This window comes from Bacteroides sp. OM08-11, from assembly GCF_003438665.1.
In the GTDB taxonomy this organism is placed as follows: domain Bacteria; phylum Bacteroidota; class Bacteroidia; order Bacteroidales; family Bacteroidaceae; genus Bacteroides; species Bacteroides cutis.
The window spans coordinates 58,101-519,473 of sequence record NZ_QSTJ01000001.1 but is presented as its reverse complement, the minus strand read 5'-3'; the positions used below and the strand labels follow the sequence as shown (position 1 = coordinate 519,473).

Annotated in this window: 331 protein-coding genes, 11 tRNA genes and 8 pseudogenes (1 of these 350 cut by a window edge); 196 read left to right on the top strand and 154 right to left on the bottom strand. The window is 41.7% G+C overall.

Going from position 1 to position 461,373, the window contains the following annotated elements; all coding sequences use genetic code 11:
• Positions 1-75: 75 nt before the first annotated feature.
• Positions 76-564, bottom strand: coding sequence for a Dps family protein (locus DXC10_RS02040; protein WP_101542077.1), 489 nt, complete (start codon positions 562-564; stop codon positions 76-78).
• Positions 565-704: 140 nt separating this feature from the next.
• On the opposite strand from DXC10_RS02040, the gene DXC10_RS02035 reads away from it, so the two are divergent.
• From DXC10_RS02035 to ahpF, 3 genes are all read left to right on the top strand, one after another.
• Entirely contained in the window at positions 705-1,631 is a 927-nt protein-coding gene (locus tag DXC10_RS02035; protein WP_101542076.1) for a hydrogen peroxide-inducible genes activator, read from the top strand.
• Between the two features lie 114 nt (positions 1,632-1,745).
• On the top strand, positions 1,746-2,312 hold the full coding sequence (gene ahpC / locus DXC10_RS02030; protein ID WP_117737246.1) for an alkyl hydroperoxide reductase subunit C: 567 nt from the start codon (positions 1,746-1,748) through the stop codon (positions 2,310-2,312).
• 301 nt (positions 2,313-2,613) lie between these two features.
• Positions 2,614-4,215, top strand: coding sequence for an alkyl hydroperoxide reductase subunit F (gene ahpF / locus DXC10_RS02025; RefSeq protein WP_117737245.1), 1,602 nt, complete (start codon positions 2,614-2,616; stop codon positions 4,213-4,215).
• On the opposite strand, the gene DXC10_RS02020 is transcribed toward ahpF, so the two are convergent.
• The 6 genes from DXC10_RS02020 to DXC10_RS01995 form a co-directional block, all read right to left on the bottom strand.
• On the bottom strand, positions 4,205-6,340 hold the full coding sequence (locus DXC10_RS02020; protein ID WP_101542073.1) for a S46 family peptidase: 2,136 nt from the start codon (positions 6,338-6,340) through the stop codon (positions 4,205-4,207). The two genes, ahpF and DXC10_RS02020, sit on opposite strands and share 11 nt — an antisense overlap.
• Before the next feature lie 65 nt (positions 6,341-6,405).
• Positions 6,406-7,773, bottom strand: coding sequence for a TIGR00341 family protein (locus DXC10_RS02015; protein ID WP_101542072.1), 1,368 nt, complete (start codon positions 7,771-7,773; stop codon positions 6,406-6,408).
• Positions 7,774-7,831: 58 nt separating this feature from the next.
• Positions 7,832-9,277 (bottom strand): lipopolysaccharide biosynthesis protein, encoded by a 1,446-nt coding sequence (locus DXC10_RS02010; protein WP_101542071.1) that lies wholly within the window; start codon positions 9,275-9,277, stop codon positions 7,832-7,834.
• Positions 9,278-9,341: 64 nt separating this feature from the next.
• Positions 9,342-10,532 (bottom strand): hypothetical protein, encoded by a 1,191-nt coding sequence (locus tag DXC10_RS02005; protein ID WP_101542070.1) that lies wholly within the window; start codon positions 10,530-10,532, stop codon positions 9,342-9,344.
• A 60-nt stretch (positions 10,533-10,592) separates the two neighbouring features.
• A complete protein-coding gene (ruvB, locus tag DXC10_RS02000; RefSeq protein WP_101542069.1) occupies positions 10,593-11,627 on the bottom strand; it encodes a Holliday junction branch migration DNA helicase RuvB in 1,035 nt (344 codons plus the stop codon).
• Positions 11,628-11,657: 30 nt separating this feature from the next.
• A complete protein-coding gene (locus DXC10_RS01995) occupies positions 11,658-12,425 on the bottom strand; it encodes a DNA alkylation repair protein (RefSeq protein ID WP_101542068.1) in 768 nt (255 codons plus the stop codon).
• Positions 12,426-12,554: 129 nt separating this feature from the next.
• Between DXC10_RS01995 and DXC10_RS01990 the strand changes: the two genes are divergently transcribed.
• From DXC10_RS01990 to DXC10_RS01945, 10 genes are all read left to right on the top strand, one after another.
• Positions 12,555-13,559, top strand: coding sequence for a M28 family metallopeptidase (locus tag DXC10_RS01990; protein ID WP_101542067.1), 1,005 nt, complete (start codon positions 12,555-12,557; stop codon positions 13,557-13,559).
• A gap of 24 nt (positions 13,560-13,583) precedes the next feature.
• The gene (locus DXC10_RS01985) at positions 13,584-14,816 is read left to right on the top strand and encodes a nucleoside recognition domain-containing protein (protein ID WP_101542066.1); all 1,233 of its coding nucleotides are present in this window, start codon (positions 13,584-13,586) and stop codon (positions 14,814-14,816) included.
• A gap of 37 nt (positions 14,817-14,853) precedes the next feature.
• On the top strand, positions 14,854-15,303 hold the full coding sequence (gene ybeY / locus DXC10_RS01980; protein WP_101542065.1) for an rRNA maturation RNase YbeY: 450 nt from the start codon (positions 14,854-14,856) through the stop codon (positions 15,301-15,303).
• 343 nt (positions 15,304-15,646) lie between these two features.
• Complete coding sequence (mnmG, locus tag DXC10_RS01975) at positions 15,647-17,521, top strand: tRNA uridine-5-carboxymethylaminomethyl(34) synthesis enzyme MnmG (RefSeq protein WP_101542064.1); 1,875 nt, start codon at positions 15,647-15,649, stop codon at positions 17,519-17,521.
• A gap of 55 nt (positions 17,522-17,576) precedes the next feature.
• A complete protein-coding gene (locus DXC10_RS01970; RefSeq protein ID WP_180949162.1) occupies positions 17,577-18,101 on the top strand; it encodes an adenine phosphoribosyltransferase in 525 nt (174 codons plus the stop codon).
• A 155-nt stretch (positions 18,102-18,256) separates the two neighbouring features.
• The gene (gene uvrC, locus DXC10_RS01965) at positions 18,257-20,077 is read left to right on the top strand and encodes an excinuclease ABC subunit UvrC (protein WP_101542063.1); all 1,821 of its coding nucleotides are present in this window, start codon (positions 18,257-18,259) and stop codon (positions 20,075-20,077) included.
• A gap of 64 nt (positions 20,078-20,141) precedes the next feature.
• Positions 20,142-20,594 carry a D-aminoacyl-tRNA deacylase gene (dtd, locus tag DXC10_RS01960; protein ID WP_101542062.1) on the top strand — a complete coding sequence of 151 codons (453 nt, stop codon included), beginning with the start codon at positions 20,142-20,144 and terminating at the stop codon, positions 20,592-20,594.
• A complete protein-coding gene (locus DXC10_RS01955) occupies positions 20,594-20,932 on the top strand; it encodes a nucleotide pyrophosphohydrolase (RefSeq protein WP_101542061.1) in 339 nt (112 codons plus the stop codon). The genes dtd and DXC10_RS01955 overlap by 1 nt, the downstream gene beginning before the upstream one ends.
• Complete coding sequence (gene deoC, locus DXC10_RS01950; protein WP_101542060.1) at positions 20,919-21,821, top strand: deoxyribose-phosphate aldolase; 903 nt, start codon at positions 20,919-20,921, stop codon at positions 21,819-21,821. The genes DXC10_RS01955 and deoC overlap by 14 nt, the downstream gene beginning before the upstream one ends.
• Before the next feature lie 336 nt (positions 21,822-22,157).
• Positions 22,158-22,859, top strand: a complete 702-nt coding sequence (locus DXC10_RS01945; RefSeq protein WP_233519846.1) for a DUF1266 domain-containing protein — start codon at positions 22,158-22,160, stop codon at positions 22,857-22,859.
• 10 nt (positions 22,860-22,869) lie between these two features.
• Here the strand turns inward: DXC10_RS01945 and DXC10_RS01940 are convergent, their stop codons facing one another.
• Positions 22,870-23,844 (bottom strand): polyprenyl synthetase family protein, encoded by a 975-nt coding sequence (locus DXC10_RS01940; RefSeq protein ID WP_101542059.1) that lies wholly within the window; start codon positions 23,842-23,844, stop codon positions 22,870-22,872.
• Positions 23,845-23,932: 88 nt separating this feature from the next.
• On the opposite strand from DXC10_RS01940, the gene polA reads away from it, so the two are divergent.
• Together polA and DXC10_RS01930 are read left to right on the top strand one after the other, a co-directional pair.
• A complete protein-coding gene (polA, locus tag DXC10_RS01935) occupies positions 23,933-26,785 on the top strand; it encodes a DNA polymerase I (protein ID WP_101542058.1) in 2,853 nt (950 codons plus the stop codon).
• 276 nt (positions 26,786-27,061) lie between these two features.
• The gene (locus DXC10_RS01930; protein ID WP_101542057.1) at positions 27,062-27,445 is read left to right on the top strand and encodes a DUF3836 domain-containing protein; all 384 of its coding nucleotides are present in this window, start codon (positions 27,062-27,064) and stop codon (positions 27,443-27,445) included.
• A 103-nt stretch (positions 27,446-27,548) separates the two neighbouring features.
• On the opposite strand, the gene DXC10_RS01925 is transcribed toward DXC10_RS01930, so the two are convergent.
• Both DXC10_RS01925 and DXC10_RS01920 read right to left on the bottom strand, forming a co-directional pair.
• A complete protein-coding gene (locus DXC10_RS01925; RefSeq protein WP_101542052.1) occupies positions 27,549-29,279 on the bottom strand; it encodes a hypothetical protein in 1,731 nt (576 codons plus the stop codon).
• Positions 29,280-29,292: 13 nt separating this feature from the next.
• Complete coding sequence (locus tag DXC10_RS01920) at positions 29,293-31,563, bottom strand: GH92 family glycosyl hydrolase (RefSeq protein WP_101542051.1); 2,271 nt, start codon at positions 31,561-31,563, stop codon at positions 29,293-29,295.
• A gap of 161 nt (positions 31,564-31,724) precedes the next feature.
• Between DXC10_RS01920 and DXC10_RS01915 the strand changes: the two genes are divergently transcribed.
• A complete protein-coding gene (locus tag DXC10_RS01915; protein WP_101542050.1) occupies positions 31,725-32,351 on the top strand; it encodes an HD domain-containing protein in 627 nt (208 codons plus the stop codon).
• 145 nt (positions 32,352-32,496) lie between these two features.
• Here DXC10_RS01915 and DXC10_RS01910 read toward each other — a convergent pair whose 3' ends face one another.
• Positions 32,497-32,940: an N-acetyltransferase gene (locus tag DXC10_RS01910; protein WP_101542425.1), complete on the bottom strand. Its 444-nt coding sequence runs from the start codon at positions 32,938-32,940 to the stop codon at positions 32,497-32,499.
• Between the two features lie 183 nt (positions 32,941-33,123).
• Between DXC10_RS01910 and ychF the strand changes: the two genes are divergently transcribed.
• From ychF to DXC10_RS01880, 6 genes and pseudogenes are all read left to right on the top strand, one after another.
• The gene (gene ychF, locus DXC10_RS01905) at positions 33,124-34,227 is read left to right on the top strand and encodes a redox-regulated ATPase YchF (RefSeq protein ID WP_101542049.1); all 1,104 of its coding nucleotides are present in this window, start codon (positions 33,124-33,126) and stop codon (positions 34,225-34,227) included.
• A 34-nt stretch (positions 34,228-34,261) separates the two neighbouring features.
• Positions 34,262-34,360, top strand: a pseudogene (locus DXC10_RS01900) (carboxypeptidase regulatory-like domain-containing protein); the annotation flags it as partial.
• Positions 34,361-34,382: 22 nt separating this feature from the next.
• On the top strand, positions 34,383-35,327 hold the full coding sequence (locus DXC10_RS01895) for a ketopantoate reductase family protein (RefSeq protein ID WP_101542048.1): 945 nt from the start codon (positions 34,383-34,385) through the stop codon (positions 35,325-35,327).
• Positions 35,328-35,422: 95 nt separating this feature from the next.
• Entirely contained in the window at positions 35,423-36,265 is an 843-nt protein-coding gene (gene lgt, locus DXC10_RS01890; RefSeq protein WP_101542047.1) for a prolipoprotein diacylglyceryl transferase, read from the top strand.
• A 385-nt stretch (positions 36,266-36,650) separates the two neighbouring features.
• Complete coding sequence (locus tag DXC10_RS01885) at positions 36,651-37,472, top strand: hypothetical protein (RefSeq protein ID WP_101542046.1); 822 nt, start codon at positions 36,651-36,653, stop codon at positions 37,470-37,472.
• A gap of 11 nt (positions 37,473-37,483) precedes the next feature.
• A complete protein-coding gene (locus DXC10_RS01880) occupies positions 37,484-38,212 on the top strand; it encodes a hypothetical protein (protein ID WP_145998962.1) in 729 nt (242 codons plus the stop codon).
• Here the strand turns inward: DXC10_RS01880 and mutS are convergent, their stop codons facing one another.
• Positions 38,213-40,831: a DNA mismatch repair protein MutS gene (mutS, locus tag DXC10_RS01875; RefSeq protein ID WP_101542044.1), complete on the bottom strand. Its 2,619-nt coding sequence runs from the start codon at positions 40,829-40,831 to the stop codon at positions 38,213-38,215.
• Positions 40,832-41,356: 525 nt separating this feature from the next.
• Here mutS and DXC10_RS01870 point away from each other — a divergent pair.
• Together DXC10_RS01870 and DXC10_RS01865 are read left to right on the top strand one after the other, a co-directional pair.
• A complete protein-coding gene (locus DXC10_RS01870; RefSeq protein ID WP_101542043.1) occupies positions 41,357-42,220 on the top strand; it encodes a hypothetical protein in 864 nt (287 codons plus the stop codon).
• 99 nt (positions 42,221-42,319) lie between these two features.
• Positions 42,320-43,705, top strand: a complete 1,386-nt coding sequence (locus tag DXC10_RS01865) for a TlpA disulfide reductase family protein (protein WP_233519843.1) — start codon at positions 42,320-42,322, stop codon at positions 43,703-43,705.
• Positions 43,706-43,867: 162 nt separating this feature from the next.
• Here DXC10_RS01865 and DXC10_RS01860 read toward each other — a convergent pair whose 3' ends face one another.
• The 8 genes from DXC10_RS01860 to DXC10_RS01825 form a co-directional block, all read right to left on the bottom strand.
• Positions 43,868-44,680 (bottom strand): SPFH domain-containing protein, encoded by an 813-nt coding sequence (locus tag DXC10_RS01860; RefSeq protein WP_101542041.1) that lies wholly within the window; start codon positions 44,678-44,680, stop codon positions 43,868-43,870.
• Positions 44,681-45,016: 336 nt separating this feature from the next.
• Positions 45,017-46,693 (bottom strand): RagB/SusD family nutrient uptake outer membrane protein, encoded by a 1,677-nt coding sequence (locus DXC10_RS01855; RefSeq protein ID WP_101542040.1) that lies wholly within the window; start codon positions 46,691-46,693, stop codon positions 45,017-45,019.
• Positions 46,694-46,708: 15 nt separating this feature from the next.
• Positions 46,709-49,465: a SusC/RagA family TonB-linked outer membrane protein gene (locus DXC10_RS01850; protein ID WP_117737244.1), complete on the bottom strand. Its 2,757-nt coding sequence runs from the start codon at positions 49,463-49,465 to the stop codon at positions 46,709-46,711.
• A 34-nt stretch (positions 49,466-49,499) separates the two neighbouring features.
• Positions 49,500-51,356: a RagB/SusD family nutrient uptake outer membrane protein gene (locus tag DXC10_RS01845; protein WP_187120661.1), complete on the bottom strand. Its 1,857-nt coding sequence runs from the start codon at positions 51,354-51,356 to the stop codon at positions 49,500-49,502.
• Between the two features lie 20 nt (positions 51,357-51,376).
• Positions 51,377-54,541 carry a TonB-dependent receptor gene (locus DXC10_RS01840; protein WP_233519842.1) on the bottom strand — a complete coding sequence of 1,055 codons (3,165 nt, stop codon included), beginning with the start codon at positions 54,539-54,541 and terminating at the stop codon, positions 51,377-51,379.
• Between the two features lie 16 nt (positions 54,542-54,557).
• The gene (locus DXC10_RS01835; RefSeq protein ID WP_101542037.1) at positions 54,558-55,802 is read right to left on the bottom strand and encodes a glycoside hydrolase family 88 protein; all 1,245 of its coding nucleotides are present in this window, start codon (positions 55,800-55,802) and stop codon (positions 54,558-54,560) included.
• A 264-nt stretch (positions 55,803-56,066) separates the two neighbouring features.
• A complete protein-coding gene (locus DXC10_RS01830; protein WP_101542423.1) occupies positions 56,067-57,833 on the bottom strand; it encodes a DUF4091 domain-containing protein in 1,767 nt (588 codons plus the stop codon).
• 45 nt (positions 57,834-57,878) lie between these two features.
• Positions 57,879-61,937, bottom strand: a complete 4,059-nt coding sequence (locus DXC10_RS01825; RefSeq protein WP_101542036.1) for a hybrid sensor histidine kinase/response regulator transcription factor — start codon at positions 61,935-61,937, stop codon at positions 57,879-57,881.
• A 326-nt stretch (positions 61,938-62,263) separates the two neighbouring features.
• Here DXC10_RS01825 and DXC10_RS01820 point away from each other — a divergent pair, with 326 nt between their 5' ends.
• On the top strand, positions 62,264-62,689 hold the full coding sequence (locus DXC10_RS01820) for a DUF3836 domain-containing protein (protein ID WP_117737242.1): 426 nt from the start codon (positions 62,264-62,266) through the stop codon (positions 62,687-62,689).
• A 244-nt stretch (positions 62,690-62,933) separates the two neighbouring features.
• On the opposite strand, the gene DXC10_RS01815 is transcribed toward DXC10_RS01820, so the two are convergent.
• The gene (locus DXC10_RS01815) at positions 62,934-63,812 is read right to left on the bottom strand and encodes a DMT family transporter (protein WP_101542034.1); all 879 of its coding nucleotides are present in this window, start codon (positions 63,810-63,812) and stop codon (positions 62,934-62,936) included.
• Between the two features lie 616 nt (positions 63,813-64,428).
• On the opposite strand from DXC10_RS01815, the gene leuS reads away from it, so the two are divergent.
• The 3 genes from leuS to DXC10_RS01800 are packed head-to-tail and all read left to right on the top strand — an operon-like array spanning position 64,429 to position 68,752.
• Positions 64,429-67,266, top strand: a complete 2,838-nt coding sequence (leuS, locus tag DXC10_RS01810; protein WP_101542033.1) for a leucine--tRNA ligase — start codon at positions 64,429-64,431, stop codon at positions 67,264-67,266.
• A 5-nt stretch (positions 67,267-67,271) separates the two neighbouring features.
• The gene (locus tag DXC10_RS01805; protein ID WP_101542032.1) at positions 67,272-68,174 is read left to right on the top strand and encodes a YitT family protein; all 903 of its coding nucleotides are present in this window, start codon (positions 67,272-67,274) and stop codon (positions 68,172-68,174) included.
• A gap of 2 nt (positions 68,175-68,176) precedes the next feature.
• Complete coding sequence (locus DXC10_RS01800; protein ID WP_101542031.1) at positions 68,177-68,752, top strand: non-canonical purine NTP diphosphatase; 576 nt, start codon at positions 68,177-68,179, stop codon at positions 68,750-68,752.
• A gap of 100 nt (positions 68,753-68,852) precedes the next feature.
• On the opposite strand, the gene nadA is transcribed toward DXC10_RS01800, so the two are convergent.
• Complete coding sequence (gene nadA, locus DXC10_RS01795; protein ID WP_255419766.1) at positions 68,853-69,923, bottom strand: quinolinate synthase NadA; 1,071 nt, start codon at positions 69,921-69,923, stop codon at positions 68,853-68,855.
• 356 nt (positions 69,924-70,279) lie between these two features.
• Between nadA and DXC10_RS01790 the strand changes: the two genes are divergently transcribed.
• The gene (locus DXC10_RS01790) at positions 70,280-70,813 is read left to right on the top strand and encodes an RNA methyltransferase (protein WP_101542030.1); all 534 of its coding nucleotides are present in this window, start codon (positions 70,280-70,282) and stop codon (positions 70,811-70,813) included.
• A 95-nt stretch (positions 70,814-70,908) separates the two neighbouring features.
• Here the strand turns inward: DXC10_RS01790 and DXC10_RS01785 are convergent, their stop codons facing one another.
• On the bottom strand, positions 70,909-71,544 hold the full coding sequence (locus DXC10_RS01785) for a DUF4294 domain-containing protein (RefSeq protein WP_101542029.1): 636 nt from the start codon (positions 71,542-71,544) through the stop codon (positions 70,909-70,911).
• Between the two features lie 98 nt (positions 71,545-71,642).
• On the opposite strand from DXC10_RS01785, the gene DXC10_RS01780 reads away from it, so the two are divergent.
• On the top strand, positions 71,643-73,652 hold the full coding sequence (locus DXC10_RS01780; protein ID WP_117737241.1) for a helix-hairpin-helix domain-containing protein: 2,010 nt from the start codon (positions 71,643-71,645) through the stop codon (positions 73,650-73,652).
• A gap of 92 nt (positions 73,653-73,744) precedes the next feature.
• A complete protein-coding gene (locus tag DXC10_RS01775; RefSeq protein WP_117737240.1) occupies positions 73,745-74,518 on the top strand; it encodes a radical SAM protein in 774 nt (257 codons plus the stop codon).
• Here DXC10_RS01775 and DXC10_RS01770 read toward each other — a convergent pair whose 3' ends face one another.
• Both DXC10_RS01770 and DXC10_RS01765 read right to left on the bottom strand, forming a co-directional pair.
• Positions 74,519-75,430 (bottom strand): DNA/RNA non-specific endonuclease, encoded by a 912-nt coding sequence (locus tag DXC10_RS01770; RefSeq protein ID WP_117737239.1) that lies wholly within the window; start codon positions 75,428-75,430, stop codon positions 74,519-74,521.
• 39 nt (positions 75,431-75,469) lie between these two features.
• A complete protein-coding gene (locus DXC10_RS01765) occupies positions 75,470-77,146 on the bottom strand; it encodes a SulP family inorganic anion transporter (protein ID WP_117737238.1) in 1,677 nt (558 codons plus the stop codon).
• A 276-nt stretch (positions 77,147-77,422) separates the two neighbouring features.
• Here DXC10_RS01765 and rbr point away from each other — a divergent pair, with 276 nt between their 5' ends.
• From rbr to DXC10_RS01740, 5 genes are all read left to right on the top strand, one after another.
• Entirely contained in the window at positions 77,423-78,001 is a 579-nt protein-coding gene (gene rbr, locus DXC10_RS01760; RefSeq protein ID WP_101542024.1) for a rubrerythrin, read from the top strand.
• Positions 78,002-78,393: 392 nt separating this feature from the next.
• A complete protein-coding gene (locus DXC10_RS01755; protein WP_101542023.1) occupies positions 78,394-78,729 on the top strand; it encodes a TM2 domain-containing protein in 336 nt (111 codons plus the stop codon).
• Positions 78,730-78,747: 18 nt separating this feature from the next.
• Positions 78,748-79,152: a DUF2752 domain-containing protein gene (locus DXC10_RS01750; RefSeq protein WP_101542022.1), complete on the top strand. Its 405-nt coding sequence runs from the start codon at positions 78,748-78,750 to the stop codon at positions 79,150-79,152.
• Entirely contained in the window at positions 79,149-79,568 is a 420-nt protein-coding gene (locus DXC10_RS01745; protein ID WP_101542021.1) for a hypothetical protein, read from the top strand. The genes DXC10_RS01750 and DXC10_RS01745 overlap by 4 nt, the downstream gene beginning before the upstream one ends.
• Positions 79,565-80,353 (top strand): M48 family metallopeptidase, encoded by a 789-nt coding sequence (locus DXC10_RS01740; protein WP_101542020.1) that lies wholly within the window; start codon positions 79,565-79,567, stop codon positions 80,351-80,353. The genes DXC10_RS01745 and DXC10_RS01740 overlap by 4 nt, the downstream gene beginning before the upstream one ends.
• Before the next feature lie 84 nt (positions 80,354-80,437).
• Here the strand turns inward: DXC10_RS01740 and nadB are convergent, their stop codons facing one another.
• Positions 80,438-82,009, bottom strand: a complete 1,572-nt coding sequence (gene nadB / locus DXC10_RS01735) for an L-aspartate oxidase (RefSeq protein ID WP_101542019.1) — start codon at positions 82,007-82,009, stop codon at positions 80,438-80,440.
• A gap of 108 nt (positions 82,010-82,117) precedes the next feature.
• Here nadB and DXC10_RS01730 point away from each other — a divergent pair, with 108 nt between their 5' ends.
• Positions 82,118-82,510: a PH domain-containing protein gene (locus DXC10_RS01730; RefSeq protein WP_101542018.1), complete on the top strand. Its 393-nt coding sequence runs from the start codon at positions 82,118-82,120 to the stop codon at positions 82,508-82,510.
• 7 nt (positions 82,511-82,517) lie between these two features.
• Here the strand turns inward: DXC10_RS01730 and DXC10_RS01725 are convergent, their stop codons facing one another.
• A complete protein-coding gene (locus DXC10_RS01725) occupies positions 82,518-83,120 on the bottom strand; it encodes a hypothetical protein (protein WP_101542017.1) in 603 nt (200 codons plus the stop codon).
• Between the two features lie 103 nt (positions 83,121-83,223).
• Positions 83,224-84,162: a hypothetical protein gene (locus tag DXC10_RS01720; protein ID WP_101542016.1), complete on the bottom strand. Its 939-nt coding sequence runs from the start codon at positions 84,160-84,162 to the stop codon at positions 83,224-83,226.
• A 156-nt stretch (positions 84,163-84,318) separates the two neighbouring features.
• Between DXC10_RS01720 and lpdA the strand changes: the two genes are divergently transcribed.
• Genes lpdA through dacB form a run of 3 tightly spaced genes read left to right on the top strand, consistent with a single transcriptional unit; the run spans position 84,319 to position 87,607 of the window.
• Positions 84,319-85,686 carry a dihydrolipoyl dehydrogenase gene (gene lpdA, locus DXC10_RS01715; protein WP_117737237.1) on the top strand — a complete coding sequence of 456 codons (1,368 nt, stop codon included), beginning with the start codon at positions 84,319-84,321 and terminating at the stop codon, positions 85,684-85,686.
• 42 nt (positions 85,687-85,728) lie between these two features.
• On the top strand, positions 85,729-86,148 hold the full coding sequence (locus tag DXC10_RS01710) for a DUF2007 domain-containing protein (protein WP_101542014.1): 420 nt from the start codon (positions 85,729-85,731) through the stop codon (positions 86,146-86,148).
• A 10-nt stretch (positions 86,149-86,158) separates the two neighbouring features.
• Entirely contained in the window at positions 86,159-87,607 is a 1,449-nt protein-coding gene (gene dacB / locus DXC10_RS01705; protein WP_101542013.1) for a D-alanyl-D-alanine carboxypeptidase/D-alanyl-D-alanine-endopeptidase, read from the top strand.
• Between the two features lie 65 nt (positions 87,608-87,672).
• Here the strand turns inward: dacB and DXC10_RS01700 are convergent, their stop codons facing one another.
• Both DXC10_RS01700 and DXC10_RS01695 read right to left on the bottom strand, forming a co-directional pair.
• On the bottom strand, positions 87,673-89,169 hold the full coding sequence (locus tag DXC10_RS01700; RefSeq protein WP_117737236.1) for an acetyl-CoA hydrolase/transferase family protein: 1,497 nt from the start codon (positions 89,167-89,169) through the stop codon (positions 87,673-87,675).
• Between the two features lie 81 nt (positions 89,170-89,250).
• Positions 89,251-89,628, bottom strand: coding sequence for a hypothetical protein (locus DXC10_RS01695; RefSeq protein ID WP_101542421.1), 378 nt, complete (start codon positions 89,626-89,628; stop codon positions 89,251-89,253).
• Between the two features lie 327 nt (positions 89,629-89,955).
• Here DXC10_RS01695 and miaB point away from each other — a divergent pair, with 327 nt between their 5' ends.
• Positions 89,956-91,332 (top strand): tRNA (N6-isopentenyl adenosine(37)-C2)-methylthiotransferase MiaB, encoded by a 1,377-nt coding sequence (gene miaB, locus DXC10_RS01690; RefSeq protein WP_117737235.1) that lies wholly within the window; start codon positions 89,956-89,958, stop codon positions 91,330-91,332.
• A gap of 166 nt (positions 91,333-91,498) precedes the next feature.
• Here miaB and DXC10_RS01685 read toward each other — a convergent pair whose 3' ends face one another.
• Positions 91,499-92,008 carry a DUF3836 domain-containing protein gene (locus DXC10_RS01685; protein WP_101542010.1) on the bottom strand — a complete coding sequence of 170 codons (510 nt, stop codon included), beginning with the start codon at positions 92,006-92,008 and terminating at the stop codon, positions 91,499-91,501.
• Between the two features lie 387 nt (positions 92,009-92,395).
• Between DXC10_RS01685 and DXC10_RS01680 the strand changes: the two genes are divergently transcribed.
• From DXC10_RS01680 to folK, 9 genes are all read left to right on the top strand, one after another.
• Positions 92,396-94,636: an alpha-N-acetylglucosaminidase gene (locus tag DXC10_RS01680; RefSeq protein ID WP_187120663.1), complete on the top strand. Its 2,241-nt coding sequence runs from the start codon at positions 92,396-92,398 to the stop codon at positions 94,634-94,636.
• A 453-nt stretch (positions 94,637-95,089) separates the two neighbouring features.
• A complete protein-coding gene (locus DXC10_RS01670) occupies positions 95,090-96,346 on the top strand; it encodes a 6-bladed beta-propeller (protein WP_117737232.1) in 1,257 nt (418 codons plus the stop codon).
• A gap of 347 nt (positions 96,347-96,693) precedes the next feature.
• Complete coding sequence (locus DXC10_RS01665) at positions 96,694-97,599, top strand: bifunctional 2-polyprenyl-6-hydroxyphenol methylase/3-demethylubiquinol 3-O-methyltransferase UbiG (RefSeq protein WP_101542420.1); 906 nt, start codon at positions 96,694-96,696, stop codon at positions 97,597-97,599.
• A gap of 75 nt (positions 97,600-97,674) precedes the next feature.
• On the top strand, positions 97,675-98,550 hold the full coding sequence (locus DXC10_RS01660) for an ABC transporter permease (protein ID WP_101542007.1): 876 nt from the start codon (positions 97,675-97,677) through the stop codon (positions 98,548-98,550).
• A 52-nt stretch (positions 98,551-98,602) separates the two neighbouring features.
• The gene (locus DXC10_RS01655; protein ID WP_101542006.1) at positions 98,603-98,845 is read left to right on the top strand and encodes a DUF3098 domain-containing protein; all 243 of its coding nucleotides are present in this window, start codon (positions 98,603-98,605) and stop codon (positions 98,843-98,845) included.
• Positions 98,846-98,889: 44 nt separating this feature from the next.
• On the top strand, positions 98,890-99,693 hold the full coding sequence (locus DXC10_RS01650) for an undecaprenyl-diphosphate phosphatase (RefSeq protein WP_101542005.1): 804 nt from the start codon (positions 98,890-98,892) through the stop codon (positions 99,691-99,693).
• A 64-nt stretch (positions 99,694-99,757) separates the two neighbouring features.
• The gene (truB, locus tag DXC10_RS01645) at positions 99,758-100,468 is read left to right on the top strand and encodes a tRNA pseudouridine(55) synthase TruB (RefSeq protein ID WP_101542004.1); all 711 of its coding nucleotides are present in this window, start codon (positions 99,758-99,760) and stop codon (positions 100,466-100,468) included.
• 74 nt (positions 100,469-100,542) lie between these two features.
• Entirely contained in the window at positions 100,543-101,601 is a 1,059-nt protein-coding gene (gene queA / locus DXC10_RS01640; RefSeq protein WP_101542003.1) for a tRNA preQ1(34) S-adenosylmethionine ribosyltransferase-isomerase QueA, read from the top strand.
• Between the two features lie 12 nt (positions 101,602-101,613).
• The gene (folK, locus tag DXC10_RS01635) at positions 101,614-102,087 is read left to right on the top strand and encodes a 2-amino-4-hydroxy-6-hydroxymethyldihydropteridine diphosphokinase (protein WP_101542002.1); all 474 of its coding nucleotides are present in this window, start codon (positions 101,614-101,616) and stop codon (positions 102,085-102,087) included.
• Between the two features lie 43 nt (positions 102,088-102,130).
• On the opposite strand, the gene DXC10_RS01630 is transcribed toward folK, so the two are convergent.
• Positions 102,131-103,168, bottom strand: coding sequence for an endonuclease/exonuclease/phosphatase family protein (locus DXC10_RS01630; RefSeq protein WP_117737354.1), 1,038 nt, complete (start codon positions 103,166-103,168; stop codon positions 102,131-102,133).
• A 268-nt stretch (positions 103,169-103,436) separates the two neighbouring features.
• Here DXC10_RS01630 and metK point away from each other — a divergent pair, with 268 nt between their 5' ends.
• From metK to DXC10_RS01585, 10 genes are all read left to right on the top strand, one after another.
• On the top strand, positions 103,437-104,729 hold the full coding sequence (gene metK, locus DXC10_RS01625) for a methionine adenosyltransferase (RefSeq protein ID WP_101542001.1): 1,293 nt from the start codon (positions 103,437-103,439) through the stop codon (positions 104,727-104,729).
• A gap of 468 nt (positions 104,730-105,197) precedes the next feature.
• Positions 105,198-105,512: a hypothetical protein gene (locus tag DXC10_RS01620; protein WP_101542000.1), complete on the top strand. Its 315-nt coding sequence runs from the start codon at positions 105,198-105,200 to the stop codon at positions 105,510-105,512.
• A 20-nt stretch (positions 105,513-105,532) separates the two neighbouring features.
• Complete coding sequence (locus DXC10_RS01615) at positions 105,533-106,510, top strand: DUF4373 domain-containing protein (RefSeq protein WP_117737231.1); 978 nt, start codon at positions 105,533-105,535, stop codon at positions 106,508-106,510.
• A 149-nt stretch (positions 106,511-106,659) separates the two neighbouring features.
• Positions 106,660-107,151 carry an HU family DNA-binding protein gene (locus tag DXC10_RS01610; RefSeq protein ID WP_101541998.1) on the top strand — a complete coding sequence of 164 codons (492 nt, stop codon included), beginning with the start codon at positions 106,660-106,662 and terminating at the stop codon, positions 107,149-107,151.
• A gap of 272 nt (positions 107,152-107,423) precedes the next feature.
• On the top strand, positions 107,424-107,522 hold the full coding sequence (locus DXC10_RS16265) for a smalltalk protein (RefSeq protein ID WP_158557801.1): 99 nt from the start codon (positions 107,424-107,426) through the stop codon (positions 107,520-107,522).
• 116 nt (positions 107,523-107,638) lie between these two features.
• Positions 107,639-110,488, top strand: coding sequence for an RHS repeat protein (locus DXC10_RS01605; protein ID WP_101541997.1), 2,850 nt, complete (start codon positions 107,639-107,641; stop codon positions 110,486-110,488).
• A gap of 14 nt (positions 110,489-110,502) precedes the next feature.
• Entirely contained in the window at positions 110,503-113,514 is a 3,012-nt protein-coding gene (locus DXC10_RS01600) for an RHS repeat domain-containing protein (protein ID WP_101541996.1), read from the top strand.
• Positions 113,493-114,029, top strand: coding sequence for a hypothetical protein (locus tag DXC10_RS01595; protein WP_101541995.1), 537 nt, complete (start codon positions 113,493-113,495; stop codon positions 114,027-114,029). The genes DXC10_RS01600 and DXC10_RS01595 overlap by 22 nt, the downstream gene beginning before the upstream one ends.
• 195 nt (positions 114,030-114,224) lie before the next feature.
• Complete coding sequence (locus tag DXC10_RS01590; protein WP_117737230.1) at positions 114,225-114,773, top strand: hypothetical protein; 549 nt, start codon at positions 114,225-114,227, stop codon at positions 114,771-114,773.
• A gap of 221 nt (positions 114,774-114,994) precedes the next feature.
• Positions 114,995-115,453, top strand: coding sequence for a hypothetical protein (locus DXC10_RS01585; protein ID WP_233519841.1), 459 nt, complete (start codon positions 114,995-114,997; stop codon positions 115,451-115,453).
• 929 nt (positions 115,454-116,382) lie between these two features.
• Here the strand turns inward: DXC10_RS01585 and DXC10_RS16210 are convergent.
• Both DXC10_RS16210 and DXC10_RS01570 read right to left on the bottom strand, forming a co-directional pair.
• Positions 116,383-116,796 (bottom strand): hypothetical protein, encoded by a 414-nt coding sequence (locus DXC10_RS16210; protein WP_147331289.1) that lies wholly within the window; start codon positions 116,794-116,796, stop codon positions 116,383-116,385.
• A gap of 113 nt (positions 116,797-116,909) precedes the next feature.
• Complete coding sequence (locus DXC10_RS01570) at positions 116,910-117,317, bottom strand: DUF2809 domain-containing protein (protein ID WP_101541990.1); 408 nt, start codon at positions 117,315-117,317, stop codon at positions 116,910-116,912.
• A 152-nt stretch (positions 117,318-117,469) separates the two neighbouring features.
• Here DXC10_RS01570 and DXC10_RS01565 point away from each other — a divergent pair, with 152 nt between their 5' ends.
• The 8 genes from DXC10_RS01565 (at position 117,470) to DXC10_RS01530 (ending at position 122,606) form a co-directional block, all read left to right on the top strand.
• The gene (locus DXC10_RS01565; RefSeq protein WP_117737227.1) at positions 117,470-118,057 is read left to right on the top strand and encodes a TIGR00730 family Rossman fold protein; all 588 of its coding nucleotides are present in this window, start codon (positions 117,470-117,472) and stop codon (positions 118,055-118,057) included.
• Positions 118,054-118,785, top strand: coding sequence for a DUF4271 domain-containing protein (locus DXC10_RS01560; RefSeq protein ID WP_101541988.1), 732 nt, complete (start codon positions 118,054-118,056; stop codon positions 118,783-118,785). The genes DXC10_RS01565 and DXC10_RS01560 overlap by 4 nt, the downstream gene beginning before the upstream one ends.
• 4 nt (positions 118,786-118,789) lie before the next feature.
• Positions 118,790-119,542 (top strand): uroporphyrinogen-III synthase, encoded by a 753-nt coding sequence (locus DXC10_RS01555; protein WP_101541987.1) that lies wholly within the window; start codon positions 118,790-118,792, stop codon positions 119,540-119,542.
• Between the two features lie 116 nt (positions 119,543-119,658).
• Positions 119,659-120,129 (top strand): ribonuclease P protein component, encoded by a 471-nt coding sequence (gene rnpA, locus DXC10_RS01550; RefSeq protein WP_101541986.1) that lies wholly within the window; start codon positions 119,659-119,661, stop codon positions 120,127-120,129.
• Positions 120,126-120,347, top strand: a complete 222-nt coding sequence (gene yidD / locus DXC10_RS01545; protein WP_117737226.1) for a membrane protein insertion efficiency factor YidD — start codon at positions 120,126-120,128, stop codon at positions 120,345-120,347. Before rnpA ends, yidD begins: the two co-directional genes overlap by 4 nt.
• Before the next feature lie 48 nt (positions 120,348-120,395).
• Positions 120,396-121,073 (top strand): TatD family hydrolase, encoded by a 678-nt coding sequence (locus tag DXC10_RS01540; protein ID WP_117737225.1) that lies wholly within the window; start codon positions 120,396-120,398, stop codon positions 121,071-121,073.
• 77 nt (positions 121,074-121,150) lie between these two features.
• A complete protein-coding gene (tyrS, locus tag DXC10_RS01535) occupies positions 121,151-122,443 on the top strand; it encodes a tyrosine--tRNA ligase (protein WP_101541983.1) in 1,293 nt (430 codons plus the stop codon).
• A 92-nt stretch (positions 122,444-122,535) separates the two neighbouring features.
• Positions 122,536-122,606 (top strand) — tRNA-Gln (locus tag DXC10_RS01530).
• A gap of 177 nt (positions 122,607-122,783) precedes the next feature.
• On the opposite strand, the gene DXC10_RS01525 is transcribed toward DXC10_RS01530, so the two are convergent.
• Complete coding sequence (locus DXC10_RS01525) at positions 122,784-124,292, bottom strand: hypothetical protein (protein ID WP_117737224.1); 1,509 nt, start codon at positions 124,290-124,292, stop codon at positions 122,784-122,786.
• Between the two features lie 177 nt (positions 124,293-124,469).
• On the opposite strand from DXC10_RS01525, the gene kduI reads away from it, so the two are divergent.
• From kduI to DXC10_RS01475, 10 genes are all read left to right on the top strand, one after another.
• Positions 124,470-125,312, top strand: coding sequence for a 5-dehydro-4-deoxy-D-glucuronate isomerase (gene kduI / locus DXC10_RS01520; protein ID WP_101541981.1), 843 nt, complete (start codon positions 124,470-124,472; stop codon positions 125,310-125,312).
• A gap of 84 nt (positions 125,313-125,396) precedes the next feature.
• Complete coding sequence (locus DXC10_RS01515) at positions 125,397-126,200, top strand: gluconate 5-dehydrogenase (RefSeq protein ID WP_101541980.1); 804 nt, start codon at positions 125,397-125,399, stop codon at positions 126,198-126,200.
• A 107-nt stretch (positions 126,201-126,307) separates the two neighbouring features.
• Positions 126,308-127,543 (top strand): DUF4861 domain-containing protein, encoded by a 1,236-nt coding sequence (locus DXC10_RS01510; protein WP_101541979.1) that lies wholly within the window; start codon positions 126,308-126,310, stop codon positions 127,541-127,543.
• Between the two features lie 39 nt (positions 127,544-127,582).
• Positions 127,583-128,455, top strand: a complete 873-nt coding sequence (locus DXC10_RS01505) for a hypothetical protein (RefSeq protein ID WP_233519840.1) — start codon at positions 127,583-127,585, stop codon at positions 128,453-128,455.
• Between the two features lie 826 nt (positions 128,456-129,281).
• Positions 129,282-129,866 (top strand): RNA polymerase sigma factor, encoded by a 585-nt coding sequence (locus DXC10_RS01500; RefSeq protein WP_101541978.1) that lies wholly within the window; start codon positions 129,282-129,284, stop codon positions 129,864-129,866.
• Between the two features lie 126 nt (positions 129,867-129,992).
• Positions 129,993-131,084: a FecR family protein gene (locus DXC10_RS01495; protein WP_101541977.1), complete on the top strand. Its 1,092-nt coding sequence runs from the start codon at positions 129,993-129,995 to the stop codon at positions 131,082-131,084.
• A 144-nt stretch (positions 131,085-131,228) separates the two neighbouring features.
• Entirely contained in the window at positions 131,229-134,642 is a 3,414-nt protein-coding gene (locus DXC10_RS01490; protein WP_101541976.1) for a TonB-dependent receptor, read from the top strand.
• Positions 134,643-134,654: 12 nt separating this feature from the next.
• Entirely contained in the window at positions 134,655-136,484 is a 1,830-nt protein-coding gene (locus DXC10_RS01485; protein ID WP_101541975.1) for a RagB/SusD family nutrient uptake outer membrane protein, read from the top strand.
• Between the two features lie 173 nt (positions 136,485-136,657).
• The gene (locus tag DXC10_RS01480) at positions 136,658-139,060 is read left to right on the top strand and encodes a glycoside hydrolase family 88 protein (protein WP_233519839.1); all 2,403 of its coding nucleotides are present in this window, start codon (positions 136,658-136,660) and stop codon (positions 139,058-139,060) included.
• Between the two features lie 26 nt (positions 139,061-139,086).
• The gene (locus DXC10_RS01475) at positions 139,087-140,313 is read left to right on the top strand and encodes a glycoside hydrolase family 88 protein (RefSeq protein ID WP_101541974.1); all 1,227 of its coding nucleotides are present in this window, start codon (positions 139,087-139,089) and stop codon (positions 140,311-140,313) included.
• Between the two features lie 84 nt (positions 140,314-140,397).
• Here the strand turns inward: DXC10_RS01475 and DXC10_RS16670 are convergent.
• Positions 140,398-140,520: pseudogene (locus DXC10_RS16670) on the bottom strand (IS5/IS1182 family transposase); the annotation flags it as partial.
• Between the two features lie 189 nt (positions 140,521-140,709).
• Here DXC10_RS16670 and DXC10_RS01465 point away from each other — a divergent pair.
• Together DXC10_RS01465 and DXC10_RS01460 are read left to right on the top strand one after the other, a co-directional pair.
• Positions 140,710-142,194, top strand: a complete 1,485-nt coding sequence (locus DXC10_RS01465; protein WP_233519863.1) for an arylsulfatase — start codon at positions 140,710-140,712, stop codon at positions 142,192-142,194.
• 39 nt (positions 142,195-142,233) lie between these two features.
• Positions 142,234-144,873 (top strand): sugar-binding domain-containing protein, encoded by a 2,640-nt coding sequence (locus tag DXC10_RS01460; protein WP_117737222.1) that lies wholly within the window; start codon positions 142,234-142,236, stop codon positions 144,871-144,873.
• 232 nt (positions 144,874-145,105) lie between these two features.
• Here DXC10_RS01460 and DXC10_RS01455 read toward each other — a convergent pair whose 3' ends face one another.
• From DXC10_RS01455 to DXC10_RS01440, 4 genes are all read right to left on the bottom strand, one after another.
• The gene (locus DXC10_RS01455; protein ID WP_101541971.1) at positions 145,106-145,762 is read right to left on the bottom strand and encodes a polysaccharide deacetylase family protein; all 657 of its coding nucleotides are present in this window, start codon (positions 145,760-145,762) and stop codon (positions 145,106-145,108) included.
• A 105-nt stretch (positions 145,763-145,867) separates the two neighbouring features.
• Positions 145,868-149,227: a DUF2723 domain-containing protein gene (locus DXC10_RS01450; RefSeq protein ID WP_101541970.1), complete on the bottom strand. Its 3,360-nt coding sequence runs from the start codon at positions 149,225-149,227 to the stop codon at positions 145,868-145,870.
• Positions 149,228-149,536: 309 nt separating this feature from the next.
• On the bottom strand, positions 149,537-150,676 hold the full coding sequence (locus DXC10_RS01445) for a 6-bladed beta-propeller (protein ID WP_117737221.1): 1,140 nt from the start codon (positions 150,674-150,676) through the stop codon (positions 149,537-149,539).
• Entirely contained in the window at positions 150,673-151,017 is a 345-nt protein-coding gene (locus DXC10_RS01440; RefSeq protein ID WP_101541968.1) for an NVEALA domain-containing protein, read from the bottom strand. The genes DXC10_RS01445 and DXC10_RS01440 overlap by 4 nt, the downstream gene beginning before the upstream one ends.
• A 391-nt stretch (positions 151,018-151,408) precedes the next feature.
• On the opposite strand from DXC10_RS01440, the gene DXC10_RS01435 reads away from it, so the two are divergent.
• Positions 151,409-152,941 (top strand): sialate O-acetylesterase, encoded by a 1,533-nt coding sequence (locus DXC10_RS01435; protein ID WP_101541967.1) that lies wholly within the window; start codon positions 151,409-151,411, stop codon positions 152,939-152,941.
• A 19-nt stretch (positions 152,942-152,960) separates the two neighbouring features.
• On the opposite strand, the gene DXC10_RS01430 is transcribed toward DXC10_RS01435, so the two are convergent.
• From DXC10_RS01430 to DXC10_RS01390, 9 genes are all read right to left on the bottom strand, one after another.
• On the bottom strand, positions 152,961-153,734 hold the full coding sequence (locus DXC10_RS01430; RefSeq protein ID WP_101541966.1) for a metal ABC transporter ATP-binding protein: 774 nt from the start codon (positions 153,732-153,734) through the stop codon (positions 152,961-152,963).
• An 11-nt stretch (positions 153,735-153,745) separates the two neighbouring features.
• Positions 153,746-154,651, bottom strand: coding sequence for a metal ABC transporter solute-binding protein, Zn/Mn family (locus DXC10_RS01425; RefSeq protein WP_117737353.1), 906 nt, complete (start codon positions 154,649-154,651; stop codon positions 153,746-153,748).
• A 23-nt stretch (positions 154,652-154,674) separates the two neighbouring features.
• A complete protein-coding gene (mnmD, locus tag DXC10_RS01420) occupies positions 154,675-155,403 on the bottom strand; it encodes a tRNA (5-methylaminomethyl-2-thiouridine)(34)-methyltransferase MnmD (RefSeq protein ID WP_117737220.1) in 729 nt (242 codons plus the stop codon).
• Between the two features lie 56 nt (positions 155,404-155,459).
• Entirely contained in the window at positions 155,460-155,936 is a 477-nt protein-coding gene (locus DXC10_RS01415; protein WP_117737219.1) for a YqaA family protein, read from the bottom strand.
• A complete protein-coding gene (locus DXC10_RS01410; protein ID WP_117737218.1) occupies positions 155,921-156,919 on the bottom strand; it encodes a hypothetical protein in 999 nt (332 codons plus the stop codon). Before DXC10_RS01410 ends, DXC10_RS01415 begins: the two co-directional genes overlap by 16 nt.
• 26 nt (positions 156,920-156,945) lie before the next feature.
• Positions 156,946-158,220, bottom strand: a complete 1,275-nt coding sequence (purD, locus tag DXC10_RS01405; RefSeq protein ID WP_117737217.1) for a phosphoribosylamine--glycine ligase — start codon at positions 158,218-158,220, stop codon at positions 156,946-156,948.
• Between the two features lie 53 nt (positions 158,221-158,273).
• The gene (locus DXC10_RS01400) at positions 158,274-160,424 is read right to left on the bottom strand and encodes a DPP IV N-terminal domain-containing protein (RefSeq protein WP_117737216.1); all 2,151 of its coding nucleotides are present in this window, start codon (positions 160,422-160,424) and stop codon (positions 158,274-158,276) included.
• A gap of 260 nt (positions 160,425-160,684) precedes the next feature.
• Positions 160,685-162,175 carry a class I SAM-dependent RNA methyltransferase gene (locus DXC10_RS01395; protein WP_117737215.1) on the bottom strand — a complete coding sequence of 497 codons (1,491 nt, stop codon included), beginning with the start codon at positions 162,173-162,175 and terminating at the stop codon, positions 160,685-160,687.
• Between the two features lie 27 nt (positions 162,176-162,202).
• Positions 162,203-163,102, bottom strand: a complete 900-nt coding sequence (locus DXC10_RS01390; RefSeq protein ID WP_101541959.1) for a serine O-acetyltransferase — start codon at positions 163,100-163,102, stop codon at positions 162,203-162,205.
• A gap of 151 nt (positions 163,103-163,253) precedes the next feature.
• On the opposite strand from DXC10_RS01390, the gene cysK reads away from it, so the two are divergent.
• Complete coding sequence (cysK, locus tag DXC10_RS01385) at positions 163,254-164,201, top strand: cysteine synthase A (protein ID WP_117737214.1); 948 nt, start codon at positions 163,254-163,256, stop codon at positions 164,199-164,201.
• Positions 164,202-164,283: 82 nt separating this feature from the next.
• Here cysK and DXC10_RS01380 read toward each other — a convergent pair whose 3' ends face one another.
• Together DXC10_RS01380 and rnr are read right to left on the bottom strand one after the other, a co-directional pair.
• A complete protein-coding gene (locus tag DXC10_RS01380; protein ID WP_101541957.1) occupies positions 164,284-164,760 on the bottom strand; it encodes a pyridoxamine 5'-phosphate oxidase family protein in 477 nt (158 codons plus the stop codon).
• Positions 164,761-164,770: 10 nt separating this feature from the next.
• Complete coding sequence (gene rnr, locus DXC10_RS01375; protein ID WP_101541956.1) at positions 164,771-166,927, bottom strand: ribonuclease R; 2,157 nt, start codon at positions 166,925-166,927, stop codon at positions 164,771-164,773.
• A 303-nt stretch (positions 166,928-167,230) separates the two neighbouring features.
• On the opposite strand from rnr, the gene DXC10_RS01370 reads away from it, so the two are divergent.
• From DXC10_RS01370 to DXC10_RS01360, 3 genes are all read left to right on the top strand, one after another.
• Positions 167,231-168,181, top strand: coding sequence for a cation diffusion facilitator family transporter (locus DXC10_RS01370; RefSeq protein ID WP_101541955.1), 951 nt, complete (start codon positions 167,231-167,233; stop codon positions 168,179-168,181).
• Between the two features lie 82 nt (positions 168,182-168,263).
• Complete coding sequence (locus DXC10_RS01365; RefSeq protein ID WP_101541954.1) at positions 168,264-169,271, top strand: NAD(P)-dependent oxidoreductase; 1,008 nt, start codon at positions 168,264-168,266, stop codon at positions 169,269-169,271.
• A complete protein-coding gene (locus DXC10_RS01360; RefSeq protein ID WP_117737213.1) occupies positions 169,262-170,227 on the top strand; it encodes a phosphatase PAP2 family protein in 966 nt (321 codons plus the stop codon). The genes DXC10_RS01365 and DXC10_RS01360 overlap by 10 nt, the downstream gene beginning before the upstream one ends.
• Positions 170,228-170,367: 140 nt before the next feature.
• On the opposite strand, the gene dusB is transcribed toward DXC10_RS01360, so the two are convergent.
• Positions 170,368-171,345, bottom strand: a complete 978-nt coding sequence (dusB, locus tag DXC10_RS01355) for a tRNA dihydrouridine synthase DusB (RefSeq protein ID WP_117737212.1) — start codon at positions 171,343-171,345, stop codon at positions 170,368-170,370.
• A 68-nt stretch (positions 171,346-171,413) separates the two neighbouring features.
• On the opposite strand from dusB, the gene DXC10_RS01350 reads away from it, so the two are divergent.
• From DXC10_RS01350 to dprA, 3 genes are read left to right on the top strand one after another with little or no spacing between them, the layout of a single operon-like run.
• On the top strand, positions 171,414-172,706 hold the full coding sequence (locus DXC10_RS01350; protein ID WP_117737211.1) for a peptidase U32 family protein: 1,293 nt from the start codon (positions 171,414-171,416) through the stop codon (positions 172,704-172,706).
• A 48-nt stretch (positions 172,707-172,754) separates the two neighbouring features.
• On the top strand, positions 172,755-173,162 hold the full coding sequence (locus tag DXC10_RS01345) for a thioesterase family protein (RefSeq protein ID WP_101541950.1): 408 nt from the start codon (positions 172,755-172,757) through the stop codon (positions 173,160-173,162).
• 12 nt (positions 173,163-173,174) lie between these two features.
• Complete coding sequence (gene dprA, locus DXC10_RS01340; protein WP_101541949.1) at positions 173,175-174,293, top strand: DNA-processing protein DprA; 1,119 nt, start codon at positions 173,175-173,177, stop codon at positions 174,291-174,293.
• Positions 174,294-174,813: 520 nt separating this feature from the next.
• Here dprA and DXC10_RS01335 read toward each other — a convergent pair.
• The 4 genes from DXC10_RS01335 to DXC10_RS01320 all read right to left on the bottom strand — a co-directional run bounded on the left by DXC10_RS01335 (position 174,814) and on the right by DXC10_RS01320 (position 179,501).
• Complete coding sequence (locus DXC10_RS01335) at positions 174,814-175,569, bottom strand: succinate dehydrogenase/fumarate reductase iron-sulfur subunit (protein WP_101541948.1); 756 nt, start codon at positions 175,567-175,569, stop codon at positions 174,814-174,816.
• A 33-nt stretch (positions 175,570-175,602) separates the two neighbouring features.
• Positions 175,603-177,549, bottom strand: a complete 1,947-nt coding sequence (locus DXC10_RS01330) for a fumarate reductase/succinate dehydrogenase flavoprotein subunit (RefSeq protein ID WP_101541947.1) — start codon at positions 177,547-177,549, stop codon at positions 175,603-175,605.
• A gap of 36 nt (positions 177,550-177,585) precedes the next feature.
• Positions 177,586-178,290 carry a succinate dehydrogenase/fumarate reductase cytochrome b subunit gene (locus tag DXC10_RS01325; protein WP_117737210.1) on the bottom strand — a complete coding sequence of 235 codons (705 nt, stop codon included), beginning with the start codon at positions 178,288-178,290 and terminating at the stop codon, positions 177,586-177,588.
• A 302-nt stretch (positions 178,291-178,592) separates the two neighbouring features.
• Positions 178,593-179,501 carry an AraC family transcriptional regulator gene (locus DXC10_RS01320; protein WP_101541945.1) on the bottom strand — a complete coding sequence of 303 codons (909 nt, stop codon included), beginning with the start codon at positions 179,499-179,501 and terminating at the stop codon, positions 178,593-178,595.
• A 113-nt stretch (positions 179,502-179,614) separates the two neighbouring features.
• On the opposite strand from DXC10_RS01320, the gene DXC10_RS01315 reads away from it, so the two are divergent.
• The gene (locus DXC10_RS01315) at positions 179,615-180,217 is read left to right on the top strand and encodes a phosphatase PAP2 family protein (protein ID WP_101541944.1); all 603 of its coding nucleotides are present in this window, start codon (positions 179,615-179,617) and stop codon (positions 180,215-180,217) included.
• Between the two features lie 8 nt (positions 180,218-180,225).
• Here the strand turns inward: DXC10_RS01315 and DXC10_RS01310 are convergent, their stop codons facing one another.
• The 5 genes from DXC10_RS01310 to DXC10_RS01285 all read right to left on the bottom strand — a co-directional run bounded on the left by DXC10_RS01310 (position 180,226) and on the right by DXC10_RS01285 (position 186,567).
• Positions 180,226-181,845, bottom strand: a complete 1,620-nt coding sequence (locus DXC10_RS01310) for a S41 family peptidase (RefSeq protein WP_101541943.1) — start codon at positions 181,843-181,845, stop codon at positions 180,226-180,228.
• Between the two features lie 16 nt (positions 181,846-181,861).
• On the bottom strand, positions 181,862-182,314 hold the full coding sequence (gene coaD / locus DXC10_RS01305) for a pantetheine-phosphate adenylyltransferase (protein ID WP_101541942.1): 453 nt from the start codon (positions 182,312-182,314) through the stop codon (positions 181,862-181,864).
• Entirely contained in the window at positions 182,311-184,185 is a 1,875-nt protein-coding gene (locus DXC10_RS01300; protein WP_101541941.1) for a DNA topoisomerase IV subunit B, read from the bottom strand. The genes coaD and DXC10_RS01300 overlap by 4 nt, the downstream gene beginning before the upstream one ends.
• Positions 184,186-184,330: 145 nt before the next feature.
• Positions 184,331-185,467 carry an N-acetyltransferase gene (locus tag DXC10_RS01290; protein WP_101541940.1) on the bottom strand — a complete coding sequence of 379 codons (1,137 nt, stop codon included), beginning with the start codon at positions 185,465-185,467 and terminating at the stop codon, positions 184,331-184,333.
• A gap of 137 nt (positions 185,468-185,604) precedes the next feature.
• A complete protein-coding gene (locus tag DXC10_RS01285; protein WP_101541939.1) occupies positions 185,605-186,567 on the bottom strand; it encodes a calcium/sodium antiporter in 963 nt (320 codons plus the stop codon).
• Between the two features lie 123 nt (positions 186,568-186,690).
• Between DXC10_RS01285 and DXC10_RS01280 the strand changes: the two genes are divergently transcribed.
• Positions 186,691-188,496, top strand: coding sequence for a mechanosensitive ion channel family protein (locus DXC10_RS01280; RefSeq protein WP_101541938.1), 1,806 nt, complete (start codon positions 186,691-186,693; stop codon positions 188,494-188,496).
• A gap of 50 nt (positions 188,497-188,546) precedes the next feature.
• Here the strand turns inward: DXC10_RS01280 and DXC10_RS01275 are convergent, their stop codons facing one another.
• From DXC10_RS01275 to DXC10_RS01255, 5 genes are all read right to left on the bottom strand, one after another.
• Positions 188,547-189,476, bottom strand: a complete 930-nt coding sequence (locus DXC10_RS01275; protein WP_180949158.1) for a metallophosphoesterase — start codon at positions 189,474-189,476, stop codon at positions 188,547-188,549.
• Between the two features lie 23 nt (positions 189,477-189,499).
• Positions 189,500-192,268, bottom strand: coding sequence for a TonB-dependent receptor (locus DXC10_RS01270; protein ID WP_117737209.1), 2,769 nt, complete (start codon positions 192,266-192,268; stop codon positions 189,500-189,502).
• A gap of 188 nt (positions 192,269-192,456) precedes the next feature.
• The gene (locus DXC10_RS01265) at positions 192,457-193,716 is read right to left on the bottom strand and encodes an SAM-dependent methyltransferase (protein WP_117737208.1); all 1,260 of its coding nucleotides are present in this window, start codon (positions 193,714-193,716) and stop codon (positions 192,457-192,459) included.
• A 7-nt stretch (positions 193,717-193,723) separates the two neighbouring features.
• Entirely contained in the window at positions 193,724-195,352 is a 1,629-nt protein-coding gene (locus tag DXC10_RS01260) for a redoxin family protein (RefSeq protein WP_117737207.1), read from the bottom strand.
• Positions 195,353-195,456: 104 nt separating this feature from the next.
• A complete protein-coding gene (locus DXC10_RS01255) occupies positions 195,457-196,236 on the bottom strand; it encodes a M15 family metallopeptidase (protein ID WP_101541934.1) in 780 nt (259 codons plus the stop codon).
• A 132-nt stretch (positions 196,237-196,368) separates the two neighbouring features.
• Between DXC10_RS01255 and DXC10_RS01250 the strand changes: the two genes are divergently transcribed.
• Entirely contained in the window at positions 196,369-199,113 is a 2,745-nt protein-coding gene (locus tag DXC10_RS01250; protein WP_101541933.1) for a TonB-dependent receptor, read from the top strand.
• Between the two features lie 226 nt (positions 199,114-199,339).
• Here the strand turns inward: DXC10_RS01250 and DXC10_RS01245 are convergent, their stop codons facing one another.
• Positions 199,340-203,329, bottom strand: coding sequence for a two-component regulator propeller domain-containing protein (locus tag DXC10_RS01245; protein ID WP_117737206.1), 3,990 nt, complete (start codon positions 203,327-203,329; stop codon positions 199,340-199,342).
• An 845-nt stretch (positions 203,330-204,174) separates the two neighbouring features.
• On the opposite strand from DXC10_RS01245, the gene DXC10_RS01240 reads away from it, so the two are divergent.
• Positions 204,175-204,507 carry a hypothetical protein gene (locus DXC10_RS01240; protein ID WP_009017956.1) on the top strand — a complete coding sequence of 111 codons (333 nt, stop codon included), beginning with the start codon at positions 204,175-204,177 and terminating at the stop codon, positions 204,505-204,507.
• A pseudogene (locus tag DXC10_RS01235) lies at positions 204,504-205,140 on the top strand (nucleotidyl transferase AbiEii/AbiGii toxin family protein). The gene DXC10_RS01240 and the pseudogene DXC10_RS01235 overlap by 4 nt, the downstream one beginning before the upstream one ends.
• A 117-nt stretch (positions 205,141-205,257) precedes the next feature.
• Here the strand turns inward: DXC10_RS01235 and DXC10_RS01230 are convergent.
• The 10 genes and pseudogenes from DXC10_RS01230 to DXC10_RS01190 all read right to left on the bottom strand — a co-directional run bounded on the left by DXC10_RS01230 (position 205,258) and on the right by DXC10_RS01190 (position 211,364).
• The gene (locus DXC10_RS01230; RefSeq protein ID WP_117737205.1) at positions 205,258-206,274 is read right to left on the bottom strand and encodes a penicillin-binding transpeptidase domain-containing protein; all 1,017 of its coding nucleotides are present in this window, start codon (positions 206,272-206,274) and stop codon (positions 205,258-205,260) included.
• Between the two features lie 63 nt (positions 206,275-206,337).
• Positions 206,338-207,405: a hypothetical protein gene (locus tag DXC10_RS01225; RefSeq protein WP_117737204.1), complete on the bottom strand. Its 1,068-nt coding sequence runs from the start codon at positions 207,403-207,405 to the stop codon at positions 206,338-206,340.
• Positions 207,402-207,704: a hypothetical protein gene (locus tag DXC10_RS01220; protein WP_117737203.1), complete on the bottom strand. Its 303-nt coding sequence runs from the start codon at positions 207,702-207,704 to the stop codon at positions 207,402-207,404. The genes DXC10_RS01225 and DXC10_RS01220 overlap by 4 nt, the downstream gene beginning before the upstream one ends.
• A 5-nt stretch (positions 207,705-207,709) precedes the next feature.
• Positions 207,710-208,129, bottom strand: coding sequence for a hypothetical protein (locus DXC10_RS01215; RefSeq protein WP_117737202.1), 420 nt, complete (start codon positions 208,127-208,129; stop codon positions 207,710-207,712).
• Between the two features lie 341 nt (positions 208,130-208,470).
• A pseudogene (locus tag DXC10_RS16255) lies at positions 208,471-208,614 on the bottom strand (hypothetical protein); the annotation flags it as partial.
• Between the two features lie 141 nt (positions 208,615-208,755).
• Positions 208,756-208,829: transfer RNA gene (locus tag DXC10_RS01210), tRNA-Ile, on the bottom strand.
• Positions 208,830-208,922: 93 nt separating this feature from the next.
• Positions 208,923-209,234: a DUF4491 family protein gene (locus tag DXC10_RS01205; protein ID WP_101541922.1), complete on the bottom strand. Its 312-nt coding sequence runs from the start codon at positions 209,232-209,234 to the stop codon at positions 208,923-208,925.
• An 11-nt stretch (positions 209,235-209,245) separates the two neighbouring features.
• The gene (locus DXC10_RS01200; RefSeq protein ID WP_004291634.1) at positions 209,246-209,710 is read right to left on the bottom strand and encodes an Lrp/AsnC family transcriptional regulator; all 465 of its coding nucleotides are present in this window, start codon (positions 209,708-209,710) and stop codon (positions 209,246-209,248) included.
• A gap of 184 nt (positions 209,711-209,894) precedes the next feature.
• Complete coding sequence (locus DXC10_RS01195) at positions 209,895-210,758, bottom strand: FKBP-type peptidyl-prolyl cis-trans isomerase (protein WP_101541921.1); 864 nt, start codon at positions 210,756-210,758, stop codon at positions 209,895-209,897.
• Between the two features lie 12 nt (positions 210,759-210,770).
• Complete coding sequence (locus DXC10_RS01190) at positions 210,771-211,364, bottom strand: FKBP-type peptidyl-prolyl cis-trans isomerase (RefSeq protein WP_101541920.1); 594 nt, start codon at positions 211,362-211,364, stop codon at positions 210,771-210,773.
• A 143-nt stretch (positions 211,365-211,507) separates the two neighbouring features.
• On the opposite strand from DXC10_RS01190, the gene DXC10_RS01185 reads away from it, so the two are divergent.
• Entirely contained in the window at positions 211,508-212,206 is a 699-nt protein-coding gene (locus DXC10_RS01185; protein WP_117737201.1) for an NAD-dependent deacylase, read from the top strand.
• Between the two features lie 96 nt (positions 212,207-212,302).
• On the opposite strand, the gene DXC10_RS01180 is transcribed toward DXC10_RS01185, so the two are convergent.
• Genes DXC10_RS01180 through DXC10_RS01170 form a run of 3 tightly spaced genes read right to left on the bottom strand, consistent with a single transcriptional unit; the run spans position 212,303 to position 215,568 of the window.
• Positions 212,303-213,046 (bottom strand): glycosyltransferase family 2 protein, encoded by a 744-nt coding sequence (locus DXC10_RS01180; protein WP_117737200.1) that lies wholly within the window; start codon positions 213,044-213,046, stop codon positions 212,303-212,305.
• Positions 213,039-214,301, bottom strand: coding sequence for a glycosyltransferase family 4 protein (locus DXC10_RS01175; RefSeq protein ID WP_101541917.1), 1,263 nt, complete (start codon positions 214,299-214,301; stop codon positions 213,039-213,041). Before DXC10_RS01175 ends, DXC10_RS01180 begins: the two co-directional genes overlap by 8 nt.
• A gap of 4 nt (positions 214,302-214,305) precedes the next feature.
• Entirely contained in the window at positions 214,306-215,568 is a 1,263-nt protein-coding gene (locus DXC10_RS01170; RefSeq protein ID WP_101541916.1) for a glycosyltransferase, read from the bottom strand.
• 184 nt (positions 215,569-215,752) lie between these two features.
• Between DXC10_RS01170 and DXC10_RS01165 the strand changes: the two genes are divergently transcribed.
• The 5 genes from DXC10_RS01165 (at position 215,753) to DXC10_RS01145 (ending at position 219,893) form a co-directional block, all read left to right on the top strand.
• A complete protein-coding gene (locus DXC10_RS01165) occupies positions 215,753-216,604 on the top strand; it encodes a hypothetical protein (RefSeq protein ID WP_117737199.1) in 852 nt (283 codons plus the stop codon).
• A complete protein-coding gene (locus tag DXC10_RS01160) occupies positions 216,601-217,353 on the top strand; it encodes a cytidylyltransferase domain-containing protein (protein ID WP_101541914.1) in 753 nt (250 codons plus the stop codon). The genes DXC10_RS01165 and DXC10_RS01160 overlap by 4 nt, the downstream gene beginning before the upstream one ends.
• 99 nt (positions 217,354-217,452) lie before the next feature.
• Positions 217,453-218,496 (top strand): N-acetylneuraminate synthase family protein, encoded by a 1,044-nt coding sequence (locus DXC10_RS01155; RefSeq protein WP_101541913.1) that lies wholly within the window; start codon positions 217,453-217,455, stop codon positions 218,494-218,496.
• Entirely contained in the window at positions 218,493-219,353 is an 861-nt protein-coding gene (locus tag DXC10_RS01150) for a glycosyl transferase family 2 (protein ID WP_101541912.1), read from the top strand. The genes DXC10_RS01155 and DXC10_RS01150 overlap by 4 nt, the downstream gene beginning before the upstream one ends.
• Before the next feature lie 36 nt (positions 219,354-219,389).
• The gene (locus DXC10_RS01145; RefSeq protein WP_101541911.1) at positions 219,390-219,893 is read left to right on the top strand and encodes an HAD family hydrolase; all 504 of its coding nucleotides are present in this window, start codon (positions 219,390-219,392) and stop codon (positions 219,891-219,893) included.
• Here DXC10_RS01145 and DXC10_RS01140 read toward each other — a convergent pair.
• The 3 genes from DXC10_RS01140 to metG form a co-directional block, all read right to left on the bottom strand.
• On the bottom strand, positions 219,868-220,890 hold the full coding sequence (locus DXC10_RS01140; protein WP_101541910.1) for a TIGR00180 family glycosyltransferase: 1,023 nt from the start codon (positions 220,888-220,890) through the stop codon (positions 219,868-219,870). The genes DXC10_RS01145 and DXC10_RS01140 overlap by 26 nt on opposite strands.
• Positions 220,891-220,892: 2 nt before the next feature.
• Positions 220,893-222,338, bottom strand: coding sequence for a lipopolysaccharide biosynthesis protein (locus DXC10_RS01135; protein WP_101541909.1), 1,446 nt, complete (start codon positions 222,336-222,338; stop codon positions 220,893-220,895).
• 77 nt (positions 222,339-222,415) lie between these two features.
• Positions 222,416-224,458, bottom strand: a complete 2,043-nt coding sequence (metG, locus tag DXC10_RS01130) for a methionine--tRNA ligase (protein ID WP_101541908.1) — start codon at positions 224,456-224,458, stop codon at positions 222,416-222,418.
• A 327-nt stretch (positions 224,459-224,785) separates the two neighbouring features.
• On the opposite strand from metG, the gene DXC10_RS01125 reads away from it, so the two are divergent.
• Positions 224,786-226,846: an acetate--CoA ligase family protein gene (locus DXC10_RS01125; protein WP_117737197.1), complete on the top strand. Its 2,061-nt coding sequence runs from the start codon at positions 224,786-224,788 to the stop codon at positions 226,844-226,846.
• Positions 226,847-226,888: 42 nt separating this feature from the next.
• Here the strand turns inward: DXC10_RS01125 and DXC10_RS01120 are convergent, their stop codons facing one another.
• The 4 genes from DXC10_RS01120 to xerD all read right to left on the bottom strand — a co-directional run bounded on the left by DXC10_RS01120 (position 226,889) and on the right by xerD (position 232,422).
• Positions 226,889-228,427, bottom strand: a complete 1,539-nt coding sequence (locus DXC10_RS01120) for a YifB family Mg chelatase-like AAA ATPase (protein ID WP_101541906.1) — start codon at positions 228,425-228,427, stop codon at positions 226,889-226,891.
• A 45-nt stretch (positions 228,428-228,472) separates the two neighbouring features.
• Positions 228,473-229,537: a TlpA disulfide reductase family protein gene (locus DXC10_RS01115; protein WP_101541905.1), complete on the bottom strand. Its 1,065-nt coding sequence runs from the start codon at positions 229,535-229,537 to the stop codon at positions 228,473-228,475.
• Between the two features lie 107 nt (positions 229,538-229,644).
• On the bottom strand, positions 229,645-231,336 hold the full coding sequence (locus tag DXC10_RS01110) for a tetratricopeptide repeat protein (protein WP_101541904.1): 1,692 nt from the start codon (positions 231,334-231,336) through the stop codon (positions 229,645-229,647).
• Between the two features lie 135 nt (positions 231,337-231,471).
• On the bottom strand, positions 231,472-232,422 hold the full coding sequence (gene xerD / locus DXC10_RS01105) for a site-specific tyrosine recombinase XerD (RefSeq protein WP_101541903.1): 951 nt from the start codon (positions 232,420-232,422) through the stop codon (positions 231,472-231,474).
• 77 nt (positions 232,423-232,499) lie between these two features.
• Here xerD and aroQ point away from each other — a divergent pair, with 77 nt between their 5' ends.
• The 3 genes from aroQ to DXC10_RS01090 all read left to right on the top strand — a co-directional run bounded on the left by aroQ (position 232,500) and on the right by DXC10_RS01090 (position 235,206).
• Positions 232,500-232,925: a type II 3-dehydroquinate dehydratase gene (gene aroQ, locus DXC10_RS01100; RefSeq protein ID WP_101542412.1), complete on the top strand. Its 426-nt coding sequence runs from the start codon at positions 232,500-232,502 to the stop codon at positions 232,923-232,925.
• A 27-nt stretch (positions 232,926-232,952) separates the two neighbouring features.
• On the top strand, positions 232,953-234,410 hold the full coding sequence (gene pyk / locus DXC10_RS01095) for a pyruvate kinase (RefSeq protein WP_101541902.1): 1,458 nt from the start codon (positions 232,953-232,955) through the stop codon (positions 234,408-234,410).
• 166 nt (positions 234,411-234,576) lie between these two features.
• Positions 234,577-235,206 carry an O-methyltransferase gene (locus tag DXC10_RS01090; protein ID WP_101542411.1) on the top strand — a complete coding sequence of 210 codons (630 nt, stop codon included), beginning with the start codon at positions 234,577-234,579 and terminating at the stop codon, positions 235,204-235,206.
• Positions 235,207-235,241: 35 nt separating this feature from the next.
• On the opposite strand, the gene DXC10_RS01085 is transcribed toward DXC10_RS01090, so the two are convergent.
• Together DXC10_RS01085 and rbfA are read right to left on the bottom strand one after the other, a co-directional pair.
• Complete coding sequence (locus tag DXC10_RS01085; RefSeq protein ID WP_117737196.1) at positions 235,242-236,477, bottom strand: FtsX-like permease family protein; 1,236 nt, start codon at positions 236,475-236,477, stop codon at positions 235,242-235,244.
• A 30-nt stretch (positions 236,478-236,507) separates the two neighbouring features.
• Positions 236,508-236,840: a 30S ribosome-binding factor RbfA gene (gene rbfA, locus DXC10_RS01080; protein WP_101541900.1), complete on the bottom strand. Its 333-nt coding sequence runs from the start codon at positions 236,838-236,840 to the stop codon at positions 236,508-236,510.
• Between the two features lie 265 nt (positions 236,841-237,105).
• Between rbfA and DXC10_RS01075 the strand changes: the two genes are divergently transcribed.
• Positions 237,106-238,746, top strand: coding sequence for a DUF4168 domain-containing protein (locus DXC10_RS01075; protein ID WP_117737195.1), 1,641 nt, complete (start codon positions 237,106-237,108; stop codon positions 238,744-238,746).
• A 770-nt stretch (positions 238,747-239,516) separates the two neighbouring features.
• On the opposite strand, the gene DXC10_RS01070 is transcribed toward DXC10_RS01075, so the two are convergent.
• A complete protein-coding gene (locus DXC10_RS01070; protein WP_117737194.1) occupies positions 239,517-242,027 on the bottom strand; it encodes a YfhO family protein in 2,511 nt (836 codons plus the stop codon).
• A 145-nt stretch (positions 242,028-242,172) separates the two neighbouring features.
• Between DXC10_RS01070 and DXC10_RS01065 the strand changes: the two genes are divergently transcribed.
• The 3 genes from DXC10_RS01065 to DXC10_RS01055 all read left to right on the top strand — a co-directional run bounded on the left by DXC10_RS01065 (position 242,173) and on the right by DXC10_RS01055 (position 244,704).
• Positions 242,173-242,883 carry a 5'-methylthioadenosine/adenosylhomocysteine nucleosidase gene (locus tag DXC10_RS01065; RefSeq protein ID WP_101541897.1) on the top strand — a complete coding sequence of 237 codons (711 nt, stop codon included), beginning with the start codon at positions 242,173-242,175 and terminating at the stop codon, positions 242,881-242,883.
• Between the two features lie 10 nt (positions 242,884-242,893).
• Positions 242,894-243,376 (top strand): S-ribosylhomocysteine lyase, encoded by a 483-nt coding sequence (locus tag DXC10_RS01060; protein ID WP_101541896.1) that lies wholly within the window; start codon positions 242,894-242,896, stop codon positions 243,374-243,376.
• A gap of 155 nt (positions 243,377-243,531) precedes the next feature.
• The gene (locus DXC10_RS01055; RefSeq protein WP_101541895.1) at positions 243,532-244,704 is read left to right on the top strand and encodes an ATP-binding protein; all 1,173 of its coding nucleotides are present in this window, start codon (positions 243,532-243,534) and stop codon (positions 244,702-244,704) included.
• 81 nt (positions 244,705-244,785) lie between these two features.
• Here DXC10_RS01055 and DXC10_RS01050 read toward each other — a convergent pair whose 3' ends face one another.
• From DXC10_RS01050 to rpsO, 4 genes are all read right to left on the bottom strand, one after another.
• A complete protein-coding gene (locus tag DXC10_RS01050; protein ID WP_117737193.1) occupies positions 244,786-246,435 on the bottom strand; it encodes an AMP-binding protein in 1,650 nt (549 codons plus the stop codon).
• A gap of 92 nt (positions 246,436-246,527) precedes the next feature.
• Positions 246,528-247,103: a helix-turn-helix domain-containing protein gene (locus tag DXC10_RS01045; RefSeq protein WP_101541893.1), complete on the bottom strand. Its 576-nt coding sequence runs from the start codon at positions 247,101-247,103 to the stop codon at positions 246,528-246,530.
• 133 nt (positions 247,104-247,236) lie between these two features.
• Positions 247,237-247,725 carry a DUF4251 domain-containing protein gene (locus DXC10_RS01040; protein ID WP_101541892.1) on the bottom strand — a complete coding sequence of 163 codons (489 nt, stop codon included), beginning with the start codon at positions 247,723-247,725 and terminating at the stop codon, positions 247,237-247,239.
• A gap of 230 nt (positions 247,726-247,955) precedes the next feature.
• On the bottom strand, positions 247,956-248,225 hold the full coding sequence (gene rpsO, locus DXC10_RS01035; RefSeq protein WP_101541891.1) for a 30S ribosomal protein S15: 270 nt from the start codon (positions 248,223-248,225) through the stop codon (positions 247,956-247,958).
• A 156-nt stretch (positions 248,226-248,381) separates the two neighbouring features.
• Here rpsO and typA point away from each other — a divergent pair, with 156 nt between their 5' ends.
• Complete coding sequence (gene typA / locus DXC10_RS01030; protein ID WP_101541890.1) at positions 248,382-250,181, top strand: translational GTPase TypA; 1,800 nt, start codon at positions 248,382-248,384, stop codon at positions 250,179-250,181.
• A gap of 89 nt (positions 250,182-250,270) precedes the next feature.
• On the opposite strand, the gene DXC10_RS01025 is transcribed toward typA, so the two are convergent.
• Positions 250,271-250,918, bottom strand: coding sequence for a nitroreductase (locus tag DXC10_RS01025; RefSeq protein ID WP_101541889.1), 648 nt, complete (start codon positions 250,916-250,918; stop codon positions 250,271-250,273).
• Between the two features lie 97 nt (positions 250,919-251,015).
• Positions 251,016-252,623, bottom strand: coding sequence for a phosphoenolpyruvate carboxykinase (ATP) (gene pckA / locus DXC10_RS01020; protein WP_101541888.1), 1,608 nt, complete (start codon positions 252,621-252,623; stop codon positions 251,016-251,018).
• Positions 252,624-252,931: 308 nt separating this feature from the next.
• On the opposite strand from pckA, the gene upp reads away from it, so the two are divergent.
• Positions 252,932-253,591 carry a uracil phosphoribosyltransferase gene (gene upp / locus DXC10_RS01015; protein ID WP_117737192.1) on the top strand — a complete coding sequence of 220 codons (660 nt, stop codon included), beginning with the start codon at positions 252,932-252,934 and terminating at the stop codon, positions 253,589-253,591.
• Between the two features lie 486 nt (positions 253,592-254,077).
• Here the strand turns inward: upp and DXC10_RS01010 are convergent, their stop codons facing one another.
• Both DXC10_RS01010 and DXC10_RS01005 read right to left on the bottom strand, forming a co-directional pair.
• Complete coding sequence (locus DXC10_RS01010) at positions 254,078-255,082, bottom strand: 2-oxoacid:ferredoxin oxidoreductase subunit beta (RefSeq protein WP_117737191.1); 1,005 nt, start codon at positions 255,080-255,082, stop codon at positions 254,078-254,080.
• A gap of 13 nt (positions 255,083-255,095) precedes the next feature.
• Complete coding sequence (locus DXC10_RS01005) at positions 255,096-256,943, bottom strand: 2-oxoacid:acceptor oxidoreductase subunit alpha (RefSeq protein ID WP_117737190.1); 1,848 nt, start codon at positions 256,941-256,943, stop codon at positions 255,096-255,098.
• Between the two features lie 167 nt (positions 256,944-257,110).
• Here DXC10_RS01005 and DXC10_RS00995 point away from each other — a divergent pair.
• Positions 257,111-257,182 (top strand) — tRNA-Arg (locus tag DXC10_RS00995).
• Between the two features lie 208 nt (positions 257,183-257,390).
• Here DXC10_RS00995 and secDF read toward each other — a convergent pair.
• From secDF to DXC10_RS16660, 6 genes and pseudogenes are all read right to left on the bottom strand, one after another.
• Complete coding sequence (gene secDF / locus DXC10_RS00990) at positions 257,391-260,396, bottom strand: protein translocase subunit SecDF (RefSeq protein WP_101541884.1); 3,006 nt, start codon at positions 260,394-260,396, stop codon at positions 257,391-257,393.
• An 83-nt stretch (positions 260,397-260,479) separates the two neighbouring features.
• A complete protein-coding gene (locus tag DXC10_RS00985) occupies positions 260,480-262,564 on the bottom strand; it encodes a M3 family metallopeptidase (RefSeq protein ID WP_101541883.1) in 2,085 nt (694 codons plus the stop codon).
• A gap of 64 nt (positions 262,565-262,628) precedes the next feature.
• Positions 262,629-263,729 carry an endonuclease/exonuclease/phosphatase family protein gene (locus DXC10_RS00980; RefSeq protein ID WP_101541882.1) on the bottom strand — a complete coding sequence of 367 codons (1,101 nt, stop codon included), beginning with the start codon at positions 263,727-263,729 and terminating at the stop codon, positions 262,629-262,631.
• Positions 263,730-263,765: 36 nt separating this feature from the next.
• Positions 263,766-264,656 carry a rhomboid family intramembrane serine protease gene (locus DXC10_RS00975; protein ID WP_101541881.1) on the bottom strand — a complete coding sequence of 297 codons (891 nt, stop codon included), beginning with the start codon at positions 264,654-264,656 and terminating at the stop codon, positions 263,766-263,768.
• Positions 264,637-264,912: pseudogene (locus DXC10_RS16665) on the bottom strand (rhomboid family intramembrane serine protease); the annotation flags it as partial. The gene DXC10_RS00975 and the pseudogene DXC10_RS16665, both read right to left, overlap by 20 nt.
• A gap of 122 nt (positions 264,913-265,034) precedes the next feature.
• Positions 265,035-265,371, bottom strand: a pseudogene (locus tag DXC10_RS16660) (rhomboid family intramembrane serine protease); the annotation flags it as partial.
• 217 nt (positions 265,372-265,588) lie between these two features.
• On the opposite strand from DXC10_RS16660, the gene DXC10_RS00965 reads away from it, so the two are divergent.
• A complete protein-coding gene (locus tag DXC10_RS00965) occupies positions 265,589-265,855 on the top strand; it encodes an HU family DNA-binding protein (RefSeq protein ID WP_101541880.1) in 267 nt (88 codons plus the stop codon).
• 108 nt (positions 265,856-265,963) lie between these two features.
• Entirely contained in the window at positions 265,964-267,781 is a 1,818-nt protein-coding gene (argS, locus tag DXC10_RS00960) for an arginine--tRNA ligase (protein WP_101541879.1), read from the top strand.
• A gap of 154 nt (positions 267,782-267,935) precedes the next feature.
• On the opposite strand, the gene DXC10_RS00955 is transcribed toward argS, so the two are convergent.
• From DXC10_RS00955 to DXC10_RS00935, 5 genes are all read right to left on the bottom strand, one after another.
• Positions 267,936-271,928 (bottom strand): SUMF1/EgtB/PvdO family nonheme iron enzyme, encoded by a 3,993-nt coding sequence (locus DXC10_RS00955; protein ID WP_117737189.1) that lies wholly within the window; start codon positions 271,926-271,928, stop codon positions 267,936-267,938.
• A gap of 61 nt (positions 271,929-271,989) precedes the next feature.
• Positions 271,990-274,341 carry a type I DNA topoisomerase gene (gene topA, locus DXC10_RS00950; protein ID WP_117737351.1) on the bottom strand — a complete coding sequence of 784 codons (2,352 nt, stop codon included), beginning with the start codon at positions 274,339-274,341 and terminating at the stop codon, positions 271,990-271,992.
• Between the two features lie 137 nt (positions 274,342-274,478).
• The gene (locus DXC10_RS00945) at positions 274,479-276,134 is read right to left on the bottom strand and encodes a TonB-dependent receptor (protein WP_101541877.1); all 1,656 of its coding nucleotides are present in this window, start codon (positions 276,132-276,134) and stop codon (positions 274,479-274,481) included.
• Between the two features lie 12 nt (positions 276,135-276,146).
• Positions 276,147-279,179: a tetratricopeptide repeat protein gene (locus tag DXC10_RS00940; protein ID WP_117737188.1), complete on the bottom strand. Its 3,033-nt coding sequence runs from the start codon at positions 279,177-279,179 to the stop codon at positions 276,147-276,149.
• A gap of 104 nt (positions 279,180-279,283) precedes the next feature.
• Complete coding sequence (locus DXC10_RS00935; RefSeq protein ID WP_117737187.1) at positions 279,284-279,817, bottom strand: NUDIX domain-containing protein; 534 nt, start codon at positions 279,815-279,817, stop codon at positions 279,284-279,286.
• A gap of 166 nt (positions 279,818-279,983) precedes the next feature.
• On the opposite strand from DXC10_RS00935, the gene DXC10_RS00930 reads away from it, so the two are divergent.
• Positions 279,984-281,570 (top strand): glycoside hydrolase family 31 protein, encoded by a 1,587-nt coding sequence (locus DXC10_RS00930; protein ID WP_117737186.1) that lies wholly within the window; start codon positions 279,984-279,986, stop codon positions 281,568-281,570.
• 170 nt (positions 281,571-281,740) lie between these two features.
• The gene (locus DXC10_RS00925; protein ID WP_117737185.1) at positions 281,741-282,904 is read left to right on the top strand and encodes a Gfo/Idh/MocA family protein; all 1,164 of its coding nucleotides are present in this window, start codon (positions 281,741-281,743) and stop codon (positions 282,902-282,904) included.
• A gap of 80 nt (positions 282,905-282,984) precedes the next feature.
• Here the strand turns inward: DXC10_RS00925 and DXC10_RS00920 are convergent, their stop codons facing one another.
• The 5 genes from DXC10_RS00920 to DXC10_RS00900 form a co-directional block, all read right to left on the bottom strand.
• Positions 282,985-284,157: a DUF4998 domain-containing protein gene (locus DXC10_RS00920; protein WP_117737184.1), complete on the bottom strand. Its 1,173-nt coding sequence runs from the start codon at positions 284,155-284,157 to the stop codon at positions 282,985-282,987.
• Between the two features lie 5 nt (positions 284,158-284,162).
• On the bottom strand, positions 284,163-285,443 hold the full coding sequence (locus tag DXC10_RS00915) for a DUF5000 domain-containing lipoprotein (protein ID WP_101542407.1): 1,281 nt from the start codon (positions 285,441-285,443) through the stop codon (positions 284,163-284,165).
• A gap of 37 nt (positions 285,444-285,480) precedes the next feature.
• The gene (locus DXC10_RS00910) at positions 285,481-287,433 is read right to left on the bottom strand and encodes a RagB/SusD family nutrient uptake outer membrane protein (RefSeq protein ID WP_101541871.1); all 1,953 of its coding nucleotides are present in this window, start codon (positions 287,431-287,433) and stop codon (positions 285,481-285,483) included.
• Positions 287,434-287,447: 14 nt separating this feature from the next.
• Positions 287,448-290,675, bottom strand: coding sequence for a TonB-dependent receptor (locus DXC10_RS00905; RefSeq protein ID WP_101541870.1), 3,228 nt, complete (start codon positions 290,673-290,675; stop codon positions 287,448-287,450).
• A gap of 514 nt (positions 290,676-291,189) precedes the next feature.
• A complete protein-coding gene (locus DXC10_RS00900; RefSeq protein WP_101541869.1) occupies positions 291,190-292,410 on the bottom strand; it encodes a DUF2264 domain-containing protein in 1,221 nt (406 codons plus the stop codon).
• A gap of 845 nt (positions 292,411-293,255) precedes the next feature.
• On the opposite strand from DXC10_RS00900, the gene DXC10_RS00895 reads away from it, so the two are divergent.
• From DXC10_RS00895 to DXC10_RS00875, 5 genes are all read left to right on the top strand, one after another.
• The gene (locus DXC10_RS00895; RefSeq protein WP_233519838.1) at positions 293,256-293,465 is read left to right on the top strand and encodes a hypothetical protein; all 210 of its coding nucleotides are present in this window, start codon (positions 293,256-293,258) and stop codon (positions 293,463-293,465) included.
• Positions 293,465-293,959, top strand: coding sequence for a 3'-5' exonuclease (locus DXC10_RS00890; RefSeq protein WP_101541868.1), 495 nt, complete (start codon positions 293,465-293,467; stop codon positions 293,957-293,959). Before DXC10_RS00895 ends, DXC10_RS00890 begins: the two co-directional genes overlap by 1 nt.
• Before the next feature lie 92 nt (positions 293,960-294,051).
• Entirely contained in the window at positions 294,052-294,504 is a 453-nt protein-coding gene (locus DXC10_RS00885) for a hypothetical protein (protein ID WP_180949155.1), read from the top strand.
• A gap of 14 nt (positions 294,505-294,518) precedes the next feature.
• Positions 294,519-295,322 (top strand): inositol monophosphatase family protein, encoded by an 804-nt coding sequence (locus tag DXC10_RS00880; protein WP_101541866.1) that lies wholly within the window; start codon positions 294,519-294,521, stop codon positions 295,320-295,322.
• A 15-nt stretch (positions 295,323-295,337) separates the two neighbouring features.
• On the top strand, positions 295,338-296,042 hold the full coding sequence (locus tag DXC10_RS00875; RefSeq protein WP_101541865.1) for a ComF family protein: 705 nt from the start codon (positions 295,338-295,340) through the stop codon (positions 296,040-296,042).
• A gap of 77 nt (positions 296,043-296,119) precedes the next feature.
• On the opposite strand, the gene DXC10_RS00870 is transcribed toward DXC10_RS00875, so the two are convergent.
• Both DXC10_RS00870 and DXC10_RS00865 read right to left on the bottom strand, forming a co-directional pair.
• A tRNA-Asn gene (locus DXC10_RS00870) sits at positions 296,120-296,193 on the bottom strand.
• A gap of 22 nt (positions 296,194-296,215) precedes the next feature.
• A tRNA-Asn gene (locus DXC10_RS00865) sits at positions 296,216-296,289 on the bottom strand.
• An 81-nt stretch (positions 296,290-296,370) separates the two neighbouring features.
• On the opposite strand from DXC10_RS00865, the gene DXC10_RS00860 reads away from it, so the two are divergent.
• Together DXC10_RS00860 and DXC10_RS00855 are read left to right on the top strand one after the other, a co-directional pair.
• Positions 296,371-297,354 (top strand): adenosine kinase, encoded by a 984-nt coding sequence (locus DXC10_RS00860; protein ID WP_101541864.1) that lies wholly within the window; start codon positions 296,371-296,373, stop codon positions 297,352-297,354.
• 5 nt (positions 297,355-297,359) lie between these two features.
• Entirely contained in the window at positions 297,360-299,030 is a 1,671-nt protein-coding gene (locus tag DXC10_RS00855; RefSeq protein WP_117737183.1) for a S41 family peptidase, read from the top strand.
• Positions 299,031-299,145: 115 nt separating this feature from the next.
• On the opposite strand, the gene DXC10_RS00850 is transcribed toward DXC10_RS00855, so the two are convergent.
• From DXC10_RS00850 to rpoN, 5 genes are all read right to left on the bottom strand, one after another.
• Entirely contained in the window at positions 299,146-301,005 is a 1,860-nt protein-coding gene (locus tag DXC10_RS00850) for a 4-hydroxy-3-methylbut-2-en-1-yl diphosphate synthase (protein WP_101541862.1), read from the bottom strand.
• Positions 301,006-301,007: 2 nt separating this feature from the next.
• Positions 301,008-301,517 carry a 5-(carboxyamino)imidazole ribonucleotide mutase gene (purE, locus tag DXC10_RS00845; protein ID WP_101541861.1) on the bottom strand — a complete coding sequence of 170 codons (510 nt, stop codon included), beginning with the start codon at positions 301,515-301,517 and terminating at the stop codon, positions 301,008-301,010.
• A gap of 60 nt (positions 301,518-301,577) precedes the next feature.
• Positions 301,578-301,958 carry a glycine cleavage system protein GcvH gene (gene gcvH / locus DXC10_RS00840; RefSeq protein WP_101541860.1) on the bottom strand — a complete coding sequence of 127 codons (381 nt, stop codon included), beginning with the start codon at positions 301,956-301,958 and terminating at the stop codon, positions 301,578-301,580.
• 72 nt (positions 301,959-302,030) lie between these two features.
• Complete coding sequence (locus tag DXC10_RS00835; RefSeq protein WP_101541859.1) at positions 302,031-302,699, bottom strand: hypothetical protein; 669 nt, start codon at positions 302,697-302,699, stop codon at positions 302,031-302,033.
• Positions 302,700-302,751: 52 nt separating this feature from the next.
• Positions 302,752-304,242 carry an RNA polymerase factor sigma-54 gene (gene rpoN / locus DXC10_RS00830; RefSeq protein WP_117737182.1) on the bottom strand — a complete coding sequence of 497 codons (1,491 nt, stop codon included), beginning with the start codon at positions 304,240-304,242 and terminating at the stop codon, positions 302,752-302,754.
• A gap of 173 nt (positions 304,243-304,415) precedes the next feature.
• Here rpoN and DXC10_RS00825 point away from each other — a divergent pair, with 173 nt between their 5' ends.
• Positions 304,416-305,789, top strand: a complete 1,374-nt coding sequence (locus tag DXC10_RS00825) for an aminopeptidase P family protein (protein WP_101541857.1) — start codon at positions 304,416-304,418, stop codon at positions 305,787-305,789.
• A gap of 247 nt (positions 305,790-306,036) precedes the next feature.
• Here the strand turns inward: DXC10_RS00825 and DXC10_RS00820 are convergent, their stop codons facing one another.
• Together DXC10_RS00820 and DXC10_RS00815 are read right to left on the bottom strand one after the other, a co-directional pair.
• A complete protein-coding gene (locus DXC10_RS00820; RefSeq protein WP_117737181.1) occupies positions 306,037-307,542 on the bottom strand; it encodes a HAMP domain-containing sensor histidine kinase in 1,506 nt (501 codons plus the stop codon).
• A 73-nt stretch (positions 307,543-307,615) separates the two neighbouring features.
• Positions 307,616-309,289, bottom strand: coding sequence for a nucleoside kinase (locus DXC10_RS00815; RefSeq protein WP_101542406.1), 1,674 nt, complete (start codon positions 309,287-309,289; stop codon positions 307,616-307,618).
• An 83-nt stretch (positions 309,290-309,372) separates the two neighbouring features.
• Between DXC10_RS00815 and DXC10_RS00810 the strand changes: the two genes are divergently transcribed.
• Positions 309,373-311,070: a Na/Pi cotransporter family protein gene (locus tag DXC10_RS00810; protein ID WP_101541855.1), complete on the top strand. Its 1,698-nt coding sequence runs from the start codon at positions 309,373-309,375 to the stop codon at positions 311,068-311,070.
• Here the strand turns inward: DXC10_RS00810 and rd are convergent.
• Positions 311,067-311,228, bottom strand: a complete 162-nt coding sequence (rd, locus tag DXC10_RS00805; protein WP_101541854.1) for a rubredoxin — start codon at positions 311,226-311,228, stop codon at positions 311,067-311,069. The genes DXC10_RS00810 and rd overlap by 4 nt on opposite strands.
• Positions 311,229-311,338: 110 nt before the next feature.
• Here rd and DXC10_RS00800 point away from each other — a divergent pair, with 110 nt between their 5' ends.
• From DXC10_RS00800 to DXC10_RS00755, 10 genes are all read left to right on the top strand, one after another.
• Positions 311,339-312,463: a HAMP domain-containing sensor histidine kinase gene (locus DXC10_RS00800; protein WP_101541853.1), complete on the top strand. Its 1,125-nt coding sequence runs from the start codon at positions 311,339-311,341 to the stop codon at positions 312,461-312,463.
• Between the two features lie 126 nt (positions 312,464-312,589).
• Complete coding sequence (locus DXC10_RS00795) at positions 312,590-315,271, top strand: calcium-translocating P-type ATPase, PMCA-type (protein ID WP_117737180.1); 2,682 nt, start codon at positions 312,590-312,592, stop codon at positions 315,269-315,271.
• 3 nt (positions 315,272-315,274) lie between these two features.
• Positions 315,275-315,892: an HAD family phosphatase gene (locus tag DXC10_RS00790; protein ID WP_101541851.1), complete on the top strand. Its 618-nt coding sequence runs from the start codon at positions 315,275-315,277 to the stop codon at positions 315,890-315,892.
• Positions 315,893-315,925: 33 nt separating this feature from the next.
• Positions 315,926-316,852 carry a bifunctional riboflavin kinase/FAD synthetase gene (locus DXC10_RS00785; RefSeq protein ID WP_117737179.1) on the top strand — a complete coding sequence of 309 codons (927 nt, stop codon included), beginning with the start codon at positions 315,926-315,928 and terminating at the stop codon, positions 316,850-316,852.
• Positions 316,853-317,244: 392 nt separating this feature from the next.
• On the top strand, positions 317,245-317,733 hold the full coding sequence (locus tag DXC10_RS00780; protein ID WP_101541849.1) for a DUF3836 domain-containing protein: 489 nt from the start codon (positions 317,245-317,247) through the stop codon (positions 317,731-317,733).
• 163 nt (positions 317,734-317,896) lie between these two features.
• Positions 317,897-318,694 (top strand): CPBP family intramembrane glutamic endopeptidase, encoded by a 798-nt coding sequence (locus DXC10_RS00775; RefSeq protein WP_117737178.1) that lies wholly within the window; start codon positions 317,897-317,899, stop codon positions 318,692-318,694.
• Complete coding sequence (locus DXC10_RS00770; RefSeq protein ID WP_101541847.1) at positions 318,691-319,356, top strand: DUF2975 domain-containing protein; 666 nt, start codon at positions 318,691-318,693, stop codon at positions 319,354-319,356. The genes DXC10_RS00775 and DXC10_RS00770 overlap by 4 nt, the downstream gene beginning before the upstream one ends.
• Positions 319,357-319,390: 34 nt before the next feature.
• Entirely contained in the window at positions 319,391-319,858 is a 468-nt protein-coding gene (locus DXC10_RS00765; protein WP_117737177.1) for a DUF2975 domain-containing protein, read from the top strand.
• 19 nt (positions 319,859-319,877) lie between these two features.
• Positions 319,878-320,480 carry a DUF2975 domain-containing protein gene (locus tag DXC10_RS00760; protein WP_117737176.1) on the top strand — a complete coding sequence of 201 codons (603 nt, stop codon included), beginning with the start codon at positions 319,878-319,880 and terminating at the stop codon, positions 320,478-320,480.
• 34 nt (positions 320,481-320,514) lie between these two features.
• The gene (locus DXC10_RS00755; RefSeq protein ID WP_101541844.1) at positions 320,515-320,736 is read left to right on the top strand and encodes a helix-turn-helix transcriptional regulator; all 222 of its coding nucleotides are present in this window, start codon (positions 320,515-320,517) and stop codon (positions 320,734-320,736) included.
• A 15-nt stretch (positions 320,737-320,751) separates the two neighbouring features.
• Here DXC10_RS00755 and DXC10_RS00750 read toward each other — a convergent pair whose 3' ends face one another.
• The 3 genes from DXC10_RS00750 to DXC10_RS00740 are packed head-to-tail and all read right to left on the bottom strand — an operon-like array spanning position 320,752 to position 323,185.
• Positions 320,752-321,174: a SufE family protein gene (locus DXC10_RS00750; RefSeq protein WP_101541843.1), complete on the bottom strand. Its 423-nt coding sequence runs from the start codon at positions 321,172-321,174 to the stop codon at positions 320,752-320,754.
• A 50-nt stretch (positions 321,175-321,224) separates the two neighbouring features.
• Entirely contained in the window at positions 321,225-322,226 is a 1,002-nt protein-coding gene (locus DXC10_RS00745) for a M28 family peptidase (protein ID WP_101541842.1), read from the bottom strand.
• A complete protein-coding gene (locus DXC10_RS00740; RefSeq protein ID WP_101541841.1) occupies positions 322,223-323,185 on the bottom strand; it encodes an LD-carboxypeptidase in 963 nt (320 codons plus the stop codon). The genes DXC10_RS00745 and DXC10_RS00740 overlap by 4 nt, the downstream gene beginning before the upstream one ends.
• A 228-nt stretch (positions 323,186-323,413) precedes the next feature.
• On the opposite strand from DXC10_RS00740, the gene DXC10_RS00735 reads away from it, so the two are divergent.
• Together DXC10_RS00735 and buk are read left to right on the top strand one after the other, a co-directional pair.
• On the top strand, positions 323,414-324,334 hold the full coding sequence (locus tag DXC10_RS00735) for a phosphate acyltransferase (RefSeq protein WP_101541840.1): 921 nt from the start codon (positions 323,414-323,416) through the stop codon (positions 324,332-324,334).
• Positions 324,331-325,392: a butyrate kinase gene (buk, locus tag DXC10_RS00730; protein WP_101541839.1), complete on the top strand. Its 1,062-nt coding sequence runs from the start codon at positions 324,331-324,333 to the stop codon at positions 325,390-325,392. The genes DXC10_RS00735 and buk overlap by 4 nt, the downstream gene beginning before the upstream one ends.
• 258 nt (positions 325,393-325,650) lie before the next feature.
• Here the strand turns inward: buk and DXC10_RS00725 are convergent, their stop codons facing one another.
• The 5 genes from DXC10_RS00725 to pnp all read right to left on the bottom strand — a co-directional run bounded on the left by DXC10_RS00725 (position 325,651) and on the right by pnp (position 334,901).
• Positions 325,651-327,300: a SusD/RagB family nutrient-binding outer membrane lipoprotein gene (locus tag DXC10_RS00725; RefSeq protein ID WP_101541838.1), complete on the bottom strand. Its 1,650-nt coding sequence runs from the start codon at positions 327,298-327,300 to the stop codon at positions 325,651-325,653.
• A 13-nt stretch (positions 327,301-327,313) separates the two neighbouring features.
• On the bottom strand, positions 327,314-330,769 hold the full coding sequence (locus DXC10_RS00720; RefSeq protein ID WP_101541837.1) for a TonB-dependent receptor: 3,456 nt from the start codon (positions 330,767-330,769) through the stop codon (positions 327,314-327,316).
• Positions 330,770-330,953: 184 nt separating this feature from the next.
• Complete coding sequence (locus DXC10_RS00715; RefSeq protein WP_101541836.1) at positions 330,954-331,889, bottom strand: FecR family protein; 936 nt, start codon at positions 331,887-331,889, stop codon at positions 330,954-330,956.
• Between the two features lie 137 nt (positions 331,890-332,026).
• Positions 332,027-332,587: an RNA polymerase sigma-70 factor gene (locus tag DXC10_RS00710; protein WP_233519837.1), complete on the bottom strand. Its 561-nt coding sequence runs from the start codon at positions 332,585-332,587 to the stop codon at positions 332,027-332,029.
• A 169-nt stretch (positions 332,588-332,756) separates the two neighbouring features.
• Positions 332,757-334,901, bottom strand: coding sequence for a polyribonucleotide nucleotidyltransferase (pnp, locus tag DXC10_RS00705; protein ID WP_101541834.1), 2,145 nt, complete (start codon positions 334,899-334,901; stop codon positions 332,757-332,759).
• Positions 334,902-335,178: 277 nt separating this feature from the next.
• On the opposite strand from pnp, the gene DXC10_RS00700 reads away from it, so the two are divergent.
• The 3 genes from DXC10_RS00700 (at position 335,179) to DXC10_RS00690 (ending at position 337,424) form a co-directional block, all read left to right on the top strand.
• Positions 335,179-336,330, top strand: coding sequence for a DUF4369 domain-containing protein (locus tag DXC10_RS00700; protein ID WP_101542405.1), 1,152 nt, complete (start codon positions 335,179-335,181; stop codon positions 336,328-336,330).
• Between the two features lie 181 nt (positions 336,331-336,511).
• Positions 336,512-336,976: a transcription elongation factor GreA gene (gene greA / locus DXC10_RS00695; protein WP_101541833.1), complete on the top strand. Its 465-nt coding sequence runs from the start codon at positions 336,512-336,514 to the stop codon at positions 336,974-336,976.
• A 55-nt stretch (positions 336,977-337,031) separates the two neighbouring features.
• Positions 337,032-337,424 carry an HIT family protein gene (locus DXC10_RS00690; RefSeq protein ID WP_101541832.1) on the top strand — a complete coding sequence of 131 codons (393 nt, stop codon included), beginning with the start codon at positions 337,032-337,034 and terminating at the stop codon, positions 337,422-337,424.
• 98 nt (positions 337,425-337,522) lie between these two features.
• Here the strand turns inward: DXC10_RS00690 and DXC10_RS00685 are convergent, their stop codons facing one another.
• Positions 337,523-338,608, bottom strand: coding sequence for a mannose-1-phosphate guanylyltransferase (locus DXC10_RS00685; protein ID WP_180949154.1), 1,086 nt, complete (start codon positions 338,606-338,608; stop codon positions 337,523-337,525).
• Between the two features lie 159 nt (positions 338,609-338,767).
• Here DXC10_RS00685 and DXC10_RS00680 point away from each other — a divergent pair.
• Positions 338,768-338,851: transfer RNA gene (locus tag DXC10_RS00680), tRNA-Leu, on the top strand.
• Here the strand turns inward: DXC10_RS00680 and DXC10_RS16455 are convergent.
• A pseudogene (locus DXC10_RS16455) lies at positions 338,817-339,134 on the bottom strand (recombinase family protein); the annotation flags it as partial. The gene DXC10_RS00680 and the pseudogene DXC10_RS16455 sit on opposite strands and share 35 nt — an antisense overlap.
• Positions 339,135-339,456: 322 nt before the next feature.
• Here DXC10_RS16455 and DXC10_RS00670 point away from each other — a divergent pair.
• Entirely contained in the window at positions 339,457-340,617 is a 1,161-nt protein-coding gene (locus tag DXC10_RS00670) for an acyltransferase (RefSeq protein WP_101541831.1), read from the top strand.
• A 41-nt stretch (positions 340,618-340,658) separates the two neighbouring features.
• Here the strand turns inward: DXC10_RS00670 and DXC10_RS00665 are convergent, their stop codons facing one another.
• Positions 340,659-341,621: a FimB/Mfa2 family fimbrial subunit gene (locus DXC10_RS00665; RefSeq protein ID WP_101541830.1), complete on the bottom strand. Its 963-nt coding sequence runs from the start codon at positions 341,619-341,621 to the stop codon at positions 340,659-340,661.
• 116 nt (positions 341,622-341,737) lie between these two features.
• On the opposite strand from DXC10_RS00665, the gene DXC10_RS00660 reads away from it, so the two are divergent.
• The 5 genes from DXC10_RS00660 (at position 341,738) to DXC10_RS00640 (ending at position 354,064) form a co-directional block, all read left to right on the top strand.
• Positions 341,738-344,245: a GDSL-type esterase/lipase family protein gene (locus tag DXC10_RS00660; protein ID WP_117737175.1), complete on the top strand. Its 2,508-nt coding sequence runs from the start codon at positions 341,738-341,740 to the stop codon at positions 344,243-344,245.
• A 212-nt stretch (positions 344,246-344,457) separates the two neighbouring features.
• Positions 344,458-347,643, top strand: a complete 3,186-nt coding sequence (locus tag DXC10_RS00655; protein WP_117737174.1) for a TonB-dependent receptor — start codon at positions 344,458-344,460, stop codon at positions 347,641-347,643.
• A 21-nt stretch (positions 347,644-347,664) separates the two neighbouring features.
• Positions 347,665-349,347, top strand: coding sequence for a RagB/SusD family nutrient uptake outer membrane protein (locus DXC10_RS00650; RefSeq protein WP_117737350.1), 1,683 nt, complete (start codon positions 347,665-347,667; stop codon positions 349,345-349,347).
• A gap of 42 nt (positions 349,348-349,389) precedes the next feature.
• A complete protein-coding gene (locus tag DXC10_RS00645; RefSeq protein ID WP_117737173.1) occupies positions 349,390-351,435 on the top strand; it encodes a hypothetical protein in 2,046 nt (681 codons plus the stop codon).
• Between the two features lie 16 nt (positions 351,436-351,451).
• Positions 351,452-354,064, top strand: a complete 2,613-nt coding sequence (locus DXC10_RS00640) for a hypothetical protein (RefSeq protein WP_117737172.1) — start codon at positions 351,452-351,454, stop codon at positions 354,062-354,064.
• Positions 354,065-354,539: 475 nt separating this feature from the next.
• Here the strand turns inward: DXC10_RS00640 and DXC10_RS00635 are convergent, their stop codons facing one another.
• Positions 354,540-358,592 carry a two-component regulator propeller domain-containing protein gene (locus DXC10_RS00635; RefSeq protein ID WP_117737171.1) on the bottom strand — a complete coding sequence of 1,351 codons (4,053 nt, stop codon included), beginning with the start codon at positions 358,590-358,592 and terminating at the stop codon, positions 354,540-354,542.
• Between the two features lie 252 nt (positions 358,593-358,844).
• On the opposite strand from DXC10_RS00635, the gene DXC10_RS00630 reads away from it, so the two are divergent.
• From DXC10_RS00630 to DXC10_RS00565, 14 genes are all read left to right on the top strand, one after another.
• Positions 358,845-360,056 (top strand): glycoside hydrolase family 88 protein, encoded by a 1,212-nt coding sequence (locus DXC10_RS00630; RefSeq protein ID WP_117737170.1) that lies wholly within the window; start codon positions 358,845-358,847, stop codon positions 360,054-360,056.
• A gap of 340 nt (positions 360,057-360,396) precedes the next feature.
• Positions 360,397-363,561, top strand: a complete 3,165-nt coding sequence (locus DXC10_RS00625; protein WP_233519836.1) for a TonB-dependent receptor — start codon at positions 360,397-360,399, stop codon at positions 363,559-363,561.
• Between the two features lie 18 nt (positions 363,562-363,579).
• A complete protein-coding gene (locus DXC10_RS00620) occupies positions 363,580-365,412 on the top strand; it encodes a RagB/SusD family nutrient uptake outer membrane protein (RefSeq protein ID WP_117737169.1) in 1,833 nt (610 codons plus the stop codon).
• Between the two features lie 34 nt (positions 365,413-365,446).
• Positions 365,447-368,209, top strand: a complete 2,763-nt coding sequence (locus DXC10_RS00615) for a TonB-dependent receptor (RefSeq protein ID WP_117737168.1) — start codon at positions 365,447-365,449, stop codon at positions 368,207-368,209.
• A 22-nt stretch (positions 368,210-368,231) separates the two neighbouring features.
• Positions 368,232-369,905 (top strand): RagB/SusD family nutrient uptake outer membrane protein, encoded by a 1,674-nt coding sequence (locus DXC10_RS00610; RefSeq protein WP_370448195.1) that lies wholly within the window; start codon positions 368,232-368,234, stop codon positions 369,903-369,905.
• Positions 369,906-370,165: 260 nt separating this feature from the next.
• On the top strand, positions 370,166-371,713 hold the full coding sequence (locus tag DXC10_RS00605; RefSeq protein WP_101541820.1) for an arylsulfatase: 1,548 nt from the start codon (positions 370,166-370,168) through the stop codon (positions 371,711-371,713).
• 43 nt (positions 371,714-371,756) lie between these two features.
• Positions 371,757-373,307, top strand: a complete 1,551-nt coding sequence (locus DXC10_RS00600) for a sulfatase (protein WP_101541819.1) — start codon at positions 371,757-371,759, stop codon at positions 373,305-373,307.
• Between the two features lie 12 nt (positions 373,308-373,319).
• On the top strand, positions 373,320-375,218 hold the full coding sequence (locus tag DXC10_RS00595; RefSeq protein WP_101541818.1) for a heparinase II/III family protein: 1,899 nt from the start codon (positions 373,320-373,322) through the stop codon (positions 375,216-375,218).
• 32 nt (positions 375,219-375,250) lie between these two features.
• Positions 375,251-376,732: a glycoside hydrolase family 30 beta sandwich domain-containing protein gene (locus DXC10_RS00590; RefSeq protein ID WP_101541817.1), complete on the top strand. Its 1,482-nt coding sequence runs from the start codon at positions 375,251-375,253 to the stop codon at positions 376,730-376,732.
• 100 nt (positions 376,733-376,832) lie between these two features.
• Positions 376,833-378,902, top strand: a complete 2,070-nt coding sequence (locus DXC10_RS00585; protein WP_117737167.1) for a hypothetical protein — start codon at positions 376,833-376,835, stop codon at positions 378,900-378,902.
• A 26-nt stretch (positions 378,903-378,928) separates the two neighbouring features.
• Positions 378,929-381,259, top strand: coding sequence for a GH92 family glycosyl hydrolase (locus tag DXC10_RS00580; RefSeq protein WP_101541815.1), 2,331 nt, complete (start codon positions 378,929-378,931; stop codon positions 381,257-381,259).
• 24 nt (positions 381,260-381,283) lie between these two features.
• Positions 381,284-382,732, top strand: coding sequence for a sulfatase (locus DXC10_RS00575; RefSeq protein WP_101541814.1), 1,449 nt, complete (start codon positions 381,284-381,286; stop codon positions 382,730-382,732).
• A 42-nt stretch (positions 382,733-382,774) separates the two neighbouring features.
• The gene (locus tag DXC10_RS00570; protein ID WP_101541813.1) at positions 382,775-384,292 is read left to right on the top strand and encodes a beta-N-acetylhexosaminidase; all 1,518 of its coding nucleotides are present in this window, start codon (positions 382,775-382,777) and stop codon (positions 384,290-384,292) included.
• 84 nt (positions 384,293-384,376) lie between these two features.
• Complete coding sequence (locus tag DXC10_RS00565; RefSeq protein WP_117737166.1) at positions 384,377-384,643, top strand: alpha-L-fucosidase C-terminal domain-containing protein; 267 nt, start codon at positions 384,377-384,379, stop codon at positions 384,641-384,643.
• A gap of 107 nt (positions 384,644-384,750) precedes the next feature.
• Here DXC10_RS00565 and DXC10_RS00560 read toward each other — a convergent pair whose 3' ends face one another.
• Positions 384,751-386,328, bottom strand: a complete 1,578-nt coding sequence (locus DXC10_RS00560) for a glycoside hydrolase family 43 protein (RefSeq protein ID WP_101542401.1) — start codon at positions 386,326-386,328, stop codon at positions 384,751-384,753.
• A gap of 241 nt (positions 386,329-386,569) precedes the next feature.
• On the opposite strand from DXC10_RS00560, the gene DXC10_RS00555 reads away from it, so the two are divergent.
• From DXC10_RS00555 to DXC10_RS00490, 14 genes are all read left to right on the top strand, one after another.
• Positions 386,570-388,084, top strand: a complete 1,515-nt coding sequence (locus tag DXC10_RS00555; protein ID WP_117737165.1) for a cellulase family glycosylhydrolase — start codon at positions 386,570-386,572, stop codon at positions 388,082-388,084.
• A gap of 249 nt (positions 388,085-388,333) precedes the next feature.
• Complete coding sequence (locus tag DXC10_RS00550) at positions 388,334-392,401, top strand: hybrid sensor histidine kinase/response regulator transcription factor (protein WP_101542400.1); 4,068 nt, start codon at positions 388,334-388,336, stop codon at positions 392,399-392,401.
• Positions 392,402-392,536: 135 nt separating this feature from the next.
• Positions 392,537-395,419, top strand: a complete 2,883-nt coding sequence (locus DXC10_RS00545) for a TIM-barrel domain-containing protein (protein WP_117737164.1) — start codon at positions 392,537-392,539, stop codon at positions 395,417-395,419.
• Between the two features lie 161 nt (positions 395,420-395,580).
• Positions 395,581-398,166: a glycoside hydrolase family 2 TIM barrel-domain containing protein gene (locus DXC10_RS00540; RefSeq protein WP_117737163.1), complete on the top strand. Its 2,586-nt coding sequence runs from the start codon at positions 395,581-395,583 to the stop codon at positions 398,164-398,166.
• A 62-nt stretch (positions 398,167-398,228) separates the two neighbouring features.
• Positions 398,229-400,460, top strand: coding sequence for a glycoside hydrolase family 3 protein (locus DXC10_RS00535; RefSeq protein WP_117737162.1), 2,232 nt, complete (start codon positions 398,229-398,231; stop codon positions 400,458-400,460).
• A gap of 75 nt (positions 400,461-400,535) precedes the next feature.
• Positions 400,536-402,977, top strand: a complete 2,442-nt coding sequence (locus tag DXC10_RS00530; RefSeq protein ID WP_117737161.1) for a glycoside hydrolase N-terminal domain-containing protein — start codon at positions 400,536-400,538, stop codon at positions 402,975-402,977.
• A gap of 69 nt (positions 402,978-403,046) precedes the next feature.
• A complete protein-coding gene (gene bas-suc, locus DXC10_RS00525; protein WP_117737160.1) occupies positions 403,047-404,552 on the top strand; it encodes a 3-succinylated cholic acid synthase in 1,506 nt (501 codons plus the stop codon).
• Positions 404,553-404,569: 17 nt separating this feature from the next.
• Entirely contained in the window at positions 404,570-405,202 is a 633-nt protein-coding gene (locus DXC10_RS00520; RefSeq protein ID WP_117737159.1) for a hypothetical protein, read from the top strand.
• A gap of 255 nt (positions 405,203-405,457) precedes the next feature.
• Positions 405,458-406,405: a site-specific integrase gene (locus DXC10_RS00515; RefSeq protein WP_117737158.1), complete on the top strand. Its 948-nt coding sequence runs from the start codon at positions 405,458-405,460 to the stop codon at positions 406,403-406,405.
• Between the two features lie 379 nt (positions 406,406-406,784).
• Entirely contained in the window at positions 406,785-409,757 is a 2,973-nt protein-coding gene (locus DXC10_RS00510) for a hypothetical protein (protein ID WP_101541803.1), read from the top strand.
• Between the two features lie 431 nt (positions 409,758-410,188).
• Complete coding sequence (locus DXC10_RS00505; protein WP_117737157.1) at positions 410,189-411,310, top strand: OmpA family protein; 1,122 nt, start codon at positions 410,189-410,191, stop codon at positions 411,308-411,310.
• 180 nt (positions 411,311-411,490) lie between these two features.
• Entirely contained in the window at positions 411,491-412,054 is a 564-nt protein-coding gene (locus tag DXC10_RS00500; protein WP_101542399.1) for a cob(I)yrinic acid a,c-diamide adenosyltransferase, read from the top strand.
• A 72-nt stretch (positions 412,055-412,126) separates the two neighbouring features.
• Complete coding sequence (locus tag DXC10_RS00495) at positions 412,127-412,348, top strand: DUF2795 domain-containing protein (protein WP_002558131.1); 222 nt, start codon at positions 412,127-412,129, stop codon at positions 412,346-412,348.
• A gap of 126 nt (positions 412,349-412,474) precedes the next feature.
• A complete protein-coding gene (locus tag DXC10_RS00490; RefSeq protein WP_117737156.1) occupies positions 412,475-414,907 on the top strand; it encodes a DEAD/DEAH box helicase in 2,433 nt (810 codons plus the stop codon).
• Positions 414,908-415,026: 119 nt separating this feature from the next.
• Here the strand turns inward: DXC10_RS00490 and DXC10_RS16450 are convergent.
• From DXC10_RS16450 to DXC10_RS00430, 13 genes and pseudogenes are all read right to left on the bottom strand, one after another.
• A pseudogene (locus tag DXC10_RS16450) lies at positions 415,027-415,125 on the bottom strand (DUF488 family protein); the annotation flags it as partial.
• Positions 415,126-415,135: 10 nt separating this feature from the next.
• Positions 415,136-415,339, bottom strand: a complete 204-nt coding sequence (locus DXC10_RS00485) for a hypothetical protein (protein WP_233519835.1) — start codon at positions 415,337-415,339, stop codon at positions 415,136-415,138.
• 144 nt (positions 415,340-415,483) lie between these two features.
• Complete coding sequence (locus DXC10_RS00480; protein WP_101541800.1) at positions 415,484-415,993, bottom strand: GNAT family N-acetyltransferase; 510 nt, start codon at positions 415,991-415,993, stop codon at positions 415,484-415,486.
• Positions 415,994-416,027: 34 nt separating this feature from the next.
• Positions 416,028-416,645: an HU family DNA-binding protein gene (locus DXC10_RS00475; protein WP_117737155.1), complete on the bottom strand. Its 618-nt coding sequence runs from the start codon at positions 416,643-416,645 to the stop codon at positions 416,028-416,030.
• Between the two features lie 224 nt (positions 416,646-416,869).
• A complete protein-coding gene (locus DXC10_RS00470; RefSeq protein ID WP_117737154.1) occupies positions 416,870-418,657 on the bottom strand; it encodes a right-handed parallel beta-helix repeat-containing protein in 1,788 nt (595 codons plus the stop codon).
• 38 nt (positions 418,658-418,695) lie between these two features.
• Positions 418,696-420,867 (bottom strand): alpha-N-acetylglucosaminidase, encoded by a 2,172-nt coding sequence (locus DXC10_RS00465; protein ID WP_117737153.1) that lies wholly within the window; start codon positions 420,865-420,867, stop codon positions 418,696-418,698.
• Positions 420,868-420,903: 36 nt separating this feature from the next.
• The gene (locus DXC10_RS00460) at positions 420,904-423,111 is read right to left on the bottom strand and encodes a beta-N-acetylglucosaminidase (RefSeq protein WP_101541796.1); all 2,208 of its coding nucleotides are present in this window, start codon (positions 423,109-423,111) and stop codon (positions 420,904-420,906) included.
• A gap of 161 nt (positions 423,112-423,272) precedes the next feature.
• A complete protein-coding gene (locus tag DXC10_RS00455) occupies positions 423,273-424,871 on the bottom strand; it encodes a DUF4998 domain-containing protein (protein WP_117737152.1) in 1,599 nt (532 codons plus the stop codon).
• A gap of 130 nt (positions 424,872-425,001) precedes the next feature.
• A complete protein-coding gene (locus tag DXC10_RS00450) occupies positions 425,002-426,627 on the bottom strand; it encodes a DUF4998 domain-containing protein (protein ID WP_117737151.1) in 1,626 nt (541 codons plus the stop codon).
• Positions 426,628-426,633: 6 nt separating this feature from the next.
• Positions 426,634-427,905, bottom strand: a complete 1,272-nt coding sequence (locus tag DXC10_RS00445; protein WP_117737150.1) for a DUF5000 domain-containing lipoprotein — start codon at positions 427,903-427,905, stop codon at positions 426,634-426,636.
• 22 nt (positions 427,906-427,927) lie between these two features.
• Complete coding sequence (locus DXC10_RS00440) at positions 427,928-429,934, bottom strand: RagB/SusD family nutrient uptake outer membrane protein (protein WP_158557797.1); 2,007 nt, start codon at positions 429,932-429,934, stop codon at positions 427,928-427,930.
• A 13-nt stretch (positions 429,935-429,947) separates the two neighbouring features.
• Positions 429,948-433,160, bottom strand: a complete 3,213-nt coding sequence (locus DXC10_RS00435) for a TonB-dependent receptor (RefSeq protein ID WP_117737148.1) — start codon at positions 433,158-433,160, stop codon at positions 429,948-429,950.
• A 331-nt stretch (positions 433,161-433,491) separates the two neighbouring features.
• Positions 433,492-433,578, bottom strand: a tRNA-Ser gene (locus tag DXC10_RS00430).
• Between the two features lie 133 nt (positions 433,579-433,711).
• Here DXC10_RS00430 and DXC10_RS00425 point away from each other — a divergent pair.
• The 3 genes from DXC10_RS00425 (at position 433,712) to DXC10_RS00415 (ending at position 437,380) form a co-directional block, all read left to right on the top strand.
• Complete coding sequence (locus DXC10_RS00425; RefSeq protein WP_101541791.1) at positions 433,712-434,293, top strand: porin family protein; 582 nt, start codon at positions 433,712-433,714, stop codon at positions 434,291-434,293.
• Between the two features lie 110 nt (positions 434,294-434,403).
• Positions 434,404-436,860, top strand: a complete 2,457-nt coding sequence (gene priA / locus DXC10_RS00420; protein WP_117737147.1) for a primosomal protein N' — start codon at positions 434,404-434,406, stop codon at positions 436,858-436,860.
• Positions 436,861-436,900: 40 nt separating this feature from the next.
• Positions 436,901-437,380 (top strand): low molecular weight protein-tyrosine-phosphatase, encoded by a 480-nt coding sequence (locus DXC10_RS00415; RefSeq protein ID WP_101541789.1) that lies wholly within the window; start codon positions 436,901-436,903, stop codon positions 437,378-437,380.
• Here the strand turns inward: DXC10_RS00415 and DXC10_RS00410 are convergent.
• Positions 437,377-438,147: a hypothetical protein gene (locus DXC10_RS00410; RefSeq protein WP_101541788.1), complete on the bottom strand. Its 771-nt coding sequence runs from the start codon at positions 438,145-438,147 to the stop codon at positions 437,377-437,379. The two genes, DXC10_RS00415 and DXC10_RS00410, sit on opposite strands and share 4 nt — an antisense overlap.
• Positions 438,148-438,152: 5 nt before the next feature.
• Complete coding sequence (locus DXC10_RS00405; protein ID WP_101541787.1) at positions 438,153-440,216, bottom strand: HD family phosphohydrolase; 2,064 nt, start codon at positions 440,214-440,216, stop codon at positions 438,153-438,155.
• A 97-nt stretch (positions 440,217-440,313) separates the two neighbouring features.
• On the opposite strand from DXC10_RS00405, the gene gltX reads away from it, so the two are divergent.
• Positions 440,314-441,840 (top strand): glutamate--tRNA ligase, encoded by a 1,527-nt coding sequence (gltX, locus tag DXC10_RS00400; protein ID WP_101541786.1) that lies wholly within the window; start codon positions 440,314-440,316, stop codon positions 441,838-441,840.
• A 77-nt stretch (positions 441,841-441,917) separates the two neighbouring features.
• Positions 441,918-443,138 carry a 3-deoxy-D-manno-octulosonic acid transferase gene (locus DXC10_RS00395; RefSeq protein WP_117737146.1) on the top strand — a complete coding sequence of 407 codons (1,221 nt, stop codon included), beginning with the start codon at positions 441,918-441,920 and terminating at the stop codon, positions 443,136-443,138.
• Between the two features lie 72 nt (positions 443,139-443,210).
• Here the strand turns inward: DXC10_RS00395 and DXC10_RS00390 are convergent, their stop codons facing one another.
• Together DXC10_RS00390 and DXC10_RS00385 are read right to left on the bottom strand one after the other, a co-directional pair.
• Positions 443,211-443,723 carry a gamma carbonic anhydrase family protein gene (locus DXC10_RS00390; protein WP_117737145.1) on the bottom strand — a complete coding sequence of 171 codons (513 nt, stop codon included), beginning with the start codon at positions 443,721-443,723 and terminating at the stop codon, positions 443,211-443,213.
• A gap of 13 nt (positions 443,724-443,736) precedes the next feature.
• Positions 443,737-445,527, bottom strand: a complete 1,791-nt coding sequence (locus DXC10_RS00385) for an aminopeptidase P family protein (protein ID WP_117737144.1) — start codon at positions 445,525-445,527, stop codon at positions 443,737-443,739.
• A 526-nt stretch (positions 445,528-446,053) separates the two neighbouring features.
• Between DXC10_RS00385 and rpsU the strand changes: the two genes are divergently transcribed.
• The 18 genes from rpsU to rpsL form a co-directional block, all read left to right on the top strand.
• Positions 446,054-446,245 carry a 30S ribosomal protein S21 gene (gene rpsU / locus DXC10_RS00380; RefSeq protein ID WP_101541782.1) on the top strand — a complete coding sequence of 64 codons (192 nt, stop codon included), beginning with the start codon at positions 446,054-446,056 and terminating at the stop codon, positions 446,243-446,245.
• 70 nt (positions 446,246-446,315) lie between these two features.
• The gene (gene xerA, locus DXC10_RS00375; protein ID WP_117737143.1) at positions 446,316-447,200 is read left to right on the top strand and encodes a site-specific tyrosine recombinase/integron integrase; all 885 of its coding nucleotides are present in this window, start codon (positions 446,316-446,318) and stop codon (positions 447,198-447,200) included.
• Positions 447,201-447,216: 16 nt separating this feature from the next.
• Positions 447,217-447,516 carry a ribosome hibernation-promoting factor, HPF/YfiA family gene (gene hpf / locus DXC10_RS00370; RefSeq protein WP_101542397.1) on the top strand — a complete coding sequence of 100 codons (300 nt, stop codon included), beginning with the start codon at positions 447,217-447,219 and terminating at the stop codon, positions 447,514-447,516.
• A 93-nt stretch (positions 447,517-447,609) separates the two neighbouring features.
• Positions 447,610-447,683 (top strand) — tRNA-Thr (locus DXC10_RS00365).
• 115 nt (positions 447,684-447,798) lie between these two features.
• Positions 447,799-447,881: transfer RNA gene (locus DXC10_RS00360), tRNA-Tyr, on the top strand.
• Between the two features lie 13 nt (positions 447,882-447,894).
• Positions 447,895-447,966, top strand: a tRNA-Thr gene (locus tag DXC10_RS00355).
• Positions 447,967-448,016: 50 nt separating this feature from the next.
• On the top strand, positions 448,017-449,201 hold the full coding sequence (tuf, locus tag DXC10_RS00350) for an elongation factor Tu (RefSeq protein ID WP_101541780.1): 1,185 nt from the start codon (positions 448,017-448,019) through the stop codon (positions 449,199-449,201).
• Between the two features lie 53 nt (positions 449,202-449,254).
• A tRNA-Trp gene (locus tag DXC10_RS00345) sits at positions 449,255-449,327 on the top strand.
• 14 nt (positions 449,328-449,341) lie between these two features.
• Positions 449,342-449,530: a preprotein translocase subunit SecE gene (gene secE / locus DXC10_RS00340; protein WP_004291288.1), complete on the top strand. Its 189-nt coding sequence runs from the start codon at positions 449,342-449,344 to the stop codon at positions 449,528-449,530.
• Positions 449,531-449,543: 13 nt separating this feature from the next.
• Positions 449,544-450,086 carry a transcription termination/antitermination protein NusG gene (gene nusG / locus DXC10_RS00335; RefSeq protein WP_101541779.1) on the top strand — a complete coding sequence of 181 codons (543 nt, stop codon included), beginning with the start codon at positions 449,544-449,546 and terminating at the stop codon, positions 450,084-450,086.
• 57 nt (positions 450,087-450,143) lie between these two features.
• Complete coding sequence (gene rplK / locus DXC10_RS00330) at positions 450,144-450,587, top strand: 50S ribosomal protein L11 (protein ID WP_101541778.1); 444 nt, start codon at positions 450,144-450,146, stop codon at positions 450,585-450,587.
• Positions 450,588-450,602: 15 nt separating this feature from the next.
• On the top strand, positions 450,603-451,301 hold the full coding sequence (gene rplA, locus DXC10_RS00325; protein WP_101541777.1) for a 50S ribosomal protein L1: 699 nt from the start codon (positions 450,603-450,605) through the stop codon (positions 451,299-451,301).
• Positions 451,302-451,316: 15 nt separating this feature from the next.
• Complete coding sequence (gene rplJ, locus DXC10_RS00320) at positions 451,317-451,838, top strand: 50S ribosomal protein L10 (protein ID WP_101541776.1); 522 nt, start codon at positions 451,317-451,319, stop codon at positions 451,836-451,838.
• A gap of 58 nt (positions 451,839-451,896) precedes the next feature.
• Positions 451,897-452,274, top strand: coding sequence for a 50S ribosomal protein L7/L12 (gene rplL, locus DXC10_RS00315; protein ID WP_101541775.1), 378 nt, complete (start codon positions 451,897-451,899; stop codon positions 452,272-452,274).
• A 105-nt stretch (positions 452,275-452,379) separates the two neighbouring features.
• On the top strand, positions 452,380-456,192 hold the full coding sequence (gene rpoB, locus DXC10_RS00310; RefSeq protein WP_101541774.1) for a DNA-directed RNA polymerase subunit beta: 3,813 nt from the start codon (positions 452,380-452,382) through the stop codon (positions 456,190-456,192).
• Positions 456,193-456,297: 105 nt separating this feature from the next.
• Positions 456,298-460,593: a DNA-directed RNA polymerase subunit beta' gene (gene rpoC / locus DXC10_RS00305; RefSeq protein WP_101541773.1), complete on the top strand. Its 4,296-nt coding sequence runs from the start codon at positions 456,298-456,300 to the stop codon at positions 460,591-460,593.
• Positions 460,594-460,812: 219 nt separating this feature from the next.
• Positions 460,813-461,124, top strand: a complete 312-nt coding sequence (locus DXC10_RS00300; RefSeq protein ID WP_101541772.1) for a DUF3467 domain-containing protein — start codon at positions 460,813-460,815, stop codon at positions 461,122-461,124.
• Positions 461,125-461,243: 119 nt separating this feature from the next.
• Positions 461,244-461,373, top strand: partial view of a 30S ribosomal protein S12 gene (rpsL, locus tag DXC10_RS00295; protein ID WP_101541771.1) — the beginning only. 272 nt of this gene lie beyond the right edge of the window; the window shows 130 of its 402 coding nt (coding positions 1-130); its start codon is at positions 461,244-461,246; its stop codon lies off the right edge, out of view.

The window sequence follows — 461,373 nt, the reverse complement described above, 5'->3', positions numbered from 1 at the left end:
GCAATAGGGTGATAAAGTGAAGTAGCATTCCGCTACCACCTTATCACCCTATTTTACTTTACCACTTTTTATCTTCTATTTCGTGCAGCTTTTTGTGCTGAAAGCAACGAGCATCCAAACCATCTTTTCCTGTTCTTTCAAATAGCCGGTCAATAAATCGGCCGTCACAACATCATTGGCAGCCTCAGCCAGTTCTATCACCTTCCTTTCCTCACTGATAAGGTGCTTGTAGGTATCCAGAATGTGGTCAACAGCATCACTACCGCAAGAAATACCGGAAACTTCCTTTACTTTCGCAACCTTCAGATATTCGCTGAACTTATTTTCAGGCGTACTGCCCAACATCAGAAGGCGTTCTGCAATTTCATCCACTTTTTCGGCAGTATCGTCATACATGCTTTCGAACTTCTCGTGCAGCACAAAGAAACCATGTCCTTTGATATCCCAATGCATACCGCGCAAATTGGTGTAATGTACTTGGAAGTCAGCCAATAATTGATTTAATGCTGATACCACGTTGGCAACTTTTGCCTCATTCAAATTCAAATAATCTAAAGTCTTCATAATTCTACTATTTTAAATGTTTATACTATTTTTCTTTTTCTGTAGACAAAGATAAGGGCTAAACCAATGCCCGTCAAACAGATAATTTCTATCTTTGCATAGACGGATTCTATTTATAACCCTCAAAAGCCCTGTTTACTATGACTTTACAACAATTGGAGTACATTCTCGCAGTCAATCAATTCCGCCATTTCGCCAAAGCGGCAGAATATTGCCGGGTAACACAACCTACCTTAAGTGCCATGATACAGAAATTGGAAGAAGAACTGGACACAAAGATTTTCGACCGTAGCCAGCAACCTGTATGCCCTACTCCTATTGGTATACACATCATAGAACAAGCCCAAAATATATTAGTTCAGACCAATCGTATAAAAAACATTATAGAAGAAGAGAAACATTCGCTCACCGGAGCATTCAAACTGGGCATACTCCCTACGGTTGCCCCCTACTTATTGCCACGTTTCTTCCCGCAACTGATGAAGAAATATCCCGGACTGGACATAAGAGTCGTTGAAATGAAGACCAACGACATAAAAAAGGCGTTGCAGACCGGCGACATAGATGCAGGTATCGTAGCAAGCCTGGCAGGTATGGAGGAGTTTCAAGAAACATCATTATTTTACGAACAATTCTTTGCCTATGTTGCCCAGGAGTCTCCTCTTTTCAATAATGAAGTTATCCGTACCTCCGACCTTACCGGCGAACAGCTTTGGATGTTGGATGAGGGACACTGCTTCCGTGACCAGCTGATACGTTTCTGCCAACTCAAAGCAGCCCGTGCCAGTCAGCTTGCCTACCACCTGGGCAGTATGGAAACCTTCATGCGCATGGTAGAAAGCGGCAAAGGAGTTACTTTTATCCCCGAACTGGCAGTATTGCAGCTCAACGAAATACAACAGAAATTAGTACGTCCCTTTGCCATCCCCAGCCCCACCCGGCAAATTGTATTGTTGACGAATAAGAATTTTATCCGCTATACATTATTGGAGGCGGTGACGAAAGAGATACGAAATTCAGTACCCAAAGAGATGTTATCTTTAAAGCCAGGCCAAATACCCGTATAGATTTTATCTATCAGTCCATAAAACCTTTCAATCGGATTTTTTGTTCTACCGGAGAAAAACACTATATTTTTGTAACCGGAAAACAAAAAACCAAACCTTTTAAAAAGTATAATTATGGAACCGATTATCAATTCCCAACTTCCTGAATTTAAAGTTCAGGCATTCCAAAACGGAAGTTTCAAAACCGTAACCAACGAAGATGTAAAAGGCAAATGGGCCATTTTCTTCTTCTATCCGGCAGACTTTACCTTTGTATGTCCTACCGAGTTGGTAGACATCGCCGAGAAATATGACCAATTCCAAGCTATGGGTGTAGAAATTTACTCTGTAAGTACCGACTCACACTTTGTGCACAAGGCATGGCACGATGCTTCCGAAAGTATCCGCAAAATCAAATACCCGATGTTGGCAGACCCGACAGGTTTGTTGAGCCGTGCATTCGGCGTGATGATTGAAGATGAAGGCATGGCATACCGTGGCACATTCCTCGTAAATCCCGAAGGTAAAATCAAGATTGCCGAAATCCAGGACAACAACATCGGACGTAATGCAGACGAATTATTGCGTAAGGTAGAAGCTGCACAGTTCGTTGCCACTCATGACGGTGAAGTTTGTCCCGCCAAATGGAAAAAAGGGGAAGCTACCTTGAAACCAAGTATCGACCTTGTAGGTAAGATCTAACCGTACAAGTACGGTAAACATCTGAAAAGACTATCCCAATTCATCTTCTCCATTAAGGATGAAAACCGAACTGAGATAGTCTTTTTTATAACCCATAAAAGCCGTCTCCGTTTCCATTAAGGGGAACGCCCGTTCCCATAGTAAGAAACTGCCGTTCCCATTAAAGGAAACCGGCGTTTCTATTAAAGGAAATGAACGTTTCTATGAGAAGAAACGGGCGTTCCCTCCCATAGGAAACTACAACCAGCTTATAGACAGGTTGATATAACAACCTATTTTCACAATAAAAAGACTCATTATCATGTTAGAAACAAGTATTTTAGACCAAGTGCGGAGCATATTCCAGCAATTGGAAGCCCGCTATACCTTTCACATCACTTACCATCCCAAACACGAACAGACTGGGGAACTCATTGAATTTTTAAATGACGTGGCAAGTTGTTCCGATAAATTATCCTGCCGGCTGACCATAGCCGATGAACCGAAACTGGAGTTCACACTACTGAAAGAAGGACAGGAAACCGGTATAAAATTCCGGGCAATCCCCAATGGACATGAATTCACATCCCTGCTCCTTGCCATACTAAATGCCGATGGAAAGGGCAAAAATCTACCGGATGCCACCATCAGCCGCCGCATAAAAGCATTGCAAGGTCCCATTCGTTTACGGACATACGTATCGTTGACCTGTACCAACTGTCCGGACATTGTGCAAGCGCTTAACATCATGGCCTTGCTTAATCCGCAACTCACCCATGAAATGATAGACGGAGCCATCTTCCAAGAAGAGGTCAATACACTGAAAATACAAGCCGTACCGACCGTCTATGCCAATGGAAAGCAATTTCATGTGGGACGCGGCTCATTGGGAGAATTGCTCCGGAAGCTGGAGGAAATTTTTGGTAACGCTCCTCAAAGAGATACAACTCCTATCCGGAGAGAATTTGATACGCTTATCCTCGGAGGCGGACCGGCAGGTACTTCAGCAGCCATTTATTCAGCCCGCAAAGGACTGCGCGTCGCGATCATAGCCGAACATATCGGCGGACAAGTAAAAGAGACTGTAGGCATTGAAAATCTCATTTCTATCCCTCAAACTACAGGCACAGAACTCGCCAATGCACTCAAAAGCCACATCGGGCATTACCCGATAGAGGTTTTCGAAAACCGGAGAATAGAGAAAGCCGAACTTCACGGAAAAGAAAAGTCAGTGTTCGCCACCGGTGGAGAAGTGTTTGCAGCCCCCGCGGTAATCATCGCTACAGGTGCAAGCTGGCGTAAACTGAATGTAGAAGGAGAAGCGGAATACATCGGACGCGGCGTGGCCTTCTGCCCCCATTGCGACGGTCCGTTCTACCAAGACAAGAATGTAGCCGTCATCGGTGGAGGTAACTCCGGTATCGAAGCAGCCATCGACCTGGCAGGTATCTGCAAGAAAGTCACTGTCTTCGAGTTTGCCGATTCGCTGAAAGCCGACCGAGTGTTGCAGGAGAAAGTGCAGAGCCTGCCGAATGTAGAAATCTTCACTTCCTCGCAAACCACACAAGTGGTGGGTAATGGGGACAAGATGACAGCCATCCGTGTCAAAGACCGTCTCACAAGTGAGGAACGGGAATATTCCCTGGATGGCATTTTTGTACAAATCGGTTTAGCCGCCAACAGCGCTCCTTTCAAAGGCATGCTGGATATGACACCGATAGGTGAAATCAAGATAGATGCTTTCTGCCGTACCACACTTCCGGGGGTATATGCCGCCGGAGACGTATCAAACGTCCCCTACAAACAAATTGTCATCGCGATGGGTGAAGGGGCGAAAGCGGCACTTTCGGCATTCGACGACCACATCCGGGGAATAAATAACAACTACTTCAGGAAAGTACAGGAAACATCAACTAATCATTGAGTCCCAGTTCCTTGATCAGGTTTCCCGCTTTGCCATATTTCTCCATGATAAACAGCATGTAGCGCACATCCACCCCGATGGTGCGCTGCATTTTCGGTTCATAAAGAATATCACTGCTCATGGCTTCCCAATTGCCATCGAAAGCCAATCCCAGAAGTTCGCCTTTGGCATTGAACATGGCACTGCCGGAATTACCGCCGGTAATATCGTTGTTTGAAATGAAGCAAACGTTCATTTCTCCCTTTTCATCGGCATATCTGCCAAAATCACGGGAGGAGAAAAGAGAAAGAAGTTCCGGTTGTACCTCAAAATCCACATCATCGACATGGGCTCTAACCTTTTCTAAAATACCTTTTGTCGTTGTGTAATAATCATATTCCGCTCCGTCAAACGGGGTATAACCGCATATCGTACCAAAGCTCACACGCATTGTGGAATTGGCATCAGGATAAAAGTTACGGGAAGCATACATCCGCCGGACGGCTGAGTTCAGCAACCGTTCGCAACGGAGAATTTCGACAGAATTTTGTTGCATCTGTACATTTATATCGAAAAATTTCGTGAGCAAATCGATACTTAATGTAATGGCGGGGTCATCATAAATCTGATAGGTACTGTCTTGCTCAAGAAAACGTTTCAAACCACGCGGAGTGGCCAGTTCCGTCTTGGCATAAAGGCTGTCGACGTATGTTTGTTCATTACCGCCGTATTCGGCGGCAATCGTACGGTAAAGATCGGGCAGATAGGTAGTGTCGACTTTGGAACGGTATTCTTTCAACAGAGCAGTGAATACTTCCTTATCGATATCCAGATCCAGATTGGCATACTTCTCTACGATAGCTTTCAGATTGGCTATGACCGTTTTCTGTTCCCCTTCAAAATCAAAGTTCAGGATAGACAAGGCCAGTTGTATCAATTCGGGGCCATTCAGGAAAGACTCTACGAAATAGGCCTGCGCATGATTTGCTTCACGACGGTTCTTATAGTTCAGTTCCAAGTCCGAGAATAGATGTAACAGTTTCCCACGTTCTTCAGGAGTTTGCTGTATCCAGCGGCGGATTTCCTGCTCCATAGAGCGCTTTTTATCGAGCACATGGAGCTTACGGATAGCCCGGTTCACGCCGATGCTGTTTTTCCAGTAGTTGGAACTTTCATCATATTTGGAAGCGTATTTGATGCGGATGCTGTCCCGCTTGTCCATTTCACGTTTCCAGATAGCTTGCTTTACTCCCCGCACATCTATCTGTGCCTGGTTATTGTTATTCATCATCTCTTCAATACCAAAGGAGGAAAGGTAGCGTTCCGTACTGCCCGGATAACCCAGAGTCATGCAGAAAGTACCCTCCCGGTAACCGTCGAGCGAGATTGGCGCTACATATTCAGGATGATAAGGTACATTCGAGGGCGAATAGTCTGCCGGACGGTTATTCTTGTCCGCATAGATACGGAACACACTAAAATCTCCGGTATGGCGGGGCCATTCCCAATTATCCGTATCCCAACCGAACTTACCCACTGACGAAGGAGGGGCAAATACCAACCGGATATCATTGAAATCACGATAAGTAGAAAGCCAGAACTCATTACCACCATAATAGGCATCCACAATACCTATCAGAGTAGAATCTTTGTGTGAAACTTCCTCACCAATAACCAACATCATAGAATCTACCGCTGCGGTACGTTCGGCTTCAGTCATACCGGGCTGCACCACACCGAGTACCCGCTTGGTCACATCATCCGTATGCAACAAAAAACGAACATATAGTTCCGGATTGGGCAGTTCTTCACTGCGTTTATGAGCCACAAAGCCATCTTTCAGATAATCGTGTCCTACGGTGGAATGCTGCTGTATGCTGCTGAAACCACAATGATGGTTCGTAAATACCAATCCGTCATCAGATACCACCACACCCGAACAGAAACCGCCAAAGCTGACTACGGCATCTTTTAGTGAAGGACGTTTCGGATTGTATAATTTATCAGCAGGCATCTGCAAGCCGAGCTCTTTCATCGCCCGGCGTGTCTGTTTATTCAGATTTCCCAACATCCACATACCTTCATCGGCGTGTAGTACCGATACGAGAAAACACAAACCCAATAATGACAATAATCTTTTTTTCATATTAATTCTGATTCAATAATCCACCTATTCACCGCAGAGTATACACATTTTTCTGTGGAGAAACATCACTCGGCAATCAGTCTCAATTGTTTGGCTCCCGTACGTGCCTTAAGCCATTCGGTAATCTTGTCTCTCTCATGGGCATCGGGATGCTTACCGAACTTCAATACGGCAAGCGTAATGGTATCTACCTTTACGGAATCGACCGTCAGTTCAAGGGCATGGGAAAGAGAAACGGACTTCACTGACGGATAGAGCACTTTTAACTCGGGAATAATCTTTTTACCCAATTCATCGTATGATTTATACTTTTTCAGGTTATTCTCAAGGTCGGCTATCTTCTGTTTCTGCTCTACCAAGCGCTGTTCGCTATTCTTATAAAAATCTTCCATCACCATGGCACGTATAGAAGAAATATCGACTGCTTCATTATTCATTCCCTGAAGTACAATCAGCTTGGTATTATCGAGTTTATAGTCTTTCATCTTACTGCGGGCAATGGCGATGGAAGCTTCGGGTACCTCCTGCCCTATCAATACCACACGTATTTCATGCTGACTGCCTTCATGGTTAATCTTTTTATCCAGCACTTGTGTATTCTCAAAAGAAAGCTGCTCATTGACAAAACGGTTGGCGGCACTTTCAAAGAACGTATCCTGGATGATGCCGACCGTGAGGTACACGGCAGGGCACATTGTCAGCACAGCTATCAATACAATATATTTGCGTACCGTCTTTTCCCGTTTCTTGTCTACAAACTCCTTGCGCTGGAAATGCATCACCCGTACACCAAGGAAAGTAGCCAGACTGATAAATACCGAATTGATGAAATAAAGATAGAACGCTCCCAGGAAGTATATCAGATTGCCCGTCGCCAGTCCATATCCAGCCGTACAAAGTGGCGGCATCAAAGCGGTGGCAATGGCAACACCGGGAATTACGTTTCCTTTCTCTTTTGTAGAGAGTGCCACCACACCGGCCAAACCACCCATCAATGCGATGAATACGTCGTAAATCGTAGGTGAGGTACGTGCGAGTAACTCAGATTGCCCCTCGGCAACCGGACTGACCAGAAAGAAAATGGTGGCTGTCGTCACGCTGAACAGGGTCGTTATCAAGAAACTCTTCAATGAACGCTTCATCAGTTCAAAGTCATTCAACCCGACAGAGAGTCCGACCCCCATGATAGGTCCCATCAGAGGAGAAATAAGCATGGCACCGATAATCACCGCTGTTGAATTGACATTCAGTCCCAACGACGCCATAAAAATAGCGAATATCAAAATCCAAAGGTTGGCTCCTTTAAACTCTACCCCTTTCTTAATGGAGTCCACTGTCTCAAGTTCGTTATCTTTATCTTTACGTAAATCAAGATATTCCCGCAGGAAATTCTTGATAGCAAATGTGTTCCTATTCGTATGGCTTGGTTCCATGATGTTATTTACTATTTAATGATTTACAATTAAAGTTACTTTTTGATTTAAATTGGAGTTATCTTTTTACTAATCTGTTTAAGAAGGGGATTTGTCTAAGCGGCAAATCCTTCTTTACAGTATAAGCTATAAACAGAAACAGCAATAACGTACGATAGGCCATACGAAAATAGATATTGTCTATAGATACGTATTCTGCCGCTACATAGAGTACTGCCGCCAACAGTATGTATGCACCGATTGCTTTCAAATCATATTGGATGGGATATTTCTTCTGTCCTACAAAATAAGACAACAGCATTGCCACGCCATAGCCACAGAAACCTGCCCAAGCACATGCCATATAGCTGTACTTAGGAATGAGCAGCAAATTCATCGTCACTAATATTACACAACCAATCAAAGAAAAATAAGCTCCCCAACGGGTTTCATCTATCAATTTATACCAGAAAGAAAGATTAAAATAAATTCCCATAAAAATTTCAGCAGCCATTACAATGGGAACCACGCGCAAACCCGGCCAATAATCACGTCCGATGATATGACGCAGAATATCCAAATAAAACATGACTGCAAGAAATGCCAACAGTGTAAAGATAATAAAGAATTTCATGGCTTGCGCATACACTTGCTTGTTGTCTTTATCGCGACTTTTTCCAAAAACAAAAGGCTCGTAAGCATAACGGAAAGCTTGTGTAAGCATCGCCATTACCATTGCTATTTTACTGGCTGCTCCATATATACCGAGTTGCACGGTAGCTCCGGCTTCATCAGGATAGACAAAGGGAAAAATAATCTTGTCTGCCACTTGGTTCAGGATGCCGGCAATACCGAGTATCAGTAATGGTAAACTATAAGCGAGCATACGCTTCAACAGTTTCTTGTCGAGTACATAGGTAAAACCACGTAACTCAGGTATCATACAAACCATTACTACCGAAGTACATACGAGATTGAACAAGAATGCGTATGCCACGTCATCGCCTTTCATCCAAACATAATAAACCAAATTCAGCGTGATGTTCAAGAAGATAAACAACAGCTTCAACGCGGCAAACTTGATCGGACGTTTCTTATAACGCAAATAAGCGAAAGGAATACTTTGAATGGCATCCATAGCCACGACTATCATCATCATTCCCACGTACCAGGGGTGATCTCCATATTCCAGCCATATGGCAACCGGCTCCAGAAACAGCAATCCCAACATGAGGAATGTAAATGCACCGATACCTACACTGAGCAAGGTTGTGGAATATACCCTCATCGGATCATCCTCGCCCTTGTTGGCAAATCTGAAGAAACCGGTCTCCATACCACACGTCAACAACACCAGCAGCAATGCCACCCATGCATAAATATTTGTCACAATACCGTATCCTCCCGACTGGGCAGACAAGGCAATAGTATACACAGGTACCAATAGATAGTTGAGAAATCGCCCTACAATACTACTCAACCCGTAAATGGCAGTTTCTTTTGCCAATGATTTTAATCCAGCCACGTTATTCGCTTTTTATACCAGACAACAAACCACAAAACTATCCCGAAGGATCATCCATGGTACATCATCCTTCTTTATAAACAATTTTAAACGGAAGTACCTGAAATACGACTCCGGCAGCATTCACCAATTCCAACTTATATTCCATTGAATACCCCTCACCTGCTTCTACCAGCCCATCAAGTATCGTCATCGGAAGTAATTCCTTCAAATAAATCTCACCACGATTTAAATTCAGAAAACGTGCTTGCTTAGCCGCATCCACCACCAACAACCCAGAAGGATTGTATTGGGTCAATATGTGACCATAATATTCCTTGCGGGCTTTTGTCCCCATAAATGTATGCTCGTATTTCCTTATATATCCATCCGGCGTCACAAACTCCCTGTTCTTGTTGAACGCCAACTCGGTATAAGTGAAATCATAGATATCCGTTCCTTTCGGTTCCAGTTCTTCGTCGGTGGAATAAAGTCTAAACCATTTGTGTTTAAAACCATCGGTAACTGTTATAACAGCACCATTTTTCAGTAGCCTCACTTTTACATGGTTTCCCTCACACGTAATGTTACATACCTCTTCATCTCGTACCATAACGTCATATGGCTTATTACTATCCAATACATCAAACTCAAACTCCTTGCCATCGATAAACACAATTTCTTCTGTCACCGAAATAATCAGGTCACGCAAATTCGACAAATCTACCGGATAAGCTTTTTGGCACTCCTTCAGCTCCTGTTCCGTCATTCTTTTGTAAGTGACATATCCATAAACTTTTTTCCCATCTGCACGTACTGCGAGATATTCCACTGCTTTCAACACGTCTTTATCGACAGACAGGATTTGAAGTATGGCATGCTGATTGTTGACAACCACACGATTTGCATCCATATACTCGTATGCAGAAGTTCTGAAACCATTGGCAGGATAGGCATCCACGTACATATAAGTTTTAAGAGAAGCGGCCGTTTCAAAATAATAAGAAGAAGGAGCTGCGCCATCCAAATCAGCATAGTATTCTTTTTTCAGGCATTCGCCATTCTCCCCTATTTCATGAGTACTTACATGTTTCCAACCGTAACCTACGACAGTTTCCTCAAAACTTGCTTTGGAAATAATACTTACGGATGGAAAATAACAAATTCCGTCTTCATTGAACTTGAATGTGGGAAATTCATCATCATCCCCGCAGGATGAACAAACAAGCAACACAAGAAGCAAGCCCAATATTCTCCAAAACCTAAAGTTCTTCATAATATAATAGTGTAATATCAATCACTTAACGAGTCATAAACTTCTCCGTCACTACTTTTCTTACTCATTGTCAAACAACGTCTTCTGACTACTATAAAGACTCCGTCCCAAATGTTTATAGGCAAGTTCTGTCACTTCACGGCCACGTGGGGTACGTTTCAAGAAACCTTCTTTTATCAGGAACGGTTCATAGACTTCTTCAATGGTACCGGCATCTTCACCCAAAGCGGTAGCAATGGTGGTTAATCCTACAGGACCACCTTTGAATTTATCAATGATGGTACAAAGTATCTTATTATCTATTTCATCAAGACCGTATTTATCGATGTTCAAAGCTTCGAGGGCGAAATTGGCAATTTCGGTATCAATACTTCCCGATCCTTTGACCTGCGCAAAATCGCGCACACGACGCAATAAAGCATTTGCAATACGCGGCGTGCCACGGCTACGGGAGGCAATCTCCGATGCAGCCCTGGTGGAACAAGGAACATCAAGAATATTCGCCGAACGACGGATAATGCCACTCAACACATCATCGTCATAGTATTCCAAATGCAGGTTAATGCCGAAACGTGCACGAAGTGGTGCGGTCAGCAAGCCGCTACGGGTAGTGGCACCTACCAACGTAAAAGGGTTCAAATCAATCTGTATACTACGTGCCGAGGGTCCCTTATCTATCATGATATCAATACGGTAATCTTCCATAGCAGAATACAGATATTCTTCTACCACAGGACTTAACCGATGAATTTCATCAATGAAAAGTACGTCATTCGGTTCCAAGCTGGTAAGTACTCCCGCCAAATCGCCCGGCTTATCAAGCACCGGACCGGAGGTTATCTTAAACCCGACTCCCAGTTCGTTGGCAATGATATTGGAAAGTGTTGTTTTACCCAATCCGGGAGGGCCGTGAAGCAGTACATGATCCAACGCCTCACCACGAAGACGAGCCGCTTTCACGAAAATGCGCAAGTTATCAACCACCTTATCTTGTCCGCTGAAATCCTCAAAATTCAACGGGCGGAGTGCATTTTCAAAATCACGCTCCTTACTGGTTAGTTGATGTTCGCGTATATTAAAATCTTCCTGTTCCATTTTATATTGGTTATACAGCTACAAAGATAATCACTTCTTCATAAACTCTCTCCGTTCTTCTTCAGTAAATTTCTCAATAGAATATCGAAGCATTGTCCTGGGCATCACTTTACTGAATTTTTCAAGAAACTGTACCAATAGATCCTTATCTCGCTTACCCATTTCGCGTAACATCCACCCTACGGCTTTTTGCATCAAATCATGGCGAGTATTCAGAAAACGCTCGGAAAGTGTAAGAATTTCGATGAAATCATCGTTTTTAATAAGTGTATAAGTAGAAACGATTGCAATGCGCTGATCCCAAAGAAGCTCACTAGCTGCCAAGCGGTATAGATCTTCCCGGGATTTATCTTTCAGATATTCACCTACAACACCCGGAGCCGATAAATCCACTAAGTCCCAATTATTAATACGGGCAGTCTGCGAAAGATAGAAATCATAAATCATCTTCCTGTTCTTCTCATCGCTCTTCTTAAAACGTTCCACCAGCATCAACAGGGCACAGAGCCTACACTCGTGCCACTCACTTTGCAGCAATTGTGCCATCACCCCAAAAGGTTCATCCTTATGTCGCTTTGCCACCAAACGGGTATTTGGTACAACCACCCCTAGAAATTTATCTCCTTCGCCATATTGCCCTTTTCCGGTCTTAAAGAACTTTGGAAGATATTCCCGTTTCACCGGGTCGATATAGTACTCCAGTTCCTTTTGTATACCGGCTGCGATAACAATGATTTCTTCCGTTGAAATCGTACATTTTTGTATCTTTCTGGCTAATTGTCCTACTTCCTTTTTCATTATTCTATATTGATTTACACGTATTTAAAATCGTTCGTCGGCAGACAAAAATACGATAAATCTATAGAAACTATGGAAAGTTATCTTTAATTTTGCAATCAATATGTCTAATCTACAAAACCCTGCGGCATGTATAAAGTTATTGTAGGAACAATCTGCCTCATTTTCTCCGTACAATCCACCCTTGGGCAATCAGCTCGTGAAAAAGGTCTGGAAAGTATCAACCGTACTTCTGCAGAAGCCATTGTCGGCTTTCTCGCCAGTGATGAACTGCAAGGACGTGAAGCTGGTAAAAACGGTTCAAAAATTGCAGCTTGTTATCTGATGTCTTGTCTGAAAGAGACAGGCATCGCTCCTTTGGAGAAAGATAATTACTACCAACCTTTCGAAGCATACAACAAGGAACGGCAACTACGGGGAAAATGGCAGGTACACCCCGACTCCATCACCATCCTTAAACAAGGGACACACCGAGTGTTGCAGATGAGCAATGTATTAGGTTTTATTCCAGGGGAACGTACTGACGAATATGTAATCGTGGGTGCGCATTTCGATCATTTGGGTATAGACGAGACTCTGGCAAACGACCGGATTTATAATGGTGCCGACGACAACGCTTCCGGCGTATCCGCTGTTTTGCAGATAGCCCGGGCATTTGCTGCCAGTGGACAAAAACCGTTACGTAATGTAATTTTTGCTTTTTGGGATGGCGAAGAGATCGGCTTGCTTGGTTCAAAATATTTCGTGCAAACTTTTCCTGCCATCAATCAGATAAAAGGTTATCTTAATTTCGACATGATAGGTCGTAACCATAAACCTGGACAACCACAACATGTAGTCTATTTTTATACAGCCTCTCATCCGGTTTTCGGTGACTGGCTGAAACAGGATATTGCCCGTTACGACCTTCGGTTACAACCCGACTATCGTGCTTGGGATCGGCCTGTGGGTGGAAGCGATAATGCATCTTTTGCCTTACGTGATATTCCTGTAATCTGGTATCATACCGATGGGCATCCCGACTATCACCAACCTTCAGACCACTCGGACCGATTGAATTGGGACAAAGTGACAGAAATAACCAAGGCTGCTTTCCTGAATGTTTGGAATCTTGCTAACGAAAAAAAATATTAATTCACACCGACAATACAGTTATACATGGTCTTAAATTACATTTGGGTAACATTTTTTGTAATAGCTTTCATCGTGGCACTCGTCAGACTCATTTTTATGGGAGACACGGAGATTTTCACAGAGCTCGTCAATTCCACTTTCGATTCTTCAAAGAATGCGTTCCAAATATCCCTTGGCCTGACCGGCATCCTTGCCCTTTGGTTAGGACTAATGAAAATAGGTGAGAATAGCGGCATGATTAATGCACTCTCCCGTTGGTTAAGTCCGGTATTCTGCCGTCTTTTCCCCGAGATACCTAAGGGACACCCTGCCATGGGGTCAATCTTTATGAACCTGTCAGCCAACATGTTAGGATTGGACAATGCTGCTACCCCATTAGGACTGAAAGCCATGAAAGAACTGCAAGAACTGAACCCGAAGAAGGATACCGCCACTAACCCAATGATTATGTTCCTGGTAATCAATACTTCAGGATTGATATTGATACCTGTCAGCATTATGATGTATCGTGCCCAGCTGGGAGCCACGCAACCCACGGATATCTTCATTCCTACACTGCTCACTACTTCCATATCCACGCTCGTGGGAATTACCGCTGTCAGTATTTCGCAACATATCAATCTGATATGTAAACCGATACTGATACTTATAAGCTGCATCAGTTTATTTTTTGCAGGTCTCATCTGGGTATTTACACAAGTTAGCCGTGAAGAAATGGGAGTTTACTCTACACTGACAGCCAACATACTGCTGTTCAGTATTATACTCTTGTTTATCGTATGGGGACTTTGGAAAAAAATTAATGTTTACAACGCTTTTATTGAAGGAGCAAAAGAAGGATTCTATACTGCTGTACGTATCATTCCTTATTTAGTGGCATTTCTCGTTGGAATAGCTGTTTTCCGTACTTCAGGAGCTATGGATATGCTGGTGAACGGCATTGCAGCAACAGCAGATTTCTGCGGACTGGATACCAGTTTTGCCGGTGCACTACCTACTGCATTAATGAAAACTTTGAGTGGTAGTGCCGCCAATGGACTGATGATTGATACAATGACGCAGTATGGCGCTGATTCTTTCATAGGGCGCATGAGCTGTGTAGCACGAGGAGCCTCGGATACTACTTTTTATATTCTTGCCGTCTACTTCGGAAGTGTGGGTATCACCAAAACTCGTAACGCCGTAACATGTGGACTGATAGCCGATGCTTCAGGTATCATCGCCGCCATCATCATCAGTTATCTGTTTTTCTTCTAAATAAATAAAATAATCGTATTGCAAAACCTCAAATAACATGATTAGCTATCAAACAGACGGCATTTCAATGCCGGATATTAAAAAACGGGAAACAACGGAATGGATTAAATCTGTTGCTGCTACTTACGGAAAAAGAATCGGTGAAATCGCTTATATTTTCTGTTCAGACGAAAAAATTCTGGAAGTGAATAGACAGTATCTACAGCATGATTACTATACTGATATTATCACTTTTGACTATTGTGAAGGTAACCGTCTTAACGGTGATTTGTTTATCAGTCTCGATACCGTACGCACCAATGCCGAGCTATTTGCCGCTAACGACTATGAACGAGAGTTATATCGCGTCATTATCCATGGAATCTTACACTTATGTGGCATCAATGACAAAGGGCCGGGTGAACGGGAAATCATGGAAACTGCGGAAAACAAAGCACTAGCTATGTTACAAAAAAAGAAAAATAATATTTACCTACAAACTGAATAGTTCGCAAGAGCTAAACGAAAGAACGCTATAATTTAGTATCTTTATCAGGGGGGGCTTCCCTATCATTGCCGACTTTGTGCCAATAAAGTGGCAAAACCTTGCCAATAAGGTGGCACAAGCGTGCCAATGAAGTGGCAAAGTTGTGCCACCCTATTGGCACAACTTCGGTATTAGTATGAGTAGAAAAGGACAGAACAGAACATATCAGACAGATAAAATCACCCTGACTTTTACTAGTAATTTTCCCCGTTCTTTTACACAAACAACTAAGGTAAATAGATAAAACACTACAATATGAAATGAAAATTAGTACCTTTGCATGGTTTAAAAAGAGATTGAACGAATGGAGTTTAAGTATGACGTTATTGTAATTGGAGCTGGACATGCCGGATGCGAAGCCGCTGCCGCAGCCGCTAATCTTGGTTCTAAAACCTGTCTTATCACAATGGATATGAACAAGATAGGACAAATGAGCTGTAACCCTGCCGTAGGAGGTATTGCCAAAGGGCAGATCGTACGGGAAATTGATGCTTTAGGTGGATATATGGGGTTGGTAACAGACAGAACAGCCATCCAATTCCGTATATTAAATCGTTCTAAAGGCCCTGCCATGTGGAGCCCGCGTGCACAATGTGACCGTAATAAATTTATTTGGGCTTGGAGGGAAATCTTGGAAAACACTCCCAATCTACATATCTGGCAAGATACAGTAAAGGAGATTCTTGTTGAAAACGGAGAAATAGTGGGATTAGTTACTCTTTGGGGTGTTACTTTCCGTGCGAAATGTATTGTTTTAACAGCAGGTACTTTCCTCAATGGTTTGATGCATGTGGGACACACCATGCTTCCTGGCGGACGTATGGCAGAACCGGCATCTTACGAATTAACCGAATCCATCGCACGGCATGGCATCACTTATGGACGCATGAAAACGGGAACTCCCGTTCGCATTGATGGAAGAAGCGTCCATTATGAAGATATGGATATTCAGGAGGGCGAAGCAGACTTTCATAAGTTCTCATTTATGAATACCGGAGCCCGTCATCTGAAACAGTTGCCTTGCTGGACTTGTTTTACGAATGAAGAGGCACACCGTATACTCCGTGAAGGTTTACCGGATTCTCCCCTTTTCAACGGACAAATTCAAAGTATCGGTCCCAGATACTGTCCCAGCATCGAAACCAAGATTGTTACTTTCCCAGACAAAGAGCAACATCAACTTTTCTTGGAACCGGAGGGTGAAACGACTCAAGAGCTGTATTTGAATGGTTTCTCTTCCTCACTGCCTATGGATATCCAAATCGAAGCTTTGAAAAAAATTCCGGCTTTCCGTGATCTTGTTATTTACCGGCCAGGATATGCCATTGAATATGACTTCTTCGACCCCACCCAACTGAAACATACGTTGGAAACAAAAAAAATCAAGAACCTGTTCTTTGCCGGACAAGTCAACGGAACTACTGGATATGAAGAAGCAGCCGGACAAGGACTCATCGCAGGTATCAATGCCCACATCAATTGCCATGGCGGAGAGCCTTTTACTCTTGCTCGTGATGAAGCATATATCGGCGTATTAATCGACGATTTAGTAACTAAAGGCGTGGATGAACCTTATCGGATGTTTACGTCACGCGCCGAATATCGTATCCTACTACGTATGGATGACGCAGACATGCGACTCACAGAAAAGTCATGGAAGTTAGGACTTGCCAAAGAAGACCGTTATCAATTGCTAAAAGAAAAGCGAGAAGCTGTAAATAATATTATAGAGTTTACCCGAAATTATTCGATGAAACCTATACTAATCAATCCTGCATTAGAGCAACTCGGCACTACTCCACTCCGCCAGGGATGTAAACTTGTAGATTTAATAAATCGCCCGCAAGTAACCATCAAGAACATGGCTGAACATGTGGGTGCTTTCCAACATGAATTAAATAAAATCAGCGATAGAAAGGAAGAAATTATTGAAGCTGCAGAGATACTCATCAAATACGAGGGTTATATTGGGCGTGAAAGGATTATAGCTGACAAACTAGCAAGGTTGGAAAGTATAAAGATCAAAGGAAAATTTGATTATAATTCCATTCAGTCCCTTTCTACCGAAGCCCGACAGAAATTGATAAAAATAGATCCGGAAACAATAGCTCAAGCAAGCCGTATTCCGGGTGTATCTCCAAGCGATATCAACGTATTGCTCGTGCTTTGCGGTAGATAATTTTCGTGTTCCACGTGAAACAAAGAGTTCAATAAATACATTAAATAAACTGATTATGAGTAAAGAAATGCTTGCTAAAAGTATCCGGGAAATTCCCGATTTTCCTATTCCGGGAATTCTATTTTACGACGTGACTACCCTATTTAAAAATCCGGCAGCCTTACAAGAGCTATCTGATACTTTGTATGAAATGTATAAAAACAAAGGTATCACCAAAGTGGTGGGCATAGAATCAAGAGGGTTTATTATGGGGCCAATTTTAGCTACCCGTCTTGGTGCAGGTTTTGTTCCTATCCGTAAGCCGGGGAAGTTACCCGCAGAAACAATTGAAGAAAGTTATGATAAAGAGTATGGCAAAGACACTGTACAAATCCACAAAGATGCCATCAGCGAAGATGATATTGTTTTATTACACGATGATTTATTAGCTACGGGCGGAACGATGGAAGCTGCTTGCAAATTAGTAAAGAAGATGAAACCTAAAAAAATTTATGTGAACTTTATCATTGAATTAAAAGAATTACATGGAAAAGAAGTCTTTGGGGATGAAGTGAATGTAGAGTCAGTACTTTCTTTATAAATTTAGAAGGTCGGAAAATAAATGGTATAAGGGATTTGCAAGCCCTTCTATTCTACCATAAATATTCTGCCGGTCTCATTTTATTAAGCATACATAACTAAATTATCAACCTATCTCTTGTCTTTACATATACTTAATATTGTATAACTTAACTAATGGAAGAACTCAAAACAAACGATTATCTGAAGGGTATCGTATTAAACCTTCCCGAGAGTCCCGGAATTTACCAATATCTAAATGCCGAAGGGACGATTATATATGTAGGAAAAGCGAAGAATTTGAAGAGACGGGTATCCTCCTACTTCAACAGGGAACACGAACCGGGAAAGACACGGGTGTTAGTGAGTAAGATTGCAGATATTCGATATATCGTAGTCAACACTGAAGAAGACGCTTTGTTACTCGAAAACAACCTCATCAAAAAATATAAGCCTCGATACAATGTCTTGCTGAAAGATGATAAGACTTACCCGTCCATTTGTGTACAAAATGAATATTTCCCTCGAGTATTCAAAACCAGGAGAATTATCAGGAATGGATCTTCTTATTATGGTCCCTACAGTCATATTCCTTCCATGAATGCTTTACTAGACCTTATCAAACATTTATATCCATTACGTACTTGTAATTTAAATCTCTCTCCTGAAAACATACGAGCAGGGAAATTCAATGTTTGTCTAGAATATCACATCAAGAACTGCGCTGGCCCCTGTGTAGGCAAGCAAAGCCTGGAAAATTATCTGAAAAATATAGCCGAAGTCAAGGAGATCCTCAAAGGGAACACCCAGGAGGTAGAACGGATGCTTTTCCAACAGATGCAGGAATTAGCCGCGGAAATGAAGTTTGAGGAGGCACAGAAAATCAAAGAGAAATACCTACTTATAGAAAGCTATCGGGCTAAATCAGAAGTTGTCAGCAATATATTGCACAATATCGATGTATTCGCTATTGAGGAAGACAGTGACGGCAAATCAGCTTTCATCAATTATCTACACATCACCAATGGTGCCATTAACCAGGCTTTTACTTTCGAATACAAGAAACGACTGAACGAAACAAAAGAGGAGTTACTCTCATTAGGGATTATCGAAATGCGGGAACGTTACAAAAGCCTTTCTCGTGAAATAATCGTACCTTTCGAAATGGATATAGAGTTGAAAGATGTTGTTTTTACTATTCCGCAAAGAGGAGATAAAAAGAAACTATTAGAACTATCCATTCTTAACGTAAAACAATATAAAGCAGACCGTCTGAAACAATCGGAAAAATTAAACCCCGAACAACGAATAGTACGCTTACTGAAAGAAATCCAACAGGAACTTCACTTAGACCGGTTACCAATGCAAATAGAATGCTTTGATAATTCCAATATACAAGGCTCAGACCCTGTTGCCGCATGCGTAGTATTCATCAAAGGGAAACCCTCCAAAAAAGATTACCGAAAATATAATATAAAAACCGTAATAGGACCCGACGACTATGCTTCCATGAAAGAAGTCGTAAAAAGGCGCTATCAGCGCGCTCTTGAGGAGAACCTACCCCTACCCGACCTCCTTATTACCGATGGTGGAAAAGGTCAAATGAGTGCCGTAAAAGAGGTGATAAACGAACTCGGTCTTAATATTCCCATTGCCGGACTCGCCAAAGACGATAAACATCGTACTTCGGAATTATTATACGGAGTTCCACCACAAACTATCGGACTTAAACAAAATTCTCCACTTTTCCGCCTTTTGACACAAATCCAAGACGAAGTACACCGTTTTGCCATCACTTTTCACCGTGACAAGCGTAGCAAACGACAGGTAGCCTCTGCTTTAGACGAAATAAAAGGTATCGGAGAAAAGACAAAGAATGCTCTACTCAAAGAGTTCAAGAGTATAAAACGAATCAAAGAAGCACCACAAGAAAACATTATCAGGATTATTGGTGAAGCTAAAGCAAAAATTATCGCGGAATACTTTGCAAGCAAATAGAAAAACAATTACGAATTTATTCGTAACTTTGTAACCCTAAAAATTTATTAGAACAATAAAAGATATGAGAGTAGTCATACAACGTGCCGGACATGCATCAGTCACCATCAATGGAACCTGCAAGTCTGCTATTAACAAAGGTTTCGTGATATTGATAGGCATCGAAGAAACCGATGGGCAAGAGGATATCGACTGGCTATGCAAAAAGATTGTCAACTTGCGTGTTTTTGATGACGAGAATGGCGTGATGAACAAATCTATACTTGATATTAGTGGTGAAATACTGGTAATCAGCCAATTCACTCTCCATGCATCTACCAAGAAAGGTAATCGTCCCTCCTATATCCGGGCTGCAAAACCGGAAATATCCGTACCATTGTATGAACAATTCTGTAAAGAACTAAGTTTTGCATTAGGAAAAGAAGTCGGTACTGGTATATTTGGTGCCGATATGAAAGTAGAACTATTGAACGATGGCCCTGTAACCATTTGTATCGATACCAAAAACAAGGAATAATGACGTTAGAAGAAGCACAAAAAGAGGTAGACCTTTGGATTAAAAAATATGGAGTACGCTACTTCAGCGAACTCACCAATATGGCTGTATTAACCGAAGAAGTTGGTGAATTGGCACGCATAATGTCTCGCAAATATGGTGACCAATCCTTCAAAGAAGGAGAAAAAGACAATATAGAAGAAGAGATTGCAGATGTCCTTTGGGTACTTCTCTGCATTGCAAACCAAACGGGTGTAAATCTTACCGAAGCTTTTACACGCACCATGGAGAAGAAAACCAAACGTGACCAGACAAGACATATCAACAACCCTAAATTATCAAACCATGGAGAAAAATGAAGCTACTCAGAACAAGTATGATGCCGCTTTGGCAAAGTATAACACTCAGCTGGATGATGCAGAAGTAGCTGCACAAGTTGCCAAGATTATTGCAGAGAAAGTACCAGCAAATAACACTCTGGAAGTAAAGAAATTCTTGTTTCACTGCATTGACCTCACCACATTGAACAGTTCGGACAACGATGAAAGCGTAATGAAGTTCACACAAAAAGTGAACCAATTCGACGAGGAATTTCCTGATTTGAAAAATGTAGCCGCCATTTGTGTTTACCCCAATTTTGCAGAAATCGTAAAGGACACATTGGAGGTAGAAAATGTAAATATAGCCTGTGTATCAGCTGGATTTCCCTCCTCACAGACCTTTATTGAAGTGAAGGTAGCCGAAACTGCCATGGCAATTATGGAAGGTGCCGACGAAATAGATATCGTGATTTCCATTGGTAAATTCCTGAGCGAAGACTACGAAACCATGTGCGATGAAATACAAGAACTGAAAGATGTATGCAAGGAGCACCACCTAAAAGTTATTCTTGAAACCGGTGCACTGAAGACAGCTTCAAATATCAAAAAAGCCTCCATCCTATCCATGTATGCAGGAGCCGATTTCATTAAGACCTCTACGGGCAAGCAGCAACCAGCCGCCACTCCCGAAGCTGCTTACGTGATGTGTCAGGCCATAAAAGAGTATTATGCACTGACAGGTAATAAGATTGGTTTCAAACCGGCAGGAGGCATTAATTGCGTGAATGATGCATTGATATATTATACAATTGTCAAAGAAGTTCTGGGCGAAGAATGGTTGGATAACAAGCTGTTCCGCTTAGGAACCAGTCGTCTTGCCAATCTACTGCTCTCGGAAATAAAAGGCAAAGAAATGAAGTTCTTTTAAGAACCCACATTTACTTAATAAAAACTAAAGAATATTGATAGGAAAAGCCAAAACTTTTCCTATCTTTGTGATATAGAACGCCGATAGAGTTTTGGCTAAAGTATTGTATTAGAGAACGTTTCATTTATTATCTTTTTCTCGAAATTCGGCAAAATTTCATATTACGAAAGGTAATAAGCAAACGGGTCTCACGCACTTTCACGTATATACTCTTGTTATATATCGAATGGCGCGTGAGACTGTTGCTTGTATCTCGTAAAAGGTTTGCCGAAACCTCGGGAAAGATATAGGGCAACAGTTCTCACGCCTTTTGGTAACAAACATTAAGACAAGAGTATGGAAACAAAAAAGACATTACTTTTCAACACTAATCCCCAGCCTGGAGTTGCGGATTTAAATCATCAGCACGCACTGTTCATCGGACTAATAGCAGGAGAGCAAAAACAGTTTTATACTAACAGTCTGACTACCGGTGCCAATCAAAAACTGTTAGACTCTCTCCTATCCGATAAAGCCAAAATAAAAGAACCCCTTCAAATTCAATCAATATTCAACTTTCTAAAAGAAGAAGGTGAACGAAGTGCATATAATATCATGATTCCTCTTTTCTTGTCCATCAAAGGAAAAGAAAAACGTGAAGCCGCCATTCAAGAACGATTTATAGGTATCGAACGTCTCGTTCAGTATTGCAGAAACCTAAATAATTTTCTCCAATATATTCAATTCCACAGTACCCTCCGCATCACAAACGAGGATCTACAGCGAGGTATATTGACATGGGACTTAAGTAAGATGATAATCCTTGCCCGTATCGCCTACGACTACCAACTTATCAATGAAAAAGAAGCATGGGAATATATTGAATTTGCAGACAAGAAATGCCGTGAATGTTTTACATCCTGGGAAGAAGTAGGTAAAAGCTACTTATTAGGACAGGTGATAAATTATCCCGGTGAAGATGAGTTTAAAAAGGTTATCGGATATTATTGTTCTGCCATGAAAGATGTAAAAAGTCCATGGATAAATACACCGTTTTAATTCAAACGGTTTATTTATCCCGCTCAATCACATAATCAAGATAAGAAATAAGAGCTTTTTTTACATCTGTATCAGGAACAACAGACAACAACTGAAGTGCTTTTTCTTTATAAGTATACATCGTTTGAATAGCGTATTCAATACCACCATTCTGCTTGGCAAAGTCGATTAAATGGGCTATTTCTTCATCAGACGCCGTTCCACTCTTTACTTTGACGGCAATGGCTTGTGCTGTACTATTCTCAGTAGAATTCAATGCATAGAGAACAGGCAAAGTCAGCTTTCCTTCCAACATATCATTACCGGTCGGTTTACCGATCTCCTTACTCTCATAATAATCGAATATATCATCTTTTATCTGAAAACAAAGACCGATATACTCACCAAGCAACCGTGCATATTCAGCCTTTTCACCATCTACCCCCACCGACAGGGCACCAGCTTTTGTACAAGCAGCAAATAAAACTGCTGTCTTCTTACGAATAACATCGAAGTAAATATCTTCTGAAAAATGAGGATTACTTACATTGGAAAGTTGCAAAAGTTCCCCCTCCGCCAAATCTTGTCCCAGATTGGAAACGACATCGATAATATCATAATTACGAGTCATACCAACTTCCACCAAAGCCGTAGCCAGCAAATAATCTCCCGACAGCACCGCTACCTTATTATTAAAGATAGCATTTACAGAAAGCTGTCCCCGGCGTTCGGTACTCTCATCCACCACATCATCATGTACCAAACTGGCATTATGCAGAAGTTCTAAAGCAACTGCCGCATGCAATGTAGCGGGACAAACCTCACCATAAAGCTTTGCAGCCAACAGCACCAATATCGGACGCATCATCTTCCCGTTCTTTTGCCGGATATGTGCAATTACACTATTCAACAAAAGATTAGAACTGGAGAGAGAAGTATCAAAATGCTTCTTAAACTCTTCCAATTCTACAGAAATCGGGGATTTAATGAGGGATATACTTTCCATAGACCGTGCTATTTGAGCACAAAAATAGTAATAAAACGGTTAATACGGTATTTTTTTGTACTTTTACCATGAAAAAAAGGATAAATCTATGAATTCTACCGATAAACTTTTCCTACTCGATGCATATGCACTGATATATCGTGCCTATTATGCATTCATCAAAAATCCGCGAATTAATTCAAAAGGCTTCAATACCTCTGCCATCCTAGGTTTTGTAAATACTCTGGAAGAAGTGCTTAAAAAAGAAAATCCCAGTCACATAGGAGTAGCGTTCGACCCTGCCGGACCTACATTCCGTCATGAAGCCTACGAACAGTATAAAGCGCAGCGGGAAGAAACTCCCGAAGCTATCCGTCTCTCTGTACCCATTATAAAGGATATCATTCGTGCCTATCGCATCCCCATCCTGGAAGTTTCCGGCTACGAAGCCGACGACGTAATAGGTACTCTTGCCACTGAAGCCGGTAAACAAGGGATTATCACTTATATGATGACCCCCGACAAGGACTATGGACAGTTGGTATCGGATAAAACATTCATGTATCGTCCCAAACATAGTGGTGGTTTCGAAGTAATGGGAGTGGAAGAGGTAAAAGCCAAATTTGATATCCAATCAACTTCGCAGGTTATCGATATGCTGGGACTGATGGGCGACTCTTCCGATAATATTCCCGGTTGTCCGGGCGTGGGAGAGAAAACCGCACAAAAACTGATTGCCGAGTTCGGAAGTATTGAAAATCTCCTTGAACATACCGACCAACTAAAAGGTGCGCTCAAAACCAAAGTAGAGAATAACCGGGAAATGATTATATTCTCCAAATTTCTCGCCACTATCAAAACCGATGTTCCCATTAAGCTCGACATGAATACACTTGTCCGTGAAGAACCGAACGAAGAAGAACTTCGCAAGATTTTTGAGGAGTTGGAATTTCGTACACTCATCGATCGCGTTCTTAAAAAAACAAGTACCCCCTCCTCCCCTTCTCCAGCTTCGGTCTCACCTGACCTATTTGCCGGAACCCTATTTGCTCAAGAACCGACCGCCACTCCTGAAAAAAATGATCCGGTTCAAGGCGATTTGTTTGCAAATTTTGCGGGCAATGGGACAGACGGCTCGAAAAATTCAAATCTAACGCGGTTAGAAATGCTCAATGTAGACTACCAACTTATTGATACAGAAGAAAAAAGGGGAAAAATTATTCAAAAGTTACTTACATCTGAAATTCTCTCAATAGATACGGAAACTACAGGAACCGAACCGATGGAAGCAGAATTAGTCGGAATGAGTTTCAGTGACGCTGAAAACAGGGCCTATTACGTACCTGTTCCGGCAAATCGGGAAGAAGCGTTAAAAATAGTAAATGAGTTACGTCCCCTCTATGAAAATGAGAAATCTTTGAAAGTAGGACAAAATATCAAGTATGATATGATAGTCCTCAAAAATTACGGCATTCAAGTAAAGGGAAAACTTTTTGATACAATGCTCGCACATTATGTCCTGCAACCGGAACTTCGTCACAATATGGACTATCTGGCGGAAATCTACCTGCACTATCAAACCATCCACATTGACGAACTCATCGGAGCCAAAGGAAAAAATCAGAAAAACATGCGCGACCTTCCTCCGGAAGATGTTTACCGTTATGCCTGCGAAGATGCGGACGTCACTCTGAAATTGAAAAATATATTGGAGAAGGAATTAAAGAAACAAGATGTAGAACATTTATTCCATGAAATTGAAATGCCCCTTGTCCCCGTACTTGTCAATATAGAGAGTAACGGAGTACGTATCAGCACAGAAGCCTTGAAACAATCATCGGAGCACTTCACTATCCGTTTACAGGAAATAGAAAAGAACATCTACGAAATGGCAGGCGAAACATTCAACATCAGTTCCGCCAAACAGGTAGGCGAGATACTCTTCGACAAACTGAAAATCGTGGATAAAGCCAAAAAAACCAAGACCGGACAGTATGTCACCTCAGAAGAAGTGTTACAGACCTACCGCAACAAACACGAGATTATCGGTAAGATATTGGAATACCGTGGTCTGAAAAAATTGCTCAGCACCTATATCGACGCCCTACCCCAACTGATAAACTCTCGTACCGGACGAATACATACCTCTTTCAACCAAGCAGTAACCGCCACAGGGAGACTCAGCTCCAGTAACCCGAACCTGCAAAACATCCCTATCCGCGATGAAGACGGTAAGGAAATCCGTAAAGCTTTTATCCCGGACGATGGTTGTAAGTTTTTCTCTGCCGACTACTCACAGATTGAACTACGTATCATGGCTCATCTGAGTGGAGACAAAAATATGATAGACGCCTTCCTCAGCGGTTACGACATCCACGCCGCCACCGCCGCAAAGATATACAAGGTAAATATCAATGAAGTAACCGCCGACATGCGCCGCAAAGCCAAGACTGCCAACTTCGGTATCATCTATGGCATTTCTGTCTTCGGACTGGCAGAACGCATGAACGTCTCCCGTCAGGAAGCCAAGGAATTGATTGACGGATACTTTGAGACTTACCCCCAAGTCAAGGAATACATGGATAAAAGCATCCAAGTGGCACGCGAAAACGGCTATGTTGAAACTATCTTCCACCGCAAGCGCTTCCTGCCGGACATCAACTCCCGGAATGCCGTTGTCCGCGGTTACGCCGAGCGGAATGCCATCAACGCCCCCATTCAGGGAAGCGCCGCCGATATCATCAAAGTAGCCATGGCACACATCAATCAACGCTTTCAAAGTAACAATCTGAAAGCAAAAATGATTTTACAGGTCCATGACGAACTAAATTTCAGCGTTCCAGAGGCAGAAAAAGAGATTGTGCAACAAATTGTAATCGAAGAGATGGAGCATGCTTATCGCATGCTCGTACCCCTGAAAGCCGATTGCGGATGGGGGAAAAACTGGTTGGAAGCCCATTAATCGGTTCGATAACTTTATTTAACTTACAATCAGAAAGCAACAGAAGCAATCAGTTTAAAATACAGTTTGTTCACAAGAATATCCGGCAAGCGTTCTGCTGGCTATTTTTTGTTCATCTATCTTAGCAAAAAGGAAGCATATTCTTCTTCATCAAATTGACATTTTGATAATATTTAAACCAAAAATTAAGATTATGTCAATATAATACGTACCTTTGCAGCGAAATCAATGACACATTGATAGAATATAGTAAGTTAAACTCTAAAACATAAATCCATGAAGACTTTAAAAAATTTGATTTTATTTGCTTGTCTTTTCGCTTGTGGCATGAATGCGTCAGCTGACAATAAAAGTAACCTCATTTACAATTCGGAAGAGGTAAATGGCGTAATGGTTGGCCAAACCGTATACAAGATGGATGGTGGTACATTATCAAATTACATGAAGTACAACTATAAGTACGACGACCAAAACCGCATGACAGAAAATGAAACTATGAAATGGAACAGTACAGAGAATACATGGAACAAAGATTTGTGTATCCGTTATGCCTATCAAGGTAAGACACTTACCACTACTTACTATAAATGGAACAAAAAGAAAGGTGAATACATCCTGGTTCCCGAAATGACGGTAACAATGGACAACCCGAACATGTAATTCATTCTTTCTCTCTCAAAAAACTTTACTACTAACACTAACCAAAACCTTTATAAAATAAAAAGCGGCGGAGCACATTGTGTATTCCGCCGCTTTTTATTCATTATTCAAGAGTACGGTATTTGTTCACAGCCGCCCCCATACCGTCAATGAAGCCTATCTTGTTCCTCACACCGTCTATATTGAACTTTACATATTGATCATAATAAAGCGTAGCGCAATCAGAGTTTTCTTCTTTCAGTTTACGATACTCCTTCCAACACTTGTCATATTCTTCAATAGCCAGTTTTATGGCTGTCCGGTCATATTCTCCTGTCCGGTCTCCCTGATACCCCTTCAGCATCACAATCCAGCCTTGTTCCATAATTCTATAAAGCCAATAACCATACAAAGAAGAAGTCCTGATATAATGCTCCACTACTTCATCGCTACATTCCACCCTCCGGGAAAGCTTTACTATTTCTTCCCAAAGAGCAACGGAAAGCTTCATCTCGTACAAAGCTTCGTCAACGTTACCTTTTTTCAAAATCGCGTCGAACACTTTCTTCAATTGGTTCGTACCCCCCAAATAATGATCGCGCGTCCACGTAACACTGACAGGGTGTATCAACGAACCTCTTCCCCGGATAATAGCATCGGGAGTCAGAAGGCACAATCTGCGGAAATAAGGTAATGACTCATCGGAAATCCCTATTTTTAATGCATACTCATTGAAGATCTCTTTTTCTGCCCGGTCGGGATTTTTCGCCCACTGGCTCATTACATACGTATTCAAGTCGCACCAGAGTTCATTAGAAATATAAGGGCCAAACCAACCGCCCCCTCTCGACCATGTCCACACACCGGAGAAGAGAGGATTGTCTTTTATATCGTTCAGACAACGTGGCGCAGCATCATTCTTAGTCTCCTCGAACCCGTTAATCACAGCATCGGCCATGTAGTTCGGATAGGCTCCTTTTCCTTCGTATTCTCGCTGGCATTGTACCTCTATCACCTGCTTATGCTTTCCCAAAGTAATCGTTCTATTGAAAGGGAAAGTCCTGAAATAATCACCATTCGTATGCTTGATGGCAAGATAGAGATTGGAATGCGGTTCCACCTGTTCCGTCACGGCCAGATAATAGTCCGGACGGACATGGAAGAAACCAAAATCCCATGTCCGGTATACAATCTTCTTATTCCGCTTCACACATACCTCTTCCCTCAGCAAATTCATCAGCTTGGCATGTATCTCGATGCTCTTGTCATACTTCTTTTTATAATCTACCGGTCCGTTTCCCGTATGATACGGGATGTTGTGCGTATAAGTCTCACCCGTACGAATGACCAATCCATCCATTTCCGGAAAACGCTCGAACAACTCCTTCAGCATCGCCCGGTGTATCTCCCATGTCTTGGGCTTCTCGAACGAAATCTTTCCTTCTTCGTCGCATATCTCGTCTTTATAAAGATCTACCAGTTTCTTAGGCAGCACAATGATATCCGTAAAGTAGAAAGCTTGCAAACCATTCCGGTGACATTCATCAATCTGAGTCCTGATTTCCTTCGTCAGCATTTCTACCCAAGCCCTCTCTTCCGAACCTTTCGGAAAGATACGCTTGTCGAACTTAGAAAAACTGACGGCACACTGCGGAAACTTAAACTCATTGATAACCATGCCATTCATCCCGAAAGAAGCCAACTTCTCCGGATTGCGAAAAGCGGTTTGCGTCATGGCATCTCCCGGATTATGATGTACCATATCCATTACCAGATAATCTTTTTTCTCTGACTGCTGCGCAATAATAGGTAAAGACAAGCAAATACCCATACTCAATAATATCCACTTTTTCATTCTCTTCTATCTGTTAATTAATATTCTTGTTAATTCCCCACTGCTTATTGGGCTCACTTCCCATTACAAACGACAGAATACCCCCTTTCATAATATCCTCATGCGACAAGATAGACCGGCTATAAGGTTTCCCATTCAATGTAGCTGACTGGATATAGATATTCTTCTCCGAATATCCTTTCGCCTCAACCCTGAATTCTCTGCCGCTCTCAAGAGTGATGACCACTTCCTCAAAACCGGGACTTCCAATTACATAATACGGTGAACCGGGACATACCGGATAAAAGCCCATCATACCGAACACCAGCCATGCCGACATTTGTCCGGCATCATCATTCCCACTCAGTCCGTCCGGTGCAGGATAATATTCCCTTTCCAGTATTCTATGAACCCACTTCTGGGTCTTCCATGGCTCACCGGACAATGCAAAAAGATAAGGGATATGATGCCCCGGCTCATTACCGTGCCAGTAATAATCTTTCTCAAAGAAAGTATCAAGCCGGTTTATAAAGCGTTCCTTACCAATATGTTTCATCAGCCCTTCCACATCGTGGGGCACGTACCAGGTATAGTGAAAAGGCGTACCCTCACAGATATAATCTGCGGACTTATCAAATTCAAAAGGTTCCACCCACTTACCGTCTGCATGCCGTCCGCGGGCATATCCCGTTTCAGGATCAATCACGTTCTTATAGTTCATCGCCCTATGGGACAATACTTCATAATCAACCTTCTTCCCAAGCTTGCAGGCAACCTGCGACAAGACAAAATCATCATAAGCATACTCCAACGTGCGCGACACCTGTTCCCGTTTATGAAATGCATCCCACACATTGTCTTCCAATGGTATATAATCATATTGCAGATAAGAGTCCAGTGCTCTGCGCCCTTTACCTTCCACATAACTTTTTTTATCCGTATTTACCTGGAACGCATTCTTACGCATCAATCGGTAAGCCTCCTCATAGTCAAAACCCGGAATGTCTTTTACAATAGCGTCACCCAGCATCGCGATACCATGGTCGCCAATCATCGCCGCGGTATAATTGTTCCACAACGGGAAAATAGGTAACCATCCGCCTTGCTGCCCTTTTAGAATAAATGATTTTGAGAAATCCCCCACTATAGAAGGACTTAGAATGGTATAAAGCGGTAATACAGCCCTATAAATATCCCACATAGAAAAGTCACAGTAATAGGAAAACCCTTTTGCCTGATGCACAGTATGCTTTTCCGCAAAACCGGGATAGTATCCTTTGACATCACTGAACGTACGCGGAAGCATACGGGCATTATAAAGAGCCGTATAGAATTGCGTTTTCTTTTTTTCATCATTACCCTTTACGGCTATCTGTCCCAAAGCCTTTTCCCAGTCGGCAGCCGAACGGGATTTCACTGTCTCAAAATCCCAATCCGGTATCTCCGTCTCCAGGTTCTCGCGGGCATTATCAACACTTGTAAAGGAAGTCCCTATCTTCACCTTCATGCAATTGTTCTTCAAGGCCGACAGCTTTATCCAAGCGCCTACTTCACATCCTTTACCCTCAATTTCCGTTTGTCCCACTACAACCATACTGTCTTTCCACACGCCGAAGGTATCGAAATCGGTTTCAAACTTGACTACAAAATATCCACTGAAACCGGCACTCTTACCACCTCCCTGATAAATACGATAGGCGGGATTATAACCGGTCACTTCCCTGTTTTTCGTATCAATTCTGATATATCCCTGTTTTTTATCACTGTTCGGCTCAATAACGATATACCGTTCTCCTTCATCCGGGGGAAAATTAAACCGCATCATTCCCGCATGAGAAAGACCGGTCATCTCCGCACGAATTCGGTAGTCCTCCAAAGTTACCTCATAACAAGAGGGCTTTGCCATTTCTTTATCATGGCCGAAGTGTGAAGCACGTTCCCGGGCATCCGTCTTCAACTCTCCCACCATCGGCATTAGGGTGACACTTCCATAATCTTGCGTACACGAACCGCTTATCCAGTGACTTGCCCTGAAACCCTGAATTTCGTTGTGATAATAATAATACGGAGGATTACATTTACGTTCACCTTCCAGCGTCTGCGCCACCCAATTCGTCATTCCATTGGGTACTCCCACAGCGGGCATAGTCTGGCCTTTTTCTTCCGACGGAGCTTTATCTCCCCGGGCATGCCGCTGTACATCTGTACCGATAAGCGGATTTACATAGTCCCCAAATTTCCCTGTTTGTGCCATCAGGTTACCCGACAGCAACAATGCGCACAATACGCCTGCATACAATTTCATAAATACCGTGTCGTGTTTGATTGTTGATACACCAGCATTTTACATCCCATACTGATATATAAGCAAAAATAAAGCAAATATCCGAAACAGCCAAAAACTATATTATAAAGAAACACACAGATAAATAAAGCCCTACCTTTGTGCCAATAAAAAAAATAAATATGATACCTCAAGAACTTATTCGTTACATAGAAACAGAAATCATCCCCCGATACAAAGATTTTGATAAAGCACACAATTTGTCGCATGTGGAAACCGTTATTGACGAAAGTCTGGCACTTGCCCGCCAACATCCCGAAACCGACGAGCGCATGGTCTATACTATCGCGGCTTATCATGACACAGGGCTCTGCCGCGACCGGGCCACACATCATCTTTTGTCCGGAGAGATACTGGCGGCAGATGATACCCTGCATCAATGGTTCTCAGAGGAAGAAATACAAACGATGAAAGAAGCCGTAGAAGACCACCGGGCATCTACCGACCATGAGCCCCGCAGTATCTATGGCAAAATCGTTGCCGAAGCCGACCGTATTATTGACCCGGACATCACCCTGCGCCGCACCGTGCAATATGGTCTGAAGCAAAACCCTACGACAGATGAGGAATGGCACTACCTACGGTTCCACAAACATCTGATGGAAAAGTATGCACCGGGCGGCTATCTGAAACTTTGGTTCCCTAATTCCAAAAATGCAGAACGGCTGAAAGAACTGCAAACCATCATTGCTGATGAAACGTTGCTGAAGTCTGTCTTCCACCGGCTATATGCCGAGGAAAGACGATAGAGAAAAGGGATTTTCCTTCCCTACCATTGCCGACTTTGTGCCAATAAAGTGGCAAAGCCTTGCCAATAGGGTGGCACAAGCATGCCAATATGATGGCAAAGTTGTGCCACTCTATTGGCACAATACTGGCATTAAAGGGATGAATTTAAAGGCTTTGCTTCAGGTATATCATATCTTTTAATAATATGCCCTCTTCCACTATAGGATGGTCGTAATTATCGGTAAAAAAGTTCTCGATACGGTGGGAATATTCAAAACCGCAACTTTTATAAAATCCGGTTGTCCCCGGAACATCTCCGGTCCCGACTATCATTTGAGTATATCTTCCCGAATAGTGATTTATCAGATAGTTTATCATTGTCCTTCCATATCCCTGCCGTTGGAAATCAGGAGTAACAGCCAAGTTTTTCAGTTCACAAACACCGCTTCCTTCGTCGGTAACCACACAAACGGCTTTAACGCCCCGATCTTCGAGCACAAACATTTCGCCCCGTTCCAAGTAACGGTCGATCATGGACTCTTGCTCATCGGCAAGCAACAGTAAATCCAAATACTGCTTTTTATTGGCAATAACCAAAGACAGGTTCATAATCTTTTCCATTTTATCCATGTGAACAAAGATAAGTATTCCCTCCTTAAAAACTGATATTCCACAAAAGAGAAAGTATAAGAAGATTACCGCATTAGCCTAAAATTGATTATCTTTGCACCCCAAAATGAGACAAAAAAGAATGATATAATCAATTGATAATAACAAAAATACTATAACACTATGGCATTAAAAGCTGGTATCGTAGGACTTCCCAACGTAGGAAAATCTACTCTTTTCAACTGCTTGAGCAGTGCAAAAGCGCAAGCGGCAAATTTCCCGTTTTGTACAATCGACGCCCAAATGGGGCAAGTATCCGTACCCGATGAGCGGTTGACCCGTCTTGCCGAACTGGTTCATCCGGGACGTATCGTACCCGCCGTATGCGATATTGTCGACATTGCCGGTTTGGTGAAAGGTGCCAGCAAAGGCGAAGGCCTCGGTAACCAATTCTTGGGCAATATTCGCGAGTGTGACGCCATCATCCATGTGTTGCGTTGCTTCGACAACGGAAACATCGTGCATGTGGACGGTTCGGTAAACCCCGTGCGCGACAAGGAAATCATCGACACCGAACTGCAACTGAAAGACCTCGACACGGTAGAAAACCGCATCAAGCGCGTGGAAAAAGTAGCTAAAGTAGGTGGCGACAAGATGGCAAAGATAGAATACGATCTCCTGCTCCGTTACAAAGATGCATTGGAACAAGGACAGAGTGCCCGTACTGTAATACCTCAAAACGATGATGAAGAGCAGTGCGCCAAACAGATGTTCCTGCTCACCACCAAACCCGTGCTCTACGTCTGCAATGTAGACGATACCAGTGCCGCCACCGGCAACCAATACGTGGAGCAAGTACGCGAAGCCATCAAGGGAGAGGATGCCGAACTCATCATCATCTCCGCACAGACCGAGGCCGACATCGCCGAATTGGAAACGTACGAAGAAAAGCAGATGTTCCTCGAAGACCTCGGATTGAAGGAAAGCGGCTGTAACCGCCTGATTAAGGCCATCTACAGCCTCCTGAACCTGGAGACCTTTATCACCGCCGGAGAAATGGAAGTAAAGGCGTGGACTTATCACAAAGGCTGGAAAGCCCCGCAATGCGCCGGAGTTATCCATACGGACTTTGAAAAGGGATTTATCCGTGCAGAGGTCATCAAATACGAAGACTACATCAAATATGGCAGTGAGGTCGCGGTACGCGAAGCCGGTAAGCTGGGTGTTGAAGGCAAGGAATACGTGGTGCAGGATGGGGACATCATGCATTTCCGGTTCAATGTATAAGAAGAACGGGGCGGCCAAAAGTCCTGAAAAAGACCTTCCTTATCGTATCTTTCAAGTCGAGCTGACCGATCTGGAAAATGGAGACCGGGGCGAAGAGTTTTACTATATGGAGAAAGAAAACTACGTTAAGTAACAATCCTAATAAGAAACCTCAAATGGCAAATAATAGATTAAAGTATCTCATTGCAGGTACCGGCGGCGTAGGTGGCAGTATTGCCGGTTTCCTTGCATTGGCCGGAAAAGACGTTACTTGCATTGCACGCGGCGAACATCTTGCCGCCATACGTGAGCATGGTTTGCGGCTACATTCCGACCTGAAGGGCGAACATACGCTGAAGACGCCCGCTTATACGGCGGAAGAATATGCCGCTCTCGCTTCTTCATCGGCCGGCTACAAGGCAGATGTCATCTTCGTATGCGTCAAAGGGTATTCGGTAGACTCCATTACGGAACTTATCAAACGCGCTTCTCACGAAAATACGGTAGTTATTCCTATCTTGAACGTTTACGGTACGGGCCCCCGCATCCAGCGTCTGGTTCCGGACGTAACGGTACTGGACGGTTGCATCTACATCGTAGGTTTCGTTTCGGGAAAAGGGGAAATTACGCAAATGGGCAAGATATTCCGTCTGGTCTACGGGGCACACCGGGGCACTGATGTTTCCCGTGAAACATTGGAAGCCGTGCAACGTGATTTACAGGAAAGTGGCATCAAAGCCGAAATATCCCCCGATATCAACCGGGATACGTTCGTAAAATGGTCTTTCATCTCTGCCATGGCTGTGACAGGAGCTTACTACGACGTGCCTATGGGGGAAGTCCAGAAGCCGGGTAAAGTACGCGATACTTTTATCGGCCTTTCTCAAGAAAGCGCTGCATTGGGACGGAAATCAGGCATTGAATTTAAGGAGGATATTGTAGAATATAATCTTAAAGTTATCGACAAACTCGCGCCCGAAAGTACCGCTTCCATGCAGAAAGATATGGCGAGAGGACACGAGAGTGAAGTGCAGGGGTTACTTTTCGACATGATTGCGGCAGCGGAGGAACAAGGAATTGAAGTTCCGACGTACAGGATGGTGGCGGAGAAGTTTAAATAAAAATCACATACATATTAACCTAAATTGGCAAGTAAACAAGATTATTTTCTAACTTTGCTGCATAATCAAGTTAATAACTCTATTCCTTCAACAATATGCTAGCATTATTCTCCATCAACTGGAACCCTAATCCCGAACTGTTTAATCTCTTCGGAAGTATCCCAATCCGTTATTACGGTCTACTATGGGTTATAGGTATCGCACTCGCTTACGTAATAGTCCACCGTCAATACCGTGACAGAAAGATTGATGAAAAGAAGTTTGAACCGTTGTTCTTTTATTGTTTTTTCGGCATACTGATTGGAGCACGGTTGGGACATTGCCTGTTCTATCAGCCCGACTACTATCTGAACCACTTTTGGGAAATGATACTTCCGGTAAAGTTCCTGCCCGACGGCGGTTGGAAATGGACCGGATATGAAGGGCTTGCCAGTCATGGCGGTACATTAGGCTTGATTATCTCCCTATGGCTCTATTGCCGCAAGACCAAGATGCATTACATGGATGTGCTCGATATGATCGCTGTGGCTACACCTATCACAGCGTGCTGCATCCGTCTGGCCAACCTGATGAATTCTGAAATCATCGGCCAGCCCACCGATGTGCCTTGGGCTTTCGTCTTTGAACGGGTAGATATGCTTCCCCGCCATCCGGCGCAGCTTTACGAAGCAATCGCTTATTTTATCTTCTTCCTGGGAATGGTTTACCTGTATAAACGGGGACTGAAAAAACAGGTCTCCCTCCCCTATCATCGTGGTTTCTACTTCGGCCTTTGCTTGACGGAAATATTCGTATTCCGCTTCTTCATCGAGTTCTTGAAAGAGAACCAAGTAAACTTTGAAGACAGTATGAGACTGAATATGGGACAATGGCTGAGCATTCCTTTCATTATTATCGGTATCTATTTCATGTGTTTCTACGGGAAAAGAAAGAAATAAAACTACGCTCATAACGAAAGTATAAATTAGAATAAAGCATAGCGAATTAAATAATATAGAATTCGTTATGCTTTGTTTTTTCTTTATGTATAGAGCTGTAGAAAACATATTATGATCAAATTGTTGCTAATTCATAGCTTTTAAAACAAACAAATGTTTTTCAGAACGCATAAAAGAATTCCGTACCCAAAGATACCGCAGAGACAACCGATTACTCTAAATATTGATATTGCTACATATTATGAAATAAATTCAACTACCACTTAAATATAAATTTAATTCTACATACCACCACGAAACATTTATAGCCTATTTAGTTAATTAATAACAAAAGAATACTTACTTGTTATATTTTTTGTATATTCAGACTTTAATCTTACATGCTATGAAACAGATTTATTACTTAATTACGATTATTACAATAATCACAATAGCTAGTTGTGATAGTAGTAGTGAAGTAGAAAATGTTTCAAAAGTAGCTAATCTGCGAAGCATGAATTCCAATTGTAATGGTTTCGGTGGCGGTTGTTTACCCAATTGTCATATAGAAACAAACGATGATACCGGAGAAATAACTCTGACTTTTACACCCAACGAAACATATAGTTGTACTAATTTCCATGTCAGTTATACAGGAACTTCTATAGGCAATGCCTGGCTATCACTCTCAAACAATTCAAGCCAAGATGTTAAAATCAATGATAACGGATATACATATGTCCAAATAGAAGTATCATGTACTGATTATAATTGTACTTGCAGTAGATATTATATGGTAGAAGCAGGGGAAAAACCCGAAGATATCGGCCCCATAGAAATAGGGACTAATTGTGGAAGAGAATACTATTCACACTCATTTGAATGTATAAATGGAAAATTATATATATTCTGTAACGATAGTGAATACGATGAATACGATCCTGAAAAAAATCCTTTTAAAATGGTTATCGACAGTTATACCACGAGGATACATATTCCCGGAGACGAAGATGACAATAGTAACTTCCCTGATGGTGGCGGATATATTTTGGGAGATCCTATCGAGCTGAATAATATATATGAAGGGTATGCCACCGTTTATTTTTATAGTTCACAATGTAAATATCCTGAGCAACATTGTTATTATATTACTTACAACTGGATGGATGATGTAGAATATATAAATAATGTACATGTAAACGAGACAAATTCGCATCCCACTTATTAATTTTAATTGCCATGAAAAAATCACTCCCTACCATGATAGCAATACTATTGCTACAATTTTCCAGTATGATGTTTGGACAAGAAGAAGTAAAACTGTTCAATAATACAGGAAACAAAGAAATATTTTCAGAGACTTATTATTATGATGTCGCTACAAACTATACCTCTAACAATTTTCATAGTAGTGACGGCAGTCTATATCGGGATTTCCGAAAGGACGTCGATCCTTTTTGGAAAGATAGTAATACCACTACTAAACAGGAAGGTCAAATTACCCATAATTTGAGTGAATTTCTTATTCATAGGGACAGTGTACAGATGCAGGTAACGTTAGCAGACAGTCTCAGTCCTATATTGATACTTCAATTTTTGAAGGACGAACTGGAAGTACAAGGTATTAAGGCTTATTATCCCTCAAAGGGGAAACAACCTGCCGATTACCTTGCTGAAATCAGTTCCTGCAAATGCTATTATCAACTCAATTCACTCCAAGTGAATAAGAAAAGATATACCGGAAACTATCGCGTGGAATATATAGTGAAATGGAAAGAAAAAGATGCACAAAAAACGTTTCCTGCCGAAAGCGAAACCAAAGAACATATTATCTATGAATGGGAACGTAAACATAAAGCAGAAATGGATGAGATACCCAATTTATCTACTTCAATGACAATGCTTTGTCATAAGATAGCCAAAGCTAAGGCCAAACAAATAATATCCGCCTTGAAAAAGGGAAGTTAATCACTTCCCTTTCACTATTCTCTTAATATCATTCAACTTATTCAGCGCTTCCAGCGGAGTCAGGTTATTCACGTCAAGATTGAGTATCTCATCGCGTATCTGACACAGTACAGGATCATCAAGCTGGAAGAAACTCAGTTGCATACCACCGGCAGAAGAAGCACCTTCGGTAATGGTTTTACCGCTGACCATCCCGGTCTGACGGTTCTCTACCTCCAACTGATGTAATATTTCATCGGCACGCTTCACAATACTTTTCGGCATACCCGCCAACTTTGCTACGTGAATACCAAAAGAGTGTTCACTACCTCCACGTTCCAATTTACGCAAGAAAATAACTTTATTGTCGACCTCTCTCACCGATACATTGTAATTCTTGATGCGTTTGAAACTCTTCTCCATTTCATTCAGCTCATGGTAGTGCGTGGCAAACAATGTACGAGCTTTGGCACGAGGATGTTCATGGATATATTCTACGATAGCCCAGGCGATGGAGATACCATCGTAAGTGGAGGTTCCACGACCCAACTCGTCAAAAAGTACCAGACTACGCGAAGAAAGGTTGTTCAGAATATCCGCCGCTTCATTCATCTCCACCATGAAAGTAGACTCACCGACGGAAATATTATCACTGGCACCCACACGGGTAAATATCTTGTCCACCAATCCGATATGCGCACTTTCCGCCGGTACAAAGCTACCTATCTGAGCCAGCAAAGTAATCAATGCGGTCTGTCTCAACAAAGCGGACTTACCCGCCATATTGGGACCGGTAATGATAATAATCTGCTGTGTATTATTGTCCAACATCACATCATTGGCGATATACCTCTCGCCAATCGGCAACTGCTTTTCGATGACCGGATGACGTCCCTGATGAATTTCCAACACATCATCATCGGCAATGACGGGACGGATATAATTGTTCTCCCTGGCAGAAGTGGCAAAAGACAACAAACAGTCCAGACGGGCTATCTGGTTCGCATTTATCTGAATGGCGGGTATGAATTCGCTTAATGCCTGCACCAGTTCCGTATAAAGCTGCGTTTCAAGCACCAATATCTTGTCTTCCGCACCGAGTATCTTGTCTTCATATTCTTTCAACTCTTGCGTAATGTAACGTTCCGCATTGACCAACGTCTGCTTACGTATCCACTCCTGTGGCACTTTATCCTTATGCACATTACGCACTTCGATATAGTAGCCGAACACATTGTTATAGGCTATCTTCAAACTGGGAATACCCGTCAACTCGCTTTCACGTTGCTGTATCTGCAAAAGATAATCTTTACCGGAATAGGCTATCTGGCGCAACTCATCGAGTTCGGCGTTAACACCGGACTTAATAACACCGCCTTTATTGATAAGCAACGGCGGATCATTGTTTATTTCCTTTTCAATACGATCCCGGATAGAGCGGCAAATATTCAGTTGTTCGCCAATACGATTTAAACTGGCGTTATCAGCTTGCATACAAGCTTCCTTGATAGGTTCGATGGCCTGTAAAGCAACTTTCAACGCAACGACCTCACGGGGAGATACACGTCCTACCGCCACTTTAGAGATAATACGCTCCAAATCACCTATCAGATGCAGCTGTTCTTCAATCAACTCCTTGAAATCCGGCTGACGAAAGAAATATTCCACCACATTCAGCCGATCGTTTATGGGCTGAACATCTTTCAACGGGAATACCAACCAGCGCTTCAACAAACGGGCACCCATCGGACTGATCGTTTTATCTATCACATTCAGCAAACTGCTGCCGCCATCATTCATGCTGCCCATCAACTCCAGACTACGTACCGTAAACTTGTCCAGACGAACGTATTTATCTTCTTCGATACGTGCCAACGAGGTGATATGACCGATCTGCGTATGCTGCGTCATAATGAGATATTGCAAAATAGCACCCGAAGCTATAATACCGTTCTTGAGGTGTTCTACACCGAAACCTTTCAAGTTCTTCACTTCAAAGTGCTTCAGCAATTTTTCTCGGGCAGTTGTCTCTGTAAACACCCAGTCTTCCAGCTCAAATGTGAAGAACTTACTTCCGAAATTCCCCTCGAACATGCCACGTTTACCACGCTCGAAAAGTACTTCTTTCGGAGAAAAGTTATTCAACAGCTTATCTACATAGTCAAAAGGACCTTCCGCCGTAAGAAATTCACCTGTAGATATATCCAGAAAAGCGACACCACATGCACCTTTACCAAAATGGACGGCTGCCAGGAAATTGTTTTCACGGTAATTCAGTACATTGTCATTGATAGATACCCCCGGAGTCACCAGTTCCGTAATACCTCGTTTCACCAACTTCTTCGTCAATTTAGGATCTTCCAGCTGGTCACATATAGCCACACGCTTTCCTGCACGTATCAATTTGGGTAAATACGTATCGAGTGCATGATGAGGAAAGCCCGCCATTTCGATAGTCTTTCCCTTACCATTGGCACGCTTTGTAAGGGTTATACCCAAGATTTCGGCAGCAACAATAGCATCGGTTGAATAAGTTTCATAGAAGTCGCCACAACGAAACAACATGACAGCATCAGGATGTTTTGCCTTCAAATCAAGAAACTGTTTCATCATTGGGGTAAGAACAATATCTTCGTTCACGGTGGTATGTCTTTTACGGTTAGTAAGCTAAATTTATTGATGATACAAAGATAAGTCTTTTTTAGAAAATAAACGTGGAGAGCCTTCAAATCCTTAGTAAGCCTTAACAAAAGGCATTATTTTACTAAAACATGTTATAAAACACGCTTTTTTATTTGCTTTATTTGGATATTAGCCAAAAGTCCGTACCTTTGCAATGTGTTTTTCATAGTATTAGATTTAAGGTTAACAAAGGTTGGAGTACAGCGGTACTCCTTTTTTTATACCCATACGTTTCGTGGCAATCACGGATCAACATAAAATCACCGATTTAAGGTTGCAGATCAATCATCCTTATCCTGATGTTTCACAGTCTAAAAATTAATAGCTCTATTAAATATTCTTTATCTTATAATATACCATTACATTCCATTCTTTTTCTTACTTTTGTAATAAACAGCAAGATACGATAATCACAATAAAATTATTGCCGGTGGTAAAAGACGTATAGAAAACAAGTAAAATGTAAATATAAAGAAGGAGGATATACGTATGAAACGAAAAGTAGATATCTTTTATCTCATAATCCGTTTAGGGTTATGTTTTCTGTTGGTTTTTACTCCGCGGTTACTTTCCGCACAAGAAGACAACACGCGTTTTATTCCCGACAGTATACGTATAAGACCGGAATTGAAAGAACTCCTTTCTTCCCCTTTAAAGTTATCTCCCGGAAGAGGTCTTTCCTCTTCTGTACTTCAACCGACTTTTTTCGATTCCCTACCTCATTTTTCTTTAAAGAAAAACATCCACTTACCTTATCACACAAACCCTTCTCCACTTTTTCAGGGTGATTATCGTACTACCGGTATATTAAAATCTTTTCCCCACGGCGCATTATATGGTAGTGGAGGACAGACAAGCCTTCCGGGTATTGGACGAATCAATGATGCTTCGTTAGGATATCAGCATACATTCAATCAGAAACTGGAACTCCAAAGCAGTATAAATGCCATGAAGATAAATATGATTCATTCTACCGGACAAACATTCAATGCCTCGGGCGCTTTATTATATCATCCTTCTGACCGTGTTACCTTCAAAGTTTTCGGTTTATATGCCTTTGGAAATAATTATGGAATGGATGCTTCCAGTTACGGTGCTACCATGTCATTGGATATGTCCGAACGTTTTGGCATGGAAGTAGGCGTTCAACGTTACTACGACTCCATGCGCGGACATTGGGAAACCGTTCCCGTAGTCATCCCTTATTTCAATATCAACAAGCTCAAGCTGGGTTTGGATGTTGGCGGAATATTATATGAAATACTTCGTAATACTGTTTTTGACAAAAGTGATAAAGGTGGGGCAACGTTGGCGCCACCCCGTTTTCAGATGCCACCATTACGATAAGATAATTCTAATAATAAAACACGCATGAAATACTTATGGATATTATCAATTTTCTTGTGTTGTATCAGCTGCAAACAACAAAAACCGACAGAAGAGATAATGAAAGAGATAGTAATCTCAGGACAGATACTGAATAAAGAAGTATATCCCAACGAAAAGAAATTAAAACTCGTCATACCCTTCTTCCCACAACAAGAAACTTTTTATATATCTGCAATTGCAGATGACGGTACTTTTTCTTTCCGTTTCCCTTCTTATACTTCCTTGTGTGAAGTGTCTTTGTGCAATTATGCAGAACATCTTTATGTCCGTCCGGGTGACAGCCTGCATGTAGAGATTGATTTTCAAGATTTATTACATCCCCGTATAACGGGAACTTCCGGAAATCTGAACAAGTACATGAGTCTTTTTACTGATGGAGGATACTACCGGATGTCTTATCCTTATGATAAAAACGCAAGTCCGGAAATTTTTGAGGAGACTTTAAAAACAGAATACAATAGCCGTTTGGAACGTCGCAATGATTTTTTAAAGAAATATTCTCCCGGTAAAGAGATAGAGAAATATACGGCAGATTTATTGTTGATAGATTATTATTCAACTTTGTTTGGATATACTTTCCAGCAAATTCTCAAAGGAAACGATATTGATGCCGACAAATACAAGAAACTTTTGTCTGAAGCAAATTCCCTATTCGTATCGGATGATATAGTCTTTGCCAATCAATTTTCATTAGTAAAAAACATTTGTAATTCTTTCCATGCTTTTCAATATCGTATATCGGAAAATACGAATTCTGAATTGGATGAACTATTAAAACCTTTAGAAGAAAATGCCATCAAGGAATATCTTTATGCTTATCTTATAGGAAGTTCTCTGCTTATCAACGATACTACATGTTTCACTACTCATCGACAAGCATTTGACTCTATCGTACAAAATTCCTACCTTAAACAGAATATTTTATGCCTTTATAAAAAGAAAGTAGATTATCTGAATAATCCTCAAAGCATATCAGATTATATGCTCTATGGGTATTATCCGGATAATACCATGACGAAGAATATGTCTTTTATGACTTCTGTCCACCACCTTTTGGAAAAGCATAAAGGAAAAGTGGTTTATATAAATTTCTGGACGACAACTTGTCCACCATGTTTGGCGGAAATGGAACCTTTGAAAAAATTACGGGAACAATATTCTCCCCGGGAAGTAGCAATGGTTAGTATTTGCGACGGCAGAAACCGGACAGCTTATGAGCAAATCTTAGAACGTTTCTCATTAAATAATAGAGATATTGACTGTATCTTCTGGGAAGATTGGATTGACGCTGAAGATTACAGGCGTGTCATGCAGCATTGGAACATGCATAGCCATCCCCAATATCTCCTGATTAACCAGGCAGGTGTAATTGTAAATTATGGTACAATTTTACGTCCCAGTTATCCAGGTACCACCCAAAAGATAAATGAACTTTTAAATTAAATGATAAAGAGATTACCAAGAATCACATAACAAAATTCCAAATTCCTCAATAACAGCGAGGAAACATTTAGTGTTATTTATATTCTTCTTGATTTTATCATGCCCTCTGTCTGCAATATTCGTTCTATTCCGGTTTCGTTCATGCCTCAGAAAAAACTTTCCTTATTGCAGTTTCAAGAACGGCAATGTATTGCCACTTGTCGACAACGGCAATTTACCGTCCCATTTCTCCACTGCCTTGAGCTGAATTAGCTCAGGTGTAATACTCTGTTGAAGAATACGATTGGCATCCGCCTTTCCTTTGGCGGCAGCCACTACCTTTTCGGCTTCCGCAATGGCGGCTTTCTTCTCATTCTCCACCTTCAAGGCATTCTGCACAGCGGTATTCTTCTCGTCGATGGCGGCTTGCAGCAAATCATTCGGTTTTACGGAAGACTGTATGTTGGTAAACGTAAATCCACGACTACTCAAACGCTCTTTCAACAGTCCCTCCACCTCTTTCTCGAAAGCAGGGCGATTATTGATGAGCGAGTCGGTTTCATACAATCCGGCAACATCCTTGTAGGCGTTCTTGACTTCCGTCAGGATGACGCTTTGCTCCAACTCCTCGGTAGTCTTGCGATAACGCAGGAACACAACTTTCGCATTCTCGCGTTCAATATAATATTCAATGGTAGGATCCGTCTTAAAGATGGTACCCTTCTTATCCTGTATGTCGAAAGGCTCGTAATCCACAATCTGCGCAAAAGCAGGATATTCGAATAACTGTTTTACAAAACGATTATAAACTACCCATCCGGTCTCTACTTTAGCATCGTCCACACCACGTTCGCTGCCTGCCAAATTAACAATGATACCCGTCTGTCCCGAATCGATACGCTCCACGGCAAACATGACCATAAACAACATTACCACTGCAATGCCTACGATACCTGCTACTCCCAATTTCACGGTTGATTTCTTTGTAACTCCCATAACTGATATTTTTTTGTTTAAATGATAAATGTAATTCTCTGTTTACTTATTTTTCCACATCCGGCAAAGATGTCGGTTACTTTCTGGCAAATGCGTCGTTCTCTTACATCTGCTATCCACTACAAAGTAACAAAAAATTCTCCGTTCATCTGCTATTAATGTAACACGAATAATGTAACACGAACCCGAAAGATTTTTACTCCGCCACTTCTTCCCGTCAGATACCCCTTCCTAAGATACACAAGAAATGGTTACACGGACATCACATCCATGTAACCATTTACACGTTCTTTTCATAAGAATGGCCTACCTGCCATTTTTCCCTATTTTACCAGTTTACCAACCCGGATTTTGCCCCAAATTCAGGTTCTTATATCTTTCAAGATTGGAAATAGGGTAGAAATATAGATTATCGGTTATAGTACGGTTTGCAAACAAGAATTTGGTATACTTGAACCCTTCTCCTGATTTTTCTACTTTTACGCCATAGATGTTGGTTGTCTCATCCAATGCTTTCCAACGGCGTAAATCCCAGAAACGATGTCCTTCAAAAGCCAATTCCACACGACGTTCGTTCTTGACACGCTTCAAGAAATCATCTGCATTCAGATTATCCGGCAACAAAGGCATTTTCACGTCACTACGGTCACGGACAAGATTTACGGCTTCCAAAGCACTCATCTTGAGTTCGGCATTTTTATAATTAGGATCATTGAAAGCATTGACCATGGCTTCGGCATAGTTCAGAAGAATTTCACCATAACGGAACAAAATCCAGTTATGATATTTTTTCGTCACCTTACTGTCCGACTCGAAACTGATGGAGTTGTTCAGATACTTTTTCAGATAATAGCCCGTAGTCGTGGCATACTGTATAGGAAGCCCATTGGCACCACCTTCCCATATTTCCAATGGTTTCACAGGCCAAACCATACCATTATAGGCAATAGTCATACCCAAACGCTTATCGCGGTTAGCATACGGATTTTTTGCCATATCGGGATTATTCCAGTCAAACGGTTTTCCGTCAGCTGTTTCATAGGCGTCCACCAGATTTTGTGTGGGACAAGTAGATGTGGGTGCAGTACCTCTGTTTCCACCTATACCTACAGGAAAATTCAGTTTTTCAAAGTCACCTGTCTCACCTACCGAACGAGCCAAAATCACTTCCGAAGCCATATTATTAGTTTCGCCGAATAAATCGGCATATTTACCCAAGCTACATCCCAATTCAGACGCCGAACCGATAATTTCATAAGCCGCCTTTGCGGCAGTCTTCCATTTTTCGTCACTATCTTCCGAAAAGAGCGGACTTGCCATATAGAGTGTAACACGCGATTTCAATGCCAAGGCAGCTGCCTTGGTGATACGTCCGTATTCCTTACTTTGGAAACTACTATAGCTCACGGGCAGATATTTCGCTACATCTGTACATTCATCAACGATGAACTTGACGATTTCTTCATAAGATGTAGACGGCATTTCATTCGCCTCTTCCTGCGACAATACTCCCAACACCAAAGGTACATTACGATAGCGTTTAACAAGTTCAAAGTAGAAATAAGCTCTCAAGAAACGTACTTCATATTTATAATTATTGAACTCTTTCATGATGTTCTCATAATTATCGCCATACTCATATTCACTGAAAGTCAGCCCTTCCGTTTCTTTCAGATAAAGGTTGGCAGCACGTATACCACTATAATATTTGGCCCAAAGGTCATCTACCAACAAATCGGGCGACCACATTCCATTCACGAAATACTGGATGGAAGAAGATTCATAGATATGAACGGCATCATCCGTAGCTGCATCCTGCATGGCTCCGTCTATGTTACAAAATCCATGTTGCAAATGGCCATATACATTGGTAACCAATTGCTCCACACGTGTATAACTGGCAAGCACGTCTTCCTTACTATAGTTATCCGCTTCATCGCAATCCATGAAGTTGCAACCTGTCATTAGGAACGTGGACAGAAAATATCCGATTATAATCTTTATTTTTTTCATTGTAGTCACTTTACTTTAGAATTGCAAGTTAAAACCAAAAGTGTATTGTCTCATTGTAGGGTGCGTCGTGCCCAATGCTTCAGGATCAGCAATGTCGATACCGTCCAAGCTGAACAAATCGTGTCCGCGGGCATATAGTTTCACACCTTTGACGAAACCCGCTTTCTTCATCCATCTTTCAGGCATCTGGTAATAAAGTTCCAATGTACGTAATTTCAAGAACGAAGCATCGGTCACCCACAAGGAGTTTACATTGTAGTTATTGTCCGAACCCTGTGTGGTCAGTCTCGGTAACGTACCGTTCGGCGTGTCCTGACTCCAACGGTTGTCCCAGTAGTATTGTGAGATAGTACTGTTGCCCGTCAACGGACGATATACGCTATTCGTGTTCAGATATTTGCTATAATGAGAAACACCCTGGAACTGTGCCATAAAACCAAGTCCCTTGTATTCCGCTCCCAAGTTGAAACCGAAATAAAGTTCCGGACAAGTCTCGTTGTAACCCATGGGCACCGCGTCATACTTGTCTATCTTCTTGTCTCCGTTTTGATCTTTGAATTTCAAGTCGCCGGGACGTACGACACCCAGATATTGCTTCACTTCACGTTGGTCAATCTCTTCCTGGCTTTGATAGATACCTTCCACTTCATAACCGAATATCTGTCCCAGACTTTGTCCCGTACGCTTTTGATAATCATACAGACGATATTCCTCATTCATTTCAATAATCTTGTTACGGTTGAAAGAGAGTTGTCCACCTATCTGGTAACTAAAGTCAGCGATACGGTCGTTCCAAGCAGCCGCCACTTCCACACCATAACTATTCACGATACCGTCGTTACGTTTTGGAACCGACATACCAAATATGGAAGAGATAGCAGTGGAACCGTCTACCAGAATATCCGTACGATGGTCATAATAACCATCGATAGTAAGCGAAAGATTCTTCCAGACAACCAGATCGATACCTACGTTCAGCTTGTGTGATTTCTCATAGGTCAATCCTTCCACGGCAATCTGATTTTCAGCATAACCACTCGCTCCGGCCGGAGTCTGTCCGAAGTAATATCCGTTGCCACCTCCAAAATAAAGTTTCCATAACCCCATCTCATAATCGGCTCTACCCGTAATACCATAAGATGCTCTCAACTTCAACAAATCAATACCATTGTCTTTCAACCAATCTTCCTCAGACAATATCCAACCCGCACCTATTGATGGGAATATCCCCCATCGGTCGTCCGGATCAAGAACACTTGCAGCAGAACCCGACAATGTAAAGTCCAACAAATACCGGTTCTTGTAGGTATAATGTGCCTGTGCCGCTACGTCCATATAGGCACGCGACTTGTTCTGTCCTTGACTGCTGGTCTTGTCCATCGAGTAGAACAAGGTGGCATTCAACTTATGATCATTCCACATTTTATCATAGTTAGCCTGTGCACCAAACGTAAAACGACGTACAATCGAGCCTACACTGCTGCTAAAACTCAAAGCCGTTTCTTCTCTCAACTTTTCGTATTTGTCTTCTTCTCCGTCCCAACCTTTCACAGCCGATTCATAAGCAAACGTACGTGTGTTATTGTCCCAATAGCTACCGTTACTGTCAAAGCCAATCTGCATGGAAGCCGACAAACCGGGAGTGATAGCACTTAAATCCTGCATAATATTCATGTCAGCATAAAGAGCCCGGCTCTGCGAACGGGCATACCCCATTCCTGAAATATAAGCTACCGGATTATTGGAATAGATGTCGTTGCCTCCCCACAAACCATTGGCAGTCTTCACAGGGAAAGCCCCCGAAGGTACTTGGTACAACGCTCCAAAAAGATTACCCACCGTTGCTCCCGGACGGTTATGTTCGGCAAAGTTACCCAACATACCAATCTGTACTTGAGTGGTTTTGGTAGCCTGGATATCCAGGTTGGTACGAATATTCACTTTGGAATATTTAAGTTGTCCTGAATAACCTTCATTATCAGAAACAGGTTTCAGAATACCACGATCGTCCAACCAGTTCAACTGGGCAAAGTAACGTACTTTTTCGCTACCACCCTGAATGTTGAAATTCACATTGTCACCATAACTATGATCGCGTAAAGCTTCGTCCCACCAGTCTACATTAGGATAAAAATCCGGATAAGTCTGGTCTCTGAAAGCATCCAGTTCACGTTGGCTGTAACGTGGCGACAAACCATCATTTCTCAAACCTTCATTTAACGCTTGTGCGTATGTATAACCGTCTACAAATTTAGGCAAGCGGTTAGGAGTACCGAAATTGAACTCATAGTTGAAATTGATTACCGGCTTTCCTACCACTCCACGTTTTGTTTTGATGTAAACCACACCATTGGCACCACGCACACCATACAACGCCAGTGCCGCCGCATCTTTCAATACGGTAACCGACTCTATCTCCTGTACGGTGATATCTTCAATTCCACGTTCAAAACCGTCTATCATTATCAGAGGAGTCCTACTATTCGTAGTACCCAGTCCGCGTATATACATTGTAGCAGCATCACCCCATGCCGTATTGGCATTCTGCATAGTATACAAGCCCGGTATCAGTCCGTACAGCGAGTTTGACGCATTAATACTGGTCTTATGGGAAAGTCTTTCAGACGTTACCGTACCACCGGCAGTAGTCGCTTCTTTCCGGTCGAACACCATTCCTCGTCTGTATTGCTGTATGCTGTCTGCTACTTGTGCAGTCGCAACGGATGACGACAACAACAAAACAGCTGTGATTAGTTTTATACTTTTATTCATAAATAATCAATATATAGATATTTACAATGTCGATTTATTCCCAACCCGGATTTTGTACCAGGCCATAGTTTATGTTTACCTCAGTAGCAGAGAATGCACTCAAATACCATTTCGGAGAGAAACCGCCGGGCTTCTGCCAGGCTCTCTGCAACAATTCGGGGAATTCAAACTTATATTCCTTCGTATCCTTGTGACGATAGAAATTCAACTTGTGCAAGGATTTCGTAAAGATATCTTCACGTTTCCAACGTATCAGGTCAAAGAAACGTACATTCTCATAACCAAATTCACAGGCACGTTCACGTAAAATGGCTTCGCGGAACTCGGTTTTTTCATCTTGTTCACCTTTCAACTTCAAAGGAGGCAAACCTACGCGGGCTCTCACTTCGTTGACATATTGATAAGCTTCACCTGTACGGTTACATTCGTTCAATGCCTCTGCATACGACAGATAGAGTTCTGCCAAACGAAGATGTGGCCAATGGAAACTACGGTTTTTGTATTCACCCGCACGGTCGAGAGCAAACTTACGTGCTGCAATGCCACTACCCATGATACTGTTACTATCCGTATACCCACTTACTTTTACATGCTTTCCTTGCGGATAGTTAGCCTTGTCACCGGGATAGGCAATGAAAACTTCCGCCTTAGTACCTTGATAGTCGTCTCCGTCTAACAAGATACTTTCGCACAAACGGGGATCACGATTAATGAACGGGTTTTGGCGATGCTCCGGATTGTTCCAGTCAAAATCGGTACCATCGGTCATTTGGAACATATCAAAGAATTCCTTGGTAGGACACCATCCACCCCAACGCATACTCTGCATCAAACAAGGAGTATTGTTCGTCATGTTATATCTACGTACGGAAATCAACGATTCCGTGGTTCCTCTGGTATAATAAGCGTCTTGAAAAGCCTTGCGATATCCTTTCAAATCGGCAGAAGCAGGTTGTACAAGTTTATAATAGCCACCTTCCTTTTGGTTTTCCGTAAAGAAGTCCTCACATGCCTGACGGGCATCCTCCCAACGCTGGGCATCGTATCCACCAAACCAAGTCATGTGCTTGTCTGCAGCTTCACCCGGATAATAAGGTTCGGCATCGTTAAACAACGGACTTGCTACAAAAAGCAATAATCTGGCTTTCAATCCCAAAGCAGCCCCACGTGTCAGACGTCCACTCCAGTTACTCAAGTCATCACTAGGCAGTGCCCAAGGTAACTGTTCACAACTTCCGGCTTCATCCAGCAGTTTCACGGTAAAATTTACCGTCTCCTGCAAAGTGGCACGTGGCGGCATATTCACTTCTTCGGGCGCATAAGCACGGTCAACGATAGGCATTGCTCCCAAATGACGTATCATGTCCACATAGTGGATGGCAATAATAAGTTTAGCCTCCGCCTTCAAACGTTCTTTTTCATCTCCATCCATATCGGACACACGATCCACATTGTTGATGAATGTCCATGCATGACGGATACCCTTCCATACCTGGCGGGCTTTCCACCAACTACCTATACGATACTTTGTACAGCCGTATTCACTTTCGAGATCCTCATAACCTGCATTATAGGTTCCCGAATAATAAATTCTTTCCGCACCGCTCCATCCTAAAGTAGCCTGGTTCAAGTCGGTCAACGATTCAAGAACGGTAAACCGCAACGCACCGTCCCCATCATATTCCTTGGGAAGTTCCCAAGGTAAAGTACCATAAGCATGCCACAATACCCTACGGGCATAGTCAGCGGTAGAAAAAATGGTATCAATCGTCACATCTCCGCTGGGTGGTTTCTGAAGAAACTTATCGCCGAAAGCCAAGTCTTCGCAGGAGGCCAATGATATTATCAGAGACAATATCAACAGATGAATATGTTTTGTTATCTTTTTCATTACTGTCATTGTTTAAAATATTAGAAACCTACTTTCAGACCCAAATTTATCACCATCACGTTAGGATACATGGAAGTATCGGTAGGAGAAGCCTCGGGGTCGATAATACCCAGTTTGTCAAACGTCAGTAAGTTATAGCCGCTGGCATATACCCTCAGATTGCCTACACCGATTTTTTTCGTGATATATTGAGGGAAATTATAACCTAATTCCACATTCTTTAAACGCAAGTAGGAAGCATCTCGAAGCCAGAGATCGGAATTCAGGTAGTTATTGGATTTGCTTGTAAAAGAAATGGCAGGAGCCTTTGCCGAATTACCCTTTTCGGGAGTCCATGCATCAGTCACCATATATTTCATCAATGCACGTGAATCAGTTTCACCGAAGGGGAGACGGAAAACGTCGTCCAACATACGCGAAACTTTAGTTGCTCCTGCCCAAGTCATGCTGAAGTCGAAGCCCTTGTAGGAAAACCCCAAATTGAAACCACCTGTAAGTTGTGGATAAGTGGGATAACCAATGGCAGTCTCGTCGTTCTGGTCAATCACGTGGTCACCGTTCATATCCTTATATTTCACATCACCGGGTTTAGGTACAAACCCCGAACCATGATCAGGAATACCACCTTCTTGTCCTTTTACCTCTGCATAGCGTTCGGCATCTTCTTCAGAAAAAAATCCGTCATATTTATAACCGAAGTTCTGCGAAACCGGTTTACCTGTGCGTCGCATATAGTCGTACGGTTTATTGACTTCATCATTAAAGACAATCTCATTTTTGGCATAAGCCACGTTAAAGCCGATATTATAACCGAAATCTCTTATCTGGTCACGCCAATTTAAGGCAAGTTCAAAACCCTTGTTGTCCACCTTACCGATGTTAGCAATAGGCAAATTGGCAGCTAGATAATAAGGAAGTACCTGACGGCTGGTAAGAATATCCTTACGATGCTCTATGAAATAATCAAAGTTAGCTTTCAACTTACTGTCGAAGAAATAAGCGTCGATACCGTAGTTTTGCTTGGCAGCTGTTTCCCAAGTCACATTCGGATTACCTATTTTAGCTTCCGCCGCTCCCGGGAAAGAGACTGAAGTCTGGTTTCCGAAGAAATAACCTCCGGTCTTCGCTGTATAAGAGTCGGGCAAATAAAGAAAACGTGAGTCATCTCTTACACGGTCGTTACCTACCACACCATAGGAAACACGGAACTTCAGGTAACTGAGCCAAGGTTTCAACGGTTGCATGAACTTCTCTTCGGTCAAAATCCAACCGACGGAGAAAGCTGGAAACAAACCGAATCGTTTACCCGGAGCAAAGTTCTCAGAACCGTTATAACCCATGTTTACCTCTGCCAGATAACGTGTATTCCAGTCATAGGTTATACGTCCTACCAAACCTACATAGCTTCGGGGAATTCCTGTGAAAGCAGATGGGCCTTTGGGATAGTATTGCATACGTTGGTTGTACATGGCAAGTGCCGATACATGATGGGCACCAAAATCACGTTTATAATTCAGGGCAAACTCCATATACCAGTCTCTCGCTTTCGAAGTACTTTCACTGTAACCTAAATTTTGTTTTTCCCCTACCTTAGTAATATTTACCGTACCATCGGGATTTACAATAGGTTCATAGTGCGGATAACTCCCAGTACGCAATTTGTACAGTGTGATACTACTGTTATAAGATGCTTTGGCATGAACTTTCAAACCTTTAGTAATGAAATCCAACTTCTGTTCCAGTGTGAAGTCAAAATTCAATACATTACCTGCTGCTGTATTATAACCACGTCCATACACCGGATAAAGGCCATCTCTAATATTTCCCATACCTACTTGGTCGGGATCTGTCCATATCCATTTACCATCCACGATACCTGCTCCGGTAAAAGGAGCAGTACGATAAATGTCACGGAACAAGTAACCTATATTACTGCCTCCTTCATAGTTGGGTGCACGACGGTCGTTGACACGTCCACCCAAATTGATACTCATCAATGTAGAATTAGTCAAGTCCAAATCCAGGTTGACACGATAGTTGTAACGATTGTAACGGAAATTACTGTCATATTCGTCTTCGAACGACTCAAACAGACCATCTTGTGTAAATGCACCTAATGAAACAAAGTAACGGGCTCTTTCCGTACCACCGGATATAGAAAAATTATGCTGTGTCTGTAAGGCCGAATTCTTAATCATCAAGTCTACCCAGTCAGTATCGGTATAAATCAACGGATTACTGTGTGTACGATAGGCCTCGATGGCTTCGGGGGTAAAAGCCAATTCATCCTGGGTCTTTCCATCACGAAGCTGTGCATTGTTATAAGCAGTGGCATATTCATAACTATTGGCAAACTCAGGCAGACCAGTAGGCATCTGTAAAGCAAAAGAAGTAGAGAAATTAATCTTCGGCTTTCCTGCCTTACCACGTTTGGTGGTTACGATAATTACACCATTTGCACCACGTACACCGAATACAGCTGTCGAAGAAGCATCCTTCAAAATAGATATATCCTCGATTTCATTAGGGTCGAGCTGGCTGAATGAACGTTCTACACCATCTACCAGGATCAAGGGTTCCGACAAACCTTCAGTCAATGATCCCACACCACGCACAAATATCCTGGGATCGTCCACGCCCGGTTGTCCGGTACCTTGCACCGTACTCAAACCAGGCATCTTACCGGTCAATGCATTGGAAATACTTCCGGCAGGTGTCTTCAGTAATTCTTCTGTTCCCAAAGAGGAGATGGCACCCGTCACAGATACCTTCTTGGTGACACCATAGGCCACCACCTGCACCTCCTGTAACTCTTGTACATTCTCGTCAAGTTCTATCTTCAGAGTACTCTCTCCTTTGTATTTTATTTCTTTATCCACATATCCTACATAAGATATCACAATCGTAGCTCCCACAGGGACTTGTAGTTTGAATTTACCATTCAAATCGGTAATTACGCCTTGAGCAGTTCCTTTTACAATGACACTGGCACCGATCACCGGTCCATAAGCATCAGTCACCGTTCCTGAAACTGTCTTGTTACTTTGTTGCACGATTGCATTTGCAACAGTAACTTCTGATGCATAATTTCCGGAAGAAAACGCCATTTGTCCGAATGATAAAGATGCCGCCAACAACCATATCTGTTTTTGAGGTATCTTCATCGGAAGAAGTAAGTTTCTCATTAATTTTAAATTTAAGTTAGTTATACAAATTATCATATCTCATTAAAGCTTCTAAATAATAATAGTCGGCATATATCAAAGGCACATCTATCTCCGAACCGTGAGGAATACTTCCTACACAATGCATCAAGATAAAATTGCAGTTAGTGCCCGGAGTAGCCAGATAAGCGGGTGAAGAAAGCGATTGTAAGATATGCTCCGCTGCCTGCAGATACTTGTCACTTTCAGATACGTAACCACTCAGTTCCAAAAATGCCGAAGCGGCAATGGCAGCTGCCGAAGCGTCTCTTGGCATTACTTTAAATTGCTTCGGATCATAATTCCAATCAGCTACATAACCTTTCTGTCCGGCATTGAAATCCCAATAAGGAATACCGTCCTCAGGCATATCGGAATGGTTCAGCCAAAAATCTGCTGTGCGTATAGCCATGTCGAGGAAATCCTTACGTTTCGTTTCACGATAAGCCATAGTGTAACCATAAATGGCCCAAGCTTGCCCACGTGCCCATGTGGAATTGTCAGAAAATCCCTGACAAGTGGCACGGTGTAATACAGCTCCTGTATTTTCATCATAATTTACCACATGATAGCTGCCATAATCCTTCCGGAAATGATTCTTAGCTGTAGTTTCGGCATGTTTATTAGCTATATTGTAAAAAGTAGAATCACCTGTCACCTTAGTTGCGAAATAAAGCAATTCAAGATTCATCATATTGTCTATGATAACTGGAAAATACCATTCATCTTTACCGTTCCAGGATTTTCTGTAGTTCCAAGATTCTATACAACCCGTCTTTTCGTTAAAACGAGTACACAGTGAACGGGCAGATTCCACTAGAATATCTTTATACCTTTCGTCGCCTGTCAATCGATAGGCATTTCCAAAGCTACAATACATCAGAAAACCTATGTCATGATGAGTAGTCAATTTCTTCAATGGTTCAAGTGTTTCTGTCCATTTGACAGCTGCTTTTTTCCAGTTTTCTTTTCCGGTATACTCATAAATATACCACAAGCATCCAGGATAAAATCCCTCCGTCCAGTCATTGCGATGTGTCACAACACGTTTTCCATCTTTACTGATAGTACGCGGAAAACGCGTTGAATCCGGAACGGCTTTAATCTGGGCTGCCAGTTGTTGCTCCGCTCTCCCGAATCCTTGTGCCACAAAACCTTTATTACTTTTCTTTCCACTGTCGATACAACCGGAGAGGAGAAAAGTACATAAGATTAAAAATACAAAGCATTTTGTTGTTTTCATTTCCTTTTCATCTTAAAAGGTTTAACATTTCTAATTTAAGTACCTTATTACTAATTCGTTCTCGGCACGAATTAAGATACTTTCGTATAATAAAACTTCTATTACACAACAATGAAATATATAATTATCATCCATTTGGACAATAATTACGCCCGTTTGGACAATAGTTACATATCATACTTGCCTATGTTTTCTATCGCAGAACAAAAAAAGCCCGGACTTTCGTAAGTCCGGGCTTTTACACAACCTGTTATCTTTTCACTCTTATCGATTCAGAGTCTTTTTCATTTTCTCTATCATTTCTTCAGGACTGGCACCTTGTTTCAATTGTTCAATATCAAACATTTCCAATTGCTTGTCCAATTTCCGAATAGCTTGTACCTTACCTGCCTTCTTATACTCTTCTTTCAGTATAAAAATCTTTTCGCATTGCTGTATACCTTCAATCAATCTTTCAAAACGTATGGAAGAACGGCAACCCGGATATACCAGATAAGTGTCTCCGGCAGCCCAAGTTCTGAAACGGGAATCTTGTAACGGTTGCTCTACCCAGCTGTTATAGGCCCAACGCAGATAACCGTCCATATGCAGACGTGCCGCATAGAAACCTATCCAGGTAGCTTCCGCAGGAGCCGAAAAAGTAAAAGTATTGGGTTTGGGTTCCGTACAACAAGTATAATAGGTAGTCACTTTACCTTCGGCATTACGTTTCTCAATTCTTTCCCATGGGAAAAGTTGGTCGGGAGCAATGCAATAGTTGAAAATCTCAGGTTCTATCTCAGCATGGTAAACACCGGCAAACGAAATCTTAAAATCCTTGTCGGCCTTACGTATCAGCGCCATCACTTTTTTCATAGTATCAAGCGGGCGTTCGTCCATGGCAATACAAGTCTTCTCAAACCATCCTTTTTCCCTTAGATGTTTAGAGAAACTTGTCAACATGGCCATCCATACTTCATCATACTCTTTTTCACCCGGTTTTGTCTTAAGTACTTGCATTTTGTCAGTTTTCTGATCAAAATATCGGAATTCCATACTCCAAGGAATCATCGAATAACAATTAATATGTTTGTCAATGCCCAACGACATCATGAATTCCACCCAAGCATCAAATACATCGTACTTGAACTCCCATGTTCCATCATACCTCTTGATCCAAGTCACCATTGATCTGAATTCATCATAAGTTTGTCCACCCCATGCCCGATGCATGATAGTAGCGGTAATCACCTTTTGTCCCGCATCCGCCAACGTCTGCATAAAAGGACGCATCGCGTCAAAATGCTCCTTCGTCCATTCACCTGTCCGATAATATCGGGATACCGCATAAGGATTCTGCCATAAATCCAAGTAAAACTTCCAGTCTGAAGGTTTAGGTAGTGTACGGTCCACAACGTTTACTTGAAGCGACAGCATACCCGCTTTCTTTCCGTTGCGTAAAATTTCTATCGCACCTTTATAAAGTCCGGCAATTACCTCTTGGGGAACCTTTACGGTAACCCATACCGGACAGGTATTTTGTTCTTTCAAATCAAAACGGGTAGCCACATCTATCGCGTCCGCTACCAATAAAGAATCGAACAGGGTTCTATCCGGACGATGCCCACATCCTCCTTTTCCATCCTTATTCAGTTCATCGGTCATGACATACCTCACGAAACCGGCAGAGATACACCGTGCCGGAATAACAGTTCCCTTCTTTCCTTCCAAATCAGACATTACAAAGGTAATATTATCCTGTTTCTCTTTACTCCACATTACAAATTGTGCATTCAGTTTTTCTCCTTTCCAGCCTGAAAGTTTCATTGTACCGGATTTTTCTATACGAACCGGCACATCTTTCTTGGCATACCTCATGTCAGTAGTCCCCCAAGCAAAATGAAGACCATCCGTCTGCTTGTTCCAAACTGCCTGATCGGTCAGTGCAGGGTCATCCAATTCTTCATACTCTTCTGAAAACATTTTTTGTGTTTGTGCATTTATCACTAACAATGGTATATACAAAAAATAAATGAATAAAATTTTTCTCATAATCATGATACTTTACGTTATTAAATATGATTTAGTAATAAGGGTTCATTTGTTTTGTAATTCTTTCCGATATCCCTGTGGAGTAATCCCGTAGAAATCTTTAAAACATTTGCTGAAATATCGTGGATTGGAAAATCCCAATTGATAGGATATTTCGGATATATTGAATTCCGAATGTTTTTTAAGCCGACGCAAAGCTTCTTCCATCTTCAATTTCAAAGTAAGCTCATTGGGAGTAAGTCCTGTAATCCCTTTGAGAACAACAAACATTTTACTACGGCTCATATTCAATCCATCGGCCAACATATTCATATCAAAGTCCGGATTGTCCAGATTTTCTTTTATTATTCCGATAGCTTTATCCAATAGATTCTTGTTATCTTCAGTCAAACCTTCGTTTCCGGCAATAGTTACAAAAGAAACATCAGTCGTAGAAGCGGATACCTGCGAAACAGGCACAGAAGAATTTATACTATTCAACAATAACCGTTTGTTCTTCAAAAGATTGTTGCAGCGTGCCAACAACAACTTCACATTGAACGGTTTCGTGATATAATCGTCTGCACCGAACATATATCCCTCTATCGTATAATCTACCGAAGCTTGTGCAGTCAACAATATTACGGGTGTATAAGCAAGTTCCAAACAATTTTTTATTTTATAGCAAAGTTCCTTACCCGACATCACAGGCATCATTACATCGCTCACCACCAAGTCGGGATGCAGTTGTTGTGCCATTTCAAAACCCTTTTGACCATCGTTTGCCTTATATACCGTATAAGCGGAAGAAAACAAAGAGTTCAACATTTCAAGCACATCTTCATCATCCTCGACAAGTAAGATACTCGGCTTTTCATCCCCCTCCATAGGATTGTCTACAGTTAAAATATCCTCCTTGTCAAACAAAGTAGGATCAATGAACGAGCCGTTCCATTCACTCCGGGACATCACAATCTTTTCATGTTCAAGTTCTTCATGTGTAAAGTGATTATTACCCAATTTCAAACGTACCTTGAATATACTTCCCTCATTTTCCTTACTATCCACACTGACAGTACCTTTATGTGAATCTACGATACTCTTTGCCAAAGCAAGTCCGATACCACTTCCCTGCATTCCTTCCTTGGAAGTTTCATTAATCTGGAAAAATCTGTCAAATATCTTGTCCAATACCTTTTCGGGCATGCCACAACCGGTATCGGCAACAGAAAGTTCCACTTCTTCCGACAGTCGTTTAATGGTTACTTTGATCTGCTTCCCTTCGGGCGTATATTTAAAAGCATTGGAAAGCAAGTTAAAAACAACTTTCTGCATTTGTATAGGATCGAACCATACTTCTACTTCAGTTTCAATATGCTCAAAAGTATAGGTTATATTCTTCTTCCGGGCAATCTCTATAAATTGTGAATAAATATCTTTCACAAAATAAATAAAGTCCATGCATCCCACTTTCAGTTTCACAAATCCTTGTTCCTGTTTTCTGAAATCAAGTAACTCACCTACCAAAAAACGCAGATTGACAGCATTTCTGTATACACGCCGTAATTGTCTTTGTATGGAAGGTGATATTTTTTCCATATACAGCATGATCTCAATCTGTCCGATGATGAGTGTCAACGGAGTACGGAATTCATGGGATATATTGGTAAAGAAACGAAGTTTAGTACGATTAATCTCGCCCATCCGCTCTTTTTCGTCTTTCTCTTTTTTAAGGGATAAAGCAAGCTGCTGTCTTGTCCGATGTGTACGCCATCCTACAACCGACAAACTGCCAAGAAACAGTATATACCCTCCAAAAGCCCATCCCGTAAAATACCAGGGCTGATGTATCTTGATGCTGAGAGAAATTTCTTTGGGGACAAAATCTTCGTATTGATTACTACTACCCACTTCACGTACTTTCAATATGTAACTACCCGGAGCAAGATTCGTATAGGCAACACGGGCTTGCTTGGTAACAAGCCATCGCTTGTCGAAATTTTCCAACTTATATTCATAACCGGTATTTGCATCTGTCTCTACATAATTGGAATTGGAAAAATCTACAACCAAATTATTCTGTTCGGACTCCAAATCAATATGATTGACAAAAGGAAGTGATTTTTCCAATACACAATGCTCGTCACCTGGATAAACTTTGACATTGTTAATGATAAGATTGGAGAAATAAAATTCCCAGTTTCTATTACCCGGCTTATATAAATCACTTTCTTTGAAAGACATCAATCCGTTTACACCTCCTATATAAATCAAATTGTCTTCGCTTACATAAAGACCACAATTATTAGCCACACCTGAAACCAAACCTTTATGACCGAATTCTACCGAATAGACAAAACGATTGAAAGGCGAATAAATGGAGAAACCTTCGTCATTTGTTATCAGGACATGATTCATAGAGGTTTCTACTATATTGTAACAAAAATCACTCAGTAATTTACTGTTTTCGCTGTTATAGTGCTTCCATTCATTGTTGGCATAATTATATGAATATACACCGTCACCCAAGGTTGATACGTAAATAGTTCCATCTGTAACTTCCAGTATTCTCGTTATCTTTGCCCGGGGACTTCCCGACTTTTTCATCTGCATCGGTTCTATTTCCTTGGATTTATCCAATGCAAGTCTAAATACTCCCCAGTCATCACCAAACCATACATAACCATGTGAGTCCACCTCAAACAAATGAAAAAAACGTTCGTCGGTTATCAATTCAAATTGATCCGTAACAAGATTTAGACGCCAGAACCCGTTATGTGCCATTACATACAGATAATCCCCCTGACATTTGAGACTTAATATAATATGATTAGGACCTATATCGGTACGTTTATAAGCATCAAGATAATTATGAAATGTATGAGTGGATATATCATAAGAACTCAAACCTCCCGTATAAGTTCCTACATAAATACGATTTCTCAGTTTATCATAAGCAATGGCTTTTACATTGTTATGCAAGATCGAACGTCCGTCTTCTCTGGCAGTATAATAAGTAAATGTACCTTGTTTCCGATCCAAACAGTTAATTCCTCCACCATCCGTAGCAATCCACAGATTATGATTTTTATCTTCTACCATCTGTCCTACCAAAGGAAAATTCAGACAATAATCATTGCTTTTATCGTAAGAATAATATTTAAAGATATCTTCTTCTTGATTGAAATAGTTCACTCCACCATAATAGGTTCCTATCCAGAGCGTTCCTTGCCTGTCTTTATAAAGTGAAAATACAGATTTATGCCTCAAACTTCCGGGACGATAATCAGGAAAATAAGCAGAATAGGTATCAGTATAAGGATTATACACCTGAAGTCCATCGAAAGTACCAAACCAAATATTCTGCCTATTATCCTCTATAAACTCCCGTATTTGATTACTTATCACACGAGTAGGCGAATTTATTTCCTTCTTGATGATTTCGTCTCTACCCCTCTTGTATAAACCGTTAGTTCGGGAAGCAATCCATAACTCACCTCGACTACTCAAAAACACATCGGATATTTCTATTTCAGGAATCACACACCGTACATTTTCTTTTTCCGCTATATAAAGTCCTTTCGTCGTTCCCAGCCAAAGTTTCTCTTCTTCACGTTCCATACATACAATGACCGGTACATCAAATTTTTTATGAAAGTAAGAGAAATCTTTCTTATTGTCATATCTGAAAAGACTGTCTGCAACAGTAAACCATAAATCTCCATTCCACACCTTCATTGTCCCCGACCCTACATGATACAGTTCTTTGAAGAAATCTTGTTCCATGTCATATTTCATCAGAATGCCGTCATTTTTAATGAACACATCTCCTGATGCATCACATACCATGGAACCAATGGTACCATTAATGAATTTTTTGTTCTTTTGCCGATTACTATCTACTACATCATAATATTTATATTTCAATATCTGGTTACCGTCATATACATTCACTCCCTCATTAGTACCAAACCACATACGCCCTAACGTATCCTGACAAATGGACAATACTGAAAGATTGGATAGTCCGTCATTTATATCCAATGTCTTAAAATACTGCCCATATGAATGAATACTCAAAAATACGGATAAAAAAAATAGCAAATAGCATTTGGTTTTAGCCATAAATATAATTTTAGAGTGTGCACAAAGATAATACTTTCCTCTTTCTATACAATAGGACACTCCTTTTATAATATTAGGAAAAAATTTCCTAATACTCCCGGAAAAGATTTAGTAGGGCATTGCTTTCATTTAAACAATTTTTTCCAATCATGTCCGCTTCCATACGGACAATTGTCCGAAAACGAACACAGCACAATCTTAAACAATCACTGATAATCAACACATTATCACTTTGGCACAACAATTGACTCTATATAGGCGAAGGCGGTTACAAGAAAACAATCTCCTTAAAAACAAAAAGTAATAACAATAAAAAAATAACGATTATGAAAACAAATGTAATTCTTAAGGCAGTGGTAATAGTAGCAGTGGTAATGGCTAGTGTAATGAACTTCTCAGCAAGTGCAAGTAATCCTACCAACTATGTAAAAAACGAAGAAGTAACAAACGGTCTGATAACCGCTAAGACAATTTTTCGCAATGAAGATGGTTATCTGTTCCGCCACTTGCGCTACACATATACCTACGACAATGAAAACCGCATAATAAGTAAGGAAGCATCCAAGTGGGACAATTCAAAAGAAGCCTGGACTCCTTATTTCAAACTGAATGTAATATACAGTGATAATGAAGTTGAACTGAATTATGCCTGTTGGAACTCTAAAAGCAGTACCTACGATGATAACAAACAGAAAACAGTTTATGAACTGAATGATACGAATGCCGTTCTGATGCTGGCAAGCACAAAATAAAGATAATCAATAATTCTATCGCAATGTCATCACTTATCAGGACAACATCCTATCGACAAACAGATAGAACCGTAATACTCTAACAATTAATTTTCTTTTAAGTTTACACAAAATACGGTTATCAGTAGATCATTCTACCCGATAACCGTATTTTCTTTTCATCATCTGCAATCATTACTACTCCTCCTGCTTGGAGTATTCAGGATAGTCATTCATAAAATACAAAGGATACATAAGGAGATATCTATCTCTTTCCTGCCCAATATACCCCCCCTAAAATAAATACAACTCCGATAAGTGCTACTATCGTTAACTGTTCACCTAAAAACACAGCAGAACCTACCAAAGTAAAAAGAGGATTCAGATAGATATAATTGGAAGCCCTCACAGTACCCAATTGCTTTAAAACGATATTCCATACAACAAAACAGATCAAAGAAGCCAGAACGCTTAAGAAAAGAAGGTTGAACAACACAGCCGGTTGCCACAATCCGGAAAGAGGAAACTGCCAGGGATGAACCAAAAATGCGGGAAGAATAGTTAATACACCATAGAAAAAGATCTTACGAGTAATGAAAGTAGTGCGATAACGCCCACACATCTTTTTCATTATCAAACTATAAAAAGCCCATGAGAGGGCGGCAAGTAGTGTCAGGAAATCACCCAACGGAGAAATCTTCAATACAAAATGGCCGTTATAAACTACCAGTGCCACTCCGACCAATGCCAATATCGAACCACCTATCAGTCCGCGAGTTGCCTTTTCTTTTTTATAAATAACCAAAGAAAGAATAGTAGTGAGCAAAGGAGCCGTACAGACAATGAATGCCACATTGGTAGCCAATGTGATTTCCAGCGCTGTATTTTCTGTAAAAAAATAGAGTGAACCACCTGTTATACCTCCTAAAAGTAACCAAAACTCATCTTTCCAATTATTGGCAAACAACTTGCGGGGAGAAATAAACCAGATACCCAGATAAGCAATGAGAAAACGAAGCAGAAATATTTCTTGCGGAGAAAGGCCGAATTCTATCAATACTTTCGTTGAAATAAATGTCAATCCCCAGACAGCTATTACAAGAATGGCTATAAGATGATAAGTATAGTTTTTCGTTACGCTCATTACACTACTGATAAGTTGCGTGCAAAGATAACACTTTCCCTTTTTCCACCTCCTATGTTTCTTCCGTTTATCCCTTATATTTCTTTTATTCATCTTTCATATTGGTTACCGAACAACAATAGTGAACATATCTGTTCATTACAGTGAATAGACATGTTCATATTAGTGACTCGATCTGTTCACTGCAGTGAACAGGTAACAAATATAAGGTTTCAGCAGGACAAACCCTAAAGTATAAACAGACAAAGATACTGGATTGATGTGTGGGATATATGGCATATCCAGATTCCAAAGCCCTCTTGGATATCAACGGGAATAAGTGCAAAAACATAAGGGATAAAATCTTCACAGACTTTATCCCTTACTATATCCTAAAAATCTTTTTTATAAATCCTATTGAATTAATTCAGCTATTATTTGTATTACAAACAAAAAATTAGTTTTAAAAGCACATCACAAATATAAGTAACATAAAGCGAATTATCAAGCATTTGCCATTGTTTTTTAAGTTACTTAGCTACAAATCTGAAAATAAACAGTTAACTTTGCACCGTTATTAACCGGTTTTAACCATATAACCAACAAAGTTTTCAACAATATACTAATAAATACCATTATGGAATACAATTTCAGGGAGATTGAAAAGAAATGGCAGAAACAATGGGTAGAAAATAAAACCTACCAAGTAACGGAAGATGAAACAAAACAGAAATATTATGTATTGAACATGTTTCCTTACCCCAGTGGTGCAGGTTTGCATGTAGGTCATCCATTAGGATATATCGCTTCGGACATTTATGCACGCTACAAACGCCTGCAAGGTTTCAATGTATTAAATCCTATGGGATATGATGCATACGGACTACCGGCAGAACAATACGCCATACAAACCGGACAACACCCTGCAATTACTACCGTCAACAATATCAACCGCTATCGCGAACAATTGGACAAAATAGGCTTCTCTTTCGATTGGAGCCGTGAAATCCGTACTTGTGACCCGGAATATTATCATTGGACACAATGGGCTTTCCAAAAAATGTTCAACAGCTATTACTGTAATGACAAAAAACAGGCACGTCCCATTGAAGAATTAATAGAGGCATTTCCAAAATATGGCAACGAAGGATTGAATGCTGCATGTAGCGAGGAACTGCACTTCACTGCCGAAGAATGGAATGCAATGAGCGAAAAAGAACAGCAAGAAGTATTGATGAATTACCGCATCGCTTATCTGGGCGAAACAATGGTTAACTGGTGCCCGCAATTAGGAACCGTACTTGCCAATGATGAGGTAGTAGACGGTGTATCAGAGCGTGGCGGCTTTCCGGTAGTTCAAAAAAAGATGCGTCAATGGTGCCTTCGTGTATCTGCATACGCCCAACGCTTGCTGGACGGATTGGAAACCATCGACTGGACCGAGTCGCTGAAGGAAACCCAAAAGAACTGGATAGGTCGCAGCGAAGGTGCCGAAGTACAATTCAAAGTAAAGGACAGCGAACTGGAATTTACCATTTTCACCACGCGTGCAGATACCATGTTCGGTGTAACTTTCATGGTATTGGCTCCCGAAAGCGAATTGGTGGCACAACTGACTACCGAAACACAAAAAGCTGAAGTAGACGCTTATCTGGAACGTACCAAGAAGCGTACGGAACGCGAACGTATTGCCGACCGCAGCGTGACGGGTGTATTCTCGGGAAGTTATGCCATCAATCCTTTTACGGGTGAAGCGGTACCCATCTGGATCAGTGACTATGTACTTGCCGGATATGGAACAGGTGCCATCATGGCTGTACCTGCACACGATAGCCGTGACTATGCTTTCGCCAAACATTTCGGTTTACCTATTGTACCGTTGGTAGAGGGCTGTGATGTAAGTGAAGAAAGTTTCGACGCTAAAGAAGGTATCGTTTGCAATTCTCCGAAAGCAGGTGTGGAACCATATTGTGATTTAAACCTGAACGGACTTACTATCAAAGAAGCCATTGCCGCTACCAAGAAATATGTGAAAGAACATAACCTGGGACGTGTAAAAGTAAATTTCCGCCTGCGCGACGCTATCTTCTCACGTCAACGCTATTGGGGTGAACCTTTCCCGGTTTACTACAAGGAAGGTATGCCTTATATGATTGATGAAAGCTGTCTTCCATTGGAACTTCCCGAAGTCGCTAAATTCTTGCCTACCGAAACGGGCGAACCTCCATTGGGACATGCCACTAAATGGGCTTGGGATACTGCAAACAAATGTGTGGCCGGCAACGAGAAAATTGATAATATCACCGTATTTCCATTAGAATTGAATACAATGCCCGGATTTGCAGGTTCAAGCGCTTACTACCTGCGATATATGGATCCACGCAATCATTCTGCACTGGTAAGTAAAAAAGCAGATGAATACTGGCGTAATGTAGATCTCTATGTAGGTGGTACGGAACATGCCACAGGGCACTTGATTTATTCCCGTTTCTGGAATAAATTCCTGCATGATCTCGGTATTTCTGCGGTTGAAGAACCATTCCAGAAATTAGTAAATCAAGGTATGATTCAGGGACGAAGTAATTTTGTATACCGCATCAAAGATACCAATACGTTTGTTTCTCTGAACCTGAAAGACAATTATGACACTACCCCACTCCATGTGGATGTAAATATCGTATCCAATGATATTCTGGATGTCGAAGCATTCAAAGCATGGAGACCAGAATACGCCACGGCTGAGTTTATCTTGGAAGATGGCAAATATATCTGTGGTTGGGCAGTCGAAAAGATGAGTAAATCTATGTTCAATGTGGTCAATCCCGATATGATCGTAGAAAAATATGGTGCCGACACACTTCGTATGTACGAAATGTTCCTGGGTCCGGTAGAACAATCAAAACCCTGGGATACGAACGGTATCGACGGTGTACACCGTTTCATCAAGAAGTTCTGGTCACTGTTCTACGACCGTAACGACAACTATCTGGTAACGGATGAACCGGCCACTAAAGAAGAACTGAAAACCCTGCATAAACTCATTAAGAAAGTTACAGGAGATATTGAACAATTCTCTTATAACACAAGTATCAGTGCTTTCATGATTTGTGTCAATGAATTGTTCTCATTGAAATGCAGTAAGAAAGAAATCTTGAACCAACTTATTATTACCCTCGCTCCCTTTGCTCCACATGTATGCGAAGAATTATGGGAAACATTGGGTAATGAAGGCTCGGTGTGCGACGCCAAGTGGCCTGTATACAACGAAGAGTATCTGCTGGAAAATACAGTGAATTATACTGTTTCCTTCAATGGAAAAGCGCGTTTCAATATGGAATTCCCTGCAGATGCCGCATCAGACGTCATTCAAACTGCCGTATTAGCTGATGAACGTTCTGCCAAGTGGATGGAAGGTAAAACCATTGTCAAAATAATCGTCGTACCGAAAAAGATTGTAAACATCGTTATCAAATAACAGATATGCCAATTACAAAACCAACCAAAGCGGAAATAAGAAGAGAGTTAAAAGACTATCTTTTAATTACTTTCGGACTCATTAGCTATGCATTAGGATGGGCTGCATTCCTTATCCCCTATCAAATTACTACTGGAGGTACTACCGGTATCGGCGCCATCATCTACTATGCTACAGGATTTCCCATTCAATGGTCGTATTTCATCATCAACGCAGTTTTGATGACATTTGCCATTAAAATCCTGGGTCCTAAGTTCAGTATAAAGACTACTTTTGCCATCTTCGGACTGACCTTTTTTCTTTGGTTCTTTCAGGTTCTGGTCAACGGAGCAGACGGAATACCTCCACAAATACTGGGACCGGGACAAGATTTCATGGCATGTCTGATAGGTGCCGTGATGTGTGGTATAGGTTTAGGAATTGTATTCAATTGCAACGGAAGTACAGGAGGTACCGATATCATCGCCGCTATTATCCACAAATATCGTGACGTTACTTTGGGACGTATGATTATGGCTTGCGACTTTATCATCATCAGTTCTTGTTACTTCATTTTCAACGATTGGAGACGAGTTATATTTGGTTTTGTAACCTTGTTTGTTATTGGATTTGTATTGGATTATGTTGTCAATGGTGCCCGCCAATCCGTACAATTCTTCATATTTTCTAAAGAATATGAAAAGATTGCCGACCGTATCACTAAAGAGACACATCGTGGTGTAACTGTGCTCGACGGTATCGGCTGGTATAGTAAACACAATGTAAAAGTATTGGTCGTACTGGCCTACAAACGTCAGTCTGTTGAAATATTCCGATTGGTGAAGGATATAGACCCCAATGCATTTATTTCACAAAGCTCAGTCATCGGTGTCTATGGAGAAGGATTTGATAAATTGAAAGGAAAATAAAAATGAAGAAATTTGTATTTGCCACCAACAATGCCCACAAGCTGGAAGAAGTCAGTACTATCTTAGGTAGTAAAATTGAACTTCTTAGCATGAAAGATATCAATTGTAATGTTGATATCCCCGAAACAGCAGATACATTGGAAGGAAACGCTTTGATAAAAGCCAAGTATATTTTTAACAACTATCATTTGGATTGCTTTGCCGATGATACTGGTTTGGAAGTAGAGGCATTGAATGGAGCTCCGGGAGTTTACTCGGCACGTTATGCAGGAGACGCACACAATTCAGAGGCTAATATGCAAAAACTGTTGTCCGACTTGGAAGGGATAGAAAACCGCAAAGCGCAATTCCGTACCGTCTTTGCCCTTATCATTGACGGGAAAGATCATTTATTCGAAGGTATCGTAAAAGGTGTAATAACGAAAAACAGACGTGGTACCTCAGGGTTCGGATATGACCCTATATTTATTCCCGAAGGATACACACAGACTTATGCTGAGATGGGAAATGAATTGAAGAATAAAATCAGTCACCGGGCATTGGCAACAAACAAACTCTGTAATTTCCTATCAAAATGAATATAATGTGAGAATGTGCCAATTGGCTACACTGTAATCGTGAAATACTATTGTTTCGCAAGATAATTGGTACATTCTCACATTAGCATATTAGCACACATTACAACCCCAGTTTTGCCGATATCTCCAGCATCCTTTTAATAGGTTTTACAGCCTTTTCTGCTATTTCAGCATCTACCTTTATCTCAGGAGTTTCATCCTTGAGGCAATTATAAAGCTTTTCCAACGTATTTAAACGCATAAAGTTACATTCATTGCAAGCGCAAGTACTATCGTTAGGAGGAGCAGGAACAAAGGTTGTGTGAGGACATTTCTTCTGCATTTCATGCAAGATACCCGACTCTGTAGCTACAATATAACTCTTTTCAGGATGGTTTATGGCATATTTCAATAGAGCGGCAGTAGAACCTACTACATCAGCCAATTTCAAAATTGTACTCTTACATTCAGGATGCGCCAATACAACTGCATCGGGATACTGCCGTTTTAATTCAACAATCTTTTCAACCGAGAATTGTTCGTGTACATGGCAGGCACCATCCCATAATAACATGCTCCGTCCGGTAACAGAGTTAATATAATTACCCAGATTTCTATCCGGACCGAAGATTATTTTCTCATCTTTGGGAAAACTTTCTACTATCTGCTTGGCATTGGTAGAAGTTACTACCACATCGGTCACTGCTTTTACTGCAGCTGTTGTGTTCACGTATGATATCACCGTATATCCGGGATGCTCTTTGACAAACTGACTAAACTTATCGGCCGGACAACTGTCTGCCAGCGAACAGCCTGCTGCCATATCGGGTACCAATACTTTCTTTTCCGGACAAAGTACTTTGGCTGTCTCACCCATGAAATGTACACCACACATCACTATGATATCGGCTTCGGTCTTGGCCGCCCATTGCGCTAATGCCAAACTGTCGCCCACATAGTCGGCTATATCTTGTATTTCACCTTTCTGGTAGTAATGTCCAAGAATGATTGCATTCTTCTCTTTCTTCAGCTGTTTGATAGCTTCTATAAGATTATCCATAATTATATTTTTTATTTCTCTTTTTTCTTTAAAAATCTTTTGATAGTGATGATAGGCTGTTAATAGTGTGTACAAGTAAATACGATTTTTCTTGCCTGTGAAGTTATTAGTATAAGACAAAACTTTACTCATTGATTATGAACAAAAGATTTTTAAATCATATCAATTGATAATAAGCATTATACTGTTCTATAACTTCACTTCATTAACAGCTTGTTGATAAACTGCAAAGTTAATAACTTTAGAAGTATTTATTAGTGAAATGAGACTGAAAAATGTGTTTAAACAACTATTGAAAGTTTCTCTTAACTTTTTTGGTTTGTTCGTTTATGGTATCTATTATGTGAACCTTTGAATAATGCAAGTATTATTTCTAAAAATCTTTCCCTTGGGTATTGACACGTTTTCAACGGTTATTAACCGGGATATAAACGGAAAGAAGTATCTTTGCCGGAGAAATAATAACTTGTGATAAATCAACAATAGATATGAATCGCAAACTGAAAATAACAGAACTGAATCGTATTAGTATAGAGGAGTTTAAGGAAGCTGATAAATTACCTTTGGTAGTGGTGTTGGATAATATCCGTAGTTTACACAATATAGGTTCCGTATTTCGTACTTCCGATGCTTTTCGCATTGAATGTATCTATCTCTGTGGCATTACAGCTACTCCTCCTCATCCTGAAATGCATAAAACAGCTTTAGGAGCTGAATTCACTGTCGATTGGAAGTATGTTAATAACTCTGTGGAAGCGGTTGATAACCTTAAAAAAAATGGGTACACAGTGTATTCTGTGGAACAGGCAGAAGGCAGTATCATGCTGAATGAACTGGTTTTGGACAAAGATAAGAAGTATGCCATAGTGATGGGAAACGAGGTGAAAGGAGTTCAACAGGAAGTTATTGACCATTCTCATGGTTGTATTGAAATACCTCAATATGGCACAAAACACTCATTGAATGTATCCGTCACGGCCGGTATTGTTATTTGGGATTTATTTAATAAACTAAGATCGTAACAAAGCAGTTCATAACTTTTGTTGATAGAATTATAGGTTAAACGCGGAATGTAGACATTACGGGCATGCGAGACGGGGATAAATTTATAAGATTGTCAAAGTTGTCCGTTCTCTACCATTAAAATCACCCGTTCGGTCAGTGCATCGTCTCCTTGGGCGTCATATTGCTTTTTCAGGCTGGCACCGAACAATGCGGCGAATGTTTGATAGAAACCTGCTTTGAAAGGTCCCATGAAAGCCTTTACCAATTCGTAGGACGTTGAATGAGTTTGCCGGTCAACCAATTTAATTAACAGTTTGCCTTGCGCAAACGATAGTTTTTTCATACGAGGTGTATATTGTTCTTTCAGTCCTTTTTCCACTTCTTTCAAGTGTTTTTGCCGTGCTTTTTCAGTAGGAATGGTTTGCAGATACTCATATGTTTCGATGATGGCACGGTTGATTTCCTTAGAGATAGGGAGTACTCTCTTTACATCCCGGATGAGTTTATAGTATTTTGCCATATCCCGCCTGTTTTTGAACTTAAGCGGCTTGAATATATAGACAGTGGGAAGTTTGACGTAAGGAATAGTATCGCCTTCATATATGCACATAGGAGTCAATAAAATACTTTTTTGCACATCAGCTTTTGGTAATTGTTGCTGAGCGAGGCATATCCGGTTTCCAAAAAGTAGGAATAAGATGAGTATTACTATGTTAGGCCGTATGTTCATGACACAAAAGTACACCATTCTGTGAAATGTTGTTGCGATGCTTTCGTTTTTCCTTGTTCAATTAACTTATTTAAGGTAACTTCGCTTTCCAAAAAATTAAAAGTAGCCTGTTACGAATGAAGTTTTTCAAGATGGGAGTCTTTGTAAGTATGCTGTTGATGACTCCTGTACTTGAAGCTCAAAATACAACCGTGTCTCTTTGGGAAGAGAACCTCGAACAACTCTTCATGGATGGAGAAGAAAGGAATTGGGAAAATGAATTGGAAGAACTTTCCCGTCATTTACAAGAACCCATCAATATCAATAGTGCCACCAAGCAGCAATTAGAACAGTTTCCTTTTCTCACTGATATCCAAATTGAAAATATATTGGCTTATATCTATATACACGGACAGATGCAGACTGTTTATGAGTTACAACTGGTGGAGGAGATGGATAAGTACACCATCGAACTACTCTTACCTTTTGTCTGCGTACAACCGGTTAAGATGTCTTCTAATTATCCTTCTCTTAAAACTCTTCTGAAATATGGCAAACAAGAAGTATTGACACGGTTGGATATTCCTTTATATACTCGTAAAGGATACAAAGATAATTACTTAGGACCGTCCATGTATCATTCTTTTCGTTATAATTTTCACTATGGAGAATATCTTCAAACAGGAATTGTTAGTGAAAAAGATGCAGGTGAACCTCTCTTTGCTTTGCATAACCGGAAGGGCTATGATTATTGTTCCTTTTATTTTTTACTTAAGAATTTAAGACGACTGAAGTCTTTGGCATTAGGTAATTATCGGTTGAGTTTCGGTCAAGGATTGGTACTTAGTACTGATTTTCGTTTAGGTAAAACTTTCTCTTTGTCTACATCCGAATACCGCACCGGAGGTATTCGGAAACATAGTTCTACAGATGAATACAATTACTTTCGCGGAGCAGCCGCAACGATAGGAATACTTTCTTTTTTGGAAATGTCTGTCTTTTATTCTCATCGTTCCATGGATGGAGTACTGAAAGATGGAGAAATCACTTCCATTTATAAAACGGGACTCCATCGTACACAGAAAGAAGCCGATAAAAAGAATATATTTTCTTTGCAATTGATGGGTGGAAACTTGACGTATGAAAAGAATAAGTTGAAATTGGGCTTTACAGGTATCTATTATTTCTTTAATCATCCATACGAACCCAAATTGAATAAATATGCCAGATATAATCTGCATGGAAACTACTTTTATAATCTGGGAGTCGATTATAAGTACCGATTGGGACGATTGGCATGGGTAGGGGAGGCTGCGATGGGAAAAAGTGGTTATGCCCTGTTAAATCAATTGAAGTACAAACTATTAACAGGTTATCAACTGTTGTTGATTCATCGTTATTATTCATATAATTACTGGTCTTTCTTTGCCCGTTCTTTCGGAGAAAGCAGTACACCTCAAAATGAAAACGGTTGGTATCTGGCTACAGAAGCAAATCCTTTTCCTCATTGGAAGTTCTTTGTTTCTTTCGATTTATTCTCTTTTCCCTGGTGGAAATACCGCATCAGTAAACCATCGCAAGGAGTAGACGTCTTGTTTCAGGTTTCCTATTCTTTCAAACGGAATTTGTCTATGTACTTTAATTATAGATATAAGCAAAAGGAGAGGGACGTATCCGGAACAGATGGAAAAACAATTTTACCCATCTATCAACATCGGTTTCGTTACCGGCTTACATATACACCACGTATCTGGAAATTACAAACTACGTTAGATTACAACCACTTTCATTCTCAAGGAAAAGAACGAAGCCGGGGATATCAGTGCACACAGTCCTGTGGATATGCTTTTCCCGGTTTCCCTTTATCTGTTTCTGTTCAAGGAACCTATTTCCATACAGATGATTACGATTCGCGTATTTACACCTACGAAAAAGGATTATTGAATACCTTTTATGTACCTTCATTTTATGGTACGGGTTTCCGTTATTCTGCCCATCTACGCTACGATTTGAACAAAACTTTCATGTTTCTCGTTAAGTTCGGACAAACCATTTACCAAGACCGTGAAACTATCGGTTCCGGTAACGACTTGATACAAGGAGACAAAAAAGCAGACTTGCAAATGCAACTTCGTATTAAGTTTTAACTAACTTTGCCGCTAAATTAGTAGGATAAGTAGATATATTTGTAATAAATATCTATTTAGTTAAATGAGATCAATCGTAAATTGTAAATAAAATGACTGTTATTTATCCGTCTCCCATATTCGGTCCTGTCCATTCCCGCCGGTTGGGAGTATCTTTAGGAATTAATCTGTTGCCGGCAGACGGTAAAGTATGTACTTTCGATTGCATTTATTGCGAGTGTGGTTTCAATAAAGACCATCGTCCCTCCAAGGCGTTGCCCACCCGTGAGGAAGTTCGTGAAGCACTCGAAACTCGTCTGTTGGATATGCGGCAGAACGGTCCTACCCCCGATGTATTGACCTTTGCCGGAAACGGTGAGCCTACTGCCCATCCTCATTTTCCGGAGATTATAGAAGATACGCTGGCATTGCGCGATAAGTATTTTCCAAATGCCAAGGTCAGTGTGCTTACTAATTCCACTTTCATTCATCGTCCTGCGGTATTCAACGCATTGAACAAGATAGATAATAATATCCTGAAATTGGATACGGTAGATGAAGGGTATATCCATGAGGTGGATCGTCCTGCAGGACATTACTCTGTTCGTGAAATCATTGGGAACATGAAGTCTTTCAAAGGTAACTGCATCATTCAAACCATGTTCCTCAAGGGAGGTCATCAAGGTAAAGATGTAGATAATACCTCCGATAAATATGTTCTTCCCTGGTTGGAAGCAGTCAAAGAGATTGCACCTCGTCAAGTAATGATTTATACCATCGACCGCGAGACACCCGACCATGATTTGCAGAAAGCTACTCATGAAGAACTGGACCGTATAGCAGCTTTGGTCAGAGAAGCGGGAATAGTAGTAAGCGTTTCCTATTAGCTATTTCCACTGTTTTAAGTCATATTCAGCCTCCACTTTCTTTTCGATATCATCCGGCAGGGCAGGGAAGAAGTCAATTCCCGTAATACGTTCCACTTCATCCACAGAATTGACGTAAGCATCCAGAGGATGATTTCCCGAAGTATTCTTGTAGATAAAACCGATGGCTTTGGGAGTACCCTTCATGCTGAGTATCACCTTGAAGAAAGCTTCGGGAACAGTTATGCGGTGTTCTTTACCGATAGTGCGGTGCTTTTGTTTATAAAACACAGGACCGCAAACGATATAGATTTTGCCTTCTTTTTGGGCCCATTTACGACAATCTTCTTCCAGCTCTTTCCAGTCGCCACGGTTCAGATTATGATTTTGCGGACAGATATTCGTCATATAAAAACTTTCCTGCATTGCTTTCCAATGCCAGCGGTTATCTCCCGCCGGACACATGTGGCCACGATCCATACCGGCACCTTTGTAATCATGTGTAGTTACCGCTTCATTTTCGGGCAGGTCAGGATCTGGCAGAAATTTGTCCGTACGGCTTTCACGTTCTATTAATTTCTCAGGAGTCAGTTCCCATGCTACCCAATTCGGTACTTTCCGTTCTTTATTGTAAGATACGGTATATCCCTTCCGGTGGAGAATTTGTTCGGAAGTATTTTTCAAAGGAGCAGGATGCAGGATATCTTTTCCGGCAGGTACCTTGGTGACAGGTTTTAGTTTAGAAGGTGTGTTCCCCGCAGATTGGTGCTTTCCGGGTACCTTTTCCGTAACGGCTTCGGTTACGGTACCGGGCAGGTTGATGTGCAATGCCTTCGTTATGGGTTCAAACGTGAGACAGATAATGCACAACAACGCTATGAAATAGATAATACCTCTACCTTTGGGCTGTTTCTTTTTTCTCTTCCGTACCATAATATTTTCTTATGTTCTGTCCGGATGGACTTACGAAACTCACAACAGTTCTTTCGCCCTATCCAACGCCACATTAATGTTGGGACAGATGTTTTCTTTTCCCAATAATTCATTGAAACCTGATTTTTCCAAAACTTTGTACACTTTCTCGTTGACACCGGAGAGTACAATGGTTATCTTTTCCTTTTGTGACATCTGGCAAAGATTGGTCAGGTTATGGATACCGGTAGAATCGATGAAAGGCACTTTACGCATACGGATGATACGCACTTTGGGACGGTCGCCCAGCTGTGCCATGGTTTCTTCGAATTTGGTAGCGATACCGAAGAAATACGGGCCATTGATTTCGTATACTTCCACCCCCTGCGGGATAATCAGATGTTCTTCGTTGGTTGCGATATCCAACTCCGCATTCGGGTCTATTTCATCTTTGATTACAGATATTTCGGTCGTTTCCATCACACGGCGCATAAACAGCACGCAAGCAATGACCAAGCCTACTTCAATGGCAATAGTCAAGTCGAAAATAACAGTCAGGAAGAAGGTTATCAACAATACCGTAACGTCCGATTTCGGGTTCTTTAACAGCGCTTTGAAGACACGCCATCCGCTCATGTTATAGGATACGATAACCAGTACCCCTGCAAGGCAGGCCATTGGAATATATTGCGCCAACGGCATTAGGAATAGCAAAATCAACAACAATACCACTGCATGTACTATGCCGGCAACGGGCGACTTACCTCCATTGTTGATATTCGTCATGGTACGGGCAATGGCACCGGTTGCAGGAATACCGCCAAACAGGGGAGCCACCAGGTTGGCTGCGCCTTGGGCTATCAGTTCCACGTTAGAGTCATGTTTGTCGCCTATCACACCATCTGCCACGGTAGCCGAAAGCAATGATTCGATAGCGCCCAGTACCGCGATTGTAATGGCCACAGGAAATAAGTTTTTAACCGCCTCCCAATCCAAAGCAGGCATCACGGCATCCGGAAGTTCGGCTTTGATGCTGAAGCGGTCACCGATTGTATCGATACAATCGATACCTCCGTATGTTTTCATCAGATAAACAGCTCCGGTCACTACGACAATCGCGATGAGCGAACCCGGTATTTTCTTTGAAAACTTGGGAGTGATGGCGATAATAATGATACTGGCAATACTTACAATCGTGTTCCACCAGTTCACCGTGTCGAAATGCCGGAAGTAAACCATCCATTTTCCTATGAAGTCTCCCGGAACTTTCTCATCCCCGAAATTCAGTCCGAAGACATCGGCAATCTGTGTAGTAAAGATAGTGACGGCAATACCGCTGGTGAAGCCCACAATGATGGGATAAGGAATAAACTTGATAACTGCTCCCAGTTTGAACACTCCCAGCAGAACGAGGATGATACCTGCCATCAACGTTGCTACGATCAGTCCCGCTTCTCCATATTGCTGGATGATACCATAAATAATAACGATGAAGGCACCGGTAGGTCCGCCGATCTGTACTTTGCTTCCTCCAAAAAGGGAAATGATGAAACCGGCAATGATAGCCGTGATAATACCTTTTTCAGGTGATACACCTGAGGCGATACCAAACGCAATGGCAAGAGGAAGAGCAACGATACCCACAATGATACCTGCCATCAAGTCTGCCATGAATAATTCTTTCGAGTAATTTTTTAAAGCCGTGTATAGCTTTGGTTTGAATTCGAACGCTTTCATTTTTTAATCTACTTTTACCACTCTGCATGATGCAGAGATTTATAAACGGACTGCAAAAGTAAATAAAAAAGTGTAGATTTATATATACTATTGAACATAAACATCTTGATTTTTGTTTTTATTATCCGGTGTGATAGATATTTTCTATCTTATGATAGATAAATCTGATAGAGTAAACTGTGGTTATTCCGAAGTAAATGCATAATTTTGTATTAACGAAAAGAACAATACGAACGATATTTATACGTAATTACATTAACTAATAAAAAAGAGACTATGAGTAAAAGTGTTAAAGGAACTCAGACAGAAAAAAATCTGTTGACTTCATTCGCCGGTGAATCACAAGCAAGAATGCGTTATACTTATTTTGCAAGTGTGGCTAAGAAAGAAGGTTACGAACAGATTGCTGCCATTTTCACGGAAACAGCCGATCAGGAAAAGGAACACGCAAAGCGTATGTTCAAGTTCTTGGAAGGCGGTATGGTAGAAATCACCGCTTCTTATCCGGCAGGTGTTATCGGCACTACATTGGAAAATCTGCAGGCTGCCGCTGCAGGCGAACATGAAGAATGGTCATTGGATTATCCTCACTTTGCCGATGTAGCAGAGCAGGAAGGTTTCCCTGCAATTGCTGCCATGTACCGCAATATCTCTATTGCAGAGAAAGGCCACGAAGAACGTTATCGCGCATTCATCCAGAATATCGAAACGGCTTCTGTATTTGCAAAAGAAGGTGAAGTAGTATGGCAATGCCGTAACTGCGGTTTCATCTATACCGGCAAAGAAGCTCCTCAGGTATGTCCGGCTTGTTTGCATCCGCAGGCTTACTTCGAGATCAAGAAGGAAAACTATTAAGATGTTTGGCCGTATTAAGGCATAGTTCTTTCCTTATTAAGACTGGACATCCATAACATCCCCATGTTTTACCCCATAACATCCGGGTGTTTTCATACACAACATCCCCATGTTTTATAGTAAAACATGGGGATGTTGTGTATGTGTAGGTACAATTTTCCCGACTATATATCTTATGTTTTCTCTTCTTGACTTCTGATGATTTACAAATGAGATATTAAGCCATTCGCTAAAAGTTGATAATTATGGAGTTCTACCTTCCAAATCGTTATTTTTGCCTTATAGAAAGAAAGTTTTTTTCTTGATAGACCAAAAAAACGAGAAAAAAGAAAGTTTGTATTTTAAACAATATTATCTTTGCGATTATTATTTAATACTAAAGAAACAAAAATATGGATGCACAGAAAGTAGATGCCTTTATGATGGCAAACAACAAATTCTTTAATGATTATCAGATGATGACTATCCGCGAACTTTTGCTTAGAATGGACGATTCCAAATGGCCGATGATACAAATGTTGCAGTTCAAGGATCCTACTATTTCCCTGATTATATCCTTGATCGGAGGTTCGCTGGGGATTGACCGTTTCTTTATCGGTGATACAGGACTCGGTGTGGGCAAGCTGCTTACTTGCGGTGGTTTGGGTATCTGGTCTATTGTAGACTGGTTCTTGATTATGGGTGCTACACGTGATAAGAATTTTCAGAAGCTGCAATCTCTGATTTAATGACGTCCGGCTTCGAACATGAGTAAAAGGAAGCTGTATATATTCTTGGCATTTGCGTGCCTTGCCGGATATATATGGATTGCCATATCACTCCTGTTTCCCGAAAATCAGATATGGAGTGGTTGTCTGTTCAGGCAATTGCTTCATATTCCGTGTCCTGCCTGTGGTTCTACAAGGTCTGTCATGGCCTTGTTGAACGGAGACTGGCAGGCGGCTCTTTATCTTAATCCTAACGGAATCTTATTGGCTTTATTACTGGTGGTGATTCCTCTGTGGCTTGCATTGGATTTGCTACGCCGCAAATCTTCATTGTATCACTTCTATAACCGGATGGAGAAGACACTGAAACAAAAAAGTATATTTTTTATCTTTCTTGGCTTGGTACTGATAAACTGGTTTTGGAATATCTTGAAAGAACTATGATTACTTATACTCCTCAAGAACATGAGCTGGAAACTGCATCAAACGGTTATTTGATGTCTTTACTGGTCATTATGGTGGGACTTCCTTTTCCTATTGTCAACTTGATTGCTACAGTGGTATTCTATTTCGGCAATCGCAGGAGTACATATTTTGTGCGTTGGCATTGTACACAGGCTCTTGTTTCGCAGTTTCCGTTGTTTCTCACCAATAGTTGCCTTTTCTGGTGGACAGTGAGGATCCTGATCGGTAACATGGATTTGTCTTCCTTTTACTTTGCTTATCTGTTTACGGTAGTACTGTTCAATGCAATAGATTTCATAGCTACTCTCCATACATTGATTGCCATTCGTAAGGGCAAACAGGTGGAGTGGTATGTCTTTGCTGCCTTAACCGACTTAATATGTAAGCCCCGATGAAGAAGTTTTTATATCAATCGCTTGTTTCAATACTGCTTTTCATGACTGTATTGTTTGCCTTTTCACGGGTGGACTGGTTGTCCGTGTTCCACTTGCGTGAAACGGTTATTGAAGAGAAGATAGGAGAGCTCTATTGGGATTTGTTTTCTAAGACCCAGACTTTTGTGGAGAAGAAATCCGTTATGGCTCCGTTGGATACTTTGTTGTCTACATTGTGCCGTGCCAATGATATTTCTCGCGACAAGATAGAAATTCATGTAATAGAGAGCGAAGAGGTGAATGCTTTCGCGTTTCCAGGCAATCATCTGGTGATATACACTTCACTGCTGTCGCAATGCAACGATGAGGGTGAGCTGTGTGGGGTAATGGCACATGAGGTGGCTCATATCGAGAAAGGGCATGTCATGGATAAGCTGATGAAAGAAATAGGGTTTTCTACGTTGGTTGCCATGATTGGGGGCAGCCAAGGGGCTGAGGCTTTGGGGCAATTGGTACAGGTACTTTCTTCTACAGCCTACAGCCGTACTTTGGAACGTGAAGCCGACGAGACTGCCGTCCATTATCTGATGAAGGCGGGAATGAATCCGCGCGGGCTTGCGGAATTTCTTCATAATCTTCCTCAAGAGACAAATTTACCGGGTTTCACCGAATGGATCAGTACTCATCCCGATTCGGAAGAGCGTTATAAGGTTATCAATGAGATAGTCGATAAAAGCGGATATCACAAAGATTACCACAATATTCTCACAAAGGAGGAGTGGGAAGGACTGAAGAAGAAAAAGTGAGTAGTGCCGGAATGAAAAAAGCGGCATTTGTTTTGAACACCAATACAAATGCCGCTTTACTGTATTCTCTCTAAAAGTGGAAAACTATTTTTTTGCGTGTGGATAGTCTATTGTATAGTGCAGTCCGCGGCTTTCCTTACGTTCCATAGCCTGGCGGGTAATCAAATATCCCACATTGATCATATTGCGCAGTTCACAAAGTTCCCGTGTAGCTTTACTGCTCTTGAAGAGTTTTTCCGTTTCCTCATATAAGATGTCCAGACGGTTCCATGCACGTGTCAACCGGGTATTGCTACGGACAATGCCTACGTAAGCCTCCATAATCTGGTTTACTTCCTTCATGCTCTGCGTAATGAGTACACGTTCTTCATTGCTGATGGTACCTTCGTCGTTCCATTCGGGAATGTCTTCGTTGAAGTCATAACGTTCTAATACGCTCAGTGCATGTTTGGCGGCAGCATCGGCATAGACCACTGCTTCAATCAGGGAGTTGCTGGCAAGGCGGTTACCTCCATGTAAACCTGTACACGAACATTCGCCGATGGCATACAGGCGACGGATACTCGATTGTCCGTCCAGATCTACCGTGATGCCGCCACAAAGGTAGTGTGCAGCAGGGGCTACGGGGATATAGTCTTTGGTTATGTCAATACCGATACTGAGACATTTTTTATAGATATTAGGAAAATGTTTCTTGGTTTCTTCGGGATTTTTGTGAGTGACGTCCAGATAAACATGCTCGTCGCCACGTTGTTTCATTTCATTGTCGATGGCGCGGGCCACTATATCGCGTGGAGCCAGCGAAAGCCGCTCGTCGTATTTCTGCATGAATTCTTTGCCATCCATCGTGCGGAGTACGCCGCCATATCCGCGCATGGCTTCTGTAATCAAGAAAGCAGGGCGGTCGCCCGGATGATAGAGAGCGGTAGGGTGAAACTGGATGAACTCCATATCTTTTACCGCACCTTTGGCACGATAGACCATAGCGATGCCGTCTCCGGTTGCTACCAGCGGATTGGTAGTGTTGCGATAAACAGCTTCACAACCACCGGTTGCCATGATGGTCATTTTAGAGAGGAAAGTATCTACTTCACCGGTCTTCTCATTGAGCACGTATGCGCCATAGCATTTGATACCGGGCGTATAGCGGGTTACGATAATCCCCAAATGGTGCTGTGTGATGATTTCCACTGCGAAGAAATTGGTGAATACGGTAATATTGGGATGTTGCTTTACGGCTTCAATCAGGCTGGTTTGTATCTCGGCACCGGTATTGTCTTTATGATGCAGGATACGGAATTCAGAGTGTCCTCCCTCTTTATGGAGGTCAAACTCTCCTCCTTCTTTTTTGTCGAAGTTCACTCCCCACTTAATGAGTTCATTGATTTGTTCGGGAGCATTGCGCACCACTTTTTCTACGGCTGTACGGTCGCTTATCCAGTCGCCGGCAATCATGGTGTCTTCGATATGTTTCTCGAAATTATCTACCGCCAGATTAGTGACGGAAGCAATGCCGCCTTGTGCAAAATAAGTGTTTGCCTCTTCCAGACCGGCTTTGCAGATGAGGGCTACCGTTCCTTTATGCGCTACTTTCAACGCGAAACTCATACCGGCAATTCCGGAGCCGATAACGAGGAAATCGAACTTTCTTATCATACTTTTGTGTATTTAACGTTGCAAAACTACAAAATAAGTACGTTCCTTGTGCTTTCTGTGGGTATTAATTCGCAAAAAGACTTATCTTAGCGGCAAAAATCAGACAAGATGGACCGGATATTTCACGCACGCATTGCCGCCGGGCAATATGTATTTCTTTTTTTAGCGGCAGGACTTGCTGCCTATGGTTTATGGGAGAAACATATTCTTGTGGCTATCCTGTTCATGTTGTTGCTGATAGTTTGTATCGAAAAATTAATTCATACGACTTATACCATAACTACCGATGGGAAGTTGATAATATTCTTCGGGCGTTTTATCCGCAGCAAAGAAATTTTGTTGAACGATATTATATCTGTAGAGCGTTCTTCCTCCATGCAAATAGGCAAATTTGCGGTGATGCGTTACGTACTGATAAAATATGGAGGAGGCAAGTGTATGGCGCTACTTCCGGTGAAAGAGGAGGAGTTTGTCCGGTTGCTAAAAGAAAGGATGCCATGATCAACGATTATTCCGGCAGCTTTTCCAGCTTGATTGTTGCTTTATGATAAGCAGGGACGGTCTTTATGTATTTTCCTTTTATTTGTTTTTCTGTTTTTGTGTATTCGCCTGTCAACGTTATTGTATAGGTGACCGTAAGTCTTTTATAAGTAAGTATGCTTCCGATCGTGAGTTTTGAATGAGGAGGTATAGTGGTTGAAGAATCGGATTTATTTGGACTCTTGATTTGAATGGTTTCCGCGCCATATTTCACTTTCATATTATTATTGGCATATACTTTATCTAAGATAGTGAAAGGGGCTTGTACGTATATTTCTTCTTTTCCCATCCAGGTGAATGCTTCAGGGTCATCACTCAGAAAAGTAGTTTCTTCCCATTCGTTTTCATAAGGTTTATGTATCACCGATTTGGATTGAGAAGATTTGTTTACCGTAACTTCAAGGGGAAGTTCCGTTTCAAAACAGCTTTCGCCATCTCCTTCTTCCAAGGAGTATCGAATATCTTTGAATGAGTATTTCTCGTTTATTTCTTCATCATTGCTACATGCAACCAGGGTACAGAGTAGAAAGATGCCACATAATGACTGACGGAGTAAATTGATTTGTTTCATGGTTCTCTTTTTTAAGCGGTTAAAATGGCTCTGTTTTTATAAGAGAGAAGCGATATTCTACAAAGATAAAATTTTTTCTCTGAAAACCCATTAGATTTTAGTTCTAATTTTCAAGATCTTCTATCTTATGTTGTATCGGCGAACAGTCGTAGGGATATTTTTTCACCAATTTTCCTTTGAAGACTTTCTTTATGTCATTGTTTGGCCGGGATAGGGTCAAGATATAGCTCAGTTGCAACTGTTTGTAGTAAATGTCGGCAGAATAGGTGTTCTTTTTTTGGTTTACTTGATCCACTTCAAATGTTTTCTCTTTCAGATCGCTGTCATACGTTAACCAACTGCCATATTTCCGTTTGTCTGTTTCGTAAATGATTTCTCCGTTTGATATGTGCTTCGGCATATCTACGTAAATGCCTTCTTCGGGGTCTATCCATTTAAAAGGAGATTCTTTTTCAGTATGGAAACTGTAGAGGATATATGCATTGTAGAATGGCCAAAAAGTAGTTTTTACAGTTTCTCCGTTATTATTGGTATGGTCGTGTACAATCATTCCCCAAGGTTGGGATTCAGCTTCTTCCACTCCGTCGCCTTCTTCCATGCTGTAGGTTATGGATTCCAACTTGTAGAAACTGGTACATTGTTTTTGGCGTATGATGATTTGTTCTTTGTAAAATCCTGTGTTTATTTCAAGATTGATGATGAAACCGCGTTCTTCCTTGTCGAAGTTTTCTTGCAGTTCGATGGTAAGCGTGTTTTCTTTATCACGTTTGATGGCGAAATAACTGTGCTGTAAACTTCCCAGTCCTTCCAGCCGCAAAGGCTTGTTATGCTTATCTGCTATGATGAAACCGTCAAGACTGGCTACGGAAGCAATCCGCCAGTTACTGCGTGTCATGTCTATCTGTAAAGAGGAAGCATCACCTTCCATAATAGCTTCTTGAATGGAGGAAATTCGTTCGTCTTCATCATCGTTGCATGCTGTCGGTAGGCAGAAGAGAAGTACGAATAAAAAGAAAAATGAAAATGATTTAGTTATTTTCATGTCAATTGTCGTTTAGTTAATGGCTGTTTAGTGTAGTTATTATGAATAGTACTATGTGGCAAAGATAACTCTTTCTAAAGAAAGAGCTATTTTTTATTCGGGAATAAGATGGTTTTTTACTAACTTGCACAAAAATTAATAATTAACTAAGAAGTTATGAAATATCAAGTTGCCATTATCGGTGGAGGCCCTGCGGGATATACGGCTGCTGAGACTGCCGGAAAGGCAGGAATGAGTGTCGTGTTGTTTGAAAAACAAAGTCTTGGCGGAGTGTGCCTGAATGAGGGTTGCATTCCTACGAAGACTTTATTATATTCGGCCAAAACGTATGACGGTGCACGTCATGCTGCAAAGTATGCGGTCAATGTACCGGAAGTATCATTTGATTTGTCCAAGATCATTGTCCGCAAACAGAAAGTGGTACGGAAACTCGTTTTAGGTGTCAAGGGTAAACTGTCTGCTCACAATGTGTCCGTCGTGACCAGTGAAGCTACTGTAATAGATAAGAACCATATCCGTTGTGGTGAAGAGACATACGAATGTGAGAACTTGTTACTCTGTACCGGTTCGGAAACATTCATTCCGCCCATTCCGGGGATGGATTCGGTACCCTACTGGACACATCGTGATGCGTTGGATAATAAAGAACTTCCTGTTTCGCTCGTTATTATCGGAGGTGGGGTTATCGGTATGGAATTTGCTTCTTTCTTTAATAGCTTGGGCGTACAAGTAACGGTTATTGAGATGCTTGATGAAATCCTCGGTGGCATGGATAAGGAGCTTTCCGCTATGCTTCGTGCCGAATATACAAAACGGGGAATCAAATTCATGCTGAATACTAAAGTAGTATCTGTCATGCAACAAGTTCAGGATGACGATGAAAGCAAGCAATCGCTGATACAAGTGAATTATGAAACCGCTGATGGTCCCGGTTCCGTTATTGCTGTGAAACTGTTGATGAGTGTGGGTCGTCGTCCTGTAACAAAAGGTTTCGGATTGGAAAACCTGAATTTGGAAAAAACAGAACGGGGCAGTATCCGTGTCAACGAACAGATGCAAACCTCTGTGCCGGGTGTATATGTCTGTGGTGACCTGACCGGCTTCTCGCTTCTGGCACATACTGCTGTGCGCGAAGCCGAAGTAGCTATACATACTATAATGGAGAAAAAGGATGTGATGAGTTACCGTGCCATTCCCGGTGTGGTATATACCAATCCCGAAATAGCAGGAGTGGGAGAGACGGAAGAGTCTTTACAGAAAAAAGGTATTGCTTACCGTGCCGTTAAATTGCCGATGGCTTACTCCGGCCGTTTCGTCGCAGAGAATGAAGGAGTCAATGGTGTTTGCAAACTTTTGCTGGCGGAAGATGATACTCTGCTCGGTGCACATGTACTGGGCAATCCCGCTTCAGAGATTATTACGCTGGCTGGTATGGCTATTGAACTGAAACTGACTGCTACTGAATGGAAAAGAATTGTTTTTCCGCATCCTACAGTGAGTGAAATTTTTAAGGAAGCGCTCTGAATTTCCGGAAATTTATAACTTCTGATATAAATATTACAGAAGATGAAGACTGTAAAACTGATTACGTGTGATGAGGCTTTTCAAGCCCACATCATTCAAGGTGCTTTGGAAAATGAGGGTATTGCTTCTGTTTTGCATAATGAAAATACATCTACCGTGTTGCGTGGATATACCCGTGAAATAGCCGGTGTGGATGTATTGGTCTATGAAGACGATTACGATAGGGCGGTATCCCTGCTCGAGCAAAATCAGATGATCCCCGAGCAATTGAAGTATTGTCCTCATTGCGGTTCGTCCAAGATTGATTTTGTGCTGAAAAAAGGGCATAGAATGCGTGCCATTATGGCGGGAATTATTTCTGCATTGTCGGTAGCTCCTCCGGGTACTGATCATTGGGAATATGTTTGTAGCGAGTGTGGCGCCCGTTTCAATCAGCCGGTGGCGAAAAGAAATGGTTTGTAAATAGGTGTGTATGAAAAGATTATTGTCATATTGGCTTTTATCATGCTTTTTGTTATCTGTGTCTGCCCAGAAAATGGACAACTGGGTAAATGCACTTTCTTCTCGTTTAGATACATTGATCAAATACAAACTTCCCATCGGTTCCAATGTCGCTATTTCAGTTTATGACTTGACGAGTAACCGTCCGCTGTATGGTTATCAGGCAGATAAATTGTCCCGTCCGGCTTCTACTATGAAGTTGTTGACAACGATTACGGCGCTTTCATGTCCTGAAGCCGACGACCCATTCCGTACAGAAGTATGGTATAAGGGAGTAATTGAGCAAGATACTTTACGGGGCGATATTTATGTTATCGGAGGTTTCGACCCTGAATTTGATGATAATGCATTAGACTCTCTAGTAAATGCCGTTCTGCGTTTCCCTTTCTCTGTAATTCAGGGAAATATTTATGGAGATGTATCTATGAAAGATTCTCTGTATTGGGGAAGTGGGTGGCTGTGGGATGATACGCCGGCTTCTTTCCAACCTTATCTATCGCCGTTGATGTTGAATAAAGGAGTGGTTACCGTGGCTGCTTTTCCCACTGAATGGGGAGATACTGCCCGCTTGGAATGTACTCCTGTGTCTTCCTACTATTCACTGGCTAATAAAACACAATCGCGTACTCCTTCTGCCGGACGTTTTCGCGTATCCCGTAACTGGCTGGAAAATGGAAATGATATTCTCGTTACCGGGAATGTAGATACCAAACGGGTAGGTACGGTCAATATCTTTTCATCACAGGACTTCTTTATGCGTACGTTTATAGACCGTCTGCAAGCACACGGCATTCAACACGTTCCGGGAGAAAGAGATACTTTATTTTCCGATTATACTTTCGCGGAATTTCAAAAAGACAGTGTTTCCATGCGAATGGCCGTATATGATACTCCGATGCAAGTAGTAGTCAGTCAGATAATGAAAGAAAGCGATAATCTGGATGCAGAAGCCATGCTTTACCGTCTGGGAATGCAAAGTACCGGGAAGAAACATGTCTCTGCGGACGACGGTCTTACTGTTGTGCGTACATTAATAAAGAAATTGGGATATAAGCCCGATCATTATAATTTAGCTGATGGTTGTGGACTCTCCAATTACAATTATATCTCTCCTGAACTGTTGGTTGCTTTCTTGAAATACGCTTATTCGAGTACTACGGTTTTTCAGAAGTTATATAAAGCATTACCCATTGGTGGGGTAGATGGAACCCTGAAATACCGGATGCAGAAAGGGACAGCCTCATATAAGAATGTGCATGCCAAGACAGGATCTTTTACAGCTGTCAATTGTCTTGCCGGTTATTTGAAGGCAAGTAATGGGCATCAGATAGCTTTTGCTATTATGAATCAGAATGTCCTTTCCGGTAAGGAAGCACGTGCTTTTCAGGATAAGGTGTGTGAGGAAATTATAAAAAGGTGATAAAATGATAGAGTGGTAAAGTAATAATGAGAAAATACATTTTACTTTACCACTCTATCATTTTATCACTTATATTCTGCCCAGTCTATATTCTTCATATCTCCACTCTTTGCCAATTCGGCATGCATAGCCAAAGCAGCACGCAACGCATGGGGAGTTTGAGATTTACCGTCAGTCAGTTTAAGGTAATCCCAAAGAATATTCTTATAGTCGGGATGTACACAGTTTTCAATGATGGCCTGTGCGCGTTCTTTCGGACTTTTGCCACGCAGATCGGCAACTCCTTGTTCGGTAATGATGATATTAACATCGTGTTCACTATGGTCAACATGGGAAACCATCGGTACGATTGCACTGATTTTGCCTTCTTTGGCGACAGAAGGACAAGTGAAGATGGAAATATAAGCGTTACGTGTAAAGTCTCCCGAACCGCCTATGCCATTCATCATCTTCGTACCACCAATATGTGTAGAGTTGACATTTCCGTAGAGGTCAGCCTCGATGGCTGTATTGATTGAAATAACACCCAGTCGGCGTACAACTTCCGGACTGTTTGAAATTTCCGATGGGCGAAGTACCAATTTGTCGCGGAAGAAGTCCATATCTTCATAAATACCGTTTAGGCAGTCGTTGGTAACGGTTAGTGAACAAGCGCTACCGAACTTCACACGACCTTCACGAATTAGTCCGATTACAGAATTTTGAATCACTTCGGTATACATTTCAAACGGAGGAATAGTCTTGTCGCGTCCCAATGCACCCAGTACGGCATTGGCGATGTTGCCTACGCCCGATTGCAATGGCAAGAAAGTAGAAGGAATAATACCACGTTTCATGTCGGCGGCAAGGAAATCGGCTACATTCTGTCCGATTTTGTCTGTCAACGGATCAGCAGCGGCAAAAGAACGCGCTTCATCTGGCCAGTTGGTTTCTACAACGCCTGCAATCTTTTTCGGGTCAACTTGAATATACGGCTTTCCGATACGATCACTCGGCTTGAAAATAGGAATTTCACGGCGATAAGGAGGGTCAAGCGGTTCGTAGACATCATGTAGACCCATGGCGCTTTTGCTGTGGGCAGCATTCAGTTCTATAATGATTTGATCTGCCAGACGGCAAACGGTCGGGGCAATGCCACCGGCAGCTGTCAGGTATATTTTACCATCGGGGGTTACTTCGCAAGCTTCGATAATGGCAACATTTACTTTACCCATGAATCCATAGCGTACTTCCTGAGCCATCTGAGACAAATGGATATCGTTGTAAGCAATCTCACCATTGTTTACAGCTTTGCGGAAATCGGGGTTGGTAGTGTAGGGAGCACGATAGCGGATAGCTTTGACGCGTGAAAGAATACCGTCGCAAGAGTCACCTGTTGAAGCACCGGTAAAGATGCCTACCTGAAAAGGGTTGCCTTTTGCATGTTCTGCTTCCGCAATTTTTGCTAATTCAGCCGTAACGGCTTTTGCCGTTCCTGCGGGAGTAAATCCACTTAAGCCGATGTTGTAGCCATGTTTAATCAGGCTCGCAGCTTCTGCTGCCGAAATGTAATTCAATGCCATAATATATAGTTATTTTTTGCATATAAAGATTTACAAAGTAGTCTTCAGCTATTATTTGACAGTTGTTGTTTATTCATTGCTTTAATATTTTCTCTGTAGTATTTCCGACCAGATAATTGCCCGTCGGGCTTCTTCCGTAGAACGAATATTAAATTCTGAAACTTCATCCGTTTCCTGTACTTCTTCTGGTACCGGAGAGGAAAACTTTTTTTTGAGGGGAGTATTGGTACGGTGTGAAGATTTTTTTTCTGTAATAGTAATGTTTTCCAATTCAGGACCTTTGGGAATAAATCCACCATAAGTTTCATCATCCCGGTTCTCTGGTAGTTTATTCTTTGTATCGGGTATAGGCACGGCAGATCTTTGGCCAGCATTTTTCTTCGCTTCTTTTTTTACTTGTCTGACAATACCGAAAACGATGGTGCCAATAACCAATAGAAATTTAAAAATATCTTCCATATTCTTACTATTTTTCACCGCCAAAGGTAATTATTTAATCTGATTGTAACCAACAAATTGACATTAAAAAAGGGCAGCTTCACAGCTCCCCTTATTTTTTTTAACCTAAACCTTAACTATGAAAAAATCTAATGTTTCTTTCATTCCACAAAATTGTGAATTTCTTTTAATAGCACCAAATTAACACTCAGGAAATGTTTAGCTGGTTAACATTAATTAGTATAAAGTAGCCAATTTGAAGCATTTATGTGTTATTTTTCTATCAATTCGTAAGTTTTTTGGGGGTGAAAAAGTATCTTTGCAGACGAATTAAAAAATAGTAAAACAATGGAAAAAGTAACGGGAGCAGACTTTAAATCTGCAACTGCTGATGACAACAAAAAGTTGTTTATCGAAACCTATGGCTGCCAGATGAATGTGGCGGACAGTGAAGTGATTGCTTCTGTGATGCAGATGGCGGGATATTCTGTGGCCGAAACGCTGGAAGAGGCGGATGCGGTGTTTATGAATACCTGTTCTATTCGGGATAATGCCGAACAAAAAATTCTGAATCGTTTGGAATTTTTTCATTCGCTTAAGAAGAAGAAACGAAATTTGATTGTGGGTGTACTGGGTTGTATGGCAGAGCGTGTCAAGGATGATTTAATTACCAATCATCATGTCGATCTGGTAGTGGGACCGGATGCTTATCTCACTCTACCTGATTTGATTGCGGCTGTAGAAGCGGGTGAAAAAGCCATCAATGTGGAACTTTCCACTACAGAAACCTATCGTGATGTTATTCCTTCACGTATTTGCGGAAACCACATTTCCGGATTTGTGTCCATTATGCGTGGATGTAATAATTTCTGTACCTACTGTATTGTTCCTTATACTCGTGGGCGCGAGCGTAGTCGTGATGTGGAAAGTATTTTGAATGAAGTAGCCGATTTGGTAGCTAAAGGATATAAAGAAGTTACCCTTTTGGGTCAGAATGTCAATTCTTACCGTTTTGAGAAAGTGGATGGCGAAGTGATCAGCTTTCCTATGTTACTGCGTACCGTAGCTTTGTCTGCTCCAGGGGTTCGTATTCGTTTCACTACTTCACATCCCAAAGATATGAGTGATGAAACCTTACAGGTTATTGCCGAAGTTCCCAATGTATGCCGGCATATTCATCTGCCCGTGCAGAGTGGAAGTAGTCGTATTCTAAAATTGATGAATCGTAAATACACTCGTGAATGGTATCTGGAGCGTGTTGCCGCCATTCGTCGTATCATCCCCGATTGCGGTCTTTCTACAGATATTTTTTCAGGCTTTCATTCCGAAACAGAAGAAGATCATCAACTTTCTCTTTCCTTGATGGAAGAATGTGGTTACGATTCCGCTTTTATGTTCAAATATTCAGAGCGTCCGGGTACGTATGCTTCCAAACATCTGCCTGATGATGTCCCCGAAGAAGTGAAAATACGTCGTCTGAATGAAATCATTGCTTTACAGAACCGTCTTTCTGCCAAAGCAAATGCTCATTGTGTAGGCAAGACATACGAAGTGCTGGTAGAGGGTGTTTCTAAACGCAGTCGAAACCAACTTTTCGGACGCACTGAACAAAATCGTGTGGTGGTCTTCGATAGAGGTACACATCGTGTGGGTGATTTCGTTATGGTAAAGATTACCGGATCCAGTTCGGCTACATTGAAAGGGGAAGAAGTTTCTGGAAAATAATAAATTTTATCGTTATTATTATCAAACGATACTCTACAGATTGTATCCGGTAATTGTTGCTATCATATATGTAGTGCCAAGACAGTTTAAGAAAGTATAGAAATATAAAATGCAGAGGGTACGGGCTTCACAGTCCATACCCTCATAATATATTGTAAACTTTAATTTAGATATTACTTTCTGTCATGGCCAGTAAATTTGCTGTATGGTCGATCTGATTGTAATTTACTAAAGTCCAATCAGATTTTTCTGAGGATTTTTCGTAATTTTTATAAGCTACAGGCATATTGTCGTCGTTCATCTCATATACGCTCTTTTTTACATCCTTATCGTAGTTTTTGTGAGATTCGTTCCAACGGGCATAAGACATAGTGATTTCGTTGTCGGCATATTGGTAGGACATTTTGAAATAAGGTATCCATTTTTCTCTAGCACCGTCCCATTTGGATGCGATTTTGGCAGTCAGGCGGTTTTCGTTGTCATACGTAAATTCATAACGCATGTGATTGTAGAGGTAGGCACCATCTTGTTTAAAAATGGTCTTAGCCACTACTAAATCATTTTTTACTTCTTCATTGGTAATGAAATTCTCCTGAGCTTTTACTTCTGAGTTCATAACACTTACGATAACCATTGCTACGAATGCCACTGCTTTGAATAAATTTGTAGTTTTCATAATCTTATTTTTTAATTGTTACTATTTTCATTTTATCTTTAGACGTAAGTACCGAGGTAAAAAGTTGCTTCTTAATTTATCCTTATTTTCTCGAACGTCTTCGCTTAATGATAGTCAATTAGTATGCCAAAAGGTCAAGTTGTTGATTATCAGTTGTTTTTAGGTTTATGAACATGTTCATTATCGAACACTTGTCCGTTTAAAAGTGAACAGAATTATAGATAATTGAAAAATCTTGAATATAAATAGTTCATATAGGTTTTTATTTTGAGATAATTCCAACATGATTTGAGACAGTTTCAAAGACTATTCTAAGAATATATTTTCTATCTTTGTGACAAACATAAAAATAATACCATGATAAGATTTTGTTTGTTTGCTGTGGCGATGTGTTGTTATTGTCTGTCAGCATGGAGTATTGGAACAGCAGAAAAAGCTGTCTATGATTTGATAGAACGGGTAACTCCCGGATATTCTTCTCAGTACCGATTGGAATTGATACCGGATGATGCCGGAAATGATGTTTATGAGATTGAAGGTAATGGAAAGAAAATTATCTTGCGCGGCAATAATTCCATTTCTTTGGCGAGTGCCTTCAATTGGTATCTGAAGTATACTTGTAAAGCGCATGTATCTTGGTTTGGTAATCAGTTGAATTTGCCGAAGCGCCTTCCTCAACCTGCCCGGAAGGAGCGAAAAATCATCAATGGGAAATATCGTGTTTATATGAACTACTGTACAGTGAGTTATACGGCTGCTTGGTGGAACTGGGAACGTTGGCAGAAAGAACTGGACTTTATGGCAATGAACAGCATCAATATGCCGTTGTTCAGTATGGGACTGGATGGAGTGTGGTATAATACATTGTTGCGTTTAGGTTTCAGTGATGAGGAAGCCCGTGCTTTCCTGACAGGTCCCGGACATGCGGCATGGCAGTGGATGCAGAACATACAGAGTTATGGCGGTCCGTTACCCAAATCAGTTATAGACAAACATGTGGCTTTGGGTAAAAAAATATTAGCACGTCAGTTGGAATTGGGTATGCAACCCATCCAGCAAGGCTTTTCAGGATATGTTCCCCGTGAACTGCAAGACAAGTATCCACAAGCAAAAATCAGTATGAAACGGGGTTGGTGTGGTTTTAAGGCAACTGCACAGTTGGATCCTTCTGACCCTTTGTTCCATGAAATCGGACTTGTCTTCTTGCAAGAGCAAGATAAGATTTTCGGCAGTTATGGGGCGTATGCGGCCGACCCATTCCATGAGAGCGCGCCACCGGTTGATACTCCTGAATATCTGCATGGCGTGGGACAGACCATCCATAAACTATTCCAGGAGTTTGATAAAGGTTCTTTGTGGGTGATGCAAGCCTGGAGCCTGCGTGAGGATATAGTGAAGGCTGTGCCTCGTGAAAGTTTGTTGATTTTAGACCTGAACGGTGGGAGGACGGAAAAGTTCAAAGGTATGTGGGGATATCCGGTAGTGATGGGTAATCTTCATAACTTCGGCGGGCGTATCAATATGCACGGTGATATGGCTCTGCTGGCGTCCAATCAGTATAAAAAGGCGAAAGAACGTTACCCAAATGTATGTGGTTCGGGACTATTTATGGAGGCCATCGAGCAGAATCCCGTTTATTATGACCTGGCTTTTGAAATACCCAATCATGCGGATACGGTAGCGTTGAAACCTTGGTTGGCTGCATACGCCGAGCGTCGTTACGGGGCAAAGTCGGATGCCGCAGCCCAAGCCATGTATTATTTATTGGAAGGTCCTTACTGCCGGGGCACGAACGGTACGGAACGCAGTTCTATAGTGGCCGCCCGTCCGGCTTTGGATGTAAAGAAGTCGGGTCCCAATGCCGGATTGGGGATACCATACGATCCGTTGTTGGTAATCCGTGCGCAACGGGAACTGTTGAAAGATGCCGATAAATTGTCTGCATCCAAGCCCTATCGTTTTGACATCGTGGATGTACAGCGCCAATTGATGACCAATCTCGGTCAGTTGATACATAAGCAGGCTGCCGCAGCTTTCCGTGCTAAGGACAAAGCTGCTTTTGCCCTTCATTCCGGTCGTTTCCTCGAGTTGCTGGAAGATATGGATGAGCTGCTTCGTACCCGTTCCGAATATAGTTTCGACCGTTGGCTGACAGAAGCCCGTAGCTGGGGAGATACGCCTGTCGAGAAAGATTTGATGGAAAAAGATGCCACCTCTTTGGTAACGATTTGGGGAGCTGATGGCGATCCGAGTATTTTTGATTATTCCTGGCGTGAATGGGCGGGATTGGTGAAAGGTTATTACCTGCCCCGTTGGCAAAAATTCTATTCTATGCTGCAAGAACATCTGGATGCCGGTACTGAATATAAGGAAGAAGGCTTGAAACTTACGCATGGGCGTGAAGCATTTCGTGCCAATGATTTCTACAGTAAACTGGGCGACTGGGAGCTGGCCTTTGCCGCAAAAACCGGAAAGGCACGTATGCCTGCCACGCAAGGCGATGAATTGCAAATCACCCGCCGTCTGTTCAATAAATACTTGAAGCTTTCCCAAGAGTATTATGCTGATTTCTCCGGTGCGGATACTTTGAAGGAGGAGCGGACTTACGAAAATTTGGGGGAAGATTGATTTTTATTTTATAAATTCAATTTGATTTTTAAATCGATAATGATCTTATTTATTAACTAATATTTATTTACTATGAAAATGAAATTATTACTGTTTGCTATTATAATTGTATTGTGTAGCTCAATGTTTGTATTTATAAGTATAAACAATATGAATCATTTTCGTTTTCATTAGTTAATATTGAAGCTTTAGCAAATGATGAATCTAGCGGTGGAGAGGATGACAAAAAGTGCATTACAGATTATTCATTGGAATATATGTGGCAAGATTGTACTGTTTATAATAATACTTTTGAAACAATCGGAAGATTGGCAGTAAAGTATTCCTGTAATGGATTTGGTATAGAACATTGTAAAAAAGGATATCTCTATATTTATTATGATTGTGATACTTATGAAATAGATGAGGAGGATTTTACTTATGATTCGTTTTATGTAATCAATAAATTTCATAATGAAAAAATACTTAATAGTTAATGCTTTTGTGGTAATTTTATTTATATCCATGGTTTTGGGATGTAAATCAACTGTAAGTTATACTGCAATAAATAATAATGCATTTGTAGTAAATCTTGATACTGTAGAATTGAAACATGATTTTAAACTTTCTAGTGTCTTTGATTCTGTTTTGGTCATACCCTTGGATAATAAAGAGGTTGTAATTGGTAAACTTAATAGAGTTGATGTTTATAAGGATTTGATCATTGTTTTAGATGCAGAATTTGCTAAAGGTGTTTTTGCTTTTGATAAAACGGGACATTTGCTTTATAAGATAGGTAATGTGGGGTTTGGACCTGAAGAATACGCTTCTTGTACAGATTTTGCAATAGACCATGAACTTGGTTTTATCTATATATATGATCGCTTGGGGCATCGAATTTATGTATATGATGTAAATACAGGAAAATATCAACGTACTTTGGATATAGAACGCCATAATATGTTTAATAGGATTTGGTATAGTGGAGGAAATTTATATGCAGTGAGTACTTATTTTCAGCCTAAAAAAGATAATGCACCTTTTTATATATTGAAACAGCTAGATGAGAAAACAGGAAGGTTGATGGGGGAGTGGTTAAATGTGGAAACTTTTAATAAAGGATGGAAAAGTGAGTTTTTAACTACAAATATATTTTATCGACTTAACGAAAATAAAGACCTTTTTGCTTATGGGCTTGCAGATACAGTTCTTTGTTTTAAAGGAGGAGAAATTGTTCCTTATATGGTATTTACGGGAGATAAAGTTATAAAGCCAGAGGAAATATTAGAAGAAGAAAAAGATATATCATTGAGTGCAAGAAAAAGGGTTGAGATGCTTATGAGCGTACAGAGACGGTTAGGGATTCAGAGAAAAAAAATAGTCAATGTAGCTAATTTATATGAAAGTAATGGATATTTATATTTTAATTATGCAACCTGGTCTCGTTTTATGGCTAAATATAATTTAAAAGATAAGGAAGTTACTGTTTATACTAACACGAAAGATGATTTGTTATTTTTATCAAATCCGTATAAATATTCTATGACTTCATTCTTAATGTCTGATACTGGTGGGGTCTATTATCAAGTGGATATGGAAGTATTACCTAATTTGAAATCATGTTTAAATGATGGAGTTTTATCTGATAGAATTAAAAATAAAGGTGTACTAAAGTATATAACAGAGGATTCTAATCCAATCATATTATATTATGAATATAAGAAAGAATAACAATATGCTGCTTGGGAAGGACTATTACGGAGTTTTAATTACAGAAATATTTCAGATACATTAAATACTCCTTATGATAGAAATAGTGGAACTTTAAAAAGATATATTGCATATATAGGGAGTGATGGAAAAATAGAAACACTTTTTTTCCCTGTAAAAAATGAACAGTTTTTAACTCAAGCATATTTGCAGACATTGATGCATAAATTTGATAGTGAGTGAGTTTATTATTAAATCTCCTTAATGAAAACCTTGTAAATCACTTTTTATTTGTTATTTTGCACCAAATTTAGGCTTAGTGCAGTCTGTCCGGTTCAGGCTGCACTTCCTTATTGGTAGAACGTTCGATGAATAAACTCACTATAAAAGCTTGTCCGTTATGTGGCGGTACGCATTTGGAGCGTGCCTTGACCTGCATAGACCATTATGCTTCGGGCGAAGTGTTCCACTTATGCCGTTGTCAGGACTGTGGCTTTATTTTTACGCAAGATTTTCCTGTAGAAGCAGAGATAGGGCGTTACTACGAAACTCCCGATTATATTTCCCATTCAGATACTAAAAAAGGAGCGATGAACTCCGTATACCATTGGGTGCGCAGCTATATGTTGAAGCACAAGGCTCGTTTGGTGGTTCACGAAGCGCATCGTAAAAGCGGTCGTTTACTCGATATCGGTACGGGTACCGGTTATTTTGCCGATACCATGCAGCGCCGGGGTTGGCAGGTGGAAGCGATAGAAAAGAATGCACAGGCACGTGATTTCGCCAAGGAGCATTTCGGACTGGATGTGAAGCCTGATACCGCATTGAAAGAGTATGCTCCCGGTAGTTTCGACGTCATTACCCTGTGGCATGTCATGGAACATCTGGAGACACTTAATGAAACTTGGGAAACACTGCATTCGTTACTCACGGAGAAAGGTGTACTGATTATTGCCGTACCCAACTGTTCCTCTTACGATGCAAAGAAGTATGGAGCTTATTGGGCAGCATACGATGTGCCCCGCCATCTTTGGCATTTTACTCCCGGCACTATCCAGCAATTCGGTTCCAAGCATGGCTTTATTATGGCGGAACGCCATCCGATGCCGTTTGATGCTTTTTACGTGTCTATGTTGACAGAGAAGCACATGCGTCATTCATGTACTTTCTTGAGGGGAATGATTACCGGAACGTTGGCATGGTTCAATGCTTTGGTTAAGAAAGAACGTAGCAGTTCCATGATTTATGTTTTCCGGAAGAAACAACAGATATAAGAATGTGATAATAGTGTGTGGTGAAGAGATATTGTGAGCGTTGTAGTTTATAATTAGTAATTTGTAGTTAACATCATGAAGTCTAAACATAATTCAGTATCCTACTTTGATATGCAGTTCATAACGTCCAGCATCAGTACGACGTTGGTGTTACTGTTGTTGGGGTTAGTTGTATTCTTCGTGTTGGGCGCTCATAATCTTTCCGTTTACGTGAAAGAGAATATCAGTTTCTCCGTTCTCATCAGCGATGACATGAAGGAGAGCGATATCCTGAAATTGCAGAAGAAACTGAATAAGGAAGCTTTTGTAAAAGAGACGGAATATATTTCAAAGAAACAGGCGCTTCGTGAACAGACTGAAGCAATGGGGACAGACCCGCAAGAGTTCCTTGGTTATAATCCCTTCACGGCGTCCATAGAGATAAAACTGCATTCCGACTACGCCAATTCGGACAGTATCGCCAAGATAGAAAAGTTGATAAAGAGGAATACCAATATCCAGGAGATACTTTACCAGAAAGACCTGATAGATGCGGTAAATGACAATATCCGTAACATCAGCCTGATGTTGCTGGGATTGGCAGTGATACTGACGCTGATTTCCTTTGCGCTGATAAACAATACCATACGATTGACTATTTATTCCAAGCGCTTCCTCATTCATACAATGAAGCTGGTAGGTGCGAGTTGGAGTTTTATCCGCCGTCCATTCCTGCGTCGTAATTTTTGGATTGGTGTTTTGGCGGCTGTCATTGCAGATGCCATATTATGGGGAACTGCTTATTGGCTGGTTTCCTACGAGCCTGAGCTGATAAGGGTGATTACTCCTGATGTGATGGTAATGGTGTCTGTTTCCGTATTGGTGTTCGGTGTAATTATCACGTGGTTGTGTGCGCTACTTTCCATCAACAAATATTTGAAGATGAAAGCAAGTTCACTTTACTATATTTAAGTTGAAGTAATCTGAATCGTAAATAGTAAATCGTTAAATCGTAAATAAACAGATGGATAAAAAGAAATTCGCTTTTGATAAGACCAACTTTATCCTCCTTGCCATCGGCATGGCAGTGGTAATCATCGGTTTTATTCTGATGACCGGGCCTTCGTCTACCCCGACGACCTTTGAGCCGGATATTTTCAGTGTGAGACGTATTAAAGTAGCTCCGGTGGTTTGTCTGCTGGGTTTCGTGTTTATGATATATGCTGTGCTTCGCAAACCGCGTGAAAAGGAAGACAAGGTAAAGTAACTTTAATCATAAATTGTACATAATCAAATCGTAAATAATTATAAATGGATTGGTTTGAAGCGCTTATCCTTGGGCTTATTCAGGGATTGACAGAATACCTGCCGGTCAGCAGTAGCGGGCATCTTGCCATTGGTTCTGCTTTGTTCGGTATAGAGGGAGAGGAAAATCTGGCTTTTACAGTGGTGGTACATGTAGCTACGGTATTCAGTACGTTGGTGGTGCTCTGGAAAGAAATCGAATGGATTTTCCGTGGATTGTTCAAGTGGCAGATGAATGACGGGACCCGTTATGTCATAAATATCCTGATATCTATGATCCCTATCGGTATTGTAGGTGTGTTTTTTAAAGACCAGGTGGAAGCTGTTTTCGGTTCGGGATTGCTTATTGTAGGATGCTGTTTATTGTTGACAGCTCTTTTGTTGACTTTCTCTTATTATTATAAACCGAAACAAAAAGAAAATATATCTATGAAAGATGCCTTCATTATTGGTTTGGCGCAAGCTTGTGCAGTGCTTCCGGGACTTTCCCGTTCGGGTAGTACCATTGCTACAGGTTTATTGTTGGGCGATAATAAGGCAAAGTTGGCGCAATTTTCTTTCTTGATGGTGATGCCTCCCATTTTGGGTGAAGCACTGCTTGATGGAATGAAACTGATGAAAGGTGAGGCTATTGCAGGGGATATTCCGGCGTTATCGCTGTTGATAGGTTTCCTGGCCGCTTTCGTTTCGGGTTGTCTGGCTTGTAAGTGGATGATTAATATTGTGAAGAAAGGAAAACTGATATACTTTGCCATTTATTGTGCGATAGCCGGTGTGCTGACGCTGATAGTGTCTTTAGGGGGAAACTGAAGTTGTTGAAGCATATCGGGAATAATATTAATCGTAAATTGTAAATCGTTAAATCGTACATACATTGAATTTTAAAGAAGGCGAAGTAATCTATTTCAATAAACCGCTGGGGTGGACCTCGTTCAAGGTGGTAGGGCATGCCCGCTATCACATTTGCCGGCGAATGGGAGTGAAGAAGTTGAAAGTTGGCCATGCCGGCACGCTCGACCCGCTTGCCACGGGAGTGATGATTGTCTGCACAGGCAAGGCGACGAAGAGGATAGAAGAGTTTCAGTATCATACAAAGGAGTATGTCGCTACTATCCGGTTGGGTGCAACGACCCCTTCCTACGACCTGGAACATGCGGTAGATGCTACCTATCCTACGGAACACATTACCCGGGAGCTGGTAGAAGAAACCTTGAAAAAGTTTGTGGGTGAGATACAACAGGTACCTCCTGCTTTTTCAGCTTGTATGGTGAATGGCAAACGTGCTTACGACCTTGCCCGTAAAGGGGAGGAAGTAGAGCTGAAACCCAAATTATTGGTGATAGACGAGATAGAATTATTGGAATGTAATCTGCCGGAAATCAAAGTGAGGGTTGTTTGCAGCAAAGGTACTTATATCCGTGCTTTGGCGCGGGATATCGGTGAGGCGTTGCAAAGCGGCGCCCATCTCACGGCATTGGAGCGTACCCGTGTAGGTGATATCCGCATAGAAGATTGTCTCAATCCGCTTGATTTCAAAGAGTGGATAGATGCCCAGGAAGTGGAAACAGAAGGAATAGAAAATTAAATTATTAACACGTGCTGTTGCTTTATGTATCATTGGCACATTGGCATATCAGCACATTAGCACATTAAATAGATATGAAACTGTCGCAATTTAAATTTAAGCTTCCCGAAGAGAAGATAGCTTTGCACCCAACGAAGTACAGAGACGAGTCGCGCCTGATGGTGCTTCACAGAAAGACAGGTGAGATTGAACACCGGATGTTCAAGGACATCCTGGAGTATTTCGATGACAAGGATGTGTTTATCTTCAATGACACGAAGGTGTTTCCCGCGCGCCTTTATGGTAACAAGGAAAAAACCGGTGCCCGTATTGAAGTATTCTTGTTGCGTGAGTTGAATGAAGAGTTGCGTTTGTGGGACGTACTGGTAGACCCTGCCCGTAAAATCCGTATCGGTAACAAACTCTATTTTGGTGACGACGACTCCATGGTGGCCGAAGTAATCGACAACACTACTTCCCGTGGCCGTACGCTCCGTTTCCTTTATGACGGGCCGCACGATGAGTTCAAGAAGGCACTGTATGCTTTGGGTGAAACTCCGCTACCCCACAGTATCATCAACCGCCCTGTAGAGCCTGAAGACTCCGACCGTTTTCAATCTATATTTGCACGTAATGAAGGTGCGGTTACTGCTCCTACTGCCAGCCTGCACTTTAGCCGTGAATTGATGAAGCGTATGGAAATCAAAGGAATTGATTTTGCATATATCACCCTGCATGCCGGTTTGGGTAACTTCCGTGATATCGATGTGGAAGACCTTACCAAGCATAAGACCGACTCCGAACAGATGTTGGTGACCGGAGAAGCCGTAAAGATTGTGAACCGTGCAAAGGATATGAACAGGCAGGTTTGTGCCGTAGGTACTACCGTGATGCGTGCCATTGAGAGTACTGTCAGCACAGACGGTCATCTGAAAGAATATGAAGGTTGGACCAATAAGTTCATCTTCCCGCCGTATGACTTTACTGTTGCCAACGCCATGGTATCCAACTTCCACATGCCACTCAGCACGCTTCTGATGATTGTAGCAGCTTTTGGCGGTTACGACCAGGTGATGGAGGCCTATAATGTAGCCTTGAAAGAAAACTACCGTTTCGGCACGTATGGTGACGCCATGTTGATTACGGATAGATAAATTTTCATTTTAATGAAAGTTTATTTCAGTTTAGGAACCAATCTCGGCGATAAGGAGCGAAACCTCCGTCTTGCCGTGCAGAAAATAGAAGAGCGGATAGGGAAAGTGGTTTCCCTGTCCGCTTTTTATGCTACTGCCCCTTGGGGATTTTCCTCAGAGAATATGTTCTTGAATGCGGCAGTATGTGTAGAGACCTCTCTTTCACCATTATCCGTGCTTCATCTTACACAAGAAATAGAGCGGGAGATAGGCCGCGCCCATAAATCAGTCAACGGCATATACAATGACCGGCTGATAGATATAGATTTGCTTCTCTATGAAGACCGGGTACTCGATACGCCCGAATTGAAACTTCCCCATCCATTGATGCAGGAACGCCGTTTCGTGATGGAACCTTTGGCAGAGATTGCCCCCGAATTGGTACACCCGATGTTGAAAAAGAAGATGAGGGAGTTATTTCAGACGTTGATCAAAGACAAAGCGTAGCTTTAAGATTTATGCGTTCCCCATAATTCGTGTAAAATTCCCTTTATTTCTTTTCTTTTATCCCGAAAGTCACAAGCAGCCCTTTGTGGTCGGTAGGCCAGACTCCTTTGGGCAATAAGAACTTGTCTTTGGAGGTTTCCTCCACCCGTCGGTTGCGGACGATACTTCCCTGTGGACCGAAAATCACGGCTTTCTTCAGCCGGATGGCGGGATGGGGATAGTAGAACACGTAGTCTATCCGGTCACGTTCGTCCGACTTAGGTGCCCAGGTCAGCTTCTTGACCGGAATGAGCGGGTTGTCTGCGGGAAAAGTAAATCCGGGATAATTCAATACGTCAGGATACAGTGTGCGGTATGTATCGATAAACCCGCTGTTATCCAGCATCAAGGGAACGGTCCACGGGATAATCAGTCCGTTGTGGTCGTACAAATCTTTTGTCTCACGTATCCAGTCCAGGTGGGAAGGTTCATTGAAATCACCGCCCAGGATGACGATAGCGCCTTCTTCAATATCTTTACGGGCGGCTGCAATGAAATCTTTGATGGCATCATCGCGCAGTGAAGCGTCATTCACTTCCAGAACCTCACGGACGGTTTGCGGGATGGGAATTTCTTTCCAGGTGGAACCGTCGTAACCCCTTACATTATAATATGCGTCGTTCAGATAGTCCAGATGGGCCGTGTAGACAGCTATCTTATGTCCGTTTATGCTACTTGTCATTTTGTAAATGCTTCCGTGGTCGTCCTTTTCGGGATACACGGTCAGAGAATCGGTGATGGGGTGGCGGCTCAGCAGGCCACTGTCGTAACTATAAAAAGAGTAATAAGTTTCCCCTTTGGATTTCAACGATTGTACAATGCGGTTGCAAAAGCGGGTATTGCGGTAATTTCTCACTTCACTGAAAGTTACAAAATCCGGTTTCAGGCGGACAATTTCCTCCACAATGGCATCGTATCCTCCGGGCACTTGCGTCCCTTCTTGCCAGATGTTCCATTGCAAAACGGTAAATTCCTTCTTTTCCTGGCTTCTTCCGAGGGTGGATGCCAACAAAAGCAGGCATACAATAAATAATTTTCTTATCATGATATTTAGAATTAGGTTCGTACAAAGATAATAAATCTGTGTTAATCTCTCTCGTTGGTGATACATATAAAGAAAAAACTCTCTATCTTTGCATCCGAAAACGAAAATGTGGAAAGATTTGAGTAGCTTGCAACCACAGAAAAAAATGCTAAAACACATCCTTTTCTGACGGTGCCCCGTTGTATCGCGACTTGCATGCCTACTCATTGATAAATCTTCGCCCCATCTTCCGTTTTTGATTATTCATTTTAAATTTTTAAATGAAATGGGATACTTATTCACATCCGAATCGGTGTCAGAAGGACACCCCGACAAAGTGGCCGATCAAATATCGGACGCTGTGCTTGACAAACTGTTGGCTTACGACCCCAGTTCGAAAGTAGCTTGCGAAACTCTGGTTACTACCGGACAGGTGGTGCTGGCTGGAGAAGTGAAAACCAAAGCGTACGTAGACCTCCAACTTATCGCACGCGAAGTAATTCAGAAAATCGGCTATACCAAAGGCGAGTATATGTTCGAGAGTAATTCGTGCGGCGTACTTTCTGCCATTCACGAACAGAGTCCGGACATCAACCGGGGTGTAGAGCGCCAAGACCCCATGGAACAGGGTGCCGGAGACCAAGGCATGATGTTTGGTTACGCCACGAATGAAACGGAAAATTATATGCCGCTTTCGCTCGACCTTGCCCACCGCATCTTGCAGGTGCTGGCCGATATCCGTCGCGAAGGCAAACAGATGACTTATCTTCGTCCTGATGCAAAGAGCCAGGTAACCATCGAATATGATGACAACGGTATGCCTGTCCGTATCGATACCATCGTGGTTTCTACCCAGCACGATGATTTCGTTCAGCCTGCCGATGACAGTGAAGCCGCGCAGCTGAAGGCTGACGAGGAAATGCTTGCCGTTATCCGCAAGGATGTGATCGGGATTTTAATGCCTCGCGTCATTGCTTCCATCCATGCCGAAAAGGTATTGGCTTTGTTCAACGACCACATCAAATATCATGTAAACCCTACCGGTAAGTTTGTAATCGGTGGCCCTCACGGAGATACCGGACTGACCGGACGCAAGATTATCGTAGATACTTATGGTGGCAAGGGTGCCCATGGCGGTGGCGCTTTCTCGGGGAAAGATCCTTCGAAAGTGGACCGCTCGGCCGCATACGCTGCCCGCCACATAGCCAAGAACCTGGTGGCTGCCGGTGTGGCAGACGAAATGTTGGTACAGGTGTCATACGCCATCGGTGTGGCGCGTCCCATCAATATTTTCGTAGACACTTACGGCCGTAGCCATGTAAACATGAGCGACGGTGAAATCGCCAAGAAGATTGATGAACTGTTCGACCTGCGTCCGAAGGCCATTGAGGATCGTCTGAAACTCCGTAACCCGATTTATCAGGAAACTGCCGCTTACGGACATATGGGACGTGAACCGCAGACCATCGTCAAGCATTTTAAATCACGCTATGAGGGCGACAAGGCGATAGAGGTTGAACTCTTTACCTGGGAGAAACTGGATTACGTTGATAAAGTGAAAGCCGCATTTGGTCTTTGATAATTTCCATTATCGACAATTTATTTTCATTCTCCGTTAAAATAGTAATCAGCATAGCTTTACAAGCTATTTATATAGAAAGCTGCCTTTCTGTCTACCGTATTCAGGTATGAAGGAGGCAGCTTCTTTTTTTTCTTCTCTACATCATCGTGTCTTCTTTACTCTTAGTCTGTGCTTGAAATACTTACCACCTTGGATGAAACTTTTTTTAAAAATATCGGCAATACAATTTGTTTTATATTTGTAAATCAAATTATCTTTGCCGTGATAGAAATATACAGTTGGTTTCTATAATGAAAATTATCGAAACCGAGAATTATAAAATGAGGAAACTATAGATGTATCGTGATGGAACTATAGACCTGTCATGAGGGATATATAGATGCCACACGTAGGATCTATAGTTCCTGCGGAAGGGAACTATAGACACCTCACTTCATCCAAACGAACTTGAAAAACATACATATCATGGAACAGAATATTACCAAAACAACCTGCTACTGTGGACGTTGCCATCGGGAACTGCCTGTAGAAGCCTTTTACATGAGACGGGATACGGGACGCCCCGACTGTTATTGCATCGCGTGCCGCAAGGAAATGAACCGTACCCGCTACCGGAAGTCACACATTGAAAACGGTAAACGCGATTATCCCGTGATAACGGATATCACGGACGGCGCACAACGCCTGTCACTCATCAGGCATGCTCTCCGGGTGATAAGGGAAAACACCGCACGCAAAGGCAGGAAACTGCGTGAAGCCGATTATCTGCACGAATATTAAATCTGACCACATACAAGCACATGGCACGAATCAAAAAACGGGGACTGGACTACTTCCCCATGAGTACAGACTTCATACACGACCGCGTTGTGCGCCGTATCATGAAGCGCGAAGGAGACGGTGCTCTCTCCATCCTGATAGGCACACTGTCGTATATCTATGCCGGTGAGGGTTACTACGTCCACGTCGACAACCTTTTCTACGAAGACCTCTCCGCCTGTCTCTACCAGCAGAGTGCCCAGGACGTTCACCGCATCCTGGCCCTTGCGGTGGAGTACGGCATTTTCGATACGGAACTTTTCAAAAAATACGGCATACTGACTTCCGCTGAAATACAGAACCAGTATCTTTTCAGTACGAAACGCCGAAAGAGTTCTGCCATAGAGGCGGACTACCGGTTGACGGAAGCGGAGGGAGAGACAGAGGAAGAAGACGGCAAGACAGCGGGACAAACGGAAAACCGTTCTGCACAAAAAGAGAATTCCGTGGCGCAGGAAGAGAATTTGTCCGCACAGGAAGACATCCCGTCCATGCAAGGTGAAAACCTTTTATTAACACCTCAAAATGTAACATTAACGTCCCGAAATGTTACATCCGGTACACATAGCATAGCACAGCATAGCATAGCACAGGATAGCAAAGAATACCCCCTCCTCAATAGTTCCCCCGAAACCGGAGGAACTCAAGACGCAGGCTGCGGACAGCCTGCGGAGGCAAAGGAGGAAAAGGGAAATTTTTCGATGCACAAAGAGTGGACAACCGGCGACATAGACCGTCTGCAACCTCCTCGGGATGGCGTGAAGCGTAATTTCGACGGATTGAAGTATAATCTGCGCCAGTTTGAAATTCCCATCCGTGAACAGTACGCCATCATCCTGAAAAGTAACTTCGGAGCCATCGGACATCCCATGTGGCGAGGATTTGAAGCATTACGTACCAGCCACGGGAAGATATGCCAACCGGGGAAGTATCTGTTGAGTCTGTGCAGGAGTCGGTAAATGATCAGTTATTATGGTAAACACATTTCGTGAACAAAAACGGTACTTTTAATTTTATCATGTACTATGCAAGTCTTATATTTGCATTGTGATTAAGCTTAAGACACAAAAACAAAACTATTTTATTAACAAGTTAAAAACTTACTATTATGCCAGTAATTTACAAAGGATTTCAATCCGTATTAGAAAACAAAGAAGGAAAAAAATTATTCTATCCTCGTGTGGTATTGACAGGCAACGTCAGCACCGCGCAGATTGCGAAGGAAATATCAGAATATTGTTCGCTCACCCCCGGTGACACGAAGAACACCATCGACAACTTGATAAAGGTACTCACCACCCACCTGCAAGCCTCGGAAAGCGTCACCCTGGACGGTTTTGGCACTTTCCGCATGGCGATGAAGTCCACGGGGAAAGGTGTGCCTACGGACGGAGAAGTTTCTGCCACGCAAGCCACCATTACTGTACGCTTCCAGCCTGCAGTCACCCGTAACCTGAACCGTACGGTTGCCACCCGTTCTATGGTGACGGGTGTGAAGTGTGTCCGTCTGGATGCCGTTCCGGGTTCAGGAAACGGTGGCGAAGGTGGAAACACCCCGGGAGGAAACGGTGAAGACCAGAACGAAAACCCGTTGGGCTGATTGTAGCGGGATGGCCGGACAAGCGATAAAACACAAAAAGGCGCGACGAAGTACGACAAAACGTAAAAGAGTGGAATAAAGCGCAACGCAACACGACAAAAGTTTCTGCAGAAACTCTATTCTCAATTCACAAAAACATTCATCACAAGCATCGCAAAGGAGGGGTTATCTCTTCTTTAGCCCCTCCTTTGCCTTGAAAATGAACGGGAGCTTTACTCAAAACAAACTAAGACTGAACTAAACTATTCGAAAGGAGGTGTAAAACTATGGCAATGAAAAAATCCGTTTGGGATGTTATCCTGAAAGTGGTTATAGCAGCTGTGTCGGCTTTGGCCGGGGCGCTGGGAGTGCACGCTACAAATGTATTGTAATACAATGTAGGACATAAAAGACGAATGTCGGGGGCAGTATGCAAAAGGAGCTCCGTACTGCTCTCCCGATTACTGAGATAACAAACAGTTTCACTAATTATCAACACGGTTAAAACATGAAGACTATACAAACTTTAAAAACTATTTTGCTAATGATGGTGACCTTATACAGCATTCAAGGTCACGCACAGGAAGACGTGATATACTACCCGCGTTTGAGGGAACAGATACAACCTTCCCCTATTTCACGGATTTATCCGCAATATTTGATGCATAAGCCTGATTTATCGACGGGAGCTATGGACATTTCCATCCTTCTGTATACGGCGGAAACTCCGGGTTTCAGCATACCTTTCGAACTGAAGTATCATGGTAACGGTATAAAGGTAACTGACCCGCATTTCCCGTTAGGGTATGGGTGGATGTTGAGTCCGGGTTTACGTATTACTCGTAATATCATTGGAAAAGCCGATGAACAAAGTACATGGGAGGTACGTACCAATAACTTCACTTACGAATATTTATGGAAACTGGATTCCCGGGACTATGATAAGGATGCTAGTCATGATGTTTTTTCAATACATCTTCCCGACCGGAACAATACGTTTCTATTGGAAAAGGATGGAACATCCTGGAAGGTACTGGCAGCTAATTCACCGTTAAAAATTACACCGGTATTTGATCAATATAAAAATTTGACGGAATTTTCCGTTACCGATGACCGGGGAATCATCTATAAGTTTGGCGGACAGTATATAGAGAAAGATACCCAGGTAGGATATCCTACGGCGTGGATGTTGTATGAGGTCATATTGCCGGGGGATACTTCCAATAAGATTACCATCAGTTGGGAGAAAGTCTTTGGAACGTTTGAGTCGGAAGAAATTTTGGGAGATTGCTTTGTTATACAGGACTATTTTTTTGAATCTACAGAAGAACCGGGTATGCCGGGACCCGGATACCGGACTTTTTGGCAGGAAGCTTATAATAACTCTACAAGTCAGGGACTTTATTTGTTGAAAGAAGTGAGAATGCCTAATCAGACAATCAGTTTTATCAATTACAAATACCCTTCGTGTACTCTGCTCACCGGGTTGAAGGTGAAAGATCCCGATGGGGTGATCAGGAAAGAATGTCGTCTGGAATATGAGGATTACAGAACTCTGAATACATTGTATGTCAGTGGTGAAGGTATCTATAATTTTGAATATTACGGAGGCGAATATATGGATACCCGTTCGCAAGATTACTGGGGATATTATAATGGTAAGCTCAATAGTACTCTTGTACCGAATTTTAAGATAAGAGTGTATGATACACATAACAGCTTGATGTATCCTATTGATGGTGCCGACCGCCGGATTGATTCATTGGCCATGCAGAACTTCATGCTGAAAAAGATAACCTATCCGACAAGGGGATATATGGAGATAGAGTACGAACCTCACCGGTTTGCTACTATAAAGTCATATAATACATTTGCCATTATGAATCCTCATGGCGATGAACTCTCTGAAGGTGGTGGGTTGAGAGTGAAGAGGACCGTCAGCTGTGCGGAAAACGGGGCACCTCAAGTGGTACGTACCTATAAATATGGGGTCAATGAAGACGGGAAGGGTATTGCTCCTCAGGTTCCCTTACCGGACATGTTTGTAAACGAACAGTCTTGTTTTGACAGCGCGCTGGGTACCACCACTGAAACTCCTGCATACCGTCAGCTGATTGTTTGTGGAACAGCCCGTTGCCTGGCCTGCCCTACCTATAATCCAAATGTCTGGTACAAGGAGGTAACCGAATATGAAGGAGAGTTGAAGACAACCTACAATTTTGATTACACAACCAATAATTCCAGTACAATGAGTGTCTATGATGGGTCTGGCAGAGATTTTTCACCTTTCTATATGCAGTCTTATAATAATTTGGCTCAGAAAGGCGCACGGCTCACCCGGAGGATTTCTTACCGGAAAGAGGGTTCTATTTACATTCCGGTTGAAAAAGAAGAATACAGTCATACTCTGATAGGAATAATAAACGGGGGAGAACCCATAAAGAATGTGACTACTGCCCGGCATTATACGGATTGTTCAGGTAACGGTGACTTGATGCCGTCGCATCCTATGGCCCGGACTGCTGCATATTATGTAGGAATTTATTATATCAACCTCCGTGATTGTGTAATGCGCAACAAAAAAACGACTCGCTACGAAGAAAATGATTCGATAGTAACTGTCCAATCGTTCGATTATGAATATCAGGACAATAGATATGCTCCTTTACGGTACAGTTCGCGGACCGACAGCAGAGGAGAAACTTATACGGATTATTTTTACTATCCATGGGATACGGAGATAAGTACCTTGATGACTTCCGGACAACGGGTGACGGTTGACCTGCTGCGAAGTACGAACCACATCAGCCAACCATTGGTTTACTTACGTAAAAAAGGAGATACGGAACTTTACAGGAAAATAGTTCAGTTCAGGAATTATGGAAATAATTTGCTGTTGCCCGAAAAGGAGTTCTATAAGAAAGGGAGTGGAACAGAAGAAGAACGTATTACTTATCAAGACTATGATAGTAGAGGGAATTTACTGGGAGCGACTCAAAGCCGGCTCAAAACAGTCTGGTTATGGGGATACAACAAAACGTATCCCGTAGCGAAAATAGAAGGAGCCACTTACGGTGAAGTGAAAAACTGGCTGGGAGAAAGTTTCATCAATGCATTGGCTGGTAACAAGAATGAAACATCCATCAAATCCTCGCTAAAGTCTCTGCGCAGCACACTTTCCAACAAGAATGTACTGGTTACCACTTACACTTACGTTCCCTTGACAGGCATTGATAGTATTACCGCTCCTAACGGGACAATAACATTCTATGTCTATGATGCGCAAGGCCGACTTATAGAGGTGAAAGACAATGACAATAAAATCATGGAACAATATGAATATCATTACAAACCCTAAAAATAGAAAAAACGATGAAACGATTTAAATTACTGATTCCATTATTATGTCTTTCCTGTACAACTTTGGCACAGGTCAGTACAGAGAATTATATCCGCACACGTACAATGCTGAAAGATGACGGAAGCAGTCATGTGGATAACATTGCTTATTTTGACGGTCTGGGACGCCCGTTTCAGACTGTGGAAAAAGTAGTGAAGGACAACATACAGACAGGTAACATACTTGTTACTTTGAAAGAGTATGATGCTGTAAGCAGGAACACGTACACATGGATACCAATTAAAACGGCTTCGGATTATATATCACCGGATAACTTTAAAAGTATGGCTCTAAGTAGCTATGATGGCGATGCGCGACCGTACAATCATTTTATTTATGATGCATCACCTTTAAATCGCATAACTGGTCAATATGGTCCCGGAGCGTCATGGGAAGGGCATCCTGTCTTGACGGGATATTCCGTGAACAGTGTCACAGCTCCCTTAAGTTGTATTAATTATACAGTAGCTGCTGGAAATACTTTGTATGCCAACGGGAATTATACGGCCGGCCAGCTTTCTGTTGTCAGAACCACTGATGAAGATGGGAATACGAGTTATACTTTCACAGACAAACAGGGGCATACAGTGCTTATACGCCAGATGAATGGTGATGATCCGTGTGATACCTATTATGTATATGATGATTTTGGAAATCTTTGTTTTGTACTGCAACCGATGTATCAGATGAATGCCGATCTTGATTTGTATGCTTTCCAGTACAGATACGATCAACGTAACCGTTGTATCTGGAAAAAACTGCCGGGAACCGCACCGACGGAATATATCTATGGAGATCTCGACTCGCCGACTTTTTCGCAGGATGGAAACCAACGTACCAATGGAAAATGGACATATTATCTGTATGACAATCTCGGCAGGCTGACTGAGCAAGGAGAATGTACCAATCAATCTGTAACCTCTAATGCAGTTGTGCAGATACAGAACTATTACGACGACTACAGTTTTGTAGGGAGCACCGGTTTCCCGGTGAGCCAGTTCACGAACGATATTTCCGGTTACGGTAAAGGCGCATTGACAGGACAAAAAGTAATCGGTTTCAATGTTTGCAGCCCTGTATGGAAAGCCTTCTACTATGATATTCGCGGGCGTGAAGTGAAACGTGTGGAAAGCAACGCCATGGGCGGTTACGATGTGACAGCGACCGTCTACAGTTTCACCGACAAGCCGTTGATTTTGACTCATACGCACACATCAAGCAAAAAGAACCTGGTGGAAGTTTATACCTATAGCTACGACTATGCGGATCGTTTGTTGAAGGTGCAACATAAATTGGATGACTTGGGCACTGTGACGCTTGCCGAATACGGTTATGATAACCTCGGACGCTTAAATAGCAAGAAGCTGGGTGGAACGGCGCATTCCTCCGCCTATTCCTACAACATCCGCAGCTGGCTGACGGGAATTACAGGTGGCAAGTTCACTCAGACACTGACCTACAACAATGGTAGCACAGGCTACAACGGAAACATCACTACTATGAACTGGACGGCAAACGGTAGCAGCCACAGCTATAGTTTCTCTTACGACGGTTTAAACCGACTGCTAAATGCCACTCACGGCGCAGGTCGCTTCACCGAGAAAGTGACCTCGTATGACAAGAACGGAAACATCAAAAGTTTGCAACGTTATGGACAGATTTCTGTTTCTGCTTATGGCTTGATTGATAATCTGACTTATACCCTGGACGGCAACCGGTTGAACCGTGTGGACGATGCGGCGACCGCTTCTGCCCACAACGGTGGCTTCGAGTTCAAGGACGGTGTGAAACAGGCAGATGAGTATGCTTACGACGCAAACGGCAATTTAACAAAAGATTTGAATAAGGGAATTAGCAATATTCAATATAATTGTTTAAATTTGCCTACAAGTGTCGGTTATTCTTCGGGCGGTTTTTCGCAGTTCGGCTATACGGCCGACGGGGTGAAACGGAGGGAGATTCTCCACACTGTAAGCGGAGCTGGAGATATTCCGTCTTATATTGTATATTGCGGGAATGTGATTTATGAAGACAATGTGGCCAAGTTTCTCCTGACAGAAGAAGGATATGTTACTCTTGCGGACAACACCTACCACTATTATGTGAAAGACCATCAGGGCAACAACCGGCTGGTTGTCAACAGTAGCGGCACAGTGGAAGAAGTGAACCATTACTATCCTTTCGGAGGATTGTTTGCAAGTTCTTCCCCAAGTGTCCAACCTTACAAGTACAACGGGAAGGAACTGAATACCAAGAAAGGGGTAAATTGGTATGATTACGGGGCAAGACAGTATGATGCGGCGTTAGGGCAGTTTACAACGGTGGATCCATTGGCGGAGAAGTATTCCTCAACCAATCCTTTTGCCTATTGTTTGAATAATCCTATAAAATATATTGACCCGACAGGATGTGATACAGTACCAGCAAATGAAGTTTGGGATTATAATTTGGTTAATTATAGAAGTAATGGCATAGGACTTTTAGACGAAAAATTTATTCCTGTAACAGTAAATGGAAAAGACAAATATCATTTACATAAGATAACAACAGGTGAAAATGAGGGGAATTATATGGCCATTGAGCAATTAGGTGTTGATGAGGAAAGTGGAACAAGAATGTATGAATATAAATATGTTGTAGGACGAGATAAATTTAATGATTTTAAAAGCGGAAATACCCAAGCACATGGGATGCAATATAATTGGGTAAAATATGCCAATGATAATGGTGTAGATGGAACAAAGGGAATATGGGAAAATATGAGTAAGGGGTATTGGAATATTATGACAGACCCACTGACATGGTTACCTAACCCTTTGGATGCAACAAATCTTATTCCTAAGTCATATTATCAAATAAAACCTTGGAATCGTTTTCTGATGCAAACAAGAGGACAATATACAATAAAGAAATATGGAACATATCAAAATGCTTTAAAAAGCAGAAGTATAGATTATCAAAAATGGAAACAGAATCATTATTAAATTTTAGCTTGGAATTTTCGGATAATATCTCATTGACAATTAATGAAAGAAAAGCAAACAAGATTATTTTGGGTGTTATCATTTCATTGGCATCGATAATATTCTTAAGTCCTATCATTTCTTTACTTGTTCTATTAACGTTAGGAAATGGTATATCTTTTGGACTAATTGCGACATGCATAGTATCTTGGATCATTTCTGGCTATTTATTAAAACTGTATTTATGGAATAAATATGGTAAGGAAGTTTTTATTATAACCAATGATAGTTTGTCCTTGTATTACGATTATCATTTTTTTAAAGACAAGCATCAAAAAATCTATTTCAAGTCTATTAGTGTATATATTGAATATAACGATAAATTAAAGAAGCTTACAAAGAAAGTCCTTGACGTTATTGGCGAACAGAAGAGTATAATGACTTTTCGTGTAGGAGATAAATTTGTCAGTACTAAAAATGAGCTTCCAATTGAGGTTATTGCAAATATTGCTAAACATCTGAAATGCTTGCAGTAATATTTCAGTCGCAGCGGATGAAGAACATCCGCTGCTTCCAATTATAAGAATCTTCAGATTCGGAAACAACATGTAGGGTGCTGGGGATATACAAGAGGTCGGAAGTCTAAAATGGCACTTCTTCATAACCCAAATTGAAAGTTGAAGCCTAAGTCTTTTGGTTTTATAGGAAATACTATTTAAATATATATACTGATGAATAAAATTATAATACTTATTTTAATATTACAAGCGGGTAGTTTGAAGACGTTCTCACAAAACTGGGACAAGATATCAAACAAGATTGCGTCTTGTCAGAAACAAGCATTGCTAAAACAAAATGATGAATCGAACAAGATTTTTAAATATTTTATAGAAGAATACGATGAGGTAAGAAGAGAAAGTCGTGTATTCGAACGGCTAAATATACAAAAGTGTGATACTATTTATGTTTTGGAGGAAACGGATCAGGTCAGTCTCTCGCTCTTATCAACAATCTGGACTCGTTCAAGTATGCTTTCGTATTCGTCTTCATATGCTGGCTGTAATAAATATAAAGTAGAATTAGTGAAAGAAAGATATTTTTCCAAAAGAATGATGGACTTGGCTTTTCAGTGGAATATACAAGAAATAAGAAAAGAAGAAAAGGCAAATCAAACATTACCATTAGAAATAATCTTTTTGACCAGGATCATCATAAGCGGAAAGAAGCCTCAAATTGACTGCATGATTTTTTGTGATTTTTGGAATTTAAATCATGATTGAGTCTCTCATATCACTACGGATATTCTTCTTCCGCTAGTTCCGATTATAAGAATTTCCCGATTCAAAGACCGAGAATAAAATAAGAAAAGCAATAGGTGAAATATATGGAACGAGAAAAGTACCGGAAGAACCATTGGAATAAGTTATTTATTTCAATAATAACGATCATAGGGGTAGTAGTTTTATGCCTATATCTGAAGTACTGTCATTCTGAAAAAGAAATGATAAATTCTAATGTCACAATTAGTACTGCTCCCCTTGTAATCTCAACCAATATAAAATGGTGTGATTCTATTTGTAAGGTAGTATTAGATGAGATTGAACTGAGGTCAGTTGTAAAGGAAGATAACTATAAAACGAAAATCTCTCCTGAAGGTTTGATTATGTTATCGGAGAAAGATACACTAATAGTAGACAGTCTTTCATATATGAAATTAAGAGAACATATCGTTGTTCCAGAGAATCGTATAGACTCTATTTATCAAAGTGAAGGAATACAGGGTTTATTATCAGCTTATTTTGATGAGATGTGGTTTACTCCATACTGTAACGATGATAATATATTAAGTTTGTCAGAACAAAGGTATGTTATTTATATCTTATTGCAACATGACTTTTCTGCGATAATAGATTGTGAATCTGGTTGTTTATATATAACAAAAAATACTAGTTTACGATAGATATCTGTTGCAGCGGATGTTCTTCATCCGACGTGACGAGTGTTGAAAACCAATTAAGATCAGAACATGGTCTTCCATTGAGAACTCATTACGGAATATCAAATGGGAAAGGAGATCCGCAGACTCCTTTATTAAAGAAAGGAACCGGAGTAAGTTTGTATTATAGAAAGATTGTAGGCATAGGCGGAGTAACAGTACCAACTACTCCTTATATTTATTAATTATTAAGGATGTGTCAAAAGTGAAATGGTAGAATATAATAACTAAACCAGGCATTTGGCACATTCTTGTTACTTTAAAATTATGAAAAGAATTATTATCCTCATTCTCTTGTTACAAATAGGGGTTACAAAGATGGTAGCGTAAAATTGGAATAAAATATCCAATAAGATTGAGTCTTGCCAAAGACGTTTAACAGATTCTTCTGAAAAGGAATATATTTCTTATACCAAGAAATATAATAAAGTGAGAAAGAAGTATCATGTTTTTCAAGATTTAGATGTGAACACTCTAAATGATACCATTTTTATATTAGAAATACATGGAGAGTCTTTCGAATCATTGATGTCAACACTTTGGACACGAAAGGATTTGCTTTCTTACGAATGCGATCAATGGGATATTCATGATTTTGAGAAGAGTAAAAAGCCTTTCTTTATAAAACAAATGATGGAATTATCTTCTCAATGGAATATTGAGGAGATAAGAAAAGAAGAAAAGCTTCATTCGAATTTGATACCTCGTAGAATGGTCTATTTAACAAGGGTAATCTTTAGTAAAAAGAAAAGTAAAATAGAATGTATTTGTTTCTTCGATTTCGATGATGTAATGTACTCATTATAACTTGAATCATCTGTCGCAGTGAATGAAAAACATCCGCTGCTTCTGTATATAAGAAACCCTGTTTCTCGGGGATGAGCGGCATGCCTTCAGGGCTTGCCTACGAAGCGGATAGCGGATATGACGCTCGTTTTGACGGAACTGCCTCGGGAAAAGGATACCTGACAGGCACACGAAGTTTCTGTTTGGGAGGGTCTGCTGGGGCGGTCGTCTCCGCCTTTTACTATGATGCGGATGGCAGGATGGTACAACAGCGTTCCACCAATCTGATGGGCGGTTTCGACACGGACTTCCTTTCCTATTCCTTCAGCGGGAAACCGCTCAAGCACAAGCATGTGCACACCGCTACAGGGAAACCGGCGCATACTGAAGTGTACACCTATACCTACGATTCTGCGGAAAGGCTGAAAGAGGCCTGTCACAAGCTGAACAACCAGGCGGAGGTGTTGCTGGCAAACAACACTTACGATGAATTGGGCAGGTTGAGCGGGAAGCAGTTGCATGGGGGTGGTTCCAATGCCGGTCAGTTTACAGAGAAGGTGTCGGTTATTCTTCGGGCGGTTTTTCGCAGTTTAATTGCAAGGCAATAACCGGTCGGGATTGAAAATCCTTGCATTCATAACTTACCGGATGGAAGTTTCCGGCGAGAAGAAGAAAAGTAAGAGTCTATAGTGGCAGAGAACACTATTCCAACGGTATAGCATATCATATCCGACCATAGGAAACCGTGTCCGAAAATCAATGAGCCAAGCGGAGTGTTTCGCACGGCATTTGCCCAATCAGCTTGATATAGTTGACTGATTTCAATTCCATAAGCAAAGAGTAAGGAACTCATAGCAGCTGTAAATACAGATACGGAAGGAAAAAGAAAACGTAATCCTCCATAAACCATAACGGCCCAAAGCGTGTCACCGGCATATTTTGCAATGAATGCGGGTAACAGTTCACCGTATCTCCGGGAAGCAAGGCCAGTCAATATGACAAGGAAAGTAATAACTAGATATGCCCAACGTCGGTATTTCATAGGGTGGGATTTTAAATTAGGGCAAATTTAGGAAAAATCAGTAGAATGGGATAACTTCCATTGTTTAAGTTTGAATTTTGTATCTCTTATTTCAAATCTCCTTGAAATCATGTACCTTTGTCCCCATATAATATAAGGTATAGAGTAAGACGATGAATAAGATAACTTCCGTATGTGTATACAGTGCCTCAAGCACAAAGATTGACCCGGTTTATTTTGATGTGGCGCGTGAATTGGGGAGGCTGTTGGGAGAAAAGCATATCCGCCTGGTTAACGGTGCGGGGAATATGGGACTCATGTCTGCTGTAGCCGATGCCGTGATTGCTGCCGGGGGAGAAGTGACCGGTGTGATTCCCCGTTTCATGGTGGAACAAGGTTGGCATCATACGGGACTTACCGAACTTGTTGAAGTGGAAAGCATGCATGAACGTAAAAAGATGATGGCTGATCTAAGTGACGCTGTTATTGCTTTGCCCGGTGGATGCGGCACACTGGAGGAACTGCTTGAAGTCATCACCTGGAAGCAGCTGGGGCTCTATCTGAATCCGATTATCATACTGAATGTGAAAGGTTATTTTAACCCTCTGCTTGATATGCTCCGGAAAGCGGTGGATGAAAACTTTATGCGCGAGCAGCATGGCGCTATCTGGCATGTGGCACAGACACCGCAGAAAGCTGTGGAGTTGATGTATGGCACTCCTCTTTGGGATGTCTCTATCCGTAAGTTTGCAGCGATATGATAAACCTGTTGATAGCTTGGATGGTGTCGGGGACGGAAGGAATTCCTATTCCTTATTCTCCAAGAATGGACGATGGCATTACTGTGATTCTGCTATGTTGTTTCTTCCTGTCAGCTTATGTCTTGTCCCGTAGCCGTAAATTTTTGCTTCAGTTGGTAAAAGATTTTCTGCTTCATCGCGAACGTACCAGCATATTTGCTACTTCTACGGCTGCTGATATGCGATATTTACTTTTGCTTATTTTACAAACCTGTATACTTGCGGGGGTTTGTTTGTTCAATTACTTTAATGATACAATTCCCGATTTGGTACAGAGGGTACCGCCCTTCATTTTATTGGGAATTTATGTCGGAACCTGTCTTGTATATCTGTTTCTGAAATGGGCGATATATTCTTTTTTAGGTTGGATTTTTTTTGACGAAGGTACAACAACTCTTTGGCTAGAGTCTTATTCTACACTACTTTATTATTTGGGGTTTGCCCTTTTCCCCTTTGCTCTGTTCGTTGTCTATTTTGATTTGAATTTGCAGTCTACAATGATAATCGGATTGCTTTTAGCCTTTTTTACTAAAATATTGATGTTATACAAGTGGTTAAAGCTTTTTTGTAACAATTTATGTGGCGGTTTGCTTTTAATTTTGTACTTTTGTGCCCTTGAAATCATTCCTTGTTTCATGTTGTATCGGGGTATGATTCAACTAAATGATTATTTGATAATAAATTTTTAGGACATTGAAAATTAAGAAAGTACTTGTGTCGCAGCCGAAACCGGCATCAGAGAAATCTCCTTACTACGACATTGCCGAAAAGTATGGTGTGAAAATAGATTTTCGCCCGTTCATCAAAGTGGAGAGCCTTTCCGCGAAAGAGTTCAGACAGCAAAAAGTTTCTGTATTGGACCATACTGCCGTTATTTTCACGTCACGTCATGCCATTGACCACTTTTTCCATCTTTGCACGGAATTGAGAGTGACTATACCGGAAACCATGAAATACTTTTGTGTGACCGAAACGATTGCTTTGTATATTCAAAAATATGTGCAATATCGCAAACGCAAGATTTTCTTCGGAAATACCGGAAAGTTCGATGATCTTTTACCCTCCATCGTAAAGCATAAGACTGAAAAATATCTCGTGCCGATGTCGGATGTACATTCAGATGAAATCAAAAATCTATTGGATAAGAATAAGATTCAGCATACGGAAGTTGTGATGTACCGTACAGTGAGCAATGATTTTACTCCTGATGAAGCGTTTGATTACGACATGCTTGTGTTCTTCAGTCCGGCAGGTGTAACTTCCTTGAAGAAAAACTTCCCGAACTTTGAGCAGAAAGAAATTAAAATCGGAACATTTGGCTCAACAACTGCGCAAGCCGTTCGTGATGCCGGACTTCGTTTGGACTTGGAAGCTCCCAGCGTGCAGGCTCCTTCTATGACGGCTGCACTTGATATGTTTATCAAGGAGAATAATAAAGGAAAATAAACCTTATATAGTTACAAATTACGAATTACAAGTTACGGCTGGAAATATGTGGCGAGAGTCATGTTCCTGTAATCTTGTAATTCGTAATTTGTAATATGTAACTCATAATTATATAAGTGGCAAATACCCTGCGTAAGCCCGAAAGGCTCAATAGAAAAAAAGTAATAGAAAAGATGTTTGCGGGCGGATCACGTTCGTTTTCTGTCTTTCCTTTGCGTGTGGTATATCTGCCGGTCGGGGAGTTGGATGCACCTGTTTCCATCCTTGTCAGTGTCTCAAAACGCCATTTCAAGCGGGCGGTGAAACGCAACCGTATGAAGCGTCGGATACGTGAGGCGTACCGTGTGAATAAGCAGGAACTATTGAATGTATTGGCTCAAAAGCAAATTCGGTTGGCGGTCGCTTTTATTTATTTGTCGGATGACTTGGTGGCTTTCTCGGTGATAGAAGAAAGAATGAAAACCGCTTTGGCTCGCATTGCCGAGAAAATCTTAACTATCGAAAAGGAGGAAGTTGTTGAAACAGTTGCAACTGCTGAAGCGATTGCTATGGGAGCTGAGGAAACTCAATCGGTGCAAGAACCATGAAACGTTTGCTTTCATATCCGTTGTTGCTTCCCATTTATTTTTATCAGAGGTGTATTTCTCCCATGATTTCTCCTTCGTGCCGTTTTACTCCTACCTGTTCTCAATATGCTGTTGAAGCGATCAAAAAACATGGCCCTTTAAAAGGGCTTTACCTGGCAATCAGGCGAATTTTGCGTTGCCATCCTTGGGGAGGTTCAGGATACGACCCTGTGCCTTGATAAATTTCTTTATTATTCATTCTCCCACTAAATGCAACCTCTCTTTTGATGACAATAGTTCCCGTCGATATACATACTCATAATTTACTGCAAACACCCGGTACGGCCATCGTAAATTATTATCCTGAGGAATTTACTCCTCAAGAAGGAGGCTGGTATTCTGTGGGCATACATCCCTGGAGAGTTCATTCATCTTTTGAGGATAGTATGCAAGCCGGACGGTTGGCTATTCAGAATGAAGCCGAACGAATGTTTTCCCGCGAGTTGGTTGCTCATCCACAGGTGCTGGCAATAGGAGAGGCAGGGTTGGATAAGCTTATCGATACTCCCGTCCACGTACAAATAAAAGTTTTTGAATACCAGGCACGTCTTGCCGATGAGATAGGCAAGCCGTTAATCATTCATTTAGTGAGAGCCGTAGACGAATTGTTGAAACTAAAACAAACTTTATGCCCTTCTGTTCCCTGGATTATTCATGGTTTCCGTGGGAAGCCTGCTTTAGCGCAGGAATTTCTCCGTCATGGTTTCTATCTCTCTTTTGGCGAAAAGTATCAGGCGGACGCGCTCCGCACAATTCCTTCCGGTTGCCTTTTCTTAGAGACGGATGAAAGCAGGATACCTATAACCGAACTTTATCAGTGCGCTGCCAAAGTACGTGGAATATCCTTGGAACAACTTGAAGAAACGATTCGGGAGAATATCGGTAAAGTCTTTTTTAAGCGATAAGAGTTGTTTGTTCAGATAAAGTGTCGTACTTTTGCACTTACAAAGTATAAATCAAATAATTAATCAGTAATCATTCGATGAATTTTGTAGAAGAATTAAAATGGCGTGGCATGCTCCACGATATGATGCCGGGTACAGAAGAACTTCTGGCTAAGGAACAAGTTACCGCTTATATCGGTTTCGACCCTACTGCGGACTCTTTGCACATCGGACATCTTTGCAGTGTGATGATATTGCGTCATTTCCAACGCTGCGGACATAAACCGTTGGCATTGATTGGAGGAGCTACGGGTATGATTGGTGATCCTTCAGGGAAATCGGCAGAGCGTAATCTGCTTACTGAAGAAACGCTGCAACGCAATATGGCAGGCATGAAGAAACAGTTGAGCAAATTCCTGGACTTTGAATCGGATGCTCCTAACCGTGCTGAGTTGGTAAACAACTATGATTGGATGAAAAACTTCTCTTTCCTTGATTTTGCACGGGAAGTGGGCAAGCATATCACCGTAAACTATATGATGGCTAAAGATTCTGTAAAGAAACGTTTGAACGGTGAGGCTCGTGACGGTCTTTCTTTTACGGAATTTACTTATCAGCTGTTGCAGGGCTACGACTTCTTGCATCTGTACGAAACCAAAGGTTGTAAGTTGCAGATGGGTGGTTCAGACCAGTGGGGCAACATCACTACGGGAGCAGAGCTGATCCGTCGTACTAATGGCGGTGAGGTATTTGCCTTGACAAGCCCGCTGATTACGAAAGCTGACGGCGGTAAGTTCGGCAAGACCGAATCCGGAAACATCTGGTTGGATCCTCGTTATACTTCTCCATACAAATTCTATCAATTCTGGCTGAACGTGAGCGATGCCGATGCGGCCCGCTACATCAAGATATTCACGGCGTTGTCCAAAGAAGAAATTGACGCGCTGATTGCCGAACATGAAGCGGCTCCGCATCTGCGTGTCCTTCAAAAGCGTCTGGCCAAGGAAGTGACCATTATGGTTCATTCCGAAGAAGATTTCAACGCGGCCGTTGATGCTTCCAACATACTTTTCGGTAACGCTACTTCCGATGCCTTGAAGAAATTGGATGAAGACACATTGCTTGCCGTATTCGAAGGAGTACCTCAGTTTGAGGTATCCAAAGATGCATTGTCGGCCGGGGTGAAAGCAGTTGATTTATTTGTAGACAATGCCCCTGTATTCGCTTCTAAAGGCGAAATGCGTAAGCTTGTGCAAGGTGGTGGCATTTCTTTGAACAAAGAGAAACTGACAGCTTTCGATCAGGTAGTTACCACTGCCGATTTGTTGGATGAAAAATACCTGCTGGTGCAGCGTGGCAAGAAGAATTATTACTTGATTATTGCTAAATAACAAGGGATACAAAAAAATAGTCCCGAAATATTTGCATATTTCGGGACATAATTCTATCTTTGCACCGCTTTTTAACAGAAAGCACATAAGTTTGGACTATGGTGTAATGGTAGCACAACAGGTTTTGGTTCTGTTTGTCCAAGTTCGAATCTTGGTAGTCCAACAAGAAAGGCTCTGATAATCGATGATTGTCGGAGCTTTTTGTTTTCTAACCCATGGGTATTGCCACCATATTGGCACAGCATTGCCATTAAATTGGCACGGTCGTGCCACCGAATAGGCAAAGTTGTGCCAATATGGTGGCACAAGCGTTAAAACAAAGGTTGGAATGTAGGCCGATTTAATCGGAAAGATATAAGTGTGCGCTTCGAGTCAGTTCGGGAGGATATCCGCAACTTTCCAATAACTTGATGGCGTTTCGTTCTGTTGTAATTCCTGTCTTTAGCTTGTAGTCAAAGTATAAAACATCTTCTTTTACAGCCTCGCAGAAATGATATGACTTGTAATTGTTACTTAAAAGGTTGGAAAGTTCTATATCGTGTGAAGAGGTGAGGACTAAATTCCCTTTTTCTGCCAGCCAGGAAAGAACGGCTTGCGTGATGGCAATTCTTTCTTGGGTATTGGTGCCTTTGAATAACTCATCCAAAAGGAACATGCAATTACCATTGCTTTGGTTGACAAAATCTTTGATGGTCAGAACTTCTTGCATGAAGTAACTTTTGCCTTCTGCAAGGTTGTCGTTCTGGCGGATGGACGAGAGTAAAATCAAGTCGGTATCTATTTCAAAACATCGGGCGAAACAAGTATCCAGAACTTTGGCTGCCAATAGATTAATGCCGATGGTACGGATGAAACTCGTTTTACCGGACATGTTCGAACCGGTTATCAGTGCGGATTTGTCATGCAAAACAAGGTCGTTTGCTATGCAATCTTTTATTAAAGGATGATATACCGCTTGTGCACGTAACCGTTCTCCTTCACTGTTCTTTCCGGGTAGACAGTAGTAAGGTAATGTTTCCCTAAGTTCTGTTACAGAAACAATCATATCAAGGAAACCTACGAAACGGTAAATGTTGTGGATGGCATAAATCTTGTCTTTCAATAAGTCGGAAGTCCTAAACACTGCGTAAGCTTCGTACAGAAAGAATATCCGTACTTGTTCGGCGATGAGATAGGCTATAATAGCCATATCGTTCTCCAGGCGAAGGTTGAAACGGAAATAAGAGATATATCGTTTCAGTCCTTTCACGACTTTGAGGTCGTTTGCGATTTCAGGACTGGTGGCGGATAATTCCTGTCTTTGTGCCAATTGCTCCGCCTTTTTAATCAGTTGAAGAAGCTGCGGAATGGAGAAGTAGTATTCTTGTATTTTAGCTTTGTTGTGATAGTGCAGGAAAATATTTGCAAGGAATGAGCAGATAAGCGGAATAAGAATTATCAGCGAATGGTTAATGAGCAGCAAGGCAAGAAACAGTAAAGGGAGAAAACGGCAAATCTGAATACAACGTTTCTCCCATTGGGACATGTTGATAACCGGGTTTTCCAGAATGGATGCTATGGAATAAGCATCCGGATGTTTTAGCTTATCCAGTGTCTTTGTCAGGAAGTTACGTAGTTCACTATCGGTAGATAAAGTTGCGATGAGTTTTTCCTGTTTGCCCATGCCCGAATCTTTCCCGGATAATAGAAAATAATATAAATATTGCTGGCCTATGCACGAGTGGCAGTTGTCCAGCCTTCCAAATAACTCATTCAGATTTAAATCTTCCGCACAATTTGCCGGTAAGATCAACTTGTCGTGTTTTTCCTTAAAATGGAGATATCCGGATATTTCAGATAGATTATTCATTTTCTTTATGTAGGTTGATTGCAAAACTAATGGATTTTTTCTTTCTTTGTACAATATTGACAGATAATTGGAACAAAAAAGCAATGCATTGCCGTTTTCTTTTGCTACATTTGCATCGTGTACGTAAACGACGTGCAATCAGGTAACTGACTTTATAACTTAAAACGTAATAAAATCATGAAAACGAACTATGAAATTCGCTATGCCGCGCATCCCGAAGATGCGAAGAGTTATGATACAAAAAGAATACGTCGCGATTTCCTCATAGAGAAGGTATTCTCCCCGAACGAAGTTAATATGGTATATTCCATGTACGACCGTATGGTGGTAGGTGGTGCCATGCCGGCAGGCGAGGTACTGAGCCTTGAGGCTATCGATCCTCTGAAAGCTCCTTATTTTCTGACCCGTCGCGAAATGGGTATATTCAATGTAGGTGGTCCCGGCATTGTGAAAGCCGGAAACGCTGTGTTCGAACTTGATTATAAAGAGGCGCTTTACTTGGGCTCGGGCGATCGTGAAGTCACTTTCGAGAGCCTGGATGCTGCCAAACCCGCTAAGTTCTATTTTAATTCCGTGACTGCTCATCGCAACTATCCTGATAAGAGAGTGACGAAAAAAGAAGCTGTAGTTGCCGAAATGGGTAGCTTGGAAGGTTCTAATCACCGTAACATCAACAAGATGTTAGTGAACCAGGTGTTGCCTACCTGCCAGTTGCAGATGGGTATGACGGAATTGGCTCCGGGCAGTGTATGGAATACGATGCCTGCGCATGTACATAGCCGCCGTATGGAAGCTTACTTCTATTTTGAAATTCCCGAAGAACATGCCATTTGCCACTTTATGGGTGAAGTAGACGAGACACGCCATGTGTGGATGAAGGGCGATCAGGCTGTCTTGTCTCCCGAATGGTCTATCCATTCTGCCGCTGCGACTCATAATTATACTTTTATATGGGGTATGGGTGGCGAGAACCTGGATTATGGCGATCAGGACTTCTCTTTGATTACCGATTTAAAGTAAGAATAACAAGTGAGGCGGCTGTGCCGTTTGTGTTTTAGATAATAATTTGTAATAACATTTTTCAACCTAAAATAAATAAACATCATGAATCAGTATTTGAATTTTTCTTTGGAAGGTAAAGTAGCCCTCGTTACAGGTGCTTCTTATGGTATCGGTTTTGCTATCGCTTCAGCTTTTGCAGAACAAGGTGCAAAAATCTGTTTCAACGACATCAACCAGGAATTAGTAGACAAAGGTTTAGCTTCATACGCTGCTAAAGGCATCAAAGCTCACGGTTATGTATGTGACGTAACTGACGAACCTGCCGTACAGGCTATGGTAGCTACTATTGAGAAAGAAGTAGGCACTATCGATATCCTTGTAAACAATGCCGGTATCATTCGTCGTGTACCTATGCACGAAATGGAAGCTGCCGACTTCCGTAGAGTTATTGATATTGACTTGAATGCTCCGTTCATCGTTTCTAAGGCTGTGTTGCCTGCTATGATGAAGAAAGGTCACGGTAAGATTATCAACATCTGCTCTATGATGTCCGAACTTGGCCGTGAGACTGTATCTGCATACGCTGCCGCTAAGGGTGGCTTGAAGATGTTGACCCGTAATATTTGCTCTGAATATGGCGAATATAACATCCAATGTAATGGTATCGGTCCGGGTTATATCGCTACTCCTCAAACTGCTCCTCTGCGTGAAAAGCAAGCCGACGGTAGCCGTCATCCGTTCGATACATTCATTTGTGCCAAGACTCCGGCCGGCCGTTGGTTGGATCCCGAAGAACTGACTGGTCCTGCTGTGTTCCTTGCTTCTGAAGCTTCTAACGCTGTTAACGGACATATCCTTTATGTAGACGGCGGTATCCTGGCTTATATCGGAAAACAACCTAAATAAGTAATTGATAATTGAAAATGGATAATTGATAATGGGACTCCCCGTTTTTCAATTATCCATTTTCATTATTATTCATTTCTGATTATTCATTCTCCATTCTCAATTCAATGAAAAAACTCCTTTTATTATGTATGACGGCTATGTTTTGCTTCGCTTGCAGTGAAAGCAAGACAGTAACTGTAACAGTTACCAATCCGTTGGCTATGGAGCGCTCTAACGAAATAGTAGAGGTGTCTATGGCCGAAATCTCCAATCAACTGAACCTGGCAGACACGGCGCAGATCGTAGTCTTGAATGCTGATGGCAGACAAGTGCCCTATCAGATTACATACGATGAGAAAGTTATCTTTCCGGTTACGGTAGCTGCCAATGGCAATGTCGTTTATACTATCAAAGCAGGTATTCCCGAGACTTTCGACGTAAAGGCTTGTGGTAAATATTATCCTAATCGTCTCGATGACGTTGCTTGGGAAAATGATCTTGTAGCTTTCCGTGCTTACGGTCCGGCCTTGCAGGCAAAAGGTGAGCGTGGCTATGGCTACGACCTGTTTACCAAAAGAGATACGACCGAGCCCATGTTGGAAGCCATGTATGCTAAAGAAACAGACAAAGCAAGACGTGCCGAACTGAATGAACTGAAAAAGACCGACCCGAAGACTGCCGGTAAGCTTCTGCGTGAAATGTCTTATCATATCGATCATGGACATGGTATGGACTGCTATGCGGTAGGTCCTACGCTCGGAGCCGGGGTAGCTGCATTGATGGTGAACGACACCATCGTTTATCCGTGGTGTTATAAAGACCAGGAAATCTTGGATAACGGTCCGTTGCGTTTCACTGCAAAGCTGGTGTTCAATCCCCTGAATGTAAAAGGTGACACAACAGTTGTAGAGACTCGTTTGATTACGTTGGATGCAGGTTCTCATCTGAACAAGACTGCAGTGTCTTATAGTAACTTGAAAGAAGCTCTTCCGATTGCTGCAGGTATCGTGTTGCACGAACCGGACGGGGCTGTGGTTACAAATGCTGCCGATGGATACATCACATACGTAGATCCGACTAATGGTCCTAATAACGGTAAGATCTTTATGGGGGCTGCTGTACCTACGGTTGTAAAAGAAGCTAAAGCTGTTCTTTTCTCAGAACAGGAGAAGAAACAACGTAATAATGCCGACGGACATGTACTCGCTATCAGTGATTACGAGCCGGGTTCCGATTATGTATACTACTGGGGATTTGCCTGGAATAAGGCAGATATCAAGACTCCCGAGGCTTGGAACCAATATATGGCGGACTTTGCGCAGAAGGTACGCAATCCGTTGACAGTATCTATAAGTAAGTAAATCAACCAATTTATTTATAATTTTAAACTATCTAATATTATGGAAGAAAAAGTAAAGAAGCAGAAATTCTTGCAATTGCAATTCTGCATGTTATTATTGTTGTGTACTTTGTTGCCGGATTTAGGATCGATTATCGGTATACCCGATTTTGACATTCCGGTGTTCTGCTGTAAGCTTGTAGGTATCATCGGTGGTGCGATGGCGTTGTATAGTTTCCATAAGGAAGCAGGTCCGGTTCCGACGCCATTTCTGGCAATTGCCGGAGGAGGTATGCTTATTGCTTTGTTAACATTGATTCCTGATATGCCGGGATGGTTGGATTATATTGCTCTGGTAGCTTTGTTGGTTGCTTTGTTTATGAGTAAGGGTAACTTGGGCATACAATGGAAGAGTTGGGGCAGCCAGGGAGCTTATCTTATTCTGATAGCCATATTACTGCATGTTTATGATGGTATAGGCGATACAACCATGACCGGTATTGCTGCATTGGTAGGCTTGGTACTCTACTTCATCGGGCTGGGTAAACTGAAAGACTCTTTGGATGCTGATGGTGTTAAAGGTGTTTCACGTTTGAAGATAGCTGTGATACTGGGCATTGTAGCTGTGATATTCGGCTGGATCCCTTTGTTGGGAGGTATCATTGCAGGTATTCTGTTGATTATCGGGTTTATCTTTGAGTTTCTGGGATATGGCAATATGAAGCAGTCTGTCTCGCTTGGCACAGAGGGACAGGAAGGTGCAGGTAAGTTGCGTATCAGTATGATCGTTTTGCTGGTAGCTGCGGTTATCGACCTCTTCCCGTTGACGGGTATGATTGTCGGACTGATCTCTTTGGTAGCGCTTTATCTGGTGTTCAAGGGATGGACTATGGTGCTTCTGGGACTGGAGAACGAAGTTGAGAAAACAGCATAAGCTTCTTTCTTTTATAATAAAACGAAGGCTTGCATCTGAGACTAACAGATGCAAGCCTTCGGTCTATACGTATCTGTTTAAATTATCTTCGATAATAATCTTAAAACTGATATTTTGACCATTTCTTTTACGAATCGAATGTTGGTTCATAGTTTCGGTAGTATCTCCTGTCCTTACCCATTTGTCTGCCGGTATACCTTTTATTCCCGGACAAAATTCTTTTAATGCTCTCATTAGCAGATAAACATTTCTACTATCTATTTCTCTACTTAACACTTTGACTATCTATTATATTAACTCTGTACCCCATGTCTTGATTCTGTACCGTCCATACATGACTATGTTACTTTTCATGACGTGAATCAAAAATTTCAAGACACTCCGTTTTCACTAAATGAAATATAGTATTCCATATTATGCATAAATTACATTTTCGCTTTCTTACTTGCAGGTTCAACACTTTTGTTATATATTGCCAGTCGATTTCCGTTAAAATCCGGAAGATACATCTTTATTATAATCAAATAAAGTAGTTATTGAGCAGATATGGAAGCTTTTTTGTTTTTTATTGCAATCATTTTTTAATAGGAGTTTAACTTTTTATTTTATCCTTGTATCAGAATGTTAAAAGGAAGTAGATTTCGCTGAGGAAATACTTACCAACAATAAATATCATGACGTTACACAGTAATGTTAATTGAGAAAAAAGGTATTGCTTATTAATATTATAATTTGAAAGAATAAATTTAAATTGTCTCATTTTTTCAAAAAAACTCTATTTTTAAAATGTAAGTGATAAGAAACAAGTTAAAGACTATTTTTTACTATGAAAACATTTAAGGAAAACAATAAGGAACAAGATGAAGAGACTTTGAGTGACGAAGTTCTTTGGAAGATGATGTTGCACAAAGATGAATCTGCATTGTCCCTTTTATATAGCAGACATTTTGACTCCCTTTATAATTATGGTATGCACTTGTGTTCGGATGAAGAGTTGGTAAAAGATTGTATCCAAAATTTGTTTTTAGCCCTCTACAATTTGCGTAAGTCCTCCCCCATTCGTAATGTCACGTCTTATTTACTGATGTCTATCCGGAACAATATCATAGCAGTTTTGCAGGATAAGGAGCGGAATATAGGGGTAGAAGAGTTGAATTTTGAATTATCGATTTCGGAAGAAGAATTATTCCGTCTTTTCGGTCATGATGACTGGGAAATGGATAGAATACATAAGTTGCGTCAAAGTTACGATAAATTAAATGCCAACCAACGTCATGCCATCTACCTGCGGTTCATCAAAGAAATGAATTGGGAAGAGATGGAAGAGATTATGGGAATTTCTACGCACTCTTGCATGAACTTGGTGGGACGTGCTATCGTGAAATTACGCCATTTGATGAAAGATGTATAAGAGCCTGTTTCCACATTATTTAAGTAGACTCTAAAGATGAAATCCTATGGATTGATAAAATATTAAAAAAAAGTGAGGAGTAAAACAGAACTTTTCACTCTTATATATATAACTCCAAAAAAGAATATGAAGCAGACCGATAAACAAAATGATTTTATGTCAGAACAATTATTCGTTTTTCTCCAAAATAAGGAGAAAGAGCAACATATCTTTCAGAAAGAAGAGGTATGGCAGCGTATTATTCGCAGTCGTAGGCAGGCAAAGATACGCCGAATAAGTATTTGGAGTACAATTGCAGCTATGTTATCAGGAGTATTATTTTTGCTTCCCATTTTAAAGGAATCTGAGACTGGAATAATGGACTATGTGGTCAACCTGCAGCAGGAAGAAGTAAATGTGTCAGATCGTGTACAGCTGATCACTGCATCAGGAACTAGCATTTCATTGAAAAAAGAGTCAAAAAATTTGGCTTACGACCATCAGGGATTGGTATATATAGACTCCGAGCGATTAAATGCGGAAGAAATCACAAATACCACCATCAAGGAAAAGAATGAGGATACGGAAGCAATAAAATATAACCGTTTGTTAGTTCCTTTGGGTAAACATATACGTTTGACTCTTTCGGACGGATCTGTATTGGATGTAAACTCAGGTAGTGAAGTAATATATCCGATTACCTTTTCTAAAGAGAAACGGGAGATATTTGTGAATGGAGAAATTTTCATTGATGTGAAAAGTATAGAAAAGACAGTACCTTTCATTGTACATACTTCCCGTTGCGATGTCCGCGTACTTGGTACAGCCTTTAATGTCCGCAATTATGATTCGGATTTACAGACAGAGGTGGTATTGCAGCGGGGGCTGGTAGAAGTAGCTGATAAAGCCAAACACATAGTTCGTATGATACCCAATGAACGGACAGTGCTGGTCTCCGGACATTATAAAGATAAAAGTACAGTAGATGTAGATAAATACATCATTTGGCGTGAAGGCATACTTTTGTTTGAAGGAGAGACGGTAGGTATGGCTACCCAAAGATTACATCGGTTTTATGGTAGACCTTTCTATTGTTCTCCCGAAGTCCAAGGTATCCGATTATTCGGGAAATTAGATATCAATGAACCGTTGGAAGATGTACTGGCTGTAATCAGTAGTGCGGCGGGGTTACGTTGTGAGAAGAAAGGTGATGGATACAATTTCGTGAGAAACCCTTGAGATATTTTATTAACCCTTAATTCTTAAATTATGAAAACATAGTACATCTAGAAAAAAGCATCCGAACCATAGTGCTAGTATGATTCGGATGAGAACTTACAAAACCAATCTATTTACAAGTAGTTTTATAAATCATACAAATTTATGAAAAACAAAAGAAAAACATTTAGCAGGAATGTTAAAAAGACAAGATTTCTGCTTTTTTTAAGTTTTGCGTGTATATCATCGATTTTATTTGCCAATGAAAAAGACTATGCACAACAAATCCATTTTACGTTTTCACTGAACAATGTCCGTATCCAATCTGTATTCGACCGTATTGAGAATGAAAGCGAATTCGTTTTTTTCTATTCTGACAAAGTGATAAATCCTAAAGAAAAGGTATCTGTCAAGGCTGAGAATGAGACTGTCAATGAAATTTTAGATAAAATATTACCGAAATATGGTGTGGGTTATACTGTCAACAATAGACAAATAATCTTAACTAAGACGTCTTCGGTAGAAACTGCTCAACAATCCAACAAAAGAAAAGAGGTAAGAGGCATTGTCAAAGATGAAGTAGGTGTTCCGATTATTGGTGCCACAGTCATGATTAAAGGTTCTACAACTGGAGTGGTGACTGACGTAGATGGTTTATATAGTATCATGGTTCCTTCTGATGAAACGATATTGCGTGTGTCTTATGTTGGGTATGTGACCCAGGAGATAAAAGTAAATGGACGTTCTACTGTAACCGTCACCTTGAAAGAAGATAGTAAGATGCTGGAGGATGTGGTAATTATAGGTTATGGTCAACAGAAAAAGAGTGGAGTGGTCAGTTCCGTAAATACTGTTTCAGCCAGTGAAATTAAGGCTCCGACTCGAAATCTAACTAATAATCTTGCTGGGCAGATTGCCGGTCTGATTGCCATTCAGCGTAATGGTGAACCCGGCAATGATAATGCGGAGTTTTGGATTCGTGGTACCAGTTCGTTTGCCGGAGGTACTAATCCGTTGGTATTAGTGGATGGTGCTCCCCGTAATATGCAGGACATTGAACCGGACGAAATCGAAACCTTCACTGTACTGAAAGATGCTGCTGCTACAGCAGTCTATGGTGCTGAAGGTGCCAACGGTGTTATCTTGATTACATCTAAACGTGGTAAAGCTGAAAAGCCCAGAATATCTTTCCGTGGTGAGTTTGGTATGGCTACCCCGACACGTCTACCGGAAATGTTGGGAGCGGTAGACCATATGACGTTGTTTAACGAAGCACGTCGCAATGATGGTTTGCCCGAAATGTATAAAAGTGACCTTATAGCTAAATATGCTTCAGGAGAAGATCCGGAACTATATCCGGATACAGACTGGTTTGATATGTTAAAAAATCATACATTTAATCAGCGCATTACTTTAAATGTGCGGGGTGGTTCCGGGAAAGCCCGCTACTTTGTATCTGGTGCTTATTTCCATGAAAGTGGTATTTTCAAGGACAACAGTATGGAGGAGTATGACTCCAATATAGGATTGACCCGTTATAACCTGCGCAGCAATATTGATATTGATGTTAGTAAAACCACTTTGCTTAGTATTGACTTAAGTGGGCAATATTCTCAACTCAACCAACCTGGTACAAGTACTAATGATATTTTTACCAAATTATCCTATTCAGCTCCCCATTTAACACCAATGTATTATTTGGATGGTACGGTTGCTGCTCCCGATGGAGCAAACTCTAACATAACTAATCCGTATAATCTATTAACTCATACCGGTTATCAGAAAAAATGGACAACCAGTATACAATCTACGGTAAAGCTGGAACAAAAACTAGATTTTATTACCAAAGGTCTGAAATGGATGGGGCGTATGAGCTTTGACTCTTATTCGCAATATTCTATGAAACGCAGTAAGGCTACTTCAGCCTATCATGCTACGGGACGTGATGAAGACGGGAATCTGCTTTACAAACAAGTAGTAAAAGGAGATAACTCTTTGAAAGATCCGGCAGAGAGCAATAGCGGTGACAAGAAGATATACATAGAGACTCAATTGAGCTACAACCGTCTGTTTGCAGGTAAGCATCAGGTGAATGCTATGCTACTCTATATGCAGAAAGAACAACAATACCATAATGAAGCTTTGGCTAACCGTAAGCAGAGTTTTGTGGGACGCGCATCTTATTCTTTCGATGAACGCTACTTCATAGAGGGAAGTTTTGGTTATACAGGTAGTGAGACTTTCGCTTCTGGTAATCGTTTTGGTTTTTTCCCTGCAGTAGGTGTGGCCTATCTGTTGAGTAATGAACCGTTCATGCCCGCAAGTTTTACTAATGTGGTAAATAAATTGAAGTTGAGAGTTTCTATCGGACGGACTGGTAATGATAATACTGGAGGCGCTCGTTTTCTTTATCGTGAGACACTAAAAACCGATGCGGGAGGATATAATATCGGTATCGGAGCGAATGGAGGGCTGAATGGAGTTGGGAATGGTATTGTGGAAGCACGTTTTGCTGCTCCTCTCTTGGGATGGGAAATAGAGAACAAACGGAATGTAGGTATTGACATCGGCTTGTTTGGCAATAAGATCGATTTGACATTGGATTATTTTAATAATCTTAGGACAGACATCTTATTGCAAAGAAAAACCTTGCCTTCATTAACTGGTTTCAGAGAAAGTCCGTGGGAAAATTATGGTAAGGTACGTAATCAGGGTATGGATGCCAGTTTGATAATGACAGAAAAGTTCGGGGATGTTCGATTGACATTTCGAGGTAATCTGACTTTTGCTCGGAATAAGATTTTAGAATATGATGAAGTGCCGCAAAACCATCCTTGGATGAATATGACAGGAAGCCGCTTGGGGTCTTGGAATTTGTACATAGCAGAAGGTCTTTATACTTTTGATGATTTCGATATCACGACTGATGCGGACGGGAAAAAGATTTATAAATTAAAACCTGGTCTGCCGGTATCCTCCTTGGGATCTACTGAGCCCGGAGATATTAAGTTGAAAGACTTAAACGGTGACGGAGTTATTAATCCCAATGACCAGACTCGTTATGCCGCCGATCCAAAGAACCCGGAATTAGTATATGGTTTCGGATTGAACGCAGACTACAAAGGTTTTTATGCCAGTGTTTTTTTTCAAGGTACAGGCAAAACTTCTACTGTTTTAGGACAAGCCAATGGACCGGGCTTCCATCCGTTTGCATGGGGAGACCGTACTTCGGGAACACGTATACAATCATTGAACCGTTGGTCTGAAGAAAACCCTAGCCAAAATGTACTTTTTCCACGTTTACATTCTTCATCCAATTTCAACAATCGTTCTGCCAATACCTGGTGGTTGCGTAACGCTAGCTTCCTGCGTTTGAAGAACATTGAAGTAGGTTATAATGTACCGGCCAAAACAGCAATGAAAATAGGCATGCAGGCTGCTCGAATTTATCTAATGGGATACAACATCGCTGTATGGGACCACATCGGTCTGTGGGATCCGGAAATGGGGAACAAGAATGACGGTATGGCATATCCGCTACCGCGTACATTTACTTTAGGAGTAGAATTCACCTTTTAAACTATAACAAAAATGAAAGCATTGAGTTTAATAAAAAATATCTATATCATCAGCATACTCTTTTTATTCACAGGATGTAGTTTTCTTGATGTGTCTGATGAGTTGGCAGGTAATTTAAATAAAGAAGAGGTTTTCAATGATCCGGTATATACCCGTCGTTGGCACCGCAATATTTTTACAGGTATACCGGACTATTCAAATATTCGGGTAAAAGATGTCAGTGGAGAATTAGGTTTGGGCAATCCTTGGGCTTCCTTGTCCGATGAATTGAATTTCGGTGATATGACAGAAGCCGGTTATGAGGTTCAAGGAGGATTTCACTCTGGTAACGGAAGATTTCATCGTTGGGTTACTTTATATAGACTGATTAGACAAGCTAATATTTTTTTAGCATGTAGCCATACTATTCCACAGGCTGGTGATCAGCTTGACTTTTTAGGTGATGAAGAATTGCAGGAGTTAAGGGCACAAGCACGTTTCCTCCGGGCATACTATTATTACCTGCTTTTTGAATTATATGGCCCCGTACCTTTATTGTATGACAATGTATTAGATCCATATAAGGATGAATTGGATCTTCCTCGAAATAGTGTAGACGAAGTAGTGAACTATGTGTGCGACGAAATGCAGAAACTGATAAATGAAGAAGGTGGGCTCAAGGAAATAGAGACAGATGAAAACCGTCTTGCTTTACCTACCAAGGGAGTAGCTTTAGCTATCATTGCCAAAATCCGTATTTTAGCTGCCAGTCCATTGTTCAATGGTGAGTATGCGGAAGCATTGTTGATAACCAACCACGATGGAAAAAGATTGTTTCCTGACAAAGACCCCAAGAAATGGGATTTAGCTCAAACTGCCATAGAGAATTTTCTGAATTTTGCCAATGGTAAATATGAGCTTTATCAAGAACAAGATCCGAATCAATCACTTTACAATCTATTTATGAAATATAATAAAGAGATTGTTTGGGCTTCATCCAAGACATTTTTCAACAAATTACCTGATTGGGGATATGATTGGGTATGTACTCCATTCTCCGAGCAAAAAGGACATCAAACTGCTGCTGTGATGCAGGAATTAGTGGATGATTTCTTTATGAAAGACGGACTTAGCATTGAAGAATCTCCTTTATATCCGGAGGAACCTGGATTTACCAAAGTTGGTGGACAAGACATTTATAATGAATGGATAAATAGGGAACCACGTTTTTACCAAAGTGTATTCTATCAAGGCAAAAAGTGGCAGGTGAAAAACAATGTCATCGAATTCTACTACGGTTCTAAAAACGGTGCGGATAAAACGTCGAATTTTCCTGCGACCGGATATTTACTATTCAAACGTACTTGTCGTAAATTGTACAATCAAGGTTCTAGTCCTAAAGTACAATATCGTCCATCAATCATCTTCCGCTTAGCCGATTTTTATTTGCTTTATGCAGAGGTATTGACAGAAACCGACCCCGCTAATCCTAAGATTCTAGAATACATTGATAAAGTACGTAAACGTGCCGGTATACCTCTACTACAAGACATTCGTCCTGAAATTTTAGGTAATCAGGAAGCATTACGCGAAGCGGTTCGTCGTGAGCGACGGGTAGAACTGTGTACGGAAGGACAACGTTTTTTCGATGTACGTCGTTGGATGGTTGCTGAAAAAGATGGTTATAAGCAAGGTGGCGATTTTTACGGTATGAATATGTTTGGTCCCAATGGTGACCGAAATGCTTTTTATAAGAAAGTATTGATTGAGAATCGCATATTTGAGAAGAAGAACTATTTGTATCCCATACCTTTAAGCCAAGTGCAAATTAGTAATCAAATGGTACAAAACCCATTGTGGTAATTGTTTTCAGGAAAAATGGCATGTGGTGGCTATTATGCAAAGTTATGTGTAAGAATAGCGATTACATGCCATTTTAAAATAGAAAAACACTTTAGACATTGTCCGCTTTTGAACGAATATTTTCAGGCATTCGTAATCACAAATTAGAATTATATTAATTACGTAATAAATTCATGGTACAATATTTTCTTTACAAGAAACAATATCAAATAGCTTTGGCAGTATTGTTCTATTTGACAATACTCGGATTATCCCAATCGATGGCGGCCCAAGAAACGATAGTTCCTCCCTATTCGGAAGATTACCAAATAGTAACCAACGACGGTGCTTGGTGCTGGTTTTCCGATCCCCGTGCCATTTATGTAGGCGACAATATATTCGGAGGTTTTGTGGACAAACAGGGGAGTATTTGGGCTTTCAGTTATGCCCCATCCACACAAGAGAGACAGCAGTATAAACTGTATGAGAGATTAGATTATGATGACCATGCCAACCCTTCCATCATGGTTCTTTCTGACAATCGTTTGGTACTTTTTTTCTCGGCACATGGTGGAACAAAGAACTCACCGATGTACTATCGAGTGAGTAAACGGCCGGCTGATATATCGGCTTGGGAGGAAGTGCAATCTATAAATCTGAAAATGAAAGGAAACTTGGGTATCTGTTACAGCAATCCGGTTCAGCTGTCGAGCGAAAACAACCGGGTCTATCTGTTCTTTAGAGGTCGTGATTTCAAACCGACCTGTGTCTATACGGATGATTTGAAGGCATGGAGTGATCCCATTAATATTGTATGCAATGACTCGGGATTCGGAAATGCGGGACGTCCCTATACTAAAATCACAACAAATCATAGGAATAAAATATTTTTTGCGTTTACCGATGCCCATCCCCGTGACCGTGCTACCAACTCCATTTATTTTATGATGTACAAAGACGGCAAATTATGTAAGGCAGACGGAACGGTGGTGTCTGATACATTGGGTAGTATTATGCCTTCCCTGGCCGATAAAGTGTATGATGCGACCAAGACATTTGATAAGGCTTGGATTTGGGATATTGCTTTTGATCGGGAGGAAAATCCTGTACTGGTTTATGCTCGTTTTTCACATGGTAATAGTATTCATTCCTATTGGTATGCCCGATGGAATGGGAAGATGTGGGAAAATCACAAGATAACGGATGCTGCCCAGTGCTTTATGCGTAATGATTATAATAATAAGAATTATCTTGAAACAGAAGAAAATTATTCGGGTGGCGTTTATTTGGATCATGAAAATCCGTCTGTTGTTTATACTTCCCGTCCTATCAATAATGTATTCGAGATAGAGAAATGGACATTTGTTGGTGGTGATAAAAAATGGCGTACTGAAGCTGTTACGGCACAATCCGAACTTGATAATGTACGTCCTTATGTAGTACGGAATTATAAGGTCGGGCAACCTTCCGTTCTGTGGATGTATAACTATAACTATCCACATTTTAAAAGATATAACTGTGCTATCCGTATAAATCAGAAAGCTAAAGGGTTCAGTGCAGAATGGAATAAGAAAGATGTCTCTGTGGTGGCCGATACTGTTTATCGTTGGGTGATGAAGGCTTCCCAACATGGTCGGGAAAACTTTAACCAAGGATGGAGATGTGGAGTCCTTTATAGCGGATTATACGATTGGGCAGATACGAGTGGTTCTAATGTTTATATGGATTTTCTTCATAAAATATGTTCCAGGTTTTCTTGGCAATTAGGTAATAGAATGTATAATGCGGATGACTATTGTGTAGGACAGGTTTATTTAGATATGTATACGAAATACAAAAAGAAAGAAATGCTGATACCTACCAAGGCTCGTATCGACTGGATTATAACCAATCCACCGTTGGAGAATATTGACATAACTAAGGGACCGAGTGATCGCTGGTGGTGGTGCGATGCCTTGTACATGGCTCCTTCTGTATATACTCGTTTGTATACTTTAACTGGTGAGAAAAAATACCTGAAATTTGTCCATAAGGAGTTTTTGGCTTGTTATGAACATTTGTATGATAAGGATGAACGTCTATTTTTCCGTGATGCTGGTTATTTTGACAAAAGAAATGCAGAAGGAAAGAAGATGTTCTGGAGCCGAGGTAATGGATGGGTATTAGGCGGATTGGTGGAAATCTTAAAAACATTACCTTTGAATGATAACAAGTTCCGTCCGTTTTATGAGCAGTTATTCCGTGAAATGAGTGAAAGAGTCGCCTCTTTACAAGGTGATGACGGCTATTGGCGTAGTGATTTATTAAGTCCATCTATTTATCCGATGCCGGAGACAAGTGGTACAGGGCTATTTACATACGCTATGTTGTATGGTATCAATGCAGGTATTTTAAATGTTGATGTGTATCTTCCTATTGTGAAGAAAGGTTGGGAAGCTATGGTAAAAGCAATAGATACAGGAGGTAAAGTGGGGTGGACACAATTGGTTGCTTCTAAACCGGGATCTGTAGAAAAAAAAGATAATCGTGAATATTCTGTAGGGGAGATTTTAATGATTGCTTCGGAAATAGATCGATATTTAGAGAAAAATAAATAGAAAGAAAAGGTTAAAAAGAGAAGAAAATGAAATTGGGTTTAATTGTTTTAACATGTTTGGCTTGTACACTTTTTTCATGTAGCGATAAAAACGAAAGTCAACAATGGGTTAGTAGTGGATTTGATCGTGCCGAACAACAACTTTCCGCTCAACTGAAAGCTGTATCAGAACCAATCGTATATCCCCGAACAATACGGAAAGATGGAAAACTGAGGGCGACTCCTATAAATGATTGGACTGAAGGATTCTATCCCGGATGTCTTTGGTATATGTATGAATATACACAGAAGCAGGAATGGAAGGATGTTGCTGTCAAATGGACCGAACCTTTGGAACCGTTAAAGAAGCTGACTAATCATCATGATATCGGTTTCTTGATGTATTGTAGTTTCGGCAATGCTTATCGGTTAACGGGTAATGAGATCTACAAGGATATTTTGGTGGAGTCAGCTCGTTCATTGTGTACACGTTTCAATGAAAAGATCGGATGTATTGAGTCCTGGAACTACAGAAAAGCCTGGAATGGTAAGGATGAGTGGTTTTATCCTGTGATTATTGATAATATGATGAACTTAGAACTTTTGTATTTCGCTTCTAAAGTGACTGGTGATACCATTTTTGCACACGTGGCCAACACGCATGCAGAGACGACAGCCCGTAATCAGTTCAGGGAAGATTACAGTAATTATCATGTGGTGAATTATGACGAAGAAACAGGGCGGGTACTTCATCGGGCTACTTGCCAAGGGTTCTCTGACAATTCAACTTGGGCACGCGGCCAGGCATGGGCTATTTATGGATATACGATGGCATACCGTGAAACAAAGCGAAAGGATTTTTTGGATATGGCAGTTCGCACGGCTGACTTCTGGTTGAACCATCCCAATTTGCCGGAAGACGGTGTACCTTATTGGGATTTTAATGCCGGGCAGGAAGGGTATGTACCAGACTGGGATTATTGTCCCGAACAATTCAAGGTGGTTCCCCGTGACGCTTCGGCTGGGGCGATTGCAGCCTCGGCTTTTTTGGAATTGGCAGATTATATCCCCGATGGAGAAAAATATGCCAAGGCGGCAGAACATATCTTGAAATCGTTGTCTTCTCCAGAATATCTGGCAGAAACGGGGACAAACTGTAATTTCATCTTGAAGCATTGTGTGGGAAGCATACCTCATGGAAATGAAATAGATGTACCGTTGGTATATGCCGATTATTATTATCTGGAGGCTTTGTTGCGGTATATGAATAAATAGGATTCCTTTGGTTTCATGTTTTTCATGCACTTCCTCTATGGAATCATTATTTTTCCATTTACGATAATAATAGTAGACTGTATTCCAAGGAACGAAGTCACAAGAAAGCATGTACCATTGACAGCCGGTTTTTACCAAATAGAAAATACCATTAAAAAGAGAATGTTTTCGTTTACGGTCTCTAAATGATTTTCTATAACTTGCCACTGTTTATCAGTTAGGTCAGTACGATATCCCATTTTATTACTTTTTAAATATGATTTGGTCGTTATATTTGAAGATAAGAAATTGATAGGAGACTGCCAACTGATAGACTTTTAAATTAAATCAAAACAGTATCTAACCTTTTTAATATTATTTGATATCATGAACTATAGGAATATTTCATTATCCGGAATGGCTTGTATGTTTGGACCATTCCTTGCTTCTGCTCAACAGGCAGAGAAACCGAATGTAGTGGTAATCATGGCCGATGATATCGGTTATGGTGACTTGAGTTGTTATGGTGAGAAGACCATCCACACACCTAATGTGGAAAAGTTGGCTGATGAAGGTGTAATGTTTACAGATGCACATTCTGTGGCTGCTACCAGTACGCCTTCACGTTATTCTTTTCTGACCGGGCACTATGCTTGGAGACGTTCGGATACCGGTGTAGCTCCCGGTGATGCAGGTATGATTATCCGTCCGGAGCAGTATACAGTGGCCGATTTGTTTAAAGAGGCGGGGTATGCGACGGCGGCAGTAGGCAAATGGCATTTGGGAATAGGAGACAAGATTGGCGAACAGAATTGGAACAAGTTGATTGAACCGGGTCTGAAAGATATTGGTTTTGATTATTCGTACATTATGGCCGCAACAGGAGATCGTGTCCCCTGTGTGTGGTTGGAGAATGGCAATGTCGTTGGTCTGGATCCCAATGACCCTATTTATGTGAGCTATAAGAAACCTTTCCCCGGTGAACCTTTGGGGAAAGACCATCCGGAACTATTGACGGTGATGAAGCCCAGCCTTAATCATGGGCACAACCAAGCCATTGTCAATGGCATTTCCCGCATCGGATACATGAAAGGAGGTAAGAAAGCTTTGTGGAAGGATCAGGACATTAATGACAGTATTGTAGCACATGGGATCACTTTTATGGAACAGCATAAGGATAAACCTTTTTTCCTGTATCTGGCCACCAATGACGTTCACGTGCCTCGTGTTCCACATCCCCGGTTTGCGGATAAAAGTGGTATGGGACCTCGCGGGGATGCACTGGTAGAGTTTGACTGGACTGTGGGCCAAGTGATAGAAACCTTGGAGCGGTTAGGGATACGTGAGAATACTCTGATTATTCTAACAAGTGACAATGGACCTGTGGTGGATGATGGTTATCAAGATCAAGCGGTTGAGTTGTTGGGTGATCATCGTCCTTGGGGACCCTTCAGAGGTGGGAAATACAGTAACTTTGAGGCTGGTACCCGCGTACCTTTCATTGTCAATTGTCCGAGTCGGATAAAGAAGGGGACTTCTAAAGCGTTGGTTTCGCAGATTGATTTTCTGGGAACCATGACAGAATTCCTGGGTATGGACCTGACGAAGGAACAGATGAAAGACAGTAAGGGAGAGTTGGATGCCTGGTGTGGGAAAGACCGGAAAGGCCGTAATTATGTGGTAGAATATGCAGGGGCATTGTCCGTATCCAACGGGAAATGGAAATACATCTATTCCAATAACAAGAGTACCTATAATAAACTGACAAATACAGAGTTGGGAAATGCTCCTGTAGAACAACTGTATAACCTGAAAAAAGATAAAGGGGAGAAAAACAATGTAGCAGGGAAATATCCGGATAAGATTGCTGAGTTGAAAGCCTGTTTGGACGCTATCCGTTAAGTTGGTAGTAAATTGTTTAATTTTTGCAAGGAGTTTGTCATGAAGAAAATAGGTTTATTAATTATCTGTGTGCTGATCGTTTTATGCGGATATGCTGATGATTTTCGTTTTTCGACAGCTGGTTTTTATGAATTGCCGAATATGGGGCGTGAAGTATATTCCTTGAATCAGGCGTGGAGGTTTTGGAAGGGGGATGTAGATGGGGCGCCTTATGTGTTGGATTATGATGACACAGATTGGGAAGTAGTTTCGATTCCCCATGGTTTGGAATATTTGCCTGTTGAAGCCAGTGGTGGTGCCAATTATCAGGGAGTGGCATGGTACAGAAAGCATTTTACTCCGGCCGACAGTCTGAAAGGTAAGAAAATGTTTGTCCATTTTGAAGGTATCATGGGCAAGAGTGAAGTATATGTGAATGGTAATCTCGTGAAAAAACATTATGGAGGTTATCTGCCCGTCATATTGGAGGTAAGTGACTTGTTGAAATTCGGTGTTGACAATGTGATAGCCGTTAAGGCTGACAACAGCGATGATCCGACTTATCCGGTAGGAAAAGAGCAGAGCTTGCTGGATTTTACTTATTTTGGAGGTATTTACAGGGATTGTTGGCTGGTGGCTCATAACAATATTTTCATAACGAATGCCAATTATGAAAAAGAAGAGGCGGGAGGATTGTTTGTCTCATATGATAAGGTATCTGATGTGCGGGCAACGGTAAACTTGAAAGCCCATATCCGTAATGTTTCGGGAAACAACAGCCGTATGGCCGTCTGTTTTTCTTTGAAGACTCCTCAGGGAGAGGTTGTGAAAGAGGTTGAAAAGAATTTGACGGTTATGAACGGTAAGGCCAGGTATGTAACGGCTGCTATGACAGTGGATTCGCCTTTTTTATGGTCTCCGGAATCTCCTTATCTATATCATTTGGATATTTGTATCAAGAACGCTTCGGGACGTATTTTGGACGGGTATAGGCAGCGTATCGGCATACGGAGCATTGAATTTAAGAAAACGGAAGGATTGTGGTTGAACGGAAAACCTTATAAAGGAAAGATTATGGGAACCAACCGGCATCAGGACTTTGCTGTATTGGGTAATGCAGTCCCTAACTCGTTACAATGGAGGGATGCCAAAAAACTGCGCGATGCAGGTATGAAGGTTATCCGTACCCACTATGTGATAGACCCTGCCTTCATGGATGCCTGCGACGAATTGGGGTTGTTTGCCTTGGTCGAAACACCGGGATGGCAATTTTGGAGTGATGAGCCGGTCTTTGGTGAGCGTGTCTATTCGGACATACGCAATATGATACGTATCCACCGTAACCATGCTTCATTGTTCTTTTGGGAACCGATTCTAAATGAAACGCACTATCCGGAAACGTTTGCCAAACGTGCGTTGGAGATTTGCGAAGAAGAGTATCCGTATCCTTACAGCATAGCTGCTTGCGATCATGGAGCTGCCGGTGATCATTATTATGATTTGCTGTTGCGTCCGATAGAGTCCGAACTTCGTAGTGACAAGACCTACTTCATACGCGAATGGGGAGACAATGTTGACGACTGGAATGCCCAGAATTCCGATAGCCGTGTGGCACGTGGATGGGGAGAAGTGCCGATGCTGATGCAAGCGGAACATTATGCTAATCCTGATTATCCTTGCTTGTGTTATGAAACCATTTGTCAGAAGCCATCCCAGATAGTGGGTGCCTGTTTCTGGCACTCGTTCGACCATCAGCGAGGCTACCATGCCGATCCGTTCTATGGTGGTATTATGGATGCTTTCCGCCAACCCAAAACTTCTTATTACATGTTTATGTCACAGCGTGAAGCAGAAAGAAGTGATTTGTTGGCTGATAACGGACCGATGGTCTATATCGCTCATGAGCTGACACCTTTTTCACCAAAGGACATCACGGTTTATTCCAATTGTGAAGAAGTACGTTTGACGGTTTTTAAGGATGGTCAGCGTTACACTTACAAGAAAGATTTGAAGCATGAAGGAATGCCTTCACCGATCATTCGGTTTACTGATGTTTTCCGTTTTATGGAATGGAAAGCTAAAGCACGTGCAGGAAAACAAAATGAAGCTTATCTGTTGGCTGAAGGATTGATGAACGGTAAGGTTGTGACGACTCACAAGCGGTATCCTTCGGGACAAGCCGATCATATTAGACTACGCATTGATGATGAAGGAATGGGGTTGAAAGCCGATGGTTCGGATGTGGTAACTATAATAGCTGAGGTAGTGGATAAACGTGGTACCGTGAAACGTCTGAACAATTCCATTATCCGTTTTACAGTGGAAGGTGAAGGTCGTTTGGTGGGCGATGCGGTAGTTGGTGTGAATCCAATGCCGGTGGTATGGGGGTCTGCTCCGGTTTTGATACAATCAACCGGCTGTGCAGGAAAGATTAGGGTTACAGCAGCATTGGAGGTACCCGGACAAGTACGTCCGCTGGAGGGAGTACTGGAATTTGAAAGTGTACCGACTGGTTTGCGCCAGATTTATGATATGGATGAAATGGATGATACAGGTGAGCGGAAACAGTCAATAATACAGAATATATCCCTCAATGAATTGGAAAAGGAAAATGCACGTTTGCGGAAAGAACTAAACCGACTGAAAGTAAAAGAGGTGGAAAAACAGCAAACGCAATTTGGAGTGGGAATCAATGATTGACAATATTGGGAATAAAAATAGTATGAAAAATAAAAAGGAAAAAACTGAAAGATTGTAGTTGAATTGGTTTGATTAGTATAGTTGGAGCAACCTCAATAAGTGAGGCTGCTCTAACTAAAAATGATAATAAGGGATTACAAGTCTCCTAAAACTGTTGGATGATCAAAATGCCAGCTATAAATTATTGTTGAAGAAAATTCAAGCAGGTTTCATATATAAAGCATTTTTCTGTTTACAGTAATTTAAATTCATATCCTTCCTCTTTCAAAAACTCTATCGCGCGGGGTAGTGCGTATTGCAGGTTTCCGTTGCACCAAGACTTCAGCGAGTCATGAAAGGTAATGATAGATCCATTACGTGCATACCTCATCACATTTGCAAGCACTTGTGGCCCCCGGAGCTTCTTACTGTAATCACGGGTCACCAAATCCCACATCACTATTTTAAAATGGCGTTTCAGTTTCATGTATTGTCCTGCAAACATGTGTCCGTGAGGAGGACGGAACAATAACGGATAAAGAACCTTTTCCACATTACAGTTGATATCTCCACCCATTTCCATAAAGATTTTCGCTTGCTCTGTGTTTCCTAAATAATTTTTGGCGGTATATTCAAATCCCCGGATATGATTGAATGTGTGGTTGCCGATACGATGTCCTCGCTCCACAACCATCCGAAATTCATCGGGATGCTTACGTATATTGTCGCCTACCATGAAGAAGGTGGCTTTTATGCCATGTTTATCAAGTAAATCGAGTACCCAGGGCGTTACTTCAGGAATAGGTCCATCGTCGAAAGTCAGATAAACGGCTTTCTCGTTCGGATCCATTCTCCAGAGGGCGCTGGGATATAGCTTGCGAAAAAACTCCGGCGGTTGTTCTATAAACACGTGGTTAACAATTTTGATCCCCCTTTCCCTTTAGGGGAAGGGGGATGGTTTTACTTTATATATCAGGAGCATATTTCTCTCTTTCTCATTGGAGGCGGGAAATATCTACTGTTTTATCCGATCTACGTATAAGTTATATAATTCTTCCACTTTAGGCTCATAGATCTCCGCAAGTTTGGAATTATATTTCTTCATCATCTTCACTTCTGCATCAAGTACAGCCCAATGATATTCAAATTCGCGCGTAGAGATGGCAAAACGCTTGTCGTCCAGGCTCAGATACCAAGTGAGGTATTCCACAGCCTTATTGGCGAGAGCTTTCATCATTTCGTCGGCTTTTGCCGTATCGCCCAACTGGTAGTAGGCTTCCGCCATCTGTACGGCGCCATTCTGCCAGTCATACGCTACATTATAGGCCGGAATCATTTTCTCGGCATAGTCCAACGCGGCTTTGGCTTTTTCTTTTTTACCTTCACGCATCAATTGCTGTATAAGCTGTGAGAAGATACGGCGATGTGAGTGGCACATACGCATTGTATTTTCATCAATATAGATGCCCGGTTTATCGATACCGCCGAACTTGAACTTGTTCATCAGGTTGTCGTACATCTTTTCGCTGTCTATCTTCACTCCCGTCTTGTCCGTGTCGAACGGAGTGAAACGATAAGCCAGACCTTCCTGGATAAAGTGGTTGGCCATACCCAACTGGTTCTCGGCACCTACGGTGACCGCAATGTAGATAGGGCGTTCCCAGTTGGCTTCTGCCAGCATTTCCAGCATCATCAGTTCGCTCTTGTAGAGGGCACGTTTGGTGTTGCCATTAGGATCGGCCAGTTTGATGTGCATATAGTCGGGGATAGAATCTCCCGGTATCAACATTCCACTACGGCGTACGGCTTCTTTATCCACCTTTATCACGATACTGTCGGTGGGTATCACCTTTAAGTCCGCGTTCTTGCCGCGTACCCAGTATTTCAGGATATTCTTCAACTCGTATGGATTGTCACCGAACTCTTTCTTTACGTTTATCAAAGATTCGGGATTACCGTTCAGCGCCTGTTTTTCCGCTTCCGCATAGAGGGCATCGATACTCTTCTTGTATTCGGGACGTACAGGAACATATTCATTGGTTCCTTCCACATATTCCATACGGTCCCAGGTGATGGGCAATGAAGGAGAATGGTAAGCGGGACGTTTCATCTGGTCGATGTACCAGTCAGTCTGTAAATAGCTGAGATTGCAGGTACGTGCATCGGTACGGAAGCCTTCTGTCTCCTGATTATACCACAAGGGGAATGTATCGTTATCACCGTTGGTATAGATAATCGGGTTTCCGCTTTCCTGCAATGTTGCCAGATAGTTCTGGCCGAAATCGCGTGCCACATAGCGGTCGCTGCGGTCATGGTCGTCCCAAGTCTGGCTTGCCATCTGGATAGGTACGAAGAGACAGACTACAGATACGATGGTAGCCGCAGGCAATTCTTTCATCTTTGCGTAGTTCTGTAAAAGGCGGATGATGCCTGCCACACCCATACCGATCCAAATGGCAAAGGCATAGAACGAACCCGCATACGCATAGTCGCGTTCGCGCGGTTGGCTTGGAGTCTGGTTCAGGTAGAGCACGATGGCGATACCCGTCATGAAGAACAGGAAGAATACGACCCAGAATTGCTGGATGCCCTTAGGACCACGATAAGCCTGCCACAACAAGCCGATGATACCGAGCAGCAAAGGCAGGCAATAGAATACATTGTGACCCTTGTTGTCCTTCAGCTCCTGCGGTAATAATTCCTGGTCGCCAACCAGCCAGTTGTCAATGAATTTGATACCCGTTATCCAGTTGCCATGCTCAATTTCACCGCTTCCCTGCAAGTCATTCTGACGTCCGGCAAAGTTCCACATAAAGTAACGCCAGTACATCCAGTTGAGCTGGTAAGAGAAGAAGAATTTGATATTTTCCCACTGTGTAGGCATGTTTACCATGATCATCTGCCCGCATTTATCGTAGGGGATATCCGTTCCTTTGATGTCTTGCCAGGCATGATACTGGTTGGCGTGCGCACTGCTGTACATACGTGGGAAAAGCATGTTTTGCGCGTATTCATACTCAATGCGTCCGGGTATCTCAATATAGCTGTCCTTTTCGTCGGGAGTTGCCTTTTCCTTACGGATGAACTTCGTGCCGTTATAAGATATGCGGGGTTCGCAATAACCGTCTTTCACATCCAAAGCCACCTGTGAGGTAAATGCGGGGCCGTAGAATAACGGGCGTGTACCATATTGCTCACGACCCAAATATTCGCCCAGTGTGAAGATATCTTCGGGAGAGTTCTGGTCCATCGGCGTATTCGCGGTAGAACGGATAACGATCAGTGCGTAGGATGAATATCCGATGACAATCAGCATGGTACAGAGCAACGAAGTGTTCAGCGTGCGTGCCGACACGCGGAATTTCTCCTTGATTTTGGCCTGCGTACCCGGTCTGAGATATCCCCACAACGCGAGGATAACGATAATGCCGATTACTACGGAACTTGTTCCGTGACCGTAGAAAGGAATACCCAGCATGGCTATGGTAAGTATGAACGAAAGTGCCATGCGTGCCTTGCTCTTCTCGGTGTAACTTTCGTATACACCCCAGATGAGAGAAATGGCCAACAGAATGATGTAAACCATTACACCGCTGTTGAAGGACATTCCCAACGTGTTGACAAATAACAGTTCGAACCAACCTCCCACTTTTACAATTCCGGGAACGATACCGTAGAGCACGGCGGCAACCAGTACCATAGATGCTACCAGTGCCAGCAGAGAGCCTTTGGCGTTGGCATTAGGCACTTTTTTATAATAATATACCAGCACGATGGCGGGCAAGCAGAGCAAGTTCAGCAAATGTACGCCGATACTCAGTCCGGTGAGGTAGGCAATCAGGATGAGCCAGCGGTCGCTATGGGGTTCGTCGGCCACGTCTTCCCACTTCAAGATCAACCAGAATACGACGGCTGTGAACAGTGAGGAGAAAGCGTAAACTTCACCTTCTACCGCGCTGAACCAGAATGTGTCGCTGAAAGTATAAGCCAGCGCGCCGACCAGACCACTACCCATGATCGTGATAAGTTGGCCTTTGCTGATGTTGTTTTCGTCCGTAACAACCAGTTTACGCACCAGGTGCGTGATACTCCAGAACAGGAACAAGATACAAGCGCCACTCATCAATGCGCTCATATAGTTCACCATCTTGGCAACGGTGGTTGCATCGGATGCAAACTGTGAAAAGAGATTTGCTACGAGCATGAAGAACGGTGCGCCGGGCGGGTGGCCTACTTCCAGCTTATAGCCGGTGGTGATAAACTCCGGGCAGTCCCAAAAACTTGCAGTCGGTTCGATAGTAAGGCAATAAACCGTTGCCGCAATCAAAAATGTAATCCAACCCATCAGGTTGTTTACGGTTTTGTACTGTTTCATTCGGATGAAATACGTTATAATTTCAGTTATTCAAATTCACTTCGAGGGAGCTATAGTTCCCTCGTGACAGGTCTTTATATCCCTCACGACAGATCTTTATGTCCCTCGCGACAGATCTATAGTTCCCTCAGGAGGCATCTATAGTTTCCTCGCACGGTTGCAAAGATAATGAATAATGTACTAAATAAATGGTAATAAGGCAGATTATTAGGATAGGTTAAGGGAATTTCTCAGGTGCGGGAATATCTGCTTTTTGTTTTTATTCGCGTTTTCCGCTTTTTAGAAACCAATATTCAGAGTGTTTATCTTTTACTTGAGTTTATAACGGAAGATGATAGGATTGCCCTCTTCTTTCATATTGTCAAGGAGTTGGGCAAGCTCTGGAGATATGACTTTTGCATGAGGATTTTTACCCGCAAGAGTTCTTAGGTTTATTAAGGAAGAAGCGGGTACAATAAAGCATATAGCCTCTTCTTCTCCCGTTATCGGTGTATATTTGGGCAGAGGAAGTTTGTATTCAGAATTATATACGACATTGTATTCTGACAGTATGCTGTCTGTTTTGGACAATATGTATATATTGCCGGGTAAATTAGTCTTGAATACCAGGTTTTTTCGTGCATTGATGACATCCGTCATCAAATATACCAATCTGTTCTTGATGGCGTAATTATTCAGCTCCCTGCAATCATACACTTTATCCTTGGCCTCTTCGGGAAATGTTTCTTTTGCAAAATCAATATGATAGAGAGGATTAATCTCTTCCTGTGTTATTTTATAGATTGTCCGGTCGAACTTTCTTGTAAACATAGTCGGGGATGAACCCCTCAATTGGTGTCCTCCGATGAAACAATATGGAGCCAATTCTTTCAATGGCTCCAATATTTCAGTTCTATGGCCGTCGTGCAGAATGGTTATTGAATATTCTGCCGGATGATTATTGGCATAAGTGTCATTCTCCAAGTAAGTATAATTGTTGTCAATCACAATGGAATTGTAATAGGCGGGTAACTTTTGGCTATTGATGAAATTGCCCTGACTGTCAAATCGGAGTAGAGCCGATGGGTCTGTCAGCAGTACCAGTTCATTCTTCTTTTTATCGATGGATGCATCAATAATGGAACCATATTCCCCTTGGCCACCTCCAACTCGACGAAGCGTATATTTATGCTTGCCGTCTGTATCAAAAACAACTACTTGTTTTCTTCTTTTATCAAGAATGTATAGTGTCTGGTTCCACTCAATCACTTTGTCAACCCGGGCAATTAATGCTTCATCGCAGGTTTCTAAACAGATGGTACGCGGTGCATATAAGAAGGTGGTATCTTCTATTGATTTCCCGTTTACTTGCAAAGCTATTGTTGGCTCATTTCCGTATTGGGATGTGGTACATCCGGCTCCAAGGACTAACAGACCAGTTAATATTAAAGTCTCGATTGCGTTTTTCATTGTGGGTCTAATATCCTTGTTGCAAGATCCATGTTGAAATCATATTCACATTCTATAATGCCTGAACCATGACAAGTTGTTTCTGTACATACAATTATATTTTCTATAATTTTTTCTCCATCAGGACTTATTGTATAAGATGGGTCTGAATCGTATGTGTTAATAACCTTTTGGGCAGAACCATTTTCATAGTCGTATTCTTTTTCACCTAGCGCTTCAATATTGGCTAACATGATATTACTTAACTCTTGCTTTTTCATTCCTATGGAAAAGTATACACTACAGAAAACTACACCTACAAATAGTAAGGTAAAAAAGCTAATAATTTTTTTGTTTTTCATTGTTACTATATATTTAAGATTAATATTATCTGTAAAGATATGGAAAAAGTCTGTGTTTTGAAATATTATCCAGTCAATTATGATATTTGGCAACTTGCTTTCATAGAATATAAGCAAAAAAGTCTTGTTTTTGCTCACGTTTTTTGGCTTTAAAAGCTATTCTGTCCTTTTGTTGAATAGATTCTTTATATCCAGTAAAATAAATATCCCAGTGAAAGATAATATGATAGAAACAGAGCCAATCTGTGGATGCGATAGAACAAGGCAGATTATATATCTATATATAATTTCATAGGAGATTTGATATAAAAGCATCAGTTTTTGCATATAAAGAGGAAGTGTATGAATAAAAAAAGCCCTACTTTTGCTTCTGTGAATAGATGAATATACAATGAAAAGCAAAGTATTGACCTTAATTCTTTTGGTTTGCGCCGCATCCTTGTCGGCGAAGGTAAAGTTGCCGGCACTGATTGGTGACAATATGATGTTGCAACAGCAGACGGAGGTGAGACTCTGGGGAGAAGCTACTCCCGGGGCAGAAGTAAAAGTCACGCCGTCATGGGACGGAAAGGCCGCCACCTGCCGTGTGGACGGAAGCGGGAAGTGGATGCTGAAACTGAAGACACCTGCCGGGGGATATACTCCCTATGAAATTACATTTGAAGAAGGACGGACGGAAGAGCCTTCCGCAAAACAAGACAATTCTTTTTCGAAAAATAAAAAGCTTTCGGTGAAGAAGAAGCAGTTTTCCGCAAAGCGGGAACAGCCCGAAAGTGAAACGGTCGTTCTGAAGAATATCCTGATCGGTGAGGTGTGGCTGGCGAGCGGACAGAGCAACATGCAGATGCCGTTGAAAGGTTTTGCGGGGTGTTGTGTGAAAAACGGGTTGGATGATGCCATTGCTGCCGCAGACATGAAAGGTGTGCGTATGTTTAATGTGCCTATGCGCCAAAGTTATACCGTTCAGGAGACTTGTGGAGGTAGCTGGATGACGACGCAGAACTTTACGGACGTGATGGAGTTCAGTGCCACCGCTTTTTACTTTGCCGCTAATCTGAGCCGGGCGATGCATCTGCCGGTGGGTATCGTCAATTGTTCGTATGGGGGTACCCGGGTAGAGAGTTGGTTGCCGCGCGATATCCTTCGCAATTATTCCGATATAGATATCGACAGTGCGGCAATCAGCCGTATCCAACCTGATTATGAACGCCCTATGTTGACTTATAATGCCATGTTCAATCCTGTCAAAAACTATACGGTGAAGGGAATTATCTGGTATCAAGGGTGCTCTAACGTGGGACGGCACAGGACATACGCACAGCGGCTTTCTGAAATGGTGGCGCACTGGCGGGAGGAGATGCAACTGGGCGAGATACCTTTTTACTTCGTTGAAATTGCTCCATACGATTACGATAGCGGTGATGCGGCGAACGGTGCCCGCTTGCGTGAAGCGCAGTTCCGTGCCCAAAGGCTAATTCCGAACAGTGCCATGATTTCTACCAATAACTTGGTGGAGCCTTACGAACGGTATAATATCCATCCGGGCAACAAGAAAGGGGTGGGGCATCGCCTCAGCTATCTGGCGTTGAACCAGACGTATGGCATGAAGCAGGTATGTTGCTTCGGCCCGCAATATAAATCGTGGACGGTAAAGAAGAACGAGGCCTGGATAGTTCTTGACCATTTGGATATGGGCATTTGCCGTAACTATGATATCCGTGGTTTCGAGGTGGCGGGCGAAGACCGGGTATTTTATCCTGCCGACAAGGTGTGGTTACATTGGCAGACCAACGAAGTGGTGGTCTCTTCGGAGAAAGTAACTGTTCCGGTAGCCGTACGCTATTGTTTCCGCGATTTCCAGCCGGGTACACTGATTGGGGGAAACGAGTTGCCGTTGGTTCCTTTCCGTACAGACAACTGGTAATGGGGCGGGAATTCGAGATTTAGTGATGATGATGCTCTCCTAATATCCTATGTGGCAATGTGCCGTGTCCCAGCAGTTCGATGGGGCAGTTGAAGTTACGTTCCAGCCATTCTCCGGAGATACCGGTGTCGGGATGATAATCCAGCGTCTCGTTGACACAGGCAATGGATTTTACTTGTTGTAGCACTGTACCGATGTCATGGCTGACGAGGATAATGGCGCAATCTTTGTTGATTTCTGCCAGTAGTTGGTACAGGCGGGCTTCAAAACGTTTGTCTATATATGTGCTCGGTTCATCGAGGATGACAACTTGCGGGTCGGAGATAATGGCACGACCCAAAAGAGCACGTTGCAATTGCCCTCCACTCAGGGCACCGATGGCGCGTTCTTCGAAACCTTCCAATCCCATGCGGGCGATTACTTGACGGGCTTTCTCCCTATGCTCGGTAGTGAAACGGGATATGAGGGACTTTTTGCTGCTTAGCCCGGATAATATAACTTCCTCGACAGTGATGGGAAATTTACGGTCAATACTATTATATTGAGGAAGATAACCCATGGTGGTTTGAGAACTGGAATTTGAAGACCGAGAGCTTGCGGCATGATAGATAATCTCGCCTGTAATGGGTCTCAGTAATCCGAGGATACATTTGATGAGAGTGGTTTTGCCGCCACCGTTAGGACCGATAATGCCCAGAAAATCACGGTCATAAACAGTCAGGTTTACATTGCGGAGCACGGTGCGTCCGTCATAGCCGGCACTGAGGTCTTTTATTTCAATGATAGGAGTCATATAGGAGGAGATTATTCAACGTTTGTCAAAGCTCGGGCTGTATTCAGCATTTCCGTTTCCCAATCGTATGCAAGGGGATTGATATCAACCACTTTAGTTCCGGTTTGTTTGGCGATGATTTCCGCATTACGGCGGTCAAACTCCGGTTGTACGAAGATAACGCGCACCTTTTCGTTCTTGCAAGTATTCATTAATGCTTTCAGATGGGCGGGCGACGGTTCTTTACCTCCTGCTTCGATGGGAATTTGGTGCAAGCCGTAGTCACGGGCGAAGTACGAAAGTGCGGGATGATAAATCATGAAAGCGTGGTCTGAACCGGGTGTTGCCAGTGTCTGTCTGATGAGACTGTCTGTCTGCTCTATTTGTTGGCAGAGTGCTTTATAGCGTCCCACATAAATACTATCGTTCGTCTTGTCCAAAGAACACAATGCCTTTAATATGTTCCCGGCAATAATCTGGGCATTTACAGTAGAGTTCCAGATATGAGGTTCTACTCCACCGGCGTGGTGATGGCCTTCATCCGCTCCGTTTTCCTGATGATGAGAATGGGCGTCGTCGTAAATGAGGCCTATGCCTTCGGACATATCGAAGAATTGCAGATGAGGCGCATTATCGGTCAGTTTGTCTGTCCAGGTCTGTTCAAAACCGATATAACCGATACGGAAATAGGCCTTACTTTGGGCAAGGTCGATGAGTTGCTGGGGAGTAGGGTCGTATGTTTCGGGACTCATGCCTTTGGGTACCATGCTGACAACCGAGAATTGGTTGCCGGCTATTGCTTCGGTGAGATAACGCAGTGGTTCGATGGTGACGGTAATAATCGGTTTCCCGTTTTTACTGTCGTTATTCTTGTTGTTTCCCGTTTTGCAGGAAACTGCCAGTAAACCTATCAGGAGTAGAAAGTATAATTTCTTCATTATATTTGTATTTTGTATATTCTTCATTTTTCATTCTTTTCTATATCTGTCGTTTTGGTGGCACGCAGTATTTCCCGTTTACCACCCGGAGGGCCTGGGAGTCGTTCCACCTTAAAACCGATACTTTGTAATAAGCGCCGGATGACACCTTTGGCGCAATAGGTGGTAAGAATTCCATTCTGGTTCATGCAGGCGTATATTTTCCGGAAAAGTTCTTCGCTCCACATTTCCGGTTGCTTTTCGGGGGCGAAAGCATCGAAGTAAACAACGTCGAAAAAACGATTAGTGATGAATGATGAATGATAAGCCGCCGGTGATACGTTATTTGTAACCGATGACTTATCGCTGATCACTGTATTCGCGTCTTCTTGTACTTTCCGTAACGTGAAGTAAGGAGTAATGTTCACATCTTCTTCCCATGGTGCGGTATGCAATGTCTTGAACAAGGGGTTTTCACTGTATTTCAGGATCTCTACTTCTTCCCAGGAAAGCGGGTATAGCTCGATGCCGGTATAGTGGATGTGTCGTTTTTCCTTTTCGGCTGTTTCCAGTGTGAGCAGGGCGTTCAGTCCCGTTCCGAAGCCGATTTCGAGGATATACGGTCGAAGGACAGAAGAGGTTTCCAACCCCATATCGATAAAGATATGTTGTGATTCGGTATGTGCTCCCTTTACCGAATGGTAATGTTCATTCAGTTCCGGTACAAACAGGGTTGCACTCCCGTCTTCGGTCTGTTCAATGATTCGTTGCATCAGATAATTCCTTAACTTCTTTTTTTGCCCTTAACCTTTTTTTGTCCACCTTTTTTTCATATCACTACTGATATTATCCCTTGTAACACCAGTAACATCAGGACATATCGTATTAGTTTTCCTGTAAACATTGAGGTGATGGTCAGCCAGATATTACTACGCATAAATCCTAATGCAATGGCAATAACTTCTCCTACAAAAGGCAGGAAAGCGAAGAAGGCCATCAACGCTCCTTTTCCTTGTAGGAACTGCTGCATCTTTTCCACTTTTTCTTTTTTGACTTTGAAATATTTCTCTATCCAATCTACTTTGCCTAAACGTCCCATATAATAGCAGGTCATGCCGCCTACCGTATTACCCAGAGTGGCGGCAATTACGCAAAGAACCGGACTCAATCCTACCTTGACCAACGCAATCATCACCAATTCCGAGCTGAATGGAATAATACTGCCTGCCAACAAGGCAGAGATGAATAGTCCGATGTATCCCCAGTCAATCAATAATTGTATCAAAGTGTCTACAAAAGTGTCCATACATTAAATCCAAATAAAATGAATAATCCTGTAAACATTAAAATAAAAAAGAGATTGGAACTCCGGCTATTCGTTAATACAAATAAATGCCCTGTCAGGATACTGATACCGATTAAGAGTAGGGGCAACAGGCTGGTACTTAATGCCGGTTGCAGACCGATGTAAACAAAGGTGCAGAAGCTCAGGAATATCAGGAAGTGCAGGTAGCTGCGTGTACGTATTTTATCCTCATATCCGGCTGCCAGACAATGTCCCGAACTGACTATAAACAGCAGTAGCAGGTAGCCGATAGTTACCGCTTCCCAAGGCTGGAAAACGAAACGGATAGGTTGGAAGGTAACCAGTTCCCGGAAAGGTTGGCAGAACAACTCCATCTGTCCATAGAAATAGGCATACCCCAGCAGAAACCAGTAAGGCACACTCCAACCAATCAGTGAAGCAAAAAAACTTTTGGGGTGAAGTGACTGAAAACTATATGAGCCTAACCAGAAAACAGGAATGAAGAACATCAGTTGGGGAAATATCAGGCTTCCTATCCCGATGAACAAAGATGAATTGAACAGAGTACCGGTAGGTTTCGTTTGTTGATAGCTCTTGAACAGAAAATAGATAGCAACCAGAAAAGCAACGGTAGCTATATCACCCGGATGTAGTATATGTAAATTAGGACAAACAGCTATCAATAGGAAATATATGCCGGTTTGTACTGATGCCCGCATACGTATGATGGCATATGCATTATTCAGTCCAATCAGAAAATATCCGATGATACAGTATAGGATGAAACATAAGATGCGGCTGGCCCATGCCGGGATACAGAAGTCACAGAGCATGTTCCATAATGGATAGTTGTTTGGACGAACTTCCATATCAGGCAATAAGATAGCGCTCAGTATCCAGCAGGTCACTGATATCAGGATAGCGGCAGGAAGTGTGAAACGTCCTGCCGTCACCCGGTTCTGAAATCTTCTGCTTCTTAACATTTATGATTTAATGATGTACATTTGTTCTATAGGTCGAACCCGATATCCCGACGGAAGTATTTCTTTTCGAAATCGAGCATGTCGGCTACCTTATAGCTTTTCTTCAATGCCTCTTCTTTGGTGTCTCCATAGGAACACACTGCAATGACGCGTCCACCGTTGGTTACTATTTGCCCGTCTTTCAGAGCTGTTCCGGCATGGAAAAGGATGCTGTCTGTATCTTGTGCCTGTTCAAAGCCGGTGATGACTTTACCTTTTTCGTAGGCTTCGGGATATCCGCCGCTTACCAACATGACACAAGCTGCCGTGCGTGGGTCGAGTACCAATTCTTTGGTATTGAGATTTACCTTATGGACACCTTCAAAAAGATCCATGATGTCGCTTTGAATTCGCAGCATGACGCTTTCTGTTTCTGGATCACCCATGCGTACGTTATATTCGATGACCATCGGTTCGCCTTGTACATTAATCAGACCGAGGAAGATGAAACCTTTATAAAGGATATTCTCTTCACGCAATCCGTTGATAGTCGGCTCAATGATGCGGACACGTACTTTCTCCATGAATTCATCATTGGCAAAAGGTACGGGTGTAACACTGCCCATACCACCTGTGTTGAGGCCTTTGTCGCCTTCACCGATACGTTTATAGTCTTTGGCAACCGGAAGAACCTTGTAGTGTTGGCTGTCTGTCAGTACGAATACGGAGCATTCGATACCGCTAAGGAATTCTTCAATGACAACTGTGGCGCTGGCATCGCCGAACATACCACCCAACATTTCTTTCAGTTCCTTTTTGGCTTCTTCCAGAGAAGGCAAAATCAGTACTCCCTTGCCGGCACATAAGCCATCTGCTTTCAGTACGTATGGGGCGGAAAGGCTTTCGAGGAAAGCGAGTCCTTCATCCAGGTTTTCTGAGGTAACACTTTTATAGCGGGCGGTAGGTATCTGGTGGCGTTCCATAAATCCTTTGGCAAATTCCTTGCTGCCTTCCAGTTGGGCTCCTTTTGCCGAAGGGCCTATAACGGCAATATGGCGGGTGGCATCATCTTCCTTGAAACTATCGAAGATGCCTTGCACCAACGGATCTTCCGGACCTACGACAATCATGCCGATATTCTGTTCAAGAGCGAAAGTCTTGAGTGCGGGAAAGTCTGTCGCTTTGATATTCACATTTTCGCCTACAGTGTCCGTACCGGCATTGCCGGGAGCGATGTACAGCTTTTCAACTTTCGGGCTTTGAGCAATTTTCCATACCAAAGCGTGTTCGCGGCCGCCTGAGCCTAATAATAATACTTTCATATCTTCTTTTTTAATTTATTATTCCTGTATGATTAGATAACTTATTGTTTGTTTTACAGATAGTCTTCAAAATATCTTGTTATCTTTTCGTGGAGATGCACACGGTCACGTCCCTTCACATTATGTTTGTGCGTAGGGTAAATGAACAAGTCAGGGTAGGTACGTGCATCTACGCAAGCTTTCATGAATGAAAGGGTATGTTGCGGTACGCAAGTATCGTCATGGTCGTCATGGATGATGAGCAGATGGCCTTTCAGATTACCGGCAAGATTATTTAAATTGCATTGTTTGTAGCCCTTCGGGTTGGATTGCGGAGTATCCATATAACGCTCGCCATACATTACCTCGTAGTATCCCCAGTCAATAACCGGCCCTCCGGCAACACCTACCTTAAAAATTTCGGGATAACGCAGCATCAGTGCCGTTGTCATGTGTCCACCGAAACTCCAGCCATGTACACCGATACGATTTCCGTCTATGTAAGGCTGGCTTTTCAGGAATTCTACTCCCTTCACCTGGTCTTTGCCTTCTTCGATGCCGAGTTGGCGGAAAGTGGCGTTCTCAAATTCCAGTCCGCGGTTGCTGCTTCCACGATTGTCGAGAGTGAACATGATATAACCTTTATTGGCCATATAGATATCCCAACCACGCGCGGCGTTCATCCAGCCACTGTTTATCATTTGGGCATGCGGACCGCCGTACACGTAGATAATGGCAGGGTATTTCTTGCTCGGGTCAAAGTCGGCAGGCTTGATAAGGCGATAATAGAGGTTGGTTACACCATCGGCAGCTTTGATGGTACCTGTTTCGATACTTGGCATAGTGAAACCTTCGAAGGGGTTTTGGGCTCTTAACAGGTTGATACTTTTAAAGGTCTTGGTATCGATGATATCGATATTGCGAGGTACGGTGGGTGAAGAATAACGGTCGATGATATAAGCACCGGATGCGCTAAGCAGTCCGGTGTGCATGCCTTCGGTGGTAGTGTTGATACTGAAAGGTAGACTGCGTTTTCCACTGTTTACGTTTACGGCGAAATTAGCGCTCCCCAAAGCGTCGATGGCATTGAAGACGACTTCTTTCCGTTGAGTGTTGAATCCTAAGAGGTCATTTACTAACCATTTACCTTCGGTCAGTTGCTTGATAAGCTTGCCGTTGGTGTCGTAGAGGTAGAGATGGTTGAAACCGTCGCGTTGGCTTTGGTAGATGAACTTGTTGCTGTCCCACGGTAAAAATACAATGGGATGTTGGGGTTCAACGTACTTAGGGTGCGTTTCTTCGAAAAGGGTGGCCATTAATTCGCCTGTTTCTGCACTGTACTGGCAAAGACGGGCATGGTTCTGGTCGCGGTTCAGTTCGATGAGATAAAGACTACGTGCATCCGGAGCCCAACTGAGATTGGTGAAATAACGGTCGGTAGGATCGCCTGCATTCAGGTAGATGGTTTTCTGCGTTTCGGGGTTGTAGATACCTACGGTCACCTTGTGGCTCGTCATGCCCGCCATGGGATAGCGGACGTTGTTCAGTTTGCCCACCCGCGTGGTGATGTCTACCAGTGGATATCGGGTCACAGAGCTTTCGTCCATGCGGTAGAAAGCGAGCAAGTTACCTGCCGGACTCCAGTAAGTACCCTTGCTGATACCAAATTCGTTGCGGTGTACGCTTTGACCGCATACGATGCCGTCGGGTTCGTTGGTGACGGCTATACCGTTTACGAAAAGATTGTTCTGGATGGTATAAGCCACGTTACCGCTTGTGGTGTGATAATCTCTGTTGATACCTTTTTTAGGGACTTCCCGTTTACTGGTGATTTTATCGGCTTTCCAGTCGTAGACGACATAACTTCCGGGCAGGTTAATGAGTACTTGGGAAGTATTGGCCCAAGGGAGGCTTACTTGGCGCAGGTGGCTCAGTTTACCGAGTTTTCCTCGTTCCAGTATCCGGTTGATTTTCTCGCGTGTTACAAGCAGAGTCTCTTTTCCGTTTCTGGGGTTCACTGCCAGTAGAGAGTCGATACCGGGCTTGATACATGTGTCTCCCCACCATTGCAGACCGTACAGGTCTTCTATAATGCGATAGGTTTCTCCACCAGGAATAAGATCTTCCAGCGTTGGTTTATTCGGTTCTTGTGCCATAGCGTTTGTTATAAGGAGGGTAGGTAATGCTAATAGTACTGTTCCCATCCATTTACTGATTACCTTCATATCTATAATCTTTTATAATTCGTTCTCTTTCGACACGTATTTTTCAAGATGTTCAATTCTTTTCTTCAACTCTTTCGGTTCTTCTCTCGGAATATAGGCAAGGGGCATTAACGTATGTGGACAACGACGTGTATGATGTTGATATTGGTTTCAATGGCTCGTGGATTGCGCAAGATATTAGATTGTTTGCCAACCATTTAACCTCAAAGAAACTTTATTCAAATCTTCCTTCAATGAACTGGCCGCAACTTATGACCGGTTTATTCTTCTTTCTTCTTAAATTCCCTTCTTTTTCTTTCCGGATAAGACTCTCCTGACCTCGGTTCTCTTTCTTTACTGAACTCACGTCTTTCTCTGGACTTGAATTCTTTTCTATCCCCCTCTTTGAATTCCCTTCGTTCACGCGGACGAAATTCCCGCTTTTCGCTATCTCTGAATTCTCTAGGTTTACGGTCACCATTGAATTCTTTACGTTCTCCGTTAAATCTTTCTCTGGGTCTGAATTCCCTTCGTTCTCCCGGAGCAGGTCTGAAGTCTCTTTGTTCCCCTGAAGCCGAAGTTCTGTATTCTTTACGTTCTCTGCTTAGTTCGTCACCTCCTTCACGAAATTCTTTGTATTTACCGTCAAAGATTTCATATTGGCGGAATTCACACTCCAAGGCACCGTTGAACAAAGGAACTTTATTGGTCGCTTTTAAACCGATTTGGTCGAAACATTCTTCACGATACGAGAGTATCCATGCAGTGTTACCGGTGAAAGCATGTTTCAACCGTTCACCAATCATGGAGTACAACCCCAGTAAATCGTTTGTCGAAATTCGTTCTCCATATGGGGGATTGGTGATGATGATAGACTTTTCTTTAGGTTGTTCAAACTGTTGGAAAGGTTGTAACTTTAAAATTACATCCTTTGAAACGCCTGCAGCTTTGATATTGCGGGTTGCAATCTCATTGGCCTGCGGATTGTTGTCATAACCATATATCTTATGCTTGAACTCACGTTCCTGACTGTCGTCGTTGTAGATATTATCGAACAACTCTTGGTCAAAATCCACCCATTTTTCAAAAGCGAACTCTTTGCGGAATACTCCCGGTGCAATGTTACGGGCAATTAAAGCCGCTTCGATGGGGATGGTTCCCGAACCGCACATCGGATCTATCAAGTCGCATTCACCGTTCCAGCCACTCATCAAAATCATTCCGGCAGCCAATACTTCGTTCAGAGGAGCTTCCACTGCTTCTTGACGATAACCGCGTCGATGTAGCGACTCACCCGATGAATCAAGAGAAAGCGTACATTTGGTTTCTGCGATATGGATATTCAATAACACGTCCGGCTTGTTGATACGTACATTGGGGCGGTCACCTGACTTTTCGCGGAAATAGTCGACAATCGCATCTTTCACTTTATAAGAAACGAATTTGGAATGGCGGAACTCTTCGCTGAACACTACGGCATCTACAGCAAAAGTTTTATCGGTATCCAGATAATCTTCCCAGTGGATAGCTTTTATTTGTTCATAAACCTCATCGGCATTTTTGGCTGTGAAGTGTTTTATCGGTTTCAGGATACGAATAGCAGTGCGGAGACAGAAATTCGCCTTGTACATCATTTCCTTATCACCGCTGAAAGACACCATGCGGCGTCCTATTTCAATGTCATTAGCTCCCAGTGAGGTAAGTTCTTTAGCCAGTACTTCTTCCAGTCCCTGAAAGGTTTTGGCAATCATTTCAAATGGTTGTTCGCTCATCTAAATTGTTTATGATTTATGTTTTTATTATTTTTTTGCCTTCGTTTGTACAATTCTCGCTCCGGCAGGTACATCTTCTGTGACCCAGATGTTACCACCTACGGTAGCGTCACGTCCGATAATGATACGTCCCAATATGGTAGCGTTGGAATAAACAATGACATTGTCTTCCAGTATCGGATGGCGGGGAATACCTTTGATAGGTTTACCGTCCTCGTCCAGGGGAAAACTTTTGGCACCGAGGGTTACTCCTTGGTACAGCTTGACATGATTTCCGATGACACAAGTCTCACCGATTACTACACCCGTACCGTGGTCTATTGTAAAATGACTGCCAATTTCAGCTCCCGGATGAATGTCGATTCCCGTTTCGCTATGTGCCATTTCGGTAATGATGCGAGGAATAAGAGGTACGCCCAGCATCAGCAGTTCATGTGCGATACGGTAATTGCTGATGGCACGGATGGCGGGATAGCAACTGATGACTTCGCCGAATGAGTGTGCGGCGGGGTCGCCGTTGTAGGCAGCTTCCACATCAGTGGCGAGTATGCGGCGCATCGCAGGGAGGTGGCTAATAAACTTGGCGGATAGTGAAGCAGCGTCTTCACGTTGTTTTTCGGTACAGCAGCTACATTCATCATCGCTACCAAAACAGAGTCCGGCAAGGATTTGCTCGGTCAGCAAGTCGAACAAACGTTCTACATTGACACCGATGTGATAAGTGACTGTACGGCTGTTGACCGTTGAGTTTCCGAAGTAACCGGGAAAGATGATGGCACGTGCCAATTCGATGATGTCATACAAAGCTTTAGCCGAAGGCAATGGATTGCCGTCCGTATGCTGGTGAAACAGTCCTTTGTAAGATTCGCTTTCCGATAGCTCATCGACTGCCTGTGTCAAAATGTGGGTAAAGTTGAGTGGACTCATTATGATATCCTTTATAATAAAGTGGCAACAAAGGTACAAAGTATTCGCCAAATTTCCTACACATCCCCTATTTATAGTAAGCAATTACCATATTTATGGTATTTGGAATGAACTAATTCTGTACTACTTTTGTATCATAAAATAAAAAGGTATGAAAAGAATTGCACAACGTCTTACCGATCTGGTAGGTAATACTCCTTTATTGGAGCTGAATAATTACAGTAAACAACAAGGGCTGAAGGCCAGAGTGATAGCTAAACTGGAATCTTTTAATCCCGCAAGCAGTGTGAAAGACCGTGTAGCTCTTGCCATGGTAGAGGATGCTGAAAAAAGCGGATTGTTGCAACCCGGTGCCACTCTCATCGAACCTACGAGTGGCAATACCGGAGTGGGACTTGCTTTTGTGGCAGCCGCCAAAGGATATAAATTAATATTGACCATGCCCGATACCATGAGCGTAGAGCGTCGCAACCTGCTGAAAGCTCTTGGTGCCCAACTGGTTCTGACTCCGGGTGCGGATGGCATGAAAGGTGCGATAGCACGTGCCGAGGAACTGAAAGCCGTTACTCCCGGCTCTTTGATACTGCAACAATTTGACAATCCGGCTAATCCAGCCGTCCATGAGCGCACTACCGGACAGGAAATATGGTATGATACCGATGGAGAAGTTGATATCTTTGTTGCCGGTGTAGGTACGGGTGGTACGGTGAGTGGAGTAGGTACCGCCTTGAAAAAACACAATCCGGCAATAAAAGTGGTAGCTGTAGAACCGGAAGATTCTCCCGTTCTATCCGGTGGGAAGCCCGGTCCTCATAAAATACAAGGCATTGGTGCCGGATTTATTCCGAGAAACTATAACAGCGCAGTGGTAGATGAGGTTTTGCAGGTATCAAATGATGATGCTATTCGTATGGGGCGGGAGTTGGCGAAATTTGAAGGCCTGCTTGTCGGTATTTCTTCAGGTGCGGCTGTTGCCGCTGCTTCCCGATTGGCAAAACAGCCAGAGAATGAAGGGAAAACTATTGTTGTTCTGCTTCCCGATACGGGTGAACGATATCTTTCCACTTTGCTGTATGCTTTTGAGGAATATCCGTTGTAATCATCCCGATGGAACGAGCTAATACGAAAACAGCACCTTGCAAATTAGTATATGCAAGGTGCTGTTAAGATATAAATAGTGGCTAGATTTCACTAGGACGCAGCCCGAACGATCTGCATGTCATATTGTCGATTTTCACCTCCCATAGTTTCACATTTCGTATGGCAGGTTCGGCATAGTTACATTCATTTTCAGTATATTGTTTCATCAGCAAATCCAATATACGGCGTTTTTCTTCTCTGTCTTCTATGAAACGTACTTTGCCGCGACAGATGACACTACGTGATTTCATACTGTAACTGCACGCCACCTGTTTGTGCATATACACCAACTCATGTCCTTCACAGAAGGTGATGCAAACCTGTGGATGGCGTGTCACCATTTTCACTTTACTGCCTTCCGGTCCGGAATGTAGGTATATCACTCCGTTGTCATAGGCAAAGTTCATGGGAACTACGTATGGATTGCCCTCGCAGTCGGTGAGTCCGACCATGCAATATGGACATTTGTCAATAATCTTTTTTATTTGTGCAGGGTCTGTGATACTGATTGTCTTCATCGGTGTAATTCTATTCTATTAATGCAAAATCCAGTTGTTTCTTCTCCAGATTGGCACGGGCCACTTTGATGGTGATAGTGTCTCCCAAACTGTATGCGCGTTTTTTACGACGTCCACGCAGGCAGTAATTCTTCTCGTCGAATTCGTAGTAATCATCGTCGAGGTCCCGGATGGGAATCATGCCTTCGCACTTGTTCTCATTCAACTCTACATAAAGTCCCCATTCCGTAACCCCTGAAATTACTCCATCGTAGGTTTGTCCCAGACGTTCCGTCATGTATTCCACCTGTTTGTACTTGATGGAAGCACGTTCCGCATTGGCAGCAACCTGTTCCATACTGCTGGAATGTTCACAAAGGGCCTCATATTTCTGTTCTGAAACGCTTCGTCCACCCTGGTCGATATATTTTGTCAGCAGACGATGTACCATCATATCCGGAAAACGGCGGATGGGTGAAGTGAAATGTGTGTAATAATCGAATGCCAATCCATAGTGACCGATGTTGTGCACCGAATAACGGGCTTTCTGCATGGCACGTATGGACACGGTTTCAATGAGATTTTCTTCTTTTTTGCCTTGAATATCATCCAATAGATGGTTGATGGACTTGGAAACATCCGTCTTGGTTCCACTGGTGCGCAGTTTATAACCAAAGCGGGCGATGAACTGTGCCAAGTTATCCAGTTTTTCCGGATCCGGAAGGTCGTGGATGCGGTAAGGAAATACTTTCGGTTTCTTGTTCTTCGGCACACGTCCTATTTTCTCGGCTACGGTGCGGTTGGCAAGCAACATGAATTCCTCCACTAGCTTATTGGCATCCTTTGACATCTTGAAATAGACGTTGATGGGTTTGCCCTTTTCATCAATTTCGAACTTCACTTCATAGCGGTCGAAGTTGATGGCACCGGCTTTGAAACGATTTTCACGTAGCAATTTGGCAAGTTTGTCCAGCTCGAGGATTTCTTCCTTGAAATCACCTTTTCCGGTTTCTATTATCTCTTGCGCTTCTTCATACGTGAAGCGGCGATCAGACTTAATGACTGTATGAACGATACGTGAATTTTTCACCTCTCCCTTTTCCGTCATGTTAAAGATGACAGAATAAGCCAGTTTCTCTTCATCAGGACGTAGCGAACAGATAAAGTTACACAGTCGTTCGGGCAACATCGGAATAGTCCGGTCTACCAGGTAAACAGATGTGGCACGCTTTTCGGCTTCTTTATCGATGATGCCACCTTCCTTTACGTAATGGGTTACGTCGGCAATGTGCACACCTACTTCCCACAAACCTTCTTTCAGCTTACGGATGGACAATGCGTCATCAAAGTCTTTGGCATCTTTAGGGTCTATGGTGAAAGTCGTTACATTGCGGAAGTCCTCGCGTTTGGCATATTCTTCAGCGGGAATTTCATCAGATATCTTGTCCGCTGCCTTTTCTACCGCAGACGGATATACATACGGCAGACCATATTCAGCCAGGATAGCATGCATTTCAGTAGTGTTCTCACCCGCCTTGCCCAAGATGTCCACTACTTGCCCGATGGGATTTTTCGCTTTGTCAGGCCATTCTATTATCTTTACGATGGCTTTGTCACCAGTCTTTCCACCTTTCAGTTTTTCTTTGGGGATAAAGATGTCATTGGCGAGCGTACGATTTTCTGTGACAAGGAAAGCGTATGAACTGGCAACTTCCAGCGTACCTACAAAGGTATCATTGGCACGTTCCAGTATCTCGATTACTTCACCTTCGGCTTCGCGTCCCCGACGTTTCGCATAGAAAGCAATGCGTACTTTGTCGTTGTTCATGGCATGTGCCGAGTTGCGTTCTGCGACAAAAATTGGATCTCCGCCGCCTTCGGGGATAAAAGAATTCTTTCCGTTACTCTTGCGCTGAAAAATTCCGGTCATCTCCACTCCGTGGTTGTTCAGCTTATATTTATGTTTATCCACCTCGGTGATATAATCATCTTCCGATAGCTCGGAAAGGATATCCATACACAACATTTTCAGAGGATGTGTAGTGAGGCGCAACTGCTCAAAAATATATTTCAGGGATAGTACTTCGTCTTGTTTCGCGTGGAAAAACTCCAGTATAATCTTGACAAGCTCTTTTTTCTTCATTCGCTTGCCGGCCTTTTTTTCTTTCTTTTCTTTGTTCTTAGCCATATATATGTCGATTGGTTTTAGTTGGGAAATATTATGAGGTGATAAAGTGATAGTGGGATATTACTTTGACAGCATATTACTACTAGTTACTACTTAGAAAGACGGTTACGCAACTGCGTTATCATACTATCACATTATCATCTTACCACTTTTAACTGATCTTTCTTTGCAAAGTAAACAAAATATTGTTTTCGGTAGTTCAATCTGCCCTTAAAATCTTGCCGGTCAAATGAAAATAATTAAAGAACGGCGGTACGTAATAGATTTATGTACTATATTTGCAACGACTTAGCAAAAAATAACATGAAAAAACAAGCTTTTGACAAAGAAAACAGCACCCGGGAAAAGAGTATCTACCGAGTGACGATTGTAGGAAGCGTGGTGAATTTCTTGTTGCTTATTTTTAAGTTTTTTGCGGGTATTATGGGGCATAGTGCCGCTATGCTGGCAGATGCGGTTCACTCGTTATCTGATTTTGTTACGGATATCATCGTCATTGTTTTTGTGCGTATCTCTTCGAAACCCGAAGATGAGGGGCACGATTACGGTCATGGAAAATACGAAACGTTGGCTACTGCCATTATTGGCATTTTCCTCTTGTTTGTGGGTTTCGGGATTTTATGGAACGGAGCTTCCTCCATTTATTGTTTTCTGCGGGGAGGTTCGTTGCAAGAGCCCGGTATGTTGGCGTTGATAGCGGCGGTGGTATCCATTATCTTCAAGGAGGTACTTTACCAATATACCATATTCCAGGGGAAAAAACTGAATTCACAAGCGGTAGTTGCCAACGCTTGGCATCATCGGAGCGATGCGTTGTCGTCCATAGGTACAGCCATTGGTATCGGTGGAGCCATCCTCTTGGGCAATCGGTGGAGGGTGCTGGATCCTCTTGCGGCAGTTATCGTCAGCCTTTTCATTATGAAAGTGGCTATTCAGTTATTGGTTCCCTGTGTAGATGAATTATTGGAAAAGTCTTTGCCTGCCGATGTGGAAGACAAGATACAGGAAACGATACTTTCATTTCCCGGGGTGAGCTCTCCACATCATCTTCGTACGCGTCGCATTGGTAATTATTACGCCATTGAGGTGCATGTACGTATGGATGGGAAGATATCATTGGAAGAAGCTCACTATACGGCGACCGCCATTGAGGACAAGTTGAAAGAGCTGTTTGGTAAAAATACCCATGTCGGCATCCACTTGGAGCCTATAAAAAAGGATGATGAAAGAAATGACAATAGGATAGCGAGGTGATAAAGTATAGGGTGATAAGGAGAATGACATACCAGGTAATTTCAATTGTCGGTCGTCAAACCATAAATATGTAAACGTGTAAATGGAAACGATTTTAATCACAGGAGCCAGTGGATTTATAGGGAGTTTCATCGTCGAAGAAGCATTAAAGCGTAAATTTGGCGTATGGGCGGGTATCCGTTCGTCCAGTAGCCGGGAATATTTGAAAAATCGTAAGATACATATTCTCGAGCTCGATTTTGCACATCCCAACGAATTGCGGGCGCAACTTTCCGGCCATAAAGGAACCTATAACAAGTTCGATTATATCGTTCATTGTGCCGGAGCCACCAAATGTGTGGATAAGAGTGACTTTGACCGTGTGAACTATCTCCAGACCAAATATTTTGTGGATACACTGAGAGAGCTGAACATGATTCCCAAACAATTCATTTTCATCAGTACGTTGAGCGTTTTCGGTCCCGTGCGCGAGAAGACTTACCGTCCCATCGTGGAGTCGGATACACCTGTGCCCAATACCGCATATGGGCTAAGCAAACTGAAAGCGGAGTTTTATTTGCAAAGTATCCCGGGTTTCCCGTATGTCATCTACCGCCCTACGGGAGTTTATGGACCGCGCGAGAAAGATTATTTCCTGGTGGCGAAGTCCATCCGGCAACATACCGATTTTTCGGTTGGTTTTCGCCGGCAGGACCTGACGTTTATTTATGTCAAAGACATCGTGCAAGCGGTGTTTTTGGGAATTGACAAGAAAGTGTGCCGTCGCGCCTATTTTCTGGCGGATGGCCAAGTATATCAGAGCCGTACATTTTCGGACTTGATACGGAAAGAATTGGGCAATCCGTTTGTTATTCGCCTAAGATGCCCGTTAATTGTGCTGAAAGTAGTATCTTTGCTCGCTGAATTTTGGGCAAAGCAACGGAAGACCACCAGTACGCTCAATTCGGACAAATATAGAATAATGAAACAACGTAACTGGCAGTGTGACATTGCTCCGGCTATTGAGGAACTGGGTTTCAGTCCTGAATACGATTTGGAACGGGGAGTGAAGGAAACGATTGCATGGTATAAAGACAAAGGATGGCTTTAGATTTATTTAAAAGGGTAGAAACCCGTAAAGGGCTCTTTGCTGTTGAGAAGATTACGCTGATATATAATCTGCTGACTTCCATTTTAATTCTGTTTCTTTTTCAGGAAATGGACCATCCGGGGCAGATGCTGGCAGACCGGGTTATAATTGCCGGCATGACGTTTCTGTTGATGTATCTCTACCGGCTTGCTCCTTGCAAGTTCTCCGCTTTCGTCCGCATTGCCATCCAGATGTCGCTGCTTTCTTACTGGTATCCCGATACATTTGAGTTCAACCGTGTTTTCCCTAACCTCGACCACGTCTTTGCATCGGCAGAGCAGTGGATATTCGGCGGACAACCTGCCGTATGGTTCTGTTTGCGTTTTCCACAAATGTGGGTGAGCGAACCTTTCAACATGGGGTATTTCTCCTATTATCCGATGATTCTCCTCGTAGTAGTGTGGTATTTTCTTTATCGTTTCGAGCTTTTTGAGAAAGTGTCATTTGTCATCGTCACTGCTTTCTTCATCTATTATCTGATTTACATCTTTGTTCCGGTTGCCGGTCCGCAATTCTATTTCCCTGCCATCGGTGAAGATAAAGTGGCGCAAGGCATATTCCCAGCCATCGGCGATTATTTCCATCACCATCAGGAACTTCTTCCCGGTCCCGGATACGAGCATGGTTTTTTTTATAATCTGGTGGAAGGTTCACAACAAGTGGGTGAACGCCCCACGGCGGCCTTTCCAAGTTCGCATGTGGGCATGTCTACCATTCTGATGATTATGGCATGGCGTGGAAGTAAATGGTTGTTTGCCTGTCTGTTGCCTTTCTATTTGTTGCTTTGTGGAGCCACGGTATACATCCAGGCGCATTATCTTATTGATGCTATTGTAGGCTTCTTCTCTGCTTTTGTACTCTATATCGTGGTGACGTGGATGTTCAAGCGGTGGTTTGCACAGCCGATGTTCAAGTGACCCTATCCTCTTTTCCGGCATCTATAGATGCCTCGCGACAGATCTTAATATCCCTCGCGATAGTTCTTAATACCTGTCGCGATAGATCTATAGGTCTGTCGCAATGGAACTATAGATCCATCAGACTGCTGATTTGCAGTTTATAACATTGGCTCTATCTTGTCGAAGATACGATACAAGTCTTCTTTCGTTTCTGCCCGCAACATCGCTATCCTTGTATCCCGGAAATTAGGAATACCTTTGAAAAGCGGACTGGCAGCCAGGTGGCGGCGTACATGCAAGATACCCCTACGCTCATCCAGCAGGCTGACACTGTCTTCCACTTCTTGCCGAAGCACGTTCAACCGCCATTCCGAACTCAGCGGCGGCAGTTCCTCTCCGGTTTCCAGATAATGCTTTACTTCCTTGAAGAACCACGGGCGACCGAAGCTGGCGCGTCCTATCATGATGGCATCTACCCCATAAAGGTCGAAACACTCTTTGGCTCTTTGGGGTGTGGTGATATCACCATTACCGATGATGGGAATGTGCATGCGAGGATTTTTCTTCACTTCTCCGATGAGTGTCCAGTCCGCTTCACCGGTGTACATCTGGGCACGGGTACGGCCGTGGATGGTAAGTGCGGCAATTCCACAATCTTGTAGCTGTTCGGCAAGGTCTACGATGATTTTGTTGTTCGCATCCCAGCCCAGGCGCGTTTTCACGGTCACGGGTATCTTCACTGTATCTACCACTGCACGGGTAATCTCCAGCATTTTGGGTACGTTTTGCAGCATGCCCGCTCCGGCGCCTTTGCCTGCCACCCGCTTTACGGGACAACCGAAGTTAATATCCAATACATCAGGACGAGCCTGCTCTACGATGCGTGCGGCTTCTACCATCGTATCCGTGTCCTTTCCGTAAATCTGTATAGCTACGGGACGTTCCTTATCACTGATGTTCAGTTTTTGCTCCGTCTTACTTACGGAACGTATCAAGGCGTCGGCCGATACGAATTCGGTATATACCATGTCCGCTCCGAACTGCTTGCACATCAGCCGGAAAGCCGGGTCGGTAACGTCCTCCATCGGGGCGAGGAGAATGGGATGCTCGCCCAGGTCTATATCTTTAATCTTCATATTCTAAATGATTTCCCTGCAAAAATACGGAAAAAAGCCTACCTTTGCATACTCTAATTCAAAAAGATATGATGAAACCCTCTATTGATGATTTTGAAATCATGGCGCCCGTAGGCTCGCGCGAGTCTCTTGCCGCCGCTATTCAGGCAGGTGCGGATTCCATTTATTTCGGTATTGAGAACCTGAATATGCGTGCACGTTCGGCAAATACGTTTACTGTGGAAGACTTGCGGGAGATAGCACAGACCTGCGATGAGCACGGGATGAAGAGTTATCTCACGGTGAATACCATTATATATGACAACGATATCCCTTTGATGCGTACTATCGTGGACGCGGCAAAGGCGGCAGGTATATCGGCTGTGATTGCGGCAGATGTGGCGGTGATGAGTTATGCCCGGCAGATAGGGCAGGAAGTACACCTGTCTACGCAACTGAATATCTCTAATGTGGAAGCATTACGGTTCTATGCCCGGTTTGCCGATGTGGTGGTGCTGGCACGTGAACTAAATCTGGAACAGGTCGCTGAGATCTATCGCCATATCCGGGAAGAGAATATCTGTGGTCCTGGCGGGCGGCAGATACGCATTGAAATGTTCTGTCACGGAGCTCTTTGCATGGCTGTTTCAGGCAAATGTTACCTTTCGTTGCACGAAATGAATCACTCTGCCAATAGGGGGGCCTGCATGCAGGTGTGTCGTCGTTCTTATACCGTGCGTGATAAAGAGACAGATGTGGAACTGGATATCGATAACCAGTATATCATGTCTCCGAAAGATTTGAAAACCATTCATTTTATGAACAAGATGATGGATGCCGGTGTACGTGTTTTCAAGATTGAAGGACGTGCCCGCGGCCCCGAGTATGTACGTACGGTGGTGGAATGTTATAAAGAAGCAATCCGTTCTTATCTGGAAGATACCTTTACCGATGAGAAGATTGCCGTTTGGGATGAACGGCTGAAGACTGTTTTCAACCGTGGTTTTTGGAATGGATACTATCTGGGACAACGCTTGGGCGAATGGACGAAGAACTATGGTTCTGCCGCTACGGAACGTAAGATTTATGTTGGCAAAGGTATCCGTTATTTCTCCAATATCGGAGTAGCGGAGTTTCTGGTGGAGGCGGCCGAAGTCAGCGTAGGTGATAAACTGCTGATAACAGGTCCCACGACCGGTGCGGAATTTCTTACTCTAGACGAAGCACGTGTTGACTTGAAATCTGTGCAAACGGTGAAGAAGGGGCAACATTTCTCGATGAAGTCGGTTAAGATACGCCCTAGCGATAAGTTGTATAAGCTGGTTTCAGTAGAAGAACTGAAGAAGTTCAAGGGGTTGGATGTGGAACAGCAGCGAGGATAAAAAGGGGAGATAAGGTAGTGGAGTGATAAGGGGATAATATTATAGAGTATGGACTATATTTATGAACTGGCAATGAAGGTACGTGACTATGAGTGCGACCTGCAAGGTATTGTTAACAATGCGAACTATCAACACTATCTGGAGCACACGCGGCACGAGTTTTTGCTGAGTACGGGAGTCAGCTTTGCCGCATTGCACGAGCAAGGGGTAGATCCGGTAGTGGCGCGTATCAGCATGGCTTTCAAGACCCCATTGAAAAGTGGTGATGAGTTTGTGTCCAAGTTGTATATGAAGAAAGAAGGTATCAAATATGTCTTCTATCAAGATATTTTTCGCGCTTCCGACGGTAAAGTCTGTCTGAAAGGCATAGTCGAAACGGTATGTGTGGTAAACGGGCGTTTAAGTGACAGTGAGCTCTTCGACAGTATCTTTGCTTCTTATCTTAAGCCGGTGTAAATCTGTGATGAAATGAATAACGATGAACATATTTGCTGTATAGCTCTTACGCTTTGCCCCGGTATAGGACATATCGGGGCAAAGCGTTTAATAGACGGTATGGGTAGTGCCACCGAAGTTTTTCACCAGCGACGGATATTGCCAGAACTCCTTCCTGGAGTAAATCCTGCGGTAGTCGCTGCCCTTGATTGTCCTGCCGCCTTCCTGCGGGCGGAGCGTGAAATGGAATTTGTAGAAAAGAATGGCTTATCTTGCCTGTCCTTTCATGATGAGGCTTATCCTTCCCGTCTGCGCGAATGTGAAGACGCGCCGCTTGTACTTTTCTTCAAAGGGAATACGGATCTCAATCGCTTGCGTGTCATCAATATGGTAGGTACACGTCGTGCCACCGACTATGGAAAGCAATTCTGTACCGATTTTCTTCACGATTTGGCTGCTTTTTGTCCCGATGTTCTTGTCGTTAGCGGACTGGCTTACGGCATTGATATCCATGCCCATCGTGCAGCTTTGGCGAATAACCTTTCTACCGTTGCCGTTCTGGCGCATGGTTTGGATCGTATCTATCCTTTTGTTCATCGCAAAACTGCCATTGATATGCTGTCCAATGGCGGATTACTTACGGAGTTCCTTACTGAAACCAATCCCGACAAACATAACTTTGTCAGCCGTAATCGTATTGTAGCCGGTATGAGCGATGCAACTGTCGTTGTAGAATCTGCTGTAAAAGGTGGTTCATTGATTACCGCCGAACTGGCGGAAAGTTATCATAGAGATTGTTTTGCCGTCCCTGGTCGTGTCACCGATGCCGCTTCGATGGGTTGTAATCGTCTGATACGCGATAATAAAGCGGTTCTTATTCAGAATGTGGAAGATTTTTTGCAAACGATGGGGTGGATGAAACCGGAACAGGCTTTCAAGTCGGAAAGTATCCAGCGTAATCTTTTTCCGGAGCTGACGGGCGAAGAAGAAAATATCGTCCGTATTCTTTCCTGTCGGGGAGACTTACATATCAACACGTTGGTGGTAGAAACAAATATTCCCGTAAACCGCATGAGCACTTTACTGTTTGAGTTGGAAATGAAGGGAGTAGTGAAAGCATTGGTTGGTGGGGTATATCGCTTGTTGGTGTAAGGTAGAGATAGCGCAATAAACGAATGCCATATAGCAAATATATACTATAAACATTTTGCTGCTAACAAGATGGTAGTGAATATAACGAAGTTCCCGGACATGACCGGAAGGGGGCGGACATAAAAAAAGGAGTACCGCTGTACTCCAACCTTTGTTAACCTTAAATCTAATACTATGAAAAAAATCACATGACAAATGTATGCGTTTCGGATATATCCTGCAAACTTTTATTCTTCCTTTGCCTATCTTTTAAATTTCTTTCACGGATATTTACTGTTCTCGCACACGGAATGACGATATGAACAACATTAATGATGTATGGCTAACGAAATGTCAACTTTTAGTGGAGTTTGTCTGTTTCGTTATTGCTTCTTGTTGTTAATTCGGGAATGTATTCCTAAAATAAGAAAAGACTTCAGAGCTTCATCGTGTAACTTGCGCTTCAAATAAAAAACTCCTCTACCAATTTCCCGGCAGAGGAGTCTTAATGATGTATTAATCAAATTATAAGAAAGTCCGATTAGTCTTTCAGCTTCGCAATAATAAAATCGCGGTTCAAGCGTGCGATATTACTGATGGAAACGTTCTTCGGGCATTCAGCTTCGCAAGCACGAGTATTTGTACAGTTACCGAAACCAAGTTCGTCCATTTTGCTCAACATCGCTTTAGCACGGCGCAATGCTTCCGGCTTACCTTGAGGCAACAGATTTAACTGACTTACCTTGGCAGAAACAAACAACATGGCAGAACCATTTTTACAAGCAGCTACACAAGCGCCACAACCGATACAAGAAGCAGCGTCCATAGCTTCGTCGGCGATAGGTTTCGGAATTAGGATAGCATTAGCATCTTGTGGGGCACCTGTACGTACACTGACGTAACCGCCAGCCTGCATAATCTTGTCGAAAGCCGTACGGTCGACCATCAAATCCTTGATAACCGGGAAACCGGCAGAACGCCAAGGCTCTACAGTGATAGTATCGCCATCATTGAAACGGCGCATATACATTTGGCAGGTAGTGGCACCTGTAGCAGGACCATGGGGATGTCCGTTGATGTAAAGGGAACACATGCCGCAAATACCTTCGCGGCAGTCATGATCGAATACAACCGGTTCTTTACCTTCACTAATGAGCTGTTCGTTCAGAATATCCAGCATTTCAAGGAATGAAGTATCGCCCGGAATATCTTTCATTTGGTATGTTTCAAAAGCGCCTTTTGCTTTCGGACCCTTTTGGCGCCATACCTTGAGCGTAAATGATATATTTTTATCCATTTTCTTTAGTTCTTTAAATGTTCAACTTCCCGATTAGCTCTTGTAATTACGAGTCTGTACTTTGATGGCTTCGTAAACCAACGGTTCTTTCAACAGCAACGGAGCTTTTTCGTCGGAACCTTGGTATTCCCAGCAAGCAACATAGAAGAAATTCTCGTCATCACGCTTAGCTTCACCTTCTTCAGTCTGATATTCTTCACGGAAGTGTCCGCCGCAGCTCTCATCGCGGTTCAAAGCATCATATGCTACCAATTCTCCCATAGTGATGAAGTCGTACAGACGGATAGCTTTGTCGAGTTCAACGTTCATGCCTTCTTTGTCGCCGGGGATGAAGAGGTTGGTCTCGAATTCCTTGCGGATTTCTTTCATCTTGGCAAGTCCTTCTTTCAGACCTTCGGCAGTACGTCCCATACCTACATATTCCCACATGATGTGACCGAGTTTCTTGTGGATGGAGTCAACAGATTCTTTGCCCTTGATATTCATCATCCAATTGATCTTGTCCTGAACCGCTTTTTCTGCTTCTACAAACTCAGGCAAGTCGGTAGAGAAACGGGGAACGGTAATCTGGTCGGACAGATAGTTCTGGATAGTGTAAGGCAATACAAAGTAACCATCAGCCAAACCTTGCATCAATGCAGAAGCACCAAGACGGTTTGCGCCGTGGTCGGAGAAGTTGCATTCACCGATGGCAAACAGACCCTTGATAGAAGTTTGCAGTTCATAGTCTACCCAGATACCACCCATTGTGTAGTGGATAGCCGGATAAATCATCATCGGATTTTCATAGGGACTGACGTCAGTGATTTCTTCGTACATGTCGAAGAGGTTACCGTAGCGTTGAGCTACCACGTCTTTGCCCAGACGGTTGATTGCATCGCTGAAGTCGAGGAATACGGCAAGGCCGGTGTTGTTTACGCCATAACCTTTATCGCAACGCTCTTTAGCTGCACGGCTGGCAACGTCGCGCGGAACGAGGTTACCGAATGCCGGATAGCGGCGTTCCAGATAATAGTCGCGGTCTTCTTCAGGAATATCTTTTCCTTGCAGAGTGCCTTCCTGTAATTTCTTGGCATCTTCCAGTTTCTTGGGAACCCAGATACGACCGTCGTTACGGAGGGACTCAGACATCAAAGTCAGTTTAGATTGTTTGTCACCGTGTACCGGAATACAAGTCGGGTGGATTTGTACGTATGCCGGATTGGCCATCCATGCACCTTTGCGGTAGCAGGCAATAGCGGCCGTACAATTACAAGTCATGGCGTTGGTAGACAGGAAGTATGCATTTCCGTAACCGCCTGTAGCGATTACCACCGCATGAGCGGCAAAACGTTCCAGTTTACCTGTTACGAGATTTTTTGCAATGATACCGCGGGCACGTCCGTCAATGAGGACAACGTCCTGCATTTCATAACGAGTGAACAGTTTTACCGTACCTGCATTTACCTGACGGCTCAGTGCAGAATAAGCACCCAACAACAACTGCTGGCCTGTCTGGCCTTTGGCATAGAATGTACGGGATACCTGAGCGCCGCCAAAGGAACGGTTGTCAAGCAAACCGCCATATTCACGGGCGAAAGGAACCCCCTGTGCTACGCATTGGTCGATAATACTGTTTGAAACTTCAGCTAAACGGTAAACGTTAGCTTCGCGGGCACGGTAGTCGCCACCCTTCACTGTATCGTAGAACAACCGGTAAACAGAGTCACCGTCGTTTTGATAATTCTTGGCAGCATTGATACCACCCTGTGCAGCGATGGAGTGTGCACGGCGCGGAGAATCTTGAATGCAGAAGTTGAACACTCTGAAACCCATTTCACCGAGGGAAGCGGCAGCAGAAGCACCGGCCAATCCGGTTCCTACTACGATGATATCCAAGCGGCGTTTGTTGGCGGGATTTACTAATTTTTGGTGAGCTTTATAATTGGTCCATTTCTCAGCTACCGGTCCTTCCGGTATTTTAGAATCTATCTTAGTCATAATGCTATTACAATTTAATCATTTACAATTTACAAATTAGCAAGCGCCGCTGCACATCAAAGATTTGATGAAGAACACGACAACTACCAGAGCGAAGCATACAACAACGATAGTGGAGTAGATGTTGGATACACATTTCCAACGGTTGATCCATACTTTGTTGTTCCAGCCCAGAGACTGCATAGAGCTCCAGAAACCGTGAGTCAGGTGGAACCACAGTGCGCCCAGCCAAATGAGGTAAAGCACTACGAATACCGGATTAGCAAAGGTGTTCTGAATGTGGTAAACACCGTTGGCGGCATACGCTAAAGTCAGCATGTCGGCATGCATCCCCATGTTGTGCATCAGTTCGGGAAGTTGCATTTTAGCCCAGAAGTTTACCAGGTGCAAACCGATGCCGACGATTACGATAATGCCCAGCACAAGCATGTTTTGAGAAGCCCATTCTACGGTCTTCGGCTTTTCTACTACGGCATAGCGTTCGCTACCGCGTGCTTTGCGGTTTTGCATAGTCAACCAGAAAGCATAAATAATGTGGATGATGAACAAAGCAGCCAAACCTACTGTAGCTACCAATGCATACCAGTTTGCTCCCAGGAACTCACAAACCATGTTGTATCCCTTTACAGAGAATAGTGCAACAAGGTTCATCGCCATGTGAAACGTCAGAAACAGGACAAGGGCGATACCGGTAACGCTTATCACCACTTTCCTTCCTACAGATGAATTACTTAACCACATAAATGATTGAATTTAAATTATTTAATAGTTAGAAAATATATTCATTAAAGACAATTCCGCTAATTTCTCGCAAAAATAGATGAAATACCTTGATTAAGCAAGGAATTAAGGAAATAATTCCGTAATTAGGAATGTCTTGAGACGTCTGTATTTCGCTTCCGACAGATCTTAATATCCCTCGCGATAGTTCTTAATACTCCTTGTGATAGATCTTAATATCCCTCGCGAGGGATATATAGTTCCCTCACAAGCCATCTATATGGTTGTCAATGTGTTGGTAATCAGTGTTTTTTGAGGGGTGGCTATTCTTCGCCTTCTTCTTGCTCTTCGTCTTGTCCTTTACAGATAATCGAGATTTTCTCACCGTTAGCGGCACGTTTGCGCAAGGAGCGGGGAGTGTCTCCAAAAGAGTCTTTGCAGAAATGTGCGAAGTGGGACAACGAATCGAAGCCATACCGGGTGCTGATGACGGAAATACGTTGTTTGGTAGTTTGCAGGTCGTTCAGGATACCCTCACGTTTCTTGTCCAAAATCCATTCGTATACCGGTACTCCATACATGTTTTTAAACAATCGGCGGAAAGTGGTGGTAGTATATCCGCCAAGGTGTGCAAATTCTTCTACATTCTTCACTTTGTCATAATTCTGCATCACGAAATAGTGGAAACTTTCCGTATATGTACTGATCGGGTAGAAGAATATACTGATTTGGTGGATGGGGTAATAACAGGTCAGAATATAGACCAGTTCCTGACATTTCAGTTCAATATACTTGCCACAACAATTTGACTGTTCGTTGAGTGATTCGGTTAAATCCTTCAATAAATTGGTAAGCTTGGGGATGGCAATTAAAGGAGTATAGGTCAATGGGGCTTGTGAGTGTTCCAATATTTCCTTATAGCGTTCTTCGCAGATGAGAGGAAGTTCGGTAAACCAATAAACAATATATTCTACATCGGTCAACGCCAATAATTCTACTTTGGAACCGATAGCTTGAAGGATGAATTGTTGAGCTTGCAGGGTGGTACCGGGATACTCGTCACTGTTTACCAACAACTCTCCTTTCAGCATGAAAATTATGCAATTCTGTGTATACTTTTCAGCAGGGAAATGTTGCCCTTTGGAATATCGGCGATAGACCAATACTTCATTAGATACTTGAGGACATAGCCTACAGTCGATTTGTCGAATGCAGCAATTATCTGATGTCATGAATGAGCTACTGAATTGTATTAATATGTAAAATGTGGCAACAAAGATAGAATAATTTTGTGAAAACTCTAACTATTTGGGCTATCTTTGCAGCAAACTAATAGGCTCACTTCATGAAACAATCTGTTTTTTTTGTATTTTTTGCTTTTGTTGTTGTATCAAATCTCTTTTCGCAAAATTGGGATATTAATACGTTGCATAAAGTCAATAGTTGGGACAATAAGTTTGTCCGTAATTATAATAAATTTATTTCACGTTCCGAACCATACGTCGTAATAGGGGTTCCAGTCGCCATGGCTCTGACTGCTTGGGCAAAGAAAGATAAGGAGTTGTTGAAAGATGCTGTTTATGTTGGAACGAGTGTTGCCGGTGCATTTGTTGTGACCTACGGTATGAAATATCTGATTGACCGCGAACGTCCATATGACGCTTTCCCTGACAGGGTGCACCCCTATAGTTATGAAAGTAGCCCTTCGTTTCCGTCAAGTCATACGGCAACGGCTTTTGCCTTTGCTACTTCTTTATGCATAAAGTATCCGAAATGGTATGTCATAGCACCCTCCGCTTTGTGGGCTTGTTCGGTTGGAGTATCACGAATGAACGAAGGGGTTCATTACCCTTCGGATGTATTGGCAGGTGCGGCTATAGGTGCCGGTTGCGCCATAGTAAATGTTTTTGTTAATAAATATCTGAATAGGTGGCTGTTCGGAAAGTGAGAAAAAGCTTATCTTTTTACCATCTTCTCATAGGTTCCCTCGTTCAATACCTTTAAGGCCTGTTTTACACTGTTATTCGTAGTATTCATAACTTGAAAATATTCGTTCATATCCCATAAATCACGGGCTATCAAGGCTTTCAGCTGAGTCTTTATCAGTGGCAGGGATTTTTTATATTGTTCTTCATTGAACTCTATTTTCTCTTTCTCGGCTGTGGCAAGCATGTCATTCAGAATTTCATCACCAATTTCAAACTTCTCATTGAAGGTATCGAACTTCTTGTATTTGTTCTTCAATTCTTTCCGGTGGTTCTCTATGAATTTCATGGTAGTTTTGATAACTACACCTTTAGCTACCAGATTACGGTGGTAATCGGTATATTGAGTCGTATCAATCGGGACAAAGAAGTCTGGCATGATACCTCCTCCGCCATATACAGTACGGGCAAGTTTCTTAGTTTGATATTTTAGTGAGTCCGGGAAGTGGATACTGTCGGCATGCATCAGTTCGCCGTGATTAAAACGATCTATCAACTCCTGATTATATTTCTCCAGATTTTCTTCTCCTCCCGATCTGCCGCCATCCAATTTGGCAGTCTTGTCGTATGGTTTCTGTATACAACGTCCGGAAGGAGTATAATAACGGGCAATGGTGAGACGTATCATCGAGCCGTCCGGCAAATCAATAGGACGTTGTACCAATCCTTTACCAAATGTACGGCGGCCTACCACCACTCCTCTGTCCCAGTCTTGAATAGCACCGGTCACAATCTCGCTGGCTGATGCAGAATATTCATCTACCAGCACAATGAGACGTCCGTTTTTAAAGTTACCGTTACCTTTGGAATAAAAGTTGCTCCGGCGGGAAGTTCTCCCTTCAGTATATACAATAAGGTCTTTTTGTTGCAAGAACTCATTGGCAAGATCGATGGCGGCATTCAAATAACCTCCACCGTTACCTTGTAGGTCGAGTATCAAGTCCTTCATCCCTTTTTTCTGCAACTCTTTAAGAGCCTGGGTAAATTCTTCGGCAGTTGTCGCTGCAAAACGGTTGATGCGGATATATCCTGTTTTAGGTTGTATCATATAGGCCGCATCCAAACTCAAGATAGGAATTTTATCCCGTTTCACGGTGAAATAGAGCGTTTCGTTTACACCACGGCGCACAACAGTCAGTTTAACTTCCGAATTTTTTGGCCCGCGCAGGCGGCTCATAATATCTTCAGTACTCATCTTTACCCCGGCAATGGCAGAGTCGTTGACTGCTACAATACGGTCGCCGGCAAGGATACCTACTTTTTCAGAAGGTCCGTTGCTGACGGGTTGCACTACGAGCAGAGTATCTTCTATCATTTGGAACTGTATGCCGATACCTTCAAAATTGCCTTGCAACGGTTCGTTCATCTTTTTCACTTCTTCAGCATCGTTGTAGGTGGAATGCGGGTCGAGTTGTGCCAGCATTTTGATGATGGCTTCTTCTACCAGCTTGTTTTCATCTACGGAATCTACATAAAGATTAGCGATAGCAAATTCTGCCATTTGTAGTTTACGAATAGCTTCGTTATTTAGTTTTTGTGCCTGCGCTGTCACAGCGCACATACATATAATAATGAATAAAATTTTTCTCATATCTTGTTTCTTTATATTATATTTCCATTCCTTTTGGAATGAACATACTTATATCTTTTCCATATTGTAACAATTCACGTACGGTGGTCGAGCTGATACAAGTCAATTCAGGTTCCGTAAAGAGCAGAATAGTTTCAATGCCTGTCAATTTGCGGTTGATATCTGCAATAGTTTCTTCGTACTCAAAATCTTTTACGGTACGGATACCTCGCACAATCAGATTGGCATCTACCTGTTTGGCAAAGTCGATAGTCAGGCAATTGTATGATTGTACTTTGATACGTGGTTCATTCCGGTAATAGTTCCGTATCATTTCTTCGCGCTTCTCGATAGGGAAGTAGGTGTTTTTATTTTCGTTGATACCGATTCCTATGACTATTTCGTCTATAAAAGTCAGCGCACGGCTTACTACCGAAGAATGTCCGATAGTAAACGGGTCGAATGTTCCCGGAAAGATTGCTCTTCTCATGATGCTAAATCTTCTTCTATAACCAAGTTGTTGATAATAAAGTTTTGTCGTTCCATTGTGTTTTTACCCATATAGAATTCCAATAACTCTTTTACTAAGTCTGTTTTGCGCAGAGATACTTGTTCCAAACGCATATCTTTACCGATAAAATGTTTGAATTCATCCGGTGATATCTCTCCCAAACCCTTAAACCGGGTAATTTCCGGATTGGGACCCAGTTCCTCGATGGATTTCAGACGCTCGTCTTCCGTATAGCAATAATTGGTCTTTTTCTTATTGCGTACACGGAATAACGGAGTTTGAAGAATGTAAACATGCCCTTTCTTGATCAAATCGGGGAAGAATTGCAAGAAGAACGTAATAATCAGCAGGCGGATATGCATACCATCCACATCGGCATCGGTAGCCACTATCACTTTGTTGTAGCGTAATCCTTCGATACCGTCTTCAATATTCAGGGCAGCTTGCAAGAGGTTGAATTCCTCGTTCTCGTAAACCACCTTTTTAGTCAGTCCGTAAGAATTGAGCGGTTTACCGCGCAAACTGAATACGGCTTGTGTGTTTACGTCCCGGCTTTTGGTGATAGAACCGCTGGCAGAGTCGCCCTCGGTGATGAAGATACACGATTCTGTTTCCTGGTCTTTACCTTTTCCGTCACTCAGGTGGAAACGGCAGTCACGCAACTTGCGGTTATGCAGATTGGCCTTCTTGGCACGTTCACGAGCCAATTTGGTTACACCGGCTATTGCTTTACGCTCTTTCTCGGAATCTTGTATCTTTTGTAGCATGACTTCTGCCACCAACGGGTTTTTGTGGAGATAATTATCCACTTCCGTTTTAATGAAGTCACCTACATATTTATTGATACTTACGCCACCCGGTTCCATTGAAGGAGAACCTAGTTTGGTCTTGGTTTGTCCTTCAAATTGGGGCTCTTCTACATTGATGGCGATGGCGGCAACAATACCGTTACGAATATCGGCATAATCCTGGTTCTTGTTATAAAACTCTTTGATTGTCCGGGCGATATGTTCCTTCAATGCACTTTGGTGAGTACCTCCTTGAGTGGTATGCTGGCCGTTTACGAAAGAATAATATTCTTCACCGTATTGATTGGTATGTGTAAATGCTATTTCGATATCCTCGCCTTTCAAGTGAATGATATCGTATAAGCCTTCGGCTGTCATATTGTCTTTCAACAAATCTTCCAATCCGTGGCGTGACAAAATCCGCTGGCCGTTGTAGATGATGGCAAGTCCTGTATTCAGGTAGGTATAATTACGTAGTAGGGTTTCTACAAATGTATTCTGATAAGAATAATTCAGGAAAAGTGTATTGTCTGCTTCAAAGAAGATATAAGTTCCATTTTCTTCCAGGGTATTTTCTGTTACGTCATTTATCAGTACGCCTTTTTCGAAAATAGCCGTACGCACTTTACCGTCGCGGTAGCTACGTACTTCAAAACGGCTGCTAAGGGCATTTACAGCTTTGATACCTACACCATTCAGTCCGACACTTTTCTTGAAGGCCTTGCTGTCGTATTTACCACCGGTATTCAACTTACTGACTGCCTCAACTAACTTTCCTTGCGGAATACCTCGTCCGTAGTCGCGTACGCTCACGCGAAGGTTATCTTCTATGTTGACTTCGATACGTTTACCGGCACCCATTTTGAATTCATCGATGCTGTTGTCCATAACTTCTTTCAACAATACATAGATACCGTCATCGTTTTGTGAGCCGTCACCCAGACGACCGATGTACATACCCGAGCGTACACGGATATGTTCCATATCGTCCAAGTGACGAATGTTATCTTCCGTATATTCTACATTGTTTCCGGGTATCAGTCCGTTGATTTCTTCTTCCATACTTTACACTTAATTATTGTGATATCTTTTCTTTAAATGCAAGGATACGTAATTACTTGTTTGTCAATATTGTTTTCGGATACATTTGAATGTTGCCTACTATTGATATGAAATTAGGCTATTATCAGCCGGATATAAAAAGAGATTATCTTATTTCTCTAATGAATGCCCTTCTCCGTTTATGCTGTTCGGTCTTGAAGTATTCCCATTGGGCTTGTACTTTGCCGTTCAGTTCCAATTCGGGATTGCTTTCTGCAAATATAAAACCTAATTTCTGATAAACCGGAATTAGATCGGAAAACAACAAAGCGTTAACACCTTTGTTCTGGTATTCCGGTTTCACGGCAACCAACAATAAATCCAGCATCTTGGCACGCCGTTTCATGAACAGGGCCTTTAATAAATAGTACCATCCGAAAGGTAGCAAACGGCCATGCGATTTCTGTAAAGCTTCCGACAGGGAAGGCATGGAGATACCTACAGCGACAAGTTTGTCTTCGGAATCCGTCACAAGTGTCACCATGCGTAGATCCAAGATAGGCAAATACATCTTTACGTATTGGTTGATCTGGCGTTGAGTTAGGGCAGAGTAACCATAGAGTGGGCTATATGCTTCGTTCATCAGTTCGAAAATAGCCTGTCCATAGTCATGGGCAATCTTTTTGGAGGAAGTATACTTCTTGATTTTAAGATTATATTTGCGTTGGATGAGATCTGAAATCCGTTTATGTTTGTCGGGAATAGCCTCGGGGATATATATTTTATATTCCACCCAGTCGGCATCCTTCTCAAATCCCATACGTTCCATGTGTTCGGGATAATAGGGATGATTGTAAATGGTCGCCATTGTACTGAGCTGGTCGTAGCCTTCTATAAGCATGCCCTCGGCGTCAAAGTCGGTAAAACCGAGCGGACCTTGTATATGCGTCATGCCACGCTCTTTACCCCACTCTTCTACGCTGCGTATCAGAGCTTCCGACACTTCCGGATCGTCAATGAAATCAATCCATCCGAAGCGTACCTCTTTCTTGTTCCAGGTTTCATTGGCTTTACGGTTGATGATGGCAGCTACACGTCCTACGATTTCACCATCTCTATAGGCAAGGAAGTAATCCGCTTCGCAGAACTCAAAGGCGGCATTCTTCTTCTTGTTAAAGGTATTGAGCATGTCGTCGTAGAGGTCGGGTACTGAGTATGGATTGTTTTTGTATAATTTATAGTTAAAACGGATAAACCGTTTCAACTCTTTTTTTGTAGAAACCTTTTTAATTGTAATTGCCATAGTCATTTTATATTGAGTAGGCAAAGATACGTGATAATCTTCAAAATACCGCGTTGAGGTTTCAAAAACTATCTTACTGATGTCTATTTTTCCGATATTGTAAAGACGTCATACCTGTATTCTTCAAGAGTATCTTTCTAAGATTGATAAATCAATACGGCTGTATAAATGATATAGCATAGTACCATGATACTACCTTCAATACGCGTGATTGTCCGTTTGGCAAAGAATAATCCGAACAGCCAAAGCAGGATGCCGGAACCTGCCAATACCCACAAGTCCATATTTGAAATACCTGCCAATCGTAATGGCGTGATAGACGCGCTACAACCCAACACGAAAAATATATTGAAAAGATTACTGCCGATAACGTTTCCGATAGCAATTTCCGGGTTCTTCTTCAAAGCGGCTACGATGGAAGTGGCGAGTTCGGGCAGTGAAGTTCCTCCGGCTACGAGTGTAAGCCCGATAACCGATTCGCTGATCCCCAGACTGCGGGCGATACCCGTTGCACCGTCTACAAAGAAATTACCTCCGGTAATTAAGGCTCCGAGTCCACCTATGATGTATAAAGCGGATTTCCACATCGGAAATTGTTTGATTTCCTCCACATTACCATCGGCATTTTCCGAACCACGTGAAGCGATGGCAAAAGTGTAGCTCATAAAGATAGCAAAGAAACAAAGCAATAGCAAGCCATCGGTAGTACTAAGTATATTTTCTTTACTGCCATCTAAAAATATATCGTTGGCGCAGATCAACAAAACGATGGATGAGAGAATACAGAGTGGAATTTCCTTTTGCAATGTATCCTTGGTAATGACAATCGGTGCAAAAAGCGCCGTGCAACCTACAATCATTAGTGTATTGAAAATATTGCTTCCCACCACATTACCGATGGAGATATCTGCACTTCCCTTCAACGCAGACGATACACTGACCGTCAACTCCGGTGCTGAAGTTCCAAAAGCGACAATTGTCAAACCGATAACGATACCGGGAATACGAAAACGTTTGGCAACGGATGCAGCTCCATCTGTCAGCCCGTTGGCGCCTAATAGTATGAGGAGGAGTCCTCCGATAAGTAGTATTATATTCATGGATTTTTTGTTTGGGGACAAAGATAATGAAACCTTTTATGAAATATCGAAAACATTCAGTATGTTTGAACGCTTATTAAGAAAAAGCTTTCTCAAATAAACAATTAATGAAGAAATAAAGATATGAGAGGATTTCGTTTTTTATGTCTGCTGTTGCTATTATTTACAACAAATGGAGTTTCCGCCCAACTGGTAGAAAAGGTGCTTCATGCTTTAGAAAGCGATAGTTTGCAGGCTCTTCGGCCAGTGAAGGCCGATTCCGATTCGGTACGGCAATTGGCCATAATGAAACAGGAATTGGAAATGGCACGGTTGAATGAAGCAAACCTTCGAATGGAAATGGAACAGTTGAAGTTGGCGAGTTTTGCTGCTGATTCGGCGAGACAGGTACAACAGCGAAAACGTATTGATTCGTTACGGGCAGTTACTTCCGGTGTACCTGTGGTCGTAGAAGGCGATACCTTGTTCTATCTTTATGCCAAGCGCGGTGGACATACTCCCCGGCAACGTGCTGAGATGGATTCTATTGCTATAACGGAGTTGGGGAGACGTTTCGGCTTACGTCCGGATTCATTACATATCGAAAGCACTGATATCGTTACAGATTTGATGTATGGTGATAAAGTTATCGTGTCTTTCATTGATCAGGATGCATTGTGGGAGAATTGTACTCGTGAACAGTTGGCGGCGAATAACCGGAAAGTCATTGTACATAAGCTCAAGGCGATGAAAGAAGAACATAGTTTCTGGCAACTGGGAAAACGTATCCTCTACTTTATTCTTGTACTTGTGGGACAATATCTTTTGTTCCGGTTCACCAATTGGTTGTTCAGGAAACTGAAAGTGCGTATACAGAAGCTGAAGGATACGAAACTGAAGCCTGTTTCCATTCAAGATTACGAACTGCTGGATACACAGAAACAGGTAAATCTTCTTGTTTTTTTTGCCAACCTCTTGCGATATGTATTCATGTTGCTTCAGTTATTGCTCACGGTTCCCCTGCTTTTCTCAATTTTTCCGCAGACCAAGAACCTCGCTTTTAAACTGTTTTCTTACATTTGGGATCCGATAAAAGGTATTTTTCTTGGAGTAGTAGACTATATCCCCAATTTGTTTACCATTTTTGTGATATGGTATGCCGTCAAATATCTGGTTCGATTGGTGCGTTATCTGGCGAACGAAGTTCAGTCTGAACGCTTGAAGATACGCGGATTTTATCCTGATTGGGCAATACCGACTTTTCACATTGTCCGCTTTTTACTTTACGCATTTATGATTGCGATGATATATCCTTACTTACCGGGGTCTAAATCGGGCGTATTCCAGGGTATATCTGTCTTTGTAGGTTTGATTGTTTCGCTTGGCTCCAGTACGGTTATCGGCAATATCATAGCGGGTTTAGTCATCACTTATATGCGGCCTTTCAAATTGGGTGACCGTATCCAGCTGAACGACACTACGGGCAACGTTATTGAGAAAACTCCGCTCGTCACCCGTATTCGTACTCCGAAGAATGAGGTAGTGACTATCCCCAACTCTTTTATCATGTCTTCCCATACCGTGAACTATAGTGCTTCTGCACGTGAATACGGTTTGATTATCCATTCCGAAGTAACCATCGGCTATGATGTTCCCTGGCGGCAAGTACATCAGTTATTGATAGATGCGGCATTGAATACCCCTGGTGTAATAGACGATCCTCGTCCTTTTGTATTGGAAACCTCTCTCAGCGACTGGTATCCTGTTTATCAGGTAAATGCCTATATCAAAGATGCCAACCGTTTGGCGCAGGTTTATTCAGATCTGCACCAGAATATTCAGGATAGATTCAATGAAGCGGGTGTAGAGATTATGTCACCCCACTACATGGCGACACGTGACGGGAGCGAGACGACAATTCCGAAAGATGATTGGCGGGAAAAGAAGTGAGCCGGACTGTTGAGGGGAGCCGGCTCTATTAAGAATATGAGTTGTGCCAATTATTTGTTTCTGGTCACCGTGTGCAACACGTTTCCTTTCTTGTCAATCATACGCAGTTCCAGGGCATTTTTATTAGCTGATACGATGGAGAAACCCGGTTGGGGACTGCAGAATACCGTTCCTTCGATTGGCTTTACTTTGCGGCTGAGTGAAGCGGAAGAGTTGGTGATATAATCAATGTTACTACCCGCTATACGAACATGCTGAAAGTTGTGAATATGTCCGCAGATATACATGTCTACTTTATGTTTACGCAAGATCGGGTCAAGACGGGTTTGCAGATCCATGCGTTCGCTTTCATCTTTTGGCGTTTCAGCATAGATGGGATGGTGTCCGGCAACGATTACCCAGTCTTCTTTTGCGGTAGTGAGTACAGAATCTATCCATACGAGCTGTTTTTCATAGTCTTGCTTACAGGCATCAGGGTAAGTTCTGTTTTCGTTCCGGTATTTATCGATCATAGGAGCGGTATCTATCCACACCACGCGGAGGGTAGTGCCTTTATCTTCAAAAGTCTTGGTGTAATAACGGGCGGGCATGGTCCAGCGGCGGCTGACATGGGTATAGTCTAATACGGCTTGTGTGTTACCGCGATACTCATGGTTGCCCAATACGGGAAACCAGTCGATCATCAGTTCGGGATGGCTGTAGATTAGTTCAAAGTTTGTCATCCAAAGCGGATCGTTTACACTGCGTACGCCTTCAAAATGATGTACATCACCGGTGGCCAGTACAAACTCAGGTCCTACTCCTTCTCCCATCACACCCATAAGTTCTGCAATTGGCTTCTGGTCGTAATAACCGTTACGCCCCAAATCGTTGGCGACATAGAAATTGAATTTCTTGTCAAAGATGGAATAATCGCTGATTTGTGCCGTTGCCAGATTACTGAGAAAGGCAACGAATAATAAGAGGAATATTTTTTTCATTGTTATTTTCATTGTTTTATTATTTAAAAGTTGATTTTTACTCCTGCATTTACTTTCACCCCGTAATATTCAGCTTGCATGGTGCGGTCTTTAGTGCCTTGATAATAACGTAAAGGCTGGTTCAACAGATTGTTTGCTTCGGCATAGAAAGTTGTCTTGATCTTCTTTCCGAATGTATAGCTTGCATTGGCGTCCATATAATTCACTTTGTCATAGTAGCGATCATAGAACGTGCTTTCGCCCATTTCGTCAATAAAGTCGGAAGCGAAGTTGTAACTCAGGCGAATATTCAAACCATTCTTCTCAAAATAGAGTGAGGCATTGGCTGTATGTTCCGGTGACCCCGGTAAGCTGAGGCCTTTCTCATTCTCACGTCCTTCGAAGTTGAAATCTTCCACGCGTGAGTGTGTATAAGTGTATGTTCCGTAGAAGCCTATGCATTTCAATGCAGGGGCAATGAAGCCGAAATCGCGTTGATAGGATAGCTCTACGCCAAGCAGATTGGCATTGCCTGCATTCTTGGGTTGTGTGAAGCGTGTATATACATTGCCCTGATACTCGTAGTTGGTACTGATTTGGTCTACGATGAAATCATCAATCTTTTTATAGAAGATACCGGCACTGACCAGACCGATACTACGGAAATAATAATCGGCGCTCAAATCGAAGTTGTAAGACATCGTCGGTTTCAATTCGGGATTGCCGATGGTAATTTCGTTGTCGGAACGTTTGATGTTTACGCTTGGTACAAGGGCTGAATATTTAGGACGTGACAACGTTTGGGTGAACGAGCCGCGCACTTTAAGGTCATCGTTTACATTCCATTTCAGCAGTAAAGAGGGTAGGAAGTTGATATAACTGTTCCGCTTGCGTTCGGTTTTCGAGGTTATATCTTCGTCGGCATCATAAGTACGTCCCGTATAAGCCAGATCTGTATTTTCAATGCGAAGTCCTGACATCCATTCTATATCGTCCGTAATTTTCAGGTCGAAACGGATATAACCCGAACTGACAGTCTCACGCGCTTCGAAGTTACCGGCAAGTTCCTCTTGTACCTGTTCCTTCTCAAAGAGTGAAGCGTTATTCAAGTCCAGCGAACCGGTATATTCCTTGCCGGCATAAATGCCTGCCTGATATTTTTTGTTGGGCATGAAGTGCTTGTTGGTCTGATTTACAGTGCTTTTCAAGCTGTTTGCCATGAAAGCGTCTTCGTCCAGCGGAGTATATTCATAAAAATCCACTTCTTTATCTTTTGTTTTGCGTACCACCTTTGCTCCGAATTTCAATTTGTTTCCGTTCTTGAAAGGAAGTTTGAAGTTGGCAGAGAATTTCAGGTCTTGTTCCTTAATATCTTCCTGTTGCTCGGTCAACTCCTTTAAACTGAACTTGTCATTCAGGATCATGGTAGAACCTTCTTGAGGAGTGGCATACGGTTGGCGTTCATCATTCAAGTCGACGTTAAAGTTTTGCTTTTTCAGTTGGAAGTCGATGTAACGTTCGTTGGGGCGCTCTTCACTGGCTTTGGCATAACTGGCGTGCCAGTCCATAGAAAGAGAGCCAAACAGGTGCTCTCCACCGAGAGCGAAGTCCATGGTGCGTTGACGTTCCAAACGGGCGTTACGGTTGTCCGGCGTACCGGCCTTGGTCTGTATACGTACGGTTGCTTTTCCGTCAGCACTAAGGTCTTTCAAGGTAGTACGGTAACGGTTTTCCCAGTCGTTACGGTTGTTGAAGATACCTTTGAAAGTTAACTTGTGATTGGCATTGATATCCCAATCCAAGGCAGCCGAATAACTTTGGCGTTCGCGAGTGACGTAATATTGGCGGATTTGGTAGTCATTGACGAAAACTTTTCCGTTGTCATCCTGTTCCCACATGAATTCCGTATCATAGGAACCCGAAGGTGAATTCTGGTAGGATGCGGAAAGTATCAAACCCAATTTACCGTTGAAGAAGCGGTCTCCGTAGGTGAACCCCAGGTTTAGCTGTGCCTTCTCGCTTATCCAATTGTATCCGGTTCCGGCAGTGGCGGTGATAGTACGTTTGTAAGGTGAATTTTTGGTTACCAAATTAATAGATCCGCCGATAGCGTCGGCATCCATATCCGGGGTCACTACCTTATTGACTTCAATGGTTTGTATCATATCGGCAGGTATCAGGTCGAGCTGTACATTACGTGTGTCACCTTCGGCAGAAGGAACACGATTTCCGTTGATGGTGACCGAACTGAGATCGGCGCTCGTACCGCGTACTTGTCCGAAGCGTGCTTCTCCTTGGTCGTATTGCACGTTGATACCGGAGATACGTTTCAATGCATCGCCGATATTGGAGTCGGGGAATTTTCCTACCTGGTCGGCAGAAACGATGTTGGTGATACCGAGGTTGTTTTTCTGTGAGTTGATAGCTCGTCTCTGGCCTTGGAATGCACCGCCAACAACGACCTCTTGAAGTTCGACCCCCTCATTCAGTACCACGTCTTTCTCTAAAGTACGTCCGGCGGGAATAGTGATTTTAAGTTCTACAGGTGAATATCCCACATAACTCACCTTTATGGTATAAGTTCCCGGGTCAAGGTTAGAGAAAGTGTAGAACCCGTTGACGTCGCTTGTCACACCTGTGCGTAGTTTCTCGATGTAGATAGAGGCACCCGGGAGGGTTTGTTTGGCAGCATCAATGATACGGCCACGTACCGTACCTTGTTTCACGATATTTGCTTTTTCATCAGCCATGGTAACATTGCCGGCTATGGCGAAAAGAAGTAAAAATAAGAATGCTCTTACAATCTGTTTCATACTTGTTATTGTCTGTTAATATTCTGCCGCAAAAGTAGAGGGATGCCGTTACGTGCAATTTACGGAAGATTGAAGAACAAGTAACAATTCGGTTACAATCCGGTTACGGGGAATAGGGGTATAATTATATTGAGTCTACCTCAGTGGTATACTCAGAAATCTCAGCCGTATACAGAGATATGCCGATTTTAATGGATTTGTTTACAGGAGATTAGCAGTTTCCTTTCATCGGCAAGAGTGGTAGCGAACAGATAGAGTTCTCCACCTTCTGCCAACTTCAGACGTTTACGTAGTTCGGCAACGCTGGCGGGGAAATTGCGTACAGTAAGATTGGATTTCTTTTCTGTACCTAACAGTTCCTTGACTTCCTTTTTGTTAAGGCTGCCGCTCTTGATTATCCGGAATTTCCGGCCGGGGAAGTCCGGTATATAGTTGTCGGAAGTGTAAAGATGGCTGTTGGGATGTAGTTTCTCTACCTTATATATAGAAGAGATACTCCGATAAGCGCCCGCTTTCAGAATAGAAACATTCGGCTCATAAAGATAGGTTTTGAGAGTGGAGGTGTATCGGGCCGGTAGCTCTTTTTCTTCCCGGCGGTTGAATATCAATGATTGTACTCCCTGTTGATAGTTGAGATTGATACAGTGAATGGGGATATTCTCAATGGGAACTTCTGCTTCTGCCTCTTTAGACGGAGATATCCCCACTTTTTCTACGTGCCCCAGTACAAGTAATAGCTCTTTACACTCGTTGTTCAAGGAAACGACATGAACTTGTTGCACATGTTTCAGGTCATGTAGCGCCAATGTTAAATCCAGCATCGGTGATAGTTTTACCAGTACATGTCGTGCTTTTTCAAGTAATAACTTTTCCAGGGCGGCAATATTCGGTTCACAGTCACTGATGGCCACCGTCTTCCCTCCGTGACTGTCTCTGCGGGCAGGGTCAATGAATATCCAATCTACAGGAGCCATCTGCTGTAAATGCCGGATACCGTCTTCATGAGAAACGGTGATATGGTTTAAGCCGAGTAGCGGAAAGTTATGCGAAGCGATTTCACATAATATTTCTTGTTGTTCCACGTAGGTTACTTTTTTGAAGCAGGAAGACAGAAAAGCACAATCTATACCGAAACCACCGGTGAGGTCGGTAAGACTATCCCAAGGAGATATATCTTCTTTTTGGGAAAAGGTACGGATAACTTCTGTTTTGTAGCGGGCTGTGGCTTCTGAAGAACATTGTTCCATGGAGAGATGAGGTGGATACAATAACATTTCATGAGTTGCCCATGTGGGTATTTTGTCTCGTGAAACTTTCCATCCAGTTATCTGCGTCAGTGCATTGGGCATATCCACCATCGGATATCTATGCGCCAATAGAGCAAGAGCACGTACGTCCTCGTTGCGATGTTCGCGAATAAAGTGTAGAGTCTCTTCTGATAAGTTCATAGGCTTTTTACAATAGTTTCTCTAACCACATTTTTACTTGTTCTGCATCAGGATGGATCGCTATGATACACCCTTCCCGGTCTACAAGAAAGGTTCGTCCTCCTCCGTTACCTATACCGTATTCTTCCCATATTTTGTTGCTGTCATTCAGTTCCAGCAGATTGAGCCACGGGTATTTATCTCTGTTTATACAGTTGGTCATATCCGAAAGTTTACGTTCACGTGCAACACCTACCACAGTGAAACCTTTGTCTTTATAGGCCTCGTATATTGGGATCATACTGATGGAAAGGCGCCGACACGGCCCGCACCATGATGCCCAGAGATCTATCAGTGCCACTTTCCCTTTGATTTCCTCGGATAAGGTGTGAAGTTTACCCTCTGCATCGGGAATTGTGAAATCAATAAACCGGCTACCTACTTGTATTTGTTGGGAGATAATCCAATGTTTCATATAGTTACTCATTGGATTATCGGTGAATTTACCATCATATAAGGCGTTGTATATCTCTTTGATGGTATTTATACCTTCGGGTTCCAAGTCAATTGCAACTTGGCTCATTAGTAAGAAAAGACCGGGTAACGTAACGTTTCTACGAATGTATTCATTTTGGAAATCTTTCATTTCCCGGTACATTTTTTGCATTTTCTTTTCAAAGACCTGATACTCCTCAGTATAAACTTTCCCTTTTTCTTTCAATGTCTGTATCTGCTTGTCCAGCTCTTTTAGTTTATTCTCTTTGTCTGCCTGTTCTGTTTTATACAAAGTTTCCATTTGTCGGTACAAGATTTTCATTTCGGGAGTCATCACTTTATCTGCCTTTTCCAATTGTTCGCGTTCTTGACGGATGCTGTTTGTGAAACGTTCTTTTATCTCTTGTCTAAAACGTAATAATTCTTTGTTTAGTGGGGTTTCAGTATGTATCTCGGATATTTCTTTCAATGGACGAATAGTTATTCTTATCATACCTTCTTCAGCGAAGAAACTGACCGGAGACCAAGCGCCATTCAAGTGGGCACTCCAAGGATAGAGCTCATAGGGTTCGTTAAGGTCTGTGTATAGATCGTACGAAAATTTCCCGTCGATGACAGGAATAGATATCCATTCGTTGACTCGTGGATCGCTATTGTAGCGCATTAGCATTATTCGGCTGTATGCTGGGTGGTTAATGACTGTTCCTTCTATCCGACAATGTATTTTTGAACTTTTTGTTTTTGTGGAAAGACGGATGTCATTAACGGTAAATCCTGTATTATTATCGGGTGTTTCATAAAAGTCTACGTATTCATCTTTAGGATCAACCGGTTCAAATTGCATACTGAATGAACGGGTATAAGTATCGGGCATATACTCTTTTCGGTCTGTTTGTATACCAGTGGTACGTATCAGTCGATAATTCTTATTCGTGTTTTTTCCTTTTAGTATGGATGATGAGGCTATTTTAACCCAATAATTGGGACGGTTGTATAGATTGCCATATAAGATAACGGCTGTATCTGATACTTCTGCCCGATAGATTTCCAACGATTCGGTGGTACGTACTCCACTGACGGGATAGTCAATAACTTTATTCTGTGCATTAATAATCCATGCTCCCATAGTTATCATTCCGAGAAAGAAAAGTAGTTTTTTCATGACTTTGTTGTGTTTTGATTGGATTATTGGCAACAAAGTTACTTTAATAATCCAGATAAACAAATGGTACAAAGGAAGAGTTTTGCTATCTTTTGAACACGAAATCAGGGTATTACTTGATATTTCTCTCTGGCAGTCTGTCGGCTATACCGATTGAAATGCCACCACTCACTTGGCAACGGACGAAAACCGGCTTTCTTCATCACTTGGCGTAATAACAAACGGTTATTGCGTTCTTGGACGGTAATCTTACCACTTTTCACCAGTTGTTCTTCATGGGTGATATGGGCTTCTTTGCCAAAATAGTCTACAGGGGTTCCCATAGATAGAGGATTTCCTTTTTCATCGAGGATACTGAGGTCTACGGCAAGGCCGTAATTGTGCAGACCACCACCATGAGCGGGATTGGATACATAGATATATTGTGCAGTACCTTTCACGATATTCCACATGGTTTGCTGAATGGACATGGGGCGTGCCGCATCGTATACGATGAGAGTATAGGCGGGGTGTAATTCTTTTAAAAACTGTTGTGCCTTTATCAAGCTTTCCATTGCTTCGGGATGGAGATAGGCTTCACGTAAATCTTTGTATAAGAGTTGACCAGTAAAGTTGTCGGTACGAGAGTACATCAATTCGATGGCGATGGTACTATCCGCCTCGGCTATATTAATGAAACCTAATGAGTCCAGATAATGTGCCATGCAACTTTTGGCGGGAAGCGGTGGCTTCTCTTTCTCTTCCTTTGCTAGAAAAACGGTAATAGATTGTTCATTGGTCCGGCAGTTCCCAGTAGAGTTTTCTTGCGCGGGATATTGTTGCTGACGGCATCCACGGCATCCGGATAAAAAGAATAAAATATAAAAGAAGAGAATATATTTCATTGATTTGTCCTATTTCAGTTGATATTGTTGGGACAAAGGTAATTGAAATATGTAAAATTGATTAAACCTTTTGCTTATATTCTTGTCATATAAATTACAAAACCATAAAGAAACACACAACACACTCACATAATGAAAAACATAATTGTTGGGCTATTACTTTTTTTATTTGTACCAGGAACTATCTTGGCACAAAAACGTATCATTACAGTTTCAGGGCAGGTTGTAGAGCAGGAAACTAAAGAAACTATAGAGGCTGCCACTGTACAATTATTAGCGTTGTCAGATAGTTCGCAGGTTGCGGGTATTGTAACTCGTGCGCAGGGACGTTTTGTCTTACCTCGTGTCAAAGCCGGTAATTATCTATTAAAAGTATCTTTTGTGGGATATACCACATTCTTTCAGCCTGTAACCTTATCTGAAAAGAAAACGTCGAGAGATCTTGGTGTGATAGAACTATCGGCAGATGGTATATTACTGGATGAAGCGGTTATTACAGCTGAGGCTCCTCCGATAGTTATCAATGAAGATACCACAGAGTATAACGCTTCCGCTTATAGGGTAGCGGCAGGTTCGATGCTTGATGAACTGATAAAACAGTTACCCGGTGCTGAGATTGATGAAGATGGGAAGATAACATTGAATGGTGAAGAAATCAAGAAAATAATGGTAAATGGTAAAGAGTTTTTTGGTAATGATACGGATATGTCACTGAAAAACCTACCTGCTGATGCTGTACAGAAATTAAAAGCCTATAAGGAAAAGAGTGATAACGAACGGTTAACCGGTATTAAAGATGGTAATGAAACACCGGTATTGGATCTTACCTTGAAGAAGAACAGCGGATGGATGGGAAATTTGAGTGGTGGATATGGAACGGAAGACCGTTATGAGGGGAATATAAATGTAAATCATTTCACGGATGATATCAATCTTTCATTTGTAGGGGCGGCTAATAATACCAATCGTCAAAGTAGTGGTCAACGTACTCATCAAAGTGCAGGTATTACTTATGCTCGTAAGAGTGAGAAATTAGATATAAGAAGTAATGTACGCTACCGTCATAATGTGAATGATGTGATTACGGAAACTTCTTCTGAAACTTTTTTGGGTGATGAATCAACTTTCTCCAACAGAGCCTCAAATAGACAAAATGGCAGTCATGGCCTGAATGGAAATGCGCGAGTGGAATGGAAGATAGATAGTTTGAATACTTTGAATACTCGTATAAACTTTGATTATAGTAAAGGTAGTTCATGGAATGAAAGTAGGAATAAACGACTCAATAATGATAAGGAAGATATTAATGAAACAGTTTCTGCAGGTAGTGGGGATACAAATAATCATGGAATAGAAGGTGCAATAGCTTATTATCATAGATTTCGGAAACCGGGGCGTAATTTTCATGTCTCACTCAATTTTGATTATAGTGAAAACAGTCGGGATAATTTCAATAAATCTTATTCCCAGTTTTTTATGCAAGACAGTATTTCGGATATTGAGCGAAATACGAAAGGTGAGGGTCATAATCTAAGTTGGAATATTTCTGCCAGATATATTGAGCCTCTCTCCAAACATTATAGAATTAGTGTCGGTTATACTTTTTCTAATCGACATGGGTTATCGCAGTCGTTGGTGTATGATAGTATCAATTATGCAGATCGTATGAACTATGGATATAATGACAATCTAAGTTCTCGCGTAGAAAACCACTATGGCAATCAGCGGTTTAATCTTTCCTTACAGGGCGACCATACGCAATGGCAGGGTGAACGTAAAGGTTTAAATTACAATATAGGTATTGCTTTAAATCCGCGTTTTACTGAAAGTGTGACTACTATCGGGCCAAATACGAATAAAGATTTACCACGGCAGAATGTTATAAACTGGTCTCCTTCCGTATCGTTGGATTATTATTTTTCACGTCGTGAACGTTTTACCTTTCGATATAGCGGACAGAGTTCTGCGCCTAACATGGAGGATCTTCAAGAAGTTATAGATGTTACTGATCCGATGAATTTACGTTATGGAAACCCGAATCTGAAATCTTCGTTTTCGAATACGGTTAGTGCTAATTATAACCGATATTCAGTTACTACTATGAGAAGTTTCCGGGTAGGAGTAGGATTTAACAATACTATGAATTCAGTTGGTAATCGCATGACTTATGATACCAGAACCGGTGCGCGTACTTATCATAAGGTCAATATCAATGGTAATTGGAGTTCGAATATGAACATCTCTTTTGATACTCCGTTCAAGAATAAGAAGTTTACAATCAGTACAGGGGCTAATGCCAGATATAGCGATCAGGTCAGTTATACGTCTGTAAATAAAAAAAGTACAGATGCGGAACTGAGTACTACGCACAACTTTTCTGCTACAACTCGTCTACGGGGAGCATATCGCAGTAACAAATCCGATATTGCTTTAAACGCTTCATTCCGTTACAATAACGTACAGAATAATAAACAAAAGAACAGTAATCGTGAAACATTTGATTATACACTGGGGGGAAATACGAATATTCGCCTTCCATGGGATATAGAGTTTTCTACAGATATGCATTGGCGGATACGTGAAGGATATAGTGGTGATGCGAATAGAGATGAATTCTTATGGAATATGCAGCTCTCAAAACGTTTTATGAAACGGAAACAAGCTATGGTGCGTGTTAAAGTGTATGATATTTTGCGTCAACAGAACAACCAGAGCCGTTCAGTGAGTGGCACGAGTATCACTGATACAACTACCAATATGCTTACTAGCTATTGTATTGTCCATTTTGTCTATCGTTTTAATACATTGGCCGGTAGCCGTGGCGGTGGCGGCAGGGGAGAAGGCAGGAGAAGAATGCACAATGTTGACGAATATTAGTTCTTTTCTTTGCGAGTTATTAATAGAAGAATAATAATTGTCGGAGTGATTACTTTTAAAATATTTGTCACGTAAACCTCGCTCAGAGAAGTCGGAGACACAGTGAGGGTATACAAATAGATTTGTCTTGAATTAGAGGTAAAAAGAACGGGAATGACAAGGTTGTACTTGGAGAGTGTATAAGAGGTTCTATTCTGTTAAGAATGAGCCTCTTAATTTCTAACCATCACTCTTCCGATTTTTTATAAAATTTGCTTGGGCTTACATTATAATATTTTTTGAATACCTCACGAAAGTACTTTGCATCCGAAAACCCGACAATATCAGCAATCTCCGCTATTGTATGTTCGCCTTGCTTTAGTAATTGTGCAGCATGTTGCAAACGTATCATCCGGATATAGTCAGCCGGAGCATAACCGGTCAGTGCCTTTAATTTATTGAAGAAACTTGTACGGCTCATATAATGTTGACTACTGAGTATCTCCACATTAAAGTCCGAGTCTCCCATGTTCTTTTCTATACATTCCTTAACGGAAGCTATAAATTTCCAGTCCATGGTGTTAGTACAATTCACTGGAAGATTTTGTTTTTTATCTTCGATACTGTTATAAACCTGACGGAGCAAAGCGCGATTTGCAAGTATATTCTTAATCATTGCTTTGAGTATTCCCACACTGAAAGGTTTGATGATGTAGGCGTCCGCCCCGATTTCCAGCCCTTCCAACATGTTTTTCTCATCTCCCAGTGCAGTTAGCAAAATGACTGGAATATGGGATATTTCAAGATTTCCCTTTATAGCTGAGCAAAGTTCATCTCCGCTCATCTCGGGCATCATTATATCGGATATGACGAGATCGGGATTGAATTCTCGTATTATAACAAGTGCGTCTTTTCCATTCGGACAGGACTGAATATTATAATCCGTACTAAGCATATCCATAAGATAACTACGTAAATCATCATTATCTTCCACTATCAGGATACGTTGTGAAGGACTGTTTATCTGGAATGTTTCCGTAGACGAACCGGAATTTTGAGTCGGTATGATAGCTTCCGGATGTTCATCTGGTGTCTTGGGAGAGATAAATTTTGCTTTATGGAGGTGCCTGTTTCCTTTCGGGAAAGTGATCCGTACACAGGTACCTTGATGTTCGGTACTTTGAATCTGAATCTTACCTTTATGTAACTTGACCAGTTTATATACCAGCATTAATCCGATTCCACTGCCTGTCACTTTTAGATTGATGACATTACTACCCCGAAAACAGTTTTTAAATAATTTCTTTTGTTCACGCGAAGGAATACCGATTCCGGTATCTTTTACCTCGATACTCCAGGTATTTCCTTCCTCACAGGCATAAATGCATACACTGCCACCTTCAGATGTATACTTTAATGCATTTGATAAGATATTTTTTAGAATAGATCCCATCTTGTCACTGTCAAACCACACATTCAGATAGTCAAAATTGCTTTCGTAGACAAACCTTACACGTTTCATTTCTGCATATTTACGGAAAACGGCGTAAATATTATTCATATAAGAATTCAGTTCATACTCGGAAATGTAAAGAGTGGAAGAGTAGACATCTATCCGTTCGAAATTTATCAGGTTGGTCGTCAGCTGAAGTAATGTATTCACATTTTTAAGAGCCATATTCATATGCGGTAATGCTTGTTCCATCACCATGTGGTTTTCTACAATCTCTTCCAGTGGAGCCTTTATCAATGTAAGTGGTGTGCGTATGTCGTGAGCTGTGTTAATGAAGAACCGTGTTTTCTCATCCGAAACTTTCTTCTGTTTGTGCAACATGATGATACGGAATATAATAACCAGAATCAGAACCAGTAAGATTGCATATCCTACCATAGCCCATACACTGGCCCATATCGGAGGTGTTATGATAATCTGGATGTTTCTTGTTTCATAGGTTTTGTATTGTTCCTCATTGGATACTGTACGAATTCGTAATGTATAACTGCCTGGAGGTAGATTTCTTACAATAATCCGGTTGTCCAGGCTTGGACGACTCCATTCTTTATGAAAACCGTCAATTTTCCATGAATAAAGAATATTGGAAGGATAATCATAATTAATGGAAATTACATCAAGAGAAAAAGTGTTTTGTCTGTAGGTCAGTTCTAATCGGTCAGTCTCATTAATGTCTTTCTTTAGGGGAGATCCGTCATCACCCGGATAAATGGGGTGATAAGCTATCATAAAATCGCGCAGTAACAGACGTGAATAATAGGGTTCCGGTATCTGTATGTCTGTCGGGAACTTGACAGCACCGTCATTACCGCCAAAAATGAGCGTACTTTTGTTACATGCTGTGGCAGAGCCTGCATTAAAATTGACACTCATCAATCCTTGCTCTCGTGTCCAGTTACGGAAAGAGTGTTTCTTTGTTGAATATATGGTAATACCGTTCTCCGTACCCATAAGTAGACTTTCGTCCTGACGTGGAAGAATTGCATAAATATTATCGGAAATCAATGCACAGTTGTCTGTAAGGTACTGATGGATAAACTCATTATTATTAATGTCGTAAACTAGAAGGCCGGATCCGCGTGTACCAATATACAAGATACTGTCATCTCTTTGATACAATGCACATATATAGGGAGATTCGATAGGTAGGTCAACATATTGATAAACACCGGATTTCTTATCAAGTTGGTAGAGCCCCATTCTTGTACCGATCCACATCTGCCGGGCATCCTTTTCCTGAATGGTAGTGATAGAATTTACTCCCGGATATAAGCGCACGCTTTTGGTCTTAAGATTGATACGCTTCAAATGGTAATACCCACCGGACCATATATCACCGTTCGAATCTTTTTTAATGTCATAAATATATTGATCAGGACGTACTCCTGCAATAGCAGCCGGAGAAAGATAACTTATCTTAAATTCTTTCTTCTTTTCTATCTTGTAAATACCTGACGTAAAGCCGCCGGCCCATATCACACCGGGAGTGACTTCACACAGTGCTAAGAAGATGTGATTTTCATCATCTAATGCCGGGTCAAAAGAACTGAAGAAAGAACGCCACTCTTTTGTAGTAGGTTGATAAAGACTGATACCGTTACTGGTCGCAAACCAGAGATCACCATCACTGTCCTCTATCACGTCATGAACCTGATTGTTCACCAATGAATGGTTATTACCGAGAGAATGTCTGATTAGGTCGTAACTCCTATAGCGGTTGTTACGGATGGTAATGCCTGTAGGATAATTGGCAAGCCAGATGCGCTGTTCTTCATCCACATAAATATCATTGATATTGTTCCCGTTCATACCGTTATAACTACTATAATCGGCTGTTATGTAGGGGGTACTCATGCGGGTATTTATGTCTAGTTTATATACTCCTTTTCCACCTGTGGCTACCAGAAGCTCATGAGCGTTCAAAGCAACGATTTGATTGATCTCTACATTATTGGGTGATTGGCAGGAACTGATTTTTGCTGTTCTGCCTATGTCATATACGAGTATTCCCTCTTTATAGTTTCCCACAAACAGTTGTTTTGAAACGGCATGATAATAGAGTTTATGCACTGGGGTATCGATATTTTCCACCGCCTTATCTGAAACCAGTTTCCACCCTTTATCTTCTATCCTGGCTCGGAACAGACCACTTCCCGTACCGATAAAGAAATGCTCATCGTCTGTCTGTTCAATGGCCGTTATTTCATCATTAACAGGCGTTGGTATATGCAGAGCTGTTCCAGTACGAGTATTATACCATGTAATACTATCTTTACAACATAACCAAATACGACCATTCTTGTCTAAATAACCGTAATTAAGGAATGCCTGTGACTTATTTCTGATCAGTCTCGGATGTACGTAAACCAGTTCGAACTTATCATGTTGCGAATCATATTTGAAAACACGACCTTTTTGACCGATTACCCATAATACATTCCCCTTGTCCATATAAAGCCAGTGTAGGGCAATTCGTGAATCTAACTTCATACTATCGTCTGAAAAATTGTAATGCTTGATATGTTTTCCATCATAGCGATCTATCCCCTCTTGAGTTAGAAACCACATATATCCCCGTTGATCTTTCTGGATATGATATATTTTCTGATTATTCAGACCGTCTTCCAGCCCTATGTACTTATAAATCTGCCCCTTACTTACAGTACCGTTAATGAAAAAGATTGCAAAAAGTAAAAGTCGTCTAATATTCAAAAGTGTTTTCATATAATATTCAAAAAATACATTTGCAAAATTATAAAATATTAGTTAAAATACCATCGGGTAAATTAATAATCATATATCAAAACAATAAAATTGAATCAATAAAAAGTGGACGATATCTTGTTGTATCAAACATTTTTGATTTGGATTGTTCCAATTATGAGTTCTATTTAATAGATTATGGGTACAGCAAATTTAACAAAAAGTATACATTCTGGAATAATGTTCATGATTTCTAACGGTTTCTTTATGCTTACCGAATAAAGAGATAAAGATCGATTAGAGGGTACACACTTACCCTGCTGCATTAACCTTTTTGTTCGTGCTTCACGCTCTTTGTTAAATCATTTAGGGTTACGAATAGGCTTGTTGATATACGTTTCATTCTTCTGTTAAGAGTAAATCTAAGCCTTACGGTGAAATAGTCATTTGTCTTTCTTTGTACTTCTACTACTTCTGGGTTGATTGTCGGCATATTACATATTGTTTAATTGGTGAAACAACTGTTCTTTCTTAAGGCTAATGTAATCAAGCAACAGACCCTTAATTGGAGGTATCTATGAACTAAAAAAGCTATATTCTGTTAAGAATGAGATTTTTAGCTTGTGGATCAGTCTGGGCTTGAACCAGGGATCTTCTGATTATGAGTCTGTTGTTCTAACCAACTGAGCTACCTCGTTATCAACACGTTAATTATCTCTGTGTAAGTTCTAAGGTCAACAATAGGTCAACACTGAACTTGCCTTACAAATTTACTAAAAATCTTATTCACAATGAAACATTCTCCATTGTGATTTGCTTTGGACAAGAATAATCACTAATTTTGTGTTATTCTAAAACAGGGAGTTATGTCAAGAGATGTGGTAAAACAAGAACTATTGGCGAAACTGAAGCAAGAACACTGCTTTTGGTCGTACAATGAAAACTCAATCAAGGATATTCCAGATGATATGCTGATTGAGAAAACCTTGTTACATCTTGATTTGGAGGAAATAAACCAACTGTTTCTAATTTACCCTTTCAAGAAAATCAAGCAGGTGTGGCTGGATTATCTTGTTCCCCAAGCGGAATATCTCTACACGTTGAATCGTTTCTTTGCATGGTATTATTTCAAAGCAAAGAAACCAGATGCTTATATAAAGTCTATGGCTACCCGCCACCTTAATAAAATGTTTGCATGAAAGGTTTAGCTCCACACACGCTGCAAGTTTTTGAAGCCGTTTCTAAGTTGGACTGCATCAAACCCTATCTCTTGGTAGGTGGCACAGCTTTGTCATTGCAAATGGGAACTCGGCAAAGTGAGGACTTGGACTTTATGAAATGGCGTACCTCTAAAACAGAGAAAATGGAAGTAGTATGGTATCAGATAGAGAAAGAGTTCGCTGCAATAGGTGATATTCAGCATAAGGACATTTTAGATATAGACCATGTGGAATATTTAGTGTCTGGAGTAAAGTTCTCTTTTTATGCCTGTTAAATATTCTCCTGTCAGTATGCCTGTGGAATATCTGAATAATCTCAGATTGGCAGATGTAAAGTCTATTGGAGCTATGAAGATGGAGGTAATGCTACGCAGGAGTAATTTTCGCGATTATTATGATATTTATTCCATCTTAAAGTCTGGTGTACCTATCAACGATTTGGTATCTTTAGCCCTTACCTACTCTGGACATAAGTTGAAATCCAAGAATCTGTTAGCTATGCTCACCAACGGCTCTCGTTTTACAAGAGATTCCCATTTTGAGCAACTTGCACCGATTTATGCTGTTACTGCTCAAGAAATAGAAGATTATATAAAGTTTTGTTTATTATAAACTGCTGCAACATTCTTACGAATGGGGTTATATATAGAAGTATTCCTTAGAATTGTAGTAGCTATATAAAAGAGAAACAGCATAAGAGTTCCCTCAAATACTGCTTCCTTTATATTGTTATTCGTTCATGTAATCTACTATCTGCCTAAACACGTCACCTGCCATCAATCCACCACTTGCAGGTAGCCCATCTTTATGAATAGAAACAATGATAGAATATTGGGGAGCATAGGCAGGAAAGTAACCGCAGAATTCTACAATATAGCTTCCATCTTCAAGTTGTACTGTTCCTGTTTTACCTGCAACTTGTTGTTTATCAGATTTGGCAGGTTGCCCTAACCCGTCTTTAACAGTATACAATAATGCTTGTTTCAAGCTGTCAATATTAGCTTGGCTTGCTATCTGCGGATTGATAACTGTTGTACTGTTTTCATAAAGTTGTGGGTGTATCATCTTTCCACTATTAGCAATAGCATTATAAAAGGTTAGCGTTTGTATAGGAGTAATAGTCTGATTATATCCAATGCAGAACCATGCAAAGGCTGTATCGCTCCAAGCGCTATCTTTAGGAGTAACAAAGTATGCAGATTTCAGATTAGTTATTCCTGTGATGCTGTCTGGTTTACCATAACTCATATTATTCAACTGATTGAAGTATGCTTGTGCATCATCTCCAAATGCTTTCTTCATTGTTTTATAAACAGCAATGTTTGAACTTGAAGCTAAACCTTGCTTGATAGAGACTTCACCATATCCACCTCTATGCCAATTATGGTCTATCAGTTTCCTGTTATGTACAGGGTAGATTCCATTATCCACATCTACAGTATCAGATAGTTTTACCTTTCCTGTTTCCAATGCTGCCAATATGGATATGGGGTGCGTCAATGCTGATTCGTGTGCTTGAGAGAAGTTTTCGCAAGATTGGTAGTTAGCACTATCTTTCTTTTCAAGTCCGACCATAGTCTTTATATGTCCTGTCTGAACATCCATAATGATAGCTTGCCCGGATAAGGCATTAGGCTCAATTAGCTTGCTCTCTAAGATAGAAGTAGTTTTGACTTGTAAAGTGCTATCTATGCAGTTCCTATTCAATTCCGTAGAATGATTGGAAGTACTAAAACATGATGCCATGCACGAAGTTATTGCCAAGGCTGCAAATAGTTTTTAAAATTTCATATATTTTATAATTTTCGGTTACAACTTGTCGAATAAGTCCTTGATAAACATATAATAAGCGTTATTCCAAAATGTCACAGAACATTGTGTTTTGTCAATCCAAGGAACTGTAATTTGAGGTATCTTATCATTTGAAACTTTTGATAAGTCCATTATAAACTTATTATATAGTTGGCTTGTGGATTCACACAATGTTTGGAAGATGTAACTGTTTTCTTTACAATAGTTTTCACCTTTTGTTACCATTGTTTGAAGCATACGCAGTTGTTCGTTAAGATGTTCTATATCGTCAAGTACAATTCTTACTTGGCTATCATATAGCACATAATTAGTTTCTGCTGTTATTGATTTGCTTTTTAATATTTCATTTTGTTGTTTTGCTTTATATATATCTCTTGTGATGCCATTTTCAGTAAGCTGTATAATTTTATATTTAGGTTCTTGTATAGGACATGGTTCTTTAGAGTAATGGAATTTAACATCTATGTCGCCTTGTGTAGGATTGGTGGTTCTTTCTACATCTATAGTATATATATTGTATGTTATGTTTCTATCGGGTATTCCATTAAAGCCACGTTTGATTGTAGGAACCTCAAGGATGTTGGAAATAATTAAAGTTGTTCCGATAAGATTACTCAAAGCCTCATATTCTGTCATTGTTGAATTTACATATTGAGTTATTTGTCCTGTGGTATGAATTAGTTCGTGCGTATTACGGTCTTTAACAGAAGCCGTCATGAGACCAAATCCTATTTTTATGGGATAACATCGTGTTGAACGTGTTTTGTAATAGTGGCAGTAAATATGTAATTGAGGAATATCATTCCATTTTCGACCAAAAAATTTAAAGCATTTACTATCAATAGTGTTAGGAAATTCTATTCTGTCTCCAATATTAAACGTTCTATCTTGAAACCATTTACGTCTAACAGGGTTGGAAGATACTTTATCAAGAGCTTCTTTACCTTCTAAGACATCAATATAAGTTAATCCATTATCTATTATTTCATCTATCCAAGGTTTGGGTTCAAAGCAAAACAATCCTGTATCGGGGACATATTTAGTCAATTGGTAGGTGGTTTTCATAAGCAATTTCTTTTTATTTCATCTAAATCAGATTGTACCATAGATAATATGGCTGGAAGATAAATTTCTTTACCATGAACAGTGAGGTGAACCGATTTTGCGACTTGCGGCATTGAATTGGCTTTCTTTATAAACAATTCCAAATCCTGTTCCACTATTTGATAAAGCTGACTTCCACGAGGCGATAGAACAAGTTTGTCAAACTTTCTGTATTCTCTCTTTAAAGCATCCCAATTACTTATTAGATTACCCAAGTCCTTATATAAAGAACGTTCATTGAAGTAAGAAAATAGTCCCATAGTTATTACCTCTTTATGTATAGTTGAACAGTCCACACATCAGTATCGCCAATGTATTTTTTCTTACCAATCGTAATATTGATATTTGTGTAATTCTTATGAATATAATGTCCATTACCTACTTCTCTAAATTCTTCATTTAAACAAGAAGTAAGTCCATCCCAAGCATAAGGGTCTGGTGTTTCCATTATATAAACAATAAACAGTTCATCCTTTTGGAGAGTATCAAAGACTATTTGTATTATATCCATATACGGTTTGGCTATTTGTATAACTGTATATTTATCGTTCTCTTGCATAGAATATCCAGAATATCTGTTTAGAGCATTATTCTTGTATTCGTTTATAAAAGAACTTTGGTCTTTTAAGGCTTTATCAAAATAGCTCCAGCTATTTAATTCATGAAAATTGATATTATACTGCATAATTATAATTGTTATGCCCACCTGCTCCCTTTGTGAGCCATAAATAAAAAAGGTGTGGAAGCTATATATGTTTTACCAACCCTATTCTTTGGCTTCTCGCATCGCCTTGGCATGGATTAGATAAAACAATAGCCCCACACCAATTTTGACAATGTCTAAAGCCTTATAAAATAAGGTAGGTACATATCAAATGTATGGGTGCTATTGCTACCATCTTCACAGCGTTACAAATTTTGCGAGAATTTGACTTTAGAAGATAATTTCAATAACACCTTTCGTTAAATATGTCCTTCCAACTTTCTGACGTATCAGTTCGTCGGAATTGATACAAAGATAATGAAAGATTTTGTAAGTTCTTTAGATGTCACGAATAGACTGGTGGATAACTTTTTCACCTTTCTATCCAACGTAAATCGTATCTTTACGTTATATGTTCCATCACTTCTTTGCTTGTCCTGTTAGACTTCTGTTTTAATCGTCAACATTTTAACCTACTTATTGGGGGGCAACAATAGGTCAACAACGAAGCAAAACAGCCTGTTTCTTGTCAGTATTTCAAAAAATCAAAGAGGAAAAGTCCTAATAAAAAAAGCCCCATAAACACTTGTTTATGAGGCAATTCTTTGTGGACCAGCCTGGGCTTGAACCAGGGACCTCCAGATTATGAGTCTGTTGCTCTAACCAACTGAGCTACAAGTCCGGTGTATCCATCTCTCGGATAGCGGGGGCAAAAGTAGTATTTTCTACTGAAATATGCAAGTGTTTCTGATAAAAATACGGATGACCTTCTATTTTAGAATTTATAAGTACGTTTAGGGTTCTTAGGAAACCAGCCTTTTTTCACCCGATCTTCTTGCTCGAAGATTTCCTTTATCGTCCAAAAAGAAGAAAAAGCAAATACTCCCAAGAGCGAAGCTATCAGGATATTTTCAGTACAAAGTGATGCAATTATACCACCTATACCCAATAATAGGAAAATCCACCAGCATTTAGTACCCCAATAATATTCGGCTTTTACGACTATTGGGTGAAACAGCCCGATAATAAGAAAGGTACAAATGCCAATGACAAGTCCCGAAAGGTGATAATCGTTTAAGAAGCTCATCTTTTTATCTTTTACTTTTCGGGACAAATAGGAATTTCTTTCTTGATGCTCTGTTCCAGTGAAATTAATGTTTCAGTGGCTGTGACACCGGGAATTTCCTGCATTTTGTTGTTCAGCAAATCCATTAAATGTTCGTTGTCGCGGGCATATACTTTAGTCAACATGGTATATGGACCGGTAGTGAAATGACATTCCACAATTTCAGGGATTTTTTGCATTTCGGCAACAACCGCTTTATACATGGAACCTTTTTCCAATTTAATTCCTACATAAGTACATGTCCTATAACCCAAAGACTTGGGGTTTACATGATAGCCGGAGCCAACGATGACACCCAGGTCAATCAGACGCTGTACACGTTGGTGGATGGCAGCGCGTGATACGCCACATTCAGCAGCTACATCCTTAAAAGGAATACGGGCATTTTGAGAAATGATTTCCAAGATTTGCCGGTCGAGATTGTCTATTTTTTCCATAATAGTAAATAAAGTAAAATTCTTGTTGTTATCAAATAGTAAGCAAATATAGGACTTTATTTTAATTTATCTATAAAAAGGAGGGGAAAAAAGGATAAAGTATCAAAGATTGAGTATAAAGTAATAGGGTGGTAAAGTATCATCACCTTACCACCCTATTATTTTATTACTCTATTATTTTCGCTTACTTTTCAATATCCAGTAATTCTATTTCGAATATCAGAGTAGAGAAAGGCTTGATTTGACCGCCGGTTTCTCTTGATCCGTATGCCAGGTCATAAGGGATATAAAGTTCCCATTTAGAACCGACAGGCATCATGGTAAGAGCTTCAGTCCAACCCTTGATAACTTGGTTGGCACGGAAAGTGGCAGGTTCTTTACGTTTGTATGAACTATCGAATTCAGTACCGTCAATCAAAGTACCTTTGTAGTTTACTTTCACCTTGCAGGTATCAGCAGGGATGGCACCTGTACCTTTAGTGATGATTTTGTATTGCAAACCGCTTTCGGTAGTTACAACGCCTTCTTTAGTCTTATTGTCGGCAAGGAATTTTTCACCGGCAGCCTTGTTGTCGGCATATTTCTTTTCAGTAGCTTTTTCTTTGATGGCATCCATCTGAGTCTGCATGAACTGTTGAGCTTCTTCCTTGGTCATGATACCTTTACCGATAACTCCGGCAACAAAACCTGCCAACAGGTTCTCGCGGCTGATAGTCTGTGTGGAGTCACCACCGAAAATTTGCTGATTGAAACCTTCAACCCATTGTTTGCTAACCATCTGGCCTATTTGCAGACCTGTCATGTAAGCTACGTCTTTTTTGTCAATCTTAGTGGCTCCTTCATTGAAACCTTTGATGAATTCTGCCATTTGAGTAGAATCGACGCCTTGTTGTGCCAGGTATTGGTCCAAACCTTCGGTGCGGGCCATGCCGATAGCATAAGATAATGAGTCAACGTCTGTTTTCAAGTCAGCTTTCGGACTTTGTGCAGTACAAGATGCCAAACCGGCAACTACTGCGATAGCCATGATAAATGTTACTTTCTTCATTTTGCTTTAAAATTATTTATTTAATACTTTAAGTAGTTCTACTTCAAATATAAGTGTACTGTGAGGAGGGATCATTTCACCTGCTCCTTGTGCTCCGTAAGCCAGTTCGCTGGGGATATAAAGCTTCCATTTGGCACCTTCGGGCATCAGTTGCAAGGCTTCTACCCATCCCGGAATAACTTGGTTAACACCGAATGTGGCAGGCTGTCCGCGCTTGATAGAGCTATCAAACAGAGTTCCGTCGATAAGCGTACCTTCATAGTGGCATTGTACCTGGTCGGTAGCTTTGGCATAGGTACCTACATTACCTTCATTGATCACTTCGTACTGAAGTCCACTCGGCAGGGTGACGACACCCGGACGTTTCTTGTTTTCTTCAAGGAACTTTTGGCCTGCTTCAATATTGGCGGCATTCATTTTCTGTTCCAGTTCACTGAAGTATTTGTTTACTATATCACGGGCTTCCGTATGGCTGATAGCCGTCTGATTTCCCTCCAATACGTCTTTGATTGCTTGTGCAAAGTCATCTACTGCGATGCCTTTAGCACCCATGCTTAAAAGATTTTGACCTATTCCCAGGCCGATAGCATAACTGAATTTATCCATTTTTACTTAATTAAGAGTCGCAAAAGTAACCTTTTTATTTGAATGATAGGACTTTTCGTCATTTAATTTTTCTTATTTAAGTATCAACTATGTCTATCTTTTGTATTTTTGTAAGAAACAAAATAAAAAATAGGATACGGGATATGAAAAATTTGGTCATTTTATCCGGTGCCGGCATGAGTGCCGAGAGTGGTATCAGTACATTCCGTGATGCGGGAGGTTTGTGGGATAAATATCCGGTAGCTCAGGTAGCCACTCCTGAGGGGTATGCGCGTGATCCGGAACTGGTTATCAATTTTTATAACGAGCGTCGCAAGCAGCTGTTGGAAGTAGAACCTAATGCCGGGCATATTGGAGTTGCCGCACTGGAAAAAGATTTCAACGTGACAGTGGTTACGCAGAATATTGATAATTTGCATGAGCGTGCAGGCAGTCAACGCATCATCCACCTACACGGTGAACTGACGAAAGTTTGTTCCAGCCGTGACCCTTACAACCCTCATTATATAAAGGAGTTGAAACCGGAGGAATATGAAGTAAAGTTGGGTGATAAGGCAGGCGACGGAACGCAATTCCGCCCGTTCATCGTTTGGTTTGGAGAGCCGGTGCCCGAAATAGAGCGAGCCATCGGTTATGTGGAGAAAGCGGATATCTTTGTCATTATCGGCACTTCCATGAATGTATATCCGGCTGCCGGACTGTTGAACTACGTGTCTCGCACAGCAGAAGTCTATCTGATTGATCCTAAGCCGGTGGACACGCACACCATGCGTCCGATACATGTCATTCAGAAGGGAGCTTCGGAAGGGGTAAAGGAGTTGGCGATGATACTTGAACATTGAGGTTAATGCCACCGTATTGGCACAGTCTTGCCTCTTTGTTGGCACGGTCGTGCCAATACGGTGGCATAACAGTGCCAATATAGTGGCACTGTTGGGTTATTTAATAACCGCTCTCAGCGCGAACCACGCATGATGTGCCACGGTACTTATAAGCCCGTAGTGTTTTGACATGATGCAGAACCGTTCTTTGAGAGATGCTTTCCGGTTTTGTGTAGTCATTCCTTCCTCCAGGTAATCGATAAGCGTGAGATGTGTGTTGTGCAGGACCCGCGCTTTTTTCATGATCTTGATACACCAGTCGAAGTCGGCCGAGAAACGGTACTGCAAGTCGTATGGCTCTACCAGTATACGTTTGGCAAAAAACGCCTGATGGCAGACCAGCATGCCTTGCTTGAAACTTTTCCATGTCAGGACCTCAGGGGAGGAGAGACGGCGCATGCGGATAAAGTGTCCTTCTTTATCGACTAAAGCTGTTTCACCGTACAGAATGTCAGGCAGTCCACCGTTACTGAGAGTATGTACCATTTGTTGCAAAGTGTCGTCTTCGTGAAAACTGTCTCCGGCGTTGAGGAAACAAAGATAATCGCCTGTCGCGTGTTCAATACCCTTGTTCATGGCATCGTACAGCCCTTTGTCCGGTTCGCTTACGACCAGGGAGATACGTTCCTTGTAACGGTTGATGATGGAGAGAGTTCCGTCTGTGGAAGCCCCGTCTATGATGATATACTCTACGCGATGATAGGTCTGGGAGATAACACTTTGAATAGTATCTTCCAGTACCGTTTCTGCGTTGTAGGTTACGGTGATGACACTGAACTTAGGTGTAAGATGGTTATGCATTTCTTCCGGTAACTTTATTATAGAGATCGATATATTTCTTAGCGATGGTACCTTCTGAATAGTGCGTCACGGCTTTCCGGCAAGCCTGTTCCGACAGGCTTGGATAGTCGGGTTCGGTCAGTGTCCAATAAATACCGTTGGCAAAGTCCTCGGACGATTTATATTGTGCCACGTATCCATTGTGGAGATGGTCTATCATTTCAGGAATACCACCCACGTTGAAACCTACACAGGGAATGCCGCAGGCCATAGCCTCCATAATCGTGTTAGGAAGATTGTCTTCTAACGATGGGGTGACGTAGATGTCTACGGCATTGTATATATCTACCAATTGATGTTCATTCTTTAAAAAATCCATTGGATAAACTTTGAATGGCAATAAATTCTCCAACTGTCGGGATTGATTGCCGAAAGCCACGACAGCTAATTGTTCTTTCAGTTCAGGATGTTTCTTGAACAAAAGATGGCAGGACTCTATCAGGTAATTGATCCCTTTTCTTTGATCGGTGATTTTTACCGAGCCGAATAACACGAGCTTGACGTTGTGAGGTAACATATATTTGTCACGAGCCGCGTTTTTATTGTGGGGCTTGAAAAGATTTATATTGATCGGGTTGGGTATACTGATTACTTTATGGTCATGAAATAGCGCACTCTTTTGTGCTAACTCCCCTAACCATCGGCTGCATGTCACGAAATGGATACGATTTTTTTTGTATAACTTTTGTTTTTTGTAGAAAGTACGGTAGGCAAGATCTTTCTTGCCATTGGCGTAAATATATGGACAATTGTGGCACTCTTGTTCATAGTTGGTACATCCGATGCTGTAATGACATATACCCGTACATGGCCACATATCGTGCATCGTCCAAACAACGGGCTTACCTGATGCCAGTATTTTCTCGATATTCTTTAGCGAAAGCATTCCTTGATTTATCCAATGAAGGTGGATCACATCGGCCTGTTGAAACTCGGGCAAAGAGGTGATGTCCGTACCTGTATTGGCTATATCGACAGCAAAAAGGTTATTTTTCTTGAAATGGTTAGCTTTCCAAATTACAATACGTTCCCATACAAATTTCCATACCATACGCCAATTATGTTTTAACTCAACGACGGTAATTTGTTCTGTCTGTTTGTCGCGTACCAGCATTTTAGCTTTGATGCCATTGTTTTTCAGAGCTTCCATAAGACGGCTGGCTGCTATGGCAGGTCCGCCTATTTTTTCTGTAGTATTTATGAGTAGTATTCTCATTATATTACTTTTTTTTGATAACAGTCTTATAAAGGTCGAGATATTGATTGGCAACTACCTTACTGGAGTATTTTTCGAACACATAATTTCTCATACTTTCTTTGGAAAGGGTGTCTTTTCCTTCCGTCATTCCCCATTTGATTCCTTCTGCCAGGCTGTCAGCCGATAGATAGTCTGCTAAGAAGCCATTCTTTTTGTGGTGTATGATGTCCGATTGTCCGCTGTTTCCAAATGAGATCGGGATACAACCACATGCTTGCGCTTCGATAAGTGTCTGTCCGAAAGTCTCGTACAGTGAGGCTGAAACTGTAACGTCTGCCGCAGAATATAGTTGCGAGAGCTTATGAGAACTGTCAATTCTTCCGAAATATGAATAACTGATGGGAATATGGACAAGTACTTTCTGGGGATATTTTATTTTTCCGAATAAGGCCAGATGCAACTCTTCGGATTGGAAATGTTTTTGTTTGATTAATAGATGTATGGCTTTTAATAAGTACTCAAAACCTTTGATGGGGTCATCAATTCTGGCCGCACCAAATAAAATGATGTACTTGTTGGGCAAGAAAAGTTCTTTTCGGGATATCTTTTTATCCAATATTTTAAAATCGGAAAGAGAAAGCACATTCGGAATTACAAGAATATCTTTGTTTCCCAACAAAGCACTCTGTTTGACTTGTGTAGAAAGCCAGTTGCTGACTGCTACAATACTTAAATCATGATTAGAAAAGAGTTTTAATTTTTTTCTGAATACTCTATGTGCTAAATCGTTATTGCCGGGAAAACGCAGAAACCGACAATTCTTACACTCACTTTTAAAGTTTGTACAGTTATGTGCATGATGGCAAATGGCGGTACATTCCCACATGTCATGCATTGTCCAGATGACAGGTTTGCCCGATTTTAGAATTTCCTGGATACTTTTAATGGAGAGTAATCCCTGATTAATCCAGTGCAAATGGATGATGTCCGCTTCTTGAAACGAAGGTAGTTTAGTGATATTAAATCCTGTATTGGCAATGGATACGGTGAATAGATTTTTTCTACTGAATAAGTTGTTAATCCATATAATCAGTCTTTCCCATAAGAAAGTATACCGCTTTTGCCAGTTTTTACCTATTGACATTACCTGAGACAAATCGCTTTCTTTGTGTAGAACAAGCATTTTTGCATCTACATCTACTGTATGAAGCGATTTCATTAAACGTTTGGCGGCAATGGCTGCTCCACCGGTTTGCTCAGATGTGTTTACTAATAGTACTCTCATTTTGGAGAATGTTTGTGCAAAAGTACTGTTTTTGTCGTTTTATATTCTATAAAAACATTTATTTTTTAGTCTGTAATCACTAAACTCTCTATCTTTGCGACATTAAAATCAGCTATTGTAAGACCGGTATATACATTGGGTATCTGGGGTGTGAATAGCTTTAATTGTATATAATTTTATAGCTATGGGAGAAAAAGGACTAAAATGGTTGGAACAATTGTGGCAATGTTTTCTTAGCGTAGTGAAGGTATTGTTGCAATCTAAGTGGAATACTCGCTTGCCATCTTCTTTCAGTAATGCGGATGAGTTATTGATATTGGCTAATGGCCCTTCATTGAACCATACGGTGCAGGAATTCCCGGAATTTGTGAAAGAAAAGACATTGTTGGCAGTGAACTTTTGTGTAACGTCACCTATGTTTGAACAACTTCGTCCTGAACTTTACTTGATAGCAGACCCTTTGTTCTGGATTGTTCCCGAAAAACGGGTGCAATTGTTTCAAACTCTGGCGGAAAAAACTACCTGGCCGATAAATTTGTTTATTCCTGCCCGTGCTTTGAAGAATAAAGATTGGCAACCGATGTTGGCAGGCAATCCCAATATCAATCTTTGTATTTATAACACTACTCCGATTGAGGGTTTTCAAGGTTTTTGCAATTGGGTATTCCGTAAGGGTTGGGGTGTTCCCCGTCCACATAATGTACTGATACCTTCCATCGCGATAGGATTGCGTCTGCCTTTTAAGAAGATATACCTGGCGGGTGCCGATCACTCTTGGTTACCGGAAATCACGGTGACGGACGAGAATGTGGTGCTGATGCATCAGAAACATTTTTACGACCAGAATAAGTCGCAGGCGGCTACCGTGAAGCAGGAAAACTTGAATAGTGCCCGTCTCTATGTTATACTTTATCACATGCACGTGGCTTTTAAATCTTACTTTATACTTGAGGCATATGCCCGGAAGTTGGGAAAAGAGGTGATTAATATTACACCGGGCAGTTATATCGACGCTTTTAAACGAATGAAATTATGAAAGACGGAATAATCATTCAGGCACGTACCGGTTCTACCCGGTTGCATAATAAAATACTGCTCCCTTTTTATGGTGAACAGCGCATTATTGATATCTTGATATCAAATATTAGGCAAGCTTGTCCGGAGAAGACAATCGTACTTGCCACTACCGATCGCCCGCAAGACGATGTGTTGGCGGAAGTTGCACGCCAGGCAAAAGTTTTCTGTTACCGGGGCGACGAAGACGATGTGCTCGACCGCTTTATCCGGGCTGCCGAGACATTTGGTATCGACCGCTTCATCCGTGTTTGTTCGGATAATCCTTTCCTGCGTCCGGACAGTTTCAAGGTATTCTTTAATGAACACGATACTTGTCCGGCAGATTACATTGCATACGGCTTTGCTGACGGCCGTCCCACCATCAAGTCGCATCTGGGTTTGTTTGCCGAGTTGACTACGACCGACGCTTTGCGTCGTGCTGCTGCTGCCACGCAAGAGAAACTCTACATCGAGCACGTCACCATATATCTCTATACACACCCCTCGGAGTTTAGTGTTCGCCTGCTTCCCATGCCCGATGGGCTGGAGGAGCGGCTCGATCTCCGCTTTACTCTCGACACCATGGAAGATTTTACTCTGCTGCAAACGCTTTATGCCACCTTTCATGAGCAGACAGACCATAGTATCCATGCTCTGTTGCAGTTGGTAGAAACGCATCCGGAGTATCGTGTAAAGATGTTGGAGAACATTGCCCGCAATGAAAAATGACATTCCGCGACGTTCTTTTGTGCAATTTCGTTAAGGCTGAATGCCGTTCGTGATGCAACGGAATATTTATCGTAATGGTTGTAAACTATTTTATATAATATGAAGAGTACTTACATTATCGGAGAAATCGGACAAAACCACAATGGTTCGGTCGATATAGCCAAGTTGATTGTTGATTTGGTATCCCGCCCTGTTCGTGAGGAGGTATTCAATATGGAACTGCGTCCGATGGATGCGGTGAAACTGACTAAGCGTGACCTGAATGAGGAGCTGACCGACTCGCAAATGAACCGGCCGTATGTTTCTCCCCACTCTTTCGGACGTACATACGGTGAGCACCGGGCTTTTCTGGAATTGACGGATGAGGAACACTTCGAAGTCTACAAGCATGCCAAGTCTCTGGGATTGGATTTTGTGGAGACTCTTTGTTCTAAGGGCTGTATGTCATTACTGAAACTCTTTACGCCTGATCGGCTGAAAGTGGCAAGCCGTGATCTTACCAACCTTCCTTTGCTGGAAGTAATGGCGGAAACTAAAATACCTATTATCCTTTCTACAGGTATGGCGGGAAAGAAAGAACTGGATGATGCATTGGATGTTATCACCCGTTATCACAGTGATATTTCCATTCTGCATTGTGTGTCACAGTACCCCACTCAGCCCAATAACCTGAACCTGAAAACAATCAGCTATCTGAAGCGGTACTATGGACAGTATGTCATCGGTTTTTCCGATCATACTATCGGCATTGCGGCTCCGGTGGTTGCTGTGGGCATGGGTGCCGAGATCATAGAAAAGCACGTAACTATAGACCGTCGCATGAAGGGTACCGACCAGCAGGGGTCTTTGGGACCGGACGGTGTGAACCGTATGATTCGTGACATCCGCATCGCGGAGCATTGGTTGGGGCAGGAAGAACTGTATGTAGACCCTGCGGTTTCAGCCGCTAAGGTGAAACTGGAACGTTCTATCGCCACTAATAAGGTGTTGTGCCCGGGGGATATGATTACAGAAAATGATATCCATCTGCTCAGTCCCGGAGACGGATTTAAGTGGGCTGACCGTAATAAGGTGATAGGACACCGGGTGCTAAAGGAGATACCCCGTAACGAAATTATTTATCCTTCGTTGATTGAAGAATGAAACTGGCTGCTGTTGTCGTACTCTATCATCCCGGCGAGGATTTAACCGGAAATATCAATAGCTATCTGCCGCAGGTAGACAAATTGCTGTTGTGGGATAATACGCCCGAGGGCGAGAAAAAACAATTGCCTCTGTCGGAAATCTGTCATCCGGAACGTTTGGAATATAGGGGGTGCGGGAGGAATGTAGGTATCGGTATTGCTCTGAATGACGCCGTGGACTATGCCCGTAAGAATGGATTTACCCATCTCTTGACGCTCGATCAGGACAGTTTCTTTCTGGATGGAGAGTTCCGGCGCTACATGACGGCTGTTCGAGGTTATGGAGAAGACGAGCAAACTATCTTTTCTGTGAATTATTTTATCAAGTCGCAACAATCTTCCCTTTATCCGGTGGTGGATACAGTAGATAAAGTATCTTCCGCCATGACTTCCGGTACGATCTATCCGGTCAGCCTGTTTGAGGAATTGGGTACTTTCATGGAAGACTTGTTTGTTTGGGGTATCGATAGTGAGTATTGCTGGCGTGCCGCCCGGAAAGGGGTACCGACCGTTTGCTTCAAGAATATCCTGTTGCAGCACGACTTGGGATATCAGAAGAAGAAACACCGTCTGCTGGGAAAAGAAGTTTTTCCTAATGAGTATCCTCCGGCACGTACCTATTATAATGTGCGGAATGGTATCATTCTTCATAAGCTTTATCCTGAGAGTTTAAATTTGAAGGCTCACTTGCGCTATCATTTATATAAACGGATGGTCTTTGTACTTTTGTACGAGAAGCAAAAGTTTGCCAAATGGAAAGCTCTCTGGGAGGGTTATCGTGATGGAAAACGTGGCAAGCTGGGTGAACGCAGTTGATGGGAATTCTCTATTTTTAATTTTAAATGAATAAGTATGTTACCGAAATTAGTGATTACTGATATTGATGGCGTCTGGACTGATGGTGGAATGTATTATACCGGCGAGGGGGATGTAATGAAACGCTTTTCCGTGAAAGACGGTTGGGGTGTGATTTTCCTGCGTGAGCTGGGAATACCCGTAGCCATTATGACCGGTGAGAATACGCAGATTGTCCAAAAACGTGCCGATAAGTTGAAAATCAAATATTGTTATCTGGGTGTGAAGGACAAGGTGGCTCAGGCTGAAGAATTATGTAACGAACTGGGTATAACCCTGGGAGAAGTTGCTTTTATCGGTGATGATTTGAACGATTTGCCACTGCTTCGTCGGGTTGGTTTCAGCGCTTCGCCCAGTAATACACCCGACTACGTGAAACGTGAAGTGGCTTATGTGACAACTGCACATGGTGGTTATGGGGCTTTCCGGGAGTTTGTGGAGAAACTATTGGCCGACAATGGTATGTTACAGTCGGTTATAGAACGTTGTTTGTCAAAATAGCTTTAATGATTTCTTCTTTTTCGGGTGTGGAGAATGTACAAGGATAGCTTGGCATTCCTTTTACAGCCTTAAGCCCTTTCTGATGATATCTTTGGTCTGCAAGTTTGTTTACCCAACGTAGTAGGGCATATTTTTTGGTAAATTCCATCAGTCTCTTTTTCCATGAAATTCCGGGAGCGTCTTTGGGCATATTACTGATGTTGCATATGAAGGAGATCGCTTCTTCAAGTTTGCTTGTTTCCTGGTCTCTCAATAATTCTCCCACAGCCAACAAGAAACCTTGATATTCTTTTTGATACTCTGGAGAAGTCTTGATGACAGATACTTGTACGGTTTGGTCGGTTGCGGAACCGGATATACGTTCACGTGCACTGTAGAAATAGGGTAATGTGGCGTATTTACCGGATATGAGTGCGGCATGGTTAAAAAACTCTTCTGCCAGAAAAAGGTTGGAAAAACGTAGACTTCCGTCGGTGTTGAAACAGGAGGCATACATCTTCTGAAAAACATCGGTACGTATAACCGAGTATAGGAGGGACGCATACATATTTTTTTCTTGTAATAGTCTCTCACGTGGTGTTTCGTCTGTAATCCGTTTGTCGAAATAACGGATATAACGTGGATAAAAATGGACTTTCCCTTTCCGAGGGGTGAAGGTCAGGTAATGTCCTTGTGCCGTATTGTAATCAGGATGAGTCTCTAAGAAGGCAACCATTTGCGCAATACCGGTGGGCACTATGAAGTCATCGTCGGCACAGTAAACTACATAGGGGGTATTGATAAACGGAAGTATCTCTTTTATTTTCAACAGGAAGTGTAGTCTGGGACGGTGCAGGTAAGTTACTTTCGGATATTCTGCCGCATAAGGGAATATCCGATCGGACGAGTCGGGAACGAGTATTTTTATATCCGTATGGCGATAATAGTTGAGTAATCGGCGTAAGCGTTCAGGACGGTTGTGTGCAGGGATGATTACGGTAACATTTTGTAGAGTCATTGTTACAAGTTTTTCTTTTTTAATAAATATTGCAGGCTTTCCCGAAAGACGGTGGATCTCAAACTCCACATAAAGAATATATAAAGTGAAGCGGCCAGAATTACCTTTACCGGCAGGGAAATATAGTTATTCTCAATATGGCTTCCTACCCAATAAGTGAAACTCATGGTTACTGCCGACAAGATAACATAGGGACTAATATCCCATAGGATATGCAATAGAGAAATTCCTATATGTTTGTGGGCAAAATATTGCCAGACCAACAACCATAATATATTGATGGAAGTGTAGACTATCAACATTACATTCAACCCGTAAGGATAACTGAACCACACGCATAGTAGTTGGAAGGCTCCCAATGTAATGGTGTTCCACATGTAAATGTTCGGTCGTCCTATACTGTTCATTAGGTTGGAGTAGAGGGTGGAAATGGGCATAAAAGCTCCCCATACACATAAGATCTGCATGATGGGTACGCAAGGTAACCATTTGTCGGTAATGGTCAATACAATCAGTTCGCGCGAAATGATAGCGAGTCCTAACATGGCAGGGAAACTGACAAAAGCCGTGAAACGTAATAGTTTCCGGAAAATGTTTTGCAGGCGTTGAACGTCTCCCGAAGCTTCTTTGAATACAGGTTGCCCCACACTGTTTATCATTCCGAAGATGGTGGAGTACCCCATAGTGGTCCATTTGCTTCCTTGTGAATAGTAAGCGGCTTCCTGAATAGTATAAAAACGTCCCAGCAATGCAGAAAATATATTGTTGTTGATATGCGTGAATAAAGATGTAAACAGTTGCTTACTGCTGAATGGAAGTAGTTTCCGTAAAGGAGAGAATTTGAATGAGAAGGTAGGATGCCAAGGAGAGAATATCCAAAGCAATACAGTATTGGTGCTGGTATATAATACGGTTTGTATGGCAATTCCCCAATATCCCCATCCGTGATAGGCACAAGTAACCCCTACAATTCCGGAAACGAGAATGGCTGCTATTTGTATTTGACTACGTTCCTTTACCATGAGGTTTCGGAATAAATATGCTGTAGGTGCTGTACCAAAACTTCCGATGAGGAAACTTAAGAACTGGAAGCGTGCCAGCTCGGTAAGTTCGGGAGTATGATAGAAGTCGGCAATGAAAGGAGCGCTTATAAACAGTAACAGATAAAGTGTAATACCGATACTGATATTAAACCAGAAAACGGAATTGTAATCTTGTGGGTTGACTTCCTTTTTGTTGACAAGCGCCAGGATGAAACCGCTTTCCGAGAAAATGCCTGCTGTGGCAGAAAAGATAGTAAGCACAGCCACCATACCATAATCGGTGGTGGATAACAGACGTGCAAGAAATATTCCGAAAACAAGGTTCAACAATTGCATGGCACCGTTGCCTATGCCACCCCAGAATAATCCTTTAGCTGTTTTCTCTTTTAGCGATAAATCACCCATCTTATATTGATCTTTGTGAGATTGCCGGTAAAAGTCAATATTCCTCACCGCATGGGTACGTGCGGTGAGGATAAGTCTTATTTTACTTCACTACCCGGTTTTACTTCTTTCAGCAATGAAGTCACTGCCAATGCGCCATCATAGTTTTCGGCGGAAAGAATCATTCCTTCGCTTACCAGGCCATTCTTGAATTGCCGGGGAGCCAGGTTGGCGATAAACAATACTTGCTTACCTATCAACTCCTCGGGTTTATAGTGCTGGGCAATACCACTCACGATAGTACGATTTTCCAGTCCATCGGCAATCTTGAATTTTAGCAACTTCTTCATTTTGGGAACAACTTCGCACTCCAATACGGTACCTACACGGATATCCAGTTTCTCGAACTCTTCAAAAGAGATGGTAGGTTTGATGGGATTTGCCTTGTAGCCGGCTGCTTCATTGGCTTTCTTTGTAGCGAGCAACTTGTCTACCTGTGCTTGAATGACATCATCCTCAATTTTCTCGAACAACAATTCCGGTTCTGCCAGCTTATGTCCGGCGGGAAGTAAATCTGTATGTCCCAGTTCTGCCCAATCAAAATTATCCATATTCAGCATTTTGCGCAGTTTTTCACTACTGAACGGTAAGAACGGTTCAAAAGCAATGGCGAGATTGGCTACTAATTGTAAAGAAATATTCAGAATAGTAGCAACACGCGGCATGTCTGTCTTGGCAAGTTTCCAGGGCTCAGTGTCTGCAAGGTATTTGTTGCCGATACGTGCCAAGTTCATAGCTTCTTTCTGGGCATCGCGGAACTTGAATACGTCTAATAATTTTTCTACTTCAGCTTTTACATCGGCAAATTCTTTAAGAGTTTCCTTATCGTAATCGTTCAGTTCGCCTGCAGCGGGAACCACACTGTCAAAATACTTCTTTGTCAGTTGCAAGGCACGATTCACGAAGTTACCGTATACGGCTACCAATTCATTGTTGTTACGTGCCTGAAAGTCTTTCCAGGTAAAGTCATTGTCCTTCGTCTCCGGAGCGTTGGCAGTAAGCACGTAGCGCAATACATCTTGCTTTCCGGGAAAGTCCTGCAAATACTCGTGTAACCATACAGCCCAGTTACGAGAAGTAGAAATCTTATCTCCTTCCAGGTTCAGGAATTCGTTACTCGGTACGTTATCCGGTAGGATATAACTCCCTTCAGCTTTTAACATGGCAGGAAATACAATGCAGTGGAACACGATATTGTCTTTTCCGATGAAATGTACAAGACGGGTTTCAGGGTCTTTCCACCATTTCTCCCAAGAGTCGGGCAGCAGCTCTTTCGTATTGCTGATGTAACCGATAGGTGCATCAAACCATACGTAAAGTACTTTACCTTCAGCACCTTCTACGGGTACAGGAATACCCCAGTCAAGGTCACGGCTAACGGCACGTGGTTGCAAACCCATGTCGAGCCAACTTTTACATTGGCCGTATACATTGGGACGCCATTCCTTATGGTCTTCCAAAATCCATTGGCGTAACCATTCTTCGTGTTTGTCCAGTGGCAGATACCAATGTTTTGTTTCACGCATTACAGGTTCGCTTCCACTGATAGCACTCTTGGGATTAATCAGATCCGTAGGGCTAAGGCTGGTTCCGCATTTCTCACATTGATCACCGTAGGCACCTTCTGCGTGGCAATGAGGACATTCACCGGTAATATATCGGTCGGCAAGGAAAGTTTTTGCTTCCTCATCGTAGTATTGCATGCTGGTCTTTTCAATGAATTCACCTTTGTCGTACAATTTACGGAAGAAATCGGAGGCCGTGTCGTGATGAGTTTTTGAAGTTGTGCGGCTGTATATATCAAATGAAATACCGAAATCTTCGAAAGATTTCTTAATGAGTGTATGATAACGGTTTACTACATCCTGCGGTGTGATACCCTCTTTTTTGGCACGTATAGTGATGGGTACTCCGTGCTCGTCAGACCCTCCAATGAATACAACTTCTTCTTTTTTCAGTCTTAAGTAGCGGACATAGATATCTGCGGGAACATAGACTCCGGCCAAGTGTCCGATATGAACGGGGCCGTTTGCATACGGCAGTGCCGATGTCACGGTGGTACGTTTGAATTTCTTTTCCATTGTGTTATATGTATCTCTTTTGTTATGAACGCTTTTAGGATGTGCAAAGATAACGGTTTTCTGTTAAATACGAATAGTATATATAAACATAAAACGTAGGTTGTCTTCCCGGTGTTTTGTGTCAGTCGTTATTTTTCTTTTCTTGGATGATACTTTTCTAATGAAATGAATTGTTTCTTTTGTTTTATGTATAGAATGATTTTCTTCTGAATTTGTTTTGCGTAGAATGTAAATAATACTTCAGGAAAAACTCTTCTATCTCTTGTATCCACGTATAAAAAATGTATATTTGTGCATTGTATAGTTGAAACATAATATAAACAGATTATGATAACAAACCAATTGTTGCATCCTGCCAGTATCGTGGTAGTGGGGGCTTCCAATAATGTACATAAGCCGGGAGGTGCTATCTTGAGAAATCTGATGAACGGTGGATATACAGGAGAATTACGTGCTGTCAATCCGAAAGAAACCGAAGTACAAGGTGTAGTGGCGTATGCTGATGTAAAGGATATTCCTGAAACGGATTTGGCGATACTTGCCATTCCGGCGACGTTATGTCCCGGGGCGGTACAGGTACTTGCTGCTGAAAAGCAGGTGCGTGCATTCATCATTCTTTCTGCGGGTTTTGGAGAAGAAACCCATGAGGGTGCACTGTTGGAAAACCGTATTTTGGAGACGGTGAATAAATACGGTGCTTCATTAATAGGACCTAATTGCATCGGATTGATGAATACTTGGCATCATAGTGTGTTCAGCCAGCCTATTCCTAACTTGCATCCGCAAGGCGTTGACCTGATATCCAGTTCCGGTGCGACTGCGGTATTTATTTTGGAGAGTGCGGTTACCAAAGGTTTACAGTTCAATTCCGTCTGGTCTGTAGGTAATGCCAAGCAGATTGGAGTGGAGGATGTGCTGCAATATATGGATGAACATTTTGATACGGAAAGAGATTCTAAAATAAAACTGCTTTATATAGAGAGTATCGGCGATCCGGACAGATTATTGTTCCATGCTTCTTCACTGATAAAAAAGGGATGCAAGATTGCGGCTATCAAGTCTGGTAGCAGTGAAAGTGGAAGTCGGGCAGCATCCTCGCACACAGGTGCCATTGCCAGTCCCGACTCTGCGGTGGAAGCTCTGTTTCGTAAGGCAGGTATTGTGCGTTGCCATTCACGGGAGGAACTGACTACAGTGGGGTGTATTTTCACTTTGCCGGAGCTGAGAGGGAAGAACTTCGCCATTATTACTCATGCGGGAGGGCCGGGTGTGATGCTGACGGATGCCTTGAGTAAGGGTGGATTGAACGTACCGAAGTTGGAAGGCCCGCTTGCCGAAGAGTTGAAAAGTTTACTTTTTCCGGGTGCGGCGGTAGGAAACCCGATAGATATCCTTGCCACGGGGACACCCGAACATCTGCGCCTTTGTTTGGAATACTGTGAAGAGAAGTTTGACAATGTGGATGCCGTGATGGCTATTTTCGGTACACCCGGGCTGGTCACCATGTTCGAAATGTATGATGTGCTGCACGGAAAGATGCAGACCTGTAAAAAGCCTATTTTCCCTATTCTTCCTTCCATCAACACCGCAGGAGCGGAAGTTGCCGCATTTCTCGCGAAAGGACATGTGAACTTTGCGGATGAGGTGACGTTAGGTACAGCACTGTCTCGCATCATGAATGTGTCGAGACCAGCGAATAATGAAATTGAACTCTTCGGGGTGGATGTTCCTCGCATACGTCGTATTATTGACTCTATTCCCGAAGACGGTTATATAGAACCTCATCAAGTACAAGCATTGCTTCATTCGGCAGGTATTCCGGTAGTGGAAGAGTTTGTCTCAGCCAATAAGGATGAAGTACTCGCTTTTGCCCGTCGTGCGGGATTTCCTGTGGTGGCGAAAGTTGTAGGACCCGTGCATAAGTCTGATGTGGGCGGTGTGGTACTGAATATAAAGAGTGAGCAGCATCTTGCTTTGGAGTTCGATCGTATGATGCAAATTCCTGAGGTGACAGGTATTATGTTGCAACCCATGCTACGCGGTACGGAGTTGTTTATCGGGGCCAAGTACGAAGAAAAATTCGGTCATGTGGTACTTTGTGGTTTGGGTGGCATTTTTGTCGAAGTGCTGAAAGATGTTTCCTCTGGTCTGGCTCCTTTGTCCTACGAGGAAGCTTATTCCATGATTCATTCTTTGCGTGCTTATAAGATTATCAAAGGTACGCGTGGCCAAAAGGGTGTCAATGAAGATAAGTTTGCCGAAATTATAGTACGCCTCTCTACCTTATTGCGTTTTGCTACGGAAATCAAGGAAATGGATATCAATCCGTTGCTTGCAACGGAGAAGAATGTGATTGCGGTGGATGCACGTATCAGGATAGAGAAATAATAAGTACTTTGTGTATAAAGGATCGGGAATTGGTGGAATTTTTTATCCGGCCCAATCTTCCCTATCCAGGTTTCTATATCCGATGGCTTCCGCCAGATGAGCGGGTTGTATTGATTCGCTGTCTTCAAGGTCGGCAATGGTGCGCGATACCTTTAAGATACGGTCGTATGCACGTGCTGAAAGATTGAAGCGGTTCATGGCGTTTTTTAGTAGCTCAAGACCTTTGTCATCTGGACGGCCATAGCGTGCGAGTAGCTTACTGTTCATTTGTGCATTACAATACACACCCGGAATGTCTGCATATCTTTCGGCCTGAACTTGACGGGCGTGTATCACACGTTTACGGATACTCTCACTCGATTCGCTTGGGCGGGTATCGGACATCTTTTCAAATGGAACCGGTATTACTTCGATTTGAAGGTCGATACGGTCGAGCAAGGGGCCGGAAATTCGGTTCAGGTATTTCTGTACCTGCCCCGGACTACAAACGCAAGCTTTAGTCGGATGATTATAGTATCCGCAAGGACAAGGATTCATAGAAGCAACCAGCGTGAAACTGGCCGGATATTCTACCTTGCATTTAACACGTGAAATTGTAATCTTCCGGTCTTCCAGAGGTTGCCGCAGCACCTCAAGCACATTCCGGTTGAACTCCGGCAATTCGTCCAAAAACAGTACTCCGTTGTGGGCGAGGCTGATTTCACCCGGTTGAGGAAAACTGCCTCCTCCGGTCATGGCTACGGTAGAAATCGTGTGATGTGGGTCGCGGAATGGCCGCTTAGAAATAAGTCCTCCTTCTTTTTCCAGTGTTCCGGCTACTGAATGTATTTTAGTGGTTTCGAGACTTTCACCTAGTGATAATGGTGGTAGTATGGAAGGGAGACGCTTTGCCAGCATAGACTTACCGCTACCCGGTGCCCCAACTAGAAGTATGTTGTGCCCACCTGCAGCCGCTACTTCCAGTGCACGTTTCACGTTTTCCTGTCCTTTCACATCGGCAAAATCCAGCTCAGAAGTGCTTTGGCGGGTATAAAACTCTTCACGTGTATTGACCTGTATTGGTTTAAGCTCCTGTTTCCCATTGAAGAACTCAATCACTTCTTTCAGATTTTCCACTCCATATACTTTCAGGTTGTTTACAACAGCTGCTTCACGCGCATTCTGTTTAGGAATGATGATGCCTTCAAAGCCCAGCTCCCTTGCTTTTATGGCAATTGGCAAAGTACCTTTGATAGGTTGTAGACTACCATCCAGACTCAATTCTCCCATTAGCAGGTACTTCCCCATTTTGTCAGCTTGAATTACTTCATTGGCACCCAGCATGCCGATGGCTAATGGTAGGTCGTATGCAGAACCTTCCTTACGAATATCCGCCGGAGCCATATTGATGACAATATTACTTGTTGGCATCCGGTAGCCATTGACCTGTAATGCTGAAATAATGCGTTGATGACTTTCCTTGACTGCTGAGTCCGGGAGTCCGACGAGATAGAACATACAGCCTCTGGAGCTGTTGACTTCAATGGTGATAAGGGTTGCATCAATACCTTGAACAGCCGCTCCAAAAACTTTGATGAGCACGTGAATTAATGATTAATTATTAGTAATGAAAAGGAGACAATGAAATTAACGTTTTATTTTCTTTTGTTTCCTTTCCGTCTCTTTCTTTTCTCTTTCCTCTATTTCTTTCAGTTTCTTTTCGATAGCCTTTTCGCTCAGGTTTTTTCCTTCAATTCTTCCCGAAGGACTGAGTAATATATTAGCTGGTAAACTCCGAATGGAGAACAACTTGACAGGTTCAGCATTCCAACCGGAGAAATCGCAAACTTGCTCCCAGTTCAAGGTATCAGCTTTAATGGCTTTCTGCCATTTCTCTTTGTCTATATCCAGAGAGATTCCCAACAAGGCAAATTTTTTATTTTTCTGTTCCTTTTTATAGATACGCCTGTAAACAGCATTACTGTCCCGACTCAAAGTATCCCATGAAGCCCAGAACTGTATCAATAGATACTGATCCTTAAAATCGGAACGGCTTATAGTTTTTCCTTTATCATTGGGTAAACGGAAATAAGGAGTGGTCTTTCCGACTTCCGACTTCTCTTCTTCTTGAATACGGTTCAGAAGTTCATCAATAAAAGGACGATCTTTTAGTTCGCCTGTCATGTGTTCGATTAACCTTTTAATATGGTTATAATCAGGTTGATGCTTTTGAATGAAATACTTGTCGAGTAAGTAGAGACTTGCTAATGAAGCAAGATGACTATTGATAAAATTTTCTGCCTTTTCTTCCATCACTTTCTGCGATGGTTTACCCAGCTCTTTCAACTCATTTTGGAAAGCTGTCAGTTCCTCGTTAGCGCTATTACCGCTTATTTCCAATATACCGGGCTCGGAGACAGAACCTTTAATGCGTATCTTGTCTCCTTTATCCATAAAGAGCGGATATTGAGAACCGTTGCTGAACAATAGATACGTTTCTACTAAAGTATCCGGAGTAAGAGTGGCGGAAAATTTATCATCTTTGACGAGTAATGTATCCATACGGTCATATAACCTATCTGCACCATAGATATAGAGAGTATCATTTCCTAATCCTTTGATTTCACCGTTCAGGCTGACCGTTTCGGACTTCTTACCGCCACAAGCGGATAATATGATAATGAGGAAATATGCAAGGTAAATATTCTTCATATGGATTTTTCTGCTACTTTGTTGCGAAAATACTTCTTTTTGGTGTGAATAAAAAAAAATGCCCGACATATTTCTATGTCGGGCACTTCTTTTCATCTATATACTTATTATTTGATGATACTCATAAAGTCTGCATTCGTGAAATATTTGGAGAATTCCAAGTCAGAAGCAGCTTTCTTAGCCAAAGTAGAATCTTTAGCAACAGCCTTCTTCAAGTTGTCCATAACCATAGAAGAGTTATTTGTTCTTGCACCTACAACAGCCATCAAATAGTCAGTGTAAGCATCCGGTTTTTCTACATTAGCCAAAGTGTTTTTAGCCTTGTTGTAGTCTTTAGCCAGAATTTGTGCCAAAGCAGCGCTGTTAGTCTTTGTATCACCGAAAGCATTGACAGCTCTGTCGTACTGACCTTGAGCTACGTACAGATTACCCAGTGCTTCGTTCAATTCTTTTGTTCCAGAAGCTTTGCTCAGATAAGATTCAGCAGTTGCTTTGTCACCCTTCTTCAAAGCGATAAGACCCATGTTCATGTTAGCTTCAGGAGAATTCTTGATAGAAAGAGATTTCTTGAAATAACCTTCAGCCTTATCATAATTACCAGCCTGATAAGACAACTTACCTAAATTGTTATAAGCACGGTAATCGTTCGGATAGATTTGAGTAGCTTTGGTAAAGATAGCTTCTTGCTTAGCAGGATCATTAGTCAAAGTAGTAGCATACAGCAATTCTTCGATGTTCAATTGTTTTGCATCGCTGTCAGCCAAAGAAGCGATTTCTTCGTCAGACTTACCAATAACATCATAGTTCAAAGTCAAACGAGAACGACGCAGTTGCGGAAGGATTTCGTCAGCCAAAGTCTTGTAAACAGAAGAAATATTTTTGATTTCAGTTTCTCTTTGTTCAGGATCAGAATACATAGACAGTACACGAAGAATCAATTCTTTATCTTGGATGTTGGATTTGCTAACCAATTCCTGGAACCCTTCCCAGTCTTGTGCAGTATATTTAGTGTCAACTGCAGCCTCAATTTTAGCTTTCTTCAGGTCTTTGTTGATAACTTTAGCTGTATTGTCTTGACGATTTTCGGCCAAACCTGTATTCAACTTAACACCACCATCAGGAGAGGCGTAAGCGGAAATCTCAATGTTGTTGATTTTTTTGTTGGCAGCATCGTTTACATTCTTAACTTCTTCGTTGAAGGATTTTGCTGTTTTCAGCTCACTTGCACGTACGTTAGCTTGTTGGATCAAGAACATGATATTAGCATCATATTTTTCCTTAATAATACGTTGGAATGCATCGTCACCGTTAGCTGGATTGGCAGTACCCAAAGTCTGGCCGATCATTTCAGAAGTAGAGATTACACCATCAGCTATCTTTACAGCAGGAATTGTAATTTCTTTCTTACCAACTTTAGCTTTGAATTCCAAATACAGTTCAGATTTAGCCATTTCAGGAACATAGTCGAAAGAAGTCTTCATTGTGTAGCTACCACCTGTCTTGTAAGAGATAGACTGGTCGTTACCTTCAACTTTTTCACCCTGGAATACAGCAGGCTGACCTTTAGCTTCGCCACCGTCCCATTTCAAAACCGGAGTTACTTCTACTACAGCATTCTTCTTGAAGTACTTTTCAGGGAATTTGCCATTAATGGTAGCGGGAACTTTACCACCTACGGCTTCCAATACTTGAGGAGTCACTGTGAAATAGTCAGAAGACAGTTCACCCATTTTGCTGCTGCATGATGTCAAAACAGCAACAAGTGCCACTAACAAAGGCAGATACAATTTTTTAGTCATTTTAGATATAAATTAATTGTTTGTAATTGAAATTCGTCTATTCACAATTCGCTGCTATAGTCCTATAGATATAGCTTCGCAAAGGTATAAATTCTCTCGTCAATTTGTTAATAATACTGTCATATTTATTATAATTTAATAAAAGCTATGTTCTTTTCTGTATTTTATATTACGCGGGTGATGCTCAATTATTTCACTTCTCAACATATTCCGGTCGATATGAGTGTAGATTTCCGTGGTAGCAATAGATTCATGGCCCAACATACATTGTATAGCACGTAAATTGGCACCTCCTTCCAATAAATGAGTAGCAAAGGAGTGACGGAAAGTATGCGGGCTGATATTTTTGGTAATTCCTGCTTTTTGTGCCAGCTCTTTAATCAGATGAAATACCATAATGCGTGATATGCCGTTGCCCCATCGTGCCAAAAATACATAATCTTCGAAATCTTTTTTTATTTTCCAGTGGCAACGGTCTTTAAACCAGTATTTTATTTCTTTGATAGCGCGATGAGAAATAGGAACCAGCCGTTGCTTGCTGCCTTTCCCTTCTACCTTTATGAACCCCTCTTCAAAATAGAGATCGGATATTTTCAGATTGCAGAGCTCCGATACGCGTAAGCCGCAACTGTACAGTGTTTCCAGGATGGCTCGGTTGCGTTGACCTTCATTTTTCTCCATATCGACGGTAGAGATAATCTTGTCGATTTCTTCCACAGTGAGTACTTCCGGTAATTTAAATCCGATTTTGGGTCCTTCAAGTAATTCACTCGGGTCGGTTTCTTGATAATCAGCTATGACAAGAAAGTGAAAGAAAGATTTGATACCCGAAAGAATACGTGCCTGGGAGCGCGGATGAATGCCTATGTCGTGTAGACCAGCAGTAAAACGCTGAAGGTCATCAAGCGTAGTATCGAATATCTTGATATTTTCGCTTTCCAGGAAATCCAGAAGTTTTCTCAAGTCTGTCATGTAAGCATCGAAGGTGTTATCAGAAAGTCCTTTCTCCAACTTCAGATATTGTTTATACTTTCTGATTATCAACGCTCGCTTTTCTTTATCCGTTGATTTTTCTCCTACTTTCATTTCTTTTTCCTACCTTTATACTATCTTTGCACCTTGAAAAATTGTTCTCTGTGGACAAAGGTATAAAAAATTGTGTTATGAGGATACAAATTATTAACGGTCCCAATATAAATCTGTTGGGCAAACGTGAACCTTCCATTTATGGCAGTGTTACTTTTGAAGACTGCCTTGCCGAACTTCGTAAAAAATATGTGGATGTACAAATTGACTATTTCCAGTCCAACATCGAGGGAGAACTGATAGATAAGATACAGCAAGTCGGTTTTGATGTGGACGGCATTATTTTGAATGCAGGTGCTTACACTCATACGTCCATTGCTCTGCAGGATGCTATTCGTTCGGTCACTGCTCCGGTGATTGAGGTGCATATTTCCAATGTACATGCCCGTGAGGTATTTCGTCATGTATCCATGATTGCCAATGCCTGTCAGGGTGTCATTTGCGGTTTCGGGCTGAATTCTTACAGATTAGCTTTGGAAGCGCTGCTGGATAACAAAAAATAAATATAATAAGTAAACAGGTATAAGATTATGTTATTGAAACAAACAAAAATCGTTGCAACGATTTCTGACCAACGTTGCGATGTAGACTTTATACAGAAGTTGTTCGAAGCCGGTATGAATGTGGTGCGCATGAATACAGCGCACGCAGGACGTGAAGGGTTTGAAAAATTGATAGCTAACGTTCGTTCGGTATCCAATCGTATCGCTATCCTGATGGATACGAAAGGTCCTGAGGTGCGTACTACCGTGCTTGCCGAACCGATTCCTTTTAAAGTGGGTGACCGTGTAAAGGTAGTAGGCAATCCCGATCTGCAAACTACTCGTGAATGTATTTCCGTTTCCTATCCTAATTTTGTGAATGATTTGAATGTTGGCGGACAAATCCTTATTGATGATGGTGATTTGGAATTGGCCGTAGTAGATAAGACTCCTGATTATTTGCTTTGTGAGGTTCAGAATGAAGCTACGCTTGGTAACCGTAAGAGTGTCAATGTGCCGGGTGTTCGTATCAATCTGCCTTCCTTGACGGAGAAAGACCGTAATAATATCCTTTATGCCATTGAGAAGGATATTGATTTCATTGCTCATTCTTTTGTTCGCAACAAACAGGATATTCTTGATATCAAGGCAATTCTTGATGAACACAATAGTGATATCCGTATCGTTGCCAAGATTGAGAACCAGGAAGGTGTAGATAATATTGATGAAATTCTTGAGGTAGCCGATGGTGTGATGGTAGCTCGTGGTGATTTGGGTATCGAAGTTCCTCAAGAACGTATTCCGGGTATCCAACGTATGTTGATACGTAAATGTATTCTCGCTAAGAAGCCAGTAATCGTTGCCACGCAGATGCTTCATACCATGATATCCAATCCCCGTCCTACCCGTGCTGAGGTGACTGATATTGCCAATGCTATTTATTATCGTACTGATGCCCTTATGTTAAGTGGTGAAACCGCTTATGGTAAGTACCCTGTAGAAGCGGTGCAAACAATGACTAAAGTTGCTGCCCAGGCAGAAAAAGATAAGTTGGCAGATAATGATATACGTATTCCTCTGGATGAGAACAGTAACGATGTAACTGCTTTCCTTGCTAAGCAGGCTGTAAAAGCCACTACTAAGTTGAAAATCCGCGCTATCATTACAGATAGTTATAGTGGACGTACCGCTCGTAACCTGGCTGCGTTTCGTGGAAAATATCCGGTTCTGGCCATCTGTTATAAGGAAAAGACAATGCGCCATCTTGCTTTATCCTATGGTGTGGAAGCTATTTATATGCCGGAACTGGCCAATGGACAAGAATATTATTTTGCCGCTCTTCGCCGTTTGTTGAAGGAAGGACGTTTGCAACCTACCGATATGGTAGGTTACTTGAGTAGCGGAAAAGCAGGTACGCAGACTTCTTTCCTCGAAATCAATGTCGTAGAAGATGCTTTGAAACATGCGACAGAGAGTGTATTGCCTAACAGCAATAGATATTTATAAAATACCGTATTTTGCGAAGTACTTTAATTTAAAAGTAATATCTGACAGTACCTGTCATCCTGAATTTTTGTCGAAGGATCTCCTTTTTCTGTGGAGTTGTCTATCTTCCTGAAAAATGGGATTCTTCGATTTCGTTCAGTATGATAATGTTAAACCCTCAATTCCTATGACGTTAGACGAATATATCCTGGCACACATTGATCAAGAGAGCGATTACTTGAAAGCCCTCTATCGAGATACCCATGTCAAGTTACTTTATCCCCGGATGGCTTCAGGACATTTGCAGGGACGTATGCTCAAGATGTTTGTCCGGATGATATGTCCCCGTCAGATTTTGGAGATAGGTACTTATAGCGGCTATTCCGCTCTTTGTATGGCAGAAGGACTTCCCGAAGGCGGGATGTTGCATACATTCGAAATCAATGACGAACAAGAAGACTTTACTCGTCCTTGGTTGGAGAATTCTGCCTATGCTGATAAAATTAAATTTTATATAGGTGATGCTTTGGAACGTGTTCCGCAGTTGGGAATAACTTTCGACCTTGTTTTTATGGACGGGGATAAGCGTAAATACATTGAATATTATGAGATGGCATTGGCGCATCTTTCAGTAGGCGGTTATATCGTTGCTGATAATACCTTATGGGATGGCCATGTATTGGAAGAGCACCCCCATGCTTCCGATTTGCAAACCATTCGTATTAAAGAATTCAATGATCTGGTAGCAAAAGATAACCGCGTAGAAAAAGTAATTCTTCCCTTACGTGATGGATTGACCATTATCCACAAGATATAAAGGGCTTACTATTTCTTTTCCCGTTGTCTTTTTTCTCACCCTTTTTTCAGCAGTCGTTTGCTGAGATATCTCACCGGATACCATACAGATAGGAAACCTACTGCAATTACTGTCATAAATATCAGTATAATATCCGTTGCGTGTACACTCACCGGATAGGCATCGACCACAAAGCTGCCGCTACCGCCTCCCAATGAGATAAGTCCGAATTGCTCTTGCAGGAAGCATAGTAACAATCCGATGATAATACCGATAACAGCTCCGAATAGAGAAATTAATCTCCCTTCAAACAGGAAAATGCGAGAAATCAACTGGTCGTCTGCTCCCAGATTACGTAACGTTTCTACATCTTCACGCTTATCCAGTATCAGCATGGACAACGAACCGATGACGTTGAAACAAGCGATGGCGAGGATGAAAGTCAGGAACAGATAAGAAATAAGTTTCTCAATTTCCATAATACGGAAAACATCAGCTTGTTGTTCATAACGGTTCTGTACAACGAACCGATCACCGAGTATATTTTCCATCTTTTTCTGTACAGCGTCAGTGCTTGTCCCTGGTTTTAGTTTTAACTCAATAGCAGAAACCTCCGTGTCGTAATTGAACAAACGGCGTGCAAAGTTCAGGGAAGTAAGGATGTAACGAGAATCGTATTTTTGTTGATTGACAACAAACACGGCTCCTGGTGAGAATAAATAATCTTGGTTGAAAGCGGCGGAAGGATTGGCTATATTCACCCGTACATTCCGTTTGGGAGCAAACACCTGTAATGGATCAACGAACTGAATGCCTGTACCTAGTTCAGAGACCAGTTCCACACCAAGAAAGCCATAGTCTACAATCGAGTCTTCTAAAATGAATTCACCTGTCCCGTAGAGTAAGCTATCAATAGAAGTCAGTTGCTCAAAGTTGTTTTCTACTCCCTTTATAACTGCCATTGCCTGCCGGTCTTTATATTGAACCATAGCACTCTCTTCCAATGTTTCTGTCCAGACATCTATCTCCGGTAGTGTTCGTATCTGTTGAATACGTGACTCTTGCGGATCGAAAACTTTCCCTTCGCGAATTGTAATTTTCAATTCCGGGTCGAAAGCGGTAAAGAACCCTGCCACCATATCCTGGAACCCGTTGAATACAGATAGAGTACATACCAGTGCCAAAGTAGCCAATGTTACTCCGCATACTGATATACCGGAGATTATATTAATGGCATTGTGCTTCTTTCTAGAAAAGAGGTAGCGACGGGCAATGTAAAATGGCAGGTGCATAATTAATGTTTAATCATTAATCACTAAACATTATTTTAAAAGTTCGTCAATGCGTTCTAAATAATCTAACGAGTCGTCTACAAAAAATTTCAGTTCAGGGATAATGCGTAGTTGGTGGCGTACACGTGTACCCAATTCAAAACGTATGGATTTCATGTTAGCATTGATATTCTTGATGATTTCCTCACTCTTTTCCGACGGGAAAATACTGAGATAGGCACGAGCCACACTCATATCGGGACTAATACGCACGGCACTCACAGAAATTAATACTCCGGGCATAGATTTGGTTTGTAACAAGAAGATGTCACTCAACTCTTTCTGGAGTAAACGGGATATTTTATTTTGACGGGTACTTTCCATATACTTTTCTTTTTATTATTAGAACATAAATAGAACACAAAGGTACTGAAATATATTGTTTTGTCCTCGATTTATATGTTTTTTATATTTTTCCTAACGTTATTAGGTGGCTGAAATTCCTAACGTAATTTTTGCATGTCCGATACAAGTGCGTGTTATTTGATAGACGTGACGTTATGTATGTAAAATAATTGGAAGAGAAAGTTTGTTTTTTATTTAAAATATATTGATATTTGAGGAATATTAAAACTTAATAATAATTACTATGAAGGTAACTACACTTTGGCGTGAAAAAGGCGGGAACATTTTCAACGCAGTCTTGATTATTTCCCTGATGCCCTTGATTGAGGCGATTGTATCACTTTATGATAAGATAGACAACTTAAGCGGTATCGGCTATATGCTGATGAGTGGGAATATCGATGGCAGCATGTTTGGGGCGGACGCTTCGGATGTTGTAGTACCACTGCTTATGGTTTTTGCTTACGTGTTGTATTTTGGTGGTTTGACAGGGTTTGCTAAACTACAGAAGGCTGCCGATGCACATGCGATATTGAATATCCGTAAGGGGGCCGTTTGGGGATTGGTGAGTCAGGTCTTGAAATTTATTCCGGTGTTCGGTTGGTTTTTGGCATTTGTGGCGAGTGTAGTTGCATTCTTTATTATGATTGGTGGTTACGGCAGTTTGAAGCGTTCGTACACTTTTCCCGAAGAAGCCCGTCGAGGAGCGGGGCGCTTGCGTGCGGCTATGATATGGTCGGTTGTGGCCGCTGTATTGGGAATCATTCCGTTAATAGGATTCATTCTTGAAGGTATTATATGTTTTATTCTATTTTTTGTGGTACTCAGTGGATGGTCGAGTATCAAGAATGCAATACCTTTGACGGTGGAGGGACGTACTACCGTTGAGCGTTGGCGTATCAGTGATGCGCCTGGCGGATGGATGATTACGTGTAGCATCATTCTGGCTACAGCGTTCTATGACGTATTCAATGGGTTGGTAGGCCGTTATGCAGGCACTGTTGCGCCTGATGTTCCGATAGGAAAATTATATGATGCCGGCTATATCATAGCTTTTATTATCGGTGGAGTGATGATGTTGATAGCATTTATTGTCATACGGTCAAAGCAGATTGAGAAAAAGGCGGTGTTTACTTTGATGGCAGTTGCCGCCGGAATGTATATGATGGGTTATTTGCTCAATGTCATTCTTTTTTATGCCGGTAGTGAAGGCGATATGCGTGTTTGGATTTATCGTGTGTTTTCTATGTGGGCGGCTCCCCTCTTGTTTATCATTGCTTTTTGTCAATTGAGGAAAAATTGGCAAAATCGTTTTGTAAGAGAAGGAACTACTTATCTTATTGTTTACTATTCATTGATCCTGACTGACTTGGTTTATGGATCACTTCGCTCGTATATTCCGGGTGTGTACTTTGAGGGTTTAGGTGATATTTATACTATTCTTCCCTGGATTTATCTTTATCTTGCTATTATTGGCTGGCGTTCTGTCATTTCGGGTGTCTTTGGTAAAGGTGAAGTTGTTCCCGAAGACGACATTGCTGAGGTCGCTTCGCAGCCGCAACGCCCGTGGATACCGGAGTCGTCGGGGATTGACGAGCAAATATCCGCTAAGCTTGCCAACAAATCAGATGAAGAATTGAAAGAAATTTTAGCGAACAGAGAAGATTATAATGAAAGGTTTGTACAAGCTGTGGAAACTATCCAGCAGAATAGGAAAGAGATGAACAAGCAAGCTATGATACATGATAAAGTAGTGCAGAAGACAGATGATGAGTTAGTTGAAATCATTGCAAATTCTGGTTGTTACAGTGAGGAAATGGTGGATGCTGCTTTGAAAGAGCAGGAAGACCGATATCGGTATAATCGATATACTGAGGAAGACTAAAGAAATCTGTGAAAGGAAGTGCCTGAAAACTTATTTTTTCTCTTGTATGGTGTTTTTCAGGTACGGATCACCCGGTTTCGAGGTGCTGCTCTATGCGGTTTTCAAGAAATCCTGGTATTGCTGTGTCCATTTTTGACATTTTGTACTTTCCGTGTCCCGAGAAACGCGTATTTCTACCCGTCGGCAGGCGCAAGCGAAAATATACGGACGAAAATCTGTATCTTGCTCATGGATAGTGAAATACATAAATATAAACAATCCAAATAGACGAAAAACTGCGAGCTGATCGTGCAAAAGTACTCTTTTCACGGGAGAAAAAGGGCGTTTGTGGGAGAAATGTCCGTTTTTCCCGTGAGGGAAGTTAATATCCCTCACACCGGAAGTTAATATCCCTCACACCGGAAGTTAATATCCCTCACGCTGGAAGTTAATATCCCTTACGTCGGAAGTTAACATCCCTCGTGCGGGAGGCGGGATATTCGGTGAAAATGCCGCATGTTTATGCACCCAATCGCACGCTTCCGGATTTTTCGGGAAGCGGGTGTGTCAGCAAAACGGGCGGTTCGGAGATAAAAAGCATCTGATGGGTGCCGTTTTGAAATCAATTTGACAGATTGATGCGCCAAGCATACAGCTTCAGACATCTCGTCCGGTAAAAAAAACGATATCCCCTTGTGTTCTCCGTGATGAATACAGTATCAAAAGAATTTATCAAGTATATCAAACAAATCTCCCTTAAATATCTACGTGCCCCGCTTTAACGCAGCTTTTTAAACCATTTTTCTTTTTCGTGTCATCACTACAAGTACGATTACTCCCATAATCAGGAGTGCGAAGGCTCCATAAGCAATACCTTCCGTTACGTGCAGACTCTTTGGGTCGAAACGCATCTCAATGGTATGTTTGCCGGCAGGAACATACAGGACACGTAAGATGTAATCAGCGCGTGCCAGCTTGGCGGCTTGCCCGTCAATGGTGACTTGCCAACCGTCAGGATAGTAGATCTCGGAGAATACAGCGATGCCGTCTTTGGCATTTTCTGTTTCGTATACCAAACGGTTAGGTTCATAACTTGTCAGGCGAATGGTGGATAAACTATCTTTATAGACTTCTGTTACACCATTCAGTATATCTTTGAAACGGACATCCACTACAGCTGTTTCTGTAGGAAGAATGCTATCCAGAGCTTCTATTTCCTGATTGGCGTTATCAACATATTGTACTTTGTCTACAAACCAGGCATTACCGTAAGCGTACGGATTGAGAATGGGTACGGTTTCTCCCTGCTGTCCGGCAGGGAAAATGAAATACTTGGTGTTCAGCATATTCAGTATGCGGAACTTAGAAGCATCCACACTGTCCATTTCACCACCTGCAGTGGCTACTTCCTTATATACAGCTTGCATTTCAGGACTGATGTGATGCTCTATCATTTCCTGATAACGGCGTAACTTGGCGGCATGGTAACCACCGACACTTTTATGCCAATAAGAAGTATTATTTTCGTTGAATGTATTGCTGGCAAGGTTCAGTACGCGATAATCTAAAGCTTTATCTTGCAAAATCAACTCGTCTGCTTTTGTCTTGGTGAATGTTTGAGTTTGAGTGGAACGCGGAACGAATTGGCTATCGTTGAGATAACGTTTGTTGATATTCCACATATCACCGATACACAATACGATTATGGCGCTGACGGTAACGGTTTTGTTTAATTTACGGGCGGCATAAAGTCCCAATAATGCGCAGCCGATACCGATAATCAAGAAACTGCGTAAAGCATCGGTGCTGACAAGAGCAGAACGTACTTCCTGTAAATTGGCGAGAATACCCGGTAACTCGTTGGCCGGTATCATTTGTTGGTTTACGGCATTCTGTAACATTTGTGCTTCTTGGGCAGGGACGAAACCTGAACCAAGACTACCGGGTGCCACGGCAAGTAACAAGGCGACACCGGCTGTGAGTGCTATGCTGATACCGATCGCTTTTCTGTTTTTTTTCAATATTTCGGGCTCATCCAATATGCGTTTCAAAGCAAAAATAGCCAATAACGGTATGGTAAATTCCGCTATAACGAGGATGGATGATACAGCGCGGAATTTGTTGTACATCGGAATATAGTCGATGAAAAAGTCCGTTAGCGGCATGAAGTTCTTACCCCAGGCAAGAACAATAGAGAAGAAAGTGGCGCCAATTAAAGCCCATTTTAATGGTCCTTTTACGATGAAACACCCCAATACGAAAAGAAACAGCACGAAAGCGCCTACATAAACGGGACCTGCTGTCATGGGTTGGCTGCCAAAATATTGTGTCAGTTGGCTGTATAAACCGCTATACATGGGATTGGCTTTCTCCATGGCCGTTTCGCTCTGGATAAGTGGGGTAGATGCTCCACCTTTGAAATTGGGGACAAGCAAGGTAAGAGTTTCGTCAATGCCGTAACTCCATTGTGTGATATAATCACGATCCAATCCGCTACTTGTCTGTTTGGCTGCATCGCCGGTTTGTACCAGTTCGCTTTTGCCACGCATGGTTTCTTTACTGTACGTATAGGTATGATAAAGGTTGGAGAGGTTGGCAGCTACACCGATGAGGGCAGCTACAAACAACACTGCACTGGCTTTAAAGAATTCGGGCAATGTCTTGTTACGCCAGGCATCCTCAAAATAGGCTCCCATGATGAACAAGATGACAAATAGAAAATAATAGGACATCTGCACATGGTTGGACATAATTTGCAGGGCAACGAAGATGGCTGTTACGATACCTCCTGCTAATAGCTTACCACGGTAAGCCAATATGATACCCGCTATTGTGGGAGGAATATAAGCAAGGGTAATAAACTTCCAGATATGTCCGGCTGAAATCAGAATAAAGAAGTAGGACGAAAAGGCCCATAGAATACTTCCTAAACCAGCGAGCCATACCGATATACCGAATACACGAAGCAAAATGTAGAATCCTAACATCAGGATGAAGGTCAGATTGACATAGCTGGGCAGGAATAGTTGGTAAACTTTCTGCGTCCATCGCAAAGGCGTACCCGATTCATAAGATGGGGCGATTTGGTACGTCGGCATACCACCGAAAAGAGAGTTTGTCCAACGAGTTTTCTCTCCCGTCTGTTCGTTATACAGGGCGGCTTCTTGTCCCGCACCGGCTCCTGCAGCAGTGTCATGCTGGAACAGAATACGGTCTTCTATATCCGCCGGAAAAAAGTAAGCGAATGAAAGTAGTGCAAATGCCAGGATGGCAATCAAATCAGGAAGAATCTTCTTTATCATCTTGAACTACGTTTTTTATAATGGTTGCAAAGATAGTTTAAACTGGAAGTAATGCAAAATAAGCTCGTCTCTTTTTGATGTCAGTATATGGCTTATCTTATGGAAATATTGTACCTTTGCCTTGCAAATATATATTGAGAAGAATATGACAGTAGGTGTTATCAGTGCAATGGATAGCGAGCACCGCCAGTTGGTGGAGCGTTTACAGAAGAAAGAAGAGTCGGCTTATGGCAATTTGCATTATGTGGACGGAATGCTTGGCAGCAACCGTGTGATACTTACACAATGTGGTATCGGTAAGGTGAATGCTGCAGTAGGAGCCACGGAACTGATACGCCGTTTCACGCCCGATTGTGTGGTCAGTACCGGTGTGGCGGGTGGTATTGATACCTGTCTGGATGTAGCGGATGTGGTTGTAAGTGAACGTCTGGTGTACCATGATGTGTGGTGTGGTGAAGATTATGAATATGGACAGATGGCAGAAATGCCTGCCGTATATGAGGGCTGTGCTTTCCTGCTGAAACATGCTTTATCGCTAAACAGCGTCGAGCAAGGCAGCCGTATCCATAGCGGGTTGATTTGTACTGGTGATCAATTTATTACCAACCGTGTAGGGCTGGATGCTATTAAACGTCGTTTCCCTGATGGGATTGCAGTCGATATGGAATCCACGGCCATTGCGCAGGTTTGTTATCTGTATAACACACCTTTCCTTAGTTTCCGCATCATTAGTGACACGCCGGGGATAGAAGACCATTCGGCGCAATATACCGGTTTCTGGGAGACTATGGCAGAACGTTCGTTCCTTACCACTTGGGCTTTCCTTTCTACGCTGCCTGATAAGTTACAATTATAAATTATAAATCATGAAGAAGATTCCCAGTTTTACTATTGATCACATCCGTTTGTTGCGTGGCATTTATGTATCCCGCAAAGATGAAGTGAACGGAGAAGTTGTTACAACTTTTGATATTCGTATGAAAGAGCCCAACCGTGAACCGGCTTTAGGACAGGGTGCCCTGCATACTATAGAACATCTGGCTGCCACTTATTTGCGTAACGAACCACAATGGCAGGATAAGATTATTTATTGGGGACCTATGGGATGTCTTACCGGTAATTATCTATTGATGAAAGGTGATTTGCAACCGCAAGACATCGTATCTCTGATGCAGGATACTTTCCGTTTTATTGCCGGATATGAGGGTGAAATACCTGGTGCTGCTCCGCAGGACTGTGGAAATTATTTGCTTCACGATTTGCCGATGGCTAAATGGGAATCCGCCAAATATCTGCATGAGATATTGGAGCAGATACGGGAAGAGAATATGCGTTATCCGGAGAAATAAGATGAGGTACGGTACTTTGAAAGCGGTAAATGAAGGGCGGTAGTTAAAACTCTTGTCTTTGGAGGATAAAAGTTGCGAGTTTAAGTTGATGAATATAAATGTTTGTTGTATATTTGTTGTTGGCAATTGCCACTAATACTCAATAAACACCTTAAATGGTTGATTACAATAAGAAAACCAAAGAAGAACTGCTCGAGGTTATCCGGCAATTGGAAGAACGGTTGAATACCCAATCTGTTTCTGAGTCTTCTTGCTCCTATTCTATTCCCGGTCGTTTTCGTGAGGAATATTATCGGGATATTCTCGATACTTTTCCTGATATGATTACTGTTTCTGACTATGATGCTAATTTTATCGAATTAGTATCTGCTCCTCACACCAATCATGTGGAAGGTGTTTCTAATGAAGAGTTGTTGCACTCCAACCTGAAGGATGTGGTACCGGCTGAGGCGTATCATCGGATCCGTGCTAATATGGATGAGGTAATTCGTACCGGAGAAACGCATACGGCACGTCATTCGTTGATGTTTCATGGAAAGATGCGCCACTACGAAAACCGGGTTTGTCCGTTGGGCGATAAGTATTTGCTTTGTATGTGCCGCGATGTGACAGAACTTGTCGAAACAGAGACGGCATTGATTGATGCCCGTACCAAAGCGGAGGAAGCCGACCGTCTGAAATCTGCATTCTTTGCTAATATGAGCCATGAAATTCGTACTCCCCTGAATGCGATCGTCGGTTTCTCCCGACTGGTGATAGGACCCGAACATGAGAGTGAAAAGAAAGAATATTGTGAGATAATAGAGCGTAATTCTGAATTGCTTCTGACTTTGTTTAATGATATTTTGGATCTTTCTTCATTGGAAGCAGGTTCTGTTGTGTTTACTAAAGAGAAAATAAATCTTTATTTGATATGTTTGAAGGAATATGATACCTTCCGGGATAAAGTATCCAAAGGGGTATTGTTGAAACTCGATGAAGTGGATACGGAATTGACTATCCTGGGTGACAGAGGGCATATCGCGCAGATATTAAGTAACCTGTTGAGTAATGCAGTAAAATTTACTTCTTCCGGTGAAGTACATTTTGGTTTTCAGCGTAAGGGCAATGCGGTACAGTTTTATGTCAGGGATTCAGGTATGGGTATTCCGGCTCGTCGTGTTGCAACCATCTTTGAGCGTTTTGGTAAACTGAATAATTTTGCTCAAGGAACAGGTTTGGGGCTGACACTTTGCCGTATGTTGGTGGAGCGTATGGGAGGGCGTATATGGGTACGTTCTGGAGAGGGTTGCGGAACTACATTCTATTTTACGTTACCGATTGGCTAATGAATAATTGATAATGGATAAACAAACTGCACATAACATCGTATAGTCATTGTTCATTTTCCATTATCAATTATTCATTAATTAAATGATTTCTATCCCTTGTTCCTTGCAGAGTTGTAATCCTAAATCTTTCAGTTTGAATTTTTGTATCTTACCGCTACCTGTCATGGGGAACTCTTTAATGAAGAAAATATATTTGGGAATTTTGTAACGTGATATCCTGCCAATACAAAAATCGCGTACGTCCGATTCGTGCATATTTACTCCATCGTGCAGAATGATGAAAGCTCCCACGGCTTCACCGTATTTCTTAGAGGGGATACCTGCAACCTGTACATCTTTCACACCTTCCAGTTGATAGAGGAATTCTTCAATTTCACGTGGATAGATATTCTCACCACCACGGATAATCATATCTTTGATACGTCCTGTGATACGGTAGTTGCCGTCTTCGTCTTTCACGCCTAAATCGCCGGAATGTAGGAAATTATTTTTATCGATGACTTCGGCAGTGGCTTGCGGATTTTTATAATAACCTTTCATGGTGTTGTATCCACGATTACACATCTCGCCTTGTACACCAACCGGACATTCTTCACCGGTTTCCGGATCAATCACTTTTACTTCGGTGTATTCAAAGTCACGACCTACAGTATTGCAGCGTACATCAAACGAGTCGTCAATACGAGTAGCAGTCATGCCCGGAGCTGCTTCGGTGAGTCCGTAAACACTGGTTACTTTCATATACATTTTCTCTTCCACTTGCTTCATTAACTCAACCGGACAGAGAGAACCTGCCATGATACCCGTACGCAAACAAGACATATCGAATAAATCGAACATTGGATGATTGAGCTCGGCAATGAACATAGTGGGTACACCATAGAGGGCGGTACAACGTTCCTTATGAATAGAGGCGAGAACTACCAGCGGATCGAAGCGCTCTACCATGACTTGTGTACAACCGTGTGTAAGGCAATTCATCGTGGCAAGTACTACACCGAAACAGTGAAATAAAGGTACACAGCAACAAAGTTTGTCGTCGGCGGTGAATTTCATGTGCTCACCCGTCAGAAACCCGTTGTTGGTAATATTGTAGTGAGTAAGCATTACGCCTTTGGGAAAACCGGTAGTGCCGGAGGTATATTGCATATTTACTACGTCGTGGCAATCGACCTGGTTTTTAAGTTCGGTCAAACGGTTGTCTTCTACATTGTTCCCCAAAAGCAGAATTTCAGAAGTATTGTACATTCCACGATGTTTCTCCTGTCCCACATAGATCACATTTTTCATATAGGGGAAACGTTCACTTTTCAAGTGTCCGCGCTCGCAGGTTTTCAGCTCCGGTAACATGGTATAAGTCATCTGTACAAAATCACTGTCTTTTTCACCGTTCACGATGCAGAGAGTGTGCATATCCGAATTTTCGCACAGATATTCCAGTTCGGCTTGTTTATAATTGGTATTTACCGTGACATATACAGCGCCTATCTTGGCGCATGCATATAAAAGAGTCAGCCAATCCGGTACATTCGTCGCCCAAATGCCGACATGCGTTCCGCGTTCCACTCCGATAGCGATAAGTCCTTTTGCCATGTCGTCTACCCGTCGGTTGAACTGGTTCCAAGTGAAACGTAAGTTGCGATCGGAGTAAACAATGTATTCTTTGTCAGGTGTAGTTGTTGCCCAATGCTCTAACCATTGTCCGAGCGTTCTTTCGTATAACATGATGCTTTATGATAAGATATAAAGTACAAGATATGAAGTATAAGGCATAAAGTATTACATTGTTGTATATCGTAGTTTATACCTTATACTCACACTTAAATTGGTGTATAGATTACTGCTAATATTTTGGCTGCTTGTCCCTCGTAGGCATGTACATGATGGGGTACGATGGAGTCGTAATAGATACTGTCCCCTTCTTCGAGTAGGTAAGAATTTTTGCCGTAGCTGATTTCCATTGTTCCTTCCATAACCATGATAAATTCTTCACCTTCGTGGGAAGAAAGTACAAAGTCACTATCGTCTGTAGGAGCTACATCAATGATGAACGGTTCCATATGACGATCGGCTTTCGACTTGGAAAGAGAATGATATTCCATGTGTTTACGAGAATGGATAGCATTATTAGAGAAACTGATACTGTCTTTGGCTTCCGACCTGCGACATACCACAGGACCGTTTTCATCCTGGTCGTCCAGGAAGGTTCCGAGACGCACACCAAGTACACGGGCTATTTTGATAAGTGGCGCCAACGACGGAAGGTCGATATTGTTTTCTATACGTTCAATCTGTTCAATGGCTAGCCCTGAACGCTGTGCCAGTTCTTCCATACTGATGGATTGGCTTTCACGGAGTGACTTGATTTTTTCTCCTACGATTTTACTTGTATCCATAATGTTAGTGTTTCAAGCCTGAAAAGTTTCAATTTATAGTTGTTGAACCGCAAAAATAAGATAAACTTTCACTTGATGCAACAATCTGTGGGGAAAAGTTTGATATATCCTTACTTAATCTCTATTTGTTTTTTTATTCTTCGACATCCATCTCTCCCATGAACGAAATGGCTTGCCGGTTCGTAGGCTGAATGTGGATGCTGGTAGAACCGTTGGGATAAATGGTAAGGTTATATCCGTATTTGTCTTCTTCATTATTGACTTTAAAGTTTATTTGTACTTTCCCTTTTTTGAGATGTTTGGTTTGATATTGGCTGATAGGGGCATTGAAGATTAATCCTTTACCTCCACCGTAAGGGATGTTGTAAGCTTCTCCAAAATAAGGCAGGTAAGAAAATACAGAGTCGTTTCTTACTTCTACGGAATAATTGGAGGTCAAGGAACGGCTTCTGCCTTTCATGGGTAACATGTGATTTACGTTGATTTTGTACTGTTTGGAGTTCACTGCCTCTTTCACTTCGCGTTCAATGAATGCTTTTCTTTCACTTCGGTTTTGGGCTTTGACCGGTTGTATGGCAAGCACACCGATAAACAATAATAGAATAAGTTTACTTGTCTTCATAACTATATCGGTTAGGTTTCTACAAAGATAGAAAATTATGTTTCTCGGTTGTGGACGGATTTATTATTTTTGCATTGAAATAGGATATATTTATAAATGTACCAATGATATACATGGAGACTTCACGTTTATTGTTGCGTGATTGGGAAGAGAAAAATTGATAAACGGGAACAAAAAAGGGAAATATTCAAAAGAATATTTCCCTTTTTAATGGTTTTGCCGCAAGTAGATTACTTACGCAAGCCAAGTTCTTTAACAATAGCACGATATCTGTTGATATCACGGTCTTTCAGGTAAGTCAGCAAAGCGCGACGTTTACCTACCAACATTGTCAAAGCTCTTTCAGTACTATAATCTTTTCTGTTGAGCTTCATGTGCTCAGTCAGATGAGCAATACGGTATGAAAACAAAGCTATCTGGGCCTCAGCTGAGCCAGTATCAGAGTTAGACTTTCCGTATTTGCCGAAGATTTCTTGCTTTTTAGCAGCGTCTAAATACATAATGTTTAATTAAAAAGTTGATATTAATTGTCTCTTTCGAGCGTGCAAAGATAGACATTATCTTTTATATGACAATGATATTCAGCATTTTTTTCTGTCCTATACTATATATCTAATGCAAAATTAGTACCTTTGCAGCCAAATAATAGGTATTATATGCAAAATATTAGAAACATTGCAATTATTGCCCATGTTGACCATGGGAAAACGACTCTTGTAGACAAGATGCTTCTGGCTGGAAATCTGTTCCGTAACAACCAGAGTACAGGTGAATTAATGCTGGATAATAATGATTTGGAACGTGAACGAGGAATAACGATTCTTTCAAAGAACGTTTCCATCAATTATAAAGACACCAAGATTAATATTATTGATACTCCGGGTCACAGCGATTTCGGAGGTGAAGTAGAGCGTGTGCTGAATATGGCAGATGGATGTATCTTGCTTGTGGATGCTTTTGAAGGTCCCATGCCGCAGACACGTTTTGTATTGCAGAAAGCTCTGCAAATCGGTTTGAAACCTATCGTTGTAGTAAATAAGGTGGATAAGCCTAATTGCCGTCCCGAAGAGGTATATGAAATGGTGTTTGACTTGATGTTCAGTTTGGAAGCTACAGAAGAACAATTGGACTTTCCGGTTGTGTACGGTTCGGCTAAAAATAACTGGATGAGTACTGATTGGCAGAAACCGACCGACAATATTTACACTTTGCTGGATTGTATTTTAGAGAATATCCCGGCTCCCGAACAATTGGAAGGTACACCACAAATGTTGGTGACTTCTTTAGACTACTCTTCTTACACGGGGCGTATTGCCGTGGGACGTGTGCATCGTGGAACGTTGAAAGAGGGTATGAATGTTTCTCTGGTTAAGCGTGATGGAAGTATTGTGAAATCAAAAATCAAAGAGTTGCATACCTTCGAAGGTATGGGTCGTGTGAAAGTGCAAGAGGTTTCTTCCGGTGATATTTGTGCATTGGTTGGTATCGAAGGCTTTGAAATCGGTGATACGATTTGTGATTTCGAAAATCCCGAAGCATTGCCGCCTATCGCTATTGATGAGCCTACCATGAGTATGCTTTTCACCATCAACGACTCTCCCTTCTTCGGTAAAGAGGGTAAGTTTGTGACTTCCCGCCACATTCACGATCGTCTGATGAAAGAGTTGGATAAAAATCTTGCTTTGCGTGTCCGCAAGAGTGAGGAAGATGGAAAATGGATCGTTTCCGGTCGTGGTGTGCTCCACTTGTCGGTATTGATTGAGACGATGCGTCGTGAAGGATACGAATTGCAGGTAGGACAACCGCAAGTTATCTTCAAGGAAATTGATGGTGTAAAGAATGAGCCTATTGAAGAATTGACAATCAATGTTCCTGAGGAATATGCCAGCAAGATGATTGATATGGTGACACGCCGCAAAGGTGAAATGGTGAAGATGGAGACCTCAGGCGAGCGTGTAAATCTTGAATTCGATATGCCGTCGCGTGGTATCATTGGTTTGCGTACCAATGTGTTGACCGCTTCTGCCGGTGAGGCTATCATGGCACATCGTTTTAAGGAATACCAACCTTATAAGGGTGAGATTGAACGGCGTACCAATGGTTCCATGATTGCGATGGAGTCGGGTACCGCTTTTGCATATGCCATCGATAAATTGCAAGATCGTGGTAAATTCTTTATCTTCCCACAGGATGAAGTATATGCGGGGCAGGTTGTAGGTGAACACTCCCATGATAACGACCTCGTGATAAACGTAACGAAGTCCAAGAAGCTTACTAATATGCGTGCTTCCGGTTCTGATGAAAAAGCTCGTTTAATTCCCCCGGTACAATTCTCGCTTGAGGAAGCGTTGGAATATATCAAAGAGGATGAATATGTAGAGGTGACGCCGAAGTCCATGCGTATGCGCAAGGTTATTCTGGATGAACTGGAGCGTAAGCGTGCCAACAAGAACTGATAAACTTAGTTGTTATATACAAAAGAGTGCTCTACATGGGTTTTAACTGTATTTGGAGCACTCTTTTTGTATGTCTTTGATAGAAGACTTTAGTCTATGAATTTGATTTTTGCGGCATTTCTCGGTTTGGCGGCGGGAGTTTCATCGGGGTAACCAAATGCAATACAGTATAATAGTTGATAACCTTCCGGTATATCAAGTTTCTTCAGATATTCAGCTGCAGCCGGTGAGGTGGTCAGGAAACGTGCGGGCCCTCCCAGGCAACAAGTACCGATACCCATAGACCAAGCGGAGAGAATCATATTCTCACCCAATAATCCGCAATCAATTTGTGACATGTCATAAGATGTATCATTGGCTATAAACACCACTGTAGAGGCATTTCTGAACATGTTCTTGAAATTCGGGTCTTTGGTGGCATTCGGATTTTCTTTCTTGAAGACTTCGGTCACTCCGTTGATAAATTCAGGGTTGTCTACTACGCGAATTTCCCACGACTGCTTGTTTTGTCCGTTGGGAGCATTGATGCCACATTCCAGAATAACCTGCATCGTATCCCGGTTTACCGCTTGCGGTTTATATTTGCGGACACTGCGGCGTGACATAATCGTTTCAATTACTGCGTTTTCTTTACTGTTCTCGGAGGTGGTGACTTCGCTCTCTTTCTGTGCTTGTGTGTTACATCCGAAGCACAACAACAGGCTTGCGCCTAGTAACATAAACTTTAAACTCTTCATAAATTGTACTATATTGAGGTATTTACTTTCCGCAAATCTAATAAAAAAGCGGCTCCCGTAAACGGAAGCCGCCTTAAAAATATGTAATCTACTTCTATTAGAGTTTCGGACCAGCAGCAACCAAAGCCTTACCTGCTTCGTTACCAGTGAACTTAGAGAAGTTCTTAATGAAACGTCCGGCCAAATCTTTGGCTTTTTCTTCCCACTTGCAAGCGCATTCGTAAGTGTCACGAGGATCAAGGATTTTCGGATCAACGTTAGGCAATGCAGTAGGAACTACAAAGTCGAAATACGGGATAACCTTCGTCGGAGCCTTGTCGATAGAACCGTCAAGGATAGCATCGATGATACCACGGGTATCTTTGATGGAGATACGCTTGCCGCTACCGTTCCAGCCTGTGTTCACCAAATATGCTTTGGCACCAACCTTGTTCATCTTCTTAACCAGTTCTTCTGCATATTTAGTAGGATGCAAGCTCAAGAAAGCAGCACCGAAACAAGCGGAGAATGTAGGAGTCGGTTCAGTGATACCACGCTCTGTACCGGCCAACTTAGCGGTGAAACCAGACAAGAAGTAGTACTGAGCCTGTTCCGGGTTCAGGATAGATACCGGAGGCAATACACCAAAGGCATCGGCAGACAGGAAGATTACCTGATGAGCGTGAGGACCTTTAGATACGGGCTTAACGATGTTATTGATATGGTAGATAGGATAAGAAACACGAGTATTTTCGGTTACGCTCTTATCGGTGAAGTCAATCTTGCCGTTAGCGTCAACAGTTACGTTCTCCAACAGGGCGTCACGTTTGATCGCATTGTAGATATCAGGTTCGCTGTCTTTGTCAAGGTTGATAACTTTTGCATAGCAACCACCTTCGTAGTTGAATACGCCTTCATCATCCCATCCGTGTTCATCGTCACCGATCAACAGACGTTTCGGGTCGGTAGACAAAGTGGTCTTACCTGTACCGGACAGACCGAAGAAGATAGCAGAGTCGGTACCTTCCATATTGGTGTTGGCAGAACAGTGCATAGAGGCGATGCCACGCAACGGGTTCTTGTAGTTCATGATAGAGAACATACCCTTCTTCATTTCACCACCATACCAAGTATTCAGGATAACTTGTTCGTTAGTCTTCAAGTTGAATACAGTAGCCGTTTCAGAATTCAGACCCAGTTCCTTGTAGTTGTCAACTTTTGCTTTAGAGGCGTTGAATGATACGAAATCAGGTTCTCCGTAGTTGGCAAGTTCTTCGGCGGTCGGGCGGATGAACATGTTAGTTACGAAGTGAGCCTGCCAAGCTACTTCCATGATGAAACGTACTTTCATACGGGTAGCTTCGTTAGCGCCACAGAAAGTATCAACAACGAACAGGCGCTTGCCGCTCAACTGCTTAACAGCTTTTGCCTTCAGGTCAGCCCAAGCTTCTTCAGAGCAAGGTTTGTTGTCGTTTTTGTATTCTTCGGAAGTCCACCATACAGAATCCTTGCTGGCTTCGTTCATTACAAAGAATTTATCTTTAGGAGAACGTCCGGTATAGATACCGGTCATTACGTTCACAGCACCCAGTTCAGTTACTTGACCTTTTTCGAAGCCTTCCAGACCCGGTTTGGTCTCTTCAGCGAACAATACATCATAAGACGGGTTGTGGATAATTTCCTTCACGTCTTTGATACCGTACTTGCTTAAATCTAAATTTGCCATTTTTTTTAAGATTTTAAAATTGGTATTTGGTTTATAATCTCTCTTATTAATCTCTTTTTACCTATTGCCAAGGGGATGAAATCAGTACTCAAAAAGCTCTCTTTTTGTTTACTTTGTAGTAGGTCCCTTGTTTTTCGACTACAAAAGTAATACTTTCTTTGGAAAGAAACATCCGATTAGAGAAATTTTTCTTTAATAAGAAATCTTTTATAAAACCGTAACAATATCTGCAAACTGAACGTTGCAAATTGGGTGAAAATCGTTTACTTTGCAGTCGCTATACTTTGCACATTAACACATTATATATTATGAAGATAATTAACTTTGCCGAGACAAACTCTGTTTTAAATCAATACGTTGCGGAAATTCGGGATGTGGAAGTACAGGATGATCGTATGCGTTTTCGCCGGAACATAGAACGTATCGGGGAAATTATGGCGTATGAAATGAGTAAGGAACTGAAGTATTCTGCCAAGCAGGTACAAACTCCGTTGGGGATAGCTTCTGTCAGTACTCCTGATGACGATGTGGTGATAGCTACGGTTTTCCGTGCCGGACTACCCTTGCACACAGGATTTTTGAACATGTTCGACCGTGCCGGCAATGCCTTTGTTTCTGCTTACCGCTATTATAAGGATAAAGAATGCCGCACGGTGGATGTGCATATAGAATACATTGCTACTCCCGATTTGTCGGGAAAGACTTTGTTATTGGTAGACCCCATGCTTGCTACGGGTGAGAGTATGGAACTTGCCTGGAAGGCTTTTCTTACGAAGGGTGTACCAGCCAAATTGCAGATTGCTTGCGTTATAGCCAGTCAGCAAGGAGTAGACCATCTGCAGAGGCTCTTTCCCGGTGATGGCGTAACGTTGTGGTGCGCAGCCATCGATCCCGAGTTGAACGAACGTTCTTATATCGTCCCCGGTTTGGGAGATGCGGGGGATTTGGCATACGGGGATAAGATGTAAAAACGATATGTGGAGAAGGTAAAACAAAAACGGAGGGATAACGCCCCTCCGTTTACAGTCATTTGAGACTGAAGTATCTGTAAATTGACTTTACAAAATATAATATCGGGAAGACGTTGCCAAGTCTTTCAAGAATTATTCTTTATTTGATATTTATCCGATATAACGTATTTTCAAGAACTTCTGCTTTGTTGAAGTCTGTATCACCTACAAGTTCCTTTACTATCGACAATGGGTTTGGATGTCCCCTCTCATTGAAAGAGACTGTCGTTCCTATTAGGGGAGACTGTCGTTCCCATTAGGGGAGACTGTCGTTCCCATTAGGGGAAACTGTCGTTCCCATTAGGGGAAACCGTCGTTTCCATTAGGGGAAACTGTCGTTCCCTCTTAAAGGAAACTGCCGTTTTTGTTAAGGGAAACAACAAGCCCCTCCGTCTTTACTTGTTGTAGCATGATGGAGGGGCTGATTGTGTGAGAGAGATCTATTTATTTCACTTCCCAAGTATCATTAGTCATCAATAACTCTTCAAAGTTGTGATACTTTTTCTTGGAAGCTACTTCTTCGATTTGCTCGTGAACGGCATCGTTATAGGTCGGAGCTTCCACATCACGGATTACACCGAGGGCGATCGGGAAATCGGGCCCCTCCATCAAAGCAAGTTTCAGCTGCAGGGTGTTATCCATACAGTGGGCATCGTGGATGAGGATGTCTTTTTCTGTAATGCCGTTTTCGCCGAGTTTCACCACCTTCAGTCCGAAACCTTCCTGCATCAGGCCATATTCGTTGTTTTCGCCAAAGAGCATCGGTTTGCCATGTTCCAGGTAAATGGCGTTCTTGGCACGATCTTCCTTCTTGGCGACAGAATCATGAGTTCCGTTATTGAAGATAACGCAGTTTTGCAGAATTTCGCACACAGAAGCACCTTTGTGATTGTAGGCCGCTTTCAAAATTTCTACCGTACCGGTTGCATCTGTAGCTACTGCGCGGGCAAAGAAACGGCCGCGTGCGCCGAAACAGAGTTCTGCCGGATGGAACGGATCTTCTACTGTACCGTAAGGAGATGATTTGCTGACAAATCCACGGGGAGAAGTAGGAGAGTATTGTCCCTTCGTCAAACCATAAATGCGGTTGTTTAACAAAATCATGTTTAGGTCGATGTTACGACGTACGGCATGGATAAAGTGGTTGCCTCCGATGGCTAACCCGTCGCCGTCACCGGAGATTTGCCATACCGTCAGATTAGGGTTGGCAACTTTTGCGCCCGTAGAAATGGCAGCGGCACGTCCGTGGATGGTCTGCATCGCATATGTATTCATGTAATAAGGCAAACGGCTGGAACAACCGATACCGGAGATAACGGCTGTTTCCCAAGGAGCTATACCAATCTCTGCCATTGCTTTGTGCAGTGAAGCCAGAAAAAAGTGGTCACCGCAACCCGGACACCAACGAGGTTGTCCTTTCTTGAAATCTTTTGCTGTATATTCGCACATGATGTTTCTTTTTTTATTTATCAGTTATTTCATTGAAAGCTGCTACCAATTCGGCCACTACAAACGGTTGTCCTTTGACCTCGTTGAATTGGTACGGTGTGAAGTTATCTATTTTCATACGCAGATAACCGGCAAATTGTCCGAGGTTCTGTTCGGCAACTACCACTTTCTTATATTTCTTCAATACGGCTTCTGTATTCTTAGGCAGCGGATTGAGGTAGGTGAAGTGTGCGAGGGCAACTTTCTTGCCGGTCTTGATCATTTCTTCCATTGCTGAGTACAAGTGGCCGTAGGTACCGCCAAAACCAACAATCAAGAGGTCGGCATCGTCTATGCAACCTTGTACCTCTACATCGGGTACGGGGATTTTGGCAACTTTCTCAGCACGCAGGTGGCACATCAGGTCGTGGTTATCGGGATCGGTAGAGATGGCGCCGGTATTACTGTCTTTTTCAAGACCACCAAGAATGTGCATATAACCTTCTTGCCCCGGAATAGCCCAATAGCGGACACCTGTTTCCGGGTTACGTTTATACGGAGTATAGTTATCCTTCATTTCTGCAGTAACGTATGGCGGATTGATGGCGGGATAATCTGATAATTTCGGTAATTTCCATGAACCGGAACCGTTGGCTACGAAGCCGTCGGTCAATAATACAACCGGAGTCATGTGCTCCAAGGCTATCTTACTTGCCATGAAAGCTGCATCAAAACATCCGGTGGGTGAAGATGCGGCGATAACGGGCATTGGACTTTCACCGTTCCGCCCGAACAAGGCCTGCAACAAGTCGGTTTGTTCCGATTTGGTGGGTAGACCGGTAGAAGGACCGCCACGTTGTACATCGAGTACCACAAGCGGGAGTTCGGTGATTACAGCAAGATTCATTGCTTCTGATTTCAAGCAAACACCTGGACCGGAAGTGGAAGTCACTGCCAATGCGCCCGCGAAAGCGGCACCGATAGAGGTGGCACAACCGGAAATCTCATCTTCGCACTGTACGGTCATTACACCCAGTGATTTATGTTTGGAAAGCTCGTGCAGTACGTCGGTTGCCGGAGTGATGGGGTAGGAGCCGAGGAACAGTTTCAAACCCGCTTTTTCGGCGGCGGCGATGAAGCCATAGGCGGTTGCCTTGTTACCTGTGATGTCCATGTAACGGCCTGGAACGGCTGTTTTGCTTTCAATCTTATAAGTATTGGCTACAGAAGCATGGGTGTTGTGTCCGTAGTCATATCCTGCATGAATAACTTTGATATTGGCTTCGGCAATTTCGGGCTTCTTGGCGAATTTCTCGCGGATAAAATCTTCGGCAATTTTCAGGTCGCGATTAAACAGCCAGCAAACCAGACCTACTGCAAACATATTACGGCATTTCAACATGGATTTGTTGTCCATTCCAGTATCTGCAAGACAATCTTTCACCATCTTGGAGATAGGAGCGGCAATAACATCCTGTTTGATAGCCATTTCTTCGATGGGATTATCGGTCTTGAAATTTGCCTTTTCCAAATCTGTTTTTTGGAAAGCGTCCGTATCAATGATGATACATGCGGTAGATTTAGCAAACTTATATTGTGTTTTCAGTGCGGCGGCATTCATTGCTACCAATACGTCGCATTTATCACCCGGAGTATAGACTTTATCTGCACCGATATGTACCTGAAAACCGGATACACCGGTAAGTGAACCTTGCGGGGCACGGATGTCTGCCGGATAATCGGGAAATGTACTGATGTCATTTCCTACCGTAGCCGAAACTGTTGAAAAGATGTTGCCGGCGAGCTGCATACCATCACCGGAGTCTCCGGAGAAGCGGACTACCACTTGCTCCAGTTCTTTAACCATCATGTCGTTTGCCATAACTTACGAATTAGTATTTTGATTAATTTTTAGGACTTACAATTGTTTTTACACAGTCGACAAATTTCGTAAAGTTAATCGGATTAACAAAACTTTTTTCGGAAAATCAGCAGAATACATTATCTTTGTACCCGCATTCTACTGCTATATGCAGAAACTATGCAAAAGGTCTTGTAGTTCAACGGATAGAATAGAAGTTTCCTAAACTTTAGATCCGGGTTCGATTCCCGGCGAGACTACTCTCTATACTTCTCCCATGCAAAGAATTGTAATCAATAAAAAGGTAAAATCCGCTTTATTCTTCTGTTACTGTGAATTCAAGTCAGGTATGGATTATGTCGGGGGGGAATTCTATTTTTTTGTAAACAGATGTTTGAGGATAGGGGATATAAAAAAAGAGTAGGGACTTTCCAGTCTCTACTCTTTTTACTTTATATTATCAGTCTATTATTTCACTTCCTCGGCAACAGGTTCTACTGTTTTCTTGTTTTTCATCAACAAGTATGCGATAGGAGATGCAACGAAGAGTGAAGACAATGTACCGAATACGACACCCAAAATCATAGCGAATGCAAAGCTACGGATAGAATCACCACCAAGGATGAAGATACACAACAACACAATCAAAGTACTCAATGAAGTATTGATGGTACGTGCCAAAGTTGTATTCAGCGAATCGTTGAATAATTGGAACTTGTTACGCTTCGGATATAGGTGGAAGAACTCACGTACACGGTCGAAGATCACCACTTTATCATTGATAGAGTAACCGATAGCTGTCAGGATAGCGCCGATAAAGGTCTGGTCAATTTCCAGAGAGAATGGCATCCAGCCCCAACAGAGTGAGTAAGCACCCAAAATTATAATGGTATCGCAGGCTAATGCTGCAACAGAACCGATACTGTAAGCAATATTACGGAAACGGATCAGAATATAAATACCGATAGCGATCAATGCAAGTACAACAGACCAGATCGCAGATACCTTGATGTCGTCTGCAATACTCGGACCTACCTTTTGTGAACTGATGATACTACCACCTGTGTGGTTTTCGCGGTCGATGAATGTTTCCAACGTAATGTTTTGAGTCAATACGGGTTTCAATGTTTCATACAGATATGCTTCGATTTCGGAGTCTACATTGTTCCCTTCTTCTTCGATACGGTAGTTGGTACTGATACGTACAGTTTTACCGTCTGTACCAATAGCAATAACACTAACGTTTGCGTCACCGAACTTACTTGCGATTAATTCACGGACTTGTTCCGGTTCTACTTTGTTTTCAAATTGTACTTTAAAGTTACGTCCACCGGTAAAATCAATACTTTGGCTTAAACCACGGGTTACGAGTGAACCGATACAAATTATCAGGGCGATACCTGTAATGGTGAACCATAATTTGTTTCTACCCATGAAGTTGAAGTGTACATTTGCCATTAAATTCTTGGAAATACCGGAAGAAAATGTTAGGTTCAACAGCTTATCCTTGTTCATGAAGTGTTCATAGAACAGACGTGTCATAAACACTGCTGTAAAGAACGAAATCAAGATACCTATAATCAATGTGGTGGCGAAACCACGGATAGGACCTGTACCGAAGTTGAACAGGATGATACCAGTGATGATAGATGTCAAGTTAGAGTCGAAAATGGCAGAGAATGCGTTGGAGTAACCATCTGCCAATGCTTTCTTAACTCCCTTACCTGCGCGTAATTCTTCTTTAGTACGTTCGTAAATCAACACGTTGGCATCTACAGCCATACCAAGTGACAATACCATACCGGCAATACCGGACATGGTTAAAGCTGCCTGGAAGGACGAAAGGATACCCAGTGTGAAGAACAGGTTCAGTACTAAAGCACCGTTGGCTACCATACCCGGAATGAAACCGTACATGGAGCACATGTAAACCATCAACAGGATCAATGCGACAGCAAATGAGATGATACCGGCGTTGATAGACGCTTGTCCCAAAGATGGACCAACGATGTCTTCCTGTACGATATGTGCAGGAGCCGGCATCTTACCGGACTTCAATACGTTTGCCAAGTCTTTTGCTTGTTCGGGAGTGAAATGACCGGTAATTTGTGAATTACCGCCTGTGATTTCCTGATTTACATTAGGTGCGGAATATACATAACCATCCAAAACGATAGCGATTGCTTTACCTACATTCTGCTTGGTAAGTTGTGCCCAGCGGCGTGCGCCGTCTGAATTCATGGACATACTTACAGCAGGTTTACCGTAATGGTCATACTCATCCTTGGCATTTACTACTACATCACCTTCCAACGGAGCGCGCCCGTTACGTTCAGTAGATTTGATAGCATAAAGCTCGAAAGTCTGAGCTTTCGGATCATATTCGTAAGGAGATACCCCCCATTTCAAACGTAAATCCTTCGGTAACTCAGATTGGATTTCCGGCATAGAAAGATATTTGTTGATGTCGGCGGTATCCTTATAATTGGCATATGCTACGACAGGACCTTGTCCGTTCGGGTTAACTTGCATGATAGCCAGCAACGGATGATCTTTCTTGATTTGTGCAAGATTGGCAGTTTGGGCTTTACTTTCACCCTTCAAAGCTGCGGCAAGGCTGTCTGCCGTACTGGTAGTCTGGGCTACGGTAGGAGCTTCGGTTACTATACTATCTGTTGTAATGCTGTCTGATTGAACTGTATTTGCCAATATAGCACGCAACTTGGAGTCGGCTGCTTGTAAATAAGGTGTAACGTCTTTTGCATTGTAAGTTTCCCAGAATTCCAAGTTTGCAGAACCTTGTAATAATTTTCTTACACGTTCAGGCTCCTTGATACCGGGTAGTTCCACCATGATACGGCCCATTTTGTCTTCCAGACTCTGAATATTGGGCTGAACCACACCGAAACGGTCAATACGCGTACGAAGTACGTTGTATGAGTTATCAACAGCTGCCTTTACTTCTTCACGCAGTACTTTTTCAACCACTGCATCTGAAGATTGTTGGGTTACTTTGTCTTTTAATTGTTGGGTTGCGAACAATTCCGAAAGACGTGCCTCAGGAGCAATCTTGTGATACTCTCTGATGAATAATGTGATGACGTCTTCTTGGCTTGTAGTAGCCTGTTTCGCAGCTGTTGCCAGTGCTTTGTTGAATGCTTCGTCTGGTTTGTTATCTGCCAATGCTTTGATAACATCGGGTACAGAAACTTCAAGGATAACGTTCATACCACCCTTCAAGTCCAAACCTAAACTGATCTCCATTTCACGACATTGTTTCAGCGTCCAATTGCCGAACCACACTTTCTCATTTGCCAGAGAGTCAAGATAGTCTTGTTCTATTTTCACATCACCTTTTGCGAACTCTTTTGCCTTGTTTGTGTAATGGCGAGTCACAAAAGAGAAGGAAAGATAGAACACACACACCAGTGTGAGCAATATCGCAAAAACCTTTACAAATCCTTTGTTTTGCATGTTACTTTTAGTTTATTATGATTACTTCTTTATTAATTTCTATTGCATACAAGGCTGCAAATATAGCTTTTTTTTCACAAATCTTACTTCATACCGCGATTTTTTAACATCGGTTCTAATTGGGGTTCAGCGCCTCTGAAATTTTTATAGAGTGTCATCGGATCTTCACTGTCACCTTTCTCCAAAACATTCCGATGGAAAAGCTCGGCTGTGTGTTTATCGAAAATGCCATGTTCCTTGAATGCCTCGAAAGCATCATTATCCAGTACGTTAGCCCATAGATAGCTGTAATAACCTGCTGCATAGCCACCGATGATATGATTAAAATAGGTGGTACGGTAGCGTGGAGCGATTTCAGGAATTAAACCGAGTTTGTCCATAGCTTCTTTTTCGTATGCTACTACATCAAGCTCCTGCGTATCCGTCAGATTATGTAAATTCATGTCGAGAATGGCGGCTGCAAGAAGCTCGGTGGTCATAAAACCTTGGTTGAAAGTTTTTTGATTCAGTATCTTTTCTATGAGACTGTCAGGAATGATTTCACCAGTTTGGTAATGTTTTGCATACATTTTCAACACTTCGGGTTCAGTTGCCCAGTGTTCGTTGATTTGAGAAGGCAATTCGACAAAATCGCGGGCAACATTTGTACCGGAAATCCCTTTGTAATTACATTTGGTCAGTAAGCCATGTAGCCCGTGTCCAAACTCGTGAAACAAAGTTTCTACTTCATCAATAGTTAACAATGAAGGAGTATCGCCTACGGGTTTGGTGAAACTTGCTACATTGCATACCAGCGGGCGTATGTTACCTTGTTGTTCACGATAGTTACTCATCCATGCTCCACCACGTTTACCTGCACGGGGAAAATAGTCTACGTAGAAGATACCCAGTTGACTGCTTTCGGAGTCTTTTACTTCAAACACTTCGACATCGGGATGATAAACGGGCACACCTTCCATCTTGGTGAGGGTAATGCCATAGAGTTTATTGGCTACGGCAAAAGCACCTTCACGAACATTATCCAGTTTAAAATAAGGCTTGATTTCTTCTTCTTTAAGATCATATTTCTCTTTGCGAAGTTTTTCGGTGTAATACCACCAATCCCATGCTTCCAGTTTCTCTCCCTTGCCTTCTTTGTCCATCAGCTTTTGAAGTTCGGTTGCTTCGGCTTTTGCTTTAGGTAGAGCATAATTCCACAAGTTATTTAGGAAATCCATTACTGTTTGGGAATTCTTTGCCATACATTCGTCCAATACAAAGTTGGAATAACAATCATAGCCTAAAAGGTTAGCTTTTTCCAGTCTTAGGGACACAATATTGGTTATCACTTTTTTATTGTCATTTCCATCATTGTTGTTTCCGCGGTTAATATACGCTTTATAGATTTTTTCACGCATGGGGCGGTTGGCAGAATATTGCAGGAAGGGTAACCGGCTGGAATTTTGTAAAGTGAAAAGCCATTTGCCTTCTTGCCCGTCTGTCTTGGCATCGGCAGCCGCTGCCTGACGTACACTTTCAGGTAGACCAACGAGATCTTCTTCTTTCTCGATATAGAGTTTGAAAGCATTGTTTTCATTTAATACATTATTCCCGAAGGTGATACCGAGACTGGAAAGCTGCTTGTTGATTTCGCGCAAACGAGTTTGTTTGTCGGCAGGCAAATTGGCTCCAGAACGTACAAATTTCTTATAAATTTTATTCAGTAGTCGTTCTTGTTCCTTGGTTAATTTTAAACTGTCTTTTTGTAGATATATAGTATTTACTTTCTTGAACAACTCTTGATTTAGTAAAATATTGTCATTATGCTCTGACATTAAAGGTCCCATCTTCATTTCCAAATCTGCTAATCCGTCGTTGGTTTCGGCTTCCGTCATGTTGAAGAAAACACCTGTTACCCTATCGAGCATGGGTGAACTGTTGTCAAAGGCAATAATTACATTTTCAAAGTTTGGAACTTCTGTATTATCGATAATCGCCTGTATATTGGCATTTTGCTCTTCTATACCTTTCAGAAAAGCAGGTTCGTAGTGTTCAAGTTTGATTTTATCAAACGGAGGAACACCATTCGGAGTTTGAAACTCGGTGAAAAACGGATTACTTTCCGTTTGAGTAGTACAGGAGTACATCATACAACTTGCAGCTAAAATTAGAATACTTCTTTTAAACATAAGCATTAAAGTATTAGATATTAAGTAGTTTGTTTATATTTATACTTCTTTATAAATAGAGAAATCACGGTCGTTTGGATATATAACACCATATCGGGTAGTGGTCGGATTCTTTTATGGAGCGATCTACCGTACAATTATAGGATCGAAAGTTCTTACTAATTAATATATTGTCTATTCGAAAATAGAATTTATTCTGATTGTATGAAATACCTAATCCACGTCCTGATTGAGTAAAAGCATCGTTCATGTTTTCTGCGATGACACGATGGGTATATGAAATGGGAGTATCGTTAAAGTCCCCACAAACAATGACGAAAGGATGGCGGGAGGAATTAATTTCTTGTACAATAGTATCAGCTTGTGGGGCACGGATGGCAGAAGCTTCTGCTAATTTGCGAATTAACAGTCGTGCTCCATTTTTTACTTTTTCTTTTTCGGGAGATTTCAATATACCTTCGTAGATATCTTTGTCTGCTTTCGTCAGTTTATTGGACTCCAGATGGTTATTAATAAGGGTTATTGTGTCTTTGTCTAACTTCAATTCGTAAACTACGGAACCGTTGTATTCGCTTGCATATTTCAGTATCCGGGCTGATAGGATAGGATATTTTGAATAGCAGGCTATTTTGTTGGTATATCCATTGGCGCTACCCACTGCGTTGATACGGTGATAGGGGTAATCGGCTAATTCACGTTCAATGTCTTTCTGGGTCAGATAATGGGGAGATTCTACGGTTGCATATTCTTGCAAACAGAGGACATCTGCATTACTTTCTTTCAGATAGGTAAGTATGGCATTTTTGCCGTCCTTTTTGTTGGCCCCATTGAAGCCCATGATGTTATAGGAAAGTAATTTGATACTTCCTTCAGGAAAGTTGTCCGTACGGAAATTGATGGGAAGATAAGTACGTATTTGGGAATAACACAATAAGAAACCTATTAAAGGGAGAAGGGCGGATTTATAACGTTGTATCATCAGCCAAAAAAATAAAAAGCAACCATTAATCAATGCAAAAATAGGGAAAGTCAGTCCAAGACAGGATTGTACCGGATGCGTCACCGGATAAATATACGGGCTATAAGCTGTTAATAGCATGAGCCCTGTAAATAAAGCATTGATCACCAGTATGATAAAAACGACAAAATTACCGAGATGCTTCATTCTTTTTGTGCATGATTAATGGTTGATACTGAGTGATTATCGTTTACTTGCATCAAACAAACTTTTCTTTTCTTCTGTAGTCAGGCTTTCGTATCCTGATTTTTTCAGTTTATCGAGGATACGGTCTATCTCATCGTTTTGGGCTTTTTTACGGGCATTGTAGTCATAATCTTTTCCCCTTTCTGTTCCATAATGAATTTTCATTTTAGGCTTATGGGGGCGGATACTGGATAAAGAAGTGATGGCATCGAGGAATTTATTGATCCAGGATGTAATATCCGTGCCTTTACTCAGGCCGGCAGCAAACCAAAACCCTGCCAACGCCCCTCCCAGATGGGCGATGTGGCCTCCTGCATTACTGGAAGTGATAAAAAGTAAATCGGTACAAATGACAATCAGCGCCAGATATTTCAAGCGGATTGTTCCAAAAAGGAAGAGTTGTATCGGATAGTTAGGCTCACGATAGGCGGTTGCGGTAACAATGGCAAGTACGGAAGCTGACGCACCCAACATGAAAGAATATTCTATCATGGGACGGAAATAAGGGAAAATGTTGTAAGCCACTATATAAAGTACACCTCCACAAATCCCTCCTAGAATATATATACCCCGCAGATGCTTTGTCGAAAAAAAATTCAGAAACAATGCACCGAACCAGTACAACCAAAGCATATTGAAGAGTATATGCATTAATCCGGCGTGCATAAACATATAGGTGAATATAGACCAAGGTTGTATAATGAAACGTGAAAGTGAAGCCGGAAGCTCCATCCATTCGAATACACCTGCCAGGCTCCGGTTAAAAAGTTGCAGTATGACTTCTGTCAATGTAGTAAGGATAAATACTCCGACATTGATATAAATTAACTGTAAATAGATATTTCCTCTACGGAATGTATTTTTCAGATCAGTTATAATAGTTGCCATTTCCTCTACTTTTTTTTCTCCAGTACGTAATTAATATGAAACCGAATATCATACCCCCTAAATGTGCAAAATGTGCTACATTGTCTCCCGCATTGTTGGCAAATCCGGCATACAACTCTATGAGGGCATATCCAATAACAAAGTACTTTGCCTTGATAGGGAAAGGTAATGGGAAGATAAACATCGGTTGGTTGGGGAATAACATCCCGAAACCCAGTAAGATGGCATATACGGCTCCGGAAGCTCCAACAGTAGAACTGTTTAGCGTAAGGTTTAGACTTGCCATGATAGGATCAATGAAGTTCATGTTTTGATGAAGTGCTTTGGTACCTTCTTTCAAAACGGCTTCAACCATTTCGGGAGTCATACCAGCTTCCAGTGTCATGTATCGAATACCTGTTACCACTTCTTGAATAAGCCCTGCCCCTATACCACATACCAAATAATAGAACAGGAAACGTCTTGGACCCCATACCTGCTCAAGGATACGACCAAACATCCATACGGCGAACATGTTAAAAAACAAGTGGGTGAAACTTGCATGCATGAACATATAGGTGATCAGTTGCGCCACGTTGAAATCTTCGGCAAGAAAGAAGTGTAACCCCAGATATTTAGCCAAATCAATGCCATAACTTTGGGCTACAAGTGTACCGAGAAACATCAGCACATTAATAATCAAAAGGTTTTTGGTAACTGTTGGTATACTATTCATAATCTGTATATTCGTTCAACTTGTTTTCGCTTTATTTGGCAAAAGTACGAATAAATTCTGTTCTATAACAGAAAATACAATTCCTATTCCTTTTTTTTCATCTTTTTCCAATCTTTTTTTAATGTTTTTATTTGATATTCAGATTTATTGCTCTATTTTTGTAGGAAGTTGTGATAACGAATTTATCTTTTGTGTAACATATTAATCAATTTGTATTATGAATAAGGCAGAACTTATTAGTGCAATGGCAGCTGAAGCTGGATTGTCAAAGGTTGAATCTAAAAAGGCGTTAGATGCATTTATTGTATCCGTAACAAAGGCTTTGAAAGCAGGTGATAAAGTGTCATTGGTGGGTTTCGGCACTTTTTCAGTAGTTGAAAGAGCAGAACGTACCGGAATCAATCCGGCAACGAAAAAAACTATTCAGATTCCTGCAAAGAAGGTTGCTAAGTTTAAAGCCGGTTCTGAATTGACTATCGAATAAATAGATCATAAATAAAACTAAAAAAGGAAGGGGGCGTATACAACGTCTCCTTTTTTTATGGAATTAAAAATAGTTCGTATCTTTGCAAAGAGAAAATACATTTAAATCATGAATATAGAACAGAAATTGGTAACGTCCGTAATTAACGGACTTAAAGCACTCTACGGACAAGATATTCCTGCCGCTCAAGTGCAGTTGCAGAAAACCAAAAAAGAATTTGAAGGGCATCTCACCTTGGTTGTTTTCCCTTTTCTCCGTATGTCTAGAAAAGGACCGGAACAGACAGCACAAGAGATTGGTGAATATTTACAGGCAAACGAATCTTCGGTTTCGGCATTCAATGTAATCAAGGGATTCTTGAACCTGACCATTGCTTCTTCGGCATGGATTGAGTTGTTGAATAGTGTTCATGCAAATCCTCAGTATGGAATTGTTCCTGTAACGGATCAGTCACCGTTGGTGATGATTGAATATTCTTCTCCCAATACTAATAAACCACTTCATTTGGGGCATGTCCGTAACAATTTATTGGGTAGTGCTTTGGCAAATATTATTGCTGCCAACGGAAATAAGGTAGTAAAAACCAATATTGTGAATGACCGTGGTATTCATATCTGTAAATCTATGTTGGCATGGTTGAAGTATGGAGAGGGTGAGACTCCTGAATCATCTGGTAAAAAGGGGGATCATTTAATTGGTGACTATTATGTGGCTTTTGATAAACATTATAAAGCAGAGGTCAAAGAACTGATGGTTAAATATCAGGATAAGGGTCTGAGTGAAGAGGAAGCTAAGGTAAAAGCGGAAGCGGAATCTCCTTTAATGAAGGAAGCCCGTGAAATGTTGGTGAAATGGGAAGCTAACGATCCTGAAGTTCGTGCTTTGTGGAAGAAAATGAACGATTGGGTATATGCAGGCTTTGATGAAACTTACAAAATGATGGGTGTAACCTTCGATAAGATTTATTACGAATCTAATACTTATCTTGAAGGTAAGGAGAAAGTGATGGAAGGTCTGGAGAAAGGCTTCTTTTATAAAAAAGAAGATGGATCTGTTTGGGCTGATCTTACTGGTGAGGGACTAGATCATAAGCTGTTACTTCGTGCTGACGGTACTTCTGTCTATATGACTCAAGATATTGGTACAGCCAAGTTGCGTTTTGCTGATTATCCTATCGACAAAATGATTTATGTAGTAGGTAATGAACAAAATTATCATTTCCAAGTACTTTCTATCTTGCTTGATAAATTGGGTTTTGAGTGGGGTAAAGGATTAGTTCACTTCTCTTACGGTATGGTAGAATTGCCCGAAGGTAAAATGAAAAGTCGTGAGGGTACGGTAGTGGATGCTGATGACCTGATGGCTGAGATGATTGCAACTGCTAAGGAAACTTCAGATGAGTTAGGTAAACTTGATGGTTTAACGAAGGAGGAGGCTGATAACATTGCTCGTATTGTGGGATTGGGCGCTTTGAAATATTTTATTCTGAAAGTGGATGCTCGTAAGAATATGACTTTTAATCCGAAAGAATCCATTGACTTCAACGGCAATACCGGTCCGTTTATTCAATATACCTATGCCCGCATTCAGTCTGTATTGCGTAAGGCAAAAGAGATGGGTATTGTTATTCCTACCCAGATACCGGCAGGTATTGAATTAAGTGAGAAAGAAGAAGGTTTGATACAGATGGTTGCTGATTTTACCGCTATTGTAAAACAAGCTGGTGAAGATTATAGTCCTTCTATCATTGCAAATTATACGTATGATCTCGTGAAAGAATATAACCAGTTCTATCATGATTTTAGTATTTTGCGCGAAGAAAACGAAATAGTAAAAGTTTTCCGTCTTGCTTTATCGGAGAATGTTGCTAAGATAGTGCGTTTAGGAATGGGATTGTTGGGTATTGAAGTACCTGATAGAATGTAATTGTTTGTAATCATTATATAGAAAAGCGGAGTATACATTTTCTTTGTATACTCCGCTTTTCTATATAAAATATCTCTGCTTCTCTTTGTGAAAAATATATTATTCGTGATTGCCTTTTTCATGTTAAATCAGGCGTAAAAACGCCTGATTTATGTTACTCTTCAATAATCACACGGAAACCGACGTTGAAAACACGTTGATAGGGATAGTATCCCTTACGTGAATGTGAAGTGGAGAATTTAGGACGTTCTATATACGAACCACCACGTACTACTTTGTGGTCGGAAGTTTCTTTATTATTCACCTTATAAGGATAGGGTAAATAATCTGAACGTGTCCACTCGGCCACATTTCCGTGCATATTGTATAAACCGAACGGGTTGGCTTCATAAACTTTATCGCCTGTTTGTATGAGTTGTCCGTCATCTACATTCTTTTCCTTCGGCAGGAAAGTATAATACTTATACCAGCTGCTGTTGGGACTCATCGGTTTGGGATCTACGCCTTGTACAGCGAAGAGAAGAGTCGTTTTATCCGCCAGATTTTCTTTTTTACCGAAATCAGTATTTTTGTTTCCATACCAGAAGTCGTCATCACTACCTCCACGACAAGCCCATTCCCATTGTGCTTCAGTGGGCAGAGTAATGTTCAAACCTGTCTTTTTACTCAGCTTTTGGCAGAATTCAACGGCATCGTTGTAACTAACACGGATAACTGGTTGTTGAGGCTCATTTGCCGGGTAACCTTGTACTACATGGTCTTTCCACATCTGATCTACGAAACGACTATCATGATCCGGGAAAATAACATTGAATTGTTCGTTTGTAATTTCTAACTCACCCATCCAGAAAGGTTTGTCTATCTTTACCTTGGCAGTGGGATAAGCATCGGGTTCACCATTGTAACTTCCCATGACAAACTGTCCAGCAGGAATACGGACAAAATTAATTTTGATACCCGGAGCTATTTCTATACTTCGATGTGTTTCGCCGGATTTGGTTTGCATTGTTTTAGCTGTAGCAGCGTCAAACGGCCATCCTTTTACTTTCAGATCTTTTACTTTTACTGCTTTCTCCGGTTCGGGCATTACAGGAGTAATTTCACCTTTACTCTTCAAATAATCAGCATAGTCTTTAATTTCTTTCTTCCAGTCTACACCGGCGCCGTTACCGTATTTGTTTGTCAATTCTATGCGGCGTTCTATCTGGTCATATCCTTTATAAGGAAGTGAAGTCAAGACATTGGCATTGAAGTAACCTTTGTCTGGTGCATTGTAGTCTATCCAATTATATAGTGTCAACCATTCTTTATCGGTTAATTGTACGTTGTAATGTCCTTTTTTTAGCATACGTACCAATTCACTGGTGTTAGGATGATATTCGTATGGCTGGAGTACTACCATATCACCTTCTCCTCCTTGACGATGTACATATGGGTGCAAGTTGAGATAAGAAAGACCGTAGCCTAACTGGTCTTTCTTACCACCACGCAGGTCGAAAGCTTTATTGCCATTGTGGCAGGCGATACAAGCGCGATCCAAAATGGGTTGTATTTCCAAATCAAACGTGAAAGAACGTGAACCACCTTCGGGGGCAGTCAAAGCCACAGGAGCTTTTTGTGAAGCTATCACACGTTTAGGCATCGCAATTTGGTTTTGGTCTTCGTGACAACCAATACATGATACTACTTCACCTGGTTGTCCGGTTACCCAACTACGCATCCATTGAATGGCCACTCCATCTTTGTCCAGTGGTTGAATTGATACAGGAGTATTGGCGGGTACACTGAAGATAGCCGAACCGTCTTCTTCTACGGGAACAGTACCTAGCAGACGTTTAATATCCCAACCGGATTGTATACCATGCCAATTATGGTCAGAACGGGTTTTTACATACGCATATTCGTAAGCGTGAATACGAAGTGATTTCACAGTGCCACGAGGAATTCCTTTCAAACCTTCACCTTCGTAAATATCTTGAATGAAGAATGTAGAATTTTTCTCATTCAATTTTACCCGGTCGGAGATTACTGGTGGAAGCTGTGTTTTTTTTACAAGGATAGGGCTGATAAAACCTTCTCCTTCTGCTTCCATAATGCAGGTTACGTTATCATATACGTCTACCAAGTAAATGCCCCATAGAGATTCTGGAGACAGCTTAGCGGCTACCAGATAGTATTTATCGTTCAGAACGGTGGGTTTGATGAATTGAGGCCATACACCGTCTACCAAACGGTCTTTGATGAGTTCCTTTATAGGACGATTGCGATGAGGAATTTCTTGCACCATACCGGCCACGTTCTTACGCCCTTTGGTGGGATCGAAGATAATCATACGACCAGAACGTGCAACCCCGTGATGACCGGAGATGATACCTACGAAAGCGGAAGCATGATTGGGGAGTGGCTGTATATCAAAAGTACTGTTTGGAAACATAGAACCACTTCCATAGAGAGCTTTGTTTTCTGTTCCATCCGGATTCATGTGCATTACGATACGTGAGTAATAGTGTGTCAAGTCAGTATATTCCCAACGAGTATACATTACACGGCCATTATTCATAACTACCGGGTTCCAATTGGCATCTTGGTCGTATGTGAGACGGCGCAGATTACCTTTTTGGGGGTCATAAAGCACCAGATTACCTACTGCATCGCTTCCGTTTACACAAGGTACACCTTGATAACCGATATTTGAGATCGCTAAAATACGTCCATCCGGCAGGTAAGTACCGTCATAGAATTCCAAGTCCGGTTCTTCATTGTTGATAAGAGGTTTGAAACCACTTCCGTCCAGTTTCACTTCAAATACGTTCCAGCGTTTATCATCGCGTGTTTGAGTAAACATTACACGATCACCATCCCAATGCAAGCGTAAATCTGCGATAGAAGAACCGTTAGTCGGTTTATATACTTGTCGCATCTGTATATCATTGCGCAGGTTACTTAGTTCAATGATTTCTGCATCGAAACCTCCACGACGTGCAGATTCCTGATTACTCCAGTTATTACTTTGCGTACCCAATTCAGGAGTCATTATACGGCGTGCCCTATTACCGATTTTGTAACGTGCTGCTACAATCTTATCACTATCTAGTAGAGGATTACCTAATAAAATAGCTCGGCGATTATTCAAGGCTTTACGGGTGTCAGCTATGGCTTTCTCATCACCATTGTAGATACCGTTAAAACCTTTGGTTGCTAATGAGAGTGTTTCATTGTAAAGTGGTTCATATTTGGCTACATTGAAGTTCTTTTGTTGTTTCATATCATTGTAGGCCAATTTCAAAGCTTCCAGATTGAACCATTGCAACTCTTGTTGTATCAAGTAAATGTTTTGTACCTCTTCCATCAGTGACAGATAGGCTTTTGTACATTCTATACCTTGCTTTTCTTTCTCTATTTGATTCAGTTTCTCAAGATAATAAGTCGATTCGTTCAGTTTACCGATTTGTTTTTTTATGGCATTCTTTTCTATAGAAGTATCACCGGAAATGAGCCATGTTTCTAATCCTCCAAATACATTTGATAGTAGTCCAGCTTCTTTGGGATATTGAGCTTGTAGTTTTTGGGCAATGTCAGAAGGGATGACATTAAGTGCCTGAAAATAGACACTTCCACTCTGTGACTGGTCATCAATACCTACTTCGGCCTCGAAACGTATATATTTCTTGTTGAGGGCATAAACCAGCATACCTTCAGCATGACAGAATACACCGTGCTCAAATTTCTTTCCACCTACTGACAGTGGTTTACCATAGGCATTGATGTTCATACGGGGTTTATCCCATCCAGCCTTACCATATTCGTACTTTACTTGATCCAGCCAAACGGAAGAACCATCAGTGGCAATTAGCCGTGCATTTCCCCATACTGCCTGATCATAGTCCGATCCATCACTACCTCCGGTAGTCACCAGTACTAATTTGTCCATCCCTTTTACATCTACAATAAAAGTTTCCGCATTTTGTTTGCGTTTCATCCATTGTGAGACGATGGGCATACCCGATTTTTTTAACTCTGCTTGTAGTTCTGCCTTTGCTTTTACAGAAGCGTCAAGCCATGTTTCTACTTTTTTAGCACCGGCACCTGAGGCACCGATAGAAGAAAGTAGAAAACAAACTGCCAATAGTTTACTTCTATACTTCATGATAGGTTAACAATTAATATTTATAATTTTTTAGTTCAATATTTATGTTTCAAATATTGAATTAATTTGTTTTCTTTTTGGTATATCGTCTCTTTTTAGCTTTTGGAGCAGCCGGATCATCTTGGATCTTGATTAACTCCAGACAAGACTGTAAACTCAAATCTTGCGGAATGATATCCTTGGGTATTTTATAGTTACTGCCTTTGTAAGCTATATAAGGACCATAACGACCATTTAAAATCTCTAAATCAGGTTCTTCCTCAAACTTTTTAAGATGTTTCTGGGCTTCGGCTTCTTTCTTTTTCAAGATTAACTCGATGGCTTCTTTCAAGGTTATAGCCATCGGATCTATAGTCTTGGGTAATGAGGTGTACATGTTGTTGTTGTAAATATAGGGTCCAAAACGCCCATTACCTACCGTAACTGTTTTACCTTCGTACTCACCCAAAGTACGTGGAAGCTTGAATAGCTCCAGGGCTTCCTCTAAAGTGATGGTCTCGATAGACATATCTTTCTTCAGTTGTGCAAAACGAGGCTTTTCTTCATCACCTGCTGTTCCTATTTGTACAACGGGACCGAATCGTCCGATTTTTACAGAAACTGGTTTCCCACTGGCAGGATCATTACCTAAGATACGTTCACCGGCTTTGTGAGCGTTCTTGGTGGCAAGTGTAGTTTCTACTGACGGATGGAAATCTGTATAGAAATGTTTTAGAATGGTAGTCCATTGTTCTTCTCCCTCAGCTATTTCGTCGAATTGTTTTTCTACATTTGCTGTAAAATTGTAATCAAGGATATTAGGAAAATACTCCATCAGGAAGTCGTTGACTACTGTACCTGTATCGGTTGGTAATAATTTGGATTTTTCTACTCCTGTAATTTCAGTCTGGGTACTGTCAATAATCTGATTATTTTGTAATGTGAGTACATTGTAGGCACGTTCCTGGCCCTCTTTTTCACCTTTTACTACATATTCGCGTTGTTGGATAGTTGAAATGGTAGGAGCATATGTAGACGGGCGACCGATCCCTAATTCTTCTAGTTTATGTACAAGGCTTGCTTCCGTGTAACGAGGCGGATGTTGCGTAAAACGTTCGGTAGCCATGATGTCTTCACGTTGCAACGTTTGTCCTTTTTTAAGAGGAGGTAACAGGCGCGTTTCATCTTCCTGTTCCATATCTTCGTCGTAAGATTCGCGATAAACACGGAGAAAACCGTCGAATTTAACTACTTCACCGGTGGCATTGAATGTATCTGTATCATTACTGATACCAATGGTCACAGTGGTCTTTTCCAATTCCGCATCAGCCATCTGTGAAGCGATGGTACGCTTCCAGATTAGGTCATATAGTTTTTTTTCTTGTGGACTACCTTCTATTTTAGCATTTTCCATATAGGTAGGACGGATAGCTTCATGCGCTTCCTGTGCACCTTTGGTTTTGGTCGCAAAATGACGTGAATATACGTAACGGTTACCCATCATTTTAGTGATAACTTCCTTACTGCTGTTCACTGCAAGTTCCGACAAGTTTACAGAATCAGTACGCATGTAAGTAATCTTTCCTGATTCATACAATCGTTGAGCTACCATCATGGTTTGGGCTACCGTGAACCCTAGTTTACGGGCAGCTTCCTGCTGCAAGGTAGAAGTCGTGAAAGGAGCAGCAGGTCCTTTTTTCAACGGGCGGGTAGAAATATCATTAATGGTGAACGTTGCAGTTTTACAACGTTCTAGAAGCATCTGCGCTTCAACTTTGGTTTTGAGACGGCGGGCTAGTTCGGCTTTCATCTCTACCAACTTACCTTCAGAATCCGGTACAAGGAATATGGCAGTCACACGATAGGAAGCCTCTGTGTGGAAAGCTTGTATTTCTCGTTCCCGTTCTACGATGAGACGTACGGCAACTGATTGTACACGACCTGCCGAAAGGGCAGGTTTTACTTTTTTCCACAATACAGGTGAAAGTTCAAAACCTACGATACGGTCCAGAATGCGGCGTGCCTGTTGGGCATCCACCAGATTGATATCGATATTGCGTGGTTGTTTAATGGCTTTTAGGATAGCTTCTTTAGTAATTTCGTGGAAAACAATACGTTTGGTGTTTTCCGGTTTAAGTTTTAGTACTTCGTATAAATGCCATGCGATAGCTTCTCCCTCTCGGTCCTCATCAGATGCTAACCATACAGTTTCAGCATCTTTGGCTTCGGTTTTCAGTTCTTCTACAACCTTTTTTTTATCTGCCGGGATTTCGTAATGTGGTTTGAAATCTTTATCGACGTCAATACTAAATTCTTTTTTCTTCAAATCACGTATATGACCATAACTGGAAAGGACTTTATAGTCTTTTCCCAGGAATTTCTCAATGGTTTTTGCTTTTGCCGGAGACTCGACAATGACAAGGTTTTTTTGCATAAATTTCTGTTTTATAGTGACTCCTGCCACTCTATTTGCCCGCAAAAGTAGGAAAAAAACCAACTTCTCACCTTATAATATAAGGAGAATTTAGCAAAAATGATTTTTTTTGTTCATATCTTCTTCTATTTTTACGATTAAAACTTAAAGTTTACTCCTCCGAGGAAGTTAATTCCTTCAGTGGGATATCCCCAATAGTATTGATAATTTTTATTTAATAAATTATTGATGCGTATGTAAACAGAAATTCCTTTGAAAAATTCGTAATTTCCTCCTAAATATAGATTACTCACCGAATTGACTTTCCTTTCTTCCATTTTTTCACGATTGATGTACTGATAACCAAAGTTAATTGATGCTACGGATATCGGTTGGAAGTTTATCTCGAATTTTGTTTCAAGGGAGGGCTTGAAAAGCAGACCGCCCTTGTTGATATCTTCATAGTTGATACTCCAATTACGATAAATTCCTGAGGCAGAGAATGAAATGAGATTTTTGTAATCGTAGCTTACTTCTGCACCGGTATATATATTGTGTGTGTTAGCCGTACCCAACAACAGTGCATGGGGGTAATCTTCCGAATTATTGTAAATGGAAAATTGCATTTGCAACAAGTCGTTTTTAAGATTTTGATATCCTCCGTAAAAATTGAGCCACAATCCAGTGACAGGACTTGCCTTGAAGCCGAGAGCAGTATTCAATTGCTCATAAGTGGCTTCCGGCTGCACCATTGTCTGTCCGTAGGGACTGATGGTTTCCATCCGACGAAAATCGTTCAACTGCTTTCCTCCTTTAGCTTGCGCATAGAGTTGGTAACTGTCAGAGAATGTATATTGCACCATTACATCCGGCGAGGCATAGAACTTTTTTCCAAAACCAAAGGAGAAATCTACGTGGACTCCCAGGCGGATTTTCCAATCGTCATTCTTAAAAAGATAGTAAGGAGTCAGATTTAACGAGGTGTAATCTTCAAATAGATTGTTTTTATAAAAAGCATTGTCCATGGCAAATGCTACTCCGATGAACTGTTCTTCCGAGATAGGAGCGCTTGCTTCTGCCAGAGTACGTACAATAGATTCCTTCGTATCCATATAACTCAATTCATGTTGACGGCCATAAAGCAACAGGTTAGTCTCTGCACGAAACTGAACAGGCAGTTCGTCGCCAGTAGATTTTACCCCGAAATGCAGGCTACCGGCAGTAAACTTCTGCTTATTATTAACTGAACCTGGTAGAAAATTAAAATTACTCAGGTCAAAGTTACCGGCTGTATTCATATCCACTTTTTTGAAAGTGTGTGTGTAGTCTATACCTGCATAGGTATGATAATAATAGGCGTTCCATTTTCCAAGATTATCCGGCAGTTCCAGTTTGCCATCCATACCGTTCATGTGTAAAGTCAGATTTAGTCGGTCTCGATCTGAAAATGTAAACAGGTAGTTGGCTCGCATATCTAAATTCCCTTTACTTCCATAGCCCATACGAATGTATCCAGGCAGGACCTTTGTCTGTGCTTCTTTACCTGTATATACTTGCATCACAGTTGTCGGAATTTGCCCCGTAGGTATTAAGGTGATATCATACTCCACTATTTTTTTACTCACAGTGGGTGGCTCAACCTGTGGCAACACGTTTATTTTAGATGCGTCCATAATATCTGGGTTATATTCTTGTTCCACAACGACCGTACGGTTTACCGTAGAGTCTTTGGATTGTTTTTGTGCCTGAGTCTCTAAAGGGAAGGCTAATAAGACTAATCCTCCGAGGATATATTGTATTTTTCTCATAATCATCAAATGTTTGAATTATTTCAACTTTTCCAGCCGTTCGTTAATCATTACTGCAATATCATCATCTGCTTGGTAGTTTTGCTGTAGACTCAATAAATATTGGCGTGCGTCCAGCTTTTTGTCCATTGCTACATACACATCGGACAACAGTATAAAACTACGTGCCAGCCAATAGGCATGTGGGGTACTCTGGTCGATGAAGTTGAGTATCTCTTTTTCAGCCGCAACCAGTTCACCGGCATTGTACAGTTGCTGTGCCAGCAGGTATTTAGCTTCTGCGCCATACTGAGTACGGGTGTCTTTTGACAACACTTTCAAGTCGTCCATCGCTTTTTTCACCGCCTTTTGGTTCAGATAGGCTTTGGCACGATAGTACAATGCCTCATTGCTCAGTTCTGGGGTCAGCTTTGCTTCGGCAAGTAAAGCGGTAGCGGCATGTATCACTTCTACGTCATCCTTCAACAGTACGGCACAACGTAGTACCCCGGTAGTCCCCAATTGTCGTCGCTCTGCAGTGGCGGCACGAGCTTGTAACTGTTTGTAATCGGCAAGTGCTTGTCCATATTGCCTGCGATTGAACAATATCTCTCCTCGCATTAACAAAGCTTCTTCGGAATAAGGAGTGTCGGGATATTCAAGTAGCTTCCCGGCGTGTTCCAATATACCTTCTTCATCCTTTTGGTCTTTGTTGATGAGGCATAAGTAATAGTGGGCGTTCAAACTGAATGCACCATTGGGATAACTTTGCAGATAACGGGTGAAACTTGTTTTTGCAGAGGTTATTTCGCCTTTTATGTACACTTTCTCGGCAGCGATGTAGGTCAGTGAATCCTGTTCACTGGGCTCAAAGCGTATCTCTCCCGGCATTTGTGAGGCGAGCGTTGCAAATTCATCCACACGGTTGGCATCTACATAAATTGATTTCAAGTCACGCATGGCAAGACGTGCTTCCTCACTGCCTGGATATTGGGTGATGACATATTTATATGCTTCAATCGCTCGGTCATAGTCATCATTCTGGTAATATAGCAGGCCGATCTCAGTAGCTGCCTTCCGGCTGACGGGGCTTTCGGGATATTTGCTCAGCAATTCGCGGAATGTGGCAATCGCCAGGCTGTTGTTATTACCCTGTACATAAGAACGTCCTTTTTCGTAAAGTGCATTCACTGCATACGGCGAGTTGGGATATTTACTTGCCAAATGGTTCAATAAATTCACTTTTTCGTCATAGTCCTTTTGCAAACCAGCTACCAGCGCCAACTGGTAATAGGAATAATCGCCTGTAGGTGTTCCCAATTTTTCGGCACGGGTATAATATTGCTTGGCTTCATCGAAATGGCGCACGTGCAGGTAACAATCACCGATACGGTTATAGGCATCGGCAAGCAATGTGGAATTTTCGCTTTTCTCCAGTTGTACGAATTTAAGGAAACGGTCTTGTGCAGTGGTATATTCTTTTTTATGGAAAGCAATGTAGGCCAGGTTATAATAGGCCAGCGCAAACATTTCCGTATTTTTTTGAGGGGTGATTACCAGGTAGTCGTTGAAGTTGCGGGCGGCCTCCTGCATACGGCTTAATCGGTAATATGATTCGCCTCGCCAATAAAGAGCGTTTGCTTTGGTCTGAAGGTTATATTGCCCCAATGCAATACTTTGGCTGAAAGATTTGATGGCCTGTTCAAACTGTGTATTGGCGAAAGCCTGTGTGCCGAGTTGGAACAGAATTTTTTGTTTGGCTTCCAGGATAGCCTTGCTGGGATGCGTGATGCGCTCGATGGATTTCAAAGCTGCATCATAACTGCGGGTATTCATATACACCTCCACCAGATAATTACTGACTTTGTCGGCATACTGCGAATGAGGGAATTCGTTGAGGAACTTTTCAAAGACCGTAACCGATTCTCCGAAAGCGGAATAAGAGGTCTCGTGTATGCAGAGTGCATAATTATAGGCGGCCTGTTCCTTGACTTTTAAATCGGCATCGGAAATGGCGGCTTGTTCAAATGCCATGCGTGCCTTGTTTTTGTCAGACAATTGAAGATATGCCAGTCCTATATGTAACCAGGCATTCTGTGCCAGAACATCTTTCTCGGTAGTCACTTCACCCAGAATGACAGGCACTTGGGTGTATACTCCGGTCTGATAACATGACATTCCTAGCATGTAAAGTGCATCTCTTCTGTGGATTGTTTCCGTATTGTTTTCAAGATATTTTTCAAAGGCTCTGATGGCTTCATGGTACTTACCGAAATGATAATCAGCTGTACCTTGTATACGATACATTTCTCCTGTGTACGCATGATTTGGGAAAGTTGACAAGTAATTCTGTGCTACGATTTCGGCTTTGTCGTAGTTCTTTTTTATCAAATAAATTTCAGCGATGTAGTAAGGTACCAACGCTTTGTATTTGGAATTGTCCTGTAAAGATAGAAATCCACTGAGGGCATCATCATATCGTTGCTGGGTGTAACGTATGTAAGAAAGGTAATAGGTACAGTCCGTTACATATTTACGGCTGGTATTACGCAGGGTTTTAAACCAGATAGCAGCTTCCTTTACATTATCAGTTTTCAGGTAACAGGTTGCCATACGGTAGGTCATATCATTTCTTTCCTCATTGCCTAACAGATCAAGTCGGGCAGCATTGAACATTGCCAATGCATTGTCATATTTCCCTTCAAAAAAATAGGCGGATGCAATGAGAGCATAAATGCGGTTGGCATGAGGAGTATCGGGATAGTTCTCCAGATAATCGCGAAGATGTTCTATACTTTGCGGGTTTTTCAGCTCATATTCGGCACAAACCAGCATATATTCTGCTTCTTCCCTTTCTCCGGTGGAAGATAAAGGTTTCCCTTTGGCATCCGTTTGTTTTACAAACGCTTGTAACGGGGAAATAGCAGCTGAGTATGCTTTTTGTTGGAACAGAGTTTCTCCTTCCTGATAAAGCCTCTTGGGAGATTCTATTTTATTGTTTGTTTGGGCGGTGGCAAACAGAGATACACAGCAAAGTATCGTACAAAGTATTCGGGAGGTTTTATGTTTCATCTTTTACTATATTGAGTATTTTACAAAAATACAGATTTTGACCGAATTTTGTTTCATTTGTTTATTCTTTTTAAGATATGGAATACCCTATCTCGGAATATGCTTTATGGATGGATAAGATCTTCATTCAGTGCTTTTTCCAATCCTTTACGGATTGAGCCTAGGCCAAATTCCATGGTATTTATCTTTTTCAACGGTATGAAGAAAGCGTCAGCAGCATCGTCCATTGCCTTCAAGTGCAAGGTATCTGTCACCGTGCAGCGGAAAAACATATCCAGTGTATGTACAGGAAAACCTGAATAGATATAAATATTAGGTAATGAAAACAGATAGTTCGCTTTGATAACTTCCATACCTGTTTCTTCTTTCACTTCACGCATCACGCCTTCCTCACCTGTTTCTGCCATATCGATGAAGCCACCGGGAAGATCAAGAGTCCCCTTAGCGGGGTCTTTAGCGCGTCGGCACACTAAAAGTTCGTTCTGTTCATTCAAAATTAGTGCTACCGTGGCAGCCGAAGGATTGAAATAATAAGTGAAGTCGCAGTCGGTACATTGCTTTGATTTTTCATTATGAACCTCGAAATGCTTTGAACCACATTTCGGACAATATTGGAATTGAAAAAGAGGATGTTCCATGATTTTTCTGAGTTGAAGTTTTCGTTGGTGGCAAAGATAGAAATAAAGTTGCTCGCTTCTTATTGTTAATTGTTATTTTATTTCTAATATTGCAGTGAGTATTTTAATTATTGACAATCTCTTTATGAGTATATAAGAGAAACACTAATCTTAAATTGAAACCTACATGAGAAAAGTCTTTTTATTTGTTGGGGCTCTGTATTCAGTGTTTTCAGTGATGGCACAGAGGTACGAAACGATTGTAGCGCCTCTGAACGATGAAAAATGGTGGGGAGGACTGGTTGCATTGGGCAGCCGTATGCCTTTTGCCTCGACGACGGAATGGTATGATTTAGGCAAGGTAAATTTAAATAACCAGATTGTTCCGTTGTTATTATCCTCAGAAGGACGTTATGTTTGGAGCGAACAACCTTTTTGTTTCCGATTACAGAATGATACATTGATCCTTCGTTCTGATTATATAGAGCTGAATGCGGTTTCTGCCGGAACAACATTAAAGGATGCTTATCTTGCAGCTTCTGCCGTATATTTCCCGCCTTCAGGAAATATTCCTACAGATCTATTTTTTTCCAAACCACAGTATAATACATGGATTGAGTTGATGTATAATCAGAATCAGGCTGATATAGAGAAATATGCTTGGGATATTTTAACAAATGGTTTTCCTACCGGTATTTTTATGATAGATGATAACTGGCAGAAATATTATGGTAATTTTGAGTTTAAACCTGACAAATTTCCTGATCCGGCAGGAATGATCACCCGCTTGCATGAGCAGGGTTTTAAAGTGATGTTGTGGATATGTCCCTTTGTTTCGCCTGATAGTCCAGAGTTCCGTTTGCTGGCGAAGAAAGGATATCTGGTGAAAAAGAAAAACAATAATTCTCCAGCCATGATTAATTGGTGGAATGGAGTAAGTGCTTGCTATGATATGACAAATCCAGAAGTAGTCTCTTATCTAGAGGGACAATTGCGTGATGTACAAAAAAAGTATGGCGTTGATGGTTTTAAATTTGATGCAGGAGATGTAGTGCATTTTACCGGAGAGTATACTTTCCATGATCCGGTGGCTAATGCCTGTACTTTTTCGCAAAAATGGGCAGAGTTGGGACTTAAATTTCCATACAATGAATATCGTACTTCGTTCAAATTGGGAGGTCAGGCGCTGGTACAGCGTTTGGGTGATAAATCTTATTCCTGGAATTCTTCTTCCCTGCTGATACCCGATATGATTGCGGCTGGTTTATTGGGACATGCTTATACTTGTCCCGATATGATTGGTGGAGGAGAGTTCAACTCTTTTTTAAATATTGATACCGGTAATTTTGATCAGGAATTGATTGTACGTTCCTGTCAGATACATGCGTTGATGCCAATGATGCAGTTTTCGGTAGCCCCTTGGCGTATTCTTGATAAAAAACATCTGGATATCTGTTGTAAGTTTGCCGGATTTCATGAGCAGATGGGAGAGTATATATTGAAAACGGCTGTTCATGCTTCTCAGACAGGAGAACCAATTGTGCGGCATCTGGAATATAGCTTCCCTCATCAAGGGTTTGAGGAGTGTCATGATCAGTTTATGTTAGGAGATAAATATTTAATAGCTCCAATGGTGGTAAAAGGTACTCATAGAAAAGTAAAACTTCCTAAGGGTGTATGGCGGGATGATATGGGGAAAAAAATCCGAGGACCGAAAGTTATAGAAATAGGAGTTCCACTGGAGCGTTTGCCTTATTTTGAACGAATTAAATAATTCTCCATAAAGTGTGGAAGAACGTTCGCTTTCGTATGTTACTATTGTTGTTTTTTGTATTTTTGCCAACCGGATTAGGAGGTATAAATGGGATCATTATCATATCAGAATAGATGATCTGGTTGTCATAAATGTGAACCGTAAAGTTGTTAAAATAGAGAAGTAAAAGTATGGAGAAAATTAAAACTACTTTTATAGGGGTAGGATATCGGGGCATGCAATTGTTGAAATTGTTACGGCATATACCTTTTTTTGAAATTGTTGCAGTTGCTGATCCGGAAATTTCGGATGTAGGTATTCCTGATATCGTTTGTTACAACAACGGGAATGACGATTATCTGAATATGCTTGATGTTCATAAACCTGATTTGGTTTTTGTGACTTCTCCATGGCAATATCATGTAAAACATGCTATGCAGAGTGTAGACAGGGGATGTCATGTTGCTTTGGAAATAAAAGGCGGACTTTATCTCAATGAATATCAGCCGTTGATAGATTTGGCTGAGCAAAGAGGATGTCGTATTTATCCTTTGGAAAATACATTGTTTCTGCGCGAGGTTATGGCTGTTCATGAGATGGTAATTAATGGCATATTTGGAGAAATTGTTTATATGCGTGGAGGATATCGTCATGACTTACGTTCTTTGTTGTTGGATGATGTTGGAAATATCGGTAACCGTGAAAAGACGGAAAGTATTTGGCGAGGTAAATTTTATCAATGTGATAATGGCGATATTTATCCGACACATGGTTTAGCTCCTTTATGTATGATTGCGGGTATCAATCGAACTGATCGGATTAAATTTCTGACTTCTTTTGCTTCCAAGTCTGTAGGTATGTTACAGCGGATTAGGGAACTGGGGGGAGACGAAAAAGTAAGAATAACAATGGGTGATATAGTTTCTACACAGTTGGAAACAGAAAAGGGTGTTCTTGTATTATTGACTCATGACACAACTTTACCTCGTCCTCGTAGTCTGGATTTTGAGGTACAGGGCACAAAAGGCATTTGGCAGGGAGACCATCGTCAGATTTATATAGAGGGGAATAGTCCCGAGGAAGTTTGGGAAGATGACATCTCCTATATAGACTACTATGAACACAGGTATTGGAGACAGTGGGGAAAAGAAGCTTTACTCCGGGATACTCATCATCAAGGAATGGACTATATTATGCTCAAGGCACTGGAAGAGGGAATAAAGGGAATGTCTTCTTATCCGGCAACTTTACATGACCTTGCTCTTTGGACTTCTATTACTCCTTGGTCTAAAGTATCTATTGCTGAGCATAGAACGATTTGTTGTTTTGGTTCATTGTATGAATTCAATTTATAGATTACAATTGGTCTCAATATAAAAAGGCAACTGTATTTAGCAGTTGCCTTTCATCTTATTTTCAGAAAGTATTTATTCCTTTATCTTGGAGGAGCAGTGAACATAATTTCTGCGATACTTGCATTAACACCATTATTACTATTGACTACTGAGACTTTCAAATAACGACCTTTTACAGCTGTTGGCAATAACAGAATTTGTGAGTTGGGATTGGCATTGTTTGGAAATGTTAAACTACCGAATAGACTCCAAGTTATGCCATCGTTACTGATAGAAAATTCTACTTCACGTGTATCCTTGTTCTTTTCCCGTCTTGCCAACTCTACAGAAATGATTTCCTGCTCATGTTGCATGTCCAGGATGATATCGTGTGGACAGGGAGGATTAGCACCTTCACCCTTATATTGAGAATGCCAGAATGTTTTTAGGTTTCCGTCTATCAGAGCGATGGCACGACCATTTGTAGCCCCTTCTCCTTCAAGCTCTTCTGTACTAGCGGTAACCAGCCATCCTGTACGGTCTATGTCTTCATAGAGCACATGATACGTATTGTCCCATTCAGACTTGGAAAGAGTGTAATGAGCCGGGAAATTCCCCTTTTTCGATAGAGAATTGATATCTTCATAAGCATTGATCTCTGGAGCGTAAGCACTGTAATACTCGTATTCACTTCCCATTACGTAGTCTGTGATGATTGTGGTAGTTTCTGTTTCTGGTATTACCACCGTTTTCTTTTCACCATTGATATTGATATAAGAAAGAACTGTTTTTTTACAGCCTTCCTCCGCATTCCATTCGATAGTCACTCCTTTTTCGGGAGTGGCAAGTATGGAGGTAATGATACGTTGTGTCAGGCGAGCTTGATAAAGTGCGCCATAAGATTCACCTTCAACGGTTTCTGTCAGTGATTCTTCACCCGATTTACTTCTCATTTTAAGAGAAAATATGTATTGCCCCTCCGGAATCTCCAATACATGATTCATGTATTCTACAGAACGGTTAACGGGGATTTCTACTGGTGTTTCACAACCGTTCCAGGTAATGACACATGTTTCGATACGTGGGTCAACGTTAAGTTTCCACACTAAGTTTACTTTGTTGAAACCACCTTGAGCATATACGGTGTCGGCATGTCCGATGTAAGTTCGTTCACCCTCGGTAATATATTGTTCGTGGACTTCATAGATATCACCGCAAGCGGTGATGGTAAGTCCTGCTATACAACCGGCTATGTATTTTAAAATATTTTTCATAATAATTATTCGTTAGGTTGTTCTCCATTGATTATCTGCCCCCAAAATGACATCTCTTCAATCTGTCCGATGGTACCACCTGACCAGTTTTCGAGCATGAGAATACGGATATAACGGAAAGAAGGAGCTTCTATTGGTACTTCGTGTTCATCACCACCCAAAATATATTCCTTGTCTTCGTTTGTTACTACAGTGCTGTCAAATCCGGAAGGACGATAGCAGTGTACATCTTCCATAATCAGATTCCAGCCTTCAAAAGTAGGCCATACTTCTCCATTTTCATCCTCTTGACCGGAGTCATATCTCATCCACTCCGTGATTTCGTTACAACCATAGATACTGTAACGCTTTAGGTTGTTATGATTGTAGATAAAAGAAGCGTTGGCTGTACGTTGCCACATTTTGAAACGGCTAAGTTTTACTTCCTGACCTAGGTCAAAAGTTACGCATAACCCTATACCTTTATTACCACCGCAATGGAAACAGTTACTTTCCGTAGTATTCCCGTTCCAAATTCGGTCAATGGTATACGAAGAATTGAGTTCAGTGGCATCTCCTGGCAGATAGTAACCTAGTTTCTTGAAATATTTCTTGCTGATTTCTACTTCTTTCCAAGGTAAATAACCGCCTTCGGGTACTTCTGTGAATTCAGAATAATTATCCCAGCGGTCACGTACACGGAACTTGAAGTTTACCGGATTGGCAGAGTAACCACGTAGTACTCCTTTACCATCTTTGGCGCTTGTATAGAAATTCTCTACAGAAATCCATTCACCCTCTTTCTCTTCAAAAGCTTCAATGATGACATTGGCTTCTGTTTCATTCTCCCAATGTAGTACAACACCACCAAAAGATTCTTCAATCTTAATGGATTCAAAAATGGCTTTCACTGGTGGAATGGTAGGATTGATGGTTACCATTACAGGCTCTGATACATTCTTACTTTTATCTACGGAATTCAATTTTATTTGATATTCTCCTTCCATAAAACCTTCTACCTTTAGGAAGTCGGTAAAAGGAGAAACCATGGTAGTCCGTTCTACGCCGTTTATGGTGTAGGTTGCCATTACATAGAGTAAATCATCATCCAGAGGAGCGATAAAGTGGATGATGGCACCGCCGTTTATGTTTTCTACCGTAATATTGGTGGGAATACCAGGTGCCACGCCATCAGTAGGCTCCATTCCGAGTTTGGTTTCCTCATTACATGCTGTCAGGAGGAACAAACTAAGTAGAATAACCGACAAATGGCTTGTTATTTTTAGTTTATAGTTTATTTTTTTCATATGTTTTTTCATTTAGTTTATGAATAGCAAAAAAGGATTACCAACCGGGGTTTTGAACCAAATTCGGATTGCGTTGAATATCTTGTAACTTAATTGGCCATAAGAAATCTTTATAAGTATATCTAGGCCGGTTGAAGACAACGACTTGTCTATAGTATTGTTCTGCATTTTCGCCGTTTATATTCCAACCCATTACTTGTTGGGGAAGTTCTATTTTCCAACGACGTAGATCCCAGAAACGTTTTCCTTCACCTGCCAATTCGTTCAGACGTTCAGTACGGATAATTTCACGCATTCCGTCACGAGTATTTGGCTTATTGGGATGGGTGGAATATTTAGTCCAAGACTCTTTTACCCCTTCTAGTCCAGCACGTTCACGAACTAAATCAATATATTTAAATACTTCTTCGTTAGGAGTCTCCATAGTCTCGTTCAAAGCTTCAGCGTACATTAGATACAGATCTGCCAAGCGGATGATAGGAAATGGGTAACGTTTAGGGCTCCATGCGCTACTTGTCAAGCTAGACTTATAGCTACATACTTTTTTGTTCAGGTATCCTGTAATGGAGTGGTCTTCGGAGTCTAATAAACCGCCACTTTCTTTACGTCTCATCTTATAGTGAGCCAATTCTGCTTGTGTGTCATCCTTGTATCCGGAGGCATATCGAGTACAACGATCGAAGAACAAGGATGCATAGTAGCGAGGCTCACGGTTAAGATTAATGATGCCGGTTGTTTCGTTTTGTGTGAAATAATAGATATTGTTTCCGTCTGCTGGAGTTTGGGTATACTCATAACGCCGGGGATACATTTCTTGCCAAAAAGCACTATTATCTTCCGAGATAGGCACACCATTGGAGGAGTAGAAATTTTCTACCACACTCATGGTAGGGGACAACAGTGCACGGGCTGTATAATAAGCACCTTTATTACTTAATGCTATAGATAAAGTTTGCAGGTCGTTTACGTTTTCCTGTACACTCCCCCAAATAATTTCACGATTGTTTGCCCAGTCATCTTCAGTTACAGAACCACCAATGGTGAGTTGTTGAATCGTAGCATCTGAAATACCACGGATACTTTCAGTGAAATAGTAAAGTTCTGCAGCATTTGCACCGAGTTCTTTGGAAGTTGCTGTTTCAATGGCATCTTTTGCGGCAACAGCAGCCTTTTCCCACTTAGTTGGATCGTATTCTGTTGCAAAGATTTTTACTCCACGGTTGTCTGTCACATCCTTGTATGCAGTATTACCATTAAATAGCGGACTGGCGGCAAGTAACCATAATTGTGCTTTTACGGCCTTGGCAATGGGGCGTGTAATGCGTCCCATTTCTTCGGCGGGAACCATAATATAGTCAGGCAGGTTTTCAAGCGATTCGTCCAGCAAATCGGAAATATACTGTACTACCTGATCTACCGGTTCACGATATAGACGTACATCTTCGGTAGTGGCATCTACCGGTACATTTTTTTCCATGATGGGAATAGGACCATATAATTGGAACAAGAAGAAATGGTAATAAGCTTTTAGGAATTTTACTTCCGAAATCCAACGGTCGCGTTCATAATCATCTACATCCATCGGTTTGTGTATGTTTTCCAAAAAAATGTTACAATCACGTATGCCTTGCCACAAATTGTTACCTCCTTCTGCACCATTCCAATAATCCATTAACGGTTTGTTTATGTTTTGAGAACCACGTCCTATGTCCCAGCAATACTGTTTTACACGGCTTTCAATCATACCTGTTCCTTTGGGAATTAGCCAATGTTCATCACCTGCTAGAAAACCTAAAGAATAGCCTGCATTACCCCATTGAGGAAGATAGCTGTAACAACCATGCAAGTATTTGAAAGAATTAATTCGATTGCTGAATGCATTGTCTATTCCTGGGGTACCTTCAGGCACGATGTCTAAATAGTCACTGCAAGAGGTACCTCCCAGTAACAAAGATATAAACAATGATATAGAAAGTATTATTTTTTTCATATGTAATACAGTTTTTAGAATGTAACTTGAAGACCAAGGTTGAACACGCGTTGTAAGGGGTATTTTAATCCACTACCTCCCATTTCGGTGTCCCAAAGTTTGAAATTGGAAAAACAAAGTAAGTTAGTACCACTCACGTATACACGGAAATTTTGCATATATGCTTTCTTAGTATATTTTTGAGGTAGGGTATAACCTATTTCTGCTGATTTTAAACGTAGGAATGTACCATCGCGCAACCACCAGGTGCTGGACTGATTATTATTATCGATGTCTACGGCAGACAGACGAGGCCATTCTGCATAGGGGTTTGGATTCGTTTCGCTCCAATGATTGTCTGCTATGAACTGTAATAAGGCTTTGTTGCCTTTTTTACCATCAGTTGTTACCGATTTGAACGGAGAAATATCACTTGGGCTAATGAAGAAGGAGGACTGACCTGAACCTTGGAAAAAACAGTTGAAATCAAAGTCTCTATAGCCAAGTGAGAAACCGAAGCCATAGATTATTTCCGGTGTTTTCGGGGCACCGATAGCTACTTTATCGCGGGAATCAATTAAACCATCATTATTGATATCTTTATATTTGATATCACCTGCCATGACAGGTTGTCCGCCGAATGTTTGTTTTGGAGAGTTTTTCACATCTTCTTCATCAATGAATAGACGTTCGGCAATGTAGCCTTCTTGTTGACTTAACTTCCGACCGGTTTTTCTTAACCATGGAGTATCTTCGTAGGCAGGTTCTTCATATTTGGTATATTTACTGGTGGCATAAGTAAAATTACCTCTTACTGTCAACCAAAGATTCTTATTGAAAGAATGGTTATAGTCTATGGAAAATTCCATACCTTCTCCTTGGGCCTCACCGATATTGGCATACGGGATGGTTTTGAAGCCGGCGATACTGGGAATATCGGCACGTTCTTGTAAAATGTTGGTTCTGCGTTCCTTGAAATATTCCGCATTTACTTCTAAGTCGTTAAATAGTGTAGTTTCAAAACCTACATTTAGTTTGTGTGAAACTTCCCATCCGATGGAGGGATTGGCATAACGTTCGATTTTAACGCCACTGTAACCGTTATTGAAACTGGTTCCGAAATTGATACCGCTACCGCTCATACTTACCTGGGACAGATAGAAAAATCGGTCCTTACCGATGTTGTCATTACCTACCAAACCATAAGAACCTTTCAACTTCAGTTTGTTTACAACTTTGGAGATGCCACCGTTTTGCCAAAAGTTTTCATTGGAGACAACCCATCCTAAACCACCTGAGGGGAAGAAACCCCAGCGGTGACTCTTGTCAAAACGCTCTGAACCATTATAACCGAAATTGAATTCGGCTAGATAACGGCTGTCATAATCATAAGTGAAACGACCTGCTAATCCCATGTTACGTTTAGGTAGTGATTTGATTAATGAACCAGCATTGGCATTCTTTTCTTCACGTACCGTATATACTAACATGGAACTAATGTTATGGCGTTCTTTGAATTTACGATCGTAAGAAAGGGAAGCTTCCATATAAATAGAACTTTCCACGTTTTTACTTCCCGGATCGAATGACAAATAATCTGTACCCTTATCAGGATTTAGATCAGATAAAATGTATTGATCTGTAAACTTGTCATATGTACCTATAGAATACCAAAACGGGTTGTATGAACGGCTGGCGTCGTAAGAAGCCTTACGAGTGGCGTTTCCCATTAAACGGGCTCTTAAACCTTTTGTAATGAAATCAAGGTTTTGTTTTAATTCTAATTGGGCTATGATTGATGTGTTTTCTGATTCCTTGTATCCACGACACATTTCGGCGTATGGGTTTAGGTATTCACCACCTTCGCCATAGTTACCAAAGAGCACGTGCTTTGCATGAATATGGCTGGGCTGATTGTCCGGGAGGAATGTAGCGGGAAATAATACCGGGTTAGCGTTCAGTGTTTGGTTATACATGTCAGAACCACCTTTCAAAGGACCTTGATAAGAGTCAAATGTACCGCTGACACGCACTGCCAAGTCTGTCTTCTTGGTTAATTTAATATTTACGTTAGTACGTACCCCATATTTGTTATTGTTGATGTTATTGTTGAATTTGTTATTCTTATTCTGTCGCATGATACCATTGTCTTTTGCATAGGTAAGCGCAATATAATAACGAGCCACATTACCACCACCACTGATGTTTAAGTTAGCACGTTGATTGGTTGTAGACCTCTTGAATAACATATCTTGCCAATTTACCATCGGATAAACATATGGGTTCTTCCCTTCTTCGCGTGCAGCAATCGCACTTTCCAAATAAGGTAATTGGGCAAATGGGTCTCTGGTGCGTACTGCCTCATTGTGCAACTTCATGAAAGTAAGCGGATCAGCAATATCCACATCTTTGGCAGAACCAGAGAAGGAGTTTTCAATACGGAAAGATAATTTGGCTCTACCCTCCTGCCCTTCCTTGGTTGTTACTAAGATTACACCATTGGCACCGCGTGCACCATAAAGGGCTGTGGCTGTAGCATCCTTCAATACGGAGAAACTGGCGATATCGTCCGGATTTAATCGGGAGAGGTCGGAAGACTCAAGTTCTACATTGTCAATCAAGATCAATGGATTGGCACTACCATCACCAAAAGTTGTGATACCACGAACAAAGAATTCTGCATTATCCTGACCCGGTTCACCACTTCGTTGGTAAGCGATGACTCCCGCTAATTTACCGGCAAATCCAGTGGTAAGATTACTGCTGGTAGTTTTTAGTTCTGCCGGTTTAATGGTAGATACAGATCCTAATACTGATTCTTTTTTCTGTTTGGCAAAAGCAACGACTGTTACCTCTTCCAGTTGGTCTGCCTGATCTTCGAGAGTGATTACGAAATTAGTCTTTTTGTCTACAGAAATAGTTTGTGATTGCATTCCCAAGTATGAGATTTCTAGTTTGTCTGTTTTTTTACATTCAATGCTGAAGCTACCGTCTGTATCTGTAGTCACTCCTCGTGGAGTGCCTATTACTTGAATAGTAGCGCCTGGTAATGGCTCACCGTTGGTATCCAATACTTTACCTGTGACTTTTACTGTTGCTTGTTGAGTAGAAGAAACAGTAGCGTTTTCGTATTTATTATATATACTGTTATTGGTTGCTCGTGACAAGGAAGGTGTCAAGCATAAAGCACCGAATATCGTCATATATAAAAAATATTCCCTATGGGATAGTTTTACCCCATTTTTGATGTTTTTCTTATACATTTGTGTTTAATTAGTGTTAGTAATAACAGGATATTCTTACCTGTTTGATTTGATTTAAGATTTTGAGATCGTGGAATGCCTGCTCTCTCCATAAAAAGGTCATGTTTTCATACTGTGCATCATAAATTTTAAGGTTTAACATAGTTTTAATTCACTCTTAAAGTCCCTGCAGATTGTCACAATGTCGTGAAGGCTGGAGGTGTATTATTTTATTCAGAAATGAATTCGACTATTGAATTGGATGCAAAAATATACAATTATTAATATAAAACAAATAATTATTAAAAGAAAATTAAAAAGTATTAAATTATGGAGGGTTAAATAAAGTAAATAATGTTTATTTGTTTTAAAAATGTAAAGTGCAGTATTAAAGCCTTATAGTTATCATTTTTATGAAATACCCTCCTGTCACCAGATAAATGTAACAGGAGGGTATTGGTGCTTTTTTTAGGGAAAAAAAGTTATATTTTCAGATTATAATATTGAAATAACGAGATTTTAAAAAAGTAAGATACTATTTGAGTGCATGATCCGCTTTGACATCTTCTCCATTCCAAGCTTTCAATCCGGTCCATGGAGTAAAAGAATTACTCCAGAATTCATCGTTGGCAGGTAGTCCTAAAGCTACAAAACCTGACAGACAAAGGTAAGAACTGCCGGTATTGATATATCCTTCGGACATATTTATTTGACTACCTGCAAAACCGATACGCAGCCAGCCTTTATCATCAAAAGTCCGGGGGGCTGCAAATTGTCGTTCGATGACAGCAGATAGTGCACAACGTACCTGAGCTGGTTTTACAGTAGAAGGTAGTTTGTGTAATAATGCAGCTTGAGACAAAGCATGAAATGCACCGACACGGTATACGATAGATCTACCGACAACCGGATAAGCTCCTTCGGGCGAAATTATGCGTTCCAATTGTTCGGCATAACGGGTAAAACGTTTCTCCTGTACAGGCAGGAAATCCGAAACTTCAAGCTGGTGTTTATCCATAATCAACACAACGTCTGTAAGCATGGGGTGAATTACGAAGCTGTTATAATAGTCGGCGTGGTATTGTGGACCGTCACCATATATGGCATCTCCTTTGTACCACTCGTCTCTGAAAGCAAAAACGCCTTGAGTCAGACGTTCTATATCACATTCTCCTGTGAATTCCAGTAAAGCGGCTTCGACCATAGAAGCGAAGAGTAACCAGTTGTTCTGAAAAGGTTTGATATCCCTACTACGTTTGAGTTCGGTAATCATTCTTCTTTGGGTTTTCTCATCCAGTTGTCCCCATACTTGCTTAGGGGCACGTAGAAGTCCTTGTGCCAGGAATGCTGCGTCGACCAAAGGTTGAGAGGGTGTTCCAAAGTCAAGATAATCAGGAGAAGAAGGGTCTACGGCATTTGCTAATCCTTTCAATGCCAGTTTGATGTACTTTTTGCGGAGTTGTCCTTCTTGGCTATCATCGACTCCTAGTTCAAGCCAGGGGGCTATTCCACAGAATGTTCTTCCGACTGCTTCCAGATGTGCCGACCATAGGCGCTTATTGTTCAGGCCTTCTAACGGCATCTTTGCTTTTAGTGTTCCGTCTGCTAAGTTTGATAATACCGGATCTGCAATTTTTATGAGTGTATTCACCCATAATTCGCGTTCCTCTGTTCCACTCGCTGTTTGATTATTGTTCTTGGCATAAACAGCCGATAGCAATCCTGCAAATAATAAAAATAGAAATACTTTCTTCATAATAATATAGTTGTGTGTTATTGGTAATTATGTTAGTCAAAAAATAAACGGTAATTGTTTAATTGTAATGGTTGTGTAATTTGCGGTAAAGATATAACAAATTTGGGAATATTCTGAAGGTATGTCAAAACAGATTTTTCATTATCATTCTGCTCTGGCATACTTTTAATCACAGTTTATATTACTTCAATGAAACTATTATCCTAAGGGATTTTCATTTTGGTCTTCTCTCGGATCGTTACTGCTTCCGCTGTTATTTTCGTTTCCTGAACTTATTTCGTTTCCATTGGTTGAGATACGTGTGATTCCTACATCCTTAATCATTGTTGTCAATCGTTTTCCCGGGGTAAGGGTGATTTTCTGCCGCTAAATATTTTCGGAAGTTACTTCCTTGGCATTTGCAATTTCGTCCCGGACGAATAGTCCCGAAATCGTCTAACTTTACGATAGTTCCTATACTGACGTAGGTACAAAGCGCATCATTAATCCATCCATTACTATCTTTACAACGCCACGAAATGGACAGGTGCTTCAATTACGGATAGGGAAATAGAAAAATTGTAATGGTGATTAGAATAGTAATTATTATTAAGTGAACCAATATCCTTGCTATGATTGAGATTTAAAGCTATGCACCATTTATTCTGTTAACTGTTGTTTTTGATTTTAGATGTGTTAAATTGGGAGAAGAGAGAAAAAAATAAGAACAGATAAGTAGTTTAGCGACTTTTGGAAAGAATTACTTGATTTATTCAATTCCTTGGTATTTATTAGTACCTTTGACTGCAAATAAATTATTATTCTTTTGTTAAACAATTATCTAACAAAATAAATATAGCTGTGTAGTGGAAAAACAACATCTGTCTAACGAATTATTATTTGCAACTCCGATACTTAATATCAACGGATGTATCACCCGGACAGATTATGAGACAATGACCGGACAGACGAAGTATCAAGCTGTGGCCGATTTGAACCGTTATCTTTCGGAAGGATTGATACGCAAATATGGCAGTAGAAAGACAGTGGTATATCTCAAACCTAATATTTCCTGATGGATACTTTTGCTGCTATTGATTTTGAAACAGCCAACGAACAGCGTACCAGTGTATGTAGCGTCGGGGTAATTATAGTACGGAGTGGTGAGATCGTAGACAGTTATTACAGTCTTATTCGTCCTGAACCGGAATACTATACCTATTGGAATACTCGTGTGCATGGATTGACTCTGGCGGATACCGCCCGTTCTCCTATTTTTCCTACTGTATGGAAGGAGATTGCTCCCCGGATTGAGGGATTGACCCTTGTAGCTCATAACAAGGCTTTTGATGAGAGTTGTCTAAAAGCAGTTTTCAGGACTTATAGTATGGATTATCCTGATTATGACTTTTGCTGTACTTTGCTGGCTTCACGGCGTGTCATTAAAGGATTGCCCAATTATCAGCTACATACAGTGGCGGCTTACTGTGGATATCAACTGGAGCGACACCATCATGCGCTGGCTGATGCCGAAGCATGTGCTTGGATAGCAAGACGGGTTTTTCAATAAAAAGTTATCCTTGATTATAAGACCTAAAATGAACTTATTGATTATTTCTTTTTACTTTTGTGAGTAATTAGTAATTCAACTAAACTATAAGTATGAAAAAGAGATCTTTTTATTTAATGTGTGTTTGTTTTTTGTTGGTGAGTTGTGGCGGTAGCCGTGAGAAAAAGGTGGAAGCTGAAGATGCGGCGGAGAAAACAGCTGTAGTTGGAAATGATAAAGACGAACACGGATGTATTACTTCTGCCGGATATACTTGGTGTGAAGTACAGAGAGACTGTATTCGTTTGTGGGAAAAAGGTATTCGTATGACTTCGGTGGCCGATGCGCAGAGGACGTTATTCCTGGTATTCAGTCCAGACTCTACACAAGTGGAGTTGTTCTTCTCGGAAGAAAGTGTTCCAAATGAAATTCTGGATCGTCGTGGTCTTCCTTCCGGTGGATATGCTTGGAATGTAGAAGATGACGATACAAAGAATGTTCATCAGGAGAATGGTGAATGGACTGTCAGCCGGCGGGGTAGAGTTATTTATAAACAAGTTGAATAAATAGAGCCGGATATATGGAAGATTTCAAAGTTTTGACTGAAACGGTTTGTTGCATTGCCCGCGAGACGGGATACTTCCTGAAACAGGAGCGGAAAGGTTTCCGCCGGGAGGCAGTGGAGGAGAAACATGCACATGATTATGTTTCTTATGTGGATAAAGAATCTGAAAGAAAGGTTGTTGCGGCGCTTAAGGCACTACTACCCGAGGCCGGATTTATTGTGGAAGAAGGTTCGGCAGTTTATCGCGACGAACCTTATTGTTGGGTGGTAGACCCGTTGGATGGAACAACGAATTATATTCATGATAATGCACCCTATTGTGTCAGTATTGCCCTGAGAACTGAAAAGGAATTGTTGCTGGGTGTGGTTTATGACCCTTGTCGTGACGAATGTTTTTATGCTTGGCAGGGCGGAGGTGCTTATATGAATGGGGAACGGATGCGGGTGTCGTCAATACAGCGTATAGAAGAAGCTTTTGTAGTGACGGAACTTCCTTATAATTCCGGACAATATGCCCGTACCGGAGAACATTTGATACACGAACTATACGGTAAGGTTGCAGGTATACGTATGACAGGTTCGGCAGCATTGGCTATCTGTTATATAGCAGCGGGGCGTTTTGACGGCTGGCTGGAAGCATTTCTGGGTAAATGGGACTATTCGGCTGCGGCGCTTATCGTATTGGAGGCAGGAGGAAAAGTTACGGATTTTTATGGTAACGACTATTTTATGGACGGTCATCATATTGTGGCAACCAACGGACTGTTGCATCCGATATTTTTAAATCTTATCAAAGAGGTACCTCCATTGGATATGTAAATTGTATTCTTTGTTATGGAAAACGCATTTAAAACTTGGTTTTTGTCTTTTCTTCAACTCTTATTCCCACGTCACTGTGTTGTATGCGGCTCTCCTTTGCAAGAGGGTGAAGAGGCTATTTGTGTACGATGTAATATGGATATGCCACGTACAAACTATCATCATGTGGCAGATAATCCTGTGGAACGTATGTTCTGGGGGAAAATTCCTCTGGGACGTGCCACTTCTTATTTTTTCTATCACAAAGGGAGTGATTTTCGCCGTATTCTGCATCAGTTAAAGTATGGTGGGAGAAAAGATATTGGCGAGGTAATGGGGCGTTTCATGGCAACTGAATTAGCGCTTACGGATTTTTTCTGCGGGATAGATGTTATTCTGCCTGTTCCTTTACATCCACGCAAACAGCGGATGCGTGGATATAATCAGAGTGAATATATTGCCCGGGGAATCTCTTCTGTGACGGGTATTCTTGTAGATACATCTTCCGTAACGCGTAAAAGACATACGGAGACGCAAACTCGCAAATCGGCTTATGAACGATGGGAGAATGTAAATGGTATTTTCTGGCTTCGTTATCCCGATCGTTTTACGGGTAGGCATATTCTTATTGTGGATGATGTTTTGACTACGGGAGCTACCATAACCGCCTGTGCTGATACTTTCCAGGGGATAAACGGTATCCAAATCAGTATATTGACCCTTGCGGTAGCCGATGCCTGATCTTTCAGAAACGGTAACAATTTAAATAAGAGAAGATTGAAAATAAAAAAGGTTCATCATAATGATGAACCTTTTTGCTCTTCCTCTTGGACTTGAACCAAGGACCCTCTGATTAACAGTCAGATGCTCTAACCGACTGAGCTAAGGAAGAATATGCATTCAAGTTTCTTTTGCTCTTCCTCTTGGACTTGAACCAAGGACCCTCTGATTAACAGTCAGATGCTCTAACCGACTGAGCTAAGGAAGAATGTTGTTTTTTCTCAAATGCGCTGCAAAAGTAATAGGATATTTTGAAATATGCAATATCTTTGCAAAAAAAATATCAAGAATGGACAAAATAATAGGATTGGGTAACGCCTTAGTTGACGTGCTGGCAACCCTTGAGAATGATGAAATATTAGCGGAAATGAGGTTACCGAAGGGGAGTATGACTCTAATTGATGAAGATAAACTGTTGAAAATCAATGAGTGTCTTAGCGGGGTGAAGACGCATTTAGCTATCGGAGGGTCTGCCGGGAATGCAATTCGCGCAATGGCACAGCTTGGAGCGGCAACCGGATTTATCGGTAAGGTAGGTGATGATGCTTACGGAAACTTTTATCGGGATAGTCTGTTAAAGCGTGAAACGGAAGCAATTTTACTCCTTTCCGGTACTCTTCCTTCAGGTGTGGCTTCTACTTTTATTTCTCCGGATGGAGAACGTACTTTTGGTACTTATCTGGGAGCAGCCTCTACGTTGAAGGCAGAGGAGTTGTCGCTGGAAATGTTTAAAGGTTACGCTTACCTGTTTATTGAAGGATATTTGGTACAAGACCATGATATGATTCTCCGGGCTATTGAGTTAGCAAAGGAAGCAGGACTGCAAGTTTGCCTGGATATGGCAAGTTACAATATTGTTGCCGAAGACTATGACTTTTTTTCGTTATTGGTAAATAAATATGTGGATATTGTTTTTGCTAATGAGGAGGAGGCAAAGGCATTTACGGGTAAGGAACCGGAAGAAGCATTAGACGTTATAGCCAAAATGTGTAGTATTGCTATTGTAAAGGTGGGAGCCGATGGGTCTTTAGTACGTAAGGGTACTGAAGAAGTACATGTGAAGGCTGTTCCGGTGAAAAAGGTGGTAGACACCACGGGAGCTGGTGATTATTTCGCTGCGGGTTTTCTCTATGGCCTAACGTGCGGGTATTCTTTGGAGAAATGCGGAAAGATTGGTTCCATTCTTTCGGGTGAAGTTATCCAGACGATTGGGGCGGAGCTTTCTCCTGCTAAATGGGATAAGATTAAGGAAGAGATAATAATGATAAACTAAGATATATGAAACGTTATTTAAAAATACGTTGGATAGCTGCTTTTCTGTTATTGATAGGAGTTACCTTCTTTTGGGGATTTAAGAGTGGTGATAACCGCAGTTTCCAGATTGCAAAGAATTTGGATATATTCAACTCTATTGTGAAGGAGTTGGATATGTTCTATGTGGATACAATCGATCCTAATAAAACTATCAGGGGGGGAATCGATGCTATGCTTTATTCGCTTGATCCTTATACCGAATATTATCCGGAGGATGACCAGACCGAACTGGAACAAATGTTGAAGAACTCATATGGTGGCATCGGTTCCATCATTCGTTACGATCCTAAGCTGAAACATACAGTTATAGCTGAACCGTATGAAGGTATGCCTGCGGCTAAAGCTGGATTGAAAGCCGGTGATGTCCTGCTGGAGATTGATGGAAAAGACCTTACTGGAAATACTAATGTGGCTGAAATGTTGCGTGGACAGGCTGGTACAGGTTTCAAACTTAAAGTGCAACGTCCCGGGGTAGAAAATCCCTTAATGTTCGATATTGTGCGCCGTTCCGTTCAACTGCCTCTTATCCCTTATTATGATATGTTGGATAATAATATAGGTTACATCAACCTGAGTACGTTCTCCGGTAATCCTTCCAAAGAGTTTAAACAGGCTTTTCTCGACTTGAAGAAGCGTGGTATAACTTCATTGGTAATTGATTTGCGTAACAATGGCGGTGGTTTGCTGGATGAGGCTGTAGAGATTGCTAATTTCTTTTTACCCCGTGGTAAAACGTTGGTAACGACAAAGGGAAAAATCAAGCAGGCTAGTAATACCTATAAAACTTTGCGTGAACCGTTGGATCTTGAAATCCCATTGGTCGTATTAGTGAACAGTGGTACGGCTTCTTCATCAGAAATCCTTGCAGGTTCTTTACAAGATCTTGATCGGGCTGTAATAATCGGTAACCGTACATTTGGAAAGGGGTTAGTTCAGACTACCCGCCCATTGCCATACGGGGGTACGATGAAGCTTACTACTTCCAAATATTATATCCCGAGTGGACGTTGTGTGCAGGCCATTGACTATAAGCATCGAAACGAGGATGGCAGTGTAGGGCGTATTCCTGATAGCCTGACGACTGTATTCTATACCGCAGCTGGACGTGAAGTGCGCGACGGTGGTGGGGTAACCCCGGACATCGTAGTGAAACAGGATAAATTACCGAATATCCTATTCTATCTGGTAAATGATAATTTGATATTCAATTATGCTACCGAATATTGTCTGAAGCATCCTGCAATTCCTGTTCCTCAGGATTTCAAAGTTACGGATGCCGACTATGCCGATTTCAAAGCGATGGTAAAGAAAGCCGATTTCAAATATGACCAGCAGACTGAGAAGATGTTGAAGAGTCTGAAGGAAATGGCCGAATTTGAAGGCTATTTGACGGATGCTTCCGATGAATTCAAAGCTTTGGAGAAGAAACTTTCCCATAATCTGGATCGTGACCTCGATCATTTCTCTAAAGACATTAAAGAAATGATTGCCATAGAAATCATTAAACGTTATTATTATCAACGCGGCAGCATCATTCAGCAGTTGAAGGATGATGATGATTTAAAGGAGGCGGTGAAAGTTCTGGGTGATTTGACGAGGTATAAAAAGATGTTGAGCGTATCGGAAACTAAATAAATAGGATTTAGGCACGGGTTACGCGGATTTCACAGATCTATAGTGCAGCTCTTAATCCGCGAAATCCGTGCCCAATCTTATAACAGCCTTTTAATTCTCAATATTCTTTTATTCCTCATTTTTCAGTATAGTCTCCGTTTGCTTTTATCAGTTCAATCAGTTTTTCTACAGCTTCATCTTCGGGAATATTTTTTTCAATACATTCTTTTTTCTTATAAAGGCTGATTTTACCACGTCCGGCACCTACATATCCATAGTCTGCATCGGCCATCTCGCCGGGACCATTGACGATACAACCCATAATACCGATTTTCAATCCCTTCAAATGGCTTGTTGCCGCTTTGATGCGTGCAATGGTGCTTTCTAAATCGTAAAGTGTACGTCCGCAACCGGGGCAAGAAATATATTCTGTCTTGCTGGTACGGATACGTCCGGCTTGCAGAATTCCGAAAGCAGTGGCGTCCACAACTTTATCACTTATCATCTTATCACCTTTTTTACTTCCTTGATTGAACAAGAAAATGCCATCGCAAACCCCGTCGAAGATAAGAGCCCCCATATCGGCAGCAGCCTTGATTTGTAGGTTCTCCGCTTCATTTTCGGTATAGTGCTGGAAGAAGATAACCGGATTTTTTAATCCCTCGTTCATCAACTGATGTACCAAAGCACGTTGTTCACCCAGCCGGTTGGGATGGTTACTTTGGGAAATCAGTACTACTTCAGGATGAAACTTCAGGCAGGCGATAGCTTCGTCATTCAAGCCCATATAAGTAATGAACAGGAATTTCAACGAAGCATTGCAGCCACTGATAAATGGCAGTTGCTCACTGCTGAATGCAGGCCAAGTATTGACTTTACCTTCCCAAATGTTTGCATCCACGATATATTGCATATCTTCAATGGGCTGTTCCGTTAGTTGATGTCCCACATATACATAGTCCGGCATGAATTGCGGATCAAATTCCATTGTTCCGTCTAGCCGTGCGGCAATGACTACAGGTAAATGTTCTCTACCGATATTGTGTACAGCCACCGTCTTCCTGCGGGTAGGTGATAAGTAATTGAATTCTGGTGCCACTGCTCCCGGAAGATAGGGATGATCATGGCGTTGAGCGATGTAATCGACCAATTTACGGGCAACGGGTATTTCAGCCTCCGGCGCCTCACTCAAAGAAACACGGATGGTGTCACCCAGTCCGTCGGCTAGCAGGGCGCCGATACCCAAGGCTGATTTGATACGTCCGTCTTCACCGTCACCGGCTTCCGTTACGCCAAGGTGCAGTGGAAAATGCATACCCTCTTTCTCCATAATATCAGCCAGCAAGCGTACGGTTTTCACCATCACTACCGTATTGGATGCTTTGATGGAGATAACGACATCAGTAAAGTTTTCCGCAACACAGATACGAAGAAACTCCATACACGATTCTACCATTCCTTCCGGGGTATCGCCATAGCGCGACATGATACGATCGGACAGCGAACCGTGATTAACACCGATACGGATGGCGGTATGGTTTTCCTTACAGATGTTCAGGAATGGAATGAAACGGTCACGAATTTTCTGTAATTCTTGTGCGTATTCTTCATCAGAGTACTCCAGATGTTTGAAAGTACGTGCCGCATCCACGTAGTTTCCCGGATTGATACGTACTTTTTCTGCATAGTGTGCCGCCACATCTGCCACTTTCGGGTTGAAGTGTACATCGGCAACCAATGGTGCCATATAACCGTCTTGGCGCAGGGCGGCATTGATATTCTTCAGGTTCTCGGCTTCCTTTATACCCTGAGTGGTGAGGCGCACATATTCTCCTCCCGCATCAACAATGCGTTTGACCTGTGCCACACAGGCATCTGTATCCTGCGTAAAAGTATTAGTCATACTTTGTATGCGGATAGGATTGGAGCCGCCCATAGGGGTGGCTCCAATATTTACTTCCGATGTTTCACGTCGGGAATAGTTGAATATGTCCATTATCAATTAACTTTATACTCGTACTTTACTTCTTTCAAATCCTCGTTAGCTTTAACAATTTTCTTTTTCAAGCCTTCCTTGTAGGCTGCAAAAGCTTCTGCCAGTTCGGCATTACTCAAAGCCAACATTTGTATGGCAAGGATGGCGGCATTCATCGCGCCGTTGATAGCTACGGTAGCTACAGGAATGCCCGGAGGCATCTGAATGATAGAATAAAGTGCATCTACACCGTCGAGTACGGAACCTTTTATGGGCACACCGATAACCGGTAGCGTTGTATTGGCGGCGATTACGCCGGGCAATGCGGCAGCCATTCCGGCGGCAGCGATAATCACTTTGATACCGCGTTGGCGTGCGCCTTTGGCAAATTCTTCCACAGCTTCCGGGGTGCGGTGTGCGGAGAGAGCGTTCATTTCGAACGGTACATGTAAGTCATTAAGCAGTTGTGCAGCCTTTTCCATGACAGGAAGGTCTGAAGTGCTACCCATGATGATACTAACGATCGGAGACATATTGTTTAGTGTTTAAAGATTAGTGTTTAGCACTTGGTACTAAATACTGATTGTTAATAATTAATTATTGATCAAAGCTTTGTATGCTTCTGCATCCATCAAACTGTCAAAGTCTGCATCGGCAGCTGGTTTGATTTTGATAAGCCAGCCTTCACCGTAAGGATCTTTGTTCACCAGTTCGGGTTGGTCTGCAAGAGCTTCATTCTGTTCCAATACTTCTCCGTTCACCGGCAAGAAAAGATCAGAAATGGTTTTTACTACCTCAATGGTACCGAATACTTCGTCGGCAGCCAATGTTTCACCCTCTGTCTGGATGTCGACGAATACGATATCGCCCAGTTGTTCTTGTGCATAGTCGGTGATTCCTACATAAGCTACATCACCTTCCAAGCGGATCCATTCATGTTCTTTAGTGTACTTTACGTCATTTGGGAAATTCATAATTGTTAGTTTTAAGGGGTTAATACTATTTTGAATTTAAAAAATTAAAATTAATGCTGTACCGGAACTGACTCAAAAGAGGAAGATACGGAACATGATATTACTCAACGGATGAAGTACCAATAGGGAGCATATCAGTCCTACGGCAAAACCGCCTGTTACTTCTCCAAGTGTGTGATGTTGTAAAATGATACGTGCGGTTCCCAATATACCCGCAATGAGAATAAACACACACAACCACCAAATGGGGTTGTATCCGAATAAATCACTGAAAGCTACCAATCCGCCGATGACGGCACCCGCCCCTGCCATGTGTTCACTGAGTTTCCACTTCAAATTCATCACAACACAAATAATCATCATTACGAGAGACGCAAAAATAATACCTGTCATGTACCATGGAATATTCAGCCTATACATCATAAGCAGGCAGAATACATATGAAGTGATAGTCAGGATAAAAGGGACAAACCTCCGTTTCCGTTCTATTAGATCATCAGGGCTGAAACCATTGATCTTACGAAAAAGAAAAATGGTCAAAGTAGGCATAAGGATGGTGAAACAATATACTACTCCCAATACGATGAGTTTGTATTGTATAGGCATAATACGCAAGTACGAAAACAAAAATAAGATAAGAAAAGCCAGGAACGGTATGGAAAACGGCGTGAATAAAGCCGAAATCACTTTGGCTGTCCGAATCAGAGTCTTATCTGCTATAATATGTTGCTCTCCTGTCATTTCCTTGTTCCCTTTATTATGTTAATCACCTTATCGTTTTACCCCTCTATCACTACTTTCTCAATCTTGCCACCGGGATATTTAACTGCTGACGGTATTTTGCCACTGTCCGGCGGGCAATCGGATATCCTTTCTCTTTCAGTATATCGGTGAGTTCATCATCGGTATAAGGCTTTTTCTTGTCCTCATTGTCGATACACTCTTTTAAAATTCTGCGTATTTCGCGTACAGACATCTCCTCGCCGTCTTCCGTGGTATACCCGTCACTGAAAAAGTATTTCAGAGGATAGATACCATAGTTGGTCTGTACATATTTACTGTTACTGACACGCGATATAGTTGAAATGTCAAGCCCGGTACGTTCGGCAACGTCTTTCAATATCATCGGACGGAGCAAAGACTCGTCTCCGTCAAGGAAAAATGGGCGTTGCAAATCTACGATGGCTTGCATGGTAGTCATCAGAGTATTCTGGCGTTGTTTTACGGCATCTATAAAACCTTGGGCTGCATCCATCTTTTGTTTCAGGAACATCATCGCTTCTTTAGACTCTTTGGATTGATTGGTCTTGTTCTTGGTGTGCTCCTCAACCATTTCAGTAAAATCCCGACTCATACGTAGTTCGGGTACGTTACGGTTGTTCAGGCTGATATTTATAGTACCGTCATCATAGGTATCTATGATGAAGTCCGGCACAATCTGTTGCATGTTTTTGCCGATAGTTTCACCCAATGAAGCGCCCGGACGTGGATTTAGTTTACAGATTTCTTTGATGGCCCGTTGGAAGGCGTCTTCTTCCAGATCAAGTTTCTGCTGTATCTTATCCCAATGTTTACGGGTAAACTCCTCATAGCATTCGGAGATAATGGCTTCTTCTATATAAAGCAGTGGATTGGGCGTGAAATGTTGTTGCTCTATTTTACGACGTATCTGGATGAGAAGGCATTCTTGCAAGTCGCGTGCCCCCAACCCGGCAGGGTCGAAATCCTGAATAATTTTTAAAGCTTCTTCCAGTTCCTGCGGAGTAGCTTCAATACCGGCGTAAATAGCCAGCTCGTCGCTGATACTGTCCAGAGATTTTCGTAACAAGCCATCGTCATCCAGGGAACCGATCAGATATTCCGTCAGTTCGCGCTGATGTTCGGTAAGATTGCGTTCACCCAGTTGCTCTTTCAGGGTTTCGTAAAAAGAAGTGGCATCGGAGAAAGGTATTTCTTCGGCTTGCTCTCCCTTACTACGGTTGTTTTCCTGTAATTTATAGTCGGGTATGTCATCTTCTGACAGATAATCACTCAGAGAATCATAATCGGTATCTCCTCCATCTTCAGAACCCGCTTCATCATTGGAGGTATCAGCGTATTCGTCACCGGCAGCATCGTCTTTACCTTCTTCCAATGCAGGGTTTTCCAGTAATTCGGCACGCACACGGTCTTCCAACTCGATGGCCGGAAGTTCCAGTAGCTTTACTACCAGAATTTGCTGCGGCGACAACGTTTGTATCTGTTGTTGCGCCTGTGTTTGTATCTGTCGGGAACCTTGTGCCATATTGGGTTTGATTACAAATTATGAATATAAGAAAATTCTTGCTTTAATTCTACCGCAAAAATAGTGAATAGTTCGGGAACGTGAAATCTTCTCTTATTATATTTAACAAGAAAGCAGGTGTATGGTTGCATTTTTGTTATTATCTTTGCCTGTAAACTAAAAAACAAAGCGTTATGTTTGCTAAAGAAACGTATGTGCAGCGTCGGGCCCTGCTGAAGAAAAACATTGGCTCGGGAGTTTTACTGTTCTTGGGTAATGATGAGCAAGGGCTTCATTATGAAGATAATACATTCCGTTATCGCCAGGATTCTACTTTCTTATATTATTTTGGTTTGTCCTTTGCCGGATTGTCGGCCATTATTGATATCGACGAGGATAAGGAAATTATTTTCGGTGATGAACTGACTATCGATCATATAGTCTGGATGGGTACACAACCCACTTTGAAAGAAAAAAGTGAACGCGTGGGGATTAATGAAACCCGGCCTGCCGCCGAAATAGTCAGCTATCTGCATAAAGCGGTACAAAAGGGGCATACGGTTCATTATCTCCCTCCTTATCGTGCCGAACATAAGCTGAAACTGATGGACTGGTTGGGTGTTCCGCCTGTACGCCAGGAAGGTTCCGTTCCGTTTATCCGTGCAGTGGTGGCACAACGCAACTATAAGTCGATGGAAGAGATTGCCGAGATTGAAAAGGCATGTAATGTAACTGCCGATATGCATATTGAAGCAATGAAAGTGCTTCGCCCGGGAATGTACGAATATGAGGTAGTGGCGGCAATGAACTACGTCGCAGAATCTAATAACTGTGAACTTTCCTTTGCTACAATTGCCACAGTAAATGGTCAGACTTTGCATAACCATTATCATGGCAATAAGGTGAAACCGGGAGATTTGTTCCTGATTGATGCCGGTGCGGAAGTTGAATCTGGTTATGCCGGTGATATGTCTTCCACTGTTCCTGCCGATAAAACTTTTACGCCTCGCCAGCGTGCCGTTTACGAAATTCAGAATGCGATGCATCTTGAATCAGTAAAAGCGCTTCGTCCTGGTATTTCTTATATGGATGTTTACGATTTATCTGCCCGTGTCATGGTAGAAGGACTGAAGGAATTGGGCCTGATGAAAGGTAATGCGGAAGATGCTGTTCGTGAGGGTGCGCATGCTTTGTTCTATCCTCACGGCTTGGGACACATGATGGGACTGGATGTGCATGATATGGAAAATCTTGGAGAAATCTGGGTAGGTTATAATGGTCAACCTAAGAGTACGCAGTTTGGTCGTAAAAGCCAGCGCCTTGCTATTCCTTTGGAACCGGGTTTTGTACACACTGTTGAACCGGGCATCTATTTCATCCCTGAATTGATAGACCTGTGGAGAGGTGAAAAGAAATTCACCGATTTCATCAATTATGATAAAGTGGAGGGTTATCGTAACTTTGGCGGTATCCGTAATGAAGAAGATTATCTGATTACCGAAACCGGAGCGCGCCGTTTAGGAAAGAAAATCCCATTGACACCGGAAGAGGTGGAAGCATTGAGGTAATACTGTACAGACTTTTTTAGGATAGTATCTGTGAAGAGGAATGCTCGTTCCCCTTATAGGGAATGTCCGTTTCCATGAGGAGAAACTGTAGTTCCCATGATAGGAAACGCCCGTTTCTATGAAGGGAAACTACAGTTCCCATATAGAGGAATTCCCGTTTCTACGTATGGAAACGGGAATTCCTCTATATGGGAACAATATTATATTGTTTCTCTATCGGTTGCTATATGATTTGTTTCCGGATATTTTATGCGTGTAGTTCCAATATAAACCGTGCACCCTTGGTATAACTACTGTCCAATATCAGGCTACCATTCATCTTGGTTGCAATAAGTGAACAGATGGGCAAACCTAAACCGTCACCCTGCGTCAAGTCTTTTACTTCGGTAAAAGGTTTGAATATGTTTTCACGTTGTTCTTCGGGAATACCGGAACCTGTGTCGCTAATGATGAATTGATGGGTATGTGCTCCGCGTTTTTTGAAGTCCAACCAGATTTTTCCACCGGCAGGAGTATATTCCGCTGCATTTTCCAATAAATGTAATAAAATACGCTCTAAATGTTCCGGGTTGATTTTTACATTCAACTTGGGAGCATTGACTGCAAGGGTTACATCTTCCTGCGTCTTATTCCTGATTTTATCCATAACACTTTCACAGAAAGTCGATATATTCTTTTCCTGCATCTCATAAGGTTCGGATATTGTATTTTCCAATTCGGATAACTCTTGAATATGATTGGAGAAAGTGCGTAGAGCCTGTACACCGGGAAGTTTCGAATCAAGTGTATCCAATGTTGGCTCCATTTGGGTGGAAATGTTTTGAATAAATTGGGTCTTTAACTCGTTATGTTCGTTGGCAATACTGATAGCCTTCTTTTGCTTGCGTGTCAACAAAATGAAGCGCATTAAGATAATGGCGCCTAATACTAAAGCGACGGCAAGAATAATTACTAATACGCATAGTCCAATAATGATATATTGTTTGGAAGAAAGAGAATTGTCCTTTTCCTGAATGGTTACCAAACTTTCATCATATTTGTTTTTCAGCATATTCAGTTCATCCTGGGCTGTGAGAGCCTTTACAGAATCAGTCCATATGATATATTTGTCATAAGTACGTGCTACCAGTCCGGCATTACCTGCTTTACGTGCAATATCAATGAGGGTTTTATAGCATTCGTCTACTTTTGAATAATTCTTTTGTTGCTTGTACTGTTGTATTAGTTTCTTAAACGCGGCATCTCCTTGCGTATTCATGCCGAAGGTATAGTAATAATTGGCTTGAGTGTAGAGCAGATCATTGCTTAAAGAATCGTTGTGTACCGTTTTAGCTGTTTCTTCCAATTTGTTCAGTTGCTCTTTGGCGCGAACCGGATTTTTGGTTTTGATGTACATTTGTAGACGTTCTTTGTTGATACGGAAACGCAATTCGGGAAGTCCTTTCTTTAACTTTAGTTCACCTGTTCCTATTAATTGCTCGGAATTACGCAATAATTCAAAGGCCTCTTTGTAATAATTTTCTCGATGATATAGTGCGCTGGCATTTATACCGCACTCCACTGCCTGATTGTATTTTTCTTGGGCAGCGAATGCATTGTATGCTTGCAAGAAAAGATAACGGGCTTTGATATATTCTTTTTTTGCAAGATTTTCTTGCGCTTGTTTCATTAATTCATCGGCACGGCTTTGTGCATATGCTTGACTAAGAGAGCATAAAATGGCTAAAAAGAGAATGGTTGTTATTTTCTTCATTATGTAATTTCTGTTTGTTTTGTATACAAAGGTAAAAACATTCTTTCTGATTATACAAGAAAGAGGGCTATTTTTAGTATTTAAAGCTACTTCCTCCTAAAAATTCCCTGAGTAATGAGGTCGGAGGAATTTCTTTATCTTGTACGGGTGTAAAGTATTTAATGAACTTCATTAACCGGTAAGCTTCTGCATATTCGGGGCAGTTACGTGGTACGCTGGTGAGAATGGGTTCGGCATGGCAACGAAGTACGGCGAATTCAAATAGTAATGCGGAATTGAACATGACGTCGGCATTCTCCTGATAAGGGAATATCCATTTATCCTCGCCTGAGCGTACACTGGGCCAACGTGAAATCGTTTCTTGGGCAGAATAGCCGCGATAATTGAAATCACGAATAATGCGGCGCAACAGACGGTTGTCCGTAGTCGGTATCCAGTTGTGATCGTCCAGTGAAATTGTTGTTAGGGCGGAAACATATATTTTATATTTGTTCTCAGCGGGAATTTGCGGTGTCAGTTCTGGATTTAGGGCATGGATACCCTCTAATATCAGAATAGTATGTTCGTCAATGCGTAATTTATCTCCCTTGTATTCTTTTTTGCCGATGGTGAAATTAAAACGAGGTAATTCTACTTCTTCACCACGGAGCAATGCCTGTAGTTGGTTATTGAACAACTCAAGATCGAGTGCATACAGCGATTCGTAGTCATAATTACCATTTTCGTCTCGTGGAGTTTCTTCACGGTCTACAAAGTAATTATCCAGAGAAATGGGGTATGGACGCAGTCCGTTGGTCATTAATTGTACAGAAAGCCGTTTGCTGAAAGTTGTTTTCCCCGAGGAGGAAGGACCTGATATGAGGACAAGCTTTACACGGTTCCCATTTTCTCCCCGGTGATAAATCTCATCGGCTATCTGGGCTATTTTTTTTTCTTGTAGGGCTTCTGCGACATTGATAAGATCGGTGGCATGTCCTTCTTCGCAAGCCAGGTTAAAATCGCCTACATTACTCAATCCCATAATGTAATTCCAACGTAGATGTTCTTTAAACACATCAAGCATTTTTTCTTGTTTCACCACTTCTTCCAGTACAGTAGGGTTCTCTTTATTGGGAATACGAAGGAGCAGGCCATCGTAATATTTTACGATATCGAACAGGTTGATAAATCCGGTGCTTGGAAGCAGGTTCCCATAATAATAGTCTACGGTATCTCCCAAAGTATAATAATAGGTATATAAGGAACCGGAAGTTTCCAACAATTTTACTTTATCGTTCATGCCCCGTTCACTAAAGACGCGTACAGCCTCGGTAGTGTGGCATTCAATACGGTGAAAAGGGATGTTTTCGGCTATAATTTCCTGCATTCGTTTCTTAATGGCGGTTACATCTTCCAGCTCGATAGGGCGCCCGATGCGCAGGTTGCAGAAATAACCTTTGGATACAGGATGTTCCACAAATAGTTTTCCTTCAGGAAATAGCTCGTTGACGGCCTTGTATAATATAAAACAAAGAGAGCGGACATATGTACGTATACCTGAAGAGTCGCGTATGTCCAAAAATTCTACATCCTTATTATTGTATACCCGGAAATTTAGTCCTTCGGAACGGTTGTTTACTTTGGCACTGACAACCGGATAGGGGAAATTTAGATTAAAACCGTAATAAATATCCAAAAGTGAACTTCCAATAGGGAATTCTTTAGAAATATTATTATTTTTGCAACAAATTTGTAACATGTGTTTCATGATGTCTTTTTTTGAGGTGATTAGCACGTTAAATATAGAGCATAATAACAAATGACACAAAGAAACCCTTTAATTAATTAGAGATGGAATACTCTTTTTATGATTTTTTAAAGTTGCTTGGCTCATTGGCCTTGTTCCTTTACGGAATGAAAATTATGAGCGAAGGACTTCAAAAGTTTGCTGGCGACCGCTTGCGGAAGATATTGACTGCAATGACAACCAACAGAGTGACAGGTGTGTTGACAGGCGTGTTGATTACGGCGTTGATCCAATCTTCTTCGGCTACCACGGTGATGGTGGTGAGTTTTGTGAATGCAGGCCTTCTGACCCTTTCTCAGTCTATCGGCGTAATTATGGGTGCCAATATCGGTACTACTGTCACGGCATGGATTATTTCAGCTTTGGGTTTCAAAGTGGATATTGCTGCTTTTGCCCTTCCACTTCTTGCGTTCGGCATTCCTCTGATGTTTTCTCAGAAGAGTTCGCGTAAGTCTATCGGGGAGTTTATTTTCGGTTTCTCTTTTCTTTTCATGGGACTTTCCCTGTTGCAGGCAAATGCGCCCGATCTGAGACATAATCCTGATATGTTGGCTTTTGTACAGGATTATACGGATATGGGTTATCTGTCTATTTTGTTGTTTGTGGTCATTGGTACGATCCTGACAATGATTGTGCAAGCCTCTGCCGCCACGATGGCCATTACACTTATTATGTGTGCTAATGGCTGGATTAGTTTTGAGTTGGGGGCGGCATTGGTTTTAGGAGAAAATATCGGTACTACCATTACGGCCAACCTTGCGGCATTGACCGGTAATACCCAGGCGCGGCGAGCTGCTTTGGCTCATTTAGTGTTCAATGTGTTTGGTGTGATATGGGTGTTGTGTCTATTCAAGCCTTTTACAGAAGGTGTGTCGTGGCTTATAGACAATATGATGGGTGCTAAGGATCCGGCTGTAGCGGTATCTTTTAAATTATCTGCGTTCCATACTTGTTTTAATATCTGTAATGTGTTGATATTGATTTGGTTCGTGAAACTTATAGAACGTACGGTTTGTGCCATCATTCCTATGAAAGAGCAGGATGAGGAATACCGTTTGCGTTTTATCTCAGGTGGTATGCTTTCTACGGCCGAGCTGTCCATAGTGCAGGCCAGTAAGGAAATCCATCTTTTTGCCGAGCGCACTCACCGTATGTTCAGAATGGTGCAAGATTTGCTGCATACGGAAAAAGATGATGATTTTAATAAGTTGTTCAGTCGTGTAGAGAAGTATGAGAATATAAGTGACAGCATGGAATTGGAAATTGCTAATTATCTAAACCAAGTGTCCGAAGGACGTTTGAGTTCGGAAAGTAAATTGCAGATACGTGCCATGCTTCGTGAAGTGACTGAAATAGAAAGTATTGGTGATAGCTGTTATAATTTGGCACGTACTATTAACCGTAAACGCCAGACCAATCAGGACTTTACGGAAAAGCAATATGAACATGTTCATTTTATGATGAAGTTGACGGATGATGCGCTTGCTCAAATGATTGTGGTAGTGGAACGTACCGAACATCAAAGTATTGATGTGAACAAATCGTTCAACATAGAAAATGAAATCAATAATTACCGTAATCAGTTGAAAAATCAGAATATCCTTGATGTAAATAATAAGGAATATGATTATCAGATGGGTGTTTATTACATGGATATCATTGCGGAATGTGAGAAGCTTGGTGATTACGTAGTAAATGTAGTGGAAGCCAGCTGCGATATAAAAGAAAAGAAAGCGTCTTAAGACGCTTTCTCAAACTCTTCTTTGCCTACTCCGCACAGTGGGCAAACCCAATCATCAGGAATGTCCTCAAAGGCTGTTCCTGGTTCGATACCATTCTCGGGGTCACCCTTTTCCGGGTCATAAACATATTCGCAAACGGTGCAAATGTACTTTTCCATAACGTTCTTTTTTAAGTTCTTTAAGTAAGAACAAATAATTTTGCCTTTTTGTTTTTTGTGTAGGCGGAAAAAGATAACTTTGTTGTCATATTACTTAAAAATATATCTTTATGAAGATGACCGATGAATTATTTCAGGCAATTATGCGGAATATTCATGCTTATGTCTTATTGATAAAACGTGATCTTACCGTGTTTTATACTAATTATTATGACATAACGGGAGCTGTAAAACCTGTAAAGTCACAACGTGTCGGTGATCTGTTGCAATGTACCAATGCTCTGTCTGCTCCCGGTGGATGTGGTACTCATAGTTTATGTAATCATTGTCCTGTGAGGAATGCAATAGAAGATGCTTTTCGTACCAAGCATAATTTTATTGATCTGGATACGGTACTGAATGTCAGGAAAGGTAATGGTGCTGCAGAGGAGTGTAAGGTACATATTTCAGGTGAATATATGTTGATTGAGGGAGAGGAGAGTATGGTAATCACCGTGCATGATATCACTCATCTGAAGCGTGTGGAAACGGAGTTGAATCAGGCTAGAAAAAAGGCAGAAAAAGCCGATAAGTCCAAGTCCGTTTTTCTGGCGAACATGAGTCATGAAATTCGTACTCCATTGAATGCGATTGTCGGTTTCTCTGAACTATTGTCTTCTGCAACTACTGATGAGGAGAAACGGCAATATATGGAAATAGTACGTACCAATAATGAGCTGTTGCAACAATTGATAGCAGATATATTGGATCTCTCTAAGATTGAGGCCGGAACATTGGAATTTGTATTTTCGGACGTAGATATTAATCAGCTTATGTCTGATTTGGAACAACTGTTCCGTATGAGACTGTTTGAACAAGGTATTTCGGTGAAAGTAATTCGCGAAGTATCCTGTGAACAATATTTTATACATACAGATCGTAACAGAATAGCACAAGTCCTCTCTAATTTTATGACAAATGCCATGAAGTTTACTTCACAAGGGAGTATCACGTTGGGATGTAAACCCAACGGAGATGGTCTGTACTTTTATGTGAAAGACACTGGAACCGGTATTGCCAAAGAAAAATTGGGACAAATATTCGACCGCTTTGTGAAATTGGAACGGGAGAAGAAGGGTACAGGTCTCGGGCTTTCCATTTGTCAGACTATTGTTCATAAATTGGGTGGTGAAATAGGGGTAGAGTCTGAAGTGGGTGTAGGTTCCACATTTTGGTTCACATTACCTGGAAATTGAAAGTAAGTCTTAAGCTTGCATTGGGAAAAGGACTGATATCACAAACTTATAAAAAGATTTAATAACTCGCCATATACCGGATTATTATCGTATTTTTGCGTTTCAAAATTAAACCTAAAGACTTGCATGATTGCATCAAAGGATGATTATCGTGTCGGACTAACCGACGAAGAGGTACGGAAGAGCCGTGCTGAGTATGGTGTAAATTTATTGACGCCTCCCAAGCGGCCGTCTTTATGGAGGCTATATCTGGAGAAATTTGAAGATCCGGTAGTAAGAGTGCTGCTGGTTGCTGCGTTTTTCTCCTTGATTATTTCCGTGGTAGAGAACGAATATGCTGAAACCGTAGGTATTATAGCTGCTATTTTGCTTGCTACGGGTATTGGTTTCTTTTTTGAATATGATGCCAATAAAAAATTCGACTTACTCAATGCCGTGAATGAGGAGACGTTGGTAAAGGTTATCCGTAACGGGCATATACAAGAAATTCCACGTAAAGATGTGGTGGTGGGCGATATCGTCGTGCTCGAAACCGGTGAAGAGATTCCTGCCGACGGTGAGCTACTGGAAGCTATCTCTCTGCAAGTCAATGAATCGAACCTGACAGGGGAACCTGTTGTTTCCAAAACCATTGTAGAAGCCGATTTCGATGATGAGGCTACGTATGCTTCCAATCGCGTGTTGCGTGGAACAACTGTGGTTGACGGTCATGGCACCATGTGTGTAGAGTGTGTGGGTGATGCTACGGAAATCGGAAAAGTGGCACGACAGAGTACGGAGCAAAGTACTGAACCTACTCCACTGAATATTCAGCTGACGAAACTTGCCAACCTTATAGGTAAAATTGGTTTCTCTGTAGCGGGACTGGCTTTTGCCATTTTCTTTATAAAGGATGTATTGTTGGTTTATAATTTTAGCTCTCTCCATACTTTTGAAGAATGGTTGCCTGCCTTGAAAGCAACCCTACAATACTTCATGATGGCAGTGACTTTGATAGTGGTGGCTGTTCCGGAGGGCTTGCCGATGAGTGTCACGCTCAGTTTGGCACTGAACATGCGCCGTATGCTCTCTACCAATAATCTGGTACGCAAAATGCATGCCTGTGAAACGATGGGAGCAATCACTGTTATCTGTACGGATAAGACTGGTACATTGACACAAAATCTGATGCAAGTATACGAGCCGAGTTTCTATGGATTGAAAAATAATGGTGAAATTGGTGAAGACGCCCTCAGTAACTTAGTAGCGGAGGGTATCAGTGTCAATTCCACTGCCTTCCTTGAAGAAACGGCTCCCGATGAAAAACCCAAGGGGGTAGGAAATCCTACAGAAGTGGCTTTGTTGCTGTGGCTCGACAGTCAGAGACGTAATTACCTTGAACTTCGTGAAAGCGCTAAAATCATAGACCAACTGACTTTCTCTACCGAACGGAAATTCATGGCAACTCTGGTGCAATCTTCTTTTATGGGAAAACGCATACTTTATGTGAAGGGTGCACCGGAGATTGTTTTAAGTAAATGTAAAAATGTCCTTTTAGACGGAAAGCAAGTTGATACGGTGGAATATCGTTCGACGATAGAAACGCAATTGTTGAATTATCAGAATATGGCGATGCGTACACTTGGTTTTGCTTTTAAGATTGTGGATGAGGCGAATACGGAGGACTGCGTAGAACTGATTTCTAAAAATGACTTATCATTTTTGGGTGTAGTTGCCATTAGTGATCCTATCCGTCCGGATGTTCCGGCAGCGGTTGCCAAATGCCAGTCGGCTGGTATTGGGGTGAAGATTGTAACCGGTGACACTCCTGGAACTGCAACTGAAATTGCCCGCCAAATTGGTTTGTGGCAACCGGGGGATATGGAACGTAATCGCATCACTGGTGCGGCGTTTGCCGAACTGACCGATGAAGAAGCGCTCGACCGAGTGATGGATTTGAAAGTAATGTCACGTGCCCGTCCCACTGATAAACAGCGTTTAGTGCAGTTGTTACAACAAAAGGGTGCGGTAGTAGCTGTTACTGGTGATGGTACGAATGATGCTCCTGCATTGAATCACGCCCAGGTGGGGCTCTCTATGGGAACAGGCACTTCCGTTGCCAAGGAAGCGAGTGATATCACTCTGTTGGACGACTCTTTCAACAGTATCGGTACAGCCGTTATGTGGGGACGTTCACTTTACAAGAATATCCAGCGTTTCATTGTATTCCAGTTGACTATTAATTTTGTAGCATTGTTTATCGTGCTGCTTGGTTCGTTAGTCGGTACTGATTTGCCGCTGACCGTTACGCAAATGCTTTGGGTGAACCTGATTATGGATACATTCGCTGCTCTGGCATTAGCTTCTATCCCACCTAGCGAAAGTGTGATGAAAGAGAAACCTCGTAAAAGTACGGATTTCATTATTTCCAGATCTATGAGGAATTATATCCTTTCTATGGGTACCGTATTCCTTATATTACTGATGGGAATGCTATTCTGGTTTAATAATGAGGAAGGTGGTATGACTCCGCAACGCTTGACTATATTCTTTACCTTTTTTGTTATGTTGCAATTCTGGAATCTCTTTAATGCTCGGGTATTTGGAACCTCTGATTCTGCTTTCAAAGGTATCTCCAAGTCATACGGAATGGAACTTGTGATACTTGCTATCTTAGGAGGACAGTTCGTTATCGTACAGTTTGGTGGGGCAGTGTTCCGTACCGTGCCACTTGACTTGACTACCTGGATAATTATCATCGTCTCTACTTCATTGGTATTATGGGTAGGAGAGGCAATTCGTTTCATCCGGCGTTTAACTCAGAAATAAGAAATGAAGAGAAAAGGAATTAAAAACCTTATTATTGATTTAGGCGGTGTATTATTGGATTTAGACCGCCAGCGTTGTCTTGAGAGTTTCCGTAAATTAGGTTTAGCGGATGTGGAACATACGCTGGACTTCTGCCATCAACAGGATTTCTTTCATAGTTATGAGAAAGGTTTGATGACTAGTACCGATTTCAGGAATATTATTCGTGATAAGATTGGGAAGATGATTGATGATGCACGTATAGATGCTGCTTGGAACAGTTTTCTGGTGAGTATACCTACTTATAAGTTGGAACTATTGTTGGAGTTGCGTAAAGATTATGTAGTTTATCTATTGAGCAATACCAATGAAATACATTGGAAATGGGCTTGTAGCCATGCTTTCCCTTATAAGACTTTTCGTGTGGAAGATTATTTTGAACATATATTCCTTTCCTATGAAATGAATATGGCGAAGCCCGATACGGAGATATTCCAAAAAGTGTTGAAAGATGCCGGTTTAGATCCTAAAGAGACTTTTTTTATCGACGATTCTGCTGATAATTGTCGTGTAGCAGAAACATTGGGTATTTCTACTTATATGCCAAAGGCCGGAGAAGATTGGAGCCATTTGTTCAAATGATTTGTTATAATAGGTGAGATGGAGTAGGTGAATATGCAACTAATTGATGAAATATCGGATAAGGTTCTTCAGCCAAGTGTAGCAACTATCGGCTTTTTCGATGGAGTGCATTGTGGTCATCGTTTTTTGATAGAACAGGTACGTGTGACGGCCGTTTCGCGTGGCTTGGCTTCATCTGTAATTACCTTTCCGGTACATCCTCGTAAAGTGATGCAATCCGATTTTCACCCAGAACTGTTGACTACTTGCGAAGAAAAAATACGTTTGCTGGCTGATACAGGAATAGATTATTGCGTTATGCTTGATTTTACTCCCAGTTTGGCACAACTTTCCGCCCAACAATTCATGGCTGTATTGAAAGAAAAATATGAAATACAAGTTCTTGTTGTGGGGCACGATCATCGTTTCGGACACAATCGTACAGAAGGATTTAATGATTATGTGCGCTATGGCCGTGAGTTAGGGATGGAAGTGCTGTTGGCACATGCATATTTTAATAAAGAGGTTACTGTCAGTTCTTCATTTATCCGTCACCTTTTATTGGAAGGTAATGTATTGGAAGCAGCAGATTGCTTGGGGTATCATTATTTTCTAGAAGGTACTGTTGTAGGTGGCTATCGTGTGGGGCGTACCATAGGATATCCGACGGCCAACTTACAGGTGGAAAATCCCGATAAATTAGTGCCTGCCGATGGTGTTTATGCGGTATATGTCCATGTTGGCGGACAAAAATATATGGGAATGTTGAGTATTGGTTGTCGTCCCACTCTGAATAATGGTACCGACCGTAGCATTGAAGTGCATATTTTTCACTTTAATGCTGATATTTACAATCAGCCCATGCGTATTTCTTTTGTTCAGCGTACACGTCCCGAACTGAAATTCGATACGATAGAAGAACTTATTGCGCAACTTCGGAAGGATGAGGAAGAAATCGGGAGAATTTTTGCTTGTATTTAATAAGTGTATTTCAGAGATCCGTCTTCAAATCTAATTCATATCTGTAACTATCCACACTGACAGAACATTGTTTGTTCCTCTGATATTCTCTGTCCCTATATAAGGGATTACGTCATCATCAATAAGTTTTTTGCTACTTATTGCCCTGTACTAATTCTTATCCATATTACTGTTTTATTAGTCTTTTATTTCTATTTATGATATGTCAAGATAGACTTTGATTATATATAAAAAACTTGTTATTTATCGATAAGCATATTTTTTTTATTGTTTTTCGATAAATAATTATCGTTTTATTTGGTGGTATCAAAAAAACGTTCTTTCTTTGCATATCGAAAAACGATAAATGATTATCGAATAACAGAAGTAATAACCATTAAAACAATAAGAGTATGAAAACTTTAGTAATGACAACAATCTTTGTGATGACAGCAGTGGTAAACGCATTTAGTGCTAACATTCAGCAGAAATTTGCTTATAACACCATAACGAATGACACACAGCAGGTAGAGACGCAAATGGTATATAAGGTAGAAGAAGGTAAGTATCTGCACAATCATTTGAAGTATAATTTTAAGTACGATGCCAATAATCGTATTCTTCAGAAAGAAGTCTTGAAATGGAATGAAATAGAACAAGTATTTGAACGTTACTATTGCTTGAATTACAATTACTCTCAAGCCGGTGTAGATTTGGAATATGCTTTATGGGACAACAAGACAGGCGCTTATTCCGACGTAAAAGAGAAAGCCGTTTATCTGTTGGAAGGGGAGAATGTGAATTATCTCAGCTATAAATGGAATGAGGCAAAGGGTGACTGGAATTTACTGGTAGAAAATAGTTCTGCCGATGAAGAAGTACGGTTACTGGCAGGGAAATAATAAAATATAAAGGTGAACGCTATGAGACGAGCATTTATGAGTATTACATTATTGATATTGTCACTTTCTATGGTAATGATGATATTGGTAGGAGTTGTAACTGCCGGTTGACGATTTGACAAAAAACGAGTATCTTTGCAAAGATATTAAGAAAAAAGAAACTATGAAAACAGCTATAAAATTAGTCTTACTTTACTTTCTGATGCAGATACTGGCGGCATTGGTTGTTGGACCTTTCAGTATGTTGTACGTATATATCGCCGACGGTGCATTGAATTCGGATAAGGCGGAAGAGATAGGGTTGGCGCCTACCATGTTGTTAGGTTTCGTCTTTATGGGAATTTATCTGTGGCGTAAGAACTATCTGACCGATGATAAGCGCCTATATTCTCCTCTGACTGCTTCTTATCTGGTGTGGAGTCTGCTTGCCGGGCTTTCTACTATCTTCCTGATAAGTGCCTTGGTATCCCAACTTTCCTTTTTGCCCGATTGGTTGAACCAGACATTCAGTGTGCTTCAATCCGGTTGGCTGGGTATTGTCTGCATTTCGGTGTTGGGACCTATATTGGAAGAGCTGCTGTTTCGTGGCGCTATTACGAAGGCATTACTCCGGAAGTATAGTCCTGTAAAAGCTATACTGATTTCCGGTCTGATATTCGGACTCTTTCACGTAAATCCGGCTCAGGTAGTGAGTGCGGCCCTCATCGGTTTCTTTCTTGCCTGGCTCTATTATAAGACGCGGAGCCTCGTCCCTTGCATCCTGATACATATCCTGAATAATAGTTTGTCTGTTTATTTAAACCTGAAATATCCGGAGGTAGAAGAACTGTCCGACTTGATGGGGAACACCTCATTTCTTATTTTCCTGTTGGTTTCTGTCCTGTTGCTTTTCTTGTCCTTGAAGAAACTGAATGAATATAAACTCTCTGATATTAACATAAATACAACCACCGAAGTATGAAAAGAAGATTGAATGTCCTTTGTCTGATAGTGTTGCTTGTGCTAAGTTATTCGGTACTCGAAGCCGGTTACTATTTCTTTGTGGGTGCAAAAGCAGGTATAGAGGCGGCGACTGAAAAAGGTGTTTCTCCCATGAAACAGAAGGAACTGATGAATATGAAGTACATTAGTCTGGTGTCTCATAGTTTCACAATGGCGGGAGGTAACATTCTCCCGGATTCGGTTTACAATGAAAAGACCGGTAAATATCTTCCTGCCGTTTATGCTTCTATGGCAGTGAGCATTGACACTCATCCGGCTATGTGGGAGGTAATTACAGAGAAAGCATTAGGTTTCCTGCAAATAGGTTTATCCATTTGGGCTGCCGTGCTGTTTATACGCTTGATAATAGCCATCAATAAGTCCAACATATTCAACTGGAAAAATGTACGCCGTCTGCGCCGTTTGGGATTAGCGTTGATTGTCAGTTTTTGCTGTACGTTCTTTGCGGCATATCTTAGTGTCTTGAGTATTGAAGAGGTGTTCTCACTTCACGGCTACAGTTTGTGCCTTTCGGAGGTTGTCAGCATTACTACCCTTGTATTGGGGTTGTGTTCTCTGATTGTAGGCGAAGTTTTTGCCATCGGGTTGAAGATGAAGGAAGAACAGGACTTAACGATTTAGATTATCATATTAATATCTTATATAAAGTACTATTATGAAAAAAATATTGGGAAAATCAATAAACTCAAAGCAAGAACTTGAATTTATAATGACTTGTCTGGCAATAATATGCGGTTCTTGTCTGTTGATTGGTTTTTTGCGTAACCTGACTTTGAGCTATCAGTTGGGAAAGGACGACACGGATAATTTCATCTGGCAAATTCTTCCGGAAAACATAACGTTGACGGCAATGACGATTTGCAGTGTTCTCATATTCTTGCTATTGCGTAATGTAAAGAAAGGGCAGTTTTTTACAAAATGGAATTCTGATTTGATTATGCTTATCGGGATTGTTACTGAGTGTAATGGACTGGTACAGATGATTATGAGGACATTCATTTCCGGCGGTAGTGGAAATTCAACCTATATGATTTATGTTTTATTGGGGGTATTCATTCTTTTTATTGCCTGCCTGTTTAAGTTAGGCATTCGCATGCAGGAAGAGCAAGATTTAACCGTTTAGTTTAGAGGAGAGTATCATTATGAAGAAAATTAGGATATTGGCCGTATTATTAATCATTGTATTCTTATTTACAAGTTTAAGAAGCGGAATAAAAGGTTTTACCGAGGGTTGGAATGAGGCAGAAGATAGTAGAGAGTTTATTTATCCTACTGTAAGTGTGTCTGTAAAGGCGGATAAAGCATTGGTGACCGACTCAGTGTTTAATAGTGGAATCAAACAAAATGTGCCTTACCGGATTGAAACGTTGGAAACAGAAATAGATGAGTCTGTATGGTGCACGATTTTGTATATGCTGATAGTTCCTATAGGACTGGTATGTTTCTATGGCATCTATAATTTGGCAAGATTGGTAGTGGCGGTTACCCGTAAAGAAGTATTTGTGCGCAAGAATGTAAAGCGCATGCGCATCTTTGTCTATACATTGATATTTACAGCAGTACTATTGGAATTGAACCACTATTGCCAATATTGCGATATCGTATCTCAAATTCATCTGACCGGTTATGAAATAGAAGCCTATTCGCTTAAATATCCTTGGGTCTCTTTTCTGATGTTTGCTCTTTTTACTGAAATATTCGCTGTAGGAGTGAAGATAAAGGAAGAGCAGGATTTAACCATTTAACCATTTAACCATTTAACCACTAATTAATGTACCTATGGCTATTATAGTAAACCTTGACATAATGATGGCTCGAAGAAAAATATCTTTGAGTGAACTGGCGGAGAAGATTGACATTACGCCCGCCAACCTTTCCATTCTCAAGACTGGAAAGGCAAAAGCTATCCGCTTCTCCACCTTAGAGGCAATCTGCAAAGAGCTGGATTGCCAGCCGGGGGATATTTTAGAATATCAAGAGGAAGACCCCTCGTCTTCCTAAAAGGGAACTGAGGGATTACTTTTCTTTTGCCTTATACGCCAGTGCATACATCCGCATCTGTTTTACCATTGACAATAAACCATTACTACGGGTAGGAGAGAGATGTTCTTTCAATCCAATCTTATCGATAAAATAAAGGTCAGCATTTAAAATCTCGTCAGGAGTATGTCCTGAAAGAACCTTAATCAGCAGTGATATGATACCTTTCACGATTAAGGCGTCACTTTCCGCTTGAAATATAATTTTCCCGTCCACATCGTCGGCTTGTAGCCATACTCGACTCTGACAACCTTCAATCAAATTTTGTTCCGTTTTATACTTATCGTCAAGCGCTTCCTGTTCATTGCCCAAATCAATCAGAAGTTGATACCGATCCATCCAATCGTCAAAATCATTGAATTCGGCAATCACTTCATCTTGTACTTCATTGATACTCATATTCTATTATTTTTTAGGTTATTGCATAATTTATTGTCTTTATCACTCTGTCACTTCTCCTTATATATCACCTCCATCACCGTCTGTCCCACAGCCTTTAGCGTGTTCCGGTCAATGCCATCCATATTATCCTTCAGAGTATGCCAATTCTCATAAAATCCGGTTTCTTCACTATATTGAATGATGTCTACAGTCGGTATACGTGCATACTTATAGACAAATAAATGATCGTCCGTAACCATAGTTCCTTTTTCTTTTACAAAATAACGTCCATAACCCAGGTCATTTGCCGCATTCCACACTTTGCGGTTAATGTTCTTGGCATATTGTTCAGAATATATTTCGTAAAAGAAAGTGGCATCCTTGGCACCGACCATATCCAGTAAAATACCGAAACGTGCGTTATAATTCTGTACATGAGGATTGCGTGCCCAATATTGTGCACCGAGCGCCCAATATTCCTCTCTATGGTCTCCCTTGTAATCCTGATGCGGTCCATAATCTTCGGCATCTACAAAAATAATGTCGATGCCCAGCTCCGGTTGCTGCTGTTGGATTTGCCGGGCAATTTCGAGTAACACACCTACACCACTTGCACCATCATTCGCACCTAGAATAGGAGTATAACGGTTCTTTGCATCTGGGTCGGCATCTGCCCATGGGCGGCTGTCCCAATGTGAAAAGAGAGCGATCCTCTTTTTGGCTTCCGGTTTATAGGCACCGATGATATTACGTGCCTTCAACATTGTACCGTCGTATGTTATTAAATCTACCTTTTGGTTATAAACTTTTGCACCGAATTGTTCCAATTTTTTCGCTAAATATTCTCCACAAGCCTTATGAGCCTCTGTATTGGGTACACGTGGGCCAAAATCTACTTGAGCCTTTACGTAATGATAAGCACTGTCCGCGTCAAATTGGGGGACATTAACGACTGTTTCGGGCTTTTTCCCCTCACTGTCGGCTGTTGTAGACTTACTGTTATTGCTACATGCCACTACTGCGACAAGCAGTAGCAGGAATAACGGGATGAATGTATAATTCCGTTTCATTCTTCTTTTATATTAAAACTCAATTTTACTTCTTTTCGTCCAACTTCAAGTACCACTTTAGCACCATTAATCAAAGGTATATTCATGTTGACATGTCCTACTGGGAACCCGAAACATACCGGATAATCATATTCTTTCACCAAGTCGGCTAATGCTCCATATAAATCTTTTCCTAACGAATGATTTTCCACATATTCGGTGAATTGCCCGATGATGAGTCCCGAAAGTTTTTCGAGTACACCACCCAGTTTTAGATTGTACATCATACGCTCTACGGCATGAGGACGTTCACCCACATCTTCAATGAAAAGAACGGTGCCTTCCGCCGGAATATCATAAGGTGTACCTCTCAACCCATAGAATACGGACAGATTACCACCTCGTAAAACACCTGTACCTTTACCTTTGTGATTTAATTTATGAACCGGACAAACATAACTGAATTTATCTTCCGAGGTTTCAACTGTTTCTGCCGTTTTCGGTGAAAGATGCCCGAATAGAATATCTTTCAATGCCAACGTGCAGAAATCATCTTCCGCTTCCACCGTCAGATGGCGTGCCATCAACGCATGTAACGAAGCAAATCCGTGCTGTTGAAATACGTTGTGCAAGGCAGTTATATCGCTGAAACCGATGAGCCACTTAGGATATTTGCGAAACTTGCTGAAATCCAGTTTATCTATTAGATGAATAGCTCCGTATCCGCCACGGCTACAAAGAATAGCTTTCGCTTTTTCGTCATCCATTGCATCTTGTAAATCCTCCAGGCGTTGCCGTATGCTACCGGCATACGTCCCGTGCGAACTTCCGGCATGTTTTGCCATGATAACTTCCAATCCCCAGGATTTTAGCCGTTTCTTGGCTCCTTTCAAGAAGGATTTGTCAATCTTGCTGGAAGGGGAAACGATAATTACGCGGTCACCTTCTTGGATATGTGGAGGAAAAATAAGATTGCTCATAAATAACTTGAGTGTATTCAGTGCAAAAATACACAATTCACCACAGATAATGCAGGGTCTCATGGAGTTTTTATTGTTAATCTGCGTTTAGTTACTTCCTTAGTTCTCTGTAAAACTTTGTATCCTCTGCGATGAACTTTCAAAATGATATTAAACATATAAAAAATCATATCCTGTTATCCTTTGTTTTTCGACTATTTTTCGGATATTTGCTAAAAATCTAACGTTATGGAACCAATCCGGAACTTCAGTCAGCTGACTGCCCACCTAAAAACCTTGAATAAGCGGAAACGTATCGTAGTGGTATGTGCTAATGATCCCAATACAGAATATGCTATTGCCCGTTCTTTGGACGAGGGTATTGCGGAATTTCTGATGATTGGCGACTCTGCTGTCTTAAAGAAATATCCCACTTTGAAGAAATATCCCGAGTATGTGCATACCCTGCATATCGAAGATCCTGATGAAGCCGCCCGTGAAGCTGTGCGTATAGTTCGTGAAGGTGGTGCGGACATTCTGATGAAAGGAATTATCAATACCGATAATCTGCTTCATGCCATACTTGACAAAGAAAAAGGATTGCTCCCTAAAGGTAAAATTCTGACTCATCTTGCTGTCATGCAGATACCTACGTATGATAAACTGTTGTTTTTCTCGGATGCGGCAGTTATTCCGCGTCCCACCTTGCAACAACGCATCGAAATGATTTCCTACGCCATCCGTACCTGCCGTCACTTTGGAATAGAACAACCGCGTATTGCGCTTATCCATTGTACCGAAAAAGTAAGCGCCAAGTTTCCCCATTCACTGGATTACGTCAACATCGTAGAGCTTGCCGAAGCGGGCGAGTTTGGAAATGTCATTATCGACGGTCCGTTGGACGTGAAAACAGCCTGCGAAAAAACGAGTGGGGATATCAAAGGAATTGTTTCCCCCATCAATGGAGAAGCGGATGTCCTGATTTTCCCTAACATAGAGTCCGGCAATGCTTTTTATAAAGCTGTCTCTCTATTCTCTCATGCAGATATGGCGGGATTGCTTCAAGGACCTGTTTGCCCTGTCGTATTGCCTTCGCGCAGTGATTCCGGTCTGTCCAAATATTATAGTATCGCTATGGCTTGCCTTACAAGCGGAGGGAAAGAATTATGAAAATACTTGCCATCAATCCCGGTTCCACTTCCACCAAGATTGCCGTTTATGAGGACGAAACTCCCCGTTTGGTAACTAATATCCGGCATTCGGTAGAAGAACTGTCCCAGTTCCCCCGTACTATCGACCAGTTTGAGTTCCGCAGGAATTTAGTCTTGGAAGCATTGGAGGCGAATGGCATTCCTTTTGAATTTGATGCCATCGTAGGGCGGGGAGGTTTGCTGAAACCTATTCCGGGCGGGGTATACGAGGTAAACGATGCTATGCTCGATGATATTGCTCATGCCATGCGCAGCCACGCATGCAACCTGGGATGTCTCATTGCTTCCGAATTGGCAGAACTTCTTCCCGGTTGTCGTGCCTTCATTGCCGATCCCGGTGTAGTGGATGAACTGGACGAGATAGCCCGCATCACAGGTTCTCCCTTGATGCCCCGCATCACTATCTGGCATGCTTTGAACCAACGCGCCATTGCCCGTCGCTATGCTGCCGAGCATCATACCCGTTACGAAGATTTGGATTTGATTATTTGTCATTTGGGAGGCGGCATATCCGTCGGCACTCACCGCCACGGTCGAGCCGTCGACGTTAATAATGCCCTCGACGGTGAAGGCCCTTTTTCGCCGGAGCGTGCCGGTACGCTTCCTGCCGGTCAGTTGATAGACCTTTGTAATTCCGGTCGTTTCACCAGAGATGAATTGAAAAAGCGTATTTCCGGTCGTGCCGGACTGACGGCACATCTGGGTACTACCGATGTCCCTGCCATTATCCGGCGGATTGAGGAGGGGGACGAACATGCCGAACTGGTACTGAATGCCATGATTTACCAGATAGCTCGTAGCATCGGTGCAGCTTCCGTTGTGCTTTACGGCAAGATAGATGCTATTCTCCTGACAGGAGGTATGGCGCATTCCGATTATATCATTTCCCGCCTGAAAGAGCGGATATCTTTCCTTGCTCCGGTTCACGTCTATCCCGGTGAAGATGAATTGGAGGCTCTTGCCTTGAATGCTCTCGGCGCTTTGCGGGGAGAATTGCCCATACAAGTCTATAGATAAAATTTATTTCCCTATAATTTGCAAGATATTCCCACCGTAGTGGGTATTTATTCTCGCTACGGTGAGAATGTGTTCCCGCAGCTTTGAGAATAAATACCCAATGCGGTGGGAATAAATTCTCAAAGCTTTGAGAATAAGTTGCAACTATAATATAAAGAAGGAGCAACGCCCCCCAAGACATTGCTCCTTACAACCTTTTCCCTCGTAAAAACTAATACGGAGAAAACACCACTAATCAAAAAATATACCTTGGTCTAATTAAAAATTATTCTTACCTGCATCCCACCAGAGACGGGTTGCTCCGTTATCTGCACCACCTAACTTGCTAACCAGTGCATCGTACAATGCCTTGTTACCAGTTTTGTAGTCCTGATTGAAGAATACGCGACGTATCATATCATCGGTACTGATTGCATTTTCTCCACCACTGTTGTTAACAACTACCTTAAAGAGTTTCGGGTAACCGGTGCGGCGTTGTTCTGCCCATGCTTCACAACCTTCGGGATAAAGTGCCAACCACTTTTGAGTGATAATTCTTTCCAGTTTAACTTCCGGTTCGGCAGATTCATCCCATTTCGGAGTGATAGCGGTAGTAGGCTGACCATCAAATTTCTTGTCGAAAGCATCTACATAAGGTGCAGGAGTATTTTCGCTTTCCAGATAATCACTGACGCCATTGGCATCCCATTGGGCAAAAGATGTGGTAACACCTTGCTTGTAACAGTTCTCAGCATTTTCTCCAAGGTCAGTTGTATAGCCTCTCAAAGCTGCTTCTGCACGCAGGAACCATACTTCGGCCGCACTCATCACGATAATCTTACTATTAACATTGATAGTAGTTTTTGAATGTGTAAGGTAGCGATTATCGGCTACGCCTGTTCCTTGGCGTACACCTTTAAATTGGTCCTCGATACTGATTATTTGTTTTACCCCCTCTACTATTTGAGTGATTTTTACATTTTCACCTTCTCCTTCTCTACCATCTTTGGCAGTATTGAAATAAGAGCTGATACGTGGGTCATTATATCCTTTCAAGAATGATTCCAAACTTGCATTCATAAATACTTCATCCCAACCGGCAACACCTCCCAGCGGATTGCGGATACCATATTGACCTACGGTTTCATTAGCAGTTGTCAGTACACCGCCGTTCTCCGGTTTCAAAGCTTCTCTTGCCTGTTCTCTCGCTACCTCAGGTGCTACGTTAGATACACGCATTGCCAGACGCAGGCGGAGTGAATTGGCAAACTTCAACCATTGTGCAGGAGTACGTTTGCCTTCCGGCATCATGAAGTCGGCACTTTCAAAAGAAATTCCACCTTTGTAATCTTTTAATATATTGATGGCTTTTCCTAAGTCCTCGAAGAAACGTGTGTAAACTTCTTCCTGGGATTGAGGAGTTTGTGCGGCTGTACCGAATCCGTCATAAAGGATAGGACCATAATAGTCGCTGACCCGGTGAAGGACGGCTACCTTCAGGATTTTAGTGATGGCATGATATAAAGGCCAATCTTTCTCTGTGTTCAGTTCTTCGGAGTCTGCAATAGAAGGCATTATGTCTCCATAAGTATACGTCCACATGGCGCTTGTCCAACCATTGTTCAAGTTGTAAGTGGAATTGTTGGCATTGAATGAACCGTTCATATCGTGGAAGTATCCACAGAACATATCAGCTTCCAGGTTTTGTATAACCTGATATTGCCAGTCTGTCCCGTTCACTCCAGTTTGATAAATGATACCTTTTTGGATGGTAGAGAAAGGTACAAGGTTCGTTTGATTGTCATATTTTTGTAAATCGTCAGTATAAGCTCCTTTGGTATCATTGAATGCTGAGAAATTATCAGTACAAGATGAAAAGCTCAAGAGTCCGCCAAGAAGCAGTGCGGTAGTATATTTTATCTTATTCATATTATTCAGGTATTTAGAAAGTAAGTTTAATATTGAATCCTATGTTTCTCGTTGAAGGCATACCGAAGGTATCCAAACCTTGGTTATCGTTGCCTACAGACATGGTAGCATCCGGATCAAACGGAGCATCTTTGTAGATGAAGAACAAGTTGCGTGCTACCAATGAAAGGTCTACACCTTTGATGAAGCCGGTCTTTTCAAGCATCTGTTGCGGGAAAGAATAGCCTAATGAGATTTCACGCAAACGGATGTTGGTTCCGTCGTATCTATAGAACTCGGTAGTACCATTACCACGGTCACCTACCATCTGGAAGAACTTCTGTGACATGTCTACCACTTTACCATCTTTGTCAGTACGGTTTGCAATCTTATGACCTTCTAATGTATAGCCACCTGCCATACGGGCTTCACCCGTTACTTTACTAACACCTGCATAGTCTAAACCGGCTTGTGTCAATGAAATTACGTCACCACCTACACGTGCATCAATCAAGAAATAAAGAGAGAAACCTTTGTATGTCAATGTATTGCTCCATCCCAGTGTCCAATCAGGATTAAAGTTACCAATCTTGGTAGCTTTGTCGGTAGTTACCTGTGGAAGACCAGCTTTGTCATTTTCTGAACCGTCTTTATTAGTTTCCGACTCCATCATGATCTGACCGTTTGCATCACGTACAAATACGTTACCGTAGATGTCACCCAATGAACCACCTTCTACAACCATCATCTTGTATGGTATACTTACATCACCAGAAGCGTATTGGAAACTGGGAGTACCACCCAGAGAAACGATCTTGTTCTTATTGGTAGCGAAGTTGAACTGAGTTTTCCAACGGAAGTTGTCATTCATAAGCGGAGTGCCACCTAAAGTAACTTCAAAACCGGTATTACGGATTTTACCTGCGTTAATCCAACGATAAGCACGCTTTTCTGCGGTTGTTTTAACGCGAATCAACTGGTTTTTAGTATCTGTACGATAGAATGTGAAGTCAAAGTCCAAACGGCTGTTCAGGAATTTCCATTCAGTACCGATTTCAATAGAATTACTGATTTCTGGTTTCAAGTCTTCTGCGAAGTAATAATCAATAGGTTTCACAACACCACCTGCTGTAATTGTTTGAGCCGGACTGGTGATACCGATAGGAAGGTCATTACCTACTTGTGCCCAAGAACCGCGCAGTTTACCGAAGCTAACCCATTCCGGCAAGTTCAGAGTCTTGTTGATAATCCAAGAAAGACCTACTGACGGATAGAAGAAACCGGAGTTTTCGCTCTTTGTATTAGCCAGGGTAGAAGACCAGTCGTTACGAGCGGTTACATCCAAGTAGATGCTTTCTTTCCAACCAATCTGTGCAGTTGCGAATACAGACTGTATAGTGCGTCTTTGGTTGGCTATTTCATCGATGAAAGAAGTGCCTGCGCCAGCCAAGTTCATGTTAGGAACTGTAAATACATTTGCCTTGTATAAACCGGACTTACCGGAGTCGAGGCTTAAAGAATTAACGGTGGTAGTGTTGATACTGCTACCGATAGCTGCATTCAGTGACCAGTCGTTCCAGGTTTTGTTGAACATAGCCATCACGTCACCGTAAATCATGAATTCCTGACGGTTCATCTTGATATAACGTCCGTTTTCGTGGGCTACATCAGTAGCTGTACCGGCGTACATTTTCTGTTCATAGTTATCATTGATATAGTCTACATTACCACGTGCCTGAACACTGAACCAATCGTTAACCTTCAAATTAGCGCTCAAAGAAGCCAATGTACGGAAACGCTTGTCAATACTGTTTACTCTGTTTGTCAACCAATAGGGGTTTTGTGTAAATCCGCTGATTTTAGTATACCAGTTCTGAACGGGCATAGATCTGTCTGCATCGAATTTCTCAAAACCATTATTGTCACGATATACGCTGAGGTCTTCGCCGCGTGGGAAAACATACAAACCTACCAATGGGTTCATATAATAACCACCTGAACTGGGACGGTCTTTGATTTTCTGGGTCATCAGGTTTACATTGGCATCCAATGTCAAACGGTCGTTGAATAAAGAAGCGGTTTCACGGAAAGTCATGTTATGCTTCTGCAATTTGTTCACTTCAACAATACCTTTGGCGGTGGTATTTGCATAAGAGAAGTATGTTTGCATTTTCTCTTTACCTGCCATTACAGACAATGAGTTGGTAGCAGTTACTCCGTTGCCAAAGTAATCACCTACATTGTCATAAACCTTCATTCCGGCATTTTCCGCACCCCAGCTTGTTTCACCACTGGCACCATATCTGTTCTGATATTCGGGCAGGCAGATGGCGTGGTCTACTGTCAGGTTAGAAGAGAATGTAACGCGTTGCATACCGGCTTTACCTTTCTTGGTAGTAATCAAGATAACACCATTGGCAGCTTGTGAACCGTAGAGAGCGGCAGCGGAAGCACCTTTCAAAATGCTCATGCTTTCGATGTCATCGGGATTTAAGTTGGAGATACCATCACCGGAGTCACGGTTGCCTGCATCATTGTTACCACCCATAGCAGAAAATGCTTGTTCGGAAACGCTGTTCAGCATAGGAACACCGTCAATCACGTAAAGAGGTTGGTTGTTACCGTCAGAGTTAGCGGAACGGATACCACGGATAGATACCTTGGCAGAACCACCTAAACCGGAAGAGTTACGAGTGATAGATACACCGGCCGTCTTACCTGCCAATGCGTTAATCATGTTCGGGTCTTTGGCACGAGTCAATTCGTCACCACCTACCTGTTGGGTAGAGTAAGTCAAAGAAGCTTCTTTTTTCTTGATACCCATAGCCGTTACAACTACAGTCTCCAAAGCCAGTGCTTCTTCTTTCATTTGGATATTCAGGGAAGTTTTGCCATTGAGGGCTACGGTAACCGGTTCGTAACCGATATAAGAAATAACTAATGTAGCATTGGAGGGTGTGTTGAGTACAAATTCACCGTCCAGATTGGTGATTACACCATTGGTAGTACCTTTTTCCAAGACATTGGCTCCGATAATCGGTTCACCTTTAGAGTCGGTGACAATACCTTTAACAGTGTTTTTATCTTGTTGAATTCCGGAAATTTTGTCAATGTTTACATCGTTTTCCGTTAAGATAATATTTTTACCTTCCATCACGTATCTGATGTTCGTTCCCGCGAACATTTCATTGAGAAGTTCGGACACAGCTTTATTTTCTGCATTCACGTTTACGGTACGGCGTACGTCTACGCTTTTCTTGTTGTACACAAACAAATACTCAGTTTGTGCCTCGATTTTAGCAAGTACTTGCCCTACTCTCAGTTGAGAATTGGGGATATTGACTTTTACATTTTGGGAGTAACTATTCCCGCAATAAGCTTGGAAAGTTACAAACAAGAGAAGGAATAGTGTGATCTTCATAGTTCGCAATAATTGCTTAAATTCTAAACTTTTTGGACAAAAAAGTCCATTCAAAGAAATATTTCTCATATCTTTGTCACTGTGTTAAGTTAATAAATTGATTAAGGTCGATTTTTGACTGTTTCGGATCGGGAAGTATGGGGGTACTTTCCGATCTTTTTTATCAAAAAGGGGGAAGTTGGTTTTTGACTGTTTCGTTTATACTTTCATGATATCGGAGGTTTTAAAGGGTTAGTACTAAATTTATAGGTTTTTATTTTTCATATATGACTATCGAATCTTTAGCCTCGTTGATGGTAAACCGGAATGGATGATCTTTGGAGATAGCCCGTAGGATATGTTCAATACCGTCTTGTTCTCTGAACTTACCGGTAAGACCTTCATGATTTAGTAACTTGGGACTGGTTACGGTAATTTTTACATTATAATATTTTTCCAGTTTATCCAGAATGCCACTGAACGGTACATCGTCAAAGCAATACAAACCTTCTTTCCAACGCAAATATTCGTATGAGGGGAGAACCGTTTTTTTTAAATGTCCATCATAGTTGGCAAAGAATTCATTCTTTTGCAAGCGGGTAATCGCCTGATCGTTACATGAAGGATAAATATCTACGATGCCTTCTACCAGAGTGGTTTCAAATTCTTTACTACCGTTATAGGCACAAACGTTGAAGCTGGTTCCTACTACTCTGACTTTATTCATTTCGGTATTTACATAAAAAGGTATGTTTTTATTTTTTGTAACCTCGAAATAAGCTTCACCATCTAAATTTACATTACGGTCTTTGCGACCGAAGTTGCTGGCGTAAGTCAAGGTAGACTTTGAATTCAGCCAAACTCGTGTACCGTCGGCCAGTATGATTTGTGCGCGTTGTCCGGCAGGAACAGTGATAGTTTGGAGTTGTGCTCCTTTATTATATAGATAGTCTATAGTCATAAAATAGCCGGATACGGCTACAATAATCGCTGCGGCGATGCGTACTGTCCAGCGAAATATCGGGATAAGGCGTGTTGTCTTCTTTTTTGTTTCTTGCTTTTCAGAGAACAGGGATATATCGAACAGCATACGTTCTTTCAGGAAGGCTTCGCGATTTTCGTCTGCGGCTTCTACCCAATCCAGAATTTGCTTTTCTTCTTCGATGGAAGTGGTTCCTTTGAAATATTTATATAATAATTCTTGGTTCATCTTTGAAAATGATTTGATTAAAATAAAGAAGTTATTTATCCTCTCTCTGTATATATAACCGACGAGACGAAAATAACCCTATCGGAAAATGAATTTTTTTCAGACTTTTTTTAGAAAAGATGGGAGAGGAGGTGATTTTATAGGAGAATAGATGCGAGATAATCTTTCAGTTCCAGCCGTAGGATACGCAGAGCCTTGGTTATGTTGGCCTCTACTGTTTTTATTGAAATATCCAGTTGTTCGGCAATTTTTTTATTAGGTAGGTTTTGATAACGGCTGAGAATAAAAATCTTCCGACTTTGTTCCGGCATTTCTTGCAGGGCTTTGTGAACGATATGTTGTATTTCAGTATTGAAAATCTGGTCGGGTTCGCAGGCTTTTAAAGTGGAGATACGCAAATCCAGTTCGCGCTGACTGTGGCTGTTGATGTCTTCTTCGGCGCGTAGGCGAATTTGCAGATGTTCCAGATGGTTGAGGGATTTGTTTTTAATGATGGTAAGCATTAATGCGTTCAGATTACTACCTTCTTCCCATCGTTCACGGTTTTCCCATAAAGCAATCATAGACTCCATTAATACATCTTCTGCTTCCGCCCTGTCCCTGAGGTACGAATAAGCAAAAGACAAAAACTTTTCTTGATTTTCTTGAAAAAAATGAGAGAAAAGATTCATAGTATGTAAATCTCCGGGCTTGGACATACTTTAAGGAGTTTTATGCTATTTAAGGTTTCATTTGGCAAAACAACATAATCTTTTTGGAATATGCAAGTAATATAAGTTGTTTTTCTGTACATCTCTTTGATCTAAAGATAAAAAGAAAGCCCGGAGATGTACTGCCGGGCTTTATCTTTTAAAGGAAAAAAGAGGTTTATTGCTTTTCCGGTCTTTCTTGCCTTTCCGGACGAGGAAGTAAAACTTTACGGGAAAGTTTAAACTTGCCTGTCTTAGGATCAATGTCGAGCAACTTCACATCAATTTCGTCGCCTTCCTTGATACCGGCTTCTTCTACAGTTTCCAGACGTTTCCAGTCTATTTCAGAGATATGAAGCAAACCATCTTTACCCGGCAGGAATTCAATGAACGCACCGTAAGGCATGATAGAACGTACTTTACCTTTGTAGACTTCACCTACTTCTGGTACGGCTACGATACCTTTGATAATGCGCATCGCATCATCAATGCATTTCTTATTGGTTCCGGCAATTTCAATTCTACCGATATTGTCAACTTCTTCAATAGTGATGGTTGCACCAGTCTCTTCCTGCATACCTTGAATAATCTTTCCACCCGGGCCGATTACAGCACCGATGAATTCTTTAGGAATAGTCATGGTCTCAATGCGGGGAGCATGTGGCTTCAGGTCGTCATGCGGTTCTGCGATACATTCGGTGATTTTATTCAGGATATATTCGCGACCTTCTTTAGCTTGTAACAATGCTTTTTCCAGAATTTCATATGACAGACCATCTACCTTGATATCCATTTGTGTAGCGGTAATACCGTCTTTTGTACCAGTCACCTTGAAATCCATATCGCCAAGGTGGTCTTCATCACCGAGGATATCGGACAATACGGCATATTTATCTTCACCGGCATTTTTGATTAATCCCATTGCGATACCTGATACCGGCTTCTTTATTTTTACACCCGCATCCATCAGTGCCAATGTACCGGCACATACGGTAGCCATAGAAGAGGAACCGTTTGATTCGAGAATATCGGATACTACACGTACTACGTATGGATAGTCAGCAGGAATTTGTCCTTTCAGTGCCCGCCATGCCAGATGACCGTGACCGATTTCGCGACGTCCTACACCACGCTGTGCCTTAGCTTCCCCCGTAGAGAACGGAGGGAAGTTGTAGTGTAATAAGAAACGTTCTTTCCCGTGTTCCAGTACATCATCGATAATTTTCTCGTCTAACTTGGTACCTAGAGTTACGGTAGACAAAGACTGGGTTTCACCACGTGTGAAGATAGCGGAACCGTGAGGACCTGGCAAGTAACCGATCTCACACCAGATAGGACGGATTTCGGTGGTCTTGCGTCCGTCAAGACGTTTACCTTCGTCCAGGATAGAACGGCGCATAGCTTCTTTCTCAACGTCGTGATAGTAACGGTCGATAAGCGGAGCTTTTTCTTCCAGCTCTTCTTCGCTGAACTGTGCTTTGAATTCCTCACGGATAGCATCGAAAGCATCCATGCGTTCGTGTTTGTTTTTGTTTCCGGAAGCAGCGATAGCATATGCTTTGTCATAGCAAGCATCGTGAACAGCTTTACGGAGTTCTTCGTCGTTTACTTCATGGCAATATTCGCGTTTTACGGTAGAACCAACTTCTTCTGCCAGTTCCATCTGGGCCTTACATTGTATTTTAATTGCCTCGTGAGCAGCCTTCATGGCTTCCAGCAAATCTTTTTCCGATACTTCGTTCATTTCGCCTTCTACCATCATGATGTTTTCATATGTAGCACCAACCATGAGGTCCATGTCGGCTTTTTCTAGCTGATCGAAAGTAGGATTAATAACGAATTTACCATCAATACGTGCTACACGTACTTCAGAGATTGGCCCATTGAAAGGAATATCTGAAACGGCAAGGGCAGCAGAAGCTGCAAGTCCTGCCAATGCATCGGGCATATCGACACCATCTGCTGAGAACAAGATGATGTTTACATATACCTCTGCATGGAAATTGTCGGGGAATAGAGGGCGGAGAGCACGATCAACAAGGCGGCAAGTCAGGATCTCATAATCAGAAGCGCGTCCTTCACGTTTGGTGAAACCACCGGGAAAACGTCCGAATGCTGAAAATTTTTCTTTGTACTCTACCTGTAACGGCATAAAATCTGTTCCGGGAACTGCGTCCTTGGCGGCACAAACAGTAGCTAAAAGCATGGTGTTACCCATACGAAGCATTACAGAACCATCTGCCTGTTTTGCCAGCTTTCCCGTTTCGAGCGTGATGGTTCTGCCATCAGGAAGCTCGATCGTCTTAACAATTGGGTTAATCATAAAAAATGTTTTATATCTATTTTTCTTTCAAAATTCGGGCAAAGATACATATTTTATTTATGCAATGCGGTGGAAATGAGATAAAAAGTTTATAATTAGTCGCTTTTTTCAATTTTCTGAGTGGAAGAAACGGGAAAATGCTTTGACTAAACTTGAAAAGAAGTATATTTGCAAGCGAATTGGACATTGCCTGAAATGTTTTCGTGGAACGAAAATCGGAAGAAATGACCAATTTGTACTTATAAAATACACCGGAAAAATAAAATTGAATGATAATATGAAGAAAATCTTATTTGTAGTACTTGTGGCAATTGTTTTGGGTGCATGTGATTCCGAACCGAAATTCAAAGTGGAAGGTGAAGTGTCGGGTGCTGACGGAAAAATGCTTTATCTGGAAGCTTCTGCTTTAGAAGGTATTGTTCTTTTGGATTCGGTAAAGCTGAAAGATGACGGTTCGTTCTCATTCAAACAAACACGTCCGGAATCTCCGGAATTTTATCGTTTGCGGGTGGATGATAAGGTAATCAATTTCTCTATAGATTCAACGGAAACGGTTCAGTTGAAAGCTCCGTATGCCGATTTTTCTACTGCTTATATTGTTGAGGGATCAGTAAATAGTCTTAAAATGAAAGAGTTGACTTTGAAACAGATGCAACTCCAGACTAAGGTGAATACTTTGCTTCAGAGTATGCAAGCTCATAAGATAGGTGCCGATGTGTTTGAAGATAGTTTGTCTACCTTGTTGAAAAACTATAAAGATGAAGTGAAGATAAACTATATTTTTGCAGCTCCTAATACGGCTGTTGCTTATTTTGCTTTGTTCCAAAAGTTGAATAACTATCTGATTTTTGATCCGTTGAATAATAAGGATGATATTAAGTGCTTTGCTGCCGTGGCAACCAGTTTGAATAATTATTATCCGCATGCCGATCGTTCTAAAAATCTTTATAATATTGTAATAAAAGGAATGCAGAATACGCGTGCTCCGCAACAGAAGGTAGTGGAAATACCTGAAGAAGTGGTGAGTGAAACCGGTATTATCGATATTAACCTACGTGATATGAAGGGGAATATGCGTAAATTGAGTGATTTGAAAGGTAAAGCCGTGATTTTGGATTTCACAATCTATCAGAGCGCAGTTTCCGCTACGCATAATTATATGTTGCGTGACCTGTATGACAAGTATGCAAGCCAAGGATTGGAGATTTACCAGGTTTCTTTGGATGCCGACGAACATTATTGGAAAACGACGGCCGATAATTTGCCGTGGATTTGCGTGCGTGATGCTAATGGAATTTATTCGACTTTTGCGGGTGCATATAATGTGAAGGCTGTTCCGGAACTGTTCCTTATCAATAAGAAAAATGAGTTGAGTGCGCGTGGAGAGACTATTAAAGATTTGGATGCAGCAGTGAAAGCTCTGCTTTAGTGTTATAAATTAGATACTTTTATGTAAAAGTGTTACAAAACAGCATTTTTTGCTTGACACGCATTATTTAAAAGCCTATCTTTGCAAAGGAAATAGGAAAGAGGGTTCCAGCATGCTGACCATGTTGGAATTCTTTTTTGTTTATAGTACCATTAAAAACTAATATAAGGAGGAAAAAACTATGGCTTATATGTCGGAAGAAGGCTACAACAAATTGATGGCCGACTTGAAACAACTTGAGACAGTGGAACGCCCTAAGATTGTGGCAGCCATTGCTGAAGCCCGTGATAAGGGCGATTTATCTGAAAATGCGGAATATGATGCTGCAAAAGAGGCTCAAGGTATGCTTGAGATGAAAATCAATAAATTGAAAGCGGTGATTGCCGATGCTAAGATTATTGATGAGTCTAAGTTGAAGACTGACAGTGTGCAGATACTGAACAAAGTGGAACTGAAGAATGTAAAGAATGGTATGAAGATGACTTATACCATTGTGTCGGAAAGTGAAGCTAATCTGAAAGAAGGTAAGATCTCAGTAAATACCCCAATTGCTCAGGGTTTGCTTGGTAAGAAAGTGGGCGATGTTGCTGAAATCAAGGTACCACAAGGTATAATCAATCTAGAAGTAGTAAACATATCATTTTAAAGGTAAGGCAGGTCCGTATGCGGGCTTGCCTTATTTTATATAAACTATATAAGTTATGGCAACAATATTCAGCAAAATTATTGCAGGTGAAATTCCCTGTTATAAGGTAGCGGAGGATGATAAGTTCTTTGCATTCCTTGACATCAACCCGTTAGTGAAAGGCCATACATTGGTCATTCCCAAGCAAGAAGTGGATTATATCTTTGATTTGAGTGACGGAGATTTGGCGGCAATGCATGTTTTTGCCAAAAAAGTGGCGCTCGCCATCGGTAAGGCTTTTCCTTGCAAGAAGGTAGGTGAGGCTGTTTTAGGTTTAGAAGTACCTCATGCTCATATTCATCTGATTCCGATGCAGAATGAAAAAGATATGCTCTTTTCCAATCAGAAGTTGAAACTGACGGATGATGAATTTAAAGCGGTGGCTGAAGCCATCCGTGCTGCACTCTAAACAATTTATTTTCCTCCTTTAGATAAAGAAAAGCGGGAATTGGATATTATCCAATTCCCGCTTTTCTTTATCTTCCACCTTTCAATTTTTTATTATTTTTAAATATACTCATCTCCAAGTTTGATTTGTGTATCATTTACGTATTTACGAATGGAATGCTCTTCATCCTTTTTACAAATCAACAGTACATTATCTGATTCGGCAATTAAATAACCTTCCAAACCATCGATAACGGCAAGCTTGTTTTGAGGAAGTACCACGATATTATCCTTACTATTGTAAATCAGAGATTGGCATTTTAAAGTTACATTACCTTCCCTGTCTTTGGATGAGAGGTCGTAGAGTGATCCCCAGGTTCCTAAGTCAGACCAACCGAAATCACCGAGTGACACATATACATTATCTGCTTTTTCCATAATTCCAAAATCAATGGAGACGTTGGGACATGCAGGAAAGTTCTCATCTATGAATTTCTTTTCTTCCGAGGTACCATACAGATCTTTTCCGGCTACTAATTTGGTTGTAAGTTCTGGGAGTAAAATTTCACAGGCTTTAATAATGCTGTTCACGTTCCACATAAACAAGCCGGAGTTCCAATAAAATTCTCCGCTTTCAACAAAAACCTTTGCCAACTCCAGTTCCGGTTTTTCTGTGAAAGTTTTTACTTTGTAGAAGTTATCACCGGTCTGTTCGGCAATCTGGATATAGCCGTAGCCTGTTTCGGGACGGTTGGGTTTGATACCGAGTGTCAGTAATTTATCCGATTGTGCAACAAAAGACAAGCCTTTCTCGATAGCTGTCAGAAATTCTTCTTCTTTCAAAATGAGATGATCCGAAGGAGCTACCACGATATTGGCATTGGGATTTAATGCGCGAATATGATAGGAAGCCCATGCGATACACGGAGCTGTATTTCTACGTGTAGGTTCTAGTAATATTTGTTCAGATTTTAACTCGGGAAGTTGCTCTTTTACTAAGTCGGCATACAAATCATTTGTGACAACGAGTATATTTTCGGTAGGTATCACTCTATTAAAACGATCGAACGTTTGTTGTAATAATGAACGTCCCGTACCAAAGAAATCCAGGAATTGTTTCGGAAGTGTTTTACGGCTGAATGGCCAGAAACGGCTGCCTATTCCCCCACCCATGATTACACAGAAATTATCCTTATTGGTTATCATATCAATTGTTTTAAAAGTTTCTGCTAATGTACTGCATATTTTACAAACAAGGAATGTTTACCTAATGTTTTCTCACTTTTTTCGCCTTTTTTTGTGAAAAGTATTGCAGGTTTCGAAAAAAGCCGTATCTTTGCACCGCAATTGAGAAATCAATTATGCGCCCAGATGGCGGAATCGGTAGACGCGCTGGTCTCAAACACCAGTGGATTCACTTCCATCCCGGTTCGACCCCGGGTCTGGGTACTGAGGCGGAGAAAGTTGAAAAACTCTCTCCGCTTTTCTTTTCTACTCCTCGTAACTCGTTGGTTTGCTGATAGATTAAATCAAAAACTTTATTGTAAGAATTGGTTCGATATGTTTTTCCGTCAAATTCGATTTTTTCGGGAAACATCGAACTTATTAGCTTAATTTTCACCCCTACAGACGCATTTCTTATATAGCTATCTATATTGTTTATCAGATTGATAGAGTAGTTTAGTTTGGGTTCGATATTGCCACGGTTAGGGTTTTCACGGATCATTATTTTTAGACATCTGTCTTTATATTAGAAACTCTATTATTTATAGGATATTATATCCTATAAATCCACTTTTATCTTTTACGCTTGTAGTATTATGTCTATTATGGTCAACAGTTTTGTGACAATTACCTTCTTATTCATATAAATTTGCATGATATAGATATGAGATTTATAATTGAATATTTTACCTGTTTATAAAGAGTAGTAAGAGTGAATTTCGGTATTTACATGCTTATAAAATATCTTCAGATAAGATATTGCTAGTATTTAATATATTTTCTTACTTTTGTCATTTTCTATATAAGAAACTTTCATTACCGTAAATATTATGCAACACATACAAACCTCTACAACGATTTTCGCAGATACAAAACCGCATTACGACCTTCTTGACGGACTTCGTGGCGTGGCTGCCCTTATGGTTATATGGTACCATATATTCGAAGGTTACGCTTTTGCCGGTGGGGGTATGATTGAAACCTTCAATCACGGATATCTCGCCGTGGATTTTTTCTTTATTCTGTCAGGGTTCGTAATCGGTTATGCATACGATGACCGTTGGGGCAAGAGTCTTACGATGAAAAACTTCTTTCAACGACGTTTGATACGCCTTCATCCTATGGTAGTGATGGGTGCTGTTCTGGGTGCCGTTACGTTCTGTATTCAAGGAAGCATGCAATGGGATGGAACACATGTACCCTTGTCAATGGTGATGTTGTCACTGCTCTGTACGATATTTTTTATTCCTGCAATGCCGGGTGTCGGTTATGAAGTCCGTGGTAATGGTGAAATGTTCCCGTTGAATGGGCCATGCTGGTCACTGTTCTTTGAATATATCGGTAATATTCTTTATGCTTTGTTTATCCGCCGTCTGTCAAATAAGGCGCTGGCTGTACTGACTGGGTTGCTGGGAATAGCATTGGCATTATTTGCTATTTTCAATGTCTCCGGTTATGGAAATATGGGAGTGGGTTGGACATTGGATGTGATAAACTTTACGGGAGGATTGTTGAGAATGCTTTTCCCTTTCTCCATGGGCATGTTGCTGTCACGCAACTTTAAACCTATCAAGTTGAGAGGTGCTTTTTGGATATGTTCCATTATGTTGATAGCTTTATTTTCCGTACCTTATTTGGAAGGTACGGAACCTGTTTGTACAAACGGTATTTACGAAGCTTTTTGTGTCGTCGTAGCTTTTCCTGTTCTTCTTTGGGTAGGGGCGTCAGGAACTACTACTGACAAGAAATCAACCAAGATATGTAAATTCCTGGGAGATATATCTTATCCTATTTATGTGATACATTATCCATTCATGTATTTGTTCTATGCATGGTTAATTAAGAACCAATTCTTTACTTTAGGACAGACTTGGGAGGTTGCTTTATGTGTCTACGCATGGAACATACTCTTGGCATATCTATGTCTGAAAGTGTACGACGAACCGGTACGAAGATATTTGGCTAAACGCTTCTTGAATAAAAAGCATTAGCCAAATAAATTTATATTTCTTTTTGTTCGAAATATCCTTCGTTACTCAATGGTTGGAACATCTATATTTTCGTTTTCCTCTTTCCAGTTGTCAACATTAAAATCACCGGAGGTTTGATCGGAGAAAATATCCCCCAAACTTAAAGTTAAGTTTAATCTTGTATTGGCTGTAAATGGAGAGGTCAATGTTTGCTTGAAACTTTTTACTGCACCATTTTTCAGGATTATCGATAACTGAAACTCTGATTTTCCCGCAGAAGGGAATAACATAACAGTGGCATTACTCATTTGTGTACCATCCGTAGAACGTACTAAAGGAAAGGCAATCGTGCGGGGAGTACCTTGGGCTTTTCCTGTGTAATAGTTTACACCGCTATATATATTGGTGATGCGTACAGCTACGCTATCTATGCTTGAACTCAGTACGCCATTATCCTTATCCTTTACGATAACCTTCAGTCCGGCTACTGCTCTGTTTAGGGAAGCTTTCAGATTTTCGGTACCGATTTTTACAGGTTGTACGGCATATACTAAATCAAATACCGGATAATAAATAGTATCTGTCGATATTTTGACTAAGGTAAGTGCTTGCCGGGACAAGTCTCCTCCGATAGTGAGTGCCGCTTCTCTTACTGCGGGATATGCATAAATAGGTTCTTTGTATTGAGGTGTGCCCCAATAAAGCATATTGTAAGTTCCGGTTGGTAAAGAAATCACCCGGTTGGTGGTATTCTCTAAGATAGCACCGTCTTTCACTTTGTAATATCCGTCGAAGGGTGTCAGTTTTTCGTTGATGTAGTTACCATAATAGATGGAACTGCCGGTTTCACAGGGGGCAACAGTTAGAATACCGGTCAGGGGGCTTTGTCCACTTGTGGTGCTTACACTCATCTCTAATGCCGGGCTGATAAGATGTGGATCGTCCGTTCCATTACAGTTGTTGTCATCGTCCGAGCAGCTTGTAATAAAAGCTGCAACAGTCATAAGTACTATTAATTTCTTCATTATCTGTTAAGTTTCAGGTTATTCTTTTAGAGAACATTTTTTGCTTCAAATAGTTCTCTATCCTAAAAAGAATGTATATTTGCAAGGATAAAACACAATGAGACAACACACAAATCATGAAAAGAAGAATTACTATTGGTTTATTTTTGTTGTGCATATCATGCCTGTGGGCAGTTGCACAAGAAAAGAAGATTGTTAAGATTGCCTGCGTTGGCAACAGTATCACTTTCGGTTCAGGAATTCAAAATCGTTTTCAGAACAGTTATCCGGGGATACTCTCGCAATGGTTGGGAGAGGGGTATGACGTGCGTAACTTTGGATTGAGCGGGCGTGTTTTGCTCAATAAGGGTGACCGTCCTTATATGCACGAGCCCAAGTTTCGGGAATTGTTGGCTTTTGAACCGGACATTGTGACTATTAAGTTAGGTACCAATGATAGTAAACCGTGGAATTGGCGTTACGGAAAAGATTTTAAGGAAAATCTGAATGAAATGTTGGATAAGTTGCAAGAATTGCCTTCGCAACCTAAAGTGTATCTCTGTTTGCCCGTTCCGGCTGTCTCTTCAAAGTTTGGAATAAATGATAGCGTAATCGTTAACGGTATTATACCTGTTATCCGCAATGTTGCAAAGAAAAGACACTTGCAGGTTATTGATCTTTATACGGCAATGAAACCTTATCCCAATTATTATACAGATGGTATTCATCCCAACGAATCGGGAGCGGCAGTAATTGCAGGTGAATTATACCGGATCTTAACGGGTAAAGAACCTTTGGCTTATATTCAACAGCCTTTTCCCGGTAAAAAAAGTAATTGGAACGGTTTCGATCGTTATGACTTTTTTTGTAATAGCAGACAAGCTACAGTCGTAGTTCCACATAAGGCTGCTGAAGGAAATCCGTGGATCTGGCGTCCGGCATTCTTCGGCGCATTCCCGTCGGTAGACAAGGCTTTGTTGGAAAAAGGTTTTCACGTGGCCTATTATGATTTGACACATCTGTATGGCAGTCCCCGTGCTGTACAGTTGGGCAATGACTTCTATAATATAATGTGCCAATTCTATCATCTTTCTCCGAAAGTAACGTTAGAGGGTTTTAGCCGTGGAGGACTGTTTGCATTTAACTGGGCTGTGAAAAATGTGGATAAAGTGGCTTGTATCTATGTGGATGCGCCGGTATGTGATGTATTCAGTTGGCCCGGGCAGGCAAGAAAAGATTTATGGAGTGACCTGTTGAGAGAATGGAATCTTACGGAAGACGCTATGAAAACATTCAACGGTAATCCGATAGATAATCTTGCTCCTTTGGCAAAAGCGCATATTCCGGTAATTGCTGTTTGTGGGGATAGTGATAAGACAGTGCCATATGCTGAAAATATGAAGATTGCAGCCGAGAGATACCGTGCTATGGGGGGGCTTGTCGAGATTATCCTGAAGCCGGGGTGTGACCATCATCCGCACAGCTTGGAAGAACCGGAACCGGTAGTTGACTTCATTGTACGCAATCAATCCGACTATCAAGAGAAACAATCTATCCATCGTCGTGGTAGCCTTGCCAATGCTTACCTAAAGTTTACGAAAGAGAAAAAAGGATGCGTTGCTTTTCTGGGTGGTTCCATTACTGAAATGCGTGGTTGGCGTGATATGATTAAGGAAGATTTGAAACAGCGTTTTCCCGATACCGATTTCAATTTTATTGAAGCAGGTATCTCGTCTACCGGTACTACTCCCCATTCTTTCCGGTTTGAGAACGATGTTTTGCAGAAAGGTATGCCCGATTTACTTTTTGTGGAAGCGGCGGTGAACGATAATACCAACTATTTTAATTATATACAGCAGACACGGGGTATGGAAGGGGTTGTTCGCCATGCACGTGCAGCCAATCCGGATATGGACATCATTATGATGCACTTTATCTACGATCCGTTTATCCCGTTGTTGGATAGGGGTATCCAGCCGGAAGTGATAATGAACCACGAGAGAGTGGCGAATTATTATTATGTTTCTTCCATCAACCTGGCCGAGGAGATAGCTCGTCGTATGCGTGACGGAGAATTTGACTGGAAATATTTTGGTGGTACGCATCCGCATTGGAACGGCCATAAATACTATGCCGCCGCCATAAACCGTCTCTTCGATCTGGAATGGAGCGGTAATGTGGATGAGAAACAGGTACGACCTCATGAAATGCCGGAGAAACCGATCGATCCTTATTCCTATGATAAGGGGAAATTTGTGGATATCCGTTCAGCCAAACAGCTTCGTGGTTGGAAAGTAGTGGATGACTGGACTCCTACCGTTAAGGGAAATACCCGTAAGGGTTTTGTACATGTACCTATGTTAGTTACTGAAACAGCTGGTTCCAGTTTATCCTTTGATTTCGAAGGAAGGGCTGTCGGCATTTTTTGCGTGGCTGGTCCGCAGGCATGTATCCTGGAATATAGTGTGGATGGAGCACCGTTTAAAAAGCTTGATACTTATACCGACTGGAGCCGGAAACTATACATTCCCTGGGTGTATTTATTTGAAACGGAACTTGTACCCGGACATCATAACCTGCGTCTGCGTGTGGCAAAGGGTGATAAAACCGGTTGTCAAATACGTAATTTTGTAGTGAATGAATAATTCTTTATCCCCCTCAGAGCCTATTTGAGGGGGATAAGAAACAAATTATACCTTTTTTAGTAACATTTCAGATACGTTGATTAACTAATCTGTCTCCTTTCCATAACAATATCTCTACCTTTCTTTTTCCTCATTTCATACATTTGTCATGGTTTTATTTCAAGTATTGAAAAAGAACAAAATCTTTGATATTAACCATTAAACAATGTACAATGAGAAAAACATTATTGGAAAAGTGCATAAATCTGCATTTATGCCGTGTTGCATGGATACTTCTGCTCCTGGTACCTGCAATCAGTAGCCTTCAGGCTAATCCTTCTCAAAACAGAACAGTTTCGGGTGTCGTGACGTCTGCCACGGACAATGAACCGTTGATTGGCGTCAGCGTTCAGGTAAAAGAAGCCGGAACAGGTGCCATAACCGATATTGACGGTAAATACTCGGTGACAGCCCGACAGGGGCAGACACTGGTATTTTCTTATATCGGTTATCAATCTCAGGAAATAAAGGTAGGGACCTCCTCCACTGTTAACGTATCTTTGAAAGAGGATACTGAAATGCTGGACGAAGTCGTGGTAGTGGGTTACGGTGTCCAGAAAAAGAAACTGGTGACGGGAGCTACGGTTCAGGTGAAAGGTAATGATATTGCCAAACTGAATACGACCAATCCTCTTTCGGCTCTGCAAGGACAAACGCCGGGTGTGAACATTGTCTCCACTTCCGGTCAGCCGGGCGCCAATATGAGTGTAACTATCCGTGGTCTGGGTACGGTAGGCAATTCGCAACCGCTTTACCTTATTGATGGGGTAGGAGGTGATATTTCCACTTTAAATCCCGCCGACATTGAGAGTATCGATGTATTGAAAGATGCCGCTTCGGCAGCTATCTATGGTGCGCAAGCCGCGAATGGCGTGGTACTGGTTACTACGAAGAGTGGTAAGGAAGGTACTTGCAGGATTAGTTACGATGGTTTTGCCGGTTGGCAGACCGTAGCCCGTAAATTCAACATGCTCAATGCGTCAGAGTATATGAGTATCATGGATGAGGCTCGTCTTAATTCGGGTATGTCTCCTGTGGATTGGGCTTCACTCAACTCCATATACGATGCCAATGGTAATATATATGATACCGACTGGATTGACCAGGCTATCAAGGACGGTGGATTGACAACTAGCCACAGCCTTTCGTTCACAGGCGGTTCCAAGACTTCCACTTATGCCATTTCGGGCGGTTATACCGGTCAGGATGGTCTGATAGGAGGTTCGGATGTCTCTTATTATAAAAGATATAACTTCCGTGCCAACTCCGAGCACAAGATGTGGAATGGATTGGTTACCATAGGCGAGCATGTAGGTTTTGTCTGGAAAGACACGCGTGGCATGAATACCGGAAACATCTGGAATAATAACCTTCGCAGTGCTTTCTCCGCATCTCCTATTGTCCCTGTTTATGATGCCGATGGCAACTACAATTCTACGGTGAACTCCGATTGGAATGTAAACGACGGCAATCCTTACGGTAACATGATGGTGAACCGTTACAATAATAGTAAGAATGCCTCGCTCGATGCCAATGTATATATGCAGATCGAACCTATTAAGAACTTAAGGTTCAAGACCGTGTATGGCATTAGCTACGGTACTTCCGAATACCGTGCTTATACACCGAAGTATCAGTTTACTCCACAGACTGCCAACACCGTGAGTAAAGTGAACCAAAATCATGGTCACGGCTTGACGATGGTGTGGACCAATACCCTTGCATATGATTTCGATATTGCCGATGAACATCACATCAATGCCTTGATAGGTAGCGAATTGTCTACTTACGACGGCAGTATCACCGAAGGTTCCAATACAGGCCTTATTCCCGGATTTGACGATTGGGAACATGCCTATCTGGCAAACACCAACGGTACGGAGAACAAGACGGTGAAGGGTGCTCCTTATGATGCCAACCGCAGTATGTCCTATTTCGCTCGTTTGGGCTGGACGTGGAAGGAACGCTATATGTTGAATGCCACCATGCGTGCCGACGGTTCATCGAAGTTTGCCAAGGGTCACCGTTGGGGATATTTCCCTTCGGTATCTGCCGGTTGGACTATTTCCGAGGAAAAATTCATGGAACCCGTGAAGTCTTGGTTCGACTTCCTGAAGTTGCGTGTCAGTTGGGGACAGGTGGGTAACGCCAACATCAACTGCTACCAATACCTCGCTCCGGTTTCTACTACGAATACCAATTATAATTTCGGTGCCGGTGGCGGTCAGGATGCTTGGGTCACAGGTTCCTACACCAGCCGTCTGGCCAATGAGAAAGTGCAGTGGGAAACTTCCGAACAGTATAACGTAGGTATCGATGCCCGTTTCCTGAACGGTCGCCTGGCGCTTACGGCCGACGGGTATATCAAAAATACCAAGGACTGGTTGGTACAGGCTCCCGTACTGGCAACGGCAGGTACCAACGGACCCATTATCAACGGTGGTGACGTGAAGAATAAAGGTGTGGAACTGGGACTTTCCTGGAACGACCGGATTGGAAAAGACTTCACCTATAGTGTAGGCGGTAACTTTGCATACAATCACAACGAAGTGGGAAGTATCCCCACCGAAGACGGCATTATTCATGGTGCCACCAATCAGATTTACAGCAATTCGGAAGAATTTTACCGTGCCGAGAACGGCCATGCCATAGGTTACTTCTGGGGCTTTAAAACAGCCGGCATCTTCCAGAATACCCGGGAGATTAATGATTGGATTGCTGCCGGAAACGGTGTATTCCAAAGTAATGTACAACCCGGTGACGTGAAGTATGTGGATGTGAACCATGATGGCGCCATCAATGCCGCAGATAAAGTGGACTTGGGCAACGGGCTTCCCAAATATACATTCGGCATTAATCTCAGCCTAGGTTATAAAGGTTTCGACCTTAGCCTGAACGCTACCGGTGCCGCCGGTTTCCAGATTGCCCAATCTTACCGCGACCCCAACTCCTCACAATCCAACTACAGCCGCCAGATACTGAACCGCTGGACGGGTGAAGGCACGAGTAACCGTATTCCCCGCGTGACTTACGGTGATGTGGGTAACTGGCAGTTCTCCGATCTCTACCTGCAAGATGGCGACTACATCCGCCTGCAAAATATCACTTTAGGCTACGACTTCAAACGCCTTATCTCTTGGAAAGGCTTGTCTAAACTTCGTCTCTATGTACAGGCCCAAAACCTCCTCACACTGACCAAGTACGATGGTATGGACCCGGAAATCGGTTCCTACAACGGTACGGACGGTAATAAGTTGAATTCAGACGGCACCACTAACCAGGCATGGGTATCGGGTGTAGATATGGGTTACTATCCGCATCCCCGTACTTTCATTGTAGGTATTAATCTTGCGTTTTAAATCATGAAAAAGAAAAGTAGTATGAATACAAAACATATATTAGTAATGAGTGCGCTCGCTGTGTCGGCTTTGGCCCTCACGTCGTGTGAAGATTTCTTTGAAACCTCATCCCAAAAGGACTTGAACACTGAAACGGCCTACAGCAATCTGGAATCGGCCGAAATGGCTTTGGTGGGCTGCTACGATGGATGGCAACGTACCATTTCCGATGCAGGCATGGGCATGTACCTGTTGGCGGAATTTGCATCCGAGCAGGCTTTGGGCGGTCTTGGTTTCTCTGATGACAAAAACAACAACGTGGTTGACCAGTTCAATGCTGGTATCGCTCCTTCGTACAATGACCTCTTTAATGTGGATTGGGTGAACTATTATAAAGCCGTGTTCCGTTGCAACCAGCTTATCTCCCAAGAAGAAAATATCAATTGGGGCGGTGATACCAAAAGTCAAGGACGTGTAATGGGCGAGGCGCGTGCCCTTCGCGGTATCCTTTACTTTGATCTGACCCGTATGTTCGGCGATGTGCCTTTGCTCACGACTCCTTCCGAAGAGAATATTCCCCGTTCGCCCGCAAGTGATGTCTATAAACTCATTTTTGAAGACTTTAAATACGCCATCGAGCATATCCCTGCCGATGCCTATCCTCTGGATAATCGCAACAGTAACGATGGCCGCATCACTAAGTATGCCGTAGAGGCTTTACTGGCCCGTGCCTACCTTTACCATACGGGTTACTACGGTGCCGAACATCCCTCGTGTACCAAAGCGGAAGCTGTGGCTGCCATTAATGATGTGGTGGAAAAAGGCGGTTACGAGTTGGAGAAGAACTATGCCGACTTCTGGATGCCTTCCTGCACTACCGATGCTTCAAGCGGCAGTAACTATGGCTGGAAAACGACTTATGCTGGTAAGTGGTACGATGGTTCTGCCTGGCAGGCCGGACAAGGTAAGCTTTCGCAGGAAATTGTACTCAACCTGAAGATGAATACCACTCACGATTACAATGGCAATGGCGATGGAAATACTTTCTCTGTCTATCTGGGACCGCGTAACAGGAGTGCGGTAAACGTTTGTATTTCCAGTGGTTGGGGCGCTTGCCCGGTGACACCCGCTTTTGTGGAACAGTATAAGAACGACCCCCGCTTCAATGCGTGTGTGTGGAGTTGTAAAGATGCCGGCTTCAATGCCGATATTACCGATTCATACGAATATACCGGTTACTACACCCGCAAGTATGCACCTATGTGTTTTGCCGATGGCACACGTCAGGAAGTGGGATTTAAGTTGGGCGAGCAACACCAGAACATCACCTACTATCAAGACTATACCATCATGCGCTATGCCGACGTCTTGCTGATGCACTCCGAGCTCAATGGTGACGCCTGGGGCTTAAATGAAGTTCATCATCGTGTATCTCCCGGTGAAACGTTATCCTACAGCATCGAAAACATCCGTAATGAACGAGCCATTGAACTGGCTTTCGAGGGTGTGCACTATTGGGACTTGATGCGCTATGAAAAAGACGGCGCATACGCCGCACGTGCCATTGCCGCCGCACAGAACGGTGCTAAAGTAATGAGTGGTGGAAACGAGACAACCACTTCATTCTCCGAAAGCAATTTCACCTCAAAGAAAGGTTTGATGCAGATACCTAATACACAAATCACCCTTTCGGGCAATGTGATAACTCAAAATCCGGGTTGGTAACCCCGAAGGTTTTAGATTGAAAAACATTAAAAACAATAAGATATGAAATTAAATCATTACATATATTCGCTCATTGCCGGCTTGGTGTTGATATTGTCGGCATGTTCGCCCGATGAGTACGACATGGGTAATAAAACCTATGCATCCGAGGATTTGGTGGAAGGTCTTGCCTACACTGTGACTGTCGAAGGCAATCGGGTACACCTCAAATCGAACATTACAGGCTGCACTCCATTGTGGGTCACTCCCCAGGGACGTTCGCAGGAGAGCGAACTGTCCATCGAATTGCCTTTTGCCGGTTCCTATGAAGTGACTTTCGGTGCGGAGACTCCCGGCGGCGTTGTGTTTGGCGAACCTCATGCCTTCAAATTGGTTCAAAACGACTTCTCGTTACTGGGTGATGAAAAGTGGTTCCTGTTGTCCGATAAGAACTTTAAATCGGGCGATGCGCTTCCCGACGCCGAGACGTTGGCACAAGGTATCAGCAAGAAATGGTATCCTTGCGATGCCAACTACGGTATCGGCCAGTGTTCGGGGCCTATGGTCTTTGTAGCTCCCTACGACCCTGACGGTGACGGTGCCGGTTTTACCGACAAGGAAAAAGAAGAATCGGTGTATAAGGGAGACTTTATCTTTGGAACAGGTAACTGGAAACCTAATTGGGATCCGGGTTTTCAAAGTTTCATTGTTCTGGAGAATGATCCTTACATGGGGTCGTATATGACTTTTAGCATGGATGCCGCCAGTGGTTGTGTGGCTACGATGTATCGTGGTGAAGCCGGTGATAAAAGCTCGAATACGGGTACAGACATGGTAGGTAAGTTTAATATGAACCTCAGCGAGAAGACTAAACCGACTATTACATTCACCGATTGCTATGCCATGCATCCCCTGAGTTTCGATGCTACTTGTTCCAACTATACGCAAGACATTCAAATTGCAGAACTCACTCCATACATGTTACAGTTGGTAACCAAACGTACCAACTCCGAAGGGAATTGGTATCTTGTGTGGAACTTCGTGTCCGAGGAAGTCATTCAGACCCAAGGCGAGTGTATTCCTAAAGAAGAAAGCGGACAGATAGAGAAGGTTGCTCCTGTGCTTCCTAAGTTTGATAATCTTCTCACCGATCTTTTCACTACCGAGATTAATGGTGTGACATACGTGGGCAATCAGATGACATTCAACGTAGATACCGAAGCGCCCTACGACTGGTTGTGGTGGAACGGTTCTCCCAACGCACAGAAATGGGAAAGCGTGACGGGAGGTACATATAATAACTCATGGGCACCTGCTGCCGGTGATGAAGTGGCGGACTTTGAACTTATTTTGAGTAAGGCTTCCGATGGTACTTACAATTACGAAGCAGGTGAAACTGGGGGCAAGGTAATGATTGCTGATGGTGTAATGACCTTCGACAAAGACATCACTATTCTTACCGCTTCAAGCGATCAGCGCACTGTTACTGTTACAGGCAAGGTGTTTACGATACTTGGCGTTGAAGCCGCTGAAAAATTGGTGATTGGTGTTCCCGAATCTGTAGACGAGAACGGAGTGGTGAATTCTTATCTTGTAGCCAACCTGCTCTATAAGAAGATTAGTACCGGTCCGGCGGGTCCCACTGTGATAGGTATCGATAACTCTCTTTTCGGTCAGGAAGGCATCACTTGGTTGGAAAACGGATGCATTCGTCTTGCTTTCCATCATTATGGTGCGGATGGTAAAGGTCTTTTCAAAGATGCCGCCTCGGTGAAGTTGAAGAAAAACCAGACCATCAGCGTAACCTTTAAGATTAATGGTGGAATAACTTGGACAAGGACTCCGAAGTGCGCACTGATTGACAATAACATCAAGACCACTTGGGAACCCGCCTGTTTCGATCTTGATGACGCTGTAACTGTCAATACTTCAGGTGAAACGACCGTAACTCTGACTAATACCACCGGAGCTACCGTAACCTTTGTCCCTACCTGTCTCGACCTTTCCATCCAATATGCCGATTACGGTGTTGCCGATGTACTGAACGGTGACGGTAATCCCGATTGGAGCACCGTTGGATTAGAGATTGTATCTTGCACCATTCAATAAATAACAGTATAGAAATATGAAAAACAAAATATTATTCGGAATAATGGCTCTCGTCATGAGTGTGTTTGTGACGGGATGCAATGATGAGGACGATTATGCCATCAATAAACAGCCGTTGCTCACCGACAACGCGGTGGTGACAGGCTCGTCGGATGTGACTGCCACGTCGGCTACTTTGCATGGAACCGTATCGGGGCTTGAAAGTCAGTCTGTAAATGCTTATGCCACGGGATTTTATTACGGTGATGCAGCCGATGCGCTCACGGAAAGGATTACCGCTACGGGCGGTGCGGAATTTGCTGCAACGGTAGCGGGCAGTGTAAACCAAACCCTCTATTATCAGGCATACGTTACCCTGCAAGGTAAGGTGACCTATAAGGGTGAAGTGAAAAGCCTTGTCCTTACCAATGCCCGTGCCGTTACCGGTGAGTTCAGTAACGTGGTTGCCAACAAGGCTACTTTGGCGGGTTCACTTGCCGATTTCCCCACAGGTGCGGAGTGCGGTATCATGGTATCGGGAGTGGAAGGTACGGAAAACGTACGTGCCGGTGTGCGCATTGCCGCTGATACCAAGGAAAGCTATACAGTCAGCGTGGAAGGCTTAGTGCCCAATACTACTTATCATTATGTGGCTTACCTCGACCTGGGTGCCGGGGTGGTGTATGGTGAAGAAAAGTCTTTCACTACCACGGCTCATACGTTCGATCTCGATAACGACTTGGTAGACCTCGGCCTTTCCACTAAATGGGCAAAGTACAACGTAGGTGCCACTTCCGAAACAGAAGTCGGCGGTTTGTTCGGTTTCGGCGATATGACAGGTTTCAATACCAGTCTCAATCCCGCTGACTATGCTTCCGCCGATGTTTATAGAACGGTTAATGATATCGCTTACAAGGCCTTTGAGGGAAAAGTAACCATGCCTACCATTGCCGAGTTTGAAGAACTTTTTGCACTTTGTTCCAAGGAGTGGGTTGAGGTGGAAGGTGTTGCCGGATATAAATTCACCGGTCCTAATGGAAACTCAATCTTTATGCCTGCCATAGGTTCTCGTACGAAGGAAACTACTGCCGGCGCCGGTGTGGACGGATGTTACTTCTCCGGTTCAATCAATGTTTCCGATCCTCGTTTTGCCATGAGCTATCATTTCAATAGTGCTATGGCTACCCGTGCTACCACTCCGGTTTATCAAGCTCTCGCCATTCGTCCGGTATCTACGGCCAAGAATGTGAAATTCGACCGTTCGCTGCTTTATGGTAAATGGTATATAGACAATGGTCAGGATGGTGAATTGCATGTATTCCAAGGGCCGTTCACACAGTGGGGCGATACGGACAACTGGAGTACAGTGTCCAACGGACAGCCTAACATTAATCAGCAAATTCATTGGGAAATGGGTGTTGACAACGGTTGGGTTGGTTATACTTATGGCGTTGATTATGGTTACATGGAATTCTTTGAAGACGGAACAGTGAATATACACCGCTTGACCGATGATGGAACAGCTACCGATGAAACCGGTAAATATACCATTGATGAGACAAACAAAGTAATCGACATTGATGTCAATGTTCTTTGTGCTAATACCTGGGCAGCGGTGAAGAGTGGCAAGTTGAATATTCTGTCTCTGACAAGCGATGGTCTACAGATTGCCCTTCCTAACAATGACGGTTATGCCTACTCCGTCAACTATTATAGTCAACGTAAGGCCGAGGCTGATGCCAAGATACCGGTATCGTTGCTTTGTGTGGATGCTAATTTGGCCGGTACTTGGGGCGAGGTTGTCGCTCGGATATCTCCGGCAGAATTGGCAGGGCAGCACACCTTTAAATATGAAGGTACGTGCAGCGGTGCTATGGTATTTACGCTTGATTTCCAAACTCTGTTAGCCAAGTACCCCAATGCATTCGTGCGCATCGACGAGATGAAGTGTGATGGCAATGCCATTCAATTCAACGCCAACAACTTCTTCTATGGAGATATTGAGAACAATGGTAACTATCGTATCGAATTATTCAATATTTGGGGTAAAGGTGCAGCCGGAGACAAAGTGTTTAACAGCGCTTTCAGTAACTCACAAAATGTAGGTTCTGATCCGGCTTTTAATTTCACTGGTAGTTTGGAGATTACTTATACTATCTTTACTGATGCCAATGGCGCAGGTGTCTATACTCCCAAACTTGCCACCGTGACCGATTGGGGTCCTAACTGTGTCTGGGATTACAATGAAGGGGCTACCCTGGAGGTGCAATACAAGGACTTCCAGTACAGCATTGCCGGTACTAAATCGTTCGATATCAACTATGAGCCTACCGGGCTTGACTACAGTGCTGGTTCCATCATGACTTTTATTGAAGTAGCCGATATCTATGCCTATTTCCCCGGTATACATGCCACACTGGATAATTTTTACCTTGATGGCTCCGAGATAACATTCGATGCTGCAAAAGTGCTCGATGCTAATGAGGCTCCGAAGTATCGTCTGGAGCTTTGGAACTGTTATGGAGCGACGGGGAAAGCCGGTTGTGCATTTGGTACGCGCGAGGGAGATGTAATCAAGGAACTTGGCTTCAGTAATTCTATGGAACTGAAATTCACTTTCCACAATCTGTTTGCTGTTCCCGAATGGTAATTGAGATACTGGTTTGATAAAAAGTCCGGGGTGAACAACACTTCGGACTTTTTTGTGGAGCGATATAACCTCCTATAAAGGGGAAATGGCAGTACTTAACTCAATGCATCCCGTTTCCATGATAGGAAACGATGGTTCCCATTAGAGGAAACCGCCGTTCCCATTAAAGGAAACCGCCGTTCCCATTAAAGGAAACCGCCGTTCCCATTAAAGGAAACTGCCGTTTCTATGAAGGGAAACTGCCGTTTCTTGCAAGTGGAAACGGGCGTTTCTATTGTAGGAAACTGTCGTTTCCTACTTATGGGAAACTGCAAACGATTACTTATCAAGATGAAACAAGTATGGAAAGCTGATTGCCATAATGCGGATAGTGCCAGAATAAAGAAGGTTCGGGTTATTTACCTTCTTTGATGATGGGTATCATGCTCATACACTTTGTGGATGGAATACAGGTTAATCATGGTATTATTATAATTTAAGTTTCTTGTTCGTTGACGCTTTCTTCCTCCTCCTCGGGGGAGTTGGTATCTCCTTTCCGGTAAGCTTGTGGAGTGACGTGGTATCTCTCCTTGAAGCATTTGCTGAAATATTTGGGAACATTGAAACCTACCTGATCGGATATTTCCGCTATATTCAGTTCCATGTTGTTCTTCAGTAAGAATGCCGCACGTCTCAGGCGGAGTGTCATAATGAAATCAGCAGGTGTCTGTCCTGTGATAGCTTTCAATTTGGAGAATAACTTTGTACGGGAAATACTCATCCGAGTTGCCAGCATATCTACATTGAAATTTCCATTCTCCATTTCTTGCTCGATGATCTCCAATATTTTGTCCATGAACTTCTGGTCCATTACATTGTTGGTCAGTATTTGTACGTTTTCTTGTGGCAGTTTACTGAACTTCTCTTGCAACATGATCCGGTTATTTACCAGGTTGTTGCAACGTGACAACAGGATGTTTATGTTGAATGGTTTGGTAATATAATCATCCGCTCCCATTCTCAATCCTTCCAGATTGTGCTCAATGGCAGTTTTAGCTGTCAACAGAACTACAGGTATGTGACAGGTATCAAAGTCGGTTTTTATGGCTTGACAAAGTTCCGTGCCAGACATCTCCGGCATAATGATATCGCTGAGCACGATATTGGGGCTTTCGGATCGTACTTTTTCCAGACCTTCTTTACCATTAGAGGCAGTGATGACAATATAGAATTCTTCGAATATTTTGACCAACATTTCTTTTAGGGAATCATTGTCTTCCACGATAAGGATTTTATATTCGCCTTCTTTTAGTCGGATATCGTTGTTTAAGGTAGCTTGTTCCAATAGTAGGGCTTGCTGGAATTCTGCGTTAAACTCATTAAATTCATTAGAAGTAAATGTATCTTTTGTCTCGCAGATTTGCTCAGATGTGAAATGCTCATTTCCGGTTCTAAGGTGTATGCAGAAGGTAGTTCCTTCTCCCAGTTCACTGGATACTTCAATGCTTCCATGATGCAGTTCGACTATACCTTTAGAGAGCGAAAGACCGATACCCGTACCTACATAGAACAGAGAGTCCAATTGCTCTGTTTGATAGAACCGGGTAAAGATATTGTTGATGTCCTTAGCTGCTATTCCCGAACCATTGTCCGTAACATCGATGAGAACTTCCTGATTCCTTTTTCGGATAGAGATAGAGATTATTCCTCCGGCTTTTGTATGTTTAAAGGCATTGGAGATAAGATTGTTTATTACTTTTTGCATTTGTTTGGTATCGTACCATAGGCTGATATTGTCACTGCTCTTTTCGAAGTTAAACGTAATCTGGCGCTGTACTGCATATTCCTGAAAGAGCAAATAATGCTCATATATAAAATCTACAATATTATGCTCGCTCACTTTAATAGTCATGTAGCCTTGTTCTTGTTTGCGGAAGTCGAGTAACTCTGTGATGAGTTCCCTCAACTGTAAACAGCTTTTGTATACACCCAATATTTTGTTATAAACGTTGGGAGCAAAAGAACGTACTTGCAACAACATTTCCATTTGTCCGATGATGAGTGTAAGCGGAGTGCGGAACTCGTGTGAGATGTTGGTAAAGAAACGTAATTTGGCTTGATTGAGCTTTTCGATATCTTTGGCATGCTTCTTTTCATATTTCAGTGATTCTTGAAGCTGGATGCGGCGGTAGTAGGTACGTATAAGGTAATATACAATACCTATGATACATATAGAATATAACAGGTATGCCCAGATGGTACGATAGAAGGGGGGCAAAATCTCTATTTGTAATCTGCTTGGCGGAACCAGGCTTTCGTTGATATCTTTGGCTTTGACAACTAATGTATATTTGCCGGGGTTCAGGTTGGTATAAGTAATTACATTCTGTTCCAGGCTATTCCATGTATTAGAAAAACCTTCCAGACGGTATATGATTTTGTCTTTGTTGAAAGGTATGTAGTCTGTTGTGGTATACTCGATACTGAATATATTCTGATTGGGTTTAAGAGTTATTTGGGGAGTATAAGTAATGTCTCTGGTCAATATACTGTCTTTATCTCCTACATTGATATCTTTCCCGTTTACGATAAGACGGAATGGATATATGCGGTAAGAACGGGGGGCTTCTTCAAGTTCTTTCTCAAAGAAGGAAATAATTCCGGTAGTTCCTCCGATGAATATTTCTCCTTTTTTGTTTTTATAGAGTGCATTCTCATTAATACAACTTAGAGGTAATTCTTCGTAATTCTTGAATTTCTTTTGTTGGTAATCTAATATGGAGAACCCTTTATCGGTAGTTACAAGCAATCTGTTGGGCGATAATTCACAGATATTGTAGATGATATTACTTGCCAAGTTGTTTTTACTCATATCGAAGTTCTCGAAATCATCCGTTTCCCTGCGATATAAATCCAGCCCGTTTTCATTGGTGCAGAACCATAACCTGTTTTGACTGTCTTCATAGATAGAGTTGATACTGTTACTACTGATACTATGCTCGTTGGCACTTTTATATTTGTAGATTGAGAATTCTTGAGTATTAAAATTGTAAGCGCAAGCTCCATTGTTATTATTGGTTATCCATAAAATACCTTTATGGTCGAGGGTCAATCCAAAGGTAGATATGGTATTGTTGAGTGCCACTTCGTCATGGAACAACGGCTTACATGTTCCGGTTCCGGGATTGAAGAGTCCGATGCCATTGCTGGTTGCCAATATTAATTGCCCTTGATAGGGTAGGATGTCTTCAATAAGATTGGACGGAATAGATGTTTTATCGCCTTTTTTATGTTTATAATTGGTGAAACGGCCGGTTTTTAAATCCAATTTGTTAAGTCCCTCCAAATGAATACCGGTCCACACCACTTTTTGGAGGGAGTCGTAGTAGATTGTTCTTACATTTCCTCGTGTAAAATTGTTGGGAGTATCTTGGCCTATATACCATTGGTAGGTTTGGGTGACCGGATTATATTTATTAATTCCTCCCTTCTCTGTGCCTATCCATAAATTACCCTCGTCATCTTCGGTCATCCGTTTCACGATAGGAGAGCTGAGTCCTTCTTTTTCCTTTGTAGAAGCCTGGTATTCGCGATAAATTTGTTTCTGTGGATTGAAATAGTTAATTCCTCCGGAATATGTCCCTACCCAAATAGTTCCTTGCAAGTCGCAATACAGTCCCCAGATAGAAGAGTTGCTCAGGCTTTTGCTGATTTCTTTTTTTACGTAACGGGTGAATTTTCCGGTTTGTTTGTCATATTTATTGAGTCCGTTGAAAGTTCCTATCCATATATTTCCTTGTTTGTCTTCACAACATCTGTGTACAAAGTTGGAACTGATGGTAGTAGGATTATCCGCTTCATATAAGAAATTGTTGATTTGTTTACCCTGCATACAGTATACGCCATGTCCGGAATTGGCAGTTATCCAATAACAGCCGGAAGAATCTCTGAAGATGTCGGATATATTTCCTTCTTTGATAGGTTGGGTAAGTTCTTTCTGTGAGTTGAGTATATAAAGTCCTTTAGTAGTCCCTATGAAAACAGAATCATTATATATGTATAACCTCTGAATGACGCTACTGTTTTGAGGCATCTTATAGAACAAGTCGAATTTTGTCCCATCGTACTTAAATATTTGGTTTGAAGTGGCGGCATATAGATATTCAGAAAAGAATTCTGCCCGTATACTTTTTTTTATGATAGGGGTAAATTGGCCTTTTTCGATGTCATAAGCAGAAATACCTCTGTTGGTCATGATGTAAACATGCCCGTTCTGATCTCCTGTGATGTGATAAATATCATTATAAAGGATACTGTTCGGGTTGTCTTTCTCTTTTTGATAGATTTTGAAATTTTTTCCATTATATAAGCTGACTCCATTTCGTGTACCGAACCACATAAATCCTCGCTCATCCTGATAAATGGAGATAATAGAATTGTGTGACAATCCGTCATCAGTAGTTAAATGACGGAAGGATATATTTTGTGCGCTACATGCAAGTATGTGTACAAATAGGAGACAGCAGATTAGAAAGAGTCTGTTTTTCATAAATTTTAGGTTATAGAATCAGCATATTAGGATTTGCAAATATAGTTTTTTTGTCGTGAAGAGAAAATCCCAATTGTTTGTAGTTAAGTAGTTTTTTGTTCTTTTTATATGCCATTTTTGTACATTTTACTTTTCAGGGTCTATTTTGTATATTTAGAATTCTCTTAGTGTATAGATATCACCCCCTTCGTGTTTTTTCATTTTTTATTTTTGTTCGGTAAAGTTAGCAAATTAATGGAGTGTTAATTATTTATGGGAAATGATATTTTAACTCGTACATGTATTGGTCTTTTTCTCTTTTCTATGGTTGCTTGTGGAGGAGTTAAAGGACGAAAAGATTTTGTTTCAACGAACATAGAACATGCTGCAGCTCAATATGGCTTACAGGTAGATGCTCTTGAAAAGAATGATAAAATCTTAATCCCCCGTACGGTAAATGCTAAGGGGGATATGGTGTATGCACATCGTGGTTGGGACTGGACCCTAGGTTTCTTTCCCGGAAGCCTTTGGTATTTATATGATCTCACCGGTAATGAATACTGGCAACAGAAGGCAGAGAAATATACCGAATATTTACATAAAGAACAGTATAATACTTCGCATCATGACATCGGTTTTATTATAGGTTGTAGTTTTCTCAACGGGATGCGTATGGGAAGTAGGGAAGAATATAAACCGGTTGTGGTACAGGCTGCCAAATCCCTATCTACCCGTTTTCGTTCTAATGCAGGTATTATCCAGTCTTGGAATGCGGACAAAGGACGTCCGTTAAAGATGGGATGGAAATGCCCGGTGATTATTGATAATTTGATGAATTTGGAACTTTTATTTGAAGCCACCCGGTTGTCCGGAGATTCTACTTATTATAATATAGCTGTTTCACATGCTGACAAAACGTTGGAAAATCATTTCCGTGAGGACGGAAGTTCGTATCATGTGGTAGACTATAATCCGGAGACAGGTGAAGTACTTAAGCGATGTACGGCACAAGGATATTCCGATGAATCGGCATGGGCGCGGGGGCAGGCTTGGGCTATTTATGGGTATACAATGTGCTATCGGTATACACATAGTCCGGTATACTTGAAACAGGCGAAGAAAGTGTATGAGTTTATATTTACCAACTCGAACCTTCCCGAAGATTTGATACCTTACTGGGATTTCGATGCCCTGAATATTCCTAACGAATTGAGGGATGCATCAGCTGCTACTATTATGGCTTCGGCATTGTACGAATTAAGTGTCTTTTCGAATAATAAGGAATATAAAGAGACTGCGGATAAGATAATGGAAACATTGTCTTCTCCGGCTTACCGTGCCGAAATAGGTAAAAACTACTATTTTCTATTGATGCACTCTGTGGGGAGTTTTCCTGATCGTGCGGAGATGGATGTTCCTTTGAGTTATGCCGACTATTATTATTTAGAAGCTTTAAAACGTAAAAGAGATTTTGGAAAACACTAAATGTACTTAATCATGAGAATGTGTTTTTAACCTTTCTTTATTGTATCGAACTCATAGTTGTTCTGCGCTGACCCCATAATTCCTTCTTGTTTATGGTATTTTACGCAGAGCAACTATGTTCTTTTTATATTGGGGATAGGGAGGTTTTCTGATAGGATGGGATATTATTGTCCGTTTATGGAGCTTTTTCGTACACAAATGCCTTGTTGTGAGTTGTGTATAATATGCTACCTTCTTCTGAATGATAGAGGGATTTCAATCTCTAAAATCTATTTAATTTTGTAAACGATTAATAGAACCTTTTTAATAATATATTTTATAATTCTTAAATTTAAAAGAGATGAAAAACTTCTTCTTTCCAATGAAGATACCTCAGAAGCAGGTATGGCTATTGGCGGCGTCTTTGTCGTTTGGGCAAATGGCTTTTCCTATAGGAAATAATGTGTCGGGAGAGGCTTCTGTTGCCAGTTCTATTGTGCAGCAGAATCGCAAAATGGTTACCGGAACAGTGACTGATAGTTACGGACCGGTGATTGGTGCCAGTGTAATTGTAAAGGGAACTACTAATGGAGTTATTACCGATATGGATGGTAACTTTAAACTGGAAGTCCCGGTGGGTGCTACTATCGTTATATCTTATGTAGGATATAACGATAAGGAGATAAAGTATAATGGTGAATCTACCTTGAAGATCGAACTGAATGAAAATGTTCAGGAGTTGCAGGAAGTACAGGTGATAGCATATGGTGCTACCAAGAAAGTGACAGTAACGGGAGCAATGTCGTCTATTACAGCAAAAGATGTACTGAAAAGCCCGGTATCAAGTATTGGTAATGCATTAGCAGGTAAGATGCCTGGTTTGTCTGCTATTCAGACTTCTGGTCAACCTGGCAGTGATGATCCTACAGTATATGTACGTGGTGTGGGCTCATTGAACGAATCCATGTCTCAGCCTTTGTTTTTGGTAGATGGTGTAGAACGTAGTTTCTTCCAACTCGACCCTAATGAAGTGGAAGATATTACGATATTGAAAGATGCTTCTGCAACAGCTGTATTTGGTGTACGTGGTGCTAATGGTGTTATTTTGGTGACGACTAAACGTGGTCAGGAAGGTAAAGCGAAAGTCAGTTTCTCTACTTCATTTGCTTTGCAGACACCGACTCGTCTGCCTGATTTCGCTAACAGCTATGAATATGCCACAGCATATAATAATGCCCAGCTTCACGACGGATATACCGAAAACGAATTGGCATTCAAGCCGGAAGCCATTGAAGGATTCCGTACTCATAGTAACCCGATAGCTTATCCGGATATGGACTGGATGGACTATTTGGTACGTAATACAGCTTTGCAAACGCAACATAACCTGACTATTTCGGGCGGTTCGCAGAAAATACGTTATTTTGCGTCGCTTGGTGTGTTTACTCAAGACGGACTTTTCAATTGTTATCAAAAAAATTATGATGATAATTACAGCTATAATCGTTATAATTATCGTCTGAATTTGGATGTGGATTTGACAAAAACTACACAATTCCGAGTGAATATAGGTGGACGTGTCAATGATAAGCATACTCCGGGTGTAGATGGTGAATCGGGTTTATCAAATATCGAGACTATTTTTCGTGGTATTTATTGGGCAGTTCCATTTTCTGGTTCAGGTATTGTAGATGGAAAATGGGTATGGGCGGATGCACGTAATATTTCCAATTCTTTTGGTGACATGCGTGATGCCATGTATACTTATTACGGACGTGGTTATGATGTGACTTATGGTAATACATTGAATTTCGACTTTTTACTGGAACAAAAACTCGATTTTATTACTAAAGGTTTAAAGGCTCATGTGAAAGGTGCTTATAACAGTTCCGTATCCCTTACCAAGAAAAGACGTGGAAAGACTCCTCATTACGAGCCGTTGATACAATCCGACGGATCAGTAGTGCTTCGTCGTGTAGATGAAGAAACCGTATTGGGGTATGAGGAAGCTATCGGTCGTGGTAAGGACTGGTATGTGGAGGCTGCTTTGAACTATAAACGTGATTTTGGTAAACATCATGTTTCGGGACTTGTAATGTATAATCAGTCCATCACTTATTATCCTAACGGTCCTTCTGAGTTCTTGTCAATCCCGAGAAGTTATATCGGTTTGGTGGGACGTGCCACGTACGACTATAATACTCGTTATATGTTCGATGTAAATGTGGGTTATAATGGATCGGAAAACTTCGCTCCGGGCAAACGTTTCGGCTTGTTCCCTGCGTTTTCTGTAGGTTGGATAATATCAGAAGAGAGCTTCATGCAACCGGTAAAATCTTTTATGGACTACTTGAAAGTACGTGCTTCTTATGGTATCGTAGGTAATGACCGCGTGAATGACAATTCCCGTTTCCTCTATCTGCCGGACGTATATAATGCTTCCAATGGTGGTTTTTATTTCGGTAGTGGCAGTTCCATCACTACAGGAGCTAACGAAGCAAAAAAAGGAAATCCCAATGTGACTTGGGAAACAGCCGCTAAACAAAACTATGGTATTGATGCTTATTTCTTTAACAGTAAATTGAAAGTAAATTTTGACTATTTCATTGAGCACCGCCGTGACATTCTGACTTCTCGTGGAACTGATCCCGGTTATTTGGCTGTGACGCTTCCTACCGCTAATATTGGTAAGGTTGACAATAAGGGATATGAAATCAACGTAAATTGGAGAGATAATATAAACAAATTGAAATATAATATTGGTTTTAATATCTCACGTACCAAGAACAAGATTGTCTATATGGACGAGGTGACTTATCCGTATGCTTATATGCAACGTACCGGTAAATCTGTTGGTCAATATTTTGGTCGTAAGTTTGCTGGTTACTTCTCCGAGGAGGATGTGGCACGTTATGCTACCGAAGGACATGGAGGTATTCCCGACCACGGCATTACTCCCAAACCCGGCGATGTGATGTATATGGACTTGAATGATGACAAGAAGATAGACCAGAATGATATCACTGCTATTGGTAATACTAATTATCCGCAGTTATCATATGGTATTAATTATGGTATTTCTTATAAAGGATTTGATATCAGCATGACCTGGGCTGGTGCTGCCAAAACTTCGCGTATGTTGGACGACGTTTTCCGTTATCCTTTCGGACAGACTAACCAACGTTCGCTGATGAAATACTTTGTTACCGATACTTGGACACAGAAGGGTGATGCAGCCAAATATCCTGCTATCTCGTTTGTGAACAGAAGTAATAATTACTATGACTCCGATTTGTGGTTACGAGATGCGTCTTACTTACGTTTGAAAAACGTGGAAGTGGGTTACAGTTTCCCAAAGAAGACTTTGGATAAGATGCATTTAGGTAGTTTACGTGTGTATGCTACCGGCTATAATCTGCTTACATTCGATAAATTGGACGTGATAGATCCGGAATCGAAATCTGCTGCAAGAGCCAATTATCCGTTAGTGATGGTTGTCAACTTTGGTTTGAAAGTAGGTTTTTAATTTTAAAAATATAATGATATGAAATCACTTACAAGATATTTTCAAGGATTGATGTTGGGTACTTTATTAGCTACCACAATATCATGCGAGGACTTTGCGCTGGGTGAGAAATTCCTTCAGAAGCCGCCCAGCTCGGATGTCACTATTGATACCATCTTTTCTACGGCGGTATATGCACGTCGGGTATTGTGGAATAGTTATGGTAATTTGCCATATGCTTTTTGGGCAAGCAACAGTTATGGTTTCTCTACCAATATGTGGTTTGGCATTCAAGAAGATTTGACGGATTTATGTAATTCCGCTTTAACTTGGGATGGTCCTAATAAAGTTTATTACAGTGGTGCTTACAATGCCGGTTCGGAAGAAGCATCCGGTGGAGATGGAGGTACTAAATATGGTTTTACCCGGCGTAACAGTTGGAAAAGTATCCGTATGGCTTGGGTGTTTATAGAGAATGTAGACCGTGTACCTGATATGGATGAAGTTGAAAAGTCGCGTTTGAAAGCTGAAGCTAAAATCGTGATTGCTACTCAATATGCCGAAATGCTTCGTCATTTTGGTGGTCTGCCCATTGTAGACCGTGCTATTTCCGCAGAAGACGGTTTGGGATTTCCTGCTCGTGGTACTTTGCAGGAGACGGTGGATTTTATAGTGAAGTTATTGGATGAGGCTATTGCTTGCAAAGAACTTCCTTGGTATGTCACTGAAGATGAATCCGATAACTGGAGTGGCCGCCTGACCCGTGCTTCTGCTATGGGTTTGAAAGTACGTGTACTTTTGTTTGCAGCAAGTCCATTGTTTAATAATGATACGCCCTATTATGTGGGTGAAGCTTCCGAAAAATTGATGACATGGTTTGGGGGATATGATCAAAAGCGTTGGGAAGATGCTGCAAAAGCAGGTGAAGAATTCTTTAAGGCTTTGAATAAGGAAGGTTTTTATGGATTGGTGAAAGCAGGAGAGCCACGTATGGCGTTCCGCGACGCTTATTATACACGAGGCACTACAGAATCATTAATTTCTGTACGTCGCCATTATAAGACTAGTAATATTGGTGGTATCATGCAGAGTGCACGTTGGGGTGCTTGGGGAGTTACCAAGGAATACTTCGATATGTTTCCTATGGCAGATGGAAGTGATTTCGACTGGAATAATCAAGAACATACTAAGAACCCGTTTATGAATCGTGATCCTCGCATGTGTGAAACTATTTTGTTGGATGGTGACAAGTTTGGTAGCGGTGTCGTTGCTATATATCGACAATATTCGAAAGATAAGACCAATTATCCGAAAGGCGAACATTATAATAATAAAAGTGTCAGTCTGGATGATAAAGGTCTTACCACTAACGGTTTAACAGCCCGTAAATTTTTGCTTGATCGTCAAGGAGAATGGAGTGGACGTGTCATTCAATGGCCGTTATTGCGTTTGGCTGAAGTTTACCTCTCGTATGCCGAAGCATTGAATGAATGTAATCGTACTGATGAGGCTTATTCTTACATTAATGCGGTGAGAAATCGTGTTGGTTTAGGTAATTTGAAAACAGGTTTAAGTAAGGAAGAATTCCGTGAAGCGGTACTTCGTGAACGTGCTTGTGAATTTGGTTTTGAGGAAGTTCGTTTCTATGATCTTATTCGCTGGAAGCGTGAGGCAGATTTCACAAAGCATCTGCATGGCATTTATTTCTATAAACATAAGAAAACAGGAGAATATTTGTTTGAATTTCCACAACTGAAAGAAAGAGCTTGGCAGAAAGTCGGTGGCTTTTCTCCGAAGTGGTATCTGAGTGCATTCCCTCCCAAAGAGGTGAACAAAGGTTATGGATTGGTCCAAAATCCGGGTTGGGAATAACATAAATTATTATTGAATAAATCATACTATCCTTATGGAAAAGAGTATAAAGCTAATCATTGCAGGGCTGCTGTGTTCTTCCATTGCGGCGGCTCAGGTAGCAGACAGCATACAACATTACGGACGAGGAATCTCGTTCAACAAAAAGGAAGCGACTATCGCCGGTGGCATGGCAACCGCTGATAAACTGAGCCATCGTACCAGTACGGTAGCTTCCAACGCTTTGTTTGGACTGATTCCCGGTCTTCAGGTTCTACAAAATGGAGGAAATGAGTGGGAAAATGGTACTACACTTTATGTACGTGGTGTCGGTACTACCAGTAATAAGAGTCCGTTAATATTGATTGACGGTTATGAACGTAGTATTGATAATCTTGCTGTGCAGGATATTGAATCTGTCAGTGTATTGAAAGATGCCGCTTCACTGGCACTGTATGGTATACGTGGTGCCAATGGTGTGGTTCTTGTCACTACCAAACGTGGTCATGTGGGGAAACCGGTTATTACTTTTGATTATGAATTTAAGATGGGTACTCCGTACCGTTTACCTAAATTTGTGGATGGCTATACTTATGCACAGGCCATGAATGAAGGTTTGAAGAACGATGGTATTACGACCCCTCGTTATAGCCAACGTGAGTTGGACGCTTTTCGTAATCAGACTTATCCGGAGTTCTATCCTAATGTAGATTGGATGGATGAAGCACTTCGCGATCATAGTTTCGGTAATAATGTGAATTTCTCTCTTCGTGGAGGTGGTGATGTCGTACAGTATTTTACTCAGCTGAATTACCTGAACGACAAAGGTATTTTACAGCCTACCGAAGAGAATGAAGGATATTCTACACAGTTCAAATATTCCAAATTGAACTTCTTGACTAATCTTGATATCAAGTTAGGAAATACCACGAAATTGCAACTTAACATGCGTGGTAATTTTGCGGAAGATAATCGTCCTTATACTACGACCGCTGACATTTTCGATATGTTGTACAAAGTTCCAGCGGGTGCTATGCCTATTAAGACTTCTAATGGCCGATGGGGTGCAACTTCTATTTATGGCAGTAATCCGATAGCAATGATTTCCGATACAGGCTATGAACGCGGACAGACCCGTAACCTCTATGCAGACATCAATTTTGTACAGGATTTAAGTTTCATTACTAAAGGTTTGTCTGCTACTGCACGTTTGGGTTTTGATAATGAAGCACGGTATTGGGAACGTAACCAGCATAAGTATGCAACTGAACAGGCTACTATGGGTTGGGATGGTGAAAAAAACTCTTATAAGAAGTTGACTGAAGAAACAGCTTTGGATTTCAGTAGTAGTATCAAGGATGTAGTTCGTCGTCTGACTATCAATGCGCAGGTCAATTATGACCGTACTTGGGGTACTGATCATAAGTTGAACGCTACTGTACTTTATAGTATGGACAAGATGATGAAGCGTGGTCAGAATGCAGGTAGAGCCTTTATGGATATTGTGGGGCATGCTCATTATACCTATAAAAATCGTTATTTGTTGGACTTCTCTTTGACGGGTTCTGCATCCAGTATTCTTGATCCGGATGACCGTTGGGGTGTTTTCCCGTCAATAGGTGCAGGTTGGATTCTTTCAGAAGAAAATGCTTTCAAGGCTGATTGGTTGAATATGTTGAAACTTCGTGCTTCGTATGGTATTGCGGGACGTGCTGACTATGGTGTACAGCTTTTCCGTGGTTCATATAGTGGTGGTGGCAGCTATTATTTCGGTGAAACACCGGCTTCTATCGGTGGTATGAAAGAATCTCGTCTTGCGGTAGATGGGCTGACTTATGAAAAATCACACAAATTGAATGTGGGTATTGATTTCATGGCATGGAACCGCCTTTCTTTATCGGTAGATGGTTATTATGACCATCGTACAGATATTTTAGTAGACGGCGATGGCGCTCTTTCCTCCGTACTGGGTATTGCAGCTCCTGATATAAATAGCGGTATTGTGAATAGTTATGGTGTGGAAGTTGCAGCTAATTGGAATGATAAAATAGGAAATGTTACTTATCAGTTGGGCGGTCAATTCAGTTTCAATCGTAATGAAATTAAAGAGATGAATGAGGTGTATCGTCCGTATGATTATCTGAAACGTACCGGACACTCTGTAAGTCAATATTTTGGTTATGAAGTGGAAGGTATTTACCAAAGCTGGGATGATATTGAAAACCGTGAAGTGAAACAGATATTGGATGAGGTTCGTCCCGGTGACTTGAAATTCAAAGACCAGAATGGTGATAAGGTGATTGACGAGTATGACCAGGTTGCATTGGGTTATAACAATGTATGTCCGGAAATTTATTATGGTTTCAATCTTGGTGCCGAATATAAGGGATTGGGATTTACCGCTTTGTTCCAAGGAATTGCCAATTATAGTCAAATGCTTGATACACGCAGTATTTATCGTCCGTTGGTGAGTAATAATACCGTTTCTCAACATTATTATGATAATCGTTGGACTGAAAGTAATCCCAATGGTAAGTATCCACGTCTCACTTATAATGGTTCCAAGAACAACTATAATACCAATTCTTTATGGGTAGCTGATGCTTCATATCTGAAGTTACGTACGTTGGAGGTGTATTATAATTTGCCACAGAAATGGGTGAATAAGTTGCCTGGTGTGAATTACATGAGGCTGTTCGCTCGTGGACATGATTTATTCAGCATTGACAAAATGGACGGTGTGATAGATCCTGAAATGACAGGTACCGGTCATCCGTTGATGACTCAATATACATTTGGCGTTAATTTACGTTTCTAATAATTTAAGCGAAATGAAACTTATGAAATTAAAACATATAGCATTACTTATGTCGGTCTGCATCTTGGGCGGATGCGACTTCATGGACTGCGATGAGTCAAACGACTACCAAAAGGAAGACATCTTTACAAGCTTTGAACGTTCTAAAAAGATGGTAACCAATATTTACAGTTATTTGCCTCAAGATTTTTGTAATACGGAAGGTGCTATGCAGGATGCGGCTACAGATGATGCCGTACATGTGTACAAATCCTCAGCCATTCATTATTTTGTAAATGGTACTTGGTCGGCTAATAGACTGGTTGATGATGTATGGAGTCAATACTATAAGGCTATTCGTGCAGCTAATCTCTATCTGAAGGAAGCTGACGGACAAACTTTCGAAGATTGGGAAAATGCCGAAAAGTATAAGGATATGATGAAGGAATTCAATAATTTTCCTTATGAAGTACGTTTTCTCCGTGCGTTTTATTATTTTGAATTGATTAAGCGTTATCATGATGTGCCGTTGGTTACTACTGTTCTTACTCAGGACGAGGTGAACAACCTGGAACGTGAGAGTTGTGACAAGGTGGCAGATTTCATCATAAAAGAGCTTACAGAGATTACTGCTGAGGATAAATTACCTATTACCTATACAGAAGGTTTTGCCAGTAAAGATATTGGCCGTATCACCCGGGGAGCTGCCTTGGCATTGAAGTCCAGAGTGACGCTTTATATGGCGAGTCCTCTCTATTCAGGCGATAATGCCGAGAAATGGAAAAAAGCCGCATCCGCTGCTTACGAAATCATTGGTAATGTTTCTGAGTTGGGTTATAAATTGGTGGATGATCTTACTACTCAGTTCCGTAAAGTGAACAATACATGCGCCGAAGTGATATTAGCCCGTGGTGTAGGTGAAACGGGAGATTTTGAAAAAGCAAACTTTCCTATGGGAGTAGAGGGTGGAAAAACCTCTACTTGTCCCACACAGAATTTAGTAGATGCTTTCGAAATGAAGGATGGATCCAAGTTTGATTGGAATAATCCTACTATGGCAGCTAATCCTTACAATAACCGTGATCCGCGTTTGGCAAGAACAGTAGCTTACAATAATATGAATTGGTGTGGCGCTCCTCTTCAGATATGGGAAGGTGGTGCCAATGGACTTCCTTTGACCAATGCTACCACTACAGGATATTATCTATATAAATATCTTAACCCAAATATTAGTTTTGTATCAGGTTCCACTACTACTAAAGCGCAACATAACTGGGTATTGTTCCGTTATGCTGAAATCTTGTTGAATTATGCGGAAGCAATGGTAAATGCTTTTGGAAATCCTGATTATAAGGATGCAGATTATCCAATGACGGCTCGCGAAGCGGTGAATATGGTGCGTGCACGTGGCAAGGTAGAAATGCCTCCTTATCCTGCTGGTATGACAAAAGCTGATTTCATAGAACGTTTGAAGAACGAACGTCGTGTGGAGCTAGCTTTTGAGGGACATCGTTTTTGGGATGTACGTCGTTGGAAGGATTTGGATAAAACTGCTGATATCTATGGTGTAAAAATCATTAAGAATGAAGCTGAGAAATTTGAATATACTAAGTTCCTGATGGAAACCAGAACCATTACAGATAACTTGTATTTCTATCCGATTTCTAATACAGAGAAATATAAAAATCCTAATTTGGGACAGAATCCTGGTTGGTAATAGTTCTTTGAATAGTATAGATAGGTAAGTAAGTTTGTTTTTGGGATATTAAAACAATATGTATGTTACACAGACCTACGCTACTTTTATGGAGCGTAGGGGCTGTGTAATTAGTTTATAGCATACACTTTTGTACAAATACCTCCACCTTTAGTACAAGTCGGGTTAAAAATCTGATTCGTATTCTTTTATAATACATTTTGTGGATATATTTGCAATGTGATGTTTATACCTTAAATAACCAATCAATAATATCAAAGATGAAAAACCAGTATGTAACTTTAGCTTTACTTTGTCCGGTCATCTTTTCAAGTTTACCAATTAGTGCAAAGGATACGAAAGGTAAGGTCGCTGATCGTGAGAAACCCAATGTTATCATTATTTACGCTGATGATTTGGGATATGGTGATTTGCAATGTTATGGTGCAAAAAATGTAGAAACGCCTAATGTCAATCGTCTGGCAACCGAGGGCATCCGTTTTACCAATGCACATGCGGTAGCTGCAACCAGTACTCCCTCACGGTATTCTCTGCTCACGGGAGAATATGCATGGCGTCGTCCGGATACAGATATTGCTGCCGGTAATGCGGGGATGATTATACGTCCCGAACAATATACTATGGCAGATATGTTTAAACATGCCGGATATGTTACTTGCGCCATTGGGAAATGGCATTTGGGGTTAGGAGACAAAACAGCAATGCAAGACTGGAACGCACCGCTCCCAGCCGCTTTAGAAGATTTAGGATTTGATTATCATTATATCATGGCTGCCACTGCCGATCGTGTCCCTTGTGTATTCATAGAGAATGGTAAAGTGGCTAATTATGATCCTGCAGCTCCTATTGAAGTCAGTTATATCCGCAATTTTCCCGGTGAACCGACCGGTAAAAGCCATCCGGAATTACTTTATAATTTGAAACCGAGTCATGGACATGACATGTCCATTGTAAATGGTATCAGTCGTATTGGCTATATGAAGGGGGGTGGTAAAGCTTTATGGAAAGATGAGAACATTGCTGATAGTATTACTACACATGCCATCGATTTTATTCGGTCGCATAAAGATGAACCGTTCTTCATGTATTTTGCTACCAATGATATTCATGTTCCTCGTTTTCCACACGAACGCTTCCGTGGTAAGAGCGGTATGGGATTGCGTGGCGATGCAATCGTGCAGTTTGATTGGGCGGTAGGACAGATTATGGATGTACTGGATAAACTGGGATTAGCGGAAAATACTTTAATTATTTTGTCTAGTGATAATGGACCGGTAGTTGATGACGGTTATGATGATAAGGCAGAAGAATTGTTGAACGGTCATAGTCCTGCTGGACCGTGGAGAGGGAATAAATACAGTGCTTTTGAGGGTGGTACGGCTGTTCCGGTTATTGTCCGCTGGCCTAAACAAATCAGGAAAAATGCAGAGTCGGATGTGTTGATGTCACAGATAGACTGGATGGCTTCTTTGGGGGCTATGATCGATGCACGGATGCCGAAAGGTAGTGCACCGGATAGTGAAAATCGTTTAGGTAATTTGTTGGGTACAGATATGACAGACCGTCCGTGGGTACTGGAATTAGCTGCTAATCATGTATTGTCTGTACGCAATAAAGACTGGAAATATATTGAGCCGAATGATGGACCTGCCATGATTACCTGGGGACCGAAAATAGAAACTGGTAATTTAAGTGTTCCTCAACTTTATGAAATGAATAAAGTGACAGAGAAAGAAAACGTTGCTTCTCAATACCCTGATAAGGTTTTTGAATTACAGAATGTTCTTCGCAGAGTACGTCTAAAGTAAAAGGAATGATGTAAAATAGTCTTTGTTTTAAATTAAAATAGAAATGAAACCAATTTTATACAAACTTATTTGTAGTTTTCCTGTAACTCTTTTTGCAGGAATAGGTACACAGGTCTTTGGACAGGAACAAAGACCGAACTTAGTCTATATTTTTCCTGACCAATATCGGTTGAATGCGTTGAGTATATGGAGTGATCCGGCATATCGTAATGTTCTGAATACGATAGGTGATCCGGTTCATACTCCTAATTTGGATAGACTGGCAAAGCAGAGTGTTATTTTTAATCGGGCGTGTAGTACTTGTCCGTTGAGTAGCCCTCATCGTGCTATGCTGATGACAGGCGCATTCCCGGAGAAGAATGGAGTACCGGGTAATTGCCATGTGAACAACCAAAACGGTATTCCCGATAGCTTGGTTTGTTTTACTGATGTACTTGCGGAAGCTGGCTATGAAACGGCTTATGTGGGAAAAACGCATTGGCATCGTACGGAGGCCTTGTTTGACAAGGAGAATAATTATGTGGGTACAACTGAAGCGCCTGGCGGACATTGTGTGTATCCATACGATACCTATATTCCTGAAGGAAGAGGGCGTAAGAGTAATAAGTACTGGTTTCAGCAATTGAAAGATAATCATTTTAATGCTACTGCTTATTCCAATCGTCCGGAACTGGTGGGTGGAAAGAAAGATGGTGAGTCGTTCCGTTATCGCCGATTTACTCCAGAGGTTGAAGCGGATGTAGTGATAGGTTATCTGCGGAATAAACAAGGACAGCGAGACGCTTCCAAGCCTTTCAGCTTATTCTGGAGTCTGAATCCGCCTCATACTCCTTATCATAGACTTACGGATTGTAAGGAAGAGGTGTTTGATCAATATTATAAAGATTTGAAACCGGAAGAAGTGTTGTTACGTCCTAATGTGAAGTTTGGCGAGGGTACACAAGTGAAAAACTTGGAGCAACTGACATTTCAGGCAAAAATATATTTCTCTTTGGTGAAGAGTGTGGATGATGAGATAGGCCGGGTATTGAAAGTTTTGGATGAAGAAGGATTGACGGATAATACCATCTTGATATTCGCCGCAGATCATGGGGAAATGATGGGTAGCCACGGACGTATGGCGAAGAGTGTGATTTATGATGAATCGTTTTCTATTCCGTTCTTTATACGTTATCCCGGTCAACTGAAACCGGGAGTGAACGATCTGATGTTGGGTGCTACGGATATTATGCCTACTTTGCTGGGGATGATGAACCTTGAAGACAGGCTTCCCGAAACGGTGAAGGGAAAAGATTATTCACAAGGTATTCTTACAGGTAAATATAAAACGGTGAAGAAACCTGTTTCTCAGTTTTTCTATCAGCAGAAGGAGAAAGGTGTACGTACTGACCGCTACTCGTATTTGGTGACAAAGGATGGAAATTATCAACTTTTTGACAATCTGAAGGATCCTTATCAGATGCATTCTTTGAAAATAGAGGAAATTCCGTCGAATCAGGCAAAGTTACTGAAAAAGGAGCTTGGAAACTGGTTGAAGGTATCGGAGGATGGCTGGGCCAAGGAGCGGAAATTTCCGGATAAGATAATTTATTAAATAAATGATACCATGAGAAAATTAATATTATTGATTTTTACACTTTTGTGTGGCGCTTCCACATTTGCTTATACAGAACGTAACTTGCTTCAGAAGCAAGCAGATCTGAACTACTTAAAGGATGTGTTGGTTTTGAATCAACAATGGGTAACATATCCCGATTACTCCGATCGTGATGGTTGGGATGCATTCTTAGGAACGTTTAAAGATGATTATATCCGCCGGGGAGAAAAATTACTCGATTATCAATGGCAGGTAGTGAAGGCCACTGATTATCTCGCTTTTGAACGTACCGGTGATCGCTCGATAATGGAAAAACCTTTTGGAGCAAATAATAATGCCATTGCCAGTCTGTTGATGGCGGAACTTGCAGAAGGAAAAGGAAGATTTATTGATCAGTTAATAAATGGTGTATTCCATACTTGTGAAATGACTTCATGGGCTCCTGCCGCTCATCTCGTTATACAGCCTTCTTCCCGTTCGTTACCTACCTACGATTATCATGTGATTGATCTTGTCTCTGGAGATCTTGGTGGATCATTGTCGTGGGTTTACTATTTTATGCGTGATTCATTCGATAAAGTGAACCCGGAGATCTCACGTCGATTACGCCATGAGTTACAAATCCGTATTCTTGATCCTTACATGAACAATGATTCGTTTTGGTGGATGGCACGTAATTATAAAGGGCGTATGCTTAATAACTGGAATCCTTGGTGTAACAGTAATGTCCTGATGTGTTTTATGCTTCTTGAAAATAATCGAGATACGCTGGCCAAGGCTGTATATTTGACAATGGAATCGGTAGATAAATTCCTGAACTACATCAAGGCCGACGGTGCCTGTGAAGAAGGTCCGTCTTACTGGGGACATGCTGCCGGAAAGACGTTGGATTATTTGGAACTTCTTTCTGATATTACCGGAGGAAAGATTAGTATCTTTCGGGAACCAATGATAAAAAATATGGGTGAGTATATTTCCCGCTCTTATGTGGGAAACGGTTGGGTAGTGAATTTTGCTGATGCTTCAGCCCGTGGTGGTGGCGATGCATATCTTATCTATCGTTTCGGTAAAGACGTAGGAAGTGATGAATTAAAAAGTTTTGCCGCTTTGATGCGTAAATCACCTTCGTTACCTTCGAATGGCAGAGACATTTTCCGTACCTTGGCTTCCATAGCCATTGCCAAAGAATTACAACGGGAGGAAGCTGGTCATGAGAACCGTACTTTCACTTGGTATCCTGAAACTGAGTTTTGTTATCTTTCTACTAAAGAGGGGCTATTCCTTGCAACTAAGGGAGGGCATAATGGCGAAAGCCATAATCATAATGACGTAGGTACTTGCTCGGTATGGTTCAATCAGACCCCGATATTGATAGATGCCGGAGTAGGAACTTATACCCGACAGACATTTAGTGGAGAGCGTTATTCTATTTGGACGATGCAGAGTAATTATCACAACCTGCCTATGATAAACGGAATTCCCCAAAAGAACGGAAAAAACTATAAAGCGACTGGCGTAAAAGCTTCTAAGAATAGTTTCTGCGCTGATATAGCAGCTGCTTATCCCAAGGAAGCAAAAGTAAAAAAGTGGATACGTTCTTACAAAGTAAAAGGTAATCAAGTTCAAATCAATGATGTGTTTGATTTGGAAGAAGCGGTCGCTCCCAACATCATTAATTTCATGACATGGGGAAAAGTAGACAATTCAGAAAAAGGTAAAGTTTATATTCAGGTAAATGATGTGAAAGCCCAATTATTGTATGATGCAAATAAGTTTGAATTGGATGTTGAACCAAAAGAACTGACTGATTTAAAATTGTCGAATGTATGGGGAAAAACTATTTACCGGTTATCATTCAAAGCAAAACAACAATCTGATAAAGGTAACTATACGTTTACGATAAAATAACTACCTTAGATTATTACTAAATAAAAACACTTATGAAAATAAATTTAAAGAAATTATGTGTGTTGGGAAGTCTTCTAGTGGAATTCTCCGGCGTATATGCTCAATCTTTTACATGGATTAGCAGTACAGATAATGATGTTTGGAAAGAGACTAAAACCAAATTACAAGCCAGTAGTCCAAATACGCCTTTATTGTCGGTAAATGGTACTGAGAATATCCAAGTATTCAAGAAGTGGGGAACTTGTTTTAATGAATTAGGCTGGGACGCTCTCAATATGTTACCTCTTGAAGAACAGGATGTAATTTTAAATAATCTGTTTTCTCCGGATGGAGATTTACGTTTTTCCATGGGACGTATTCCAATGAATGCCAACGATTATGCCCGTGACTGGTATAGTTGCGATGAAGTACCTGGTGATTTTCAGTTGAAATATTTCAATATCAATCGTGATAAAACAACACTAATACCTTATATAAAAAGAGTACAACAAGTTAATTCCAATATTACTTTTTGGGCTTCTCCTTGGTCACCTCCTTCGTGGATGAAAGTTAATCATTACTATTCCGTGAGAAGTAATGCTGAAGTAAACCAATTGCCGGCTAAGCATGAGATAGCTCTTTATGAAGGTACTGACAACGTGAATAAGAAGTTTTATCCCAAGCAAGTAGCAGTCAATGATTATTTTATTCAAGATCCCCGCTATTTGCAAGCCTATGCCAATTACTTTTGTAAATTCGTATCTGCTTATCAAGAAGAAGGAGTTACTATTTCCCGCGTGATGTTCCAAAATGAACCGTGGGCCTATTCTATTTATCCGGCTTGTGCATGGACTCCTGAGGGTATTATTCGTTTCAATGTGGAATATTTTGCACCGACCATGAAGAAACATCATCCCAATGTTCAAGTTTATTTGGGGACGCTTAATACAAATCGTATTGAACTGGTGGATAAGGTTCTTTCCGATCCTCGTATGAAAGATACCGTTGAGGGTATCGGTTTTCAATGGTGGGGAGGACAAATTCTTCCTGAAATTCGTAAAAAGTATCCAAATTATAAATATATGCAAACTGAAAACGAATGTGGTTCTGGTACATTTGATTGGAAGGCAGCAGAGCATACTTTTAATTTAATCAATCACTATTTAGGAAATGGTTGTGAGGAATATACTTTTTGGAATGCTATTCTCTGTGATGCAGGAACAAGTGGTTGGGGTTGGAAACAGAATGCATTAATCCGTGTAGACTCGAAGACAGGTTCTGCGATCTACACTCCGGAATATTATGCAGTGAAACATTTTAGCAACAAGGTGGTTGCGGGAACCAAAGTATTGCATTATAAGGAAAAAGGTGAAGATAAACTACCTGTTATTATATTCCTTACACCGGAGAATAAATATTTGGTGGTAGCCGGTAATTTCAATGATGAACCAAAGAGTTTGACTCTGCAATTGGGTGATAAGTATTTAGATGTAACTTTAAAAGCACACTCTTTCAATACGTTTAGTATGAAATAATTTTCTACATTTGTAGACGAATTTTGTTAATACATAATTATCGACAAATAAGGTTTTAAGGGGAAATAAAAAATTAAAGCCTAAAGTAATTAAGAATATTATGAAAAAGAAAGGAGCAATTTTGTTTCAGGGCATCTGTACCCTCCTAATTTTGTTTACCTTTATAGGTAGAACACAAGCACAAATTTACACTGTAGAAAATCGGTATATTGCACGTACACTTCAAGTGTCCGATGGGGTATTGTCTACTAAGGTTCTTTTAAATAAAGAAGCTGGGACTAAATTGCTTCCTATTAATTGTGATGAGTTTCTGTTACATCTAACCTTATTGGACCATACGGAAAAGGTATTGTCCAATAAGGATTTTAAGGTTATTTCGGTTTCTACATATACAAATCCGGTATATTCTCAAAGTAAAGGATATAAATTTCTGTTACAGGATAAGAAAAATAATATATCATTAATTGTTTGTTATGAATTAGCTAAGGAGGATACTTATTGCCGAAAACATATTGAGATTAATTCTGGGCAAGATATAATTTTGAAAAAAATAGATGTAGAGGCTATATCTTTTAAAGATGCTTACCAGAACTATACTCTCAAACAACTTACTGCTAAGGGGCCTTCTCAATGGAAGCCGGGATTGGGACAGCCGGTTTATACTACCCGGACTGCTACTTTCTGGGGAATTGAGTTTCCTGCTTCACGCAATGAGGTAAACAAGCAAAAGGTAACGTGTGGGTATTTGTCAGGAAAATCCATAAAAAAAGGTGAACTTTATATCTCTTACAATAGTGTAGTTGGTGTCAGTGATGATCCACAATTTATGGATGATGCTTTCTACTCTTACATTGACAAAATCAGAAAACGTCCTTTTCGGTTACAAATTCAATATAACAGTTGGTTTGACTATTCTAAAAGGGTGGCTAAAGAAAACTTTATCCGTAGTGTGGCTATTGTCAATGATGAGTTGGTGGTAAAAAGACATTGCCAACCTCTCAATGCTTATATCATTGATGACGGTTGGGAGGATGTTAGTAAGAATGCAGATTGGTCGGACAAAGTATGGACTATCAATGATAAGTTTCAGCCGGACTTCTCCGATTGTTTCCGAGCAGTGAGGCAGAGGAACTCCAAACTGGGTGTATGGTTAAGCCCGGGTTGTCTTTTTGGAGCACAACCCATCATTCCACGGATGAAGGATTTTGGTTACAAAGCGCTTTCTATGGGAATGTCTATGACGGATAAGAAATATATGCAGAAATTGGAAGAACGCATATTAGAGTTGGCAAAAATGGGTATATCTTATTTTAAGTTTGACGGTATATTCGGACATCTCAATATACGTGATTTTGATATCAACGATAATCCATTTCCATCGTCTAATGATGTAAGATTGAATGAGGCGCGCTTCGATGTGCAAAAAGAACAATACCTTGTTGACGGAACCGAACAGCTTATGCAAATATTCAATAAATTGCATGAAGTCAATCCTGAAATATTCATCGCTATAACTAATGGGGCTTATCTCAGTCCTTGGTGGTTACAATATGTTGATATTGTTTGGCTTATCAATGCCGGTGATGCCGCCAAAGGCGATGACCGTACTGGCGAATTGGTTTATCGTGACCGTATCTATCATCAGATATGGGAGGAAGAAAATACGAAATTTCCGATGAACGCTATCTTCAATCATGAACCGAAGAAAACGACATCCAATGAAGAACCTGAGGTTTTCAGAGACTATCTGTTTATGAATTTGAGTCGTGGAACAGGTTTTGTGGAGTTGTATATTAAAACCGACAGCCTTTCTTCTATAGACTGGGATATTTTGGCAGATGGATTGAAATGGGTTCGTCAAGTATATCCAGCTTTTAAACATGTACGTATGCATGGGGGAGTACCGCAAAAAGGGGAAGTATATGGATATACTGCTTGGACTGATAATCGAGGATATCTTTCTATTCATAATCCTTCGGACCGACCACAGATATATCATATAACGTTAGATCGAAAATTGGGTTTAAATCCTCAAAAACGAGGTAAATATCAGGTTAGTTCACCAGTAGTTAATTTGCCTGATAATTTAGCTAAAGAGTATAAGTATGGCGAAACCATTTCTTTGGCTCTTGCTCCGAAAGAGGTAATTCTTCTTGATTTTATACGTTAAACGAAGAAATGTTAAAACATTTTCAAATGAGAAAGATATTCTCTATAGTATGTTTATTTTCTCTTTTATTATCTTTTACAAAGGTTAAGATACAAGATACTGCTATATCTCATCTTTCATCTTATGTCAATCCGTTTGTTGGAGCAACCACGAATACTAAGGATGCTAAAAGTTATCATGGATTAGGAAAAACATTTCCAGGCGTAACGGCACCTTTCGGTATGGTACAAGTAAGCCCAAATACGATTACGGGTGGAGATAACGGAAGTGGATATAGTTATGAGCATACTTCAATAGAAGGGTTTGCTTTCACACAAATGTCTGGTATAGGTTGGTATGGCGATTTGGGTAACTTTTTGGTGATGCCGACAATTGGAAAACTGAAAACCTTTGCTGGAACTTTGGATAATCCGGATGAAGGATATCGTTCTCGTTATGATAAACACAGTGAAGTGGCTTTTGCTGGATATTATTCTGTTGCCCTAACTGATTATGGAATTCATGCGGAAATGACGGCGTTACCCCATAGTGGTATGCTACGTTTCACTTTCCCAAAAAGTAGAGATGCGCATATTCAAATAGACCTGGCGCGGCGTGTCGGTGGAACTTCTGTAAAACAATATGTTGAGGTGGTAAATGACCATACTATAAAGGGTTGGATGAAGTGTCCTCCCGAAGGCGGAGGTTGGGGAAATGGTAACGGTAAAGCAGACTATACGGTGTATTTCTTTGCTGAATTTTCTAAATCTTTCAAATCTCATGGTATCTGGACAGCTGATATACCTGACAGTTGTAATCGGAAACGTGAAGATATAGAAAGTGAAAACTATCGTAATTTAATACGCCAATCCAAAGTTATTCCTTCTGCGATTGTTTATGAAGGAAAGCATATCGGATTCTATGCCGATTTTGATACCCGGAAGGATGAAAAGATTATTCTGAAAAGTGGAATTTCATTTACTTGTATGGAGAATGCGGAAGAAAATCTGTATACAGAAATGAAAGGTTGGGATTTTGATAAAGTATATAGAACCTGTACCGAACTGTGGGATAAAGAATTGGCAAAGATAACTGTCGAAGGAGGTACTGAGGAAGAAAAAGCCATCTTTTATACAGCCTTATATCATACTTTAATCGATCCACGTATTTGCAGTGATGTAAATGGGGAATATTGGGGGGCTGATAATCAAGTTCATCGGACTGAAAGCTTTAATAAGCGTACGATATTCAGTGGTTGGGATGTTTTTCGTAGTCAAATGCCTTTGCAGACTTTGATAAATCCTGCCTTAGTGAATGATTTAATCAACTCATTGGTCGAGATTGGAGAACAAAGTGGAAAGAAATATTTGGAACGTTGGGAGTTTTTGAATGCCTATTCTGGATGTATGATTGGAAATCCGGCAATTTCGGTTCTATGTGATGCCTGTTCTAAGGGCATACATAATTACGATATAGAAAAGGCTTATCAGTATGCTTTGAATACTTCTAAATTGTTTGCTAATAATGAACATGGTTTTACTTCCGATAAAAAGAGTGTATCCAAAACTTTGGAATATGCTTATTCCGACTGGTGTATGGCTCGTTTGGCAGAATGGTTAGATAAAAAGGAAGATAGTGCCTATTTTGATAAACGTGCTCAATCTTATACTACCGTGTTTGATCCTGATTTTGGTTGGTTCCGCCCGCGTGATGTGGATGGTAATTTTATGCCATTGCCCGAAACAGATCGCTTAGATAAATGGTATGGTTATGGTTGTGTAGAAAGTAATGTTTTCCAGCAAGGATGGTTTGTTCCCCATGATGTGCCAGGTTTAGTCTGTTTATTGGGTGGTCGTGATAAGGCTCTGGTTAAATTGAATGAGATGTTTGAGAAGGCTCCTCGTGATTATCTTTGGAATTCCTACTATAACCATGCTAATGAACCAGTACATCACATGCCTTTTTTGTTTAATCATTTAGGGACTCCCTGGCTCACTCAAAAGTGGACGCGTGATATATGTCGGAATGCCTATCATAATTCAGTGAATGGCTTGGTCGGGAATGAGGACGTAGGACAAATGTCCGCGTGGTATGTTCTGGCTGCTGTTGGTATTCATCCGATATGTCCCGGTGATACCCGTTATGAAATAACCAGTCCAGTTTTCAATAAGGTAGATATAAAGTTGGACTCTCGGTATGCTTCCGGTACGCAGTTTACTATAGAGGCAGTCAATAATAGTCCTGAGAATATATATATTCAAAACGCCGTACTCAATGGAAAACCTTATCACAAGTGCTATCTGACACATGATGATATTGTACGAGGAGGAAAATTAATTCTCACAATGGGGGCATGCTCTACTGAGTGGGGACATTAATTATGGCTTAACTTTAAACTTAATATGATGTTAGAATCTTTTGTCTTTAAGCACTTGTCAGTCAGAACTGTATTACTTTCTACTTCTTTCCTGTATGTTTCTTTTGTACAAGCACAGGAAAAGAAGAATGTATTATTTATCATAGTGGACGATTTGCGTCCTGAACTGGGATGCTATGGTAGCGAAGCAGCTATTACACCCTTCATAGATGGATTGGCAGCTCAATCGGTTATTTTTCAGAATGCCTATTGTAATGTGCCTGTCAGTGGAGCTTCCCGTTCTAGTCTGCTTACCGGAGTTTATCCGGATATAACCCAAAAACGTTTTGTGGATGCCGAAACTTGGTCACAAAAAGATTTACCGGGTGTTATTACTCTTCCGCAAGCTTTTAAGAATGCCGGATACTATACAATGTCCGTGGGTAAAGTGTTTCATCACTTTAATGACCGTACAGACAGTTGGAGTGAATTTCCCTGGATTGTAAGTCCTGCCAGTGGAGACTGGGCGCTGTACAACAAGTGGCATGTGTGGAAAAATGAGATTCCTGAAGAAGAACTGCATCCCCAAAGTCATAGAGGTCCCTATTGCGAAGGGGCGGATGTGCCCGATAGCTGTTATGAAGACAACAAAATTGCCAGGAAAGCTGTAGCCGAACTGGGCAGATTAAAAGAAAAAAAGCAGCCTTTTTTTCTGGCAGTAGGTTTCCGGAAACCTCATTTACCTTTCATTGCTCCCCAAAAGTATTGGGATTTATATGAACGTGAAGATATAAAGATAGCAGATAACCGTTATCGTTCCGAAAACTTACCGGAACAGGTCCAGAATTCCCGTGAGATTTTTCAGTATACTCATGTTGGTAATACTTCTGATGAGGGTTTCCATCGTGAAGCCCGCCATGCTTATTATGCTTGTGTTAGCTTTATAGATACGCAAATAGGTATTGTACTCAATGAACTAAAACGTTTGAATTTGACAGACAATACCATTGTCGTTCTTTTGGGCGATCATGGTTGGCATTTGGGCGAGCATGATTTTTGGGGTAAACATACTTTGTTTAATCAAGCTACGCATGCTCCTTTCATGGTAAGTTATCCGGGTGGTATGCATGGAAGCAGTAGTAGTATAGTGGAGTTTGTAGATATTTATCCCTCTTTATGCGAAGCTTGTGGCATTTCTCAACCCGGGCATTTGCAAGGTCGAAGTTTTTTGCCTACTTTGAAAGATCCGAAAAAGAAACATCGCGATCATGCCTTTATACAATGGGGAAAAGGGGTAAATTTAGTTACATCGGACTATAGTTATGCGCAGTGGTATGATAGTTCACAGAATATTGTAAGCGAAATGTTATTCGATCATCGGAATGATCCGGAAGAGAATAAGAATGTCGCTGGTGAAAATAAATACTGTAAGTTGATAAAAAAGTTTCAGACTGATATAAAGAAGGAACAAGAAGAAACTCTTCCTTTGAAATAGAAATCTAAAAGATCTTTGATTAAATAAAAAAACACAGATATCATGAAAATTATTAGAACTCATCTGTTGGCAGTAGTTCTTTTTCTGCCTGTGCTTACCTTTGCACAAAATATAATTCCTGAACCGGCACAATATCGTCCGGCAAAAGGACAGTTTACATTGACTCCTGCTGAAAATAAAGCATTTGAAATGCAAAATATTCTTCCTGGAAGAGTCGTGCAACGCATAACATCGAGTTGTACAACCAATACCGATGAGGCTTATCGTTTGGAGATCACTTCCGATTCAGTCTTTATTCAGTCTGCTACTTCTACCGGGGCATTTCGTGCGGAGGAAACTTTAAAACAACTCTTGCGCTCAGGAAAAGGTATTGCGAAGGCTTGTGTCATTAATGATGAACCTCGTTATAGTTGGCGTGGATTTATGCTTGATGAAAGCCGCCATTTCTTTGGAAAAGAGAAAGTCAAACAATTGCTCGATGTTATGTCTTCTCTCCGTCTGAATGTTTTTCATTGGCATCTGACGGATGAGCCGGGTTGGCGTATTGAAATCAAGAAATATCCGTTATTGACGAAGATTGGTGCAAAAGGCAACTGGCACGATCCGGAAGCACCTGCAACTTTCTACACACAGGAAGATATTAGAGAGGTGGTTACCTATGCTGCCGCACGTCATATAATGGTAGTACCGGAATTTGATATGCCCGGACATGCTGCTGCTGTTTGCCGTGCTTATCCAGAGTTATCCGGTGGCGGTGAAGGTCGGTGGAAAGGTTTTACTTTTCATCCCTGTAAAGAAGAAACCTTTCGTTTCATCAGTGACGTGCTGGATGAACTTATCACCTTGTTTCCTTCTCCTTACATTCATATTGGTGGTGATGAAGTACATTTCGGTAATCAGAGTTGGTTTACCGATCCACAGATACAGCAATTTATCAAAGACAAACAATTGTTGAATGAAACTGGGTTGGAGCAATATTTTGTGCGCCGTGTAGCAGATATTGTAGCTTCTAAAGGTAAAATCATGATTGGCTGGGACGAAATTGTAGATGCCGGTGTGTCGCCAGACAAAGCTGTAGTAATGTGGTGGCGTCACGATCGTCGTCATCAATTATTGAAGGCATTGGAGGCGGGCTATCGTGTCATAATGACTCCTCGTCGCCCTATGTATGGCGATTTTGTGCAATATTCCACACACTCAGTTGGACGCTACTGGGACGGATATAATCCGATTGTCGATGTCTTCTCTTTCCCGCAACCGATAGAACATCTGCTTAAAGGATATGAAAAACAAATTATGGGTATGCAATTCTCTCTTTGGACTGAACGTGTTGCTGATGTAAAACGTTTGGACTTTATGGTCTTCCCGCGTCTCATTGCCCTTGCCGAAGCTGCTTGGACACCTGGTGTACGCAAAGATTATAGTCGGTTTATGCGACGATTGCCCTCTTTCCTGCGTTGGCTCGATACCAAAGACATTTACTATTTCGATCCGTTTGCTCCTGAAAGACGGCCGGAACCCACCGCTCCCGAGAAAGAAGATGTGCTGCAGAATGGATGACAATCCTGGGAGGTTTACAGTGAAGACAATAATGAAAAAAGTTATCGGGTATCAGCTGAGTTTGCAGGTAAGCAAATAGATGCCGTGTATGATGATACACCTCAAAATCTGGTACAGGATATCCGCTTCACCCAAAAGGGGCAGACATTATATGTGATTGAAGTATTCGTAAAAACTTTGCAAAAGACTAAATATCCTGCGAAAGCGTTGTCTTTATTAGGGTGCGAGTCACGGATACAGTGGAAACAGGATAAGAAGGGCGTGAAGATTACGTTGCCAGAGTCAGTAAGGCAGCAGGACAATACAATTCCGGCTTATGTATTTACGGTGGAATTAGCGAATAATAAATGAGAATATAATAAGAAGAAGTAAAACTTCCTGTTTTGAAGCGAAGAACTCTTTTTCCGTGGAATATCGGGAAAGAATTCTTCGCTTTGTTTTATTGGTTGGGATATCTGTTATTCTTTCACCTTTTCATAATCAAAATACCTGAAGTCGGCAGTTCCCTTTGATGTCGTATCACCCGCCACGGCATACAACCCCAACAAGATACCTGTGAAACCACCTGCTGTTTCTGTACTGATGTAACGGGTATTTATCTTTCCCAATTCTCGGAAGTTTTTTCCGTCTGTGGCATATTCAAAGATATAAAGCTCATTGTTTCCTTTTACACGGAGTTGTACCTCTTTACCTTGAGGAAGAATAATCTCTTTCTCGGTGTGGGTAAGTATATTTAGTTGATAACGTAGGGATACGGCTTGCTTGCCGTCCGGTAGTTGTTTCACAAAGAGGTCGTAATGCGATGGTTCGAACATATAAACGGTGAGTCCGGCTTCATCACCTTCGATAGCTTTCTGTAATTGTACGGAAGTGGTGGCGATGAAGTTGATATCCTCTTGTCGGCGACCTATGAAAGTGGGGCTGTCATCATTGGCATTCAAGCTTACAGGGGTAGCTTTCAGCCGGAGTTTGTCTGAAGTGAACGTGTAGTTCTCAGGATGATAGTTACGGATATATATCCATTCAGGACTTAATTTCCCGTTTTTGAAATTAGTACGTACAGGTTGGGTCGTAAAAGGTTGTTGAGGCAGGGTAGGCACATCCATTTGTAACTTGATTGTTCCATCACCGTTTACTACAGGCCAGGCATTTGTTTCCCAACATACCGGGGCGAGGAAAGTTTCACGTCCCAAAAGATGATGCATACCGCTTTGCGGGCGGAAAGCGAGACATACCATCCACCAACTTCCGTCGGGAGCTTGCACAAGATCGGCATGTCCGGTGCCTTGTATCGGGTTGCTTTGCGCATTTTTGTTGATATGCGTTAGGATGGGATTTGCGGGATTACTGTCGTAAGGGCCTTCGATGTTACGGCTTCGGGCAATGGTGACTTTGTGCCCGTATTCCGTTCCGCCTTCCGATATCAGCAGATAATACCAGCCATCTTTCTTGTAGATATGTGGTCCTTCGGGATGGCGTCCGCCTGTACCGTTCCAGATACGTTTGGATGGCGTCAACTGTTCTCCCGTCATCGGGTTGATCTCACTTAACCAGATGCCTATGTCGGGATTACTGACCAGATAACATTTATCATTCTCAAAATAAAGCGAAGGGTCGATACCTTCTTGTTTCAGCCAGACGGGTTCAGACCATTCGCCATGCGGGTCGGTGGTATGAACAATGAAATTACCTTTATCCGAAACATTGGTGGTAATCATATAGAACATGCCGTCATTATACCGGATAGTGGGGGCATAGATGCCACCCCATGCACTGGCGCCATCAAGTTTTAATTGCGAAGGACGAGTCAGGCAATGTCCTATCTGTTCCCAATGGATGAGATCTTTGCTATGAAACAGCGGTACGCCGGGGAAATATTGAAAACTGCTGTTAACCAAATAGAAATCATCACCTGCACGGCAAACGCTCGGGTCAGGATGAAATCCGGGAATTACAGGGTTTTGAAAACCTTGTTGGCTTTGAGAGAAAACGGATAGGCTGATTACCAGTCCGAGAAATAACATCATCTTTCTCATAATGTACATTGTGTTTTTAATAGTTTATCAGATGAAAGGATAACTTCTTTTCTCACAAATATAGGGCATTTCGGAGGGATTGGCAAGTAGTTTGGTGGAGGTATCCCTTAATAATAACCATTTATCCCATACCGGTAACAAATGATACCCTTCCGGGTAACATATCATCGATCTGGTGTGTGGGTTTTCCGTTACCTTTGCCTTCAGTGAGATTAACCGTTAAAGCATAATACGTAAAAACATGAAGAATATCATTAAAAAGTCCAATGCCTGTCTGACATTTATAGCTTTCTCTTTTTTCTTATTAGTTGCGGCGTGTTCCAGTGACGATGAACAGGTGGAACCGGTAGTTAAAATTCCCGATACAGTATTAAGCTCCGGAATGACTTTTGCCGGAACAGAGGGTATGCAGATATTGAGTATACAAACTAATGTAACATTAGAAGTGACTTCTGATAAGGATTGGTGTACTGTAACCTATAAAAATACAACTGCCCATGGAATTGCTTCCTATCAAGTAAAGTTGGATGCTAATCCTGATGCGACGGAACGCACGGCTTCTATTATGGTAAAAGTGAATGATACAAAGATAGGGACAATCAATGTTGTCCAAGAAGTTGCTCTCTTGGAACCGACACCTGATCCGGAACCAGGTCCACTTCCTGATATCGGGATGAACAGTGATGCTAAGGTATTAGCTGCCAAGATGTATGCTGGTATTAATATAGGTAATACTTTGGAAGTACCCAAAGGTCAAGACTGGGGTAACAATGCAACCGTTTCGGCGGCTTATATCAATGGGTTGAAAAAACTCGGTTTCAATGCAGTCCGCATCCCTTGTGCATGGAGTTCTCATGCAGATGTATCTACTTATCAGATAGATGCGGAATGGCTCGATAAAGTGGCTGAGGCGGTAAATCTTTGTATCTTGAATGACATGTATGCCATTATCAATATCCACTGGGATGGCGGTTGGCTCGAAGATAATATTCTTGGTGGTTACAGTGAAGTAATCAATGCAAAGCAAAAGGCGTTATGGACACAGATTGCCACTAAATTCAAAGAGCATGATGAGCATCTGCTTTTTGCAGGATGTAACGAGCCGGGAATGAATGAAACCAGTAACGGGACAGGGTTTAAAGCGGCTTCCGTAGAGACTATTATGAAATATGAGCAGACATTTGTGGATGCCGTACGTGCCACAGGTGGAAATAACGCATCACGCTGCCTTATTGTGCAAGGACCTGCTACAAGAATATCAGATACTTGTAATGATGGATACGGTTTTTCAATGCCTACAGATGACGTCCCTAATCGCCTGATGCTGGAAGTTCATTTCTACGATCCCTATAATTTCTGTTTGATGGAGAAAGATGAGAGTTGGGGTAAAACATTCTGGTATTGGGGTGAACCGAATCGCGTAAGTGGATCGGAGCATAATCCTATCTGGGGAGAAGAAGAGTATGTGAAAGAGCAGTTCCAACTGCTGAAGATCCACTTTGTAGATAAAGGTTATCCGGTGATTATCGGCGAATACAGTGCGATGAAACGTACGGTCGCCGAAAATCAGGAGAAACATAATCAGAGTCGTGCCTATTGGAATGAGATCATTACTCGTGAAGCGAAAAATCATGGTATTGTGCCTTTTTACTGGGAAACAAATGGAGATATAAACCGTAGTACCGGCAAAGCGAGAGAAGTTTATGCCATTGATGGCATTATGAAAGGAGCTGCTGCGGGTACGTACCCTTATTGATTTGAAGATAATGGTATTAGTTCAATAAAGGTTTCATCATAAGTTATCTAAGGATTATAGATTGTTAATACAGGTTTTTTTTTGATTGGTTCGGGGGGGTATATCCGTGATGGAGGTGCTCCCTCATTTCGTCCCCCGGATAGTAAATATCCGGTATTGAATGATACTAAAAATAACATCATCTCTTGCTTATCCGCCTGCTTTTTGCTTCATTTGCAAGAGAATAGAATTGTTCCTATATCTGATATTATGAAGAGAATACAAATATTCATCCTATGGGTCATGGTGCTGTACTTACCTGTTGCAGCCCACGACTATATGTTCAAACATCTGGAAGTAAAAGACGGACTTTCCAATAATCAGGTTAATTCCATTTACAAAGATTCCAACGGTTTTATGTGGTTTGGTACAGCTTCGGGGCTGAACCGGTATGACGGTTATAGTATTAAAGTCTATCGTAGTAGGCAAGATGATGAGAAGTCCTTGCCGGACAGCTATATAGAGAAAATACAGGAAGATGCGGCAGGAAACCTTTGGTTGGAAACAGGAGCGGGTTATGCCATCTATAACAGTGTTTCGGATGATTTCAACCGTGATGTGGAAACGTGGATGTGGAATATTGGCATTGTGGGAAGACCTACTCTTATTTATATCGATAAGGAGAAAGACTTCTGGATATATGTGATGGGCAAGGGTGTCTATCGGTATAAAATGGGTGATAAGGATGCTGAAATCGTAAAAATAGCTGATAAGAAGTTCCTGTCGACAGAAATTACCGATATCATTGAATGTAGTGAAGGTATCTTGCTGGTTAATGTGAACGGTGTGATAGCTTGTATTGACAATGAGAAACTGGAACCTAAATGGATGAACGAGGATATTGCGGAAGAATGGGGTAATGGCCGGAACATTGTTTTTACTTTTTTCGTGGACCGTAACGAGCGGGTATGGATATACAGTATAGAAGGAATGTGGATTTATAGCCTTTCAGGAAAGGTTTGGGAGTCACGTTCCATCAGAGGAGATACTTACGATGCCGTGCGGGCTTTGGCGCAGGATAAAAACGGACGGATATGGGTGGGACGAGATCAGGATGGCATTGAAGTGATTGATGAGGATGCCGTTCACCTAAAATTGGTGAATGATGCCGGTAATGACCGTACCTTATCCAATAATACGATTACGGCGCTCTATGAAGATGCTTCAGGTACAATGTGGGTGGGTACTTATAAGAAAGGTGTTTCATTCTATAACGAGAGTGCCTTTAAATTCGGTAACGTCAATGTGGGAGACGTCAACTGTGTGGAAGACGGTAAAAATAATATTGTTTGGTTGGGAACCAACGATACGGGGTTGGTGCGTTGGAATATGGAGACGGGAGAGCGGAAAGTCTTTTCGCATATGGCCGATACAAACTCTATTTCCAGTAATGTGGTTGTTTGTCTGTTGCAAGGTAGTGACGGTAAATTATGGATAGGGACCTTTTGGGGTGGATTGAACTGTTACGATGGTAATCGCTTTATTCATTATCGTGCAGGTAAAGGGCATGGAGAAGAAAATACGCTGGTTTATGATAATGTTTGGGCTTTGGCGGAAGATGCCGAAGGCCATATCTGGATTGGTACACTGGGGGGAGGTATACAATGCCTGCACCCTACAACCGGTAATTTTGAAACGTATTATACAGGTAACTCTGATTTGGTATCTGATTATATCTCTTCCATTTGTGTGGGGCGTAATCATACGCTGATTATCGGAACCTCGGCAGGTATGGCTATCATGGATTTGAATACGAGGAAGATAACCAACTTTACGGGAACAAAGTCGGGGAAGGAACGGTTTTCCAATCAGAATATAAGCCAAGTCTATGAAGATAGTCGCGGTCTGCTTTGGGTAGCTACGCGTGAGGGACTCAATGTATATGATCCGAAACAGGATGAAATTTACGAAGTACCTATCAAACCGGATTTTTCTAGACTGTTTATACTGGGGCTTACGGAAGATGATAATAGAAGCATGTGGGTCAGTACGGGTGGGGAACTGATTAATGTCGTACCGTCTGCCGATGCAAAATCGGGACAACTCACTTTCCGCTGTTATACCTATAACGATAAGGACGGACTGCAAAGTTGTGACTTCAATCAACGTTCGCTTAAACGGTTACATACGGGAGAGATTGTGGTAGGTGGTTTGTATGGTTTGAACCGCTTCAATCCCGATAATATCAAGTATAACCATACTTTACCCAAAGTAATGTTTACCGGTTTCCAACTGTTCAATAGAGAGGTGGAGGTAGGTGAAGAATGTGACGGACGGATTATCTTGCCGGGAACATTGAACCATGTTCAAGAAATAATATTGGACTATAAACAGAATGTATTTACGGTTCTGTTTGCCTCGGATAATTATGTATTACCGGACAAGACCCGGTATTTTTATAAGCTCGAAGGTTTTAATGAAGACTGGTTGGAGGAAACTGCGAATATGCACCGGGTGACTTATACCAATCTGGCTCCCGGCACTTATACATTGAAAGTAAAGGCTACCAATAGCGATGGGTATGCCGGGACGGAAGAGGCAAGTTTGAAGATTGTGATTTTGCCGCCTTTCTGGATGACTCCATGGGCATACACATGCTATGTCCTTTTATTTATCGGCATAGTATGCCTGTCGCTCTATGCCATACAGCGCAGAGAGCGTAATAAATTCAAAATACGCCAGATGGAACAGGATGCCAAGAAGAACGAGGAAGTCAACCAAATGAAATTCCGTTTCTTTACCAATGTCAGCCACGAATTACGTACACCGTTGACGTTGATTATTTCACCGTTGGAGGGTATTATTAAAGAAACTATGGATGAAAAACGATTGGAAAAACTAAGACTGATGCACCGTAATGCATTGCGGTTGTTGACTTTGGTAAATCAATTGCTTGACTTTCGTAAAAATGAGATGGCAGGTCTGCATCTAAGCCTTTCGGAAGGGGATGTTGTGGCTTATGTCCGTAATATTTGTAGTTCTTTCCTTATGCTTTCGGAGAAGAAGAACGTACATCTCACTTTCTTTTCTGCCGTAGACTATCTGAATATGGCTTTCGATGAGGATAAGTTGGGAAAAGTGGTAATGAACTTATTGTCCAATGCTTTCAAGTTTACGCCGGAGGGCGGACGTGTGGATGTATCGATTGATGTCCTGAAAGAAACTCCTGAAATGCTGGAAATAAAGGTTTCCGATACGGGTATTGGTATCAGTGATGTAAATAAGGAGCGCATCTTCGAACGTTTCTACCAAATAGAACAGGAGGGAGAACATAATCAGTCGACGGGCAGTGGTATCGGCCTGAGTCTGGTACGTGATTTTGTAACCCTTCATGGAGGTACGGTACGGGTGTTTGATAATGTCGGTACAGGTAGTGTATTTGTTGTGGATATTCCTGTACAACATAAAGAGGTGGTTCAGGATACTAATAGTCTGTCTTCGCTGACTACTGTGTTTTCCGAAACAGAGGAGGGGGTACCTTCGGGACAAATCCGGGAAGATGTTCTGGCGGAGGCCGAAAAAGAAAAACCTTTGGCACTGATTGTGGATGATAACGAAGATCTTATTATCTTTATGAAAGATGCTCTCAGTCTGTATTTCCGTGTGAAATCTGCCGCTAACGGTCGGGAAGCATGGCAAATAATACCGGATTTGATGCCGGATATTATCGTCAGTGATGTGATGATGCCTGAGATGGATGGAAATGAACTTTGTCGTTGGGTGAAGTCGGACAAGCGTACTTCGGGTATTCCGTTCATCTTACTGACAGCTAAACAGGCGGTGGAGGACAAGGTGGAAGGACTGACTATCGGTGCGGATGATTATGTCACGAAGCCATTTAATGTGGAGGTGTTGGTACTGCGTATGCGTAAGCTGATAGATTTAAGTAAGAAAAATAAGTCACGTACTCATATAGAACCGGAACCGAGCGAGATTGTGATTACCTCGTTGGATGAACAATTGGTGGCAAAAGCTATCAAGTATGTAGAAGATAATATATCTCACCCGGACTTATCGGTAGAGATTTTAAGTCGTGAGTTGGGGATGAGTCGTGTTCAACTCTATAAAAAGCTGTTGCAGATTACAGGTAAGACACCTACGGAATTTATACGAATTATCCGGTTAAAGCGGGCGATGCAATTCCTGCGGGAGAGCCAGTTGAATGTATCGGAGATAGCGTATAATGTAGGCTTCAACAACCCCAAGTATTTTACGAAATATTTCAAGGAAGAATTTGGCGTTTTACCCTCTGTTTTTCAGGAAAAGGAAGGTAAATAACAAAAGATACCCATAAAAGAAACATATTGTCTTTTTATAAATCAAAAAAGCCCTTTCGTCTCAACATCGGAAGGGCTTGCTTATTGGGTATATTGTGTACTTTTACGACGGGAAAATAACTTTAAAAACAATAATATGAAATTGGAAAGCACTTTAATTTGTTTACTTGCCGGATGGTTTCTTACGGCATGTGCCGATAGTGGCTATGAGAAAACCGATAAAGGTATAATTGTAGAAGTGAAACAACAACAGTCTACTGATGTGCGGAAAGTGCGTCTGGAAGTAATGGGCGAGAAACTGATTCATGTATCTGCTACTCCGGAAAAGAATTTCTCGAAAGAAAAGAGCCTGATAGTTATTCCTCAGGAAAATGAAGTAGACTTCAACGTAGAAGACCATAACGATGCCGTTACGGTGAAAACCTCGCAGTTATCTGCCACCGTGTCTAAGGTGACGGGAGAGGTCTGTTTTACAGACGCTGACGGAAGTCAGATTTTGGAGGAGGATCGGCTGGGAAGAAGCTTTACTCCAATCGAGGTGGATGGAACGAAAGCATATACGGTTCGTCAGGTATTCCAGTCTGCCGATGATGAAGCATTCTATGGACTGGGACAGCACCAGGCGGATGAGTTCAACTATAAAGGAAAGAACGAGGAACTGTTTCAATATAATACGAAGGTTTCCGTGCCTTTCATTGTTTCCAATAAAAACTATGGTCTGCTGTGGGACAGCTATTCACTTTGCCGTTTCGGTGACCCACGCGACTATTCGCAACTGGGCAGTGTATTCAAACTCTATGATAAAGAAGGAAAAGAGGGTGCCTTGACAGGTACGTATATTCCTTCTTCTCGGAGCGATGCGGAAACTGTGGTACGCAGAGAAGACTCTCTCTACTTTGAACATTTGGATCGTGAGACACATCTGAATAATGTAGTGAATTTACCGGAAGATTTCCCGCTCATGGGGTCACAAGTGACGTATGAAGGCGAGATAGAACCGTCAGAGAGCGGAATATTCCGTTTTATTCTTTACTATGCCGGATATATGAAGGTATATATCAATGATGAATTGGTGGTTCCCGAACGTTGGCGTACAGCCTGGAACCCGAATAGTTATAAATTTGCCGTTAACTTGGAAGCCGGTAAACGGGTTCCTTTGAAAATAGAATGGATCCCCGACGGATATGTGTCTTACTGTGGACTTCGTGTATTGAGTCCGGTTCCGGCCGAAGAACAGAATAAACTGGCGTGGTGGGGCGAAATGCAGAATGAAATAGATTATTACTTTATTTACGGTGATAATATGGATGAGGTCATCAGCGGTTACCGCACCTTAACCGGTAAGTCCCCAATCATGCCGAAATGGGCGATGGGTTATTGGCAAAGTCGTGAACGGTACAAAACGCAGGATGAAGTTTTGGATGCTTTGAAAGAATTCCGCCGGCGGCAGATACCTATTGATAATATCGTACTCGACTGGAGTTATTGGCCGCAGGATGCGTGGGGTAGTCATGAGTTTGATAAAGCCCGTTTCCCGGATCCGAAAGCAATGGTAGATTCTATCCATGCGATGAATGCGCAGATTATGATTTCCGTATGGCCCAAGTTTTATGCAAGTACGGAACATTATAAAGAATTCGACCAAAACGGTTGGATGTATCAGCAGGCTGTCAAGGATAGCATTCGCGACTGGATTGGTCTCGGTTACATCGGTTCTTTCTACGATGCATATGCCGAGGGAGCACGTAAACTTTTTTGGAAACAAATGGAAGAACATCTTTATCCATTGGGTATTGATGCCTGGTGGATGGATGCCAGCGAACCAAATATACGTGACTGTACGGATATTGAATATCGTAAAGACCTTTGCGGCCCTACAGCTCTCGGTCCTTCCGCCCAGTATTTCAATGCATACGCTTTGATGAATGCCGAAGCTATTTATGACGGACAACGCAGTGTGGATAACGATAAACGTGTATTTCTGCTTACCCGTTCGGGGTTCGCAGGATTACAACGTTATTCTACCGCAACTTGGAGTGGAGATATTGCTACCCGTTGGGAAGATATGAAAGCACAGATTTCCGCAGGACTGAACTTTGCAGTCAGCGGCATTCCTTACTGGACAATGGACATCGGTGGCTTTTGTGTAGAAAAACGCTATGAAGACGGGCAACGTGAGTTTAACGAGACCGGTCGCGAAAATGCCGACTATAGGGAGTGGAGAGAATTGAACACACGTTGGTATCAGTTCGGAGCCTTCTGTCCGTTGTATCGTGCCCATGGCCAGTATCCTTATCGTGAAGTTTGGAATATAGCTCCTGAGGGACATCCTTGTTATAATTCTATCGTTTATTACACGAAGTTACGTTATCGTCTGATGTCATATATCTACTCATTGGCAGGTATGACGTACTTTAATGATTATACGATTATGCGCCCGTTGGTGATGGATTTTACTGCTGATGTGAATGTCAATAATATTGGTGACCAGTTCATGTTTGGTCCTGCTATTATGGTAGCTCCGGTTTATGAATATGGAGCACGCAGCCGTGAAATGTATTTCCCTGCCGGTAATGGTTGGTATGATTTCTATTCCGGTAAATACATTGATGGCAGGCAAAGGCTGACGGTGGATGCGCCTTACGAACGTATCCCGCTCTATATACGTGAGGGAGCTATTATTCCTTACGGTCCGGATATGCAATACAATAATGAGAAACCGGCTTCGGAGATTACTTTGTATGTTTACGGAGGCAAGGATGGCTCATTTACCTTGTATGAGGATGAAGGGGTAAATTATAACTATGAGGAAGGAGCATATGCTACCATATCGTTTATATATAATGATGCCGAAGGTGTTTTGACTATCGGTGACCGTACCGGTGAATTTCCAGGTATGCTGAAAGAACGTTCGTTCAATATCGTGAAGGTGGATAAGAACCGATCGCAGCCGTTTGACTTGGATGTGAAAGGTATTGTAGTTAAGTATGACGGTAAGCAGCGAACAGTGAAACTATAATCTCTTCCTGAAGGTGCTGTAGCTCCCGTTTGAGGAAACTATAGATGGCTCGTGAGGGATATTAAGATGTGTCGCGAGGGATCTATAGTTCTGTCACAAGGGAACTATATATCCCTCACGAGGGAACTATAGATATATCACAAAACCTATTTGACTATATCATGAACAGACTTTTAATCATATATCTTTTCTGTCTCGTCTTGTCTCTTGGAGGTGCGTGTACCTCTCCCGGACGAGTGGTGAACGACACCCGGCGCATGGATTTCACCGCTGACTGGACATTCCGTATCGGAGACGATACGGCGGCCATTCATCCCGAATATGACGATACCGGTTGGCGGCATCTGAATTTGCCCCATGACTGGGCGATTGAAGGAGAGTTTTCCAAAGATAATCTTTCGGGAACGGGAGGAGGGGCATTGCCCGGTGGTGTCGGGTGGTATCGCAAAACATTCGTAGCCGATAAAGCGGATGCCGGTATGCGCCTGATAATAGATTTTGATGGAGTTTACATGAATTCTGAGGTATTTATTAATGGACATCCATTGGGCGTTCGTCCCTACGGTTATGTTTCGTTTAGTTATGATATGACTCCCTATATCCGCTGGGGAGAGAAAAATGTGATAGCTGTCCGGGTAGATAATGCGGAACAACCTAACTCTCGTTGGTATTCGGGATGTGGCATTTATCGTAATGTCTGGTTGACAAAGGTAAATCCGGTACACGTGGCGCAATGGGGGACATACGTCACGGCAGAAGAAGTATCTAAAAACAGTGCTCGTTTGGTGATATGTACAAAGTTGCAGTATGATGCCGAGCCGATACCGGATACGATGATCATCAACGATACGATAGTGGCAAGCGGGGATGTGGAAATTCTTCCTATGGCGGAAATCAGATTGATATCCCGTCTGCTCGATGCCGGAGGAGAAGTGGTAGGCGAAACATCTTCCGAACTGAATATTACCGCTACTTATCCGAAAGAGGTGAAACAAGAGCTTGTGATAAAAAAACCGGAATTGTGGAGTGTGGATACTCCCTATCTCTATCAGGTAATGACTCTTGTTGAAGATAAAAGCAGTGGTAAGATACTTGATACTTATTATACGTCTGTCGGTATCCGTACATTCCGTTTTGATGCGCAAAAGGGTTTTATTCTGAATGGTGAGCGGATGAAGATAAACGGTGTCTGTATGCACCACGATCTTGGCTGCTTGGGAGCGGCAGTGAATGTACGTGCTATCGAACGCCAGCTGGAGATACTGAAAGAGATGGGGTGCAACGGTATTCGTTGTTCGCACAATCCGCCTGCACCGGAATTACTCAATCTTTGTGACCGCATGGGTTTTATTGTGATGGATGAAACTTTCGATATGTGGCGCAAGAAAAAGACCTCACACGACTATGCGCGTTATTTCAACGAATGGCATGAGCGCGATCTCACCGACCTTGTGATGCGTGATCGTAATCATCCTTCTATATTTATATGGAGCATTGGAAATGAAGTGTTGGAACAATGGAGTGATACTAAAGCCGATACGCTCAGCTTGGAAGAGGCCAACTTGATACTGAATTTCGGTCATGATGAGAGTATGTTGGCAAAGGAAGGAGAAATATCCGTCAATTCGTTGTTGACGAAAAAATTGGTGGATAAAGTGAAAGAACTTGATACAACTCGTCCCGTCACGGCAGGTTGTAATGAACCGAACCCTAATAATCATCTGTTTCGTTCGGGGGCATTGGATATCATCGGTTTCAACTATCATGATAATTGGTTTGCGGGAGTTCCTGAGAACTTCCCCGGTAAACCGTTCATTGTGACGGAAAGTGTGTCGGGATTGATGACGAGGGGGTATTACCGGATGCCGAGTGACTCGATGTTTATCTGGCCTCGGCGCTGGGACGAACCTTTTTTCGATACTTCCTTCTCTTGTTCTTCATACGATAACTGCCATGTACCTTGGGGTAACCGGCATGAAGGGACGTTGCATGCAGTGAAAGATAATGGATTTATTAGCGGACAATACGTTTGGACAGGATTCGATTATATTGGAGAACCCACTCCTTATGGTTGGCCTGCCCGTAGCTCATATTTCGGGATTGTAGATTTGGCGGGATTTCCGAAAGATATCTATTATATGTATCAATCGGAATGGAATACCGATAAAACGGTTCTTCATCTCTTTCCGCATTGGAATTGGATACCGGGACAGGAGATTGATCTTTGGGCGTATTATAATCATGCCGACGAGGTGGAGCTTTTTGTGAATGGGCAGTCGCAGGGAACACGTAGTAAGGGGAAGAATAACTTTCATGTGGCGTGGCGTGTGAAGTTCGAGCCGGGTACGATAAAAGCCATTTCACGAATGAATGGAAAGGTAGTGGCTGAGAAAAGTATTCATACGGCGGGAGAACCGGCGCAAATTCGTCTGACTCCTGACCGGTGTACTATTCAAGCCGATGGCCGTGATCTTAGTTTTGTAACGGTGGAGATTATGGATAAAGAGGGCAATCTTTGTCCGAATGCAGAAAATGATGTAATCTTCACTCTCGAAGGTTCAGGTTTCATTGCAGGAGTTGATAATGGCAGCCCGATATCCATGGAGAAATTCAAAGATAATCATCGCAAGGCTTTTTATGGCAAGTGTTTGGTAGTGGTACAGAATAATGGAGAACATGGTGATATAGAACTGACCGCAACAGCAGAAGGACTGAAAGCAGCGGTGACGAAAATAGAAGCGAGATGATAATCTGCTGGAGTTACGTTTACGTTCATAGATGTCCATTTATAAAACTAATATTTTAAAATATGAGTAAGAAAATCTTTACAATCTTATTATTCTTTTTTTCAATGGGGAACTTATCGGCACAATCCCCAGTCTATTTAGATGACACCCAACCAATCGAAACACGTGTAAAGGATGCTCTCGATCGTATGACATTGGAAGAGAAAGTAGCTCTTTGCCATGCGCAAAGTAAATTCAGTAGTGCCGGAGTACCTCGTTTGGGTATTCCGGAATTATGGATGAGCGATGGTCCTCATGGAGTACGTGCAGAAATAAACTGGAACGATTGGGGGTATGCCAAATGGACAAATGACAGTATTACGGCCTTTCCTGCCCTGACTTGTCTCGCGGCTACTTGGAACCCGGCAATGGCAGCCAAGTACGGAAAGGCTATCGGAGAAGAAGCGCGTTATCGTGAGAAAGACGTTCTTCTAGGTCCGGGTGTCAATATCTATCGTACTCCATTGAATGGGCGTAACTTTGAATATATGGGCGAGGATCCCTATCTGGCGAGTGTAATGTGTGTACCGTATATTCGGGAATTACAGAAAAACGGAGTGGCGGCCTGTGTAAAACATTATGCTTTGAATAACCAGGAGTTATGGCGCGGACATATTGATGTGCGTTTGAGTGACCGTGCTTTGCATGAGATTTATCTGCCTGCATTTAAAGCCGCTGTAGAGAAAGGCGGTGCATGGAGTATAATGGGAGCTTATAATAAATTCCGGGGACAGCATGCCTGTCATAATGATTTTCTTCTGAACAAGATATTGAAAGAGGAATGGAATTTTGATGGTACAGTCATTACCGACTGGGGGGGTGCACATGATACCTTTGAGGCTGCCGTCAATGGACTGGATATAGAAATGGGTTCTTATACCAACGGTCTGACATCGGAAAGTACTTTTACTTATGATGATTATTATCTGGCTCATCCTTATCTCAAGATGTTGAAGGAAGGGTTGGTGAAAGAAACTACCGTAAATGACAAAGCTTCCCGTATTCTTCGCTTGATATTCCGTACGGCAATGAACCGTCAGAAACCATATGGTTCCGTGGCTACGGAAGAACATTATGAGGTAGCCCGCGAGATAGGCAACGAAGGGATTGTATTGTTGAAGAATGCTCCTGTTATGAAAAAAGGTATTCCTCTTTTACCGATTGATGCGGCGAAATATCAAAAAATTCTGGTGGTAGGTGATAATGCAATTCGCCTGCTCAATCAGGGCGGCGGTTCTTCCGAACTGAAAGTGAAAGATATGGTATCTCCGCTGGAAGGCTTGCGTGCTGTTTATGGAGATAAAGTACAGTATGCCAAAGGTTATGTTGCCGGTCGCCCGATGTACGGTCGTACAGATGAAATACCGCGACCTGTAATGGATTCTTTACGTACTGAGGCTGTACGGATGGCGAAGGGTGCGGATCTGGTGATATTGGTAGGTGGATTGAATAAAAATCATTTTCAAGATTGTGAAGGGGGTGACCGGCTGCAATATGGTTTACCTTTCGGACAGAACGAATTGATAGAGGCACTGTTGGAGGTAAACAAGAATATGGTATTGGTTCTCCTTAGTGGAAATGCTGTAGAAATGCCATGGGTAAACAAAGTACCTGCCATCGTACAAGGTTGGTATCTGGGGTCAATGGGTGGCAAGTCTTTGGCCGATGTGCTGAGTGGTGCGGTAAATCCTAGTGGAAAACTCCCATTCTCTTTTCCTGCTAAGTTGACGGATTGCGGTGCACATGCTTTTGATACGTTGAGTTATCCGGGCGACAGTATCCGTGAAGAGTACAAAGAAGATATTCTCGTGGGTTATCGTTGGCACGATACTAAAAGAATTCCTGCTTTGTTCCCTTTTGGGCATGGATTGAGTTATACTACTTTTACATATGGTAAACCGATAGCTTCTGCCAAAACAATGGATTCGGACGGGACATTGACTGTAACTGTTCCCGTAAAAAATACAGGAAACGTTACGGGAAAAGAAGTTGTACAGCTTTATGTGGGTGATGAACAATGTGACGCTTTACGTCCTGTTAAGGAACTGAAACATTTCCGGAAAATTTCTCTTACTCCAGGTGAAGAGAAAGAAATAGTATTTACCATTACACCAGATGATTTGAAGTACTACCGGCCTTTGGTCAATACATGGCAGGCAGATGCCGGAAAGTTTACCCTTTATATCGGTTCTTCTTCTGCTGATATCAGGTGTAAACTGGCTTTTGAAATGCGTCAAATAATATATCCTCTTTAAAAAGTGAATAGGGAAGTGTTTTTTACGTTTTTACGATGATGTTTACTACATTTGTGATAATCAAATCGAGAACTCATGAAAACACTTCTTTTTTCCTTTTTACTTTTGATATCTGTACAACTTGTTGCAACTGAATTACCTGTGGACAGTTGTAATCATCAACTCTATTACGTTACTCCTGCAACGATTTGGGAAGAAACACTTCCCTTGGGTAACGGACGATTGGGTATAATGCCTGATGGCGGTATTCGGCAAGAACATATTGTCTTAAACGAAATATCCCTATGGAGTGGCATGGAAGCGGATTATGGTAATCCGGATGCATCACACAGCCTACCCGCTATTCGGCAATTGCTTTTTGAGGGAAAGAATAAAGAAGCGCAGGAACTGATGTATAATAGTTTCGTACCTAAGAAAGAGGAGACTGATGGCAGATATGGAACTTATCAGGTGTTGGGCGATTTGAATATTGACTTTACCTATAATACTCAATCTCCAACTCTCAATTCCCAATCTGTTGATTATCGTCGTTGGCTTGATCTGCATGATGCGGTAGCATATACCACATTTATGTGCGATGGGGTTAATTATCGTCGTGAGTACTTCGTGTCCCGTGACCATGATGTGATTTTAGTACATCTGACTGCTGATCGTAAGGGTGCTTTGAACTTCTCTGCCAAACTTAGCCGTACAGAACGGTGTACAGTGACTGCCGATGGGAATACCCTTAGGATGAACGGTGCTTTGGAAAGTGGTAAAGCCGGACAAGACGGCATGAAATATTCTGTTGCTATGCGGCTTATTTCTAAAAGTGGGAAACAGGCTGTATCGTCAGAACGGGGAATGACTTTGATTAAAGGAAAAGAAGCTTGGTTAGTCATTTCAGCTACAACCTCTTACGCGGCTGAAGGAACCGATTTCCCTGGAGAACGCTATGTAGAGGTTTGTGATAGCTTGTTGGAGGTAATGGAACCTTTGGTAACCTCTGCCAAACAGTCGCATATTGCTGCCCATCGTACTCTTTATGACCGTGTTTCTTTGACATTACCGGCTACAGAAGACGATGTGTTACCCACCAATGAACGTATACTTCGTTTTGCAGAAAAAGGCTCTCCGGCATTAGCTGCCCTTTATTATAATTATGGTCGGTATCTGCTTATCAGCAGTACCCGGCCCGGCAGTTTGCCACCTAATCTTCAAGGACTTTGGGCAACCGGTGTACAGACACCTTGGAATGGTGATTATCATACTAATATCAATGTTCAGATGAACCATTGGCCGTTGGAGCAGGCAGGACTTTCCGAACTTTATCAGCCTTTGACAACACTTGTTGAACGGCTTATTCCTTCGGGTAAGGAAACGGCACGTATTTTCTATGGGAATAAGGCGACCGGATGGGTATTGCATATGATGACTAATGTCTGGAACTATACCGCTCCGGGTGAACATCCTTCATGGGGAGCGACTAACACTGGTGGTGCATGGCTCTGTGCACATCTTTGGGAGCATTATCTTTATAGCAGAGATAAAGAATATTTACGTCGTATCTATCCGATATTGAAAGGTGCTGCCGAGTTTTTCAGTTCCACTACCGTGCAGGAACCCCGACATGGTTGGTTGGTAACGGCACCTACTTCTTCACCGGAGAATGCTTTTTATGTAGATAATGATTCTGTAACAGCTGTCAGTATCTGTATGGGGTCGACTATGGATATACAATTACTTACCGAACTCTATATGAATGTAATTGAAGCTGCATGTTTACTGAATTGTGATGCTGATTATGCAACCCGTCTCCGGGCTGATCTAAAGAATTTCCCTCCCATGCAAATCAGTAAGGGGGGATATTTGCAGGAATGGTTGGAGGATTATAGAGAGCAGGATGTGCACCATCGCCATGTTTCCCATCTTTATGGCTTGCATCCGGGAAATCTGATCACTCCTGATCATACACCTGGTTTGGCTGAGGCTTGTCGCGTGACTTTAAATCGTCGTGGTGATGGAGGTACAGGGTGGAGCCGTGCCTGGAAAATCAATTTTTGGGCACGTTTGGGTGATGGAAACCGTGCCTGGAAATTGTTTAAAAGTTTGCTACATCCGGCTGTTGATGTAAAAACAGGTCGCCATGGTAGTGGAACTTTTCCCAATCTTTTCTGTTCGCACCCACCTTTCCAGATTGACGGGAATTATGGAGGTGCTGCTGGTATCGGAGAAATGTTGCTGCAGAGCCATGAGGGGTTTATCAATCTATTACCCGCTTTGCCTGATAGTTGGAATACGGGTAGTTTCCGGGGGATGCGTGTACGTGGCGGTGCTGCTGTTGATTTGGATTGGAAGAATGGACGAACTGTAAAAGCAGTTTTAACTGCTTTTGCTTCGGGGACATTTACCATTAAAATGCCTGTTGGTGTAGAGCGTGCGGAAGTGAAGTACGGCAATAGAATAGAAGTGTATGCACAAAAGAAGTTTGATGTTGAACTGAAAAAGGGCAGAAGGTGTGAGATCCTTTTCTTCTGAGAATTTGTCTTTCGTATTTGAATATTGTATTTTTGTATCGTAAGTTTAATGAATGTTTGATGCAATGATATGAGGAATAGACTTAACATCTTTTTTTTACTATTTTGTCTGCTGGTTACCAATATAAGCCATGCACAGATAAATGAACTACAGCGTTCCACACCCGAGGCGGAAGGTGTTCCTTCACGTGCGGTGATAGCCTTGTTTGATTCTCTGACTGCATTACCCCAAACGGATATACACAGTGTGATAATATTACGTCATGGCAAGGTAATTGCTGAAACTTATTTGGTTCCATTTGCACCGGAATATAGCCATACGATGTATTCTTGCTCCAAGACTTTTGTAGGTGTTGCGATAGGTCTTGCTATTGCGGATAATCGTCTTCGCCTGACCGACCGTGTAGCAACTTTTTTCCCCGAGTCCCTTCCCGATACTGTTTCTGCGAATTTGGCTGCCATGACCGTTCGCGATTTACTTACCATGACTTCGGGAATTACGCCGGACTGGAATATGCGCAATATCTGTACTGACTGGATACGTACTTATCTCGCGAAACCTGTAAAAACTCCGGGTAAACAGTTCGAATATGATTCGATATGTACTTATCTTCTTGCTGCCATTGTGCAGAAAGTAACGGGAATGACTGTACTCGATTACCTGAAATTGAAAATCTTCAATCCGATGCATATTACTGATGTTGCTTGGGAACAAAGTCCTGAAGGTTTCAATACAGGTGGTTGGGGATTGTATATCCAAAGTGAATCTTTGGCAAAATTCGGACTATTGTTACTGAATCATGGTATATGGGAAGGAAAGCAACTTATTCCTGCTTCTTGGGTGGAGCAAATGATGACTCATCAGATAGATATCGGTGGCAATGGTTATGGTTACCACATGTGGCTTTGTGAATATCCCGGTGCAGTGCGTGCCGATGGTGCTTTGGGGCAATATGTTTTGGTTATTCCGGATAAGGATATGGTAGTTGTTATCACTGAATGTACTTTACTAGATGGTCGTACCCAACGTAGATTGGTTTGGAACTGCCTATTACCGGAAGTGGGTGATGAGTCATTGACTCTGGGTAAGGACTATGAATTATTGCAGAAAAAGCAAAGTTCTTATCAGCTGCCGGTAGTTCAGGGTAAAGTCACTTCTTCTGATGCAAGACAATATGCGGGTAAAACTATTGTACTCGAGTCGAATAAATATGGTTGGGAGTCTCTCAATCTTCATTTTAAACGGAAAGAAATAGTGATGGCCATAAAAGAAGAAGAGATTGCGTATGATCTTCTGTTTGGATATAAGCAATGGATGAAAACTGCAATTAACGCATATCCACCTTATTCCATTTCTGCAAAAGAGCATTTTAAAGGTATAGAAGGACCGTTTTGGGTGGCGGGTAGCTATGCCTGGCTATCTGTATCTACTTTATGCTTAAAAGTACATTATGTAAACTGGATAAGTGCACTGGAACTTAGATTCCGTTTTGAGGGAAAACAGGTGTTCCTGAACGTGAAGGAAAATTTTTCTTCAGGAGAAAGTGTGACTATTAAAGGTAGTGTGAACGACTGAATAAATTATTTGTTATTATGAACCGTCTTGTTCTTGCTTTGAAGCGTCCTTTTATTTGGATATACCGTTTTCGTCACCGTTGCGGCTACGGAGTGCATTCTCCTTTTGCTTTTAATCTGATTACTCATGTAATTTATGAAAATACACCTTATTATAAATACAAGGATTTGGTGGTGGCACAGAAGAAATTGGCGTTGGAAAAAGATAAATATTGGAAGTATGAATCCAAGAAAATAAAACAACTCTTGTTCCGCCTTGTCAACTATACACAGCCGGACACAATTGTGGATGTGGGTACACTCTCAGCTTCTGCCCTTTATCTGAAAGCAGGTAAGGAAGGTGCCGATTATACTTCTGCTTCCGAACTTTCTGAGTTGTTCTTGGAAGCCGATGTACCTGTAGACTTTCTCTATCTGCACGATTATCGGTGTCCGGAATTTATGGAAGAGGTATTCCGAATCTGTATGGAACGTACAAGAAACCGGTCTGTATTTGTGATTGAAGGTATCCATTATACTCCGCAGATGAGTGCTTTGTGGAAACGTATGAAACAATATGAACAAATAAGTATTACTTTTGACCTATATGACCTTGGTATTATCTTCTTTGATAAAACTAAAATAAAACAAGACTATGTTGTAAATTTTTAAGGATTGGCTATAAAAATACAGTGATTTGAATAAGAGAAATGAAGAAGTATACTTCTTCATTTTTTTGTTTTGTAAATGAGAATGTTAGAGTACCGTTACTTTGTAGGTAACGGAATATTTTTCGGTGCAAACATAAGTGTTTTCCCATAAATGAGCAAATAATATCGTTGTTATTTTACAAAAAAACAAAAAAGAATTTATTCAATTGTGTCGATTATGCGAATTAGGATGCTTGATTCATAAAAACCTATTAAAATGAAAAAGATAATTTTACAACAAGTTATGACAATTGTCATTAGAGAACTACGTGAAAACGGACAGTGGGGGACAAGTCATATTTATCAGTCGACTTTAAATGCTTTTTCTGCATTTAATAGTTATCAGGAACAACCTATTAATAAAATAACAGTTTCGTTATTGAAACGTTTTGAACTATATCTACGACAGCGAGAATGTAGTTGGAATACGGTTTCTACTTATATGAAAACACTCCGTGCCGTCTACAATCGTGCTGTAGACAGGGGATGGGCTAAGTTTTCACCCAGATTGTTTGAACATGTATATACTGGTACACGTACAGATAGGAAGAAAGCATTGGGTGTTTCGGATATTGGTGGGCTGGTACGTGATATGGAAAATAAATTGCTAAAGTCTATGTTAACTTCAAACCAACAAAAGACAGAAGCATTTTTCGTTCTTATGTTTCTGATGCGAGGTTTGCCATTTGTTGATTTGGCTTATCTACATAAACAAGATCTACAAGGAAATATTTTGTCTTATCGGAGACAGAAGACAGGACGTTATTTGCGAGTGACTCTTTCGGATGAAGCTATGCAACTAGTTCGTTTGATGGCAAATAAGGATGAGACTTCTCCTTATTTATTCCCTATATTACATAGTGAAGAAGGGACTGAAGCTGCCTATCGTGAATATCAGACAGCACTACGAAGTTTTAATCATCAACTAGCAATATTAGGGAAGAAATGGGGTATAAGGTCTATCAGTAGTTACTCAGCCCGCCATACATGGGCTACAATGGCTTATTATTGCGAAATCCATCCCGGTATCATTTCGGAAGCGATGGGGCATTCTTCTATTACAGTTACTGAGACCTATTTGAAACCGTTTCATGATAAAAAGATAGATGAAGCAAACCAGTTGGTTATCTCTTTTGCAAAAAATAATGGAATGTTAGAGAAATAGTTCCAAATTAATCTCTTCAAGCGGGTAGAACTTTACTTTGTTTCTTCTTTTGCTTTTCGCATGTTTTCCAGAGTACTATCCTTTGGAACAGGATACCTTTTACCTTCAAGTTTATCTTTTAGCTATTGATCCTTCAGCTGATATTATTATCAGAACCATTCTTTTCTTACTATTTCTTTGATTTTGAGTTTCTATTCTCTGCTTTTTTGGGGAATAAACCTCTTATTAATCATTCAAATGGATCATTATCCGTTACCTACAAAGTAACAGAAAAAATATGTATATGTTTAGTAAGTTTTGAAATCGCAAATAATATGTATCTGATTTAAATTAAATGAGTTTTTAATAATATATTATTAATTTAATTGAAACAATTTTTATGAACAAAAAGTATCTCAATGTGATCCTGTTCAGTGCTTTAATGATGGGTACTGCAGGAACATTTACGTCTTGTAAGGACTATGATGATGACATCGCAAATCTGAACGAACGTGTTGATGCCGTAGAAAAGGGACTTGAAGCGTTGAAGAACGACTTTGGTGCTCTTGGGTATGTAAAAGATGTAACATTTGCAAATGGAAAGTTAACAGTTACAAATGCTAGTGGTACTCCGGTTACTTATGATATTCCGGATACCAATACTACTTATTCATTGGATGTTGCTCAGAATGGTAACTCTGTTACGATTACACTGAAAGGTAGTGATGGAACTACTACGACAAAAGAAATCAAGTTTACTGACACAGACACTAAGTTTGATGCTTCGAAGTTGACTTATGATGCAAAAACCGGTGTTATCTCTTACGACGGACAAGCAACCGGTGTTAAAATTACAATTCCTGAACCTGCAAAAGCTACAGTCGTAAAGTATGTTGAAGATGGTATTGTCTTAGGTTGGCAGATTGACGGAACCAAACTGTTGATTAGCGATGCGCTACCTATTACAAGTTTTGAATATATCCCAGAAAAGATATTGGCTGATTGGGGCGAAAGAGTAATTGTTTTTGAGGAAAACTCATATACAGAGAAAGTAATAGCTAAAGATGCTGTAACTAAAGGGAGCAAAACTCTTTATATGCCAAATCAGGCTACTCCTCAATATCATGTAAATCCGTCCAGCGCAACAATTGCTCAATTGGCTGAAGAAGGAAAACCTGAAGTGTTGAAAAAGACTGTTGAACAAGTAACGAGAACTCCGGGTAACTTTATTGAGTGGAAGAAATCTGAGATCAAAGATGGTGTAATGACTGTTACTTTGGAAGCAGATCCGACCTTGTTTGAAAAGGATAAGAACAAATTGGATGAAATTGCTCTCCAATTCACTGCTGCAGAAGCTAAAAATAAGATCACTACTGAATATGTAGGGGTCATCAACAAAACAGCCGAAATCGATTTGGTTTTGACAGATAAGGAAGTAACCGTATTGGATGCTAAAGATGACAAATGCCACTATGCTGATTCAAAAGCTGATGCTATAGCTCAGGCTGCTTTAATTGACGCGTCAAACATGCCACAAATAACCAATCATCATTTGGTACAAAATGTGGTTTATTCTCAAGCTATTGCAGGTATTGATTTGAATGAGCTTGTACATGCATGTGACATCAAGGCTGCTGCAGGTCATAAGTACTTTGATTATGCTGCTCATACTAACTTGACATTGTCGTTCAAGCCTGTTGATTATGAAGTTAATAATACTCCGCAACAACAGTATATGAAACTGGAAGGTACAAATAATGCTACTTTCAAAGCTGTGAACTATGGTGATGTAAATGAAAGCTGTATTGGTAAAGCTCCGATGGTATTGGCTGAGTTGCGTGATTCTCACAATAGCGATGCATTGGTTGCTGCTGCTTATATCAAACTGTTGATTGTTGGTGATGAAGCTGCTGAACCGGAAGAAGACATTACTATTGACGAAACAACTACAGTGGGTATTGGATGTAATAATCCTAAACTTGAATGGACAACAGATGATAGATTCATGAGTACTCAGGTTTATACATTTACATCTAACAGCAACCTGAAAGCATTGAGTAAAGAACAATTCCATACTATTTATACATTTGCGGGCGCTCCTGTTGCTGGATATGATAATAAGGGTGCTTGGACAGTGACAGAAACTATCAATAATGTGGATGGTAAAGCCAACCATGAGGTTAAATTTGTCTTGAATACACAGCCGTTGAGTGCGGGTCAGTACTATGCTTATGGTATTTATCAGAGAACTACAGCCGATGATGATCTGAATAAGGTAGATAACAGCCGTAGTTATCCGATGAACGTGGTTATCAAGTACGTTGTAAATGTAAATGCTGTGAACTTTACTGCAACTTCTGCAGAAAGAGTAAGCAATGCTTGGAACGCAGACAAGACAGCTGCTTCTATCTATTGCCAGACTCCGGGTACAGGTAATACTACACAGATTGTTGGTGATTTGAACGAACTCTTTGACGGTGGTAAGGTTGTATTTACTTATAGTAGTGAGTTTAATGCAACTATGTATCCGAGCTTCGTTAATACTAATATGGACTACAATTTCGTATTCTCTGAAAAGAATAAGAAAGCTGTCCGTGGTACTGTAACTGGCGTTGACGGCACTAAGTATCAATTGGCTTTGAATGCTGCCAAGACTGAATTGCATGCTGTAGATCCTGCTATTGTAAATGTAACTAACGCTGACTTGACTGCTGATAATTTGGTTGCAAGCTTGTCTGGTACAAACAATAAGGATGTTAAGTACGCAAATACAGAGGTGGCTAAGAACTTGCTGAATATTGCTAAACGTGATGCTGGCAGTTTCTATGCTGTAATGGATATTGAATACTTCAATGGATGTGATCAACTTGTTGAGGTTACTAACGGCGAGTTCAACCTTCTCTTCATCCGTCCGGTCAATGTATCTGCTAATGCAGACAAGCATTTCACTGACGGTTTGAACGTAGGTGATCCTGCTAATACTTTGAATTTGGCAGAATTGGTAATCTTCAATGACTGGAGATATGATAATGAGTTGAACAGCTTCGCTAAGCACTTGAATTATTATAAGTACTATGGTGTAACGAAGATTGATTGTCCTGATTTGATGAAGGTTCAGACTAACTGGGGTGGTAAAGGTAAGAGAACTCTTGCAGAAGCATTCGGTGAAGAACAAGCCAAGAAGATCCTGTCTATCAATTCAAAGGTTGCTACTCCTGACGGTACTACTTTACCCGATTATGGAACAATCTCTTATATCAAGACCAGCAAAGCTGAAATTTCAAGCTACGAACTTTACATTCCTTTGACCATCACTTATACGTGGGGTACTATTGTTGAGGAAATTACTGTAACAGTTCAGGAAACAAAATAATTCTTAGATAATACGTACCGGAGTCTTCCGGTACGTATTATCTAAGAATTAGCAAATTGAGTTCTGATAGATTTTATGAATGGAGTTCCTTCTGCGCATAGATCGGGCTTTAAGAATTCAGAACTTTTTGTTTGTTTGCTTTTGAGAAAGAGCACTTTGTGAAAAGTGCTTCTTTCTCCCTTTTCAAACAGAAAGCGAAAATTCCGGAACGAAATTTCTTTGAGTGGAATTACTTCATTTTAAAATTGATTTATGGATAGAAAATTTACTGGTTGACACATAATCCTTGATAAACCAGTTATAGACATCTGTCTGTGAAGATAGGTACATTTTCACAACCGTGAAAATAATAGTGTTGAAGAAGGAGAGTGTGATTGGTACATACTCTCCTTCTTTTTTATTAAAGTTATATATCATAAAAATATTTGATTATGGACATGAAAAAAAGTTTGCTTTTCGTGGCTTGCGGGTTCAGTGCGGTGATTGCTTTTGGACAAAGCGAGTTCCATTCCTTGGATAAAACAAAGGATGATGGTAAAATTGTTTTTAATCCACATTGGCAAATGCAGTTACAGATGGGAGCTGCACATACCATTGGTGAGGCTGGTTTTAAAGACCTGATATCTCCTGCGGCCGCTCTGTCTGCCGGATATCAGTTTACTCCTGTATGGGGATTGCGTGCCGGAGTAAGTGGATGGCAAGCCAGAGGCGCTTGGGTAACCCCTTTCAGTAAGTATAAATTCAATTATCTACAAGGTAATGTAGACGCTACGCTTGACTTGAGTAACCTGTTTTGTGGATATAATTACAAGCGTTTTTTCGACGCTTATTTGTTCTTAGGTATGGGTATCAATGGAGCTTTCAACAATGATGAGGCTGTAGCCATAAATGATGCCGGATGTCATCTGGAATATTTATGGCGTGATAATAAAATAAGCGTTGCGGGTAGAGGAGGTCTCGGTGCGAATTTACGTCTGGCAGAGCGATTATATCTCAATCTGGAAGTAAATGCTAACCTGCTTACGGATAAGTTCAACTCCAAGAAAGCAGGTAATTCTGACTGGCAATTCAATGCTTTAGCGGGATTTACCATTAAATTTGGAAAGACCCATAAAAAGATGACCCCTGTTCGTCGTGAAGAACCTGCCCCTCAACCTCCCGTAGAAACTAAACAGGTAGAAAAACCTGTAGCATTGTCAGAAAATAAAGTGGAGGAGAAAAAGGCGGAACTACAGTCTGTGAGACAGAATATTTTCTTTGCCATCAATTCGGCTGTCATTCGTCCTTCGGAAAAGAGTAAAATTGATGAATTGGTTTCTTTCTTACAAAAGAACGAAAAAACAACAGTCACTATCTGTGGATATGCAGATGCCGCGACAGGAACAGCCACCATCAATGAAAGACTTTCTAAACAACGCGCACAAATCGTAGCGGGTACTTTACAAGCTAAAGGTATTGCAGGCGATAGAATAAAAGTTGACTTTAAGGGAGATAAGGAACAACCTTTCCCTGTTGTAGAAGAAAATCGTGTAACAGTCTGCGTTGCAGAGTAAGTAGTATACTGTTTAGGAAGGTTGCCTATTGCGTTGTTTTAGGCTGCACATGCAATGAAATATTGGAATATATTTTTTTAGTACAGGCAACCTTCCTTTCTCAACTTTTCTTCCCTCTTTTTGTTCATTCAGAAAGAATAAGTTACATTTGTGAATAATGTCATAATGAACAAAAGTTTTATGAAAAAAAGCCTTATATATACAAAGACCGGAGATAAAGGTATTACTTCTTTGGTGGGAGGTACACGGGTAGGTAAAACCCATATTCGGTTGGAAGCCTATGGTACGGTGGATGAGCTGAATTCCAATTTAGGACTTCTTGTCACATACCTGTCCGATGAACGTGATCGGAATTTTGTGCAGCAAGTACAGGATAAATTATTCTCTGTAGGTTCGTATCTTGCCACCGACCGTGAAAAGACCGAACTCCATCAAGCCAGTATTATCAGTTCCGAACTGGTGGAAATCATGGAACATGAAATAGACCGTCTGGATGGAATGTTGCCTCCTTTGTCTTTTTTTGTACTTCCCGGAGGGAGCCGTGGAGCGGCGGTTTGTCATATTTGCCGTACAGTCTGCCGACGTGCAGAACGTCGTATTCTTACGTTAGCCGAACAAGTAGAAATCTCCTCTGAATTATTGGCTTATATCAATCGTTTGTCTGATTATTTATTCGTTCTTTCGCGTAAAATTAACCAAGACGAGAAAAAAGGTGAAATATTTTGGAATAATAGTTGTAAGTGAGAGATTTTATTATACTTTTGCCGAAAAATAGAAGATAGGAATTAATATTCACAATTTTAATACTTAGAGACTATGTATTGGACATTGGAATTAGCATCTAAATTGGAAGATGCTCCTTGGCCGGCAACTAAGGACGAACTGATTGATTATGCCATGCGTTCAGGTGCTCCGCTTGAGGTGATAGAAAATCTGCAAGAGATGGAAGATGAAGGCGAGATTTATGAAAGCATTGAAGATATTTGGCCCGATTATCCAAGCAAAGAAGATTTCTTCTTCAACGAGGAAGAGTATTGATATGCTTTGAACGAAACTTGTTCTTGAATTCAGGAACAAGATGAAAAATAGAAGGAGGTAGTTTGAAGGCCCTTACTATGGCTGGATAACTACTTTTTTTCTTTATATACCCCCCCCATAATAGTTATGATAGAAACACAAGTAGAAACGGCACGTCGCTTGCCTTTGTTAAAAGAACGGCATTTGTCCGATGATTGTCGGAACGAGATAAAAGAACTATTGAAAGATACATACGGTTACGAACAGTTTCGTAATTTGGAAATCTATGATGATTTGTTCAAAAACAAGGAGACCTTATACATTTCACAAGGCCAGTTAATTGAAAATGTGATTCGTGAAGTGGAAAAGGCGCAAAATGGTGAGACTACGGTGGATAATATACTGTTGACAGCTCCTACAGGTTCAGGAAAATCATTGCTTTTTCAACTTCCCGCCATCTACTTGGGAAATGAATATAACTTACTGACTATTGTGGTTTCTCCTCTGAAAGCCTTGATTGTAGACCAGGTGGAAAGTTTGCAGGATATAGGCTATAAGCGTGTGGCGTATGCCTCTTCCGATCTTTCACCGGAACAAAAGGCCGATGTATACAGGCAGGTACACGATGGAGATATTGATTTGTTCTATCTTTCGCCTGAGCTGTTGCTCTCATACGATATCAAGCATTTTGTGGGTGAACGCCGTATCGGGCTGGTTGTAGTGGATGAAGCGCATACAGTGACTACATGGGGTAAAGAATTCCGTGTGGATTATTGGTTTTTGGGACGCTATCTGAACTTGTTGAAACAGAACCTCGGATATAATTTTCCTTTGTTTGCATTGACTGCTACGGCAGTATGGAACCCTAAGGGTGGTAATGATATGGTATTTGAAACCATCCGTTCATTGCAGATGGAACCCTGTGTGCTCTATGTCGGCACGGTGAAACGACGTAATATCGGTTTTGATATCCGTCAACTTACGATGGAAGAAGGTGAAACCTACGATAAAGCGAAACAACGGGCTATAGCGGCGCGTGTAGAGGGCTTTTTGGATGGACATAAAACGTTGCTTTACTATCCTTTTGCCGGGGGTATCGATATGCGGTTGAAAACATGGGTTCGTTCTACCGATTGGCATTTGGTGGCTTCTTACTATGGAAAGAAAGATAAGGAGCAGAAAGCTGCGATTGTCCAAGAGTTTAAAGAAGGCAGCAAACGGATGATTGTAGCAACAAAGGCCTTCGGTATGGGTGTGGATATCAGCGACATTGATCGTGTCTATCATGTGGCTCCTTCCAGTACTTTTGTAGATTATATCCAGGAGATAGGACGTGCCGCCCGTGATTCCGATGTGCAAGGTGTTTCGGCTGCAGATTACCATGAACGTGATTTTTACTATATGAAGCGTCTGCATCAGACGGGGAATATTGCGCAGGAACAGTTGGGACTTATCCTGAAGAAACTTATGGAAGTGCACAAGATGAAAGGTGATAAACCGGAAATGTTGGTTTCTTTGTCCGATTTTGAGTTTGTTGTAAAACTGCCGCGTACCAAGAATAAGCTTGAATATGAAGCCGAATTGGGACAGCTGATCAAGACTGCGCTACTGTGGCTGGAGGAAGACCTTGCACATCGCTACGGGGAATATCTGTTGGAGGTAAGTCCCCAAAATCTGTTGACCGAGGGATACATACAAGATAAGACGGGTGATATCTTTATCCGTGAGTTCTCTGATTATCTGACGAAAATAGAAGGTGAAGAAGGGGTGTACAGGGCACGTTTGGAGAAGATTTGGGAAGAACGTTTCCCGGAACTGGGATATAAGGAATTTAAACAAAAACTGAATAACGGAACTCTATGGGAAGGAGCCCGTGCCGTATCCGTAGGTAAACATGAAGTCTTGCTAAAAGAAGATACGGCAGTTATCCGTCAGCGTATGGATGCCCTTTTCAGTAGCTTGATTGCCATGTTGAAAACTGCCTTGCTGAAGAGTAAAGGCCGTTTTGATGAAGAAGAACTGCGTGCCGTTTTTGCCGAGCATGGCATGGACGTACCGTCTGCCAAACGTTTCATCGGTTCTCTTTTGGAGAGCCGCACGGAAGAAGGACGTAGCGTTAGTTACATTAGCAGTGTGAAGAAGAAAGACTCCAACGAACTTTCTTTTACCGTAACCAAAGGTTTTGATTTGCTTCTTTCACGCTATCAGAAGTTATTTACTCAGCGCATCGTAGGCAGTAAGGGAGATCGGTTGTTGTTCTATTGTACCCCGTTCTCCGATTTGAATATGCTGCTTAACCTGCTTTCCATGCTCGACTGTCTGTCGTTTAGCGTAGAGGGCGGTGGTACGCCTTGCGTACATATCAGTTTCTACAATCCGGAACTTTTACATCAATTGGCCGATTCCGGTGAGTATCATAATCTTATCCTGGATACCAACGAGCAAATATTTGAAGAACAGATTGAACTATTCTCTTTCTTTTTCGGTACTGACCGCCTGACCAATGAGCAACGTTGGGGTTTTGTAGAAGACTACTTTACAGGTATGAATGTGAAAGATCTGAAGAAGAAGTATTCTTGAAGTAGTATCCATTTTTAGATTATTTCCTTGTAGGAATGGAATTTATTGAAGGTGAGTCTGCAGGAACTGCCGGAGAATGAGTAATATCCTTTTCCCCATGCATCATATTTCAGATACTACTTTTTCATGCCGCGAGGCTACAAACGGTCTACCAATACACGGTAGCCGTCTGTGGTCTCGGGAGTCTCATATACCCGTCTGATATTAATCTGTGTCATGACCGTTCTTTTAATTCTTTTTCCAGAAGGATGGCACGTGGAAATACGATATTTTTTCCAGATGAATATGTCGGTGTAATGCCGCTTCGAAATCCTTTAGCTGTTTGAGCACGAACCGATAGCTGTTGCAGGCATCTTCTGGGACTTTATATCCGTTAGTCAGCTTCTCGATATGGTAATAACGTTCACCTTCGGTATCATGTTCCGCCATCATTACATCAATAGGAACTTTGATACTTTCCGCATGGAAAGGAGGAATTCTTTTTTTAACTTTTATATTTCCTGCTGAGCAGTGGAACTTTTTGTTCTATCTACAATTCGGGAGCATGGAATGTCTGAAAGATTAGCATTATTTGAGTTAACTTATCCTGTCTTGGTTCTCTATTTTCTGGAAAGCCAGTCTCTCATCTCCGTTGGCGAGGAAGATGATACCACAATATTGAAAGCCATGTTTCTTCAAGATATATTGCAGTATATGATTGTCCCTGTGTGTATCGGCGCGCAAGTTAGGTATTTGTTCATAGCACCATTGCAAACAGGCGGCAGATACCCCTTTACTGTCCTCCGTGCTGGCCAGACGATGAATGACGCCGTATGGTTGTGTATCTTCCACCCATGCCCCGTCATAAATACGTGCGTAGGTAGGGTCGTTTCCTTTGATAAAAGTAAAAGTCCCGGCAATTGTTCCTTCATCAATGCATACGTAACTGTTTCCGCTCTGAATATCTTTCGTAATTAGTTCCACGGAAGGATAATTCCCTGTCCATTGTTTCATATTTCCATCTTTCCTCATGATACGTTTGGCCTGTCCGAAGATGTCCATAAGCGTACTTATTTCTGTAAGTTGCGTCTTTCTGATTGTTATCATGGCTATGTCTTTAAGCAGAATATTGGTTACTCCGTTAATTATTGCCGTAATATCCTTTTCCGGGCATGTATATCGGTTGTGTCAATCCACCTTGGTTATCCAGTTTCCCTTCGCTACGCAGGCGGCGTAGATGGCGCATGGCAGTACTCTTCGGCATTCTACACAAATCTTGAAAATCCGTTCTTCTCAAAAATTGGTGGGTTTTGAAGTACTCCGTCAGTTGCCGGTCAATTTCTTCATTTGACAGGCGTTTGAACTCTAGGATTCCTTTCAGACATTTCACTTTTAGGATACCGAATTCACTTTTCAATGTCCGGTCTGCACGAAATTTGATAGCTTTCAACTTTACTTTTGCCAACTTTCGTTTGGTGGAAGCGGTCACCGGTTCGGTAGAGGTCAGGCAAGGATAGAAGTAGCCGATCCCGTCCAGATGTACTTGTCTGCCTTCGGCAAGTTCTTTGCCCATGATATGCGAAAGGGCATCAAGCGCTGCAGAGACATCAGTCTCAGTCAGCGAACAACGTTCCTGAATGCGATGGCGTAGTACGTCGGTTCCTACCGAACCGTTCAGTTTGATGCGCGGATGCAGTGTTTTTTCTTCTTCTTTGTTAGCGGGCTTAGGATCCTCGTACCAGTCAAATAGTATTGCCATTGTTTTTGTTTTTTAATAACATGTATTGTTAATGTCAAGTCCTGATACGAAAGGTGTCAGATCCTGTACTTTGTTCTTGTTTCACTTTAGTGAACGATCCTGTTCACTGCAGTGAACAGTTCTGTCCATTGAGGTGAATAGTTCTGTTCACTGTAGTGGAGCGTTCGTGAAGACAAAGCAAAGTTACGATAACCTTAAAGGATAAACAAATAAATTCCTGTCATTTATTCCATTATCTTTACCCTGTTGACCTTCTCCAGCCAGAAGCGGCTACGGTTCCAGTGCAGTGGTTTATATTCGTTGTTATATTTGATGATGTTATTACGGAATATCAGACCGTCCACCGACTTGGCATACAGGATGGGTGCATCGAACGTATCGAATTCGTTCGCTTCGATGAGGATACTGCCTTCCTTGCCACCGTGGAAAAAGAGCTTCTGTCCTTCCAGGTCCGGAATTTCGGGATAGATGGAAATGATGGCGTTGGTGAACTGAAACCGGTTGGTCAGCGCATTGATGAAACGGTTCTTGCGGATGAGTACGTCACGGCAAGCGCCGGTTTCATACCAACCGTTGCAATCGCCGCATAGCAGGATGGCAGCCCCTGAGGTGTGATCAAAGAGATTGTTCTCTACCACTACTTTCTGCGGGGTACTGAAGAGGGTGCCACGGGCACGGTTGTTGCGGATAGTATTTCCACTGAATTCTACTTCGGGAGTCCAGGTGAGATTTTCAATGCCGAAACCTTCCTGTGCGCTGATTGCCGGGTCGATAGCGTCGCGGAAGGTTATCTTGAATTCGCGGGCTCCTGCCACTTGTTTCCGGTCAAAAGGAACGATGGCGGTAATACGGTTGGGACGTCCGGTTATCTCCATGGTTTTGGAACGTACAAACTGGACACTGTCTCCTGCTTCACCCCATTTGAAACCCCATGACTGACTGTGCATGTAGCGGCCTACGAGAGTGTGGTTATCAATTTGTTTCACTACTTTCAGATAAGTACCGTGTACGTTGATAGCATCGTCCATCATTCCTTCGTACAGGCCGTTGCGGGAAATGATTTTTCCTTTGCAGCCCGAGAAGTGAGTGGCGTCTGCTTGCGTGGTGAAATAGCGCGGGTCGTTGTCTCCTTTCAGGCAGATGCCGAAACCTTCAAGTGTAAGGTTGTCGCATAACTGGGCGAGGAGTCCCATGCCTTCGGCATAATGTACTTTTACATTATTAATAAGAGTATTACGGTTTTCGCTGAGGAAGATACCCGGAGTGGGACGGGACCATATACGCATGGCTACTGTAGTACCCGGTATAAGGCGGCTGTCTTTCCAGCGAGGAGCGATGAGGGTGCCGTCTTTGGTGACGGAAACTCCTTTTGTAGAGAAAGACAGGTCGCTGGTATTGTAAACAATGTGACGGGTTTCCTCTTCAAAAGCAATACCGGTAGAGGGTTGCGCAGTCCAGCCATTACCATAGGACTCGAAGATCGAGTCTTTGGTGATACGCCAATTCACCCAGGGAGCAGGTTTGAAGGTGATACCTTTTTCTGCATTGTTTTCCAGTATTTGTATCTGGGTGATGTGCGGGATAGCGAAGTCGATGCTGAAGTCACGCAACGTACAGTTTTCGGAATGGAGCAAAGAGAGCGGCAGCATTCGTCCGTGGAAGATAAATTCGGCACCGTTCCCCTCCAGAGTGAAGTGTTTGAAACCTTCCAATGCAATCCCCACTCTCTTGGGATTGGTCTGGTCGTGATTGGAGATGTAGTAGATGCGTTCGGCGGAACCTGTTTCGTGGAAGTTGTATTTTCCTTTGGAAAAACGTAATACGATACTATCTTCGGGAGCGCATTCAGACTGGATATGCTTGATGACTCGTTGCAGGACGGGGCTGGCATTTTTCTTACTGTCGGCTTTCAGTCCCATTCGTGAGAGGTCGTAGATACGCTCGGCGGCGTTTAGGCTGCTCATACTGCCTGCAATGACGAGACAGAGGTATAAGGCTTTCTTGAAGTTCATTTTATTTAATTGATAGTTGATAATTGGGGGACTTGTAATTAGTAACCGGTAATCTTTACGGTCTCTATGCAATCCCCTTCTTTTACAGGGGAATAGAAATTGTGTTGTAAAGTCCAGGGTTCTTCCAGCGAATAGTAATCTATTTCATTGGCGGGGTCATTGTCGGGAAGATTGTTGAGACGGTCGAGCCAGGTTTTCCAACGTAGATAATAGAAATCTTTCAGTAAACCGTTCCATTCCTTGTGGGCATAGTCGTGCAGACCTCCATCATCGGATGCCAGGCGGTTACCCCATGTGGTGATTTGTACACGGGCGTTCCACTCCAGCCAGTCTTTCTCTTCCGGAGTGTGACCCAGGTTGCGGGCTTGTTCTATCCATCGGCCTACCTTGAATTCGGGACGGGTGGCAAGCAGGCGGTCTTGTTGCAAGAGCAGTTCGAGGAAACGGTCGGAAGCCAAGCGAAGCAACGGTTTGTCTCCGGCATCGTATGCCGCTTGGATTACTTTGTAAATCAGACGTCCTTTTTCGGCTACGGCCTGGCGGGTGATGTCAATCAGATCGTATTCAAAATTATTGTTCCCTTTGAACTGTCGGGCTTCTTCCAGAAATAGGCGTGCGGCACGGAGCACGTCGTGGGGATTATAGTAGTCGGACATTTCGGACCAGCTGGAGACCTGATAAACATTCAGAGCGGGGCGGGCACAGAAGATGGATTCATGCGTGCCTTGCTGGGTGGAGCGGGGCGGGCAGTTGTAGACGGAGTTGCCCAGCAATACCCATGCTTCCAATAGCCGGGGGGTACATTTGCCATAGCGGGCGGAAATATATCCTTCCAGCCATTCGTCTTTGGAGAAACCGGAAGGCCGCCAGGGCAGTTCGCAGAGCAGTTCGTACATCACGGGGTTGTTTTCCGAGCCTTCCATGGTCATTCCTATTCCTTTCATTGTACTTCCGAAGGGGCTTTCAACGGCTTTATAGTATTCATCGATGACGTGTTGCATCTTGCCGTGCAAGCCTACATTGCCACCGTAGTTCAGCAGCATGCAATAGAGCCATTGATGGTTGTCGAAACCGTTCTTCCGATACCAGGCGGAGTTGGGGTCGCCCCATTGCGGACGGCTTTCGGAGTAAAGGTCGAGTACAAGCATATCGCCCCGGGGAATGTTCTTTATCATCTGCGCGCGTGGGTTGGCGCCCCATGCCTGTATTACCCAGATGGAATTCCGGCTGTTCTCTTTCATTGCTTGCCAGATGGCTTGTCCGGCTGCATCCAGATTGACACCCGCTACATTGCCTCCTTCGTGAAAGGGATCCATGCTGTAAAAGTCTGCTTTACCATACAGACGGTTCATTTCTTTATAGTACAAAGCGGCTATTTCCTTGAAACGGGTATCAGTAGGTTGCAGGAAAGCAGGACGGTGGTATCCGTTCCATTTACCCGGACTGGCCACGTTCACTCCTAATTTTTCTTTGACATTGTGTGGAAGCATACCCGAATATCCCGGCAGTACGGGATGGATACCGTACTCTCGCATACGTTTCAATATTTTCTTTTGAAGGGCGATGCGGTCTTCATACCAGGAGTCGGTATTCGGTCCGCCCCATCCTTCGAGATTGTTCATCAGCCACCAGGCCTGGAAGGCGGGACCTGCCACAAACTCGTTTACTTCTTCTTTGGAGTAACCTAACTTTGAGAGTACGTTGCGCCAGACGGCATCCGTTCCTACCAGTGCCAAAGACAGGTTGATACCGTGCAAGGCCATCCAGTCAATCTCTTGTTCCCAACGCTTCCAGTCCCAGAATGCCATGGTATAAGAGAAAGTGCAATAGTTGAAGTCATAGCGGTAGATGGATTTTGTATCGTGTCTTTCTTTATGGAGGACGGGAGGGAGTATGGCGGGAAGTTCGGCAGTCATATTGTTCCAAGAAAGATGGATACCTGCATGGTATTTAAGATACCAGTTCAGCCCTACGGCTATACTGATATAGTTGTTCCCACGGATGACAACTTTTGAGCCTTTTTGATCCAGCTCAAAGAAATCTTTATCTTCGTTGTTGGAGGACGAAAAAGGGGATGTAGCCTGTTCAATGATGAATTTACCGGAAGACCCTGGCGCAATTCTTTCTAACAGCCCCTGTACAGGAGACATGGCAGAGATAATGGGAAGAAGGCAAGACAACAAAATACAAGATATGGATAATCGTTTCATAATCAATTTAGTCTCAGGGTTTATCTATTAATTAAACTATTTTTCCCTTAGGCGAAATGCTTTGAAATATACTTTCTGTTCATCGCCGGAAATGTTGGTTAATTTAATCTTTCGTATTTTCATGTCTGCCACAGCAGCTTTCAGCTGTGTGTTTCTTGCTGCTGATTGCAATTCCACGGTTTGCCATTCATTGCCGTCGGGGCTTATTTCCAGTTTGAAGCGTGAACCGATATTTTCCGTTGTCCCCAAGTCTATAGTGAGAGAGAGCAGCCGACGGGCATAGTCCATGGAGAGGGTGAGTGAACCACCGGCTTGCCAGTTGATGACTTCGTTGGACGGAGAGATATTACCCGCTTTCCCTTTTCGTTGCACCGGGAGCTGAGCCAATTGGCTTACATCACTTTCCAGGGTGTAGGGCGTATAAACGGCTTGTGTATCCAGTTGCGCGTAGTTTTGCTTGTTATAGCGTATCGTGGCGATTTCAAACAGTGCATTGAAAGTAGGCACCAGATACTTGCTGCCGCTTTTTATTCCTGATGGATAAGCGGCATCTGTTTCACTCATCAGGGTTTGTAAGGCTTGTGCATGTGCATGACTTCGGACGAAGATATCCTTCTGTTGTTGCAGGCGCATCATGTTCAGTACTTCCTCGCCGTACTCACCTACGAGTTTAAATTGCGTAAGCCAAGGTTTGATTTCGTTTATCAGCGGACGGTTCTCATCTCCGGAGGCCGTTAGCATATCGGCGGAGGTCACGATTTTCCGGCATTCCTCAGCTACCCGGTTATAGGCCGATTCATCTATTTTTCCATTCTCACGGTAAGTTCTCAGTAATGTGGAAAGTGCGGGTTGGATGTCCGCTGACTCATCACGCCGGAAGCCATGCCCGTTCTTACCCAGGTCGGAATTGTGGGAGGCAAAGATCTTAAGATACTCAGCGTGGAGTGGCATAAGGTCTTTGATGGCATGTTGCCAAGAAACATCGCTGTTATAGCTGTACATATTCCATGTGTAATCGGCTATGCTGTAGAGTGCAATCTTGGAAGCTTCGGCATGTTCCATCGGATTGGAGACGAAAGCAGCCATATCGTCTTTGATGTCGAGTCCGTTTCCGTAGACAGCCCCCAACAAAAGGTGGTCGCGTACATAGTCGGAAACAGGGAAGTTCCACCAGATGTAGGCTTTCCGTTTCAGCAGGGGAGTGATAAATTCCAAGGTCGGTTTATCGATATTAGAAACGACACTGTTACCGGTCCACATGATTTCTATACCTTTGTTCAGTTTCTCACCGAGGGTGGTGAGATAACCGCCTTTTATATTTGCCCATGATTTATTATATTCTGTAGGACACATTATCAGAGGAGCTACATCTTTCTTTACCTTTACAAAATGGTCATCGATATAATTCAGTAATTCAGCCTGTCTATCCGCTTTTGTCCCTTCCCCTGAGATATCGTCAAAGAAAACAGCGAAACCACGTACGCCGAGCTGGTACATGCTTTCGAACTTCTGCAACAAGAGTGAGCGGTCTTCTTCGTTCCATCGAATGTCTTGTCCCGGATGGATGGCCCAATAGAAGATAACATTGTTTTCTTTGGCCTTGTCTACAAGTTGTTTTAATTGTTCGGCTTCTTGAGGAGGATAAGGTTTGCGCCAATTGGGAGTGCTATGGTAAGGGTCGTCCTTAGGACCGTAAAGGTAGACATTCATTTTGTTTCGTCCATAGAAATCAAGTTGACGCATACGGGCTTCCTGGCTCCAAGGTGTGCCATAGAAGCCTTCTACTACACCACGATAGGGGATATCGGGATAATCTGTGATCTCTGCCAAAGGTAATTTGTTGAGAGTGAGCAGTTGGGCAAGCGTTTGGACACCGTAATAGGTCCCCCGTTCGTCGGCTCCGGCAATAATAATGCGGTCTTTTTCTATTTTCAGGTAATAGCCTTCCGGCTTTTGTGGAATATGGCGGTCATATTTCTTGATGATTTTATCTCCCTTTATACCTATATATAGAGAGAATGTAGCATTGGATACTTCACCCGGCATTAATGAATGTAATAATGTCAGAGTAGCCCCGCCATGAAGAGAATTGCCGGATAGTACTTGATATTGTTGGGGAATGTTGATTGAATCATCCTGAGTGATATATGCTTGGGGAAGGGGATGTAATTGAAACTCTTGCGCATGAAGCGTTGTAGTTGCCAACAGACTGGAAATTCCCAGTAATAGTAGTTGTTTTCTCATAATAGATATTTTTAAGGATAGTGAATTATGTTACAAAGATGGAGAAAATAATGAATATTATACAATTATTTTAGAATAAATAAAAAGGCCGCTTCTTCACAGGAGCGACCTTTCTTTAAGTCTAATTTCACCAATAAGAAGTATCCCTACTTCCGGTTTCTTTAGTCATGGGGCTGTGGATTAGGGTTTGTATTCTTTTCGTAGATCTTGAAATCAGCCAAATACAAAGACTCATCCTTGATGCCACTAGTAGGGAATTTCCCATTGAAATCTTCCTCTAGTTTACCACCGTAACTACGATAAATACCGAATTTGTTCCGAATATTGGTTGCACCTTTACGCCACATGTCAATATCTGTAAACTTCTTTTCTACAAGCACTTTACCGTCACTGATACGTACCATCTTGATATAATACGAACCATTGTGCGTATAGTAGATTTCAGATGTGACTTGTATCCATTCATCTTCAAAATCGCTTAATGGCAGGTTGTCAATGATCGTTCCTTTGTTGGTATCTTTATTGTCTCCGTTATGGATGACCTGCACACGCGAGTTCTTACCGTTTGTATCGCTGGCACGAGGAGTAATAGTGATGAGTGGAGAACCATTATTACCTTCCTGCGCCTTCAGCTGATGGATGTGAGTGAAACTTTTGGTGGGACGGAACCCTTTAGGTATCTTGAATTTCCATTCTATTCTTTGCCATTCTTCCCAGTTACCATTCATATGATATTTCCCGTCTCCCGTACGCGATTTCATTTCGTTACGCATACGGTCTTCTATTTTACCGCGGTCACCATCTAATATAATGATGTTGCCATTAGCATCACCTGAGGCATGAGAATTAAACTTGAAGACCCATTGCCCCAGTCCTTTGTCTTCTACCACTTCAATATGTGTATCATCGTTATGATCTTTTCCTCCACCATTGTTGGGATGTTCTGTATATTCGAAATTATATTTCTTCATATATGTATCTACGGCTTGCCATCCGATCAATGAGGCGGCAGCTTGCATTTCTGCTTTCAATTCCCAGGGGACTTCTCCGCTGGTGTTAACTGTAATCTGGGTCGGTGCGGCTTTGACTTCGTCAATGGCTCCATTGGGTAGGTAGACAGTAGTTATTTCTAATTTTCCATTTTCAGGAAATTCCTGCAGTGTTACAGTTCCTGCTTTATCAGATTCAGATGTCACCTCTTTCTGCTCACCGTTTACATTGGTATATTTCAAGATATACCTTACCACATCCTTATAGTTATCTGACCAGCTGAAGTTTAAGATATAATTTGTAGGATTCCACTCAACATTGGTTATAGCGGGATTCTTCAGGCCGGAGATATATTTATTACCATAAACATTGACAGGTGATCCTATCCATTTAGGGGAATTCATCTTTTTATCTTCAGAGTAAGCGACGAAGCTGAAAGTGAGTGTACCCTCTTCTATGTTATCGATGTAGAATTCATTGGACTTTTCTGCTTGTGAAACAGTCATTGCAACCACAGCAGACTTCTTTTCACTTCCTGCAGTCCAAGTTACTTCGCATTGTTTTGCACGTGAGTCAGAATACTTATATTCCACCTTTATCCGTTGATTTCCGGGATATACCTTAATGTCATCGAACTTCTCCAGACTGACTTTTTCTTCCTCTTTCGGGGGAGTGACCGGCTCTTCCGGTTCATTCTTCGAGTCTGAACAAGCTAGTACCAGACATCCGGCAATCCAACCTATTAACAACTTCTTGTACCAGTTTCTCATATACTATCTCCCTTTTTATGGTTATATAAAATATTGTGCAAGGTCTTAAAAAAAGAAGAGTGTCAAAAATTGATAACATTATTCCTTTTGTCTATTTTTTGACACTCTTCAAATTTATTTTACGAGTTTACTAAGGCTTTACTGCAACCGGATTGTCATTGTTCTGGTTTTTCTCAAAGATCCTTATACCGTCCAGATATACAGATTCTGTTTCAATACCGGTAGTCGGGAACATACCTTTAAAGTTATCTTTGATTTTACCCTTGAACCATCGGCGGATACCGAAGTAAGCACGCATATCGATACAGTTCTCACGCCACAATTCAACATTGGTCTTTGAATAATCTACGATAACCTTACCATCGCTGACGCGTTCCATCTTGACTTTCAATGTGCCTTGATAAGAATAAAGAACTTCAATGGTGATATGTACCCATTCATTTCTGAAATCGTCCATTTTTAAGTTATCAACTAACTTCGCATTGTTTCCTCCTGCTTTAGTCTGGCCGTTGTGTATAATCTGGAAACGTGCGTTCTTTCCGTCCTTGTCATCTCCATAGGCATTGAGAGCGATTACTGCATTACCTGATCTTTCTCCACCATCTTCTTTGGGAATAAAATAGAAAAGATGATTGCGCTCGTTAATAGGCTTGAAATCTGCCGGTATCTTCATGTACCAATCATAAATCACAGTTTCACCATAGTTACCACAAACATCATGGTTACCGGCACCGGTTTGCGGACTAAACTGATTGACTTGGCGGTCTTGATTGTTACCTGCATTCATGGCATCATCCAAGCACTTGATACTTCCGTCTTCGTTGGCTTCTGCATGTGCTGTAAGTTTAAATACATACTTACCTCTGGCTGCATCGTTCACGAATTCAATATGGCTACCAATATCGCTAGGGCTATTTTTACTTGCATTATTTCCTTCCGGATGTTCAACATAGTCATATTTGAACTGTTTCATGTAAGTATCTGCATCTTGCCAGGTTGTCCATGTAGCAGCCTCTTGGGGTACTGTCATGTTAGCTGTTAGAGCCCAAGGCTTTTCACCTTCTGCTGCTGTACTGAACGGTTCACTGAATGGAGTGGCAAACTCATCAATGGCACCTTCTGCAGGAAGATAGACTGTAGCGTATGTGAAGGAACCGAATTCGGGGAAATCAGGTAATACGGCCTTTTTCTCACTGTTTACATCTATTCTTAATTCCTGCTCTTCACCATTTATATTGGTATACTTAATCAGGTAAGCAATAGTTCCTTCATAATTACTGCTCCAATATAAGGTGAGTTCTTGTGTAATCGGACTAAAACTATAGGAAGAAACATTCGTGTTCAATAGTGTTGACAGATATCTGTCTCCGTAAATAGTTGTGGTAACGTTAGTCTTCAATGATGGATATTCCATTACTTCAGTATACGTACGGAAATCGAAACTGATTGTAGTTTCGTCCAGTTCTTCAAGATAAAAAGAATTAGGAGTCTCCCCAGTGGTATTCGTGATATCAACCGTCTTGGATGATGCCCCCATATTCCATTCAATTACACACTTCTTGGCTTTCGGGTCTGTCACCCAATAGTCTACACGAGCCCGATAGCGTCCTGGATATAATTTGACAGAGTCGAATTTAGCCAGATAGATAGTCTCGCCTTGTTCCAAATATTTGTCATGCAGATCGTTCATATCCGAACAGGCCATAGTAGTCAATCCAGAGAAAACGAACATTAATACTTTAATATACCATTTCATGTTTTCTTACTTTTTGTTAGTTACAGTTTCTTCTTCACCTCCATTGTCCGGAGAATAACCTTCCGGTTGTCCCCAAAATTCGAGTTCGGCAATATGTACCATTTCGGTACCTCCCCAAGTTTCCAGAATATCAAAACGGATGTAACGCACATCAGTAGCCAATTCGATGGGGAATGTGAAGTCTTCCCCTTCGGCAGCTATACGCTCATCCTCCACAGAAGCCTCTCCCAAGGGAAGCCCTGAAGGTTTGAAAGAGTTGAATTCACCCAAGAATATCCATTGGCGTTCTGGATCCGTTTCATTAAGACCTACGTTACTGTTGAGGGAACCATATACTTGGAACCGTTTCGGATTTCCATGTTCAAAAGCCCATCCTCCCAGATTTCGTTGGGCCAGTTTCATACGGCTTAACGTATATATTTGTCCCATATCAAATGTAAAACGTACTGGAAATGGATCACCGGCAGGAAGATGGAACATATTTCCCTTGTCGCCTCCTTCAGTCTGTTTTTTGCCATCCCACATTTCTGTGATGGGGTAAGAACTGGAGTATTGTTTATATTTAATTGCCGGATCCCCGTTCCATTTCTTCCAATATTTGGTGCTTTGTATTTTTTCTTCATACAGGGGGGTACATTCTTGTGATTTTTTATCGGTCGTATTTCCGTACTTGTCGGTAATCGTAGCACTAAGTACCACTGGTTCCACGCTTAACCCCCGTACAAAGCCTTCACCTTCGGGAGCTGACGAATAGAAAATCTGCAAATTTTCTTCCACATCACTACCATCAGTCAATGGTTTGGAAATAGATACAATAATATCTTTCATTTCCGGATTTTCCCATGTAAACTTGGCACCTCCGAAGTCACTGTTAATCTTCAAGGTCTCATATACATCGAAGATGGGTGCACGTTTGGGGGTAAATTTAACAGTAACCGGTTCCGATAAATTACGGCTTTTGTCCATAGCACGCAACTCTGCCGTATGTTCGGTTGCATTGGCAAAACCTTCAAGTGTAATTTCCCTGGAATATCCAGATACCATGACTGACATCTTTTTCCCTGTGTCCAACGTAAAGTTGGCTATCACTCCTTGCAGGTCGGCATCATCGGGGATGGTATAAGCCAAAGTCACCCCACCACCGAATGTCTCTTTTACACCGACATTGCTCACCGGACCTGGAGCTACGTTATCTACAGGATACTGTCCTACACTCTCTTCATTACAAGCAGACAAGAAAGCGAGTAATAAACTGAATAAAAAGATATGTTTTTTCATTTCTTATAGTTTAAAAATTAGATTACCAGCCCGGATTCTGAATGAGATTGGGATTCTCGTTGATATCACTTTCCTTAATGGGCCACAAATAGTCTCTCAGAGAGAATGAAACGTTATAGACTGTACGTACAGTGTTGTATGACAAATCGTCTGTACCATCGTAATTCCAGCCTTTGATGGATTGGTTCATTTCTGTCATGATGTCGTAGCGGTCTACCCGGCTACCACCACTCCAACGACGCATGTCGTAATAGAAATGGCCTTCCAATGCCAATTCAATGACACGTTCTTGGTGAATAATATCACGTAGACCGTTCTTGTCTCTGAATTTATCAGGTTTGTTTGAATAGAGGGTCCAGCTTTCTTCTACGCCTTTTAAACCGGAACGGAGACGGATTGGATCAATCCAGTTTTCCCAAATCTCAGCGGTCGGTTGTGCTTGTGATTCATTTAATGCTTCGGCATAAAGTAAATAGAGATCTGCTAAGCGGATGTTAGGCCAAAAATAAGTATAGGATACAAAACCGGTACCGGCATCATTCAAACCGGTTTTGTAATTTACTAATTTTTTTGTAAAATAACCGGTTGCACTATAATATTGTTCACCGTTACGTCCGGCGGGATTATTTGCCACGTCACCGGCAAGAGAACATACTGTATGCTGGTAGTCTTCTGAGTTGGCCTTATCAGGTACTGCATAACTACATCCGTACCATTTACTACCGTTAAAAGCTAAACTACCATAAAAACGTGGCTCTCGGTTAAGGTTCAGATAGGGAACAACTTTACCTGGTTCTACCTCTAAACGACTTTCTTCGGGGGCAACTGTGGTTTTATACCGATTGGAATACCAATTTTGTACATCCCATTCCTTATCCTCCTCGATTGGCACACCATTGGAACTGTAAAAGTTTTCAGCGGTAGCTAAAGTGGGGGTGAGCTGCGCACGGACGGAAGCTACACGGAACCCGCTATTCAATGCTGGCATACAATATTTTTGGATATTACTTGCATCGGTCATCGGATCCGACCAAATAGTTTCTTTGCTCAACGGATCGGTTACAATCATACTGGATTGTACTATTTTCTTTGTCTCGTCGGAAATGGCAGGAATGATATCAAGCGGTTCAAATTCATAAAGTCTGTAACCCGCTTCATGGCAAATATCGATAGCTTCTTTACAAGCTTTCACGGCATCTGCCCAGCGTTTGGCAACTTCTTCCTCACTGCATTTCGGGAAAAGTTGTATACCTCGAGAATCTTTAAAGTTTTCGTACATACTGTTTTCTGCATAGAACGGACTGGCTATATGTACCATAATCTTAGCTCGCATGGCAGCTACAATAGGACGTGTGATACGGCCGTTCTCTGTAATTTCATCGTCCACCTGTAAAGGTAACGGTGGTTCAGTATCACCCAGTTCGTCATCTCCGGCTTCACCATAAAGTGCTTCATCTAATAATTGCTTTACATAATTGATACATTCATTGATGGGAGAACGGAATGCGCGTACTTCTTCGGGGCCGGCTTCCATCGGTACATTTTCTTTCATTAATACGATAGGACCGTATTGTTCAATCAATTTCCAATGATAGTAAGCTTTCAGAAATTTTACCTCTGCACACCACTGTTCGCGTTCAGACACACTTAAGTCACGTATCAGATGAGCATTATCTAAAAAAGTGTTACAGCAACGTAATCCTTTATATAAATTAACACCACCCTGGCCACCAGTCCAATAGGACAATTTAGGGTCTGTAATTGTATTTCCATCCAATGTTATTTTGACACCATTTTCACGATTACGGAAATAGGTAGTCACTTCGGTTCCACAAGTGCGCCCTACGGAATTGGTTTGGTGGCTCAATGTTGGTAGATAATGATAGCAAGTAGCCAAATATTGCAAGGCACTGCGTCGGTCACGAAACGCATATTCAATGGTACTCATCTTTTCGGGAACCACGTCCAAATAATCACAAGACGTAAAACATCCCAACAAAGCTAGAACGATCAGTTTTTTTATTTTCATAATTTTCATTATATTAGAGAGAAAAGTTAATACCTATGTTATGTACGCGTTGTACAGGATATTTCAAACCGTCACCTGCCATTTCGGGATCCCACAAATCAAATTTGCTAAAACAAAGTAGATTAGATCCACTGTAATAGATACGGATAGAATTCATACCGATTTTCTTCAACCATTTTTTTGGTAATGTATATCCAAATTCTACAGATTTCAGTCGCAGGAATGAACCGTCACGCATAAACCAGGTGTTTCTTTTACTGTTATTGTCAATTTTTTGTGTAGAAAGACGTGGCCATAATGCATACGGATTACGATTATCCACTGACCAGTGGTCGTTAGCAATTACATCAAGCAATTGGTTGACACCTATATAGTCGTCGAAGGTACTTGTATCTTGATTGATGAAAGGGGTCGTTTTATAATAATCAATCCAAAAAGATTCGCGTGCTAATCCTTGGAAGAAGAAAGAGAAGTCAAAGCCTTTATAACCCATAGAAAGACCGAAACCATAATTGATTTCAGGATTACTTGGGAAACCGATAGGTACTTGGTCAGCCTCGGTAATTTGACCGTCAGCATTGATGTCCTTATATTTAATATCCCCCGGCTTATAATCACCAAACTGTTTGGGGGAATTTGCAATATCTGCATCGTCAATAAATAGACGCTCTGCTACGTATCCCCATTGTTGACCAGTGGAATAACCTATTTTAGAACGCCAAGGAGTATCGGTATAATCGGGCTCTTCATATACTTTATATTCACTATGTGCGTATGTGAAGTTCAAGCGACCAGACATCCAAAAATCCTTGTTGAAAGATTGGTTATAGTCTAAGGAAAGGTCTATACCTTGGCTACGCGCTTCACCTACATTAGCTTGCGGATCGGCTTCCAAACCTAAGGTACCGGGAAGGTCCTGACGTTTCATCAAAATATTGGAACGATCATCACGGAAGATATCAACTTGTAGTTCTGCCTTGTCAAACAAGCCTAACTCCACACCCAAGTTGGTTTTCTTGGAAATTTCCCAAGTAATATCCGGATTGGCATAACGACTGGTAGAAACTCCATTTACGGTATACGTATTTCCTGGAATTCCCCAAGTGTATTTCATACCGCTATCATTTAACTTCACATTAGAAAGGTAGAAGAAACGATCTGAAGAACTACCAACTGCATCATTACCTACCAAACCATAGGTGGCTTTCAATTTCAGTTTGCTGATAATTTTTTTCAGATTATCATTCCAAAATGATTCGTTAGAAATGATATATCCAATACCTGCAGATGGGAAAAAGCCCCAACGTTCACTTTCGTGGAAACGTTCGGAACCATTATAGCCAAAGTTGGCTTCAAGGAAATAACGATTATCGTATGAATAAGTGAAACGTCCGGCAAGTCCCATATTACGGGTAGGTAATGATGCCTGAACGTCACCGGATTTGGTAGATTCCAATTCGCTACGCATAGTAAATACCATCAAACCGCTGACAGCATGTTTCTCTTTGAATGTGCGGTCGTAATTAAGTGCCGTTTCCAAATAAGTATTGGTAGTTACTACTTTGCTACTTTCACTGGATGTCAAATAATCTGTACCGTCATCTGGGTTAATGGCTCCTAATACATAAGTATCTGTCAACGGGTCATAACTACCCACGTTAAAATAGTAAGGTTTATACTGACGTGCTACTCCATAATCGGATCTGCGGTTGGTGTTGAACATAAAACGTGCTTTCAATCCCTTCGTGATGAATTTCAAATCTTGATTTAATTCCACTTGAGCCATCATCAACGATTTTTTCTGGTCTTTATAACCTTTAGTCATTTCAGCATATGGATTCATATACTTACCTGTATCATAGTTACCATAGAGCAAGTAAGGCGTGGTTTCATTTGCTTTGTCTGGTTGATAGAAAGGGGGATAGAGGACAGGGGAAGTCTGGCTGATCATGGAGTAGATACTTGAACCGTCACGGATAGGACCAGAATAGTCGTCCATCGTTCCGTGCAAACGTACAGTTGCTTTGGTTGTCTTGGACACGTTTACATCTACATTGGCACGAAGTAAATAACGATTAATATTAATGTTATTGTTGAAATTATTCTGCTTGGCAGATTTCAAGTTTCCTTCGTCTTTGGAGTAGGTTCCTGCAATATAATATTTTGCGACATTGGTACCACCGCTAATGTTCATATTAGCACGATAATTGGTGGTAGATTCTTTAAATAATTGGTCACGCCAATTTACAGCAGGAAACACATTTGGATTTAAGCCGGCTTTGGTATTGGCTACCTTTTGGTTACTGTGGCGCAATTGACCAAAGTCGTACATGAAAGCTTCATTTTCCATGTCCATATATGTATATGGATCAGCCCATTTAGTATCTTGAGTAGGGGAAGAGCGTGAAACCTCTACACGGGCGGAGATTTTGGCAGGACCTTCCGTACCTCCTTTTGTATTTACCAAAATTACACCGTTGGCACCACGTGAACCATAAAGAGCCGTTGCTGTTGCGTCTTTCATAATGGAGAAACTGGCAATATCATCCACTTGTAAACGTGAAAGGTCACTGGAAGTCATTTCTACACCATCAATCAAAATCAACGGGTCTTTTTTATAACCGAATGTCGTTACACCACGTACAAAAAAGTCTGCATCATCAGCACCCGGCTCACCACTACGTTGGTAGGAGATCACACCAGCAATACGACCAGCAAGAGCTGTGGTTAAATTACTTGTAGGTGCTCTTAATTCTGCAGGTTTCACGGTTGAAACAGACGCCAACACACTTTCTTTCTTTTGTTTAGCGAAAGCAACAACCGTAACTTCATCCAACTCATCCACTTTTTGAGCCATAGTAATAGTCAGTGGTTTGGTGTTTTTTACTGTGATGATTTGGTCTTCCATACCGATATATGAAATAACCAATTTGCTACCTACCTCTACATCAATAGAGAAAGTACCATCCACATCGGTAGTAACACCTCGTGGGGTACCTTGAATTAAGATTGTAACACCTGGAAGAGGTTCTCCCATTTCATCAATAACCCGTCCTGTAGCTTTGATAGGAGCGGGGACATTTATTTCTGTATTATACAGAGGAGAGGTGTTCGTCGTAACAGTGGCTTGCAATGTCCCTTGAACAATAGTTGCACATATAAGCAAACTACAAAAGCGTTTATACTTTGTGCTTGGAAGAAAAGAATGATAAATATTCTTCATCATTTAATTAGATTTAATTATTATTAGATAAACAAAAGGCCTTTGTGTCCCCAAAGATAAGAGGATAATTACTTATATAATTTTATAAATATTCTCATTTCTTTGTAAAATCGTATCAATTTTAGCTAAAAAATGGATAATGAGACTGTGGAAACAAATTAAGAGATATTATTGATAGGTGTTGAGTATCAGATGTTTGTTATAGAAGAATTGTGTCGTAATTCGTGTTAAACCCATATTAATTCTACGATTCTATCATAGGAATGTATTATAAATAGGAAAAGTACAAATTTGGTGTGGAGTATGGCTTAATAAAAATTAAATAAAAACTTTGCGGAAAGACAGAGATTCGAACTCTGGGAACGGTTACCCGTTCACCGCATTTCGAGTGCGGCCCGATCGACCACTCCGGCATCTTTCCTTGAAGTGATGTTGCAAAAGTAATAACTTTTATGGTTAGTTGTTCTTGTGAAAATGAACAAATGGGAATGGTGATTGTTCTTTTTAGGAATATTTTACATATATTTGTCCCGAAATTTTAAACATATTGAATTATGAAGAAGATTTTTAGTGTTTTTATGATAGCTATATGCTGTTTGGCGGTAGCTATGCCTGCACAGGCTCAATTAATTAAGTTTGGTGTAAAGGGTGGTGTTAATTTGTCAAAGATTGATTGGGATGGTGGATATAAAGGTAATAAAGATAATGCTACCGGTTTTTTCATCGGTCCGATGGCTGAAGTCACTATTCCTATCGTAGGTTTGGGAGTGGATGGTGCTTTGTTGTTTTCACAAAAAGGAAAAGATGATGGTAAGCAAACAGGTCTTGATATTCCTATTAATTTGAAATATACTATCGGTTTAGGTAGTTTGTTTGGTGTCTATGTGGCTGCCGGTCCTGATTTTTATTTTAATTTTAAGGGGGATAAGAAATACATTGATGAAGCTGTTGAATTGAAAAATAAAAAAGCTCAGGTTGGTATTAATTTAGGTGCTGGTGTGAAGTTGATTAAACACTTACAGATTGGCTTTAACTATAATATTCCATTTGGTGACTCCTATACTTTGAAAGCTGCAGGAGAAGCTTTAGGGGCTAAGAATAAAACTTGGCAAATCTCTGCTGCTTATATTTTCTAAGTAATTTGAACTATATATTATAGGAATAGCGTTACCGATTAAAATCGGCAACGCTATTTTTTTATTCTCTTTCCTCCTTCTTCTTGAAAAATACTATCTTTGTTGCCACGATGGAGAAGTTTGTTGATGTTATATTACCTTTGCCTTTGCACGGTTGTTTTACTTATTCCTTGTCTGAAGAGATTGCGGAAGAAGTACAGATTGGTTGTCGGGTAGTAGTACCTTTCGGACGAAAGAAGTATTATACGGCAATTGTGCGGAACATACATAATGCCGCTCCCACGGCGTATGAGGTGAAAGAAGTGACTGCCCTGTTGGATGCACATCCTATTTTGCTTGCTGAACAGTTTAAGTTTTGGGAATGGTTGGCTGATTATTATCTTTGTACACAAGGCGATGTGTATAAAGCGGCTTTGCCTTCAGGCTTAAAATTGGAGAGCGAGACGATGGTGGAATATAATCCTGATTTCGAATCGGACATACGGTTACCCGAACGGGAGCAAAAAGTATTAGATCTGCTTTCTGTGGAATCAGAGCAATGCGTCACGAAGTTGGAGAAGGATAGTGGCATTAAGAATATACTTTCCGTAATTAAATCTCTATTGGATAAAGAAGCTATCTTTGTCAAAGAAGAGTTGAAACGTACTTATAAACCCAAGGTTGAAACTCGTGTAAGGTTGACAATTGCTGCTCGGGATGAACAGCGATTGAAAGAGTTGTTTGAAGAGTTGGAGCGTGCACCTAAACAACTTGATTTATTAATGAAGTATATTGAACTTTCTGGAGTTTTAGGAAATCAACCTAAAGAAGTGACGAAAAAAGAGCTTTTGCATCGTGCTTCCGTATCGCCTGCGATATTCAATGGTTTGGTAGATAAAGCGATATTTGAGGTGTATCAACAAGAAATAGGCCGTCTCAATTTGATACAGTCATCCATTTCCCCCCTGCATCCGCTAAATGATCATCAGCAGAGAGCTTACCATGATATCATGGAGGTTTTTCGTGAAAAAAATGTCTGCCTGCTTCATGGAGTAACAGCCAGTGGAAAAACGGAAATCTATATTCATTTGATAGAAGAGATCATCAGTCAAGGTAAGCAAGTGCTGTATTTATTGCCGGAAATAGCCTTAACAACGCAAATCACAGAACGTTTACAACGAGTATTCGGCTCTCGGCTAGGTATCTATCATTCCAAGTTTCCCGATGCAGAACGGGTGGAAATCTGGCAGAAACAACTTTCAAGAAAAGGATATGATATTATTTTAGGGGTCCGTTCGTCTGTATTCCTGCCGTTTCGTAATTTGGGATTGGTGATTGTGGACGAGGAACATGAAAATACATATAAGCAACAAGATCCGGCTCCACGTTATCACGCACGAAATGCGGCTATTGTCTTGGCTGCTATGTATGGTGCCAAAACATTATTGGGTACCGCTACTCCGTCTATTGAAACTTGGCATAATGCCATTTCGGGTAAATATGGACTGGTGGAACTGAAAGAACGCTATAGAGAAATACAATTGCCGGAGATTATTTCAGTAGATATCAAGGAATTGCACCGTAAAAAACGGATGAATGGTCCGTTCTCGCCTTTGTTACTTCAATATATACGTGAAGCTTTAGAGCAGAAAGAGCAAGTTATTTTATTTCAGAACCGTCGTGGTTTTGCCCCTATGATTGAATGCCATACGTGTGGCTGGGTACCCAAATGTAAGAATTGTGATGTGAGTTTAACTTATCATAAAGGTTTAAATCAGTTGACGTGCCACTATTGTGGTTATAGCTATCAAGTACCCCGTGTTTGTCCGGCTTGTGAAGGGGTTGATTTACGTAACCGTGGTTTCGGTACGGAAAAGATAGAGGATGATATCAAGACGTTGTTTCCCGAGGCAACCGTTACCCGTATGGATTTGGATACTACTCGCACGCGCTCGGCATACGAGCGGATCATTGCTGATTTTGAGCAGGGAAAAACCGACATCCTTATTGGAACACAAATGGTATCCAAAGGATTGGATTTTGATCATGTCAGCGTGGTGGGTATCTTAAATGCCGATACAATGTTGAATTATCCTGATTTTCGTGCATATGAACGTGCTTTTCAGCTGATGGCACAAGTGGCCGGGCGTGCAGGACGGAAAAATAAACGAGGTAGAGTAGTATTGCAAACTAAAAATATAGATCATCCTATTATTCCACAGGTAATATTGAATGATTATGAAGGTATGGTTGGCGGGCAACTTGCCGAACGGCAGATGTTTCATTATCCTCCCTATTATCGCTTGATATATGTTTATCTGAAAAATCGTAATGAAACTTTACTTGATTTGATGGCGCAAACCATGGCGAGCAAACTTCGTTCTGTTTTTGGAAGTCGTGTGTTAGGGCCTGATAAACCACCTGTTGCCCGTGTGCAAACTTTGTTTATCAGAAAAATTATTGTAAAGATTGAAGTAAATGCTCCTATGGTTCGTGCACGCGAATTGTTGATGCAAGTACAAAAAGAAATGATTGCAGAAGACCGCTTTAAGTCCTTGATTGTATATTATGATGTAGATCCGATGTAAGGTATCAAATTTATGATGTAAATATATAGAATTAGTTTATATGAAGAAAATCCTTTTTGTCTGCCTCGGTAATATCTGTCGTTCCTCTTCTGCAGAAGGGGTGATGAAACGTCTGATAGAAGAGGCAGGACGTGAAGATGAATTTATGATTGATTCAGCAGGTATACTTTCTTATCACCAAGGAGAATTACCTGATAGCCGGATGCGTGCTCACGCTGCCCGTCGTGGATATAATCTGATACATCGCTCTCGTCCTGTCCATACTGAAGACTTTTATAACTTTGATCTGATAATCGGTATGGACGACAGGAATATCGATGATCTGAAAGATCGTGCCCCTTCAATTGAAGAATGGAACAAAATACATCGGATGACGGATTACTGCAAAAAATTTACTCATGCCGACCATGTACCCGATCCTTATTATGGAGGTGCCGAAGGTTTCGAGTATGTGCTTGATGTTCTTGAAGATGCCTGCTCTGGTTTATTGGAAAGCTTGGATAAAGAAACTATCGGCTAGTCATCTAATCGGTCTTGATAGAAACGTTTTTTATCGTTGAGACTACAGGTTGCATCTACTCCGACTTGTTGTAGCCGATTGGCTATTTCATTTAGTTTTTTCCGTGATACTCTGCCGATATAGAATAATCGGTAATGGTAGTCCTTGTCCAGTAATTCCATGATATGGGTAAACGTTTGTTCGCGGGCAAAATCAAAATTTACTTTCCGTAAATCCGTATAAAGATAACGGATGCTTCTACCTACGCTGTGTATGACAAGGGCATCATTAGTTAGAGTCAGATAACAGAATCGCGTCATTAGCATACTTATAAAGAAAAGGCTCAGACTGAAAGAAATGATAGCAGGAATAAATCTCCACCATACATTGCCACTCATGGAATAATAGCCCAATATCAGGAACATGAGGAAAAGCACAAAAAAATAGAACATATATAATGAGGGCCGGTGGTAGGTTTTGGTAGGAAACTCTATTACCGTTCGTACTTGCGGAATATAATTATCGAAAGATACTCCCTGAGATATCAAGAAACGTATGACGGAAGAAGGGTGGCGAAAAGGAGAGAGGTAAATGACTTTGTTTTTTCCCTCCTTCAGATGTAGGGTTAATATCCCTGGACCATATTTGTCTTTAAACATGAGGCCGTTTGAAGGGGACACTTGATGATAGCGTTCCATGAAACTGAAACTCTTGATCTGTTGTAGCCCTATCCGTTGGTTTTGGAGCAATTCTTTGGCTCTTTTCTGTTCTTTAGCGGTCACTTCCATAGCTCTTATTTTTTAAGTTCGGGATAACTGATACGAGTATGGTAAATTGTTTTCAGCTTTTCCTTGAATACTGCTTTTATGGTTGCTATGTCCTTGAAAGTAATGGGGCATTCTTTAAAATACCCTTCTTCGACTTGAGAGTCTATAATCTTATCAACAAGGTTACTGATACTTTCCTCTGTATATTCGGGTAGACTGCGTGAGGCTGCTTCCACAGAGTCTGCCATCATTAGGATGGCCTGTTCTTTAGTGGACGGATTGGGTCCCGGATAGGTAAATAATTCTTCATTAGGTTCTTCACCGGAATGTTCATTTTTCCAGGAAATATAGAAATATTTGGTTTTTCCAAGACCGTGGTGGGTTGTGATGAAATCTTTAATCACTTTAGGCAGATTATTTTTTTCGGCTAGTTTTAACCCGTCCGTCACATGGCTGATAACCACCTGGGCACTTTGTTCATAACCAAGGTTCTTATGTGGATTGACACCACCGGATTGATTTTCTGTGAAAAAAACCGGATTTTCCATTTTCCCGATATCATGATATAAAGCGCCGGTACGTACTAATTGGCTTTTGGCACCGATCCGGTTGGCGGCTTCAGCGGCAAGATTAGCCACTTGCATGGAATGTTGGAATGTACCCGGTACGGTTTCCGACATGCGGCGCAACAAGCTGTTGTTGATATTGGACAACTCTACCAGAGTGACATTGGATGTAAAACCGAATGTCTTCTCCACCAGAAAAAGAAGTGGGTATGTAAAAAGCAACAGTACTCCGTTGATGATAAAGTAGGTGTACATACTACCATTGAGTTTCGACAAGTCATTTTCTGTAATCAGTTCGAATGCAAAGTAAACAGTAACATATGTCAATATCACAAGAAATGCTGTACGGAATAGTTGTGAACGTTGTGATAGCTCTCTCAAACTGAAGATTGCAACGAGTCCGGCAGCAAGTTGCAACAAGATAAACTCATGCGGATAGCGCAGGCAGATGGAACAAATCAAAATAGTAACTACCTGGGTAAGAAATGCCGTACGCGAATCAAGGAATACCCGTATGATAATAGGCAACATAGCGTATGGCAAAATGTAAACGTTAAAGATATTGTTTGTCACCATCAGTGCCGTCACCACACAATAGAACATGATGAGTGAGAATAACAGAGATAAACTTCCTTTACGGTTATAATAATCTTTGCGGAATAAGTCCAGATAAAGCATGAAACACAACATGAAGATGCTGACATATAATATTTGCCCCCCCAGCATCAAACGCTTTTGACCAATGGATTCACTGCGTTCAATAGATTCTTTTCGCAGACTTTCTAGAATGTTATATGTCTCCTGGCTTACAATCTCACCCCGGTCAATGATTTTTTGTCCGCTCAACACAATGCCATTTGCCCATGAATAGTTGTCAAGCGCTTCTTTCTTGGCTGTTTCTGTACGTTGCTCATCGTATGTCAGGTTAGGATACAGATATTCGTTGAGTGAACATTGGCGTAGTATATCCGGACGATAATGCAGGGTGTCGGCAGTGAGCAGATAAGTATAGGCACTTTTTACGGAATAAAGTTCATTGATATTTTGTTGGTTGGCGAGCTTATCATTTATTACCATGATGGCTGATGTGCTGTCTTTTTGTAGCTTGGTCAGTTCTTCTGTCGAGAGTATTCCTGCCTGGTATATCTCCGAAAGAATTTTTTCTATATAGTGAATGTAGTCAGTAGAAGGAAGTATTCCCCGTAAATGGGTTTGATAATCAGCCTTCAATTTTTTGAATATATTATTCTCAATATTCTTATTCAACTGGAAATAAGGTTGAAAAGAAGCGAGGATGCTGTCTTGCTCCCGCTTCACAACCTCATCATTTTTATAAATTGGAAAGTCGAAAGTTGCCATCAATTGTCCATATTTCCATGGCTTGTTTATGTCAAACTGGTAATTGAACTTGCCGTCACGAGGTAAGAAATAAACGATAATTGTTACAGTCCCAATAAAAATCAGTACCTTATATAACAAATCTCTGTACGAGAACTTTTTCCTTTTTCCATTGAAATAACCCATATCCGTTGAAATTTTTGCGAAAAGTACAAAAAAAAACAGTAGTATGGAAAAAAAGGTTTAATTTTGCCATCTAATTTATTCATAAGTAAGATAGATTATGACAGAAAGAAGAGTCAGAGTCCGTTTTGCCCCAAGTCCTACGGGGGCGTTGCACATTGGTGGTGTGCGCACTGCTTTATATAATTATCTCTTTGCGCGTCAGCATGGAGGAGATTTAATTTTTCGTATAGAAGATACCGATTCTAATCGGTTTGTACCGGGTGCGGAAGAATATATTCTGGAATCTTTCAAGTGGTTGGGCATTCCTTTTGATGAGGGTGTCGGTTTCGGTGGAGAACATGGACCATATCGTCAGTCGGAACGTCGTGATATATATAAGAAATATGTACAGATATTGCTTGATGCCGGAAAGGCTTACATTGCTTTTGATACTCCGGCAGAACTTGAAGCAAAACGTACGGAAATAGCTAATTTTCAATATGACGCTTCTACCCGTATGCAGATGCGTAATTCGTTGACGTTGCCTAAGGAAGAGGTGGATGCGTTGATTGCCGAAGGTAAGCAATATGTGGTTCGTTTCAAGATTGAGCCAAATGAAGATGTACATGTAAACGATTTAATTCGCGGCGAGGTTGTGATCAACTCTTCTATCCTCGACGATAAAGTCCTTTATAAATCGGCGGACGAGTTGCCTACTTATCATCTGGCAAATATTGTGGACGACCATTTGATGGAAGTTTCTCATGTCATTCGTGGTGAAGAATGGTTGCCTTCCGCTCCGCTCCATGTGTTGTTATATCGGGCTTTTGACTGGGAAGATACTATGCCCGTTTTTGCCCATCTGCCGTTGTTGTTGAAACCAGAGGGTAATGGTAAGCTTAGTAAACGTGATGGTGACCGTCTTGGTTTTCCTGTGTTTCCGTTGGAGTGGCATGATCCTAAAACAGGTGAAGTCTCTTCCGGTTACCGTGAATCGGGTTATTTACCTGAAGCGGTAATCAATTTCCTGGCCCTGTTGGGATGGAATCCTGGTAATGACCAGGAACTTATGTCAGTGGATGAGTTGGTGCAACTCTTCAACCTGAGTCATTGTAGCAAGTCGGGTGCTAAGTTTGATTATAAAAAAGGTGTGTGGTTTAATCATGAATATATCATGATGAAACCGGATGAAGAAATTGCCAGCCTTTTTAAGCCCGTATTGAAAGCTAATGGTATAAATGTGGATCTTTATAGTGACGTGTTCCTTACGAAAGTCGTTTCTCTTGTGAAAGGTCGTGTCAATTTTGTGAAAGAATTATGGGAGCAGACTCGTTTCTTCTTTGTTGCTCCGACTGAGTATGCAGAGAAGGATGTAAAGAAACGTTGGTCTGAGGATACTCCCCGTATTATGGGTGAGTTGATGGAAGTGTTGCGTGGCATTGATGACTTCTCTTCAAAGGCTTCGGAAGACATCGTGATTGGCTGGATTACTGAAATGGGCTATCACATGGGTAATGTGATGAATGCTTTCCGCCTGTCGGTAGTGGGAGAGTGTAAAGGCCCTCACATGTTTGATATTACCGAACTGCTTGGTAAGGAAGATACATTGGCTCGTATACAGCGTGCTGTTGAAACATTGAAATAAATAATCAAGAATGAGGAATTTCCTGTTATACAGTTTTTATTTTTCATTCTTCTTTATTCATTCTTAATTAAGATAGTATGCTTTACGATTTGGCAATAGCAATCTACGATATCCTGGTGCACTTGGCTGCTCCGTTCAGTCGTAAACCCCGCAAGATGATGAAAGGGCATTGGGTGGTTTATGAGCTTCTCCGTCAGCAGTTGGAGAAGGATGTAAGGTACATCTGGTTTCATGCGGCTTCTTTGGGAGAGTTTGAGCAAGGACGTCCGTTGATTGAGAAAATCCGTGCCAGATATCCGGATTACGGTATCTTACTGACATTTTTTTCACCTTCTGGTTATGAGGTTCGTAAGAACTATCGGGGAGCTGATATCGTTTGTTATCTGCCTTTTGACAAGACGAGGAATGTGAAGAAGTTTCTTGATTTGGTAAATCCCTGCATGGCATTTTTTATTAAATACGAGTTTTGGAAAAACTATCTGGATGAGTTGCATAAACGGCGTATTCCGGTGTATAGCGTGTCTTCTATTTTCCGTCGTGGACAGATCTTTTTTAAATGGTATGGCGGTACGTATAGAAATGTGCTACGTAATTTCGATCATCTGTTTGTACAGAATGAGCGTTCCAAACGTTTTTTGTCGAAGATTAATATCAACCGGGTTACGGTGGTGGGTGATACCCGTTTCGATCGTGTGTTGCAGATACGTGAGGAAGCTAAAGACTTGCCGTTGGTAGAACTTTTTAAGAACAATACGATGACTTTCGTTGCAGGGAGTTCCTGGCAACCGGATGAAGATTTGTTTATCGAATATTTCAATCAGCATCCGGAGGTGAAGTTAATCATAGCTCCACATGTGATTGATGAAAATCATTTGGTAGAAATTATCCGGAAACTGAAGCGTACGTACGTACGTTATACCCGTGCCGACGAGAAAAATGTACGTAAAGCCGATTGTTTGATTATAGACTGTTATGGATTACTCTCGTCCATCTATCGCTATGGAGAAATCGCTTACATTGGTGGAGGTTTTGGAGTAGGTATTCACAATACTTTGGAAGCGGCGGTTTATGGAATTCCCGTTATTTTTGGTCCGAAATATCAGAAGTTCCAGGAAGCTGTTCAGTTATTGGAAGCCAAAGGAGGATTTTCTATCAAAGATTATGAGGAATTAAGGGCATTGCTCGACCGTATGCTGGCGGATGAAGTTTTCTTGCGTGAAGTAGGTATAAATGCGGGGGCATATGTAACTGACAATGCCGGAGCAACGGATAAAATATTAAATATGATAAACTTCTGAAAAAGTAATAAGGGTAAAATGATAAAGTGGTAAGGTGATAATATTCTACCACTTTATCATTATATTGTCTTTCTATTTATACCAGTTCGAGTACATCAAGTAATTGTGTGCAATTTTTTGGTTTAATTCCTTGGCTTGTTCCGGATCTACTTTTTTGATAAATTTTGCAGGTACTCCGCCCCAGATACTTCCGGGCTCTATCACTGTATTACTCAAAACTAATGAACCGGCAGCAACAATAGCTCCTTCTCCCACGATGGCATGGTCTAATATGGTGGAGCTCATTCCTATCAGGGCATAGTCTTTGATGGTAGCTCCATGGATGGTTACATTGTGCCCTACCGATACATGGTCTCCTATTTCGATAGTTGACTTCTCGTATAAAGTATGCAGTACGCTTCCATCCTGAATATTCACTCCATTTCCGATACGGATAGAATTGACATCACCACGAAGTACCGTGCTGAACCAAATACTACAATCGCATCCTATTTTCACATCTCCGATGATAACCGCATTATCTGCTAAAAAACAATTTTCTCCAAGTTCGGGAGTAAAACCTCTTACTGATTTTATTAGTGCCATTTTTTTAGATTGATTAATGTTGGATGATTGCTTCACACGCTTCCTTTAACCATTCCTGCTCTTCTTTGTTCAGGTCGGGAGCAAGTTTGTCATAAACCTTTCTGTGATATTCATTCAACCACTCTATTTCTTCTATTGTCAACATCTCTTTGATGATACCTTTTTTACAGATAGGACAGAGGGTAATTGTCTCAAATTTTAGATAATTTCCGAACATACCTTCTCCGGCAGGGATGGTTAATATCAGATTTTCAGTACGTATACCATGGCTACCTGCTTTATACACTCCCGGTTCATTAGATGTAACCATACCTGCTTGCAGGCCAACTGGGTTTTCATTCATACGAATACTTTGAGGCCCTTCGTGCACGTTCAGGAAATGCCCTACACCATGTCCGGTACCATGTAAAAAGTTCATACGGTGTTTCCATATCGGCATGCGAGCCAACACATCTAATTGTGCACCTCTGGTTCCTTCAGGAAATACTGCCATAGCGAGGGCTATATGTCCTTTCAATATCAGGGTATAGTCTATTTTTTCTTCTTCGGTCAATTTGCCTAGCGCAATGGTACGTGTGATATCGGTTGTCCCATCAAGATATTGGGCGCCCGAATCCAGTAGCAGGAAACCTTTAGGCTGCAAGGGAACATCCGTTTCGGGAGTAGCCTCATAATGTACAATAGCCCCATGTTCTTTGTAGCCGACAATAGTATCGAAACTCTCACCCATATAAAGAGGTTGTGCTGCACGGAGTTCATGTAGTTTCTTATCTACGCTGATTTCTGTTTCCTTGCCTGTGTGAATAGCTTCTTCCAACCATTTCAGAAACTTTACCAGGGCTACACCATCACGTTGCATAGCCGCATGGATGCCAACAATTTCTTGTTCATTACGAATGGCTTTGAGAAGAGTTACCGGCGAAGCGCCTTCGATAATCCGGCAATCCGGACGGACAGCGGAATAAACGGCATAATTTGTTTTGGAAGGATCAAGCAGGAGAGTATCGGCTGACAGATTGTTCAGAAAATACTCAATATCTTCGTAGGAGTGAATGGAGACGCCAGTTTCTTTTAAGTAGATAGACAATTCCTCAGTCACTTTTTGAGGATGAATGAAGAAATCTACATCGTTACTACTGATCAGTAAATAACTGACAACTACAGGATTGCAATGTACGTCATTACCACGTATATTCAGCGTCCATGCTATTTCGTCCAATGCAGAAATTAATAATGCCTCTGCACCTTTTTTTTTCATTTCTTTACGAATAGCCGTTAGTTTTTCTCCACAACTTTTTCCGGCATACTGGGTTTCGTAAATAAAAGCAGGATCTTCGGGCATGGCAGGTCGGTCTTTCCATATCTTGTTCATAGGATCGTTGATGCATTTTATGATAATCCCATTTGTTTTCAACTCATCCTGCAATTGTTTTACTGCCTCTGTAGAAAATACTTTTCCGTCAATGCCTACTACCGCACCGGTTCCTAAATATGTTTTTATAAATGTAGAAATGCTGGGCGTTTCGGGCAACATTTCTTTGTATAAATCGATATCCTTGCCTTCCAACTGACGGGCGGCTTGGAGAAAATAACGGGAATCTGTCCATAGCCCTGCCCGCTTGGTAGTAACCACGACTGTACCTGCCGAACCGGTGAAACCTGATATCCATTCTCTTGACTGCCAGTGTGGTGCTACGTATTCACTTAGGTGCGGGTCTGTGCTGGGAATGATAAACGCATCAATACCCTCCTCTTTTAGTAATGTTCGAAGCGCGTCTATACGCTGATTGGTTGTTCGATTCATATCTTCTCTTTTATTATATAAATAAGTATATTTTCTTCTCCAAAGTTACTTACTTTCTTTTAATAACCAGCTATCTCTTATGATTTAAGTGCCTATTTTCATGAATTGTTCTGGTGGATTTCATCCCATAATATACCCATGGCTAAGGAAAATGCAGCTTAATTTTTATCCATTCTATCATGGCGAAGTTTTTGTTCCACCATGGTAGAACGAAACTTTCCCCGCGGTAGAATGAAACTTTCTCCATGGGAGAACGATTTAATATTGGGCACTTTCCCTCTTAACCTATGTAATTGAGCTGTACAAATATGCCTGCCTGTAATGATACTGCTGTAACTGTCAGCAAACAGTCATTTTAGGGTTTCAAGTGTAATATCAATCGTGTATTGTAAATTGCCAAATCGTAAATTAGATAAATTATCATTTTTTTTGCAGAAAGTTTTGTGAATAAAGAAAGTATGTGTAATTTTGCCGCTCAAATTTAATCGTGAGATTTTCAAACCATTAACATTTTAAAAATAAAAAAATGATTGTAGTTCCTGTAAAAGAAGGCGAAAACATTGAAAAAGCGCTGAAGAAATTTAAAAGAAAATTTGAAAAAACCGGTATCGTTAAAGAGTTGAGACGCAGACAGCAGTTTGATAAACCGTCTGTAACTAAAAGACTTAAGAATGAACGTGCCGTTTATGTTCAAAAGCTTCAGCAAGTAGAAGATTAATAATTCGTAAATTCCTTTGAATTATTGAATTCTTTTTCATACATTCGTTGCACGATTTAGATGTAACGATATGTTGTTGATAGATTCTTTCCTTGATTATCTTCTGCGTGAGCGGAATTATTCTGAAGGTACCGTTAGGTATTATCGGTCGGATATCCTTGAATTGCAGAAGTTCGGAGAGGGAATGTTGGGAGATTTAACTCCGTCGGATGTTGATGCTGGGCTTGTTCGTGAATGGATTGCTTCTTTGATGGACAGGGGTTGTGCTTCGAATACGATAAATCGAAAGTTGAGTTCAATCCGGGCATATTATAAGTTTCTCTTGAAGAGGGGGGAGGTTGCGATGGATCCGTTGCGAAAAATAACGGGACCTAAAAAAAAGAAACCGCTTCCTGTATTTCTGAGAGAGGGAGAAATGAATAGATTGCTGGATGATATGGACTTTGGAGAGGGGTTTGAAGGGTGTCGTGACCACATGATTATTGAAATGTTTTATGCCACCGGCATGCGGCTTTCGGAATTGATGGGGTTGGCTGATAAGGATATTGATTTTTCGGCTTCTCTTATCAAGGTGACGGGGAAGCGGGACAAACAACGTTTGATACCTTTTGACGAAGAGTTAAAGCGCTCAATGCGAGAATATATCAATATGCGGAATGATGCGGTTCCGGTCAGGGCAGATGTTTTTTTTGTCCGGAAGAGTGGAAAGCGGCTTTGCCGTAGTATCGTTGCAGATATTGTGAAACGAAACCTTTCGAAGGTAGTGACTGTAAAAAAAAGAAGTCCTCACGTGTTGCGGCACACCTTTGCGACGGCTATGCTGAACAATGGTGCCGATTTGAGTTCGATAAAAGAACTTCTTGGACACGAAAGTTTGGCGACGACGGAAGTTTATACGCATACTACTTTTGAAGAACTTAAAAAAGTGTATAATCAGGCTCATCCTCGAGCCTAAAGAAAAGGAGGTAAGTATGGATGTTAGAATTCAATCGATTCACTTTGATGCATCAGAGCAATTGCAAGCTTTTATTCAAAAAAAGGTTGTTAAATTGGAGAAGTTTTACGACGATATACAGAAAGTAGAGGTGTCATTAAAAGTTGTTAAGCCAGAGACTGCTGAAAATAAAGAAGCCGGAGTGAGGGTGTTTGCTCCTAATGCTGATTTTTATGCGAATAAAGTCTGTGATACGTTTGAAGAAGCGATAGACGTTTGTTTGGAAGCTTTGGAAAAACAGCTGGTTAAATATAAGGAAAAACAACGGAGCAAATAAAAATCCGCTAAAATTTTGCGGGTAAAAAATAAATGCCTAAATTTGCAGCCGTTTCGCTCGCACTAGAACGTTACGGTTGCATTTTTTAAGTCTGCCTCTTTAGCTCAGTTGGCCAGAGCACGTGATTTGTAATCTCGGGGTCGTTGGTTCGAATCCGACAAGAGGCTCAAGAAAAAGTGCGAGTGTGGATTAAGAGACATTCGGTGAAGTTGAAAACCGGTTAGGATAACAAAAATCCTGTAGGGGTTCAGACGAAAGATGAAAGAGTTCTTAATTTAATAGGGGCAAATACCAGAGTGGCCAAATGGGGCAGACTGTAAATCTGCTGGCTTACGCCTTCGGTGGTTCGAATCCATCTTTGCCCACTACTCTTTTTCTGCTGTTATAGCTCAGTGGTAGAGCACTTCCTTGGTAAGGAAGAGGTCCCGGGTTCAAATCCCGGTAACAGCTCATGGATATGTAAAAGCTGATTATTAATCAAATAAATAACAAGTAAAGCTATGGCTAAAGAGAAATTCGAACGTACCAAACCGCACGTAAACATTGGTACAATTGGTCACGTTGACCACGGTAAAACCACGTTGACTGCTGCTATCACTACGGTGTTAGGCAAAAAAGGTTTTTCTGAAGTAAAATCATTCGATCAAATTGACAACGCTCCTGAAGAAAAGGAAAGAGGTATTACTATTAATACTTCCCACGTTGAGTATGAAACTGCTAACCGTCACTATGCTCACGTAGACTGTCCGGGTCATGCCGACTATGTAAAGAACATGGTAACTGGTGCTGCTCAGATGGACGGTGCTATCATTGTAGTTGCTGCAACTGATGGTCCGATGCCCCAGACGCGTGAACATATTTTGCTGGCTCGTCAGGTAAACGTTCCAAGATTGGTCGTTTTCATGAACAAGTGCGATATGGTAGACGATCCCGAAATGTTGGAACTTGTTGAAATGGAAATGCGTGAGTTGCTTTCAGCCTACGAATTCGATGGTGATAATACTCCTTTCATTCAGGGTTCTGCTCTTGGTGCATTGAATGGTGTTGAAAAATGGGAAGAAAAAGTTATGGAATTGATGGATGCTGTTGATAACTGGATTCCATTACCTCCGCGTGATGTTGATAAACCATTCTTGATGCCTGTTGAGGATGTATTCTCTATTACTGGTCGTGGTACTGTAGCAACTGGCCGTATCGAAGCTGGTGTTATCCATGTAGGTGACGAAGTTGAAATCCTTGGTTTGGGTGAAGATAAGAAATCAGTTGTAACTGGTGTTGAAATGTTCCGTAAACTGTTGGATCAGGGTGAAGCTGGTGACAACGTAGGTTTGTTACTTCGTGGTATTGACAAGAACGAAATCAAACGTGGTATGGTTCTTTGTAAACCAGGTCAGATTAAACCTCATTCTAAATTCAAGGCTTCTATTTATGTTTTGAAAAAAGAAGAAGGTGGCCGTCACACTCCGTTCCATAACAAATATCGTCCTCAATTCTATCTGCGTACTATGGACTGTACAGGTGAAATTACTCTTCCGGAAGGAACTGAGATGGTAATGCCGGGCGATAACGTAGAAATCAATGTAGAACTGATCTATCCGGTAGCATTGAACGTAGGTTTGCGTTTCGCCATCCGTGAAGGTGGTCGTACAGTAGGTTCTGGTCAAATTACTGAAATTTTTGACTAATAGCCAAATATCTTATCAGTTCCCAGTAAAAGCTGGGAACTGATTATGTTCAAACGGGAGTAGCTCAGTTGGTAGAGCACCGGTCTCCAAAACCGGGTGTCGGGAGTTCGAGTCTCTCCTCCCGTGCTAATATTTTTGAAATGAAGAAGATTGTAGCTTATTTTAAAGAAACTTACGACGAACTTGTTCATAAAGTATCGTGGCCTACGTATTCTGAACTTACTAACAGTGCAGTAGTTGTTTTATATGCTTCCCTGCTTATTGCATTGGTAGTATTTGCGATGGACTTCTGTTTCCAACATTTAATGGAATTTGTTTATCCACATTAAAAAGTAAGGAGAAATGTCTGAGATTGAAAAGAAGTGGTACGTTTTGCGTGCTATTAGCGGAAAAGAATCTAAGGTAAAGGAATACCTTGAAGCTGACATTAAAAACAGCGACCTTGGCGATTACGTATCTCAGGTATTGATTCCTACCGAAAAAGTATATCAGGTTCGCAATGGTAAAAAAATTGTGAAAGAGAGAAGTTATCTTCCTGGTTACGTTTTGGTGGAGGCTGCTCTGGTGGGTGAAGTAGCTCATCATCTGAGAAATACTCCTAATGTGATTGGTTTCTTAGGTGGATCTGATAAACCCGTTCCTTTGAGACAGTCGGAAGTGAATCGCATACTTGGTACGGTTGACGAATTGCAGGATGCCGGTGAAGAGCTGAATATCCCGTATGTAGTTGGTGAGACCGTAAAGGTGAATTACGGTCCGTTTAGTGGATTTAGTGGTATCATTGAAGAAGTGAACACCGAGAAGAAGAAGCTGAAGGTTATGGTTAAGATATTTGGACGGAAGACTCCGCTCGAATTAGGCTTTATGCAAGTTGAAAAAGAATAGTACAGGTGTTACGCTGTAGTATTCTTCATTAATGTTTATATATAAATCAATTAAAAAATGGCTAAAGAAGTTGCTGGACTAATCAAATTACAGATTAAAGGAGGCGCGGCAAATCCATCACCTCCCGTTGGACCTGCTTTGGGTTCTAAGGGAATTAATATCATGGAGTTTTGCAAGCAATTCAACGCCAGAACCCAAGACAAAGCAGGAAAAGTTCTTCCTGTGATTATTACTTACTACGCAGATAAGTCTTTCGATTTTGTAATCAAGACTCCTCCCGTTGCTATTCAATTACTTGAATTGACTAAGGTAAAGAGTGGTTCTGCTGAGCCTAATCGTAAGAAGGTTGCCGAGATTACTTGGGAACAGGTTCGTACGATTGCTCAGGACAAAATGGTTGACTTGAACTGTTTTACTGTCGAAGCTGCTATGAAAATGGTTGCTGGTACAGCTCGTAGTATGGGTATCGCTGTAAAAGGGGAGTTCCCGGTTAATAACTAATAAACTTCAATTAGAATGAGTAAACTGACAAAAAATCAAAAGTTAGCTGCAGAAAAAATTGAAGCAGGGAAAGCATACTCTCTCAAAGAAGCCGCTACACTGGTAAAAGAGATTTCTTTTACTAAGTTTGATGCTTCTCTGGATATAGACGTACGTTTGGGCGTTGACCCACGTAAGGCTAACCAGATGGTGAGAGGTGTTGTATCACTTCCTCACGGTACTGGTAAAGTTGTACGCGTTTTGGTGCTTTGTACACCGGATGCTGAAGCTGCTGCAAAAGAAGCCGGAGCTGACTATGTTGGTCTTGATGAATATATTGAAAAGATCAAAGGTGGATGGACTGATATTGATGTAATTATCACTATGCCGTCTATTATGGGTAAGATTGGTGCGCTCGGTCGTGTGCTCGGTCCTCGTGGATTGATGCCGAATCCTAAGAGTGGCACTGTAACTATGGATGTTGCTAAAGCTGTAAAAGAAGTAAAACAAGGTAAGATCGACTTTAAAGTTGATAAGAGTGGTATCGTTCATACTTCTATCGGTAAAGTTTCATTTAGTGCTGATCAAATTCGCGATAATGCGAAAGAATTCATCTCTACTTTGAATAAATTGAAACCGACTGCAGCCAAGGGTACATATATTAAGAGTATTTATCTTTCTAGCACGATGAGTGCGGGTATCAAGATTGACCCGAAATCAGTAGAAGAAATCTAATAAAACGGAGTAATAATGAGAAAGGAAGATAAAAGTACGATTATTGAGCAGATTGCTGCTACAGTTAAGGAATTTGGTCACTTCTACTTAGTGGATACTACTGCTATGGACGCAGCTACAACAAGCGCGTTGAGAAGAGAATGCTTCAAGGCTGACATCAAGTTGATGGTAGTTAAGAATACATTACTCCACAAAGCACTGGAAAGCCTTGAAGAAGATTATTCTTTGCTTTATGACTCAATGAAAGGCACTACTGCCGTAATGTTTTGCAACGTTGCAAACGCTCCGGCTAAGTTGCTGAAAGATAAAGCTAAGAACGGTATTCCTGGATTAAAAGCTGCATATGCAGAAGAAAGCTTCTATGTTGGTGCTGACCAGTTGGATGCTCTCGTAAGTATCAAGAGTAAGAATGAAGTTATTGCCGATATTATCGCATTGTTGCAATCTCCGGCTAAGAATGTTATTTCTGCTCTGCAATCAGGTGGTAACACCCTTCACGGAGTTCTCAAGACTCTTGGTGAACGTGCCGAAGCGTAAATTTCGGATAAAAAATTATCAATTTATTTAGTATTTAAACAATTAAAATCATACAAAAATGGCAGATTTGAAAGCTTTTGCAGAACAATTAGTTAACTTGACAGTAAAAGAAGTTAATGAACTTGCAACAATCCTGAAAGAAGAATATGGTATTGAACCTGCTGCTGCAGCTGTTGCTGTTGCTGCTGGTCCTGCAGCCGGTGGTGCTGCTGCCGCAGAAGAGAAATCTTCTTTCGACGTAGTATTGAAGAGCGCTGGTGCAGCTAAACTTCAAGTAGTTAAAGCCGTTAAGGAAGCTTGCGGTCTTGGCTTGAAGGAAGCTAAGGACATGGTAGATGGTGCTCCTAGTGTAGTAAAAGAAGGTTTGGCTAAGGACGAAGCAGAATCATTGAAGAAAACATTGGAAGAAGCTGGAGCTGAAGTTGAACTTAAATAACATTAGCCTGTAAATCAGGTAATTCGGTTAGGAACCCTTCGTGAAAAGGGTTCTTAACCTTTTTGTGTATATATTTAAAATTAAGTTCTACAAATCCATTAACAGATGTCTTCAAATACTGTAAATCAAAGAGTTAATTTTGCTTCGACTAAGAATCCGTTGGAATATCCGGATTTTCTGGAAGTACAATTGAAGTCATTCAAAGACTTTTTACAACTGGACACTCCGCCCGAGAAGCGTAAGAACGAGGGACTGTATAAAGTATTTGCTGAAAACTTCCCCATTGCCGATACAAGAAATAATTTTGTTCTTGAGTTTTTGGACTACTATATTGATCCGCCGCGTTATACTATTGATGAGTGTATAGAGCGAGGGCTTACATATAGCGTGCCTTTAAAGGCTAAATTGAAATTATATTGTACCGACCCCGATCATGAAGATTTTGACACGGTTATTCAGGATGTGTTCCTGGGACCTATCCCATATATGACGGATAAGGCGACATTCGTCATCAATGGTGCAGAGCGTGTTGTTGTGTCACAACTCCATCGTTCGCCAGGTGTATTCTTCGGGCAAAGTGTACATGCCAACGGTACTAAGTTATACTCAGCCCGTATTATTCCTTTCAAGGGATCTTGGATTGAGTTTGCTACTGACATTAATAATGTCATGTATGCTTACATCGATCGTAAAAAGAAACTGCCGGTAACCACATTGCTGAGAGCTATTGGTTTTGAGAATGACAAGGATATTCTTGAAATCTTTAATTTGGCAGAAGACGTGAAGGTAAACAAAACGAACCTCAAGAAAATTGTGGGTCGTAAGTTGGCAGCGCGTGTTTTGAAAACATGGATTGAGGATTTTGTAGACGAAGATACCGGTGAAGTGGTTTCTATTGAACGTAACGAGGTTGTTATCGATCGTGAAACTGTAATTGAACCGGAACATGTCGATATTATTTTAGAGTCAGGTGTTCAGAATATTCTTGTGCATAAGGAAGAACCGAATCAATCTGACTATTCTATTATATATAATACTTTGCAGAAGGATCCGAGTAATTCGGAAAAAGAGGCTGTACTTTATATTTATCGTCAGTTGCGTAATGCAGATCCTGCCGATGATGCCAGTGCACGTGAAGTTATTAACAATCTGTTCTTCTCAGAAAAGAGATATGATTTAGGTGATGTAGGTCGTTATCGTATCAACAAGAAGTTGAATTTGACGACTGATATGGATGTACGTGTCCTTACCAAAGAAGATATTATTGAGATTATTAAATATCTGATTGAGTTAATAAACTCAAAAGCGGATGTTGATGATATCGACCATTTGAGTAATCGTCGTGTACGTACGGTAGGTGAACAGTTATCCAACCAGTTTGCTATTGGTTTGGCACGTATGTCGCGTACTATTCGTGAACGTATGAATGTTCGTGATAATGAGGTGTTTACTCCGATTGATTTGATTAACGCCAAGACGATTTCTTCTGTTATCAATTCTTTCTTCGGAACGAATGCTTTATCACAGTTTATGGATCAGACTAACCCGTTGGCTGAAATTACTCATAAGCGCCGTATGTCTGCCCTTGGCCCTGGTGGTTTGTCACGCGAACGTGCAGGTTTTGAGGTTCGTGATGTGCATTATACTCATTATGGTCGCCTTTGCCCGATTGAGACTCCTGAAGGTCCGAATATTGGTTTGATTTCCTCACTTTGTGTGTTTGCTAAGATTAATGATCTTGGTTTTATTGAAACTCCTTATCGTAAAGTTGCGAATGGTAAAGTAGACCTTTCTGATAATGGTTTGGTTTATTTGACGGCAGAGGAAGAAGAAGAAAAAATTATTGCACAGGGTAATGCGCCTTTGAATGAGGATGGTACTTTTGTTCGTGATAAAGTAAAATCTCGCCAGGATGCAGATTATCCGGTTGTTACTCCGGATGAGGTAGAATTGATGGATGTGTCTCCTCAGCAGATTGCTTCTATCGCAGCTTCTTTGATCCCGTTCTTGGAACATGATGACGCTAATCGTGCATTGATGGGTTCAAACATGATGCGCCAGGCTGTTCCTTTGTTGAAAAGTGAAGCTCCAATTGTAGGTACTGGTATTGAACGCCAGTTGGCGCGCGATTCTCGTACGCAGATTACTGCGGAAGGGGATGGTGTAGTTGATTTTGTAGATGCTACCACAATTCGTATTCTGTATGATCGTACGGAAGAAGAGGAGTTTGTAAGCTTTGAGCCTGCGTTGAAAGAATATAATATTCCTAAATGGCGTCGTACTAACCAGAATATGACCATTGATCTTCGTCCTATTTGTGAGAAAGGCCAACGTGTAACTTTAGGACAAATTTTGACTGAAGGTTATTCAACTGAAGCCGGTGAATTGGCTTTAGGTAAGAATCTTTTGGTTGCTTATATGCCGTGGAAGGGTTATAACTATGAGGACGCTATCGTATTGAACGAACGTGTTGTTCGTGAAGATCTTTTGACTTCTGTACATGTGGAGGAATATTCTTTGGAAGTTCGCGAAACGAAACGTGGTATGGAAGAGTTGACTTCTGATATTCCTAATGTAAGTGAGGAAGCAACAAAAGATCTCGATGAAAATGGAATTGTTCGTGTAGGTGCGCGTATTGAACCGGGTGATATCCTTATTGGTAAGATTACCCCGAAGGGAGAATCTGATCCTTCTCCTGAAGAAAAGTTGCTTCGTGCTATTTTCGGTGACAAAGCAGGTGATGTGAAAGACGCTTCACTGAAAGCTTCTCCTTCTTTGAAAGGGGTTGTTATCGGCAAGCGTTTGTTCTCTCGCGTTATCAAAACTCGTAGTTCTAAGTTGGCTGATAAGGCGTTGTTGCCTAAAATTGACGATGAGTTTGATGGTAAGGTAGCGGACCTGAAAAAGATATTGGTAAATAAGTTACTGAAACTTACTGAAAACTATACATCTGAAGGTGTAAAAGACTATATGGGTGCTGAAGTTATTTCAAAGGGGGCAAAATTCTCTGTGTCTGACTTCAGTGATATGGATTTTACAGCTATTCAGTTAAGTAATTGGACGAAAGATGAACATACCAATGGGTTGATTCGTGCATTGGTAATGAATTTTATCAAGAAATATAAAGAACTTGATGCTGAGCTGAAGCGTAAAAAATTTGCTATAACCATTGGTGATGAGTTACCAGCGGGTATTATACAGATGGCTAAAGTTTATATTGCCAAGAAACGTAAGATTGGTGTTGGTGATAAAATGGCAGGTCGTCATGGAAATAAGGGTATTGTTTCTCGTGTAGTGCGTCAGGAAGATATGCCATTTTTGGCGGATGGTACTCCGGTAGATATTGTATTGAATCCATTGGGTGTGCCTTCACGTATGAATATTGGACAGATATTTGAAGCTGTTCTTGGACGTGCTGGGAAAAAATTGGGTGTAAAGTTTGCTACTCCTATTTTTGACGGCGCTTCTTTGGATGATTTAAATGAATGGACTGATAAAGCTGGTTTGCCTCGTTATGGTAAAACAACTTTGTATGATGGTGGTACAGGTGAAGCATTTGAACAGCAGGCAACGGTGGGTGTAACCTATATGTTGAAACTTGGTCACATGGTTGAAGACAAGATGCATGCGCGTTCCATTGGTCCGTATTCACTTATTACTCAACAACCGTTAGGTGGTAAAGCGCAGTTCGGTGGTCAACGTTTCGGAGAAATGGAGGTTTGGGCACTCGAAGCATTTGGTGCCGCACACATTTTGCAGGAAATTTTGACTATCAAATCTGATGATGTTGTTGGACGTTCTAAAGCTTATGAAGCAATTGTGAAGGGTGAACCGATGCCTACTCCGGGTATTCCTGAATCTTTGAACGTATTGTTGCATGAACTTAGAGGTTTGGGCTTGAGCATCAACCTTGAATAATTTGAAAATTGGGAATTGAGAATTATTGAATAATATTTCTCAATCCTTAATTTCTCAACATCCATTTTTCAATTTTTAATTGTCAATTATCAATTATATAAAAGTATGGCTTTTAGAAAAGATAACAAGATAAAGAGTAATTTCTCGAAAATCTCTATTGGTTTGGCTTCTCCCGAAGAAATCTTAGAGAATTCGAGTGGTGAAGTTTTAAAGCCTGAAACCATCAACTATCGTACATATAAGCCTGAACGTGACGGTTTGTTCTGCGAACGTATTTTCGGTCCTATCAAGGATTATGAATGTCACTGTGGTAAATATAAACGTATCCGTTATAAAGGCATTGTTTGTGACCGTTGTGGTGTGGAAGTGACTGAAAAGAAGGTACGTCGTGAGCGTATGGGACATATTCAGTTGGTTGTTCCAGTAGCACATATTTGGTATTTCCGTTCACTTCCTAATAAAATTGGTTACTTGTTAGGATTGCCTACCAAGAAACTTGATGCTATTATTTATTACGAGCGTTACGTCGTTATTCAGCCGGGTGTGTTGGTTGATGAGGTAGCACAGTTTGATTTGCTCGAAGAAGGAGAATATTTGGATCTTCTGGAGAAGTTGCCGAAAGACAATCAGTTCCTCGAAGATTCTGATCCTAATAAGTTTATAGCCAAAATGGGTGCAGAAGCTATTTATGACTTGCTGTCCCGTTTGGATCTTGATGCTCTGTCATACGAACTGCGTCACCGTGCAGGGAGTGATGCTTCACAGCAACGTAAGAGTGAAGCTTTGAAACGTCTTCAGGTTGTCGAATCGTTCCGTGCATCGCGTGGACGTAATAAACCAGAATGGATGATTGTACGTATTGTACCGGTTATTCCACCGGAACTTCGTCCCTTGGTTCCATTGGATGGTGGACGTTTTGCCACTTCCGACTTGAATGATCTTTATCGTCGTGTTATTATTCGTAATAATCGTTTGAAGAGATTGATTGAGATAAAGGCTCCTGAAGTCATTTTGCGTAATGAAAAACGTATGTTGCAGGAAGCAGTTGATTCATTGTTTGATAACTCGCGTAAGTCTAGTGCGGTAAAAACGGATGCTAATCGTCCGTTGAAATCTCTTTCTGATAGTTTGAAAGGTAAACAAGGACGTTTCCGCCAAAACCTGTTGGGTAAGCGTGTCGACTATTCTGCTCGTTCTGTAATTGTTGTAGGTCCGGAACTGAAGATGGGTGAGTGTGGTATTCCAAAACTGATGGCAGCTGAGTTGTATAAACCGTTTATCATCCGTAAACTTATTGAGCGTGGTATCGTGAAAACGGTAAAGAGCGCCAAGAAGATTGTGGATCGTAAGGAACCTGTTATTTGGGATATTTTGGAGCATGTGATGAAAGGTCATCCGGTATTGTTGAACCGTGCGCCGACTCTTCACCGTCTGGGTATACAGGCGTTCCAACCTAAAATGATTGAAGGTAAGGCTATTCAGCTTCATCCTCTGGCTTGTACGGCATTTAATGCTGACTTCGACGGTGATCAAATGGCTGTTCACTTGCCGTTAAGTAATGAGGCTGTTTTGGAAGCTCAAATGTTGATGTTGCAGTCACACAATATTCTTAACCCTGCTAATGGTGCACCTATTACTGTGCCTGCACAAGATATGGTACTTGGGTTGTATTATATTACCAAGTTGCGTAAGGGTGCAAAAGGGGAAGGTTTGACTTTCTATGGTCCGGAGGAAGCTCTTATTGCTTACAATGAAGGCAAGTGCGATATTCACGCTCCTATTAGTGTCATTGTGAAAGATGTTGACGAGAACGGAAATATTGTGGATAAAATGATGCATGATACTTCTGTAGGCCGTGTTATTGTGAATGAGATAGTTCCGGCAGAAGCAGGTTATATCAATACGATTATATCTAAAAAATCACTTCGTGATATCATTAGCCATGTAATTAAGGTATGTGGTGTTGCTAAGGCGGCAGATTTTCTCGATGGAATTAAGAACCTTGGTTATTATATGGCATTTAAAGGTGGATTGTCGTTCAATTTGGGTGATATTATTATTCCTGAAGAGAAGGAAGCGCTGGTACAGAAGGGATATGAAGAAGTGGAACAGGTTATCAATAACTATAATATGGGTTTCATCACTAACAATGAACGTTACAATCAGGTTATTGATATATGGACACATGTAAATTCTGAGTTGTCTAATATCTTGATGAAAACAATTTCGAGTGATGATCAAGGTTTCAACTCTGTATATATGATGTTGGATTCTGGCGCTCGTGGTTCTAAAGAACAGATCCGTCAGCTTTCTGGTATGCGTGGTTTGATGGCAAAGCCTCAAAAAGCGGGTGCCGAAGGTGGTCAGATTATTGAGAACCCGATTCTTTCTAACTTTAAAGAAGGTTTGTCTGTGTTAGAATATTTTATCTCTACACACGGTGCTCGTAAAGGTTTGGCTGATACTGCATTGAAAACTGCTGATGCCGGATATCTGACTCGTCGTTTGGTTGACGTGTCGCATGATGTGATTATTAATGAAGAAGATTGTGGTACACTCCGTGGATTGGTCTGTACAGCTCTGAAGAATAACGATGAAACTATCGCTACTCTGTATGAACGTATTCTCGGTCGTGTATCTGTACATGATATTGTTCATCCTACGACAGGCGAACTTTTAGTTGCAGGGGGTGAAGAAATCACCGAAGAAATAGCCCAGAAGATTGAGGATTCTCCGATAGAGAGTGTTGAAATCCGTTCTGTATTGACTTGTGAATCCAAGAAAGGAGTTTGTGCTAAATGTTACGGACGTAACTTGGCTACAAGTCGTATGGTTCAAAAGGGTGAAGCTGTAGGCGTTATCGCGGCGCAATCTATTGGTGAGCCGGGTACACAGTTGACGTTGCGTACATTCCATGCTGGTGGTACGGCTGCTAATATTGCTGCTAATGCAAGTATTGTTGCTAAAAATCCTGCTCGTTTAGAATTTGAGGAACTTCGTACTGTAGATGTTATTGATGAAGCCGGTGAGCCTGCTAAAGTAGTGGTTGGACGTTTGGCCGAAGTACGTTTTGTAGATGTAAACACGGGTATTGTGCTTTCTACACATAATGTTCCTTATGGTTCTACACTTTATGCTGCTGATGGTGAAATGGTAGAAAAGGGTAAGCTTATTGCTCGTTGGGATCCGTTTAATGCAGTTATTATAACTGAAGCTACGGGTAAGATTGAGTTTGAAGGAGTGATTGAAAACGTAACTTATAAAGTAGAATCTGATGAATCAACAGGTTTACGTGAAATCATTATTATTGAGTCTAAGGATAAGACAAAAGTGCCTACTGCACATATCATGACAGAAGATGGAGAGCTTATTCGCACTTATAATTTACCGGTAGGAGGTCATGTAGTAGTAGAAGATGGACAGAAGGTAAAGGCTGGTGAAGTTATCGTAAAAATTCCGCGTGCTGTTGGTAAAGCGGGTGATATTACGGGTGGACTTCCTCGTGTTACTGAATTGTTTGAAGCTCGTAATCCGTCTAATCCTGCTGTTGTTTCTGAAATTGATGGTGAAATAACAATGGGTAAGGTAAAACGTGGTAATCGCGAGATTATTGTAACTTCTAAGACTGGTGAAGTTAAGAAATATCTCGTGCCATTGTCTAAGCAAATCCTTGTACAAGAGAATGATTATGTACGTGCAGGTACTCCGTTGTCGGATGGTGCTATTACTCCTGCCGATATTCTTGCTATTAAAGGTCCTACTGCTGTCCAGGAATATATCGTGAATGAGGTACAAGACGTATACCGTTTGCAAGGTGTGAAGATCAACGATAAACATTTTGAAATTATAGTTCGTCAAATGATGCGTAAGGTTGAGATTGATGAACCGGGTGATACTCGTTTCTTGGAACAACAGGTTGTGGATAAACTGGAGTTCATGGAAGAAAATGATCGTATATGGGGTAAGAAAGTGGTAATAGATGCTGGAGACTCACAAAATCTGCAACCGGGTCAGATTGTAACAGCACGTAAGTTGCGTGATGAAAATTCAATGCTGAAACGTCGTGACTTGAAACCTGTGGAAGTACGTGATGCTGTTCCTGCTACTTCTACTCAAATACTTCAAGGTATTACGCGTGCTGCTTTGCAGACCTCAAGTTTTATGTCTGCTGCTTCCTTCCAGGAAACTACGAAGGTGCTCAATGAAGCTGCTATCAATGGTAAGGTAGATAAGTTGGAAGGTATGAAGGAGAACGTTATTTGCGGTCACTTGATTCCTGCCGGTACCGGTCAACGGGAGTTTGAAAAGATTATTGTTGGCTCCAAAGAGGAATATGATCGTATGCTTGCCAATAAGAAGACTGTTCTTGACTATGCTGTTGATGAGAAGGTTGAAGAATAAATAGTGCTAATACAATCGTTTATTTTATAACTGAAAGAGGGTAGTTCGATGATTTATCGAATTGCCCTCTTTGATTATTTTTGTGATTCATATTAAGAATATTGAACAAGTCTAATAATTATAAGAATGACATACTCTTTTCTGAATAATAATACACTGACTTTTGTAGATTTGAATGAAAAAAGGTATATTTGCTCTTTATATAAATGAATGTAAAGTATGGAAAAACTAGAAAATAATAATGGTCAATTACAAATTGAGTTAAAAGAGGATGTGGCTCAGGGCACATATGTTAATCTTGCTATAATTACACATTCCAGTTCAGAATTTATTCTTGATTTCGTGCGTGTGATGCCTGGTATCCCTAAAGCAGGAGTGAAATCACGTATAGTTTTGGCGCCTGAACATGCTAAACGATTACTTCGTGCACTTGAAGAAAACATTGGTAAATATGAACGTTCTTTTGGTGCTATTCGTATGGTGGATGAACAACCTCTTCCACCATTGCCTAATATCAAGGGTGAAGCATAAAATCAAAAAAAAAACTTGTAGTGCATTGATTATTCAAAACTTATTAGTATCTTTGCAGCCCAAAAGTGTATAGTTTTGAATTAATATAAACAATAATATATAAATTAAAAACAATTAAAATGCCTACAATTCAGCAATTAGTAAGAAAAGGACGTGAAGTGTTGGTAGACAAAAGTAAGTCTCCCGCCTTGGATTCATGCCCTCAAAGACGTGGCGTTTGCGTGAGAGTGTATACAACCACTCCGAAAA

Bases quoted from the DNA above. Each gene is read 5' to 3' on its own strand.
- DXC10_RS00930 (WP_117737186.1), top strand. From the start codon at position 279,984: ATGAGAAAAGTCTTTTTATTTGTTGGGGCTCTGTATTCAGTGTTTTCA.
- DXC10_RS01260 (WP_117737207.1), bottom strand. From the start codon at position 195,352: ATGAAAAAACTACTTTTCTTTCTCGGAATGATAACTATGGGAGCATGG.
- DXC10_RS00600 (WP_101541819.1), top strand. From the start codon at position 371,757: ATGAAACCAATTTTATACAAACTTATTTGTAGTTTTCCTGTAACTCTT.
- DXC10_RS01990 (WP_101542067.1), top strand. From the start codon at position 12,555: ATGTATAAAGTTATTGTAGGAACAATCTGCCTCATTTTCTCCGTACAA.
- DXC10_RS01570 (WP_101541990.1), bottom strand. From the start codon at position 117,317: ATGAAATACCGACGTTGGGCATATCTAGTTATTACTTTCCTTGTCATA.
- DXC10_RS00630 (WP_117737170.1), top strand. From the start codon at position 358,845: ATGGGAAATGATATTTTAACTCGTACATGTATTGGTCTTTTTCTCTTT.
- DXC10_RS01770 (WP_117737239.1), bottom strand. From the start codon at position 75,430: ATGGTACGGAAGAGAAAAAAGAAACAGCCCAAAGGTAGAGGTATTATC.
- DXC10_RS01655 (WP_101542006.1), top strand. From the start codon at position 98,603: ATGGATAAAAAGAAATTCGCTTTTGATAAGACCAACTTTATCCTCCTT.
- DXC10_RS00620 (WP_117737169.1), top strand. From the start codon at position 363,580: ATGAAATCACTTACAAGATATTTTCAAGGATTGATGTTGGGTACTTTA.
- DXC10_RS00820 (WP_117737181.1), bottom strand. From the start codon at position 307,542: ATGAAGAAAATAACAACCATTCTCTTTTTAGCCATTTTATGCTCTCTT.
- secDF (WP_101541884.1), bottom strand. From the start codon at position 260,396: ATGCAAAACAAAGGATTTGTAAAGGTTTTTGCGATATTGCTCACACTG.
- dusB (WP_117737212.1), bottom strand. From the start codon at position 171,345: ATGAAGATTAAAGATATAGACCTGGGCGAGCATCCCATTCTCCTCGCC.
- DXC10_RS00715 (WP_101541836.1), bottom strand. From the start codon at position 331,889: ATGAACCAAGAATTATTATATAAATATTTCAAAGGAACCACTTCCATC.
- DXC10_RS01070 (WP_117737194.1), bottom strand. From the start codon at position 242,027: ATGATAAAGAAGATTCTTCCTGATTTGATTGCCATCCTGGCATTTGCA.
- DXC10_RS00520 (WP_117737159.1), top strand. From the start codon at position 404,570: ATGAACCGTCTTGTTCTTGCTTTGAAGCGTCCTTTTATTTGGATATAC.
- DXC10_RS00915 (WP_101542407.1), bottom strand. From the start codon at position 285,443: ATGAAAAAAATAAACTATAAACTAAAAATAACAAGCCATTTGTCGGTT.
- rbfA (WP_101541900.1), bottom strand. From the start codon at position 236,840: ATGGAAAGTACCCGTCAAAATAAAATATCCCGTTTACTCCAGAAAGAG.
- DXC10_RS01480 (WP_233519839.1), top strand. From the start codon at position 136,658: ATGGTACAATATTTTCTTTACAAGAAACAATATCAAATAGCTTTGGCA.
- DXC10_RS01785 (WP_101542029.1), bottom strand. From the start codon at position 71,544: ATGGTGTACTTTTGTGTCATGAACATACGGCCTAACATAGTAATACTC.
- DXC10_RS01850 (WP_117737244.1), bottom strand. From the start codon at position 49,465: ATGAATAAAAGTATAAAACTAATCACAGCTGTTTTGTTGTTGTCGTCA.
- DXC10_RS01745 (WP_101542021.1), top strand. From the start codon at position 79,149: ATGATTACTTATACTCCTCAAGAACATGAGCTGGAAACTGCATCAAAC.
- DXC10_RS01740 (WP_101542020.1), top strand. From the start codon at position 79,565: ATGAAGAAGTTTTTATATCAATCGCTTGTTTCAATACTGCTTTTCATG.
- DXC10_RS00955 (WP_117737189.1), bottom strand. From the start codon at position 271,928: ATGAAGTATAGAAGTAAACTATTGGCAGTTTGTTTTCTACTTTCTTCT.
- DXC10_RS00595 (WP_101541818.1), top strand. From the start codon at position 373,320: ATGAGAAAATTAATATTATTGATTTTTACACTTTTGTGTGGCGCTTCC.
- DXC10_RS01135 (WP_101541909.1), bottom strand. From the start codon at position 222,338: ATGGGTGATTTATCGCTAAAAGAGAAAACAGCTAAAGGATTATTCTGG.
- DXC10_RS00980 (WP_101541882.1), bottom strand. From the start codon at position 263,729: ATGAAGCATCTCGGTAATTTTGTCGTTTTTATCATACTGGTGATCAAT.
- DXC10_RS01825 (WP_101542036.1), bottom strand. From the start codon at position 61,937: ATGGCTAAAACCAAATGCTATTTGCTATTTTTTTTATCCGTATTTTTG.
- DXC10_RS00395 (WP_117737146.1), top strand. From the start codon at position 441,918: ATGCTTTACGATTTGGCAATAGCAATCTACGATATCCTGGTGCACTTG.
- DXC10_RS16265 (WP_158557801.1), top strand. From the start codon at position 107,424: ATGAAAAAATCCGTTTGGGATGTTATCCTGAAAGTGGTTATAGCAGCT.
- DXC10_RS00655 (WP_117737174.1), top strand. From the start codon at position 344,458: ATGAGAAAAACATTATTGGAAAAGTGCATAAATCTGCATTTATGCCGT.
- DXC10_RS01430 (WP_101541966.1), bottom strand. From the start codon at position 153,734: ATGACTCCTATCATTGAAATAAAAGACCTCAGTGCCGGCTATGACGGA.
- DXC10_RS01075 (WP_117737195.1), top strand. From the start codon at position 237,106: ATGAAGGTAACTACACTTTGGCGTGAAAAAGGCGGGAACATTTTCAAC.
- DXC10_RS01200 (WP_004291634.1), bottom strand. From the start codon at position 209,710: ATGGAAAAAATAGACAATCTCGACCGGCAAATCTTGGAAATCATTTCT.
- DXC10_RS01670 (WP_117737232.1), top strand. From the start codon at position 95,090: ATGAAAAAATACTTAATAGTTAATGCTTTTGTGGTAATTTTATTTATA.
- DXC10_RS00775 (WP_117737178.1), top strand. From the start codon at position 317,897: ATGAAAACAGCTATAAAATTAGTCTTACTTTACTTTCTGATGCAGATA.
- ybeY (WP_101542065.1), top strand. From the start codon at position 14,854: ATGATTAGCTATCAAACAGACGGCATTTCAATGCCGGATATTAAAAAA.
- DXC10_RS00740 (WP_101541841.1), bottom strand. From the start codon at position 323,185: ATGAGCAATCTTATTTTTCCTCCACATATCCAAGAAGGTGACCGCGTA.
- DXC10_RS01940 (WP_101542059.1), bottom strand. From the start codon at position 23,844: ATGGAAAGTATATCCCTCATTAAATCCCCGATTTCTGTAGAATTGGAA.
- mnmG (WP_101542064.1), top strand. From the start codon at position 15,647: ATGGAGTTTAAGTATGACGTTATTGTAATTGGAGCTGGACATGCCGGA.
- DXC10_RS01155 (WP_101541913.1), top strand. From the start codon at position 217,453: ATGAAGAGTACTTACATTATCGGAGAAATCGGACAAAACCACAATGGT.
- DXC10_RS00470 (WP_117737154.1), bottom strand. From the start codon at position 418,657: ATGAACTTCAAGAAAGCCTTATACCTCTGTCTCGTCATTGCAGGCAGT.
- DXC10_RS01090 (WP_101542411.1), top strand. From the start codon at position 234,577: ATGACGTTAGACGAATATATCCTGGCACACATTGATCAAGAGAGCGAT.
- DXC10_RS00450 (WP_117737151.1), bottom strand. From the start codon at position 426,627: ATGAAATGGTATATTAAAGTATTAATGTTCGTTTTCTCTGGATTGACT.
- DXC10_RS00690 (WP_101541832.1), top strand. From the start codon at position 337,032: ATGGCAACAATATTCAGCAAAATTATTGCAGGTGAAATTCCCTGTTAT.
- DXC10_RS01475 (WP_101541974.1), top strand. From the start codon at position 139,087: ATGAAATTGGGTTTAATTGTTTTAACATGTTTGGCTTGTACACTTTTT.
- DXC10_RS01335 (WP_101541948.1), bottom strand. From the start codon at position 175,569: ATGGATAAAAATATATCATTTACGCTCAAGGTATGGCGCCAAAAGGGT.
- DXC10_RS01265 (WP_117737208.1), bottom strand. From the start codon at position 193,716: ATGAACTTATCAGAAGAGACTCTACACTTTATTCGCGAACATCGCAAC.
- DXC10_RS00850 (WP_101541862.1), bottom strand. From the start codon at position 301,005: ATGGACATATTCAACTATTCCCGACGTGAAACATCGGAAGTAAATATT.
- DXC10_RS01290 (WP_101541940.1), bottom strand. From the start codon at position 185,467: ATGGCAATTACAATTAAAAAGGTTTCTACAAAAAAAGAGTTGAAACGG.
- DXC10_RS00390 (WP_117737145.1), bottom strand. From the start codon at position 443,723: ATGGCACTAATAAAATCAGTAAGAGGTTTTACTCCCGAACTTGGAGAA.
- DXC10_RS01985 (WP_101542066.1), top strand. From the start codon at position 13,584: ATGGTCTTAAATTACATTTGGGTAACATTTTTTGTAATAGCTTTCATC.
- DXC10_RS00790 (WP_101541851.1), top strand. From the start codon at position 315,275: ATGAAGAGAAAAGGAATTAAAAACCTTATTATTGATTTAGGCGGTGTA.
- DXC10_RS01775 (WP_117737240.1), top strand. From the start codon at position 73,745: ATGACTGTTATTTATCCGTCTCCCATATTCGGTCCTGTCCATTCCCGC.
- DXC10_RS00570 (WP_101541813.1), top strand. From the start codon at position 382,775: ATGAAAATTATTAGAACTCATCTGTTGGCAGTAGTTCTTTTTCTGCCT.
- mnmD (WP_117737220.1), bottom strand. From the start codon at position 155,403: ATGCAACGAATCATTGAACAGACCGAAGACGGGAGTGCAACCCTGTTT.
- DXC10_RS01055 (WP_101541895.1), top strand. From the start codon at position 243,532: ATGGTTGATTACAATAAGAAAACCAAAGAAGAACTGCTCGAGGTTATC.
- DXC10_RS01180 (WP_117737200.1), bottom strand. From the start codon at position 213,046: ATGCATAACCATCTTACACCTAAGTTCAGTGTCATCACCGTAACCTAC.
- DXC10_RS01315 (WP_101541944.1), top strand. From the start codon at position 179,615: ATGAAACAATCTGTTTTTTTTGTATTTTTTGCTTTTGTTGTTGTATCA.
- DXC10_RS01465 (WP_233519863.1), top strand. From the start codon at position 140,710: ATGGCTTGTATGTTTGGACCATTCCTTGCTTCTGCTCAACAGGCAGAG.
- DXC10_RS00770 (WP_101541847.1), top strand. From the start codon at position 318,691: ATGAAAAGAAGATTGAATGTCCTTTGTCTGATAGTGTTGCTTGTGCTA.
- DXC10_RS01855 (WP_101542040.1), bottom strand. From the start codon at position 46,693: ATGAAAAAAATAAAGATTATAATCGGATATTTTCTGTCCACGTTCCTA.
- DXC10_RS01435 (WP_101541967.1), top strand. From the start codon at position 151,409: ATGAAAAGCAAAGTATTGACCTTAATTCTTTTGGTTTGCGCCGCATCC.
- DXC10_RS01730 (WP_101542018.1), top strand. From the start codon at position 82,118: ATGGACCGGATATTTCACGCACGCATTGCCGCCGGGCAATATGTATTT.
- yidD (WP_117737226.1), top strand. From the start codon at position 120,126: ATGAAACGTTTGCTTTCATATCCGTTGTTGCTTCCCATTTATTTTTAT.
- DXC10_RS00405 (WP_101541787.1), bottom strand. From the start codon at position 440,216: ATGGGTTATTTCAATGGAAAAAGGAAAAAGTTCTCGTACAGAGATTTG.
- DXC10_RS02015 (WP_101542072.1), bottom strand. From the start codon at position 7,773: ATGGAACCAAGCCATACGAATAGGAACACATTTGCTATCAAGAATTTC.
- DXC10_RS01270 (WP_117737209.1), bottom strand. From the start codon at position 192,268: ATGAAACAGATTGTAAGAGCATTCTTATTTTTACTTCTTTTCGCCATA.
- DXC10_RS01005 (WP_117737190.1), bottom strand. From the start codon at position 256,943: ATGGCAAACGACATGATGGTTAAAGAACTGGAGCAAGTGGTAGTCCGC.
- DXC10_RS01085 (WP_117737196.1), bottom strand. From the start codon at position 236,477: ATGCACCTGCCATTTTACATTGCCCGTCGCTACCTCTTTTCTAGAAAG.
- DXC10_RS00710 (WP_233519837.1), bottom strand. From the start codon at position 332,587: ATGTCCAAGCCCGGAGATTTACATACTATGAATCTTTTCTCTCATTTT.
- DXC10_RS00860 (WP_101541864.1), top strand. From the start codon at position 296,371: ATGGACAAAATAATAGGATTGGGTAACGCCTTAGTTGACGTGCTGGCA.
- rpsU (WP_101541782.1), top strand. From the start codon at position 446,054: ATGATTGTAGTTCCTGTAAAAGAAGGCGAAAACATTGAAAAAGCGCTG.
- DXC10_RS01860 (WP_101542041.1), bottom strand. From the start codon at position 44,680: ATGGGAGTTACAAAGAAATCAACCGTGAAATTGGGAGTAGCAGGTATC.
- DXC10_RS02035 (WP_101542076.1), top strand. From the start codon at position 705: ATGACTTTACAACAATTGGAGTACATTCTCGCAGTCAATCAATTCCGC.
- DXC10_RS00445 (WP_117737150.1), bottom strand. From the start codon at position 427,905: ATGAAAAAACATATCTTTTTATTCAGTTTATTACTCGCTTTCTTGTCT.
- DXC10_RS01880 (WP_145998962.1), top strand. From the start codon at position 37,484: ATGAAAAAATCACTCCCTACCATGATAGCAATACTATTGCTACAATTT.
- DXC10_RS01275 (WP_180949158.1), bottom strand. From the start codon at position 189,476: ATGAAAAAAATATTCCTCTTATTATTCGTTGCCTTTCTCAGTAATCTG.
- rplL (WP_101541775.1), top strand. From the start codon at position 451,897: ATGGCAGATTTGAAAGCTTTTGCAGAACAATTAGTTAACTTGACAGTA.
- DXC10_RS01345 (WP_101541950.1), top strand. From the start codon at position 172,755: ATGGACTATATTTATGAACTGGCAATGAAGGTACGTGACTATGAGTGC.
- DXC10_RS01225 (WP_117737204.1), bottom strand. From the start codon at position 207,405: ATGAAAACCACCTACCAATTGACTAAATATGTCCCCGATACAGGATTG.
- nadA (WP_255419766.1), bottom strand. From the start codon at position 69,923: ATGAGTAAAGTTTTGTCTTATACTAATAACTTCACAGGCAAGAAAAAT.
- DXC10_RS01240 (WP_009017956.1), top strand. From the start codon at position 204,175: ATGTCAAGAGATGTGGTAAAACAAGAACTATTGGCGAAACTGAAGCAA.
- DXC10_RS01490 (WP_101541976.1), top strand. From the start codon at position 131,229: ATGAAAAACAAAAGAAAAACATTTAGCAGGAATGTTAAAAAGACAAGA.
- ruvB (WP_101542069.1), bottom strand. From the start codon at position 11,627: ATGGAACAGGAAGATTTTAATATACGCGAACATCAACTAACCAGTAAG.
- DXC10_RS01565 (WP_117737227.1), top strand. From the start codon at position 117,470: ATGAATAAGATAACTTCCGTATGTGTATACAGTGCCTCAAGCACAAAG.
- DXC10_RS00725 (WP_101541838.1), bottom strand. From the start codon at position 327,300: ATGAATAAGATAAAATATACTACCGCACTGCTTCTTGGCGGACTCTTG.
- DXC10_RS01590 (WP_117737230.1), top strand. From the start codon at position 114,225: ATGAATAAAATTATAATACTTATTTTAATATTACAAGCGGGTAGTTTG.
- DXC10_RS01330 (WP_101541947.1), bottom strand. From the start codon at position 177,549: ATGACTAAGATAGATTCTAAAATACCGGAAGGACCGGTAGCTGAGAAA.
- kduI (WP_101541981.1), top strand. From the start codon at position 124,470: ATGAAAACGAACTATGAAATTCGCTATGCCGCGCATCCCGAAGATGCG.
- DXC10_RS02005 (WP_101542070.1), bottom strand. From the start codon at position 10,532: ATGAAGAACTTTAGGTTTTGGAGAATATTGGGCTTGCTTCTTGTGTTG.
- DXC10_RS00465 (WP_117737153.1), bottom strand. From the start codon at position 420,867: ATGAAACGATTATCCATATCTTGTATTTTGTTGTCTTGCCTTCTTCCC.
- DXC10_RS16210 (WP_147331289.1), bottom strand. From the start codon at position 116,796: ATGCAACTGCTTCCCGCTCAACCTGCCCAATTCATCGTAAGTGTTGTT.
- polA (WP_101542058.1), top strand. From the start codon at position 23,933: ATGAATTCTACCGATAAACTTTTCCTACTCGATGCATATGCACTGATA.
- DXC10_RS01600 (WP_101541996.1), top strand. From the start codon at position 110,503: ATGAAACGATTTAAATTACTGATTCCATTATTATGTCTTTCCTGTACA.
- hpf (WP_101542397.1), top strand. From the start codon at position 447,217: ATGGATGTTAGAATTCAATCGATTCACTTTGATGCATCAGAGCAATTG.
- DXC10_RS01895 (WP_101542048.1), top strand. From the start codon at position 34,383: ATGGCAAATAATAGATTAAAGTATCTCATTGCAGGTACCGGCGGCGTA.
- DXC10_RS01215 (WP_117737202.1), bottom strand. From the start codon at position 208,129: ATGCAGTATAATATCAATTTTCATGAATTAAATAGCTGGAGCTATTTT.
- DXC10_RS01185 (WP_117737201.1), top strand. From the start codon at position 211,508: ATGAAAAATTTGGTCATTTTATCCGGTGCCGGCATGAGTGCCGAGAGT.
- DXC10_RS01285 (WP_101541939.1), bottom strand. From the start codon at position 186,567: ATGAATATAATACTACTTATCGGAGGACTCCTCCTCATACTATTAGGC.
- DXC10_RS01195 (WP_101541921.1), bottom strand. From the start codon at position 210,758: ATGAAGAAAGTAACATTTATCATGGCTATCGCAGTAGTTGCCGGTTTG.
- DXC10_RS01245 (WP_117737206.1), bottom strand. From the start codon at position 203,329: ATGAAAACACTTTTGAATATTAGACGACTTTTACTTTTTGCAATCTTT.
- DXC10_RS01915 (WP_101542050.1), top strand. From the start codon at position 31,725: ATGATACCTCAAGAACTTATTCGTTACATAGAAACAGAAATCATCCCC.
- DXC10_RS02020 (WP_101542073.1), bottom strand. From the start codon at position 6,340: ATGAAAAAAAGATTATTGTCATTATTGGGTTTGTGTTTTCTCGTATCG.
- pckA (WP_101541888.1), bottom strand. From the start codon at position 252,623: ATGGCAAATTTAGATTTAAGCAAGTACGGTATCAAAGACGTGAAGGAA.
- DXC10_RS01425 (WP_117737353.1), bottom strand. From the start codon at position 154,651: ATGAAGAAATTATACTTTCTACTCCTGATAGGTTTACTGGCAGTTTCC.
- xerD (WP_101541903.1), bottom strand. From the start codon at position 232,422: ATGAAAGTAGGAGAAAAATCAACGGATAAAGAAAAGCGAGCGTTGATA.
- typA (WP_101541890.1), top strand. From the start codon at position 248,382: ATGCAAAATATTAGAAACATTGCAATTATTGCCCATGTTGACCATGGG.
- rplJ (WP_101541776.1), top strand. From the start codon at position 451,317: ATGAGAAAGGAAGATAAAAGTACGATTATTGAGCAGATTGCTGCTACA.
- DXC10_RS00640 (WP_117737172.1), top strand. From the start codon at position 351,452: ATGAAAAACAAAATATTATTCGGAATAATGGCTCTCGTCATGAGTGTG.
- DXC10_RS00755 (WP_101541844.1), top strand. From the start codon at position 320,515: ATGGCTATTATAGTAAACCTTGACATAATGATGGCTCGAAGAAAAATA.
- DXC10_RS01685 (WP_101542010.1), bottom strand. From the start codon at position 92,008: ATGAAAACTACAAATTTATTCAAAGCAGTGGCATTCGTAGCAATGGTT.
- DXC10_RS00510 (WP_101541803.1), top strand. From the start codon at position 406,785: ATGAACAAAAAGTATCTCAATGTGATCCTGTTCAGTGCTTTAATGATG.
- DXC10_RS01650 (WP_101542005.1), top strand. From the start codon at position 98,890: ATGGATTGGTTTGAAGCGCTTATCCTTGGGCTTATTCAGGGATTGACA.
- DXC10_RS00700 (WP_101542405.1), top strand. From the start codon at position 335,179: ATGAAGAAAATCTTATTTGTAGTACTTGTGGCAATTGTTTTGGGTGCA.
- coaD (WP_101541942.1), bottom strand. From the start codon at position 182,314: ATGAGAAGAGCAATCTTTCCGGGAACATTCGACCCGTTTACTATCGGA.
- DXC10_RS01125 (WP_117737197.1), top strand. From the start codon at position 224,786: ATGATAACAAACCAATTGTTGCATCCTGCCAGTATCGTGGTAGTGGGG.
- DXC10_RS01025 (WP_101541889.1), bottom strand. From the start codon at position 250,918: ATGAAGAGTTTAAAGTTTATGTTACTAGGCGCAAGCCTGTTGTTGTGC.
- DXC10_RS01450 (WP_101541970.1), bottom strand. From the start codon at position 149,227: ATGAAACAGTACAAAACCGTAAACAACCTGATGGGTTGGATTACATTT.
- argS (WP_101541879.1), top strand. From the start codon at position 265,964: ATGAATATAGAACAGAAATTGGTAACGTCCGTAATTAACGGACTTAAA.
- DXC10_RS01320 (WP_101541945.1), bottom strand. From the start codon at position 179,501: ATGACATCAGATAATTGCTGCATTCGACAAATCGACTGTAGGCTATGT.
- DXC10_RS01815 (WP_101542034.1), bottom strand. From the start codon at position 63,812: ATGAGCGTAACGAAAAACTATACTTATCATCTTATAGCCATTCTTGTA.
- DXC10_RS01800 (WP_101542031.1), top strand. From the start codon at position 68,177: ATGAAGAAATTTGTATTTGCCACCAACAATGCCCACAAGCTGGAAGAA.
- DXC10_RS01365 (WP_101541954.1), top strand. From the start codon at position 168,264: ATGGAAACGATTTTAATCACAGGAGCCAGTGGATTTATAGGGAGTTTC.
- cysK (WP_117737214.1), top strand. From the start codon at position 163,254: ATGAAAAGAATTGCACAACGTCTTACCGATCTGGTAGGTAATACTCCT.
- DXC10_RS01415 (WP_117737219.1), bottom strand. From the start codon at position 155,936: ATGGACACTTTTGTAGACACTTTGATACAATTATTGATTGACTGGGGA.
- nadB (WP_101542019.1), bottom strand. From the start codon at position 82,009: ATGATAAGAAAGTTCGATTTCCTCGTTATCGGCTCCGGAATTGCCGGT.
- DXC10_RS01250 (WP_101541933.1), top strand. From the start codon at position 196,369: ATGAAAAACATAATTGTTGGGCTATTACTTTTTTTATTTGTACCAGGA.
- DXC10_RS00885 (WP_180949155.1), top strand. From the start codon at position 294,052: ATGAAAAAGAGATCTTTTTATTTAATGTGTGTTTGTTTTTTGTTGGTG.
- DXC10_RS00935 (WP_117737187.1), bottom strand. From the start codon at position 279,817: ATGGAACATCCTCTTTTTCAATTCCAATATTGTCCGAAATGTGGTTCA.
- DXC10_RS01230 (WP_117737205.1), bottom strand. From the start codon at position 206,274: ATGGCATCATGTTTTAGTACTTCCAATCATTCTACGGAATTGAATAGG.
- DXC10_RS01380 (WP_101541957.1), bottom strand. From the start codon at position 164,760: ATGAAGACAATCAGTATCACAGACCCTGCACAAATAAAAAAGATTATT.
- DXC10_RS00660 (WP_117737175.1), top strand. From the start codon at position 341,738: ATGAAAAGAAGAATTACTATTGGTTTATTTTTGTTGTGCATATCATGC.
- topA (WP_117737351.1), bottom strand. From the start codon at position 274,341: ATGCAAAAAAACCTTGTCATTGTCGAGTCTCCGGCAAAAGCAAAAACC.
- DXC10_RS01325 (WP_117737210.1), bottom strand. From the start codon at position 178,290: ATGTGGTTAAGTAATTCATCTGTAGGAAGGAAAGTGGTGATAAGCGTT.
- DXC10_RS01845 (WP_187120661.1), bottom strand. From the start codon at position 51,356: ATGAAAAAGATAACAAAACATATTCATCTGTTGATATTGTCTCTGATA.
- DXC10_RS01460 (WP_117737222.1), top strand. From the start codon at position 142,234: ATGAAGAAAATAGGTTTATTAATTATCTGTGTGCTGATCGTTTTATGC.
- buk (WP_101541839.1), top strand. From the start codon at position 324,331: ATGAAAATACTTGCCATCAATCCCGGTTCCACTTCCACCAAGATTGCC.
- rplA (WP_101541777.1), top strand. From the start codon at position 450,603: ATGAGTAAACTGACAAAAAATCAAAAGTTAGCTGCAGAAAAAATTGAA.
- nusG (WP_101541779.1), top strand. From the start codon at position 449,544: ATGTCTGAGATTGAAAAGAAGTGGTACGTTTTGCGTGCTATTAGCGGA.
- DXC10_RS00540 (WP_117737163.1), top strand. From the start codon at position 395,581: ATGAACAGACTTTTAATCATATATCTTTTCTGTCTCGTCTTGTCTCTT.
- DXC10_RS01040 (WP_101541892.1), bottom strand. From the start codon at position 247,725: ATGAAGACAAGTAAACTTATTCTATTATTGTTTATCGGTGTGCTTGCC.
- DXC10_RS00415 (WP_101541789.1), top strand. From the start codon at position 436,901: ATGAAGAAAATCCTTTTTGTCTGCCTCGGTAATATCTGTCGTTCCTCT.
- DXC10_RS01925 (WP_101542052.1), bottom strand. From the start codon at position 29,279: ATGAAAAAGTGGATATTATTGAGTATGGGTATTTGCTTGTCTTTACCT.
- DXC10_RS00890 (WP_101541868.1), top strand. From the start codon at position 293,465: ATGGATACTTTTGCTGCTATTGATTTTGAAACAGCCAACGAACAGCGT.
- ahpF (WP_117737245.1), top strand. From the start codon at position 2,614: ATGTTAGAAACAAGTATTTTAGACCAAGTGCGGAGCATATTCCAGCAA.
- DXC10_RS01695 (WP_101542421.1), bottom strand. From the start codon at position 89,628: ATGGAAGATATTTTTAAATTTCTATTGGTTATTGGCACCATCGTTTTC.
- DXC10_RS01830 (WP_101542423.1), bottom strand. From the start codon at position 57,833: ATGAGAAAAATTTTATTCATTTATTTTTTGTATATACCATTGTTAGTG.
- DXC10_RS01620 (WP_101542000.1), top strand. From the start codon at position 105,198: ATGGAACAGAATATTACCAAAACAACCTGCTACTGTGGACGTTGCCAT.
- DXC10_RS01190 (WP_101541920.1), bottom strand. From the start codon at position 211,364: ATGGATAAATTCAGTTATGCTATCGGCCTGGGAATAGGTCAAAATCTT.
- DXC10_RS01585 (WP_233519841.1), top strand. From the start codon at position 114,995: ATGATAAATTCTAATGTCACAATTAGTACTGCTCCCCTTGTAATCTCA.
- rpoC (WP_101541773.1), top strand. From the start codon at position 456,298: ATGGCTTTTAGAAAAGATAACAAGATAAAGAGTAATTTCTCGAAAATC.
- DXC10_RS00835 (WP_101541859.1), bottom strand. From the start codon at position 302,699: ATGACAGGAGAGCAACATATTATAGCAGATAAGACTCTGATTCGGACA.
- secE (WP_004291288.1), top strand. From the start codon at position 449,342: ATGAAGAAGATTGTAGCTTATTTTAAAGAAACTTACGACGAACTTGTT.
- DXC10_RS01160 (WP_101541914.1), top strand. From the start codon at position 216,601: ATGAAAGACGGAATAATCATTCAGGCACGTACCGGTTCTACCCGGTTG.
- dprA (WP_101541949.1), top strand. From the start codon at position 173,175: ATGAATAACGATGAACATATTTGCTGTATAGCTCTTACGCTTTGCCCC.
- DXC10_RS00580 (WP_101541815.1), top strand. From the start codon at position 378,929: ATGAGAAAGATATTCTCTATAGTATGTTTATTTTCTCTTTTATTATCT.
- DXC10_RS00615 (WP_117737168.1), top strand. From the start codon at position 365,447: ATGGAAAAGAGTATAAAGCTAATCATTGCAGGGCTGCTGTGTTCTTCC.
- DXC10_RS00745 (WP_101541842.1), bottom strand. From the start codon at position 322,226: ATGAAACGGAATTATACATTCATCCCGTTATTCCTGCTACTGCTTGTC.
- DXC10_RS00920 (WP_117737184.1), bottom strand. From the start codon at position 284,157: ATGAAAAATATTTTAAAATACATAGCCGGTTGTATAGCAGGACTTACC.
- DXC10_RS00495 (WP_002558131.1), top strand. From the start codon at position 412,127: ATGTATTGGACATTGGAATTAGCATCTAAATTGGAAGATGCTCCTTGG.
- DXC10_RS01485 (WP_101541975.1), top strand. From the start codon at position 134,655: ATGAAAGCATTGAGTTTAATAAAAAATATCTATATCATCAGCATACTC.
- DXC10_RS00910 (WP_101541871.1), bottom strand. From the start codon at position 287,433: ATGAAAAAAATAATACTTTCTATATCATTGTTTATATCTTTGTTACTG.
- folK (WP_101542002.1), top strand. From the start codon at position 101,614: ATGAAAGTTTATTTCAGTTTAGGAACCAATCTCGGCGATAAGGAGCGA.
- DXC10_RS01310 (WP_101541943.1), bottom strand. From the start codon at position 181,845: ATGAGAAAAATTTTATTCATTATTATATGTATGTGCGCTGTGACAGCG.
- DXC10_RS00485 (WP_233519835.1), bottom strand. From the start codon at position 415,339: ATGATGGCGGAACATGATACCGAAGGTGAACGTTATTACCATATCGAG.
- DXC10_RS01920 (WP_101542051.1), bottom strand. From the start codon at position 31,563: ATGAAATTGTATGCAGGCGTATTGTGCGCATTGTTGCTGTCGGGTAAC.
- DXC10_RS00875 (WP_101541865.1), top strand. From the start codon at position 295,338: ATGGAAAACGCATTTAAAACTTGGTTTTTGTCTTTTCTTCAACTCTTA.
- DXC10_RS01540 (WP_117737225.1), top strand. From the start codon at position 120,396: ATGACAATAGTTCCCGTCGATATACATACTCATAATTTACTGCAAACA.
- DXC10_RS00385 (WP_117737144.1), bottom strand. From the start codon at position 445,527: ATGAATCGAACAACCAATCAGCGTATAGACGCGCTTCGAACATTACTA.
- DXC10_RS01150 (WP_101541912.1), top strand. From the start codon at position 218,493: ATGAAACTGGCTGCTGTTGTCGTACTCTATCATCCCGGCGAGGATTTA.
- DXC10_RS00985 (WP_101541883.1), bottom strand. From the start codon at position 262,564: ATGTTTAAAAGAAGTATTCTAATTTTAGCTGCAAGTTGTATGATGTAC.
- DXC10_RS00410 (WP_101541788.1), bottom strand. From the start codon at position 438,147: ATGGAAGTGACCGCTAAAGAACAGAAAAGAGCCAAAGAATTGCTCCAA.
- DXC10_RS01720 (WP_101542016.1), bottom strand. From the start codon at position 84,162: ATGAAAATAACTAAATCATTTTCATTTTTCTTTTTATTCGTACTTCTC.
- DXC10_RS00555 (WP_117737165.1), top strand. From the start codon at position 386,570: ATGAAGAATATCATTAAAAAGTCCAATGCCTGTCTGACATTTATAGCT.
- priA (WP_117737147.1), top strand. From the start codon at position 434,404: ATGGAGAAGTTTGTTGATGTTATATTACCTTTGCCTTTGCACGGTTGT.
- DXC10_RS01840 (WP_233519842.1), bottom strand. From the start codon at position 54,541: ATGAGAAACTTACTTCTTCCGATGAAGATACCTCAAAAACAGATATGG.
- DXC10_RS00550 (WP_101542400.1), top strand. From the start codon at position 388,334: ATGAAGAGAATACAAATATTCATCCTATGGGTCATGGTGCTGTACTTA.
- metK (WP_101542001.1), top strand. From the start codon at position 103,437: ATGGGATACTTATTCACATCCGAATCGGTGTCAGAAGGACACCCCGAC.
- DXC10_RS00535 (WP_117737162.1), top strand. From the start codon at position 398,229: ATGAGTAAGAAAATCTTTACAATCTTATTATTCTTTTTTTCAATGGGG.
- DXC10_RS01175 (WP_101541917.1), bottom strand. From the start codon at position 214,301: ATGAGAATACTACTCATAAATACTACAGAAAAAATAGGCGGACCTGCC.
- DXC10_RS00440 (WP_158557797.1), bottom strand. From the start codon at position 429,934: ATGAAAATAAAAAAACTGATCGTTCTAGCTTTGTTGGGATGTTTTACG.
- rd (WP_101541854.1), bottom strand. From the start codon at position 311,228: ATGGAAAAGTACATTTGCACCGTTTGCGAATATGTTTATGACCCGGAA.
- DXC10_RS01680 (WP_187120663.1), top strand. From the start codon at position 92,396: ATGTGTTGTTATTGTCTGTCAGCATGGAGTATTGGAACAGCAGAAAAA.
- xerA (WP_117737143.1), top strand. From the start codon at position 446,316: ATGTTGTTGATAGATTCTTTCCTTGATTATCTTCTGCGTGAGCGGAAT.
- purD (WP_117737217.1), bottom strand. From the start codon at position 158,220: ATGAAAGTATTATTATTAGGCTCAGGCGGCCGCGAACACGCTTTGGTA.
- purE (WP_101541861.1), bottom strand. From the start codon at position 301,517: ATGTCTCCGATCGTTAGTATCATCATGGGTAGCACTTCAGACCTTCCT.
- DXC10_RS00560 (WP_101542401.1), bottom strand. From the start codon at position 386,328: ATGAGAAAGATGATGTTATTTCTCGGACTGGTAATCAGCCTATCCGTT.
- DXC10_RS00800 (WP_101541853.1), top strand. From the start codon at position 311,339: ATGAAGATGACCGATGAATTATTTCAGGCAATTATGCGGAATATTCAT.
- DXC10_RS00720 (WP_101541837.1), bottom strand. From the start codon at position 330,769: ATGAGAAATATTTCTTTGAATGGACTTTTTTGTCCAAAAAGTTTAGAA.
- ahpC (WP_117737246.1), top strand. From the start codon at position 1,746: ATGGAACCGATTATCAATTCCCAACTTCCTGAATTTAAAGTTCAGGCA.
- DXC10_RS01595 (WP_101541995.1), top strand. From the start codon at position 113,493: ATGGAAACAGAATCATTATTAAATTTTAGCTTGGAATTTTCGGATAAT.
- pyk (WP_101541902.1), top strand. From the start codon at position 232,953: ATGTTATTGAAACAAACAAAAATCGTTGCAACGATTTCTGACCAACGT.
- uvrC (WP_101542063.1), top strand. From the start codon at position 18,257: ATGGAAGAACTCAAAACAAACGATTATCTGAAGGGTATCGTATTAAAC.
- gltX (WP_101541786.1), top strand. From the start codon at position 440,314: ATGACAGAAAGAAGAGTCAGAGTCCGTTTTGCCCCAAGTCCTACGGGG.
- DXC10_RS00635 (WP_117737171.1), bottom strand. From the start codon at position 358,592: ATGAAAAACAGACTCTTTCTAATCTGCTGTCTCCTATTTGTACACATA.
- DXC10_RS00460 (WP_101541796.1), bottom strand. From the start codon at position 423,111: ATGAGAAAACAACTACTATTACTGGGAATTTCCAGTCTGTTGGCAACT.
- DXC10_RS00605 (WP_101541820.1), top strand. From the start codon at position 370,166: ATGAAAAACCAGTATGTAACTTTAGCTTTACTTTGTCCGGTCATCTTT.
- DXC10_RS00780 (WP_101541849.1), top strand. From the start codon at position 317,245: ATGAAAACTTTAGTAATGACAACAATCTTTGTGATGACAGCAGTGGTA.
- DXC10_RS01525 (WP_117737224.1), bottom strand. From the start codon at position 124,292: ATGAATAATCTATCTGAAATATCCGGATATCTCCATTTTAAGGAAAAA.
- DXC10_RS00765 (WP_117737177.1), top strand. From the start codon at position 319,391: ATGAAAAAAATATTGGGAAAATCAATAAACTCAAAGCAAGAACTTGAA.
- DXC10_RS01495 (WP_101541977.1), top strand. From the start codon at position 129,993: ATGAAGCAGACCGATAAACAAAATGATTTTATGTCAGAACAATTATTC.
- DXC10_RS00900 (WP_101541869.1), bottom strand. From the start codon at position 292,410: ATGAAGAAAGTATTTCTATTTTTATTATTTGCAGGATTGCTATCGGCT.
- DXC10_RS01445 (WP_117737221.1), bottom strand. From the start codon at position 150,676: ATGAAAAACGCAATCGAGACTTTAATATTAACTGGTCTGTTAGTCCTT.
- DXC10_RS01440 (WP_101541968.1), bottom strand. From the start codon at position 151,017: ATGAAAAACAAAAAAATTATTAGCTTTTTTACCTTACTATTTGTAGGT.
- aroQ (WP_101542412.1), top strand. From the start codon at position 232,500: ATGAGGATACAAATTATTAACGGTCCCAATATAAATCTGTTGGGCAAA.
- DXC10_RS01395 (WP_117737215.1), bottom strand. From the start codon at position 162,175: ATGAGCGAACAACCATTTGAAATGATTGCCAAAACCTTTCAGGGACTG.
- DXC10_RS01170 (WP_101541916.1), bottom strand. From the start codon at position 215,568: ATGAGAGTACTATTAGTAAACACATCTGAGCAAACCGGTGGAGCAGCC.
- DXC10_RS00925 (WP_117737185.1), top strand. From the start codon at position 281,741: ATGGAGAAAATTAAAACTACTTTTATAGGGGTAGGATATCGGGGCATG.
- rnr (WP_101541956.1), bottom strand. From the start codon at position 166,927: ATGGCTAAGAACAAAGAAAAGAAAGAAAAAAAGGCCGGCAAGCGAATG.
- rplK (WP_101541778.1), top strand. From the start codon at position 450,144: ATGGCTAAAGAAGTTGCTGGACTAATCAAATTACAGATTAAAGGAGGC.
- DXC10_RS00940 (WP_117737188.1), bottom strand. From the start codon at position 279,179: ATGAAACATAAAACCTCCCGAATACTTTGTACGATACTTTGCTGTGTA.
- DXC10_RS01280 (WP_101541938.1), top strand. From the start codon at position 186,691: ATGAGAGGATTTCGTTTTTTATGTCTGCTGTTGCTATTATTTACAACA.
- DXC10_RS01010 (WP_117737191.1), bottom strand. From the start codon at position 255,082: ATGTGCGAATATACAGCAAAAGATTTCAAGAAAGGACAACCTCGTTGG.
- DXC10_RS00685 (WP_180949154.1), bottom strand. From the start codon at position 338,608: ATGATAACCAATAAGGATAATTTCTGTGTAATCATGGGTGGGGGAATA.
- DXC10_RS00300 (WP_101541772.1), top strand. From the start codon at position 460,813: ATGGAAAAACTAGAAAATAATAATGGTCAATTACAAATTGAGTTAAAA.
- DXC10_RS00905 (WP_101541870.1), bottom strand. From the start codon at position 290,675: ATGTATAAGAAAAACATCAAAAATGGGGTAAAACTATCCCATAGGGAA.
- queA (WP_101542003.1), top strand. From the start codon at position 100,543: ATGAAACTGTCGCAATTTAAATTTAAGCTTCCCGAAGAGAAGATAGCT.
- DXC10_RS01140 (WP_101541910.1), bottom strand. From the start codon at position 220,890: ATGACTCTACAAAATGTTACCGTAATCATCCCTGCACACAACCGTCCT.
- DXC10_RS01755 (WP_101542023.1), top strand. From the start codon at position 78,394: ATGGATGCACAGAAAGTAGATGCCTTTATGATGGCAAACAACAAATTC.
- rpsO (WP_101541891.1), bottom strand. From the start codon at position 248,225: ATGTATTTAGACGCTGCTAAAAAGCAAGAAATCTTCGGCAAATACGGA.
- DXC10_RS00965 (WP_101541880.1), top strand. From the start codon at position 265,589: ATGAATAAGGCAGAACTTATTAGTGCAATGGCAGCTGAAGCTGGATTG.
- DXC10_RS01865 (WP_233519843.1), top strand. From the start codon at position 42,320: ATGAAAGAGATAGTAATCTCAGGACAGATACTGAATAAAGAAGTATAT.
- DXC10_RS00855 (WP_117737183.1), top strand. From the start codon at position 297,360: ATGAAACGTTATTTAAAAATACGTTGGATAGCTGCTTTTCTGTTATTG.
- DXC10_RS01115 (WP_101541905.1), bottom strand. From the start codon at position 229,537: ATGAAGAATATTTACCTTGCATATTTCCTCATTATCATATTATCCGCT.
- DXC10_RS01995 (WP_101542068.1), bottom strand. From the start codon at position 12,425: ATGAAAAAGGAAGTAGGACAATTAGCCAGAAAGATACAAAAATGTACG.
- DXC10_RS01370 (WP_101541955.1), top strand. From the start codon at position 167,231: ATGAAAAAACAAGCTTTTGACAAAGAAAACAGCACCCGGGAAAAGAGT.
- DXC10_RS01700 (WP_117737236.1), bottom strand. From the start codon at position 89,169: ATGGCATTGAATTACATTTCGGCAGCAGAAGCTGCGAGCCTGATTAAA.
- DXC10_RS01665 (WP_101542420.1), top strand. From the start codon at position 96,694: ATGAATAAACTCACTATAAAAGCTTGTCCGTTATGTGGCGGTACGCAT.
- DXC10_RS00425 (WP_101541791.1), top strand. From the start codon at position 433,712: ATGAAGAAGATTTTTAGTGTTTTTATGATAGCTATATGCTGTTTGGCG.
- DXC10_RS02040 (WP_101542077.1), bottom strand. From the start codon at position 564: ATGAAGACTTTAGATTATTTGAATTTGAATGAGGCAAAAGTTGCCAAC.
- DXC10_RS01660 (WP_101542007.1), top strand. From the start codon at position 97,675: ATGAAGTCTAAACATAATTCAGTATCCTACTTTGATATGCAGTTCATA.
- DXC10_RS00500 (WP_101542399.1), top strand. From the start codon at position 411,491: ATGAAAAAAAGCCTTATATATACAAAGACCGGAGATAAAGGTATTACT.
- rbr (WP_101542024.1), top strand. From the start codon at position 77,423: ATGAGTAAAAGTGTTAAAGGAACTCAGACAGAAAAAAATCTGTTGACT.
- DXC10_RS01255 (WP_101541934.1), bottom strand. From the start codon at position 196,236: ATGAAATATATTCTCTTCTTTTATATTTTATTCTTTTTATCCGGATGC.
- upp (WP_117737192.1), top strand. From the start codon at position 252,932: ATGAAGATAATTAACTTTGCCGAGACAAACTCTGTTTTAAATCAATAC.
- rpoN (WP_117737182.1), bottom strand. From the start codon at position 304,242: ATGGCACAAGGTTCCCGACAGATACAAACACAGGCGCAACAACAGATA.
- DXC10_RS01820 (WP_117737242.1), top strand. From the start codon at position 62,264: ATGAAAACAAATGTAATTCTTAAGGCAGTGGTAATAGTAGCAGTGGTA.
- DXC10_RS01500 (WP_101541978.1), top strand. From the start codon at position 129,282: ATGAAAACATTTAAGGAAAACAATAAGGAACAAGATGAAGAGACTTTG.
- DXC10_RS01780 (WP_117737241.1), top strand. From the start codon at position 71,643: ATGAAGTTTTTCAAGATGGGAGTCTTTGTAAGTATGCTGTTGATGACT.
- DXC10_RS01510 (WP_101541979.1), top strand. From the start codon at position 126,308: ATGAAAAAACTCCTTTTATTATGTATGACGGCTATGTTTTGCTTCGCT.
- DXC10_RS01750 (WP_101542022.1), top strand. From the start codon at position 78,748: ATGAGTAAAAGGAAGCTGTATATATTCTTGGCATTTGCGTGCCTTGCC.
- DXC10_RS00785 (WP_117737179.1), top strand. From the start codon at position 315,926: ATGCAACTAATTGATGAAATATCGGATAAGGTTCTTCAGCCAAGTGTA.
- miaB (WP_117737235.1), top strand. From the start codon at position 89,956: ATGGAAAAAGTAACGGGAGCAGACTTTAAATCTGCAACTGCTGATGAC.
- DXC10_RS01910 (WP_101542425.1), bottom strand. From the start codon at position 32,940: ATGAACCTGTCTTTGGTTATTGCCAATAAAAAGCAGTATTTGGATTTA.
- tuf (WP_101541780.1), top strand. From the start codon at position 448,017: ATGGCTAAAGAGAAATTCGAACGTACCAAACCGCACGTAAACATTGGT.
- tyrS (WP_101541983.1), top strand. From the start codon at position 121,151: ATGAATTTTGTAGAAGAATTAAAATGGCGTGGCATGCTCCACGATATG.
- DXC10_RS00645 (WP_117737173.1), top strand. From the start codon at position 349,390: ATGAAATTAAATCATTACATATATTCGCTCATTGCCGGCTTGGTGTTG.
- DXC10_RS00475 (WP_117737155.1), bottom strand. From the start codon at position 416,645: ATGGCAATACTATTTGACTGGTACGAGGATCCTAAGCCCGCTAACAAA.
- DXC10_RS01300 (WP_101541941.1), bottom strand. From the start codon at position 184,185: ATGGAAGAAGAAATCAACGGACTGATACCCGGAAACAATGTAGAATAT.
- DXC10_RS00480 (WP_101541800.1), bottom strand. From the start codon at position 415,993: ATGATAACAATCAGAAAGACGCAACTTACAGAAATAAGTACGCTTATG.
- DXC10_RS01045 (WP_101541893.1), bottom strand. From the start codon at position 247,103: ATGGATACAAGTAAAATCGTAGGAGAAAAAATCAAGTCACTCCGTGAA.
- DXC10_RS01725 (WP_101542017.1), bottom strand. From the start codon at position 83,120: ATGAAACAAATCAATTTACTCCGTCAGTCATTATGTGGCATCTTTCTA.
- rpoB (WP_101541774.1), top strand. From the start codon at position 452,380: ATGTCTTCAAATACTGTAAATCAAAGAGTTAATTTTGCTTCGACTAAG.
- DXC10_RS01835 (WP_101542037.1), bottom strand. From the start codon at position 55,802: ATGAAAACAACAAAATGCTTTGTATTTTTAATCTTATGTACTTTTCTC.
- DXC10_RS00650 (WP_117737350.1), top strand. From the start codon at position 347,665: ATGAATACAAAACATATATTAGTAATGAGTGCGCTCGCTGTGTCGGCT.
- DXC10_RS00585 (WP_117737167.1), top strand. From the start codon at position 376,833: ATGAAAAAGAAAGGAGCAATTTTGTTTCAGGGCATCTGTACCCTCCTA.
- lgt (WP_101542047.1), top strand. From the start codon at position 35,423: ATGCTAGCATTATTCTCCATCAACTGGAACCCTAATCCCGAACTGTTT.
- deoC (WP_101542060.1), top strand. From the start codon at position 20,919: ATGGAGAAAAATGAAGCTACTCAGAACAAGTATGATGCCGCTTTGGCA.
- DXC10_RS00880 (WP_101541866.1), top strand. From the start codon at position 294,519: ATGGAAGATTTCAAAGTTTTGACTGAAACGGTTTGTTGCATTGCCCGC.
- DXC10_RS01410 (WP_117737218.1), bottom strand. From the start codon at position 156,919: ATGTTAAGAAGCAGAAGATTTCAGAACCGGGTGACGGCAGGACGTTTC.
- DXC10_RS01145 (WP_101541911.1), top strand. From the start codon at position 219,390: ATGTTACCGAAATTAGTGATTACTGATATTGATGGCGTCTGGACTGAT.
- DXC10_RS00515 (WP_117737158.1), top strand. From the start codon at position 405,458: ATGAAAAAGATAATTTTACAACAAGTTATGACAATTGTCATTAGAGAA.
- DXC10_RS00795 (WP_117737180.1), top strand. From the start codon at position 312,590: ATGATTGCATCAAAGGATGATTATCGTGTCGGACTAACCGACGAAGAG.
- DXC10_RS00610 (WP_370448195.1), top strand. From the start codon at position 368,232: ATGAAATTAAAACATATAGCATTACTTATGTCGGTCTGCATCTTGGGC.
- DXC10_RS00975 (WP_101541881.1), bottom strand. From the start codon at position 264,656: ATGGCAACTATTATAACTGATCTGAAAAATACATTCCGTAGAGGAAAT.
- DXC10_RS01065 (WP_101541897.1), top strand. From the start codon at position 242,173: ATGACAGTAGGTGTTATCAGTGCAATGGATAGCGAGCACCGCCAGTTG.
- DXC10_RS01970 (WP_180949162.1), top strand. From the start codon at position 17,577: ATGAGTAAAGAAATGCTTGCTAAAAGTATCCGGGAAATTCCCGATTTT.
- DXC10_RS01610 (WP_101541998.1), top strand. From the start codon at position 106,660: ATGCCAGTAATTTACAAAGGATTTCAATCCGTATTAGAAAACAAAGAA.
- gcvH (WP_101541860.1), bottom strand. From the start codon at position 301,958: ATGAATTTCCCAAATGACGTAAAGTACACTAAAGAACATGAATGGATC.
- DXC10_RS01955 (WP_101542061.1), top strand. From the start codon at position 20,594: ATGACGTTAGAAGAAGCACAAAAAGAGGTAGACCTTTGGATTAAAAAA.
- DXC10_RS00530 (WP_117737161.1), top strand. From the start codon at position 400,536: ATGAAAACACTTCTTTTTTCCTTTTTACTTTTGATATCTGTACAACTT.
- DXC10_RS01360 (WP_117737213.1), top strand. From the start codon at position 169,262: ATGGCTTTAGATTTATTTAAAAGGGTAGAAACCCGTAAAGGGCTCTTT.
- lpdA (WP_117737237.1), top strand. From the start codon at position 84,319: ATGAAATATCAAGTTGCCATTATCGGTGGAGGCCCTGCGGGATATACG.
- leuS (WP_101542033.1), top strand. From the start codon at position 64,429: ATGGAATACAATTTCAGGGAGATTGAAAAGAAATGGCAGAAACAATGG.
- greA (WP_101541833.1), top strand. From the start codon at position 336,512: ATGGCTTATATGTCGGAAGAAGGCTACAACAAATTGATGGCCGACTTG.
- DXC10_RS01165 (WP_117737199.1), top strand. From the start codon at position 215,753: ATGGGAGAAAAAGGACTAAAATGGTTGGAACAATTGTGGCAATGTTTT.
- DXC10_RS01885 (WP_101542046.1), top strand. From the start codon at position 36,651: ATGAAACAGATTTATTACTTAATTACGATTATTACAATAATCACAATA.
- DXC10_RS01400 (WP_117737216.1), bottom strand. From the start codon at position 160,424: ATGAAGGTAATCAGTAAATGGATGGGAACAGTACTATTAGCATTACCT.
- pnp (WP_101541834.1), bottom strand. From the start codon at position 334,901: ATGATTAACCCAATTGTTAAGACGATCGAGCTTCCTGATGGCAGAACC.
- DXC10_RS00490 (WP_117737156.1), top strand. From the start codon at position 412,475: ATGATAGAAACACAAGTAGAAACGGCACGTCGCTTGCCTTTGTTAAAA.
- DXC10_RS01710 (WP_101542014.1), top strand. From the start codon at position 85,729: ATGAAGACTGTAAAACTGATTACGTGTGATGAGGCTTTTCAAGCCCAC.
- DXC10_RS01560 (WP_101541988.1), top strand. From the start codon at position 118,054: ATGATAAACCTGTTGATAGCTTGGATGGTGTCGGGGACGGAAGGAATT.
- ychF (WP_101542049.1), top strand. From the start codon at position 33,124: ATGGCATTAAAAGCTGGTATCGTAGGACTTCCCAACGTAGGAAAATCT.
- DXC10_RS00760 (WP_117737176.1), top strand. From the start codon at position 319,878: ATGAAGAAAATTAGGATATTGGCCGTATTATTAATCATTGTATTCTTA.
- DXC10_RS01765 (WP_117737238.1), bottom strand. From the start codon at position 77,146: ATGAAAGCGTTCGAATTCAAACCAAAGCTATACACGGCTTTAAAAAAT.
- DXC10_RS01615 (WP_117737231.1), top strand. From the start codon at position 105,533: ATGGCACGAATCAAAAAACGGGGACTGGACTACTTCCCCATGAGTACA.
- DXC10_RS01110 (WP_101541904.1), bottom strand. From the start codon at position 231,336: ATGACTAAAAAATTGTATCTGCCTTTGTTAGTGGCACTTGTTGCTGTT.
- DXC10_RS01205 (WP_101541922.1), bottom strand. From the start codon at position 209,234: ATGAGCTTCTTAAACGATTATCACCTTTCGGGACTTGTCATTGGCATT.
- DXC10_RS01515 (WP_101541980.1), top strand. From the start codon at position 125,397: ATGAATCAGTATTTGAATTTTTCTTTGGAAGGTAAAGTAGCCCTCGTT.
- DXC10_RS00750 (WP_101541843.1), bottom strand. From the start codon at position 321,174: ATGAGTATCAATGAAGTACAAGATGAAGTGATTGCCGAATTCAATGAT.
- DXC10_RS01790 (WP_101542030.1), top strand. From the start codon at position 70,280: ATGAATCGCAAACTGAAAATAACAGAACTGAATCGTATTAGTATAGAG.
- DXC10_RS01930 (WP_101542057.1), top strand. From the start codon at position 27,062: ATGAAGACTTTAAAAAATTTGATTTTATTTGCTTGTCTTTTCGCTTGT.
- DXC10_RS00455 (WP_117737152.1), bottom strand. From the start codon at position 424,871: ATGAGAAACTGGTACAAGAAGTTGTTAATAGGTTGGATTGCCGGATGT.
- DXC10_RS01390 (WP_101541959.1), bottom strand. From the start codon at position 163,102: ATGAGTCCACTCAACTTTACCCACATTTTGACACAGGCAGTCGATGAG.
- DXC10_RS01060 (WP_101541896.1), top strand. From the start codon at position 242,894: ATGAAGAAGATTCCCAGTTTTACTATTGATCACATCCGTTTGTTGCGT.
- DXC10_RS00945 (WP_101541877.1), bottom strand. From the start codon at position 276,134: ATGATTATGAGAAAAATACAATATATCCTCGGAGGATTAGTCTTATTA.
- dacB (WP_101542013.1), top strand. From the start codon at position 86,159: ATGAAAAGATTATTGTCATATTGGCTTTTATCATGCTTTTTGTTATCT.
- DXC10_RS01220 (WP_117737203.1), bottom strand. From the start codon at position 207,704: ATGGGACTATTTTCTTACTTCAATGAACGTTCTTTATATAAGGACTTG.
- DXC10_RS01605 (WP_101541997.1), top strand. From the start codon at position 107,639: ATGAAGACTATACAAACTTTAAAAACTATTTTGCTAATGATGGTGACC.
- DXC10_RS00665 (WP_101541830.1), bottom strand. From the start codon at position 341,621: ATGAAGAAATTAATAGTACTTATGACTGTTGCAGCTTTTATTACAAGC.
- DXC10_RS00545 (WP_117737164.1), top strand. From the start codon at position 392,537: ATGAAATTGGAAAGCACTTTAATTTGTTTACTTGCCGGATGGTTTCTT.
- DXC10_RS00590 (WP_101541817.1), top strand. From the start codon at position 375,251: ATGAAAATAAATTTAAAGAAATTATGTGTGTTGGGAAGTCTTCTAGTG.
- DXC10_RS00810 (WP_101541855.1), top strand. From the start codon at position 309,373: ATGGAATACTCTTTTTATGATTTTTTAAAGTTGCTTGGCTCATTGGCC.
- DXC10_RS00735 (WP_101541840.1), top strand. From the start codon at position 323,414: ATGGAACCAATCCGGAACTTCAGTCAGCTGACTGCCCACCTAAAAACC.
- DXC10_RS01945 (WP_233519846.1), top strand. From the start codon at position 22,158: ATGGAAACAAAAAAGACATTACTTTTCAACACTAATCCCCAGCCTGGA.
- DXC10_RS00575 (WP_101541814.1), top strand. From the start codon at position 381,284: ATGATGTTAGAATCTTTTGTCTTTAAGCACTTGTCAGTCAGAACTGTA.
- DXC10_RS00435 (WP_117737148.1), bottom strand. From the start codon at position 433,160: ATGATGAAGAATATTTATCATTCTTTTCTTCCAAGCACAAAGTATAAA.
- bas-suc (WP_117737160.1), top strand. From the start codon at position 403,047: ATGAGGAATAGACTTAACATCTTTTTTTTACTATTTTGTCTGCTGGTT.
- DXC10_RS01350 (WP_117737211.1), top strand. From the start codon at position 171,414: ATGATGAAACCCTCTATTGATGATTTTGAAATCATGGCGCCCGTAGGC.
- DXC10_RS01805 (WP_101542032.1), top strand. From the start codon at position 67,272: ATGCCAATTACAAAACCAACCAAAGCGGAAATAAGAAGAGAGTTAAAA.
- DXC10_RS00825 (WP_101541857.1), top strand. From the start codon at position 304,416: ATGTTTGCTAAAGAAACGTATGTGCAGCGTCGGGCCCTGCTGAAGAAA.
- DXC10_RS00625 (WP_233519836.1), top strand. From the start codon at position 360,397: ATGAAAAACTTCTTCTTTCCAATGAAGATACCTCAGAAGCAGGTATGG.
- DXC10_RS00505 (WP_117737157.1), top strand. From the start codon at position 410,189: ATGGACATGAAAAAAAGTTTGCTTTTCGTGGCTTGCGGGTTCAGTGCG.
- metG (WP_101541908.1), bottom strand. From the start codon at position 224,458: ATGGAAAAGAAATTCAAACGTACCACCGTGACATCGGCACTGCCGTAT.
- dtd (WP_101542062.1), top strand. From the start codon at position 20,142: ATGAGAGTAGTCATACAACGTGCCGGACATGCATCAGTCACCATCAAT.
- DXC10_RS00815 (WP_101542406.1), bottom strand. From the start codon at position 309,289: ATGAAACACATGTTACAAATTTGTTGCAAAAATAATAATATTTCTAAA.
- DXC10_RS01505 (WP_233519840.1), top strand. From the start codon at position 127,583: ATGGAAGAAAAAGTAAAGAAGCAGAAATTCTTGCAATTGCAATTCTGC.
- DXC10_RS00670 (WP_101541831.1), top strand. From the start codon at position 339,457: ATGCAACACATACAAACCTCTACAACGATTTTCGCAGATACAAAACCG.